This is a genomic window from Aliirhizobium cellulosilyticum (assembly GCF_014198105.1).
Lineage (GTDB): Bacteria > Pseudomonadota > Alphaproteobacteria > Rhizobiales > Rhizobiaceae > Neorhizobium > Neorhizobium cellulosilyticum.
The window spans coordinates 403,701-856,217 of sequence record NZ_JACIGW010000001.1 but is presented as its reverse complement, the minus strand read 5'-3'; the positions used below and the strand labels follow the sequence as shown (position 1 = coordinate 856,217).

Below are 452,517 nucleotides of genomic sequence, written 5' to 3'. Positions count from 1 at the left end.
AAACCGGGAACGCGAACCGGCCTCCTCAACGGGTTCGAAGAGCCAGGTTCCGGTGATGGTCGCAGACCGTGTGAGCGGAGAGCCTGACAAGTCCTCCAAAAGCCATCGGAAGCGGTCGGGGCAGGCAAAACCTGAACCACTCAATGCAATCGAATATCTGCCTGCCTCATTCCCAACACGGGCAGATCGCACCGGCCACTCTCGATCATCAGGCCAACGCGATCCCCGAAACGCAGAACCGCGCCGGATCGATAAATCCGGCGCGGCCAAAACTGCGTGCTTTCTATGACGGAGGATCAGGTCGGCCTGTTCGCCGCCATCTCGCCGCCTTCGGCTTCGCGCTCCAGATAGCGCTGGTCGATATCCGGCAGCGGACCACCGTCGATCGCCGCCTCGAACGCCTTCAGGCGCTTGTGAATCGACAGAAGTTCAATAATCGTCGTCCAGGAATTCACCAGATACTGGAAAGAATTCGAAACCTGACCGAAGGCCGTGGCGATCTGCTGGTAGATACCGTAGGTGATCTTGCCTGCGACGATGGTCGGGACCAGCATGAATAGCAGGAACAGCGCATCCGCCTGGATGTAGAAATAGCGGGCGACGTTGAAATACAGATAGTGCCAGTACATGCGGAAATAGTTCGTCCGCACATTGGCATAAAGTTCCTTCACTGTAAGAGGCTGTGCGCGGTCGGCATGATCCTCGCCATAAACGAGTTCCTTGCGATAGGCGGCTTCGACGCGCTGGTTGCGGAAGTTCAGGCCCGGCAGCTTGATACCGACTGTTGCCAGTAGCACAGTACCGAAAGCCGCCCAGAAGATAGCCAGCCAGAACAGCGCATGCGGAATGGCACCGATGATCGGCAATTCCGTCACATATCCGGAAAGGCCGAACAGGATCGGCAGGAAGACGACAAGCGTCATGACCGAATTGATCAGGCTGATGCCCAGTCCTTCAAGCGTGGAGGAAAACCGCATCGTGTCTTCCTGCACACGCTGCGAGGCACCTTCAATATGCCGCAACTGTTCCCACTTGGACATGTAGAAATCGTTCATCGCGGTGCGCCAGCGGAAAATGTAGTGGCTGGTGAAAAAGTCCGTCAGGATCGAGACGAACATGCTGACGAAGGCAACCTGGGCGAAGATGATCATCAGGCTGTAGAAATCCCAGGCAGTTCCCCCCTTGCCCGAGAGCGCGTTCATCAGCGTATCGCCGAAAGGCCTGCGCCAGTTGTTGATCACGACCGACACCTGCACACCGAAATAGGTGACCGCGATGATCAGCAGCGAGCCCCACACCGACCAAGCGATCCACGGATTATCCTTGGCGATGAACGACCATGCCGCGCCGAAGATGAGCAGGCAGATCGCAAAATACGCATAGAAGTAGAGGTTGGAAGGCATGATGAAATAGGTCAGATCATAGGGCTCGGAAGCCCCTTCCGGCAGGCCGAAGCCCGCCCGGTCGCCTATCCCTGCGAAAATGAAATACCAGGCGAGAATGGCAACGAAGGACCAGAGTGCCGCGGAAATGAAGAAGAATTTCGGTCTTGGAAAGAAGGAATGGAACACGGAGCGGATGCTTTCCTGAGTTCGGAGCTGCGGGGTGCGGTGTTAGGGCGCGAAATTATGGCAATCGCGTGGATGCGGCAATGGCCGCACCGCTTTGTTACGCATTTGTAACCACGTTCCTACTCAAGGAATACGTTTCGCCACGATTGCCGCCAACACGACGCAGACGACGAGCACGCCCGTCGCGATCAGCGTCGGAAGCGCGAAACTGCCGCTCTTTTCGGCAGCCCAGCCGGCCACCAGCGGGCCAACGATCTGCCCGACGCCGAAAGCCGCCGTCATTGCGGCAAGCGCCCGGCGCGGGCTTTCAGGCGCAAGCTTGCCGCCCAGCTGCAACCCGTAGGCGGTAATCACCATGAAGGTTGCGCCGAGCAGCAATCCGCCAAACAGCGCACCGGCGGTCGGTGGCAGAAGAACCGAACAGACAACACCGATAGCAAGCACCGTCATCGCCACCGTGTAGGATCTGGCAAGCCCGGCACGGACTGCCAGCGGATGCCAGACGAGAAGTGACACGGCAGCGGCACAGCCGGTCACGAACCATGCGAGAAATTCGATCACCGGCCCCGCATCGCCCTGCCTTGCGATCGTCACCAGGAATGTCGCGGTAATCACATAACCGAAGCCGAACAGGCCATAGGACGTCGTCAGCAGCACCAGCGGCAGCTTCCATCTGAGCGCAGGCTCCACCCGACGCTCCGTCATGCCATGCGGGCGCGGCAGCATCCATTGCACGACAAGCACCGCCGCAAGTGTGATCGCGGCACCCGCCAGCCAGTTGATCCGCCAGCCATGCGCCGCATCACCCGCCGATGTATTGACGATCAGCGCCAGCGCCGAGGACAGTGCTATCCCCGCCCCCACCCCGCCGAAATGCAGGAAATTCACAACATGCCCTCGGCTGCCGCAGTTGCGTGCAAAGGGAAGCACGATCGACGAGGTCAGGATCATCGCCAGCGCGCTTGCCAGGCCTGCGAGGAAGCGAATCGCCACGAATGCCGGTACCGAGGTGGTGAGCGCCATCGCCGCCAGCAGGATCGCGGTCGCCATCAGCGAGGACAAAGCGATCATTCTTTCACGCCCGGCCGCCCAGCCCTGCCCCGCCAAAATCGCGCCGGCCAGATATCCGGCAAAATTGCCCGCGGCGATATAACCCGCATCGGCCGACGAAATCGGAATCCCTGCAATCATGCCCGGCAGGACCGGCGTGTAGAAGAAGCGGCCGAAGCCCATGGCCGCAGCCATGGCGATTGCGCCGGAAAGGCCGACGAGACGAAGGTTCAAGCGAGCGGTCGTGTCCATGGCCTGCTTATGGCAGCGCAACATAGGCCGCACAAATCAGCATTATTCATCGTTGTCGGAATATTTTGAATGATTCTACGCGAAAAGCAGGTGCAGTAACGAATTGGTGCGCCGCATGCGGTCATTTGTCTTGTTGTTGACACGAATGATCGTCATTGTCTGCTTCGTGCCAAATCAACAGACGGGAGGCGCAAAATGGATCGTGACCTGACCGTATCGGAAGTGCTGGTGGACCCGCTGATCGCGCAGCTGCGCAAGGCGGACCTGATCGGCAATGCCGCATTCGCTCAACTGATGGAAAGTGCCGCTCGCATTCATGCGCGCCGCTCGATCGATAATCTAGGCGAAGAGCGTGTGAGCGCCTTCTATTGCGCTATCGAGGCGGCCAATCGCGCCGAATCCTGCGTTCGCTAAAAGCGTTTCCGGTCGCCGCTTTCGCCGCGACCGGCTTATGACAATCCTTAATTCGCCAATGTCAGGATAAGCGGCCCGCTCTTGGTCGCGACGATCGTGTGTTCGTATTGCACGGTCGGGGCGTTCGGGTCGCTGTAGAGCGTCCACGGATCATCGTTGTCGCCATCTTCCGCCCATGTGCCGCCGAGCGAAAGAAACGGCTCGACGGTGAAGACCAGGCCCTCTTCCATGATCCGGCGCTCGCTCTTTTCCGGCCAGGTCGGGATTTCCTTCGGCTCGTCATGCAGGGTCAGGCCAATGCCGTGGCTGGAAAGATTGGTGATCAGCGTATAGCGGTTCTTCTTGGCAAACGCGCCGATCGCATTGCCGATACCTGCGATCTTGTTGCCGGCCTTGACCTGCTGCAACCCGGTCCAGAGCGCGCGCTTGCCGTCGCGGCAAAGCTTTTCGATCTCGCGGCGAACCGGCGGCACCGCATAGGATGCGCCGCAATCGCCGAAGAAACCGTCCTTCACGGCCGAAACGTCGATATTGACGAGATCGCCCGCCTTGATCACCCGGCCACCCGGAATACCATGCGCCACCTCTTCGTTGACGCTGATGCAGGTCGCGCCGGGAAACTGGTAGCAGGTCTCCGGCGCCGATTGTGCACCATTGTCCTCAAGCAGCTTGCGGCCGATATCGTCCAGTTCCTTGGTGGTGATCCCCGGCTCCAGTGACTTCGCCATCGTCTCCATCGCCTGGGCGCAGAGCCGGCCGATCGCTTTCAGCTTGTCGAGTTCATCTTCACTGGAGATTACCATTGCGGGTCGTTTCCTTGTCTTCGTCTTTTTAGTTCGCCTGCGATGTGGCCCGCTCAGCCGATCCGGTCAATTCCTTTCTGACGATCGGCGCCACCTTCGTGCCGTAAAGCTCGATGCCGCGCATGATCTGCTCGTGCGGCATAAGCCCGATCGCCATCTGCAGCAGGAACCGGTCCATCTTGAACACGCTGTGGGCGGCAATGATCTTTTCGGCCACCAGTTCCGGCTCGCCGACGAAAAGATTGCCAAGCGCAGAGCGAGCCTGATCGAAATGTGCCCGGCTCGTCGGGCCCCAGCCCCGTTCGCGGCCAAGCCGGTTCATCACCTCCGACTGCGGACCGTAGAACTGGTCTGCCGCGGCCTGCGTCGTATCGGCAATGAAACCGTGGACATTGATGCTCGTCTTCAGCTTCGCCGGATCGTGGCCGGCATTCTCGCCTGCTTCGCGATAGAGATCGGCAAACGGCTTGAAGCGCGGATATTCCCCGCCGATGATCGCGATCGCCAGAGGCAGGCCGAGCGAACCGGCACGCACCACCGATTGCGGTGTGCCGCCAACGGCGATCCAGACCGGCAATTGCTCCTGCAACGGCCGCGGATAGACACCGTGCCCGTTGATCGGCGCCCGCATCTGCCCCTTCCAGGTGACGACTTCCTCGTCGCGAAGCTTGAGCAGCAGGTCGAGGTTTTCGGTGAAGAGTTCGTCATAGTCTCCCAGATCGTAACCGAACAGCGGGAAGGATTCGATGAACGACCCGCGCCCGGCCATGATCTCGGCGCGCCCGCCGGAAATCAGGTCGACGGTCGAAAACTGCTGGAACACACGAACCGGATCGTCGGAGCTCAAGACCGTGACGGAACTCGTCAGCCGGATATTTCTGGTGATCGCGGCCGCTGCAGCAAGCACCGTCGAAGGCGACGAGATCACATAATCGGGACGGTGATGCTCTCCCAACCCGAAGACATCGAGCCCCACCTCATCGGCAAGCTTGATCTCCTCGAGAAGATTTTTCAGCCGCCTCGCGCCCTCGACACCCTTGTTAAGAGCGGCTGCGTCCATATCGCCGAATGTGTGAAGCCCGAGTTCCATGGAAGATCCTGTCATCTGGACAAAGCTGGAATGTTTCTACACCTCAGATAGAGAGCGGTGGTTCCAAGCGCAAACAGCAAACCATCGAACTTACCGTTCGACAAATTCGATAGCTGGCCTAAGTTCAGGTGCCATATCACTGACAATCATCAAGTTCAGCACCTGTCCCTATTCGCTCAGTCGGGAGATGACATGAGCTTCTTCGAAAGCCTCCTCGTCCTGATCCTTGTGGCGATCATGCTTCTGCAGGTGTCGCGACGGCTGAGGATGCCTTATCCCTCGATGCTGGCGCTGGCGGGCGCGGCCGTGGCGCTCATTCCGGGTACGCCGGTGATCAACATCGACCCGGCAACCGCACTGGCCCTGTTCATTGCCCCCGCCCTTCTCGATGCAGCCTTCGACTTCCCGCTCGGCACGGCCAAGCGCTTCTGGCTGCCGCTTGTCGCCTTCGCCATCGGTGGCGTCATCGTCACCGCCGCATCCGTCGCCTGGGTCGGCTCCACCTTTGCCGGCCTGCCGATTGCGGCAGCCGTGGTGCTCGGCGCGATCGTCGCGCCGCCCGACGCCGCTGCCGCCACGGCCATGCTTTCTGCCGTTTCGATTCCGCGCGAAACCGACACTATCCTGCGCGGCGAAAGCCTGTTCAACGATGCCGCCGCCCTGCTCATCTTCGATGCAGCGCTGGCGATCCAGTCGGCCGGTCATCTCGATACCGAAGTCGGCCTGCATCTGGCGCTTGCAGTGCCCGGCGGCATCATCTTCGGCATTGTCGCCGCCCGCCTGATCCGCCGCCTCACCCTGTCCGTCAGCGGCACGCTCGGCGGCAATGTCATGCAGTTTGCCCAGACCTTTCTGCTCTGGATCATCGCCACAAGACTGCATCTCTCCGCGGTCCTCGCCGTCGTTGCCTGCGGCATGACGCTTGCGCAGATGTCCGAGGCGCGTTCATCGGCCCGCATGCGGGTCCAGTCCTATGCGGTCTGGAGCGCCGCCGTCTTCGTCCTGAACGTCATGGCCTTCCTGCTGATGGGCATGCAGGCGCGCGCCATCCTGTCGGACATGGAGCCCGGTCATCTGGGCGATGCCATAACCTTCGCCGGTCTTGTCGTCGTCACCGTCATCATGGTCAGGCTGATCGTCTGCATCGGCTTCAACCGCATCCACGCCTATTACGCCCGCCGCGCCGGCCGGCCCGAACCGGCCACCATGAAACAGGCGGTGCTTGCCGGCTGGTGCGGCATGCGCGGCCTCGTTACGCTGGCCACCGCCTTTGCCCTGCCGGCGGATTTCCCTCAGCGTGACATGGTCGTGCTTGCCGCCTTCGCCGTCGTTCTTGCAACTCTCGTGGCGCAGGGACTGACACTCATCCCGCTGATCAGATGGCTCGGCCTCGACCGGACGGCGCAAAGCCTGCGCGAAGTCACCAAGCTACGCGCCCATATCGCCCGGGCCGGTTTCATGAAGCTCGAAACCGCCACCGGCCCGGAGGCGGAGATGCTGCGCAACAATTTCAAGCTGGAAAAGCACGGCAACCTGCATGCGGAAGGCGCGACCGCGCTCGCCACCTATCGCCGGCTGGCGCTCGATGCGATCAATGCCCAGCGCGAAGCCATCGAACAATTGCGCGAGGACAACAAGCTCACCGTCGACGAATACAATCTCTTCCTTGAGGAGATCGACTGGCGCGAACTTTCCGTCCTGCCGGAAGAACAGCGCCGGATCGAGGAGATCTGACGGGATCCGGCGGCTGAATCATCCTGTCAAGCTGCCGGGATATCCATTTGAAACGACTCCGAATTCCTCAGATCGTTTTCGCCACTTCGGCCATCTGATCGGCAACGATCCCCCAGCCCTCTTCGAAGCCCATTTGCTGATGCGCCTTCATGTCCTCTTCGTTCCAGTGAGCCGCAGTCGCGGTATAGCGCGAGCGTCCGTTGCCCAGATCCTCGAATTCGAGAATGCCGGTCAAGAACGGCTTTTCCGACGGCACCCATCCGGCGGTATAGGCATCGGTGAAGACCAGCTTGCGGCCTGGAACGATCTCCAGATAGACGCCCGGATTGTGGATCTTCTCGCCGTTCGGGCCTTCCATCAGCACGAAACTTTCGCCGCCCGGGCGAAGGTCCGAGCGCGCTTCGGTGACCTTCCAGGGAAGTGGGCAGAACCACTCGCCGAACCGCTCCGGCGTAGTCCAGACCTTGAATAGCTTTTCGGCGGATACGTCGAATTCGCGGGTAAGCTGCAGCGCATAGGTGGCGGTCATGGTTCTGTCTCCCTTCTGAAACCCTGTTCATCGCATCGGATGGTGAACCTAGGACGAAGGAGAAGACAGGAAACCGACAGGGCCTGAGATTTTTTCTCCGGCCCTCAATGACTATCGCAGATAATGGATATGCGGTCGCGCGTGATGCGGCGAGGTTTCCACCCGTGCATCGACCGAGAAGACGTCGCGCAGCAGTTCCTGCGTCACGATCTCTTCCGGCGCACCCGACGCGACGATCCTGCCCTTTTGCATGACGATCAGCCGGTCGCAGAACATCGCCGCGTGATTGAGGTCGTGCAGGGCGATGATGCTCGTCACCGGCAGGCTGGAGACCAAACGCATCAGGCTGATCTGGTGCTGGATGTCGAGATGGTTGGTCGGCTCGTCGAGAATGAGCTCCTGCGGCGATTGCGCCAGCGCACGGGCGATATGTGCCCGCTGCTTCTCGCCACCGGAAAGGCTCTGCCAGCGGTCGTGGCGCTTCTCGATCATGCCGGCACGCTCCAGTGCCTGCGCTACCGCATCGTCATCCGTCTTCGACCAGCCGGAAAACATCGAGCGATGCGGAAACCGCCCGAGCTTGACCACATCGATGACCTTGAGATTGGAATTGGTCGTCGCATGCTGTTCGACGAAGGCGACACGCTGCGCCATCGCGCGGCGGCCGATACTTTTGATATCCCGGCCTTCGAGCGTGACGCTGCCCGAATGCGGCTTCTTCAGCCCTGCAAGCAGCCGTAGAAGCGAAGTCTTGCCGGAACCGTTCGGCCCCAGAAGCCCGAGCATCTGGCCGGGCTGCGCTTCGAAGGAGACGCCGTCGAGAATAGTCTTGGCGCCGATCTTCCAGGTGAGATTTTCGGTCCTGATGCTCATGACACCCTCTGGAAACGATAGAGGATAACCGCAAAGAACGGCACGCCGACGAGTGCGGTGACGACACCGATCGGCAGGACCTGCTGCGGGATCAGAGCCCTGGACGCGATATCCGCCAGCACCATGAAGATCGCCCCGACGATCGCGCAGGCCGGCAGCAGCCGGATGTGCAGCGGCCCGACGACGAACCGCGCCGCATGCGGCACGACAAGGCCGACGAAACCGATCGTGCCGACCATAGAGACGATCGTCGCCGTCATCATGGCGGTGAGCGCAAAAAGAATGATCCGCGCCCAGGCGACATTGACGCCGAGCGAGGCTGCCGCCTCATCCCCGAAGGCAAAGGCATCGAGCACCCGCGCATAACACAGGCAGACGATCAGACAGATACCGACGACAACCGAGACCAGCATGAATTCCGGCCAGCGCACGCCGCCGAAACTGCCGAGCAGCCAGAACATCACGTCGCGCGCCTGCTGCGCATTGCCGGATGTCGTGACGATATAGGAAGTTGCAGCATTGAAAAGCTGCGAGGCTGCGACACCGGCAAGAATGGTGCGATCCGCCCCGCCCCGCGTGCCGTTGGACAACAGCGCCACGAAGAAGAAGGCAGCAAAGGCGCCCGCGAATGCACCGGAAGACAACGACACCGTACCGGCACCCAGCCCGAGAATGACGATCGCCACCGCCCCTGTCGAGGCGCCGGCGGAAATGCCAAGCACATAAGGCTCCGCCAGTGGATTGCGCAGCAGCGACTGCATGATCGCGCCGGAAAGAGCCAGTCCCGCACCGCAGAAAGCCGCGACCAGCGCGCGGCTGAGACGGTAATCCCAGATCACCGTCTCATGGATGCGGTTGAGTTCGATCGCCGTCCAGCCCAGCCGATTGCTTATCGCCGCGTAGGTCGTCGACAGCGGGATCGGCAGATCGCCTATCCCGACACTGACACCGACGACCAGCGCGATCGCCGCCAGCGAGACCAGCAACAGTGCCGAAAACACGACGAACTGCCGGCCCTGGGAATGTATCGAACGGCGATCCTCGCTCACTTCAGGAGACCAAGTGCCTTGAGCTGTTCGGCCACCTGCTCGGCACCATAGATGGTGCGCACGGTCGGGTTCATTGCCTGGCCGTCCATCACGACCAAAGCCTTGTTCTTGACGGCCTGGATCTGGCTGACGGCCGGATCGGTGGTCAGGAACTTGATCTTGGCTTCCGGCTTGTCGAGTTCCCAGCGGTTGCGGTCGAGATTGGCAACGACGATGACGTCGGGATTGGTGGCAATGATGCTTTCCCATCCGAGCGTCGGCCATTCCGCTTCGGTCTTGATGGCGCTTTCGCCGCCAAGCACATCGGCGATGAAACCGGACGCACCATTCTTGCCGCCGAGATAGGCGTCAGCGGTCGGCGACGGGCTGGAGAACCAGAAGACGTAGGAGAGCTTCTTGCCGTCCTTGGAAACGCTGGCGCGCAGGTCGGCCTCGCGCTTCTTGAAATCGTCGATCAGGGCTTGGCCGCGATCCGAAACGTCAAAGATCTGTGAAAGCTCGGAGATCTCCCTGTAGAGCAGGTCCATGTTCCAAAGCTGCTCTCGGCTGCCATATTCGTTCTTCACTTTTTCGGTGGAGAGGCATGTGCTCGGCGAGATGTAGGACGGCACGCCGACCTTGTCGAAATCCTCGCGCTTGGCAACCTTGCTGGTCGGGCCGATCAGGCTCGGCAGCGCGGCGGCAACGAAATCCGGATTCTGCGCCAGAATGCTCTCGAAGGTCGGGAATTCGACGGTCAGAAGCTTGACCTTCGCATTGGCGGCCTCAAGCTGCGGCAGAACCTTGCTCGGCCAGAATGCCGTGCCGACCATCTTGTCCTCGAGGCCGAGCAGCAGCAGGATTTCCGCGCTGTTCTGGCCCAGACCGACTGCCCGCTCCGGAGCCTTGTTGAAGGTAACCGATGCACCGCAATTGTCGATCGTCAGTGGATAGGTAGTGGCGGCATTGGCCGGGCTCATGGCAAGCAGGCTCAGACCCGCGCAGAAGCCGGATACGGCCAGGATGGACTTGGATACAGTCACGACGGTGTTTCCTGAGTTAGTGGCGCGACAATGCGCCCCCGCGCTATATCCACGAGCCGGAATTGAAACAAGACCGTTTTCATCATCTTTTTACCGCGACACTGCGCCATCCTGACAAAATGCCGCATCGCCCACTTGTCGCTAAAACATATTTCCCTTATTCACCGCGCCGGGAGGAGCAACAAACAGTTTTGAGGTTCCCGTTGCCTTCCAGCAAGAACACCCCATCCAAAGCCTCTGCAAGCGGTCTCAACCTGAGCCGTCGCCAGCTTCTCGGTTCAGCAGCCGGCGGTGCGGCCGTCGTCAGCACCACTGCAATCCCCGCCTGGGCACAGGCAAGCTCCGACAAGACGGTCGACGTCCTTCTCGTCGGCGGCGGCATCATGAGCGCCACGCTCGGCGTGCTTCTCTCCGAACTTGAGCCGACCTGGCAGATCGAAATGATCGAGCGCCTCGACAACGTGGCGATGGAAAGCTCCAACGGCTGGAACAATGCCGGCACCGGTCACTCCGCTCTTGCCGAGTTGAACTACACGCCGGAAGATTCGAACGGCAACGTCCAGATCGCGCGCGCCGTCGGCATCAACGAGCAGTTCCAGATCACCCGCCAGTTCCTGGCACACCAGATCGATGCCGGCGTTCTGAAGGACCCGCGCTCCTTCATCAACTCCACCCCGCACATGAGCTTTGTCTGGGGTGACGAGAATATCGAATTTCTCGGCAAGCGCTTCGAAGCGCTGAAGGCGAGCCCGCTGTTTGCCGGCATGCAGTTCTCGACCGACCAGGCAGAGATCGCCAAATGGGTTCCGCTGATGATCGAAGGCCGCGATCCGGCCCAGAAGCTCGCCGCCACCTGGAGCCCACTCGGCACCGACGTCAACTTCGGCGAGATCACCACGCAATATGTCGCATCGCTGAAAAGCCGCGACACGTTCAAACTGCACACCAACTCGGAAGTCACCGCGATCGAGAAGAATGAGGACGGCACCTGGACCGTCTTCTTCGACGATACCAAGAGCGGTTCGGCCGGTTCGATCAAGGCGAAGTTCGTCTTCCTCGGTGCAGGTGGCGGCGCTTTGCCTCTTCTGCAGATGTCCGGCATTCCGGAAGGCGATGATTATGCCGGCTTCCCGGTCGGCGGCTCCTTCCTCGTCTGCGACAATCCGGAAATCGTCAACCAGCACCTCGCCAAGGCCTATGGCCAGGCGGAAACAGGTGCGCCGCCGATGTCGGTCCCGCATCTCGATACCCGCGTCTTCGACGGCAAGCGCCACATCCTGTTCGGACCATTCGCCACTTTCTCGACGAAGTTCCTCAAGGACGGTTCGCTGTTCGACCTGCCCTCGACGATCACGCTCGACAATATCTGGCCGATGGCCAAGGTCGGTACCGACGAGTTTGCGCTCGTCCAGTATCTCGCCGGCCAGCTGATGATGTCCGACGACGACCGTCTGGCCGAGCTGCGCAAGTACTTCCCGAACGCCAAGGCTGAAGACTGGCGCTTCTGGCAGGCCGGTCAGCGCGTCCAGATCATCAAGAAGGATGCAGAAAAGGGCGGCGTGCTGAAGCTCGGCACAGAGATCGTCGCGGCCGAAGACGGCACGATTGCGGCTCTGCTCGGCGCATCGCCGGGTGCATCGACCGCAGCGCCGATCATGCTCGACGTGCTGAAGAAGGTCTTTGCCGAAAAGCTCAAGACCCAGGAATGGCAGGACAAGCTGCACACGATCGTTCCGAGCTACGGCAAGAAGCTCAACGAGAACCCGGACATGCTGGTCCGCGAATGGGCCGCGACCGAAGAGCGCCTGCAGCTCGCCATCAAGGCTCCGACGATCGACCCGGCAAGCTACGGCCAGCCGGCAGCGGTTGCTCCGGCCGGCGAAGTCAAGAAGGTTCCCGATATCGCCCTCTAAGCTGCGGCATATCTCGAAAGAGACTGGAAACGGCTCCGCTCACGCGGGGCCGTTTTGCTTTCCGGCTCCACAACACTACCTTTCACCGCCAGAGACCGATGAACAACGCAAGGCGGCCCATGAAGGCGATCCAGTTCGAAGCCGAGGTCATCCACTGGCGCGGCCCCGCCCCTTTTTTCTTCGCCCCGCTGCCGAAGGATGAGGCCGACGAAATCGCCCGCCTGTCAAAGCTCCTCACCTATGGCTGGGGCATGATCCCGGTAGACGTTAAGATCTCCGGCACTGAATTCTACACGGCACTCTTCGCCAAGGAGGGCACCTATTTCCTGCCCTTGAAGGATGCCGTTCGCAAGAAAACCGGCATTACCGCCGGCGACGTCATCTCGGTCGTGATGACGCTGCGTCCGCCTAAGCGCTGAACATCCCACACAGAACCTTTCCGTCGAAGGGACCTTTCGTGCAGCTCTGGCACCTTCTTCGCCTGCTAAGGTCGTGTCCTCGCGAAGAATTTGTCGATGTCTTTCGCCCGCGCTTCCATCCATCTCCAAATCCAGACCATCGCCAGCATTGTGAAAAGCCAGCCGAAGACGACATCTGAAAGGAAATGGGCGCCGAAGAGAACGCGATTAAATGCAATAAACAAAAGACACGGCGAAAGAGCAATCGCCGCGATCCGGCGCAGCTTTGCAGGAACGAGCACCAGAAGGGAAAGCGCAGCAGCAGCAGCAGCAGCCTCTCCGGATGGGAAGGAGCAGTTACGAACACATGCGGCGGAAAACTGTAATACTGGCGTAAAGTCCGCGTTCCCGCCGAATTCGATCAAATCTCGAGGACGCGCTCGACCGATTAAGACTTTCAGGATTTCAACAACGATGATCGGGCCAACGAAAAAGCTCAGGAGAACGAAGAGTGGTTTGTGGGGTTGGCAGAACCGGTATCGTCTTGGCAGGAAGATGTGCAAGCCGATAAGTAGCAGCATTGCAATGATAATGCAGATCAGGCTCTGGCGGCTGAAATCCCTCAGACCTTTCAAAACCGGTTGTTCCGTCAGAAAGAAGACCGCGCCATTGGCAAACCAGCGCGACACAGCCAGATCGATCGTCGGAAATATCATGAAAACAAAGCTAACGCAGATTATCGACCTGGCGATGACGGTCAACGCTCGATTGACGCCTGTTCGGGGGGCGTACCGCCACCGGTCATCGGACGCTACGGACAAGTAGCTGTTTTCTGTTCTTCGCATGCCGGTCTCTCCTGACTGTGGGACAGCGGCTAGGTGGAACCCGAGTGTCAAGAAACGGCGAAGATCGGATCAAGGACCTGTCCGGAATCGGTTATCCGTCCGTCTGAGGATTGTCCGCAATTACGGAAGCCCATATTGTCCGACGTATTGGCGGCGCAATGTGAAATAGATGAATGGCCGCAAGGCGTTAAAATGAATAACAATCTTGTTCTCATCGTCGAGGATGAGCCGGCAATAGCAAAGATAATTGAAGGATATCTGCTGCGTGAGGGCTTCAGAACCGTGCAGGCCGCTGACGGTGAAACCGCCCTGCAGCATCACGCACTTCTGAAGCCAGACATTGTATTGCTAGACGTACGCATTCCCAGAATAGACGGGTTTGGTGTGCTGGCCCGTCTTCGACAGACGAGTTCCACGCCGGTCATCATGGTCACGGCTCTTGCAGACGACATTGATCGATTGAGCGGATTACATTTGGGTGCCGACGATTACGTTGTGAAACCGTTCAACCCGCAGGAAGTCGTTGCGCGGGTCAAGGCTGTTCTGCGGCGAGTTTTGGGAGAGCGGCAGGACGCCATTCGCCGTTTCCGTACGATAGAGGTAGATTTCGGCAGCTACGCGGTCTTCATCAACCGGGGCGGGCAGCGTGTCCCCTTGTCTCTGACGCTCAGCGAATTCCGGATTCTCGCACACATGATCCGTCACCCGACCCAAGCATTCGGACGTGCCGATATCCTTGACGCATGCTTGCCTGAAAGTGACGCGCTTGTGCGGACTGTAGACACCCATATTTCCAACCTTCGACGCAAGTTGGAAGAGATCGGAGAAACTGGTTTCTTCCCTGCCGTGCGCGGTGTCGGCTATCGTTTATCCGATCCCCAATGAATATGAGAAAATACAGCGCCCTGCCGCTCGCCACCCTTACTGCGATTGTGATTGCAACAATGCTCATGCTGAGCGTCGGCATCGCCTATCTTGGCGTCACATCGTATTCCAAATACCTAGACGAGAGCATTAACGATGGTCTTCCGCCGGAAGCAGCGGCCGCATACAGAATATTGAATGAGGGTCGGGTTCCGGATGAGGCCTCCCTCAAGACCCTTGTTGAATATTTTGACGCGCAGGCAGCTCCGGCGGATTTCAAAATTCAGATTGCAGCTCTGATATGCGGCCTGCTTTCGGCCCTGGTCTGCGCCGTTATCGGCATCTTTCTGGCGAGACGGATCGCACGCCCACTGGAAGATCTGACGATTGCCGCCGAAGCCCTCAAGTCTGGCGATTTTTCAGCTCGCGTCTCTGCGTCATCGAGCGGGACTTCCGAAGTATCAAGCCTTGTCGAGACATTCAACGCGCTGGCGACAAGCCTCGAAAGGATGGAAGAAAGACTGCATTTCAACAACATGGCGGTTGCGCACGAGCTGCGTACACCGCTTACCATCCTGCAAGGCGCGTTGCAGGGCATGCTCGACGGCGTTTTTCCATTGGATCGAAAAATCTTGGCCGATCTTCTGCTTCAGGTGGAAGGTCTGGGGAAGATTGTGGAAGACTTGCGCACCCTGTCGCTGGCTATCGGTCAGCAACTCGTGATGCAACGCCAGATTCTCGATGTGGCGGAAATCGTGGAGAACGTTCTCTCGGCGGCCAAGCCCATGCTTGACGCCAGCAGGTTGGAGGTCGAAACAGGCCTGCACCCCGCCCCCATATCCGCAGACCCCTCACGGATTCGTCAGGCCGTTCTGGCGCTCATGGAAAACGTAAGCCGCTATGCTGAAACCGGCGGTTGGCTGCGTTGTGAGACAGAGCGACTGCCGGACGAAAGCGTAATCATCCGCGTGCTTGATCGAGGCCCCGGTTTTCCGGAGGATATGGAGGCGGTTGCCGTCAATCCATTTTGGAGAGGTGATCCGTCCCGGTCACGCGAAACGGGCGGCACGGGGCTGGGCCTTTCAGTTGTAAAAGCCATTGCAGTCGCTCACGGCGGGTATCTGGAACTCGAAAATCGGCAAGGCGGAGGCGCTATGGTTACCATCCACCTGCGTCCTTGATAGAGAGCTCGACTAGACGGTCCCGGCCGCTGGCGTGTTCAGCTTGTCCAGCTGCTGGCGAATATGGGCGCATTCGGCTGGCGAATTGGCGAGCGTGATCGCCCGGTCGAAGGCAATTCGCGCCTCCCCGCTCCTGCCGGTCTGCATCAGCAAGGCGCCGCGCACACCGTGGAAATAAAAATATCCGTCGAGCTTCTCCGCAAGCGGCGCGATCAGGTCCAGCGCCACATCCGGCCCCTTGAGCTTGGACAAGGCAACGGCCCGGTTGAGTGTGATGACAGGTGATGGCGCGAGCTTTTCCAAAAGTTCGTAAAGCAGCGTGATCTCACCCCAGTCGGTCTCCTCCGGGTGGCTAGCGCGCGCATGCAGCGCCGAGATCGCCGCCTGTACCTGATACGGGCCGGGCTTGCGATGGCGGATCGCCTTGTCGAGCATGGCGAGCGCTTCCGTGATCAGTTGCCTGTCCCAGCAGCCGCGGTCCTGATCTTCGAGCAGCACGATCTGGCCCTCGTCGTCGAACCGGGCCCCGGCACGCGAATGCTGTAGCATCATCAGTGCGGTCAGCCCCATGACCTCCGGCTCGGCTGGAAAGATCCGCAGCAGCAGCCGGACAAGTCTTATCGCCTCATCACAGAAGGTAGCGCTGTCCGGATTGGTTATGCCGGCGGAATACCCTTCGTTGAAGACCAGATAAATCATCGACGTGACGGTCTTCAGCCGTTCGGCGCGCTCATGAACATCCGGGGTTTCGAAGGCGACGCGGGCTTTCGCCACACGCCCCTTGGCACGGGTGATCCGCTGCTCCATGGCACTTTCCGAAATGAGAAAGGCACGGGCGATCTGCGGCACCGTCAGCCCCGAGACGATCCGGAGCGCGAGCGCGATCTGCTGAGTATTCGGCAGGTCCGGATGGCAGCAGATGAACATCAGTCGCAGGATATCGTCTCGGTAATGCGCATTATCGAGACGGTCGGCGATATCTTCTTCCGCATCGGAGAGATCGGAAAACGCCGCCTCTTCCGGCAGCGGCTCATTCTTGGCCCGTTTGCGGATCTGGTCAACGCCGCTATTGCGCCCGACAAAGATCAACCAGGCGGCGGGATCACGTGCCGGCCCCTTGTCGGGCCATGTGCGGATTGCGCGAAGGCAAGCCTCCTGAAACGCCTCCTCCGCCGTATCGAGATCCCGGAAATAACGGAGCAGAGCACCAAGCGCCTGCGGCCGCGCCGCCGTCAGCGCCAGTTCGATATAGGCCAAATCCGTCATGACGATCCTCCTTCCGCCGCTTTGATCTCGTTCGGATGGAAGACGTAGAAGGGCCGGATTTCATAAGAACTGGAGCCCGGATTGACTGCTGACAGCTCTTTCGAAAAGGCCACCGCTTCATCGAGACTGTCGAACTCGGCCGTATAGAAGCCGAGCAGCACTTCCTTCGTTTCGGCAAACGGACCGTCGAGCACCAATGGCTCGTCCTTGCCCTTCCTGACCGTGGTTGCAGCCGTAGTCGGCATCAGCCGCCCGACCGGGCCAAGCTTGCCGGCCTTCGCCAGCGGCTCCTGCACCGCATGAAGCCTCTCCATGACGGAAGCCTCCTCTTCCTTCGACCAGGCAAAAACGGTTTCCTCATGGGCGTAGCACAGGATGGCATACAGCATATTTCTCTCCTTCTCCCTTGGAAGACGAGAACGTAACCGCCGATCCGACAGTGTGCATCAGAAAAACTGTATGTCGCATTTATTGGCAATATCTGCGACAATAGAGATTACGACGAAAGGACAGGCAATGGCGTCGGAAAGCATTCACGTCCGTGTAACGGGCAAGCTTCAGGATCATATTCGCCAGCAGACAGGCGAAAATGGACTTTATGAAAATGCCAGCGAGTATATTCGCGCGCTGATCCGCAAGGATATCCAGAAAAACGACGATGCCTGGGACTGGCTGAAACAACATATCGAACCCGGATTGCGGGCCGACGAAAGCGAGTTCAGAGAGGTATCTGCGGCAGACGTCATTCGCCGTAACAAGCGAGCCTAAATTGGATGGCCGCCTATCTTTTCTACACTACGGCAGACGCGGCTCAGGACCAAATTTGGCAGGATACGGTCTCGACCTGGGGAGAGGCACAAGCCGAAACCTATATCATCGGCCTGCATCGCCATCTCGACAAAATCTCCCGACATAAATCTCTTTGGCGCCGCCTGCCTCATCACTGGCCGCTCCCAAAGATCTCGCTATCGACGTCTGGTTCAGCCGCTACAAGCATCACTATATAATCTTCCGCCAACTCTCGGGCAGCCGCATCGGCGTCATCAGCATTCTGCATGAACGAATGGATTTTCCGGTGAGATTGGCAGAGGATTTATTACGCATCTCCCCTCAGGACACGAATGAGTCTTGAAGCTCGAATGACATGTGAGGAAACTGCCCATGACCGATCTTTCCGCCTTCCCCATCACCTCCAAATGGCCGCCGAAGGATTCGGGCGTCCTGCAGCTTTACTCGACCCCGACGCCGAACGGCGTGAAAGTGTCGATCATGCTGGAGGAAACCGGGCTGGCCTATGAGCCGCATTTCATCAATATCGGTGCCGACGAGACTTGGGGAGAAGAATATCTGTCGCTCAATCCCAACGGCAAGATCCCGGCCATCCTCGACCCGAACGGTCCGGACGGCAAACCGCTGGCGTTATTCGAAAGCGGCGCGATCCTGATCTATCTGGCGGAAAAGACCGGTAAGCTTCTGCCTGCAGATCCGGCAAAACGCTACGAGACGATCCAGTGGGTGATGTTCCAGATGGGTGGCATCGGCCCGATGTTCGGCCAGCTCGGCTTCTTCCACAAATTCGCCGGCAAGGATTTTGAGGACAAGCGTCCGCGCGACCGTTACGCCAAGGAAAGCGCCCGCCTGATCCGCGTTCTGGAAACAAGGCTGGAAGGCCGCGACTGGATCATGGGCGAGGAATACACGATCGCCGACATTTCCATGCTCGGCTGGGTGCGTAACCTGATCGGTTTCTACGGCGCCGGTGAGCTTATCGCTTATGACGAGCTGAAGAACGTGCCGAAATGGCTGGAACGTGGGCTTTCTCGTCCGGCCGTGCAGCGTGGCCTGGAAATCCCGAAACGCCCCGCCTGATATTCTCTGAGAACGGCTGACTTCACAACCGCCCTGCGCTATCTCCTTCACCCAAGATGGAGGAGATAGCCATGCCACAGATGAAACTGCCCGCCGAAGGCTCCTGCCGCTGCGGCGAGGTGCGTGTAAAGATCACTGCCCCGCCAATGATCACCATGGCCTGCCATTGCAGGGGCTGCCAGAAGATGAGCGCCAGTGCCTTCTCCTGCTCGGCAGCAATCCCCACCGCCGGTTTCGAAGTGACCGCCGGCGAACCGGTAATCGGCGGTGCGCATGGCGATGACATCCACCACTACCACTGCCCGCGCTGCAAGAGCTGGATCTTCACCCGCATGGTCGGCATGGACTTTTTCGTCAACCTGCGCCCAACCATACTCGACGATGCCTCATGGTTCGCCCCCTTCGTTGAAACCTACACCTCGACGAAATTCCCCTGGGCACAGAGCGGTGCGGTGCACGGCTATCCGGAATTCCCGCCGCTCGATGCCTTCGAAGGGCTGATGAAGGAATTCGCACAATGGAACAATGCGGACGGCAGCAACACAGAAATATGACAATGTTTATGGATATATATTAAGCCTAATATTCAGTAACTCGTCAGAAACCAAGCCCTAATATTTGCCTGCAGGCCCGGCACGTTATTCACGAGTTTGTAAATTATAGGACGCGAATATCCTCCACGATTTGATGGGGGCATTCATGATCTGGCGTCGGTTTCAGGCTTTCCGTGCGGATGCGCGCGGAAACGTGGGCATGATCTTTGGCTTGGCTATGGTGCCGCTGATCGCGCTCGGCGGAGCGGGCGTCGATGTCGCCCGTTATGAGACGATCCGCGTCGAGCTTCAGGATGGGCTAGATCGGGGCGTGCTCGCAGCCGCATCGCTGACGCAGACCCGCGAGGCCAAAGCCGTGCTTCAAGACTACCTGAAGAACCTGAGCTATGCCAATGAAGTCAATCTCGATTTCGAGCGGCAGAACAGCCTCAACCAGCGCATCGTCAAGGCCTCCGCCAGCTATACGATCGACACGTCCTTCATCAAGCTCGTCGGCGTTGACAAGCTGACGGTGAGTGCCGTCTCGACTGCGCAGGAAGCCAAGCAGAATATCGAAATGTCGCTGATGCTCGATATGTCCGGCTCGATGATCAGCAACAACCGGATCAAGAACCTGAGAACGGCGGCAAAAGCCTTCATCGACCAAATGCTGACCGACGACACCAAGGAGTACACGACGATCAGCATCGTGCCTTACGCCGGCCATGTGAATGTCGGTGCAGCAGTGTTCGACAAGCTGGGCGGCAAGCGCGACCACTCCAATTCCTCCTGCTTCGAGCTTGGCGAGACGAATGCCGCCTATGGCGCCGACCCGATGGTCTTCAAGAGCGCCGCCCAGGTGCCGCATTTCACCCACTGGAATTTCGGCAGAACCGACATGCGCCCCTGGTGGTGTCCGATGGAAAGCACCTCGATCACTTATCTTTCCAATGATGCAACCGCACTGAAGACCAAGATCGACGCACTCGAAATGCATGACGGCACCGGCACCCAGAATGCCATGCAATGGGGCTATACGCTGCTCAACCCCTCAGCCAAGAGCGTCTTTGCAGCGGTGCTGGCGGCCGGAAAGATGGACAGCAAGTTCTCCGATCGACCCGCCGCCTTCAATGATGCGGATACGATGAAGGTTATCGTGCTGATGACCGATGGAGCGATTACCGAGCAGTTTCGGCCGAAGGATTATAGCCGCCCGGTAACCCAGAAGCCGGACAACAAGGAAATATCCTCCTCCTCCACTAACGCGACGCGCCTTGCCAATGTCTGCACCACGGCCAAGTCGAAAGGGGTCACCATCTTCACCATCGGTTTCGAAGTTTCAGGCAATGCGACAACGCAGATGACCAACTGCGCCACCAGCCCCGCGCACTACTACCCGACATCGGGCTCAAACATCACCGATGCCTTCAAATCGATCTCCATTTCGATCAAGAAGCTGAGACTGACCCAGTGACCCGCCGGCTTCGCCTTCACCTTGCCGACCGGAGCGGCAGTGCCGCCGTCGAATTCGCGCTGCTGGTACCGCTCGTTCTCGCTCTCCTGTTTTCCGTGCTTGAGGCCGGCTGGATCATGACGCAGTCGATCATGCTCGATCGTGGTCTCAGCCGCGCATCGCGCGCCGTGCAGATCGGCACGACCGCGATGAGCTACACCCAGTACAAGCAAAAGGTCTGTGACGAAGCCTTCATCCTGGCCAATTGCGAGAAAGCGTTGCGGCTGGAACTGACGCCGATCGATACAGCAGCGGACTTCCCCACCTCAGACACGCCTTGCGTCGACCGAAGCGTGGCGATCGATCCGGTCACCACCTATCAGGCGGGACAGACCTCGCAGCTTGTCTTCGCCCGTGCCTGTTTTGTCGTCGATCCGATGATTCCGGGGATCGGCTACGGGCTTTCCGTGCCGAAAGACAATACCGGCGCCATGCGCCTCACCTCCAGCTTCGCCTTCGTCAACGAGCCGATATGACCAGACAGTTTTACGCAAAGCGCCTCCTGTCGAACGAGGCCGGCACGTCCGGCATCGAATTCGCCCTGACCGTTCCGATCATCATCCTGCTGTTTCTAGGCGCAACGACGCTCTATGACTTGCTGCGCTCCTATAACCGGATCGTCGAGGCAAATGGCATCGTGGCGGATATTGTTGCGCGCCAGATGACGATGGACGATACCTTCTTCACCAAGACCTATGGCACCTTTGCCGCGTTACAGGCAGACAAGTCCATGCCGAACGCGCTGCGCATCACCAGCGTCATCTGGAAGAATGGAAAATACACCGCTGACTGGACGAAAAAGGCAGGCACGACGGCTCTGCTGCCCACACAGAAGCTGGACACGACCACCTTGCCAACCATCCCTTCCGGTGACTCGATCATTTTCGTTGAGGGCATAACGCAATATACCGCGTTCTCCGCCCTGTTCGGCTTCGGAACCGTCACCTATTCGGAAAACGCCTTCACACGGCCTCGCTTCACCGCGGTCGTCAAAGGCTCCTGATCGGCATCACAATCACTGGCAACGACTGCGCGAAAACGCTTGCCGCAATTACGAATGCGCATAATTTACATATAAAAACAATAAATTACCATCTTCCACACAAACTGCGGTCACCCCTTTGTGACCGCACGCATCATCGAATTGACACACAAATTAACCTCTCGCTAACCGTGGAAGCCTTGTATGGCCTCTCAATTTGCTAGGCCCATCTCCCGGGTCTGTTCGTGTTTTTTTGTGGAGATATCATGCGCACCAAAACTGCAGCTCTTGCACTCGCCCTCACCCTCGTCTCGGCAGCCGCCGCCAGTGCGGCACAGCCCACCCGGATCAAGCAGTTCGAAGCCTGGGGCGTATATTCCTATAGCAACAATGGCCGCACCAGCTGTTATGCCCTGTCGGTTCCAACCAGTTCCGCACCCTCCAGCGTCAATCACGGCGACAATTTCTTCCTGATCTCGCCGCAGGGCCAATCCTACATGCCGCAGGCGATCATGGGCTATGCGCTGAGACAAGGTTCGGATGTCACGGTTGCCGTGGATAGCGAGAGGTTCGACCTTGCTCCTCGCGACAACACAGCCTGGGTGCGCGACCAGAGCCGTGAGCCGGTATTGGTCAATGCGATGCGTGGCGGAAGCCGGATGACGGTACAGGCAACCTCCGGCCGAGGCACCGCCACCAACTACACCTATTCGCTCAGCGGCGTGACCGCTGCACTGCAGGAAGTGAGCAAGTGCCGCTGATGACACCGGCTTGAGCATCAGCAGAACGGAGCTGCACGCCAGTATGACACGGACAGGAATTCGCCGCGGCCTTGTCGCCGTCACGCTGGCGGCTGCGCTCTGCCTGCCTCTTGCAGCCAGGATAGAAGCCAGCGAAGTACAGTCTGCAAGTGCGGCCGGCAGTCTTGGTGCAGGGTTCAGAACCGGCAGGGTGACGGGTTACCCCGTCCCCCGCTTTGCATCGATCAAATCCGCAAATGCCCATATGCGCGTCGGCCCGTCGACGGATTATGCGACCAACTGGGTCTATTCGGCCCGTGGATTGCCGCTCGAGATCATCGAGGAATATGGCAACTGGCGGCAGGTCAGGGATCAGGACGGAACCAGCGGCTGGATGTTTGCGCCTCTCCTGTCAGGCAGACGCACGGCCGTGGTCGGCCCGTGGATGGCAAAATCCGTCAAACTGCATGACGCACCTCGCCCGTCGGCTTCGGTGATCGCCGAACTCGCCCCATCCGTGCGATTGAACATCCGCAACTGCGACGGTTCATGGTGCGATGTGTCGCTGCAGACACGTCGCCTGTCAGGTTACGTCGCCCAGGCGGATCTCTGGGGCGTCTATCCGCACGAGAGGGTGGAGTAACCTGCTAGCGCACGACGAAGCAGTCGATTGACCGGTTCTGCAGAACCGAGCAGGCTCGCGCGGCAGCGTCTCGATCGACAAATCCTGTCAGGCGGGCGCGAAAAACTTCACGGCCACCCGAACTCGATCCCTGGACGCTTGGTGCGATCTGGCCGAAATCGGCAAGCAGCGGCAATGCCGAATTGAGCGCACCCGTGGCTGCGGCCTGGCTTCCAGCCGCAGCGATCTGGATATCCCAAAGCGGCCCGCCCTGCTGGATGACGTTTTGTATCGGTGCAGCCTGCGGAACCGTGGCGTAAGGCGTAACGCTTGCAGCGTTCGCCGTTGTCCCGCCAAGAATGATTTCGGTGCGCGGTCGAGGTGTCGGCGCATTGGAGGTGAAGGCCGCAACGCCCTCGGCAGGACGTTTCTGCTGGCCCGAAGTCGCGACAGCAACACCTGGAAGACCGCCGCCCGGCAAAGCCTGATCGAGCAGTTCCGCCATGCGGTTGTCGCGCTGGCGCGCCGTATTGCCACCAAGCACGACGCCGATATAACGCCGCCCGTTGACCACGACGGCGCTGGCGAGATTGTAGCCCGATGCGTTGACGAAGCCGGTCTTGATGCCATCCATGCCCGGATAGCGATACATCAGGTTGTTATGCCCTTTGATCGTGCGCCCGCGAAAGCTGAAGGAGCGCTGCGAGAAGATCTTGTATTCCCGCGGGTAATCACGGATGAGCGAAAGCGCCAGCACCGCCATGTCGCGCGCCGTCGTCACCTGCGCATTGTCCGGCAGTCCCGATGCATTTCGAAAAACAGTATTGCGCATGCCGAGCTGGCGCGCCTTTTTCGTCATCAGCACGCCGAAACGTTCTTCCGAACCGCCGAGATGATCGCCCATGGCGGCAGCCGCGTCATTGGCGGAGCGGATTGCCATTCCATAGACCGCCTCGCGCACGGTAATCGTCTGGCCTGCCGGTACGCCGAGTTTAAAGGGAATTTTCGACGCAGCATTCTTCGTCATGACGATCCTGTCGTCCCAGCGAAGACGGCCGGTGCGCAAAGCCTCAAAGGTCAAATAGAGGGTCATCATTTTCGTCAGCGAGGCCGGATGATTGATGGCCTCAGCATTCTGCGAGGCAAGCACCTTCCCGCTCTGCACATCATAGATGTAATGCGCATAACCGGCCTCGGCCGTCCGGCTGATTGAAAGAAAGGCGCCTGCCATAAACACGAACGCCATGATCCGCCGGATTAGAAGCATTTGCTCCCCCTCGTTACTGCGGCCCATGAATACTGACCCAACATGGTGCGAAAATGACCTGATCCGAAATTAAATCAAGTTCTTGACCTATGGTTAATCTGCTCGCCCACAACTCGTTTCAGTCGCAAAATACTGATCCCGTATCATAATACGACAAGGGCTGTGAATGTTTGCATTTTAACGAAATGGTTAACCTGAATTTTAAAGCCAACTTTCTAGCTTGCCCCCGAATCCAATCTCCAGAGGAGGAAAGCTCGGAATGATTCCGATGTCTTCGAGGCTGACCCGCATGGTGCAAACGTCTCTGACCATCAAGGTCTTCGCGATTTGCTTCGTGTCCGTGCACGTACCGCTACTGGTGTTCATCGTCTATCTTGCGGGGGGCAATGGGGCAGAGCCCGAACCGGTCCTGCTTCTGCTTCTCGCCGCCACGGTGGCGGGAACGACGATATGCCTCCTGAGCCTCTGGTGGATGATCCGCCCGCTCAGCCAGCTGGCGCAGGCAATCAAGATCTACCGCGCCAACGGCACTCCTGTCCGTATGCAGATAGATCGCAAGGACGAGATCGGCCTTCTGGCATCGACGGTGACGGCCATGGTGGCGGAAACCGAAACGCTTATGAACAAGCTGCGCCACCAGGCCATGACCGACCTCCAGACAGGCCTCGGCAACCGCCGCTGGCTGAACGAACGCGCCGCCGAAGAGCTGGCACGCGCCGAACGGCAGGGAGAGCCGTTGTCGATCATCGTGCTGGACCTCGACCGCTTCAAGGGTATCAACGACGGCCACGGCCACGAGACCGGCGACCGGGTACTGGTGGCAACCGGCGAAATCGTCAGAACCTGCCTTCGCCCCTATGATCTTGCAGCGCGTATCGGCGGCGAGGAATTCTGTATTCTCTTGCCGCGAACCTCGCTCGACGATGCGGAAGCGATCGGCGAACGGCTGCGCACGGCACTGGCGGCAACCACCGTACCGCCATTGCGCCAAGGCCGGATGACGGCAAGCTTCGGCATCTGCGCCGCCGGTCCCGGCGACCGGCTGCCGGACATGCTATTGCGAGCCGATTTCGCCCTCTACGAAGCCAAGCGTGATGGCCGAAACTGCATCAGACGTGCACACGACACCAATACCGAAGAAGCAATCGCATCCGCAAAACTGGCACCGGCAAAGGCCGCGTCTCCGGTCAACGGTAAACACATCCTCTGACGCTCTGCACGCCGTCTGGCAACTGACCGTTGCCAGATTAGCGACTTTGCGCATAACGTTCCGGCGCGGTGAGGGAGACACCGCGCTCTAGGCGTTCTTGGGAGGAACAGCATGAACAGATCCGTGGTTATCACCGGCTCCACCAGCGGAATAGGCCTCGGCATTGCAAAGGCATTTGCGGCCGCGGGCGACAATGTCGTCATCAACGGGTTCGGTGACAAGGACGAGATCGAGGCGATCCGTTCGTCGCTCGATGCGGCGGGCTCCGGCACGGTCCTATACCATCCCGCCGACATGACGAAACCGGTCGATATCGAAGACCTGATCCTGACGGCACGCGACAGCTTCGGCACGCTCGATGTTCTGGTCAACAATGCAGGGATCCAGCATGTCGCGAGGATCGAGGAGTTTCCGCCGGAAAAATGGGATCAGCTGATCGCCATTCTCCTGTCATCGGCCTTCCACACGATGCGCCATGCAATCCCGCTGATGAAAACCGCAGGCAAGGGCCGGATCATCAACGTCGCCTCCGCCCACGGCCTCGTCGCCTCCCCGTTCAAGTCGGCTTATGTGGCCGCCAAGCATGGCATCATGGGCCTGACCAAGACGGCGGCGCTGGAGCTTGCGCAGGAAAACATCACCGTCAACGCGATCTGCCCCGGCTTCGTGCTGACGCCGCTCGTCGAAAGGCAGATTCCCGATCAGGCACGCGAAAAAGGCATCAGCGAGGAAAAGGTCAAGGACGAGGTGATGCTGCGGCTGCAGGCGACCAAGGAATTCGTCGGAATAGACGAAGTGGCGGCCGCTGCGATCTATCTCGCCAGCGATGCGGCAAGGAGCATCACGGGCACACACATCTCCATCGACGGCGGCTGGACGGCGCAGTAAGCTGCCCCTCATTCCTGTCCTTGTGACAGGAATCCAGCCACGCGAAGTCCTTTGCGTGAAAAAGACTCTTTTGCGCCGCAGACGCGACGCTGCTGGATTTCTGTGACAAGCACAGGAATGAGGGTAAACTAATCGGCCCGCGAACAGCCAAAATGGCGACCGGGTGATTCTTGACTGGGAGCCGGCAACGGCGGACGAAGGAGACCGATGAATTCAGCCATCCGCTTCATCCTCAACGGGGAAGACGTGACCCTTGGAGATTTCTCACCCACGGACACGCTTCTGGATCATCTCCGCCTGACGCGGCGGTTGACGGGGACGAAGGAAGGATGCGCCGAAGGCGATTGCGGTGCCTGCACCGTGCTGGTCGGCCGCCTGACTGAAACCGGCCTGCGCTACGAAGGCGTCAACGCCTGTATCAGGCTCCTCGGCTCCATGCACGGCACCCATATCGTGACGATCGAGCATCTGGCGGCATCGGACGGAACCCTGCATCCGGTACAGCAGGCGATGGTCGACTGTCACGGCTCGCAATGCGGCTTCTGCACGCCGGGCTTCGTCATGTCGCTTTACGGCCTTTGGCTTTCCAACGAAAATCCGAGCCGGGCCGAAATCGAAAGCGCGCTGCAGGGCAATCTCTGTCGCTGCACGGGTTACGAGCCGATCGTCAAGGCGGCCGAACAGGTGGCGAAGGCGCGGCCGAGCTCGCTCTTCGACCCGTTGGAACGTGACCGCACCGAGATCATGGCAAAGCTCTGGTCGATCCGCTCGGCCATGGAGACCGTCGTCATCGAAAAGGACGGAGCGCGCTCAATCATCCCCGCATCACTCGAAGCTTTTGCCGAGGCGCTGGCAGATGAACCGCAAGCCACAATCGTCGCAGGCGCGACCGATGTCGGCCTATGGGTGACGAAGCAGATGCGCAGGCTCGACCCGGTCATCTTCATCAATCACCTCCCCGAGCTGCAGACCATCACCGTCGAGCAGAGCGGCATCACCATCGGCGCAGGCGTGAGCTACTCCGAGGCGCATGGTTTTCTAGAAGCGGTCATCCCCGCATTTGGCGCGCTGATAGATCGTATTGGTGGCCAGCAGGTGAGGAACGCCGGCACGATCGGCGGCAACATCGCCAACGGCTCGCCGATCGGCGACACGCCGCCGCCGCTGATTGCACTCGGCAGCCAACTGACGCTGCGCTCCCATTCCGGCCGCCGCACCATGCCGCTCGAAAGCTATTTTCTGGACTATGGCAAACAGGACCGCATGGCCGGTGAATTCGTCGAGAAGATCAGCGTGCCGCGCCCGCCGGAAAACGCCCATTTCGCCGTGTACAAGATTTCCAAGCGCCGCGACGAGGATATTTCCGCACTGTGTGGCGCCTTCAACCTGACGCTCGACATGGACGGCCATGTGGACAATATCCGCATCGCCTTCGGCGGCATGGCGGCAACCCCGAAACGGGCGGTCCATGTCGAACAGGCGCTGATCGGCAAGCCCTGGCGATGGGAGACGATCGCCGCCGCTGGCGAGGCCTTCGATCAGGATTACCAGCCGCTGACCGACTGGCGTGCAAGTGCGCAGTATCGCAGCCTGACGGCCAGGAACCTGCTCACCCGCTTCTTCCTGGAGACGGCAGGGGCTCCTGCACAATTGCAGCGCTTCGAGATGGAGGAGGTGTAGGATGGACAAGACCTCCTTTGAGATGAAGCCTGCGATCGACGGGCCGATGCATGTGTCGCGCAAACATGATTCAGCACATAAGCATGTGACCGGAACCGCCGAATATATTGACGATATTCCCGAACCGGCAGGCACGCTGCATGGAGGGCTTGGCCTTGCCGACAGGGCGCATGCGAAAATCCTTTCGATCGATCTCGATGCCGTCCGCGCCGCCCCCGGTGTTGTCTGGGTGATGACCGCCGAAGACATTCCCGGCGCAAACGACGTCGCCTCAACCGGCAAGCATGACGAACCGCTGCTGGCAACCGATCTCGTCCAGTTCCATGGCCAGCCGATCTTTGCCGTATTTGCCGAGACCCGTGACGAGGCCCGCCGTGCAGCAAGGCTTGCGAAGATCGAGTACAGCGACCTCCCCCATTGGACGGATATCGACAGTGCGCGGGAGAACGGCGCGCCTCTTGTCACCGAACCGATGACGCTCAGGCGCGGTGAGCCTGAAACCGAAATCGAGAAACCGCCCCTTCGAATTCAGGCCTCGATGAATATCGGCGGTCAGGAGCACTTTTATCTCGAAAGCCATATAGCCTTTGCCATTCCCGGCGAAGACGAGGACGTGACGGTCTGGTCATCCACCCAGCATCCGAGCGAGGTGCAGCACATGGTGGCGCATATACTGGGCGTTTCCAATCACGCGGTTGAGGTCAAAACCCGGCGCATGGGTGGCGGCTTCGGCGGCAAGGAAACCCAGAGCAACCAATTTGCGGCTCTCGCCGCCGTCGCGGCGAAGAAATTGAACCGGGCGGTAAAATTCCGCCCTGACCGCGATGAAGATATGTCGATCACCGGCAAGCGGCACGATTTCCGCGTCGATTACGACGTCGCCTTCGATGAGAAAGGCAGGATCCACGCGGTCGACGCGACCTATGCCGCGCGTTGCGGTTATTCCGCCGATCTCTCCGGCCCGGTCACCGACCGCGCCCTCTTTCATGCAGACAGTAGCTATTTCTACCCGCATGTGCGCCTCACCTCGCAGCCTTTGAAGACCCATACCGTCTCCAACACAGCCTTTCGCGGTTTCGGTGGGCCGCAGGGCTTGCTCGGCGGGGAACGGATCATCGAGGAGATCGCCTATGCGGTCGGCAAGGATCCGCTCGAAATCCGCAAGCTGAACTTTTATGGACAACGCGGATCGGGCCGCACCGTCACGCCCTATTATCAGGATATCCATGACAATGTGATCGCCCGCATCGTCGATGAGCTTGTAGCCTCATCCGACTACAAGAAACGCCGCGAGGCGATCCTGAAATTCAACGAGACAAGCCCGGTCATCCGCAAGGGCATCGCGCTGACGCCAGTGAAATTCGGCATCTCATTTACGTTGACCGCATACAATCAGGCAGGCGCGTTGGTGCATGTCTATTCGGACGGTTCCATCCACCTGAACCATGGCGGCACCGAAATGGGCCAGGGCCTCTATACCAAGGTGGCGCAGGTCGTGGCCGATTGTTTCCAGGTCGATATCGACAGGGTAAAAATCACCGCGACGACGACCGGCAAGGTGCCCAATACCTCGGCAACAGCCGCCTCGTCCGGCTCGGACCTAAACGGCATGGCGGCCTATGACGCCTGCCGCCAGATCAAGGAAAGGCTGATCGAATTCGCCGCACGGCAATGGCAGGTCAATCGCGACCGGATCGAGTTCCTGCCCAACCGGGTAAAGATCGGCAACGAGATCGTCCCCTTCGACACCTTCATCAAGGCCGCATATTTCGACCGGCTGCAACTGTCGGCCGCCGGGTTCTACAAGACGCCGAAGATCCACTGGGACCGCGCCGCTGGCCGTGGCCATCCCTTCTATTATTTCGCCTATGGCGCAGCCGTCTCGGAAGTCTCGATCGACACGCTGACAGGCGAATATATCGTCGAGCGCACCGACATCCTCAACGACGTCGGAAAGTCGCTAAATCCGGCGCTGGATATCGGCCAGATCGAAGGCGCCTTCGTTCAGGGCATGGGCTGGCTGACGACGGAAGAACTGTGGTGGGACGCCAAGGGACGCTTACGCACCCACGCTCCCTCCACATACAAGATCCCGCTTGCTTCCGACCGGCCGAAAATCTTCAATGTGAAGCTCGCCGAATGGTCGGAAAATGCGGAACCGACGATCGGCCGTTCCAAGGCGGTGGGAGAGCCGCCCTTCATGCTGGCGATCTCGGTTCTGGAGGCGATCTCCATGGCGGTCGCAAGCGTTGCCGATTACGCCATCTGCCCACGCCTCGACACCCCTGCGACACCGGAGCGGGTGCTTATGGCGGTGGAACGGATGAAAGCCTTATAAAAACGCTTCGATATTTCGCTGCCGGGGCCTATTTTTATGGGTGAGGAGCGAAATATCGAGGAGGCAGACATGACCATCACCATTCGTGCCGAACGTGCGGGCGACGAAGACGTGATCCACGACCTGACGCAGGCCGCATTCGCGCCCATGTCCTACAGTTCAGGAACCGAAGCGGCGATCATCCGGGCGCTTCGCGCTCGCGGTGACCTGACGCTTTCACTGGTGGCGGAAGACAATCACGAGATCATCGGCCATGTCGCCTTTTCACCCGTCACGATCGACGGCCATTACGACGACTGGTTCGGGCTTGGGCCGATTTCTGTGAGAGCTGATCGGCAGAAACAGGGTATCGGCCACGCGCTGATCCGAGAAGGGATCCATAAGTTGAAGGCGCTAGGCGCCAAAGGCTGTGCCCTGGTCGGAGATCAGGCGGTCTATCAGGGCGTCGGCTTTGTCAGCGACGGACGGCTGACCCATGAAGGCGTGCCGGATATCTATGTGCAGCATCTCACGCTTTCGGGCCATGCGCCCCATGGAGTGCTGACCTTTTCACCGGCTTTCGCAGTAAAACAGTGACAGACAGCTACATATTCGGAAGGATAGCTGCACGAAAACGTGCCTTTTCGGTTGCAACACCCATACCAACGTATATCCACGATAAACATCAACACAATATCGGATAACAGGCGCTCCGGTATGATGGACCCATTGAAGATGCGAAGCCGAGGAACCTGATGATCCTCGGTTCACCGCATGAAAGAGGTCCGAAAGATGATCCCTGTCTCGTTGCAGCAAATGCCGCCTGTCGCCCGACCTGCCTTCAACGGGGATACCGCACCGGGCCGGGTGCACTATCTGCCGGGGCCGATCCCCACGATCGAACAGATCCTGATGAAGCAGGCCGATCGCTACGTCGCCGCGGGCAACGAAGCCGACAATCTGCTGAACGCACTCAAGCAGGACAACCACAATATGGAAGTCATGCTCTCGCAGCTTGCGGCACTCGCGGGCAGCCCGAGCTAAAAACAGCAATCTGATCCTTGCCTCCCCGTCCCCTCCTCGAAAGGGATCGGATTGCAGAAGGCCGGCGGCTCCTCCCACCGCCGGCCTTCACATTGATAAATGCCGAGGCAGAACCTCGTTTAGGATGCTAGGGCTTCCTGCTGCATCTCGATCGAAACCAGTTTGTCACGACCGCCGCGCTTCGCATCGTAGAGCGCCTTGTCCGCCGATGCGATCATGTCGGAAAAGTCTGCAAACCCGGGCTCGGCAAACGCCAGTCCAGCACTGACGGTGAAATTCGCCGCGAGGTGGCCGTCCCAATTGAAGTCCACGCTGGTAAAATTGGCCCTGATGCGCTCGACAATCGCGATTGCTTCATTGGCTTTCAGGTTAGGCAGGAACAGCACGAATTCCTCTCCGCCCCAGCGTCCAGCAACATCCGTGGCGCGGATGGAAGTGCGAAGAACCTCCGAAAAACGGACAATGACGTCGTCTCCGGCGTCGTGACCGAAGCGATCATTGACGCTCTTGAAGCCATCGAGGTCGAAGATCGCCATCGAGGAAAACTTGGCGACATTGGCGCTCACGCTTTGCAACACACTTGCGCGAAACGCCCGGCGATTGAGAAGGCCGCTCAGACTGTCGGTTTCGGCCAACCGCTTGAGATCGTTCTGGTAACGGACGTGATCGGAAATATCCCGGATGACGGCCACCATCATCGGCGCACCGGCAGCAGACGTTCTCAGGATGGTGATGCCGAGATTGATTTCCGTGCCGTCCTTACGGCAGCCGACAATGGTCGCACTTCGCTGCCCCATATAGCGGGCCTCGGTATTTCCCGCCTGAAACCCGGCCACAAGTCTTTGGTGAAAGCCGTGAACCCGTTCCGGCAGCAGGACTTCCAGAGGCTTGTCCAGTAGTTCTCCGCTTTGCCAACCGAAGATGCTTTCGGTGGCAGGATTACAGAGGCGAATGATGCCATGGTCATCGATGCCGATAATGCCATCGGCGATCTCAAAGACGATTTTCCTGTAGATATCCTGGGAGGCTGGAATCAGCGAGGCAATCGATGCTCTCTTGGTCATAGTATCCCGTCGTATACTTGTAGGACGCGCAGCATTTATCAAAAATCAAGTTTGCGCCGGCAAACATCTAAGGCGAAATTACTGATATATTTTTAATAGAATTTCCCGCGTTATGACCGGCAATACAGATGTTTCCCGCAATAATTGCGAAGAAAAAATGCACGATGCAGTCAGTCGCGATGATGCTATGTTCTCCTTCATGAGCGAACACTCCCTCTCCAGCTTTTTCGCGCGCAACGGATCGGTTCTCGTCGACGTAGTCGAGACGAGAGGCTCGACGCCGCGAGAAGCTGGCACCTACATGCTTGTTGCGGACTTCGAGATCTGGGGCACGATCGGCGGCGGCCAGTTTGAATACATGGCGATCGACAATGCCCGCGCGATCCTGAGGGGCGGCGGCGAAACAATCATGGACATTCCGCTCGGCCCGGAGATCGGTCAATGTTGCGGCGGCCGCACGAAACTCCGCTTCTCTCTCGTGACGCCAGCGATTGCCGAGGCGCTGGAGCATCGGCTGTTGCGTGAGCGGGACGAGCGCACGGCGGTCTATCTGTTTGGTGCAGGCCATGTCGGCCTTGCGCTCGCAACCGCGCTTATGCCCCTGCCCTTTGCCGTAACAGTCGTCGAGACGCGCAGACAGGCGCTGGAAGGCCTGTCCTCGGGAGTGACAGCGCGCCTCACGGCCATGCCGGAAGCGTTCGTGGATGACATTCCGGCCGGTGGCGCGGCGGTTATTCTCACCCACGATCACGCGCTGGATTTCCTGATCGCCGAACGCGCCCTGGCGAGGCAGGACCTGAATTATGTCGGGATGATCGGTTCTGCCACCAAACGGGCGACCTTCTCCCACTGGCTGCAACGCCAGCAAGGCGAGGAGACAAGAAAACAGGAGACCGCCGCGATGATGTCCCGGCTTGTCCTGCCGATCGGCGGTTCCGCCATCAGAGACAAGCGTCCGCAAGTGATCGCTGCCCTCGTTGCCGCAGAATTGCTGCAACACCTGCCGCTGTCGGCACCGGCAACACTTTCAGAGCGGCAGATCGCGGCCGATTGAACGCCGCCTGTCTTGCCAGAAAGCCTCGCCGCGTTCCGGCAATGGCGGTTGGAAACCGATATCGCCATGCAGCTCTTCCGGCAGCGTCGGCGCAACTCTGCTGTTGGCCCTCAACAGGCGACGGATGAAGCCGGCAAGATGCATGCGAAGACGTTGCGGGAAAGCGGGGCGGGAGAACGATGGCGGAGCCTCTGTAACAGGCAAAGAATTCGCGTTTGCGGACGGCATGTTCTGCTCCACATCGGTTGTTGAAACTGTCTTGATGGATCCAGCAATGCCGCCGATTGCGGGAGTTTTCCAATTCGAATACAGTCGGCCGCGATAAAGACAGCTTATCGCTGAAGGCACACGAGATGAAACTGTCGCGCCAGCTTCCGTTGAATGCCCTGCGGGTCTTCGAGGCGGTCGCACGGCTGCAGAATTTCACCCGGGCAGCAGAAGAACTCGGCATGACGCAGACAGCCGTCAGCTACCAGATCAAGCTTCTCGAGGAACATCTCGGCGACACAGTCTTCATCCGCAAACCGCGGGCTCTGCAACTGACCGAGACCGGCACACATCTACTGCCGAAAGTGGCCGAAGCTTTCGACCTGCTGGCAGAGGCGATGCAGGCGGCCCGGCACACCATCGATGCCACGCTTGACATCCACTCTCCGCCAACATTTGCGTCTCACTGGCTATCACCTCGCCTCGCCGGTTTTCGCGCACGCCACCCCAATATCGGCGTGCGCCTACTGCGCATGATGGACGCTTCGGAAAAGCAGGGCACGGTACCGGACATCACCATCAGAATTTCGGCCAAGCCGCCCGAAAACCTCGTCTGCCATCCGATCATGCGCCTTCGCTATTCTCCCATGCTATCTCCAGAACTTGCTGCCAGCATCGGGGGAATCCATGAACCGGCGGACCTCCTGAAATTACCCTGGATCTCCGAAATCGACGGCGCCTGGCTGGACTGGTTCGAAAGTGCCAAGATCAGCCCAGCCTCGATCCGTCCGACAAGCCTTGATGCGCTCGGCGCACAGGATATCGAAGCCAGGGCGGCGATATCCGGCCATGGCGTGGCGATGCTCAGTCCCTTTTTCTTTCGTGACGATCTTTCGTCGGGGCGTCTGATCCAGCCCTTCGACCTGTCCGCCGGCGACGGCAAGACCTATTGGCTGGCCTATCCGGCCGCAAGGCGCAACATGCGGAAGATCCAGGCATTCAGGCAATGGATCGAAGAGACCATGGCAACCGATCTCGCGGACCACGCTCTGCAAACCTTGCTTCCCGAAGCGCGCCCCGCAACCGCCTGACCCGTTGTTCGCCTCAAAGCGAATGCGGCACGCGCTCGATCATATCCCAGGCGCGCGACCGGCCGTATCGATCGACCGTGCTTGGCGACACCCGTCCGTCAAGCATGCCCAAATCCCGCAGATCATGCTCGCTCAAAGCCTCCTCATCGACATGATTGGTCGCACCGGCGCGGATACCGAAAAACACAACCGCCAGACTTTCACTTCTGTCTTTAAGGCGCAGAAAGCCAGTCAGCAAACCATTGGCCATGGTCGCATCTCCTTGTCTCACCATCATTCAACTGATGTCTATGATTGGAAGATGCGCCGGATTATGATGTATTTCCAACGAAACATCCGTCTGCATACATAAAGAGATTTGATCCATGACGATGTCGAAGCAATTTCCGCTGAACAGCCTGCGCGTCTTCGAAGCGGCGGCGCGGCACATGAGCTTCACCCGTGCAGGCGAGGAACTCGGGCTGACGCAGACGGCCGTCAGCTATCAGATCAAGCTTCTGGAAGACACATTGGGAGAGCAGTTTTTCCTGCGTCGGCCGCGGCAGGTGATGCTGACGGATGCCGGCGCAAGGCTTGCCCCAAAGATCACCGCGGCCTTCGAAATGATCGACGAGGCCCTTGCCGGCACCAAGAATCAGTCCGACAGCACTTTGATCATTCACACGACGGCGACCTTCGCAGTGCGCTGGCTGGCACATCATCTCGGCACCTTCCAGCTCGAAAATCCGGGGATTGCGGTCAGACTGGAAACCTCGCAGGAAATGGTGGATTTCACCCGCACCGAAGCCGATATTGCGATCCGCAGCGGCAGCGGCAAGTGGCCGGGCCTGAAATCACATTTCCTGATGAAGAGCGATTTCACCCCGATGCTGAGCCCGGCTTTGGCGGAAACAATCGGTGGCGTTCATGAGCCGGCAGATATCCTGAAGCTCAGGATCATCGATCCCGGCGATGTCTGGTGGTCGCACTGGTTCGCCGCGGCAGGCCTGCCCGAGGAAGAGCTTCACGGCCGACCGATAAGCCGCTTCGGCGCCCAGACCATCGAGGCGGCAGCTGCGATCGCCGGCCAGGGCGTCGCAATCCTCAAACCGGAGTTTTATGCCGATGACGTGGCGCTTGGCCGCCTGATCCAACCCTTTGACTTGAGGGCAACGGACGGCAGCGATTACTGGTTCGCCTATCCCGAGACACGTCGACACTCGAAAAAGATCAGCGCCTTCCGGGATTTCATGCGCAGGATGATGCCGACATTTCGCGACTGATCACCGCCGCGGGCAACATCAGTAGCTCATGTCGGGTGCATAGAAACAGCGCAGCGTATCTTCGGTCGGATAGAGGCAGAGGTGATATTCCTCATCTTTCGACCGACGCGCCTCGCTCTGCGGCATCGTGAAGTGATGCGGCCGCGTGATCAGCCTGTGATCTCCGGGACCGAGCGATATTTCGTAACCCTGATTGGTGATCTTGACGTTCCGCGTCGAGATCATCTGGCAGTCGCCGCTCTTGCTGTCGCCGTTGCAGCAGTAACCGTCATATTTCCATTTTACGCCCATGGGACTGTGGGCTTCGTGAGCAGCGGCGGGAAGCGCCCCGGCACCGGAGAAGAACGCAATCATCACACCTGTAGAAATGCATCGCCTGTGTTTGGGCATCAGCCTGTTCTCCGTTGATGGATGTCATCCCCGGCAGCGTGACGGACGCAATACCCGGCACTGCCGGTTGAATTCGCAACTGCTACAATACCCGAGTCGCCTTAGCCGGCTAAGCCCCAAATTGGTGCAACGCACAATTATCTTGTTTGGCGACTTCGAAGGCACACTGGGGCCGCCGATCAACGCCCTGTCACATCGACCGGTTCCAAAGCGGGAACAGAAACCATCTGGCGGGGGCGAAGCTCTTGTTCAATTCGACGACGAACTGAGCAAGAGTTGAGTTCCGGTGATCGGCGACATCGCCTATCCTTCGCCAACATCCGGAAGGGAGGATTTGCCATGTCAGTCCGCAGCCGCGCGATCCTTGGCCTTGTTCTGCTGGCAATCATTGCCGGCCCTGCGCACGCCCAAGATGCAGGAAGCCCTGCCACAGGGCGATCGATCTTCGACCTCATCCCGGCAGATTCCACCACCGAGCACCTGCTGAAGACGCCGAGCGGCGATCTCCGCTACAGGGCGACCGCCGGAACCATGGACCTGTTCGGCCAGACCGGCGCAAGAAACGCCAGGATTTTCTACACGGCCTATACCGTTCCGGACGCGAAAACGCCCCGCCCCGTCACCTTCGCTTTCAATGGCGGCCCGGGTGCGGCCTCAGCCTATCTGCATCTCGGTCTGATGGGACCCAAGGTCGCCAATCTCGGCAGCGCCAGGGAGGACGGCACGACGCCGGCGCTTCAAGACAATCCGGAAAGCTGGCTCGGCTTCACCGACCTCGTCTTCATCGATCCGGTCGGCACCGGATGGAGCCGGGCTGCACCCGACGCGCAGAGCGCCTTTTATGGCGTAAGGCAGGATGCCGAGAGCCTGGCCAAGTTCATCGCCCTCTACACCCAGAAGAACAACCGTCTCTCCTCTCCAAAATATCTTGCCGGGGAAAGCTACGGCGGCTTCCGCGCTGCGAAGGTGGCGAAGGCCCTGAAGGACAGCCAGGGCATTCTGGTCTCCGGCATTGTCATGGTCTCGCCGATGATCGATGGCCGCTTCCTGATGGCCGCGGATACCGATCCAGTCACCGCAGCCCTGCAACTGCCATCGCTGGCAGCCGCCGAGCTTGAACGCAAGGGAGAATTCTCGGCAGAGAAGGTTCAGTCCGCCGAAACCTATGCGATGAGTACCTATCTCGTCTCGCTTGCAGGCCCCGCACCATCCGGAACTGAAGCAGAGGCGCTTTACGCACGCGTTTCGGCCCTGACTGGACTGCCGGTCGATATCGTTGCCCGCAGCCGCGGTTTCGTCAGTTCGGCATATCGGACGGAGGCTGCCGGGGACGGCCGGATCGTCAGCCTTTATGATGCATCGGACATGGTGGCGGACGCCTATCCGGAACGCTCGAACGTTACCAATGACGACAATATTCTGGACGGATATACACGTGCCTATGGCGCACTCTTCGCCGCCTACGCGAGGAACGACCTGCGCTTCGAAACCGACATGACCTATACGCTGCTGAACGGCGAAGTTAACCGCCAATGGGACTGGGACGGCCGCCGGTCGAATGCCTCGGCATCCGACGACATCCGTGACCTGCTCTCGGTCATCCCATCTTTCAGGCTCTCTGTCCTGCACGGCTACAGCGACATCCTGACACCCTATGGCGTCTCGAAATTCATTCTGGACCATCTGCCCGAACAGCTCGCCAGAGGACGCACCGAACTGAAACTCTATCGCGGCGGCCATATGTTCTACAGCGATCCCGGCTCGCGGCGGCAAGCAAACGAGGACATGCGGTCGTTTTATATCGGCGCCGATGCCGCACCGGATTGAGCAGGCATGGGGCTGCGGTCAGCGCGCCAGTCCGAACTGGATTTCTATTCTGTGATATGAACTGCCGGCACCATTCCAGCCATGATAGATTTCGCGACTTTCGCCGGAATAGATGTAGCGCGACCTATCCAGCTCGGCGATGAGCGGCGCATAACCTTGGGTAAAAAGCGTCCTCAGAGATCCTTGATAAACCCGGCTTGCCACCATGATCGGTTCAAGATGGATGAGTTCGACCTTACCATGATAATCTGCAGGCATCTTTATCGGACAGCATATTTCCCAGTCGAAAAACGTCTTTCCGTCCTTGGGAAGATTGTAGGATATGAACAGCCATGGACCATCGATTTCCAACCCCTCCTCAATCATATTTTTCTGCATGTTTGCGGAGCAATCGGCTGCCACCTGCCTGATATCCGGTATGCGCAGCCGGCGTTTTTCGCGCAGCACCCACAAATCCGGTGTTTCCTTGATATCCATAGCTTGAAATCCAGCAAGATCGGAGTTTCTGTTCGCCGTCAGTAGATCGCCTAGAGAAACGGGGCCAATCGAAAGGCGAAATGGTGTTCTCTATTGCGCACCGAGGCTTCGATTTTTTAGCATCGTTTTCCAAAGGAGCTTGCCTCATGCTTTTAGCCGCCGGCTAAGGCTTGTTGGTCACCTGCTTTTAGATCTTTGCTTGTCTCGTGCAACGACACGGGTCATATGTCCTCCCTGCGTCCTCCTGCCCCTTCCCTCCTCTCGTTTTTTTCCTCACACTCACGAGTCGGGAACAAAAAGAACGGGAACAACCCAATGTATGAATATGCCATAGCCTGGGAATGGCTGAGTTTTGCCGTGCGCTGGCTGCACGTCGTCACCGCGGTCGCCTGGATCGGCTCGTCTTTCTATTTCATCGCACTCGATCTGGGGCTGGTAAAACGACCGCATCTGCCGCCGGGCGCCTATGGCGAGGAATGGCAGGTCCATGGCGGCGGCTTCTACCATATCCAGAAATATCTGGTCGCACCGGCCCAGATGCCGGAGCACCTGACCTGGTTCAAATACGAGAGCTATTTCACCTGGCTTTCCGGCTTCCTTCTGCTCTGCATCGTCTATTATGGCGGCGCCGAACTTTTCCTCGTCGACCGCACGGTGATGGAACTGGAAAACTGGCAGGCCATCTGTCTGTCGCTGGCTTCGCTCTCGATCGGCTGGCTGTTCTACGACCAGCTCTGCAAGTCGAAGCTCGGCAACAATACCTGGGGTCTGATGATCCTGCTTTATATCCTGCTGGTCATCATGGCCTGGGGGTATACGCAGGTCTTCACCGGCCGCGCCGCCTTTCTGCATCTAGGCGCGTTTACCGCGACGATCATGTCGGCCAACGTGTTTTTCATCATCATTCCCAACCAGAAGATCGTCGTCGCCGACCTGATCGCCGGCCGCACGCCGGATGCCAAATACGGCCGCATTGCCAAGCAGCGGTCACTGCACAACAACTACCTTGTTCTGCCGGTGATCTTTTTCATGCTGTCGAACCATTATCCGCTGGCCTTCGCCACCCATTTCAACTGGGTGATCGCCTCGCTGGTCTTCCTGATGGGCGTCAGCATCCGGCACTGGTTCAACACCACCCATGCCAGGAAGGGCAAGCCGACCTGGACATGGCTGGTGACGGTGATCCTCTTCATTCTGATCATCTGGTTGTCGACGGTGCCGAAACTGCTGACCGGCGAGACCGAAACGGCATTGTCACCCGTGAGCCAGAAATTCGCCTCCAACGCCCATTTCGAGGCCGCCCGCGATGTCGTCATGGCGCGCTGCTCCATGTGCCATGCAGCAGAGCCCGTCTGGGACGGCGTTCCCTTCACGCCCAAGTCGGTGAAACTCGAAACCGACGCGGAGATTGCCAGCCATGCGCGGGAAATCTATATCCAGGCAGGACGAAGCCACGCCATGCCGCCCGGCAATATAACCGATCTGACGCCGGACGAGCGCAAGCTGCTGGTTGCATGGTATGAAAGCGCCATCGCCTCGCAATAGAGTTCACCGACCCAAGGTTCACATGACAGACACCCTCATCCGCGGACGCCTCCTGTCCTTCAAGCGCGCGCCTCAGTCTCTGACCGATAGCGACAGCTATCTTTACGAGCATGACGGTGGCCTGCTGGTCAATGCCGACGGAAAGATCACCGCGGTGGGGGATTATGCCAGGGTGAAGGCCGCCGCGCCGGAGGATGTGGTCGAGATCGACCATCGGCCACATCTGATCCTGCCGGGCTTCATCGACACCCATGTGCATTTTCCGCAGATGCAGGTCATCGCCTCCTACGCTGCGAACCTGTTGGAGTGGCTCAACACCTATACATTCCCGGAGGAATGCCGCTTCGTCGAAAGCGAGCATGCGACGCGCATCGCCACGCATTTCTACGACGAGTTTCTGCGCCATGGCACGACGACGGCCGTCGCCTATTGCTCCGTCCACAAGACCTCCGCCGACGCCTTTTTTGCCGAAGCCATCAAGCGCAACATGTGCATGGTCGGCGGCAAGGTGATGATGGACCGCAACGCCCCGCAGGGCCTGCTCGACACACCGGAAATGGGCTATGACGAGACCCGCGCGGTGATCGAACAATGGCACGGCAAGGGCCGCTGCCACGTTGCCATCACCCCACGCTTCGCCATCACCTCGACACCGGAACAGATGTCGGCCACGCAGGCGCTGGCGCAGGAATTTCCGGACCTTTTCATCCAGACGCATCTGTCGGAAAACCGGGAGGAAATCCGCTATACCTGCGAACTCTACCCGGAGGCAAAGGACTATACGGATATCTATGCCCGGTATGGCTTGCTCGGAAACAAGACCCTGCTCGGCCACGCAATCCACCTGTCGGAGCGGGAAATGGATGTCCTGTCGGAAACTGGCAGCATCGCCGTCCATTGCCCGACCTCGAACCTCTTCATCGGCTCCGGCCTGTTTCCGCTGCGACCGCTGACACGCCGTGAAAAGCCGGTGCGCATCGCGGTCGCCACCGACATCGGCGGCGGCTCCAGCTATTCGATGCTGAGAACCATGGACGAGGCCTACAAGATCCAGCAGATATTGGGCGAGCGGCTGAACCCGCTCGAAAGCTTCTACATGATGACCAGGGGCAATGCCGAGGCGCTATCGATGGAAACCGATATCGGCACGCTGGATCTGGGCTCCGTGTCCGACCTCGTCATCCTCGATGCAGCCTCCACGCCGGCGATGAAGCTGCGGATGGAAACGATAAGCACGCTGCCGGAAGAACTCTTCCTGCTGCAGACCATGGGCGACGACCGCGCCGTGGTGGAAACCTACGTGGCCGGCAAGGCGATGAAGAATACGCTTTGATAGCTATCGCGTCTTGGCGCTCTTGTAGACCTCGGAATGCTCGCGACGCCCAACCGCAACGACAACGACGGTTATCCGCTCATCCTCGATACGATAAACCAGTCGATATCCGGCGGATCGAAGCTTTATCTTGTAGTGATCCGGCAGGCCGCGCAACGCGTCGGCCTGCACTTTCGGTCGCTGCAGCCGTTCGGAGAGCTTTCGTTTGAACTGCTCCCTCACGGTCGCGCCGAGCTTGTCCCACTCCTTCCGCGCTACCGGCAGAAATTCGAGCCTATAGGTCATCGAGATCGACCGGCACACCCTTTTCACCGGCGCGCGCCTTGGCAATCTCGACAAGTGCCTGGTCATCCAAGGCGTCTATCAGGGCTTCATAGGTATCGGCCGGCACCATATAGGCCATAACCCGGTTATGGTTGAGAATGGCCACCGCACCGCCCGCTGCTCCATCAATCACCGCACTCGGATTCTTCTTCAGATCCGATACGCTGACTGCCATTTCCGCTTCGACACGCTGCATCGTCTCACCTCATTGGAGCTATATTAAGCACTATATATCGTACCGATATTGGGACTCTTATCAGATTTGAAACCTCTCGGCGAGCACCGCAAAAAATGCCTGAAGGCTCGAATTCCAGTTTCCTCCGGGCATCGATATGCTACCTGTCTGAAATCAATTTCAGGAGGAACCGATTATCATGTCCAAGCCGCTTACCATCGCCGATCTGAAGACAATGGCCCGTCGTCGGGTGCCGAAAATGTTCTTCGATTATGCCGATAGCGGCGCATGGACTGAAGGCACCTACCGCGCCAACGAGGACGATTTTTCCAAGATCAAGCTGCGTCAGCGCGTGCTGGTCGACATGACCAACCGCTCGCTGGCGACCACCATGGTCGGCCAGGATGTCTCGATGCCTGTCGCGCTCGCACCGACGGGCTTGACCGGCATGCAGCATGCCGATGGCGAAATGCTGGCGGCCAAGGCTGCGGAAGAATTCGGCGTGCCCTTCACGCTCTCGACCATGAGCATATGCTCGATCGAGGATGTGAAATCGGTCACCTCGAAGCCCTTCTGGTTCCAGCTTTACGTGATGAAGGATCGCGGCTTCATCGAGCGCCTGATCGGCCGCGCCAAGGCCGCCGGATGCGGAGCGCTGGTTGTCACCGCCGACCTGCAGATTTTGGGTCAGCGCCACAAGGACCTCCGCAACGGTCTTTCCGCCCCGCCGAAATGGACGCTGAACAGCGCCTTCCAGCTGGCCACCAAACCGTTCTGGTGCCTGGACATGTTGCAGACCAAACGCCGCGGCTTCGGCAATATCGTCGGCCATGCAAGCAATGTCTCCGACCTCTCCTCGCTCTCAGCCTGGACGGCGGAACAGTTCGATCCGCGGCTTTCCTGGGACGATATCCGCTGGATCAAGGACCTATGGGGCGGCAAGCTGATCATCAAGGGCATTCTCGACGAGGAAGACGCCCGCGCCGCCGCCGATACGGGCGCTGACGCCCTGATCGTCTCCAACCATGGCGGCAGGCAGCTCGACGGCGCTCCCTCCTCGATCTCCATGCTGCCAAAGATGGTCGATGCGGTCGGCGACCGGATGGAAGTGCATTTCGATGGCGGCATCCGCTCCGGACAGGATGTGCTGAAGGCCGTGGCGCTCGGCGCAAAGGGCACCTATATCGGCCGCCCCTTCCTCTACGGCCTCGGCGCGATGGGCAAGCCGGGCGTGACGACGGCGCTCGAAATCATCAGCAAGGAGATGGACATCACCATGGCTCTGTGCGGCAAGCGCGACATCAAGGATTGCGGCACGAATATCATCGCCTCCTCTCCCTTCTGATTTGGGATAATGCGGAAAGCCGGTTAGGATGCCTCCACATGCGGCGGGGGCTAAATGGGCGGCTTTTTGCAGTCATTTGCGGTGGCGGCGACAACTCTGGCCATGCTCGGCGCAGGGAGCGGTATTGCGTCCGAAAAAGCCGAGACCACCAAGCGCGAAGAATCGGCTTGCCTCTACGAGCGATCTGTCGGCGGCAAGCCGACCTGCATCCGCAAGGACTTCTTCAATGCCGATCTTTGCAGCGCGATCGAGAGATCGGCCAATAGCCACGCCATTCCACCTGAATTTTTCGCGCGTCTTATCTGGCGGGAAAGCCTGTTCCGCCCGGAAGCCGTCAGCCATAAGGGAGCGGAAGGTATCGCCCAGTTCATGCCATCGACGGCAAGGATCCGCGGCCTCGGCAACAGTTTTCATGTCCTCGACGCGCTGGATGCTTCCGCCGCCTACTTAAAAGAAATGAGCATCCGTTTCGGCAATCTCGGCTTTGCGGCTGCAGCCTATAACGCGGGAGAGAATGGCTTTTCTCGCTTTCTCGCTTCCGAAAGACTGCCGATCGAGACACGCGACTATGTCTTTGCCATTACCGGCACGCTGATCGAGACATGGCGTGACGACCCGCCGGAAATCGCGGCTCCACCTCTCGACAAGCAGCAATCCTTTCTTGAGGCCTGCACGACACTGGCTTCAACACGTCGGATGACGGAACCGGTACTGACCACCTCCGCCGACTGGGCGCCGTGGGGCGTTCAGCTGGCGGCACATCATCGCCCCGCCGTCGTCGACCGCCTGTTCACCCGCGCGATCCTTGACCTGCCGGCACCGCTGAATGAGGAGCGGGCGCTGATCGTCAGGCAACGCGGCGGCAATTTCGGATATCGCCCCCGTTATGCCGCAAGGATCGGCCGCGAGACGCGGCAGGAGGCGACGAAACTCTGCGCCGCGATCAAGGCTGCAGACGGTGCCTGCACCGTCTTCAAAAACAGATAGGGCCCCGTCAGCCGCACCAGCCGCCTTTGCCGGCTCCCGGGCGTTTGGCGAGACCTTCATTGACCAGCACGTCGGCGAGCGACCGGCCGTTGCGGGTCACGTCGCGCAGCTGATGCCCGTCAACCGCGGAATTGTTGCCCTGCCAGGTGACGAGTTCGAACGGGCCGGAATCGAGGAAGGCCCGCACCCGAAGTTTCGCATCACTGGCCTTGATCCGCTCAGCCTCGCAACGGGGCTTTTTGATATCCGGGACCTCAATGCCGACAAGACGAATTTTCTGGCCGTGGAAAACGAAGCGGTCAGCGGTCACCACGCAATCGTCCTGCTTGGCCGTGCCACAGAGAAAGAATTTGCCTTGATAGCCGCCAGCAAGGCTTTCACCGGATTTCGGAGCAGCAGCAGACAGGGAGGCAACCTCCAGACCCGGCTTGCCGACCGGCGCCGGTGGAATGATTGCGGCTGTCTGGGTCTGATCCGGCGGTCCGACCGGACGTGGTGGAACGGGAGTGACACTGCGATGTGATGGTGCGGGCTGCGGCTTGGCCACAGCCACCTTTTCCCGCGTCTCTTCCCGTGTGGTCGTGTGAGCTGGCTTATCTGTCGTCAGGCTGGCGACGAACTTCCGGGCCGGTGAAAAATTGTCGTAAAGCGCAATGCCGCCACCGATCGCGACGAGCGCAGCCATCCACGGCCAGAACGAGGATCCAGACCGCGACGGCGCACGTCTGCTGCTCTTGCGTTTCGAGCCTGATTTTGCGCGCGATGGGGCCATGGAATCATCTCCTGTCGAATCGGATAGGAGTATCGGCAGGAAGCCTTGCCGAATGGTTTCCAGAAATAGCCGTGTCCGGATCATCAGGATGTTTTACACACGTCCTGTTGCTAGCGCGCTTGCCCATTCAGCCCGGCCATTGGCGGCAGCAAGCCTCGACATTGCCATGTGGTCATAGGGTACGTTGCGGAAAAGCGGCGCCCAGCCGTGCCCCGTCTTCTCGATCACCGCATAAGAAGCCATGGCGTGGCCGGTTTCCACCTTGTGGTAGAAAGGCGCGTCATCGTCATAGGCAGGTTGGCCGACGCTGCCGGGATTGACGATCAGCCGACCGTCGGACAGCGACACCATGCGCGCAATATGACTGTGGCCGCAGAGAATGAGCGACTGCTCGATGCCCTCCGCCAGCACCTCGATCTCATCTTGAGGGCGCAAGGTGACATGCCCCTGCGGCGAGACCGTCTCCAGCCAATAAAGATTGTCGTCTTTAGGCGTCGCATGGCAGAGGAAAACCTCATCTCGCCAGATCATGCTGAACGGCAGTTTGCGCAGCCAGTCGAAATGCCGGGGCGACATCTGGCGATGCGCATGCGCGTCCGACGCCTCCAGTTGATCGGCAGTCTTCTCGACAAGGTAGCGATCGTGATTGCCACGTACTGTTCGCTCAGCCTTCAGGTCGAGCAGCAACAGAAGCGCGCCTGTCTGATCCGCCTCAAGCGGCCCGCTGAAACAATCGCCGAGATTGACGATGTCGCGAATGCCGAGCGCAGAGATGTCATCAAGCACGGCTTTCAGAGCCGCACGATTTCCATGAACATCGGCGATCGCAGCAAAACGCATCAACTGCCCCTATAGGTGGAATAGCCGTAAGGTGAGATGAGCAAGGGCACATGATAATGCGCCGTGATATCGGAAATGCCGAAACGGATCGGAATAACGTCAAGAAAAGCCGGCTCGGCAAGAGTGATGCCTTGGGCACGCAGATAATCGCCCGCATGGAAAACCAGCTCATAGGTTCCGGCGACAAAAGTCTCTCCGATCAGGATAGGTCCGCCATCGACCCGCCCATCCGCATTGGTCTTCATCGACTTGACCGTCGTCCGCGTGGCTCCCTCGATCCGGTAAAGCTCGATCACAAGCCCTTCGGCCGGCTTGCCGCTTGCCGTATCGAGCACATGAGTGGTGAGACCGGTCATAGGCTTGGCTCCGAAATCTGATAGGGCATCTCGAAAAAGAACTCTTCGAGATTGGCGGCGGTATTGTCACGGTCGACAACGAGGAAATCGCTGACCCCGCCGAGCGCCATCAGCGGATGATGCCAGGTATTGGGGAAATAGTTCACCCCCTGATGCGCCGCAGCCAGAAATATTCTCGGCCTCCCCGGTTTGCCATCCACATCATCCGACACGCCGACGAGAAACGGTCGGCCGGAAAGCGGCGCGAAACTCTGGCTGCCAAAGGGATGCCGCTCCATCATGCCGACTTCGTAGGGAAACTGCCGCGGCTGGCCACGAAAGATATTGAAGATCAGCCGCTCGGGCGCGCCGACCACCACCGGCTTTGCCAGCGCATGATAACGCTCCGTCGTACCATTATTGATCAGCCGCATCTTCGAAGGATCGGCCTCGATGACATCGCCATAGGGCGCGAAGGCTTCTTGGGTGAGAGGCAGGATTTCGAGAATTTCGGTCAATTCATTCGCCTTGCGCATGCCAATTTTCAACGACTTGCAGCTTTTCCAAAAAGTCAGGGAGCGAGACACGCACTGTCTCCCAGACTATGTTGAGATCTATTTCAAAATAGCCGTGTGCTATACGATTGCGCAGGCCCTGGATCTCGGACCACGGCACTTCGGGATGTTCTTTGAGAAATTCGGGATTTTCCCGGGCCATGCGGACAACGGCTTCACCAAGCATGAGTATGCTCATGCCCACAGCTCTCTGAATCATCAGATCATTCAGAAAAGCTTCGCGATCCACGCCTTCAACAAAGCGACAGGCATCCGCCGCGGCAGTCCGCATTTGATGCAGATACAAGCGTGTTTTGTCTGTCATAAAGGCTTCGCCTCAGCGAGCACGCGGGATCGTATCATGGCCGGCAGATCACCCGGTGTGAGCAAGTCCACCTTGATCCCGCCAAACATCTGCTCCAGCTCGTATTGGAGCCCGCCAAGGCTGAAAAGCGTGCTTCCCGGCAAGGCATCGACGAGGATATCGATATCGCTATCAGGCCCATCCTCGCCGCGGGCGACCGAGCCGAAGACGCGCGGGTTCGCCGCATTGAAGCGTTTCGTCGCTTCGCGGATCGCCTCGCGGTTCTTTTCAAGCACTTCCGACGGTCGCATCGGCACTACTCCTGTCATCACCACTATAGGCGACAGCGAATGTGGAAGAAAGCGTGCCCCTCACCCTTGGGGTAAAAGCGCCAGCAATCGCAGATGCGCGATCCGCTCCACCTGCGCGCAGGCGGTCGCGAACTCTTCCTCGGCGCTGTTGGATATGCGCGTCTCGAAAGCTGCCAGAATATCGTCCTTGTTCAGCCCTTTCACCGCAATGATGAACGGAAATCCAAATTTCGTCGTATAGGCGGCATTCAGGGTCGTGAAGCGGGCGTGCTCTTCGGCGCTCAATCGGTCGAGGCCGGCGCCGGCCTGTTCCTGTTTGCTGTCTTCGGTCAGCTCGCCGGCGATCGCAAGCCTGCCCGCCAGATCGGGATGCGAGCGCAGCACGGCAAGCCGTTCTCCTGCGCCCGCCTTGCGAAACTCCGAGACCATCGCCGCATGCACGCCCTTCGCGGTCAAAGGCACGAAGATAAGGCCGGCATCATAGGCGCGTTCCGCTATGAAAGGCGAATGCTCGAACACGCCGCCGAAGGTCGCGATGAAATCCCCTCTTGCCGTCATGCGGCACCTGCAGGCCGGTGAGCCGGCTTGTGGTGCTCATGCCAGTGTTTTGCGATCTCGATACGCTGCGGAACCCAGACCTTGTCGTGCGACGCGACATATTCCATGAACCGGCGCAGCGCCGCGATACGGCCCGGACGCCCCACGAGACGGCAATGCAGGCCGACCGACATCATCTTCGGGCTGCCTTCCTCGCCCTCGCGGTAAAGCGTGTCGAAGGCATCCTTGAGATAGGCGAAGAACTGATCGCCGGAATTGAACCCCTGCGGCGTGGCAAACCGCATGTCGTTGGTCTCGAGCGTATAGGGAATGATCAGGAACGGCTTGCCATCGCTGCCCGGCACCCAATAGGGCAGATCGTCCGCATAGCTGTCGGAGGAATAGAGAAACCCGCCCTCTTCCATCACAAGCTTCAGTGTATTGTCGGACGGCTTGCCCTGGTACATGCCGTATGGCCGCTCGCCGACAAGCTCGGTGTGCAGGCGCACAGCTTCGAGGATGTGCTCACGCTCCTTGTCGATCGGAAAATCCTTGTATTCCAGCCAGCGGTAACCGTGACTGGCAATCTCCCAGCCTGCTTCCTTCATCGCGGCGACCGCTTCCGGATTGCGCGCCATGGCAAGTGTCACGCCATAGACAGTGCATTGCATCTTCAGTTCGTTAAACAGCCGGAATAACCGCCAGAAACCCGCGCGCGACCCGTATTCGTAGATCGATTCCATATTGAGATTGCGCTGACCGGGCCAAGGAGCCGCGCCGACGATCTCGGACAACAGGTTTTCGGAAGCCGCATCGCCGTCGAGGATCGAGCTTTCACCACCCTCTTCATAGTTGATGACGAACTGCACGGCGACATTGGCGCCGCCGGGCCATTTCGGATCGGGACTGTTTCGGCCGTAGCCGACGAGATCGCGCGGGTAGTCTTTTATGGTTATTGGCATGTTCCACCTCGATTATTTACGGCAACGGTAGCGCACCGGTTCCGCAGATGTCGAGATGCAAACTTGTCCCCGTGATCAGCCGAGTTGATCAGTTGAGGCGATCATCCTGCCACTCGTGATAGCCCCCGTCGCCGAGACCTATATCGCGCAGCATATATTCGTCGAATTCCAGCTTAGACGCGAATGGCGGCCGCCCGACGGTCGGTTCGGCGGACATGTCGAGCTCGTGATGCCCACGCCAGTGAATATGCGTCAGGGCAGAGAATGCCGTGGATAGTGCCGGAGGGAATGCAAATATAGACATGGAACCTTCTCCTTCATTCGGCCGCCGCTCGTGGCATGCAGGCCTCGCAGATAGCTGCCACGTGCCGGTGATCGGTGCCACAGCAGCCACCCAATACGCACATCGACGGATAACGTGCTCTCAGGCTGCGGTAATGTCGACCGAGCTCCTGAGGATCGCCGATATCGATTTCAGTCGCCTCGTCCAGCTCTGCATGGCTCTTGGAAGAGGCATTGGCGCGCACACCGCCGATCCTGTGCAGCCAGGTATCACCGTCGACGAAAGCCTGTTCGAAGTGGACGGGGTGGGCGCAGTTGACCATGTAATAGGCGGGACCATTTGCGGTCATGTCATCCGTCATCTCGATCGCTTCCCGCAAGGACATGCCGTTTGCGAGCCTTCCATTGGTCTCGACCGTGAAAGAGATCACGACGGGCAGCCCTGTCTCCCTGGCAGCCCGCACGATACCGATCGCCTCTTCGGTCGTGTTGATCGTCATGGCGCTCAGCATATCAACCGGTGTTTCGGCAAAGGCATCGATCTGATGGGCGTGATAATCCTCCGCCTCGGCCACGGACATCCGGCCCTGCTTGTAGGCGTCTCCCCGCGGCCCGATCACGCCGTTGAGCAGAATGGGCATACCCGGCCTTTGCCATTTTTCCCGCAAGCCAGCGACATAGTCGACGGAGCGAATATTGAGCGCCCAGAGTGCAGCAAGATCATATCCGAGCTTTGCCGCCCAGTCCGGGTTGGCCCGCCAGGTCGGTGTATCGAGCAGGAAACCCCGCCCATACTTCCGTGCGAGCGATAGATAGGCCTCATAATAAGCATCCAGCTCGGCGCGCCCGCTGGCATCATCGATGAGCGGGAAGGACGCGAAAAACGGCAGTTCCAGACCACGGTGGAAGATCAGCGTCGTCTCCAGCCCGCCATCGGTCAGATATATCTCTTGCCCCAGATGCGGCAGGCGTTGGCGATCGTTTTTCATCGTCATCTCCTGTGATATGATCGCCGCGGCGCGAAAACAGGCATGTCCCGAAGCTGCAGCTTGCCCGTTTGTTTTGCGCCCGGTGGACGCTTTGATCTACGCGGCTTGCGGTACAGCACGGCAACATATCGAAAACGTGAGCTCGCTCAGGGGGATACCATGTCCCGAAAGACCGAGGATTTGGCCGGGCAAGGCCTGGATGGCGCAAAAACCGTACCTCCGGTACAGTTTTCCTACGCCCGCGTACCGAAAAAGGGTGAAGCAACTCGCGAGCGAATCCTCGAGGTCGCGCAGATATCCGTGCTGTCCAAGGGCTTTGCCGCGACCTCGATCGAAGAAGTCATCGCTGAAGCCGGTATCACCAAGAGCGGTTTTTTCTACCACTTCCACGACAAGAACGAACTCGCCCGCGAGATGCTGCGCCGCTACGTGACCGAGAACGACCGCCTCTTCGACGACATTTTCGACCGCGGGCGAGAACTCGCGGATGATCCGCTACAGGCTTTCCTGATTGGCCTCAAACTGCTGTCGGAACTGGCGCGCGACCTGCCGGGCGTGCATCCTGGCTGCATCATCGCTTCTATCTGTTATCAGGAGCGATTGTTCGATCGCGAGATCCACATGCTTAACGCCAGCTCTGTTGCCTCATGGAACAGGCGCTTCCTCGGTTATCTGGAAGAGATCGCCGCGGTGCACCCGCCGCAGGAGCCGATAGAACTGAAGGATCTCGCCAACATGCTGTCATGCACCTTCGATGGTGCCATCATCATGTCCAAGGTCCTGAACGATCCGACCCATCTGGAGCGGCAGATCCTGAGCTACCGCACCTTCATCAAACTGCTGTTCAGCCAGCAACAGCCGGATCGGCCAGCCTGAAGCAGTACTCAGGCGATCTTGCGGGCTGCCACACGGCCCATCGGGTGCAGCGAATGAACCTGAAGCGGCGCACCCGGCTCTTCTTCGACGAACAGCGCCAGGTTGGCGACCTCGACCGGCTTTGTCAGATAGGGCGAGAAATAATCTCTCAGTGCCGGTTCGATAAAGGTGCTGTCGCGCGGCAGGAGCGGCCCCGTCAGCGCCATGTGGAAACGGAACTCGTCCATTACGTAAGGATGGCCCCAGCGATAGAGATTGGCGAATTGCGGAGCCGAGAGATCGCCCGGATCGCTGCGCTCGAATTCCGCATCCGACAACGGTGCGCGAAATACGTCGAACTCCTGCACGACTGCGCAGGCAAACAGTCGCATCCGTTCACAGGGAATTTCCGGCACGAGGCCGAAGAAATTGCCGAGCCTTGCCACTTCCAGTGGTGGCAGCTGGAATGGCTCGTGAGAGCCTGCAAACCGCATCAGGTGCCGCAGCAGCATGGGCTCGCTGATCTCGGGCGCAAGCCGGAAGGGTGCCTTCAATGCAGCGTGAAACCCGCTGCGGCGCGGGATGGCGGTGTGAAAGGAGATCTCGTGAAGACCGACGCCACGAATGGCAGGCGGCTCGGTAGCGTCTCCGGAAAAGGCGTTACGGCCGAGCCATTGCGACGCGGCGAGCGTCAGCGGATCATGTGCCGGTGGCGTGAAATATATGGCATAGCGCATGCGTCACCTTCTCGTGCATCCCTGTCAACCGCCCTGTTTAATTACGCATTTGCTTATTCAGTCCCTGATCAGGGACCTATGCGATTTGCGTGACAGATTAACGACGAAGATGAAGAAGATTCGCGTTTAGCGCGAAGCGACCGAAAGGTGGTTCTCCAGCAAAAACGATGCAGGAACCGGCATTATCCTGCCGGAAACGGCATCAAGCGCAGCCGCGGCCAGAAGATGCGCCACCCCGAAACTGACCTTGAAGCCCCCCGTCAGCGCGATCACGTTCGCGTTGTCCGGATGCGGCCCGACCATCGGGTCGCGATCGATCGCCTTTGGGCGCAGGCCGGCCCATCGTTCCACAACCGGAGCATCGCTGAGCGACGGCACGAGCGCCCTCGCCTTTGCAACGAGATCCTCAAGCTGATGATCGGTGGAGTACGGTTCGTCAAAAGCCTCCTCGCTGGTGCTGCCGAGCGCGATATCGCCATTGTCATGCGGCACGAGATAGAGACCATTGAGATAAAGAAGCGGCAGGTCCGGATCGGCCCCGGCCCTCAGCAGTGCCGCCTGTCCCTTGACCGGCTGGCCGATCGGTTGCGGCAGCGGATCGGACAAGCCCTCGATCAGCGGAAAAGCCTGATGGCCGGCGGCGACAATGCAGGCACCGAAGGCGATGCTCGTTCCATCGGCAAATTCCACACGGCTCGATGCGCCGTCGATGCGCGAGGCTGAAAGCCCCTCCACCACGGTAACGTGACGGCCGGCATTGAGGCTTGCGCCAAGCGCCTCGGTCAGCTTGCGCGGCGAGACCCTGGCGGCAAAAGTATCGTGCACAATGCCGGCCTCGCAGAACGAGGCATCCGGCCAGCCGGGATGCGGTGTCTGGTCGGCAACATGCCAGTGAAAGCGACGACCGGCCTGATCCCAGTGCGTGGCCGCGTCTTCGGAATGGCGAAACGCGATCGCCCGCAGATGCGATTTCGGCAATGGGATCAGGCGACCGGTGCGGCGATAACCGCATGAAAGCCCCGTATCGGCCTCGATTTGCGCCACCTCGTCCTCGAGGGAAAGCAGCGCGTCGAACTGGAACTGTTTCTTGTCGTTCCACTTGTCCGGCATATGCGGCATCAGCGCACCGAGCAGCCCGCCGCTCGTGCCGTGGCCGAGTTTTCCGCTGTCGACGAGCACGGTGCGGATGCCAAGCCGCTCGGCCTTTACCGCGGCCCACAGGCCCATGATGCCGCCGCCGAGGATGACCAGATCGGCAAAGGCCGGAAGGGTTGCCGCGCCACGCGCAGAACCGATAGTCCGCTCTCCAGATTGACCGCCAGCGCCAGCCGGATTATCCGCATTGCTCATGAGCGACAATGATCCCGAATTGAAGACAGTTGAGGGCGAAAGCCCGGCATTCCAGACACTCGACTGGCACGAAGGCGATATGCCGTATTCCCAGGAATTTGGCGATCACTTTTATTGCCGCACCGACGGGCGGCTGGAATGCGGCCACGTCTTCCTTTCCGGCAACGGCCTGCCGGAGCGATGGGAGACAATGTCTCCGACCGGAGATGGATTTCGTATCGGCGAACTCGGTTTCGGCACCGGCCTGAATTTCTGTGAGACCTGGCGGCAGTGGAAACTCACGCGCAAGCCGGGCACGCATCTGCACTTCACCTCGTTCGAACTTTACCCGATGAAGCGCGACGAGATCGATCGCGCGCTCTCCCGCTGGCCACAAATCGATGCTGAGCGGCAGGCGCTTGTTGCGGCATGGCCGGATGAGCCGACCGGTCATGTCACATTTGCGCTCGACGAACAGACGCGCCTGACCGTTGTCTGCGGCGCAGCATTCGATGGCGTCACGGCGTCGGAGCCTGATTTCGATGCGTGGTTCCTCGATGGCTTCGCCCCGTCACGCAATCCCGCCATGTGGTCGCCCGAACTGATGCAGGCGCTGTTTGATCGCACCAGACCGGGCGGCGGCTTCGCCACCTATGCCGCTGCGGGCTTCGTCCGTCGCAACCTCGGCGCCGCCGGCTTCATCGTCGAACGCCGTTCCGGTTTTGCCGGCAAGCGCGAAATGCTCTGCGGCACGCGGCCCAATCTCTCGTCCGCGGTCGACTGATCCCGGAAACTCGAAATTCCGCAACCGATCCTCTATCCGAAGAGCGCATATCGGTTTGACTGAAAACCGACAAAGGAACGCAGATGTCGATCACTGTACAGAAAACAATTCCCGCTGCCCGCATGCGTCAGTTCCACCAGATGGTCGATCGCTGGCTTCAGGAAGGCCCGATCAAACTCGCGACCAATGCCACGCTGACTGCAATGGACAATGCCGGTATCCCGCAGGCTGAACAGGTGGCGATCCTTGAGGACCGGGATATCATCATGAAGCACAATATGCGCCTCGGTCTGATCAGCGAAGTATTCGCAGCGGCTATCGAAAAGGCCGTGAAACCGTCCCGGTCGGCAAGCGAAGCGCAGGACGAGATTGCTCGGCTGATCGTAACGGCGGTTGGCATCCGTCAGGATGATGAAAGCGAACTCGTCACATTCAACTTCGCGACCCAAAGCGAGGCAGACGCATTCGACGAGGCCATCTGACGGCCAGCGTTGGAATTCCGCATAGCCCCTGCACCCGCACATAGCAGCTATTCGCAATGAGCACCTGCATCCTTGTGCCGCAGGGGTCAAACAGATGCCTGTGTTCAACATAGGAATTTCAGCATGTCATTGAAGCTTAACGTGATCATCGGCAGCACCCGTCCCGGCCGTGCGGGCCCGGCCATTGGCAAATGGGCCGCCGAACACGCAAAGACACACGGCAAGTTCGAAGTCGAGCTCGTCGATCTCGCCGATTTCAACCTGCCGCTTCTCGATGAGCCGAACCATCCGCGCATGCAGAAATACCAGCATGAGCATACCAAGCGCTGGGCCGAAAGCGTCGCATCCGCCGACGCCTATCTGTTCCTGACGCCGGAATATGACTATTACCCCAATGCCGCGCTGATCAACGCACTGCAGGTTCTGTCGCTCGAATGGTCGTTCAAGCCTGCCGGCGTACTGAGCTACGCCCACGTCTCCGGCGGCCTTCGTGCCGCCCAGGAACTGCGCATGCTGATCTCCAATCTCAACATGATGCCGATCCCACAGACGGTTCCGATCCCCTTCTTCACCAACTTCATCGACGAGCAGAAGGTATTCAACCCGACCGCCCCGATGAACGAGGGCCTGAACGCAGCACTCGACCAGCTGGCAACGTGGGCAACGGCCCTGAAGGCTGGCCGCCAGGGCTGAGCCGCTTGAAAGCTGCAGAGAAATGCGAAGGGGAGCCGTCACATCCGGCTCCCCTTTTTGATTGTTTTGTTAGGTTCTGCAGACCGGAGCCATATTGAGGCCACATCCCTTTCCTTTTTGTCGCACTGCAACATTTTCAGGCTATGAGGCTGGGGTAGCCGATGCCAACGGGAGACGATCTTATGGCGAAAGCCGAGCAGGGATACCGTATCGCATGCCTGGATGGCTTACGCGGCCTGGCAGCACTCTGGGTGCTGGTCGGACACGCTCACATTCTGACGGGTTTCCGCATACCCATCATTGGCGATCCCGACCTCGGCGTCGACCTGTTCGTCATGCTCTCCGGCTTCCTGATGGTGTTTCACTATCAGCTTCGGAAGAAGAAGGAGCCTTGGGAGGCGCCGGGCACATGGTCCGCCTTCTGGATCAGGCGCTTCTTCCGCATCGCCCCGCTCTATTACGTCATGCTTTTCGCAGCATTGGCGCTCGGCCCGATGATCTATGACGCCCGCTCGACGATCGACGCCTTCAATGCCGTTCCGCCACAGCCAGCAGCCCGCTATATCGACGACAGCCTCACGAACTACCTGCTGCACCTGAGCTTCCTTTTCGGCCTCAGCCCGACATACGGCTATCGGACGGCACTGCCGGACTGGAGCATCGGGCTGGAAATGCAGTTCTATGCGGCCCTTCCCTTCATCATGATCATCGTCGGCCGGCTCGGCTGGGTCAGATCCATGATCGGTGTCGTCGCGGCCGGCATCGCCACCGTCTATGTCGTCACAAGGATCGGCTATCATTTCCCGATGCCGACTTTCCTGCCGCTCAAGATGCATGTCTTTGCCGCCGGCATGTTGCTCGCGGCAGCGCTCGACTTGAGCAATCGGCGTGCCTTTGCCTATGCGGCGCTCGCCTGCCTGTTCGTGCTCATTCCGGTCGGCGGCGTGATGAACCCGATGCACGAAATCGTCCGTCTGGCACTGGTCGCCATCTTTTTCGCGCTTGTCCATGCACACCGCCTACCGTCGGCGATCTCCGGCGTGGCGGAGACGATCTCAAATCAGCTCGGCAACCGGCTCTTCCACACGCTCGGCGAACTCTCCTTCGGAGCCTATCTCGCCCACCTGCTGATCATGCAGCCGGTCGTAGCCTTCCTGATCCGGAATTTCGAAATGAGCGATACGACACGATGGCTGGTGACGTTGGTCATCACCCTCCCCCTCACCTATGCAGTGGCGGCGATTGGTTACAGTCTGATCGAAATGCAGGGGTCGATGATCGGCAGAAGCCTGACCCGGCCACGGACCGCCGCGGCCTGATCATCTCTCTCAGCGCGATTGCGTTGAAAGCCGCGCGCCGCCGATCCAGGTGCGGATCTTGTCTTCGAGCGCTTCCGGGCTGATCGGCTTCGACAGATAGTCATCCATGCCGGCCTGGAAGCAGAGCTCGCGGTCGCTTTCCAGCGCATGCGCGGTCACACCGATGATCGGCGTGTGGGTGCCGGTGCGCTCCTCCAGTTCGCGGATCTTCTGCGTCGCCTGATGACCGTTCATCACCGGCATGGAGACATCCATGAGGATGATCGCCGGATCATGCGCCTGCCAGGCGTCGACCGCTTCCGCACCATTCTTGACGATTTGGAACAACCAGCCGGTAGTCTGCAGGATCTGGGTGAAGACGATCTGGTTGACCTCGTTATCCTCGGCCACCAATACGTCGAGCGACGGCATGGCCTGAACGGGAGGCGTCGACTTTGCACCAGTCACCAACTGAGGACTTGCAATCGGCGCGATAGCCTCTGCAACGACAGTTGCCTCCATCTGCCGCCGGCTTCTGACCGATCGCACCACGTCGATGACAGTGCTGCGCAGAAGGTTGGCCCGCGCCGGCTTCATAAGATGCGCATGGATCTGCAGGCTGGCAAACATGCTTTCGTCATTTGCCATGTCCATCGAGGTCAGGAAGATGATGCCTGTGCGGTCGAAGCGATTGTCTCCACGCAGCGACTTGGCGAAATCAAGCCCGTTCATTTCCGGCATGTGATAGTCGAGCACGATCGCATCGACCGTGATCCCGAGGCGCGTTGCCTCGGCAAGGACGGCCAACCCCTCGGCACCGCTTTCCGCCGCGACCGTATCGAAACCCCACATGGAAAGCTGTTCGGAAAGGATGCGGCGATTGACGGCATTGTCGTCGACAATCAGCACGCGCGCGCCGCTCGTATTGACCGGCAGCACGGTTTCCGTCTTGCGCTCCGCGACGACCGGGAACGGCAGGCTCACGGTAAACACCGAGCCGCGTCCGAGTTCGCTTTCGACATTGACCGAGCCGCCGAACAGTTCGACGAGACCCGACGTGATCGCAAGCCCCAGACCCGTGCCTTCGTGCCGCCGCGTCGAGGACGTATCGACCTGCGAAAATTTTTCGAACACCGAGGCAAGCTTTTCGTCCGGAATGCCGAGCCCGGTGTCCTCGATCCGGATCGTCAGCATCAGGTCAGAAGCTCCCACGGGTTCCGACTTCAGGTCGATGAAGACATGCCCCTTCTCGGTAAACTTCACCGCATTGCCGACGAGATTGGTGACGATCTGGCGGAAGCGCCCGGCATCGCCGAGCACAGTTTCCCGCACGGAAGCATCACCGCGCACGATGAGTTCGATATCCTTGTCGGCGGCAGCGGACGAAAGCAGCGTGGCCACATCTTCGATCGCCTCCACCGGATCGAATGGCGCCTTTCTAAGCTTCATCTGCCCGGCATCGATCTTCGAGAAATCGAGGATGTCGTTGATGATCGTCAAAAGCGCATTGCCGGATTTGACGATGATGTCGATGAAGGTTTTCTGCCGCGTGTCGAGATTGGATTTGGCCAGCAGTTCCGCCATGCCGAGCACGCCATTCATCGGCGTGCGGATTTCATGGCTCATATTGGCGAGGAATTCCGACTTGGCACGATCGGCCGCCTCGGCGCGCTGCAGCAGCCGCGTCAGGTCCTCTTCGCGCGCCTTGACGTCGGTAACGTCGGTGAAGACGGCAAGCCAATGGTCGCTGTCGGTCTGCCGCGCTTCGACCTGAACCCATTTGCGGTTCTCGATCTTGAACGAGGCATAGAACGGCCGGCCCGCAGCCATGTTCTCTTCCAGCGACCGGAAAGTTCCAAGCGCTTCACCACTCGCACCGAGATCGCCGCGACGGACACAATAACGGAACAGATCGCGCCACTGCGCGCCGGGAGAAACCATCTCAGCGGGCATTTCCAGCATGGCGGCAAGCGCATCGTTGGAAAGCTCGACCTCTCCATCATGCAGGATGAGCAGCCCTTGCGACATCGCGCTGGTCGCATCGCGCATCAGCGCGCCGTGACGCTCAAGCGCCGCCCGCGCCTCCTGGATTTCCGCATCACGCTTACGCATGACGGTGATGTCAGTATAACTGAGAAGGAGCTTGCCGTCAGAAAGCCGCGACGGCGAAATCAGCACCTGCCTGCCGGTAAGAGAGCGGATCTCCAGCGGCGGATGCCCGTCCTCCGTCAGCGCTGCAATTCGCTGCTCGTAGATCGCTTCGAAATCGGAACCGAAATCGGCAAACACGCCGCTCTCGAAAAGGAACAGAAGGAAGTCGCGGTAGGAACGGCCGGAGAGGTTGAAGCTCCGCTTCGTATCCCAGAACTCCCCGAAAGCGGGATTGGCATATTCGAAATCGAACTGATCCGTCAGGATGGCGACGCCGACAGGAAGGGCGTCGAGAATAGTCTGCAGGTCCCGGCTGACCTTCTCCGCCTTCGCCTGCGCCTCGCTGATCTGCGAGACATCCGTCCGCGAGCAGAGAAGATAGTTACTGCCATCCTCGGTCTGGATAGAGCGGAGACGGGTCAGGACCGGAATGACCGATCCGTCCGGAAAGGTCATGTCCTCGGACTTGTCGATATTCTCGCCATCCAGAACCCGGGCATTTTCGTCCCAGAAACGTTCGGCGGCCCAGGGAAACATCTGCGCTTCCGTCTGGCCTATATAGCGGTCCCGGCTGTCGCCGAGCATCCGCTCATAGGCATGGTTGGCATAGGTCAGTTCATGCCTGGCATTGCGCACGAAGACCGGCGTCGGTAGGTCCTCGAGGATGGCGCGGAACAGCTCCGTTTCCGCCACCTGATTGCGGAGCAGCATTTCCTGCTCCTTGAAATCGGTGACGTCCTGGCGGATCGCGATCAGAACACCGTTTTCCAGCCGTTTGTTGACCGATCGAAGCCAGCGCCCGTCGGCGAGATGATCGATGCTTTCATGATAGGGCTGCCGGAAAGGTTTGATCTGCTCTGCGAGCCATCCGTCCCGGCCCAGCGCAAGAACCTGATCGTCCGACTGATAGATCTTTCGGCGGCGGTCGTAGGCCTGCCCCAGGATCTGGGGCAGGCTCATCCCGACCTGCAGATCGATATCCAGCGTGCGGCCATATTCGGTAAGCTGCGAATTGCAATAGAGCAACACGTCGTTGCGGTCGTAGATGCCGATGCCCATTTCCAACATGTCGAGGGCATCGTCGAGAAGTTTGTTGTCGAACATGGGCGAAGTGCCGCCTGCAACGCGCAATGGGACGATCTTGGCCGTGCCGGAGGAAAGCTCCGCCTTCGGCGCAATCGCCTCGATAGTGCCGAACAGATAGGTATGGTCGTTTTCGGTCAGAAAGCGCTCGATATGAACTTCATATAAAAGCGCACCGGCGGCATCGAACAACCGCGCGACCTCGTCGCTGCCGAAAACAATAGTCCGACTTTCCTTCTCCTTGCGGTCGCCGGCATCGACAGTGCCCGTCAGAGTGTTGCTGGCGCCGTCGACGAAATCCTCCGGACTAGCATCGAAAAGTTCCGCATAGGCGAGATTGACCGCCACATAGCGCAGCGCGCTATCCTTGATATAGGCCGGTTGCAGCAGATCCTGGATCCGCGCACAGGCTTTGTCGAGCAAGTCGCTGTGCATATCCAAGCGCTGCTGTCCCTTATTATGTTCCCGGGCAATTTTTTGGGCCGATTCACTGCGGCCGTGATGGCGACGATAACACCATGGCGAGTGTTTACAACGCGTTTTTACCACAAGTCGATACCCGGATTTTCATGTAGCGATTGCAGAATTTTCGCCGGAGCGGCGTGATGTCCTGGAAGAGGCGGCACATCGTCGCAAATGGCGAGGGCAACCGTGAAGGGAATTTGACACAGTCTGCGAAAGGACCGCCGCAGATGGGATAGTCATGAGCGAGATTACGACGCCTTCTCCTGCTGAAGCAGATGCTGGCCCGACGAGCGGTGAAAGACGCCGCCGCAGCGGCGGCAGAGGTGGCGAACGCCTCCGCTCAGGCCTGAGCGGGACAAAATACCGCAACCTGGTCAACACGATAGACAAGACTAGTATCCTCTCGCCCGAAGCGATTGAAGACATTCACAGCGCCTCGCTGATTGTGCTTGAGGAAATCGGTATGGACATCATCCTGCCGGAAGCGCGTGAGCGGATGAAGATGGCGGGAGCAGATGTTACGCCCGGCTCCAACCGGGTGCGTTTCGACCGTGGCCTGATCGAGGAACTGATCGCATCCGCGCCGTCAAGCTTCACCATGCATGCCCGAAATCCGCAGCGGAATGTCAGCATCGGCGGCAATAACCTGGTCTTCGCGCAGGTCGCTTCCGCCCCTTTCGTTGCCGATCGCGAGGGTGGTCGCCGCGCCGGCAATCAGGAAGACTTTCGCAAGCTGATCAAACTCGCGCAGCATTACGACATCATCCACACGACCGGCGGTTATCCGGTCGAGCCGATCGACATTCATGCTTCGGTTCGTCACCTCGACTGCCTGTCCGATCTGGTGAAACTGACCGACAAGGTCTTTCATTGTTATTCGCTTGGCGCACAGCGCAATCTCGATGCACTTGAAATTGCCCGTATCGGAAGAGGCATATCGATGGAGCAGATGGCGACGGAGCCATCGCTTTTCACCGTCATCAACTCATCCTCCCCGCTCCGTCTCGACGGGCCGATGCTTCAAGGGATCATCGAAATGTCGTCGCGCGGCCAGGTCGTCATCATGACGCCGTTCACGCTGGCGGGCGCCATGGCGCCGGTAACGATCGCCGGCGCTCTGGTGCAGCAGAATGCCGAGGCGCTGGCTGGCATCGCCTTCACCCAGATGGTGCGAAAGGGCGCACCCGTCATGTATGGCGGCTTCACGTCCAATGTCGACATGAAGACCGGTGCACCCGCTTTCGGCACCCCGGAATATATGAAGGCGGTGATTGCCGGTGGGCAACTGGCCCACCGCTACGGCATTCCTTACCGGACCTCCAACACCAATGCCGCCAATACGCTCGATGCACAGGCGGCATACGAAAGCTCCATGTCGCTCTGGGCGCTGACGCAAGGGGGCGGCAACTTCGTGCTTCACTCCGCGGGCTGGACGGAAGGCGGACTGACGGCATCCTTCGAGAAATTAATTCTCGACGTCGACATGTTGCAGATGGTGGCGGAATTCCTGACGCCGCTCGACGTAAGCGCCGACGCCCTGGCGCTAGATGCGGTGCGCGATGTCGGCCCCGGCGGCCATTACTTCGGCACCCCGCATACACTCGCACGTTACGAAACAGCCTTCTATTCGCCTATCCTTTCAGATTGGCGCAATTTCGAAACGTGGACCGAGGCAGGCAGGCCGACCACCTATGACCATGCCAACCGGATCTACAAGGAAGCACTGACCAATTACCAGCAGCCGGCACTTGATCCCGCAATAGGAGAAGAACTCGATTCTTTCGTGACCAGGCGCAAGGCTGAAGGCGGTGTGACAACCGATTTCTGAACGCCTTCAAACCGGCGCAGCGTCGCCGCAATCTCGCCACAAAGCGAGACAGGGGTTGCGCGTCAACGGCAAAAATCAACCTCTGGATGATCGAGTGTGAACAGGCGTTCAGACTAAGTCCTGTTTCCTTCCATCAATCTGCCGAGATTGAGCACCATCTTATGAACGTGCCCTTGGAACGAACCAGAGGGAAAGGACCACGATCATGACGTTCATGAAGAAAACAGTTTCCGCGAGCCTCGTCGCCCTGTCCGTCGCAGGCGCACTTGCCGCGACCGCACCTGCCGCAGAAGCGCGCGACCGCCATCATCACGGCGACGACGTCCTGATCGGCGCCGCCGCAGGTCTTGCCGGCGGTCTTATCGGAGGCGCAATCATTTCCGGTTCGCAGCGACCGGTATATGTCGAGCCGCAATACGAATACGCACCGCCGCCGCCGCGGGTCGTTTACCGCCCTGCTTACTACGAGCCGGCCCCGCCGCCGCCGCGTTGCCATCTCGAATGGGTGGAAAACGAATATGGCGAAGCTTATCGCGCCCGCGTCTGCTATTAATATCTGAAGTCAGAGATGCTGAAGGCGGCGGTGAAAGAACCGCCGCCTTTTTCTTTTATCTATTCTACGCGATCAATCGTCGTCGCCGTCGATCCACACCTGTTCGCCGGATTGCGGGTGGAACTTGATTTCCATCTTGCGGCCATCCTTGTTGCGGGCCTCGACCTCATAGCAACCGTCATCGATATTGATATCGCGGATTTCCAGACCAAGCGGCGCGATCCTGTTGCGCAAATCCGCTTCGCTCATCCAGTCGGCGATCGGCACATTGCCGCAACGGCGACGATCATCGTCATCCGCATGGGCGACAGAGGCAAAGCCGACGGAAGAGAGAGCAACGGCGGCAAGGATAATGCTTTTCATGACGGGTTCCTTTCGAACTGATCCGGCCGAGGCATCCTTGCCTAACCGATGGTGAGACCTTACGAAATTAGCGCTGAGCGATAACTGACAGGCGATGTCAGCTAAATTTCAGCAAACCCGTGTTAGAAGAAGCGGATGTTGAAACGCCTCACTGCCCTCGCCCTTCTGTCTGCTCTGGTCTTTACGGCCCCGCCTTCGAAGGGCGATGACAACCATGATCTTGACCGCTTGCGCGATGCCGTGAACCGCGGTGAGGTCATGCCGCTTTCCGCCTTGCAGGAGGAAGTGCGGCGCGCGTTTCCGGGCGAGATCATCCGCGTCAAGCTGGATGAAGACGACGGGCGTTTCATCTACGAATTCAAGGTGCTGAGGAGTAATGGTCGACTTGTCGAAATCGAGATGGACGCCAGGGATGGCCGCGTTCTCGATGTCGATAATGACGATGACGACGATTGATTGCCATGCGTATCCTGCTTGTTGAAGACGACCCGTTGATCGCCCGCGACGTCACCCGCCATCTCGAACATGCCGGCTATCTGGTCGAGCATGAACGTGACGGCGAGAGCGGCTGGTTCCGCGGTGACGCAGAAGAATTCGCCGCCGTCATTCTCGATCTCGGCCTGCCCGAACTCGATGGCCTGTCGGTTCTCAAACGCTGGCGCGCCACTGAGCGGGAACTGCCCGTTCTCATCCTGACTGCCCGCGGCAACTGGGAAGAGCGCGTCGAGGGCATCGATGCCGGCGCCGACGATTACCTGGCAAAACCCTTCCAGATGCCCGAGCTTCTGGCCCGCCTGCGCGCCATCATCCGCCGCTCGCAGGGCAAAGCGGCTCCAGTGATGCAGGCAGGCAGGCTGAAGCTCGATCCGCGCGCAAAGAGTGCTTCGGTCGACGGCCTGCCCGTGGAACTGACGCCGCTCGAATATCGCTGCCTGCATTTTCTGATGGCCAATGCAGAGCGGCATGTCTCGCAGATGGAATTGACCGAGCAACTCTACGCACAGGATTTCGAGCGAGAGAGCAATTCGGTCGAGGTTCTCGTCGCCCGGCTGCGCAAGAAATTCGGCAGGGAAGTCATTGTCACCCGCCGCGGCTACGGCTACCGGATCGGCACCACATGAGCGAAGACATCAAGGCCGGGCGCCGTCCGCTCTCGATCCGCAACCGTTTTCTGATCGTCTCGCTGGTCACGGTCCCGGCGGCGCTTGCCTTGGCCTGCCTGTTTATGGTCTCGGTCTTTTCCGCCAATCTGGAACGCCGGCTCGATGCGGAACTGACCGGCCATATCAACAATCTCGCCGCCTCGCTGCGTTTTGCCGCCGATGGCACACCCGAACGCCCGGCCGGCTTCTTCGACAAGCGTTTCGAGGATGCCTATGGCGGGCTCTACTGGCAGATCGGCGACGACACCTCCCCTGCCCGCCTGCGTTCCCACTCGCTTTGGGATTATACGCTTACTTCACCTGCCGATCTGCCGAGCGACGGGCGGGTTCTTCGCTACGACATGGCCGGGCCGGACGGCGCGACGCTGACCGCCCAGCAGCGCCAGATCATGGTGCCGACGCCCGCAGGCCTGAAGACCCTGCAGATCATCGTCGCGGCAGATCGCAAACCCTTGCAGGAAGCCGGTTATCGCTTCGCCTTCGACATCCTGCCCTATCTCGCAGGCCTCGCACTTTTCCTGATCGGCGCGTCGCTGATCCAGGTCGTCTTCGGCCTGAAGCCGCTGGCAGCACTGACCACCGGCCTCGACCGTATCCGCGAACGACGCGGCGGCCGGCTGGAAGGCGTTTTGCCGAAGGAATTCGAGCCCGTCGAAACATCGGTCAACCGCCTCCTCGACGCCCAGGCTCAGGCAATCGCCAAGGCCCGCGCCCGCGCCGGCGATCTGGCACATGGGCTGAAAACACCGCTGACGGTGCTCTCCAACGACGCACTGACGCTGCGCCAGAAGGGCGAGACCGGGATGGCCGACGAGATCGACCGGCTGGTGGCGCTGATGCGCGCCCATGTCGAGGCGGAACTGGCAAGAAGCCGCATCGTCGCCAATGCCGAACTGCGCCAATCCGATGCCGACATGGAAAAGATCACCGACCAGATCGTCCGCACGCTGAAACGAACGCCGGAAGGTGAAGCGCTGACATGGAATGTCGAGATCGGCGAGCCGGCAGACGTTCCTCTCGATCCGCATGACCTTCGCGAGATGATCGGTAATATCGTCGAAAACGCCGTCAAATGGGCCGCAGGCGAAGTGACTATCACCTGGAAAAACCGCCGACTGACCGTAGCCGACGACGGTCCCGGCGTCGATCCCGAAAAGATCCGCAGCATGACCGAACGCGGCGTACGCCTCGACGAACAGGTGCCGGGAACAGGTCTCGGCCTCTCCATCGTCAAGGAAATCTGCACCGTCTACGGATTGACCCTGTCGATCGAAAACCGGCGGCAAGCCGGGTTACAGGTCACCATCGCCTTTTGAACTGCGACAGGATTTCCGCCTTCAAAGGCATCAGCGCTGTGGGAAACCACTTGCCCGCCGATGACATCGGCCAATGATAGCGTTAACGAGGCTTTTTGCGAGCCGGCACGATCCATCGAAGCAACAGCGGCGATCCCGTGCCCGCGCGACAGGCAAAATTCATTCCCGCCTTATGAGACTATAAATCGAAAAAGCACGGCACCGGAAACGTGTCGGGTCGCTTGGCGGGACGCAACAGGGATAGGGCGAGACATGAGCGAGACGGGTGGGTATTTTCCGCGTTGGCGGCTGAAGACGGAAGGGCGCATCCTGCCCGACGAACGTCTGCCGGCTGGGCCGACGGTGGTGCTGGGCTTCCAGCATGTGGTGGCGATGTTCGGCTCGACCGTGCTTGCCCCGATGATCATGGGTTTCGATCCGAACGTATCGATCCTGTTTTCCGGCCTTTCGACACTCATCTTCTTCATCGCCGTCGGTGGCCGCGTGCCGAGCTATCTCGGGTCCTCCTTCGCCTTCATCGGCCCGGTTCTGGTTGCAACTGCGGCCGCAGCCGGCGCGCCTAACCCGAATATCGCCTTGGCGCTGGGCGGCATCATCGCAGCCGGTGCGCTTTACGCCCTGATCGGTATCATCGTCATGATGGCCGGCCACCGTTGGATCGAGCGTCTGATGCCACCGGTCCTGACCGGCGCGATCGTCGCCGCAATCGGCCTCGTGCTCGCACCGATCGCGATCGCTAGCGCATCCGGCACCGGTGCGACGGCGCCCGACGGCAGCCAGCTGTCGCGCTGGGTAGCGATTGCTACCGTCGCGGCTGTCGGCCTCGTCGCCGTCTACGCTCCCGGCATGACCCGCCGCCTACCGATCCTTCTCGGCGGCGCTTTCGCCTATATCCTCTATCTCGTGCTGGCCAACGGAATGGGTTATGGCACGCCGATCGACTTCTCCGGCGTCTCTGCCGCCGCATGGTTCGGTTTGCCGACCTTCACCGCACCGGTCTTCTCGGCCTCCGCGATCACCCTGATCGCCCCGGTCGTCGTCATCCTGGTTGCCGAAAACCTCGGGCATATCAAGGCGATCGGCGCCATGACCGGCCGCAATCTCGACCCCTATCTCGGCCGCGCCTTCATCGGTGACGGTGTCGCAACGATCTTCTCCGGTTTCTTCGGCGGCACCGGCATGACGACCTACGCCGAAAACATGGGCGTCATGGCGGTCACCCGCATCTTTTCGACGCTGGTCTTCCTCGTCGCCGCCTTCGTCGCCATCCTGCTCGGCTTCTCGCCGAAGTTCGGCGCGCTGATCCAGACCATTCCGGGGCCTGTTCTCGGCGGTCTGTCGATCGTCGTTTTCGGCCTAATCGCCGCCACTGCCGGCCGTATCTGGGTGGAAAACAAGGTCGACTTTTCCGAGCCGCGCAACCTGATTACCGTCGGTGTGGCGCTGGTTCTCGGCGCCGGCAACTTCAAGCTCGATGTCGCGGGCTTCACGCTCGACGGCATCGGCACCGCTACGATCGGCGCGATCGTGCTCTATCACGCGCTTGGCCTGACCAAGGCTGCAAACAAGCCGGATCAACAGGCCTGACGAGACTAAAGCGCAGGCCGCATGGCTGGCCTGCGCTTCGCATTTGCGAAATATCCTTGACTTTTCTCGGCAAATCCACCAAATGCCGCTCATGCTTTCACCTTCCGGCTGCCGCGTGAGTTGGCCCTGCGACAACAAAGATCGCAAAGAAGGAACAAGGCGCACAGATAGATCGCCCTGACACTCAGGGTTCAAGCGCTGGGAAGCAATTTCCAACACACAAGTTCCCAAATCACGCGGGGTTCTTGACGCCAGAAACAGCCCACATGGCATGGTGCCATGCAGGCATGTCGTTTTCTGGCGCCCCGAAAGGTATTCGCTTTGACGAATTTTGAATCTCTTGGTGTCTCCAAGCAGATCGTCGCCACGCTGACCGCGCTTGGCATTGAAACCCCGACGCCGATCCAGGCGCAGGCTATCCCTCTTCTTCTTGAAGGCCGCGACCTGATCGGCCTTGCCCAGACAGGCACCGGCAAAACAGCCGCTTTCGGCCTGCCGCTGATCGAGCGCCTGCTTGCCGATGGCACGCGTCCCGACAACCGCACGACCCGTTCGCTGATCCTTGCGCCGACGCGCGAACTGGTAAACCAGATCGCCGCCAGCCTGAAGTCCTTCGCCAAGGGCCGTCCGCTGAAGATCAATCTCGTCGTCGGCGGCGTTTCGATCAACAAGCAGCAGCTGCAGCTGGAAAAAGGCACCGACATTCTGGTTGCCACGCCCGGCCGCCTGCTCGATCTCGTCGCCCGCCGCGCCATCGGCCTGACGACCGTTCGCTTCCTCGTTCTCGACGAAGCCGACCAGATGCTCGACCTGGGCTTCGTGCATGACCTGCGCAAGATCTCCAAGATGGTGCCGAAGAAGCGCCAGACCATGCTTTTCTCGGCGACCATGCCGAAGGCGATCGCCGATCTCGCTGCCGACTTCCTCACCGATCCGGTCAAGGTCGAAGTCACGCCTCCGGGCAAGGCTGCCGACAAGGTCGAACAGTATGTCCATTTCGTCGCCGGCAAGGGCGACAAGACGGAAATTCTGCGCAAGTCGCTGCTCGAAAATCCGGATGGCCGCTCGATCGTCTTCATGCGCACCAAGCACACTGCCGAGAAGCTGATGAAGCATCTCGACAATATCGGCTTCTCTGTCGCCTCCATCCACGGCAACAAGAGCCAGGGCCAGCGCGAGCGGGCACTGAAGGGTTTCCGTGACGGCGAGATCAAGACACTGATCGCCACCGACGTTGCCGCCCGCGGCATCGACATTCCGGCCGTCAGCCACGTCTATAACTACGACCTGCCGGAAGTGCCGGATGCCTATGTTCACCGCATCGGTCGTACGGCACGTGCGGGCCGTGACGGCATCGCGATCGCGTTCTGCGCCCCGGATGAAACGCTGCTCCTGCGCGACATCGAAAAGCTGATGGGCATCGAGATCAAGTCCGCATCCGGCGAGCGCCCGGAAGCGCTCAACCGTCCCGTTCGCGGCAACGGCAACAACAACAGCCGCGGCGGCAACAAGGCCCGCAGTGGAAACGCTCGCGGCAACGCTGGTGGCAACGGCGAAGGCGGCAAGTCCAAGCGCCGCGAGCGCCCGGCCCGCAAGCCGTTCTTCGCGGAAGGCGCAGAAGGTGCTTCGGAAGAGCGCGCAGAGCGCCAGGAACATCGTGGTGGCTCCAACAATCGTCCGCAGCGCGACAACCGCGGCAACGAAGAGTTTCGTGGCCAGCGCCGCAACGAGGAGGCTCCGCGCTCCGAAGGCGACAACGATCTGGTAGCGACCTCGGACTTCCGTCCGAACCGTGGCGAGCAGCAGAAGCGCGGCGGCGGCCAGAACCGTGGTCACCAGGGCCAGGGCCAGCGTCAGCCGAACAATGGCGGCAATCGTGACCGCGCCGCCCACGGCGCCCACGAAGCCGGCAAACAGCGCCAGCAGCATCAGGCAGGTGCGACCGATGGTGCGCAGGCTCCGGCAAAGACCGGTGGCCAGAACCGCCATACCCCGCAGAAGACCAGCCAGGGCGAAGGTCGCGGCCCCGTCCGCTTCGGCAATCCCGGCCCTGCTCGTGGCGACGAACAGCGCGGCGGCGGTTTTCAAGGCCGCAAGCGCCGTCCGGCGTAAGCTGCAAATCTAAAATACAAATAAGCATTGAAGCCGCCTCGGGTCTTGCCTCAGGCGGCTTTACTTTGATCATAGAGCCTCCTAGGTGAGCATAAGGACCACAACCAAAGGGGCGAAATTGATAAGATACAACCTATCAGACAAAGATATCCTGAGCGCCCACCGCCTCTGGCGACGAACAAAATGGGGCAATCGAGTTTACTTGATATCCTGCCTGATTTTGATCGTCCTTATCAGCGCTTACGCTGAGCTGATGTATGATGACCTCAACATGCAGATGCTGATGAGAATTGTCCGCGTTCCTCTGAGCATTGCCCTTTTGAGCTTGGCGGCTGGTTTCATCGCCTCACGGGCGGCATTGCGCAATTTCAAGGCTCGGTTTCAAGCAAACAAGCCTATAGAACTTAGTTGGAACAACGACACCATTACCTTCGAACAAGGCGTTTCACTTTGGCGCGTTCCCCTGCAGGATTTCAGATCTTGGGCAATGAACGACAGTATCCTTCTGATCTTGCGGAGAGGAGCAATTTGGGACCCTATCCCCCTACGCGCTTTAACTCACGATCGACAAGCAGACCTGCTCGACACGTTTACCAAAGCTGGCATTACCCGCGCCAAGTTGTTTCCTTTTTGAAATTGGCGGCCTTCCGGTTCACCAGATACACCCCCGTAACCACGATCGCCGTGCCAACCACCACCGGCAAGGTCAGCGGTTCGCCGAACAGGATCGCGGCCTCGATAGCCACCATGGGCGGCATCAGATAGATCAGCGATGCCGCGCGCGAGACCTGTCCGTGCCGAATGAGCCGAAGCAGCAGGAACACCGCCCCCATCGAAATGCCGATCACCGACCATGCCATCGACGCGATCGCCTGCCATGTCCAGTCGAAACGCATGTCCTCTGTCAGAAGGGCGATCGGCAGGGTGACGATCAAGGCGCCGACGAACTGCAGCGTCGCCGTCGCCATCAGGTCTGCCTGCTGCAGATGCTGCTTCTGATAGATGGTTCCGTAGGTCACCGATGTCATGGCGACGAGATTGATGATCAGTGGAATGCCGAGCCCCGTCAGCCCGGCAGCAAGGCTGGCCAGAAGCTGCGGTGAAATCGCGATCAGTATGCCGGCAAAGCCGAGCCCGAGGCCGATGCGCTGGCGAGAAGAAAGCCGTTCGCCAAGCAGGAAGGTGGCTGCCAATGCAGTCAACAACGGTTGCAGCCCGGCGATGATGCCGGACAGGCCCGACGGCACCCCCTGCCCGATCGCATACCAGACACCGGCAAGATAAAGCCCGTGCAGAAACACGCCGGAGAGAATGGCCTTGCCGAATCCCACCCCGCTCTTGGGCCACTTTGCCCCGATCAGCAGACAGAGGCCGGCAAAGGCACACGCCGCGAGAGCATGGCGCACGGCGAGAAAGGTGATCGGGTCGGCATGCATGGCCGCATATTTCGCAACGATCCAGCCCGTGGACCATAGAAAGGCAAATATCGCCGGCGCGAGGCGGTCAAGCATGATTGGCTTCCGTCAAAGAGGTTAGTTCCCATAGGCGGACAATATTTCCCGGTCAAAGCAGAAAATCTGACGGCAATCGTCAATGACGTTGATCATCCCGTGAGCACTTGGCGCTTTAACGGGCAACACATTGATTGGACGAATGTTAGCAAATCTTGACCTATCGGTTTCAGCTCTGGGCGGCAGCCTCAAATACCCTATTTCCTAAGCGCCAAGTGGAGTTTCGATTTTATCTTCGGCAACTGCGCATGGTTCTTGCATTGCCCTCTGCGTTGTATTCTTATGGCCAAAAAAAGGGGAACGCTTCTTTGGCATTTGATGAAATGTTAACTGCGGAGAACCTTCCGCGCCCACCATATAAAGACTACCACGAGTGGTACGCGGCGCAGGACACCGCACATCTGATCCGCAAGACTCAGGATGCGGAAAACATTTTTCGCAAGACCGGCATCACCTTCGCAGTCTACGGCCACGCGGACAGTTCAGAAAAACTCATCCCCTTCGACATCATTCCCCGCATCATCTCCGCTCGCGAATGGCGCAAGCTGGCCCAGGGCATCGAGCAGCGGGTTCTGGCGCTCAACGCCTTTCTCGACGACATCTACCACAAGCAGGAGATCATCAAGGCAGGCCGCATCCCGCGCGAACTGATCGAGAAGAACGTCGCCTTCCTGCCCGAGATGATCGGCTTCAAGCCACCGGGTGGCGTTTATACCCATATCGTCGGCACCGACATCGTGCGCACCGGCGAAGACCAGTTCTACGTTCTGGAAGACAATGCACGCACGCCCTCCGGTGTCTCCTACATGCTGGAGAACCGCGAGACGATGATGCAGATGTTCCCCGAACTGTTCACCTTGAACAAGGTGCAGCGGGTCGAGGATTATCCGCGCCTGCTTCGCCAGTCGCTCGCGGCTGTCGCCCCTCCCGGCTGCAAGGGCAAGCCGCGCGTTGCCGTGCTCACTCCCGGCATCTACAATTCCGCCTACTACGAACACTCCTTCCTCGCCGACCAGATGGGCGTCGAACTGGTGGAGGGTTCGGATCTGCGCGTGCTCGACGGCAAGGTGCAGATGCGCACCACCCGCGGTTACGAGGCGATCGACGTTCTTTATCGCCGTGTCGACGACGATTTCCTCGACCCTCTCACCTTCCGCCCGGATTCGGCGCTGGGCATTCCCGGCATCATGGATGTCTACCGCGCCGGCAATGTCACGATCGCCAATGCACCGGGAACCGGCATCTGCGACGACAAGGCGATCTATTCCTACATGCCGGAAATCGTCGAATTCTACACGGGTCGCAAGGCGCTTCTTGAAAACGTGCCGACCTGGCGCTGTTCCGAGCCGGCCAGCCTCAAATACGTGCTGGAAAATATCGCGGACCTAGTGATCAAGGAAGTTCACGGGTCAGGCGGATACGGCATGCTGGTGGGGCCGACGGCGACAAAAAAGGAACGCTCCGACTTTGCCGAAAAGCTCAGCGCACGCCCGTCCAACTACATCGCCCAGCCGACGCTGGCTCTGTCCACCGTGCCGATCTTCGTCAACAAGGGCATCGCCCCGCGCCACGTCGATCTGCGGCCCTATGTTCTGGTTTCCGACAAGGTGAAGATCATTCCGGGCGGTCTCACCCGCGTGGCGATCAAGCAAGGCTCGCTGGTGGTCAATTCCAGCCAGGGCGGCGGCACCAAGGACACCTGGGTTCTGGAAGATTGAGGGCGTAGAAGAATGCTGGGAAGAACTGCAAACGGCCTCTACTGGATGTTCCGTTACATCGAGCGCGCCGAAAACATCGCCCGTCTCGTCGATGCCGGCCTGCGCGTATCGCTGACCCGCGCCGGCTCCTCGGATGAGGACTGGCACGGCGTGCTCGAAAGTGCGGGGGTGCGCGAGGCCTATTCCGAGGTCCACGACAAGATGACGGCCGCCGATGCGGTCGATTATCTGCTGCGCGACCGTACCAACCTGTCGAGCGTCATGTCCTGCATCGAGGCGGGCCGCAACAACGCCCGCATGGTAAGAACTGCCCTGACGCGCGAGACCTGGGAAGCGACCAACGAGGCGTGGATCGACCTCAAGGCCCGCATGTCGCGCAAGCCCAAGGCTGCCGACCTGCCCGAGCTGATCGGCGTCATAAAACATCGCTGCGGTCTCATCCGCGGCGCATTTCACGGCTCGATGCTCAGAAACGAAATCTACAATTTCGCCCGCATCGGCACATTCATCGAACGGGCCGACAACACCGCCCGCATTCTCGACGTCAAATATTACGTGCTCCTGCCCTCTGTCAGTCAGGTCGGTTCGGCGCTCGACAATTTCCAGTGGGAATCGATCCTACGATCTGTCTCGGCCCATCGCTCCTACGGCTGGGTCTATGACGGCGAATACCAGGCCTCAAACATCGCCGATATGCTGATCCTGCAGGTGCAGATGCCGCGCTCGCTTGCCTATTGTTACGAGAAGATCGTCAGCAACCTGCATTACCTGTCGGAAGATTACGGCGGCGAGCGGCTGACGGCGCATGACACGGCCGATGCGATCCGGACCATGCTCAAGCGCGGCTCAGTCACCGAGATCATGGACCAGGGCCTGCACGAATTCCTCGAAGACTTCGTCTACCGCAACAACCAGCTCAGCGCCGAGATTTCCGACGGCTACCGCTTTTATCAGTAATCAGCCCAACCGCTCGACCCGAAGGACCACCCATGCGGCTGAAGATTTCGCATACGACAGAATATCTCTATGACGAACCCGTTCCCTATCTGCTGCAGCGCCTGCGGCTGACCCCGATCAGCGGGCCGACGCAAAAGGTGCTGAACTGGAGTGTGAAGGTCGACGGCGCCAAGATCGAGACGGGGTATTTCGACCAATACGGCAATCATGTCGATCTTGTTTCGGTGGAGGGCGCGGAACATGTGATCCGCATCACCGCCACAGGCGAGGTCGATACGCTCGACAAGGCGGGCGTCTTCGGCGCCCATCTCGGCTGCACCCCGCTCTGGCTTTACCTGCGCGACACCGGCCGCACCAAGCCCGGCAAGCCGGTCAAGGATCTGGCGAAAAACGTGAAAGGCGACAGCGAACTGGCGCAGATGCATGCGCTGATGGACGCAATCCACGAGGCGGTCGCCTACAATCCCGGCACCACCACGACCGAAACGACGGCCGAAGAGGCGCTGGCGGCAAAGACCGGCGTCTGCCAGGACCACGCCCATATCTTCATTTCAGCCGCGAGGTTTTCCGGCATTCCGGCCCGTTATGTTTCAGGTTATCTTTTGATGGAGGATAGGCCGGAACAAGTGGCAACCCATGCGTGGGCGGAAGCCCATGTCCCAGGCCTCGGCTGGGTTGGCTTCGATGCCGCCAACAATGTCTGCCCTGATGACCGTTATGTCCGCATCGCGTCGGGCCTCTGCTACCGAGACTGCGCTCCGGTTTCCGGCATGCGGATCGGACCGGCCGGGGAAAACCTCACGGTAAGCCTGACGGTCAAACCGAGCCAGGAACAAAGCCAGACGCAGTCCTGAATGGACGAACGCAAGCCCGGCGCCATGTCCGCCTGCCAGAATGAGATTTCTGGACCGGAGGGTGCATGCTGTTAGGGCAGTCTATATTCCAGTCGGTCCTGACCCGGCTGAAGGAAGAACAGCGAGACGAAGAGGATACGGTACCCGATACGGCGGATTTCCGCATTCGCGGTCTTGGCGCCGGTTTTCTGACGCCCGATGGTCGCCCGGAATCTGCAAAAGCAGATGCGGGTAGCTATTTCGACTATCTTGCCGATTGGCCCGCAAGCGAGCCTGACCGCGTGACACTGAACTCAGGCGCGGCGACGGATGAAGAGGCTGCGCCACCGCCGGAAAAACCCGTTATGCCAGCGCATCTCAATCGCCTGACGGAAGCGGAAATTGCCGAGGACCTGGCAATTTCCTCACTGGATAATGAGGCATCGCTCAACGAAAAACGCCGGAAATTTGCCAAGCTCAATCATCCGGATCGGATAGATGCGGAATTTCGCGACAATGCTACGATCAGGATGAAAACCGCCAATCTTTTGATCGATCAGGCCCTAAACGCTCTTTACTGGCGCAAGTAAACGGCTTTTGCGGAGGGTCAATCCTCTGGCCGCTCCCTCGGCTTCACATCCTGTGAGGCCTTCCGGTCAAAGAACAGCTTGTAGGTGGCAAACAAGCCGACGATGGCGACGATCCCGGCCCATACCGCCTCGCCGGCATAAAGCTCGATTCCGACCCAGACGAAACATACGGCCGGGATAAGCACTCGGCGCCAGAGCGCATCATAAAATGGATGGTTAGGATCGATCATATAAATTGCCTCCTCCGACCGGACACACTCGGCTTTCACGGGGTATCCGGGTTGACAGGGAAAAATGCAAGATCACTGGCAGACAAACTCTCTTCACAGGCACGATTCCTGCTCACGTTTCCCGTCAATATTCACATTCCGCATCGACGCTCACCTCAGCATCGATTTTTCCGTCATCCATGGCGCGATTGGCATTGAAGCCTTTGCCGAGCTAGGCTAAGAACCACCCATCGGACACTGACGAGTCATCGTCATCACGGTTAGCACCCGTAGCTCAGCTGGATAGAGTGTTGGATTCCGATTCCAAAGGTCGCAGGTTCGAATCCTGCCGGGTGCGCCAAAAACTCATTGAAATCATTGATTTTTATTTTTATTCTTGATCTCTAAAGGATCGGAATTACGCTAGCACAGCGTTAGCACAACGCTTACCGTCTTCTGAAAAATCTCTTTGTTTTCAATGCCGCAGCGACGCGGTGGAGGCTCCCCGTTAGCACAGTGTTAGCGCACGGCACCTACCGTAGTAACGCCATTGGAGACCATGTTTCGTGTCGCAGCGCGTCGATCAGCCTTTCCGGCAAGAAAGCTCGGGGAAGTCCAAAGAACCTTTCGTCCTTTTCAAGCGCGATGGCACGAACTGGTCGATGCGGTACACGATGGATGGGCGTCAGATTCGCAAATCACTCGGCACACCGCATGAACGCGAAGCGTATCGCCTTGCGAATGAAATCTGGCATGAACAAAACTATCGGCTCAAGAACGGTCTCAGCGTCTTGCAGCATGCATTTGCTGATGTTGCGGAGGAATTCATAAAGCTGATCGAACGCGAGGCGGAACGCAAAGAACGCAGCGCGGATCACGTCACATATTGGGTGCCCAAAATTCGACGTTTCCTCGTCGGATATTTTGGCACCAAGCCGATAGACAAAATAACACCACCGGATATCGAGCGGTATCTGGAGTGGAGAAAGACCTACTGGACTTCAGGCCCTGGCTCGGAGATCGAAAAGATCCGTTGCGAGCGAGATGACGGCCGCGTCTTCAGCCGACCTGCGCCTCGCAAGGTCGCATCTCCCAGCACGATCAAAGGGGAAATGGTAATCATTCGCAGCTTGCTTCAGCAGGCGGTGAGATGGGGATACAGCCAACCGATCGCTGTTCCTGCGCCTCAGGTTCACAAGCGTATCGATAATAGACGCCCTGGCTTTACGGCTGAAGAATACGAAAAGCTTCTGACAGCAGCAATTGCCCGAATTTCGGATCTTCAACCGAAGACGAAGAGTATCAAGGCGAAAGACGGCCGCTCTTGGACCATGAACGTCCCGCCGAAAAACATCATGGCGGACCGCATCAGGCTGTGGTGCTACATCGAAATCATGGCGCATTCGGGCATGCGACCAACGGAAGCCAAAAACTTAACATGGGCCAACATCGTCGGTTTCAAGGAAACCCGCGATGGCCCGATCAAAGACAAGGATGTGCGCCTCCACGTCCGCGGCAAGGGCAAGCACGGCACATCTGTTCCATTGCTCGGCGTTATTCCGGCACTAGACATGCTCTGGCGCCTATTCGAAGGCGAGAGGGAGCGTGCACCGAATGACGACGATGCGGTGTTTTCCGATTCATCCGGCCAGCCAATCGGCTCGTTCAAGAAGAGCTTCAATGAGCTGCTAAAGGCCACGGGCTTGGAATATGATTACCGTGGGGTCCGTCGTACTCCGTATTCGTTACGCCACTTTTACATCTCGCAAATGTTGATCAAAGGCACTTCCATCTACGATGTGGCGCTGAACACGCGAACATCTCTTGAGATGATTGAAAAGCATTATGCGCATGTGGCGACGGAGCATATCAAAGACCGACTACGGCCGGGACAGTCGGAATGGTAGAGCAGCGTCCAGACAGTCACTGATCAGGACCAAATCTCTGGTCGCCCTTTTGGCAGACGGCTGTATTCGGGAAGTACGATCAACTTCTCGAAAGGATTCAGCATGTCTCATCTCAAGGCGCTCAAGTTGACCCAGGCTGTACCGGTTCGGGCATCTGCGGATCCGGTTCAGCGCGCGCGGGACAAAATGATCTCGGCGTTGGCTGAACAAAAGCAGATGGCCGAGGCCAAGATTTCCGACCAGCCATTCGCGCCGACGCATGTCGTGCGCCGCAAGAATGCCGAAGGGCAGCGAGTCGAAATCGAAACGCTGAAGCGTATCCGCCAGGGCTGGTTCTCAGATGGATCGGGCAAGGTGTTCTTCGCGGTTCGATACGCCGGCAAGTCGATCGATCTCGCGAGGGACAAGAACGCCATCGAGGTTGGCGAGCTGTCGGCGCTGCCAGCGGTTCTCAATACGCTGATCGACGCGGTCCGCGCTGGTGAGCTTGATACGCAGCTGTTGGCGGCGGCTGCAGAGCGTGGCCAGTTGCTGCGCAAAGCCAGTTGATCCCGGTTTACTACATGTCTAGCACTTTCGGAGCGGGTCTTGTGCCCGCTTTTTTCCTGTCGAGTCGGCCCGGTTTCCGGACAAGGATCATATCTATGATCCTTGTCCGAACCCCCTCGGGTCACAGGGCAGTCAAAGACGCCCGTCTTGTCCCGGACGCTACATTGCAGTGCGCAACTGCTTTGCCGCGTTCCATGACACCCTGCTGGGCGCCGTTGACGCTGTGTCGTTCGATTGGCTCGCCCTCGACAACAACTGCTGCAATCTCCGGCTCGCTCTTATACCGGAATGGCGCTTGGATTGCCCAAAGGGGCTTTGACGCATGAACCTCAACTATACCGACGCCAGTATTTTCCGAGACATGTCCGATCTGGCGCTACTGCTGGCTAGCGATTTACATATTGGCCACACCTCTATTCTCCGGTTGAAATCGAAGCGTCCTTTCTGGGTCAAATATTTCTCCGATGGGCGGCTCCACGAGCGGCACTTTCGAAGCGTCTTATCGTGGCGAGCCTTGATGTTGGCGGTTATCGAGCAACGTCAGCAATTCCTCGTTCTGCAAATGGATGAACGGAGACGGCTGGGCCGAATGTTTCCGCCTGAGGTCATGGAAAAGCTTGCGACAAATGCCAAGGTGCGCGGTGATATGTTGCCGGTCGTCCAGCTTTACCATCCCGATAGCCTGGCAACCGTGATCATCACGCGGAGTCGATGTCGGGGTCATGCGGTCGATGCCCTGCATAATCTCAGCAGCATCGGACCGGTCTTCGAGCCGATCTGGATTGCCGATCTTATGCGACTGAATTCGATGATCGGTCTGCGTCTCGTCAGGGATAGTCGTTTCAAAACCGAAGCCCCGATCCGCACTTATCTCGCGGCGGCCAGTAAAGCCGGGCGAATTATCACCGGACCGGAACTGCAGAAATCCGACGACGGCGCTATAACGGAGAAACTACAGCAGCCTAAAGCGATCCCCGTCGTGGAAAGGATCTTTGAAGTGGAATGCCGCGAGAGGCCATTGTTTCGGCAGATGGGTGGCCGGACCATCTATGATGATTACGAAATGCCAGTGGAATGACAAGAGTGTTGATCCCGCACGGATGGGAGGCAGTCACAAATCCAGTTGGTATCTAGTAAGTGTTTATTATTCCTACTCCTACCGTCAACATCAGCTCCCTTGTATCCGCCACCCCTTAAACGATCAGTCTTCGTTCTTTCACGGATATCTAGACCGATGGAATATTTCTTTGAGCTTAAACCATCGACATCGATGTCATCGGACATAGTCTGACCATAACTGATTTCATCAGTGATATCCGTGACCGCTGGCATAGCTGAGACCGATGGCTGTGCCGTGGTGGATATGGCACGAGCGCTTGCCGGGTTCCGGATCTTTTTCCGACCAAGAAAGAAGCGAAGCGACCGGAAGCCGGCCATGTCATCGCCTTTTAACCACTCGCCATAGGCACTAATATCGCTGTCTTTCCACCAGTACCTCACTCCAGGGATATGGTCTTCGTGTTGAATGAAGGAAAAAGCATCGCCGCCTTTGTAGCCCGTTTCGACACGAAACTTCAGCGAGTAACGGATGACATTTTGCAGGTTATGTTCGACGCGGCGACCAGTTGAAAATGCACGGATGTCAACCTGATACGGCGCGGAATGTCCTTCAGCGCGGAGGGCTGCAGCAATATCAATCAACGGGATACCGCCGGTCTCGATGATCGTATGAAGGTGTGGTCGCCAGATCGTGGTGTCGGCGTCACCGATCACGAACAAAGGATAGCCCAGTGCATTCAAGGCGAGCTTGGTGTTGCGACCAGCACTATCGTAATCGCCGTCGCTCATCCGATCCATTTCCCACCAGCCTTTCATCTGGAAATCATTCCAGCGGGCATCCTTGCGGCGTTGACGGGCAACAAAGTTTACGAGGCGGCGTTTTTCGGACTCAATAAGTCGGCGGACGTTTTGAAGGCGAGCTGTGGGCGACAACAGGATCGTGGCGAACGCAAGGTTCTCGTTTGCCACCCCTGCAAAGGTCTCTCTTATGGCCTGTCGAGTCTGGTTGCGGCGTTCTCTCATAAAGCAGCGCGGACAGAGCGGTACGCCGCAAAACCTCGTGTTATTCCAATCGTCGATTTCCCCGCACGCAAGCATCCGTAATTTGAGGGGGTGGCCAATGCCGAAGCACTCCATCACCCTGGTCTGCTGCTCAGTCATGTTTGGCGATAGCCAGGGAAAGTTTCGAAGCTCCCGCCGGGTGAAACACCCCTCGCGGATCATTGCCGCACGTAATTCATCAATGCAGGTCGTGGTCATCATATTCTCCCTCTCTCCACCTGCTATTTATGTAGTAGGTTACGGCACATGACGAGGAAATAAATAATATTTTCAGTAGGATGCACCCGATGAACGTGAAGGAAATTTACGATAAGATCCACCAGCTGGGCCTTGTCGGATCACAGGTCGAGTTCTCACGCGTATGGCTTGGACGCAGCGATCGATATTATTCAAATCTCATCGCGGTGCGCAGGCAGCCAAGTGTCGAGACGCTCTGTGGGATTGCCTGGCGAATCGAGACGATTGCCGTGCATGCCGGTGACGAGCGTCGTAAGCACTTACTGGCGATTAAGGCTGAATTGAATCGGATGATCGTTCACCGTGCAACTTTTAGACGCAAAGAGCGAGCTGCAATGGTTGGCGGGTGTCTCGTGACTTTTTAATCAGGCATTTCCAATCGGGCGATTACGACGTTTTCACCACGATCCCAAGCTTGAAGTAGGGATTTCAGCATCGGGATGCGCTTTTCCAATCTGTCCCGCTCCAGCAAACGATGGCGGATCGCAGCATCCCATAGGCGCTCGTATTCAGCATTTGTGATTTCCCCCCGGTAAAGCTTTGCCTCAACCGTATCCATATTTTGCTTAATGTCGGTCTCGATATTGAAAAGCTCTATTTCGGATTGAATGTACTCTCTAAGAACGGTTAGCGCAGCTTTGTCGTTCAATTCTTCTATGTCTGACATTTTACTAAACCTTACTTCTGGTTCGCAGAAACAAAGACCGTAAACGGCCTCGAGTCATACCTGGTTGAAAATATTTTAATATTTTCAACCAGGTATGAATTCATGATCGATCGCAATCATAGATTCAGGGCGGCACGAGCAGCCTCCAAATGGTCTGGTAAAACCATTTCCTCTAATCTTACGGATGGAAATACTTGGGCTATCGCTCTCAGTAATGGGATTGTGTCGTCATCAACATAGATCGTCTCCGGTGCCAATTTGTGGGAGGCTCTTTTTGCGTTCTTCAAATCTGTAACCGTTATGTCGAAGCCGAAATCTTTGAAGATCGCGGCGACCTCCCGATAGCTCATACCGTCGAGAGAAAGACCCCAGCGATCATTGACTAAGGCACGCAGGAATTGCCGCGTCAGGTGGCCAAGCGAGCCATCGCTGCGTAGCGTTATACCCTTTTGAGGCTGTCCGCCGGAGTAATAGAAATCCCATGCTTGGAAATCAGACAGCGTTTTCAGAATGCGGTCATGGCCGCGTGACCATCCGCGAAACCGAACGGCGGCATCGACTGCATCATCGGCAGTTTGCCAAGGTTCGGTTTCGAACGCCAGGTGCTGGCCACCGACGAATTCGATTTCTGTCGGTCGTACGGGCTTGCGCTTAAAATCATATTCAAGATTGAGACGGGTCTCGCGTTTGAGGGCAACAAGATCCGACTCGGTTCGCCACATCTCCTGCAAACCGATCAGTGAAACACTCGAATGCTTCTGGCCAGGATATCGGTTCAGGAAGAGATCCAGCATGTAGGCATTGTGAAATTCCTTCGATACGTCGGGTTTCACGCCAGCTTTAGCTAAAACCGAAGCATGGCCATCGATCCCTTCGATCGTCACTTGGCCTCGCGTTTTCATGGAAATGAGCTGCGCGATCCGGTGCTTTTCCTCAAGAAGCCTGTCAGTTCCAAACACCGAACGGCGGATTCCCAAAAAGGACTGGCAAAGGGGACCATCGGTCGGAATATCATCAGGCCCCGCATCGGATAGAAAGCCATCCGTGGTCACACTGATCACCGAGCGATCCGCTGGGATAGAATGAAGGATTTCGCCAAGAACTGCCCGCACATAACCCGTCACGTAAGCGGCATGCCAACCGGAGGTCACTGCAGACACCGGCATCGAGTCCATACGACCCTTGCGCGGCTCAAAAACGCGCTTCTGGTGAACGCCTTGCGCGAGTTTGCCATAGAGACTGTTTCCGACCTCTTTGAACAACAACTCTTTCAGGGAGCCCTTCTCGACCGACGCACGCCGTTGTTGAATGAGCTTGGTGAAGTTCGCGAAGATCAATTCGTCGCTGGAGACAGGTATGATCACCCCATCGAGGACTTCGATCTCAGCGCCCATGTTTTGGGCGACAATGATCTCCGGCGCGGTGCAAATACTGACGCCTTGAAGCGGGAAATAGAGATTTTCATTTGCACGGACCGGCAGACACGGAAATCTAGTCGGCGCAGGAAACTTGAAACGAACCCGGGCAGCACCGATGGTCTCAACCGTAAAATCGTCGATGTTGTGGGTATTTTCGTATCGATCGAAATTCAATGGTCGCAGCAGACACATCGCGGTCGTATAGGCTGCCGGCAGATCATAGTCCCGAAAAACACCTTTGGGCGTTGGCCCGAAATAAAAAGCTTCGCCACGCCCGCCATGATAGGCCAAGGCTGCAAACTCGTCATGAATTTGCCGCCTGAAGACAGGGGCTTTCGTCCGAACCGTGCGGAAACTGCTCGTTTTCTCGGAGTAGACCGTCTTCTTTTCGATCTGGACACCCAATGCTGAGTCGAGATCAATGCCGTCACGCTTGGCGTCTTCCCTCAGAAGCGGAATCCCAAAACCTGCCAAGGTCGACGGCAGATGTCTTAGGCCCAACTCATCCGCAAGAGCGTTCAGTTGCAGGCCGTATTCAAGAGCAACTTCGGCATCACGCATCGCGTAAGCGACGAACGCCTCCTTATCATTAGCTAGGAGTACGTCCATGCGATCGATGCTGTATCCTTCCGGGATTTCCAGCTTCGGCAAGCCGACCATTTTTCCGGCAACAGCAAGACCCTGACGGCCAGGCGTCAACAACATGGTGTCGACGAAGCGAAGCAAAACACGATGCTGTTTTTCACCACTGCCGTAGATGATAATATCGCTCCCAGATGCTCGACGGGACGATCCAGGGCTGTCATCGGGGAATGTTTCCAGGGTCTTTGCCGTGAATGTGCGCCCAATCCCATCGAACGATCGCTTGGCGGGCCAGAAATCCTTGAAGCTCGGAAGATCGGCACGAAGGAAATGCCCGAAGATCACAATCCGGTCGGGATAGCTCGGAATCACTTTTTCTTTCAAAGCTTTGGTAATCGACCGCTTGAGTAACGACGACATTGTAAGTCGATGAGCGCGACGGGCGCCAGCAGGAAAAACGATGAGGGAGGAACGACGATCGGCATGGGCGAGGACAATCTGGTAGCTCAGAATGACGTTCTGCGGTCGTCCGGTATCGGGATCAACCATCGTAACCCATTCGGAGTCGAGGCCGGCGTAAACGGTGAATGGCGGTATTTTGGCTTGGGTCATCAGAGCGGGCTGGTGTAGAGCCGGAACGCTGCCCCAACGGGACTTTTACACCGGCGCAAGAAATCGAACGAACTCTTAGGGTTAGAACGGGAAAAGAACGCCGCAGCATAAGCTGCGACGTCCTTTTTCTGACTATTCGAATGCCATCCATTCAGGAAGCGCAGGGCGCTTTCCTTCGGAGACATCAATAATCATGCGGCGAAGTGCCTTTATAGCTTCGTCACGGAGGACGCCGGAATATTCTTCCGGGTCAAATGACGCCAGCGAGTTACTGTCTTCACCAAGCAGTACCACCCGACCATCGGGCAGGGCTTTGAGACCAAAAACGTTGGTCAATGAGACCATGTCGCCATTGGGAAGCGGCACGAACACCGCAGACTTCCTGTACATCATAGGGCTACTCCCAGTTACAGGGTTTCGTAAACATGGGAGGAAGGATTTGGAGAAAGCACAACGCAATCGCCATCCGTGTTCCCACGTCGGTGATTGCTTGTGTGAAAAGCATCTGAGCTGCTATTTGCAGTCAGTACCAGACTCTTTTTGGGTCTGGCGGCCCCGTCTCGCACTCCTAACGGAACACTGTTGACGGTACGAGGGATGGCATTATACCCCTGAAGGCCAATCTCCCAGCTCTTTTATTCGTGAACGAACCACCCGGCTGAAAGACCACGGTTAAAAGATGTCGTTGTGGGGGCATATGTCAAGCCAAAATTTACTTTTTCTCGCATACGGCTTACAAGAGATCGACTGCAGCTTTCATCATCTCGTCGCGAACATCGATATAGCGTTGTGTTGTCGTCAGATTGCGATGACCGGCCAACGTCATGATGACTTTCGGACTGACTCCGGAATGCGCGAGCCGCGTGATGAACCAGCGACGACCACTATGCGATGTCGCACCGTCGAGACCGCCATTCCTATATAATTGCCCCATCAACTGGCACAGCGTGTTTGCAGAAAATGCTGTTTTCTTCTGCGTCAGCAGCAGCGGCGCATCGGCGTCCCGGCTTTCGGTGCATTCGGCGCGATAACGCTCAATCTCGCGCCGCAGCTTTCCGTTTAAAAACACGACACGGGCATGACCGCCCTTGGTGATCTCGGCGCGCAGCCGCAATTGCTCACGCGCCTTGCCGTCGCAGTCGAAAACATCGCGCAGGGTCAGGGCTGCGATTTCCCCGACGCGCAAGCCGGCGAGATGCGACAGCATCAACCCCAGCCGGTTACGCCCCGCGTGCTTCATCTGCTCGACCACAGCCAGCAGCCGCTTGAATTCCGCATCAGTCAAAACCCTCGCCTGTTTCATCCGAACCTCACAAAAAATAGCAATTCTGTGCCGTTCTTTATGTTGCCGATGAACTGAAAGGGCGAGCGTCAGCTTGGAGCGGGAAGTTGCTCTGCGAAATCAAGGCGTCAGCGTCGTCCAAGGCGGAAACGTCAGAAAATGTGTGTTTTATGAGGTTCAAGGTTTGGCTGGCAAAATCACTATGAGCCGATTGCGGCCAGCGTGATAAGCGTACATGGAGTTTGCACGCGGCACTCTGTCAATGGTGGGGGAAAACATGAGCGATGATCCGCAACGCCCAGAGCCAAGGTCATTCACCGCAGTATTCGCAGATTTGAAGGATCTCGCCCAAAGTGAAGGCGCTCTCCATGAGATTTCCGGCCTCGTTTACCGCGATTGGGTGATAACTTACGACCAGAGAGACGGTAGAGTTACCAATGATCTCGAGTATCGTTGGTCTACGTCGCGTCTAAATAAAAATGAACTGATGTTACTCGTGGGGCTTATGGTGCAGTCGCCAAGTCATCACACCTATTCTACAGTCGTTTTTGATGGTGATTTTGTAGAGAGGGCGGACACTTTGCTCCGAGAACTGCACGACCGCATTTTGGTTGATGCGATACCTGCCTTTGATTCGAATACACGAACATTCGCGGATGGGCATGACCACGTTGCTCCGCTCGCGCGGGAGGCTATCTATTATGGTGCTGAGAATTTTTACATGCACCAATTGCTGAAGTTCACGCGCGTTAGATACCGGAATGATGCCACATGGCTACTGCAAAACGCGGGCGTATCCATCCGGCCGATTATCGACATCACAACCTTCATATTAAATCGCATTAACGCTCAGATGTCGGCGATCGGGCACCTCCGTGAAGAAGGTCAAACTTTCGGAAATGGCGATTTGACAAATAGTCTACTGATAGACAAGGCTGATCTGCGCAAACGCTTTGGCTCGAAGGTTGATGCCTATATCGGCAAATTTGCGACACCCATCACTGGTGCGAATGAAGGCTTCACCGATCCGTTCGCGGTGAACGCTGTTGCGATCTCGCCTCTCATCGACATGGGCCAACACCTCTACGTCGCTAACCAATTTAGATTAGTCGAGAGCCTTTATGAAAGTCCATTCTATTGGATGGGGCTCGACAAGGCTTATCTGAATACACTTGCAGCCCACCGCGGTGCTTTCCTTGAACAGACAACGGCCCAAATTCTCCGGTCAGTCTTCGGTGCGGATCATGTATTTGAAAACGTGATCCTCTATCACGGATCAAAAGACCGTGCTGGTGAGATCGATGTGCTCGTAGTCTACGGCGAATTTGTTCTCATCGTGCAAGCAAAATCCAAGCGCGTGACGATGAAAGCTCGTGCCGGTGATCTGGATGCTCTGAACGCAGATTTCAAGGGAGCAATACAGGACCCCTATGAACAGGCATTGAGTTGCGGGAATCTCATTCAAAGCGGCGCGCGCTGTATCAGCCCCGACGGCAAAGATGTGGACCTACCCCATCTGCCGCGCACATTTCCCGTTGTGATACTAAGTGATCCATTTCCATCATCAACGCTGCTTTCGCACAGTCTGCTTAAGCGAAGCCCAGGTGGTGCGCCCGTCATATGGGATATCGGTGTGCTCGATTGCGTGGCTCGTATGCTGCCAGCACCGATCGACTTGCTTTTCTATCTGCAATGTAGAGCTCAAGTTTTTGAGACGGTGATGTCCGATAGCGAGTACAATTATCTTGGCTATCACATCAAAGCCAAGCTAGCGCTTCCTCCAGATGTAGATGGCATGACCCTGGACCGCGACTTTGCTACCGTTGTTGATGACTTCATGTTGGCAGCCGACTTCGGTATTTCCGTGGCTCGACCGGCAGGTGTCTTGGAACGGCTTTCGATACCGGTGATCTCAGAGCTGCTACAATTTTTGAAGCATTCGGATCCGCGACTTTCCTCAATAGTGGTGGACCTCTACGATTTCTCGCAAACGGCCCTGGAAGACTTGTCCAAAACCATTCTGAGTGTCCGAAACGAGGTGCGACGCACGCGCAAAGCTATCAAGGCATTCTCCATACTCACTGGAACAGGCGGTATTACCTACGCTGTGACATCAGACTTCAGTGAGGCTACGCGCACATCGGCAGAGATGATTGGCCGAAAACACAAATATGATCAGTGCCGGGAGCGCTGGTATGTCATTGTTGATTGCGTGGGAACCGAGGTGCATGTCGATGGATTGTTGCCCCTCGTTTACCCATGGCTAGAAGATGGCACTGAAGCCAGGAATTCAGAAATTGTCGCCTCCATCTTCAACTCTACCTTTCAGGAAAGAAGGGTCGGTGAAGGCAGTTTTGCTGAACCGCAGCATCAAGGGTATACACCACCGCCTGCTCAGAAACGCTCCGCAGCCCATGACGCCGATGTAACTGGCGAAACCGGTTGAATCGCAACTTCGCAACAAACGCACTGAGCGTCCCCACCCAAAGAAATTGTCTAAACTCCGGGTGATCTTGGCAATTGTAACGACCGGTGCGGCCGCGCTTAAGCCCCGGCCTTTAGCTCGCTTTTCCACCGTCCGGCTAGAACCCTTACGGCTTCCAACCCTATCTGTGGCATGCTTCAAAAATTCAGCACACCTCAGGCCTAAGAGGGATCACACTCCGTAACTTCAAAGACAGTGTATTTTGTCAGGTTTACCAGTCGCAGGACACAACGAGGGCGTTGTGTCAAATCCGATGAACGTCTTGCTGCGGAACTGCCGCTCTCGGTGATAAACAAATTTGACAACTGTCAGCCGCAGGGCGTCTTTCGGGAGAAGGCTAGGCAACCATCCAGCAACTAGCCTAACTGAGATGCCTGGCCGTTCTAGCCCGGGAGTTTACCGAATTGACGCCGGTCCCACCGTTACGCTCAGCAGCTGAGATGAACATTCTTCAAAACAGGCGCCGACGAGTAATCGGGACTAGATGATAATGCTTCGGCTACCGCTCTGCGGATATCTGAAAGTGCGAAGGGTTTGTCGACCACATCCACGATCTTTTTCATGAGGTCGTCGGCACGCTCCCGCTGTTCCGCGTAACCGGTCATCAGCAAAATGCGCAAATCCGGAAACTTTTGGGCGGCCTGATGAGCCAACTCTATACCATCCATACCCGGCATTCGAATGTCAGAAAGTAGAAGATCGAATGAAGAACCATTTAGGCGCTCGAGCCCCTCTAGGCCATCTGCCGCCTCACACGTCTCATGGCCATCCATCCGCAGAGCACGGGCCACAAAAGAGCGCAGTGAATCTTCGTCTTCCGTGATCAAAATTTTTGCCATGGCTTTTTATTCCCTAGTCCTGCTTTAAGCCAACTGACCACAATCCACTTTGCAGGTGGTAAACGCTCCAAACCAATCGATCGCAGGGTTAATTTAGTGTTGCCTTCGTCGCCAGGGTCGCTGCGAAAGCATGTCAAGCCCATTATTGGGCGCGACGTTTGAGTTCGATCGCATCCCACATCAGACTTGCGACATCGGCGCCGCCGAATTTCTTGACCTCGCGGATGCCGGTCGGAGAGGTGACGTTGATCTCGGTCATGTAATCGCCGATGACATCGATGCCGACAAAGATGAAGCCGCGTTCGCGCAGTGCGGGTCCGATACGGGCGCAGATTTCCTTTTCGCGCGTGGTCAGTTCAGTCGGTTCGGCACGGCCACCGACATGCATGTTGGAACGGCTGTCGGTCTCCGCCGGTACGCGATTGATCGCACCCACCGGCTCACCATTGACGAGAAGGATGCGCTTGTCGCCCTTGCGCACGGCCGGCAGGTAGGCCTGGGCGATATAGGGTTCGCCGCGATACATCTGGCCGAACATTTCCAGAAGCGAAGTGAAGTTGCGGTCATCGCGGGTGGAGTGGAACACGCCGGCGCCGCCGTTGCCGTAAAGCGGCTTCAGGATGATATCGCCCATTTCCTGACGGAAGGCGGCGATCTCGTTGACGTCACGCGAGATCAGCGTTGCCGGCATCAGATCGGCAAACTCGGTGACGAAGATCTTTTCCGGCGAGTTGCGCACCCATGCCGGATCGTTGACGACCAGCGTCTTGGGGTGAATGCGCTCAAGCAGATGGGTCGAGGTGATGTAGCCCATATCGAAGGGCGGGTCCTGGCGGAGCAAGACCACATCCATTTCGGAGAGATCCATGCGGATCTTTTCGCCGAGGGTGAAATGATCACCCTTGATGTCGCGAACCACGAGCGGTTCGACGGCTGCATAGATCTTGCCGTCGCGCATGCTCAGGCGGTCCGGTGTGTAGTGATACAGCTCGTAACCGCGGGACTGGGCCTCCAGGGTCATTGCGAAGGTGGAATCACCGGCAATGTTGATGCCGGAAATGTGGTCCATCTGGATTGCGACCTTGCAGCTTTTAGCCATTGCCTCACGATTCTCCGACTTTGGATTGACACGTCGTAAGCAGTTATTCTCAAAAGGCAATCAGATTGTCTGTGATTGATCATCATGATACGCCTCCCAAAAAACGGAGAGCGCGATGTCAAAGGTAACCAAATTTTCCTACTTCACGTCCATTGATCTGATATCGCCAGAAACAGTTGAAAAGCTCTCCGCGGCAGGCTTTGAAAAACTCGGAGATATGGACGAGGTCGATTTCGCCCGCATAGAAGACTGCACTTCTTCAACAAAGGAAACTTTCGTCCTTTATAATGCCGGCATAAAATCAGGTGCCACCTTCATTTTAGATCGCCAGCGTGACCTCGAAACTCTTCCGAACGTTTCAGGAAGAACTGCTGCTACCCTCGAAGCCAAAGGTTATTTAAAGCTAAGTGATCTCGAGGGAGCGTTTTTTCCGGACATTTACAACTTGATTGGCTACGGCCCCGGAAAACACCTTTTGTTGGCCGCGATTCTTGCCAGCGTCAAAGTCAATTTTGAGGTTCCTGACAAGAGCGACGAAGACTGGAAAAGTTTCATAATGCAGATGGTCGACAATGGACTCATCTGTTGGGAGGATGTTGCAGTCGCAGTCTGCGGAGAGCTCAACCCACCGCAAGTCGGAACACAGGTGGCTAGCGCGGTAAAACATAATTATCCGCGCGGCAAAACGATGAAAGAAGTTTGGCAATGGCTGTACAGTCAGCCAGGCACATGTGCTGTTTCGGGTAAGCGCATGTTTCTTGAGGCCGATCATAAAGAAGCAAAAGAACAATTTATCAAGGCGGGGCGCGACGTAAAGGATGCCGATACCCTTGAGAATTTTCAGCTTCTCACAAAACGAGAGAATGTAATCAAGCGCGGCTCTCATCGCCTTGGCGGGCTATCTTTCGCGCCAGCAGCTTCCGTTCTAGTTTACGTTCTACTCGAATTCCGTCCTAAAACTCTCAAGGCGTTTATCAAGCTATGCCGCTCTCATGGACTAACGATGTCAGAGATACGAATGCAGGAAGCTTGGGCATTGGCGATATGGCTCTCGCGTGATGGCCTATACGAAATTGATCGAGAAGCCGTTGAAGAAGCCATTGAGGAGGGCGGCCTTCTCACACCGCGTGAGGACGATGAGCTGGACTAAGAATTTGCTGCCGAAGGAACGATGATGCCACTTCTCATGGCTATGCCCAACTTACAGTACTCATAGCTTCGTTCGATCGAAACACCGATGCGTCCCGCTGCTTCGGCTGCACGTCCTGTGGTCAGGCTTCCAGCATAGGGATCCAAAACCACACCACCTTTGGGTATGTTCGAGATCAGTATATCCGGGATCGCTTCTGGGAAGGGCGCAGTATGTCCGTGGGTGTTCACCCCATTCCTAAACTTCATGACCGGTTGCTGGCGAATAATTGACGGAAATCGGACTACATTACCAGGCCCTGGCTTTCGAAATATCAGGATATGCTCCCAGCAATTGAATGGAGCCTGATAGTAAGGCGAATAATTTCCGCCATTGAAGCCACGCTTGCCTTCGATTTCCCCTTTATCCCAGACGATATTTCCTTGAAGAGTGAAGCCCGCTTTTCGGAATGCAGCGACGGTCAGCGAGCTAAGTATAAGCCGCTTTTTTCCCATAGCAGACAACGCAATTGAATTTTCGTTATCGAAGTAATCAAATATATTGTATAGGTAAAAACCTCCTTTCTTGAGGGATCGGAAAACCGCACATGCATTATTGTACATGTCATACATGTAGCAATAAATATTGTCCCACTGGCTATATTCTCGAGCATTGTAGTATGGAGGGGAGGTGACGGCCCCATCTATAGTGAATTCTTCGAAATGGCTGAGGACATCAAAGGAGTCGCCGCAGAATACTTTGTGCCTTGCATCGCCGAGGTTGGGGCTCTGGCTTGTCGACGCAACGATGTTTTTATTGATTAGAAAACGGGAAAAGAATGGGTCTGCATTGAAGCGCGCTACAATTTCCCTCTCTGGTTGAGGTGGCGAATATGCAACGATATTTCTTCCCATGTAGTTGGGGCAGATGTTGAGTGTCTCCGCGACGGTAATGCTGTCAGAGCGGAGGGAGTAAAACGATACCGCCATTTCGATAATCTCAGCCACGTTCGCGCAATAGATAACGTCGCGCGACCAACGCCTTACGAGCGAGACAGGAATTTCGTTTTCTGGAGATATTGCCTTATTCATAAGCAATGACAAAAATGAGAACCGCTTCCCTCTATTCGACATGCTCCGATCCGGGCAAATCCAGTTTTGGCACTCCCAGCTCTTAACTCCAAAAGACGAGTAGGAATTACCATTCACTCGGTGCGACCGACATGCGGGACACGGAAGAACTGTTTCGTCACGCTCATTCTTCTGAAAAATTAGGACAAGTGTGGGTCTCCCACATTCACCATCATCGGGAAATGTCACCAATGTATCGCGATACGTGAAACCTTCGTTAGCTCGCTCGAAGCGAGCTTCATCCTGCTTTATACCCCCGATGTAAGATGAGGTGACTTCAGCGATTTTTCGGTACTGAAAATAGCCCTTCTGCAACTCTACACTTCGATGCTTCTCTGCAAATAGGATGAGATCAGAACATAGATTCCATTGGGTATCCCTCGCCCCCTCATCCAATGCCTCAAGAATTATTATCAAAAATCCATGATTATTTAGGTCATCGTATGCTCTAGATACTCGGGTAAAGTTATCGGCGAGCAACTCCTCATAATCAGCCTTTGTTGCAGAGATGGTGTCGTGCAAGATCGTGAGCGAATTATCCCTTTCGAAGAGGCTTTCGGCGTGGACATGTAGACGCTTCCAATACTCTTCTTCGTAGTCCAAACTATTTTCTAGCGGGTCAAATAGGTTATGGACGTCGTGGCGGGCGAAATAATTGTAAGCGAATCCCCCTAAAAGGGACAAAAGAAGCGGCTGAGTAAGAGCTGGGTCCGGAAGTTTGGTGCGCTTGTTGATCGTCTCTCGCAGTTCACGCTGCAACGCGGCCAGGGTCTGGTCTCTACTCAAGGGACGAAAATGAGCGTCAACAAAGTCTTCGGGTAATTCGATCCCTCTGAGGGTGGCGTGCAGGATATCAGCGTCACCGTAGTCAAAAGCTTCGGCAATCTGATCCTTAAGCCTGGCATTAAAGAAGCATCGGAATTTCGCACATTCCGACAAAAACTGGTTCATCGGTGCTGCGTTTAGCTTCAGCTTCTTGTTAATAGACGCGACGAGATGCGCCTCGCGCACGAGAGCAGGTTGCGGCGTGCGGGCGGTCATTTCGAGACAAAAGCTGGAAAGGGTTAGACGATACTCATCCGGGACCGCCAACGCAGCGCCGATGAGGCTTTCAAACTCTCGAATCAGATCATTCGCTTCAATCATTCTGCACCTCTTTTCTAGGGTAGCTACATCCAGACTGAAGCAGACAGCAAGCCTTCGGATGCCATAAGGTATGTCCATCAGAAAATGACCGCTGGAAAAGCTTGTCAATTGTGGGAGGTCCCATCCAGATGACCTGGCAAAATTAAGTTCGAGAGGTTGATCACAATTCACCGAGCCAGCGCTTGGCAACGTCTGGTTAAGGTTTTCTTTTTATTAACAGAGACCGGTGTGATCACGTTATTTGATGGTTTCGCGTACATGCATTTTCCGCCTTCCCGCAAAGACATTTCCCCAATCGAAGATGCCAATTGGAGTGACGAACAGGAGTTCGTGGCTGCCAATGATGCTGAGCAGCCTCTTCCCCTGCCGGAGCCGATACCGGCGGTCGAGCTGGATCCGGAAAAGCTTCCGACCTGGCAGCGCGCCTTCATCCTGGCGCCGAATGTGCGCTTTACCCGCACGCCCGGCCGCGGTCCTGCCAAGCATGAAGCCGTTATCGTCGAGGAGGTCGGTCATGCCGGGAGCGTAATTCCAGCGCCGCTACCGATTGCCATCTCCATGCCCGCGGGCCTTCAGGCTCCACTTAATGCAAATACAGGTTCCCAAGTGACTAATCTCCAGCGCCGCATCGGCCAGGCATTCGCGCCTGCTGCTCCTGTTTCGCAGCCGATCGAGGCGGCCATGCAGCGCGTCGTCGAGCAGCCGATCTATCGCCAGCCGGTAGCTGCGGCTCCGATGCCTGCCCCGGCAGAGCCGGAAATCACACAGGCGCAGAGCGTGCCGACACGCCGCGTGACGTCCATCCCGGATCATCTGATCTGGGAGATGATGAGCCTCGGCGCTTCGGAAAATATCGAGCAGAAGGCCTCGCCGCGCGCATTGACTGCCTCTCAGATTGCGCCGAAGCCGGTTCCCGCGGCGCTGAAGCCGACCGTTACCCGTTTCGTGCCGCCGGCCCCTGTGCATACACCTGCGCCGACCGTTGTGGTTGCCGCACCGGTGATTGCTCCCGTCGTTCACGAAGCGCCGTCTGCGATCGATCTCTATCGTCAGATCGCAATCAGGCAGGTTGCGCCTGCTCTATTCACCGCAGAGCCGCAACCTGCGCCGTTCATCGAGCCCGACGCTTATGCCACGCCGGTCGAAGCCGTTGTTGAACAGCCCGTGCTGGTGGCGGAGCCGGTCGACATCCAGCCCGCTGCGCCGGTTGCCGTGCGCAAGCCGCGGATGCTGACCTTTGCCGAAGACTATACCTTCCCGGATATCGATCTCCTGCAGGTTGCCGAACCGCGCGAAGAGCAGACGATGAGCCAAGAGGCGCTGGAACAGAGCGCCGGGCTCTTGGAAAGCATTCTAGAGGATTTCGGCGTCAAGGGCGAGATCATCGACGTTCGGCCCGGCCCGGTGGTGACGCTCTACGAATTTGCCCCGGCTCCGGGCGTGAAGTCGTCTCGCGTGATGAACCTGTCGGACGATATCGCCCGTTCGATGTCGGCTCTGTCGGCGCGTGTCGCCGTCATCCCCGGCCGCAACGTCATCGGCATCGAATTGCCGAATGTCGAGCGCGAGACCGTCTATCTGCGCGAACTGGTCGAGAGCAATTCCTATATCGGCACCGACTACCGTCTGCCGCTCTGCCTCGGCAAGACGATCGGCGGTGAACCGGTCATCGCCGAACTCGCCAAGATGCCTCACCTTCTCGTTGCCGGCACCACCGGTTCGGGCAAGTCGGTCGCCATCAACACGATGATCCTGTCGCTGCTCTACCATCTTCGTCCGGAAGAATGCCGGTTGATCATGGTCGACCCGAAGATGCTGGAACTCTCCGTCTATGACGGTATCCCGCATCTGCTGACGCCGGTCGTTACCGACCCGAAGAAGGCCGTTCTGGCGCTGAAATGGGCCGTGCGCGAGATGGAAGAGCGTTATCGCAAGATGTCGCGCCTCAACGTCCGCAATATCGACGGCTTCAATGCCCGCGTTGCCGAAGCGCGCAACAAGGGCGAGACGATCATGATCAGCGTGCCGGTCGGCTTCGACCGCTCGACCGGCGAGCAGGTCTTCGAGGAACAGGCTCTGGACCTGACGGCGCTGCCTTATATCGTCGTTATCGTCGACGAAATGGCCGACCTGATGATGGTCGCCGGCAAGGAAATCGAAGGCGCGATCCAGCGGTTGGCGCAGATGGCGCGTGCCGCAGGCATCCACCTGATCATGGCGACCCAGCGTCCCTCCGTCGACGTCATCACCGGCACGATCAAGGCCAACTTCCCGACCCGTATCTCCTTCCAGGTGACGTCGAAGATCGACAGCCGTACCATTCTGGGCGAGCAGGGTGCCGAGCACCTTCTCGGTCAGGGCGACATGCTGCACATGAAGGGTGGCGGGCGTATCGCCCGTGTCCACGGCCCATTCGTCTCGGATTACGAAGTCGAGAAGGTCGTCGCGCATCTGAAGACACAAGGGCAGCCGTCCTATCTCGGCAGTGTGACCGAGGACGAGGAAGAGGATGGCGTCGAGGAAGAAGAAGATGCAGCCGTCTTCGACCAGACTTCGATGGGCGCGGAAGACAATGGCGACGAGCTCTACGAGCGCGCCGTCAAGATCGTCCAGCGCGACAAGAAGTGCTCTACATCCTATATCCAGCGCCGCCTGTCGATCGGCTATAACCGCGCCGCATCGCTGGTGGAGCGGATGGAAAAGGAAGGCCTCGTCGGCGCACCGAACCATGTCGGCAAGCGCGAAATACTTGGAGCTCAAGGTGGACGCATCACAGAGGAAAGCTGAAAATTACGCCTAGAGTTTATAATCCCGTAAAGTCGGGGACATGAAACGGGAATTAAGATAAACCGAAATTCAACGACGCCTCTTAAGGATGTCGCGACTAGGCCATACTCATATGATCCGACCGAAATTAGTCAGACAACCAGCGCGCCTCTAGCGCACTCCTAACGGCAGGTACATAAAATCAAATAGCTAAGACAATGGTCATCCAATTCCGATTCCAAAGGTCACAGGTTCGAATCCTGTCGGGTGCGCCATTTATTGCCAGCTTCTCAGAATAGCGACCGTCCGCATCGCAACCTCGTCCGAAAGTCATGAAATAGGCATCTTTATTAGGCGGATCGCCGCTCTCTTCCGACATAAGAAGCCGACGCTTGCCGAGGCTCTAGCAAAATCCGGATTCCAGCCAGCCAAGACCACACGTATCGCGGTCGGAGAACGACGCAAGCGGGAACGATTGCTTCGGCATCGCTGATAACTAGCATGACGATAACTTCATGTTGTCAGAGCTCAAATGAGTGCGAAGTCGCCGAGATCTGAGGCGAAGGTAGTACCGCAGGCCCCACCAGAACAAGGATCGAAGAATTCTGGCGGAGCTTTTGGTGGGGCTATACGGAATCAGAACCGGCGCTCTTCTGGCGAGGGAAACCCCATGCTCTGCCCCATGCGGGTCGTGTGGCAGGCCGACAGAAAGATGCCAGGATGACCAGCAGAAGGATTTTCAGCTTCATGTTGAACTCCGAAGCGGATGGCATTGAAACGTCCCTTCTCTAAACGGCAATCCCATGCACGGCCGCCGCAAGCGGCTCCAGCATATTCATCTCGTCAGCACCAAGATTGATGGAGACCGCCGTGACGTTTTCAGCGAGACGGGCGCGCTTGCGCGTTCCGGGGATCGGAACCGTCTTTGCGCCCAACCTGCTGGACTGCGCGTAAAGCCATGCGAGGGCAAGCTGGGCGGATGTCACACCCTTGGTGGATGCGATCTCCTCGATCTTGGCGACAAGGCGCATGTTGGCTTCGCGGTTCTCCGGGGAAAAGCGCGGGAAATTCTGACGTGCATCGTCACCGGTCAAGGCTCCGGCGAATGCCTGGCCCGTCAGCATGCCGCGACCGAGCGGCGAATAAGGCACGATCGTCACCCCAAGTTCCACGGCGACCGGAACGATCTCCGTCTCGATGTCACGAGTGAAGATCGACCATTCCGACTGGAGGGCGGCGATCGGGTGGATGGCATGGGCGGTGCGCAGTTCTTCGGCACTGACGGCTGAAAGTCCGAGCCATTTCACCTTGCCTGATGTCACCAGATCGGCCATCGCGCCGACGGATTCCTCCAAAGGCGTTACGCCATCGCGGCGGTGCATGTAGTAGAGGTCGATGACATCGACCCCAAGCCGCTTCAGCGAGCGATCCACTGCGGCCCGGATGAATTCGGGACGAGTGTCGAGGCTCCAGTCGTTGGGATTTTCGGGCGACCTCGCATAACCGAACTTGGTGCCGATGATGACCTCGTCACGATGAGCGGCGAGGAAGGGGGCGAGGAATTCCTCGTTGGCGCCGACCCCATACATGTCCGCAGTGTCGAACATGGTGACACCGAGTTCCAATGCCCGTTCCAGCGTTGCCCGGGATTCGGTCTCGTCGATCTCGCCATAGAATTCGCTCATGCCCATGCAGCCCAGTCCCTGGGCACCGACCATTGGGCCGCCCCGTCCGAGTTGCACCTGCGGCATGGTGATGATTTCGCTTGTCATTCCGGTTCTCCATATCTTGACAAGCATCTCTTATAAGTATGGAGTACAGTCCATGGTCAAAGGTTAAATCATGCTCATTTCGGAATTTGCCAGAGCCGCGGATCTGCCGGTCGATACGATCCGCTTCTACATCACCAAAGGTCTGCTGAAGCCCGAGCGCAGTGCCAAGGGCGGATCGAACCCCTACCAGGTGTTCCGGACGGAAGACGTGACGGCCGCCCGCATGATCCGCCTGCAGCAGACGCTGGGCTATTCGCTCAGTGAGATCCTGGAACTCAATGAGGAATATCGTGCCGGCGAGCATTCGCCGGAACGCACGATCGAGGTCTTACAGTTGCAGATCGCCCGCCTGGAAGAACGAAAAGCCGCACTGGATGCGGCCCTGTCCTTCCTGCGTGGCAAGGTGGACTGGATCAAGGCGGGAAAGCCGCAAGGTGCGCCCCGCCTTGAAGACTATCAGTGCTGATGGGCTCGCAATTCGGCCAGCCCCTCTTCCCTTGACATGACGGGTACATAGCCCAATTCGCGCCGGGCCTTGCCGATCTCGAACGACACTTCGACGGCGGAGGTCGCATAGGTCTGAAGCGTGAGCGGCGGCACGATCCGGCCACGGGAGATTGCCCCAAGCAGGTCCCCGATTGCCGCAACGGCACGAACGACGAAACGTGGCACGGTCTTCTCCGGCACCGCGTACCCCTGCGTTTCGATGAGGGCCGAGACCATGGTGCGGAACGGCAACGGGTCTCCATCCGAGATGAAATACACCTCACCGCCCTGCCCCTTGCCAAGCGCCAATTCGACGGCATGGCAGAGATTGGCGATATGGGTCGTTGAGGTCAGATAGGTTCCGCCGGAAATCCAGGCGAACTTTCCAGAGCGGACCGCGTCCATGAGCATTGGCAGTGCCGTCGTGTCGTCACGCCCCCAGACGAAGCGCGGGCGCAAGACGACGACGGAGAGATCTGGAGCATTGGCGGCAAGCGCGATCCGCTCGGCCTCTGCCTTGGTACGCGAATATCCGCCTGCGGGATTTCGCGGCAAAGGCATGGTCTCGTCCACATTGACCAGCGGCCTGCCCGTGGCCAGCACCGATTCCGTGCTGAGATGGATGACCTTGGCGATGCCGGCAACGCGCGCGGCATCAAGCACGGCGCGCGCGCCGTCCTCATTGATGCGGCGCTGCGCCTCGGTCGCGGGACCATGATCGGTATCGGCCGCGGCGTGGACCAGAGCATCGCAGCCTGCCATTGCGGCGGCCAGGGCGGAATCGAAAAGATCGCCTCGGAACGGGATCGCTCCGAGTGCGAGAACCCGTTCCGCCGACGCGTCACTGCGGGCCAGTGCCGTGACCGTGACGCCGCGGGCGACAAAATGGCTGATCAGGTTGCGGCCGACATAACCGCTCCCTCCTGTCAGGAAGATGCGCTGGAACGGGGCGCGTTTATCCGTGGCCGCGGCAGGGGCGGCAGTGCTGCCTGTCATGTCATTCACCTGATGGTATTGGGAGTGTCAGCTCGTCCCGGCAACAGGAAGATCGGTCTCTTCCGGATGCACTGTGACGAGCCAGTTGATCTCGCGAAGGATCCGATCACGGTCTTCACGCTCGAAATGATGGAAATCGAGATGTTCGAGGAACTTCAGCCCTTCGAGAGCCAGATAGGCCAGGAGCGCCCCGCGTGGTGATGGGGAGGTTTCCTCGATGCGGGCGATTGTCCGGGCCTGGTTTTGCTGCATCTTACCGCGCAATCCCGCATCGAGCGCAAGCGCGGCGCTGAGGTTCAGCGCAACCGCCTTGAACTCTTCGGGTAGCGGCGCGGATGCGGCAAGGATTCGCCCCCTGATGGCCCGATCTTCGGGGGCATCGATCTGCCGCTCTATTCCCGTGTGATGGGCATTGTCGCGCTCGAACGCGCGGTCGACGATGGCCTCGATCAGAGCCTGCTTCGACTTATGGTCGTAGAGCACGCTCGCCTTGTTGACACCCGCCTCCCTGGCGACCGCATCGATCGTCAGATTGGCGGCGCCATCGCGCCCCACGACACGTTCCGCGGCATCAAGAACCGCCTGCTGATCGATAACTCGTTTCCTGCCCATCGTCTCACCAATTATTTCCAACCAGATGGTTATAAATAATCGAATTAAACGATGTCAAGCCGGTGGACCGAACTCTATCCTTCCAGAATGGACAATTCCCGCGAATATGCCCGAGCCGCAAGCGTGAGGGATTCCTGATACTCCGGGTCGTCGTAACAAGCCCTTGCTGTCTCGTAGCTGTCGAACTTCAGGATGAACTGCCGCGGGAAATGCCGCCCTTCGACGGTCTCGACCCGTGATCTGCCGGCGATAATCTCCACCCCATATCGCACGGCGATAACCGAGAAGATCGCGTTATATGCCGCAAGAGCCTCCACGTCCTCAACATCGCCGCCTTTGACGATCCAATATCCGGGCATATCCAGCTATCCTTTGAATGCGAGATACAGCGGTCCCTGCATGGAAACCGCTGTATCTGTTAGGTCCTCAGACCGACCGTGTCAGGCCGCCATCGACCTTGAGGTTTTGGCCGGTGATGTAACCGGCCCCTTCCGAGACAAGGAAGGAAATGGTCGCGGCCACCTCGGCGCTGGTGCCGTAGCGCTTCATCGGCACCATTTCGCGACGTTCCTCGGTACCGGGCAGGCTGTCGATCCAGCCGGGCAGCACGTTGTTCATGCGAATATTGTCGGCCGCATAGGTGTCGGCATAGATCTTGATATAGGAGGCAAGCCCGGCACGGAACACGGCCGAGGTCGGGAACATCGGGGTCGGCTCGAAGGCCCAGGCGGTGGAGATATTGACGATCACACCCGATTTCTGCGCCTGCATGATCGGCGTGACCAGCCGCACCGCACGGATGACGTTCATCAGGTAGACATCAAGGCCCGTATGCCACTGCTCGTCGGTGATCTCGGTGATGGCAGCGCGCGGACCATGGCCTGCACTGTTGACCAGCGCGTCGATCCGCCCCCATTTCTCCATCGTGGCATCGACAAGCCGCTTCAGGTCGTCATTCGACTGGTTGGAACCCGTCACACCAATACCGCCGAGTTCGGCTGCCAGAGCCTCGCCTTTTTCGGAAGACGACAGGATCGCCACTTTGAAGCCGTCAGCCGCAAGCCGCTTGGCGGCCTCGGCACCCATTCCACTGCCACCAGCCGTGATGATGGCGACTTTTTCTATTGTCATGGCGGTCGTCCTTCTCGTCGATGCATTGATTGATTACCACTGAGACGAGAGATATCATTGCGAAGATCGAAGACGCCAATCAGTTCTCCTGAATTTTGACGATAGAAAATCTACTGAATGACCAGGGCACTCGGAAGGCTACCTTCTCTCAATGGCCTGAAGGCTTTCGAAGCTGCGGCACGCCACCTAAACTTTCGGCTGGCGGCGGAAGAGCTCGGCGTTACCCAGGGCGCAGTGGCGCAACAGGTGCGCGGGCTGGAAGCGGAACTGGGCCTGCAACTGTTCGAGCGAATGCCCCGAACCCTGGCCCTCACAGACGAAGGCCGCGCCTACATCGCCGATATCAGCCGGGCGTTTGAGATCATCGCACGCGCCACGGGCGACCTGAAGCCTCAACCCGTAAGACTCGCGATCAGCGCGACACCGACCTTCGCATCGAAGTGGCTGATCCCCCGCCTGCCGGATCTGACGGCGAAACATCCGGACCTCGACATCCATATCGTAGCGACCGACCGCATCTCGAATTTCCAGGTGGATGGCGTCGATCTTGCCGTGCGATACGGGCACCAGCCATTCGGGCCGGGACTTGCTTCGGAATTGCTGTTCGAGCAGGAGATCATCGCCGCCTGCAGCCCCATGCTCCTTCGGGATCGCGGCGTGCCGAGAACCCTCGCAGAGCTATCCGGATATGCACTTCTGCAGGACACGCACAATTTCTGGCCGGAATTCATCGAGCGGCAGTTCGGGATGTCTGGTCAGATCGAGATGCCTGCATTCCGGCGCATCAGCTTCAATCAGACATCCCACGCCATCGATGCCGCGATCGCGGGTCAGGGCATCGTCCTTGCCACCCGCCATTTCGTGGCCAACGATCTGCAGGGAGATCGCCTTGTCCAGATCGACAAGGTCAAACTTCGCGGCCCCTCGGACTTTTACCTAGTCTGGCCGAAACATCGGAAATCGGCCGCGATGGAGGCAGTAAAGGCCTGGATGATGTCAGTGACATCTACGGAGCCAGATGAAAACTGATCGCAAACTTACGGGCGATGGAGGCTCAACTGCATCCTGCTTGGCCACACGAACACGCCAGCTACGGACGGCAACTTCGCGGGCGAACTCGGAGAAAAGCTGATCGCCGGGATATCGCTTGACCGCTTCGGCGAGCCGGAGGACATAGCAACCGTCGCCGTATTCCTAGCATCCGAGGATTCGTACTGGATCACGGGCGAATCCATAAGCGCGGCGGGCGGCGTTCGAGGAGTATGCTACTAGCGGTAGGCTAAGCATCAAGCTCGACCGTTTCGTCGTCTTCATGCAGGAAGAGCTGGTCGTCGGTGTTGACGATCGGCTCGTCCCAGATCGCGACCAGCCACCCTGGAAATTTCCTCTTCGACACCGCTCGCAGTCCAAGCCGCTTATCGCTCTGATAGTACGAGGCAAGTTTCAGGCACGCAGCATTCGGAACCTTTTAGCCGTCGGGATGCGACTTCAACACGATCAGAAGACCGTATCGAGCAAGTACCTGATTGGCTTCTCTCAACAGTCGGAGCGCGATACCGCGCCCCCGCATCGGCTCGCTTACCCAGACACGCTCGAGGTGGGCTACCGCCCCGAGATAATCGAGATCAGGTGTATCCAATGCCTTCTTCAGCAAGGCATGCTCGTCGGCAAGGACATGGAATGCGTTCATTGCGTGCTGACTTCTCATGTCAAAACATCGAAGTACCACCCGTCATCCGGTTCGGGAATGTAGCCTGGCTGGGCTATGAACCCCTTGAGTTCGGCAAGCATTGCCCCCCGATTCTGAATCGAAACGGTATCTCTTCAACTGAACAGAAAAGTTGAGCACCTCAGGGAGGTCACCGTGCTTGCGGAAAACGGTCTCGAACATCAGGAAGCTATCGTCCTGCGGCGCGACTTCCATCTCCATGCTTCAGCTCCCTGATGATCTACTTGAAATCACGATTGAACACGGATCCGATATGGGGTGCCACATGGATTGCTGTCGATCAGAGACGGTTGACCTAGCCGGATCACTGCCCGGCCACGTAAGCCCGTATCCCATCAAGTCCTTGATTCCGGCTGGCTGTGCTACCAGCGGTCTACGGGCAACACTTCGAAGCGCTATCGGATGGCCCACAACAGGCTGATTTTGCCTGCTCCTCAGCCAGCCAGCGATCCCGTGGCTTGCAGCTCGCTGGCCTAGCCTGCAAGTTCACCAGGTATGTTCCGGCATCAAGGCGCGGCGTGGCGGCGCAGTAGAGAGCCATCGGCCGCACGCCGTCACTGACTTCGAACGTGAGCTTGGCACTTGGCTCGAGCCGGACATGATCGGAGACTTTACGGATGATCGCAGAGAACTTGCCCGCTGGCATGTGTGTCCGGCCATCCTCGTCGATATCCCAGAGCTGGACGAAGATCTCGGACCAGGCTTCCGGATTGGCGCCGCAGTCGAGCGCCGAGAACTGCCCGGCCTTCACTTCGGTGACATGGTATCCCGGCCGAATGGGGTTGCCGTCATAGGTGAACACCAGTGGCGCATCCGGCGCGACTGCGAGAACGTCGAGAAGGTGGCCGAGCGTGATGTCAGAAGAAACTGCCTTGTCGATCGCGTTCATGTGCGCTATCCCTTCTATCCAATTATTCAAGGAATATTGAAGTATGGACGAACGTCAAGCTCTTTCGTCATTTGCCGCCCTCTCCCAAGAGACCCGCCTTGGGATCGTCCGCGCGCTGGTCGTCGCAGGCCCTGAGGGATTGGCAGCAGGTGTGATCGCGGAGCGCATGGGTGTTTCGGCAACGAACGTGTCGTTTCACCTCAAGGAGCTGGAGCGTTCCGGGCTGATCTCGCAGCGTAGGGAATCCCGCTCCATCATCTACAGCGCCAGCTACGAGACACTCGCCGGTCTCGTGAAGTTCCTGATGGAAGACTGCTGCGCCGGACACCCTGCGATCCGTGAGAATGTCGAGAAGAGTGACGGCTGCTGCATCCCGGATGATGAGGTAGCAAGTGCATAGTCGACAGGTTCGCGCGGGTATCGTCTCCGCTCTCGGCATCACTCAGATCATTGGCTACGGCACTCTCTATTACAGCTTCAGCATTCTCGCTCCTGGCATGGCCGTAGATCTGGGCCTCTCGCTTGCCCAGGTGTTTGGGGTCTTTTCCGTCTCGCTGTTCATCGGTGGCCTGTCGGCCACTTACCTGGGCAAGCAGATGGATCGGATCGGCGCCGCCGCCATCATGACGCTAGGCTCGGTTCTTGCCGCGTTGACGCTCGCTCTGTGCGCCTGGTCGCCCTCGGTCGCCGTATTCGCCATAGCCATCATCCTGCTCGAGGTGTCATCCGGGATGGTGCAGTATCAGGCGGCATTCGCCACATTGGTCGAGAGCGATCCCCGTTCGGCCTCCCGGAGCATTACCTATCTCACCCTGATCGGAGGCTTCGCATCAACCATCTTCTGGCCGATCTCGGCCGCACTTTCCGGATGGATGTCGTGGCGTGAGATCTATCTGGTTTTCGCAGCGCTGAATCTGTTCCTCTGTATGCCTCTGCATTTCTGGATCATGCGCGTCGGCAAGACCGGATCGAATGCGGATGCGGCCGCCCGGCCTCGCGAGGCGGTCATCGGGGCAATCCCCCACGATGCCCGTCGCCGAGGCATGATCATGGTGTCATTTGCCTTCGCGCTTCTCGGATTCACGCTTGCCGCAATCCTCGCGCATATGGTGCCGATGCTTGGGTCGATCGGGCTGGATGCCGCGGCAGTGGTGATCGGATCCCTGTTCGGTCCGGCACAAGTCGCGAGCCGCCTTATCAACATGGTCTTCGGAAAGAACCTGTCGCCGCCGGCACTCGCCGTCCTGTCCGCGGCGCTGATCGTTTTCGGCATTCTGATCCTGCTGGCGACGGGTGACTGGTTGCCGGGCGCTGTCGCGTTCGCAATCTGCCTCGGGCTCGGTTCCGGCATCAACAGCATCGCGCAGGGAAGCCTGCCGCTCTATCTGTTTGGATCAGATGGGTATGGCACGATCACGGGCAAGATGGCGGCCGCTCGACTGGCGCTCGGAGCCGGAGCGCCCTTCGCGTTCGCGGCGGCGATGGAGAACCTGGGCCTGAGCCTGTCGCTCATTGGAAACGCATGTCTCGGTGCCGTCAGCATCGCGGCATTCGTTGCGGTGGCGGTATCCTGTCGGCGGCCAGACACCGCAACGGTCTAGTTCGTCAGATCGATTTCAGCGAAACCCGCTTCTCCAGTTCGGCCGCCTCTTCCTTCCGCTCGCTGTAGCGGTCGGTCAGGTAGGTGGAGGCATCGCGGGTCATGATGGTGAACTTCACCAGTTCCTCACAGACGTCGACGACACGGTCGTAATAGGACGACGGCTTCATGCGACCATCGACACCGAATTCCTGGAACGCCTTCGCCACGCTGCTCTGGTTGGGGATGGTGATCATCCGCATCCAGCGCCCGAGAATGCGCAACTGATTGACGGCGTTGAAGGACTGACTGCCGCCGGAAACTTCCATCACCGCCAGCGTCTTGCCCTGCGTCGGCCGCACGGAACCGACCGACAGCGGGATCCAGTCGATCTGCGATTTCATGATCCCGGTCATCGCACCATGCCGTTCCGGGCTGATCCAGACATGGCCTTCAGACCACTGGGTCAGTTCGCGAAGTTCCTGAACCTTCGGATGGCTGACAGGCGCCTCGTCCGGTAGCGGCAGTCCCGCCGGATCGAAGATTCGAACCTCGCATCCCATACGTTCGAGCAGACGGTGGACTTCGAATGCGAGCAGACGACTGTATGACACCTCCCGGAGCGATCCGTAGAGGATCAGTATCCGTGGCTTGTGCGTGGAGAAGGCGGGCCGCAGGGATGCGATGTCGATCGGCTGGATGTGCTGGTCGTTCAGTGCGGGGAATGTATCAGGCAATGCGCTTTCCTTCATTGTCGAGGACCTGCTCACCGTCTTCCTTGGTGAAGGGCCCCGTGAATGCGTCGGCGGGCAGGATGTCGAGAACTGCCTCCGAAGGCCGGGCAAGCCTGGTGCCAAGCGGGGTGACAACGAGCGGACGGTTAATGAGGATCGGTGTCACGATCATCGCATCCAGCAATTGCTCGTCGGTCAGGTCGGGATTGTCGAGACCAAGCTCGGCATAGGGCGTGCCCTTCTCCCGGATCGCCTCGCGAATGGTCATGCCAGCGTCGGAGATCATCTTCGCGAGCCGGTCCCGCGTCGGCGGGTTCTGGAGATACTCGATGACGGTGGGCTCGATCCCGGCGGCGCGGATCAGCGCCAGCGTGTTGCGAGACGTGCCGCAGGCCGGGTTGTGGTAGATGGTGACATCCATGATCATGTCCTTTCGGTAGCGGTTGTTTTTGCGACGGCGGGCGATGCCTCGTACCAGCCCTTGGAACGGTTCACGATCCAGACGACGGACAGCATCACCGGGACCTCGATCAGAACTCCGACGACGGTGGCGAGCGCCGCGCCCGATTGAAATCCGAACAGGCTGATGGCGGCGGCGACTGCCAATTCGAAGAAGTTGCTGGCACCGATGAGTGCGGACGGTCCGGCGACGCAATGGCGTTCTCCCGACATCCGGTTCAGGAGGTAGGCGAGACCCGAGTTGAAGTAGACCTGGATCAGAATCGGAACCGCGAGCAGAGCGATGATGGTCGGCTGCGCGATGATCTGCTCGCCCTGGAATGCAAAGAGAAGCACGAGGGTGGCTAGCAATGCGACAAGCGACATCGGTTGAAGCTTGGCAAGCAGGCTGTCGAGCGCCCAGGTGGTTCCGTCTGCGATTAGACGGCTTCGAAGCACCTGCGCAATGATGACGGGCACGACAATGTAGAGGGCAACGGACAAGGCAAGCGTTGCCCACGGCACAGTGATCGCGGAAAGACCGAGCAGCAGACCGACGATCGGCGCGAAGGCGATGACCATGATCGCGTCGTTCAGTGCTACCTGAGAGAGCGTGAACATCGGCTCTCCGCGCGTCAGGTTGCTCCAGACGAAAACCATGGCGGTACATGGAGCCGCGGCAAGGATGATCAGGCCTGCGATGTAGGAGTCGATCTGATCCGCTGGCAGATAGGGTCGGAAGAACCAGCCGACGAACAGCCATCCCAGAAACGCCATCGAGAACGGCTTGACCGCCCAGTTGATGAACAGCGTCACACCGATCCCGCGCCAGTAGGAACCAACCTGCGTGAGCGACCGGAAATCGATCTTCAGCAGCATCGGGATGATCATCAGCCAGATCAGGATGGCGACTGGGATGTTCACCTTGGCGATCTCGGCGGACCCGACGATCTGGAAAAAGCCGGGCATGAGATGGCCGAGACCCACACCGACGGCGATGCAGAGGAAGACCCAGACGGTCAGGTATCGTTCGAAAGTGGACATCAGGATGCCTTCCCTTGCGGCGAGGTCGAGCCCTCCATCGCACCGATCTGCCGGAGCCTCGTCTCAAGAGCCATCCGATCGATCGAGGTGATCGGCAGGTTGATGAAGGCTGAGATGCGGTTCTTCAGGAAGCGGGCGGCCTGCGCAAAGGCGCGTTGGATCTCGACCTCGGATCCGACCGCGGCAGCAGGATCCTCGACACCCCAGTGCGCCGTCATCGGATGCCCGATCCAGACCGGGCAGGCCTCGCCCGCGGCGCTGTCGCAGACGGTGAAGACGAAGTCCATCTCGGGCGCATCGGGTTCCGCGAAGACATCCCAGCTCTTGGACGAGAAGCCAGTTGCCGGATACCCCAAGACGGTCAGCTCCGCCAAGGCATGAGGGTTTACCTCGCCTTTCGGCTGGCTGCCGGCTGAATAGGCCTTGAAGCGCCCGCCGCCTTCCTTGTTGAGGATGGATTCAGCGAGAATAGAGCGAGCGGAATTGCCCGTGCACAGGAAGAGCACGTTGTAGGTCTTTTCAGTCATGGTCGTTGTCCGTTTTAGGTCGGAGGCCTTTGGAGCTTCATGATGGTCGCCGACGATGGGCAGATGGAGGAAAGCTGGCGGGTGTCGAGAACTGCCGGAGGCACGCTCTCCCGCGGAACTTCGGAGAACCCGATAGTCGAGAAGAATGGCGCAGCAGTGGTGGTCGCGAGATAGACGTCGCCATTGCGATCCAGACCTCGAAGGGTCTGCTCGACGATGGCCTTCCCGAAGCCCCGACCGCGATGTCCGGAAAGCACGACTACCGAACGCAGAAGAAAGTCGCTCGCGCACTGCTCTATCCCGGAGAAGCCGATCACCTCCACACCATCAGAACGGGCTTTGAAGAATGTCCGTCCCGCCTCATGGATATCTTCTGTCGGAAGCTGCGCTGTGGCGAGTGCGTCGCAGAGATCATCATCGGAACCGGACACTGGTTCGAGCGAGACAGGATTCAACATGGTTTCGCCTCCGGGTTGCAACACGGCGTCAGCTCCGCGATAAGCGGTGCGCAGAGTTCTATCGAGCCGCCGCAGCAGTCCTTGAGCAGGAACAGCGTCAGGTCACGCAGACCATCCAGATCTGCCCGGTAGATGATGGATCTGCTCAGCCGCTCGCTCTTGACGAGTCCAGCCCGCGAAAGCGTTGCGAGATGGGCCGACATCGTATTCTGCGGTACGTCAAGTAACCGCGCGAGTTCGCCTGCGGGAATGCCGTCGGGTTCGTGCCTCACCAGCAACCGGAAGGTCTCAAGGCGGGTGTTCTGGGCCAGTGCAGCGAGCGCCGCGATCGCAGAGTTATTTTCCATATATCCAGAATAATAGATATAATATCATTGTCAATCCTCGGATATGGCGCTCCTTGCTGACCCGCCGTTGACGTGAGGGCGCGCAGCATCCATCTGATGAGGATGGCAAAGAAGAAAGAAAGCGCGGAACCGGAACTGATGAAGACGTGGTCACTGCCAACGTCGATGACGATCGGATCAGCGGTGCGCGCCAAGGGCATCCTCCAGGAAATCCGCGCCCGTCTTCCGTTCGCGGTTCGGAAGGCGCTGGATCTCGAAGGCGGAATTCTGACGCTGGCGATGCCTGAGACATCGAGAGCGATCTTCCGCGCAACCTCCGCATCGACAACCGAGATGCTCGCCGAGATGGAAGCTCTTCCCGTCATCCCCCGGGAGATAGAAGACATCCTGGCGATCTCTACCTCGGAACGGCGGCGCTGGCTGGAGGATGGTCGCCTCCCCTCAGCAGGCACGCGAACCGTGAAGCTGCGTGGCCGCGCTCGTCAGATCACCTTCCACGTATTCGATCCGGCCGTGGTAGTGGACATCCTCGACCGCGGTGCCGTGGATGAATGGCGCGAGCACGATATAGCTGCGGCGGCCGAGAAACGCCGTCAGTCGGCCATGAAAGCGAAGCTCACGAGATCGCTTCGGAAAGGGAAGAAGAAGGGGACGCGCAAGGATGGATCGAACCCGTCGCCATTGCGCGGATGGGACGAGTTCGATGCTGAAGGCTTCCTCAAATAGCGCTCCGCTCAAGGGAAAAATTCCCGCGCCTCATCAAGAATGAACATGGTCTCATCAGACCAGTCCGACTATATCGCCGACAGGACAGCGAGGTCGCCGGATCGCCAGACATTATCTACCGTGTTCCGAGTGATCACCCAGATGTCGCCGCTTCGAGCCAGTTCGACATCGTAACGGTTCTTCATCAGATAGTGGCGGGTTCCGTCGTTCCGGAGAACGTGCTGTGCTTCAACGAGCACATCCACACAGGCAATGTCGCCATTGATGGTCACGCGCGGATTGCTGATGGAATGCGTCGTGTCCAGAGTGCTGAGGGAAGTCAAGAGCGCGGATACGATGGTCTCCCTCCCTTCGATAACCGGATACTCGAATCCTGCCTTTGCGGCAGCCGGGCGAAAGTCCGAAACCGCGTTCTCCGACAGCGAGGACGCAAGAAGCTCCTTGTCGCGAAGATCGATGCCGGCGGCGAAACGATGCAGGGCCTCGACAACAGCGAGCTTGTCGGCGGTCTGTTGGGCAAATGAAGGTGAAGTCGTCATGAACATGGTCCTTTTCAGGCCGGAGGCTCGCTGAATGCAAGCCATCCGCGGCAATAGCGGTCGTGGCGAGGGATCCTTGAGGGTCGACTACTCGAGATCGGCATCGATGCGGGTGATCAGGCCATCCTGTCCCACGACGATCTTGAGGATCCCGATCTCGTGGCCGAAGTCGCCCGTGAAGTCGACCCGGACAAGCGCGTTGGAACTGTCCTCTTCCTCGATCGCCAGCAGCTTGGTTCTGGTGCTGTAGCCGACAAAAAAGCGTTCGAGATAAAGGCGGACACCATCCCTGCCCTTGAAAGCGCTGCCAACGGAAACATCGTCTATCACCGCGTCGGTCGCGAACAGGGACAGTGTGCGCTCGATGTCGAAAGCGTTTGCGGTCCGGATGAAGTTTTCGACGAGCTTCTGCATGATTTGCTCCTCAGACATCGATGATCGTCGTGTCGGCGATTGTCTCGGCGAAACCATCGCCGAACAGCTCCGCAGGTGTCTGGAATCCCGGACGCGCCTCCCCGTTGAGAACACGGCGGCCAGCCTCCGCAACCGCGATTGCCGTGAATGAGTATCCGTTGACCGTATCAAGGATCGACCGGACGACGACGCCATCAGCATCCGTCACCTCGGCGACGGCCTTGTAACGGTTTTCCCGACGTTCCTCCTCGGTCGGGCCGTCTGGAAGAGCCGACAGATCGCCTTGGGGAAATCCTCCGCCTGTCACATGCACGAAGGTCTCGATATTCGAGACGCCCGTGGCTCTCCAGATGGTGATGAGATCTGGAAGCGTGACCTGGAAACTGTCGACAGCCCCCTGTCCGAAGTCGAGCTTCTGGATGCTGTTGGCGACAGCCACAAGCTCGCCATCGACGCGAGCCAGGGTTTCAGCCGAAATGTTCTCGGTCGCGGTGATGGCGGATCCCCGTGACATGCCGCCCGCGACATGCATCGCGATCCGAATGCTGCGGGGATTCTTGACCCTCGCGACCGCATGACCGGCAAGGCTTCCCAACATCGCCACGCTGCCCCCACCGCCCGGCAGAAGCGTCACGCCTGCAGCCACCGCCTCGGCACCCAGTTGTTCTGCGAGGCGGTAGCTGTCGAGCTCGGCCGCGGTGTCGATATAATGCACGCCGTTGCGGATGGATGCTTCCATCATCGGCTTCGCCGTGCGCAGGAAGGGGCCTGCAGCATTCACGATGACGGCGACATCCGTCAGCGAGCGGTCGATCAGTGCGTCGTCATCGAGAGCGAACACGCGATATTCGACGCCGAGCTTCGCGGCCAGGTCAGCAAGTGGCTTTTTGCTTCGCCCACCCAAGACAACAGGCGTTCCAGCCCTAGTCGCATGCTCCGCCACCATGCGGCCCGTATAACCCGTCGCACCGTAGATCATCAGTTTTGTCATTTTAGTGCTGCCATTCCTTGTAGACGAATTCGAGTGAGTAGCCGTCCGGATCACGGACCTGCGCCGCGTAATATCGGGGGTCGTAATGAAGCTGTGGTCCGGGCGGATGGATCTCGATGGCACCTGCCGCCATCGCTGCGGCATGGGCGGTATCTACCTGTGCCGTCCCATCGGCAACAAAGCCGATATGGGCGGCGCGGCCTTCGACGATGCCCTCGCGGAGCCAGAAGAACACCCGACCGTTCACGCCGAACCCCTTGAGATCGGGATGGCCGGGAGGTCCGTCTCTGCCATCGTAGTCGACGGCATGGACGATTCCCAGGGGCGCTAGTGCCACTTCATAGAAGGCGATCGAACGATTGATGTCGCTGACCGAGATGAAGACGTGATCGAGCATGCGGCTCTCCTTTTGCTTAAATGATGTAGCCGCCTGCCACTTCGATATTCTGGGCGTTGATCCAGCGGCTCTCTTCAGAAAGGAGGCTGGCGATCACGCCACCGATCTCCTCCGGCTCGCCGACGCGCCCGAGCGCGGTCTGGGCAGCGAGCATGGCTTCGAATTCGTCATTCAAGCCGCCACCAAGTTCGGTGCGGATGGCGCCGGGAGCAACCGAATTCGCCCTGATCCGACGCTCACCTAATTCCTTGGCCATGTAACGGGTCAAAACTTCCAGGCCACCCTTGAACGAGGCATACGGCGACACGCCGGCGGTCGCGACGCGACTGGTGGCGCTTGTCAGGTTGATGATGTGGCCCCCGTCTTCCATCAGCGGGAGAAGAGCCTGGGTCAGGAAGAACGGCCCCTTGAGATGGACGTTGAAGAGACCGTCGAACTGCTCCTGCGTCACCTGGGAGAACGGGGCATAGAGGCCGTAGCCGGCATTGTTGACCAGGAAGTCGAATGTCGTCCTGCCCCAGACCGTCTCAAGCGATGCCTTGACCGCATCGTGGAATTCCTCGAACGAGCGGCTGTCAGCAACATCGAGCTTCAGAGCGATGGCCTTGCCGCCCTTCGCTGTGATTGCGCCGACGACCTCATCAGCTTTCGCCAGGTTGCTATTGTAGGTGACGATTACCCCCATGCCGCGCTCTGCGCACTTGAGGGCGGTGCTGGCCCCGAGGCCACGGCTGCTTCCAGTGACGATGACGATCTTCATCTGTTTCTCCATGCATTTGGCATGACTTGAAGCTATGCCCCTGCCTCGTCCGCCGCTCACCTATTCCTCTCTGAAACTTGCCTATTCCTGCCTTGCCCTTGTGCGTCCCTCCATGCTCTGCCAGGGTCGGGTCATGGAAAAGAAATTGCAGGAATTACGCACACTGGCCGCTAGGGCCGAGAACAAGCGCACCGAGACGGGCATCCCGCGGGTGGCTATGGTGCAGGGTGAAATCCCCGAACATCAGCTTGCCGCCGTCTATGATCCGATGGTCAACCTAATCCTGAGCGGATCGAAGACGATGACTGTGGGTGAGAGGACCTTCCACTACGACCCGGCAACCTACTTCGTGATGTCCGTCGATCTCCCGGCCGTGGGATCAGTCCATCCTGCAGCTACTGGCGAACCCTATCTCGCCGTCAGCCTGACGCTCGATCCCACCATTGTCGGCGCGTTGATCCGCGACCTTCCGGTGAGGGCCTGCAGCGAACTGTTCGGATCAGGGTTCTCGGTCGCCCCGGTCAACGAGGATTTTCTCGACGCCTGGATCCGCATGCTCAAGCTGATGGATCGTCCCGACGAAATCACGGTGCTATCTCCCGCCTACGAGCGCGAGATCCTATTCCGCGTCCTGCAGGGGCCACTTGGCTGGATGTTGCGCGACATAGCAACGCCTGACACTGCACTCTCGCGCATCAGCGTGGCGATCGACTGGATCCGACAGAATTTTGCCGAGCCGATCAGAGTTGAAGCGCTTGCGGAGATGGCCGCCTTGAGTGTGTCGGCATTCCATCGTCACTTCAAGGCCGTGACGGCGCTTAGCCCGCTCCAATATCAGAAGCGCGTACGCCTTCTGCACGCGCGTTCGCAACTCATTGCGGGCCAAGGAAATGCGACATCGATCTCGTTCGGGGTGGGATACGAAAGCCCGAACCAGTTCAGCCGTGAATACGCCAGGCTGTTTGGGCTCCCGCCCTCGAAGGATCTGGCAAAGGCCATGCGGGATCTGCACGTCGCATAGTCGATCATCCGCTTGTCGAAGTCGGCAGTGCCCGCACGTAGCAGGCACTTGCCTCACGACAGATCACATCAAGGATATCGATCGATAGGCAGCTCTCACTGAGATTACCCAAGGTTTTCAGCGGGCGAAATGATTGACCTCGTCAAGGCAGTCGACAAATTGCCGGCTGTCGCAAGACCTGTTTCCCAGTAAGTGTCCAAACGCAAAAAGCCCGGATTGCTCCGGGCTTTCGCTTAGAATATGCGGTCGAATTAGAACGAGCGCTGCAGACGCAGGAAACCGTCCCACTTGTCGGCAGAGTCGGTGCCGTTATCAACATCGGTGTAGTTGACCGTTGCCTTGGCAGCGAGGTTCTGGGTGATGGCATAGTCAGCCGTCAGGCCTACGCGCCATGCGTCACCGCCGTCGAAGTCGCCGTCGCTGTCGAGGCTGACCTTATCCCAGTACTGGGCACCCGGCGTCAGGCTGAACTTGTCGGTGAGCTTGATGGCGTATTCTGCACCGATCGTCCATTCGGAAGCGTCGAAGTAACGGTTCTTGCCGAACGAGTAAGCAGCGAAGATGCCGAGCGAACCTGGGCCGAGCTCTGCAGTCAGCGTGGAAGCAAGAGCTGCATTTTCGTTGTCGAAGTCGTAACCAGCAAAGAAGTCTGCAGTTACGCCGCCGAACTTGCCGGTGATGACACCGTTGATGCCGATTTCGTCGGCATTGCCCAATTCATCGGTCTTGTAGCCGGCCTGCGAGTTGAAAGCGTCAACCTGACCGTAAACCGAGAATGCGCCGCCGTCATAGGTGTAACGGATGGAGTTGTTCAGCGTGTCAGCGCCTTCGCCACCGTTGTTGTACGGACGGTCGTCAGCCAGAACGGTTTCGCCCGGAAGCCCAGTGTCGAAATAGTTATAGAAGTAACCGACGCGGAAGCCGCCCAGTTCGATATAGGTTTCGTTCAAGGCGAAATCGCTCGTGCCGTCATTGTTGTTGGCGCGAAGCGTGATGCGCGAGCCGAGAGCACCGAATTCGGTGTCCGACTTGGCTTCGAGACGGAGCTGCGCACGGGTATTGGTGCGGTAGCCGGCATCACGATCGGCAACTACGGGAGCCAGATCATCGTCGCTGCGGCCATCGAGCTGAACGCGGACATAACCGCCGATCTTGAGGCAGGTTTCGGTGCCCGGGATGTAGAAGTAACCGGTGCCGAAGGCGTCACAAACGCGGACATATTCCATCGGCTCGGGCTCTGCCGCGACGATCGCATCGGCGGCCTGCGCGCCGGATACTGCTGCGAGAGCTGCAGCGGAGCCGAGAAGGAGGCTCTTGATGTTCATTATGATCTCCATTGAGATGATGGACCGCGGCTCGGAGCCCCCACCCACCAAATTGAAAAACCGAAGGCATATTCGGTGAGCAATGAATACGAGGGGCTGCCGGGAGGTGAAAGCAGCAGTACTTGCCGTCAGGGCGAGAACGGAGTGCCGTAATCAAGGATGTTGCCCAGCCGCATCGGTTTGTAACCGTACGTAATGTGATGGTAATCAAACCGTATCAACGACCGGAAGCGGCCATGTTTCTGCGACAAAGACGCGGAGGCCTTTGTCTCGTATTCCGGCCAAGCATAGCGGCATGATTCCCGATGCCGAGATTGGTTGGCAAAGCTGGCAAAGACGCAGAAACACCGCGAAACAGGGCTTATGCAGCGCCTGCCTGGTCCATCAATCGCGGCAGCATGATAACAGCGCGAGCGCCGCCCGAATCGGCTTCCTCGTAACGGATCTTGCCCTGGTGGGCGTCAATGATCGACTTGGCCAAGGCAAGGCCAAGGCCGCTTCCCCCCGTATCCCTGCAGCGAGATTCTTCAAGGCGAACAAACGGGTTGAAGACCCGGGTCCGGTCCGCCTCGGGAATGCCCGGGCCGTCATCATCGATAAGGAGACATACGTCTCCCATTGCCGGACGAACGAAAATCCTCGCCCGGTAGCCGTAACGCAGGGCATTTTCCACGACATTGCGAACAGCACGCTTCAATGCGCCCCGGCGGCCATGGATAAAGAACCGGTGTGGATTGACGAGAGTAATGTCGCTTCCTGCGACGACCAAGTCCGCAATCAGCTCCTGCATCAGATCTTCGAACTGAAATACGGTTTCCGTCTCCGTGGTGTCATAGCCGCGGGAAAGCGAGAGCGCGCCATCAACCAATTCCTGGATCTCATCGAGACACACGCCAAGCCGATCCTTGGAATCACCGTCATCGAGAAGCTCGATCCTCAATCGCATCGCAGTGATCGGAGATTTCAGATCGTGGCCGATCGCCCCGAGCATCTTGGCGCGCTCGTTGAGCAATCTGGTGAGGCGTGCCGCCATGTCGTTGAAGGCATGAGTGAGCTTTCTAAGCTCGGAAGGACCGGAAGCCGAGATGGGCTGTGGGCTTTCGCCTCGACCAAGATTGTCGGCGGCGTTGGACAGATGCTGAAGCGGCGTGGTGATCTTTGCAACGATGATCCACACGACCGCCACGACGATCAGGATCGTTACAAGGATTGTTGCCATGAGTTGCCATGCCCATGTCTTTGGCAGGCGCATCACGTCACGCGCAGTAAGCCACCGGCCGTCATCCAGGGTGATGGAAGCCAGAAGCACCAAATTACGGCCGGGCTTGCTGGCGTGGCCCATTATTTCATGGCTCGGCGCAATTTCTGTTGCAGCAAGGATGAAACCATCCCCGACGGTTACACCGAATTTGTTCTTGAGAAAGATTGCGATGTCATCAGAGGGCAGCAGCTCATCGCGCACCTGTGGAGCCGCATCGGTAATCGTAAACTGCATGCCCCATTCTGAGGGGGTTTTGATGATCGCTTCATCGTCAGCTGCAGGCAGTGTCCTCAGCAATTTTGCGGTACTGAGCAGTCGCTCGACTGCATCGAAAGCCCGATAACCAAGAATCTGCTTGTTCTTGTCATGCATGAAATAGGAAATGCTGAGTATCTGCGCCGCAAGCAGACAGCCGAGGAGCAGCAAGATAAGCTGTCCTCGAACGCTTTGGGGAACGCCGATTTTCATGTTTCAGACCTTGGTCACATCCGCAACGAGGCAGTAGCCGCCTCCGCGCACGGTGATGATGAGTTCGGGACGATCCTTACTCTGTTCGATCTTTCGCCGCAATCGGCTGACCTGATTGTCGATGGCGCGATCGAACGGGCCTGCACTGCGCGCCGAAGTCAGCTCAAGCAACCTCTCCCGTGACAGGATGACCCTTGGTCGCTCGAGAAACGCCATCAGCAACTGAAAGTCTGCAACGGTGAGTGGTGTCTCCACACCCTCCTCGTCGACGAGGCAGCGGCGATCAATCTGAAGGGACCAGTTACCGAAACGAAGCACCTGACCACCATGCTCCCCTCCGAGCGAAGGCGCCGACGGCTCGTAACGCCGCAGGATCGCCTTGATGCGCGCCACAACTTCGCGCGGATTGAACGGTTTTGCGAGATAGTCGTCCGCTCCGAGCTCAAGGCCGATGATGCGGTCCGTTTCCTCGTTGAGCGCACTCAGCATCAGGATTGGAATCTTGCTTGTGGCTCTGAGCCGATGGCAAATCGCCAATCCGTCCTCGCCCGGCAACATGACGTCGAGAACGATCAGATCGAACCCTCCGGACGTCAGGACCCTGTCCATTTCCTTGCCGCTGTCGACCGCAACCGCCCGCATGCCTACCTTCTCCAGGTAGAGCCTCAGGGCATCACGGGTCTGGGCGTGGTCGTCGACAATCAGGATATTAGGAGAGCTTGCCATGGTAGCGATTTATCCGATGCCAGATCGCCACGCATCAGGATTTTTGTAACGGCACGTCGCAGATACTTCGACTGCGACAAACCGATACCATTCTGGCTTTTGTCAGGGATAATCCGGAGACAAACATTCGCTATAAGGATTTCGTCGAAGAGTTCGAAATTCTTACCCGGTCAATGGTAGCGTCGAATTCTCCGTTGATGTTGACGCTGTTAAAAGAACCACCTTTCACAGCTCCTTGCTTTGGAAGCGCAATCGGAACCGCCGGTTTATTCTCGACCTCCAGTCAGGACACCACTCGGTTGCGCTTCCAGCCTCCCCCCCTCCACACAGGCAACTGACTTCCTTTGTCCTTCGGCTTGAACTAAATCCCGTATTACGGGTTTCTGTTCATCGCAAAAGCCGCACCCAGCGAAGGAAGCTGTTCAATGAAACGATTGCTTGTCATAGCTCTTGCGGCAGCAACGCTGACCGCCTGCAACTCCACGGGCAACCCCGAATTTCGTGCAATAGATTATGGACCCGGCATAGCACCTATCGCCGGCAGCCTCACGTATGGCGGGAAAGCCAAAGCCCGGTTTGGAAACATGCCTGTCGGCTATACTTTCACCCACGAGTTTTTCAACAGCTTCGGAAGCCGCGTCGAAGAGCGTTACCGCGTCCTGGAAGATGGTAGCCTCGACATCTACAGCCGCCGGATCACGCCGATCACCATCAGCCACGGACGCTAGTTACCTCATCTGCGCAACAGCGTTTGTCACCGAGCGGAACAGACCGCCCCGGCAGTCGTTTTCCTCCCAACAAAATGGAGGCCACAATGGCAGAAGACAGAGACGCGCGCGAAGCGATTGAACGTGGCAGTGCCTACGCGGGGACCGGACGCCACCCGGCAGCCGGACCTCACGCCAAGGATAGCCTGACGGACCATGATAAGACACCGGGCACAGGATCTCTGCCTGCAAAGGACAGCAAGGACACCGATTCCGGGCCGGAATGAACCAAAAGCGGTGTCGTCATTTCCCGGGCGTTCGCTTTCCCATGTGAGCGATACGGTTAATCCACTTGCCCGTCCCTCTCCCGCCGGTTAACACCGCGTGAGGATATGCGGGATGGGCATGATGACGGGCGGGACCATCACTCTTTATGAAGCGATCGGCGGCGATGTGGCGGTAAAAGCGTTGGTGAAGCGTTTTTACAATTTGATGGACACCTTGCCCGAGGCACGCAATTGCCGTGCGATCCATCCAGAGGATCTCCAGGACAGTGAAGCAAAACTTTATGAATACCTGACGGGGTATCTCGGCGGTCCTCCCGTCTATGTCGAGAAGTATGGCCATCCGCGACTGCGCTCCCGCCACTTCGGCGCAGCAATAGGGCCGGCCGAACGCGACGAATGGCTTTTATGCTTCAGCCGCGCGCTGGACGAAACCATTGAAAACCCAAAACTACGCGACATCATCTGGCCGCCGATCGAGCGCCTTGGCCATCACATGCAGAACAGGGAATAGGCTCTTGGAAAATTTAGCGAAAATGCGCCCGTTGATTGTCTTCGTCAGCGGCTTGATGGGTCTGTCCGGCGTGGCGCTCGCAGCCGCATCAAGCCATGGCGGCGACACGCATTTCCTTGGCAATGCCTCCACCATGTGCCTTGCCCACGCACCGGTCCTGCTGGCGCTTTATCTTGGTCACGCAACATTCAGGACGGCAACGCTTTCCGCCCTCACCCTTGGTTTGGGGACAATCCTGTTTGCCGGCGATCTCGTATCGCGGCATTATCTCGGAGACAGGCTTTTTCCATTCGCGGCACCGGCAGGCGGCTCGTTGATGATGCTCGGCTGGCTATTGGTAGCGGCAGGCGCCTTTCTTGGCCGCCGCACCTGACACCTCATGTCGTCCGCCGATTTTACCGGCGGAACAACAGCACCTTGCCCGCCTCCCATGACGGTACGGTCGTCGGGCTTACAGTGGCATGGGCGGGAAAACGGATGACATTGTCATCACTCCGGTCGTCACGGCTGCGGCTTGCCAGAATTTCGTAAAGCTCCGGCACCAGTCCCTCGCCATTCTGCTCCGCCAGCTTGTGCAGGCCGATAAACAGGCTGGGATCAGGACGCTCGTCTCTCATCGTTTTTTTCCTTCATCGTCTGGAGCGCACGTTCAAGACTCGATTTCGAGCCGTTGCGCAGCGGGACGAAGGTGACGCCGAACTTCTTGCAGCCGGTCTTCACCCTCAGACACGCATCGTGGCTGATACAGTCGATGGGGCAGAACACGCAGTCGACGGAGGGAAGCACGGTATCGATACGGGAGACGGCCTCACGCAGGCCACCGTCATGATGGATCAGTTCGGCCCCGTGACGAGTCGCGATTTCACGCAGATGAGCGACCTGACAGTCACGGCCACCAACATAAAGGAAGCTGCGGACATCGATCGCATCACGATCCGGTTTCGCCTGCTGGGTTGCAGGTACCGCCTCGCTTGCGCCGCCATTCTTCCGTTTCTGCTTCTTCGCCATCACGCCTCGCCTGATCGATTCTCGTCTCGGGAACCTTCGGTGAGCGGCACCTTAGATAAGTTGACTATCAGAGTAAAGATTAAACGTGAGGATCATACTCATATTTATTCAGCCATCTGAACGGCATTGGAAGCAGCCACAGATCGCCCCTCCAACGTCTCTTAGAGGCGGTTCTCGACCGACGTCATGCGGATACCGACAAAATTGTCGCGGTCGTCGGACACGATTTCGCCATGGCCGATCGTCTTTCCGTTCACCTGAATCTCGACAGGCTCACCAAAGCGTTTGTCGAGCCTGAACCATGATCCCTGCTTGGCTGCTGCCAATTGAGCGACAGAAACCTTCGCCCTACCGATGACAACCTGAACTTCAACGGGAATTTCACCAAGGCGGGCGCGAGAGGGAGCCGGCTGCATTGAGCTTTCCTCCGACACCGGAAATTCTGGAAATACTGGAGACGGCTTGCCGGCAAGGTCGTTGATCATAATGGTCACCTTCTGAAATGTGTGGGGCGCGACTCACTCGAAAATAAACGCTGCGCCCCCCGCATTCGCCCCGGACAGACAGCCGTCCTTAACGAGTCGTTAACTTCCACAGTTGACGGATCATAAAGACGCAAACACGACAGGTGATCACGAAACCGATTAAGAATGCCCGCTGCGCATCGTACGTGTCCGTACAACGGTGGAAGCGCGCATGCGCTTCAGTGTCGTCAGCGGTAATCCGCCCTTGGCCAGGGAATTGATAAAAAACGTGTCTTCCGCCTGCGAAAACACAAGGACCATCTTATCCTTCATTACGTTCCGCTTGGCACAGGTGAAGATGACCTCGTTCTCGCCAAGACAGAGATAGAAGTGGTCTGGCAGAAACTCCACCGCCCCGGTCTGAATGAGAGCACCGGTCTCGCATATCCCGACAATCCGGACCTGCAGGCTGGAAAAGGACTTCACTCCGCCATTCGGATAAACGGCACGCGCGATAATGTTAGTCCTGCGATATCGGACGTGCGGATTGTCGTTCGCCCCATAGAACTGCGCAAGATAATGGCGAGGCTTGCTGTTCTCCAACATGATGGCGACCCGGAAATGGTTAAAACAATCTTAACACCGTACCGAACTGGGAAAACACGTTCAATTATCAGATTTAAGGGGTATTTCAGATACTTGGCACATTCACAAAAGAGTAGGTCTGCCCGCGATGGGAGGCCGTCGTGAATAGTGAAAATGCTTATCGGAGGGCTGGAAACTGTCGACAAGCCGGTGGCTTGACGGAAAACGGGAGGCAGAGACGCCTGTCCCGATGCGGGCAACCGCAAGCTTTATGACTTGCGCTCCGCGGCAAGGCCGCCCGCATGGCAGGCGGCCGATTACCCTTGGATCATGCCCTCACAGTCCAGCGAAGGACCGCAAAGATAGAAACGCCGAGCCCCCTAGGCGGTGACGTCGATGACGACACGGCCTCTGATCTGGCCGTCGATGATGGCCTGCGCAAGTTCCGGCAGTTTCGACATCGGCTCGACAGTCGTGATGGCGTCGAGCTTGGTCTTGTCGAGGTCACGCGCCAGCCTGCTCCATGCCGAAAGACGCTGCTCCTTCGGTGCCATGACCGAGTCCACCCCGATCAGGGCAACGCTACGCAGGATATGCGGCAGAACGGTCCCCGGAAGATCCGCACCACCCGCCAGACCACAAGCAGCGATAGCGCCACCCCGCGCGGTCTGCGCCAGCGCATTGGCAAGCGTGGTCGAACCGACGCTGTCGACGCCGCCAGTCCAGCGTTCCTTCTGCAGCGGTCCGCCCTTCTGCTGCAATTCGGCGCGATCGATGAAATTCGTCGCACCGAGCGATTCAAGATAGGGATGGGTTTCGGGCCGACCCGTCGAGGCGGTGACCTTGTAGCCGCGGGCGGAAAGCAGCGCGATCGCCACCGATCCGACGCCACCGGCAGCGCCGGTCACCAGCACTTCGCCCTCACCCGGCTTGATTGCGCCCCATTTTTCAAGCGCATCGACGCAAAGCGCCGACGTGTAACCCGCGGTTCCGATCGCCATCGCCTGCTGCAGGGAAAATGCATCCGGTAGCGGGATCAGCCATTCGGCCTTCACCCGCTGATAGCGCCCATATGCGCCCGGTTCGGTTTCCGAAAGGCCCCAACCGTTCACGATCACCTTGTCGCCCGGCTTCCATTCTGCCGACCGTGACTCGACGACCGTGCCGGAAATATCGATACCGGCGATCAACGGCGTGCGGCGAGCAATACGACCTTTGCCGGTGATTGCCAGCCCGTCCTTGTAGTTCAGCGTCGAGTAGGCGATCTCGACGAGGACATCGTTGTCGGGCAAGTCTTTGAGGGAAACCTCCCGAAAGCCCGCGGCCGGCTTGCCGTCGACAGTGTCGATGACCATCGCTCTGAACGTTTCAACCATTTCGTCACTCCAATTGCTTTGATCTACGGAACGGTATTTAGGGCCGCCGCGGGTTCCGGCTATTGATACAGGTCACGATCGTCGGAACCGGATCCCCCGCGATCCGCCGCATGGTGCATCATCGGCAAGCTTGCCGGCAAAAATTTTACCGTTTGATAAAATTTTGAGCCGTGTTACGATCTGCCCAATAGTTGTCCATAACCATATAATGAGGGAACTCGGATGGAGCGACTGGGAAGCGGGATCGAGGCCGGCAGGCTCTCGACCAACGAATACGCATCGAATTTTTCCGACCTTCACCCGCGCCTCGACAAGCATGAGGCACTGGTGGCAGCAGACCGCTGTTACTTCTGTTATGACGCACCGTGCATGACGGCCTGTCCCACCGCCATCGATATCCCGCTTTTCATCCGGCAGATATCGACTGGCAACCCGCTCGGATCTGCACAGACCATCTTCGCCCAGAATATTCTCGGCGGCATGTGTGCCCGCGTCTGTCCCACCGAAACGCTGTGCGAGGACGTTTGCGTCCGCAACACGGCCGAGGACCGTCCGGTCGAGATCGGCAGGCTGCAACGTTACGCAACCGACATCGCCATGGAGACAGGACGGCAGTTCTTCGAGCGCAAGGCCCCGAGCGGCAAGAAGATCGCGGTGGTCGGCGCAGGTCCCGCAGGCCTTGCCGCGGCACACCGTTTGGCGGTCAACGGCCACGAGGTGACCATTCTCGAAGCCCGCGAAAAGTCCGGCGGCCTCAATGAATACGGCATCGCCACTTACAAGGCGGTCGATGATTTCGCCCAGCGCGAAGTGGATTACGTCACCGCCATCGGCGGCATCACCATCGAACACGGCAAGGCTCTCGGTCGCGATTCCTCGCTGTCCGACCTGAGCGAAGAATATGACGCCGTCTTCCTCGGCATGGGCCTGTCCGGCGTCAACGGCCTCGGCATTGAGGGTGAAGACCTGTCCGGTGTGGAAGATGCGGTCGATTTCATTGCAGCGCTTCGTCAGGCTGAAGACAAGGCAACGATCCCGGTCGGACGCCGTGTCGTCGTGCTCGGTGGCGGCATGACCGCCATCGATGCAGCGATCCAGGCAAAGCTGCTCGGCGCAGAAGAAGTGACGATCTGTTATCGCCGTGGCAAGGAAAGCATGAACGCCTCGGAATACGAACAGGATCTCGCGGCCTCTAAAGGCGTCATCATCCGCCACTGGCTGGCGCCGAAATCGATCATCGGCAAGGACGGAAAGGTCGCCGGCATCGAGGTCGAATATACCGCGATGACTGACGGCAAGCTTGCCGGCACCGGCGAGACCGGCATCATCGCTGCCGACCAGATCGTCAAGGCCATCGGCCAGGCCTTCTCAGCCACCGGCCTCGGCGCCCTGCAGTTCGAGAAAGGCAAGATTGTCGTTGACGTTCAGGGCCGTACATCGATTGAAAACGTCTGGGCCGGCGGCGACTGTATCGGCCACGGCGAAGACCTCACCGTCTCGGCCGTCGCTCAAGGGCGCGACGCCGCCGAAAGCATCAACCGCATGCTTGCCGCCGGTTCTCAACCGGCCAGTGCAGTGGCCTGAGGGGAGAGTTGAACCATGGCTGATATCCGCAACAATTTCATCGGCATCAAATCCCCCAACCCGTTCTGGCTCGCCTCGGCACCGCCGACCGACAAGGCCTACAACGTCGAGCGCGCCTTCAAGGCCGGCTGGGGCGGCGTTGTCTGGAAGACGCTCGGCGAACAGGGACCGCCGGTCGTCAACGTCAACGGCCCGCGCTATGGCGCGATTTGGGGCGCAGACCGCAGGCTTTTGGGCCTCAACAATATTGAACTGATCACCGACCGCGACCTCTACACCAATCTCATCGAGATGAAGCAGGTGAAGAAGAACTGGCCGGATAGGGCGATCGTCGCCTCGATCATGGTTCCTTGCGAGGAAAACGCCTGGAAGGCGATCCTGCCGCTGGTGGAAGAGACGGAAGTCGACGGCATCGAGCTGAACTTCGGCTGTCCTCACGGCATGTCGGAGCGTGGCATGGGCTCCGCCGTCGGTCAGGTGCCGGAATATATCGAGATGGTGGTGCGCTGGTGCAAGCAGTATACCCGCATGCCGGTCATTACCAAGCTGACACCGAACATCACCGACATCCGGCACCCTGCCCGTGCAGCAAAGCGCGGCGGTACCGATGCCGTGTCGCTGATCAACACGATCTCCTCGATCGTCTCGGTCGATCTCGACAGCTTTTCGCCCAACCCGTCGATCAACGGCAAGGGCAGCCACGGCGGCTATTGCGGCCCGGCGGTCAAGCCGATCGCGCTCAACATGGTCGCCGAGATCGCCCGCGATCCGGAAACCTACGGCCTGCCGATCTCCGGCATCGGCGGCGTGACGACATGGCGTGATGCGGCCGAATTCCTGGCGCTCGGCGCAGGCAATGTGCAGGTCTGCACCGCGGCCATGACTTACGGCTTCAAGATCGTCGAGGAGATGATCACAGGCCTGTCCAACTGGATGGACACGAAGGGCCATCAAACCCTGGACGACATCACCGGCCGCGCGGTGCAGAACGTCACCGACTGGCAGTATCTCAACCTCAACTACATCGCCAAGGCGCATATCGATCAGGACGCCTGCATCAAATGCGGCCGCTGTCACATCGCCTGCGAGGACACATCACACCAGGCGATCACCGCGATGGTCGACGGCGTCAGGCATTTCGAGGTGAAGGAAGAGGATTGCGTCGGCTGCAACCTCTGCGTCAACGTCTGTCCGGTGGAGAACTGCATCACCATGGAAGCGCTCCCCGCCGGCACCCTCGACAAACGCACCGGCCGGCCAGTCGATCCCAACTACGCCAACTGGACAAGCCATCCCAACAACCCGATGGCGCGACAGGCGGCGGAATAGGATTAGAGAAGAAGGTCGGTCGCCCTCAGTTCGACCGACCTTCTATTGCCCGAATGTCTTCCGGTAAGCTGCCGGGCTTGTGCCCAGCCGCTTGCGGAAATGATGGCGCAAGGTGGCCTGTGTGCCGAAACCGCAGGCGATTGCGATATCGTCCAGCGAGGATGAAACCCGTTTTTCGAGCAGGTCGCGCGCCAGCCTCACGCGCTCTTTCACCAACCACTCCCCCACGCTGTCGCCGGTCGCAGCCTCGAACCGGCGCTGGAAGGTGCGCATGCTCATCCCCGCCCGCTCCGCCAACATCCGGATCGACTGTTCCTCGCAAAGCCGCTCGCGCATCCATTCGATCAGCGGCCCAAGCCTGAGACCTTCTCTCTGTTGCGGCACCGGTGAGGCGATGAACTGCGCCTGCCCTCCTTCGCGATGCGGCGGCACGACAAGCCGGCGGGCAACGCTGTTGGCCGCTTCGACACCGAAATCGCCGCGCACCACATGCAGGCAAAGATCGATGCCGGCAGCGCTTCCTGCAGCTGTCAGCGTATTGCCCTCATCCATATAGAGAACATCAGCATCGAAGGCGGCATCGGGATAGGCCTCGGCGATCGCGTCAACATACCGCCAATGCGTCGTCGCCCGCCGTCCAGCTAGCAAGCCGGCCGCAGCCAGAACCGCAACGCCCGAACAGAGCGACATCACCCGCGCTCCCCGCCGATGCGCCGCCTGCAGCGCCTCGATCAGCGGCGCCGGCACCGGCTCGCCGATCCCGCGCCAACCTGGAACGATGATGAGGTCGGCCTTCTCCAGAACCTCCAGCCCGGCATCGACGGAAACAGTCAAGCCACCGGCGGCGCGCAACGGCCCCGGCTCCACGCCCGCGACGGAGAACTGATACCAGCCCTCCCCCATTTCCGGTCGCGCCAGACCGAAGACCTCATGGGCGATGCCGAATTCGAAGGTGCAGAGCCCGTCATAGACAAGGGTGACGACATGCGGACCGCTTGTCCGGTGAGTAAGTTGCTTTGGCATGATTTTTACGCCGCAAGTCACAATGGCCAATTTCAGCCATCTCTATCATCAGGCATGATCCCCCGCAACACAGCCTCAGCGACACAAGGAAAGGATCGCGTCATGCCAAGCCCCGTCTCGGATTTCCCCGCCACCGCCCCGCAGGATGCCGCCGAACACTTTTCCCGCAAGCTCGCCTTTGAAGCGGATTGCTGGGATGTGCATGCCTCTTTCGCTTCGGGCACGGTCGATTTCGTCCTGCTCGATGTGCGCGCTCCCGCACTCTTCGCCCAGGCGCATGTTCCGCGCGCGCTCAATCTGCCCCACGGCAAGATGACCGCACATAAGATGTCGCAATGGCCGGCGGATACGTTGTTTGTCGTCTATTGCGCCGGGCCTCATTGCAACGGCGCGGACAAGGCCGCGCTGCGCCTCTCCCGCCTCGGCCTTTCGGTCAAGGTGATGATCGGCGGCATGACGGGTTGGGCCGATGAAGGCTTCGTCTATGAGGCCGCTACAGCGGCATGACAAGGAAGGAACGGCTGCGGAGTTGCAGTGCCGGCAGCCGTTTCCTGACAAAAAGCAGGAAGATCGAACAGAATCCCAGCGGACCGAATAAAAAAATCAACCCTATGCTGCACTGCAGCAAGTCATCCACTCCGTTGTACTCGCCGGAGATGAAGTGTCGGGCAAACAATGAATTTTAGCCACATCTTTTACGAGCAAATGCCCAATATTCGGTGTTTTGCTCAAAAAATAACTACAACAGCATAATGAGCCTGCAAGCAAATAATGCAGCATCGGGAGCATTTTAACTCACAATTAGTTCAACCCTGACAATATTTTAGCGCGGCATCCTGACACGTCTCGTAAGACGGCAGCGAGCTGATGTGTTGGGCAAACTAAATGGTGTGCATTATGGCATTTCGAGATATGGCTATTTCGAAGAAACTCGGTCTAGTCACCGTCGTGATGGGCCTTTCTTCCCTGATTATTGCGGGCGTTGCGGCGTCTGGCCTGTTCGGCCTTCAGAAAGCAATGATTTCCGTCGGCGCCCGCGAGGAAGTCGCCCGCGAGGCGATGGACCTGCGCGTCGATATCATTGCCATCAGCCGCATGACCTACCAGCTGGCGGCAGCGCCGGACAAGGCGAAGGATTTTCGCGCGGATGCCGAAAAACGCGCCGGCGAAATGCTCGCCCGCCTGCCAAAGATCGAAGCCACCGCCGATGCCGCCGAAAAGGATCAGCTGAAGGCGATCCGCGGCGCTCTCGACAGCTATTTCACTTCGATCCGCGGCATGGTCGATATCGCCGAAAAGAACCCGGCAGATACGGCCGCGATCACCGGCGGACTGAAGGCCGCACTGGATGGCCAGAAGGCCGTCACGGACACGGTCAAGGTCTACAGCACCTATTCCGGCAAGTCGCTGGCCGAAGCGCGCGAAGCCGCCGTCGCCTCCTCGACGACCGCCATCCTGATTTCGGCAATCTCCGCCATCATCTTCATCGTCATCGGCGCTGCAATCAGCCTGATGGTTGCGACCCGCGGCATCGTCAGCCCGATCCGTTCGCTGACCCAGGCCATGACCCGCCTCGCCAATGGCGAACTCGACAACCTCAAGATTGATGCCGCCCGCAAGGACGAGATCGGCGAGATGGCCCGCGCGGTCGAAGTCTTCCGCACCAATGCGCTCGCCATGAACGAACTCAAGGCCCAGGAAGCCGCCCTGCATCGCAACAGCAGCGACCTGCAGTCGAGCATCTCCACCGTCGTTGCCTCCGCCGTCGCCGGCGATTTCTCCGGCCGCATCTCCAAGGACTACCAGAACGAAGATCTCAACCGCTTCGCCTCGGGCGTCAATGAGTTGGTCGGAAGCGTCGACGCCGCCACCACCGAAGTCCGCCGCGTTATCGCCGCGCTCGCCGATGCCGACCTGACGCAAAGCATGAACGGCCAGTTCCAGGGCGCGTTCGCCGAACTGCAGACCAACGTCAATAATACGATGGTGCGCCTGCGCGGCACGATGAACAATGTCCGCGGCGCAGCCGGCACGATCAACAACAACTCCGCCGAACTGTCGTCGGCCGCTAACGATCTGTCGAAGCGCACGGAACAGCAGGCAGCCGCACTTGAAGAGACCGCAGCCGCTCTCGACGAGATCACCGCGACCGTCCGCGCCGCATCTTCCCGCGCCACTGAGGCCCGCGACATGGTGCATGCCACCAAGCAGAGCGCCACGAAGTCCGGCGACATCGTCCGCTCGGCCGTCACCGCCATGGGCCGCATCGAGGATTCATCCAGCAAGATCAGCCAGATCATCGGCGTGATCGACGAAATCGCCTTCCAGACCAACCTGCTCGCGCTCAATGCCGGCGTCGAGGCTGCCCGTGCCGGTGAAGCCGGTCGTGGCTTTGCCGTCGTCGCACAGGAAGTCCGTGAACTGGCACAGCGCTCTGCAAACGCCGCCAAGGAAATCAAGACCCTGATCAGCGCGTCTGCTGCCGAAGTCGAAGGCGGCGTGTCGCTCGTCCGTTCGACCGGCGACGCGCTGCTTGAGATCGAAGGCCTCGTCAACAAGGTCAACGAGCATGTGGAATCGATCGCAACTGCCGCCCGCGAACAGGCAACGGCGCTCGCCGAGATCAATTCCTCGGTCAACCACATGGACCAGATGACCCAGAAGAACGCGGCCATGGTCGAAGAGACCACTGCAGCCAGCGAAACGCTCGCAGAGGAAAGCCGCCAGTTGCAGCAGATCCTGTCGAGCTTCAAGCTCGGCGGCGCGGAAGCCGCCCCCGCTCGCGGCATGCGCTACGCAGCCTGACGGCATCACGCATCAGACATGAGAAAGCCCGGCAATGCCGGGCTTTTTTCGTTGTGGCAAACCACATCCTCCATAGCACCAGCCGCCAACAGAAATTGCAAAAGACAACTATCGGATGAGACCAACCGCCGCACTTGATCGAGATCACTCTCACTCGGCAAACGCCGCGCTAGTCAGCGCACCCTAATGCGCGCTGCACACATGAGGAGGGTGGCAGCATGTTGAACACAGCCACCCCAACCATGGATCTCAGATGAACGCGAACGTCCCTCCGTCCTCCACCAGCACAGCAACACCAACCGAACACGCGGCAGCCTCGCATGGCGGCCACGGCAATCCCGCCGTCGTCGGCCTCGCCGGCTTCGGCATGACCACCATTGTCCTTCAGTTCCACAATGTCGGCTGGGCATCGCTTGGACCGGTCATCTGGATGGGCCTGATCTTCGGCGGCCTGGCCCAGCTGATCGCCGGCCTGCATGAAGGCAAGATCGGCAACAATTTCGGCTATAGCGCATTCACCGCCTATGGCTGCTTCTGGATCGCCCTTTGCCTGATCCAGATCGGCAATGCGATGGGCCTCTTCGCAGTCAGCGAAACCGATCTCGGCTGGTTCCTAGTCATCTGGGCAATCTATACCGCCATCATGACCCCCGGCGCGATGCGCGCCAGCACTGGCCTCGGCCTGGTCTTCATCACCCTGTTCATCGGCTTCGTTCTGCTCGTCATCGGCCATTTCGGACCGCATGTCTTCAACGTCATCGCCGGTTACGAACTGATGGTCTGCGGCGCGCTGGCGCTCTATGTCATGGCGCACCAGATTTACAAGGACGCCTTCGGCCGTGACGTGCTGCCGGTCGGCAAGCCGATGATCTAAACAAGATCCACCGAGACTACCGACATTGCACGGCCTCGTCTTTTTTCAAGGACGGGGCCATTTTTGTATCATCCGGCGCCGGCGACGCCTGCCAGCCCCTCGTCTCCAAAATCCTCATCGAGAAGATCCAGCATCGAGCGCAAAGCGCGCGTCACATGCCGCTCGGAATGATAGGCGGCGGAAAATCGCCGTAGCGGCATGGGAAAATCCACCACATGCAGCCGCCCGGCCATCGAGTGAAACTGCGTTGCACGGCTGGAAAGCACGGTCGCAGAAAGCCCCGCCTCCACCGCCGCCATCGCCGCCTCGTTTGACGGCATTTCAAGCACGACGGAAAGCGCCTGCGGATCGAGACCGAGGCTAGAAAGCTGGCTCTCGAAGGCGGCTCTCGTTCCCGACCCGGCTTCGCGCATGATCCAGTTGGTTTCCAGAAGATCACTCGCCACAAGTTTTCGCCCATCCGCCCAGGCATGGCGACGGCCGACGACGAGCACAAGTCGATCCTCCGCCACGGTCGAGCGCTGCAGGTCAGGAACCACGACCTCCCCCTCGACCACGGCAAGATCCGCCTCACCTCTCACTACCGCCTCAACGGCACCCTGCGTATTGCCGACGATCAGCCGCAGGTCGACGCGCGGAAAACGCTCGTGATAGGCAACCAGCCGGGAGGGAAGCCAATAGCTCGCCACCGTCTGGCTAGCATGGACGCGCAGAACGCCGGAAGCAGAGCCACCGAGATCGGCAAGCGCCAGCTCGGCCGCCCGCACCCGCTCCATCACCGCCCGCGCCTCATCGACGAAAAGACGGCCCGCTTCCGTTAGTCCGATACGCCGTCCGACCCGGTTGAACAGAATAACGCCATGGCGGGCTTCCAGCGCCGAGATCGCGGCACTTACAGCCGACTGCGTGAGATGGAGCGTTTCTGCTGCGCGCGTCACATGCTCAAGCCGCGCAACCTCCAGAAATATCTTCAATTGTTCCAGCGTCATCAGCAAACCATTCGATTTTATCGAACAATACCACAAAACTTATGAGTTGGATTTGTTCTTTTACGAAATGGAGAATGACATTCGAGAATCCCGTGATTTTGTGGAATTTTATCGATGTCGTTTTCAGATTGGGCAGAACGCCCTTACTCATCGCTATCCGGACTGAAGCCGCTTCTGCCCGGTCTTGCGCTGACGGCAACGACCGCTGCAGTAGCGCTGGCGATCAGGTCCGCAACCGGCTGGATGGCCCTCAGTCCGCTCATTCTCTCCATCATCCTCGGCATGCTTATCCGCAATACCATCGCCCTGCCGCAGATCGTCGAAACCGGCATCCAGTTCTCGCTGAAGCGCATCTTGAGAGCAGGCATCATTCTGCTTGGCCTGCAGGTCACGGTAACCCAGATCCTGTCGCTCGGCGGCTCGGCCCTCATCATGGTGACGCTGACGCTGGTGGCGACTTTCCTCGCAATGCGCCTGGCCGGCAGGCTGATGGGCGTCGACCGTCAATTGACGGATCTGATTGCGGCCGGAACCTCGGTCTGTGGCGCATCGGCCGTCATCGCCGCCAATACCGTCGTGCGCGGCAGGCAGGAACATGTCGCTTATGCCGTGGCCTGCGTCACCCTCTTCGGTTCGATTTCGATGATCGCCTACCCGCTGCTGGCCGTACCGCTAGGTCTGGACGAACGCGCCTATGGCCTCTGGTCGGGCGCAACCATTCACGAAGTTGCGCAGGTCGTCGCGGCATCGTTTCAGGCGGGTGATGTGGCCGGCCAGTTCGGCACGATTTCCAAGCTGACACGCGTCGTCCTGCTCGCGCCGCTGATCATGACGCTGGCGATCGCGATGCGTTCGGACGCAGGCGCAGACACGGGCGAAGGCCAGCGCGTCTCGACACCCATGCCGTGGTTCGTCCTGGGCTTTATTGCGATGATGCTGGTGAATAGTGCTGTTTCTATCCCGGCCGACATGAGCCGCCACATCGTGATGCTGACCAACTTCCTGCTGTCCATGGCGCTTGCTGCAATGGGACTGCAGGCAAATATCGGCAAACTGCGTGCTGAGGGATGGCGACCGCTGGCGCTGGGCGCATTCGGCTGGATTTTCATCGCAGCCTTCGGCTATGCCGCACTGAAGCTCTTCGGCTTCTGATCAGCCACCCGCGAGCGGGTGGCTTCGAACACTTTGGAAATCCGGGTCAGCAGGGTTTGGGCGTGTCGTGCGCGTGCTCATCCTCACGAATGGCCTCGCCGTGATACCAGCAAGTATCCACCACGGAGAAAATCACCTCCTTGGAAGAAGCCGGCGCTGTCAGCCCGTTATCGAGACGTCTCCGCTGCATCAGGGGAAACTCATAAATTTTTGCTGTTTCACGATGGATGCCTGCCATCAATCGCCTCCTGAAAGACTGCATCACATTGGACAGGCACATATTCTGCCTATTATTTAATCCAATTGCTGCATTTTACATCATTCCGATGATTTCCGCCAGCGGAGATTGTAATCAAATAACTTTGCACAACGCCGCACGCCGTTAACCCGAATAAACGTTGACGCACCCTCCTGAGTTCCGGATGAGGGAGTCTATCTTCGAATTCGGCTTGTTTATTAAGCAAATCCAAACAAGACGGCTTATCGAAAACGGCCCATTTGAGCGGCAGTGACATTTTTTTCATCGCCGCCGGCTCACGCAGGCGCAAACTGGCACGCAGCATGCATTCATTTGTTTAAGCCCGGGATGCTGACCTTGATGAAAGGCGTCCTCGGATTGGCTCAACGATGAACACTACGGCCTGAGAGACAAAACATGACCAAGTATAAGCTCGAGTACATCTGGCTGGACGGCTACACTCCCGTCCCGAACCTGCGCGGCAAGACGCAGATCAAGGAATTCGATTCTTTCCCGACGCTCGAGCAGCTTCCGCTTTGGGGCTTTGACGGTTCCTCAACGATGCAGGCCGAAGGCCGTTCGTCTGATTGCGTCCTGAAGCCTGTCGCAATCTACCCGGATCCGGCCCGCACCAACGGCGCGCTCGTCATGTGCGAAGTCATGATGCCGGATGGCGTCACTCCGCATTCGTCCAACAGCCGTGCAACCATCCTCGACGACGAAGATGCCTGGTTCGGTTTCGAACAGGAATATTTCTTCTACCAGGACGGCCGTCCGCTCGGCTTCCCGGAACAGGGTTACCCGGCTCCGCAGGGTCCTTATTACACGGGCGTCGGTTACAAGAACGTCGGCTCGGTTGCTCGCGAAATCGTTGAAGAGCATCTCGATCTGTGCCTCGAAGCCGGCATCAACCACGAAGGCATCAATGCCGAAGTGGCCAAGGGCCAGTGGGAATTCCAGATTTTCGGCAAGGGCTCCAAGCGCGCCGCCGACCAGATCTGGATGGCTCGTTACCTCCTGCTCCGCCTTTGCGAACAGTACGGCATCGACGTTGAATTCCACTGCAAGCCGCTCGGCGACACCGACTGGAACGGCTCGGGCATGCACTGCAACTTCTCGACCAAGTACATGCGCGAAGTTGGCGGCAAGGAATATTTCGAAGCCCTCATGGCTCAGTTCGAAACGAACCTGCAGGACCACATCGACGTTTACGGCCCGGACAACCATCTGCGTCTGACCGGCAAGCACGAAACCGCTCCGTGGAACAAGTTCTCCTACGGCGTTGCTGACCGTGGCGCTTCGATCCGCGTTCCGCATTCCTTCGTCAACAACGGCTACAAGGGCTACCTCGAAGACCGTCGTCCGAACTCCCAGGGCTGCCCTTACCAGATCGCTTCCCAGGTTCTGAAGACGATCTCGGAAGTACCGACCGCAAAGTCGGCTGCTGCCTAATAAAAGTCCTCCCAAGGATAAACGGAAACGCCGGCTTCAAGCCGGCGTTTTCGTTTTTGGTGGTGACGGAGATTGCAGACTACCGCACCCGCAACCCATCCATGAACAACTGCTCCAGAAACCTCGCAGCATCCTCGAACCGCCCCTCGCCGGAATGCGCCTGGCCCAGCACCGCCCTTACCTGTACATCGAAGTCGGCATAATGCTGTGTCGTCGACCAGATCGAGAAGATCAGATGATAGGGGTCGCATCTGGCGATCTTGCCGGCACGCGACCAGGCACGGATCACACCGGCCTTTTCGTCCACCAGCGCTTTCAACGGCCCTTTCAGCTCATCCTCGATCCGCGGCGCGCCCTGCAGGATTTCATTGGCGAACAGCCGGCTCTCGCGGGGAAAGTCGCGCGCCATTTCCAGCTTGCGACGAATATAGGAGCGGATCTCGCTTTCCGGGTCGCCATCCGCGTCAAACACCCTGAGCGGCTCCAGCCATGTGGTCAGAACCCGGTCGATCAACTGCCGGTGGATTGCTTCCTTGGTACGGAAATAATAAAGAAGATTGGGCTTCGACATGCCGGCCGCCTCGGCGATCTGGTCGATCGTCGAGCCGCGAAAACCGTTCTGCGAAAACACGTCGAGAGCCGCCTCGAGGATCAGCTCTTCCTTCTCCTCCTGGATACGCGTGCGCCGCTGTGTCTTCGCCGCTCTGGAAATGGCCATTCAGTATTGTGTCCCTGTGGCTGCCATCGTGGGTCCCCATCGCCAAATTCTTCAAAACATCTGAAGTGGGACGATTTTCAGCTTGAGTGCTGCTGGGGAAATTGTAAGCTTTTACCAAGCGGTTAAATTATCGGCGACAAGCGGCTCAAACGCAATGCCGATCTTCCGGATTCAAGACCGGATGAGGCCCATGGGAACGAACAGATTTGCTGCCGGTCAGCAGAGCATAAACAGATAAGGAATTTCAAAATGGTGGCAGCACCGGGCGAGAACTTGCGCGTCAACGGCGACCGTCTCTGGGACATGTTGATGGATATGGCAAAGATCGGTCCCGGCATTGCCGGCGGCAACAATCGTCAGACCCTGACGGATGCCGATGGCGAAGGCCGCCACCTTTTCCAGCGCTGGTGTGAAGCGGCCGGCATGACGGTCGGCGTCGACAAGATGGGCACGATGTTCGCCACCCGCCCCGGCTCTGACCCGGATGCCCTGCCCGTCTATATCGGCTCCCATCTCGACACCCAGCCGACCGGAGGCAAGTTCGACGGCGTGCTCGGCGTTCTGGCCGGTCTTGAAGTCGTCCGCTCGATAAACGACCTCGGCATCAAGACGAAACACCCGATCGTCGTCACCAATTGGGCAAACGAGGAAGGCGCGCGTTTTGCGCCTGCCATGCTCGCATCCGGCGTTTTTGCCGGCGTCCATACGATCGATTATGCCTATGGTCGCAAGGATCCCGAAGGCAAGACCTATGGTGATGAGCTGAAGCGCATCGGCTGGCTGGGCGATGAGGAAGTCGGCGCCCGAAAGATGCACGCCTATTTCGAATATCATATCGAACAGGGCCCGATCCTCGAAGCTGAAGACAAGCAGATCGGCGTGGTCACCCATTGTCAGGGCCTTTGGTGGCTGGAATTCACGCTAACCGGCAAGGAAGCCCATACCGGCTCCACCCCGATGGCGATGCGCGTCAACGCCGGCCTCGCCTTTGGCCGTATCATGGAGAAGGTGCAGGAGATCGCCATGGCCGAACAGCCCGGCGCTGTCGCAGGCGTCGGCCAGGCCTTTTTCACCCCGAACTCCCGCAATGTCCTCCCCGGCAAGGTCGTCTTCACCGTCGACCTGCGCACGCCGAGCCAGGAAAAGCTCGACCGCATGCGCGCAAAGATCGAGGCAGCAGCGACGGAAGTCTGCGAAGCCCTCGGCGTCGGCTGCTCGGTCGAAGCAGTCGGCCATTTTGATCCGGTCACCTTCGACCCGACGCTGGTCGGTCGCGTGCGCGGTGCGGCCGAAAAGCTCGGCTACAGCCACATGGACATCATTTCCGGCGCCGGCCACGACGCTTGCTGGGCTGCAAAGCTTGCCCCGACCACGATGATCTTCTGCCCCTGCGTCGACGGACTGTCGCATAACGAGGCCGAGGAAATCTCGAAGGACTGGGCCGCCGCCGGCTGCGACGTGCTCTTCCACGCGGTTGTCGAGACGGCGGAGATCGTCGAGTGACCGTCACGATTGCCATTGAGCAGCCGAAACAGCGTGACGTCGCCGCCCTGATCGGGCTTTCCGACGACTACATGGCATCGCTTTATCCGCCCGAAGGCAATTTCGCCGTGGATCTCGACGCATTGTGCCAGCCCGACATTTCCTTCCTGGTCGCAAGACTGGACGGCAAGGCGGTCGGCTGTGGCGGCATCAAATGGTTCACGGATGGCAGTGCCGAACTGAAACGCATCTTCGTCCATGATGATGCACGCGGCCACGGCATCGGCCGGAAGATTATGGCCGAACTCGAGATGCAGGCAGCTTCGCGCAATGTCATCCGTCTCTATCTCGAAACCGGCCCGCTGAATGTCGAAGCCGTTCGGCTGTACGAAGCGCTCGGCTACCAATCTTGTGGCCCGTTTGCGGATTACGAGGAAAATCCGCACAGCCTGTTCATGACGAAGGATCTCAAACAGCGGGAGGCTGCGCAATGAGCGCCTTCTTCGCATCGAAACCGAAAATAAAACGATCACCACCCGAGATGTTCAGTCCCTGAGGTCCTCGATCTCGGGCGATTGACTGCGGCACACGATAAGGGGAACAACCATGGCCACAGTAGTCAAGAACGGAACCATCGTTACCGCCGACCTGACCTACAAGGCGGATTTGAAGATAGACGGCGGAAAGATCGTCGAGATCGGCCCGGACCTTGCGGGCGACGAAACGCTCGACGCCACCGGCTGCTATGTCATGCCGGGCGGCATCGATCCGCATGTTCACCTCGAAATGCCCTTCATGGGCACCTATTCCGCCGACGATTTCGATAGCGGCACCCGCGCAGCCCTTGCCGGCGGCACGACCATGGTGGTCGATTTCTGTCTTCCCGATCCCGGCCAGTCCATGCTGGATGCCCTGAAGCGCTGGGACAACAAGGCGACCCGCGCGCACTGCGACTATTCCTTCCATATGGCAGTCACCTGGTGGAGCGAGCAGGTCTTCAACGAGATGCAGACCGTCGTTCAGGAAAAAGGCATCAACACCTTCAAGCACTTCATGGCCTACAAGGGCTCGCTGATGGTCAACGATGACGAGATGTTCGCCTCGTTCTCGCGCTGCGCCGAGCTTGGCGCGCTGCCCCTCGTCCATGCCGAAAACGGCGATGTCGTTGCCGCCATGCAGCAGAAATTGATGGACGAAGGCAATAACGGCCCGGAAGCCCACGCCTATTCACGCCCCGCTTCCGTCGAGGGCGAAGCCACAAACCGCGCCATCATCATCGCCGACATGGCAGGCGTGCCGCTCTATGTCGTCCATACCTCCTGCGAACAGGCGCATGAGGCGATCCGTCGGGCGCGCCAGAATGGCATGCGGGTCTATGGCGAACCGCTGATCCAGCACCTGACGCTCGATGAAAGCGAATATTTCGACAAGGATTGGGATCACTCTGCCCGCCGCGTCATGTCGCCTCCCTTCCGCAACAAGCAGCATCAGGACTCACTCTGGGCCGGCCTCGCCTCCGGTTCGCTGCAATGTGTCGCGACCGACCATTGCGCCTTCACCACCGACCAGAAACGCTATGGCGTCGGCGATTTCAGAAAGATCCCGAACGGCACAGGCGGTCTGGAAGATCGCCTGCCGATGCTTTGGACCTACGGCGTCGCCACCGGCCGCATCACCATGAACGAATTCGTCGCCGTCACCTCGACCAATATCGCGAAAATCCTCAATCTCTACCCGAGAAAGGGCGCGATCCTCGTCGGTGCCGATGCCGATCTTGTCGTACTCGATCCGAAAAAGTCGAAGACGATCTCGGCCAAAACCCAGCAGTCGGCGATCGATTACAACGTCTTCGAGGGCAAGCAAGTCACCGGCCTGCCGCGCTACACGCTGTCGCGCGGTGTCGTCGTCGTCGAGGAGGGTACGATCAGGAGCCGCGAAGGCCACGGCCAGTTCGTCGCCCGCGAGCCCTATCCGGCGGTCAGCAAGGCGCTCTCCACCTGGAAGGACCTAACCGCACCGCGCAAGGTCGAACGAACGGGGATCCCGGCAAGCGGGGTGTGATCGTGACATGGCTGAGAACAATTTCTCCGTCGTTTCCGCGAAAAAACTCGGCCTGACTTTCGAGACGAGCGACGGGCCGGTCCATGCTCTGTCCGATGTCGATCTGGAGGTGAAGCGGGGCGATTTCGTCTCCTTCATCGGCCCGTCCGGCTGCGGCAAGACGACATTCCTGCGCGTCATCGCCGATCTCGAAAGCGCCACTTCGGGCGAAATCACCGTCAACGGCATGACGCCGGAAAACGCCCGAAAGTCGCGGTCCTATGGCTATGTCTTCCAGGCACCGGCGCTTTATCCCTGGCGCACGATCGAAAAGAATATCGCGCTGCCGCTGGAGATCATGAATTACTCGGCAGCGCAGCGGAAGGAACGCATTGACCGCACCCTCGATCTCGTCAATCTTGCAGGCTTCGGCAAAAAATACCCGTGGCAGCTCTCCGGCGGCATGCAGCAACGCGCCTCGATCGCGAGAGCTCTGGCCTTCGACGCCGATCTCCTGCTGATGGACGAACCTTTTGGCGCACTGGACGAAATCGTTCGCGACCATTTGAACGAACAGCTTCTGAAACTCTGGGCACGCACGGAAAAGACGATCTGCTTCGTCACCCACTCGATCCCCGAAGCCGTCTACCTGTCGACCAAGATCGTCGTCATGTCCCCCCGCCCAGGCCGGGTAACGGATGTCATCACCTCGACACTGCCAAAAGACCGCCCGCTGGAAATCCGCGAGACACCGGAGTTTCTCGCGATTGCCCATAGGGTCCGGGAAGGTTTGAGAGCGGGGCATAGTTATGAGGAGTGATCTTTCCCGCACGTCAGCGAGAGATACCCCCCTCTGCCCTGCCGGGCATCTTCGCCACAAGGGGGGAGATCACAAGCGGCGGGCTCACTGCCCCAAAACGACACCGCGCGGTATTCAAAGGATTCCGATGGAGTGGCGAGTGAAAGCCCAGCCGATCTCCCCCCTTGTGGGGGAGATGCCCGGCAGGGCAGAGGGGGGTAAGGTTCGGGGCAAGAACACAATCGGCAGCATAATATATCTGACGGGAGCAGCCCCATGACCCCTACCTTCCTCCTCTGGCTCAGCGGCGCCATGGCAACCTTCCTCGCGGCCGCCACCGCCTCTCGCGCCTACATCACCTCCAGCAACATGCTCCTTCTGCTCCTGTCGCTTTCGCTCTACTGTGTCGGCAACCTGATGATGGTGAAGCTGATGCGTGAAGGCGGACTGGGGCTGGCGATCTCTGCATCGGCGATTGCCCAGCTGCTGCTGATCAATGTCATCGCTTTCGCCATTTTCGGTGAACGCCTGACCGCCACCCAGCTTGCGGGCGTTGGCCTCGGCGTCGTCGCCATGGTGCTGATGCTGTTTCCGGTCGGAGCGAAAAGCTGATGGGACGGGAACACCTCATCCAGCACCGGATCATGCCCGTCACGGTGATCGTGCTTGTCATCATTGCCATCTGGTATGTCGGCGCCTATTTCATGAACGCGCCATTCCAGCGCGATCTCGACCGCCGCGCCAACGTCACCTCGACGGCGATCGAATTCCTCGAAAAGACGATGTCGCAACCGAAGCCGACCTTGCCGGCTCCGCATCAGGTCGCCTCGAACGTCTTCGAAAACACGTTTCTCAGAAAGGTCACCTCCAACCGCAGCCTCGTCTACCACGCCTGGGTCACGCTATCGTCCACCGCCGTTGGCTTCACGCTAGGCACGCTTCTCGGCATCCTGATTGCCGTCGGCATCGTCCATGTAAAGGCGCTGGATCGCAGCCTGATGCCCTGGATCATCGCCTCGCAAATGGTACCGATCCTCGCCATCGCCCCGATGGTCATCGTCGTGCTCGGCGCGGTCAACATCACAGGCCTTCTGCCCAAGGCGCTGATCTCGACCTATCTTTCCTTCTTCCCCGTCGCGGTCGGCATGGTGAAGGGCCTGCGCTCGCCGGAACTCATTCAGCTCGACCTGATGCGCACCTATAATGCCAGCGTCGCCCTGACGTTCTGGAAGCTTCGCGTCCCCGCCTCCGTGCCTTTCCTGTTCACCTCGATGAAAGTGGCGATCGCAGCCAGCCTCGTCGGCGCGATTGTCGGCGAACTGCCGACAGGGGCTGTGGCAGGCATCGGCTCCAAACTGCTCGCCGGCGCCTATTACAGCCAGACGATAGACATCTGGGCAGCCCTGATAGCAGGCTCGGTGCTTGCAGCCCTTCTGGTCGCCATCGTCGCACTGATCGGCAAGCTCGTTGAACGGGCGATGGGTGCAAAGCCGGAAAGGAGGCAGGCATGACGATCCTGAAACGCTCCTGGCAATCCTGGTTGGCACTCGCCCTTATCCTTGCGGCACTGGCAACCTTGCCCCTCCTCTCAGCCGAAGCACCGATTGCCTACAAGCCGATCCGGATGTTCTCCATCTTCGTCCTGACGATCGGCGCAACCGTCGTCTCCCTCCTTTCCCTGCCGCCCGTCTTCGTCGCAGTGACCCTCCTCGTCTGCGCTCATTTCTCTACCGGTCTGCTGATCTCACGCCTTGCCGGAAACGAGGGAATGGCCTCTACGGCCTTCTTCCTCATCCTCGCGGCCAACTGGCTGCTGGCTTGGCGCTGCGTCAGCATCCTCTCCGAACTCCGGATTCGCTCCAGGGCGATAGACAGCCTCCTACGCCTCATCATCCCGGCAATCTTCGGCGCCTGGATCCTCATCCTCTGGGAAGCGGCAACCCGCGGGCTTGGCATCCCCTTCATCATCCTGCCACCGCCATCCGCCATCGGCGCCCGGTTTGCGTCGTCTATCCCGACGCTCTGGGCGGATGTGCAGCAGACCGTCTTCAAGGCCGTCATCTTCGGTTATCTTGTCGGCTGCGCATCCGGCTTTGCGGTAGCGATCCTTGCCGATCGCATCGCGTTTTTCCGCCGCGGCTTGTTGCCGATCGCCAATCTCATGTCGGCGCTGCCGATCATCGGTGTCGCGCCGATCATGGTCATGTGGTTCGGCTTCGACTGGCAGTCCAAGGCTGCCGTCGTCATCGTCATGACCTTTTTCCCCATGCTGGTGAACACCATCGCCGGCTTAAGTGCAGCAGGCTCGATGGAACGCGACCTGATGCGCTCCTACGCATCGGATTACTGGCAGACGCTGACAAAGCTCAGGCTTCCCGCTGCCATGCCCTTCATCTTCAACGCGCTCAAGATCAATTCGACGCTGGCGCTGATCGGCGCGATCGTTGCGGAATTCTTCGGCACGCCGATCGTCGGCATGGGCTTCCGTATCTCAACCGAAATCGGTCGCATGAATGTCGACATGGTCTGGGCCGAAATCACGGTTGCAGCGATTGTCGGATCGATCTTTTATGGTGTGGTCGCGCTGGGAGAGCGGGCACTGACATTCTGGCATCCGTCTAACCGTGGGGGTTAGGCGCAACGAACCGCTTGGCGTAACATCGCAAGGGCGGAAAAGAGAGGGTAGCAGCAATGAAAAAGATCATGAAGGCATTGATGGCCGGCGCAATCGGAACCACCGTGGCGCTTTCGGCGGCCCAAGCAATGGCCGCAGACAAACTGACGCTGCAGCTGAAATGGGTGGCTCAGGGCCAGTTCGGCGGATATTTCGTCGCCAAGGACAAGGGGTTCTACGAGGAAGAAGGCCTCGACGTCACGATCAAGCCGGGCGGCCCGGATATCGCACCGGAACAGGTGATTGCCGGCGGCGGCGCAGATGTCATCGTCGACTGGATGGGCGGCGCACTGGTCGCCCGTGAAAAGGGCGTACCGCTGATCAACATCGCCCAGCCGTTCCAGAAGTCCGGCCTCGAACTGATCTGCCCCAAGGACGGCCCGGTAAAGACCGAAGCCGACTTCAAAGGCAAGACGCTCGGCGTCTGGTTCTTCGGCAACGAATATCCGTTCTTCGCCTGGATGAACAAGCTGGGCTTGAAGACCGAAGGCGGCACGGATGGCGTGACCGTGCTGAAACAGAGCTTCGACGTGCAGCCGCTCGTCCAGAAACAGGCAAACTGTATCTCGGTCATGACCTATAACGAATATTGGCAGGCAATCGATGCCGGTTTCAAGGCGAACGACCTTGTCGTCTTCAACTACACGGCGCTCGGCAACGATCTCCTGGAAGACGGGCTTTATGTCCTCGATACCAAGCTGAAGGACGAAAAGTTCAAGGAGAACATGGTTAAGTTCGTCCGTGCCTCGATGAAGGGCTGGAAATACGCCATCGACAATCCGGATGAAGCCGCCGAGATCGTGATGGAAAATGGCGGCCAGGACGAAAACCACCAGAAACGGATGATGGGCGAAGTCGCCAAGCTGATCGGCGATGGCAAGCTCGACATGGCGACTTACGAACGCACGGTGAAGGCGCTGACCGACCAGAAGATCATCAGCAAGGCCCCGGAAGGGGCCTACACGGCCGATATCACTAGCGCAGCCCTGAAATAATGATGAAATCATGCTGAAATAATCCAGCAACAAAAGTCTCTGATACTTCTTCCTGCCCGGCTTCCTAGTCGGGCATTTTTTTGCCATCAGGACATGTCAACCCGTCACTGCCTGCATGGATTGATCGTCTGAGAATGAACACGTAAAGGTAGCTGCCGAAGCCGACGCCGACTTTTTTCGGTTGAACCAGAAAGAAGTGTCGGATGAAGCTTTGGTCCCGCGTCATACAGGGAGGAAGTATGACTCGAGGGATGCCGATGGTCGGCGCATGCCCGTTCCTCCAAACAGTGGATTTGCCGCATGCCGCATAGCTTGTCGAAATCGATCCCCGCCCTCGTTCTGCTGCTTTCCTCCGTCGCAGCCTCACCGCTTGCGGCACAGCAAACCGGCCAGCCTGCCGCCGCGGAAGCAAAGCTCCCGTCGATCATCGTGACCGAGGCCTTGAAGAAATCGCTGACAGACCGGATCATCGCAACCGGCACCATACGTCCCATAGACGAGATCTACGTGCAGCCGCTTGTCGAGGGCCTCTCGGTGAAGACGATCAATGTTGATGTCTCCGACGAGGTCGAAGCCAACGCGGTTCTGGCCACCCTGAACGACGATGCGTTGCTGCTCCAGAAGAGCCAGTATCAGGCAAACAAGGCCAAGGCCGAAGCATCGGTCGCGCAATACCAGGCTCAGGTGATCGAGGCCGAAGCAAACCTCGATGACGCAGTCAAACAACGCGACCGCACGAAAAAGCTCAACGAGAGCGGCACGAGCACGGTCTCTCAGCTTGAACAGGCGAATGCCCAGGTCGATGTCGCACGCGCCCGGCTGAATGCCGCCCGCCAGGCGGTGACGGTGGGAGAAGCCGATGTCCACGTCATTGACGCCCAGCTTGCCGATGTCGAACTGCAGCTCGCCCGCACCGGCGTAAAGGCGCCCGTTGCCGGTGTCATCTCGGCAAAGAATGCCAAGGTCGGCGCCATCGCGTCCGGCAACGGCGATCCGCTTTTCACCATCATCAAGGACGGCGCGATCGAGCTGGTTGCCGACATCTCCGAATCCGACATTCAGAAGGTCAAACTCGGTCAGAAGGCACTGGTGACCGTCGCCGGCGGCCAGCGGGAGATCGAGGGCCGTGTGCGGCTGGTCTCCCCGACTGTCGACCAGACAACCAGGCTCGGCCTCGTCCATATCGAGATCGACCCCGATAGCGGCGCGCGCGCCGGCATGTATGGGCGCGCGGCAATCGTCGTGAATCAGGCAGATACGCTCGCCCTTCCGCTCTCCGCCGTAACGACAGGCCGCGAAGGGTCCTTTGCCCGCAAGGTGGAAGGCGGCGTCGTCAAGCAGGTCAAGATCGAAATCGGCTTCCAGGACGGCGGCTTCATTCAGGTCTTGAACGGCCTGCAGCCCGGCGATGTCGTCGTCGCCAAGGCCGGCGCTTTCGTCCGAGACGGCGATCATATCGCACCGGTTCCGGAAAAGGCGGCAGCCACCAAGGGCACGGAGGCTTCGCAATGAACTTTTCCGCCTGGTCTATCCGCAACCCGATCGCTCCCCTGCTTGCCTTCGGCCTGCTGCTCTATGTCGGCCTGCAATCCTTCTTCGCCCTGCCGATCACCCGTTTCCCGAATATCGACGTTCCCGTCGTCTCTGTGACGGTGGTTCAGAGCGGCGCATCACCGGCTGAACTCGAAATGCAGGTGACGAAGGAGATCGAGGACGCAGTCGCCTCGATCAGCGGCATCGACGAGATCCAGTCGACCGTGACCGACGGCCAGTCGCTCACGACGATCGTCTTCCGCATCGAAAAGCCCACAGAAGAGGCGGTGCAGGACACCAAGGACCAGATCGACAAGATCCGCAGCGACCTGCCTGCCGGCATCGAGGAACCGATCGTCACCAAGGTCGATGTCGAAGGACAGGCGATCCAGACCTTCGCCGTCTCCTCGCCCAACATGACGCTGGAGGAGCTGTCCTGGTTCGTCGACGACACGATCACCCGCGACCTTCAGGGCAAGCCCGGTATCGGTCGTATCGACCGCTACGGCGGGGCGGACCGGGAAGTGCGCGTCGCCCTCAACCCGGCAAAGCTCGACGCCTACGGCATCACCGCGGCAGACGTGAATACGCAGATCAAGGGCACCAATGTCGATCTCGGCTCGGGCCGGGGTCAGGTCGCCGGCAACGAGCAGACGATCCGCACGCTCGGCGACGCTCGCAATGTCCAGCAACTTGCCGATACCAACATCGCGCTCTCGAACGGCCGCTTCGTAAAACTCTCAGAACTCGGGCGGGTGACCGATACCTATGAGGAGCAGAAATCCTTCTCGCGCTTCAACGGCACGCCGTCGGTCACCTTCGCCGTCTTCCGCGCCAAGGGTGCAAGCGAAGTCTCTGTGGCGGAAACCGTTGCCGAAGGCCTGGACGGCATCCGCAAGGCGCATCCCGATGTCACGATCGAGATGGTCGATGACTCGGTCTATTTCACCTATGGCAATTACGAGGCGGCGCTGCACACGCTGATGGAAGGTTCGATCCTCGCCGTCATCGTCGTCTTCCTTTTCCTGCGAAACTGGCGTGCGACCTTGATTGCGGCAGTCGCCCTCCCGCTGTCCGCCATTCCGACCTTCTGGATCATGCACATGATGGGGTTCTCGCTGAACCTCGTCTCGTTCCTCGCTTTGACATTGGCAACAGGTATCCTCGTCGACGACGCGATCGTCGAGATCGAGAACATTGCCCGCCATATCAAGATGGGCAAGACGCCCTATCGGGCGGCGCTTGAGGCGGCCGACGAAATCGGCCTTGCGGTGATCGCCACCAGCTTCACCATCATCGCCGTCTTCGTCCCCGTCTCCTTCATGCCCGGCATTCCGGGCCAATATTTCATCCAGTTCGGCCTGACCGTCGCCTTCTCGGTGTTCTTCTCACTCGCGGTGGCGCGCCTGATCACACCGCTGATGGCCGCCTATCTGATGCGCGCCGAAGACGGGCGCGAAGACGACCACCAAGACAACGACGGAAGGCTGATGAAGGCCTATACCCGCGTCGTCACCGCCACGACCCGAAAATGGTACTGGCGTTACGCGACCATGGTCGCAGCTGTTGCATTCCTGGGCGGTTCGCTGTTCCTTCTGAGCAAGGTGCCGGGCAGCTTTCTGCCGCCGGATGACAGTTCCCGCGTGGTCCTGTCTCTCGAACTGCCGCCGAACGCGACGCTCGAAGAGACGGATGCGGTCTCCACCAGCGTCTACGATGCGGTGAAGGGTATCGACGGCGTCGAAAGCGTCTTCACGCTGGGCGGCGCCTCGCCGAAGGGCGATCTCGAACTGCGCCGGGCAACCGTCCGAATCATCCTGCAGAATATCGACCATTCGCTGGTGAAGACCTTGGTCAACAAAGGCCTTGGCTCTCTCCCGCTGATCGGCGACCTGTTGCCCAAACTGCCCGAACATGGCCGCACGCGCGCGCAATGGGATGTGGAGAAGGATATCTTCGCCGCCGTACGCTCGATCCCCGACGTACGTATCTCCAAGGTCAACGACCGGGCCGAACGCGAACTTTCGTTCAACTTCCTCTCTTCGAACGAGGAAGACCTGAACAATGCCGTGAGCCTGTTGGAATCCAGGCTACGAGCCTCGCCGATCCTGGTCAACGTCTCGTCGGAAGGCGCCCTGCCCCGTCCCGAACTGCAGATCCGTCCGCGCATGGCAGAAGCCTCCCGCCTCGGCATCACCCCGCAGCAGATCTCCGAAACCGTACGCGTCGCAACGATTGGCGATATCGACGCCAACCTCGCAAAAATCTCGCTCGACAGCCGCCAGATCCCGATCCGCGTGCAGACATCGCTCGACACGCGCCGCGACCTGCAGTCGATCCGCAATCTTAAGGTCAAGACATCGTCCGGCACGATGGTGCCGCTCTACAGCGTTGCCGATATCGACTATTCGGAAGGTCCAAGCTCAATCAAGCGTAACGACCGCAACCGCGTCGTGGCGATCGGCTCCGACGTTCCCTTCGGCACGGCGCTCGACACCTCAACCGCCGAGTTCAAGCGGATCGTCGACGAGACTGAGCTACCGCCGACGGTGCGTCTGGCGGAAAGCGGTGACGCCAAGGTCCAGGCCGAAATGACGCAAAGCTTCGGCAATGCGATGCTGATGGGCCTGATGCTTGTTCTCGTCGTCCTGATCCTGTTGTTCAAGGATGTCATCCAGCCTTTCACCATCCTATTCTCCCTGCCGCTCGCCATCGGCGGCGTGGCAGTGGCGCTGATCGCGACACAGAATGCGCTCTCCATGCCCGTCCTCATCGGCATCCTGATGCTGATGGGCATCGTCACGAAGAACGCCATCCTGCTCGTCGATTTTGCGATCGAGATGAAGCGGCACGGGTTGGAGCGCGTCCACGCCATGGTCGAGGCCGGCCGCAAGCGCGCAAGGCCGATCATCATGACCTCGATCGCCATGTCGGCCGGCATGCTGCCATCCGCCATGGGGGTCGGCGAAGGCGGCTCCTTCCGTGCGCCCATGGCGATCGCCGTCATCGGCGGCATCATCGTCTCGACGGTGCTCTCGCTTCTCGTCGTTCCCTCCTTCTTCCTCATCATGGACGATCTGTCGCGCCTGCTCGGCAAGCTCTTCGGCCGCTTCGTCGGAAAGAAGGAAGAAGAGGATTTGATGTCATCGGAAGAAGTCGCCCACCATACCCGACAAAATCGTCGCAGTCTTTCGGAGTTGGAAGAACGGCTAAACCGCTTGGAAAACAATGAGAAAACAACGGCTTCCGGCTCCCACCCCGGAGCACAGGCAGGCCAGCGTGTGCTTCGGTTGCCACCTATGGCAGCCGAATGACGCCTGATGGAGGCAATCTCCCCGGTCCGATTGTCAGACAAGGCTCCGAATTGCGTGATTGATTGATCAGTATCAAATCCCTCTTTGCCTCACACGCTATCCTGCTTCTCAAGGATTTGGCAGTGTTCGCAAAAAAGGGAAGAGATAGCGAGATGAACAGCAGTCTGAAACTCAGCAATCGAGACCGGGCAGTGCTCATGAAGGCACCGTTTCTGGCAGGGCTGGGCAACAGTGCCCTTGTCCGGCTGATGTCCATGATGACGATCAGCACGCTTCCGGCCCGCAAATTCGTGATGCGCGAAGGCGAAACAGCCGACGCCTTCTATTGCGTTCTCAACGGTTATGTCCGGCTTTTCCGGCTGAGCCGTGAAGGTCGCGAAGCCGACATCATGGTCTGCGCCCCGGGCGACACATTTGCAGAGCATCTTCTGTTCAGCGACAACGTTTATCTTTGCAACGCCCAGACGGCCGAGCCGGCAACGCTCGCCCGCTTCGACATGCAGGCCGTGCGTGACCTTGCCCAGCAGGATCCAGAAATCGCCAAGGCACTGATTGCCGCCATATCCCGGCATCTCGTCGGTACGATGGATTGCATCGCCAACGACCGTCTTTTCACCGCACCGCAGCGGGTCGCCAACTACATCCTCAGCCGCTGCCCGGTTGACGGAGGCTCCGCCTCGATCCGCCTGCCATTCCAGAAGAGCCTGCTTGCCGGCATGCTCGGCCTTGCGCCGGAAGCGCTCTCTCGCGCCTTTTCCAGCCTGCGCCGCGTCGGCGTGACAGTCAGGGGACGCATCATCCAGGTCGGAGACGTTCAGGCGCTCAGAAATATCTGAAGCATAAAACATTGAGCAGTTTCGCGTTTCGAAGAAAGGCGGAATTGCTACAGGCTCGAAGGCGCGCGAGACGACGCAGCCTTCGCAGCGGCCTGTTGCCACAGGGGTGTCCGGCGACAGGCGAGGCCGGCGGGTCATTAGACCGCCGGCCTTTTTCTTTTCCGGTTATAGGCCGGCTTTAAAGTCCGCCCTGGACCTTCAGGAATTCCACGATATGGCCGACCCCCTCGCCGCGTTTCAGGTCGGTGAAGACATGAGGCTTCATTTCCCGCATGCGGCTGGCATCCCGGTCCATCACATCCATGTCGACGCCGACATAAGGCGCCAGATCCTTCTTGTTGATCACCAGCAGATCAGATCGGGTAATGCCAGGGCCGCCTTTGCGCGGTATTTCCTCACCCTGACAAGTGGAGATGACATAGATCGTGATGTCCGCCAGATCCGGAGAGAAGGTAGCTGCGAGATTGTCTCCGCCAGACTCGATGAACACGACATCCAAATCCGGAAAACGTTCGTTGAGACCCGCAATCGCCTGGAGATTGATCGTCGCATCTTCGCGGATCGCCGTGTGCGGACAACCACCTGTCTCGACGCCCACGATACGATCCGAGGAAAGCGCCTGCATCCGCACCAGCGCATCTGCATCCTCTTTGGTGTAAATATCGTTGGTAACGACCGCGACGGAGAATTCGTCCCGCATCGCCTTACAGAGTTTTTCCGTCAAATGCGTCTTGCCGGATCCAACCGGCCCACCGATGCCGACACGAAGGGGACCGTTTGCCGATTTCATGAAATGTCCTTTCGGTATGATGAGATCACAATAATGCCGCGGGAAATCAGCGCAATCGGAAAGTGGATGCCCCACCTGCGGCTTCATCAGTCGGCAGCCACGAGCGGCCGGGTATCACAAAAGTAAACATTCAACGCAGATTTGTGAATTAAGTATATCCCTAGATACCTGTAGAAAACTCATTACACAAATTGTGGTAGCGAGATAAGACCGTCATAATACGTATTGTAGTTGCAATTTAATATCGCATGCTGAGACCTTACCTGAACTGGGAAACGGGGAAATCAGAATGGATTATCAAACGACTGCATCCACATCTGAAGTATTGGAAAAACAACACGACTGCCACAAGGCGGCAGAGGCTGCTCTTTCCAGCATGTTGAAAATGCTGGAATCCTACGGCTTTGACAGAACCGAGGTTGTCCTGTCGCTGGCAGACGCGATTGACGACCAGATCCTTCTCATCGCACAGGACGCCTGAACTAAACTGCCCAACGACAATGCAATTCCGGCATTTCAGGATCGAAAAAGCCGGGAATGCTGCGTTTCGTGACGAAGAGACGCTATTTCGGCCTGTACGGCCGCGCCACCCAAGTCTTCGAGGCCGGTTGAAGCCGCTCTGAGCGAAAGATCTTCTATCCGGGCTTCGAGCCTCGCAATGATCGCAACCCCTTCCGCCTGACCGGCAACGCTCAGCCGGATTCCGGCCGAAACGGCCTGCGATACGGCTGCGTGAAGGAATGCGGCAAGCGCCGGCGCAGAAGGCAAGCCATGACCCGCAGCCACTGCTCCGACAGCCACGGGAAATGGCACATTGGCCGGAAGCCGTTCGAAGACCGGATGCGGCCATGCCGAAGCTGCAGCAATGAAAGCCTTTCCAAGTGACAGCGTCTCGTTGAAGCGCTCGGCCGAACCCGCCAGCGCCAGTCCGAGAGCCGCTACCTCTGCAAGCGGGCCTTGTTTATCGGCCTGGCGCCATGCTTCGCAGAACAGCACGGCATCGTTCCACAGCGAACCATGCTGAAGCACGGTCGACAGCCAGTCCTCAAGACCCTGGGCATTTCTGACCAGCCCATCTTCGACAGCACGCTCCAGCCCGCCGGACCAGGCGAAGCCGCCAATCGGAAAGGCCGGCGAAAGCCAGGCCATCAGCCGCAGCAAGGCCCTCGTGTCCACTGCTCCGCCAATCGTCCCCTCTGTCGCCGGGTCGCCCGGCCGCGGATGCTCTGTCACGATATGCGATCAGTCATGATGATGATGGTCGTGACCATGGGAATGGTCGTGGTCGTGGGAATGCCCATGATCATCCGAATGGCTGCCATGGGAACCATGCGCGTGATAGGCGCCGCGAGCCGGCTGGAACGGTTCCTCGACATCGCTGACGCTGGCGCCCAGCCCCTGCAGCATGGAGCGGATCACATGATCGCGCAGGATCAGGATACGGCCTTCCTCGATCTGGGCGGAAAGATGCCGATTACCGAGATGCCATGCGAGTTCGATCAGATGCAGTGTGTCGCGCGCCTTGACCTCGAAAAGCTTTTCCGGTGCCGCCTGTACTTCCACCGTGTCACCGTTGTCGAGCACCAGACGGTCGCCGTTATGGAAAAGAACGGCTTCCTTGAGATCGAGCATCACCATATCGCCATTCGAAAGATGCAGCAGCTTGCGGCGCAGGTGACGCAGATCGTGCGGCAGGCTGACGGTGTCAATCGGCGGGTCGGAAATTTCGCCGGCAGGGCGATAGGAATGGATGTGCTGCATGATGGATAACCCGTTGAAATGCAAACTCTTGACGCATGTCTACCGAAAGTGGTCACCGGTGTTGGGAGACATGTGCAAAAGACATCATTGCCAAAGCCGGCCTGCCGCACAAGGCTTAGTTGCGGCTGGACAACAAAAAGCCCGGCGCGAGACCGGGCTTCCTATTGGCAGAAGTCTTTCGCCGCTTATTCGGCAGCGATCTTCAGGGCCTTGAGGTTCTCAAGAATGTTCTGCGGCGAGGACGCACCATAGGGATCGCTCTCGCAATTATCGGAATAGCCTTCTTCTTCGAACCACTGTTCGACGACGCCGTCGTTGACGATCGCGCCATAACGCCACGAGCGCATGCCGAAGCCAAGATTATCCTTGGCAACCAGCATGCCCATCTTGCGGGTGAATTCGCCCGAACCGTCCGGAATGACGGTGACGTTTTCAAGATTCTGGCTCTTGGCCCATGCATTCATGACGAAAGCATCGTTGACCGACATGCAGTAGATCGCGTCGATGCCTTCAGCCTGGAAATCGGAAAACAGCTTTTCGAAATCGGGAAGCTGGTAGGTCGAGCAGGTCGGCGTGAACGCGCCCGGCAGCGAGAAGAGCACGACGCGCTTTCCGGCGAAATAATCGTCCGAGGTAACGTCCTGCCAACGGAAGGGGTTCGGGCCGCCAACGGCCTCGTCGCGTACGCGGGTGCGGAAAGTGACTTGCGGAACCTTTTTGCCCAGCATCAATGCCTCCATGAGAATGAATATTCGCCCCGGTAAGAGGCAGATGCACTCCCTTAACCGCATTTCTCTTGCGATGCAGCAAAGTCAGGCGAAAATTGACGCAACGCAAACCTGCTATTCACAGAAAGCAGGGCTTGGAGCGAGTGAACGAGATCGCCAAGGGTGAACTTTGTTTTCAGTTGAAGAGTCTCAGAGACAGACCCAGCGTCTGAGGCAACGGGTTCCACCAGCCTGTGCGAATGCCCGCGGAACGAAGCGCCTGGGCTGTCCAGGTATTGCAGCCGAGGAGCGCGTTGAATGAGCCATGAGCCTCGAAGAACTGGTCATAAACTCCGTAGCCTGCATCGGGAATGGCCACGATCTCACCGCGATCCCTTACAAAACTGGCTTTGATGAAGTTCGAGAGAGTTTGAAATTCTGCCGGTCGCATATTGAAGGAGCGTATAGCCGGATGCGTTTCATCCATGCTCCCTGCCACGTCCACATGCATTACCGAGCGATCAATGGTCAGCGCCCGAAACACCGGCATCGGCTTCAGGTCACTCCAGGTCGGCGTCTCAAGATAAAATGCGCGACCTCCCCAGCCCAACACCAACCACTGCGCGACCGGATCAGCAATCGGAATGCCGGACGCTTCGAGAAACGCGTAGTCGGCACGTGTTTCCTCGTCGAGAGGAATGACGATATCCGTGTGAATGGGATTGGAGAGCAACAGAATGCGCCGGGTTTCGGCAGAGGAACCTGATCGGTCCAGTGCAAACAGCGGTCGCGGCACGAATGTGCCCGCCGCCGCCGCGAACACAACAACGGCGACGACAGCTATCGATATTCGGAGGATAAATCTCATGCCGAACAACTCAAAGGGCCTTGCGGAAATACACCACCCGCTCCGTCTCGGCAAAACCCCAACTCTCATGCGCATGACGAGATGCGAGATTGTCAATCTCGGCATCCGAGCAGAGTTCGACAAAGCCTTCCGCCGCACAATCCGCCGAAATCCGCTCGATCAGCAAACGCCCGATCTTTTGCTGCCGATGCTCCGGCACAATCCAGATCCCCTCCAGAAACGGCACTGGAGATTGCGTGCTGCCATTGGCGTAACGCCGAATGGAGACTTCGGCAAAGCCGATCCCCTGCCCCTGTTCGTCAACTGCAAGATAGCCCCGCAAAACACCGTCCGACAGAGCGGCAGCAATCTCGGCTCGATGCTCTTCAACCGGTCCATCCGGCCATAATGCGTGTCGCAGCCTGGCCCACTCGGCAATGTCGGCCGCAGCGCATCCCCGGATGGAGAGGCTCATTCCATCTCCCTTCAGAACAGGAAATACCGCTGCGCCATCGGCAGCACCGTTGCCGGTTTGCAGGTGAGCAACTCGCCGTCGGCGCGAACCTCATAAGTTTCCGGATCGACTTCCACATGCGGCGTTGCCGAATTGTGGATCATCGACGCCTTGCCGATGCCGCCGCGCACGTTCTTCACCGCAACCAGCTTCTTGGCGACGCCAAGCCGCTGCGCCAGACCGCCATCGAGCGAGGCCTGCGAAACGAAGGTGACCGATGAATTGGTCCTGAGCTTGCCATAGGCCGCAAACATCGGCCGGTAATGCATCGGCTGCGGCGTCGGGATCGAAGCATTCGGATCGCCCATCGGCGCAGCGGCAATCGAACCGCCGAGCAGCACCATTTCCGGCTTCGCGCCGAAGAAGGCCGGGCTCCACAGCACGAGGTCGGCGCGTTTTCCCACTTCGACCGAACCGATCTCGTGGGACACACCATGCGCGATCGCCGGGTTGATCGTGTATTTGGCAATGTAGCGCTTGACGCGGAAATTGTCGTTGTCGCCGGTCTCGTCCTTCAAAGGACCCCGCTGGCGCTTCATCTTGTCGGCTGTCTGCCAGGTGCGGATCGCGACTTCCCCGACGCGGCCCATGGCCTGGCTGTCGGAAGAGATGATCGAGAAGGCGCCGATATCGTGCAGAATGTCTTCCGCCGCGATCGTCTCCTTGCGGATACGGCTTTCGGCAAATGCAATGTCTTCCGGGATCGATGGCGACAGGTGATGGCAAACCATCAGCATGTCGAGATGCTCGGCCAGCGTGTTGACCGTATAGGGCCGCGTGGGGTTGGTCGAAGACGGAATGACGTTCGGATTGCCGCAGACCTTGATGATATCGGGCGCATGCCCGCCGCCCGCCCCTTCCGTATGGAAGGCATGGATCGTGCGACCCTTGATGGCGGCGACCGTGTCTTCGACAAAACCGCTTTCGTTCAGTGTATCGGTATGGATCATCACCTGCACGTCGAACGCGTCGGCTACCGTCAGGCAGTTGTCGATAGCAGCCGGTGTCGTGCCCCAGTCCTCATGCAGTTTCAGCGACGAAGCACCCGCGAGGATCATTTCTTCGAGCGGTGCCGGAAGCGAGGCATTACCCTTGCCGGCAAGTGCGAGGTTCATCGGGAAGGCGTCAAAACTTTCGATCATCCGCTCGATATGCCACGCACCTGTACAGGTCGTTGCCAGCGTTCCATGCGCCGGGCCGGAACCGCCACCAAGCATGGTGGTGACACCGCTCATCAGCGCCTCTTCGATCTGCTGCGGGCAGATATAGTGGATATGTGCATCCATGCCACCGGCCGTCAGGATCTTGCCTTCGCCGGCGATCGCTTCCGTCGACGGGCCGACGATGATCGTCACGCCCGGCTGCGTATCCGGATTACCAGCTTTGCCGATCGCGTGGATACGGCCGTTCTTCAAGCCCACATCGGCCTTATAGATGCCGCTATGATCGACGATCAGCGCATTGGTGATGACGGTATCGACCGCCCCTTCGGCGCGTGTCGCCTGGCTCTGCCCCATGCCGTCGCGAATGACCTTGCCGCCGCCGAATTTCACCTCTTCGCCATAGGTGGTGAAATCGCGCTCCACCTCGATGAACAATTCGGTATCGGCAAGCCGCACCTTGTCGCCGGTGGTCGGACCGAACATCGAGGCATAAGCGGCGCGGGACATCTTGTAGGACATGAATTACCTCAATCCTTCGGGCAATATGAGTTCGGACATTTCACCTGGATGGCGACGAGCCATTCCAAAAATTACAGCATGTTATCGACAAGCGCCTTAAGCTCGGCCGTACGCTTGCGCGTCAGATCGGCCTCGCAACTGGAGACAAGCATCGGCTCCATCGAGCCGCCGCGCGCCTGAAACCCGACGGAAGCACATTGGGCGTCGCGATAGGAGAGCCAGGCGCGCTGCGCCTTGATCAAAGCCTCTTCACCGCCCTTCAGCTCAGTGGAGACCCCGGTATCCCGCTCCTTCAGCGCCTTGCGTGTCACCTGATACTGCGCGTTCAACGCCGTATCCGCATCGGCAAGATCAAGGCCGGCGCAGATCGTCATATCCGCCTGCGTTTGCGGCTCCTTGCAATCCGGTCGCGGCTGTTGCGCGGATGTCGGTGCATCGAGAAGAAGCACGCATCCACACAGCAACGGCAAGAGGGCGAGTTTCAGCATCGGCTCAGGCCGCAGCCCCGTCGTAGTGATGCGACGTCAAAGCCCGTGGATTGACGCTTTCCAGGCAGTTGACGTTGATCGCCACCATGGGCGAACCATCCTTCGGCGAGTCCCCATAGGCAAAACTCTCGATGCCGCAGGTCTTGCAGAACAGATGCTGCAGCTTCTTCGTGTTGAACCTGTATTCGGTAAGGTTCCCCTCGCCCGACGTCAGCGAAAATGCACCACGTGGCGCGAAGGCGAGAACAATGCCCAGTCGCTGGCAGCGCGAGCAGTTACAGGTGACCGTCTGGTCGAGATCCGCCTCGACTTCGTAGGAGACCGCGCCGCACTGGCAGCTGCCGAGATAATGTTTGGTCGCGATGTCAGAGTCCTCCCATGATCTTCTGCTGGAAACCATAGACCCGTCGCGCACCCGAAAGCGGGATCAGCGTGACGGATCGGGTCTGGCCCGGCTCGAAGCGCACAGCGGTTCCAGCAGGTATATCGAGCCGCATGCCGTGCGCCTTGTCGCGATCGAAGGATAGACCATTATTGGTCTCGAAGAAATGATAGTGGCTGCCGACCTGCACCGGGCGGTCACCGGTATTGGAAACTTCGATGGATATCGTCGGCGCGCCGGCATTGAGCTCGATTTCGCCTTTTGCGGCAATGACTTCACCAGGAATCATGAATCAGCTCCTCAGGCTGTTAAAGCGGTTTGGGGGATACAACCCTCCGCCTTCAAGACACGCACCGTCGATGCGGGGTTACGAACCAGTGCCGCCGCCGGACGGATCGGGCGCCTCACCAGTTCTCCCGAGCAGTTCGGGCAGATCCCACCAAGCACATCCGCCGCGCAATCCGCACAGAATGTGCACTCAAACGTGCAGATCATCGCCTCGCGGCTGTCGGGATTAAGATCCTTGTCGCAGCATTCGCAGTTGGGGCGTAGTTCCAGTGCCATGGCTAGGCTCCTCAGCGGATCGGTTCGTGCACGGTCACCAGCTTGGTGCCGTCCGGAAAGGTCGCCTCCACCTGCACGTCATGGATCATTTCCGGAATGCCTTCCATCACCTGATCGCGGGAGATGACATGCGCGCCGGCCTCCATCAGGTCCGCAACCGAACGGCCGTCACGGGCACCCTCGACGACATAGTCCGTGATCAGCGCGATCGCTTCGGGATAGTTGAGCTTGACGCCGCGCTCCAGGCGGCGACGGGCAACCATTGCCGCCATGGAAATCAGCAGCTTGTCTTTTTCGCGTGGGGTCAGGTTCATGGAAATCCCGCAATCGACTTCGGATAGGGCAAATCAGATATGCCAGACTTTCGGCACTGGCGCGCCGTTACGCAATACGGAAATTGCCGGTACCAGGATTTTTCTCAAATCGAAGCCCGTGGGTGCGGCGATCCGCGCGATCAGCTTGCCGTTCCAGTAACTCGCACCACCGGCATTGCCGATGCACTCCCTCAACTTGGGCAGCATGGATTCGCTCAAAGGCCCCGTATGGAAAAGTGTGGCGAAGGCGACCTGGCCGGAAAGCACGGCCGCGGCCTGCGCCATTTGCGCAATCTCGCCCTCGAAGCGCATCTCCTCGGCGTGGATCAACTGAGCATTGCGGCGCACCCGCCAGCGATCGCGGAAAAATCCGTTGGCGACCGCCTCGCCCATCGCGCGGCGCCCCAGAAGCACGGCTTCGACGGCGAGAAATTCAGCGCTTTCGGCAAGATCGACATCAAGGCGGCGACTGAGTGATGCCCGGTCGAACAGGATGGTCTCCTGCGGAAGCCAATGAACGGAAGCATTGTCGCCGACGGTGATATGGGTGGAAACCGAGGCGGTGCCGGAGGACGCCTTGTAGATCTTCTCGTTCGCCTGGGTGGCGACCGAAAGCCTGGTGGAAGCCGCAGCGGCGACGGACCAATCGATCACGTCGCCGCCCGTCAGCCCCCCTGACGTATTGATGAGAATCGCCTCCATTTCAGGCGAAAAGGTTTCCGGAAGGCGAATTTTTGCGCAGCCTTCCTGGAAGAACTCGTCGAGCCGTGTACGGCCGTCAAAAGCCTTGGTTACAAGGCGCCCTGAACCCCTTGCCCGCTGCGGCGCATAGTGTTCGACTGAGGAATGCTGCACGATGTACCTTCGAGTTCCGCCTGTGTTGCGCAGTCAGAAGCAATGGCTGTGCCAGACTTCATGGGCGCAGTCGACTTTGCAGGCGTTGCAGTCGCAACGACATCCGTCGTGTCGGCCTTGCCGAAGAAGTCCCACATCCGGAAAGCGGGATCAACATTGGCGTCGAAGGCGGGCTGCTTGGCCGGCACCACGGCCGCAACCTTGGTCACGCTCGCAGCACCCTCCTTGGCGGCAGCCATGACGGCTTCCTTGGCAGCAAGCGGCTTCGGCCAGTCATGCGTGCCCTTTTCGAAGACGTAAGTTGCAATCCGCGCGCCGTTCTTGCAGGTCCCGTACATCGTATAGGTCACGCCATCGACGGTTTTCGGGTCGCCATTGCCCTTGCAGCCGTCTAGATCATTCCAGCGCTGGATCGCCGTGTTGAAACCATATTGCCAATAGGCGGAACCGCCACCCGCATAGGGGTTCTGTGCATCCTTTTCGCCGGCGAAGGCGACGATGGAGATAGGCTTGGCCGGATTGCAATTGGCCTTGTCCGGCCCCCATTTGCCATCAACCTCGACCGGGCGGCCGGCACGCAGCGAATTGACGAAACCGGCACCGGCAAAATCATCCTGTCCCGAGCAGACATAAGCCGACAGCATGCGCCCGCCACCGGAATAACCGGAAGCAAAGATGCGGTTGGCATCGACGCAGAAATCTTCCTTCACCTCATCGACGGCGTCATCGATGAAGGCGATCTCGTCGAGACCGCCCTGCGCGCCGGTCGGAATGATGGCTTTGCTCACCTGCACGAAAGGCACGTTCCAGGCATAGGTCCCCGGCACCTTGCCAGGCAGGCTGCCCTGCAGCGCGACTGCAATGAAACCGTTCTTTTCGGCGACCTTGTCCCAGGACGATCGGTTCAGCTGCCCATCTGGATTGCTGTTGCTGCCGTGAAAATCGAACACGACGGCAACCTTGTCGCGGCCGGTATAGGAAGACGGAACATAATAGACGGCCTGTCGGTCAACACCGTCGCTCTCGATCGTCATCGCATGGCGACCCGGCGCCATCGGCTGACCACAGGCGGCGAAAACCGAGCCTGCAGCCAAGAAAAACGCTCCGGTCGCGACGAAGCGAACAAGAGCGGAGCGGGAACGGTGACCAGGAATGCATGCAAAGACCATCAGCGCCTCATCATGGGGTGCGGGTTGTCAACGATGTTCGGAGATGTCGTTCATCTGCGGTTCATCTAACACACCTGTTGAAGCATTGATATGCCTTGGATCAAAGTAAGCAATGCAAACATTCACCATTAAACTGTTAGATGCCGCCTTGCTTCTGCCGTATCCAAGGTTTCGGCAGGGCCTTCATGCACAATCTCGCCACGATCCATGATGTAGACTTGGTCTGCCAGCTCGCGACAGAAATCCAGATACTGCTCGACAAGCAGGATCGCCATGCCGGTGGAATCCCTCAAGTAGCGGATCGCCCGGCCGATATCCTTGATGATCGACGGCTGGATGCCCTCGGTCGGCTCGTCCAGCACGAGAATCTTGGGGCGCGTCACCATGGCGCGACCGATCGCCAGCTGCTGCTGCTGGCCGCCGGAAAGGTCGCCACCGCGACGGCCGAGCATGGTTTTGAGCACCGGAAACAGCGAAAAGATCTCGTCGGGAATAAACTTGTCCTTGCGGGCAAGCGGCGCATAACCGCTCTGCAGGTTTTCCTGAACGGTCAGAAGCGGAAATATCTCGCGCCCTTGCGGTACATAACCGATACCGTGTTTGGCCCGGGAATAAGGCGCAAGCCCGTTCAGCACTTCCCCCTGAAAGCTGATCGTGCCACCGGAGACCGGATGCTGGCCGGTGACAGCGCGCAAGAGCGAGGATTTGCCGACGCCGTTACGGCCGAGCACGCAGGTGATCTTGCCCATTTCGGCATTGACGGAGACCCCGCGAAGGGCTTGCGCTGCGCCATAGTGGAGATTGACGTTGTTGACTGTCAGCATGGGGAGCCTCCCTGTTTGCTCAGGAGGATGGCATTACCCCCCTCTGCCCTGCCGGGCATCTCCCCCACAAGGAGGGAGATCGGAGGGAGGCGACCACTCGCCCCCCTTTGAAGGTCGAGTGGAGGCGAGACGTCATCCCGCGATGAAATCGAAACCGGAAGAGATGCGTGCTTGAGGCAGAAGGATCGCTCCCAGCCGATCTTCCCCCTTGTGGGGGGGGGGGCCGGCAGGCCGGAGGGGGGTATCAAGACCATTGCGCTCTCCATCACCGCCCCAGATAATTTTCGATCACCTTCGGATCGCTGGAGACGAAATCGATCGAACCTTCCGCCAGAACCGAACCTTCCGCCAGACATGTCACCTTCACCCCGAGATCGCGGATGAAACCCATGTCGTGCTCGACCACGACGACCGAGCGGGTCTTGGCGATCTCGCGCAAAAGTACCGCCGTCTCGGCTGTCTCCGCATCGGTCATGCCGGCCACCGGCTCGTCGACGAGAAGCAGCTTCGGCTCCTGCGCCAGCAGCATGCCGATCTCCAGCCACTGTTTCTGACCGTGGGAAAGATTGGCAGCGTATTCGTGGGCGCGATGGGTCAGACGGATCGTCGAGAGGATTTCCTCGATCCGCGCCTTGTCGTCGGCGCTCAGCGTATAGAACAGCGTGGCGAACACGCCGCGGGAACGGTTGAGCGCCAGCTCCAGATTGTCCCAGACCGTATGGCTTTCGAACACTGTCGGTTTCTGGAATTTGCGGCCGATGCCAAGCTGGGCGATATCGGCTTCGTCCTTTTTCGTCAGGTCGATCGTATCCTCGAAGATCACCTTGCCCGTGTCCGGTCGGGTCTTGCCGGTGATGATGTCCATCATCGTCGTTTTGCCGGCCCCGTTCGGGCCGATGATGGCACGAAGCTCGCCCGGCTCGACCACCAGCGACAGCGAATTGATCGCCTTGAACCCGTCGAAGGAGACGGAAACGTCTTCGAGATAAAGCAGGCTTTTGCTTCTGGTTTCGGCAATCGTGTTCATCGTTTCACTCCGCTGCCTGAGCCTGTTGCGTGACCGGCGCAGCGCCGGCATCCCTGCCCTTTTCCGCATCTGCCGCGGCCTTGAGCGCCTTGCGGGCATTCCAGCCATGCTGGATCGTGCCGACAATACCTTTAGGCAGGAACAGCGTGACGGCAATGAACAGCCCACCAAGAGCAAACAGCCAGAATTCAGGGAATGCGCCGGTAAAATAGCTCTTGCCCGCATTGACGAGGATCGCGCCGATGATCGGGCCGATCAGGGTGCCGCGTCCGCCGACGGCGGTCCAAACGACGACTTCGATCGAGTTGGCAGGCGCAAATTCCCCCGGATTGATGATGCCGACCTGCGGCACGAACAGCGCACCGGCGATGCCGGCGAACATGGCCGAGACGACGAAGGTGAACAGCTTGATGTTTTCCACCCGGAAGCCAAGGAAGCGCACCCGGCTTTCGGCATCGCGCACGCCGACCAGAACCTTGCCGAATTTCGACCGTGTTATGGCCGAGGCGACGATCAGGCAGAGGGCCAGCATGATGGCTGACAGGGCGAAGAGAACCGCACGCGTGCCACCAGCCTGCACCTGGAAGCCCAAAATATCCTTGAAGTCGGTCAGACCGTTATTGCCACCGAAACCCATGTCGTTGCGGAAGAAGGCGAGCATCAGCGCATAGGTCATCGCCTGGGTGATGATCGACAGATAAACGCCGTTGACGCGGGACCTGAAGGCGAACCAGCCGAAGACGAAGGCGAGCAGGCCGGGCACGATCAGCACCATGGCCATGGCAAACGGGAACATGTCGAACCCGTACCAGAACCATGGCAATTCCTTCCAGTTGAGGAAGACCATGAAATCCGGCAGGTCGGGATTGCCATAGGTGCCGCGCGAACCGATCTGGCGCATCAGATACATGCCCATCGCATAGCCGCCGAGCGCAAAGAACGCGCCGTGGCCGAGCGAGAGGATGCCGCAATAACCCCAGACGAGATCGAGCGCCAAGGCCAGAAGCGCATAGCAGAGATACTTGCCCATCAGCGCCATGACATAGGTCGGGATATGCAGAGCGCTGTCCGGCGAGGTCAGCAGGTTGAGCGCAGGCACGATGATGGCGACGGCAAGCAGAATGCCGACGGCGATGACGATCCTGCCTTCGAGTGCGCGAAGAATGAAGCCGGAGATCATGCTTCCACCGCCCTTCCCTTGAGCGCGAAGAGGCCGCGCGGACGTTTCTGGATGAAGAGGATGATGAGGACGAGCACGAGGATTTTTCCGAGCACGGCCCCGACGGACGGTTCGAGGAACTTGTTGAGGATACCGAGCGACAGCGCGCCGACCAGCGTGCCCCAGAGATTACCGACCCCGCCGAACACCACGACCATGAATGAGTCGATGATGTAGCTCTGGCCGAGGTTCGGCGAGACGTTGTCGATCTGGGAAAGCGCCACGCCGGCAATGCCCGCGATGCCCGATCCGAGCGCAAAGGTGAGCGCATCGACCCAGGGGGTGCGAATGCCCATCGATGAGGCCATGCGGCGGTTCTGCGTGACGGCGCGCATGTTGAGGCCGTAAGCCGTCTTCTTCATCACGAAGAGCAGCGCGAAGAAGATCGTCAGTGAAAAGACGATGATCCACATGCGGTTATAGGTGATCGTCATGCCGCCGAGCGGAAAGGAACCGGACATCCACGACGGATTGCCGACTTCCTGATTGGTCGGACCGAAGATCGTGCGGATCGCCTGTTGCAGGATCAGCGACACGCCCCAGGTGGCGAGCAGCGTTTCGAGCGGCCGGCCATACAGGAAGCGGATCACGCCGCGCTCGATGACGAAACCGACGAAGCCGGTGACGAGGAAGGCGACGGGCAGCGCGATTGCCAGCGACCAGTCGAACAGGCTGGGCGCGTTCTCGCGGATCACTTCCTGCACCATGAAAGTGGAATAGGCACCCAGCATGACCATTTCGCCATGCGCCATGTTGATGATGCCCATGACGCCGAAGGTGATGGCAAGGCCGATGGCGGCAAGCAGCAGAACCGAGCCAAGGGACATGCCGTACCAGACATTCTGGGCGACGTTCCAGAGTTGCTGTGCGTTCTGGATCGAGGCGATCGCCTTGTCGAGATCCGGCTTCAGGCTGGGATCGATGGATGAAGAAACAGAATTCAGCACACCGAGGCCGCTCGCACCGAGGCCGGAAATAGTTTCGATTGCCGCGCGCTTTTCATCGATCGAGCGATCGGAGGAAAGAAGCGACACCGCACGCGCTTCTTCCATGCGGGCCTTCACTTCCGTGTCGGTTTCCTTGGCAAGTGCGGCCTCGACGAGTTCGAGAGCTTCGGCACTTGGCGAACGCAGGATCGCATCGGCGGCGGAAAGGCGCGCACCACGATCCGGGCTCATCAGCGTCAGGCCGCCGAGAGCCGCGCGGATAGCGCGGCGCAGATTGTTGTTGACCTTGATCTTGGTGACCGCGCCTTTTGCCACATGGCCGGCGCTCTCACCGGTAACCGGGTCGATCAGCTCAAGCTGAGAACCGGCAGATTTGGCGGAAAAGACTGCCTTGTCGGACTTGCGGAAATAAAGGTCACCCTCGGAAAAGGCATTCAGCGCCGGCACCACGCGCGGATCCCCGGTCGCAGCGATTTGCCCGACAAGCGTTTCCGCCTGGTTGAAATTGGCGTCCGCCAACTGGTCAAACAGCGGCTTGGGGTCGCTGCCTTGCGCGAAGGATGTCGCCGCGGATGCAAGGACCAGAAAGATCAGTGTGATGAAACGGATAAGCATGTGTCTGTCCCCCGGATGGCGTGGCGGGGGCGTCTTCCCCCTCTGGCCTGCCGGCCATCTCCCCCACACGGGGGGAGAAAACTCGCGGCATCCGCCTCGGCTCAGGTGAACTGCGGCGGGGCGGCTAGGTTAAGCCCTCCCCCTTGTGGGGAGGGTTGGGAGGGGTCTTTGCCCCGAGCGGTGAGAGATCAGCTACCCTTGCCGCCGCACTTGCCGGTGGCGACGTTGAAGTTGCCGCAGGACATCGGCTTGCGCCAATCGGAGATCAGGTCCTTCGAGTCCGGCAGGTAATCAGACCACTCGTCGCCAACGACGGCAGGCGTTTCCTGCACGATGTCGAACTGGCCGTCGGCCTGGATTTCACCGATCAGCACCGGCTTGGTGATGTGGTGGTTCGGCATGACGGTGGAGGTGCCGCCCGAAAGGTTCGGCACGGCGACGCCGATGATCGAGTCGAGAACTGCGTCGGTGTCGGTCGTGCCGGCAGCCTCGACGGCCTTTACCCAGGCGTTGAAGCCGATATAGGCGGCTTCCATCGGGTCGTTGGTCACGCGCTTGTCGTTCTTGGTATAGGCATGCCAGGTCTTGATGAACTCGGCATTGACCGGCGCATCGACGGACTGGAAGTAGTTCCAGGCGGCAAGGTGGCCGACAAGCGGTGTCGTGTCGAGACCGGCAAGCTCTTCTTCACCGACGGAGAAGGCGACGACCGGGATGTCTTCAGCCTTGATGCCCTGGTTGCCGAGTTCCTTGTAGAACGGCACGTTGGCGTCGCCGTTGATGGTCGAGACGACGGCGGTCTTCTTGCCGGCCGAGCCAAATTTCTTGATGTCGGAGACGATCGTCTGCCAGTCGGAATGACCGAACGGCGTGTAGTTGATCATGATGTCCTCTTCCTTGACGCCCTTGGACATCAGGTAGGCCTTCAGGATCTTGTTGGTCGTCTGCGGATAGACATAGTCGGTGCCGGCGAGAACCCAGCGCTCCACGCCTTCGGTCGAAGCGAGGTAATCGACGGCCGGGATTGCCTGCTGGTTCGGAGCAGCACCGGTGTAGAAGATGTTGCGCGAGGATTCTTCACCCTCGTACTGGACCGGGTAGAAGAGGATCGAGTTCAGCTCTTCAAAGACCGGCAGCACCGATTTGCGCGAAGACGAGGTCCAGCAACCGAAGACGGCGGCAACCTTGTCCTGGGAGATCAGCTGACGGGCTTTTTCGGCAAACAGCGGCCAGTCGGAGGCCGGATCGACGACAACGGCTTCGAGCTTCTTTCCAAGCACGCCGCCCTTCTTGTTCTGCTCTTCGACGAGCATCAGCATGGCGTCTTTCAGCGTGGTTTCCGAAATCGCCATTGTGCCGGAGAGCGAATGAAGAACGCCGATCTTGATCGTGTCGTCGGCCGCGAATGCGCCGTGGAAGGCCGTGGTGGAAAGTGCGGCAGCCAGCAGCGCTCCGCCCAGTTTCGCCTTGAAGCTCATAGGATCAAACCCCCTCTTTTTTGGTTTGTTGGCACAACGGTGACGTTGACCGTTGCCTGAGGGGACTATCGGGTGCGACAGCCCAAAACCACATACGCAAAATGACGTATGCAGAGGGGGAAAGTGGTAGCAGGTTGCGGCGGGACGTCGATCGCCGCAATCCTTGCGGTCGCGGCGATCGGATCAGTCCGTTCGGTTTACCGGAGCATTACTTGCCAACGGTCAGGATCACATCGTCCGGCGTGTATTCGACATTACCTTCGACGCCATTGATCTCGACCTTCGAGAAGGTTCCGGAAAGCGAGCCTGCCTTGATCAGTTGAATGCTTTCGCCAGCCTTCGGCAGGTTATCCTCGGTCATCCGCAGCACAAGCGAACCGCCGAGTTGTGCCGCCCCCTTGATTACCACGACAGGCTTGCCGCCTTCGACAACCAGCGTCAGCTGGCCCGCATCGGCCTGCCTGAAAGTTCCGCCCAGAAGGACCGGCTGTTGTGCGGCCATGACAACTTCACCGCCGGCGATCTCGAGATTGCCGGTGCCTAGCGCCGACTGCGAAGAGGCAACCAGCAGGCCGGCTTCGACCATGGTGCCGCCACCATAAGTGTTGGTGCCGGACAGGCCCAAGGTGCCATCACCGCGTTTCGTCAGGCCACCCTTGCCGGAAATGTCGTTTTTCCAGGTATCGATCTCGTTGAAGCCACCCTTCCCGGCTGTCATCGTCACCGTGGTCATCGCATCGAATGCGCCATAACCATCGGCGGCAGCAAAAAGGTTGAGGCGGCCATAGCCTTCTTCGTCATCGAGAACGGCAAAGCCGGAACGGATCTCGGTGGTGCGTAACACGTCACGGCGCTGATCGGCGTCGAGATAAGGCAAGCGCGTTTCGAGCAGCACCTCCGCCCCCTCTGGCACGCGGGCCGGCTGGTCGATCGGATGGATTGCCGGCAGGCCGTAGGTCGTCGTCTTTTCGATCAGGGCGGCATTGACGGCGCGATCCGCGAAGCGATCACTGGATACCGGCTGTGACTGGGCGAACCGTGCCAATTCGCTTGCGCTTTCCACACCGACCTTTGCGCTCAGCCAGGTTTGTGCCTGATCATAAGCCTGCTTTTTCAGATCCGCATTCTGCGACCTGTTGAGATTGTAGGTGACCTGCGCCGTTGCCAGCACCCGGCCGCCGATCACATCGAAGGGCGAATGCATGCCGGCGATGATACGATTGTCGCCCATGACCGCGGCCCGCGTAAGCATTTCCTGGTAACGCTGCGGCACGAGATAGGCCATCGCAATCGCGTCGCGCCAGGCTTCTGCCGTATGGCCGCTCGGGAAACCGCCATCTTCTGCCGGCTTTTGGCTTTTGGCCGGCTCCAGCGTCGGCAACACCACGACATCGTTGCTCCAGCGATAGGGGCGAGCATATTTGAAATAACGTTTAGCAGGCTCCGTCGAAGCTTCTTCGCTTGCCATGTTGATGAAATCGACAGCCAGGCCGAGATCGGGATTGGCCGCAGTCTTGGCCTTCTCGTCAGGCTTGCTTCCCAGGCCGCGATTGTTGCCATCGTCATCATGCTTGACCGTGGTCGCGTCTGCGGCGACATCGGTAATCGTCGTCGTCTGCCTGGCGCCTTCTCTCCAGGCATCGGCCAGGGGACCGAGGCCATCGACAATGCTGGCGTTCTTGCCGCGGCGATCATCGAGATACGAGGCAAGTGCTTGTTCGGCGGTGCGGCCGCGCGTGATTTTCACCACATAATCGATATTGGCCCTGTGCAGCGCCTGATTGACAATCGTACCGTCGGTGGCGCTGTACGGAATGCCATCCCAGTCAGACTTGCTGATTGCAGGGCAATTACCCTTCGCAGGCGCTTCCACCCCTGCATCGACAAAAGCCGAACGCGGTGTCCAGACTTCAAGAAAACCGGATAAAACATGGACAGCGGCATTCGTGTCCTTGGTCGCAAAACAGGCATCGCCGCGCTTGTTGCTGGCGCCTGTATCCACATAAGGTGCCGCTCGTGTTTCCGCCAAAACTATGGATGGCGAAAGGAGCAGCACGGTGAGAAGCGCCGTTGCACCGCGAAACCTGATCGAAACAGACACTGTAAAACCTCTAAAAAAATGAAAGGATATCAGCTAACTAGCGCGACTTTGTGACATGTATGTTGCGGCAACATGGCTTTCACCGGTTCAATTCCATCGCCCATATCGAGATAGGTGTATCACCAGATGCAAGTTCGGCGGGGTGTTTGGTAGAGATCTGCCGACCACCGTATTCCGCCGCTCCGCATTTCTTCATGTCCAGAATTTAAAGATGTGCTAAAATACTCCAATCGAGCGGGGTTGGAGGGCAACGAAATGTCTCGATGGGGGAAAGCGGCGTCGCTGACGCTGCTGCTTTCGGCATGCGGTAGCGTCGCATCGGCTCAGCCAATATGCGCAGATGTCGCACTGGTACTGGCGATCGACGGATCGGGCAGCGTTACCGACAGCGAATATCGGTTTCAGAAATCGGCGATAGCGGCAGCCCTCAGGGATGATGGCGTCGTGTCGGCCTTGAAGGATGCCGGTACGGTGATGCTTTCCGCGGTGTTCTGGGGTGACGGCGAGTTTCCGACCGAAGATCTCGGCTGGTTCGTGGTCTATGACGGAGTGGGAGCAGAAGGTTTTGCCCAGGGACTGGAGCGAAACGAACGGCACGTCTTTGGCGACACCAATATCGGCAGCGGCCTCTGGTCCGCCCTCGACAAGTTGTCCGAGCCCGGCGTCTGTGCGCGGCGCTTGATCATCAATCTGTCCGGCGACGGCCGCGAGACGATGCTGCCGAAACAGCGCGTCAGGGCGACGCTCTATCAGGCCCGCCTACGGACGATCAGGATGGGCGTGACGATCAACGCTCTTGCGATCGCCGACGATGATGGCGGTCTTGCCGCATATTATGCGCAGGATGTCATACGCGGCACCGGCGGCTTCACAATGACAATCAGAAGTCAGGACGATTACGCGGCTGCTATCCGTCAGAAGCTGAAACGCGAACTGTCGCCGAGATTTGTTGCAAGTGTTGCCCACCCCTCTTCTGCGCCCCATTGAATCGATGAGTGACGACGAAAACATGTGATCGTTCGACGACTTGCAAAACAAACCGACCATCTGGTATGTTTAGGTATGACTGAAGCTCACGAACGAAAGAAACAGCCTGAAATCGTGCGTCGCGCACTCTTGGATTGCGCCGCCCAGATTTCGCAGGAACAGGGTCTGCCTGCAGTAACACTGCAGGCGGTAGCGGATGCTGCGCATGTGACGAAGGGCGGATTGCTGCACCATTTCCCCAACAAGCAGGCGCTCGTTCAGGCCGTCTTTCACGATCTTCTGGAGCAACTGGACGCCCAGATCGATGCGCTTCTGGAAGACGACCGGGACGCCTATGGCCGTTTCACGCGCGCTTACATCCGGGCCTTTGCCAATGCCGAGAGCCAGGGCGCGAGCAACTGGAACGCGCTTCCCCTCTCTTCGCTGACGGATCCCGAGATGAAGGCGATGTGGTCCGACTGGTACGCGTCCCGGCTTGCACGACACGCAGAAACGGATGCCGGACCTGAACTGGGCATTGCCCGTTATGCCGCCGATGGCCTCTGGCTTGCCGGCCTTCTGGAATATTCGGGCGTCGAGGCGACAGGCCAGGACGCCCTGATCGAACAACTCATATCAATGACACGAAAGACATAAGACGTGAATCCCGCCCTTATCACCTACGGCTCGCTGCTCTCCGCCATCGCACTGGAAGTCGTCGGCACAACACTTCTGCAGCAGAGCCAGCAGTTCACCCGCATCCTGCCGACGCTCGGCATGGCTCTGTGTTACGGCGCGGCCTTCTATCTATTGTCGATCACGCTGCGCGTGCTGCCGGTCGGTATTGCCTATGCGATCTGGAGCGGTCTGGGTATCGTGCTGATCTCGGCTGTCGGCCTGATCGTCTTTCGCCAGAGCCTCGACATGGCAGCAATGATAGGTCTGGGTTTCATCATCGCCGGCGTTGTCATCGTCAACGTCTTTTCGAAGACGGTTGCGCACTGAGCAATGCCAGCAAAAGTGGGCACCGGTTTTGCGTCCGGAATTGCGTGGAAATAAAGAATAGAGCGATTTAGCGATTCCGGCAGCCGAAACGCTCTAACCGCGTCAATTCGGTTGCAAAATCGCGATCCAGCACCGAAAGTGCCTTTTTGACGATCACTCCTCCCAAGGGATCAAAAACAAGGCATGGCAGCGCGACAGCGGATCATTCCGGTCCGGCGGGAATATAACCGCTGGGTCGCCAACCAGACATTGGAAGATTACGCCCTTCGCTTCACCGCAAAGAGCGCGCGAAGATTTTCGTCCAGTCGTATCTCGCATACGGCGATCGGCGCGATCTCCTTTCTGGCGCTGGAGGCCATCGGCGGTGCGATCACCCTTTCATACGGCACGACCAACGCCTTTTTTGCCATCATGGCGGCGGCGGTCGTCATGCTGCTTGTCGGGCTGCCGATCAGCCGTTACGCGATCCGCCACGGTGTCGATATCGACCTCCTGACCCGCGGTGCGTCCTTCGGTTATATCGGCTCGACGATCACCTCGCTGATCTATGCCAGCTTCACCTTCATGCTGTTTGCCATTGAGGCATCCATCATGACAGGCGCACTCGAACTCGCCTTCGGCATTCCCCTCTGGCTCGGTTACATCATCAGCGCAATCGTAGTGATCCCGCTTGTCATCTACGGCGTGCAGCTGATCTCGCGTTTCCAGCTTCTGACCCAACCCTTCTGGATCGTTCTCAACGTCCTGCCCTTCATCTTCATCGCTTTTCTCGATTGGGAGAAATTCGATCTCTGGCGCGCCTTTGCCGGGATCGGGCATTCCAATGGCGAGATCGGCGGCACTGCCCCCTTCGACCTCGTGGAATTCGGAGCAGCATCCGCTGTCATTTTGGCGCTGATGCCGCAGATCGGCGAGCAGGTCGACTTCCTTCGCTTCCTGCCTCCCGAGGGCATGCGCAAATGGCGGCATAAGTTCGCCGTCTTCCTCGCCGGGCCCGGCTGGGTGGTGGTGGGCGTGCCGAAACTTCTGGCCGGCTCCTTCCTCGCCGTGTTGACCCTGTCGACGGCGGTCCCCGCAAACGAGGCAGCCGATCCGGCGCACATGTATCTGGCAGCCTTCGGCTACATGATCCCCAACGAGACGGCAGCACTGCTGCTGATGGCCGCCTTCGTCGTCGTTTCGCAGTTGAAGATCAACGTGATGAACGCCTATGCCGGGTCGCTCGCCTGGTCGAATTTCTTCTCGCGGCTGACCCACAGCCACCCGGGCCGCGTTGTCTGGCTGGTCTTCAACGTCGCCATCGCGCTTTTGTTGATGGAACTCGGTATCTACCGGCTGCTGGAGGAAACGCTCGGCATTTTCTCGATCGTCGCCATGAGTTGGCTCTGCACGATCTCCGCCGACCTGTTCATCAACAAACAGCTCGGGCTTTCCCCTCCTGGCATCGAGTTCAAGCGCGCCCATCTCTACGACATCAATCCGGTCGGCCTTGGTGCCATGTTCGGTGCGACGACAATCGCGCTTGCCGCGCATTTCGGCGCGTTTGGCGAGCTGATGGTGTCGCTCGCGACCTATGTTACCTTGTCCGCTTTCGTAATCTCCCCGGCGATCGCCTTCGCCACCCGCGGCAAATATTATCTGGCCCGCAAACCGCGCCAAAGCTGGAAGACGCTCGGCTCGATCACCTGTTCGGTTTGTGAACATCCTTTCGAACACGAGGACATGGCCTGGTGTCCGGCCTACGCGGCGCCCATCTGCTCGCTCTGCTGCTCGCTCGACAGCCGCTGCCACGACATGTGCAAGCCGCATGCCCGCCTCAACACCCAGGTCGGAACAGTCGCCCGGACTTTCCTGTCCGACCGGGTCATCGACAAGCTGACCACACGGCTCGGGCGTTATGCAACGACAGCCATCGTCTCAATCTCGTTGATCGGCTCGATTCTTGCGATGGTCGCCTATCAGGCGGGCGAAGCGGCACCGGCCAATGCGGAGATCATCTACGGCACGATCTCCATCGTCTTTTTCGTCTTCGCCATCATCGCCGGCATCGTCTCGTGGTTCTACGTTCTCGCCCATGACAGCCGAGTCGTGGCGGAAGAGGAATCCTCGCGCCAGAACACGTTGCTCCTGAAGGAAATTTCCGCCCACAAGAAGACCGATGCAGCACTCCAGGACGCCAAGGAAACGGCAGAGGCTGCCAACCGCGCCAAGAGCCGTTATGTCGTCGGCCTCAGCCACGAATTGCGCACACCGCTCAACGCCGTGCTCGGTTACGCCCAGATCCTCGAGCGTGACGAGACCATCCCTGCCCCGCGCCAGTCGGCGATCAAGGTCATCAAGCGTTCGGCAGATCATCTTTCAGGCCTGATCGACGGCCTTCTCGACATATCGAAAATCGAGGCGGGCCGTCTACAAGTCTATTCCAACGAGATCAATATCCAGGATTTTCTCGACCAGATCGTCGAAATGTTCGGCCTTCAGGCTCAGGCCAAGGGGCTGGAATTCGAGCACATCCGCGCGGCCTCATTGCCGCACTATGTCCGCACCGACGAAAAGCGGCTGCGGCAGATTTTGGTCAACCTCCTGTCCAATGCGATAAAATTCACCGACGAAGGCAGGGTGCGCTTCGAGATCGCCTATCGCAGCCAGGTCGCGACTTTCACCATTTCAGACACCGGGCGCGGCATTGCCGAAAAGGACCTCGGCCGGATCTACGAACCGTTCCAGCGCGGCGAGGCAGAAAGCGTGAGGCCGATGCCGGGGCTGGGTCTCGGCCTGACCATCACCCAGCTTCTCACCAATACCCTTGGCGGCGAGATCTCGGTCAAGAGCGTCAAGGACGAAGGCTCGACCTTCCGCGTGAGACTGATGCTGTCTGCCGTCGAGCGGCCGAACACCACACCCGCCACCGAGCGCAAGATCGTCTCCTACACCGGCCCGCGCCGCACGGTTGTCGTGGTCGACGACAATCAGGATCACCGTGACCTGATGCGGGAAGTGCTGGCTCCCATGGATTTCGTCGTGTTGACCGCGGCGGGTGGCCCGGAATGTCTGACGTTGATCGAAGGGGTGAAGCCCGACATATTCCTGATCGACATTTCCATGCCCGGCATGAGCGGCTGGCAGCTCGTAACCCGCCTGCGTGATGAAGGGCAGAATGCACCGATCATCATGCTCTCGGCCAATATCGGCGACGGAACGACGGCCGATGCTGCGGGCGAAGGCCATGACGATACGCTCTCCAAGCCGGTTAATCTGCGCCGGCTCGCCGACAAGCTCGCCTCGCATCTCGGGCTCTCCTGGGTCTATGAGGGCGAAACACCGCCCTTGCCCATCGCTGCGGCGAAAAAACCGGTCATAAGTCCGGGGACGAGCCATGTGCAGGACTTGCTGCGCCTTGGAGAGATTGGTTACGTGCGGGGTATAGAAGCCAAGCTTGCCGATCTTGCCGCTGACGAGACCAATCGCCCCTTCGCGGACGAGCTTGGTTTCTATCTCAAGGCCTTCGACATGGCCGGCTACATGAAATTTCTGGAACGCCTGGACAAGGAGGAGATAAGCGATGGCTGACACCACAACGCCCCGCGACATCGTTCTCCTGGTCGATGACAGCCCCGATACGCTCGGCTTTCTAACCGAAGCACTGGAGCAATCCGGCTTCTCCGTGCTGATCGCAACATCGGGTCAGTCGGCGCTCAATATCGTCGACAAGATCACGCCCGATCTCATTCTTCTCGATGCAGTCATGCCCGGCATGGACGGGTTTGAAACCTGCCGCCGGCTAAAAACCAATGCCGGTGTGGCACAGGTACCGGTGATTTTCATGACCGGCCTCACCGAGACGGAGCATGTCGTCCACGCGCTCGGATCAGGCGGCGTCGACTATCTGACCAAGCCCATCAACATCGATGAACTCAGAGCCCGCATCCGCGTTCATCTCACCAATGCCCGTTCTGCTCAGAGCGCCCGAGTTGCACTCGATGCCGCCGGCCGGCACCTGCTTGCCGTCAGGGCTGACGGCAGCATTCAATGGTCGACGCCACAGGCAACCCGGCTGATCAATGCCGCCACCAACCGCGATGACGGTTTGGAACTGATTGCCGGGCGCATTGCGACATGGATGGCTGAGCGCGATCGTCCAGGCTTTTCGCGCGATGCCGCCTTCTCGCTAGAAGACGGCGATGAGAAGGGCCTGCAACTCTCCTATCTTGGAGGCCTGAGTGCCGATGAATTCCTGTTCCGGCTGACGGCGAACAATCGCCGGCCCGGCGCTGAAGTCTTGCGCCAGCATTTCCCGCTGACGGCAAGGGAATCCGACGTCCTCCTCTGGATCGCCAAGGGCAAATCAAACCGCGACATCGGCGAAATTCTTGGCCTCTCCGCACGCACGGTCAACAAGCACCTGGAGCAGATTTACGTCAAGCTTGGCGTGGAAAACCGGGCATCGGCGGCAGTGAGGGCAGCACACGTCCTGCATGAGGACAGCTGAATACGCTTGACCTTGGCGCCCACGCGAACTTCGGAAAAATGTGCGCCATAGTTACATTCAACAAATAGAATATATTATATTCCTAATTACAATCTGACGTTCGTTGTTGCGCCGCAGCGAAGCGGATAAAGAGTCACGGCACCCACAAGGTCGAGCTGATGACATCCGACGATAGCAACTCTTCCATCGCCTCCCTCATCAACCTCGTAAAGACGTTGAAACAGGACAGCAACCGACGACACCTGTCGGCCTCCGAAAAGGAAGCCAGGATTTTTGACGTCATCACGAAGCTGGCGAAATTCCAGCCCGTTCCCGCTCAAGCCGCACCGATGACCTTCAGCGCTGAAGAAAGATAACGCGCAGCAAGATCATTGCCTCGTTTCTGGGCAAGCTCAAGCGCCGACCTGCAATGACTGGCAAGCGGATCGGGAATGCAAGAGGCGACATTGCTCGAAATTTCCATGATCGTGCCATTGTAGATGAACGGGGTCCCTGCATCATCCCTGAGACAACGACCGACGGAAAGCACATCCACAGCGCCTCGTTTGCCGTGATTGATGCGGTATTGCTCCTGATAGACAAGGCCGCTGGTAATTGCTCGATGAATGGATGCAGCGACCCTACTACGGTCTTCAACTGATATTCGCTCGATCAGCGACAGAATTGGTAGGCCCGCAGCCATGACGCTTGCGTCAATATCGAAGAGCTGCGCCAAGGCAACGTCGCCGTAGAACCGATCTTCAGCCAGATCCCAACTGAAAAAAGCCATCCCACAAGATAAAAATGCAGCACTGAGTTCAGTATTCAGCGGGAACATGCGAATCCTTTTCTGAAACATTCTCAGATCACTTATTTGAAATATAAGAAATTCGTAAATTACAGTTTATGACCTATTAAGAATTGGCCCCGTCTTTTTTTTTTGGGGGGGGGGTAACAGAACGATCTCTTACCTGGAAACGAGAAAAGCCCGGTCGAAACCGGGCTTTTCCATGAAGCATCATATATCGGCTAGAGCTTAGCTGCCCTGCTGGAAGTAGCTGTACTTGCCGTCCGGACCCTTCTTCCATTCGTACATGACGTAGCCCGGAAGCTTGGGGTCGCCCTTTTCGTCGAAGGCGATGTCGCCGAGAACGGTCTTGAACGGACCCTTTTCGTGCAGGATCTTGGCAACGGCCTCGGCATCGTCCGCGCTTCCGGCAGCCTTGATGCCTTCGGCAATGATCTGGACGGCGGCGTAGGAGTAGAGCGTGTAGGCTTCCGGGTTGAAGCCGGCGGCCTTGAACTTCTCGACCAGTGCCTTGTTTTCCGGGATCAGCGTCGGGTCGGGGCCGAACGTGTTGAGCGTGCCTTCGACGGCATCGCCAGCGATCGAGGCAAGTTCGTTGGAGACGATACCGTCACCAGAAACGAGCGTTGCCTTGAGGCCTGCGTCCTTCGCCTGGCGGATGATCAAGCCGGCTTCTGTGTGGAGACCACCCCAGTAGATGATCGAAACGCCGGCTTCCTTCATCTTGGAGATGAGAGCGGAGAAGTCCTTGTCGCCGGTGTTGACACCTTCGCGCACGACTTCCTTCTTGCCGAGGGCGTTGTAAGCCTTCTTGGTTTCTTCAGCGAGACCCTGGCCGTAAGGCGTCTTGTCGTCGATGATCGCGATCTTGGCGTCAGCGAACTTTTCGGCAAGATACTTGCCGGCAACGCCGCCCTGCTGGTCGTCACGGCCGCAGGTGCGGAACGTATTCCACAGGCCGCGCTCGGTGAAGACCGGGTTGGTCGCAGCAGGGGTGATTTCGAGGATGCCGTTTTCGGCATAGACTTCCGAAGCCGGGATCGAAACGCCCGAGTTGAAGTGACCGACCACGTATTTGACGCCGTCGGCAACGAACTTGTTGGCGACAGATACACCCTGCTTGGCGTCGGAGACGTCGTCGCCGAGCGCGATCGTCAGCTTTTCGCCGTTGATGCCGCCAGCAGCATTGATGTCGGCGATAGCCTGTTCGGCACCCTTCTGCAGCTGTGCACCGAAGGCTGCGTTCGGACCGGTCAGCGGACCACCGACGGCGATGACGATATCAGCCCATGCATTGCCACCGAAGGCGACCATGGCCGACAGCGCAACTGCGGAAAGAAGAGACTTCTTCATAGAATAACTCCCAGTTATTATGAGGTGAGAGGTTTTTTGGGGTCCGACACAATACCCACCATTATTGTGCCGGAAGCTGTTCCACCTTTTGGTGTATTTATCTTTGCCAAAACCGATCTGAATTCAGAACTGTTCTGGTGTCAATCTTTCTTCTTCCATGAGAAAGCTGAGGTCGGCTCGTAGAGCCAGTAGTAGTTCTGGACCATCTGCCGGGTGCGGCGGATGCGGAAACCCGCAAGGGCAAAGCCGAACAGGAGAATGAGGTCCAGAATGAAGTAGAAGGCGTTGATGAACGGCCCCTGGAACAGCGCATAATGCAGGAACTGCATGGCGACGGTGAGCAGGACCGCATAGATCACGACTTCGCGATAGCCGTTCCAGCCCTCGGCCGCAGCCTTGCCGGACCGCCAGGCGGTCCAGAAGCCGAGCAAAAGCACGATGCCGCGCAGGAAATAGCGGACCACCGTATCGGTTTCGAAAAACAGGCCCTGCATGTCAGTATACCCCGCTGGCCGTAAAGATGGTGATCGCGCTCAATGCCGGCCTCCTTCGAGGTAGGCGGCACGGACTTCCGGATTGGCGAGAAGCTCCTTGCCGGAGCCGCTCATCGTCACCTTGCCGTTGACCATGACATAGGCGCGGTCCGACAGTTTCAGCGCCGCGAATGCGTTCTGCTCCACGAGAAAGACGGTCAGCCCCTCCTCCTTGTTGAGCGTCTTGATCGCCTCGAAAATGCCCTTGACGATCAGCGGAGCCAGACCGAGCGACGGCTCGTCGAGCAGAAGCAGTTTCGGACGCGACATCAGCGCGCGACCGATCGACAGCATCTGCTGCTCGCCGCCCGAAAGCGTGCCGCCGCGCTGGCTCTGCCGCTCCTTCAGGCGCGGGAACATGACGAAGACCTTCTCGACGTCTTCCTTGAAATATTTCAGGTTGTCGAGATTGGCGCCCATCTGCAGGTTTTCCAGCACCGTCATGCGGGGGAAAATGCGGCGGCCTTCCGGCGACTGGGCGATGCGCTTGCGCGCGATCAGATGCGTCGGCAGCTTGGTAATATCCTCGCCGTCGAAGATGACCTGGCCGGTCTTGGCCTGCGGTGCCCCGCAGATTGTCATCATCAGCGTCGACTTGCCGGCGCCGTTGGCACCGATCAGGCTGACGATCTCGCCCTTGTTGACCTCGACATCGACGCCCGAGAGCGCGCGGATATTGCCGTAATAGGTTTCGACACCCTGGACTTTCAGAAGGGTTTCACCGGCCATCAGACGGTCCCCTCTTCGATAATGCCCTTGTCCAGCTTTTCCTCGATTTCTTCAACTTCATCATCCTCGACGCCGAGATATGCTGCGATGACCTTCGGGTCGTTTTTCACATGATCCGGCGTGCCGTCGGAGATCTTCTGACCATATTCCAGAACGACGACATGGTCGGAAATCTCCATGACGACCGACATGTCGTGCTCGATCAGGAGCAATGACGTGCCTTGGTCGCGGATGGCGCGCAACAGCGTGTTGAGCGTCAGGGATTCCTTCGGGTTGAGACCGGCGGCCGGTTCGTCCAGGCACAGAAGTTCCGGCCCGGTGCACATGGCGCGGGCGATTTCCAGGCGGCGCTGCGCACCATAGGAAAGGTCACCTGCGGGATCGTCGGCGCGATCGACGAGATCGGCCATTTCCAGCCAGTATTGCGCCTTCTCGATCGCAGCCTTCGCGGCGTTCTTGTAGGTCGGCAGCCCGAGCAGACCGAGGATCGTGAAGCCCGAAGCCTTCATCAGCACGTTGTGCTGCGCGACCAGCAGGTTTTCCAGAACCGTCAGGCCGGAAAACAGCCGGATGTTCTGGAAGGTGCGGGAGACACCCGCCACCTTGTTGATCTCGAAATCGCGCAGGCGCTCCAGCAGGAACTCCTTGCCGTTGTCGCGTGACAGCGTGATCATGCCCATGGTGGGCTTGTAGAAGCCGGTGATGCAGTTGAACACCGTGGTCTTGCCGGCACCGTTCGGGCCGATCAGTGCGGTGATTTCGCCGCGCTTGGCTTCGAACGAGAAGTCGTTGATGGCCATCAGGCCGCCGAACTTCATCGACAGGTGTTCGACCTTGAGGATAGCGTCTTTTGTCATTGTCATGGTCCCGGTCGTCATCAGCCGTGGCCTTCCTTGGTGAAGCTGCCGGAGACAGCTTTTCTCTCCTTCAGGAAGGCGGTTGGCTCACGGGTGCCGACAAAGCCGCGCGGCTTGAACAGCATGACGATGATCATCGCCAGACCGAAGAGCAGCATGCGGTAGAGTTCAGGCGTGAAGTCAGGCCCGAAGACATGCTTGAGGAACTCCATTTCGCGCAGCAATTCCGTGCCGCCGACCATGACGACCGCCGCAATGGCGATACCGGTGAGCGAACCCATGCCGCCGAGAACGACGATAGCAAGGATGACCGCCGATTCCAGGAAGACGAAGCTTTCCGGAGAGACGAAACCCTGACGGGCGGCGAAGAACGAGCCGGCGAAACCGCCGAACATCGCGCCCGTGGCGAACGCCGTCAGCTTGGTGGTGACGGTGTTGATGCCGAGCGAACGGCAGGCGATCTCGTCCTCACGCAGTGCCTCCCAGGCGCGGCCGATCGGCATGCGCCGCAGGCGAATGGTGACGTATGCCGTCAGCATGCAGAGTGCCAGAATGATGTAGAACAGGAACATCTTGTAATAGACCGACGAGGTCGGCAGACCCCAGGCCTTGGCAAAATTGTTCGGCGTGCCTGCGTCGAAGGACCAGATGCCGAAGAAGGTTGCCTTCTCGATGCCCGAGATGCCGAACGTGCCACGGGTGACATCCGTCCAGTTGATCAGGACGAGGCGGATGATCTCACCGAAGGCGAGCGTCACGATCGCAAGATAGTCTCCTCGCAGCCGCAGAACCGGGAAGCCGAGGATGATGCCCCAGAGCGCGGCCAGAATGCCGGCCATCGGCAGGAGCAGCCAGAAGGAGAAGCCGAAATGGGCCGACAGCAGCGCGTAGGAATAGGCGCCGACCGCGTAGAAGGCGACATAACCCAGATCGAGCAGGCCCGCGAGGCCGACGACGATGTTGAGGCCCCACGCGAGCATCACGTAGATGAGGATCTGGATGCCAAAGTTGTCGACATATTTCAGCGAGCCCTGACGGCCGAAGATGAGCATTGCCAGGAACGGATAGCAGAGCAGGAAGATCAGCGCGATCTTGAGGAAATGCGTGCGGAAGAAGCCCTTCTCGTCCGAGATTTCCAGAACGCCGCTCTTCGCCTTGGCCAGCTTGCGGCTGTCGAGATGCGGCTTGATGAAACCGACCGTCACGAAGCGGCCGATGGCGGCGACCGCGACGAAGACCGCAAGCAGCCCCCAGCGCGTCCGCCAGACCAGCTGGTTGTTGATGTCCTGATAGGTCTCGATGCCGACGAACAGCAGGAACATGCCGAACGCGATCAGGCCCGCGAAAATGCCTTCCTTGACGGCCTTTGCCATCAGGCCGGACTGGTTGTTTTCAGTGGTGTAAGCCATATCAGACCTTCTCCACTTCCGGACGACCGAGAATGCCGGTCGGCTTGAAGATCAGCACGATAGCAAGGATGGCGAAGGTCGCCACATCCTTGTAGGCAATCGAGAAATAGGCCGACCACAGGCTTTCGATCAGGCCGATCAGAAGCCCGCCGAGAACAGCGCCCGGCAGCGAGCCGATACCACCGAGAACGGCCGCGGTAAAAGCCTTTACGCCCGGAATGAATCCGTCGTTGAAGGATGCGACACCGTAATACATCAGGTACATCGCCCCGGCGACCGCCGCGAGTGCTGCACCCATGATGAAGGTTATCGAGATCGTCTTGTCGACATCGACGCCGAGTAGTGCCGCCATCTTGCGGTCCTGTTCGGTAGCGCGCTGGGCGCGGCCGAGCGGTGTCTTGTTGACGATGTACCAGAAGGCGAACAGCAGGATCGAGGTAATCACCACGATCAGGATCTGCTTCAGCGAAATGGTAATCGCGCCGAGGTGATAGGTGTCGGTGACAAGCGGTGGGATCGGCTTGTTGCGCGGTCCCTGCGTCACCTGGATGAAGTTCGACAGGGCGATCGACATACCGATCGCCGTAATCAGCGGCGCAAGGCGGAAGGATCCGCGCAACGGCCGGTAGGCCACGCGCTCGATCGTCCAGTTCCACAGGCCCGTCATCAGCATACCAACCAGCAGCATCAGCAGCAGCAACAGCGCTACCGGAATGCCGGCAAAGAAGGATGTCAGGATCAGGAAGATTATGAGGGCAGCGAAGCCGCCGAGCATGAAAATATCGCCATGGGCGAAGTTGATCATGCCGATGATACCGTAAACCATCGTATAGCCGATTGCCACGAGGCCATAGATGGATCCGAGAGTCAGCCCGTTGATGAGCTGCTGGATAAAGTATTCCATATAGTTTCCCCTAATGCGGTCCTTTGCGGCCGCACCATTCTTTCAAAGACCTGATGAGATCTTCAATTTTTTTGATTCCTATCCGTTTCGTTAAAAATGTGAAGTGCAAAAGAAAGAGGCAGATCAATTTTCACGAGCTTTTGCCCAGGATGGCGCAAATACACTCAGGAATGCCAGAAATGCGGCATGAACCTCACAGAAAATGAGCGTTTTCGGCGTGCAATAACGCCCTATCCAACCAGTGATTTTCTATAGAGTTTACAACTATCAAGAGCGCATTCGCGACCCGTTTGCGTCAAACAGCGGCACAGGCTGCAGGCGCGCCGGTAGCATTTCTCCCAGAATCTCAATCTGCCATCCATTCACCACTTCGGCGATCGCCTTCGGCACGTAGCCCATGGCGACCGAGACTCCGGATGCATGAGCATAACCGCCCGAAGTCACCCATCCCCTCACCTCTCCATCAAGCGAGATCGGCTCGTCGCCGATGACGTCGGCATCCACGGCATCAACGATCAGGGTGATGAGCCTCAATGCGCCGCCGGTAAGCTTTTCGTCGAGCACCGCCTCTTTGCCTATGAAATCGGCCGGTTTGCTATAGGAGATGAAACGGCCAAGCCCCGCCTCCGCCGGCCCGTAGAGCGGACGATATTCCCGCGACCAGCTGCCGAAGGATTTCTCGACGCGAAGAGCGTTGAGCGCCCGCAGGCCGAAAAGCGAAATGCCGAACTCCGCACCCGCCTCCATCAACGCATCGAACAGATAGCGCTGATATTCCGGCTTCATCCAGATTTCATAGCCGAGATCACCGGTATACGTGACCCGGCCGAGAATGACCGGCGCCATGCCGAGATCGATCTCGCGCACCGACATAAAGGGAAAGGCTCTATCCGATAGGTCGAGATGCGTCAGCTTCTGCAGCACCTCGCGTGCCTTCGGCCCGGCAACCGAGAGGCCCAGCAGGCCGAGATTGAGCGCCTCCACCCCGACCGAACCATCTTCGGGCAGATGCTGCTCGAACCAGCGCATGTGATAATCCTCGGCAATGCCGGAGCCGATCAGCAGGAATTCCTCATCCTCCAGCGCAGCAAGCGTGAAATCGCCGATCAGCTTGCCCGCCTCGTTCAGCATCGGCGTCAGCGCCATGCACCCTTCCGGCGGAATACGGCCGGCAAGCATGCGATCCAGCCAGCTCCGCGCGCCCCCACCTGCGATCAGGTATTTGGCGAAACCCGAGGTTTCCATCATGCCGACGGAAGCACGCACCGCCTTTGCTTCGTTTCCGACATGGTCAAAATCGGTCGAGCGCCGCCAGGAGAAAGCGTCTTCGACACCTTCCGGGGCAAACCACAACGGTGTTTCCAGCCCGTAGGATGCGCCGAACACGGCACCGGCAGCCTTCAGCTTGTCGCAGATCGGCGTCGTCAGCAGCGGGCGGGCGCCCGGCAGCTCCTCGTTCGGATAACGGATCGAGAAGCGGCGCGAATAGTTTTCTCGTACCTTGGCATTGGTATAACCGAGCGTCGCATAGTCGCCGTAACGGCAGACATCCATGGCGAAGACGTCGAAGCCCGGATCTCCGTTGATGATCCATTGCGCCAACGCCAGCCCGACGCCACCACCCTGGGAGAAGCCGGCCATCACCGCGCAGGCAGACCAGAAATTCGTCATGCCGCGCACCGGCCCGACCAGCGGATTGCCATCCGGCGAAAAGGTGAAGGGGCCGTTGATGATCGTCTTGATCCCGGCAGTATTGAAGGCCGGAAAGTGCCGGAAGCCGACCTCAAGCTCACCGGAAATCCGCTCGATATCCTCGGCCAGCAACTCGTGCCCGAAGGTCCACGGCGTCTCGATCGGCGACCACGGGCAGCAGTCCTTTTCATAGGTGCCCATCAGCATGCCGTTGCGTTCCTGGCGAATATAAATCTCGCCGTCAAAATCGACGCAATGCATCAGCTCGCGACCGGACTTTTGGTTGAACTCGATCACCTCAGGCATGTCCTCGGTGATCAGATACATATGTTCCATGGCAAGCACCGGCAGTTCCAGCCCGACCATGCGGCCAACCTCACGCGCCCAGAGCCCCGCAGCGTTGACGACGTGCTCGGCTCGAATCTCCCCCTTGTCCGTCACCACCCGCCACATGCCGTCCGGCAGCTGGATGAGCTCCTCCACCTTGGTGTGGAGATAGATTTCCGCCCCGTTCTTCTTCGCCGATTTCGCATAGGCGTGTGTCGTGCCGTAAGGATCGAGATGGCCCTCATGCGGATCGAAGACGGCGCCGACGAATTCCTTGGGATCGAGAAGCGGCATCATCTCATGCGCCTCTTCCACCGACACGAGCCGCGCCTCGCCGCCGGCATATTTCCCCTTGGCGAGTAGCGACTTGAACCAGTCGAACCGCTCATTGGTCGCTGCCAACATCAGGCCCGACGTCATGTGCAGGCCGATATCCTGGCCGGAATAGGCCTCGATCTCCTTGTAGAGCTCGACCGTGTATTTCTGCAGCTTGGCGACGTTGGGGTCACCGTTGATCGTGTGCATGCCGCCAGCCGCATGCCAGGTGGAACCGGAAGTAAGCTCGGACCGCTCGACCAGAACCACGTCCGTCCAGCCGAATTTCGTCAGATGGTAGAGGACGGAACAGCCGACGACACCGCCGCCGATCACCACAATCCGGGCATGGCTCTTCATTCAAATTCTCCGGTGAGAGCAGGACTTTCGTCATGCGTTGAATGCTGCAACTCACCGCAGCCTAATGACAATCAGAACGGCTCAGTAGACCGTTCTGCGAAGCCCAATGTCGCTTAGCGAAAAATACTTATCCAGTGAGCGTCATCAGTCATCACTCTGACTGACGATCCGCCTCACCACTCCGCAAAAGCGGCAGTCAGCGCGAACTCGCGGCCCATCTCCATCATTTCCTCGAATACCGAGCCTGCGAAGGAACGCGGCACGATGATCTCGAACGCCTCGGCTCCGGTGCGCGCCAGATTGGCAACCACGTGGCAGCAGAGCATGTTGGCCGAAGCGCCGATGTAAAATGCATCGGGATGCAGATCCACCGCCACGCATTTCGCCAGGATCTTGCGCACATTCGGGCCGGAAATCCTAAGCAGCACCCGGCCATCGCTCTGATCGACAGCCGAAGCGCCTGTGATTTCACCGAGAAGGTTCTCGACCACAGCAGCGCCTGACGCCGTCGAGACGACCAGCCACTCACCCGGCGCGCAGTCACGCAGCAGAGCACCCTCGATCGAATTCAGCGCTTGCTTGACGGAAGCCTCATTGCCGCGATGCGCCAACACCGAAAAAATCGCCGGACGGCGGATGACGGACAGATGGTTCGGATTGGCCTTGGCCTCGAAGCCTGCGAGATAATCTTCCAGCACATGCCGGTGATAGAGAGTGAGCGACATGATGGCCTACCCCTGAAGCTTGCTGTTGTCGGGATCGACGAAGACGGGCGGGCAGACCTGCGCCAGCACCTCTTTTCCGCGCAATCCATCCCAGACGACGATGGTTTCGCCATAGCGTTCCCGGCCGGATTTCAGCATCGCAAGGCCGATCGTATGACCGAGTGTCGGCGAGTGGCAGACCGAGGACACCCAGCCCTGGTCGCTTGCCATCGATGGCGGCACGTCTTCCTTCAGCAGATGCGCGCCGGCCAAAAATTCATCGAGCTTTTCCAACGGCCTCAAGCCCACGAGCTGCAACCGGTCGGCAGCGGTGAGGCCGAAACGGCTCGACTGTCGCTTGCCGATGAAATCCGGCTTTTGCAGCGCCATCATCCGGCCAAGGCCGAGATCGTCCGGCGTCGTGCGACCATCCATCTCGCTATGAGTGACAAAACCCTTCTCGATGCGCAGGACATTGAGTGCCTCGACGCCATAGGCGCAGATCCCCTCACCCTTGCCCGCCTCCATGATCGCGTCCGCAACCGCCTCGCCGTAACCGGCCGGAACAGCAAGCTCGTAAGCCAGCTCGCCCGAAAACGAGATGCGGAACAACCGCGCCTTTAGCCCACCGCGGAGCGTCACAGTTCTGGCGGCCAGATAGGGGAAGGCCGCATCGGAAATATCGTCTTCCACCACCCGGCTCATGATCGCCCGGGCGCGGGGCCCGGCGAGCGACATCTGCGCCCAATGGTCGGTCGTGGAGACAAAACGAACGTCGAGGTCAGGCCAGAAGGTGTGCGACGCAAATTCCAGATGCGCCATCACTTCTGCCGCATAGGCCGTCGTCGTGGTCATCACATAGTGGTTTTCGCCAAGGCGGCTCGTCGTACCGTCGTCGAAAATCATCCCGTCCTCGCGCAGCATCAGGCCGTACCGCGCCCTGCCGACCGGCAGCTTGAGGAAATTATTGCAATAGATACGGTTCAGGAATTCCGCCGCGTGGGTGCCGAAAATCTCGATCTTGCCGAGCGTCGAGACATCGCAAAGCCCGGCATTACTGCGGACATTCTTGACCTCGCGGTCGACGCTTTCGCGCCAGCTATTCTCCCCCGTCCGCGCAAACCAGGCGGAGCGATGCCACAAGCCGGTCTCGACGAAAGTGGCCCCATTCTTTTTCGCCCAGTCATGCAAGGGCGATGTACGAACCGGAGCCGCATGCTCGCCGCGCGATGTTCCTGCCAGAGCACCGAAAGAGACCGGCGTGTAGAACGGCCGGAAGGTCGTGGTGCCGATCTCGGTCGGAGAGACGCCGCGCATGCCGGCAACGATACCGACCGTGTTGACGCCCCCAAGCTTGCCCTGATCGGTCGCCATGCCGGCAGTGGTATAGCGTTTGGTATGCTCGATATGGCCGAACCCTTCCCGCTGGGCGAGCCCGAGATCGCTCACCGCCACATCGTTCTGGAAATCGACAAAGGCCTTGTCCTTGGCCCCCGGCACATACCAGACCGGCGCGAAGGCCGGATCATATTCGCCTTCCACCTCGGGGATGTTCATCTCGTAGGCGGCAAAGCCGAGTTCGCGTGCAAGCGCCGTGGCTTTACCGGCGCCATCTTGCAGACAGGCCGAAATCGTATCGGCGCCGGCAGCGGAACCAGCAGCAATGAAGGCTGAACCGACATCCGGTGCCATGAAGGCCTGGGCTTCGTCGGACCAGACGGGTTTTGCGCCGCGCTGGCACATCAGGTGTACGATCGGCGACCAGCCGCCCGAGATCGCCAGCGCATCGCAGGCGATCTGTTCCTGAAAACCGGACCGTTCGGCAATCAGCGCATCGATGCGATTGCGGCCCTTGGTGCCGACGACACCACCATTGCGGATCACCCGCACGCCATCTGGCCCGACATCCGCAGACTGTGCGCGCGCATCGATGATTGCCGTGACATCGACGCCAGCCGCCACCAGATCGGCTGCCGTGCGATAACCCGATCCACCATTGGTAAAGATGGCGACCTTGCCGCCCGCCGCCACGCCATATCGGTTGGCATAGGTGCGCATCGCGCTCGCCGTCATCACGCCCGGCTTGTCATTGCCGCCGAAAACCAGCGGCCGCTCTTCCGAGCCGGACGCCAGGATGGCGCGTTTGGCGACGATACGCCAGAGACGTTCCATCGGCAGGTCCGGCGACGGTGCGGAGACATGTTTCTGCACCCGCTCGACGGCACCGAAAACCATATCGTCATACCAGCCGAACACGGTGGTGCGCGGCATCAGCGTGACATTTGGAAGTTCCGCCAGTTCCTCGATCATCGCCTTGGCGAAATCGGCAGCCGCAATACCACCCAACGAGGCGCTTTCGGACAGAAGCGATCCGCCAAGCCGAAAACCTTCGTCCGCGAGGATAACCCGTGCGCCGGCACGCCCTGCGGCCAGCGCCGCCATCAGCCCGGCGGGACCGGAACCGATAACCAGCAGATCGCAATGCGCCCAGGATTTCTCGTAGCGATCCGGATCGGCCTGCATCGTCAGCTTGCCGAGGCCGGCTGCGCGACGGATGACCGGCTCGTAGAGCTTTTCCCAAAGCGCTGCCGGCCACATGAAGGTTTTGTAGTAGAAGCCCGCACCCAGCATCGGCGAAAGCAGGCCGTTTATCGCGCCGATATCGAATGACAATGAAGGCCAGCGGTTCTGGCTGACCGCCGTCAGCCCGTCGTAAAGCTCGGCGACGGTCGCGCGCACATTCGGCTCGGCGCGCGCGCCGGCGCCGATCGTCATCAGCGCATTCGGTTCGGCAGAGCCGGCCGTAACCGGACCGCGCGGACGGTGATATTTGAAGCTGCGGCCCATCAGCATCTGGTCGTTGGCAAGCAGGGCAGACGCGAGCGTATCGCCCTCGAACCCCTTGTAGGTCTTGCCGTCGAACGTGAAGGTCAGCGGTTGGCCGCGATTGACCCGGCCTGCGGATCCCAGACGATAGGAGGTCATTCACTTGGCTCCCTGATCGCTGCGGCATCGACGACGCTGAACACATCATGAGTCACGTTGTCGCGGTCGACAATCAGCCAGCGGCGGCAGCCGGCCGCATGGTGCCAGTATTCCTGGTAACGGCCTTTCGGATTTTCCCGCAGATAGACGTAGGCGTGCCAGTCCTCCTCGCTCGCGGCAGGATGAGGGCGCGCCAGCGCCGCGCCGCGAATGGAAAACTCTTCCTTGGGTCTGGTACCGCAATGCGGACAGGTAATGAGGCTTGCCATGGACTATCTCAGTGAATGTTCGGCTGGGGGCCTTTGCCCGCTTCGTCGATCATGTGGCCGCGCTCGAAGCGGTCGAGCCGCAGGAAGCGCGAAACATGGTGGCTCTCGTTCTTGGCGATCAGGTGAGCGAAACAGAAGCCCGAGGCGGGCGTCGCCTTGAACCCGCCGTAACACCATCCCGCATTGAGGTAGAGATTGTCGATCGGCGTCCGGTCGATGATCGGCGAACCATCCATCGACATGTCCATCACCCCACCCCATGAGCGCAGAACCTTACCGCGGGATAGGCCGGGGATAAGCGAGACGCCCTCCTCCATCGTATGCTCGACGGTCGCAAGATTGCCGCGCTGGGCGTAGGACGAATAATAATCGATATCCGCACCGAAGACCAAGCCGCCCTTGTCGGACTGCGAAATGTAGAAATGCCCGGCGCCATAGACGATCACATGATCAATCGCCGGCTTGATCCCTTCGGAGACGAAAGCCTGAAGCACATGGGTCTCGATCGGCAGTTCAAGCCCCGCCATCCGCGCGGTCTCGGAGGAATGGCCGGCAGTCGCCAGCGCCAGCTTGTTGCAGCCGATAAAGCCCTTGTTGGTGTCGACGCCAGTTACCCGGCCCTGCCCGTCGCGACGGATGGCATTTACCTCGCAATGCTGAATGATATCGACGCCGCGCATGTCGGCGCCGCGCGCATAGCCCCAGGCGACCGCATCGTGCCGCACCGTTCCGCCACGCTTCTGCAAAAGGCCGGCAAGGATAGGGAAGCGTGCGTGATCGTAATTGAGATAAGGCATCAATGCCTGGAGCTGCTTGCGGTCGAGCAATTCAGCATCGACCCCGTGCATACGCATGGCGTTGCCGCGCCGCGCATAGGCATCGCGCTGCCCGTCGGAATGCGCCAGCATCATCACTCCGCGCTGGCTGACCATGGCATTATAGTTGAAATCCTGCTCGAGCCCTTCCCACAGCTTCAGCGAAAATTCGTAGAAGGGGATATTGCCTTCGAGCAGATAGTTGGAGCGGATGATCGTCGTGTTTCGGCCGACATTGCCGGAGCCGATATAGCCTTTTTCCAGCACCGCGATGTTGGTGATGCCGAATTCCTTGGCAAGATAATAGGCCGTCGACAGGCCATGCCCGCCGCCACCGACAATGATCACATCGTAATGCGATTTCGGCTCCGGCTCACGCCATGCCGGTTTCCATAGCCGGTTGCCCGAAAGCGCCTGCTTGATGATCGAATATGCCGAATATCGCATCCATCCGTCCCGTTCATGTCCGGTCCACCTTCGCATATGCAGGGATAAGGACAAGCGCAATGAGGACACCACCGGTTCCGTTTGCGACAGCTTTCCCTGCATCACATCAGGTTCTTGCGCCGATAGGACGGAGCCCGCGACACTATCCCCGAAGCAGACCGCGGGGATGAATAGCAAGGTCGCGCAAGTGCTTTCAATAGCTTGGCTTCAACTTCGTCCCCGCAGCATCGGCACGGCCGTAAAATCCGGCAAACATAATTGCCGGAGATGACCATGAGCGACCGCACCACCAATCTCGACATGCCTTTCATAATGCCCTCGCAGGCACAGAAACACGTCACCCATAACGAGGCCCTGCTGCTGCTGGATGCGATCGTTCAGCTTTCCGTGATCGGGGAAAGCGTCAGTCCTCCGGAAACGCCTGAGCCCGGAGATCGCTTCGTCGTCGCAACCGGCGCAACGGATGCATGGAGCGGTCGCGACGGCCAGATGGCCATCTGGCAGGATGGTTATTGGGCCTTTGCTAAGCCGGGCACGGGCTGGCGCGCGTGGTTCGAAACAGCCGGCAGGCTGAAGGTCTTCGACGGATCCGCATGGCAGGACCTACCCTTGCCCGAGAACGCCGGCGTCATGACGCTCGGGATTGCTGCCACCGCCGACAGCACCAATAGACTTTCCCTCTCCTCTTCCGCCAGCCTCTTCAATCATGCGGGCGACAGCCATAGGCTGAAGATCAACAAGGCGTCGGCTTCAGATACCGCCACCTTGCTCTTCCAGTCAGGCTGGACAGGGCATGCGGAAATGGGGCTGGCAGGAAATACCGATTTTTCCATCAAGGTCAGCAATGGATCAGACTGGAAAAACGGCCTTGTCATCGACGGCGCCGGCCGCGTCACCATGCCCAACCAGCCTGCAGCCAGGCTCTATCGTAGCGGCACGAGTTTCGCGCCGACCTCGGGACAACAGAGCGGCATGTCGGACTTCGCCTTGAACCGGGGCGGCTTTACGCTCGGAGCGGCTGTTGCGGGCGGAGGCAACGCGATCGTCATACCCGCAACCGGCCTTTATCTTATAGCCCTCACGCTTTCTATTGCAGCGGCCGCCGCCGCCTATGGCGTGACGGTTTCGCGCAATGGTAGTCCGGGCCTGCTGACGCTTGCCGGCGCGGCCGGGAATTCCACGACATTGTCGTCTTCCGCTATCGTCCAGTTGCAACAAGGGGATACGCTGACATTCAGCCATACAGGTTCCGCCACGCTCAATGCCGGACCAACAGGAACTATCCTTTCAGTCGCAATGATTTAGCGAAAAAACTTCAAAAAATGATACAGGCCCGTGCCAAATTCGCACAGCCCGCCACGCTCAATTCGACTCTCTCGCCCTCTCCCCCTCCCCTGCAAGCCTTATTTCACAGGGGATTGAGGGCTAAGGCACAGAAAAAATACGACCTTTGCGAGTTAGGTCACATTTGCGGAACCTGTTTAGTCAAATGTTAAAACTGCCGGACTAGGCTCCTCGGCGTGGTCTTGTGTTGTGTAGAGAGTTCCAATGACCGAAATGATCCGTCCACGAGTTAAATATGTCATCGGCCCCGATGGCAGCCCCCTTACGATTGCGGACCTTCCCCCGGCCAATACGCGCCGCTGGGTTATCCGTCGTAAGGCTGAGGTTGTCGCGGCTGTTCGCGGTGGCTTGTTGAGCTTGGAGGAAGCCTGCGACCGTTATACGCTTACCGTCGAAGAATTCCTCTCCTGGCAGTCGTCGATCAACGATCATGGCCTTGCCGGCCTGCGTACGACGCGTATCCAGCAGTACCGCCACTAGGCGCATCCGGCGAAAAGCCACCCTTATCCGGGTGCTGTGATCAAGGTCGCGGCATCCTTTGTTTTATCCCTTTTCCGATTGCCGATCCGTCTTTCCCAGTTTGACCACAGAGGGAAAGATGGCCGCAATCACGGCGGACGCCGCATAACACCAGAAACCGGGAAGCGTGACGGCAGTCGCAACGCCGCTCGTCTTCGCCGCGAAGATGACGATCGCGACAAGCATCACGTCCATCATCGACCATCTGGCAAGATGCGGCATCGCTTGGCTAAGCAATTGCGACCTCCCCTCGCCGGCCGCGACCTCAAGCCCGAGAGCGATCAGCTTGACTGCTGGAAACGCGAGCGAAAAAGCGCCGACAGCAATGGCCAGCCCGAAATTCCCATCTCCCCACAACTCTCCGACAAGCTGCAGCAGTGATGGCTCGCTGCTGAAAAAGTAAAGCTGATCGAACCGCATGATCGGCAGGCTCACGCCGAATGCGAGAAGCACTGCCGATAGACCCAGTATCGAAAACGGTACAATCCGGCTCAAGCAAACTCCCTGAAAGACGCCTCAAAACTGAAGTCGAAAGCTGAGCTTCATAACATGGCGCAAATCGGTTTATGCTCCAAGCCGACATGTGAATGCGACAGGAGCAACAAAATGGAAATCAGCCGCGAAGAGAAAACATCGGGTGGACGTTATGCCGCAAGTGTCGAGGGACATGAGGCCGAGATGACCTATTCCCGCACCTCGCCGCAACTGATCATCATCGATCACACCGGCGTTCCGGATGCTCTGCGCGGCAAGGGCGTCGGCCAGGCTCTGGCAAAATTCGCGGTTGATGATGCACGCCGGGGCGGCTGGAAGATCATTCCGCTTTGCCCCTTCTTCAAGGCCCAGGTCGAGCGCCACCCCGAATGGCAGGACGTCATCAAATAAATCATCGCTTCACTTCGAAGCAGAAGACGATCGGCTGAACGATCTGCAGCCGTACAGAAAATGGAAAAAGGGCGCCGCCCCTTGCGGGTCGCCCTCTTCAGCTCCTCGATGCATCCGCGCGTTAGGCGCGGGCGCGCATCCCGCCGTCACGCTCTTCGAGCGCCGAAGCCTTGGCGAGTTCCGCCTCCGCCTCTTCCAGTGCCAGTTCGGCACTATCCTGCTGAACCTTCAGTTCTCGAATCGAGACCTGCAGGTTATCCGCCCGCTGCCGTGCGGCCTTTGCAAAGGTCGGATAAGCGAAATGACCCGGATCGGTGATCCCGGACTTTTTCTCTTCAAGCGTGATCTGGTGTTCCAGTTCCTTCGCCATCCGTTCGAATTCTGCCATCATCATCTGCAACTGCTGCAGCTGACGACGCTTTTCGTTAACCTGAAATCCCTTCAGGCGAACAAGGCTGTCACGCGACTTCATACGCAATACTCCGTGGATACCAACACCCCGGCCCGTGATCTGCCTGTTACACTGCAGATCAAAAAATTTCTGACGCGTTAATAAATTTGACGCGGCATTAACTTTTCGTTTACGGGCATCATTAATGATAAAGACGATCGTTTAAGGGTCGGTAAATACCAAGTCCGAATTGGACAGCGGCAATGTGTCAGCCGCAAGAATCACTTAGCGAAACTTCCTCGTTCGCTGATTCAACATGGTGATGTCCAATCCGTAAAGGAAAACAGGCTGCTACTTATTTTGCTTAATAAATTGATGCACCTTGCCAAATCAGGTCACAGTTTGTTAACCATTTGGTGGCAGCTTCCAAATCAGGCACAGTCTGGATCCGTAACGAGTGAGGGGGCAAAAGGTAACCTTGCGCGGCGGTAAAGGGGAAAAATATGCGGGTTCTACTCATCGAAGATGACAGCGCGACAGCGCAGAGCATCGAGCTGATGCTGAAATCGGAAAGCTTTAATGTCTACACCACTGATCTTGGTGAAGAAGGCGTCGATCTTGGCAAGCTATACGACTACGACATCATTCTTCTTGACCTGAACTTGCCCGACATGTCGGGTTATGAAGTTCTGCGGACGCTCCGTCTGTCCAAGGTCAAGACGCCGATCCTCATCCTTTCCGGCATGGCCGGCATCGAGGACAAGGTACGCGGTCTCGGCTTCGGCGCCGACGACTACATGACCAAGCCCTTCCACAAGGACGAACTGGTTGCTCGCATTCATGCGATCGTCCGTCGCTCCAAGGGTCACGCCCAGTCGATCATCATCACCGGCGAACTGATCGTGAACCTCGACGCCAAGACCGTCGAAGTCGGCGGCCAGCGCGTTCACCTGACGGGCAAGGAATACCAGATGCTGGAGCTGCTTTCGCTCCGCAAGGGTACCACGCTCACCAAGGAAATGTTCCTGAACCACCTTTACGGTGGCATGGACGAGCCGGAACTGAAGATCATCGACGTCTTCATCTGCAAGCTGCGTAAGAAGCTTGCAAATGCAGCCGGTGGGGCAAACTACATCGAAACCGTCTGGGGCCGCGGCTACGTGCTTCGCGAGCCGGATGGTGCGGAATACGCCGAAACGGCCTGACGCCTACGGCATTCCCCTTTGCCTTAAAACCCGCTTGGTGCGCCAGGCGGGTTTTATTTTGTCCGCCTTAGGCATGTTAAGTGCACCGAACAAAAAACGGCGACCGAGGCCGCCGTTCAAACCTGGACGTCAAAGCTTCGGCCGCGATCAGGCTGCGGCAGCGTAAGGAGAAAACACCGAAGTGAGGATCTTCCGGTCGAACGGCTTCAGCAGGAAATCGTCGGCCCCTGCCCGCTTGCCTGCCATCATCCGCTTCAGATCGGCCTCAATGACGCAGTAGAAAATCTTAACGCTCTTTCCGTTGGGTAGCGCACGCACGGCAGCAATCAGGTCCAGCGCCCCGTCGAGGCTCGCATCGACGATCATGAAATTCGGCAGTTCGGTCTGGCAGCCTCTCAGCGCATCGCGAGAATCGCCCGCTTCAGCGACAAGAAATCCCAGTTCGGAAAGAATACGCTTGCCGACTTTCCGCACAATATCAGTACTATCTGCGATCATCAGACGTTGCATAACCCGCTCCCCTTCAGCGACCGCCACGGCGGTAGACCCTGCAGATATAGCGGATCGCGGCTAACGAAACGTTACGCGGCCCCGAAGGGGCGACCTCGCCTAAGCTTATTCGGTCGCCATTTCCGCAATGAAGCTGATCTTGTCTTCGGAAACGACGTGTTTCAGATCCATGCCACATTCTTCAGCCAGCAGAACCGTATAATAAGGCTGGATCGTGTGAGCATCGACAGCCTCTTCCAGAACGCCGGTGCAGATCTCGACGAACTTGGCCGGAACCCGCATCATCCGGCCTTTGACCGTGATTGTGAAACGGGCGTCCGTTTCCGGGTTCTCAAGCTCGACCTCCACCGAACCTCCGCGCGGGATGCCGGCATAGGCCACGAGAAACAGGTTAAGCAGCAGCTTGACCCGGTTTTTCGGGATGATCGCCCGCGGACCGCTCCAGGTAACCTCAGTCTTCTTTTCTGCCGCAGCGAAATCCTTGGCAGCCTTTTCAGCTTCACCGGTATCGATAGATGCGCCAACAGAACCGGAAGCACCGAAGGCAAGCCGGGCGAACTTCAAACGTACCGAGGCGTTAAGCGCCGAAGTGCGGATGAGATCGAGCGCGTCGGCATCGGCAGCCCCTTCGTCGAGGAGCTCGAGACCATTGTTGATTGCACCGACCGGCGAGATCACGTCATGGCAGACACGGCTGCACAGGAGTGCCGCCAGATCCGGACCGCTCAGGGTGAGATTGGGGTTTTTCGGCATGCTGTTCTCCTGATGCATCTGGCGCCAACCGCCGCTCTTTGCCATGGCAAGGTTGCGCGGGGATGGAACGATAAGGCCGGCATAATGACACTACGTTTGGTAAATTGACCATTAAGCCCACGCTCAAGAAGATGACAAAGATTGTCGAATTGTCCCATTTCGGCAATCTGTGCTTCATCCATAACGGCGGGCAACGCCTCAACAATGACAAGTTCAGCGAGCCAATCATGCTGCAGTAACGGGTCGGAGACGGTTGCCGGAAGAATGGCAAAAGTCACGTCAGCGATGCGTAGCAGTACCCATCCTTAAAGATATCAACATCTTAGTATTTGAAATGCTTAACTGGTTGTTAATATCATCTCGCCAGAATGGTACGCGCTGAAGCATGATGCTACGCCTTACGGACGAATTAAAAACGGACCTGAACATGCGCCGCCTCCACGTCTCCGCTCTCGCCCTTCGCCTGAATGCACTGATCGCTGCGTTTGCGACTGTCTGGCTTTGCGCCATGCCGGCTGCCGCGCAGCAAAACAGCAACCAGTATTCGCTGCAGGAAGTCGTCGATGCAGGTCACGGCTTCTTCGGTTCGACCAGCGGCGGACTTGCGAAGGTGGTGGAAAACGCCTTCCAGAAATTCGGTCTGCCGAATGGTTACATCCTCGGCCAGGAAGGCTCCGGCGCCTTCATCGCCGGCCTCACCTATGGGGAAGGCCAGCTTTACACAAAGAATGCCGGCCAGCACCCGAGCTTCTGGCAGGGCCCGTCGCTTGGCATCGACTATGGTGGTCAGGGCACGCGCGTGATGATGCTCGTTTACGATCTCCCATCGGTTGATTCGCTTTATGCCAGGTTCGGCGGGGTATCCGGCTCCGCATTTGTCGTCGCGGGCGTCGGCATGACGGTGCTGCGCAACGAAAACGTCATCCTCGTTCCGATCAGGACGGGTGTTGGCGCACGCCTGGGCGTCAATATCGGCTATCTGAAGCTGACCCGCTCGCCCACCTGGAACCCCTTCTGATTTTCCTTGTGGGTTGAGGCGAGTTGACGACAAACTGCGTGCTTGCCGCTTTCTGATCTGCATGCTTAAACGTGCATCCCTGCACATACACACCAAGACGGCCCGGTCGTGATCGAATTTGCTCTGCTTTTTGGCCTTGGCTTCCTGAGCGCCCTACTGATCGCGATGCTGGTTGCGCCTGCAATTCATCGCCGCATCGTTGTCTTCACCGAAAACCGCATCAGGGCCACGGTACCGATCAGTCCGCAGGAAGTGCGAGCCCAGCGCGACATGGCGCGCGCCGCCTACGCAGCAGAAAATGCGCGCACCAAGCAGGAGCTGGTGCAGGAGAAGGACAAGATCGTCTCTCTGACGTTGCAGGGCGACAACCTCAGGGACGAAGTCCGCAGGCTCACTGCCGACAATATCGAACTGAAGTCCGTTGCCGAAAATCTGGATGTTGCTGCCGCAGACTTGAAATCGCAGTTGCGTCAGGAAGAAAGCTATATCGCCGAATTGAAGGCCGCGCTGGAGGCCTCGGAAGAGCAGAGCATCGGCAAGGATATAGATATCCAGGAATTGAAACAGGAGATCGAGCTTCTCGTATCCAAGCGGGACAATACCCGAATAGACCTTTCGACCCGAGAGACCGAAGTCGAGAACCTGAAATTCCGCATCAGTGCCCTGCGAGAGGAACGTGATACTCTTCGCAAGGATGTCCGTATCCAGACGGCAAGGGCCAAGGAGGCCGAAACGCGCCTTGCCAACGAGGAATACCGTTCTACGAAGCTGGAAGACAAACTCACCAAGGAAGTGTCCCTGAGGACCGACAAGGAAACGGCGCTGGAGCGCCGCAACGAGGAGCTGGCCCGCTTGCGTGAAAAGATGACGGTCAAGAGCGAGATGAAGCCAGCCTTGGCAGTTGCAAAGGAAACACCCGCCAAGCCCTCGACAAAGGCCCCTCCGGTAAAATCGGATGACGATACGCAAGCCCGCATTACCCAGCTTGCCGGTGATTCGCGAAACCGTGCGACGGCGCTTTCGGAGCGCGTGGCGAATGCCAAGACGACCACTAACGACGACGTATTGCGCGAGGAAATGGCAACGATCGCCGCCAACATGGTGGCCATGACTTCGCTCTCCGAGGGCAAATCATCGCCGATCAATGCCATGATTGCCGGCAAGCCTGCGGGAGGCGAACGCCGGAGCCTCGCGACACGCGTCCGCTCGCTGCTCGAAACGACCAGCGGATCGACAACAAATCAATAAGCCTGTGATCGGTCAGATGCCCCCTTGGGCACTGGCAATTTGATAAAGCGCGATACCTGTTGCTGTCGCTGCATTGAGACTGTCGAGACCTGGCGCCTGAGCGATGCTGGCCGTCTCGATTTTTTCCATCAACGCCGAGGGCAGACCATTTCCCTCGCTTCCGGTCAAAAGCGCCATCCGCGGCTGCGGTTGAACCTTGCGGATTTCCGTTCGACCGGCAGGAGAAAGACCCCACACGGAAAAGCCGTTCTCGAAAAGACCAGACACCAGCTCCAGTGTCGTTCCGCCCCGCGCGTAAGGAACCTGCAAAACGGCACCGACCGACACCCTCAGGGACTTGCGATAAAGCGGATCGCAACAGCTTTCGTCTAACAGCACCGCGCTGACACCGAAAGCTGCCGCATTGCGAAAGATCGAACCGATATTGTCGTGATTGGATATGCCGATCGCGGCCGCCACAAGCGCACGGTCCGGCAACAAAGCAAGCAGTTCCGAAGCCTGCACGTCCCTCACCCGTTTGCCGACAGCAAGGATACCACGATGCAGGTGAAAGCCGACGATACCGTCCAGCACCGCGCTGTCGGCGACATAGATGGGCACCTCGGCGGGAAAATCGGCCAGAATGTCGGCCACCCCGGCAAGCCGGTTTTCAAGAATGAGGATTTTCTCGGCTAAAAACTCTCCACCGCGCTTATGCGCCACCGCCAGCATGCGCAGCACTACCGTTCCCTCGGCGATGAAACGTCCATGCCTTCCGACGAGATCCCGCTCGCGAATGGAGCGGAACTCGTCGATGCGGGCATCATCCGCATTTTCGATGCGGATCACATTCATCACCGCCCCTGGCCGACCGTCACGTCGGCGATCACTCGACCGACGGAGAGATCGAAGATGAAGAGTTTCGGAGTGCCGTTCAGGGCGCCGTAAAACAGCACCTGGCTACCCGAAAGCGAAACCTGCTGGATATCGAAGCCGGGCGGCAGGGCCGCGGTTACGGCAAGCGGCTGATCGGCAGGAACGGAGAAACCACCGGAAGTAGCGGCAATAGCAGGCGCTTCCGGGCGTTGGGAGATCTTGTAGACAATGGCGGCAATGACCGCCATAAAGCACACCACCAAGATACCGCCCGAAATGAGCTGCAGGCGCACCATCTTCTGGCGGATACGCTCCATGGCCGGATCGAGTGGCTGTTCCTTGTCCTCGAGATCGGGCTGCGGCATGGACTGTCCTTTGAACGGAATGATTGAATGAGCGAGACCTTTAGCGAAGCCGGGCTGCCAAGGAAAGTCCTGAATGCCGGAGAGGACGACGGCGGAAGGCTGGATGCCTGGCTGACGGCACAGGTTGACGGAGAATTGTCCCGCAACCGCATCAAGGCGCTCATCGAGGAAGGTGCGGTCACGATCAACGGCAAGGTCGTGACCGAGCCGAAGAAGAAGATTCAGCCCGGCGACGTGATCGAACTCGTCCAGCCTGAACCCGAAGATCCGGAGCCCAAGGGCGAGGATATTCCGCTTGAAGTTCTCTATGAGGACGACGACCTGATCGTCATCGCCAAGCCGGCCGGCCTAGTCGTCCATCCCGGCGCCGGCAACTGGACCGGCACGCTGGTCAACGCGCTCATCCACCATTGCGGCGCAAGCCTTTCCGGCATCGGTGGCGTCAAGCGTCCCGGCATCGTTCATCGCCTCGACAAGGAGACGAGCGGCGTCATGGTTGCCGCCAAGAACGACATCGCCCACCGCCATCTCGCCGAGCAATTCGCCGATCACGGCCGTTCGGGAGATCTGGAGCGCGCCTATCAAGCCGTCGTCTGGGGCCGTCCAAGCCAGTTGAAGGGCACGATCGACGCGCCGCTCGGCCGCGCCACGGGCGACCGCACCAAGCGCGCGGTCAAGCGCGAGGATTCCGCCGACGCCCGTCATGCGGTCACCCATTACGAGGTGATGGAGCGCTTTCAGGAAACGCCTGACGCCACAGCGCTTGCCTCCCTGATCGAATGCAGGCTTGAAACGGGCCGCACCCACCAGATCCGCGTTCACATGGCGCATGTCGGCAATCCGCTGGTAGGCGATCCGGAATATTCCGGCGGCTTCCGCACCAAGGCGAACCGTCTACCCGAACCGGTGAGAAGCGTCGTCGCCGCCTTCCCGCGCCAGGCCCTGCACGCCTTCCTGCTGGCCTTTGAACATCCCCGCACCGGCGAGATCATGGAATTCGAAGCACCGATGCCAGACGATATGGCGGCATTGGTCGAAGCTCTGCGCGGCTAAGACAAAACTTGCGAAGCGGGCGTAACCTCGTCGCCAAGGATTACGCCCCATTTTTGGGTATGGAAACAAAACGCGAACAAGCGTATATCTCGGCGATGATTACCGGGAGAATGCCCTGTCGCCATGTCCGTGAGCCATATGCAATCGACCAAACTGCTGGAGACCGAGCTCGTCACGGTCTGGGATGTCGTTTGCGATGGCGCATGCCGGCATCTGAGCGAGGAAGAGACGGCCAGCAACACATGCCTCGTCTTTCCCTATCGCGGCGTCTTCATGCGCCATATTGGCGATGACGAGGCGGTGGCGGAGGCCAGCCAGGTCCTGTTCTTCAACAAGGGCGATCTCTATCGAATCAGCCACCCGGTAGAAGGTGGCGACTGCTCGATCAGCGTCAGCCTGCCGGAAGTCTTGTTCGACGAAGTGGTCCCCGCCCTCCATCGCCGCGCGGGAGAAAAATTCGCCTTCAACAAGCAGCGCCTCGGCATCGATGCCCGCGCACAGGCGCAAGTGGCCCTCTTAAGGCATAGCCTGCTCAACCGTATCGCCGAACCGCTGGAAGGCGAGGCTCTGGCGCTCACACTTGTACGCCGCTCCGTCGGCGAGCGGACCGCACGTCCCCCGACACCCGGTTTCAGCACCCAGAAACTCGTCAACCGCACCAAGCTACTGCTTTCCTCCGACCTCGCGCGACGCTGGACATTGTCGGAGATTGCCAACGAGACCGGTGTGTCGCCCGTCTATCTCACCCAGGTCTTCCGCAAGGTGGAAGGCATGCCACTTTATCGCTACCAGTTGCGCCTCCGGCTTGCCCGCGCGCTCGACCTGCTCGGCAGCTATGACGACCTGACCGAGCTCGGGCTCGATCTCGGCTTCTCCAGCCACAGCCATTTTTCCTCTGCCTTCCGACAAGCCTATGGCCGCACGCCGGCCGAATTCCAGCGTTTTGCCGGACTGCGCTGACTGTCGCCGACATGACCGTTTCAGCGGCGCCGAAGTGCAGATCGCTAAAGATTCTGACAGCGCAAAATCCCTGACGGGTGTTTCCTCAGCGTATCGAAACCAAACACCGGAGAGATGAGATGAAGGACAATACCTGCGCCGTATGCGATTGCGAACTGGATGACACCCGCATCGCCGTCCGGATAGGCGGAAAGACCGTCGAAGTATGCTGCGAGGAATGCGCCACCGTTCTTCGTGAAGCGGAAGCCGCAGCACGCGCAGCGGCATCGACAGGAGCCCGTCCCGGCCACTGAGCCTCGGGCATGGCAATAACGGGAGCGGCTGAACAGCCGCCCCTTCCCGGCCAGAAAAGATCAGGCCGACACCCCAGGAGGATATCATGAAGAATGAAAACCGGGCGGCCTTTGGCCGCGCACCGGAACCGATAGACTATGCCTTCGATCTGCCGCCCGACGCGGACGGCAATACAAGCGTCTCATCGGAGTCGGCGAAGAAGAAAACCCTCTTCACCAATCCCATTGGCAGGATCACCGCATGGCTCAATCGGCGCCGCACCGCATTTGCGCTGATGGACCTGAATGACGAACAGCTCAAGGATATCGGCCTTTCCCGCTGCCAGGCCTGGGGCGGCTATAGCCGCTATCGCCGAAGCAGCGCACATGATCTGGAAAAACGCTGCCTCTAGCCCGGATACGTTCATGCCAACCAAACCACCCACCGATTGGGCGGCCGTGCATCTGAAAATCGATGCACGGCCGAATTCGATGTATCCAGAGAGACAAAAGCAACCAGCGGCTGAAACGACTGCATAAACACAATATTAAAATAATACATTTCCAATTTATGAAAATAATGTACTTATTTGGAATGCCTAGACCGAGGAAGATTCCTTGAAAACAGACAATAAAGATCAGAGTCAATCATTTTTGCTGCAGAGCAGCAAGAACATCAGGGAAATCAGGACTTCATAGATCATCCGTCCGCATCGACTTTCCTTGTCACATTCGCCTCACCGGGGCAGCCCTACGAACGGTAGAGGACCAGCGATATGAACGGAGATATCCGGAAATTCATCTTCAAGGACCTGCAAACCGTCGAGGGCTATATCGATCCGCCCGATGCGCTTGTTTTCATGGCCTTGCTGCAGGCGCAAAGCGCACATAGCTTGAGCGGCGGCATTGCCGAGATCGGCGTGTTTTACGGACGCTCTTACTTTCTCTTCAAAAAAGTCTGCGGCAGCACCGAAAAGATCCTCGCGATCGACCTGTTCGACATAGAGCAGAAGGCGGGAGAAACGGTTACGCAATATCGGCGTTTCATCGACAATGGAGAGAGGCTGAACCTGCCGGTGGATCAGGATCTGGTCATCAGCGGCGACAGCACGCAGCTTCAGCCAGACGAGATCGTCGGCAAGATCGGCCATACGCGCTTCTTCAGCATTGATGGCGGACATATGCTGCATCATGTGAGCGCTGACAGCATGCTGGCGCTCAGCACGCTGGCTCCGCACGGCATCATCGCGTTCGACGACACGTTCAATCCGGCATGGCCGGAAGTGACCGTCGGCGTGACCGACTTTCTGCGAGAACGACAGCACGAACTCGCAACCTTCTGCATGACCAAGTACAAGACCTATGTGTGCCGAAAGCAGTTTCACGATTTCTATCGCCGCATCATCGATGATGCCGCCGACCTTCGCGCCTTCGATCACGTCGAAACCGACTTCCTCGGCTCCAAGGCAGTAAGATTGCACAATCCGATAGCCCGCCGCATGGTCTATGAGATGATGGTCAGGTCAGGAATGAGAGCCCTTTCGGAACGGGTCTATCGCTGACCCGAAAAGGCTCAGGAGCATTACCAAAACGTAATGATATAACGCCTTCGTGATATCTTGAATCACTGTTCCGCCGTACTTACTTGATACCTGCATTGGTGCGGGATCGGGAACGATCCGCGCCATATTCGGTTCGCCTTCAAGCAGGGACAATAGACGTCTGAGGGAGCCGACAACGTTTGGAAAGGGGTGCTTTATGGCCCGCAATACTTTGCCTTCCATTACCGCCGGGGAAGCCGGCCTCAATCGTTATCTCGACGAAATCCGCAAGTTCCCCATGCTGGAGCCCCAGCAGGAATACATGCTTGCGAAGCGTTACGCCGAGCATGGTGACCGTGATGCCGCCCACAAGCTGGTGACCAGCCACCTTCGTCTCGTGGCAAAGATCGCCATGGGTTATCGCGGCTACGGCCTGCCGATCGGCGAAGTGGTCTCCGAGGGCAATGTCGGCCTGATGCAGGCCGTGAAGAAATTCGACGCTGAACGCGGCTTCCGCCTTGCCACCTACGCCATGTGGTGGATCAAGGCCTCGATCCAGGAATACATCCTGCGCTCGTGGTCGCTGGTGAAGATGGGCACGACCGCCAACCAGAAGCGCCTGTTCTTCAACCTGCGCCGCCTCAAGGGCAAGATTCAGGCGATCGATGAAGGCGATCTGAAGCCTGATCAGGTCGCAGAGATCGCCACCAAGCTGAATGTGTCCGAGGAAGAGGTCATCTCGATGAACCGCCGGCTTTCCGGCGACGCATCGTTGAACGCGCCTATCCGCGCCTCTGAAGGCGAAGCCGGCCAGTGGCAGGATTGGCTGGTGGATGACTCGGACAGCCAGGAAGACGTGCTGATCGAACAGGACGAGCTGGACACGCGCCGCCGTATGCTGGCGAAGGCGCTGAGCGTACTCAACGATCGCGAACGCCGCATCTTCGAGGCCCGTCGCCTGACCGAAGATCCGATCACGCTGGAAGAGCTGTCGTCGGAATTCGACATCAGCCGCGAGCGCGTGCGCCAGATCGAGGTCCGCGCCTTCGAAAAGGTGCAGGACGCCGTTCAGAAGGAAGCCCTCGCGCAGGCTCAGGCGCTGCGCGTGGTTGACGCCTAATCGTACGAAAATAAAGACTAATTTAGAAAAGCCGCAGCCAAATGGTTGCGGCTTTTTTGTACCCGCACCTGTCTCAAGGCTGCGACACTTTGACCAGGTTTCAAGTTTCCCTCACGCTGTCGTGCATCAAGTTGCGCACGCTTCCCCGCTAGAACCGACTGACTGCGCAAGTCAGAGCCTAGAGGAGAATAAGCAATGAAAGCAGCACGCTGGTACAGCGCCAAGGATATTCGCGTCGAGGAAGTCACCGAGCCGAAGCCCGCAGCAGGACAGGTGAAGATCAAGGTCAAATGGGCCGGCATCTGCGGCAGCGACCTGCATGAATATGTGGCAGGCCCGATCTTCGTGCCGGTCAAGGCTCCGCATCCGGTCAGCCACGACGTCGCCCCGATCATCATGGGCCACGAATTCTCCGGCGAAGTCTCCGAAGTCGGCGAAGGCGTCGAGCGCGTCAAGCCGGGCGACCGCGTCGTGGTCGAACCGATCCTCGCCTGCGGCAAGTGCGACGCCTGCTTCCACGGCAAATACAATCTCTGCGACAATCTCGGCTTCCACGGCCTTTCCGGTGGCGGCGGCGGTTTCGCTGGCTACACGACGGTGGGAGAGCGCTGGGTTCACAAGATGCCCGAAGGCCTGTCCTTCGAACAGGGTGCGCTTGTGGAGCCGGCAGCGGTCGCCCTGCATGCCGTGCGCATTTCCAGCCTCAAGGCCGGCGGCACCGCAGCCGTCTTCGGCGCCGGTCCGATCGGCCTGCTCGTCGTCGAAGCCCTGAAGGTGGCCGGCGCGTCCGCGATCCATGTCGTCGAGCTTTCTCCGCAGCGTGGCGCCAAGGCGATCGAACTCGGTGCGACCAGCATCATAGATCCGTCCAAGGAAAACGCTGCCCAGCGCATCCGCGAACTGACGCCCGGCGGCGTCGATGTAACGTTTGAAGTCACCGGCGTGCCCGCCGTCCTGCAGCAATGCATCGACGCGACCCGCTATGAGGGCGAGACGGTCATCGTCTCGATCTGGGAAAAGGAAGCCCCCTTCCAGCCCAACACGGTGGTCCTGAAGGAAAAGAGCCTGAAGGGCACGATCGCCTATCGCGACGTCTTCCCGGCCGTCATGAACCTGATGGTCCAGGGCTATTTCTCCGCCGAGAAACTGGTGACCAAGCGCATCGAACTGGACGATATCGTTGCCCAAGGGTTCGATACGCTGGTTGCGGAAAAGAGCCAGATCAAGATTCTGGTTCGCTCCCCCGATTGATCGGTCCCAAAATCGCTTAGATAAACGACAAGCCCGCGGCCATTACCGCGGGCTTTTTTATTGCAGCTCTTCGCCTCAGCGCATGCCCGGCGGCATGTTGCGCTGTTCGGCCGCCATCATCTCCGCAAGTGCCGCACGGAAGAAATCGATCAGCAGGAAGACCAGCAGGCTGACGCCCATCACCGGAAGGGCGATACCGAAGACAAGAGCCACGGCCAGTGCCGTGATCTTGGCAACCGGCGGCAGGTAGGAAAAGCTGCGGATCAGCGTTCGTGCCGATGCGCCGGGCGCGGGACGGCGCAGCCACCACATGCGGTAGCCGTAGATGATCATCGCTGTCAGCGCGAGGCCGAGCACCGCCATCAAGACCTGATTGGCAACACCGAACAGCACGCCCATATGGGCATCGATCCCCCATCGGATCAGCTTGGCGACGATCGGAAACGTTTCGAAATCCGCCCGACTTGTGACGTTGAAATTGGAAGGATCGACGGCGATCGTATCCACCTGCGTCGGCCAGCTGCGATCATACTCGCTGACACGGAATGCCTGGCCGACGGTGCGCGGCGGCCGGATCTCGATCATCGGTGAATCGATGCCGGCCACGCGAGCTGAGCTGACCACGCTGTCGAAGCGGGCAACCATGTCCGTTTCGGAAACCGGCGGTGCCGTTTCGACCGCCGCACCCATGCCATGCGCGGCATGTTCGCCCAGAACCGGCGCTTCAGCCAGCGGATTAAGTGCCGTGGTGATGGCCGGCGTGATCCAGCCGACCTCATTACGGAACGTATCGATATTGCCACCCGCCCAGCGAGACCAGGTAAGCCCGGTTGCGGAGAGAAATAGCAATCCCAACGCCGTCCACAGGCCGATCAGCGTATGGAGCCTGCGCGAACGCTGCCAGCCACTGACCTTGGCAGCCTTCGGGCGTGCCACGCTTCGCTGCCAATACCACAGCAACAGCCCGCCGAGGATCGAGAACCAAAGCCAGGATGCGGCAAGCTCGCTGTAATGCCGCCCGATATCGCCGAGCAGCAGGTTGCGATGCAGGTAATCCAGCGTGATGCGGAACGGCAGGATGCCGCTCGTACCATAGGTGATCAGTTCACCCTGAACCGCCAGCGATGCCGGATCGACGAACACAGTGCGGGTTTCGGATTCCCCCAGATCAGGCTGGCTGAACATCACCCGCGTTGTCAGCCCGGGCGCGGTTGCGGGCCTCACGGCAAACAGCCGCGGCGCCTCTCCGATCGATGCCCTTGCCGCCGCGATCTGCTCCGACAGCGGATGCTCGGGGCCGGCAGTGCGCGCGACTAGCTGATCGCGATAAAGCAGGCTTTCGATCTGCGGCGTGAGCACGTAGAGCGTGCCGGTTACCGCAGCAACAAGCAGGAAAGGCCCGACGAACAGGCCGACATAGAAGTGAAGGCGCGTGATGAACTGCCTGATGGCGGCAAAGGACGGTTGCGCGGGCTCAGCCTGCATATGCGCCTCCCAAAAAGGACGCTGCGCACAGCGACGCCGGAAGAACTATCCGGGAAAAGGTCATGATGATCTCCAATAGGACGACAGCCGGTAACAGCCGGCAGAAAAGGTGACGTCAGACTGGAAGGATTGGTGGACCTCTTGCATCGCCACTGAGACCGAGCCTGCGTGGCGCAACAGCGGCCTCGACCACGGCCACAAGCGTTGCCGCATCAATCGCGATGCGCCCAACCGGTGCCGGCGCCTTGGACGGGATGCCGACATGAACCGCAGCCGCCACCTGGCAAGCGGTCAGACAGCAATCCTTGGCATGTTTGGCGTTTTTCGGCTCACCCGGACCATGCATCCCGCCATGGCCGGCATGCGGATCAACCGCATGCTGCGAATGACCGTCGGCACTCTCGGTGGAACAGATAACCATTTCCGCGGGGGAGGCAAATGCCATCGCACCGGTGCCGAAGCCTCCGATCAGGGCTTGCAGCGCCATCAGCACGCCGATCAGAGCGGCCAGCGGGCCGCCGCAAAATCCGTCTCTGATAAGGTGCCGAAGGAAACGCATGGCTGAACCTCATCACAATCAAGGTGATGATTGTCAATGCGACATTAGCGCATATCGTCGCGCGACATTCGGCCCAACCACAACCCACCAAAAGAAAAGGCCCGCAAGGTTTTCAAACCTGCGGGCCTTCTGATTTTGCTTGAGCGATACTTACTGGCCGGTCTGGCCGGTCGTGTTCTGGCTCCACTCGCGGATCGCCTCGTCGAAAGCCTTCACGCCATCCGGCCCCTTCTGCAGGGTCAGCAGAGCGCGGCGACCGTTGCGATAGGCAAGCGGGATGTCGATCCAATTGCGGGTCCGCAGGAGCTCGAGATTGGTCCTCTGCGCATCCGGGAAGTCGTTGAGAGCGATCATGTGGAAATCGTCGGTGATCTTCGCCGGAACGGCAACCAGTGCGTTTCCACGATCCTGCTCGGTCTGCTTCATCGCAATCCGCAGAACGCTGTCGATGGCACCGCCTTCAAAGTCCGGTGGGACTGCGAAGACGATCTCGATCAGATGGCTCGCCGGCAGCGACGAATCGCTGTTCTTCTTGACGGTCAGAAGGGCGGTCAGGCCACGACCCGGAATTGTGATACGGCCCTGGACCACGGGTTCCGCCGGCCCCCCATTCTGGCCCGGCTCACGCTGGAGAGACCAGGAGACACTACCTTCGATAGCTGTTGGCGCGGATTGCCCGATACGCTCCTCGTAAAGGAACATCTTCTCGCCGGCAGCAGCAGGCACTTCTGTCGCCGACGCGCTGGGCGTTGCCGGTGCCGCAGTTCCGGCAGGAGGAGTTGCCGTACCGGTGGTCGAAGGTGCTGCGGGTGCGGGATCGGCCGGCGGGGCATTCAACTGGGCAACAGACTGTCCCTCGGCATTTTGCGCGAGGCTACCCGCATCACCCGGGCCTGCATCGACTTCGCTTCCGTTTTCGAGAAGCCTCTGCGTGAACTTCGTCGCGGTCGACGAACCGTCAGCCGGCGGCGGCGTGGTCGTCTGTGGTTGCGCAGGCGTTGATGCGCTCTGCTGAGGCTGGGCAGCGGGCGGCTGTGCGGCAGTACCGGAATTTGCCGGCGCGCTCGCAGCAGGCGTCTGCTGAGCCGTTTCGCTCGTGCTGGAGCCCGACGGCATCAGACCGCCAACCATGTCGTTGAGCTTGTCGCGATACATCCAGGCACCATAAGCGCCACCGCCGATGATGATCAGGCCGAGAAGCCCGAGGATCATGCCGGCATAGTTGCGCTTGCGAACCGGCGTCACCCGATAGGGCTTGGCCGGCGGCGACAGCAGATCGCTGAAATCATCTTCATCGGCCGCCTTTTGCGGCTTCTGCTCCGAAGAAGGTGCATCCTTCGTGTAGCCGATCAGATCTTCCAGATCGCTCCACGGGTCACGCTGCTCATCCTGCTGCGACTGCGGCTGTGCCTGTTTCGGCTGCTCCACGGGCGCGGAAGGCTGCGCGTTTACATAGGCTGCGAACGGGTCTTCGTCGACTTCGTCCGCCGGCCGGGATGTCTGCGGCATATCTGTCGCTGGCGGCATGCGGACCGGCTCGGCGGAGACATGCATCTCCTCCCCGAAATGGGCGGCAACCGGCGCGCTGCGATGTCCGGCATCGAGATGGCGGGTAAGGTCGTCGACCTCGTTCCACGCCGAGTCTGCACGATGTTCTTCGGCCTGGTGAACCGGCTCCCGTTCCGGGGCGGCCCATGTCGTGTGGTCCGCAGATACGGTTTCCGGTGCGACGTAATCCTGCGTCGGCGCCTGCGGTTCTACCTGCCATTCAGCGGGAGCAGAGTCACGTTCCGCAAAGGAATGCGTTTCATGGCGTTCTTCGGCGAATGGAGAGGCTTCCTCGCGCGAATCAGCTTCAGGGCTATAGGTCGTCTCCTCGACAGCAACCTGCTGCGGATATTCGACCTTTTCCTCGGGAACATCGTCACGCCAATCGCCGTAGCGCTCTGCCACAGGCTCTTCGGCGGCTTCCCGCCAGTCGTGCTCTGCCGGTTTCGCTGCGGCCTCGGAATGTGGCGCTTCTTCCCAATGCGTTTCCGGCTCGCGATAGGGTTCGGCTACGGTTTCTGCCTCGGCAGGTTCCTCTTCCCTATAGGGTTCGGCAAGAGAATGCGAAGCGGCAAGCTCTTCCGCATACTGTGGTTCCGCGGCTGCTGCCGGCTCTTCGGCATATTCCTCGACCGGTTCCGGCGCCTCATAGGGCACCGGCGCAGGAGCGACAGCTACCTCCGGCTCCGCCGGAAGCGCTTCCGCATGCTCGGTCTCGACCTCGATGATGGCCGCTTCCAGCTTGTCCATCTGCCGCCGCAGCATTTCCTCCGGCGGACGAGGCTTCATGTTCTCAAGCTGGCGCTGGACGGCACCGCGGGCCTTTTCATAAACCCGCGTGCGCGCCTCGGGCGTGTTGGTCGCCAAACCGTCAACAGCGCGGCGGATCACCGCTACAAAATCAGCCATCAGCACTTTCTCATGGTAGCCGGCATCGGCCGGCCGAATGGATAATCAATTCTTGACATTAATCTTCAAACGGGTCGGTCACAAGTATCGTGTCGTCGCGTTCCGGGCTTGTGGACAACAGTGCAACCGGGGCACCGATAAGCTCTTCGACCTGGCGCACATACTTGATCGCCTGGGCAGGAAGTTCGGCCCAGGTGCGGGCGCCGACCGTCGATTCCTTCCAGCCTTCGAGCGTGATGTAGATCGGCTCGACACGCGCCTGAGCGGCCTGCGAAGCCGGCAGATAATCGATTTTCTGGCCGTCAAGCATATAGCCGACGCAGATCTTCAGCTCTTCGAGACCATCGAGAACGTCGAGCTTGGTCAGCGCGATGCCGGTAATGCCGTTGGTTGCAACCGACTGGCGCACAAGAGCAGCATCGAACCAGCCGCAACGGCGCTTGCGGCCCGTCACGGTGCCGAATTCATGACCTTTTTCCCCAAGAAACTGTCCGATTTCGTCCGTCAGTTCCGTCGGGAACGGGCCTTCGCCGACGCGCGTCGTGTAGGCCTTGGTGATGCCGAGGATATAACCGAGCGAACCCGGCCCCATGCCGGAACCGGCAGCGGCCTGGCCGGCAACGGTGTTCGACGAGGTGACGAACGGATAGGTACCGTGGTCGATATCGAGCAGCGAGCCCTGCGCACCCTCGAACAGGATGCGCGAACCCTTGCGGCGCTCCTTGTCCAGCAACTGCCAGACGCTGTCCATGAACGGCAGGACCGTATCGGCGATGGAGGTCAGTTCCTCCATGATGTCCTTGTGCTCGACTTCCGGAGCACCGAAACCACGACGCAGGGCATTGTGATGGGTGAGAATGCGCTCGACCTTGGCTTCCAGCGCATCGCGGTCGGCCAGATCCATGACGCGGATGGCGCGGCGGCCGACCTTGTCTTCGTAAGCCGGGCCGATGCCACGGCGGGTCGTGCCGATCTTCGTGCCGCTGTTGGAGGCGGCATCTTCACGCATACCGTCGAGTTCGCGGTGGAGCGACAGGATCAGCGTGGCGTTTTCAGCGATTCGCAGATTTTCGGGGGTTACCGTCACACCCTGGGCAGCAAGTCGCCCCATTTCGGCAACCAGCGCATGCGGATCGACGACGACGCCGTTGCCGATGACGGCCATCTTGCCCGGACGAACGACGCCGGAAGGCAGGAGCGACAGCTTGTAGCTTACGCCATCGATGACGAGCGTATGGCCGGCATTATGACCGCCTTGGTAACGCACAACGATGTCGGCGCGCTCCGAGAGCCAGTCGACAATCTTGCCCTTGCCCTCATCACCCCATTGCGAACCCACTACGACACAGTTCGTCATATCTGCTTCCTGCCCTTTGGACGAAACCCGCCCGACGATGCCGGTCTGAGACCCCGATCGACGGCGAGCCTTACACAAGTTCTTTTTCTCGAAGCCGGTCGGTCACGGCCAACGGCTCCACAAACGCGCGCATCTATAATGCCTTGGCGTGAGGAAAGCGACCTGTTTGTGACTGCGACAAGGTTTTTGCGTGACAAAGGCCAAAACCGCACGCTATTTGCCAAATCGTAAGAGCATACTGGCGTCGGCAGGGCGGCGTGTCTAGGAGGCAACGTGCATCGCCAAGCCTATCTGTTTCTCGTCATCGCCACGCTGTGCTGGGGCGGCAATGCAGTCGCAGGCAAGCTTGCGATCGGCCATATCAGCCCGATGATGCTGACCTTCTGGCGCTGGTTCTTTGCCGTCGTCATCATCTTCGCCATCTCGCTGAAGGATTTGCGCCGGGACTGGCCGGTGATCCGCGCGAATATTCCCGTTCTCGGCTTCCTCGGCATCGTGGGCTACGTCGTCTTCAACGCGGTGCTCTACACAGCCGTAACCTATACAAGCGCGATCAACGTCACAGTCGAGCAGACGCTGATTCCCGTCCTCATCTTCATCCTGAATTTCGCGTTGTTCAGAACGAAAGTGTCCTGGCTCCAGATCGTCGGTTTCAGCCTGACCGCAATCGGTAGTCTGTTGACTGCGGCTCACGGGGATTTTGCCACGCTCGTCACCCTGACGGTCAATTTCGGTGACGCGATCATGATCATAGCGATCGCCGCTTACGCCTTGTACACGATCGCGCTCAGATGGCGCCCGCCGATCAGCTGGAAAAGCCTGATGGCGGTGCCGGCGCTATTTGCGCTTGTCTTCAGCATTCCGCTCGCAGGCTGGGAATATTCGAGTGGCGGCATGATCTGGCCGGATATGACGGGCTGGATGGTGGCGCTCTACACGGCCGTATTTGCCTCACTCGTGGCTCAGGTCCTCTATATCAGAGGCGTGACGGACATTGGCGCCAACCGCGCCGGGCTGTTCATCAATCTCGTACCCGTCTTCGGTACGCTTCTCTCGGTCATACTTCTCGGCGAGCAGTTACAACTGTTCCATGTCATTGCACTGGTCCTGGCGCTTGGCGGCATAGCCATAGCCGAACGCGGAAAGCCGGCCCTCACCTGAGGTCCGGCAAATGTCGAAATAGAGACAATAGAGACAGGCGCAACACCCGCTGGCAATCAGCGCCGACCATCCGCGAGTACTAGATGTCGATGCAGTCGAAGCAATCCTGCACGGCTATCGACTTGGCTTCATCTGAGCCAAACATGTCGAAATAGACATCCACGTCGGTAATCGCATGGTCCACTTCGGCCTGTTTGACGACAACGGATGCAAGTTCGCGTGCAAAGCCGCCCGGGCCAGCAGCACTGGCTTCCTTGCCGTGGATAAGTGCGGCCAGAACAGCCGCCGAAATAATAAGCTTCCTGATCATTGCCTGAACCCTGTTTTACGGACGGCTCTCTGACCATCGCGTTTCGTTCTGGCACGACTTTAGGCGGGACAACTTTTCGGCGGGCTTAAATGGAAAGATGCAATTTTACTGAAATGGCTCTTTTTCCCGGCTTGGCACAGGAAAGATCACCCGTCAGGCAGAAAACAGAATAGGCAACCGGTCATTTTTCGGCATCACGCTCATCCGCACGACGTTGACGCCAGTTGAGCCTGCGGCCACCATCGTCATCATGCCTGTTGCGGATACGTCGAACAAGCAGCCATATCGCTATCACAACGATAGGCACGGAAGCCCCGGTCAGTACCTCCGGCATGATCGCCAGCCCGACATAGTGCAGCGACTTCGCAAGATAACCGACCAGCCCGATCACATAATAGGAAATTGCAGCAACCGACAGACCTTCGACGGTTTGCTGCAGACGCAATTGCAGGTGCGACCGCTTGTCCATCGAAGCAAGTATCTCGGTATTGAACTTTTGCAGATCGACATCGATCCAGCTACGCAGCAGCGCCGTGGCACGGGTCAGCTTTCGGGACAGGTTCATTTGCCGCTCTTCGACCGACTGGCAGGTTCGCATGGCCGGCGCAAGACGGCGATGGAGAAAGGCGCCCAGCGTCTCACTGCCGGGCAGAGCCTTTTCCGCCAACATGCCCACACGGTCGAGAACGATGTCGTTATAGGCGCGGCTTGCGCCGAACCGGTAAAGGCTGAGCGCGGCATTGGCTTCCAGCTCCGCCGCAAGCGTGGTGATTTCCAGAAGCATCTCGTCCGCCTCGTCACGCGCATGCTGCTTCATGCGTTGCGTGATTGCGGTAAACCGGGCCTCGAACTGCCTGATTTCCGGTGAAAGGCTCTGCGCCATCGGCAAGCCCATCATCGCCAGCGTGCGATAGGTCTCGATATCGAGAATACGCTGGACGAGCATGCCACGCGCAGCATCGGTCATGCCGTGATCAAGCACCAAAAACTTCGTCAGCCCATCGCCATCCTGCCGAAAATCGGTGATCAGCGTTGCCTGATTATCGGCCACCATACTCTGGCAGAGGCTCGTCGGATCGAAACGGGAGGTAATATCCGACATATCGTCGCCCGCAGGCCGAACCTCTATACGCACACCGGAAATAAACGGACCGGGCGCGGCAAAGCTCGCGCCGAACGGGTTGACCGCAATTTCGCCTCCGAATGTCGCCGGCGCAGGCGTGTCCCAGAAATAGGTCGAAAATTCCGTATGTCGTTCCCAGCGCAGCGTGCCGCTGCCCCAGCTCATCGTGTGGTGGCTGGTATCGGGAGACGGTGCAGGCACGCCCTGCCCCAGAGAAAGCTCCGCAAGGATGGAATGGTCTGCGGACAGATTGGCCTCCGTAAGGAACGCCAGTTGGAAGATAACCCGTGGTAGCGGCAGCAGCGTGTAGGGTCGCGCATGGATTTCACCGAGCGCTCGCGCTCTCACATCAGCGACCGGAAACGAAAAACTGCGCTTGGACATGCATGCTTCCCCAATTGGGCTTTTCAAAACCCACCTTCATGCTTGACTATTATCAAATGCGTGTGACCGCACGACGTGGCGCTTTGCCGCAGAATCCGCTGTTCAAAGCATCCTTGCAAGGACCATGCTGCTCACAACTTCGGGGAACATGCGATCCTTAAACTTTTCATTAAATCTTAAGAGTCATCTATCGGGCATGACCCGTGTTTCTGCGATGCGTATTGCGTTTTTCATCGCGCTCCTCACTCTCGCCGGCTGCGCCAGCGCACCCAGCAGGATTAGCAACGCCTGCGCGATTTTCGAGCAGCGCGACGGTTTCTTCAACAATTGGGAGCGACAAGCGCGTGCCGCAGAGCGCGAATACGGCGTGCCCGTACCGATCCTGATGGCGACGATCTACGTCGAATCAAGCTTCCGGGCCAATGCCCGTCCGCCCCGCAAATGGTTCCTCGGCTTCATCCCCGGCAAGCGGGCATCATCGGCCTATGGTTACGCGCAAGCCCTCGATGGCACCTGGGCCACCTATCAGCGTGCCACCGGCCGCTGGGCAGCTCGCCGCAATGACTTCGGCGATGCGATCCGTTTCGTTGCCTGGTATCATAACCAGACTGCGGCACGGAACGGCGTTGCCCGAAACGACGCTTACAATCTTTACCTCGCCTACTACGCCGGACATGCGGGATATGACCGCGGCAATTTTAGCGGCAGCCTGAGGCAGACCGCTCAGAAATCGGCAGGAATGGCAGCACGTTACGCAGCACAGTTGAAGGGTTGCGGATACTGAGCATGAAGGCGGAGCCAAGCGGGCTTGCGAACCCTTCGATCACGCGACGGCGTATCTGGAGAAAGGGCAGCCCGCTCTTTCTCGCAACACCTGCCTCACATCCGAAGATAATCAGGACCGCGCATTATCGGAATGGACGATGCGCGGCCGGCTGGGTTCCCAGATCCTGACACCATCCCGCCCATCACGCTTTGCCGTGTAAAGCGCCTCGTCAGCGCGAGCAATGAGGCGTACTGCATCCGTCGGCCCCGAACCAGGCCCAAGCGTGGCAACACCGATGCTGACAGTCACGATACCCTTGTCGCTTCCCGTATGAGGAACGCGCAGCCCCCTCAATCGCTCGCAGAACTCCTCCGCAATCTTCAGTGCCGCCGCTTCATCGATATCCGGCAGAACCAGTGCGAGTTCCTCTCCACCATAACGGGCGGCCCGGTCACTGGTCCGGCGGGCTGCCGCTCTCAGGCAATCGGCGACTGTCTTGAGGCAGGAATCGCCCGCTCCATGGCCATAGGTATCGTTGAAGCGTTTGAAGTAATCGACATCGATCATCAGAAGTGCGAGCGACCCTTCGCCACGCGCAACCCGATCGAGCTCCTCGGCCATCACCGCATCGAAAGCGCGGCGGTTCAAAAGCCCGGTCAGACTATCGGTCTCGGCAAGCACGGAAAGCCTGTCATTCAGGTTCTGCAGTTCCAGTTCATGCTGTTTGGCGGCAGTAATGTCGGAGCAGATGACGAAACAGGCCCCTTCCGGCGTCGGGCGTGTACGAGATTCGATCCAGCGCCCGTCGGCAAGCGGAAACTGAACAGTGCCACCCTGTTTCAATCGCCCAAGCGCGATATCCACCCACTGCGCGACCTGCTCCTGCGGTATCCCGACGAGTTCGCCGCGAGCAATCGAAGCATAAAGAATGGCGGCTGCCGGCGTGCCGGGAACGCGCAGATCGGCGGTAACGGAAAACATTGCCCGGTAGCGCTCATTACAAAAGACGAGCGTGAGATCCTTGTCGAACATCACGAGACCATCGGAAATGCTGGACAGAGCTTCGGCAGCACGCCTGTCGCTCTGTGTAAGGGCTGCCTCAAGCAGCTTCTTGTCGGTCGTATCGCGGCTATGGGTGATGAGCCCGATGATATTACCATCAATGTCGGTGAACGGGGCCTTGAGCGTGGAAAGATAAGACCGGCTGCCATCCATTCGGGCAAGCATCTGCTCTTCGACTATCGCGGTTCCAGCCTTCAACGCCTTTTCCTCGTCGGCACGAAAAGCTGCGGCCACTTCCTGGCAGAAGAAATCGAAGTCTGTCTTTCCGATCAGCGCATCGGCATTCTCCGCCTGCATCAGGGTGGCGGTGGCCGGGTTCGCCATGATGAACCGGCCTTCACGATCCTTGACGTTCAGCGCCTCCGGCAAGCTGTTGATGACATGGCGGTACATGTGGTTTCGCGCCTCCGTCTCCCTTCGCCTGATCTCGTTGGCAAGCGCGACACAAGCCATCAAGGTCGCCACGAAAACAAGCGTCATGTAAGGCAAACGAATCTGAGGGCCGGTATCGATATCCTGATAGAGGGCATAGACAAAACCCGGCGCCATCGCGCCAATCGCCATCACCAGTGAAAACAGCACGTTCGCCTTGAGAGACGGCGCATCCTTCGTCTTCAAACGCCAACCGACAAGCCCGGCAGCGCAGGCGAATGCTATTCCGACCAGTCCGATCGTAGCCCCTGCTCCACCAAGATAAACGCGGAAAGCCGCCGCTATGATCGTGGTCACGATACCCGCAAGAGGGCCGCCGATAAACGCAGAGGTCCCGATCATCGTCATCCTCAGATCGATGAAGAAACCTGAGCCGAGCTGGAACGGGATCAACATCAGGCTGATCGCCCCAAGGCCGAACAGGATACCGAAAGCCCATCCCCGAATGGATTCTTTCTGACCGAAAACCGGCAGGCGAATGTTGGACCAGAGCGATATGACCAGCGCCACCACCGCCATATTCGCAAGCAATCCAACCCAGAGACTGTTCAAATCTTTAACCCTCGCACCAGCATCATGCTGGCTTCTATCCGACCCATTGTACGGTTTCCCCCACAAGGTTGGATTAGCGGAGATCGACGCCGGAGGGAAAAGCTTTAACCAGAGTTAACAGAAACTTACTCAGTTTTATCGGCCTGAGCGCCGGACCCGGCGAGAATATCCCCGCGAGCGGCAAAGCCGCCCGCGGACAGCAGCCTTCAATTGCCGTAACCGACGACGCTCTTGATCTCGAGGAAGTCGTGAATGCCCCAGTCGGCATATTCGCGCCCGTTGCCGGACTGCTTGTAGCCGCCGAAGGAAGAAAACAGATCCCAATCGGGATAATTCAGATAAACCGACCCGGCCCTCAAATACGGCGCGATCTTCCTCGCATGTTCCGGCTCGCCCTGCACATAGGCGGCAAGACCATAGGGCGTATCGTTGGCGATCTCGATTGCCTCTTCCTCGCCGTCATAAGGCAGGATCGACAGAACCGGACCGAAAATCTCTTCCCGCGCGATCGTCATGTTATTGTTGACGTTACCGAACACGGTCGGGCGAATATAATAGCCACGGTTCAGGTTCTCCGGTCGCCCCGGACCGCCGGTGACCAGCGTAGCGCCTTCCGAAATACCTGCCTCGATCAGACGCTGAATCTTGTCGAACTGCACCTTGCTGACAACCGGACCAAGATCAGTTCCCTCAGCTTGAGGATCGCCGGTGACCAGCTTCTCGGCAGCCTCCCGTGCAACGTTGAGCGCCTCTTCATGCCAGGCACGCGGCACCAGCATGCGCGTCGGCGCATCGCAGGACTGGCCGGAATTGCCGAAACAACCGGTTACCCCATCGGCCACGGCCTGTTTGAGATCAGCATCAGGCAGAATGATGTTTGCGGACTTGCCGCCAAGTTCCTGCGCCACGCGCTTGACAGTGTCGGCAGCCGTCTTCGCCACAATGATGCCGGCACGCGTCGAGCCGGTGAAGGACACCATGTCGACGTCCGGATGCCCCGCCATCACCTGCCCCACATCCGGGCCGGTGCCGTTGACCATGTTGAACACACCCTTCGGCACTCCCGCCGCCTCCATCACCTCGGCGAAGATAACGCCGGAGATCGGTGCGATCTCGGAGGGTTTGAGCACCATCGTGCAGCCGGTGGCGATTGCCGGACCGACCTTGCAGGTAATCTGGTTGAGCGGCCAGTTCCATGGCGTAATCAGCGCCACGACGCCGATCGGTTCCTTGACGATGCGCGTCGTACCGCGATCCTCGGTGAACTTGTAGGTTTCGAGCGCAGTGATCGTTGCACTCAGATGGCCATGGCCGGCTGCGACTTGGGAATTGCGAGCGAACGCAATCGGCGCGCCCATCTCGCGGCTGACTGCCTGGGCGATATCCTCGGCACGTTTTTCATATTCCCAGAGAATTCGTTTCAAGAGCGTAAGCCGCTCGCTCTGCGTCCATCTCGAAAATACCGGAAACGCAGCTTTGGCAGCAGCGACAGCCTTGTCGACATCGGCCTTGGAGCCGAGTGCGATCTGCGTGAAGGGCTCTTCCGTCGAGGGATCGATGACATCGAGTGCGACGGGGACCACCGGCTCCACCCATTCGCCATTGATGAAGAATTTCAGGTGATTGCTCATGCCGTCCTCCGGGCTTGCACGCTATGAAGAAGGCACTATCGGCCAACACCATGCGCTTCCGCAAGCCCGGAGAGCAGAGTTTGAAATATCAGGCCTGTCCGCCATAGGGAGCGAGGAATGCCTTGATCGCCTCGATCTCGTTCGGCCGGATCTCATGGCCGCCTGCGTGCCATTCGAACGTCACAGCATCGCCCTGCCGCTTGAAATATTCGCCGAGCTCAAGTGTTGCCGGCACCGGGCAGATCGGATCACGCTTGCCAGCCGTAATCAGAACATGCGCCTTTTCTGCCACTTTGCGCTCGGCCGGCTGGAACGGGATCAGCGGATGCATCAGCACACCGGCTTCGATAAGGCCGGGTTTCTCGATCATAATGTTGGCGAGGATGTTCGCGCCGTTGGAGAAGCCGAGGCCAAGCACGGTTGAGGACTCGTAACGCTCGCGATTGGCGGTAATGAAGTCGCCCATCCGCTCGGTGGCACGCGCCAGGTCGTCGCAGTCATAGACACCTTCAGCCTTGCGCCGGAAAAAGCGCGCAGCACCATGTTCGGAAACGTCGCCGCGCGGCGAGACCACAGTAGCGTCAGGCAGAAGGCGGCTACCGAAATCGAAGAACTGGTTTTCGTCGCCGCCCGTACCGTGAAAGACGAACAGGATCGGCGATCCGGGCGCACCGGGGCGCACCCGATGCAGATAGCTGTCGTAACTCATTGAAATCTCCTGAATGACGGTGGCAGGGCGCTCACGCCCTGCCCTGAATTGGCCTTAGGCAATCGGTTCCAGATGCTCTTCGAGAGCCTTGCGCAGATGCTCGTGCTGGGTCGGCAGCTTCAACGCCTCGCCGAGATGCGCGGTGTCTTCATCACGGTCGAAGCCCGGCTCATTGGTGGCGATCTCGAACAGGACGCCGCCCGGCGTGCGGAAATAGATCGCCCAGAAATAGTCGCGGTCGATCACCGGCGTGACCTGATAGCCGGTATCCATCAACGCCTTCCTCACTTCGAGTTGCTTTGCACGGTTGTCGACGGCAAAGGCGATATGATGCACGGATCCGGCACCAAGACGGGCGCTCGAAATATTCGGCATCGTCTCGACGTCGATGAAGTCGGCACCATTGCCGCCCGCAATACCGAAGCGGGTGACGCCATCACTGGCATCGACCTGTTCATAGCCCATGAACTTCAGAAGCTCGGCCGTTGAGCCTTCATCACGAAGACGCATCGAGGCGGAGTGGAACCCACGGATTGCCTCCTCTGCACCGACACCATTGCCGATCCAGGGCGCACGATTGTCATCCCTGACTTCGACAAGCGCAAAACCGTCGCCATCGGGGCCGGCAAAATGCAGTCGCTTCTCACCGAAAGCATCATCGGCCTTCAACCCATCGGCACCAGCCTTGGTCAGCCGATCGGTCCAGTAACCGAGAGAACCTTCAGGCACGGAAAACACGGTCGTACCCACTTCGCCGGTGCCGGGACGGCCCTGGGCGATATGCGGGAAGGGAAAGTAAGTCATCACCGAACCCGGTGTGCCGACTTCGTCCCCGTAGTAGAGATGATAGACATCCGGCGCGTCGAAATTGACGGTCTTCTTGACACGGCGCAGGCCGAGCGTATCAGTGAAGAATTTATTGTTGGTGGAGGCACTCGCGGCCATCGACGTGACGTGGTGCAGGCCCCTGATCTGGGTAATCATATCAAACCCCTTGTTCCTGTGGAGCCGCCTCGCGGCCCGCTGTTCATGGGGTGATATTTGGTCGATCAGACGCAGATTGGATAGATAAACACATCCGAACGGATTGTTCGCTTATCGTTGACGAAGAATGCGTACCGTTCACTGATCAGACAGTTTCCGGCAATTGCCAATCGACAGGATCCTTACCGATCGACTGCAGATACTCGTTGGTCTTGGAAAACGGGCGCGAGCCGAGAAAGCCGTTATGGGCAGAAAGCGGCGATGGATGCGCCGATTTCAACACCAGATGCCGCTCCTGATCGACGAAGGACGCTTTCTTCTGAGCGTAGGAACCCCAGAGAATGAAGACGATCCCGTCGCATTCGTCGTTCACCGTGCGAATGACGGCATCGGTGAACTTTTCCCAGCCCTGACCCTGATGGGCGGCAGCTTTCCCCTCTTCGACCGTCAGCACGCTGTTCAGGAGAAGCACGCCCTGTTCGGCCCAGCTTTCGAGGAAGCCGTGTTTTGCCGGCGGAATGCCGAGATCGGCCTGCATTTCCTTGTAGATATTGACGAGCGAAGGCGGCGTCTTCACCCCCGGCTGCACCGAAAAGCACAAACCATGCGCCTGGCCGACCCCGTGATACGGGTCCTGACCGAGAATGACTACCTTCACCTCATCGAGCGGGGTAAGGTCCAGCGCGCGAAAATACTCGGAACCCTTTGGGAAGATTCGTTTTCCCGCCTGTTTTTCGGAGACGAGAAAACGTTTGAGATCAGCCATGTACGGGTCTGCGAACTCGCCCTCCAGAGCGAATTTCCAGCTCTCTTCCAGCTTGATCTCACCTTCAGCCATGCCATTCACCTTTTATTGGAAACGTCCGCCACGCTGGATGACTTCCGTCTTGTAGCCATCCGGATCTGTCACGAAGAAGAACCGCGCAAACGGCTTGCCCTCATGCGGCATCTCGACGAGCTTGCCGACGGTGAGGCTCAGATCAGTGAAGCGCGTATATTCGGCCTCGATATCCTCGACCGTCACGGCCAGATGGCCGTAACCGTTTCCGAGATCATAGGCTTGCTCGCGCCCTGCATTGACGGTCAGCTCCAGCTCGAACCCGGTTTCCGGGTTCGAGAGATAGATCAGCGTGAAGCCGTCGAAGGGCACGCGGCTGGCGACTTTCAGACCAAAGGCCTTGTCATAGAAATCGACTGACCGCGTCTCTTCGAGAACACGGATCATCGAATGGACCATCTTGGCCATGGCTATGTTTTCCTTAACTCATCACGTGGTTCGAGCGCTTATGCCAGTCCCAGGCTGATTTGATAATGTCGTTGAGCGTATATTGCGGCTCCCAGCCCAGGACTTCGCGCGCCTTGTCGTTGTTGGCGACGAGCGAGGTGGAATCGCCCTCACGACGGCCGACATATTCCACCGGGAACGGCTTGCCGGAAACGTCCGAAATTGCCGCAAGCAGCTCTTTCACTGTCGTGCCGGTGCCGGTGCCCAGGTTGAGCTCAACCATGTCGCCACCAGCCAGCAGATAGTCGACGGCGCGCACATGCGCATCGGCAAGGTCGAGAACATGGATATAGTCGCGCACACAGGTGCCATCGCGCGTGTCGTAATCGTCGCCGAACACCTTGAAGCCCTGACGACGGCCGAGGGCGGCTTCGATGGCGAGCGGGATCGCATGGGTTTCCGGCGTATGCCACTCACCGATCCGGCCCTCGAAATCAGCGCCTGCGGCATTGAAATATCGCAGCATGACCGATTTCAGGTCCATATACTGGCCGTAATCCTTCAATGCCTGCTCGATAATGTACTTCGTGCGGCCATAGGGATTGATCGGCGCCTGGCCATGGCTCTCGTCCATCGGCACCTGAACCGGCAGACCATAGGTCGCGCAGGTGGAGGAGAAGACGAAGGCCTTCACACCGGCCTGAATCGCAGCCGACATCAGCGTCAGCGCGCCGACCACGTTGTTGTCGTAGAAACCGACCGGATTCTTGACCGATTCCCCTACCTCGATGAGAGCCGCGAAATGCAGAACCGCTTCGGGCTTGTGTTTTGCAAACACTTCATCCAGTCGCGCATGGTCACGGATATCGCCCTGTTCGAGCTCGCCCCAGCGAACGAATTCCGCGTGTCCATTCGAGAGATTGTCGAAAACGACGGGCTCGTAACCTCTTTCAGCCAGTACCAGACACGTATGGGAGCCGATATAACCGGCACCGCCCACCACAAGCACTTTCTTCTTCGACATCATGTCCTCAAAGGTTGTTGAAGCCGGCGGCAATATAGCTCCCCGGGATCAAATGGGAAGGGCGCATGCTGCACATGCACAGCAGCTAAAAATTGCGGTGCGATCTTGTCGGGCCGAGTTGACTCTTTACATGAGGACGCGGCAAGCAAACTTGTCTATCCTGTTCAGGTTTTCGCCATAGGCCTTTCATGCGTTACGTCTTTCTCTGTCTCGGCTGGTTCTTTGTGGCACTCGGCGTGGTCGGTGCATTTCTGCCCGTTTTGCCGACGACGCCTTTTCTGTTGCTGGCCGCCGCCTGTTTCGCGCGCTCCTCGCCGAAGCTTGAGGCCTGGCTGATGAACCACAACACATTCGGCCCGCCGCTGAAAAACTGGCGTGAGCGCGGCGCGATTTCACGGCGCGCGAAAATCACGGCGATCTCGCTCATGGCTCTGAGTTATGCCGGTTTTTGGTTTGGCTCCCACCCTTCGGCATGGCTGGCCATACTCGTCGCAGCCCTCATGATCGGCCCCGCGATTTTTATGATAACAAGGCCGAGCGCCTAAAATCACCGGTTCCGCGACTGCGGCAGAACAAAGGGAATATGCGCCGCAGGCACGCGACCGACGGCACCCGCAATGCCATAGACCGAAGCAATGATGTCGTCGCTCACCGTCTCATGGCAGGCGCCTTCCGCAACCACCCGGCCGTGATGCAGCACCAAAAGATGATCGGCAAATTCCGCCGCCAGATTGAGATCGTGCAGGATGGCGAGCACCATGCCGCCGGCTGACGCAAAATCCCGAGCAGTCTCGAGCACCGAAATCTGATGGCCGAGATCGAGGCTTGCCGTCGGTTCATCTAGGAAAAGCGCCCGCGGCACGCCATCGACGACGGCCTGCGGCACCTGTGCGAGCGCGCGGGCAAACTGCACCCGCTGTTGCTCGCCGCCCGACATTGACGGATAAGGACGGCTCTCGAAGCCTCTCAGCCCCACGCGCGACAGGGCCTTGCGCGCTTCTTCGCTGGGGTTGAGCGCGCCATGCGCCACAGCGCCCATGCGGGCAATCTCCAGTGCCGTAAACGGAAAAGCAAGCTGCGTCGCCTGCGGCAGCACCGCACGGCGTCTGGCAAGATCGGCCGGCTGGCAGAGATCGACGCTCGTCCCATAGTACGAGACAAGACCGCTATCCGGCTGCATCTCGCCCGACAATACCTTCATCAACGTCGATTTGCCGGCTCCGTTCGGGCCGATGACGACGGTAAACTGGCCAGGCTTCAGCTCGATCGAGATGTCGTCGATCAGCTTGCGACCTGAACGGCTGACGGTGACCTTATCGGCAATGATCATGGCAGATCCCGCGCGCCGATACCATTCTTGCCGATCAGCAGGAACAGGAAGACAGGTGCGCCGAACAGCGCGGTAATGACACCGATCGGCAGTTCAGCAGGTGCTGCGACAGTGCGCGCAACACTGTCCGCGATCAGGAGCAATGCTCCTCCCCCCAATGCTGATCCCGGCAAAAGGAAACGATGGGACGGCCCCATCGCAAGCCTGAGCAGATGCGGCACAACGATGCCCACAAATCCGATAGATCCGGCTACGGCCACGGTAGAGCCACAGGCGGCCGCCACGGCGACGATGACAATTTTCTTCAACCGCTGAACCGGAATGCCCATGTGAAAGGCCGCCGCATCGCCGAGAATCAACGCATCGAGACCTTTGGCGACAAAAGGAATGATCCCCATGACGAAAACGATGAAAGGCAGGATCGAAAGCACGCGGCCGTAGGTGGCGCCACCTAGAGAGCCAAGGCTCCAGAAAGTAATGTCGCGCAGCTGCCGGTCATCTGCCATAACGATCAGAAGCCCCATGAAAGCTCCTGCAAGCGCGCCAATCGCGATACCGCAGAGAATAAGCGCGGTGGTCGAGGTACGTCCGTCCCGCGTGGCGATCGCGTAAAGAGCCCACGTGACCAGCAGTCCGCCGAAAAATGCCATCAGTGGCAAAAACTGATTGCCAAGCACTACGGCTATAGGTGCGAGCACGCCGCCTCCGAGCACGATGGCGCAGACGGCGGCAAGTCCCGCTCCCGAAGTTACCCCGACAATGCCAGGATCGGCGAGCGGATTTCGAAACAGGCCCTGCATCATCGCGCCGGAAACCGCGAGCCCGGCACCAATCAGCAGCCCGAGCGCCGTGCGCGGCAGGCGCACCGCTTCGAGGATCACCCGCTCCTGTGTTGTCAGGCTGTCACCATTGCCGGTGAGATAGGAGAAAAGATCTCGCAAACCCACACCTGTTGGCCCGACATGCAGCGAGAGCAGGCAGGAAAAGACGAGCAGGGCAGCCAGCAGAAAGAGCACCAGCACGCCCTGAGACGTCCGGTCTCCCTCACCCGTCCGGCGAAAGGGCATGGCGAGCGCCTTCATCAGTTGATTGCGCCCGGATAGATTTTGGCTGCCAGTGCCCGCGCAGCTTCCGGTGTGCGAGGACCGAAGCCCAGCAGCAACAGACCATCCATCGAAACCAGCGCCTTGTTTGCCGCAGCCGGCGTCGTCTGCATCGAGGGAAGAGCGAACATCTGTTCCGGCGTAATCGAATGATCGCCACGCGACATCGACAGAATTACATCCGGTGCTGCAGCAATCACCGCCTCATCGGAAAGCGGCTTGTAACCGTTGATCGTCGGCGCGGCATTGACGCCGCCTGCCATCTCGATGATCGCACCCGCTTCGGTGTCGGCGCCGCCAGCCATCAGGCGGCCATTCGAAATAGACAGAACGAAAAGAACCTTCTTCTTGCCGCCGCTGATCTTGGTTACATCGGCTGCAACCGCCTTCAAGCCATCCTCGGTTTTCTTCGCCAGCGCCTCCGCCTTGTCGGACAATCCGACGGCCGCACCGACATCACGGATCTTCTGACCGATCTTGTCCGCCTTTGGAGGTGTCGGGATCACGACCATCGGTACCTCGCTGGCCTTCAGGATCTCCAGCACCGGCGGCGGGCCGGAGCCTTCTTCCATCAGGATCAGGTCTGGTTTCTGCCCCAGAATACCTTCCGCCGAAAGCTGGCGCATATAGCCGACATCTGGCTTGGAATTGGCGTCAGCCGGATAAAAGCTGGTCGAGTCGCGCGCCACGATACGGTCCTGGGCACCGAGGTCATAAAGGATTTCGGTGATCGTTCCGCCGACCGAGACGATGCGTTTTGCTTCGGGATTACCCTTGTCGGCAGCAAGAACGCCGCCCGCACTTATCGTCGATCCCAGCAGAATGATTGCAAGAAGACGCCCGATTTTGGAACAGGAAACCATTGTGATCCACCCCTTAGCGTTGCCGCACATCTGATGAAAGCAGGATTGGGCAGCGCTGCAAATTTCAATAACTTGAGTTGACTACGCAAGTTTTTTTGGCTTTTCAAGGGGAGGGCCGGCAGATATCTTGACTGGCAAATGAAACTTAAGTGAGGGAAGTTTTCATGTATATCGCAATGAACCGTTTTCGCGTCGTTCCGGGCTTCGAAGAAGCATTCGAAGCGATCTGGCGTGACCGTCAGGGCCGCCTTGCGGAACTGCCAGGTTATATCGAATTCCACATGCTGAAAGGCCCCAAGGCCGAAGACCATTCGCTTTACGCGTCCCACACGGTCTGGGAAACATTCGAGCATTTCAAGGCCTGGACGACTTCCGAACAATTCCGCGCAGCCCATGCCAATGCCGGCAACAACCGCAGCAAGGTGGAATATCTCTCCGGCCCGCATTTCGAGGGTTTCGAAGTCATCATCCACGAAGACAAGAACGGCGTACGCGCCGCCGACGCGGCCTGAGGATCATCGATGAACGCCGTATCCGAAATCACAGCTGACCGTCGCGAACGGGCTCTGGCTGCACTCGCCGAAAAGCCCGACGGCATCGTCGAGTCGATCGCTGCCGCTGCAGACGTTACCCCCGCCGAGATTCTTGAAATTCTGCCCGAGGGTTCGGCCGTCATTGCGCCGAAAGAGAGCTTTCTCGACATCTGGAACGAGCTGACCACCTGGGGCATCGTCCTCTTCCTCGTCCACACCGAGGATGTTGTGGCCGAAATCGATGGCGAATTGCCGGTCGGTTCGGAAGGCCATGGCTGGTTCAACATTCATGGTGACAGCCCGATCGGCGGTCACATCAAGAAGGACAACTGCGCCTCGATCACCTTTGTCGACCGCGCCTTCCACGGCCGGCGCTCCTGTTCCATTTGGTTCATGAATGCCAAGGGCGCGCCAATGTTCAAGGTCTTCGTCAAGCGCGACGAGGCACGCGAACTGCTCTCCGAACAGCTGGCAAAATTCGACGCATTGCGCGCCAGCTACGCCTGATCGACAAAAAGGAAAAGGCGGGTGCCTGCTGAAGCACCCGCCTTTCCGGGAAGTCCGGGTTCGGACCGGAAATATGCAATTCAGCGATGCGCGACGTGTTCGGGTTTGCTCTTATGCTTGGTCGAAGCAAACTCCTCCAGCTGCTTCTCGCTCATCGATTTTTCCATTTCTTTCGAAGCACCCTTGAGATCGCTTTTCTTTGCATCGCCGCGCTTGGCCGCAAGGGCTGCGCCCGCTGCCTTCTGCTGTGCCTTCGATTTCGCCGGCATGTTTCTCCTCCTTGGGATTATCTCCATTTCCAACACGCCGACTGCGATTTTCGTTCCAATCGACAAGCGCGGAACCTCTGCATTCGCCAAGGGTTTCCGGAACCTCTGCATTCGCCAAGGGTTTCTCAGACAGCCTGCGGCACACCTGTAGTTGGCACACTCAACGGGAAGGGAAACGACCATGAACACTGCAAATCCGAACAAGCCTATTGCAACGGACATCGAACGCGAGCAGCTCGACACCACCAATCCCGAAGCGCTGAAAGAGGCTGCACGCCTCGGCAACAGGGACGCCTACCTTGTCGAAACAGATCTGGAGGATGCGGATCAGCGCGAAGACGGCGACCAGCCAGATGGTCGCCCAAGCCCCATGGCAAATGCCGACAACCCTGAGGCCGACTGAAGAGCTAAACGGAACCTCCGTCGCTTCTCGGGTGTTGCTAGTCACCTGGGAGAATTGGAGACACGCCATGGACGCCGACACGATACCGACGAAAAAGCCGGAGCCGACGACCGAAAACAATATTACGGCAAGTGAACGCGAGCGCGGCAGCCATCCCCTGCATCTGATGCAGGGGATGGAGGTAAAAGCCGCGCCCACGCTTGCTGACCCGGACGCAGAATCCTTTGTTTCTGAAGCGCTGGAGGATCTGGTCGCCTGCCACATACCATTCCTTCTGGCGGGAACATTTGCGATCAGCGCCTATACCGGCATTACCCGCCCCACCAAAGACCTGGATATCTTTTGCAAGGCAGGTGACTACGCCCGCATCCTCGCCCACTTCAAGGAGAAGGGTTACGAGATCGAGGTGGAGGACGACCGGTGGCTCGGGAAGATCAAGAAGGGCCGGCATTTCTGCGATGTCATCTTCGCCGCGTCCAATGGCACGATGCCGATCAGCGACAGCTGGTTCGAAAACGCCCGCCAGATCGAGATGAACGGCCACAAGGTGCGCATCATTGCACCGACCGAACTGATCTGGTCGAAATGTTTTGTGCAGCTTCGCCATCGTTACGACGGCGGCGACGTGGTCCACATGATCCTGCGCGCTCATGACCAGATCGATTGGGAAAAGCTGCTCAACTACATGGAAGTTCATTGGGAGGTTCTGCTCATCCACCTCCTCAACTTCCGCTGGATCTACCCGACCGAGCGCGACAAGGTGCCTGACTGGTTGCTCGATGAACTGCTCGACCGTCTGAAGGCCCAGCGCGAACTTCCGCTGCCGCAGATGAAGATTTGCCGCGGTCGCATGTTCAGCCGCGTCGATTTCGAGATCGACGTCAAGGAATGGGGTTTTGCCGATGTCGGTGGCGAAGGTGATCTGCGCGAAGGCGTTGACGAGGAAACCAGAAAAGGAGGCCCGGCATGAGCAAGGCGCCCGATAACCAGGACACCACCGCCCGGAAAAAGGCCAACGTCAAGCAGCGCGTCGCGGCAATGGGAGATCTTCATGTCAAGGAACATGGCTCTCCTTCATACAAGGAGCTTTTTGCGGAAATTTCGCAGGAGGCCGACATTCTCGTGCTGACCGGTGATCTGACCGATCTCGGCAAGCCGAAAGAGGCGGAGTTGCTTGCGGCTGACCTTCGCTCCTGCTCCATTCCGATGGTCGCCGTTTTGGGCAATCACGATTATGAATGCGGCCATGTGGATGAGGTCAAAGCCATCATCAAGGATGCCGGCGTGCATCTTCTCGAAGGCTCAGCGATCGAGATCAACGGCGTCGGTTTCGCCGGTGTCAAAGGCTTTGCCGGCGGCTTCGGCCGTTACATGCTTGGCTCCTTCGGCGAACCGGCGATCAAGGCGATGGTGGCAGAAAGCGTCGAGGAAACGATGCGGCTGGAAAACGCGCTGCGCCAGGTGAAGTCCGAACGTGCCTTGGTGGTGCTGCATTATGCGCCCATCCAGCAGACAGTCGAAGGCGAGCCGCCTGAAATCTTCCCCTTCCTCGGCTCGTCCCGCCTTGCCGAGACAATCGATCGCTTCCCGGTAACAGCCGTCGTTCACGGCCACGCCCATCGTGGCACCTACGAGGGCAAAACTCCCGGCGGTGCGCCGGTCTATAACGTCGCCTCCCACATAGAGAAGCCAACCGGTAAGGCGTATGCACTGCTCGAGTTGTGAATGATCGATGCCGCACCCGCGATCCGGATCGGCGGCAACCTCTCATCCGCCTGCCGGCACCCTCTCCCCATTATGACGGGGATAAAGGCACAAGGCACAAGCTGCCACTCTCCGTCCCTCGCCAACACCGAGTGTGACACGTTCCCTCTCCCTGCATGCGGAGAGAGGGTTAGGGTAAGGGGCAGCCGCCACCTGTAATCTCCAGACTACACCGAAAATCGCGCCCCCCTTACGCCATCCATGGAACTGTAAGCCTCTTCACCCGTTTGCCGGTCTCGTTCACCAGCGAAAGACCGGGTCGTATGACGGACGTGCATTCCGCCGAAGAGTTTCGAGTTTTTCCAAAGACTTGGGGAGCGGAATATGTCGCTCTCGGCGAAGTGCATTTCCGGCTGTGGGCACCCGGCCAGAAGACGGTGAGCCTGCGCCTTGACGGTGAAGACACCGAAATGAGCGCCAGCCGTGACGGCTGGTTCGAGATTCTCGCGACCGGTGTCTCTGCCGGCTCCGAATATAACTTCGTTCTCGCAGACGGCACCGTGGTTCCCGATCCCGCCTCCCGCGCCCAAAAAGATGACGTCAACGGCCCGTCGCTGGTCATCGACCCAACCAATTACGACTGGCAGGATACCGAGTGGACGGGCCGCCCCTGGGAAGAAACCGTCGTCTACGAACTGCATTTCGGCACGTTCACGCCGGAGGGCACATTCCACGCTGCGATCGACAAACTGCCTTATCTGGCCGATCTCGGCATCACGATGATCGAGGTCATGCCCCTCTCCCAGTTCGGGGGCAAACACGGTTGGGGTTACGATGGCGTCCTGCTTTACGCACCCCATTCGGCCTATGGCCCGCCGGAAGACTTCAAGGCCTTCGTTGATGCCGCCCACCGGCATGGCATTTCCGTTGTGCTCGATATCGTGCTCAACCACTTCGGCCCGGAAGGCAATTACCTGCCGCTTCTGGCACCCGACTTCTTCCACAAGGAACGCATGACACCTTGGGGCGCCGGCATCGCCTATGATGTCGATGCCGCCCGCCGCTATATCGCGGAGGCACCGCTCTACTGGCTGGAAGAGTATCATCTCGATGGCCTTCGCTTCGATGCAGTCGACCAGATCGAGGATTCGTCCGACAAACATGTCCTGATCGAGATCGCCGAGCGCATCCGCGCTGAGATTACCGACCGCCCGGTCCACCTGACAACCGAAGACTGCCGCAACGTCACATTCCTGCATCCACGCGACGAGGACGGTTCGGCACCGCTTTTCACCGGGGAATGGAACGACGATTTTCACAACGCCGTGCATGTCTTCGCCACCGGCGAGACCCATGCCTATTACGGGGATTTCGCCGAGAGCCCGGAAACGCTTGTCGCCCGTTGCCTGACGGAAGGTTTTGCCTATCAAGGCGAGGTCTCGCCGCAATCGGGCAAAAAGCGCGGCGTCGACAGCACCAGCCAACCGCCTATAGCCTTCGTCGATTTCATCCAGAACCACGACCAGACCGGCAACCGCGCGCAAGGCGAGCGCCTTATCTCGCTGGCCGGCGACACGCGCACGAAAATCCTGCTCGCCAATCTTCTACTGTCGCCACATATCCCGCTGATCTTCATGGGCGAGGAATATGGCGAGACCAACCCATTCCTGTTCTTCACCGATTTCCACGGCGATCTGGCAAAGGCCGTTCGCGATGGACGGGCAAGAGAATTCGAAGGCCATGCGGGTCACGGCGAAAAGGTGCCGGACCCGAACGCGAAAAAGACATTCGAAAGGTCAAAACTCGACTGGGAGAAACTTGGATCACCCAAAGGCCGGGAATGGTTCGAGTTCACCAGGGAACTGCTGAAACTTCGGCAGGAGATCATCGTCCCGTTGCTGGCAACCGCGAAAGGCGGCACCGGCAAGGTGATCGAGACCGGTACCGGATATCTAGCCGTCTCCTGGGATTACCCCAAGGGCAGGCTCGCGATCGCGCTCAACATCGGTGATGCAGCAAGACCGCTCCCCGAAATGCCAGGCAGACCGATCTATGCTTTTCCGAAGAAGGATCATCCGGAGCGCCTTAGCGAACTTTCCCACAATTCCATCATCGTCAGTTTCGAAAAGGCATGAGCCGCCGCATGATCCCGACCGCGACCTACCGCATCCAGTTCCGCAATGGCATGACCTTCGATCGCGCCGCAGCGCTCGTGCCTTATCTCAAGCGCCTGGGCATAAGTCATCTCTATGCCTCGCCGATCTTCACCGCCACGACCGGATCAACCCACGGTTATGACGTGACGGACGCCAACGAGATCGATCCGGCGATCGGCGGGCGCGAAGGTTTCGACCGGATGGTGAAGGCGCTGAAGCAGGAAGGCCTCGGCCTGATCCTCGACATTGTGCCGAACCATATGGCGGCGTCGCTGGAAAATCCCTGGTGGCGCGACGTCATCGAAAATGGAGAACAGAGCCGTTACGCCCATCATTTCGATATCGACTGGTCACGCCGCCTCACCCTGCCCTTCCTTGGTGACACGTTCGAAGCGGTGCTTGAGGCAGGTGAAATCGCAATCAAACCTGACCCGAAGACTGGCAAACCGGCCCTCGCCTATTTCGAGACTTTCTATCCCCTGAGCCCTGAAACCTACCCCGGCAGCGAAACGGGGTTGCTGCAGATTACCGACAAAGCCGTCATTGCCGATCTCCATGACCGGCAGCCTTATCGGCTGATGTCCTGGCGGGATGCATCACGCGATCTTTCCTATCGCCGCTTTTTTGAGATCACCGGGCTCGCAGGTATCCGCGTCGAGCATGACGATGTCTTCGACGACACACATCGCCTGATCCTTCAGCTGGTTCGCTCAGGCGCCGTCCATGGCCTGCGCGTCGACCATATCGATGGACTTGCCGAACCCAAAGCCTATCTCGAACGCCTTCGACAGGAAGCAGGGCAGGACTGTTACATCACGGTCGAAAAGATCCTTGGCGAAGGAGAGGATCTTGCGCCCGACTGGCCTGTCTCCGGCACGACAGGATATGAGTTTATCGCGACCCTAAGCGACGCCCTTGTGGACGGCGAACGGTTACCCCAGCTTCATGCGGCTTATGCGGCATTGACCGGGGCGTCTCCGGACATGGCAGATGAGCTGCGCGCAGCCAAATTGCTGATGGTTGACAACAACTTCGCGGGCGAAGTTGCAACCCTCGTGAAGCTTGCTGAATCAATACTTGAAGAACGGCCGGAGGCAGCCGCTATTTCATCGGAGGCGATCAGGGCCGGGCTCAGGGAACTGCTGGTGGCCTTCCCCGTGTATCGCACCTACGGCACCGCCGATGGCATGCCCCCCGAAGGCCGTCAGATGCTGGAAAAGGTCGCAACCGATATCCGGCGCAGCGAGACGACAGCAGATCTTTCCGCCCTTCCGTTCCTGGCAAAGATCCTGAACGGCGACCTCGCGCCCCAGCTTTCACACAAGGCCTCGACATTCCGCACCCGCTTCCAGCAATTGACCGGGCCGTTGATGGCGAAGTCAGTGGAAGATACGCTCTTCTTCCGACACCACGCTTTGATTGCTCTCAATGAGGTCGGTGCTGAACCTCTGCCGCGAGAGTTTTCGCTGGACCGTTTCCACGAACAGATGATCGAGCGGCAGAAACGCCAGCCGGATGCGCTTTCAGGCACGTCCACCCACGATACCAAGCGGGGCGAAGACGCTCGCGCACGGCTTTATGGATTGAGTGAAGCGCCGAAGATCTGGGCTGACGCAGTCGAACGTTGGCGGCGGGCCAACAGTGCTTCCGTAACCCATCTTGACGACGGGCCAGCGCCGGAGCCCGCCGTGGAATGGATGCTGTATCAGGCATTGGCTGGCGTCTGGCCAGCCGACCTGACGCCGGATGACGCCATGGGCCTTGCCAAACTGAAGGAACGTTTTCAGGCATATGCCGAAAAGGCAATCCGCGAGGCAAAGTTGCGAACCAATTGGGCGGATGGCAAAACGCATTACGAGGCAGCCGTTAAGAACTACATCCATGCGATGCTCTCACCCGAAAACGACGTCTTCCTCGTGGACTTCGCCTCCACTCTCCGCCCATTTTTCCGCGCTGGCAGCGTCAACTCAATTTCCCAGACAATCATCAAGCTGACGGCTCCCGGCGTGCCTGATGTCTATCAGGGCAGCGAGACCTGCGACCTGTCGCTGGTTGATCCTGACAACCGGCGCGAACCGGATTTCGAAAGCCTGTCGGAACAGTTTTCGGAAGCTGAAGAGCTAGATACATCCGCCGAAGAGGGATGGTTGAGCGGTCACTTCAAACAGCAGATTATCGGCAAGATATTGAAGCTCCGCCGCACCCTACCCGATCTCTTCCGTAACGGCGAGTATATCCCGCTAGAAGTGAACGGCGTACGCGCGAAGAACATTGTCGCTTTCGCGCGGCATGATGATCGCAATGCCTTGCTGGTTGTGACACCACGCCATGTTCTGGAGGCATTGCAGGATCTGGCATCATCCCGCTCCGCCCACTGGGCCGCGACGCGTGTCGTATTACCGCCACCGCTTGCAGGACGGCGCTACCGGGATATTTTTTCGGGCCGTATCTTTGATTTTTCCGGTGATGCTTCGGTCAACTGGGCATTTGCCGATCATCCTTTCGCAGTTCTGCTGGCAGAATGAGACCCTCGAGATCTCACAAGAAGAAACCGCCGGACTTTTCAGCCCAGCGGTTTTCTGTCTCGCTAAATCTTTGTGTCGGGCTTAACGAAGCCCGAAAAACGAAAGAATTGCGAGGACGATGACAACGGCTCCAACGAGCCAGACAATGCTGTTCATGATGTTCTCCTGATAGGTTTGAAACCGTAAAGCGACATGCTCCCGGTCACGCAAAACCGACAAGATTGAGAACCGCGATGACGATCACGACTGCTCCGACCAACCAAATGATACTGTTCATTACGTTCTCCTTTTGATGTCGCAAAAGTGAACGGTCGCAACCCCAAAAGGTTCCCGGATCCACACGCTGTCGGGCGTCATTTTCAGACGCACGCAAATGACGCAAAAAGTTATGGCCCATCCCGCCTCAAGCCCGAATTTCGATCGAGCTTTCCGTGCTCTGCCTTGTCAAAATATTGGTTGGACAGCAGCCAGCCCTTGAGCGGTCTGAGCGGCAGGATGCAGGTCAGAAGCAGAAACGGAAGCGAGGTGAAGAAATGGATCCAGAACGGAGGCTGGTATATTGCCTCGATCAGGACCGCCAGCGCCACGCTCGGCACGCAGGCAAAACATACCACGAAAAAAGCCGGCCCATCGGCAGGGTCGGCAAACCCGTAGTCCAGACCGCAGACCTCGCAATTCGGCTTCATCGAAAGGAAGCCATCGAATAAATGGCCCTGCCCGCAGCGCGGGCAGCGACCTCGTAACCCTGTATTAGACGGCGAAAGTGTCGGCCAGTGCGCTTCATGTCCCATGGATCCGGCTTCCTCTCGAAATTCATCTGAAGAATGCCTAGCGCTGAACATTAGCAATCATCAAGGTAGCAAGATGTAGCGCGTCAATCTGCCCATCTCAAAAGATGCACTCATCAAAAATGCAACCCTGATTGGGGGTTAATCCCAGATTCGCTCGCGCTTTACATACCGGTCAACGATCTTCAGGCTGCGATCAGGCTGGATCATATAGGTTTCATGCACCTCGCGACCCACCTGGTTGGTGAATTCATGCGAGAACGTGCTGCCGACAGGCGATTTGGTAAGCCTCGTGCGCGGCTGGCCGCCATAGGTGATGCTGCCAGGTATCGGAGCAAGGCCAGGCCCGCTGTTGAAGCTGTAGCCGACGGTGGTGGCAGAGGCAGAACAGCCCGCAAGAGCGAGCGCCAGAATGGATAAGACAAGAGCCGGTTTCATGGCATCATCCTTGAACGGGAGGATCGCCTGCGCGATCCCTTTCTTTGGTGATGATGATGAAATAGGGCTCTGCGAATAATTCCGCTACCCTTGCCGAAGATATCGGCTACATCTTTGAGCCAGCCATTCCAATGAAGCCAGCCCATTTAAGGAAGCATTCGTGAGAAGACCTGTTTCCGGCATGTCCGTTGCCGAGATGTCGATGCTGATTCACTCGGGCGTCATGAGCCCCGTAGAGATCGCCGAGGCCGTTTTCGATGCCATAGATCGCCACGCCGACAAATCCGTTTTCATATCGCTCTTCAGAGATCGCGCGATGGGCGAAGCATCGGCCGCTGCCAAGCGTGTCGCGGACGGCCGTTCACTCGGCTTGCTGGATGGCATCCCGATCGCCTGGAAGGACCTGTTCGACATCAAGGGACTGGCAACGACGGCGGGCTCCACGGTATTGTCGGCAAGAGCGCCGGCCACGAAGGATGCCGCGGTGGTCGATCTCGTGCGCCAGTCCGGCATGGTCGCGATCGGCCGAACCAACATGAGCGAATTCGCCTTTTCCGGCATCGGCATCAACCCGCATTACGGCACGCCGCATAACCCGAAAAGCACGGACGTGCCGCGCGTATCCGGCGGCTCGTCCTCCGGTTCCGCGGTCGCGGTTGCAGCAGGCCTCGTTCCGGTCGCGATCGGCACCGACACCGGCGGCTCGATCCGCATCCCAGCTGCCTTCAACGGCATCGTCGGCTACAAGGCGAGCCGCGGCCGTTATGCGATGGATGGTGTCTTCCCGCTGGCAAAGAGCCTCGATTGCCTCGGCCCGCTCTGCCGAACCGTCCAGGACGCCATCTGGGTTGATGTCGCCATGCGCGGCGCAACCCGGCCGGAGATCACCCGCGCCACGGACGCAAGCCTTGATATCGTCGTGCCGGAAAACGGCGTATTCGACGTTGCAGAGCCGGGCGTCATCGAAGCTTTCGAAGCAGCGCTTTTGCGCCTCGAAAAAGCCGGCGCCCGTATTCAGCGCATTCATATTCCGGCATTCGATGCCATTTCGGAGCTCGTCAAGGCTCGCGGCGCTCTCGTCACGGCGGAAGCCTTCGCCCTGCATCGCGAACGCTTGACGGGCGCCATTGCCGATCAGATCGACCCGCGCGTCGTTGCCCGCATCAAACTCGGTGAGAAAACGAGCATGGCGGATTACATCGACATACTCGATATCCGCCGCCGTCTGACCGTGGAAACAGAAGATCTACTCACCGGGCGCCTGGTGGCTTTCCCCTCAGTCGCCCATGTCGCGCCGGCAATCGATCCGCTGCTCGCCGATGACGACCTGTTCTTCGCTACAAACGGCAAGACCCTTCGCAATACCGGCTTTGGCAATTTCCTCGACTGGTGCGGCGTTTCCATTCCCTGCGGCACCGGCGATGCCGGAATGCCGGTCGGCTTGCTTCTCTCGGGCGTTGCCGGAGATGACGAAAAGCTGCTCACCGCAGCGCTTCGATACGAGGACGTCATCCGGGGATGATACGATCTGGAGGGGTAAGCCCCTCCAGCACATGCCTTACGCCAGATCTCCGGTCGCCTTCGCAGTCACAAACACATCATACCGGGTGCTTTTCCCGATGATCTGATGGCTGGGCTTGCGAATACCCGGCATCGGATCGGCGCGCAGGGGCCATTTCAGAACCACCCTTTTCTGCGCGTTTTCCAGTGCGACCTGCATCAGTTGCAGAGAATCCGGATCGTCGCCGACGATCTCGCGGATCAACCGCATCTCCTTCTTCACCAGCGCCGTTTTATCGCGCGGCGGGTGCATGGGATCGATGAGAATGATCTGAGGCTTTAGCTGCGGAATAAGCGCGCAGGAATCGCCGTGCAGCAGCGTCATCCGCGCAACCGTCTCCGCATGACGCCCGCCTTCCGCTTCTGCCCGTTTCAATCCTTCGGCAAGCAGCGCATGCATCGTCTCGGAGCGCTCAATCAGCGTCACGTTTGCGCCAAGCGATGCAAGGAGAAACGCATCGCGCCCAAGCCCTGCTGTCGCATCGACGACTTCCGGGGCCGTATTTCCGGAGAAGCCGACAGCCTTTGCCAATCCCTGTTTGCGCCCTTCGTTGGAGCGAAACCGGTGACCGACAGCCCCACCGACGAAATCGACAACCAGATCGGATTTTTCGAATTTCTGCACGATGGACCGATCTCAGAAAGGGGTTGGCGCCGTGAACGTCACGTCCGATCCGTCAGGCTTGCGGAAGCTCAGCTCTTCGGCATGGAGCATCAGACGGTCGGCAGCAGCCAGCGCCTCGCCCTCCGCGTAAAATTCGTCGCCGAGAATAACATGGCCGAGTGCCTTCATATGCACCCGCAACTGATGGGTCCGCCCGGTCATCGGAAACAAGCGAAGCCGCGTCCTGTTCTCGCCATGCCCGATAACCTGCCATCGCGTCAGCGCAGGCTTGCCATGTTCATGATCCACACGGTGACGAGGCTTGTTGTCGGGATCGATGGCAAGCGGCAGATCGATCACCCCCTCCTCGCCCTCGACCCTGCCCCAGACTTCCGCGACATAGGACTTTTTCGTCTCCCGCGCCTCAAATTGCGCTGCGACGAACGCATGTGCCTTGCGGTTCAGCGACATCAGCACGATGCCGGACGTATCCTTGTCGAGCCGATGGACGATCAGCGCTTTGGGAAACTCTTTCTGCACCCGCGTCAAAAGACTGTCGCTCAGCGCCGGATGACGGCCGGGAACGGAAAGAAGACCGCTCGGCTTGTCGCAGACCAGAAAATCCTGGTCACGGTGCAGGATGGTCAGATAGGGATCGAGCGGCGGATGATAGATCGGAGAAACATCGGAAAGCGCAGTCGTCACGATGGAGCCATCCGGGAAATGCGAGCCGTAAAATCAGAAACTTACAGCTTGTAGAAAATTGGTAGCGGGGGGCGGAATTGAACCGCCGACCTCAGGGTTATGAATCCTGCGCTCTCACCAACTGAGCTACCCAGCCACACCAACGAAGCTGCTTTTAAAGCATCCGCTCCGACGAATGAGCGGCTTATAAAGGCAGGCCGCGAACCTTGTCAAGCATATGACAGGAGAAAAACAAAGGAGTTTCAAACCTCCGTTTTCATCCAGTTCCCCGCCCTTGAGAAGTAGGGAACTCTTGGAGATCAGGCCGCAACCGGCTGTGCAAGAAGTTGCTTCAGCGAAGCTTCCGCCTCTTCCGCACGCTCCGACCGCTCGATGAAACCGCCGCCATAAACCCGCGCATCGGCACCCGGCGCCGAATAAAGCACGCAGGCCTGGCCGGGTGCAACACCCGCTTCGCCGATCGAAAGATCGACATAGACCCCGCGCTCATCCACATGCAGCGTCGCCGGTGTCGGCGGGCGGGTGGAGCGAACCTTGGCGAAACACGCGAAGCCTTCGCGCGCATCGCTTTCGAGTGACGAATCGCCAAGCCAGTTCATATCGCGCAGATAGACGCGATGCGTATCGAGCGCTTCCTTCGGTCCGACGATGACACGACGCGAGCGGGCATCGAGATAGACGACATAAAGCGGCTCGCCCGTGGCAACGCCCAAGCCCTTACGCTGACCGATCGTGTAATGAACGATCCCCTCGTGACGACCGAGCACGCGCCCGTCCATATGCACGATGTCGCCGGCGAGCGCCGCGTTCGGCTTAACTTTGTTGATGATGTCGGCATATTTGCCGGCGGGCACGAAACAGATGTCCTGGCTGTCGGCCTTCTTGGCAACGACGAGCCCCATCTCTTCAGCAAGCTCGCGCACCTGTGCCTTCGACATGCCGCCAAGCGGAAATCGCAGATAGTCGATCTGCTCCTGGGTCGTCGCAAACAGGAACCAGCTCTGGTCGCGATCGCTGTCGATCGGGCGATAGAGCGCGCGACGGTTCGGGTTATCTGCAGTCGGATTGGCGGACGAGCGGATATAGTGGCCAGTCGCCAGCGCATCGGCACCGAGTTCCTGAGCGGTTGCCAGAAGATCGGCAAACTTGACCGTCTGGTTGCAGGCAACGCAGGGAACCGGCGTCTCGCCCATCGCATAGGCTTCGGCGAACGGATTGATCACGGTCTCACGGAACCGCTTTTCGTAATCCAGCACGTAATGAGGAATGCCGAGCGTTTCGCAGACGCGGCGTGCATCGTCGATATCCTGGCCGGCGCAGCACGAACCGGCGCGGTGAACCGCAGCCCCATGATCGTAAAGCTGCAGCGTGATGCCTAAAACATCATAGCCCTGTTGTTTCAAAAGCCCGGCCACGACAGAGGAATCCACGCCGCCCGACATGGCGACGACCACGCGCGTATCTTCCGGCTTCTTGTCAAAATCCAGCGTATTCACGGGACAACTCTCGCTGCAATATCTTATGCGCCGCATCTATCAGCGGCACGTTGCGCCCGAGGCGGGATCGGCCGCCTGCCGGGCAATGTCGACCGGATATAGAAACTATTCTTTCCGCATGCAAGCACCAGCAAATCAGGACTGTAATGCGGCCTGATGTGCAGCATGCACGGGGGCAACGCCATTGCCGTCCAGCGGCCGGTCGGTCCGCACCTTGGGCAGTGCCTGCGGATATTCCCGTTGGATGAACTCGATAAGCTTTTCGCGCACCTCGCAGCGGATATCGAAGACCTTTGGCGCACTGCTGGCAGAGGCAAGAATACGGACTTCCATGACGTTTTCCCGAAAATCCGTCACCTGAACCGCCACGACCTTCCTGTCCCAGAGTTTAGAGGCAGCCGTGATCTCCTCTACCTTTGAACGGATAACAGAGACCGGGATCGTGTAATCGAGATAGATCATCACGGTCCCAATCAGCGCCGAGCTTTCACGCGTCCAGTTCTGGAAAGGGTTCTCGATGAAATAGGAGAGCGGCAGGATCATCCGCCGCCAGTCCCACAGCTTGACCACTACATAAGTCGAGGTAATCTCCTCGACATTGCCCCACTCGCCTTCGACGATCAGCGCATCGTCGATACGGATCGGCTGGGTAATCGCAAGCTGGATGCCGGCAAATATGTTCTTCAGCATCGGCTGCAGCGCGAGACCGAGAACGATACCGGCGACACCGGCCGACGCCAGCACGCTGACACCATATTGTTGCACCGCCGGGAAGGTCATCAGCATGGCGGCGATCGTCAGCACGATGATCATAGCCCCTGCAATACGCTCCGCGATACGTGACTGCGTCACGTGGGTGCGTGCAAGCAGATTGTCTTCCGCATCCAGTTTGAAACGGCGCAGATAAACGGTCATCCAGATATGCAATGCCGCCTTTGCCGACCAGCCGACAACGAGGATGAAGGCGATCAGAAGGAGATGCCGGATAATCTCGGCAGGGCGCGCGGCAAGTGGCGCGACCGTGGCAGCAAAGGATAGCGTGGCCGTGAGGATGGCAAGCCTGAGCGGCCTAGTTCCCCTGGACACAAGAGAACGCCAGAACAGATCCTTATTCTCGACCAGGCGTGTTAGAATCCGGAATGCCAGCCGATGCATGGCAAGGCCGATCGCGATGGCGGCAGCCAGCACACCGAGGCTCACCATCCAGTTCGGCAGCCAATCTGTATATTGGCGAAACTCTGCGATAAACTGGTTCATCGGAGTTGAGTTAGGGTGCAGCGCAACATAGAAAAGTGCGGCCGCAAAAATATCATTTTTCTTCGACTTCATGCCGCAATTGGGGTGAGGAGCGTTTAATGAACGAACAATTTGTTCCTTTCGATCTGACTCGCTTCGTCGAGGCGCAGGCATCCATCTATAATCAGGTGATCGCGGAGCTGCGCGACGGACAGAAGCGCAGCCATTGGATGTGGTATATATTCCCGCAAATCAGCGGCTTGGGGGTATCTGCCACATCGCAGCGCTTCGCCATACGCTCGCGGGCGGAAGCCATCGCCTATCTCGAACATCCCCTGCTCGGCTGGCGGCTCGGCGAATGTACGGCAGCCATGCTCGGGCATGAAGGGCGCAGCGCAGGTGATATCCTCGGCGCGACGGATGATCTGAAATTCAGAAGTTCGATGACGCTCTTTCATCTGGTCAGCGAAAAGGGCTCGCCTTACGAGCGAGCCCTTCATATCTTTTACCAGGGTGAGCACGACGGCAGGACCGCCGAACTCCTCAAACTCTAGGCGCTGGTTTTAAGCAGCGGACTGGATTGCAGAAAGCTTCCAATCATTGGCCGGCTTGCGCACGAATGTCCAGACTTCCACCGTTTCGGTGATTTCGTTCGGATTGCCTTCGGCAACTTCGCCCGTGTTGCGGTCGCGCAGGAAGTCGATCGAGGAATAGCGCATTGCGACGGTCGCATATTCCTGGCCGTTTTCGCGCCATGCCTCGGCAAGGTCACCCTGCAGCAGGGTCACGTCGCGAACCTCGTTCTTCACGCCATTGGTTGCGTTTTCACCCAACTCTTCGGCAAGGTAGGACATCGCTTCCGGCGTCGTGAGGTCACGAAGCTTGGCATAGTTTTCGTCGGCATAAGCACCCTGCACCTCGGTCAGCAGCTTTTCGAACTGGCTGAGGTCGCGATTGGTGATGCCAACTTCATCCGTATCCGGACCAGCCTGGCGCTGAACCGCCTGCTGGCCGCCACCGAAAGCTGCGGCCCCCGCGCCAGAACCGATCTTCGGGATCTGGAAACCGCCCTGGTTCTGCTGCGGTGCCTCATAGGCGTTGTTCTGGCTCTGGCCAAAACCGTCCTTGCCACCATTGCCGCCATCGCCATAAGCGCGGGCATTAGCGGCCGGACCGGCAGCCTGCTGCTGCTGACGACGAGCGAAGAAACGGAAGGCCAGCATGGCGAGACCAGCGATCAGCGCGATCTGCAACAGCATGCCGAAGAAGCCTGCCATTCCACCGAAACCACCACCCATCAGCATGCCGAACAGGCCGCCGAGAGCGAGACCACCCAGAATGCCGCCGAACATACCGCCGAACATGCCGGGGCGACGCTGCTGCTGAGCTGCCTGCGCGCCCATGCCGTTAGCTGGGCTTGCCGCATTCTGCTGTGTATTCGGGGTCATCGAGCGGTTGATGCCGCCTGCTGCACCCGGAGCCGTATTCGTGGCCGGTGGTGCCGCAAAGGTACGCGTACCACGGCTGCCGAAGCTGGAACCACCGCCGGCGCGACGCGCTTCCGCGAAATCGACGGCTGTTAGCGAAACTGCCATTCCGATCGCTGCGATCGCGAAGAGTTTCTGGAAACGCCGAAGCTTGAACAACATCAATTTCTCCTCTGGCCGCCCTATGCGGTCCGTGACCCTGATATGGGGAGCCGTGGCGCAGTTTTCAGTAGCCTGTCCACTTTTTCCCGCTTTAGTAGTTACAAAAGTTCAGGACAAGAGCCAATTGACGGAAATACAACCAAGGGGCGTTTTTAGCAGTAAAGTGATCACATAATCGTCAGACGAAACAAAACGGGCCCGGCGCTTATCGCACCAGACCCGTTCTGCATCTTCCTTGGGAGGAAAAGGCAGGGCAATACGCCCCACCGAATGATGGCTTACTCGACGTTGAACACCAGCGGGCGAGCCTGGCGGATTGCCGGGTTTGCCGTCAGCTGCGCAAGCACATCTTCCGAAACCGGTGCATCGACATAAAGCAGCGCGATGGCATCACCGGCTTCCTTCTCGCGACCGAGCTGGAAGTTGGCGATGTTGACGCCGGCATTACCAAGCGTCGTGCCCATGAAGCCGATCATGCCGGGAACGTCGGTGTTGGAGATGTAGACCATGTTGGCGCCGACATCGGCGTCCATGTTGATACCCTTGATCTGGATGAAGCGCGGCTTGCCATCCGAGAACACGGTGCCGGCAACCGAACGGGTCTGCTTGTCGGTCTTGACCGTCAGCTTGATGTAACCGTCGTAAACGCCGGTCTTGTCACGCTTGACTTCGGAAAGGACGATTCCCTTTTCCTTGATCATGATCGGGGCAGAAACCATGTTGACGTCGGCCACCTGATTGCGGATCAGGCCGGCCAGCAAGGCAGACGTCAATGCGCGCGTATTCATGTTGGCCGTCTGGCCATCGAACAGAATTTCGATTTCCTTGATCGGATCATCCGAAACCTGGCCGACGAAGGCACCGAGAACGTCGGCGAGACGAATGAACGGCTTCAGGATCGGCGCTTCTTCGGCGGTGATCGACGGCATGTTGATGGCGTTCGATACTGCACCCTTGACGAGGTAATCCGACATCTGTTCGGCGACCTGAAGGGCAACGTTCTCCTGCGCTTCCGTGGTCGAAGCACCAAGATGCGGCGTGCAGACGACGTTCGGCAGGCCGAAGAGCGGGCTCTCGGTGGCAGGCTCGACCTCGAACACGTCAAAACCGGCACCGGCGACATGACCGGACTTGATGGCTTCGGCAAGCGCTGCCTCATCGACGAGACCGCCGCGGGCGCAGTTGATGATGCGAACGCCGGGTTTCGTCTTTGCGAGGTTTTCCTTGCCAAGAATGCCGCGGGTCTTGTCGGTCATCGGCACATGCAATGTGATGAAGTCGGCACGCGGCAGCAGTTCGTCCAGTTCCACTTTCTCGACGCCCATTTCCTGTGCACGCTCGGCAGACAGGAAGGGGTCATAGGCAATCACGTTCATGCCAAGGCCAATGGCCTTCTTGCAGACGATGCCGCCGATATTGCCGGCGCCGATGACGCCGAGCGTCTTGCCGGTGATTTCGACACCCATGAACTTCGACTTTTCCCACTTGCCGGCCTGGGTCGATGCGTCGGCCTGCGGCAGCTGGCGGGCAACGGCGAACATCAACGCGATGGCATGTTCCGCCGTCGTGATCGAGTTGCCGAACGGGGTGTTCATGACGATGATACCGCGCTTGGAAGCGGCCGGGATATCGACGTTGTCGACACCGATGCCGGCGCGGCCGATGACCTTGAGGTTGGTCGCAGCCGCGATCAGCTTCTCGGACGCCTTGGTGGCCGAGCGGATGGCGAGACCATCGTAGTTGCCGATGATCTCGGCCAGCTTGTCCTTGTCCTTGCCGAGCTTTGGCTGGAAATCGACTTCAACACCGCGATCGCGGAAAATCTGGACGGCGGTTTCCGACAGTTCGTCGGATACGAGTACGCGAGGTGCCATGGTCTGGGCTCCTGATAAAGGGTTCAGTCTCTGAATGCGGGATGAAACGGTGCCGCTATAGCGACACCGGAAATCGGATCAGGCAGCAGCCTTAGAAAGTGTGGCCTTCTGCGTTTCGAACGCGTAGGCCAGCCACGGCATCAAGGCCTTCATGTCGGCCTCCTCGATCGTGGCGCCGGCCCAGATGCGAAGACCAGACGGAGCGTCTCGGTAAGCGCCGACGTCGAGAGCGACGCCTTCCTTTTCGAGGATCGAGGTCACGCCCTTGGCAAAAGCAGCCTGAGCGTCGGCATCGAGAGCAGCGACTTCGGCATCGACGATTTTCAGGCACACGGAGGTGTTGGAGCGGGTCTCGTCGACCTGCGCCAGATTGGCGATCCAGTCGTTTGCCTTGACGAAGTCGAAGATAACCTTGGCGTTTGCATCCGCACGGGCGATCAGCCCCTTAAGACCACCGACCGTCTTTGCCCAGTTGAGCGCATCGATATAGTCCTCGACGCAGAGCATCGACGGCGTGTTGATCGTTTCGCCCTTGAAGATGCCTTCGGAAAGCTTGCCGCCCGAGGTCATGCGGAAAATTTTCGGCAACGGCCAAGCCGGGACATAAGTCGTCAGGCGTTTGACAGCGCGCGGCGACAGAATGATCATGCCGTGACCGCCCTCACCGCCGAGAACCTTCTGCCAGGAGAAGGTGACGACGTCGAGCTTGGCGAAATCCAGATCCTGCGCAAAGGCGGCAGAGGTGGCGTCGCAGATGGTCAGGCCCTTGCGATCTGCCGGAATGAAGTCGGCGTTCGGAACGCGGACGCCGGACGTCGTGCCGTTCCAGGTAAAGACGACGTCACGGTCGAAATCGACTTCATTGAGGTTCGGAAGGAGACCGTAATCGGCCTCGAACTTGCGAACATCCTTGAGCTTCAGCTGCTTGACGACATCGGTGACCCAGCCGGCGCCAAAGCTTTCCCAGGCCAGCATGTCGACGCCGCGCTCGCCGAGCAGCGACCAGAGCGCCATTTCGACGGCACCGGTATCGGATGCGGGAACGATGCCGATGCGGTAATCCGCTGGTACGTTCAGAATTTCGCGGGTGAGATTGATGGCCTGTGCCAGCTTGTCCTTGCCAACCTTGGCGCGGTGCGAACGACCGAGCGGGGCATCGGAAAGCGCTTCAAGCGACCAACCGGGACGCTTGGCGCAAGGGCCAGAAGAAAAATGGGTGTTATCCGGACGCACATCCGGCTTCGCGGCGACATTGGCCATATAGATACCCTTCCAGGTAATTAGCCTCTCGTTGGGGAGAGGTGTCCCGCCGTCGTGGATATATTTCCCTGCTTTCACAGTCAAGCGGGTCGTTTCGCCGCTTGAAGAAAATCTTCGTCGCAAATGCCGTGATCACATCGACAGGCAGGCAAAAACGCAAAAAAGCCGCCCGAAGGCGGCTTTGGCACCATGCGCTGATCTTACTTGTAGACGATCGGCTGAGGTTCAGGCTCGTAAGTCGCCTGTTCACAATTGTTGTTGAACATGTAGCGGGCGCCGACGCGGGCCTCGTGGCTGTAGATGCCCTTGTCGCGGCCTGGACCGCCAGAATTGGCGTAACCGAACATGTTGCCGCCGTCGATGTAACGGAAGCGATAGCCAACATCCGCCTTGAGGTTACAGGTGACATCGATCGTGGCACCTGCCATCAGGGCAGCGGTCGCACGCCATTTACCCTTGCCATCATGATCCGACGAGGGATCGCAATCCGTCGGGTCGGTGACCGAGCAGGAGGTGTTCCGCAGCTTGTCCCACTTCACGTATGAAGCGCCGAAGCCAGCACCGACATATGGCGTGAAATAGGCGTAGGTGCCGAGATCGACATAGACGTTGGCCATCAGGCTGTAGGCCGAGAAGGATGAACGATCGTCCGAGACGCAATTGCCCGGGATCGTGCCGCAGCCGCCGGAAGTCGAACCGCGGAAATCGGTCTTCGACAGGTAGTCGAGCGTCAGGTCGGTGCGGAGATAGTTGTTGATCTGGTAACCGACGCCGCCGCCGATCAGGAAGCTGTCATCGATATCCGTGGATTCGAAATCCACCTCGTTTGCCGAGGAACCGCCCTGGTAGAAGTTTGCGCCACGCAGCCGGTTGAACGAATATCCCACATCGCCACGCAGATACCAGCCGCTCGCTTCCTGCACCGTGACTTCCGGTGCGTCCATGAGCGGTGCGGGCTGGGGCTGGTAGAGATCTGCCGACTGGGCAACGCCAGCCGACAGCATGGCGGCAGCAACCGTCGCTGCAAGGCGCATCTTCATGTTCGCTTCTCCAAGCTTCATCATGCATGGCGTGCCACCTGCACGACCACCTTATTTGGCATGGAGAATGAATGATAAAGGTTAAGCCCCACTTAACCATAGATGTTTACCGATATGCTTCGTTACGCGACAGAAGCGTTACTTGGCGCTTCACGCAAAGTTCAGCATCCCAGTGATGGAGCCGATGTTCTTTTCCGGCGTTGACATGCTCAACACGAAAGGACCGGCCTTGAAGCATTTGAAAGACGATGCGGGCAAATCGATCGTAAACACAGTCGATGTCCCCCGCCCCATCTCCGAGCATGGCGCCATTGGAAATATGCGCACGATCGCACTCGTCGCCAAGGATTGCACGATCGATTACCTGTGCTGGCCGAATCTTGACAGCCCGAGCGTCTTCGCCTCCCTGCTTGATCCGGAAAAGGGCGGCGCATTCGAACTGACGCCGCAGATCGAGGGCGCCCGTCGCCTGCAGATGTATGTCCCGGAAAGCAATGTCCTTCTGACCCGCTGGCTCGGCACGAGCAACAGTGCCGAGATCGTCGATTTCATGCCGCTGCCGCACGGCCCGGATGAGCCTTCATCACTCGTGAGGCGCGTCACCGTCACGCGAGGAAAGGTCGCGTTCAAACTGAAGTGCTGGCCGCGATTCGACTACGCCCTAAGCACGCCGAAGGTGAAGACCGGAAAAGGCCATATCTTCTTTCATTGCGGCGACTTCACCCTCCGCCTGTCGGGTGCAGTAGATTTTCATACCAGGCAAGGAGCCGCGTTTGCGGAGTTTACCTTGCAGGGTGGGGAAACCATCGACTTTACGCTGGATGGTGATGAAACACGCCATGCGCCGAATACGGAAGCCATCGACGCTCTCCTTGAGGAGACGACCGGCTACTGGCAGGGCTGGGCAAAGAAGTCGACCTATCGCGGCCGCTGGCGCTCATCCGTCACCCGGTCTGCTCTCGCGTTGAAGATGCTGACCTCGGCCGAATACGGCTCCATCGCCGCGGCAGGAACCTTCGGCTTGCCGGAGGCTCCGGGCGGCGAGCGTAATTGGGATTACCGCGCCACATGGATCCGCGACGCTTCCTTCTCGATCTACGCCCTGATGCGGCTCGGCTACCTGGATGAAGCCAATGCCTTCGGCCGCTGGATCAGCGAACGGACCGACCGCTCCGACGGCAATGTACAGATCATGTATAATCTCGACGGCTCAAGGGTCGCACGTGAAGAATCACTGGATCATCTCTCCGGATATGGAGGTGCCAGACCCGTCAGGATCGGCAATGACGCCGCCGGCCAGGTGCAGCTCGATATCTACGGTGAACTGCTCGACTCCATCTATATCAGCAACAAATATGGCGGCTCCATCTCGCACGAGAACTGGCTGAACGTCCGCAACGTCGTCGATCATGTCTGCGAGGTCTGGCAGGAACCCGATGCTGGAATATGGGAAGCGCGCAGTGAACCGCAGGAACACCTGCATTCCCGGCTTATGTGTTGGGTCGCCGTCGATCGCGCTTTGCGCCTTGCACAGAAACGTTCGCTTGCCGCTCCTTTCGGCAAGTGGATCGAGGCCCGCAATGCGATTACAGAAGACATCTGGGCGAACTTCTGGAACGAAAAGCATGGTCACTTTGTCCATGCCAAAGGCGGCGAGGAACTGGATGCCTCGATGCTGATGATGCCGCTTGTCCGCTTCATTAGCGCCACCGATCCCAAATGGCTGGCGACGCTCGACGCGATCTCCCGCGAACTCGCCGATGACAGCCTCGTCATGCGCTACAAATGGCAGGATGCACTGGAAGGGCGAGAAGGTTTTTTCGGCGCGTGTTCATTCTGGTTTGTCGAATGCCTGGCCCGTGCTGGCAGACTGCAGGAAGCCGAGATCAATATGGAAAAGCTGCTGCTCTTCGGCAATCACCTGCAGCTTTATGCCGAAGAATTCGATCCGCGCGGGGAGTTCCTCGGAAACTTCCCCCAGGCCCTCACCCATCTCGCCCTGATAAGCGCCGCCTTTTATCTCGACGGCGCTCTGGACGGCAAATTTCGGGAGTGGCGGCCTTAGCTGCCGGAAGCGTCAGGCCGCTTCCGACCTGACATTGCCGATCACGTCGATTAGACCATTGACGATCTTTTCGACCTGGGCGCGATCGTCACCTTCCGCCATCACCCGGATCAGCGGCTCGGTGCCGGACGGACGAATGACGAGACGGCCCTTGGAACCAAGTTCGGTTTCCGCATCGGCGATAGCCTGACGAACGATGCTGTCCTCGAGCGGCTTGCCGCCGGAGAAACGGACGTTCTTCAGAAGCTGCGGAACCGGCTCGAAGCGGCGGCAGACTTCGCTGACAGGCCGCCCGAGCTTCTTCACGCAGGCGAGAATCTGAAGCGCAGCGACAAGACCGTCGCCCGTCGTGCCGAAATCCGACAATACGATATGGCCGGACTGCTCGCCGCCGACGTTGAAATCGTGGTTACGCATGTGCTCGACGACATAGCGGTCACCGACCTTGGTGCGCGCAAGTGTCAGCCCGTTGTCGCCCAGGAAACGCTCAAGGCCCAGATTCGACATGACGGTGGCAACGATACCACCACCCGTCAGACGCTGGTCCTGTGCCCAGCTTTCAGCGATCACGGCCATCAGCTGGTCGCCGTCGATGATCTCGCCATTCTCGTCGACGATGATCACACGGTCCGCATCGCCATCCAGGGCGATACCGATATCGGCGCGCACTTCATGCACCTTCTTCTGCAGCGCTTCCGGGCTGGTCGATCCGCAGCCGAGATTGATGTTGGTGCCATTCGGCTCGTTGCCGATCGTCACGACATCAGCGCCAAGCTCCCAAAGAGCCAGAGGAGCGACCTTGTAAGCCGCACCGTTGGCGCAATCGATGGCGATGCGAAGACCATGAAGCGTCACGTCACGCGGCAGTGTGCGTTTGGCCTGCTCGATATAGCGATAGATATCGCCCTCGACGCGCTTCGCCCGGCCGATATCGGCGGATTTGGCAAGCTGGGCGTGCAGATCGCTGTCGAGCAGATCCTCGATGCGCATCTCCAGTTCGTCGGAAAGCTTGTAGCCATCCGGGCCGAAGAGCTTGATGCCATTGTCCTCGAAAGGATTATGCGAAGCGGAGATCATCACACCGACATCCGCGCGCAGCGAGCGCGTCAGCATGGCAACGGCGGGCGTCGGGATCGGGCCGAGCAGAAAAACGTCGAGGCCAGCAGCGGTAAAACCCGCCACCATGGCATTTTCCAACATGTAACCCGAAAGGCGCGTGTCCTTGCCGATCACGACGCGGTGGCGGTGGCTGCCGTTGCGGAAGATCGTGCCCACTGCAATGCCTACCCGCATCGCCAGATCGGGCGTCATCGGGAAGACGTTCGAATGTCCGCGGATACCATCGGTACCAAAATAGCGGCGTGCCATGTAATCTCCTTCGTCGTCGCGCGATCGATGCGCTGCGGGCAAAATCAATTTAGCGCCCGCTGCCGCATCACTTCGGATCGGCGTATGTCTGGCTATTGCCACAGGCGAGTGGCGCAAGCACGTAAATTAGCGTCAAAGCCGATCATATCGCGTGACCGGATAAGTCATCGTTAACATAAAAGACCGCCGCAGACGGGTCCACGGCGGTCTTGTTAAGTAATGTGAGCGGCCTTAGTGCGGCTGTGGCTCAAGACCTGCTTCGGGTTCTCCACCCTTCGGCTCATCTTTCTTGCTACCAGTCGAGGGCACTGCCGAACCACGGCTTGGTGTCGAATCGTCACCGAGATCGCGCGCCGGCTTTTCGCCCCGAAGCAGAGCCTTGATCTCTTCGCCGGTCAGCGTCTCATACTCCAGCAGGCCTTCGGCGATCGCGACGAACCCGTCATGATGGTCGGTGAGGATCTGGCGTGCCTCGGTATACGCTTCATCGATGAGACGACGCACTTCCTGGTCGATCTTCTGGGCGGTTGCCTCCGAGACGTTCTTGGACTGCGAAACCGAATGACCGAGGAAGACCTCCTGCTGGTTTTCACCATAGGCAACCTGACCGAGGATGTCGGAAAAGCCCCACTGGGTGACCATGGCGCGGGCAAGCTTGGTGGCCTGCTCGATATCCGATGATGCGCCAGACGTGATGTTTTCCTTGCCGAACGTCAGTTCTTCGGCAACGCGACCGCCCATCATGATGGTCAGGCGCGACACCATCCACTTGTAGCTCATCGAATAGCGGTCGCCTTCCGGCAGCTGCATGACCATGCCGAGCGCACGGCCGCGCGGAATGATCGTCGCCTTGTGCAGCGGATCGGCAACCGCGACCTTGAGCGCCGTGATAGCGTGGCCGGCTTCGTGATAGGCGGTAAGCTTCTTTTCGGCTTCGGTCATGGCAGACGAGCGACGCTCCGCGCCCATCATGATCTTGTCCTTGGCGTCTTCGAATTCGGCCATGGTGACAAGACGCTTGTTACGGCGCGCAGCCATCAGGGCAGCTTCGTTGACCAGGTTCATAAGGTCGGCACCGGAGAAGCCGGGCGTACCACGAGCGAGAACCTTGAGATCGACATTCGGCGCCAAAGGCACGTTGCGAGCATGCACCTTGAGGATGCGCTCACGACCGACGATGTCCGGGTTCGGCACCACGACCTGGCGGTCGAAACGGCCCGGACGCAGCAGAGCCGGATCGAGAACGTCGGGACGGTTGGTAGCGGCGATCAGGATGATACCTTCGTTTGCTTCGAAACCGTCCATCTCGACGAGCAACTGGTTGAGCGTCTGTTCGCGTTCGTCGTTACCGCCGCCAAGGCCTGCGCCACGATGGCGGCCGACGGCGTCGATTTCGTCGATGAAGATGATGCACGGTGCATTCTTCTTCGCCTGTTCGAACATGTCGCGCACACGGGATGCACCGACACCGACGAACATTTCAACGAAGTCCGAACCAGAGATGGTGAAGAACGGCACATTCGCTTCGCCGGCAACAGAACGGGCGAGCAGCGTCTTACCGGTACCCGGAGGGCCGACAAGCAGAACGCCGCGCGGAATTCGACCGCCCAGGCGCTGGAACTTCTGCGGGTCACGCAGGAATTCGACGATTTCCTCTAGATCCTGCTTGGCCTCGTCAACACCGGCAACGTCTTCAAACGTCACACGGCCATGCGCCTCCGTCAGAAGTTTGGCCTTGGATTTGCCAAATCCCATTGCGCCGCGCGATCCACCCTGCATCTGGCGCATGAAGAACAACCAGACACCGAGGATGAGCAACATTGGCAGCAAAGTGCCGAGATAGCTCAGGAAACCTGAAGAACCGTCCGTTTCCGGCCGAGCGACGATGTTGACATTCTTCTCCTGCAGACGCGACATCAGCGAGTCGTCGATTACAGGCGAATACGTCTGGAAGCTCTGGCCGTTTTCGGCAAGTGTACCCATCACACGGTTGCCCGTCACCACGACGTCGCGCACACGACCAGAATCCACGTCCTTAAGGAACTGCGAATAAGAAACTTCGCGGGAACTGGTTTGTGAAGGCGCCGTCTGGAACATGCTGAACAATGCGATCAGCAAGAGGGCTATGATAGCCCAGAGGGCAAAATTACGAAAGTTTGGGTTCATCGAACTCCCCGGACTGCCATTGCAGCCGCTGAAGCGGCCGCCTTTCTTGCGCATAACATAAGGTTGCGTTACGCCCTTGCCAAGGCAAGGCAGCCCTGCCGTTTAGCTTTTCCGCTCGAAAACCTTAATTGGAGCGGCGGGAAACTCATCACATCCGAACAAAAGCCCGAGTTCACAACCTAGAATAAGATCAAACTGCGGCAAAAAACGGTCATATGGGGCAAGAACCGCCTGGGTGATCACGCTCTCTTTATCGATTTCGGTCAATGACGGCGGGTCGATTTCAATCTGCGGCATTACCCCCATGGCACGCATCGAGATAGCAGGAGGCGCATCGGGGAACATGACCATGGCCACGGCACGCTCCGAAACCCTCGGACCGACCTCGACAACCTGATCTGTCCGGTTGCTGATCCGGTAGCGGCCGTCCCAAATCCCGGTTGTTCCGCCCGGAATATTAACGGAAATCAGGTCGCGATTTTCGCGATGCATATAAAGGCCTTCCCGCCTCAGGTCGAAGATCACGCGCCCAGCCGTCATGCGCCCCATGCTGCGCCGATCAAGCATCGTCATGACGCGTTCCATTGTTGCTGCGGCCGGCAGGTGTTGGCGTCCACCGATAATGGCAGCAAGGCTCGCCAGCAGATGCCGTAACGTCTCGGCATCCTCGTTGAGCACTTCCGGAGCGAGCTGAGCGAGGACGCCGTGCACAACGGTCAGATGGCGGCGGGCAAGTCCGGCAGCCTCTTCGGCCAACTGGCTGCGGCGGCGAGCGGCTGGCTGGATTGTCTCCAGCGCCTGGGCGGAATGATCCGAAAGGTCCTGTCTCACCCGCACGCGCTCATAGTGTCGGTCGATATTGCTTGGATCGTCGATCCATCCCCTACCCGACCGGCGCAGGAATTCCCGTATGGCCTCGCGCCGCGTCGCAAGAAACGGGCGCAACAGCCAGCGGCGTCGATCGAGCAAAACGGCCTCCGCCATGCCCGCGAGCCCAAGATTGGCATTCGCCTCGCTGCGGACAGCCCGCATCGCGATCGTTTCCAGCTGGTCGTCCAGCGTGTGCCCGGTAACGATGATATCGGCTTCGAGCACATCGGCAGCCTCCATCAGCAGGAAATAACGCGCTTCCCTTGCTGCAGCAGAGATTCCGGACTTGGGCTTTTCGCCTGACCAGCGGAGGGTCCGGTGAGGGATAGACATTTCCTTGCATTGACGTGCCACAGCCTTGGCTTCGTCAGCAGATTCGCCCCTCAATTCGTGATCGATCGTTGCCGCGACAAGCTCATGCCGCGCTTCCTTATCGGCAGCAAGTGCACCGTGAAGCCCAAGAAGCAGGCCTATCGAATCACTTCCCCCCGAGACCGCCACAAGAATACGGGTTGGCCTTACCAGACGCTCGAGAAGCGATTGCACCGCCTCCTGTGGTGAGATCGGCCAGCCTTGGACGACGGTCATCGCGCGGTTCGCTAGCAGCCGAGGCGCTTCTGCTCACTGCTGACTTTCGAAAGCACGGCCTTGGCAGCAGTTGGGTAACGGCGCGGCACTTCCTTGAGCGTCGCGCAGGCAGTCTCATTGTTATCCAGAGCCGCAAGCGACATGCCGAGCTTCAGAAGCATTTCCGGAGCCTTGGGCGATTTTCCGTATGTCTGGTGTGCATTGAGGAACGTCTTGGCAGCGTCGTTATACTTGGCCTGCGAATACTGCGCCTCGCCGAGCCAGAAATTGGCATCCGCAAGCCGAGCGCTCTTGGGATAGGAAGAGATGTAGGTGGAAAACTCCGTTTCGGCGAGCTGGTAATCGCCAGTCAATACGTGATCATAAGCAATCTTGTAGGCATCGCTTTCACTGCCGAGCGACGCTGTTTTCTGAGGGTCCTTGCCTGCACGGGGCGATCCCGTGTCGACCCCAGGAAGCGCGGATGAATTGCGGGCACTGTCGTTGCGGCTGGCGCCGACCGGATTACCGTTCTGATCAAACTCCATTGAGCCAAGCGTCGTTGGAGCCGGCGCGCTACTGCTCTGCTGACCACCTGTACCGATGTCGGATGGCGCCTCGATGGCGCGAGCGACATCATCACCTCCGGAAGACTGAGGCGGGGTGGATGAGGAAGGGCGGCTGGACGCCACGGCCGGTTGCCCGGTCGTGTCGCCCAAATCGCTTCTCTTCTTCTTCTCCAGCTCCTGGAAGCGGAATTCGTTATCTTCCTGCGTTTTGCGCAGTTGCTCCTGCATCTGCAGCAGCTGATAGCTCATTTCCTCGATCCGGCCGTTAAGCTGCCGGAGTTCTTCCTGGAGTTGCTGGTTACGAACGGCATCATTGCTCTGCGCCAGGATGATTTCGCCTTGTTCGGGCTTTGCCTGTTGCGGAGCGCTCTGCTCGCCCTGGAAGAGTTTCGGCAGAGACAGTTGGAATGCCCCGGCGGGGCCTGTCATTGCCGCCAGCCCTAGCATTGCTGCCAAGACAATTTTCTTCATGTCGTTCGTCCTGCTTCTCTGATTTGCGTCGGGATGACGCGAGACGGATTTTTCTTACCTGCCGGCAAAAAGCAACCAAGCCATCATTCAAAATCTAGGGAATCGGGGCCAAACTAAGGAAAAACAAAAAAGGTGGCCGAAAGACCACCTTTTCTAACGTAATTGTCATCTTCGCCGAGGCCGAAGCCTCTGCCAAGATTACATGCCAGCGCCGCCGAGAACGGTAACAGCTCGGCGATTCTGCGACCAGCAGGAGATGTCGTCGCAAACGGCGACCGGACGTTCCTTACCGTAGGAGATCGTCTTCATGCGGTTTGCCGGAACGCCGCGCGATGCAAGATATTCCTTGGTGGCAGCGGCACGGCGTGCGCCGAGAGCCAGGTTGTATTCGCGGGTACCGCGTTCGTCGGCATGGCCTTCGACGGTGATCGCGTAGTTCGGGTAACGGCCGAGCCACTGAGCCTGACGGTCGAGCGTCTGCTGGGCGTCCGCGCGGATCGAGGTTGAGTCGGTATCGAAGAAGATACGGTCGCCAACGTTGACCGTGAAGTCCTGGGTCGAGCCGGGGGTTGCCGAGCCTGCACCGCCGAGGCCAAGTTCACCTGCGCTGTTGGGCAGGTTCTTCTTGTTGGCGCAGCCAGCAAGTGCGAGCGCCAGCGTGAGTGCGATGACGGCTGGATTGCGAGCGAGGGTCTGCATGCGGCTCATCGCCGGGGTATAAGTGCGGCTCATGGCCGATCTCTCCTTGGATCATGAAATTCAGAGTTGCCAGACTCTAACCTAATTGAGTTAACCATATTCAAATGGCTATGGTTAACCAAACCTTCCGGTGTCCCGTAACCGCCCCATTCTGCCGGGATTGGGGCGGAAAAGAGGCGAGATCGCCTCACTCTTGATTGCACCTGTTCACACAACCTATTCCAAGAGCGGCGACCACGCCGGGTCGGACCCGTAAGACGGCGTCTTGACCATCTGTTCATTGTAACCGGTCAGGTCGATCGAATAGAGCTGCGGACCACCGGCACCTGCTCCCTGGCGGAAGAACATCAGCACGCGGCCATTCGGCGCCCAGGTCGGACCTTCGTTGTGGAAGCCCGACGTCAGGATACGTTCGCCCGAACCGTCCGGCTTCATCACACCGATCGAGAATTTTCCGCCCGACTGTTTGGTGAAGGCGATCAGATCGCCGCGCGGCGACCAGACCGGTGTCGAATACGAACCGTCACCGAAGGAAATACGGTTCTGTCCCGAACCGTCGGCGTTCATCACGTAGATCTGCTGACGGCCACCACGGTCGCTTTCGAAAGTGATTCTCTGACCGTCCGGCGAATAGGAAGGTGCCGTATCGATTGCGGCCGTCGAGGTCAGGCGCGTCGTCGTTCGCGAGCGCAGGTCCATAGTATAGATATTGGCATTGCCTTCCTGCTGCAGGCTCATGATGACCTTCTGGCCATCGGGAGAGAAGCGCGGCGAGAACGTCATGCCCGGGAAATTGCCGACCACTTCGCGCTGTCCGGTTTCCAGCTGCAGCAGATAGACGCGCGGCTGATTGCCTTCAAACGACATGTAGGTGACTTCCTGACGGCTCGGCGAGAAGCGCGGCGTCAGCACCAGATCCTTGGTGTTGGTCAACATGCGGACGTTGAAACCGTCCTGGTCCATGATCGCAAGCTGGCGCTGGCGGGCGGTCTTCGGACCGCTTTCCGAGACGAACACGACGCGGGTGTCGAAATAGCCCTTTTCACCGGTAATGCGCTCGTAGATCGCGTCGGCGATGATATGGGCGAGACGCCGCCAGTTGTCCGGCTGGGTGAAAAATTGCTGGCCGGTCATCTGTTGGCCGGCATAGGTATCCCACAGGCGAAACTCGGCGCGCAGACGACCATCGGCTTCGCGGGTGACGCGACCGACGACGAGCGCCTGGGCGTTGATTGCCGTCCAGTCCTGGAAACGTGGTGCCTTGTTCGGATCGGAAATCTTCTCGATGAAGGCAGCCTTGTTCACCGGGGCAAACAGGCCCGAACGCTGCAGGTCGGCTGCAACCACCTGGGCAATCTGTGCGCCAAGATCATTATTGGACTGGAAGTCCGTGATCGCGATCGGCAATGGCTGGACATTGCCCTTGTTGATGTTGATTTCCACCGCCGCATGGGCTGGCGCGGAAAACGTCATCGCCATTCCGGCAATCGCCATCATGATACCGATGAGGGAACGTCTGATCATATCGCTAAAGCCTTTCAGCTATTTGATTCTCTAGAGCCCCAGATCACTGGGGTCGAAATTGACGGCGACTTCGCTCCAGGCGTCGTATTTCTCGGCCGGCAGGCCCTTGAAAGGCTGCGACTTCAACACCGCGCGCAACGCGCCACCTTCCATCGTCCTGCGTGCCATCGAGGAACCGCCGGTCGATGTCACCTCTGGCTCGCCGACGATCATGCCGGACTTGTCGAGACGGAACGTCACCCGGATCACCATGCCCTGCAATCCTTCGATGCCGGCGATGGTCGACCAGTTGTTCTGGATCTGGCCGCGCAACGCGTCCATCTCGCTGAGGCTGAGCTTCGCGCCCGTGGAGGGTTTGGTGCTGCCCGTGGATGCCGGCGAAGTCGAGCGCTTCGCACCACCACCGGATGATTCCTGCTTGTTCAGCAGCGAAGCGATCTCGTCGGCGTTGAAGTCGCTCTTCTGCGAAGAAGATGACTTTGCAGTCTCCTGCTTTTTGCCTTCCTTCTTGTCGGTCGGCTTTGCAGTCTCGGCGGGCTTCGTTTCCGGTTTTTTCTCGACCGGCTTCTCGACTGGCTTTTCAACCGGCTTTGCCTGCTCCTTCGGCGGTTCCGGCTTCGGCTTGGAGGCCGGCAACGGAATGGAGGAAGGCAGCGGAATTTCCTCCGCCTGGGTCTCGGCGGGGGCAGGTGTCGGCTCCGGCTTCGGAGTGAGCTCGGGCTTCGGCGGCGTCGGCTCCGGCTTCGGCTGTGGCAGCGCGGCGACCTCGGTCGGCTTCGGCGCGGTCTCTTCCGGCGCGATATCCTTGACTTCGTTCTGCTCGGGCGTTGGTGTCGGCGTCGGGCGTTCCGTTGGTTTCGGCGCGGCTGCAGCTTCCACTTGTGTCGGCTTCTTGGAAGGTGTCGGCGGTGCCTTCAGGTCGACATCGTTTTCGCCTGCATTCTCGGCGTTCTCGATGATCTTCTGGTTTTTTGTTTCCTTGACCGAAGGCTTTTCCGTCATCGGCGCCTTCTTGTCACCCTGCATCATATGGGTGACGTCTTCGATCGGCACGATGTCGACGGGCAGGGCCTCGACATCGGCCACGGTCATGGGCGCCGGCGCACTGAGCGAAACCATCGCCCAGGTCAGAACCAGCGTGTGAAGAACCAGCGATGTGCCGAGACTTCCCTTCATGGCACTCGATTACCTGTCCTGTTCCTGAAGGGTAACGAGGCCGATATTCTTATAACCGGCAGCAGAAATGCGGGCCATGACCTTCATCACGACGCCATAGGCGGCAGCTGTGTCGCCACGCACATAAATGCGCTCGTTATAACCGGTCGTGGCAATCGCCTCGAGCTTCGGAACGACTTCGTCGATCACGATCGGCGTTTCCTGCAGGTAGATTTCACCTGCCGGATTCACGGAAATGGTGATCGGCTGGGTATCGGAGTTCATCGCCTTCGCCTGCGTTTCCGGCAGGTCGATCGGCACGCCTACGGTCATCATCGGAGCCGCGACCATGAAAATGATCAGAAGCACCAGCATGACGTCGACGAGCGGCGTCACGTTGATTTCGCTGATGGCACCGCCACGGCGGCGACCACGACGTCCGCGGCGACCGCCACCCGATGCATTCGCTCCTCCGGCAGACATGCCCATGATCTAGCTCTCCTTCGTCGCGCGGCTTATTGCGCGGCCTGGCGCGGCTGCAGCTTTTCGTCGATCTGACGAGACAGGATGGCCGAAAATTCGTCGGCAAAACCTTCCATGCGGGAATGCAGCTTGCCAGCTTCGGCCATGAACTTGTTGTAAGCGATAACAGCCGGGATAGCGGCGACAAGGCCGATCGCGGTTGCAAGCAAAGCTTCGGCAATACCGGGAGCAACAACTGCAAGGTTGGTCGACTTCGAACCGGCAATCGCCTGGAACGATGTCATGATACCGACGACCGTACCGAAGAGGCCAATGAACGGACCGGCCGAACCGATCGTTGCCAGCGATCCGAGGCGTGCCTCATAGGCTTCGCCTTCGCGTGCCATGGTCACGTCCATCGCACGGTCGATACGCATCTGCAGGCCGATCGGCGACCGTGCGCCGCGCTCGAAGCTCTTTTTCCATTCGCGCATGGCGGCAACGAAGATGGCAGCGAGACCATTTTTTTGACGCTCACCGAGCGTGCGGTAGAGCTCTTCCAGCGACTGGCCCGACCAGAAGACCTGCTCGAACTGATCGAACTGCTTCCGCGCCTTGGAGAAGCTTACATACTTGTCGAGCACGATCGCCCAGGTCCAGACCGACGCCCCGAGCAAACCGATCATGACCAGCTTGACGAGAAGCCCCGCCTGCATAAACAACGCCAGCAGACTGACGTCGTGCGTTGCGGCTTCCAAAGCTACCTGTTCCATCAACTATCCCCGAATCCAAACGCCCGGCATGGTGACCGGGCGGGTTCCAAAGCGCATGCTCGCGAATATCTGTCTGACCACCGAGAGCGCAGCCCTAACCCCAAGATGTCCTGAGTTTTCTGCTTGGCTTCTCGCCTTCAAATTTGGTCAAAGGAAGGCGTGCGTTGCACAAATTCCTCGGTCCTGAGTAAGACAACATTATCGTTAATAATGCGTTACAATTGCGCACCCCATCCTCCTGAAACGACTCGACAAATCCGCAAATGATGATTGTTTTCGCCACCACTAGCCGGCCATTCCGGCAGGGTGAGCGCGAGATATGCCGGCATGCAACCACCGGCAGCTTGAGCACGGCAGATGCCTTGGCTATCCGTCCGACCATCACCATCCCGCCTTGAGGCGACCTCGCGCAACTTGGCGGAGAACATTTTCAAAGAGGAATAAATGCTTGTTTTCAAACGCACCCTGATCGGTGCCGCTCTCCTGTCCGTGTTTCTGATTTCACCCGCGGCCGCCAAGGATATCCCTCCGAGAACAGCCGGCCTGTGGCTGCTCAAGGCCGAAGACAATCCGTTCGCGGACTGGTCGATGTGCATCGAAGAGGCCAGGAACGACTTTCTCGATACCGACGTCTGGGATAATTTCGCCAATGAGTGCAAGGTCACGAACTCCAGCACCCGCAAATCATCAGGCAAGATCGACGCGACCTGCAAGCTGACCGAAAAGACCGAGGCCAAATTGCAGGTCACGTTTTCGGGAGACTTCAAGACCGGCTACAGCTTCGAATCAGTCACGCAGTTCGTGAATGCGCTCGGCAAGACCAATACTCTCCATGCCAATGCCAAGGTGACCTATGCCGGAAAATGCCCGGCCGAGCTTAAGCCAGGCATGAAGAGGATGACCAAGAGCGGCCTTATTCTCCGCCCCTGACCGCAAGATCTATACGTCAGGCGTGGCGCACTACGCGCCATGCCCCAGAAACTTATCTGCAATCGTCTCCGGCAACCGCCGGGGTCGCCCATGCTTGTTGATCACTGCGATCACCACTTTGGCGGCGATCAGCAGCGTGTCGCCACGGCGGATTTCCTGACTGAGCACCATCTTGGCGCCACCCGCCTTTTCCGTCGCTGTCGTAATCGTCAGGACATCATCCATCCGCGCTGGTTGCTTGAAGTCGATTTCCATCCGGTGGACCACGAACACGAGACCTTCCTCATCGGCAACCAGAAGCGCGCTCTGCTCGCATCCCAGGCAGCGCAGATAGTCGGTCCGGCCCCTTTCGAGGAAGTGCAGGTAACGCGCGTGATAGACGACGCCGGAAAAGTCCGTGTCCTCGTAATAGACGCGTTGTACGAGCCGGTGTCCGTGATCGGTCAATTCGCCGGAAAGAAGAAAATTATCACTGCTCATGAGGCTTGCCTTGGAAAAACCTTATCGCCATCTGGATATTGGGAGCACTCTGCACCACCATTTAAAGGGCGTCATATTTCCTCCCTATCAGGAAAAGTTTAGAACACCACCGGAGATTTTTTATGAAGATTGCAGTCATGGGCGGCGACGGTTTCATCGGATGGCCAACATCCCTTCACCTGTCCCATGCGGGCCATGAAGTCCATATTCTCGACAATCTTTCCCGCCGCTGGATCGATACGGAACTCGGCGTGCAGTCTCTTACCCCGATGGACAGTATCCAGGAGCGCACCCGCATCTGGCACGCGGAGACCGGCCGCCGCATCCATTTCAATCTCATCGATCTCGCCAAGGACTACGAACTCCTGAAGAACTGGCTTGCCGAGCATCGCCCGGATGCGATCGTGCATTTTGCCGAACAGCGCGCAGCCCCCTATTCGATGAAGAGCGACCGCCACAAGAACTACACGGTCAACAACAACGTCAACGCCACGCACAATCTCCTGAATGCACTGGTCGAACTCGATCTCGACACCCACCTCGTCCATCTCGGCACGATGGGCGTCTATGGCTATTCGACGGTCGGCGCAGCCATCCCCGAAGGCTATCTGCCGGTCGGCATCGAGACGATGAGCGGCGAGACGGTATCCCAGGAAATTCTCTACCCGTCCAATCCCGGCTCGATCTATCACATGACCAAGTGCCTGGATCAGCTTCTCTTCCAATTCTACGCCAAGAACGACCGCATGCGGATCACCGACCTGCATCAGGGCATCGTCTGGGGCACCCATACGGCCGAGACGCGCATCCATGAGCAACTGATAAATCGCTTTGATTATGATGGGGATTACGGGACGGTCTTGAATCGTTTTCTCATCCAGGCGGCAATCGGGTATCCGCTTACCGTACATGGCACCGGAGGCCAGACCCGCGCCTTCATCCATGTTCAGGATTCGGTTCGCTGCATCGAGATCGCCCTCAACAATCCCCCTGCCCGCGGTGGCCGCGTCGAAATCTTCAACCAGATGACCGAAACCCACCGTGTCCGTGATCTGGCCGAGATGATCTCGAAGATGACCGGCGCAAAGATCGCCTGGCTGCCAAATCCGCGCAAGGAAGCACCGGAAAACGATCTCGTGGTGAAGAACGAGAAGTTCATCGAACTCGGCCTCAAGCCGACAACGCTCGGCGAAGGTCTGCTGTCCGAGATCGTCGACGTTGCGAAGAAATACGCCTATCGCGTTGATCGCAGCCGCGTTCCAGCCGTCTCCGCCTGGACCAAGGACATCGCCGCCACCGTCGAACGCGACCCGGAAGGCAAGCGGCTGAAGTCGGTTTCCTAGGAAACCGTATTTCGTCCCCCTCGTCCTCGGGTTAAACCCGAGGACGATGTACAATCCTGCCAAGGCGATAGATGCTCGGGACAGGCCCGAGCATGACGTGCGCGGCACGCGAACAGGACCACAACAAGCCATGCGGAACGCCTTCGTCACCCTCGTGACCAATGCAGATTACATCATGGGCGCGACCGCACTGGTCCACTCGCTGCACCGGACCGGCACCACGGCTGACATCGTCATTTTGCATACGGGTGCGGTTTCGCCTGAGGCGCTGGGCAATCTCAGGACGCTCGGCTGCCGAACCATCGAAGTCTCGCACCTTCCCCTGTCTGACGGCTTCAACGAGCGGCATGCCCGCAAGAACCTGCATGGTGCCGCCCCTTTCACAAAGGGCCGCAAACCCGACTTCCACACGCCGCTCGACAATTTCTGCAAGCTTCGGCTCTGGCAACTCAAGGAATACGGCACTATCGTTTTCCTTGATGCAGACGTGATCGTGTTAAAGAACATCGACAAGCTGTTCGATTATCCGGAATTTTCCGCAGCCCCGAATGTCTACGAGAGCCTTGCTGATTTCCACCGGCTCAATTCCGGCGTCTTTGTTGCAAAACCGTCCGCCGAAACCTTCGAGCGCATGCTTGCAGCCCTCGACCAACCCGACGCCTTCTGGCGGCGGACCGACCAGACCTTTCTCGAAAGCTTCTTTCCCGACTGGCACGGCCTGCCGGTCACCATGAACATGCTGCAATACGTCTGGTTCACCATGCCTGCCCTGTGGGATTGGAAAAGCGTCGCCATCCTTCATTACCAGTATGAAAAGCCGTGGGAGGCAAATCATCCAAAATCCGATCAGTTACACGCTCTGATCGACCTCTGGCATGCCTTTCATGACGGCAGGAACATCCCCGATACCAGCACCCTACCCGGCCCACAGCTCTCCAATCCCGGAGATGCGGCGTGAGGGTGCTGGTTTCCGGCGGCACAGGTCTTGTCGGCCGCTATATCGTCGAAGGCCTTCTGTCGGCAGGATATGCCGTGACAGTTGGCGCCCGCAAACCGCCTCCGGCAGGTTTCTTCTCACAGCCGGCTGATTTCCGTCCGCTGCACCTTGATCCCAAACTCAATCAGTCCAGCACATTCGAAGGCATCGACGCTTTTATCCATGCAGCTTTCGATCACCTTCCGGGAAAATACCGGGGTGGTGAAGGCACGGATCCGAAGCGTTTCCGGCGTCTAAATCTCGACGGATCGGTCAAACTCTTCGAAACGGCAAAAAAAGCAGGCGTGCAGCGAACCGTATTTCTCTCCAGCCGCGCCGTTTATGATGGTCTCGAAATAGGCACGGTCCTCACGGAAGAGCTGGCGCTCTCACCGACATCCCTTTACGGCGAGATCAAGCTCGCTTGTGAGCATGCGCTGAGCACCTTATCCGGCCAGGATTTCGTCACCGCATCGCTGCGCGCCACCGGCATCTATGGAGAATTCCGTCCAAATAAATGGGATGATCTCATCGCCGATACGCTTGTCGGCAAACCGGTTGCGCCACGTGCAGGCACGGAGGTCCATGGAGCAGATGTCGCCCAGGCTGTCCAGCTCATGCTGACAATGGATGCTTCTTCGATAAGTGCGCAGAGCTTCAACATCTCGGACGTCACAGTCGATACGCGAACAATCCTGGAAAGACTGGGGCTTTCGGCCCAGCTGGTTGCCTTCGCGGCACTCTCTGCGAACGCAATGGCTACCGAAAAGATCCGCCGCATGGGCTGGCGGCCCGGAGGAATGCGGCGGTTCGACGAAACCATGGCGATACTGGCTCACCAGATTGAGGATGATCACTGATGATGTGAAGCATGCCGCTGGACATTGCCGTCTCGGCCATGACGGCTCGGCTGTTTCTCTCTTTTCTTCGCCTCGATGGCCTTGGCCTGCTCTTCCGCCCATTTCTGCCCGGCATCGCCGCCCCATAGGAGCCACGCGATGTACCCGGTGGAAGGCTCTTCATCATCACCAAAATTCTCGGCGCGCTTGTCGACCTTGTGGCGGGCGAAATAGCTGACCATTCTCTTGACGGTAAGATCGGAGAGCGACTTGCGATGCTGGAGATCGCGGGCGCGCGCAATGCCAACAGTGGTGCCGCCGCGCCGGAACTTAGCCCTGAGTTTCAGCCCCTTTTCAGCAGCAGCCGCAACGTCCGCCGGCGGACGATTGTCGAAATCCTTATCAGCCATGGCTCTTCTTCACCTCCGACTGACTTTTCAGAACGCGGTCGCCATCATCCTGTTTGATCAGGAATGCCGGTTCCGTGTCGTCCGCCTTGCGCTTGATCGTCTTTCCCTTGATCCGGCGCTCCACGTCCTCGGTGAATTTCTGGGTGACCTTACCCTCTGCCTTGGAGCGACCCCATTTCCATTCGACTTCATTTCCGACTTGGATTTTCTGCATGCATGGCTCCTTTCTCCCTTGGGAAACTCGAGGAGCCGCATGATGTTCCGAAATCAGCTCTTCAGATCGAGGTCGCCATCCCGTTGAACGACATGACGCGGCGAAGTCGGCAGATTTTCGATCTCTTCGGCGATGAAGTAGGGTGGGATATCGAGAGCCTTTAGCGCATCCCTGGTCGCCGGAACCCATTTGAACTCAAGTTCATGCGTATCGACTACACGATGCACGATATCGCTCGGATGAAACGGAAAGCTTTCCGGCAGTTCCATCCGGTAATAAAAGCCGAGTTCGTGCCAGTCCTTGCCTTCGTAATGAAAAAAGTTCTCCGCCACCCAAAGCAACGGGCCGATATCGGCTATCACGCCAAGTTCCTCGACCATCTCCCGCTTGAGCGTCTCCTCGGATGTCTCCCCCACTTCCGCCCGGCCACCGGGAAAAGTCCAGAAGGGCTCGTGAACCGCACGATGGACGAGCACATGCCCATCGCGAAACGCCAGGCCGGCAATGCGCATCTGAAAGATACGCTTAGGCTTGAATTTCATGCGGATACGCAGATCCTGCGGCTTGTCTTTCTTAATCATCTTCCAAACTCATGCGGAACTGTGCCGCTTCCATATCCTTGGGCGGCTGCAGGCCGAGATGTTTCCAGGCTACGGCGGTGAGCACTCGCCCGCGCGGCGTACGCTGGATGAAACCCTGCTGGATCATGTAGGGCTCGATAATATCCTCGATCGCATCTCGCGGCTCCGACAAGCCCGCCGCGATCGTCTCGATCCCGACCGGCCCGCCGGCAAAATTCACCGCGATCATGTTGAGGTAACGCTTGTCGAGCTGGTCGAAACCGGCATGGTCGACATTCAGACGGACAAGCGCCTCATCGGCAATTTCCTTCGTCACCGCTTCGGCACGCGCCACCTCGGCAAAATCGCGCACGCGGCGCAGGAGGCGACCGGCGATACGCGGCGTTCCACGGGCACGGCGGGCAATTTCACGAGCGCCGTCATCCGTCATCTTGAGCCCCATCAACCGCGCCCCGCGCCGCACGATGCCCTCCAGCTCCTCTACGGTATAGAAGGACAGGCGCACCGGAATACCAAATCGATCGCGCAGCGGCGTGGTCAGAAGGCCTATACGGGTGGTGGCAGCAACCAGCGTGAATTTAGAAAGATCGATCTTCACCGAACGCGCCGCCGGCCCCTCGCCGATGATCAGGTCGAGCTGAAAGTCCTCCATGGCAGGATAAAGAATTTCCTCGACCGCCGGGTTTAGCCTATGGATTTCATCGATGAACAGAACGTCGCGTTCTTCGAGATTGGTCAAAAGCGCCGCAAGATCTCCCGCCTTGGCAATGACCGGGCCGGAGGTCGAGCGAAAATTGACCCCGAGCTCCTTCGCCATGATCTGCGCCAGCGTCGTTTTGCCTAGTCCCGGCGGGCCGACGAAAAGAACGTGGTCCAGCGCCTCGCCACGGTTCTTCGCCGCCTCGATAAAGATCTTCAGATTGGCGCGGGCTTCTGCCTGTCCGGTAAACTCGTCCAGCGATTGGGGGCGCAAAGCCGTATCAAGATCTTCGCCCCGCTTTTCCGGCGAGATGAGGCGGGTTTCGTCAGTCATAAGGTATTTCCGTTCGAACCAGTTATCCAGTCAATACACGACATGGACAAAATACGCAGCCGCGATAGCCGTTAACGTGAGAGCTCCTTTAGCCCCAGCCGGATCAGCTTCGCGCTGTCCGCCTCCTCACCTGCAGTTTTCAGCGCCGCAGCCACAGCATTGGCCGCCTGATCGCGCGAATAACCGAGATTGGTCAGCGCCGAAACGGCATCGGAGATAGGTGCGGAGGCGACGCCCTCGCCAATTTCCTGCTTCAGGCCGATATTGGCGGAGGCTTCACCCGCAAAGGCCGGCGCTTTGTTCTTCAATTCGGTGACAATGCGCACCGCCACCTTGGGGCCGACACCCGGCGCACGCGAAACCGCGGTCTTGTCCTGCAGCGCGATCGCATTGGCGAGCTCACCCGGTGTCAACGTCGAAAGAACGGCAAGCGCCACCTTCGAACCGACGCCCTGTACGCTCTGCAACAGACCGAACCATTCGCGTTCCAGCGCCGAGACGAAACCGAACAGCTTCAGCTGATCCTCGCGCACATAGGTCTCGATAAACAGGATCGCCGCCTCGCCGACATTCAGCCGCGACAGCGTGCGCGACGAACAGAAGGCTTCGTAACAGACACCATGCACGTCAACGAGCACATGGTCCGTTCTGATCTCGTCGATAGTGCCTTTAAGCTTGCCGATCATGTCTGTTTTCCTGAAAGAGGGTGCGTGTCGGGCGCGATCAGATCGATACCCGGAAAATAGCGGCGATAGCCGGACGGATCACGCGTCAGCAATGTATACCCACGGATCGTCGCATGCGCGCCGATGAGGAAATCCGGCAATACGCGATCACGCTGTCCGCCTGCCGACCCATATCGGCGAAAGGCATAAGAGGCTGCGAATGCCGCAGACCAAGGCAGGTTCTCACGGATAAACTGGTTGCGCGGCAAAAGCGCATCCACGGTTTCCAGCTCATCGTATCGGTAGGAGAATTCCGAAAAGATGATCTGGTTGATCACCACGCTGCCGCGCGCCATCGCCGCAAGCAGCTGCCGACGCGACCACTCGAGCCAATGCGGATCTCCCACGGCAAGGTCAACGAGAATATTGGTATCGATGAGCGTTGCCATGCTGTTATCGATCGCGTGTTATACGCATCAATTCGTCGGCATCGATGGCCTGGTCACCAGTCCCGCCCAGTTCTTCAAGCGTGGCGATGAAACGATCAAGCCGCGCACGGTCCGCGTCTGCGGTGGTTCCATGCTTGGGTGTCAGGGTAATCACGCCACCTTCCAAACCGAAGATCACCTCGCTGTTAGGCTCTATGCCGACCAGCTCGCGAAGATCCCGTGGTATGGTTACCTGCCCTTTCGATGTCACACGCATGAACTGCTCTCCTTTGAGTAAGAAAATATCTTACCTAGAGAACAAGTCAAGAACAAACCTATTGAGCGGTTATCCGGCCAACGCTTGACGCATACGGTTCCCGCCACGGTTATGGGCGTGGCAGATGGCAATGGCGAGAGCATCAGCAGCATCGTCACCCTTGAACTCGACCTTGGGCATCAGGATCTTCAGCATCATGTGGATCTGTTTCTTATCGCCGTGGCCGACGCCGATCACCGATTTTTTCACGGCATTCGGCGCGTATTCCGAAACAGGCAGTCCGGCACGAGCAGGCACTAGCATCACGACGCCGCGGGCTTGGCCAAGCTTCAACGTCGCGACCGCATCCTTGTTAACGAAAGTCTGCTCGACTGCAGCCTCATCCGGCTTGTAGGCATGCACGATCTCGGCAAGCCCGTCATGCAGCTGGCACAGGCGCGAAGCGAGATCCAGATCCCCATCCGAAGTCACCGTACCTGAGGCGACGAACTTCAGGCTGTTGCCGATCGTGTCGATGACACCCCAGCCCGTGCGTCGAAGTCCGGGATCGATGCCGATGATTCGAATGATGTCTGCCATGTCTCACCCTACCTTCACCCGCCCTTGATAGCCATCGAAATATGAACAAAACAGAAACATCGCATTTCAACTGGTTAACGCGCCGCTAACCATATGTCGCTCTACTGATATGACCTTTGCAACGACGGCGGCTTTTCCGCGTTCTGGGTGTTCTCGAATGATACGAGAGGGAGAGAGGGCGATGTCTCAACGCCAAAGCTTGTTCATGAAGATCACGGCTCTTCTGCTAGTGCAGAATGGCCTGCTGGCAGTGATCGCATCCACTTTTTCTCCGGGAATGTCCCCCGCCATGACAGCACTTCTGGCAGCGGGCGTCATTGGTTTCTCAATGGCGACGGCTATGATGGCCACCCGCATTGCCGGCGCTCATGAGATACGACCGGTCTCGACCAGACTGATGCTCGGTGCCGCACCTGAAAAGGCTATCGCATCCGGTTTAGGCCCGCTGCCAAAATCTTCAGAACCAAAAATTTCTCCTGAACGCGTCAATCCGGCCACCCCCCGCCTAGTTGGGTTGAAGACCATTGACCAGGAGCATGGAATAGCAGGCAACGATCGCCAGAAGGCTTCGGAAGAAGCGCTCAGCGCCTTGGATGCCGGTTTGCGCCGCCTCGCGACAGGCGACCTTTCCGTCACTCTCGACACTCCCTTCTCGGATGGCTTCGAAGGATTGCGCGGTGATTTCAACAAGGCAGTCAATTCGCTCAACGAAAGCCTGACAACCATCATCACTTCGGCGAGCACCCTGCATGGAGAATGCGCCGAGGCGCGTATCCGGCTGACGCAGCAGCGTTCGATGATACCGGATGAAGTTCCCGCTCTTTCGGTTGCCGGCAATGGCCTGCGTGATATCGCGGATCTCCTGCGCGAGCAGGATGCGGCGTTGAGAGAGATCGCCACAATCGCCGCCAATGCCAAGACCTATTGGCAACAGAGCCGCGAAACCGTTTCGCAGGAAATAGAGGCATCCGAAAGCATGCGCGGCTCAGAGAAACAGGTTGGAGACATCGCTGCGCTGATGCGCGACATGGCATTCCGCACCAACATGCTTTCCGTCAGCGCCAGCGTTGCGGCAGCAAACATGGCCGGCCCCCAGGAAACGCTGCCGGCTTTCGCAGCCGAGTTGCGCGATATGGCCGAAACAAGCGCGGCAGCAGCAAAGCAGGCTTCGCTTCTGGAACGCGACGTCACTCTCTGCCTCAAGCAAGCGCGCACACAAACAGGTCGTATCCTGCAGCAGGAACAGCATCTGCACGAGAGTTTCGAGACGATCGGCGACAAGCTCACGTTAATCTCGGAAGCTTCGACGATGTCGTCAGATATCGTTGCCCGCAGCGGCGTCATTCTGGACGGGTCACTCAAGCATGCCAGCCAGCGCCGCTCGCTCGACCATATGCTGGAGACGGCGCTCGAACGCATGGCGCAGGAGCTTGCGGTGATCAATAGGCATTGCGGACGCTTCATCCATATCACCGTTCTTCACGATGACCACACACCGCCAGACACCAGCCCGCCCCACCACCGCAGCCATCTGAAGGTAGTGAAGACGTAAAAGCGGAACCGCCTGCTCATGCTTTTCTGCGCGAAAGGGTCGCCTCGGCGGTTCCGGCTCCCTAGATAGGAACGACAGAATTGTTCCTTTCCAAGGTAGATCCATGATTCCGTTCTCGATACTTGACCTTTCGCCGGTCGGCGAAGGCTACTCGGTGCGCGATGCGCTCGATCAATCTCGCCGCATGGCAATCAAGGCCGAAGAGCAGGGATACAAGCGTGTCTGGCTTGCCGAACACCATGGCATGCCCGGTATAGCCAGCGCTGCGACCTCGATCGTTATCGCCCATGTCGGCGCCGCCACGAAGAAAATCCGCGTCGGCTCCGGTGGCGTCATGCTGCCCAACCATTCCCCTCTCGTGATTGCTGAACAGTTCGGTACGCTGGAAGCGCTGTTGCCCGGCCGTGTCGATCTCGGCCTCGGCCGCGCTCCCGGCACCGACATGCGCACCGCCAGCGCGCTTCGACGCAACATGGATGCCGGTGCCGAGAACTTTCCGCAGGACATCGTCGAACTGAAGCACCTGCTCGGCACGCCGATCGAGAACCAGGCGATCATTGCTGTCCCCGGCACCGAGGCCAATGTACCGATCTGGCTCCTCGGCTCCAGCCTCTACAGCGCCCATCTCGCGGCGGCGCTCGGCCTGCCCTATGCCTTCGCTTCCCACTTCGCCCCCGACATGCTGCTGGATGCGATTGCGATCTATCGCGAACGCTTCCAACCGTCCGCTGAACTGGAAAAGCCCTATGTCATGGTTGGGGTCATGGGCGTCGCCGCAGACACCGATGAAGAAGCCGAACGTCTGTTCACCTCGTCGCAGCAGCAATTCGTCAACCTGCGCAAGAATGTCCGCACCCGCTTCCCCAGGCCGTTGGACAGCATGGATGGCTTCTGGACACCGATGGAAAAGATGAGCGTCGAGCACACGCTGCGTTACGCCGCAGTCGGCTCGGTGCCGACCATTGAGGCAAAGCTGAAAGACTTTCTCGCGGAAACCGGCGCTGACGAACTGATCGTCTCCATGCCGATCCACGACATCGACGCTCGTTTGCATTCGGTCGAGCTGTTTGCCAGCCTGCCGATGATGGAAAAAGCGTGACGCGCAACGAAAAACGGGCCGGCATAAACCGGCCCGTTGCAGTTTCCAGATTCTGAAGAACAATCAGGCCGAGAGTTTGGCCATCACCTCGTCCGACACTTCGAAGTTCGAATAGACGTTCTGCACGTCGTCATCGTCTTCCAGGTTGCCGATGAGCTTCATCAGCGACTGCGCCTTTTCCTCATCGACTTCGATCGTGTTGTGTGCCTTCCAGATCGCCTTGACCGTCTCGGCTTCGCCGAGAACGGCTTCCAGTGCCTTGGACACTTCGTTCATGTCCTCGAAACCGCAATAGATCGTGTGGCCTTCTTCGTCCGTCTCAACGTCATCGGCACCGGCTTCGATAGCCGCTTCCATCACCTTGTCCGCATCGCCGACGGAAAGCTTATAGGTGATTTCGCCGACGTGATCGAATGAGAAGGAAACCGAACCGGTTTCACCAAGCGCACCGCCGGCCTTGGTGAAGATGGAGCGGACGTTGGATGCGGTGCGGTTGCGGTTGTCAGTCAGCGCCTCGACGATGACGGCCGTGCCGCCCGGGCCGTAGCCTTCGTAACGCACGGAATCGTAGTTCTCGGCGTCAGCACCGGAAGCCTTCTTGATCGCACGGTCGATGTTATCCTTCGGCATCGACTGTGCCTTGGCGTTCTGCACGGCAAGGCGAAGCGCAGCGTTCATCGTCGGGTCGGGAAGACCTGTCTTGGCAGCAACGGTGATTTCGCGTGCGAGCTTGGAGAACATCTTCGAACGGATGCCGTCCTGCTTGCCCTTGCGGTGCATGATGTTTTTGAACTGTGAATGGCCAGCCATGGCACCCCTGATACTTTAACCGGTTTTGGAATGGGCGCCTTATAATTTCGAAGCGCCCGCCATTCAAGGCATTTCGATTACCCAAGCGTCCCCGCCTCAACGAAATGGGCCGGAACAAAGCCTTTGCAGCTCCGTTTGACCTATCGAAAACAACAAAGGAGACGCAGGAATGGCAAGCCTCACCGAAGCCCGCGAAGCACCCGAACGCCAGATGTGGGACGAGATCAATGGCGTCCATGCCGGCATGCTTGGTCTGGAAGGCACACACATGCATTTCCAGCCGATGGCGCCGAATGTCGATACCAAGACCAATACGATCTGGTTCTTTACCAAGACGGATACGGATCTCGTGCGCGCCATCGGCGCTGGCGGCCGGGCGCATTTCTGCGTCACCGGCAAGAACCATGACTATCACGCTTGCCTGTCGGGCCCGATCGAAGTCCGCCTCGATGCCGCAAAGCGCGACGAATACTGGAGCGCCGTAACCGCCGCCTGGTACGAGCAGGGCAAGGACGATCCGCTTCTCACCATGCTCGCCTTCAAGGTAGATGATGCCGAAATCTGGGCCTCGACCAACAGCACGCTGAAATTCGGCTGGGAGATCGCCAAGGCCAACATGACCGACGAGAAGATGCCGGAAGTAGGCGTCAAGCAGCACCTCACCTTCTCGGCAATCCATTAGTCTGATTTAGCCGCGGGGGCCGTTAAAGCCCCTGCGGCACTAGGATCGTCGGTTTCTTGGGCAGAGACCGAATCGATACCCTGAGCGTTTTTTCCTTCGCATAGGCGATGTCGAACTTCCCGTCGAACATCGCGAGGAACGTATCCAGCGGCGGCCCGAAACGGTGCATCGGAAGGATCAGCGAAGACCGCAGCCGTTGCACGACGCGGCTCATGCTGTCCGCCCCCATGGTCAAACCACCGTCGACAGGCACCATCAGGATATCGAGACGCCCGATCTCCGTATATTGCGCCTCGTTCAATTCAAAATGCAGATGCCCCAGATGGCCTATGCACAGGCCCGCAACCTCGAAGATGAAGATAGAATTGCCGTTCTCCTCTATACCGCCGCCCCAGTTGCGGATGTCGGAGACGACATTGCGGATATAGACATCTCCAATCATCTCCTGATGTTTAGCCTTTTCACCCGGCACATCGCTCCACCCATGCAGCACCATCTCAATCCCTGGATCGGGCGTCAGAGAGTAATGAGTGGAATGCGCGCGGTTCATCGTCACCACGTCCGGCAATCTGTCAGGCCGATAGACACCGCTGTAGTCCGTCGCAATCCCGATACCGCCCGGCGTCTCGATGAAATAGGTAGAATGCCCGACGAAGGTGATCCTCACCTCTTCCCGCTCGGCGAGCGTCAACGCCTTGCCCGCCTGCGCTAGCTGAACACCCGGCGGGCTGAAGCTCGCAAACCGCACATGCGGCAGTTTCTGAGCGATTGCCTGACATTGGCTGACAGGAAGGCCTTCCTGTGCGTAGGCCGAAGAGAATGCTGAAAGAAGAAAGGCCGAAAAACCGAATGCGAGAGTTCGCAGCTTCATGCCACACTCCGGAAAACGCGTTCATGCTCATTCCGGGGAAAAGGATGGGGCAAGCATGCGGATCGGTCCAGCAGACATTGCCGATCCGCGCCTCACAATTCCGTCATTCGGCCAAAGGTTGAGTTCGATCCGACACAAGGCGCTCCCGAACACGGTCCCACACGAAACCGGATCAGATGATCAGTGTGCGATGCCCGAATGGCGTCCCCTCATCGTAATTCCGCGTTCCGATACGCTCGCTTTCACCCGACAATCTTGCGTCATCTGCCTGCTCGTCGAGTGTTTCCGAAGCAGTCGCGTCCTGTCGGCGGTGCGGGTGCCGATCATCGAGAGACGCGGAAGGCTCTTCTTCGCTTCCGGCCTCGTCCTGCTGCTCACGAAAACGCTTCATGGTCGCAAGGTCGGCATTGATCTGATCCTGCCGGTGGGCTGCCCAGACATTATCAGGCTCAGCCCGGCTGACCACGCTGCTATCGACCAAAGTCGCGGCGGATGCTGACGTCGAAGAAACGCGGGTAACCGGGTCAACCATGCTATGCCCTCCATCAGATGCCGCCCTGCCCGGCACAAGCGCCGGGTCAGGAGATCACATGCCGGAATAATAGCATGGGAACCGCAGTTCCCCAATCAACGCCAGAAGCTGGGAATGGTTTCCGCCAGCCGCGGCCCGATCCGCAGAGGTTCGATCTTCTCCGCAAGCCCGGTCGAGTCCGAAATCTCGATACCGAGACCGCAAAGCGTCGCCGGTCCATGCGCCGCCTCGAACCGGCCCTTAGGCATTTTCGAGATGAAGCGGTTGAGCGGCTCTTCCTTCTCCATTCCCAGAGACGAGTCGTAGTCGCCGCACATGCCGGCATCCGACATATAGCCGGTGCCGCCGTTCAGGATCTGGCAATCGGCGGTCGGCACATGGGTATGCGTGCCGACAACGAGCGAGGCGCGCCCGTCGACGAAATGCCCAAAGCACTGCTTCTCGCTGGTCGCTTCTGCGTGGAAATCGAAGATGATCGCGTCGGCCTGCTCCTTCAACGGAGCAGCATCGAGGATTGCCTCGGCGCTCTTGAAGGGATCGTCGAGTTCCGGATGCATGAACACCCGGCCCATGATGTTGGCAACGAGGATGCGCGCACCGTTTCGGGCATAATAGAGACCCGACCCCTTGCCCGGCGTGCCGGCAGGATAGTTCGCGGGCCGCAGGAACTGGTCGTGGCGACCGGCAAAGGTCACCGCTTCTTTCTGGTCCCAGACGTGATTGCCGGTCGTGACGACATCGGCACCGGCATTGATCGTCTCAAGAAAGATGTCCTCGGTAATGCCGAAGCCGCCGGCTGCGTTCTCGCCATTGACGATGACGAAATCGAGCTTCAGGTCGGAAATCAGTCCCGGCAGTTTTTCCCATACGGTCGTGCGGCCGGTCTTGCCGACCATGTCACCTAGAAAGAGAAGGCGCATTCCTATCCAATCTTTACAATGGCCTCATCGGACAGATCGCGAAAGCCGCTTTCCGTCAGGATCCCGTGAAGCCTTATATCATGAGGTTCTTCGGGAACTGATGCCACTTCCTGGCAGTCGAATGCAATGCCGATCAGCCGTGGATTGCAGCCTTTTTGCTGCAAACGGTAAATTGCGCGATCATAATAACCGCCACCATAACCGATCCGGTGGCCTCTGCGGTCGAACGCCGCAAGTGGCACCAGCATGATCTCGGGGTCGAGTTCGGCCGCGTCCAACCCCGGCCCGACCGTGCCGAAGACGCCCGCGACAAGCTCGGCGCCGGGTGTCAGCTCGCGAAAAACGATGATTTCCTTGTCGAGTACAACGGGCACGCAAATCCGCGCCCCGCGTTGTCTCAGGAGATCCATAAGAGGACGGACATCCACCTCGGAGCGGATCGGCAGGAAGCCGGACACGAGCGTTCCGTCGTTGAGATCGATCGCCGCCATGCCATGCGATGCCAGCGACAGGCTTTTCTCCACGCGCTCCGCAGCACTGAGCGCATCGCGCGCCGCGAGCCTTTCGGCCCGCAGCGACGCCTTGATCGATTGGCCGGCCATCAGGCCTTGTCGCCCGAGCGCGAGACCAGCAGCTTGTCGATACGCCGACCGTCAAGATCGACGACCTCGAAGGTCCAGCCATGCGTCGTGAAGCTTTCGCCGAGTTCCGGCAGGTGCTTCAATTCGTCAAGCACGAAACCGGCAACGGTCTCGTAACCCGGATCCTCCTCGATCGAGATCCCCATCTGCGCCCCGAACTCATCCACCGGCATCCAGCCGGCGATCAGGTAAGAACCATCGTCCCGCACCACGATTGCAGGCTCTTCGGTCGCGTCTTCCTGGAACACACCGGTGATTGCCTCCAGCACGTCGCCTGAGCTGATGATGCCTTCGAAATGACCGTACTCGTCATAGACAAGCACCATATGCGCCGGTGCCTTCCTGAGCGCCTGGATGACGTCGAGAGCGCCAGTCAGATCGGAGACAACGGGAGCCTCACGCATAACAAGCTGAACATCGAACTGCTTTCCGCCGGCCATGAAATCATAGGCGTCCTTGACGAACAGAACGCCGATGATCTCGTCGGAACTGCCCTTGCGAACCGGAAGGCGGGAGCGTGTCGTGGCGCGAAGCTGGGCGCGGATTTCCTCCGGTTCGTCCTCGGTATCGATCACCTCGACATCGCGGCGCGGCGTCATCAGGCCGCGGGCGGTGCGGTCGGCCAGGCGCATGACGCCGGAAATCATCTCGGACTCACCGCTTTCGATGACGCCGGCGCTCTGCGCTTCAGCAAGAACGGTGCGGATTTCCTCGTCCGTCACCTTGTCTTCGGACTCGCCCTTCTGACCGAGTATGGCCAGCACGAAGCGGCCGGAAATATCGAGAAACCAGACGATGGGCGCGCCGATCATCGCCACGAGCTTCATCGCAGGCGCGACGCGGGCGGCAACAGATTCTGGCGCGCGAAGCGCAATCTGCTTCGGCACCAGTTCGCCGAGGATAAGCGACATATAGGTGATGACGACAACGACACCGCCGACACCAAGCCAGTCGGCAAGGTTCTCGGCCATGCCCTGTGCCTCGAGCCATGAGGTCAGGCGCGTACCGAGGGTTGCGCCTGAAAATGCGCCGGAAAGAACACCAACCAGCGTGATGCCGATCTGAACGGAAGAGAGAAAACGACCTGGGTCTTCGGCAAGCTTGATGGCTGTGGCCGCACCGCGATTTCCCTGCTCTGCCATAACCTTGAGACGGATGGGGCGGGATGAAACGACGGCAAGTTCCGACATCGCAAGAACACCATTCAATATGGTGAGTGCAACGACGATAAGGATTTCGGTTAACAAAAGGTGCTCTTAGGCTGGGACAATATCCTGCGCACAAAACGTTGACCGCTTGCGGCGGCTGCCGTTGATTTCATGATGTGATCTCGCGCGCAGTTCGGAAAACCGTCAGCCGGTTCTCGGAACTGCGCACCTTCACCTGTGAGCAGAAATCATAAGGTCGGCTTGCGTCTATTGCAATGGCTGGAACAACTGATGTCTGCCGCCGATCAAATAGAGAGATCGATCGTCATCTCCGCACGTGTGCCTTTTGGCCGCTCGACATATTGAATGGCCGATCCGAGCGTGGACGCCATTGACTTCACGATCCGGCTTCCAAGACCGGTTCCCCTGACGACGTCGCCTTCTTTCCAGCCGATCCCGTCATCCTCGACAGCGAGCAACGCCTTGTCATCCGGCTGGCGTGTCAGAAGGACGCGCACTTCGCCATCAGTTCCCGGCTCATAAGCATATTTCAACGCATTGGTCAGAAGCTCGGTGACGATCATGCCGACGGAAACTGCGCGATCCGACGTCAACATTACCTCGTCGGCCGATAGATGGATGGTCGCCCCCTGACGGTCGGTGACCGTTCCTTGCACCTCGTTGACCAGCGTGCCGAGATATTTGTCCATCTCCACCTGCCGCACGTCATCGGATGTGTAGAGGCTACGGTGCATGCCGGCGATTGCCGCAATCCGAGCCTGTGTCTCGGCAAGCGCTGCCTTCACGTCCTCGTTCTTGCTGCTTCCGGCCTGGAGTCGGATCATCGCCGCGACCAGAGCTAGACTGTTTGCTACGCGGTGATTGACCTCCGCCAGCAGGATTTCGGCTCGTTCCTTGCCGATGCGGATTTCCTGGTCGGCCTTTTCCTTCTCGCGCCACAGATCTGCGGTCGAGATCGCCTGGCCGATCGCATTCTGCATCAGCGGCAGGAACTCGTCGCCGACGGTCTTGATGACATAATCGGATGCGCCGTTCTTCATTGCCTCGATGGCGATCGTCGCTTCGCTGGAACCGGTGACGTAAATGACCGGCGCCGAACAGCCACGCCCCTGCAGGCGATGGAAGATATCCATACCGGTCTCGGCGCGGAGATAGTGGTCTAGAACGATCGCATCGATCCCGCCCTTTTCGAACGCCGCCATGGCGCTTTCCCCGTCGACGGCAGTGACGACATTGTAACCGGCGCGTCCGAGATGGCGTTCCGCGAGACGGGCCAGAGCGACATCGTCGTCAACATAAAGGATCGTTCGCGGCATATCTTCTCATCATTGTCCGGGTATCTGCATCACCGAAAAGAACAGACCCAGCTGTCGAATGGCGTGTGCAAAACTATCGTAATCCACTGGCTTGGTAATGTAGACATTCGCGCCGAGATCGTAACAGCGCTGAATTTCACGCTCGTCGTCCGTCGTCGTGAGGATCACCACGGGCAGTCGTTTTGCATGAGGGTTGGACTTCACCTTCTCAAGGATGTCAATACCCGACATATCCGGCAGATTGAGATCGAGAAGGATAAGAAGATGCCGATCGCTGCTGGCCATGCCCGAGCGGTCGGCACCGAGAATGAAATCGAGCGCATCGGTACCATTGGTAAAAGGCACGATATCGTTGCTGACGCCGGCCCGGCGCACATTTTTTTCGATCAGGCGGGCATGCCCTTCGTCATCTTCGATCATGACGATGGTGACTTCCTTGCCGGCAGCTTTCATGGCCCGCTACTCCTAACATACTGGGACAGATCCATGGGCAGACGGATGACAAATGTCGATCCTCCCCCCAATGTGGAGGTCACAGTAATTTCCCCGCCTAAATTTCTGACTAACGAGCGCACATGCGCAAGCCCGATCCCCTCGCCCGGCTTGTCCTGCACCCCGGCCCGGCGAAAAAGTTCGAAGACGCGTTCATGGTCTTCCGGCGCGATCCCGCGACCATTGTCCGCCACCTCTATCCGGACGGCACTGCGCCCCATCGGGAATGCCTTCACGGAAAGGTTGAGCGGTCGCTCCGGATGTTTGTACTTTACCGCATTGTCGAACAGGTTGCCGAAAATCTGCTCCATGGAGAACCGGTCAGTCAAAAGACCACGGGCTGCGCCCACGGAGATGCTTACCTCGCCGCCGGAATCGCTGACCTGGTGATGAACGCTTGCGGCCGTCGTCTCCAGCATTTCGCCGAGATCGATGCGTTCAGGTTTCAGCTCGCGGCGGCCATCGCGCGAAATCTTCAGGATGGCGTTGATCAGGGCATCCATCTTCTTGGTCGATGACCGGATGAACCCGATCGCCTCCGGCAGATCCTCCTCGACGGCAAGCCGCGCCTCGCGCACCTCGTCTTCGCTTGGGCGCGCCTCATCGGCCAGCACATAGGCGCTGATCGACTTGAGAGACGCATCGAGTTCGCTGGTAAAGCCCATGATATTGACGAGAGGAGCCCTCAGGTCATGGGAGACGATATAGGCGTAACGCTGGATTTCACGATTGGCCTGTATCAGGTCTTCGGTGCGCTCGTTGACGCGTTCCTCAAGCCCGACATTCAGCTCCTCGACCTCCGCCCGGGCATGAGCGAGTTCACGCACATGCTGCATCACGACGGCAATTGCGCCGCCGACGACCAGGATGATCAGCAGTCCGCCGCCAAGTGTCACATATTGCAGCGATCCCGCGCTTTCGCGGATTTCGCCGATACCGTTGATCAGATGCCCGTCCAGTTCCTGCACGACATCGCCGATCGCCTGCCGAAGCTGCTGCATGACGACGAAGCCGGACTCATTGCGCACGATGGCAACGGCATCCGCCACCTTGCCCTCGCTGGCAAGATTGAGCGTCGACTGCATCTCCGTCACCTTTTCAGCGATCAGGCGACGGATATCCTCAAGCGGCACGTTGACCGTATTCTGATTTTTGGAAACGCGCTCCAGCCGCTCGACCTGACTCGGCAACGCTTCGAGCGCCTTTTGGTATGGCTCGAGAAAGGCCTCGTTTTGCACCAGAAGATAACCGCGCTGGCTCGACTCAGCAGAATTCAGCAGAACCAGCATGTCAGCCGCGACAGAGCGCACCGCCCTCAGCTTAGTCACTTCGTCGAAATAGGTCCGCGTCATGCCTGCAAGGAAGAAGGACGACAGGACGATAGCAACGAGAAGTCCAGCACCGATCAAAAGCATGAAGAGCGAAGACCGGGCAAACTTGTTATTGGCAAAGAGCATGAAGAGGAACCGTCGATTGAACTGGACGGAATGAACTTGGCCGCAACGCCGGCATTGTCAATGCATATCCGGCAAGCGCCGGACTGCATCAACGACAATCTAAAAAAGGAAAGCGCGATCCACGGCGACCGATGGAGTTTTACGATCCTGGGTGCCTACAAACGTAGGTGGGCGCCATATGTCCAAGCCCACGGGCCTGGTCAGGGACAGCTCCCTTTGGATCGAGTATGGCCCCAGGGATTGTGGTTCCTGTCGGGAAGCGCAGAACGCGACCAGAATATATGTGCGATCCTCGGGCAGCGCCAGTAGCCAGGGATCGAATTTTTGTAAGTATCAATTGATCTCGGCAGGTGTGCGCCCGTTGAGCTTTGCCGCAAGCCCTTCGATCCGCGCAGCAAGCTCGCCGATCGTAGAGACCAGCACCTGCTCGTTGCGCTGTTGCACCTCGATAGATCCGTCGCGATTGGACCGCAGGGAAGCCAGTTCCGCCTCGAGAGCCGAAACCTTACGCGTCATTTCGGACAGTTCGTCCATGATCATGATGCCGGCCATGACGGTGATCCTCAGATCGCCGATTTCGCCGAACTGCCCCTTGAGGTGGCCGACATAGCGGTCCAGCCGGTCGGCAAGCTGGGTCAGGTGATCTTCCTGCCCCTCCTCGCAGGCCATGCGATAGGCCTTGCCATCGATCGTGACTGTAATCTGAGCCATCAAATTCTCCCGTCAACGATCAAGCACGGCGCGGATCGTTTCCATAGCCGTCACCAGTCGACGCGATACTTCGCGATTGACTTCTTCCAGCCGATTGGCGCGAAATTGCGACTGATCGAGCTCCTGTGCCAGACGGGCACGATCTGCATGGACGCGACGAACTTCGCTATCGACGTCGCGGCTCTCGCGCTGACGTTCGATACGGGCATCCACGGCATTTTCGAGACTGCCCACCGCTGCGCGCAGTTCCGAAAGCGCCACCTCAACCGTCTTTTCTGCCGGCATCCATCATATCCCGTGAGAATGCGAAGAAGACCGAATCGTGCAGCCAAACCTCGCCATTAGGTAAAACAGATTAAGCACCGCTTGAAAGCCGGTCAACAAACCACCACCCTCTGTGCGTCATCGACTTGTGGATCAATCACCTTATATCGTTTTTGCACACATCTGCCCAAACAAACGGCGACCTGTCGCAAACCTGCTCAATATGTAATAGCTATAGCCCCACATTTGTTGACTTGCGCGCGCCACCTGATAAGGATCAGGCGCTCCCTCAAATGGCCCTCCAAACGGGCCTCTGACCGACACTCGGATACAGTGGATTAGCCATGACTTCTCGCGAACAAAACGACCGGATGGCGAATGCGATCCGTTTCCTTGCCATGGATGCCGTCGAAAAGGCGAATTCCGGCCACCCGGGCATGCCGATGGGCATGGCCGACGTGGCAACGGTCCTGTTCTCCAAATATTTGAAGTTCGACCCGACGAAACCGCACTGGCCGGACCGCGATCGCTTCGTGCTGTCGGCCGGCCACGGTTCGATGCTTCTTTATTCGCTGCTGTATTTGACCGGTTATGAAGACATGACCGTCGAGGACCTGAAGGGCTTTCGCCAGCTCGGCTCCAAGACCGCCGGTCATCCGGAATACGGTCACGCCACCGGCATCGAGACCACCACCGGTCCGCTCGGCCAGGGCATCGCCAATGCCGTCGGCATGGCGATTGCCGAACGCAAGCTGCGCGACGAATTCGGCGCCGACCTGCAGGATCACTATACATACGTGATCAACGGCGATGGCTGCCTGATGGAAGGCATCTCCCACGAAGCCATCGCGCTTGCCGGCCACCTGAAGCTCAACAAGCTCGTCCTCTTCTGGGACAACAACTCGATCACCATCGACGGCGCCGTTTCGCTGTCGGACTCAACCGACCAGATCGCCCGCTTCAAGGCCGTTCACTGGCACACGATCGAAATCGACGGCCATGATCAGGCAGCCATTGCCGCCGCGATTGAAGAAGCCCACAAGTCCGATAAGCCAACCTTTATCGCCTGCAAGACGGTGATCGGCTTCGGCTCTCCGAACAAGGCCGGCAGCCACAAGGTTCACGGCTCCCCGCTCGGTGCGGAAGAAATCGCTGCAACTCGCAAGGCGCTGAACTGGGAATACGAACCCTTCGTCGTCCCGAACGATGTCCTGTCCGAATGGCGCGCCGCCGGCACCCGCTCGGCAGACGCCGTCAAGGCATGGGAAGGCCGCCTCGAAAAGTCCGCCAAGAAGGCCGAGTTCGATCGCCGCTTCGCCGGTGATCTACCAGCAGGCTTCGACGCTGCGATCAGCGACTACAAGAAGAAGCTCGCCGAAACCAAGCCGACGATCGCTACCCGCAAGGCTTCCGAAGACGCGCTTGAAATCATCAACGGCTTCCTGCCGGAAACGCTCGGCGGCTCCGCCGACCTGACGCCGTCGAACAACACCAAGACCAGCCAGATGATCTCCGTCACGCCGACGGATTTCTCCGGTCGCTATATGCACTGGGGCATCCGCGAGCACGGCATGGCGTCGGCCATGAACGGCATCGCGCTGCATGGCGGCCTGATCCCTTACGGCGGCGGCTTCATGATCTTCTCGGATTATTGCCGCCCGCCGATCCGCCTGGCATCCCTGATGGGTATCCGCGTCATCCACGTCCTGACGCATGATTCGATCGGCGTCGGCGAAGACGGCCCGACCCACCAGCCGGTCGAACAGATGGCCTCGCTGCGCGCCATCCCGAACCTGATGATGTTCCGCCCGGCCGATGCCGTCGAAACTGCCGAATGCTGGCAGATCGCCGTCTCGACCAAGGATCGTCCGTCGGGTCTTGCCCTCACCCGCCAGAACCTGACCACCGTTCGCACCGAATATTCGGAAGAGAACCGTTCGGCCAAGGGCGCCTACACACTCTCCGGCAATGCCGATGCTAAGGTCACGATCTTCGCATCCGGCTCGGAAGTCGAACTGGCAGTAGCTGCGGCAAAGACGCTCGGTGAAAAGGGCACGACCGTTCGCGTCGTCTCGGTTCCCTCGACAGAACTCTTCTTCGAACAGCCGGATGCCTACCGCGCGGAAATCATCGGCAAGTCCCCGGTCAAGATCGCCGTCGAAGCCGGCGTTCGCGAAGGCTGGGATGCCTTCATCGGTCCGGAAGGCACATTCATCGGCATGAAGGGCTTTGGCGCTTCCGGCCCGGCCAAGGATGTCTTCAAGCACTTCGGCATCACGGCTGACGCTGTCGTCGCTGCCGCCGAAGCAAAAATTTAATGCTACCGACTGCCCTAGATCAAAGTAGGGCAGTCACAACCCGCGTTAGAACGTAGCCCCATTATCAGGGAGTAAAGCTCATATGACTGTAAAGGTTGCCATCAACGGCTTCGGCCGTATCGGCCGCAACGTCCTCCGCGCCATCGTCGAATCGGGTCGCACCGATATCGAAGTCGTTGCCATCAACGACCTTGGCCCGGTTGAAACCAATGCCCATCTGCTCCGCTACGACTCGATCCACGGCAAATTCCCGGCCGAAGTGAAAGTTGACGGCGATACCATCACCGTTGGCGGCGGCAAGCCGATCAAGGTTACCGCGATCAAGGATCCGGCAACCCTGCCGCACAAGGAACTCGGCGTCGACATCGCGCTCGAATGCACCGGTATCTTCACCTCCCGTGAAAAGGCTGCCCTGCATCTGACCGCCGGCGCAAAGCGCGTCATCGTTTCGGCTCCGTCCGACGGCGCAGACCTGACCGTCGTCTTCGGCGTCAACCATGACGCCCTGACCAAGGACCATCTGGTCATCTCCAACGCGTCGTGCACCACGAACTGCCTGGTTCCGGTCGTCAAGACGCTGGATGACGCTGTCGGTATCGACCACGGCTTCATGACCACAATCCATTCCTACACGGGTGACCAGCCGACGCTCGACACCATGCACAAGGACCTGTACCGCGCCCGCGCTGCAGCCCTGTCCATGATCCCGACCTCGACCGGCGCCGCAAAGGCAGTTGGTCTCGTTCTGCCGCACCTCAAGGGCCGCCTCGACGGCACCTCGATCCGCGTGCCGACCCCGAACGTCTCGGTTGTCGACTTCAAGTTCGTTGCCAAGAAGAACACCACGGTTGCCGAAATCAGCGAAGCCATCAAGGCTGCTGCAAACGGCAAGCTGAAGGGCATCCTCGGCTACACCGAAGAGCCGCTGGTTTCCCGCGACTTCAACCACGACAGCCATTCCTCGATCTTCGCGATCGACCAGACCAAGGTGCTGGAAGGCAACTTCGTCCGCGTTCTGTCTTGGTACGACAACGAATGGGGCTTCTCCAACCGCATGGCCGACACCTCCGTAGCAATGGCAAAGCTCATCTGATCGAGCCGATACGAATGAAGAAAGGGGCGCCTCGAGCGCCCCTTTTTTATTGCATCAGAGACACGTCGTCTCGATAGTCGCCCTCACGCGCACCGTACCATAACCATCATTGGCGATACCGCTGCAGAGATCGTACCATTCGCAGCCGCGACAGGCTTTCCGCGATTGTCCCTCGGCAAAGGCTTTTCGCATTCTAGCAAGCACCCCCGGATGCAGATCGATCCGCGCACCCGCCGACAAGCGCATCTCCAGCAGATCCCCGATATCCGCCGCCGCCTGCGCATCACGGACACGCACGCTGTCACGAAAACAATGCGGTTCAGGCTCGCACAAAAGTGCTGCGCAAATGTCGTCCGGACCGTCGACGACGAGAACATCCTCGCCGCTCGATAGCCGTTTGGCGATACGATCGTAGTTGGCGACAAAACCCGGCGTGTATCCTTTGCCCACATATGTGAGCAGGCAAAGGAGATGATGCGGTCTCAGCCGAACCGTCATGCAGCAGGCTTGGTCCTGCCTCGCGCCAGCAGACGCAGGATCGCCGCGCCGAGCGCGGATTTCAACCCGGCGCCGACGAGGAACGGCAGCACTCCGAACAGAAAAGCCTTCTGCGCCCCGATCATGAAGGCCAGAACGACACCGCCGATAACAAGGCACAGAAGATTGGCGATCATCATCGCCACGAACGCCAGAACCGGGCGATGACCGTTCCAACCCTTCTCCGCCAAAAAGCCCGTGACGGCTGCGATGACGGGGAAGGAAAACAGATAACCGGACGTCGGCCCGACGAAAACATGAAGCCCGCCTGCCCCGTTGGCCAGAACCGGCATGCCCATGGCAGCCTCGGCAAGCCATGCGACAACCGTCGCCGCCCCCAGACGCCAGCCGTAAAGCGCACCGATCAGCGTGACAGCCAGGGTCTGCATGGTGATTGGCACGGGGATCATCGGCACCGCGACGTAGGAAGATGCGGCAAGTATCCCAGTGCCAAGCACGATAGCCAGGCCACGCAGGACGAGCGGAGCATTCTGCAGATCAAGCGGGCTGAAGGCAGGCTTGGCAGTGCGGGTAGAAGCGTAGTTCATGCGGATCTCCAAATTATAGATAATTTCAGGAATCTATAGCTAATGAGTCCACAGACCACACGAATTGACAAGCCATGAAATTCACAGCCAGCAAAACGCCTTGAAATTGCGAAGGAATTTTAGCTTTTGCGGGGGTTAGGGCCGACCCACTGCACATGCCGCGCAAGCACCGCAGCCGCCTGATCCACATCTCCGGCCCTAAGCGCGGAGAGAATGGCGCGATGATCCCGGTCCGTTGGCGCTTCCCACTCGGCCCGCCATCCGGAAAACAGCAATCGGGCACCGACCACCTGCAGGTCTTCGATGGACTTCAACAGGCGCGGCATGCCGCAAGGGCTGAGGATTAGGCGATGAAAGCTCCGATTTGCCTCATCCCACGCCTGCACGTCGACAGCCTTTTCACCGGCATGGTTCGCAGCCTCGGCCGCATCGAGAATGGCCCTTGTCAAATGAGGCGCGGCATGGCGCAAAGCCAGCACTTCCAGGGCGGCGCGCATTTCGGCCACCTCTTTTACCTCGTCGAGACTGAAGCCCGCAACCCTCACCCCCCGGCGCGGCTCGCTGACAACCAGGCCCTGCGCCTCCAGCCGCCGAAACGCCTCACGCACCGGCACATGGCTGGCCCCGAATTCTTCGGCAATATGATCTTGCCGAAGCCGTGCACCGGCGGCAATCACGCCGGTAACGATGCGCTCGGCAAGCTCTCGACTGATACGCGAGGCAATCGTGTCTGATTTGGCTGTCGTCATGAATTATAGATAATTGATGACGACGTAGCCGTCGAGCGCTGAACCACCACCATGTGGACGTGAGCGCCATCCTTGCGCACGTATTCAATACTTTAGCGCATCAATCATCCCCGCGCTCCCGACCTGCATCTACAATCCGCCCGCCTCCATCGCCGGAGCGTTTCGCGAGACGTTCGCGGGCAGGCGGCGGCCGGCGCTCTCGTCCTTGCCCCATTACGTGCGGCAAGGACGAGAGGGGCGAAACGCATGGAGCGTCCGGCGTCAAAACCGGCCCCTCCTATCAAGCCCCCCCGGCAGCCATGCCGGGTTCGGTTGAGCCGTCCAAGTGTGGGTAACCACATGCAGCGAGGCGAGAAGATCACCCGTAGGACCGGAAGTCCCGATACCAGCCGAAGGCCACGCGAATGCGGAGCCGCCTTATCTACCCAATCGAGGTTCCGCATTTGCGTGGGCTCTCCGTTCTCTGAAAAGCTGAAAGCACCAAGGGGTAAGACCGTCTTTTTTCCACCCTGCCCTTCTCTTGCCGGATTTGTTCCTGCCTATTGCTGAGAGTGACGATTCGCTCCGGCTCGCGCCGGATCTGCCCCCGCCCCGACAGATGCCCCGCGACCGAAAACCGGTTTCGCGACCAGCACGTGCTGCCCGGGAAGGGAGCAAGCGGCAAACGAAGAGGTCGGGGTCTTTGGAGGCGTTTTATATCGTATTGTTGATCGGCACACTGCTTGTGCTGGTTTCCGCCTTCTCCAGCCTTCTCGCCTTCCGCTTCGGCGCACCGCTGCTTCTCGTCTTCCTGTCGATCGGCCTTCTCGCCGGCGTCGATGGCCTCGGAATACAATTCTCCAACTATCCCTTCACCTTCATGCTGGGATCGCTGGCATTGGCCGTTATCCTGTTCGATTCCGGCTTCATCACTCCCATTCACTCCTTCAAGATCGCTGCAGTACCGGCAATCACGCTGGCCACGGTCGGCGTGCTTCTGACCTCCGGCATCTTCGCCTTTGCCGCAGCCCTTTTTCTGAATCTCGACTGGCTGGAAGGACTGCTGCTCGGTTCGATCGTTGCCTCGACCGATGCTGCCGCCGTCTTCTTTCTTCTGCGCATCGGCGGCATCAATATCCGCGACAAGGTACGCTCGACGCTCGAAGTCGAATCCGGCACCAACGATCCGATGGCGATCTTCCTGACCATCGCAATTGCCGAGTTGATCGGCACCGGCCAGCGCCTCTCCGGCATCGACCTGCATTTCTTCTTCACCTTCTTCGAGGAAATGGGGCTCGGCCTCGTCTTCGGCCTGCTCGGTGGCATGATGATCGTGGCGATCCTCAACCGCTTCACCTCAGACCGCGGCCTCGCGCCGATCTTCGTACTGACACTCGCCCTGCTCGTCTTCGCCTTCACCGGCGCCATGGGCGGCAGCGGCTTTCTCGCCGTTTATGTCGCCGGCATGTATGCCGGAAATCGCAAGATGTACGCCAAGCAGCAGATCATGCGTTTCAACGAGGGGCTGACCTGGCTTGCCCAGATCATCATGTTCCTCGTTCTCGGCCTGCTCGCCACACCATCACAGTTCCCGGCCATTCTTCTGCCGGCGATCGGCCTTGCACTCTTCCTCATCTTCGTCGCCCGGCCCATCGCGGTTTGGCTGAGCCTGCTGCCCTTCGATTTCACTCAGCAGGAAATCGGCTTTGTCGCCTGGGTCGGCCTGCGCGGCGCGGTATCGATCCTGCTCGCGATAATGCCACTCCTGAGCGGCGTCGAGAATGGCGAACTCTTCTTCAATGTCGCCTTCATCATCGTCCTCGTATCGCTCTGCCTGCAGGGCTGGACGATCAAGCCGGTCGCGACAAAACTTGGCCTCATCATTCCGCCGCGCATGGGCGCGGTCGACAAGATCGAGCTCGATCTGCCGGGCGCTGCCCAGCACGAACTGATCTCCTACAAGGTCATCAAGGACAGCCCGATCATGCGCGGCGAGCGCATTCCCCGCTGGGCCATGCCTTCGCTCGTCATCCGCGACGCAAAGAGCATGCGTTATCAATATGCCGGACGGCTGCGGGAGGGCGATCAGGTCTATCTCTTCGTCGCCCCGACCTACACCAAACTGCTCGACCGCCTGTTTGCGGCCCGCGCGCCGGTGGATGACAATGACGAGGAATTTTTCGGCGCCTTCGCCATCTCCCCCGCCCGCCCCGCGAAAGAACTCGACGCCGCCTATGGTCCGGGCCTTCTGTCTCCCGCCGAACATTCCATGACGGTCGGCGAACTGCTGATCGCACGCCTCGGCGGCAAGGCGGAATATGCCGACCGCATGCGCTTCGGCTCGATCGTCCTGATCGTCCGCGAAGTCGACGAGTTAAACCACATCCGTTCGATCGGCGTTTCACTGGAACCGGTCGAACCGACCATCAACCTGCCGATCTTCATCAACATGCGAGAGATCGCGCATCGCGTGCGTGACCTCATCCGCAAATACCGCGGAAAGCCGGTGCCCACCCAAAGGCGATAGGCTATACTTGAGAGACCACTGCGGCTCTTGGCGCCCTTGCGTCGGGCCGCAACCATAGTATGGTCCGCCAGTTTCAGCGGCCGGGCGCTTCAGGGCACTCGGTCCCATTTCAGCACTCAAGGAGTGGATTAGCCCATGCCGGCATTCAAGACTATTGACGATATCAGCAACCCAGCGGGCAAGCGCGTTCTCGTACGCGTCGATCTCAACGTACCGGTTGCCGACGGTAAGGTAACCGACAAGACCCGCATCGAGCGTGTTGCCCCGACCATCCTTGAACTGTCGAAAAAAGGCGCCAAGGTCATCCTGCTTGCCCATTTCGGTCGCCCAAAGGGTGAGCCTGTCGCCGACATGTCTCTCTCGCTGATCGTCCCGGCCATCAACGAAGTGCTCGGCACCAAGATCCTCTTCGCCGCCGATTGCATCGGCCCCGACGCCGAAAAGGCCGTCGCATCGATGAAGGACGGCGACATCCTGCTTCTGGAAAACACCCGCTTCCACAAGGGCGAGGAAAAGAACGACGCCGAGTTTACCGAAGCGCTTGCCGCAAACGGCGACATCTACGTCAACGACGCCTTCTCTGCCGCTCACCGCGCTCACGCATCGACCGAAGGCCTCGCGCACCATCTGCCCGCCTATGCTGGCCGCACCATGCAGGCCGAGCTTGAGGCGCTGGAAAAGGGTCTTGGCGCACCGGTTCGCCCGACAGTTGCCATCGTTGGTGGTGCAAAGGTATCGACCAAGATCGACCTGTTGCAGAACCTGGTAAAGAAGGTCGACGCGCTCGTCATCGGCGGCGGCATGGCCAATACCTTTATCGCGGCAAAGGGCATCAATGTCGGCAAGTCGCTCTGCGAACATGATCTCGGCGAAACCGCCAAGGCAATCATGGCTGAAGCCGAAAGCGCCGGTTGCGCCATCGTCCTCCCCGTCGATGCTGTCGTTGCCCGCGAGTTCAAGGCCAATGCAGCAAACGAGATCGTCGCCATCGACGCCATCCCGGCCGATGCCATGGCCCTCGATGTCGGCCCGAAGTCGGTCGAAGCCATCAACGAATGGATCGGCAAGGCCTCTACGCTCGTCTGGAATGGCCCGCTCGGCGCCTTCGAAATCACACCCTTCGACGCAGCAACCGTTTCGGCAGCAAAGTTCGCAGCGGCACAGACCAAGGCCGGCAAGCTGACATCCGTTGCAGGTGGCGGTGACACGGTCGCAGCCTTGAACCATGCGGGCGTTGCCGACGACTTCACCTACATCTCGACGGCAGGCGGCGCTTTCCTTGAATGGATGGAAGGTAAGGAACTGCCCGGCGTGGCAGTTCTGTCCAAGACGGCCTGATTGCTGTTTATCCACAGCTTGACCACAACCAGAGTGCGCGGACATGGCTCCGCGCATTCGCGTTTCAAGACCCCTTTAAATTTTTTAGATGTTTTAAACGATTGAATTGAATTCAATCGTTTCAAATATTTAGCCGTGGATTTACTTCCGCCCTACATCTGTTATCGCCTCAGATATCAAGTGTTGGAGATCGACAAATGACCGAACGTCTGGAAGATATTGCACTCAAGATGGTATCGAACGGCAAGGGCCTTCTGGCCGCCGACGAGTCCACCGGGACGATCAAAAAGCGCTTCGATAGCATCGGGATCGAGTCTACCGAAGAGAGCCGCCGTGACTACCGCGAGATGCTCTTCCGCACCGAAGCAGCGATGAAGAACTGCATTTCCGGTGTCATCCTCTATGAAGAAACCCTCTACCAGAAGGCAGCCGACGGCACTCCGTTCGTCGACATCATGACCGCAGCCGGCTCGATTCCTGGCATCAAGGTTGATATCGGCGCGAAGCCGATGGCGCTTCACCCGCACGAATTCATTACTGAAGGTCTCGATGGCCTTTACGAACGCCTCCGCAAATATCGTGAAGCCGGTGCCCGTTTCGCCAAGTGGCGCGGCGTCATCACCATCGGTGACCAACGTCCGAGCTGGGGTTCGATCAAGGCCAACTCGCAGTCTCTCGCTCGTTATGCAGCGCTCTGCCAGCAGGCTGACATCGTGCCGATCGTCGAGCCGGAAGTGATGATGGACGGCACTCCCGGCGACCATGACATCGACCGTTGCGCCGAAGTTACCCAGCACGTACTGCAGACCGTCTTCGCCGACCTGTTCGACGCCCGCGTCGATCTCGAAGGCATGATCCTGAAGCCGAACATGGTCATTGATGGCATCAAGGCCCGCAAGGCTTCGGTGGAAGAAGTCGCCGCACGCACCGTCAAGGTTCTGAAGGCCACCGTTCCTGCTTCCGTACCGGGCATCGCCTTTCTGTCCGGCGGCCAGACCTCGGAAGAAGCAACGGCGCACCTCTCAGCCATGGTTGCCGGTTACGATCTGCCCTGGAAGCTCACCTATTCCTATGGCCGCGCGCTGCAGGAAACCGCTCTTAAGGCATGGGGTGGCAAGTCCGAGAATGTTGCAGCCGGCCAGCGCGCCTTTGCGCACCGCGCCGAAATGAACACGCTCGCCGCCAAGGGCACATGGAAGAAGGATCTTGAAAAGGCTGCGTAAGCCAAGCCTTTTCACCGAAATCGTTGCAGCCGGTCCGCAGCCTTGATTTGGCGCGGATGCTGCAGGGAGGGAGAAAACCGCGTCGGCAACGGCGCGGTTTTTCCGTTGATTGATACCATAACAAAGTTTGACTGGTGAGCCGCATCGCAGCCGCTTAAGCATCGTCCCTCACCCTTGGAGGATGCCATGCCCAAAGTCGAATTCGTCACCGTCGATGTTTTCACTGCCGAACGCTTCACCGGCAACCCGCTTGCCGTCATCACCGATGCACGCGGACTGACCACGCAGCAGATGCACGAGATCGCCACCGAATTCGGCTATTCCGAAAGCACATTCGTGCTGCCGCCAGAAGATCCGGCCAACAGCGCCCATGTCCGTATCTTTACGCCGACGCTGGAAGTTCCCTTCGCCGGCCATCCCAATGTCGGCACCGCTTACGTTCTTGGCCAGGAGACGAGCCTGTTCGGCAAAGCCATCGGCGACAGCCTTCGTTTCGAGGAAAAAGCCGGCCTCGTCGAGGTCCAATTGAAGCGCGAAGATGGCAAGGTCGCCGCCGCCTCGATCCGCGCCCCGAGATCGCTCGAGATCGGAGAGACGGTTGCAGCAGAGCTTGTGGCGCGCTGCGTCGCTATCGAAACGGAAAATGTCCGCACCGATCGGCACCAGCCGGTCTTTGCCTCTGTCGGTCTCGGCTTCGTCCTTGCCGAACTGGATGGCCTAGACGCCCTTGGTCGCGCCCTGCCGGATCTTGCTGCCTTCCGGGAAACAGTCGCCCGTCATCCCGGCGACGGCCTCGGATTTTCAGTATTTCTCTATGTCCGCGGTCCGTCGCGGCCGGACCATATCCGTGCACGCATGTTCGCTCCACTTGACGATGTTCCGGAAGATCCTGCAACCGGCAGTGCATCCGGTGCGCTCGGCGCATATCTGGTCGCCAACATGCCCGAGGCGGATATCAACACCCAACTGACAATCGAGCAGGGCGTGGAGATGGGCCGCAGGAGCATCATCGAACTCGATGTTACCAAGCAACATGGCAAGGTAACCGATGTGCGGATCAGCGGCCGCTCTGTCTTCGTCATGCGCGGCAGCATCGAATGCTGATCAGAAGAACTCCCGCGCGAGCAGCGCAATGGTCCAGATCACAAAAGCAAGCACAGCAATTTTCCAGAAGTCCATGCGACGCTTGAGGCCGGGAAAGCCCAGCGGCCTTATGATCTGAACGACCATGCCAAGCATGAGCAGGATGGAGATTGCTTTTGTCATTGTTCGCCCTGCTGCGATCTTTTCGCGTCTCGCCACAGGGTAGACATTTTTAAACTCCACCACAGATAGGCTTTGGGAGGGGCAAGCAAATCAACAGCGAGCCCCGTCCCTCGTTACCGTTCCCTGCGGCAAGGCGCAACACGTCTGACGGCAGGGAAATGTGCCATTGATTGTTTGACACGAACCCATTTGTGAGACGATGAGACGAAACCTGCTTCCCGTCCTCGCCCTTTTATCCGCAACCCTTTTTCTATTCCTTGGCAACGGCCTCCAGGGCCTGCTCCTGCCCTTGAGGGGCTCTCTCGAAGGCTATTCCAACGAGACGCTTGGCCTGCTCGGCACGACCTGGGCTGCGGGTTTTGTCATCGGCTGCTTTGTTGCACCGAACGTGGTGCGACGGATCGGCCATGTCCGCGCCTTTTCCGGCTTCCTCGCGCTGATCTGCCTGAACGTGCTTCTGACCGGCCTGCTGGTCGATCAGACGGCATGGCTGACGTTGAGAGCCATCACCGGCTTCTGCACCGCCGGCACCTCGATGATCATCGAAAGCTGGCTGAACGAGCGCGCAACACCGGAAAGCCGGGGCACGATCTTTTCCTTCTACATTTCCATCACGCTCTTCGGCGTCGTCGGCGGCCAGATGCTGGTCCCCTTTTCGGACGTGACAACGACGACGCTCTTCATGATCTGCGGCATTCTCTACAGCATCGCAGCGCTGCCCACGACGCTCTCAAAAGCCGCCTCTCCCCAGCCGCTCAAACGCGCCAAGCTGGATCTGAAGGGGCTGTTCAAAAACTCGCCGATCTCCTTCGTCGGCATTCTGCTGATCGGCATTGCCAATGGCGCCTACGGCACTCTGGCCGCTGTGTTCGCAAACCGCGCCGGCCTCTCTCAAGGGGCAGTCGCCGCAATGGTGACGATCACCATCTTTGCCGGCGCGATCATGCAGTTTCCGGCGGGCCGCCTCTCCGATCGCATGGACCGTCGCTACGTGCTGGCAGGTCTTTCCGCCGCTGCAGCACTGGCGGGACTGGTTGTCGCCATGGTGCGGCCGACTGACGCCTACGGGATCATCGTGCTGGTCTCGATCTACGGTGCCGCGGCGAACGCGCTCTATCCGATCGCGGTTGCCCATGCCAACGACTTCGCCTCGCCGGAGGACTTCGTCAAGGTTTCCGGCGGCCTGCTCCTGCTCTACGGCATCGGCACTATCATCGGCCCGACACTCGGCGGCCCGGTCATGACCTGGGCCGGACCTTATGCGCTCTTCCTCGTCACCGCGATCGCGCATATCCTGATCACGGCCTATGCCATCATCCGCAGCCGACAGCGGGCACCGGTACCGGCAGAGCATCGTGATGCCTATACGGTCGCTCCGGCCGCAACATCGCCGATGACGACCCCGGAAAGCCTGGCGCTCGACCCGCGTGCAGCGCAGGCGGAAGGCACGACAGAAGACCGGAGGAACTGAGGATGACATTTTTCGACGACGACCGGCCGGCCAAGAAGCTCGCCCATGAGATCGGCTCGGATCTTTCCATGCTTTCGGTGGGCGATCTCGATGCTCGAATCGATCTCCTCAGAGAGGAAATCGCGCGGCTGGAAACCGACAAGCAGAAGAAACAGGCCGGCCGGATGGCGGCCGACAACTTCTTCAAGAAGTGAGACGATCCGAAAATGCCCAAGTAAAGCCTGGGGATTTTAAGTGGATATTAATCATTAACAGACATTATAAGACCGTCCAGGCTTCCTGGACTCAGACAGTTTCACCACCCGGCGAATGGTCTGATTTCTCCCTGTTTTACCTTGAGAGCCGCCTTTCCGCGGCTCTTCTTTTTTGGCACGCCGCAAAACTGCTTTACTCGGCCGTGTAGAGACGCCTCGCAGGCTCTCTTGCAGTTTCCGAAAATGTGTTCCAAAACAAGAACATCCGCATCGGTTTACCGCTTCTTGTGGGTATTAACCTTTCCTTAATAAACGCCTTGCGGATTTCAATTATAAAGATCATGTTCAAGTCAATGAGGGCGGCGATGGAACCTTTCGCTACATCCCGCCATTGCCTCATCGTGGTTGCGTTAGCAGGATGACATTCATGCAAGAACAGGGTCTGAATACCGTCAATTTCGCCGGTCGCGCAGCGAATTCCTCGCAGTTCAAGACACTTTACTCCGAGGGCATGTCCCTGGTGGAAGAGACCGCGACCTATCTCGACGGAACGGGTCGCGCCGCATCGAAGGTCCTGCCTCGTATCGCCTCGGTTCTTTACGCCGCTGAATCCATGCGCCTGACGACACGCCTCATGCAGATGGCCTCTTGGCTGCTGCTGCAGCGCGCCGTCAACAATGGCGAGATGTCGAAGGATCAGGTTCTCGCCGAAAAGAACAAGGTTCGCCTTGACGGTTTCAACGTCGACCGCAACGCACCGGGCTGGAACGAACTTCCGGAAGGTTTCCGCGATCTCGTCGAGCGCTCTTTGCGCCTGCAAAACCGCGTGGCCCTTCTCGATCGCGAGATCTATCGTCCGTCTGACGCCGTTGCCGTTCCGGACAACGAAAACAGCGTCCGCTCGCAGTTGAACCTGCTGCAGACGGCCTTCGGCAACTGATCATCGATCAGCCAGTCGATCCAGATATTCGAGAATTTCAGTGCGGCTTCTGAGCCGCACTTTTTCGTTGGGGAACTCTTCGAACATCCGCAAATGGCTTTCGAACGAATTCCAGTTGTTTCGCCGCTCCCGATATTTCGACACCCAGTCGAGCAACTCCTGGAAGCTCTCGTCGCTTTCTCCACGCTGCTTGCCCCTCGCCTTGATATTGGCGATGCATTCGTCTTCGGGCAGATCGAGAAACACCAGTGTCGTCGCGCGTGGCAGGATGACATTGACCAGCCAGCCATAGACGCCTTCGATGATCCATCCGGAGGTCAGCGACAATTCCCGCACCTCTTCGATGACGATCGCCTTGTCACGGGCAATGCCGTCGCCATGCGGGCCGGGTTGCCAGTAGACATCATCGAGATGCACGGGAGCGCGGTCGAGGTATAACGACAGCTTGCGGGCGAGCCATGTCTTGCCCGAACCGCCATTTCCCATGATCACTACCCGGCGAAGGGCCTCATATTGCTTGTCTTTTATCATGGCACTCCCCTTGAGCCCTGCCATGACACCAAACGAAAAAAGCCCGGCTTTCGCCAGGCTTTTTTTGGTCCGCCAACGTTAAGGCTATTAGAGGCCGAGGCCGCCGAAACGCTTGTTGAACTTGGAAACGCGACCGCCACGGTCCATCAGCTGCTGGTTGCCACCAGTCCATGCCGGATGGGACTTCGGGTCGATTTCAAGGTTCATCGTGTCGCCGGCCGAACCCCAGGTGGAGAAGGTTTCGTACTCGGTGCCATCGGTCATGACGACCTTGATCTTGTGGTATTCGGGATGAATGTCAGCCTTCATGTCGATATTCCTGCTCTGCGGGGTCTCCATGCCGCATTTGCGATCACCGACCCTCTTTAATCAATGAAGCCGTAGACCAGCACGGTCACGGCTTCCCAATTCGATGCGGAGCCTATACAGGAAGGTCGCGACTAGCACAAGTACCCGCAAGGCCAAGATAAGAGGGCCTCTACAGCGTTCTTTGTCCGACATCAATGGCGGGCAGCGTGCGTTGAAATATTAGAGTTCGCGTATTGTGAAAATGACTATGCGCAAGCAGGAGTTCCCGTGGCAGACATGTCTGAGACCGAAAAGAAGAATCGCAGCCTCAAGCCCCTCGCCCGACTGATCCCCTATCTTTCCCGTTATCGAAGGCTGGTTGCTTCGGCTCTTTTCTTTCTGGTTCTGGCGGCCGCGACAACACTTGCTCTTCCGCTCGCCGTCCGGCGCATGGTCGATCATGGATTCGCGTCTTCCGACGGCCATTTCATAAACAACTATTTCGGCATGCTGCTGATCCTTGCCATCCTCTTGGCGCTGGCCAGTGCCATGCGGTATTACTACGTGATCACCATCGGTGAACGCGTGGTGGCCGACCTGAGGCGCGAAGTCTTCGCCCATGTCACCCGCCTTTCCGCATCCTTCTTCGACGTCAACCAATCGGGGGAGATCGTCTCGCGCCTGACAGCCGACACGACCCAGATCAAGTCCGCCTTCGGTTCGGCCGCCTCCCAGGCTTTGCGCAACACCATTCTCTGTCTCGGCGCCATGGGCATGATGATCTATACCAGCCCGTGGCTTTCCGTCATGGTGCTCGGCGCCATTCCGGTCATCGTGTTCCCGATCGTCGGTTTTGGTCGCAATGTGCGTCGCCGCTCCCGCGCCGCACAGGACACGCTGGCAGAGAGCTCGGCTTTCGCATCGGAGACCGTGGCGGCGACCCGCACCGTTCAGGCCTTCGGCGGCGAAGAGATGGCAAGCGTGCGTTATGCCTCTGCTGTCGAGAATGCCTATGACGCCGCCCGCGTCGCGATCCGTTCGCGCGCACTGCTGACCGGCTTTGCCATTCTCCTCGTCTTCGGCTCGATCGTCGGCGTCTTGTGGTATGGCGCGCAGAGCGTTCTTGCCGGCGAGATGAGTGCCGGCACGCTTGGCCAGTTCGTGCTTTATTCGGTGATCGCCGCAAGCTCGCTCGGCCAGCTCTCGGAAGTCTGGGGCGAGCTTTCGGCCGCCGGTGGTGGCGCCGAACGGCTGACCGAACTTCTGCACGAAATCCCGGCCGTTCAGGACCCGGAACAACCGGTTACCCTGCCTTCACCGGCCCGTGGCGAAGTCGAGTTCGATCAGGTCTCCTTCGCCTATCCGGCACGTGTCAGCGCCATCACGCTGAACAGCCTGTCCTTGAATGTCAAAGCCGGTGAAACGATCGCCATCGTCGGCCCGTCGGGTGCCGGCAAAAGCACGATATTCTCGCTTCTTATGCGGTTCTACGACCCACAGACCGGATCGGTGAAACTGGACGGCGTCGATCTTCGCAATGCTTGCATCGAAGACATCCGCTCGCGCCTGGCAATCGTGCCGCAGGACGTGACGATCTTTGCCGCATCGATCCACGACAACATCGCCTTCGGCATGCCGGGTGCTAGCCGCGAGGCCGTCCGTGCCGCGGCCATTTCCGCCCAGGCTGACGAGTTCATCGGCAAGCTCGACCAGGGCTATGACACCATGGCCGGCGAACGCGGCATCACCCTTTCCGGCGGCCAGCGGCAGCGCATCGCGATTGCCCGGGCGATCCTGAAGAATGCGCCCGTCCTGCTTCTGGATGAGGCGACCTCGGCGCTCGATGCCGAAAGCGAAACGCTGGTACAGCGCGCGCTTGACGGGCTGATGGAAAACCGCACGACGCTCGTCATCGCCCATCGCCTGGCAACCGTCCTCAAGGCTGACAGAATTCTCGTGCTTGAAGACGGTCGCGTTGTCGAGGAAGGAACCCATCAGAGCCTAGTCGCCAAGGGTGGACTTTACGCCAAGCTGGCGCGCCTGCAGTTCCATGATCTGGAACAGCGCAGCGCAAGCGCTATCTGACCGATAAACAGGATTGAGACTGCATGATTGTCGAGCCACTGGACCCGAATGCCCCGCTCGAGCAATTGCTGGACAGTGTTCAGTATCAGACCTTCCTGTATTTCTGGGAAGGCGCGCATGCAGATAGCAAGCTCACCTATGACAAGCGCTGGGTAAACGGCGCGATTGCCACCAACATGATCTCCATCAGCGGCACCGGTTTCGGGCTGATGGCGATCCTTGTTGCGGCAGAGCGGCAATGGGTGACCCGCGATGAGGCGCTGGAGCGGATCAGCCTCATTCTGGACCGCCTGAACCTCGCAACCCGCTATCACGGCGCCTTCCCCCACATGGTCGATGGTGCCACCAGCGAGACCGTCCAGTTTTCGCAATATGACGATGCCGGCGACCTTGTGGAAACCGCCCTCCTGTTTCAGGGCCTGATCTGCGCGCGAGAATATTTCACCGGCGCATCGGAAACCGAGCTGGCTCTGCGGGCAACTGTCACTCGGCTGTTCGACGAAGTCGAGTGGGACTGGTTCACACGCGGCAAGGACGATGGTCCGCTTTACTGGCACTGGAGCCCGATCCACAACTGGACCATGAACCTTCCGATCAAGGGCTGGAACGAAGCGCTCTCGGCCTATGTGCTGGCGGCTGGTTCTGACACGCATCCGATCAAGCCGGAAAGTTATCATGAAGGCTGGGCGCGCTCCGGCGCGATGAAAAACGGCGAAAGCTATTTCGGCACCGAACTTCCCCTCGGTGAGCCTCTTGGTGGCCCGCTGTTCCTCTCCCAATATTCCTTCTGCGCGCTTGATCCGCGCGGACTGTCGGACCGCTATGCCGATTATTGGCAGCAGGCCGTGGCGCATACGAAGATCAACCGGGACTACTGCCTCAGCATCCCGGCCTATAAGCAATACGATGTCTGGGGCCTGACGGCTTCGGAGGCGCCGAATGGCTACAACGCCAACTCTCCGACGTCGGACACGGGCGCCATCGCCCCGACCGCGGCACTGTCGAGCTTCCCCTTTCAGCCGGCGGAGGCCGAAGAGGCCCTGCGCGCCATGATCCGCTACGAGGATGGAAAGCTGTTCGGATCGTTCGGTTTCGTCGATGCCTTTGCCCCGGCAATAGACTGGCTCGCGCCAACCTATATCGCCATAGACCAGGGTCCGCTCATCGCCATGATAGAGAACCACCGCTCCGGCCTTTTGTGGAGCCTGTTCATGAAGGCGCCTGAAGTGCGGCGCGGACTGGAGCGCCTCGGCTTCACCTCAAGCCACTATACGGCATGAGGACAGGGCCTATTCGGCCCGTTCGAATACCCATTTCACCACATATTTGCCGTTCGGCTTCAGCTTGGTCTTCGTCTTCATCCTGACCGCCCCGCCGAGCGCTGCTTCGGCTTGGTCAAACATTTCGCGCGCCTCGGCAATTACCTGATGGTAGGTGCTATTGTCACGGCGTGGCGTATCCGCCACCGCCTTGATCAGGGCGTTGATATCTCGTTTTTGCGCAACCATCGATCAGCGTTCCGTCAGCTTCAATTCGATACGCCGGTTCTGAGACTTCGCTTCTGGCGTGTCGCCCGGAGCGATCGGCTGGAATTCGCCGAAGCCGGCAGCGACAAGCCGGTTAGCCGGAACCCCCTTCGAAATCAGATACTTCACAACCGAAGTTGCGCGGGCGGATGAAAGCTCCCAGTTGTCGCGATAACGCCCCGCACCGGAGAGCGGCGAATTATCGGTATGGCCGTCGACCCTGAGCACCCAATTGATTTCCGCCGGTATTTCCTTAGCAAGCTCAAGCAGGGCCATTGCCAGCTTGTCCATTTCACCATGCCCGGCATCATCCAACTCGCTGCCACCGACCGGAAACAGCACTTCCGACTGGAAGACGAAACGATCGCCGACGATCCGGATATTTTCGCGATCCGAGAGGATTTCACGCAAACGGCCGAAGAAGTCGGAGCGATAGCGGTTGAGTTCCTGCACGCGGGCAGCGAGGGCAACATTCAGGCGGCGGCCGAGATCCGAGATCTGCGCCTGCGAGGTCGCATCCTTGGCTTCCGATGCCTGTAGCGCCTGCTCCACCGCTGCAATCTGTGCGCGCAATGCTGCGATCTGCTGGTTAAGAAGTTCGATCTGACTTGCCGCGCGCTGGCTGATCTGCTGCTGGTTGTTCAACTCGCTGGTTAGCTCACCGACTTTTGCATTGGCGGCCGCACTGCTGCCGGCGCCGTCATTCAAAAGCTGCTGCAGACGCGAGCGATCGCTTTCCACTGCAGCCAACGAGGATTGAAGGTTGGCAAGCTGATCTTCGAGATCCTGATTGCCGCTCTTTTCCAGCGCCAGCAGGTTTGTCAGCTCTGCGATCTGGCTGTTTAGGCGGTTCAACACCTCGTCGCGACCGGTGATCTCGCGGCTGAGCAGAAACTGCGCCAGCACGAAGACCGTCAGCAGGAACATGATCGCCATGAGAAGAGTGGACAGCGCATCCACGAAGCCCGGCCAGAAATCGACTGTGCGTTCGCGACGGCGGTTCTTGGCGAGCGCCATCGCTTATTTCCCCCCGATCTTGTCGGAAAGCCGGTCAAGCGTGCGGCGCATCGCCTTGGATTCTTCCTGCTGCGCCTCGATCCAGTCACGCAGCATCTGCTGCTCGTTGCGCATGTTCTTCACGAGCCCCTGAATACCTTCCGCCAGATTGGCCATGGCAGCCATCGAACGCTCGCTCTCGGCGCCGTCACGCCCGGCCTTGGTCTGGACGGCAGCAAGCTTGCGCAACTCGGCGGTCAGGGCCTTCAACTCATCTGCGGCGCCGTTATCGCCATTGGCGATCGGCCCGTCGTAACCAACGTCGGTTACCGAAGAGAGCCAGTTTTCGAGTTCCGTATAGAAGCGGTTCTGTGCGCGGCCGGCCTGCAGATCGAGAAAGCCTAGAATCAGCGAACCGGAAAGGCCGAGCAGCGAGGACGAAAACGCCGTGCCCATGCCGGCGAGCGGCTGTGCCAGCCCGCTCTTGATTGCACTCAGAATGTCGTTCGAGCCGCCCGACGACGGATCAAGCGCACCGATGACGTCGCTGATCGAGCCGATAGTTTCGATCAGCCCCCAGAACGTGCCAAGCAGGCCGAGGAAGACCAGAAGGCCTATGAGATAGCGCGAAGTATCGCGCGATTCGTCCAGTCGCGTGCCGATCGAATCGAGGATGGAGCGATAGGCGACGGTCGACAGCGCCACCTTGCGGCGGCGACCGATCAGGGTGCGCATCGGGGCGAGCAGGCGCGGTTCGCGGCCCACCTTGTCGGCATTGCCGCCGGCGGCCCGGAAGGAATTGAACCAGCCGACTTCCCGCGCAAGACTGATCACCTGCACGAAGACGAGCAGGATACCGATCGCCAGAACGCCGAGGATCAGCCCGTTCAGGCCCGGATTGGTCTGGAATGCGTGCGCCGCCTGTCGGTAGAGGATCGACGCGACGAAGCCGACAAGCGCGAGAAAGATGAGCATCGTCCAGAGGAACGACGCAGGATTGGAGAGCTTGTGTTTATAGCCGCCGCGGCCGGTTTCCGACTCGTCCAGATCATCCACTGTCGCATTCGCCATAATACGCCTCGACTCCGCTAAATTGAGCGGAGGCTAGTGTAAAATTGCGACGAATTGAAGTGCGCAAGCATTGGAAAACAGTGCGCTATCCAATAGCGCGCACTGAATTCACTATTGCCTCAGCGGCTCGGCACCGGACGATTGACGACTTCGACCAGTGCATTACGGATCAGTTCGTTGCCAGCGATCACATTGCGGGCCTCGAACATGTTCTGCGCGCCCTTCATGTCGGAAACGAAGCCGCCGGCTTCGCGAATGAGCAGCAGGCCGGCAGCCATATCCCACGGAGAAAGCTCGGCTTCCCAAAAACCGTCAAGACGACCGGCAGCGACATAAGCAAGATCGAGAGCAGCCGCACCCGCACGGCGAACGCCTGCAACTTCACCCATGACATGACGCAGTTCGACGAGGAACTTGCCGTGGTTGCCACGGCCCAGATGCGGAATGCCGCAGCCGATGACGCAATCGGACAACACCCGGCGGGCAGCGACACGGATACGGCGGTCGTTGAGGAACGCACCGCCGCCCTTTTCCGCCGTATAGAGTTCATCCACTGCCGGGTTGAACACGACACCGGCAACGATCTCGCCATTGCGCTCGAGCGCGATCGAGACTGCAAACTGCGGAATGCCGTGGAGGAAGTTGGTCGTGCCATCGAGCGGATCGACGATCCAGCGATGCGCACCGTCGGTGCCCTTTTCTTCGCCACCCTCTTCACCGAGGAAGCCATAGGTCGGGCGAGCCTTCATCAGCTCGTCACGGACGATCTTTTCAGCTTTCAGGTCGGCCTGCGAAACGAAGTCGCTCGGTCCCTTTACGGAAACCTGCAGATTCTGCACCTCACCAAAATCTCTGGTAAGCGATTTGCCTGCCTTCAAGGCAGCCTGCACCATGACATTGAGAAGCGCTGAACGGGCCATTTCGGAATCCTTGAGCCCCGGAATCCGGATGACCGGGAGAGCGGGCGATACTGATTTTGTTGATTGGGCGGCTTCAAGACCACAAATTGCCGGTAAATTCAAGTCATGCGGTCGCACGGCAGTGTTGTCATTCGCGGCCCAGCCTGCGAAAGGAGGGCAGACCTCATACAGGAGACAGCCCCATGCGCATGCCCATCCCTCTTTTTATCAGCCTCGGCATGCTCATCACCATGACCTTTTTGTCGCTGGGCCTATGGGCCGCATTGCCGGCCGAGACTATGCTGCCGATCCACTTCGACTTCTCCGGAAATCCGGATAATTTCGCGCGCCCGACGATCGCTCTTTTCCTGCTGCCCGGCGCGATGCTGTTTGCGGTCGCCGTCTTTGTCGTGTCGCCGTCCATCAATCCCAAGGCGCTTGATCGCCCCGGTCTCTACACCGCCATCTGGCTGTTTGTTATTCTGGCGCTGGCCGTGGCCCACGGCTTCATCATCCGCGGCGCGCTCTTTGCATTACAGGCGCTACAGGGCTAATTCCGCCGGAACTTGTTGGCGGCATCGATCGCCTGCTTCTGCTGGTCTTCGTTAATGCCGAGATAGAAATCCTCAAGCCCGGCATCCTGCAGGCCGGCGCGCCGGGAGAGCACGTACCACTTGGCGGCTTCCACGGGGTTGGGTCGCGTGCCGAGTGCATTGATATAGAGATAGGCAAGCTTGTTCTGGGCGACCACATTGCCGCGCATCGCGGCAATCCTCAACCACTCGAACCCCTTGTCGTAGTCACGCTCGCCGCCGACGCCGTTTACATACCAGATGCCCATGTCCAGCTGGGCGGTGTCATAACCCGCCTTGGCGGAACGCAGCATCCAGTCACGCGCCTGCGCCTTCTTGGTCGGTGCAACTTCGCGAAGCGCCATGTAGAGCTGGGCCACGGCATATTGCGCATCGGCTACGCCCTGGCTGGCGGATTTTTCATAGAACGGCAGTGCCAGCTGCATTCCCTTTTCGCCGGGATTGTCGGAAATAAGGATCTGGCCCCAGTTGAACTGGGCCGCCGAATTCCCGGCTTCCGCCGCGCGACGCATGAAATCATCGGCCTTCTTTTTGTCGGCCGGAACATCGCGTCCCGTCATCAACAGCAGCGCATACTGGAACATTGCTGCGGCATCGCCTCCTTCGGCGGCCTGACCATACCAGAAGGCAGCGCCCTTGGGGTCGCGCGCGATCCCCTGCCCCTTCGTCATCATCTCTGCAACCAATGTCTGCGCCGCTGCATCGCCCTGCTGCGCCCGTTCAAGCGCAAGCTTCATCGCCTCGACATACATGCCGCGCTGATAGGCGCCATAAGCCTCATCGACCTTGCCGCTATAAGTTTTTTCCTCAGGTGGCGCTGGCAATGCAGCACCCATTCGCCTGTAAAGCTCGACGCCGCCCGACGGCACCAAGCCATCAGGCTGCTGCTGCCGCTCCATCTTGCCTGCTTCCGGCCCGACTGGCCGGGTCACCGCCTGATTGGACTGGGCATGCACAGATGTGACCGCAGCCACAGAAACGAGCAGTGCAGTGAAGACTTTGACCGGATTGCGATACAGTTTTTTCGTCGATGGCATGCGACCATCAACCCTCAAACCGTGGCGCTTTTTCGTCCAGCAACGCATTGGCCTTGGCAACGGCTGCAGCGGGGCCATCACCACTGGCAAAAACGGCATCGCGCAACGCCACGAATTCGGCTCCGCTCTCGGCGACGGCGACAACCGATTCGGCATCGTTGCCGCCCATAGTGATGCAGGGGATCTCGATCATCGACGCCCACCACTCAGCAAGCGCAACGTTCTTCGGATGAGCTTCCGGCTTGATGTCGCCATCGAAACGGCCGAAGAAAATATAGTCCGGCCTCAATTCGCCAATCTCGAGCGCAGTATGCCGTTCCGCCGCACCGCCGGCTCCGACGATCATCTTCGGCGTGAACTTTTCGATCGTCTCGCCCAGTTCCTCGAGCGAGCCCGACATGTGAAGACCATCGGCCTTGGCGCGACCGGCAACTCGGCTGTCACCGGAAATGATGGCGGCGGCTCCGGCATTCTGGATGATCTGCACCAGCACTTCCGCCCGCTTCTGGAATGCCTGATCGTCCAGCCCGTATTGCGGCAGGATGACCGATGCGACATCGCCACCCGACATGGCCTCCGTTAGAAGTTTGGCCTGGTGATCGGCATCGGCATCATCCGGTACGATCAGCACGATGCGGCAGCGGTTGTCCGGTTCTGTCATGTTCTTATCCGATCATTCTCGCCTTGAAGCGAAGACGTACCGCTTCAGCACGTTCCGCTCTGGTTTTATTCGGACAATTCGATAGACCGGACGGATTGCAGGATCAACACCCTCGACAGTAACCGCCGATGATAGATTTTCCCAGCCTGTCGTTCTTCCTCGCCGCAGTTCCGGCAGTCATGCTTGTCGGCCTGTCGAAAGGCGGCATCGGCGGCGCGATCGGCTTGATGGGCGTACCGATCATGTCGCTTGCGGTCGAGCCGGTCCAGGCAGCCGCAATTTTCCTGCCGATCCTTATTCTGATGGATGCTGTCGCGCTGTGGTCCTGGCGCAAATACAATGACCCGAAAACACTGCTGATGATCATGCCCGGCGGTGTGATCGGCATCGCCCTCGGTTGGGCGACGTCGGCCTATGTCTCCGACGATGCGCTGAAAGTGGTGATCGCTTCCACGACCATTCTGTTCGCCGCCCGCTATTTCTGGCAGGTCTATGGGCGCCGGGGCGAAATCGTGGCTCCTCTCCCGCACCGCCCGGTGGCCGCAACATTCTGGGGATCGCTGTCAGGTTATGCCAGCTTCGTCGCCCATGCCGGTGGCCCGCCATTCCAGATTTATGTCCTGCCGATGCAGCTTGACCCGAAAAACTACACCGGCGCGAGCATCCGCTTCTTCGCCATCGTCAATGCGGTGAAGGTGATACCCTATTTCTTTCTGGGTGCGTTGGATACGCAGAACCTGACCCTGTCGGCAACGCTTCTGCCCGTAGCACTCGTCTCGACAATAATGGGAGCGGCCGTCGTCAAGCATCTCAAGGCCGAAACTTTTTATCCGATGACCTATGGCCTCGCCTTTCTTGCCGGCCTCAAGCTGCTGTGGGATGGCCTGCCGTTCTGAACGGGTGCGGATTGGGAATAAAACCAGGCTCCAGAAACAATTCTGGCCGCAGCCCGCATGAACCACGACCAGAACTGAAAATTGGGTTTTGTGCCGCTATAGGATCATATCCAAATCGAGATCCGCGGCTATGGCTCTATTAGCTTGCCTTAGTGGCGTGTAGACGCCTTGAGGCGCTGCATTTGGTCTTTGATACGCAGCTTACGACGCTTCAGATCGGCGATTTCCCGATCGTCAGATGAAGGAGACGAAAGAATCGCCTGGAGCTCCTCCTCGAGATCGCCGTGCTTCTTTTCAAGCGATGCTATATGAGCCTGGATGGTCATGTGGCATGTCCTTCCCTATTGCCTGCTCCGGCCACTCCATCGGCCGAAGCTTCAGGTTTACGACGGAAGTGTGACACGATCTGATCTGTTTGTCGAAGGTGTTTTCGTGACAAGAGCGCGGCAAATTCGTGACGTTGGCGAACTTCCCGTTAACGCGGTTTGGTGATAGGAGCTTGCGCATTAAGCTGGGCCGGGTCACAAGCCCGGATCGATATGGGGACTTTAAGACATGGCCGATCAGGAACAGGCGGACAACCGGCTGGCGCTGGCAAAGCTCCGGCAGGAGCATGAAGACTACGACGCCGCGATCAACGCCATGATAAAGGTGGGCTGCGATGCGTTGCGCGTGCAGCGCATGAAGAAGAAAAAGCTCGCCATAAAAGACAAGATGACCCAGATCGAAGATCAGATTCTGCCCGACATCATTGCCTAGGAACGCTCAAATGGCCGAGACACCGCCCGTCGCCATCATCATGGGAAGCCAGTCTGACTGGGAGACCATGAAGAACGCTGCTGAAACCCTCGATGCCCTCGAAATCGACTACGAGGCACGCATCATTTCGGCACACCGGACGCCCGAACGCCTGTTCAATTTCGCCAAGGGCGCGCGTGACGAGGGCTTTCAGGTCATCATCGCCGGTGCCGGCGGCGCTGCCCACTTGCCCGGCATGGCCGCCTCGATGACGCCGCTGCCGGTCTTTGGTGTTCCGGTCCAGTCCAAGGCGCTTTCCGGTCAAGACAGCCTTCTGTCGATCGTCCAGATGCCGGCCGGCATTCCCGTCGGCACGCTCGCCATCGGTCGCGCCGGTGCAGTCAATGCGGCCCTGCTTGCAGCCGCCGTGCTTGCCCTCTCTGACGAGGACATCGCCTATCGCCTGGACGAATGGCGCGCCCGCCAGAGTGCCGCAGTCGCCGAATACCCGATGGACGAAGCATGAAGGCCCAGACGATCGGCATTATCGGCGGCGGCCAGCTCGGCCGCATGCTTGCAATGGCAGCCGCAAGGCTGAACCTCACCATCATCATCCTGGAACCTCAGGCCGATTGTCCCGCAGCGCAGGTCGCCAACGAGCAGATCACCGCTGCCTATGACGATGCTGCCGCTCTCGCGGAACTGGCCAGACGTTGTGATATCGTTACCTACGAGTTCGAGAACGTACCTGTTTCGGCCGCCCAAACGCTGGAGCGTTCAGTTCCGGTCTATCCGCCATCAAAGGCGCTCGAAGTCGCCCAGGACAGGCTGACGGAAAAACGCTTCCTCAACAGCTGCGGCATCGAGACGGCCCGCTTCCATGCGGTCAACAGCCAGCAGGAGCTTGAGGCATCGCTTGCCGACTTCGGTGGCAAGGGTGTGCTGAAGACCTGTCGCATGGGTTACGACGGCAAGGGCCAGCGCGTTTTCCGGTCGAGCGACGACTCGCCCGCAGGCGCGTATGAAGCGCTCGGTTCCGTGCCCCTGATTCTCGAAAGCTTCGTTGCCTTCGAGCGCGAGATCTCGATCATCGCCGCCCGTGCCAAGGACGGCACAATTCGGTGCTACGACCCGGCAGAGAATGTCCACCGCAATGGCATACTGCATACGTCGACCCTGCCGGCAAACATCCCGGCCGAGACAGCGGCAACCGCCCGTGCTGCGGCCGAAAAGCTGCTCGCAGCGCTCGGTTACGTCGGCGTTATCGGCATGGAATTCTTCGCCATGGCGGATGGCACGCTGATAGCCAACGAGATTGCCCCGCGCGTCCACAATTCCGGCCATTGGACGGAGGCTGCCTGCGTCATCTCGCAGTTCGAGCAGCATATGCGCGCGGTTGCCGGTCTTGGGCTCGGTGACCCGGACAGGCATTCCGATTGCGTGATGACCAACCTGATCGGCGACGACATTCTGACGCTGCCGCAATGGCTGGCAACCAAGGATGTGCTTGTCCATCTTTACGGCAAGACGGAAGCCCGTCCGGGCCGTAAAATGGGCCATGTCACCGAATTGAAAGGCCGGAAAACCTCGTCACAAGGTTGACATGGAGAAAGCCTCGGGTTATCTGCACCCCAACCTGAGGCGCGCCCCTATCTCTAGGGACTAGGCGGCGCGCTTTCGATTGTTAGAGACAAGCGGCTCTATGAGCCCACAGACTGCTGGACCAGTACAATGAAGATCAAGAACTCGCTTAAGGCGCTGAAGGCTCGTCACCGCGACAACCGTCTGGTTCGCCGTAAGGGCCGCATCTACATCATCAACAAGCAGAACCCGCGCTTCAAGGCCCGCCAGGGCTGATTGCTGCAGGCGAGTTTCTCGCCGGCAATCAAATTGTCGATAGCGCGACAATTCGGCTTTGACCTTCGGCGCATCCGGATTAACTTGTCCGGATGCGCTATTTGCTTTTGAGCACACCTATTCTGGCTTTGGCCGCTCTCGCCCCTGTTGCTCATGCACAGGCGCCTCAAGCCGCCCCTCCTGCACAAGCCGTTCCGCAACCAACCGCCCCCGCAGTAGAATCAGCCGCAGCCGCAAAACCGCTCGACACATTGTTCGAGGCGCTGAAACGCGAACGCGATCCTGAAAAGGCCAAGGGCATCGCCAGCCAGGTCATTGCCGAGATGAACGATTCCGGCAGCGCCACGGTCAACCTTCTGATGCAGTGGTCCGAAGACGCCATCAAGGAAAAGAAGAACGCCGCCGCGCTGGACTTCCTCGACCGTGTAACCCTTCTCGATCCTGCCTTCACAGAGGGCTGGAACAGGCGTGCTACACTTCACTACACGATGGGGGATCAGCGCAAGGCGATGGCCGATATTGCCGAAGTCTTGAAGCGTGAACCGCGCCACTTCGGCGCTCTTGCCGGCTTAGCGGGAATACTGACGGAAGCCGGCGATGACGACATAGCGCTGAAGGCCTGGGAGCGCTATCTCAACGTCTATCCAGCAGATCGGGAGGCACAGGAAGCCGTCTCGAAACTCTCGGAAAAGATCGCCGGGAACAGAACTTGAGCCTTTCCCAGGTTACTCTCCAATGATTCTGCCGCTTGCCCTTGTCGCCATTCTTGTCGCTGCGGCCTTCAGCTTTACCGCCTGGAAAAGCCGCCAGATTGAGCGGCAGTTTCCGCGCCATGGCGAACTGATCGATGTCGGCGGCTACAGGATCAACGCTCTGCACATTCCTGCACCGCCAAATCCCGCCCTGCCCCCGATCGTCTTCATCCATGGAGCAAGCGGCAACCTGAGGGACCAGGAAACGGCCTTCCGCAAGCTCCTGGAAGGCCGTGCGGAGCTTCTCTTCATCGACAGGCCCGGACATGGCTATTCGGAGCGCGGAAGGCCCGAGAACGGCTTCCCGGACGGACAGGCGGTAGCCATCAGCCGCGTGATGGATATGAAGGGCATGCAGCGCGCCATCATCGTCGGACACTCCTTCGGCGGAGCGATTACTGCAAGCTTTGCCGTCTTCCATCCCGAAAAGACGGCCGGATTGCTGTTTCTCGCACCGGCAACCCATCCCTGGCCCGGCGGCGTGGACTGGTACTACAGGATTTCGGCCGCTCCCTATCTGGGCTTCTGGTTCACCCGCCTCATCAGCCTGCCCGCAGGCCTTGTTCTGCTGGATGGTGCAACGAGGTCTGTCTTCAGCCCCAACCTCCGTCGTGACCGCTATGTCGAGAAGGGCGCACCCGCACTGGTGCTGAGGCCTGAAAACTTCCGCAACAACGCGGTCGATGTCGCCAATCTGCACGACTATGTCACGCGCATCTCACCACGCTATAAAGAGATTACGGCACCAACCATTGTCATCACCGGCGACAGCGACCCGATCGTGCTCGAAGAGATCCATTCCCAAGGGCTTGCGCGTGATATAGCCGGTTCCGAACTGGTGAAAATCCATGGCCTCGGCCACAAGCCGGACTATGTGGTGCCCGACGTGGCAATCGCCGCAATGGAAAAGATCGCAGGCATGGACCGCGACCTGCAGGCATTGGCACGCATGGCTGAGGCGCGGCTGACCCAGTCGGGAACTACGAGCGAGACAACATTGGGAATGGCGATCGAAAGAAAGTGAAGCGTCACCGCTCTGGCGCACTGATTGCGCTTACAGACCGCCTTTACTGCTCCACGCCCATTTCCAAAACGACAAACGGCCGGATCGCTCCGGCCGTCTGGTAATTGCAAATTGTGTCAGCCCGATTATGCGCCGGTCTGGCCGTCAGCGCCGATATAGGCGATACGCAGCATGTTCGTCGAACCGGGCGTGCCGAGCGGAACGCCGGCCGAGATGATGACGCGGTCGCCGGGCTTGCCGAACTCTTCCGAAACGGTGATGCGCGCAGCGCGGTTCACCATGTCTTCCAGATCGCTTGCATCCTCGGTTACGACGCAGTGCAGGCCCCAGCAGACAGCAAGGCGGCGGGCCGTCTTGACATTCGGGGACAGCGCCAGGATCGGAACATTCGGACGCTCGCGCGAGGCGCGCAGACCGGTCGTGCCGGACTGGGTGTAGGTGACGATCGCGGCAGCCTTGAGTGTTTCGGCAATCTGGCGTGCAGCAAGCGAGATCGCGTCGGAGCCGGTGGCTTCCGGCGTTGCGCGCTGTGCGTAAATGATGCTCGGATAAAGCGGATCCTGCTCGACCTGACGGGCGATGGACGCCATCATCGAGACAGCTTCGACCGGATACTGACCGGAAGCGGATTCGGCCGACAGCATGACGGCATCGGCGCCTTCGAAGACGGCGATCGACACGTCGGAGACTTCCGCGCGAGTCGGAACCGGAGCCGTGATCATCGATTCCAGCATCTGGGTGGCAACCACGACCGGCTTGCCTGCACGGCGGCAGGCGCGAGTCAGCTGCTTCTGGATACCGGGAACCATTTCGATCGGCATTTCAACACCAAGGTCACCACGGGCAACCATGACGGCGTCGGAAAGCTCGATGATCTCGTCGATGCGTTCGATAGCCTGCGGCTTTTCGATCTTCGACATGATGCCGACACGGCCGCGAGCGATCTTGCGGACTTCCGCCAGGTCTTCCGGACGCTGCACGAAGGACAGCGCAACCCAGTCGGCGTCTTCGGTGGCAAGAACGGCATCGAGGTCGGCGCGGTCCTTGTCGGTCAGAACGCCGACGGTCAGGATCGTGTCGGGCAGGCTGACGCCCTTGCGGTCGGAAATGCTGGTGCCGGCAACAACGGTGCAGACGATCTTCTTGCCGTCGGCTTCGACAGCCTTCAGAGCCAGCTTGCCGTCGTCGATCAGCAGGCGATCGCCGGCCTTGACCGCTTCGAGGATTTCCGGATGCGGAAGGTAGACGCGGTTTTCGTCACCCGGCGCTTCGTTGTTGTCGAGCGTGAATGTCTGACCCGGGGTCAGTGTTACTTTGGTGTTGGCAAATTTGCCGACGCGAAGCTTCGGTCCCTGCAAGTCACAGAGAATACCGATCGGGCGACCCGACTTCTTCTCGACCGAGCGGATGCGCTCGATCAGGGTACGCATCATTTCATGGCTGGCATGGCTCATGTTGATACGGAAGAGGTCAGCGCCTGCTTCGTGGAGCTTCTGGATCATTGCCTCTTCCGACGATGCCGGACCGAGCGTGGCAAGGATCTTTACTTTGCGGTTACGCCTCATCAATTCTGGCCTTCTTGCGTACCGGGCGTGTCGGACAGCTGGACCATCCAGCTTCCCTGACGACCCGTATCATACTCTTTGAAACCCATGCGCTGGTGGCCACGGGTGAAACAATCATTGACGCCGACAATTTTGAATTCATTCTCGGCGACGCACATATTGATATTTCCGGTCCACCGCCCTCCGCGGGCGGCATCCTCGGCATAAAGATAATAGTATCGTGACTGCAGTTCCCCTTCGATCAGAGTAGCGCAGGTGGAAGCAGGAACCTGCCACCAACCCTCGGTATTCCAACCATCCTGGGCACGATAACCGATTGCCACCCCGACAAGATTCTGCGTGCCGTTACAGACACGAAAATCAGCATGAGCCGGAGAAGCCATGAGAAGCGGTGCGCTTGCGCAAACAGCAAAAGCACCCGCCGGAACGGAAAGGAGCGAACGAAGATAGATTTTAATCGATTTTATCGGCACGGTTTCCGTCAGGTCTCCATGGTTATCGTGGAGGCACTTTCTCGCGCGCAACGGGCAGAAAGTCAACGAAGCTGTGGTTGATTGCGTCGCCCTGCCGCTACGCTTGCTTAAATTTGTTTCATCCCCCTGCACGGGCTTGCTTTTTGACAAGCACAGGCCGCCTCTCTTGCGCCAAAACGGCTGTCATGCGATCACCAAACTCACAACATAATCGTTTGAAATGTACGTGAGCATGCAGAATTTCCAATCGTTCGAAATCATAGACGGCAACTATGACACAGGCATGGTGCTTCTCGCAGATCACGCCATGAACAGCCTTCCTTCGAAATATGGCACTCTTGGCCTACCCGACAGCGCCTTTCTCAGGCACATCGCTTTCGATATCGGCGTCGAGGGCCTGACACGCAGGCTTGCCGCCATGCTCGGCGTGCCGGCACTGCTCGGCTGCTTCTCGCGCCTGCTGATCGATCCGAACCGTGGTGAAGACGATCCGACCCTGATCATGAAGATTTCCGACGGCGCGATCATTCCCGGCAATCACCCGATTACCGATGAAGAATGGCAAACCCGCCTCGACACCTACCACCGGCCTTATCACCGCGCCGTCGAACAGACGATAGCCAAGGCCTCGACATCCGGCCGGGCGCCTCTGGTGCTTTCAATACATTCCTTCACTCCCTACTGGAAGGATTTCGCAAGGCCCTGGCATGCAGCAGTGTTATGGGACAGCGATGACAGGGCAGTTTTGCCGCTTCTGTCAAAACTTCGCGAACCGGGCGATATCGTTATAGGCGACAACGAGCCTTATGATGGCGCCTTGAAGGGCGACACGATGTATCGCCACTGCATGATCCCCGGCATTCCGCACGCGCTTCTGGAAGTAAGGCAGGACCTGATCGGCGATGATGCAGGCATGGATGCCTGGGCGGCAAGGCTTGCGCCGATCTTTACCTCGCTCAACGCAGACCCCAAATTGCATGAATACAGGATTTTCCCGTCGCGTACCGACCCCTACCCCGCCGTGTGACGACAGCAGTCAGGAGACGTTCCCATGACCGACATCAGCAAGGAACAACAAACCGAGCTTGAAGCGGCGGCATTTCGCCGGCTCGTCCAGCATCTGCGTGAACGGAGCGACGTCCAGAATATCGACATGATGAATCTGGCAGGCTTTTGCCGGAACTGTCTGTCCAACTGGTATCGCGATGCAGCGACCGAGGCAGGACTGGACCTTTCAAAAGAGGCTTCCCGCGAGATCGTCTACGGCATGCCCTATGAAGACTGGAAGAACCTTCACCAGATGGAAGCAAGCGACGCTCAAAAAGCCGCATTCGAGATCAACAAGCCGCCGCATGGCTGAATCGGCATTGGCGATTGATTAGGCTTGACCTTGCGCCTGCTTTTCGGCACTTGACCACTATCCAATAGAGATTTCCATTATCAGGAGACACCGATGTCTGATGCTCATGGCGTCGCCCGCGACCAGCTCCGCGCTTTTGTAGAGCGCATTGAACGACTTGAAGAAGAAAAGAAGACGATCGCCGACGACATCAAGGACGTCTATGGCGAAGCGAAGTCGATGGGCTACGACACCAAGATCATGAAAAAGGTCATCGCCCTTCGCAAGAAGGATGACCAGGAGCGCATGGAAGAGGACCTGATCCTCGACACTTACCTCAGCGCCCTCGGCATGATCCCGGGCGCCGGCACCGACGAGGAAGAAGCCGCCTGATCCGCTTTTCAAAGCCCGCCCCTTGAAGGCGGGCTTTTTCTTTTGCGCCTGATGCAGCAAATCTCCCTTCGCGCGAGTTTCCAATGGCAGATCACGACGTCATCGTTATCGGCGCAGGCTTTACCGGCCTTACCGCGGCCACGGACCTGATGGCTGCCGGCCTCGATGTCATCGTGGTCGAGGCCCGCAACCGCGTCGGCGGCCGGGTGGAATCGGAATATTTGCCGAACGGGACACGCATCGATACCGGCGGCCAGTTCCTATGCCGTGACATGACACATCTGGTCGAGACGGCGCAGCGCTTCGGAGCACGCACCGTCTTCTCTCATGTCGATGGAGAACAATCCTATCGCCCCGCCATTCCACCCGAACACGGTGATGCCATCTGGAACGGCGTGGAGCAGTTGCGTGAGCGAATGCGCTCCATCGATCTCACCAATCCTACATTCTCGGGTCTGACCGTGGGGCAATGGATCGACCGCCAGACCGACATGCCTTCGGACGTCACCGGCTCCTTCCGAAGACTGGTAAAGGGATTGTGGTGCCGCGCGCCGGAAGACGTGGCGCTTGCCTATCTCGTCTCGAACGACCGGCGGATTACCAATATTTATCCCGAACTTGAGATGTTCATGCGTGACACCATGCACGCGCTGGCCGACCGTTTAGCGGCGGGCCTCGATGACCGACTGAGACTGTCCGCACCCGCCACCTCTATCACCATCATGGAAGATGAGATTGAAGTGGATGTCGAGGGACGCGCGCTCACTGCAGGACATGTGATCATTGCCGTACCGCCCGTCATGGCGCGAAGAATAGAAATATCGCCACCGCTTCCAGCTGAACTCGAAAGGGCACTTTCTGCTTGGGAGCCGGGTTGTGCGATCAAGCTGCAGATCGGCTACAGGACACCATTCTGGCGCGACAAGGGACTGAGCGGGTCGGTCATGTGGAGCGATCCGCAGGGCATCTACGCCTGCGACGCCAGCCATGACGATTATTTCGGCATCGTCGTCTTTCTTGGCGGACCGCTGGCCTCGGAATGGCATAAGCGACCGCAGACCGAGCTGGCGAACTTCGTCACGTCAGAACTCAGCGCCGCATTGGGAGGAAAAGGTCACGAACCGGTTTCCGTCTGCATTCGCGATTGGGTCAACGATGCCTGGAGCGATGGTGCCTATAGCGACGTCATCACCGACCTTGAGGCCACGGATGCGGAAGAGATCCTGCTCAAGGGACTGCCGCGCCTGCATTTTGCCTGTTCGGAACTGTCGCCGTCGTTTCCCGGATATATCGAGGGTGCGATCGTCGCCGGAAAACTGGCTGCGCAGTCTATCTTGCAAGACAGAGAATAGACTTCAGATTGGGTAAACCTAGCCGGGTATGAATCAGCTTCAAAACCGGATCAGTTGGAGCCGCTGAAACGATTGGGATCGATCTTCACTGCGGCAGCAACCGGCTTGAAGCCCTCGCTCGCATAGGCCGCCGAATATTCGCTGTTCAACGTGCGGGTCACCACCCGCGGCGCCTTCATCGAAACCACGCCACCCGAGCGCTTGTTATCCAGCGCCCATTTCTCCAGCTTATCCTTGGTCAGGTTGCCGGAAGCCGGTGCCAGATCAGGCTTCGTTGACCGGCCACCCTTGGTCGGTACGGCGGAAGCTGCTGCAGCGACCCACTTGGGCGTATCGAAACCATCGCCGAAATGACCGGAAGCGGAAGGGGCCTGGATAACCTTTTTCGGTAGTGCTGCAACTTCCGTCGGCTTGCGCGCCTGAGAATGCACGGGTGCCGGAGTAGCACCGGCCTCATCGCTGACAGCACGAATACCGGCCGCTGCTCTGCGATCATCATCGACACTGCGCGAAAGGGCTGCGACCAGTTCAGGCGTCAAGGCTTGCTCATTTTCCCTTGCCCGTTCCGCCGGTTGCGGAGCTGGCACCATTGCGGCAACCTGGGCGACAACCGGACGGTGAGCAGGAAGCGGTACGCCCGACACATCCTGCAGCGAAGGCGGAACATCGCCCAGCGACGCCATCATGTTTGATGTGTCGGCATCAGCCTTCGTCCCGCGCGAACCGAGCAAGGTCGGCACCGGAACGGCGTATTTCGTCAGATCTTCGAAGCTTTCACCTTGAGGCCTGCTGTTAACAGCCGCAGCGGCCTGAAGCGCAAGCGCCTCCTGGGCAGGATTGCGCTGCTGCGAATAGAGAGCAGTTGCAAGTGCACCCGGGCCGTCCTGGCGGAAAGCTGGGCGTGAAGCGGGAACCGGCGCCGTGATATTCTCCGGCTGCGGCGCCTGCTGAGGCTGGGCCGAAGCGACCATCACACCCGGCAGCGGAGCGGCGGCAGGTGCTTCGTCCTCTGCAGCAGCCGGCCGGCTTGCAGGCGCGGAGGGCCGCGGCGACGCAATGGCTGGCGTGCTGCTTTCACCATTATCCTCTTCTTCGTCGGCACCGCCGCCAAAGAGAGTTGCGAGGAAGCCGCGGCGCTTGCGTTCAGCGGCGGGCGCGCCGCCGGCCGTCGATGCGATCTCGATCGAGCTTGAACCGACACGTTTCTTGTAATCTGCGAGCGCCTGATCATAGCCTGGAAGCGGCTGACCATCTGCCGGAAGATGCAGCGTATTGCCCTTCGGGAAAATCTGCACCAGCTCCTGGCGCGACATACGCGGCCATGCACGCACGCCACCGACGTCCAGATGCACGAAAGGTGAACCGGATGTCGGATAGAAGCCGACGCCACCGACCTGCATCTGCATGGCAAGCGCACGCAGCGTCGCAAGCTTTACGCCGGGAATGTAGAAATCCATGGCCTTGCCGAGCATGTGCTGGCTGTTCTTCGCCACGCCGGTATTGCGCGAGCGACCGCGCAGCATGCCGTTGGTAGTAGGCGAACGATAGGCGGAGACGACGTGGATGTAATCCTTGGCGCCACTGCGCCGATAGACTTCCCAGACGAGATCGAAAAGACGCGGGTCCATCTTTGTCGGCTCGTTCTTGCGCCAGTCACGCAGGAAATTGTTGATCTGCTGAAGACCCTTGGGATCGAAGCGGCCGTTACGCTTGAACGTAATTTCGGCCTTTTCGCCGGTATGGATGAAGTAGAGCTTGAGGCTGCGGTTTTCCGCAGCCGCCTCGGACACCTGCACGGACCAGATGGAAGCAGCAACGACAGCAAGTGCCGCACCCTGAGCAGCACGCCTGGTCAGCGATTGAAAGGCCTTTAGGACGAGGCGATGAACGCCTGTGCCCGAAGGCATTTCTTTTGCATTCAAATCAGGCAAAGCGATCCCCGTCCTGCAGACAACGTCCCTCGTTGTCCCATTTGGCTGACAATTGCGGTCACACGATGGCAAATCTGCCACACATGTACAAGCATCTCTCTTATAGTCAATGATGTGCTAAAGAGAGATTGACAGAAATTGCCATCGCTTCCTTGCCTGAAAATTAACACTCTCTAATCAGGCTGCTTCCTTGAGTGGGTCATCCGGATCGATACCGTAATCCTTCAGCTTGCGGTAAAGCGTCGAACGACCGATGCCGAGTTTTCGCGCCACCTGGCTCATCTGGCCGCGGTAGAACTTCAGCGCGAAACGAATCAATTCCTCTTCCACATCGGCAAGTTTTCTCACCTCGCCCGTGTCGTCGGTGCTTACGATGACATTGTCCGATGCCGGGTAGGCGGCAGCCAGAAGCGCGCGTGGATCCGGCCGTGTCGTACGAGGCGGCAGCATCGGCTGCGGGAAGCCCAGATCTTCGATGATCGGGCGTAGGACCGATGAAGGAGCAGACATTTGTGTCGTGGCAGTCGCGACCAGTTCGGGAGTGCGGAATTCCGGCACCTGGGCCGCAATCTGCGGGAAATCAAGCTCTGTAAGCTCATCACCTTCCGCAAGCACGATGGCCCGGAAGATGGCGTTTTCGAGCTGACGGATATTGCCCGGCCAGTCGTAAGCCGTCAGCAGCGCCAGCGCACCGGCGCTGACATTGAGGTTCTGCGGCAGCTTCTGCTCCAGCGAAAAGCGCTCGGCGAAGACACGCACCAGATGCGGAATGTCTTCCTTGCGGCGACGCAGAGCCGGAATTGTGATCGGGAAAACGTTGAGGCGATAATAGAGATCCTCGCGGAAACGCCCGGCGCGAACCTCCTCGATCAGGTCTTTGTTAGTGGCCGAAATCAGCCGCACATTGACCTTGTGAACGCGGCCGGCACCGACCGTTTCAATCTCGCCCGACTGCACGGCGCGTAAGAGTTTCACCTGAACTTCGAGTGGCAGATCCCCGATTTCATCCAGGAAAAGCGTACCGCCATCGGCCTCGACGAACTTGCCTGTGTGACGCTCTGTCGCTCCGGTAAACGCACCTTTTTCGTGACCGAAAAGGATGCTCTCGACCAGATTAGCCGGGATCGCTCCACAGTTGACGGTGATGAACGGCTTGCCGGCACGATCGCTGCCCGACTGGATGGCGCGGGCGATCATTTCCTTGCCGACGCCGGATTCACCTTCGAGCACGACAGGGATATTGGAATGAGCCGCGCGCTGCGCCAGATCGATGACACGCAGCATGTCCGGGCTTGCCGAAACGATGTCGTTGAAGCCGACGACACCGGCGCGACGGCGACCGACCTTGGCCTTGCCTTCGCGATAATCGAGCTTCAATGCGTTGGCGATGGAGGTCGCGATCCGTTCCGGCGAGACCGGCTTGACGACGAAATCGAAAGCACCCGCACGCATGGCCTGGACGACATATTCGATACTGCCCTGTCCGGTCTGCACGATGACCGGGATCTGCACGCCCATCTCGCGCAGTGCGGCGAGGAAGGTCAGTCCATCCATTTCCGGCATCATCAGATCGAGTACGATGACATTGACGTCACCGCTGGTGCGACTGAGGAAATCGAGCGCGACCTTCCCGTTTTCGGCCAGATGCGCGACATAACCTTGCCGCTCGACTGCATTCTTCAGAAGGCGGCGCTGAATGGGATCGTCATCGACGACAAGGATATGAGCAGACATTTGTGAACTCCCGGCAACGTTCATCGTGCACCCTTTGCGGGCTCTTATGCTGGAAGTTGTGCCAGATAGGCTTGAACATCCCCTTTTGAGAAAAGCTCACATTTTAACAGTCTGAACAGAAAACGGACGGGTGGCGGCATATGGGTTGAAATGCTACCCATCTGGCACCCATTCGAGGACCCGGTTGAGGGAAGGAAAGACCATGAAAAATCGCATAGCGCTGTCTGAGATTGCACATGCCGCACCGGCGGCCGGTGGCGGCGCAACGGATCCCGCGCTTGGTCTCCTGCCCGTCTGGAAGCTTTCCGATCTTTATGCCGCCAAGGATGCACCGGCCTTTACAGCCGACCTGAAGCAATCCGAAACGGACGCGCTCGCCTTTGAAAACAAGTGGAAGGGCAAGCTGGCCGAGGCCGCGACGAAAACGGGTGCCGGCGGCATCGGTGAAGCCTTGAAGGAATATGAGGCACTCGACGATCTTCTGGGCAAGATCGGCTCATTCGCCGGCCTCACCTATTTTTCCGACACGTCCGACCCGGCCAACGGCAAATTCTTCGGCGACGTGCAGTCGAAACTCACTGATATCTCGTCGCACCTTCTGTTCTTCGCGCTGGAACTAAACCGCGTCGACGACGCCGTGATGGATGCCTGCATGGATCGCGATCCGACGGCTGGCCATTATCGCCCCTGGATCGTCGACCTGCGCAAGGACAAGCCCTTTCAGCTGGATGACAAGCTGGAACAGCTGTTCCTCGAAAAGTCGATGACGTCAGCGTCTGCCTTCAACCGCCTGTTCGACGAGACCATGGCGGAACTGCGCTTCGATATCGACGGCGAAAAGCAGCCGCTCGAAGTCACGCTCAACATGCTGCAGGAGGCCGATCCGGCCATCCGCGCCAAGGCGGCAAGTGCCCTGTCGAAAACCTTTAGCGACAACCTGCGTGTCTTCACCCTGATCACCAACACGCTCGCCAAGGACAAGGATATTTCCGACCGCTGGCGCGGCTTCGAGGATATCGCCGACAGCCGCCACCTTGCCAACCGGGTCGAGCGCGAAGTGGTCGATGCGCTGGCCGCCGCCGTTCAGGACGCCTATCCGCGCCTGTCGCACCGCTATTATGCGATGAAGGCAAGATGGCTCGGCGTGGACCAGCTGAATTACTGGGACCGCAACGCACCGCTGCCGGAAACGCCGAAGGCGGTCATTCCGTGGGAGACCGCGAAGGAGACCGTGCTTTCCGCTTATGGTGCCTTTGCGCCGGAAATGGCCGATATCGCCGGCCGCTTCTTTGCAGAAGAATGGATCGACGCGCCGTCGCGTCCCGGCAAGGCGCCCGGAGCCTTTGCTCATCCGACCGTGCCGTCTGCCCACCCTTATGTTCTGGTTAACTATCTCGGCAAACCGCGCGACGTGATGACGCTTGCGCACGAACTCGGCCATGGCGTGCATCAGGTTCTCGCCGGTGGACAGGGCGCACTAATGTGCCAGACGCCGCTGACGCTTGCCGAAACCGCCTCCGTCTTCGGCGAAATGCTGACTTTTCGCACGCTACTGGAGAAAACGAAGGACAAGCGTGAGCGCAAGGCGATGCTCGCCCAGAAGGTCGAGGACATGATCAACACGGTCGTGCGCCAGATCGCCTTCTACCAGTTCGAGCGCAAGGTCCACATGGCCCGCAAGGAAGGCGAGCTGACATCGCAGCAGATCGGCGAGCTTTGGCTGTCGGTTCAGGGCGAAAGCCTCGGCCCGGCGATCAAGATTTCGGAAGGTTATGAAAGCTGGTGGACCTATATCCCCCACTTCATCCACTCGCCCTTCTATGTCTATGCCTATGCCTTCGGCGACTGCCTGGTGAACTCGCTTTACGCCGTCTACCAGAACGCTGCGCCCGGCTTCCAGGACAAGTATTTCGAGCTTCTGAAGGCCGGCGGCACCAAGCACCATTCCGAACTCCTGAAGCCCTTCGGCCTCGACGCCACAGACCCGACCTTCTGGTCCAAGGGCCTGTCGATGATCGAAGGCCTGATCGACGAACTGGAAGCACTGGATAAGGAACTGGGCTGACGGCCTGAAATGACAAACGGCCGGGGAGACCCGGCCGTTTTCTTTTTGAAGTAAATGTCTACCGCACCACCGGTTCCACTGTCAGGTCCCGGCCACTCGACGCCACGACACGGACGCGGGAGCCGACCGGCAGATCCGGCCCCATGACCGACCACATCGTATCGTCGAGCCTGATCCTCCCGCGCCCTTCCTGAATAGGTTCGGAAAGCGTCGCCGTGCGACCGATGAGGCTTTCGCCGCGACGGTTGAGCCAAGGCTCGTCGCTTGTCGTGCGTTTGCCGTTATAAATCCGCCGACCGATCACCGCGAACAGGACCGAAAGCACGGCAAACAGGAGAAGCTGAACATGCCAGCCCCAGAAGGCTGCGTCCCAGAGTGCCAGCGACAGCGCGCCGAGCACCACGGCCGCGGCACCGATCCAGATCAGGAATACGCCGGGCACCAGAAGCTCCAGCACCAACAGTACGATACCAATTATCCACCAGCCCCAGGGACCGAGACTGTTCCAGAGTTCAACCACCATCACATCACCTCTCGGAAGTCGGCGGGGTGAATGGCGGAACCACGGCGGTCACCGTCGGCGTGCTGCGCGCCGGACGTGGCTGTTGAGTACGAGGAGTGGACGGTGCCGGGCCATTGCCGTCGCCGAATACTTCCTTGGCGATGGCGCCGATGCCGCCGAGCGAACCGATCAGCGACGAGGCCTCGAGCGGCATCAGCACGATCTTGGAATTGTTGGCCTTGCCGATCTCGACCAGCGCCTCTGTGTATTTCTGCGCAACGAAGTAGTTGATCGCCTGCACGTCACCGGCAGCAATGGCTTCCGAGACGAACTGGGTCGCCCTCGCTTCGGCTTCGGCCAGACGCTCGCGTGCTTCTGCCTCGCGGAACGCCGCTTCGCGCTCGCCTTCGGCCTGAAGAACTGCAGCCTGCTTTGCACCTTCCGCCCGAAGGATTTGCGCGTTACGCGCACCTTCAGCTTCCAGCACCAGCGCACGCTTTTCGCGTTCCGCCTTCATCTGCCGCGCCATGGATTCCACCAGATCCTTCGGTGGCTGGATGTCCTTGATCTCGATACGGGTGACCTTGATGCCCCACGGGTGCACTGCCTCGTCGACCACGCGCAACAGCTTGTCGTTGATGACATCACGGTTGGACAGCAGTTCGTCGAGATCCATGGAGCCCATGACCGAGCGGATATTGGTCATCGTGATGTTCTGGATGGCATTTTCCAGATTGGCGATCTGATAGGCCGCCTGCGCCGGATTGAGCACCTGGTAGAAGGCCACGGCATCTGCGGCCACGCTGGCATTGTCCTTGGTGATGACTTCCTGTGTCGGAATGTCGAGCACCTGCTCCATCACGTTCATCTTCGCGCCGATGCGTTCGATGAACGGTGTGAGAATGTTCAGACCCGGCTGAAGCGTACGCGTGTAACGGCCGAAACGCTCGACCGTATAGGCGTACCCCTGCGGTACCGTCTTCACCAATGCAAAGAGGAGCAGGATCGCGAGGATCACCACAACGATGACGAAAATATCGAAACCACCCAAGCCCATAAAAGCCTCCCTTATGAATTGCTTAAAATCGCGGCAATCCTATTCAACCACAGCACCATTCACAAGCACAGGAAGGTAGTCTAGAAGGCACCCGAAGACCGGTCGCAGCCTACCCGGATAAAACAAGGACACCAATCATGAAGACCATCGTCGTCTGCTCCGGCGGACTGGATTCCGTTTCGCTTGCCCACAACATCGCCGCCAAGGGCGAGCTTATGGGCCTCATCTCCTTTGACTATGGCCAACGCCACAAAAAGGAGCTGGAATTTGCCGCAGCCGCTGCAGAACGCCTTGGCGTTTTCCACCAGATCATCGACATGCGCGCCATCGGCAGCCAGCTCACCGGTTCGGCGCTGACCGATGATGTCGACGTTCCCGACGGCCATTATGCCGAAGAGACGATGCGCATAACCGTCGTGCCGAACCGCAACGCCATCATGCTGACCATTGCCTTCGGCGTTGCGGCGGCACGGCAGGCGGATGCGGTGGCTATCGCCGTCCATGGCGGCGACCATTTCATCTATCCCGACTGCCGCCCAGGCTTCATAGACAGTTTCGACACAATGCAGCGCCACGCACTGGACGGCTATGCCTCGGTGAAACTGCTCGCTCCTTATGTCACCGGCTCCAAAGCCGATATCGTCACAGATGGCGCAAGGCACGGCACGCCCTTCGTCGAGACATGGTCCTGCTACAAGGGCGGCACGCGCCATTGCGGGCGCTGCGGCACCTGTGTCGAACGCCGCGAAGCCTTCCACCTCGCCGGTGTCACCGACCCGACCGACTACGAAGACCCGGTTTTCTGGAAGGCAGTCACCGAGGGCTTCAAGGCCCCGGAATTTAAGGCACAGGAGGTCCGCTGATGTATCGCATCACCAAGGAATTCCACTTCTCCGCTTCTCACCAGCTGCCGCATCTGCCGGCGGATCATCAATGCGCCCGCCTGCACGGCCATAACTACATCGTCGTGGTCGAACTGGCCTCCGCCGGTCTGAACGACGACGGTTTCGTTCGCGACTATCACGAACTAGCTCCGCTGAAGCGCTATATCGATGACGAATTCGATCACCGTCACCTGAACGAGGTTCTGGGCCATGACAAGGTGACCTCGGAATATCTGGCGAAGCATTTTTACGACTGGTGCAAACAACGCCTGCCCGAAACTTCGGCCGTCAAGGTCAGCGAAACGCCCAAGACCTGGGCTGAGTACAGACCATGACCGCATCTGCAGAAACGATCCGGATCAGCGAGATCTTCGGCCCGACCATTCAGGGCGAAGGCATGCTGATCGGCCAGCCGACCGTTTTCGTGCGCACCGGCGGCTGCGATTATCGCTGTTCCTGGTGCGATACGCTGCATGCGGTCGATAGCGCCTATCGCCACGACTGGATGCCCATGGATGCCGAGGCGATCTGGCAGGAGGTCCGCGACCTTTCGGGCGGCAGGCCGCTGATGGTCTCGCTTTCGGGCGGCAATCCGGCCATTCAGCCGTTGAAATCCCTGATCCGGCGCGGCAAGAACGACGGTTACCGATTTGCCATCGAGACCCAGGGCAGCATCGCCCGCGACTGGTTTGCCGATCTCGACGTGCTTGTCCTCTCGCCCAAACCGCCATCGAGCGGAATGGAAACGGATTGGGACGTTTTGGCCGACTGTCTTGAAGCGGCGGGAAAAGCACCGCGCATCGCACTCAAATTCGTTATCTTCGACGATACCGATTATGCGTTTGCCCGCGAGGCATCGCTGCGCTTTCCGGAACTGCCCGTCTATCTGCAGCCCGGCAACCACACGCCGCCGCCGCCGGAAGACGACGATGCCCGCATCGATCTCGACGGCATCATGGATCGGATGTTGTGGCTGGTCGACAAGGTGACGGCTGACCGCTGGTTTTCGGCAACGGTTCTGCCGCAGCTTCACGTTCTGCTTTGGGGCAACAAGCGGGGCGTCTGAGAAACGCGCCCAATTTTAATCAGCGTAGATCATCTTCTTCGTCATGCCGCCATCGACCGTCAGCACCTGACCAGTGACGAAACCGGCACTGTCGAGATAAAGCACGGCATCGGCAATATCCTTCGGTCGCCCGACGCGGCCGACCGGGTGCTGCGACTCGTCCTCATGGCTCAGATTCGTCTCCTTGGTAATCCAGCCCGGCGCAATGGCGTTGACCCGGATCGTCGGGCCGAGGCTGACGGCAAGCGCATGGGTCAGCGCCACCAGCCCGCCCTTGGACGCCGCATAGGCTTCCGAATTCGGCTCGGACATGAAGGCGCGGGTGGAAGCCATGTTGACCACCGATCCGCCGGTTTTCATCAACGGCACGACGGCTCGCGTCATAAGAAAGGCGCCGGTCAGATGGCTGTCGATCACACGGCGCCAGTCGAGATAGGACATGTCGAGGATGGAGGTGCCTAGCGCCCCGCCTGTGGCACCGGCATTGTTGACGAGCAGATCGAGACGATCCCAGCCAAGTTCGGCAATCGCGATTTCGACCGACGCTTCCTCCGCGACATCACATTCGATGGCACGAACACCTTCGACGACATGGGTCTTGCCGGAGAGGTCGAAAGAGGCAACCTCGAAACCGCGGGCAACCAGCGCCTCGCAAATCCCAGCCCCGATCAGGCCTGCTCCACCGGTAACGATTGCCTTTTTCATGGGGTGTTCCTTTGGCTAACTGGCTTCGCTGTAAGCGTCATCTTGAGCGTTGGCGCTGCCCCTCATCCGCCTGCCGGCACCTTCTCCCCGTAATGACGGGGAGAAGGACGCGAGCCGCAAGGCCTCCGTCCCTCTCGAGCATCAGGCAGGGCACGTCCCCTCTCCCCGCTTGCGGGGAGAGGGTTAGGGTGAGGGGCAGAGGCTCTCTCTAAGAGCGCACTCTACCAATCAAACCCAGCCCTGCAGCTCCCGCCGAACGACCGTTTCCAGCACATCCATGCCCCCTTCGCTGTCATTCAGACAGGGGATGTGAACAAATTTCTCGCCGCCGTGATGCATGAAGATCTCACCCGCCTCGCCGGCGATTTCTTCCAGTGTCTCGAGACAATCCGAAACGAAGCCCGGGTTCATGATGGCGACACGCTTGATGCCCTCTGCCGCCAGCCCTTCCATCGTCTTGTCTGTATAGGGCTGCAGCCATTCTTCCGGGCCGAAACGCGACTGGAAGGTGATCCGCAACTGATCCTCGCGATAGCCGAGTTTTTCGCGCAACAGCCGCGCCGTCTTCTGGCAGAAACACTGATAGGGATCGCCGGCCTTGAAATAGGACTGCGGGATGCCGTGGAACGAGGTGATCAGCAGCTGCGGTTCCCAGTCGAGCGATGACAGCGTCTGGCGCACCGAGTTTGCCAAGGCTTCGATATAGACCGGATCGTCATGATAGGTCGGCACCGTGCGCACGGCCGGCTGCCAGCGCATCTTCATCAGGTGCTCGAACGCCTTGTCGTTGACGGTCGCGGTCGTCGCTGCCGCATATTGCGGGTAAAGCGGGAAAAGCACGATGCGGTTGCAGCCTTGCGCCTTCAGGTCATCGATCTTCGAGGCGATCGACGGACTGCCGTAACGCATGCCCCAGTCGACCACGACATTCGGCAGATCCTTCAGCCGCTCGGCCATCAGCTCACCCTGGTTGCGGGTATAGGTGCGCAGATAGCTTTCGTTGAGATCCTTGTTCCAGATCTCCTCATACGCTTTGCCGACCTTCTGCGGCCGCTTGTTCAGGACGATGCCGTAAAGGATCGGGTACCAATAGAGCTTCGACCATTCGATGACGCGGCTATCGGACAGGAATTCGGCGAGATAACGCCGCATCGACCAGTAGTCGGTACCATCGGGCGTGCCGAGATTGACCAGCAGCACGCCGACCTTGCCAAAGGAAACGGACGGATGGGATGCGGGCATGGAGGCAGAAGACGTGCTCATGAAAGCTTTCCAGATATGCGAACCGAAACCATTACGGCGATCGACGGGCTGCGGATCATTTAGAAACAAAAAACGGCTCGGGAAACCCCGAGCCGCAATCGTCGCTGAGACAATTTGTCCCGATCCAATGATTTAGTTTATCAATCCCGGCCTTGACCGGGATCAAGAACCTCACTTGGCCGGCAGTTCCAGCTCTGCGCCGACCTGGATGAGGTTCGGATGACGCAGGCTGTTGGCCTTAGCAATTTCGGTCCAGCGCTCGCCGTCACCATAAGTGCTTTCAGCGATCTTCCACAGCGAGTCGCCCTTTACGACCGTGTACTTGCTCGGACCCGCAGCCGGCGGAGTTGTCTGCCCCTGCGCTTCGACTGCGGCCGGAGCCGTTGCAGCGGGAGCCTGGGCAGTGGTTGCCGGTGCAGGAGCAGCCGGAGCAGGCGTTGCGGCTGGCGCCGCGGCAGCCGGTGCAGCAGCCGGGGCCGGCGGCGGAGGCGGCGTGTAGCCAGCCGGCGTCAGGTCGGTGATGCGTCCATCCGTGTAAGGCTTGTAGGGATTGTGAGCCGTAAGATAATCGGCAACCGCCTGCTCAAGGTTGGGACCGAAGTCATAGGCGTTTTGCGCAGCAGTCGCAAAGATCTTGAACCCGTCACCGCCACCACGAACATAGTTGTTGGTGACGACGCCATAGACCTTGTTCGGATCGATCGCCACGAAGGCTTCGCCTTCCTTGACCTGCACGTCGCTGATACGCGAGCCGACCGGCTTCGACTTGTCGAAGGAGAACTTCATGCCTGCGACCTGCGGGAAGCGGCCTGCGCCATCATCGATCTGGCTGACGCCGTTTTCGAGCGCGGCAACGAGATCAGACCCCTTGATCTGGAAAGTGGCGATCGTGTTCTGGAAGGGAAGAACGGTCAGCACTTCACCCATCGTCACTTCGCCTGAATCGATGGAGGCGCGCAGACCACCGCCGTTCTGGATGGAGATGGTGATGCCCTGATCCTTGACGCGATCGAGCTGTGCGTCGGCAAGCAGGTTGCCCATCGAGCATTCGGCTGCGCGGCAAATCTTGCGGTCGCCCTCTATCGCCGTTTCGGTCGAGCCGACGACCTTCTTCTTCAGCTCGTCGATCGGCGCCTTCAACTCGTCGACGCGCTTGACCATGTCCGCATTCGGCTGGAACTTGACATCGACCGGGATTGGTTCGCCTTCGGCCGACTTGACCACGCCGTTGTCGTCGAACACGATCTTCAGGTCGCCCAGGTAACGGCTGTACTGGAATGCCTGCACGACCGGAACCTTGTAGCCGCCCGGATTATCCACCCAGGTCGGATAAGGACCGGCGGCACCCTTGACGGTGTTCGAAAGAAGCGTGTGCGTGTGGCCGCCGACAACGACGTCGACATCCGGGATTTTGGCGATATAGGCGAGGTCACGCGGATAACCGACATGAGTAAGCGCGATAATCTTGGTCACGCCTTCTGCCTTCACCGCCTGTACGGCTTCGGTGATCTTGGCGATATCGTCTGCAATGGTGATGTTCGGACCGGGATTTGCAATTTCCGGCGTATCGTTGGTCACCGCACCGACGATACCGATCTTCTGGCCACCGACTTCGAGAACGATATGGGGCTTGATGCGGTCACCGACCTTGGAAGCTGCGGAAGCAACGACGTTTGCGGTCACAACCGGGAACTGGATCTTGTCGAGGAATGTGGCGAGAACATCGTCCGAATCGTCGAATTCATGGTTGCCGACGGTCATCGCGTCGAACTTCATAGCATTCAGGACTTCGGCTTCGACGGCGCCCTTGTAGGTCGTGTAGAACAGCGAGCCCTGGAAGTTGTCGCCGGCATTGAGTAGCAGGACATTCTTGTTGTCGGCCTTCAGCGCATCGCGCGTCTGGTTGATCGCGGTCAGCAGGCGCGCAGCACCGCCGAAGCACTCACCCTTGCCTTCTTCTTCGGCCGAGCAAGTGGAATCGAATTTGTTGACGGATTCGATACGGGAGTGAAAATCGTTGATGTGCAGGATGTTGAGTTCATAGTCGGCAAACGCCACACCACTCGACAAGGCCATGACCGATGCGGTCAACAGCCCTAATCCCATAGTCTTCATCATCATTTCTCTCCTTGTTTAATCACCGTGCAGAACGCACGGCTGTTCCCGATTGTCTTAACTTTTCAGCGTGACAGTGATTGTGCACTGCATGCTTTCACCAAGCAAAATCGGTTTCAAGGCAAATATGACAAGAGCGCACTGCATCATTTTGCCTCCATAACGCGAAAACCCCGCTTGCGCAGGGTTCTCAAGAGACTTCGAATGTTGTGCGCTAAAATCAGATGCGTCGCGTCAGCGAGAACTGCGCGCCGCTATCCTGGGTGCAGTTGAGCTGGCTGGTGCTCACGAGCGAGCAGTTGACGCGCGACTGGGTCTTGCGCACCAGAGAGGTCATGTTGATCTCGACCAGCGTTGGCGAAAGCGTCGTATAGGTACCGGATGCCAGCAGCGCGTTGCTGTCGCTGGCGCGGGTATTGAACGTCCCCGCCTGGAAGGTCGAGACGATGCCGTTCGGATCGACCCAGCTTCCTTCGACGCCCTGCGGCTGCGGGGCCGCAGCCATCTGCCGCGGCGGCGGCGAAGACACGCAAGCACTCAGACTGGCAGCTGCGATCAGCGCAAAGCCCATTTTCAGTTTCATGATTTATCTCCCGCGATTCGCTCGGTCATACGTAACAAGGACCATGGCGTCCCGCTTCATCTATGGCAAGCCGCCAGCTTGTACAGTGTCGGGACATTCTGTCTCTACAGAAAACGCCCGCTTTTGCGCGGGCGTTTCCAAAATACACAAAAAGATCGGCAACAAGCCAGTGCTTACCGCACCAGAATGTTCTTGAACTGCCAGGCATCCTTCTCGTCGATATCTTCAGGGAAGAGACCCGGACGACCTTCGAGCGGGGTCCAGTCGGTGTAATGACCTTCGACCGGGCCAAGGTAAGGCGTCTGCACTTCGAGGCAGCGCTTGTAATCCACCTCGTCGGCCTCGACGATGCCTGCCTTCGGATTTTCCAACGCCCATACCATGCCGGCAAGAACAGCCGACGTCACCTGCAGACCGGTGGCGTTCTGGTAAGGCGCAATGCGGCGGGTTTCTTCCAGCGACAGGCGCGAACCGAACCAGTAGGCGTTCTTTTCGTGGCCGTAGAGCAGCACGCCGAGTTCGTCGACGCCGTCTTCAAGCTCATGCTCGTCGAGAACATGCAGGACAGGCTGCTGGTTGCCGCCATTGCCGAACATTTCGTGCAGCGACAGAACCGCGTCATTGGCCGGGTGGTAGGCGTAGTGGCAGGTCGGGCGGTAAACGACTTCGCCGTCCTTCTCTACCGTGAAGTAATCGGCAATCGAGATCGACTCGTTATGGGTGACGAGGAAACCGTATTGCGGGCCGGGCGTCGGGCACCAGGTGCGAACGCGGGTATTGGCACCCGGCTGTTCCAGATAGATGGCGGCCTGGCAGCCCTTCTTGTGCTTCTTGGCGTTCTTCGGCATCCAGTTTTCATGGGTGCCCCAGCCGAGTTCGGCCGGCTGAAGACCTTCCGAGATGAAGCCTTCGACAGACCATGTGTTCCAGAATACGTTGAGCGGCTTCGGATGCTTGGTGCGCTGCGTATCGCGCTCGGCAATATGTACGCCCTTGACGCCGAGCTTCTTCATCAGCTTGGCCCAGCCTTCGCGATCGTTCTGATCCGGCTCGTCGAATTTCAGGCCCGTGTCGTTGGCGAGATTGACCAGAGCCTGCTTGACGAACCACGAGACCATGCCCGGGTTTGCGCCGCAGGTGGAAACGGCCGTCGTGCCGCCCGGGTTCTTCTTCTTCTCATGGCGCACGGTTTCGCGCAGCGCATAGTTGGTGCGGTCGGAATTCTTCAGGCTCTTGTCGAAATAGAAGCCAAGCCACGGCTCGACGACCGTATCGATGTAAAGAACATCGAGCTTGCGGCAGAGCTTCATCAGGTCAAGCGAGCCGGTATCAACCGACAAATTGACGCAGAAACCCTGCCCGCCCTTGCCGTCGTCCAGCAATGGCTTGAGAAGCGTCTTGTAATTGTCCTTGGTGACGTGTTCCTTGATGTGGCGAACACCGTGCTTGGCAAGAATTTCCATGTCGGAAGGTTCTTCGCGCGGGTCGATGACCACCATCCGGCTCTTGTCGAACTTGAAATGGCGCTCGATCAGCGGCAGCGTGCCGCGACCGATCGAACCGAAGCCGATCATCACGATCGGGCCGGTAATTTCAGCATGGACCGGGTAGTTGGTATCCGACATGTCATACTCCCTAAAAATCGACTGCTCTATGCAAACCGCAGCCTGGCTTCACGCATAATCAGCGAGTGTGACGCTGTTCTGATGCGCGGCCCTAGATCACAAAAATCAGTCACAATAAAGGGCTTGTGCCGGGATCGCGACAAGGACAGCATACTATTCTGCCAAAGTCTTAACCGGCTCCGTTCGGCGCAGCAAACCGACAAGCTCGACGCGCTTTTCCGTCAGCCCCTTGTAGGTGACTTCTACATCCGACATCGCTTCCAGCTGCTCCGCCATCGAGGCTGCAAGTTCCACTGCATTCGGTTGCGCAAGAATTGCGGAAACCGGATCGAGATAGATGCGAATGGTGAAAAGGATATCGCCCGAAACCGGCAGCTTGCGCAGTGTCTGACGCTCCACCCGGATGAAGGCCTTGTCCGCAGACACCCCGCGTTTTTCTTCTGCCGATTTCGCATCCGGGTGATACAGCGCATGCGACCAGTTCACCGACCAGTTCCAGCGAACCACGATCCGGTCCGCGGAGAGATTGTCGAACATCCGGTTGATCAGCCCGGCATTGCGGCTGCCGCCTTCGAAGCCCGGCACCGGAGCATGCACCTCATCCATCGACAGGCCGAATTTCTCCGACAGACGCCAGGACGACGGGAAAGCCAGAAATGCCGCGGCAATTCGCCATCCGTTTTCGCCTTTGCGCATGATCACCAGATCGTCCTGCACCAGCAGTCCGGCCCGATGCAGCGGCATCATCTCTTGATCCGCAATATCCGGATCGAGGCCCGCGATGCGCATATCATTGCCAACCAGACGGTAATTCTCCGGATGATATTGCGGCAGATAGTCGATCAGGAGATCGAGAACTTCCTGCTGCGCCTCCTGCGTACCCGCCTCGGCGCGCAGCACAAGCTCGCCATGCTCCGCCACCAGATTGCGTTTCAGCAATACCTGCTCTGCTAGATCGCCATCGGGCTCGATCCAGCGCTCAGGTTCCAGTTGCAGAAGACCGATCGTGAAGGGTTTCGACGAACCGTCGTAAGGTGTGTAGGTCGGGGCTATAGGGGCAGGCATCGGATCCGCGACATCTCCTGTTTGACGCAGTGTCGTTTCAAGACCGCGTCTTTTCAAGCGCTTTGGAACAGATCAGAGCAACTCGGCCCGAATAAGCCCGCGAAGCGAATTACCGACGAAAATCTTTCGCCCTGCCGTCATCGCCTCCTGCAAATCGGCAGGTTTCAGAACCGCCCCCTTGGCGCGACGCTCGCGGATCAGGTCGGCGCGCAGCACGCCGGGCAGGATGCCGCTGGTGATCGGCGGGGTCATGAGCATGCCCTCCTGATCCTCAACGAACAGGTTGGTGATCGTGCCCTCGCACATCTCGCCGCGCTCGTTGGTCAAAAGCACTTCATCGGCTTCGTCGGCGGAAAACTCGGCACGCGCCGCTTCATAAGGCTCGCGCCGTGAGGTCTTGTGGCGATAGAGCGGATCGTCAGACTTCAGCTTCGTCGTCCCGATCCTGACTTTCCAGACGGTCTCCGGAGACTGGATGACGAACGGAGCCGTCGTCACCTCGATCTTGCCGCGAAATGACATGACCAGGCGAACACGCAGCGGCTCATCACCATCGACGGCGTCATCGAGCGCTCTGCGGGCGTCCTGCGGCTGGCGAAAACCGAGCGCATCTGCCGAGCGGCTGAGCCGGCGCAAATGCTGCTCCAGACGGACGAACCCGTCCTCGGGCGTCCAGCGCATCGTCTCGATCAACGAGAAATCCATTGGTCTCCCACCGCAAACCTGGCCTTCAACAGGCACTCTTCATATTCCGCCTGCGGCATCGAATCGAAGACTATACCGCCGCCGACATTGAAAACTGCCCTTCCGCCGGAAAAAAGGCTGATCGTGCGGATAGCCACCGAAAATCGCATCGGCCCTGCCGGATCACACCAGCCGATCGCTCCGCAATAGACATCCCGCGGCACCCTTTCCAGCTTTTGCAGGATCGTCATGGCGGAAAGCTTCGGCGCACCGGTGATCGACCCGCAGGGAAACAGCGCCCGCATGATCTCCGGCAGACCCGCATCCGGCAAAAGCCGGGCGCGGACATGGCTCACCATCTGGTGCACGGTCGGATAGGTCTCGATCTCGAACAGTTTCGGCACCAAAAGCGTGCCCGCCTCGCTGACATGCGAGATATCGTTTCGCAACAGATCGACGATCATCCGGTTTTCCGCCAGCGTCTTTTCATCCGCCAGCATCTGCTGCTTGATCGCCTCGTCTTCCTCGGGCGTAGCGCCGCGTGCGGCCGTCCCCTTCATCGGATGGGTCTCGATCCAGCCATTCTCGTCGATGGAGAAGAACAATTCCGGCGACCGCGAGACGATGGCGGGACCGCCAAGCTCGGCAAGCGCTCCGTAACGGACCGGCTGGCGCGCGATCAGCGACCAGAACAGCTCCCGCGCATCCCCCGGCCAATGCGCTTCTATCGGCATGGTGAGATTACCCTGAAAACAGTCTCCCTTGCGCAGGTGATCATGCAGGACGGAAAAACGGGCGGCATAACTCTCTTCGTTCCAGGCCGCATGCGGCTCGCTCAAGGTCGCGTCGGACTTGAGCCCTGCCGGCGGCTCCAGCCTCGGATAACCATCGTCGACCGGTCTGTCGAACACGCCCATGCAGACGAGCGGCGTCTCCCGGCACTCCGGCACAAGCGGTCGAAGCTTTTCCTCGAACGCATAACCAGCCTCGTAAGCAAGGTAACCGGCAAGCCACTTGCCGGAGGCCCGGCATTCTTCCAGCCGTCGCAAAGCCGGAATGACCTCGTCGACACGGCGCGCAATAACCAGCTCACTCGGAGACGCAAACAGAAGCTGCCGCTCGGCAAGATCGTCACGAAACAGAATATAGGGAGAAGAATTCCGATCCATGTCCCTTAGCCGCAGCGGCTCCCTGCCCGTTCCTAATCCCGCCAGCATTGCGGATCTCACGCGCCATAACACCGCCGCCACGCAGTTTGAAGCGCGGACTGCGAAATCCACTGCCGCATCTCATCCGTTTGAAAGCGTTTGGCTCTGGCGAAAACCGCGCAGGTGATCCACCAGCGCGCGCAGTTTCGGCGCCATGTTGCGGCGGCTCGGATAATACAGATAGAAACCCGGAAATTGAGGGCAGAACTGCTCGAGGATCGGCACAAGCTCTCCACGCTTGATGGCTGCCCGAAAACTGTCCTCCATGCCGAAGCTGATACCGGCGCCGGCGACCGCAAGCTTGATCATCAACGCCATGTCGGTCGTCGTGATCGCATCGTTGACTGCGACGGAAATTTCCCGCCCGTCTTCCTCGAATTCCCAGCGATAAGCCGGCAGGTTGGGGGCCTTGCGCCAGCCGACGCAGCGGCGCTCGGTCAGTTCGCGCGGGTGAGCGGGCACCCCGAAGCGCTTGATATAGTCTGGCGATGCGACGGCAAGCTGGCGCTGCTCGCCCGATACCGGAACCGCGATCATGTCCTGGGCAATCACCTCCCCTAGCCGCACGCCGGCATCATAGCCCTCCTCGACGATATCGAATTCCTCATCGGTGACGGTGACATGCAGCCTGACCTCAGGATTACGCTCCGCAAACGACGCGAGCATCGGCCCGGAAAGAAAACTCTCGGCGATGGACGAGACTGCAAGCCGCAATTGCCCGCGTGGCCTGTCCCGTTGGCTTGCCACAATCTCGATGGCAGCCTGCATGCCGGAAAATGCCGGGGCCACTTCCGCATAAAGCCGCTCGCCCGCTTCGGTCAGGGCAACGCTGCGGGTGGTGCGCGAAACCACAGCAATACCAAGTGCTTCCTCCAGCTTGCGGATCGTCTGGCTGACTGCCGAGCGTGTGACGCCCAACCGGTCCGCCGTGGCGCGAAAACTCTTCTCTTCGGCAACGATGACGAAAGCGGCAAGGGCATTGAAGTCAGGCAACATTGGTTAGCTTCACTTACCAAACTGGAAAACACTAAGCGACTTATCGCGACAATGCACTGCGACTACCTTTCTGGCAACCGCAATCAAGCGGCAAACATGGAAGGAAATGTCATGGAAAAGGTTGTTCTCATCACCGGCGCTTCCAGCGGCATCGGAGCAGGAATTGCGCGTGAACTGGCAAAGGCCGGAGCAACTGTGGTGCTCGGCGCGCGACGTACCGAACGTCTCGAAGAACTGGCCGATGAAATCCGCCAGAACGGCGGCAAAGTCATGACCCGCAGGCTCGACGTGACGAACCGCGCCGATGTCGCAGCCTTTGCCGATGCGGCAAGAGCAGAATTCGGCCGCGTCGACGTCATCGTCAACAATGCTGGCATTATGCCCTTGTCACCCATGGCCTCGATGAAGGTCGACGAATGGGACCGCATGGTCGATGTCAACATCAAGGGCGTTCTTCACGGCGTGGCTGCCGTCCTGCCCGAGATGACGGAACGCGGCTCCGGCCACATCATCAACATAGCCTCGATCGGTGCACTCCAGGTCGTGCCGACGGCGGCCGTCTATTGCGCCACGAAATTCGCCGTGCGGGCCATTTCGGACGGGCTGCGACAGGAGAACGACAGGCTGCGTGTCACTTGCATCCATCCCGGCGTGGTGGAAAGCGAGCTGGCCAGCACGATCACCGATCCGGTTGCCGCCGAAGGCATGAAGACCTACCGGGCCATCGCCCTCAAGCCTGATGCAATCGCCCGCGCGGTGCGCTTCGCCATCGAGCAGCCCGAGGATGTCGACGTCAACGAGATCGTCGTGCGCCCGACACGTTCTTCCTACTGATCCCAATCCGGATTGGACCCGATCATGCAATCATTGAGGAGATAGTGATGCTTCAAAAGATCAGATCCCATGTCGCCACTACCGGCGCAATTGCCCTTCTGGGGCTTGCCTCTCAGCCGGCATTCGGACAGACGACCGAGGAGAGGCGCGAACGCGGCGCAGCCGTAATCCGCGAACTCAACAACGGGAAGACCCAGCCCAATCTGGAGGCCATGCGGCACGAATTCCCGTTCCTTGCAGAGGCAACCGAGGCCTATGCACTGGGTGATGTCTGGTCGCGTCCCGGCCTTGATAACCGGACACGCCAGATGGCGGCAGTGGCAGCCTTCGCAGCCATCGGGGAGACAGCCATGATGCGTGTCCACGCGGGCTATGCGCTCAATATCGGTGCGACCGAAGAAGAACTGAAGGAACTCATCTACATGGTCACGGTCCCTGCTGGCTTCCCCAAGGCGATTGCCGCATCACAGACGCTGTCGCAGCTATTCGAGGAAAGACGCGCCATGAACGAAGTGGAAAACGGTGAGGCTCGTCCATGAGGATCTTGAACAACCCCCTTGCCGTCATTGTCGGCATTATCATCGCCACCGCCACCTCGCTTGGCGCGGTTGTCCATATGGCAAAAGCAGAGAATAGCATGAGCACTCAGGCGCAAGCCCAAAACCACCCCTATCTCGGCATGTGGGTAACCGGCGATGGCCGGATACGCCAGGAGCTCTTGCCCACCGGTCGTTATGACGAGGCCCGGGGAAACAGGAAGAGCGCATATCAGGGCCGTTATGTCGTGACCGGCGCTCATATTGATTACTGGGACGATACCGGCTTTACCGCCGACGGGACATTCGTGGAAAAAGACGTCCTGCATCACGGCGGCATGATATTCTACCGGGAGAAATGAAGACGCTCAGGCCGCTGGCGTGCCCTGGTGAAAAACCATGCGCCAGCGACCATCCTTTTCCAGGCGCCAGATCGAACTGCGATTGGTCCGCAGTTCGATCCCGTCATCATTGAAGCGGATACCGCGATAGGTCGCGAGCAAAATTTCCTCGCTCAGAAGCGATATGGTGAAATCCTCGATGGCCGTTTTTGCGACCGTCACTTCAGTCGTCAGACCTGCAAGGATTTCCGCAAGGCCATAGGACCGGCCAGAGCGGCCGAATTCACGAAAATCCGGCGCGAGGATCTCAAGCAGGCGCGCCCTTGAAGACCGCACCTCCTTCGTTTGAAGCGCCACCTCGAGAGCATGAAGATGGGCTTGAAGATCCGGCAACGGGTCCGGCCTCAGGCCACCCCAACCCGCAACAGGTCGTGGAAATGCACGATACCAATCGGTCGCTTTTCCTCGTCGACCACCAGAAGAGCACCGATACTGTGCTTGTTGAGAAGCGCCATGGCAGCCGTCGCAAGTGTCGTCTTGCCGACCGTTTTCGGATTGGCCGTCATGACTTCGTCAACGATCATCGTACCAAGATTGCCATCGAGATGACGGGCGATGTCGCCATCGGTCAGGACGCCGCAGATACGTCCCTCATCATCAATCACGCCGACACAGCCGAACCGCTTGGCAGAAAGCTCGCGGATCGCATCAGGCATCGACGCGCCCTTGTTCACCAACGGCAGGCGATCTCCCGTATGCATCAGGTCGCTGACATGAGATAGCATAGCGCCAAGCTTGCCGCCCGGATGATAGACGCGAAAATCAGCTGCAGAGAACCCACGCGCCTCAAGCAGGGCCACGGCAAGCGCATCGCCGAGTGCGAGTTGCATCAGCGTAGACGTTGTGGGCGCCAATCCATGCGGGCATGCCTCCTGCGCCTTCGGCAGCAACAGCACGATGTCTGCTTCACGCGCAAGCGTCGATGTTTCGCCCGAGGTTAGCGCGATCAAGGGAACGGAGAAGCGACGGGTGAAGGAGACGATACCCTGCAACTCGGCAGTCTCGCCACTCCACGACAAGGCCAGCACCACATCGCCGGGCGCAATCATGCCGAGATCGCCATGATTTGCCTCGACGGGATGAACGAAGAAAGACGGCGTACCGGTCGAGGCAAGGCTCGCCGAAATCTTGCGGCCGATATGCCCGCTCTTGCCGACACCGGTGATCACCACTCGACCATCGATTGCGCCAATTGTCTCCACAGCCTGTCGAAAGGCTGGCCCAAGGGTATCCTTCAGAGTCTCCTCAAGAGCGCTAAGCCCTTGTTGTCCGAAAGCAATTGTCCGCAAGGCGGAATCGACGACATCATGTTCGACGAGTTGTAATGCGCGCTTGATCATGGCGGCAGGATTAGTCCCTTTTCCGCCTCAAGTCCATCGGCTTTCGGCGCGGTCCTTTGTCCATCCACTACCGGCCGGCTATTTCAACCAATCCTTAACCACAGTGATTTACATTTGGGTAAGCATTTATGGTTGCCGGGCATTCGATGAAAAAAGCGCTTCTGACAGGTACGGCTCGACGCGGGCGGCGGACGGCTTTAGGCTTTGTCGTCGCAGTGGCTGCTGTGTCCGGCGTCAATCCGGCTTATGCTCAGAGTGTTTTTTCAAGCAACACCACTCCCCTGCCCGGCCTTCCGGACAGCCAGTTCGGAACAGCCGGAACCACAAGTGTTACGGGCGGTGCCGCAACGGCGACATGGCCGACACCGACAACGCAGGATGATATCGATCAGGGCGCGTCCCGCCTTTATGGTCCCACCGCTATTCCAGCGACGCAACGACCTGCCCGGCCGGAAAATACCGCTGAGAATGATGACCTGAACCAACCTGTCGAACAGGATCTGAATCAGCAATACGACCAGCCGGCGGATGACGACACGGGGCCTCTGGACCGGACACAATGGGAAGAACGGTACCGCGAGGGCGCTGACTCGCCTGGCATGCGTCTGGGCACGTTCGTTCTCCGTCCATCCGTCAATCAGAGCATCAATACGGAAGTGATCCGCGATCACGGCTCGAAGGAAACACGCAATTATCTTGCAACTGGCATACGCGGCACATTAACCTCCGACTGGTCTCGTCACGCACTGACGATTACCGGTCAGGGCGTCTACGAACGCAATTTGAACGGCAGCCAGAACAACGCCGATCCGAACGCACGGATCGGCGCCGATCTTCGGCTGGATCTTGCCGACGATACAGTTGCACATATTACCGGAAATTACAGTTTCGAACGCGAGGATGTCGCGGACCCCAACGCAGTCGGTAATGCCTCCGAACAGGCAGGCGTCCATCAATTCGAGACCGAGGCCTCGATAGAACGTGAGGTGGGGCGCATCCACGGCCTGGCGGCCATCGGTGCCAGCCGCAATGTGTATACGGATGCGAAACTGTCCGATGGCTCCGTCTTCAGCATGAAGGATCGAGACCGCACCGGCATCGACGGACGTCTACGCCTTGGATACGAGCTTTCGCCGGCAATCATTCCTTTCGCCGAAGTGGCACTTGGGCATACCTCTTACGACCGCCGACGCGACAGCGCCGGTTATGAACGCTCTTCCGACAATTATGCAGCACGCGCCGGCGTCGCGTTCGATTTCGGTGAAAAACTGCGCGGAGAGTTGGCAGGCGGATATCAACGCGTGGCCTATGAGGACTCCCGGCTGGATGCGGTGAACGCCTTTACCGCAGACGGCAACGTCAGCTGGTCACCGCGCCGTGGCACTGACATCAATATCGGGCTTCGCAGCACTGTCCAGGATTCGACTGCAGCAGGCCAAGGCGGGTGGGCGGAGTATCAGCTGAGTTCCGCTCTCGCTCACCAGATGCGTGATCATCTCGTCGCCCGCCTGACGGGAAGTGCGACGCTTCGCGATTTTCAGGGATCAGGCAACAACAACGTCACCTGGATTACCGGAGCAGGCCTGACATGGAGTATCAATCGATATCTGGATATGACCGGCGACGTAGAATACGAAACAACGACCGGGGGCGGCTCCGATCAGGACATTCTTCGCGCCGGCATAGGGTTGACCCTGCGGCGATAATCACATTTCCGTGAACAGACGTGATGCATGATGAGCATACGTCGCAACTCCCATAATTGGAGTTTGCCTATAGAATGAGCAAAAGCTCAGCAGAAAAATTATGGCATAACGACAAGTTGTCGCATCTTGTCGCAATCTCGAAGCCTATGAACAAATGTTTCGCGCAACCATTTAGACATCATGTTTCCCATGCTTGAAATGCAATGGTTAAAAGGCTGCCCGGTAATATCAAGCCGGAAGTGAACTGTGAAATATCGCTGTTTCCTGATCCCTACCTCTTTCATCTGTTAGCAGATGCAGCATATAGCGGCCCATTCGGCATATTTTTGCCGCAATGCAGCATTGCCGCATGGCGCAAGTTTGAGGTTTCAAATTGGCTAGTCTTACCAACAACGGCACAAAGGCCGGAAGCTCGAAGTCTTCCAAGGTCGGCGCCAACAATTATCAGTTCGCTCTTATTGCACTGACGTCGCTGTTCTTCATGTGGGGCTTTATCACCTGCCTGAACGACATTCTCATTCCGCATCTGAAGAACGTCTTCTCGCTGAACTACACGCAGTCGATGCTCATTCAGCTTTGCTTCTTCGGCGCCTATTTCATCGTATCGCTGCCAGCGGGTGCGCTGGTTAAGCGCATCACCTATAAATGGGGTATCGTCGTTGGCCTGCTGATCGCCGCGATCGGCTGCGCCCTCTTCATTCCGGCAGCAAGCTACCGCGTCTACGGTCTTTTCCTCGGAGCGCTCTTCATTCTCGCTTCCGGCGTGACCGTCCTTCAGGTCGCCGCCAACCCGTACGTGACCGAACTCGGCGCACCGGAAACGGCAGCCAGCCGCCTGACGCTCACCCAGGCATTCAACGCGCTCGGCACGACCGTTGCTCCATTGTTCGGCGCCTTCCTGATACTGTCGGCAGCAACCGGCGACATCGCCACCGCTACCGGCCAGCAACTGGAAACGCTGCGCCTGGAAGAAGCCGATGCAGTTCGCTTCCCCTACATGCTTCTGGCGATTGCCTTCCTCGTGCTTTCGGCAATCTTCGCAGCCTTGAAGCTGCCGCAGATCGAAGAGGAAGCCGTTGAAACCGAAGGTGGCGAACGCGCTTCCGCATGGTCCTACCGCCACCTCGTTCTCGGCGCGATCGGCATTTTCGTATATGTCGGCGGCGAAGTTTCGATTGGTAGCTTCCTGGTAAACTACCTTGCGGAGCCGACTATCGCCAACCTGCCGGAAGCAGAAGCAGCTCACTATGTTGCTTACTTCTGGGGCGGCGCAATGGTTGGACGCTTCATCGGCGCCTATGCCATGCGCTACATCGAAGACGGCAAGGCACTCGCCTTCAATGCCATCCTGGCAGCTGTCCTTCTCCTGGTAACGGTCTTTGCCGGCGGCAAGCTGGCCATGTGGGCTGTTCTCGCGATCGGCCTGTTCAACTCGATCATGTTCCCGACAATCTTCAGCCTTGCGCTGAAAGGTCTTGGCCGTCACACCAGCCAGGGTTCGGGCATCCTGTGCCTGGCCATCGTCGGCGGTGCGATCGTTCCGGTTATCATGGGCGCTCTTGCCGATACGATCGGCATCCACCTCGCCTTCCTGATGCCGGTGATTTGCTACATCTACATCTTCTACTACGGCATCAAGGGCCACAAGGCCGTCTGACATTGCCTATCTAGCGTGGGGTAAATCCCCACGCCCCAAACGAAAGAAGCCGCCGGGGCAGACCTCGGCGGCTTCTTTTATTTTCAGCTTGCGCAGATGTTACTTCAGTTTGGCAGCAAGCGCCTTGAGCGGGCCTTCGATGGCCGGGCGGATATCCGGGCGCTGCAGGGCAAAAGCGAGGTTCGCCAGAATGAAGCCGTCCTTGGCGCCGCAGTCATAGGTCTCGCCGGTAAACGGATAGGCAGCGAAGTCCTGATCCTTGGCCAAGGCCAGCATGCCATCGGTCAGCTGGATCTCGTTGCCGGCGCCGCGCTCCTGGGTCTCCAGGATCTTGAAGATCTCAGGCTGCAGGATGTAGCGACCGTTAATGAAGAAGTTGGAAGGTGCGGTGCCCTTGGCCGGCTTCTCGACCATCTCGGTGATCTTGAAACCACCATTGCCGACGGAAGCGCCCTTGCCGACGATCCCGTATTTATGCGCCTGTTCCGGATCGCATTCCTCGACGGCCAGAACATTGCCACCAGTCTGTTCGTAAAGCTCGACCATGCCCCTGAGGCAGCTCTTTTCCGATGACATGATCATGTCGGGCAGCAGCACTGCAAAAGGCTCGTCGCCAACGATGTCGCGGGCGCACCACACGGCATGGCCGAGACCGAGCGGAACCTGCTGGCGAGTGAAGCTCGCCGTGCCGGCCTTCGGCAGAATATGCGACAGAAGCGTCAGTTCGGCATTCTTGTTGCGCTCGCGCAGCATCTGCTCCAGTTCGAACTGGATATCGAAATAGTCTTCGATGACGCCCTTGCCGCGGCCGGTGACGAAAACGAAATGCTCGATACCGGCTTCAGCCGCCTCGTCCACCACATACTGGATGACCGGCTTGTCGACCACAGTCAGCATTTCCTTTGGAACGGCCTTGGTCGCCGGAAGGAAACGCGTGCCGAGTCCGGCCACCGGAAAAACTGCTTTGCGGATCTTACGCTGTTCAGACACTCATGCCTCCTGAATGCACTTCATTGTGCGGATATGAAACCTTCGGGGTTGTAGTGTGCAATTGCTACTGTTTCGCAAAAGGCTCCCACGAACCCGTGATCTATGGTAAAGAATTTGTTGACTCTATTACGTTAAGACATCGTTGAGCCGCATACCAGACACGCCATGAACGGCGCATGAAGGAATGGATACGACTGCCGATGACCAGATTCCGCACCCGCTCACGTAGCTTCGCCCTCCTGCTTGCAGCCGGTCTCGCGACGGCCATGATGCCATTAAATGCTCAGGCCGATGCGGGCTTCAAGAGATGGGTTGCAGATTTCTACGAGACCGCAGCCAAAAGTGGCATCACGCGTTCGACATACCAGAAGGCTTTTGCCGGCATCAATGAACCGGACCCGGAGGCTTTACAGAAGGCCCAGTACCAGCCCGAGTTCAAATCGCAGATCTGGGAATATCTGGATAGCCGCGTCAATCCCTACACCGTTCAGATTGGTCGGCAGATGGCCGCCCGCCATGGCGCCACGCTGAACGCCATTGAGCGCCATTTCGGCGTTGACAAGAACATCCTGCTCGCCATCTGGTCCATGGAATCCAATTACGGCGCAGTCTTGGAAAAGCCGGAACGGCTGCATCACGTTCCGCAGGCACTGGCCACACTCGCGTGGGCGGATCCCAAGCGAGCAAAATTCGCCCGTACCCAGCTGATCGCCGCCCTGAAGATCCTGCAGGCAGGTGACGTGACGCCAAAGCAGCTGACCGGATCATGGGCCGGCGCGATGGGCCATACGCAGTTCATTCCTACGAGCTACCTGCTTTACGCGGTCGATGCAGATGGTAACGGCAAGCGCGATATCTGGCACTCTATCCCCGATGCATTGGCAACCTCCGCCAACCTTCTCGCCCAGAACGGCTGGACTACCGGCAAGACATGGGGTTACGAGGCCGTTCTTCCATCGGGCGCTGGCAGATACGAAGGCCAGACGAAGACGCTTGCCCAATGGGCCGCACTCGGCTTTGTACGCCCTAACGGCAAGGGTTTCCCGCGCGGTACGGATCGTGCGACGCTGAAGCTGATGGGCGGTTCAAACGGACCGGCCTTCCTGATGATGAAAAACTTCTACACCATCAAGAAATATAACGCGGCAGACAGCTACGCTCTGGCTGTAGGGCTTCTTGCCGACGAGATCGCGGGTTATGGCGGCATGCAACAATCATGGCCGCGCCCACAAGGCACGCTCGATATCAGGGAAAAATTTGAACTGCAGAGCCGCATGAAGGAACTGGGCTATTATGACGGCGAAGTCGATGGCAATTTCGGCTCCGGCTCCAAGGCCGCGATTTCTGCGATTCAGAAAAGACTGGGCATGAACCAAGACGGCGAGCCATCGCAATCGCTGCTGCGCGCCCTGCGTTGACATGTGATCCAGCGGGCGCAAGATTTGTGATCATGATAGCCCGTCGGGATTCGTAACGATGTTTGTTGACCCCATGAAGAAAAGCCTTGTTCAGCGCGTTGGTTGCGGCGTGCTGACGGTTGCTCTCTTGGCCGGCAGCTTTCCCGTTTCCGCCGGAGCACAGGAACCGGTAAGACGCCGGAACCTGTTTGATCTGCTTTTCGGCGGGCCCCGTTACGAACGGGAAGAGCCTCCGGTCCGCTATAACCGACGTGACGGCTCGATCATCGAGACGGCTCCGCGACGGGAGCGCAACCGAAGCGCTGCAAGACCGCCCGCTCCACGGCCTCCGATCCCACTTGCGCCGCCTAAACCCGATCCGGTCGCGAAACTGGAAGATGCCCGCAAGATCCTCGTGGTCGGTGATTTCTTCGCCGGCAATATCGGCGGTCAGCTTGAGACCACATTTGAAGCATCTCCCGGCGTCGCCGTATTCACCCGAAGCGACGGCTCTTCGGGCCTCGTTCGAGACGATCATTACGATTGGCTGAAGGAGCTTCCGGGCATCATCACCGAGGCCAAGCCGGCGATGGTCGTCGTCATGATCGGCGCCAACGATCGCCAGCAGATGACCTCGGGGGCAAGGGAAAAATTCCCGACAGACGCGTGGTTTGCCGAATACCGGCGACGCGTGTCGGAGGTCGCTCGCATCGTGACCAGCCGCCGGCTGCCGCTGCTCTGGGTCGGCCTGCCCTCTTTCCAGTCGCCGTCGATGATGGCGGATGCCGCCAAGCTCAACGCCATCTACCGTGCACGCACGGAAGACGTGGGCGGCGAATTCGTCGATATCTGGGATGGTTTCGTCGACGAGGACGGCAAGTTCATCCTGACCGGCTCCGATGTGAACGGCCAGCAGGTCCGCCTGCGTGGAGCAGATGGCATTACCTTTACCGAAGCCGGCAAGCAGAAACTGGCCTTCTATGTCGAGAAGCTTGCCCGCCGCCACCTGGGCGACATGGCAAGCCCGGAACTGGTGAACCTGGGACCCGGCACGTTGCCGGACCTCAATCTGCCGGTGGATCCCAACAAGACGCTCCCCGCGCTGCCGATCAGCCTATCCGACCCCGACCTCGACGGCGGCAAGGAACTGCTAGGAGCGGTCCCGAAGACAAACAGCCTCACCCAGTCCCCGCGCGAGCGATTGGTCAAGCGCGGCGAAATGGACCCGGCTCCCGCAGGCCGCATCGACAACTACAAGATCTCGAAGACACAATAAGAACAGGCGCCATTTACGGCGCCTGTAATGTTCAGTCTCGCACGGTGCTGACGGATCACCAGTAGCCGAGCGCTCTCCACCACACTGCGCCGACCGCGGCGAAGATGACGAGATTGACCAGGCACATGATGAAGCCCACGCCCCACCACTTGCCCATGGTGATGTAACCGCTGCCAAAGATGATCGGCGATGTGCCTGTCGCGTAGTGGGTCAGCGTCATCATGATCGACGACGAGGCTGCCATCATCAGCAGGAAGACGGCATGGTATTCTGCCGGGATCAGCATCACACCGACGGTAAGGAAGGCAAGCATCATGGCGCTGACATGCGCGGTGGTGCTGGCAAACATGTAGTGCGCGAAGGTGAAGATGAGCACCAGGATCGCAGCCGTCATCTGCCAGCTCAAGTCCGCATGCGAGATCATGTCCTTCATGCCGTTCGAGAACCAGCCGATCACACCAAGCTTGTTCAGCTGGTCGGCCATCATGACGAGCGCGCCGAACCAGATGAGCGTATCCCAGGCGCTTTTTTCCGACAGCACATCATCCCAGTTGATCGTGCCGGTGATCAGGAGAGCGAAGAGACCGAGCACTGCGACCACGGTCGGGTCAAGCGTGAAGGCAGGTCCGAAGATCATCGCCGGAACGTTGGCCCAAAGAATCAGCAGCATGACGAAAGTGCCGATCATCACCATTTCCTTGCCCGACAGAGGCCCCATCGCCGCCAATTCCTTCTTGGCATACGAAACGGCATCCGGCGTGCGCTTAAGCTCAGGCGGCGAGATCATGTAGAGCACGAGCGGCATGACCACGAGCGCGACCAGACCCGGCACGAACATGGCCAGCGCCCAGGTAACCCAGGTCAGTTGCATCGCGCCGCCGGTCGACTTCGCGATATATTCGAGCACCAGCGGGTTGGGCGCGGTCGCGGTGACGAACATCGCCGACGAAATCGGGTTGGCGTGATAGTTCACCAGCGCCAGATAGGTGCCGACCTTGCCCTGCGTCCCCTTTGCCGGATCCGAATCGAAGGCATTGGCGATCGACTTCATGATCGGGTGGATGATGCCGCCGCCACGTGCGGTGTTGCTCGGTGTAAACGGCGCTAGGATCAACTCGCAGAAAACCAGACCGTAACCGATGCCGATCGTCCGCTTTCCGAGAAGCGCGATGAAACCGAGGCCGAGGCGACGCCCCAGACCGGTCTTCCTCAAACCCAGCGAGATCAGGACCGCAATGACGATCAGCCAAATCAGCGGGTTGGCGAAGCTGCTGAGCGCATCGGCAACGGCGCCCTTGGAATTCGGCGATGTCACCTGCATCAGCGAGACGATGACGATCGCCATCAGCGCCATCACACCGATCGGCATGACCTTGAGGATGATCGCCAGGATCGTGGTCAGGAAGATGGCCAGCATCTTCCAGCCGTTTTCATCCAGCCCAGCAGGGGCCGGGATAGCCAGAAGGGTGAACAAAAAAACCGTCGTGATGATCGCCGGAATGATTCGGAACGGAACCATGTCCCTGAAATAACTTAGAATAGCCGGAATACTGAAGCGCATTAACTTGTCCTCGGGTGTCCAGAGCCTTGATGTTTATCAAGGCCCTTCGAACAAGGCGTTACACGATCCCGCCGCCCTCCCCTTGACGTTGGTCAAATTTGCAAAATTGTGACGGCACCATGAGATGCAGACAAAACAAAACCGCCACCTACCCGGTTTTCGGGAAGGTAGCGGTTCTGGTTCGATCATGGTGACCTGAAAATGCTCGAAGGCCGATATCAGCGCGGCAGCAGAGAGCTTCCCATCAAAGCCTCATCGATCGCACGGGCAGCCTGACGGCCCTCACGGATCGCCCAGACGACCAGCGACTGACCACGGCGCACGTCACCTGCCGTCCACAGCTTGTCGACCGACGTCTTGTAGTCGCGCTCGTTGGCAACGACATTGGTCGAGCCACGACGGTCGACATTGATATCGAGCTTTCCGTCGAGTTCGCTCAGCACGCCTTCCTTCAGCGGACCCGAGAATCCGATGGCGATGAAGGCGAGATCGGCCTTGATGATGAAATCGGTTCCGGCGATCGGCTTGCGGCGTTCGTCGACTTCGCAGCAACGCACGCCGGTCAACTGACCGTCTTCGCCGATGAATTCGAGTGTCGCGACCTGAAACTCGCGGACAGCGCCCTCAGCCTGAGAGGAAGAGGTACGCATCTTGGTTGCCCAGAAGGGCCAGACGGCAAGCTTGTCTTCCTTTTCCGGCGGCTGCGGACGGATGTCGAGCTGGGTTACCTTGACGGCGCCCTGGCGGAAAGCCGTGCCGACGCAGTCGGAAGCCGTATCGCCACCACCGACGACCACGACATGCTTGGCACCGGCAAGGATCGGCTCGGCCGCCCAGGCAACGCTATCGATGTTTTCGCGGCCTATGCGGCGGTTCTGCTGCACAAGATACGGCATGGCATCATAGACACCATGCAGGTCAGCGCCAGGGATGCCTGCCGGACGCGGCGTTTCCGAACCACCGCAATAGACGACGGCATCGTGTTCGGCGGTCAGTTCTTCGACCTTCTTGTCGACGCCGATATTGACGCCGTAATGGAAAGTAACGCCTTCGCCGGTCATCTGCTCGACGCGACGATCGATGAAGTTCTTCTCCATCTTGAAGTCCGGAATGCCGTAACGCAGCAGGCCGCCGGCCTTGCTCTCGCGCTCATAGACATGAACTTCATGACCGGCGCGGGCAAGCTGCTGTGCAGCCGCCATGCCAGCGGGGCCTGAACCGATAACGGCAACCTTCTTGCCGGTCTTCACCGTTGCCGGATGCGGCACGATATAGCCAAGCTCGTAGGCCTTGTCGGCAATCGCCTGTTCAACCGTCTTGATCGCAACCGGCGCATCCTCGAGATTCAGCGTGCAGGCTTCCTCGCACGGCGCGGGACAGACGCGGCCGGTGAATTCCGGGAAATTGTTGGTGGAATGGAGGTTGCGGATCGCCTCTTCCCACTTGTTGTTATAGACCAGATCGTTCCAGTCCGGGATCTGGTTATGCACGGGACAGCCGGTCGGGCCATGGCAATAGGGGATGCCACAGTCCATGCAGCGGGCAGCCTGTTTGGTTACTTCCGCATCCGACATCGGAATGGTGAATTCGCGGAAATGGCGGATACGATCCGACGCAGGCTGGTACTTCGCCACCTGCCGGTCGATTTCCATGAAACCCGTTACCTTGCCCATGTCATTCCCTCTTCAAAGCAGGGTGCCCGTAGGACCCCAGTACCAGTAGGCGAAACCGATAACCGCCCCCAGCACGATAAACTCTATTGCAACATTGCCGCTCGCGAAGAATGCAGCCGCTGGCACAGCGACTGCGATGCTCACCGAAACCAGTCGATGAACAAAAGCCATCTGGCTTACTCCGCAGCGACGCCCATCCGCATGCGTTCCATCTCGACCAGCGCACGGCGATATTCGACCGGCATGACCTTGCGGAACTTCGGCCGGAACTCGCTCCAGCGATCAAGGATATCCTTGGCGCGGGTCGAACCGGTGTAATGCATGTGGTTGGAGATCAGCTGGTAGAGACGCTCCTCGTCGTGGCGCGTCATGTCTTCGGAAACGTCGACACGTCCCTTGTGCATGATGTCGCCGCCGTGATGGTGCAGCTTTTCCAGCATGTCGTCCTCTTCCGGAACCGGCTCAAGCTCGACCATCGCCATGTTGCAGCGCTTGGCGAAATCGCCCTTCTCGTCCAGCACGTAAGCGACGCCGCCCGACATGCCGGCCGCGAAGTTGCGGCCCGTTTCGCCGAGAACGACGACAATGCCGCCGGTCATGTATTCGCAGCCATGGTCACCCACGCCTTCGACAACCGCGATCGCCCCGGAGTTGCGCACCGAGAAACGCTCACCGGCAACACCGCGGAAATAGCACTCACCGGTCGTCGCGCCGTAAAGCACGGTATTGCCGACGATGATCGAGTTTTCGGCAACGATCTTCGAGTTTTCCGGCGGACGCACAATGATCCGGCCACCGGACAAGCCCTTGCCGACATAGTCGTTGCCGTCGCCAACGAGATCGAACGTGATGCCGCGGGCGAGGAAGGCACCGAAGGACTGGCCGGCCGTACCGGTCAGCGTCACATGGATCGTGTCGTCCTTCAGACCCTTCTGGCCCCAGCGTTTGGCAAGCTCACCCGAAAGCATCGCGCCGGCAGAACGGTCGACGTTCTTGATCGGCACTTCGAAGACAACCGGCTCCTTGCTTTCCAGCGCGGCAGCAGACTTCTCGATCATCTTGCGGTCGAGAATGTCGTCGATCGGATGCTTCTGGCGCTCGGTCCAGTAGGTAGCAGCCTTCGGCGCTTCCACCTTGTGGAAGATCTTGGAGAAATCGAGGCCCTGGGACTTCCAGTGCGCCAGCATGTCGTCCTTTTCGAGCAGGTCGGAAAGGCCGATGATCTCGTCGAACTTGGTAAAGCCGAGCGATGCCAGGATTTCGCGTACTTCTTCGGCGACGAAGAAGAAGTAGTTGATCACGTGTTCCGGCGTACCCTTGAACCGCTTGCGCAGAACCGGATCCTGCGTGGCAACGCCAACGGGGCAGGTATTGAGATGGCACTTGCGCATCATGATGCAGCCGGCAGCGATGACCGGAGCCGTCGCGAAGCCGAACTCGTCCGCACCGAGAAGCGCACCGATGATGACGTCACGGCCGGTCTTCAGGCCGCCATCGACCTGCAGCGCGATGCGCGAACGAAGACCGTTCAGCACCAGCGTCTGCTGGGTTTCGGCAAGCCCGATTTCCCATGGGCTACCGGCATGCTTCAGCGACGTCAGCGGCGAAGCACCCGTGCCGCCGTCGAAACCGGCAACCGTGATATGGTCGGCGCGCGCCTTGGCGACACCGGCAGCAACCGTACCGACACCGACTTCGGACACCAACTTGACCGAAATGTCGGACGTCGGGTTGACGTTCTTCAGGTCGTAGATCAGCTGCGCCAGATCTTCGATCGAATAGATGTCATGGTGCGGCGGCGGCGAGATGAGGCCAACGCCCGGCGTCGAATGACGGGTCTTTGCAACGGTCGCATCGACCTTGTGGCCGGGCAACTGACCACCTTCGCCGGGCTTCGCGCCCTGCGCCACCTTGATCTGTAGCATGTCGGCATTGACCAGATATTCGGTCGTCACACCGAAGCGGCCGGACGCGATCTGCTTGATTGCCGAACGCTCGGGGTTCATCGAACCATCCGGCAGCGGCAGGTAACGATCGCTTTCTTCGCCGCCCTCACCGGTATTCGACTTGCCGCCGATCCGGTTCATCGCGATTGCGAGCGTCGTATGCGCTTCACGAGAAATCGAGCCGAAGGACATCGCGCCGGTCGAGAAACGCTTGACGATATCGACAGCCGGTTCGACCTCATCGAGCGAGACCGGCTTGCGGCCGAGCGCTTCCGCCGACTTGATCTTGAACAGGCCGCGGATCGTGTTCATCCGAACCGAGCTCTCGTTCACCATCTGGGCGAACTCGCGGTAGCGATCCTGGCTGTTGCCGCGCACGGCGTGCTGCAGGGTCGCCACCACATCCGGTGTCCAGGCATGGCTTTCGCCACGCATGCGATAGGCATATTCGCCGCCGATATCGAGCGACGAGGCCAGAACCGGGTCCTTGCCGAAGGCGGACGCATGGCGACTGACGGTTTCCTCGGCGATTTCGGTGAGGCCGATGCCTTCGATAGAGGTCGCGGTACCGAAGAAATACTGGTTGACCAGTTCCGAGTTCAGGCCGACGGCGTCAAAGATCTGACCGCCGCAATAGGACTGGTAGGTGGAAATGCCCATCTTGGACATGACCTTGAGAATGCCCTTACCGACCGCCTTGATATAGCGATAGACCATCTCGCCGGCATCGACTTCCTTAGGGAATTCGCCGCGCATATGCATGTCGGTCAGCGTGTCGAACGCGAGATAGGGGTTGATCGCTTCCGCACCGTAACCGGCCAGAAGACAGAAGTGATGGATCTCGCGCGGCTCGCCGGATTCAACGACGAGACCGACCGAGGTGCGAAGCCCCTTGCGGATCAGGTGGTGATGCACGGCAGCCGTCGCCAGAAGCGCCGGGATCGCGATACGGTCAGGGCCAATCTGGCGGTCGGACAGCACGATGATGTTGTAGCCGCCCTTGACCGCAGCCTCTGCGCGTTCGCAGAGACGATCGAGCATTTCCGGCATGCCTTCGGCGCCGCGCTCGATGTCATAGGTGAAATCGAGCGTCTTGGTGTCGAAGCGATCTTCCGTGTGACCGATCGAGCGGATTTTTTCCAGATCGCCATTGGTCAGGATCGGCTGGCGCACTTCCAGACGCTTGGCATTCGCCATGCCTTCATGGTCGAGAATGTTCGGGCGCGGACCGATGAAGGACACGAGGCTCATGACGAGTTCTTCGCGGATCGGATCGATCGGCGGGTTCGTCACCTGCGCGAAGTTCTGCTTGAAATAGGTATAGAGCAGCTTCGACTTGTCCGACATCGCCGAGATCGGCGTATCGGTGCCCATCGAACCGACGGCTTCCTGACCGGTCGTCGCCATCGGCGACATCAGGATCTTCGTGTCCTCGGTCGTGTAACCGAAGGCCTGCTGGCGATCGAGCAGCGAAACGTCACGGCGCAGCGCGCGCGGCTCCACCGGCTTCAGGTCTTCAAGGATAAGCTGGGTGCGATCGAGCCACTTCTCGTATGGGTGCTTGGTCGCAAGCGTCGTCTTCAGCTCCTCGTCGGAGATGATCTGGCCCTTCTCCATGTCGATCAGCAGCATCTTGCCCGGCTGGAGGCGCCACTTCTTGATGATCTTTTCTTCCGGCACCGGCAACGTGCCGGCTTCGGACGCGAGAATGACGCGGTCGTCATCGGTGACGAGATAACGGGCCGGACGCAGGCCGTTACGGTCAAGCGTCGCGCCAATCTGCTTGCCATCGGTAAAGCAGACGGCTGCCGGACCGTCCCACGGCTCCATCAGGGCAGCGTGATATTCGTAGAACGCCTTGCGCTCCTTCGACATCGACTGGTTGCCGGCCCATGCTTCCGGGATCAGCATCATCATCGCATGCGCCAGCGAATAACCGCCACGAAGAAGGAACTCGAGCGCATTGTCGAAGCAGGCCGTATCCGACTGGCCTTCATAGGAGATCGGCCAGAGCTTGGAGATATCGTCACCGAACAGCGGCGAAGATACGGAAGCCTGACGCGCCGCCATCCAGTTGACGTTGGAACGCAACGTGTTGATTTCACCGTTATGCGCGACCATGCGGTAAGGATGCGCCAGCTTCCAGGACGGGAAGGTGTTGGTAGAGAAACGCTGGTGAACGAGTGCCACGGCCGTCTCGAAACGCGGATCGGCAAGGTCCTTATAATAGGCGCCGACCTGATAGGCGAGGAACATGCCCTTGTAGACGATCGTCGAGGACGACAGCGAAACCGGATAGAAACCGGTTTCCTGGCCACCGAACTGGTCGTAGATCCGGTTGGAAATCACCTTGCGGACCAGGAAAAGCTGGCGCTCGAATTCGGCATTGGTCGCGGCATCGCGCCCGGCACCGATGAAGACCTGCAAGTGATAGGGTTCGGTGGCAGCGATATCCGGTGCCTTGGAGAGCGAGGAATTATCGACAGGCACATCGCGGAAGCCGAGGAACTGCTGTCCCTCTTCGGCAATCACGTCGATGATGACCTTCTTGAAATGCTCGATCTGCTCGGCATCGCGCGGCAGGAAGAAATGACCGACAGCATATTCGCCGGCCTTCGGCAGGGTCACACCCTGCTTGGACATTTCCTCACGGAAGAACCGATCCGGGATCTGCACCAGAATGCCCGCGCCGTCACCCATCAGAGGGTCGGCACCGACAGCACCGCGATGCGTCAGGTTTTCCAGGATGAACAGGCCGTCCTTGACGATCTGGTGAGACTTCTGGCCCTTCATATTGGCAATGAAGCCGACGCCGCAGGCATCATGCTCGTTGCGCGGATCATAAAGACCCTGGGCGGCAGGAATGCCGGAGGCGATGAAAGGCACGCCCTGCCCGGCTTTCGCCGAGGCTATGTCGGTGGGACAGTGCTGATCTAAAACCTTCTTCGTCATCGTCATTCCTCCTGTTGGCCGCCATTTTCAGCGAGCAAGGTGGCATCCCATCAAATCCTGGAGATGACAGCGCCATCACCAGTCACGCAACTACGCCGCTCCAGCATCGAGCCAAGAACCTATAAAGACTCAAAGCCCAAACCAGATCGACGTCCAATTCGGCGGTTCGACACGAGTTCAAAACTGATCGCCGGATAAATTAGGACAGAAAAGCTGACCTAATTCTCAATCTGATATCGCATGATTTTAACTTCCTCACAAGGGAGTGTCTGCAAAAATCTGCACGTGACACGACACTCCATTACGCAAAACGAATGGGTTTGAGTAATTTAATTGCGCAAAGCCGATCCGATAAACTCTTTCATTGCCATGCGAATAGGTCCACCCATCGGAGACAGGCTTTACCGTTGCGCGAATGCGAAAAAGTCTTAATCTCCCGGCACTCCAACCAATCTCAAGGTGCCATTTCATGTTCTTCGCCTCCGACAATTGGGCAGGAGCCCATCCTGCCATCAACAAACGCTTGTCGAAGGAGTCGACTCGTTTCGCCGCAGCCTATGGAACGAGCGACCTGGACCGCTCCATCGAGCAGCGCTTCAACGAGATCTTTGAAAAAGAAGTCGCTGTCTTCTTTGTCGCCACCGGCACAGCCGCCAATTCGCTTTCGCTCGCCAGCATCGCCCGCCCCGGCGGCCTGACCTTCTGCCACACCGAAGCGCATGTGATCGAAGACGAATGCGGCGCTCCGGACTTCTTCTCTGGCATGCGCATGGTTGGCGTCGAAGGCCCGGCCGGCAAGATGCTGCCGGAAAACCTTCTGGAACGGATTGCGCGTTACCCACAGGACGCCGTCCATCATGGCCGCGCCGCCGCCGTCACCATGACCCAGGCAACCGAAGTCGGCACCATATACACGCTCGACGAAATCGACACGATCTCGAAAATCGCCAAGCAAAACGGCCTGCCGCTTCACATGGACGGCGCTCGCTTCGCCAACGCTCTCGTTTCGCTCGGTTGCACGCCGGCGGAATTGACCTGGAAGCGCGGCGTCGACGTCCTGTCCTTCGGCGGCACGAAGAACGGCTGCTGGTGCGCCGAAGCCATCGTCTTCTTCGACCCGCAACTCGCCAAGGACTTCGCATTTCTGCGCAAGCGCACCGCCCAGCTGTTTTCGAAGTCACGCTTTATCGCGGCCCAATTCGAGGCCTATCTGCAGGACGATCTGTGGCTAGGCTTGGCCAGCCATGCCAATGCGATGGCCGACCGCCTGCGCACAGGCTTTGGCTCGCTCAACAGCGCCCGTCTCGCATGGCCGACAGAAGCGAACGAAGTCTTCGCCGTGCTGCCGAAAACATCCGCCAAGGCCGCAGCAGAACAGGGCGCAAAGTTCTATGACTGGCTGGAACCCCGCGACATGCCGGAAAAAGTCCGCAAGGACGAAGCTCTTATCCGCATGGTCACCTCGTTTGCGACGACCGAAGAGGATGTCGACCAGTTCCTGTCTATCTGCGCCTCGGCTTGAAGTCGGACTCGATGCTCAAATAGATTGCGGCACGATCCGTGCCGCAATCAGGCTGGAAAGAGCTTCGACCATTACCGCATCGGCGCCACGCCGCGGGATCAGGACGAACTCAACGTCTTCCAGCCGCGGCAGGCGATCGCCGGCAATTTCACGCAGGCCCTCCGGCACCATGCTGCGCGGCTGCACCATAACCCCCATGCCCGCACGCGCCGCAGCGGTCAGCCCGCTCAGGCTGCCGCAGGTACAGACGACGCGCCACGCAAACTTCTCCCGATCGAGCGCCTCCTGCACCACCCGCCGGGTGATCGAGGGCGGCGGAAATGCGATCAGCGGCAGGACCGCATCCCTGGCCGGAGCAAAATGAGGATCACGCGCAAGCCAGACCAGCGGCTCGCGATAGAGAAGCTTGCCATGCGTATCTCCGACATGGCGCTTGGCAAGCACGAGATCGAGATCGCCGGCATCCTGCATCTGGTTGAGCACCGCCGACAGCGCCACCGTCAATTCCAGATCAACCAGCGGATGGAGGCGAATGAAATCTTCCAAAATCCCTGTCAACCGGTTGGCGACCACATCTTCCGACACACCGAGCCTCAGCCGCCCGCGCAGCCGGCTTTCTCCGAAAAGCGACAGGACCTGACCATTGAGATCAAGCATGCCACGCGCATAACCGACAAGCGCCTCGCCATCGGCGGTCAGCCGCACCTGATGCGTGTCGCGAAACACCAGTTGGCGTCCCAGCGACTTCTCCAGCCGCTGGATATGCTGCGTCACGGTCGACTGCCCCACACCGAGCCTTGCCGCAGCCTCGGTAAAACTGCCGGTCTGCTGCAGCATGAGAAAGCTGTCGAGGTGATGAAGGTTCAGCATCGCTATTGCACTTCATGATAACTGTTAGTGTTTGCATTTAACTTTACGATAATAGAAACCGCAATCAATATACCCTTGAGGGCCAAGGCCCGCGGAGCATGTGATGAAGCGCTTTCTGCCCGATCTATATACGATGATGCTGCTGGGAACCGTGATCCTCGCATCCTTCTTTCCCATTTACGGCGCCTGGGCAGACTGGTTCGCCATCGCGACGGATATCGCCATCGGCCTTCTCTTCTTCCTGCACGGCGCGCGCCTGGCGCGCGACACAGTGGTCGCCGGCGTGTTGCACTGGCGCCTGCACTTGACGATCGTGCTCACCACATTTGCAGTCTTCCCGATCCTCGGCCTGGCTCTCGGCTTCATTCCCGAAAGCATCCTGCCGGCACCACTCTACCTCGGCATGCTGTTTCTCTGCGTACTGCCCTCGACCGTGCAGTCATCGATCGCCTTCACCTCAATGGCCGGCGGCAATGTACCGGCCGCCATCGTCGCAGCCTCTGGCTCCAACATTCTCGGCATGTTCCTGACCCCTGCCCTCATCGCTCTACTCCTGTCGACAACGGGTGGTGGCGGCGTTTCGCTTGACGCTCTGGAAAAGATTGCGCTGCAGCTGCTAGCCCCATTTATCCTCGGCCAGATCCTGCAGCCCTGGATCGGCAAATGGATCCGCTCAAAGAAGCAGCTTCTGATGCCTTTCGACCGCGGCTCGATCCTGATGGTGGTCTATCTTGCCTTCTCGACGGCCGTCATCGAAGGTATCTGGAAAACCTTCTCTGTAACCGACATCGCCGTCGTCATCGGCCTCGATATCGTCCTGCTCGCAGCCGTGCTCTGTATCACCATGTTCGGCAGCAGACTGCTCGGCTTCAGCAAGGAAGACGAGATCACCATCACCTTCTGCGGCTCCAAGAAGTCGCTGGCATCAGGTGTGCCGATGGCAAATGCAATCTTTTCCGGCAATTCCGCATCGATCGGCGCGATCGTTCTGCCGATCATGCTCTTCCACCAGATCCAGCTGATGACCTGTGCGGTGCTGGCGCAGAAATATGCCGACCGCCTGAAAGCAAAGGAACTGAAGGCGGAACCGGCAGCGGCTTAACCAGGCCCGAATACAAAAACGCCCCCTCCTCGCGAAAGGAAGGGGCGGCGGCTCGCGGTCCTTGATGGGAGGATCAGAGACGAAAGCGTTAGTTCACCTGCTGCGGAGCGACCTGGGCTTCGATCGTTTTGGTCGTGTCGCCGGCTTCAGCTGCAATCGAGATACGGCGGGGCTTCATCGCTTCCGGAATATTCCGGACGAGGTCGATATGAAGCAATCCGTTCTTCAGCGAAGCGGTTTCGACTTCGACGTGATCGGCAAGCTGGAAGCGTCGCTCGAAGGCGCGCTTGGCGATACCGCGATAGAGAAACTCGTTCTGATCGGCACCATCTTCTTCTGCCTTTTCACCCTTCACGGTGAGCGCATGAGCCTGGAATTCGATCGAAAGTTCCTTTTCGTCGAAACCGGCGACAGCCATGGTGATGCGATAGGTATTTTCACCGGTCCGCTCGATATTATAGGGCGGATAGCTCTGCCCCTGATCGCCAAAGTTGCGATTGTCGAGAAGATTGAAAAGCCGGTCGAAACCGACGGTGGAACGGTAAAGCGGGGAAAAATCGACGTGACGCATAATGTCCTCCATTGAAGCGACGTTGCGGTTTTCACTTGGGTGTCAACATCCCGTAATGGCGATGAGGACCCCGTTGAGCAGACCCTTTCGGCGCCTGCAGAGTGAAGATGGGAATTGCAGCCACGCCCTTCAAGACCCCGATACGTCACAGCCGTTTTGCCAATGAACACCGCATGAACAGCAGGTTTTGCTGAGGTTCAGCCCCATATTGCTAAAAGCAAGGTTCTGGAAGGCGGCATGCCTCCTTGGACCGAAGCATATTCGTCCCGTCGCTTCGGTCAGCCTTGCCGGAACCGCGCTGTCATCCCCGTGTCGCCGGTTCCGGCCCTCTTTTTCTCACGTCATGGACAGATGAGCGCCAGCCGAACCAGCGCCCACCCCGGCTGAAAATGGCGTGGTTCAGTGCACCGCGCCCGACCCGCCGGCCGCCACGATGGCGAAGGGCTGACCTTCCACGGCGATGGTCCGCACCTCCTTCAGGTTGTCTCCATCGACAACGCGAACGAGGCTCTTGCGCGGATCGGTGACGGCGATCTGACCATCAGCAACAGCCAGCCGCGGACGCGGATCACGCCAATGCCCGTCCTTGCTGTAAGGCTCGGTTACCGTCTCGCTTTTGACGATCCCCCCCTTCACCACATCGATGAGATGCAGCTTGCCGTCTTCGGTCAGCACATAGGCGCTATGCGGATCGGCAGGATCGAGCGCGAAGTCGACACGTCGCGTCGGCAGCTCGATCAGGCGATAAGCCTCCTCAGCGCTGTCCGGATCGACAAGCACGATATTGTCCTCACCGTAATTGCCGAGAAAGAACTGCATCGATTTTCCGCCCAGTAGCGTCGACACCTTTCCCTTCGGCAGGTCCTTGCCATAGCCGAGCATCTCAAGCTTCGGCCCATCCATGCCGCCCGGCCGCGCAACGAGAACGCCTTCTTCGCAACCGAAGGCGACAAGCCGCGCAGAGCTTGCCTCGCCATGCAGACCGGTGCAGGTCGCGACCTCGCCCACCTGCTTGCCATCGGCATCGACGACACGCAGGCCGAGACGCGGCGGCAATTCGCCCTCCTTCACCGCCACCTCGGTATTCGGCACCGAAACGAGGAAATGATTGCCGACAGGAACGGCGACACCATGATGGGCTGCGATCGTGTCGAACGGTTTCAACACCGCGCCGCCATCCGCAAGCGCCTCCTCGCCGACGAGATCGAACTTCGCTTCCCGATCGTAGAAGACGGCGACCTGATCACCATGGGTGACGACATGGCCGGGCTTCTGCCCCCTGATCACCGTCGAGACCAGTTTCGGCTCATTGATTTCGATATCGCGATGCTCGCCATGATCCGACAACGAAATTCCGGTTGAGATGGCATGAACGATATTCTCGTCACCCTGAACGGCGAAAACCGTTCGCCCGCTGTCACTCAACGAAAGCGCTGCATATCCTTCCAGATCGAACTTGCCGATCTCCTTGCCGGACGAAAGATCGATGGCGCGAACCACCGGCAGAGTGTGATCGGCAACGAACAACCGCCACGTCTCCGCATCCTTTTCCTCTGCAAATGCAACGGATCCAAACACCGCGCTCGAGGCGAGAAGGGTCGCCGTAAATCCGGCAACACGCAACAAATGGGACATAACCTCTCCTATATGTAATAACATTACGTATGATGTGTTATACAGTTACATCACCCATGTCCACCCACGCTCCACGCATAATCCTGGAAGACGCGATTTCGCTTGACCTGCAGCCGCACTCGCCTAACGCTGAATTCATGAGCGAGAACCAGATCAGCCACGACATCCTTCGCCCCACGCCGGAAAACCCTGCGCCGGACAATTACTCCGCGGGCTATTTTACCGGTCATCGCGGCGTGAAAATCCGCTACGGCCTGTTCCGCTCGGATATCGTGCCGGCACGCGGCACCATCGTGCTGATCCAGGGTCGCAACGAGTTCATCGAGAAATATTTCGAGACGATCCGCCATCTGAACGCGATGGGTCTGTGGGTCGCGACCTATGACCTGCGCGGGCAAGGCGGATCCGACCGGCTGAAGAAAGATGCCAGGAAAGGGCATGTCCGGCGTTTTTCCGATTACGAGAAGGATCTCGAGATCTTTCTGAAACAGGTCGTTCTGCCGGATGCCCGCCTGCCCTTCTTCCTTGTAGCCCATTCCACCGGCGCGCTGATTGCCCTTTCAGCAGCACCGCGCCTGTCGAACCGCATTAGCCGGATGGCGCTCGCATCCCCCTATGTCGGCTTCCATGGCCAGCCCGCATCGGAAAAATTCGCCCGCCCTCTGGCGCGACTGATGTCCTGGACCGGTTTCGGTGGCGTCCAGCTCGGCGGCGACCGACGACTGATCCCCTTCGAGGGCAATGGCCTGACGGGAGACCGGAAGCGTTTCGAACGCAATCTCGAACTTTATCGCAGTTTCGAAGACCTGACTGTCGGCGCTCCCACGGCGCGCTGGGTGCACGAAACGCTGAAAGCAGCCTCCCGCGTATCACTGCAGTCGCACCTGATGGAAATCACCATCCCGACATTGATTCTCGCACCCGTGCTCGACGGCGTCGTGCCTTACCGCCTGCAGGAAAATCTGTCGCGGAATTTCCGTGCCGGACAGCTCATCCCCGTCACCGGTGGCCGGCACGAACTGTTTCAGGAGAAGGATATCTATCGCGCCCAGGCCATGGATGCGATCGAGACCTTCATGCCCGGCCTCGATGGCGGGCTGGAAATGTCAGAAACTGCCGCCTGACGATCTTGATCACCGCCCGGCGAGCAACGCCATAGCCTGCTCGTAAACGGCCTTCGAGCCGGCTGCGATGATATTGCCGCCATTCTCCGGTCGGCCACCGTCCCAGGTCGTGATGATACCGCCGGCCTGTTCGATGATCGGGATCAGCGCCCCGACATCATACGGCTGCAGGCTATTTTCGACGACGAGATCGACATGCCCTGCCGCAAGAAGCACATAGGCGTAACAATCGCAGCCATACCGGAACAGCCGCACCTTCTCCTCGACGGCCCGATAGCGCTTGAGATCATCTCCCTGGAAAATATGCGGTGAGGTCGTGAACAGGATGGCATCGGAAAGCGATCCGCAGTCACGCACCGAAATCTGCCGCTCGCCGTCCGGCCCCGAATACCACGAACGATTGCCATCGGCGAAATAACGCTCGCCGATGAACGGCTGGTCCATCATCCCCATCGTCGCGAGACCAGCGGAGCGAAAGCCGATCAGCGTGCCCCACACAGGCAGGCCGGAAATGAACGCCCGCGTTCCGTCGATCGGATCGATCACCCAGACATGCTCGCGATCGAGCCCGATGCTTTCATGCTCCTCGCCAAGTATGCCATGCTCGGGGAAGCGCTCTTCAATCAGCGCACGGATAGCCGTTTCAGCTGCGCGGTCACCTTCTGTCACCGGATCGAAACCTCCGGCCAATTTGTTGACGACGGAAATTCCGGTGCGAAACCGGGGCAGCGTCTCACCCTTGGCGGCATCGGCAAGCGCATCGAAAAAAACGCGGTCAGGCAACATCGGCAGATCCTTGAATTATCACGTGAGAACATGCTGCGGAGGCAGGACAATTTCTTCATAGGGCCTCTTGCTGCCAAAGAAAACCGCTTTCGATGCCAACCCCTTAATCAGAAAGCCCAAAAATGACGCAAATTTAGTCACTCGAAAAACATGCTTGACAATTGTGCATAACTGGCCGTATTTTCCTAATCACAGTCTTTGACTGTAAATACCCTCCTTGGGTGTTTCCTCCCTAGACTTAGCCGCGCGATGAGCGCGGTTTTTTTTGCCCACATGACAGCCAAAGCCGGCACAAAGGCGCAAAGTCAGGATTGCTCTCTGGGGCCAAGGGAAAAGCGGCTATTCCGCCGCGAGTGCACTCGCATCGTCGGCAAAGTCACCAACCAACTCCGCCATCTGCCGCATGAAGGTAGAAAGCGCCGCAGCAACAAGCGGGAACTCCGCCTTCTTCTCCAGCGTCACCTCATCGACATAAAGGCCACGATTGATCTCGATCTGCAGCGCATGCAGCCCGCGAACCGGCCGACCGTAATGCTCGGTAATGAACCCGCCCGCATATGGCTTGTTGCGCACGGCGGAAAAACCCATGTCATCGAAGAACTGCAGCGCTGCGCGCGAAAGCTCGGCCGACGCACTCGTTCCGTAACGATCACCAATAATGAAATCCGGCCGCACATCCGAACCGGAGAGACGGACATTGCCCGGCATCGAATGGCAGTCGATCAGGATGCCGATGCCGAACCGAGCATGGGTGCGCGCGATCAGTTTTCGCAGGCAGGCGTGGTAAGGTTTATAAATCGTCTCGATACGGGACAATCCCTCATCGACGGAAAGCCGCTTGCGGTAGATTTCCATGTTCTCCGCCACAATCCGCGGAATCGTCCCGAGACCACCTGCAACCCTCATCGACCCTATATTCACATAGGGCGGCAGCGGCCCGTCGAACATGCGCGGGTCCAATTCGTACGGTTCGCGGTTGACATCGAGATATGCACGCGGAAAGTGTGCAACGAGAAGCGGGGCTCCCAGTTCAGGGGCATCGGCAAAAAGCTCATCGACGTAATGATCGGCAGAACGCCGGATCGAAAGCGAGTCCAGATGGCTGCTCGCGAGGAAATCCACAGGAAAATGGTTGCCGCTATGCGGTGAATTGAAGACGAATGGAATGGTCTGCGACGCGGGTTCTCTGACTTCGAATTCCTGAAAATCTCCCGTCGACTGATCCATCCTGCCTTTACCATGTCACGAACAAGTCTGATGTGGCATGTTGCCAGTTGCCCGACGCCAAGTCCATACTATGTATAGCCCACCAAACGCCGCTCCGCGTCGGTTAAACGGAAATTTACCGTAAGCCGGCATTATGGAAGGCTCATACAACCTCAGGCATGCACGGATACGGTCCCGACGATGATACAGAAAATCCTTCTCGCCGAAGACGACAACGATATGCGCCGTTTTCTGGTGAAGGCACTGGAAAAGGCGGGATATAAGGTCGCCTCTTTCGACAATGGCGCAAGCGCCTATGACCGGCTTCGCGAAGAGCCCTTCTCTCTTCTCCTGACCGACATCGTCATGCCGGAGATGGATGGCATCGAGCTTGCCCGCCGCGCCACCGAACTCGATCCCGACCTCAAGGTGATGTTCATCACCGGCTTTGCCGCAGTTGCCCTGAATTCCGATTCGAAGGCCCCCAAGGACGCCAAGGTCCTGTCGAAGCCTTTCCACCTTCGTGACCTCGTCGACGAAGTAAACAAGATGCTCGCTGCAGCCTGAATCATTTTTTTCGGAATCAGACGAACGATCGAGGCGCCCAATCGGGCGCCTTTTGCGTTTTGGGATCGGCACATAACCGCCCCCTAATCCCGCCTTCAATCATCCACAGGCACAAAAATCCCAGAAATGCAGGCCGGTCAAAAAAGCTTCGCATTTCTTCCAAAAAACCAGTTGACGCCCCGATCACGGTATGGTCTATGCGCCGACATCGGATGGGCGTGTAGCTCAGCGGGAGAGCACTACGTTGACATCGTAGGGGTCACAGGTTCAATCCCTGTCACGCCCACCATCCGAATTTTAAGCAAGGCCTTGTAATGACAAGGCCTTTTGCATTTCTGGAAGACGCACGAATAGCGCCGCTGGGTTCGGCTGAACCAACTCGGAAAGTCCGCTCCGGCCAGTTTTTCCTACCTTCCGATTAGCCCTCCAGCTTTGCCAGAATCCATCGTAGCAACTGGATAAAATCTCTCGCCATCTGTGCCAGGTCATCGATGATCAAAGATATTCGATGATGGGTGTAAATTATCGCGAGCGTGAGAACCAGCATAACCAGCCATGGCCATATCGGCTTTCGCTTTGGCGGCTGCTTATCGCCTTCGACGGGATTACTGACGTTCATCGACTATCTCCTGCAGACGTCAGTACACGTTCCGCGCCTGTCGACAAATCGCCTTCTTCATGGGTCCGGACAGATGAAAGCCTCGGCGCAGAGCGCAACCATGCTGCTTCAGGACAGATCAGGTCGTCATAGCCTGCGCCTCGTTCCTGCTCTCCCTGGCAGAACCAGAAGGCCCGCCCCATTCCGCTGAAGGATAACAAATCAGGCCGCGTATATTCACCCTGGATTACAATGCCGAATGCTCATGCAATCCTGCAGCGAAGAAATCTTTGTCGAAACCTGCCAAAAGGCAAAAAATCTGCAATGCCTCAGACCTAAATTACTGTTTGGTCACTTGTTTTGGGCAGTCTTGCGCCGACCAAAGGCATCGATCCGAGAGAAGCAGGATGGCACAGTACAAATATTCTGACCGCCTCGTTCAGGCCAATTCGTGGGCCTTCGACCAGGACTATAAGCCTGGACAGCCCGTCACCAATGCCGGCATCTATCGCTGTCGGGCCTGTGGTGACGAGATTGTCGTCGACAAGGGGGCAACCATCCCGAAAAGCCATCATGAGCATTCGCTTCTGGGGCCGGTCGTCTGGCAGTTGCTCGTCTTCGCCCAGAAACACCCGGGACGATGAAGTCCATATAGCTTCGCCGGAACACGTCAAAGCCGCCCGCAAGGGCGGCTTCAGCGTTTTAAGGCTTTCAAGCGATCACATGATCGCACTGCCCGCCATAAGCGCCAGCACGAGGAAGACCAGGAAGATAACCAGGAACAGGAAGAACAGGATCTTGGCGATGCCTGCCGTCGCGGCGGAAACTCCCGAGAAGCCGAGGAAACCCGAAATCAGGGAAATGACGAGGAAAATGAGAGCCCATTTCAGCATGGATTTGTGTCCTTGATTGCGATGGCCGGATAACGTTTGGTCAATGTTCCCGGTTCCCGTCTCTGGAACAAAATCAGCTGAATACGTGCGCGGCTCCCGAGACACGCAGAGCAATTTCCTGACCTGCGATCACGTCGACTGAACTCGGCACTTCGATGTTGAGGACGATATTCTCGTTTTCGCGTAGAACGATGCGCAGATCGCTGGTCGAGCCGCGGAAACCGGCCTCCACCACGCGTCCGCGAATTTCCCGTTCACAGGCCCTTTCACCCGGCTCGGTGACGCTGATCTGCTCTGGCCGCAGCATGATCGTCACCTGCCGCGCGGGAGCCACGGAGGCAGCAAGCGGCAGCCGCCCCAGCACGCAATGAGCATATCCATCCGCGATCTCGGCCGGCAGGACGATCGCTTCGCCGAGAAACGCGGCCGTCGCCGCGTCGATCGGGCGCGAATAGACATCACGCGGCCGGCCGGATTGCACGAGAATGCCTCCCCGCATCACCGCTAGCTGATCGGCAAAGAGCAGCGCTTCGGCCTGATCGTGAGTGACGAGCAGCGTCGCGATCCCCTCCTCTTTCAACACGTTGCCGATCGCCTTGCGCGTCTGAGCCCGAAGGCCCGTATCGAGCGCCGAGAAGGGCTCATCGAGCAGCATCAGTCGCGGTTTGCGGGCAAGCGCGCGCGCTAGCGCCACGCGCTGCTGCTGCCCGCCGGAAAGCTCGTCCGGCCGCCGCACCAGCATTGAACGCTCCAGCCCGACCATTTCCATCAATTCCGCGGCCCTTCGCTGCCTCGCCGACGGCTCTTCCGTCATGCCGAAGACGATGTTACCGGCAACGGTCAGATGCGGAAACAGGCACCCGTCCTGCGCGACGATGCCGATATTGCGCTTATGTGCCGGCATTGCACTCACACCATCGGCCAGAGTATCGCCACCGATAACGATACGGCCCGCATCCGCCACCTCGAAACCGGCAATCAGGCGCAACAGTGTGGTCTTGCCGCAACCGGAAGGACCGACGACGACAGTGCGGCTGCCGCGCTCGACGGTAAGATCGATCCCGTCGAGAGCCACTACAGGCCCAAAATTCTTGCGTAGTCTCTGGATCTCTACAAAGCTCATCGGCCGGCGATCTTTTTCGATTGATGGTGGAGAAGTGCCGTCATCGGCAGCGAGAACAGGATCATCAGCAGCGCATAGGGTGCGGCACCGGCATAGTCGATCTCGCTGGTCAGCGCCCAGAAGGCCATGGCAAGCGTGCGGGTACCGTTCGGCGCCAGCATCTGCGTTGCGGTCAGTTCGTTCATGATGCCGAGTGATGAGAGCGCCACTGCGGCTGCGGCCCCAGGCGCCGCCAGCCTGACGGTGGTCGACCAGAGCGCGTTGGCCGGCGACCGCCCGAGGCTTGCAGCCGCTTGCTCAAGCTCCGCCGGCACCTGCGCGATGCTGGCGCGAAGACTGACAAGTGCGCGTGGCAGGAACATGATGACATAGGCAAGCACGATCGTTGCAACCGTCTGGTAAAGCGGCAGCGCCACCCTGACCGTGATCGTCACCAGCGCCAGCGCCACGACCACGCCTGGCATCGAACTGGCGAGATAATAACACCCCTCGATGATCCGGCTTCCGCGACTGGGGCGGCGAACCGAAAGCCAGGCGATGGGAAGCGCTGCAAGCGTCGTTGCAAGCCCGCCTACCACACAGATCACGAGCGTCTGGGCAAGCGCCAGGCCGATTTCGTTCATCCGCCAGATTTCCACGCCGCCGGCGATTAGCCAATGCGAGAGGGTAACGGCCGGGATCCCCAGCGCAAACGCGACCGCTGCAATTGGCAACAGCACGCAGACATAACGCCAGCGGCCGAGAGAGACTTTCCTCGCCTTCCTCGCCACGCCGGAGCCGATGCGGGCATAACGCCGACGGCCTCTCAAGCCTGCATCGAAACCGAGCAGGACGAGGCAGCACAAAACCAGCACCAGAGCCAGCATGTTCGCCGCCACGCCGTTATAGGTCGACTGGAACTGGTCGACGATCGCGGTTGTAAACGTGTCGAAGCGGATCATCGCATAGAGGCCGTATTCGGCCAGAAGATGTAAGCCGACCAGCAATCCCCCGCCGAGAATGGACAGCCGCAATTGCGGCAGCACCACGCGGCGAAAAACGGCCGCATCGGAAAGGCCGAGCGAAGCGGCCTGATCTTCGAGCGCCGGATCGAGAAGCCGAAGCGCCGCCGAGATCGGCAGATAGAGAAACGGAAAATAGGCCGTGACGGAAATCGCGATACCGGCAGGCAATCCGTGGAAACCCGGCCACATGCCGATCCAGGCATAGGAATGCACGAAGGCCGGAATGGCGAGCGGCGCGACGCAGAGCGCCGACCATACCCTCGCAAACGGCAGGTCGCTGCGTTCCGTCAGCCATGCAAGCGCGGTGGCGAGCAGGGTTGCAAGCGGCACGGTAAACAGCACCAGCAGCAGCGTATTGCTCATCAACTCGCCGACACGCGGCCGAAGAATCATCTGCGATGCGGTTTCCCAACCCGTTACGGCGGTTGCCCAGAAAACGAAACCGAGCGGCAGCAGCGCCAGAAACGCGATGATGACGGCCAAAACAAACGTTCCGCGCGTTCCCGACCGGAGACGGGGAAGTGGCATGGAAAGCGGCTTGCTGTCGGCGAAAGACGTCATGGATTACCTGAATATGACGAGAGATCGCAGATGCATCTGCGACCTCTCCCTTTAACTGGAATCATATGCTCAGGAAAGGCATCAGCTCCTAGAGAATGCCGGCGGCCGTCAGCATGTCGGTGACCTTGGCATTGTTGAGCTCGGTCGGCTCGACCTTGGGCGCCTGCAGGTCGGCTAGCGGCACAAGCGCCTTGTTGGAGGCTTCGTCCTCGCCGACGGCATATTCGAACGAGGTGCCGTCACGCAGGATCTTCTGGCCGCTCTTCCCGGCCACCCACTTTAGGAAAGCCTGCGCCTGCTGCTTGTGCTTGGAGGATGCGAGAATGCCACCGCCCGAAATCGAGACGAAAGCGCCCGGATCCTGGTTCTTGAAATAGTGCAGCGAGACGTTCTTGCTGTTCTCGCCGGTCTTCGCCTGATCACCGAAATAATAATAGTGATAGATCACCGCGCCTTCGATTTGGCCGGCATTGACCGCCTTCATCGCCGTCGAGTTGCCGCGGATGGAGGTGAAGTTTTCCTTCATGCCCTTCAGCCATGCCGCAGTCGCTTCTTCGCCCTTCAACTGCAGCAGGGCACCGACGATCGCCTGGAAATCGGCACCTGACGGCGATGCGGCCCAACGACCCTTCCATTCAGGCTTGGCCAGATCCAGCAGCGATTTCGGCAGCTTGTCTTCAGAGAGCTTCGTCTTGTCGTAGGCAAAGACCGTGGAGCGAGCGGCAATGCCCGTCCAATGGCCATTCGCCGGGCGAAACTGTTCCGGCACCTGATCGAGCGTGGCCTTGTCGATTGGCTCGAACAGGCCCTTGCCATCCACCAGCGCCATCGCCGGCGAGTTCTCGGTGAGGAATACGTCTGCCGGAGAGTTTGCCCCCTCCTGTACGATCTGGTTGGCGATTTCCATGTCGCCACCGTTACGCACGGTCACGACGATACCGGTCTCTTCGGTAAAGGCGTCCACCCATTCCTTGGTCAGCACTTCGTGCTGGGCGTTGTAAATGGTGAGGCTGTCAGCCACCTGGGCTGATGCCGGCGACGAAAGAGACAGGACGGAAATAGCAAAAACGGAAAAAACGGGCGCAACGCCGGCCAGGAAAGAAGAAGTTTTCAAGATCGCCTCCGTGGAAAACTCACGGTGTCCTCATATCCAAACAGGACAAGGCTGGTCAAGTTTAATCCAGAGAATCGACACAAGAGATAACTATTAAAACAATAAAAACAAAAAGATAAACACCGATCGAAACATCTCGATCAGCTAAAAAAATCTAGCGGAATGAAGGTTGGCTGGTGAAAAAACAAACTGGCTTGTAGCGGTGCGTCCCTGTTCTGATCGATGCCGGACCCGATTGCGCCTTGACCCTGACAGACACCTGAACGCCGCTTATCCCAATCTTGCCTTCACCACTCCCTCCTCTCTCCACAGCCGTATGCCTGTTCCCGAGCGAATCAGTTACAGCTAACGAACACATCGGGAACAACTTGCGGAATTTGATGTCGGTCGCCTATCTGGAAAAACTCAATGACGCCCAGCGCCGTGCTGTCGAGCATGGTTCGGACGTCCCGAATGGCGGTCCCGCCGGTCCGCTTCTGGTGATCGCCGGCGCTGGCTCGGGCAAGACCAACACGCTCGCACATCGCGTTGCCCACCTGATCGTCTCGGGCGCCGATCCGCGCCGCATTCTGCTGATGACCTTTTCCCGCCGCGCGGCCACCGAAATGGGCCGCCGTGTCGAACGCATCTGCAAGCAGGTTATGGGCGCGAATGGCGGCATCATGTCCGATGCGCTCGCCTGGGCCGGCACGTTTCACGGCATCGGCTCGCGCTTGTTGCGCATCTACGCCTACCAGATTGGCCTCGACCCGGATTTCACCATTCACGACCGGGAAGATTCCGCCGACCTGATGAACCTCGTGCGCCATGAGCTGGGTTTCTCCAAGATGGAAAGCCGGTTCCCGACCAAGGGCACCTGCCTCGCCATCTACTCCCGTGCGGTCAATTCCGAAACGCCGCTCGACGAAGTGCTGAAAACCTCGTTCCCATGGTGCCAGGCCTGGGAAAAACAGCTGCGCGAACTCTTCGCATCCTATGTGGAAGCCAAGCAAACCCAGAACGTCCTCGATTACGACGACCTGCTGCTCTACTGGGCGCAGATGATGAGCGAACCGTCTATCGCCGAAGATGTCGGCGCCCGTTTCGACCACGTCATGGTCGACGAATATCAGGACACGAACCGGCTGCAATCCTCGATCCTGATGGGGCTGAAACCCGGCGGGCATGGCCTGACTGTCGTCGGCGACGACGCGCAATCGATCTATTCGTTCCGCGCCGCGACGATCCGAAACATTCTCGATTTCCCCAATACGTTCGATCCACCGGCCAATATCGTCACGCTGGACCGCAATTATCGTTCGACTAACACGATCCTTGCCGCTGCAAACGGCGTGATCGAGCTTGCACGCGAACGCTTTACCAAGAACCTCTGGACCGACCGCCAGTCGGAAGAGCGCCCGCGCCTCGTTGCCGTGAAAGACGAGACGGAACAGGCCAATTACATCGTCGAGAAGGTGCTGGAAAATCGCGAGACCGGCATGAGCTTGAAACAGCAGGCCGTGCTGTTTCGCGCCTCGCACCATTCCGGCCCGCTGGAAGTGGAACTCACCCGCCGCAACATTCCCTTCGTCAAATTCGGCGGCCTGAAGTTTTTGGACAGCGCCCATGTGAAGGACATGCTGGCGGCGCTGCGTTTCGCCCAGAACCCGCGCGACCGCGTTGCCGGCTTCCGGCTGATGCAACTGATCCCCGGCATCGGTCCGCAGACTGCCGGCAAGATCCTCGATGCAATCGCGACCGATCCGGAGCCGCTCGCGGCCCTGCAGGAAATCCCCGCCCCGCCCCGTTCCGGAGCAGACTGGCCTGCCTTCATCGAAATGCTGACTGCCATCCGCAAAAACGAAGGCTGGCCGGCGGAAATCGGCACGGCGCGCGAATGGTACCAGCCGCATCTCGAACGCGTCCACGAGGACGCAGAAACCCGCAAGGCGGACCTTCTGCAACTCGAACAGATCGCCTCGGGTTACGCCTCGCGCGAACGGTTCCTCACCGAACTGACGCTTGATCCGCCGGATGCGACCAGCGATCAGGCTGGTGTGCCGCTGCTCGATGAGGATTACATGATCCTCTCGACCATTCACTCGGCCAAGGGCCAGGAATGGCGCTCGGTCTTCCTGCTGAACTGCGTCGATGGCTGCATCCCATCCGATCTCGGCGTCGGATCGACAGCCGAGATCGAGGAGGAACGCCGCCTGCTTTACGTGGCGATGACCCGCGCCAAGGATCATCTCCACGTCATCACACCGCAGCGCTTCTTCGTTCATGGACAGCATTCGCAGGGCGACCGGCATATCTATGCCGCCCGCACCCGCTTCATTCCGGCAACACTGCTGCAGTTCTTCGAAACCTCGGCCTGGCCGGTGGTTGCCCCCATGTCGGATGCCGAACGGCAACATCGTCAACAGGTGCGGATAGACGTCACTGCCCGCATGCGCGGCATGTGGCGTTAGGCCTTTGCCTGCCTGTAGGCTGCTACGGTCAGCCACAGTCCGGACAGCAGGAAATAGAAGGCGCCGAAGCCGACATAAGGGACGATATCGAGAATGGTCGGCACGGCATCGGCAACTGAACGGCTGATCATGAACCCGCCTGCGAGCGTGGATTGTGCGCCGCTGAGGATCATCACCCATTGGGCCCCGGCAATCCGCCAGCGCCGCACACCTGTATAAAGCTGCAGCAGCCCGGACAGGATTGCCCAGAGGCCGAAGACTGCAAGTACGGCATAACTGCTCTTCATCACTGCGAAGATGACCACAACTGTCATGACACTGCTGGCAACGACATTCAGCATTTGCGAGCGGTTGGCCGCAAGCCCGCCATTGGCGCGGGCATCGGCAAGATTGGCCATCGCATCCCAGGCCGGGTAAATCACCAGTAGCAGCGATGCCGCCGCGATCTGGCCTTGAGCCAGAACTGCAGCGCCAATCCAGGCGATCGAAAAGAGCGCGCGTACGAAATAATAGGATCGCAGCCAGCTCGACTGCGTGGGGGATTGAACAGACATGATAAGATCCTCATTTATTGCCTACCTACTAATAGGTAGATAGACTGAAAAGAGTCAATCCGAACCGGCCCTCACAACTTTGCGAGCATGGCAGCCCGCAATTCTTGACGGCCTTCCGACTGGGAGGTAGGCAGCTTTATGGAACAGACGACTTCGGAAAAAATTCTCGACACAGCGCAGGCGCTGATCGTGGCCGGCGGCTATAACGGCTTCAGCTATGCCGATATTTCAACCGCGGTCGGTATTCGCAAGGCGAGCATTCATCACCATTTTCCTACCAAGGCGCATCTCGCGTCCGTCCTGCTGCAACGATATGCAAAACAGGCAGAAGATGGCCTGAATGCTGTCTCCGCCAATCTCCCAAACCCGGCCGACCAGTTACAGGCTTATTTCCAACACTGGCGATCCTGCATCGTCGAAGCTTCGGAGCCTTTCTGCGTTTGCGCGATGCTGGCAAGCGAAATGGAGCTTCTGCCGGAAGAGGTCGCCTTGCATGTCAGACGGCATTTCGAAAATCTGGGCCATTGGCTGACCTCCGTCCTGAAGGCCGGCACTGAGCAGGGACAGTTCAGATTGAGAGGAACGCCAGAGGAAGAAGCGCAGATACTCATGGCATGCGTCCATGGCGCGATGCTTTCAGCACGGGCACTCGGCAAACCTGAGATATTTGCTGCCATCATCGGTTCGCAGCTGCGACGGCTTTCGGCGTAGGAGTTTCCTCCGCCCTCGAACGATGCCTTCCTCTGTGGCGAAAAGGCCATTTCCATTAGCCACTGAAACCCTATAGGGCATTGCCGAACGAGCATGCCGCAGGAGGAAATACGGGTGGAGAATACACAATCGATCGCAAAGGCAGCCGGATGGATGATGGCATCAATTGCCCTCTTCCTGCTCATGGCGGTTTCCGGGCGAGAGGTCACGCGTGAGATCGACGTTTTCCAGGCGATGGAAATGCGTTCGGTCATCGCCTTCGTCATGCTTCTCCCGTTCGTGTATCGTGAGGGCGGCTTCAAGGCCATGCGCACACGCATCCTGCCGGCTCATATCGCCCGTAACATCGCCCATTATGTCGGCCAGTTCACCTGGTTGATGGGGATCACCATGATCCCGCTGGCTCAGGTGATCGCCATCGAATTCACCGCACCGATCTGGGCAGCCCTGATGGCAGCGGCGTTCCTTGGCGAACGCCTGACCTGGCGCAAATGCGTGGCCATCGGCTTCGGCCTGGTCGGCGTGCTGCTGATCATCAAGCCAGGTGCAGTACCGCTTGATCCCGGCCATCTGGTCGTGCTTGGTGCGGCCTTCTTCTTTGCCGTCTCGTTCATCGCAACGAAGTTCCTGACGCGAACGGACAGTGCCACGAAGATCATCTTCTGGATGCTGATCATCCAGTCGATCATCGGCCTCATTCCCGCACTGCCCGTCTGGACCTGGCCGTCAGCCGGTGTCTGGCCGTGGATCTTCATCATCGCATTTACCGGAACTTTCGCACATTTCTGCCTGGCCAAGGCGCTTTCCCACGCTGATGCGACGGTGGCGATGCCGATGGACTATCTGCGCGTGCCGCTCTCGGCCGTAATTGGCTATTTCATGTATTCCGAAGGGGTAGACGCCCTGATGGCGGTCGGCGCGGCGCTTATCCTGACCGGCAACCTCTTCAACCTGCGCCGGCCGAACGCCGGTCGCATCCCACAGACACCGAATTAGAGGTTCATCCATGTCTCGGGTCGTCGCGCTTTTCCAGAAGTTCGATCTGGATCTGCTGCAACTCCGCTAGCCGTTCCCATTGCTTGGCCATCTGGTGGTCGATCTTCTCGTGCAATTGCCGGATTTCAAGTTCGGCGCGCAGATTGATCATGTAGTCGTTTTCGGCACGAAGCCTGTCTTTCTCCTCCTGCCGCTTCTGGCTCATCATGATGACCGGCGCTTGCAGAGCGGCAAGGCAGGAGAGAACGAGATTGAGAAGAATGAACGGATACGGGTCGAAAGGCCTGGCAAAAACGCCGATGACATTCATCGCCATCCAGATCACCAGAACGGCGATAAAGGACAGGATGAAAGTCCACGAACCGCCGAAGGACGCCACCTTATCGGCAACACGCTCCCCGAAGCTGGACTTCCTGTCCGCTGCCGCGGCAGAGTCCGTTTGCACCGTCAGCGTGCCCTTCTCGAAACTGTCCAGAACATGTCGGTCGAGATCGGAAAGCTCGCCACGCTCCTCTTCCAGAAGCTGCTCGACATAGCGGCGCCGAAAGCGCGCAAGATCCTCGTCGCAGATCAGACTGGTGGGAGCGCAGTCTTTAACCTCCTCGGCAATCATCTCGTAGAGATGCGGCCTGAGACTGCCGGCCTTGTGCAGCTTGGACAGCGGAAAGGTCCGGCCGCAGACGATACATTGTCCAGTCTTGGCCTGTCCGTTTTTGGCGAGCGAGGAGTGATTATTCATGCAGTTTCACCGTCGTTTGGGGCGCTGTCTAGCACATTTCCATTCCCCCCGTTCGGATGAAGCGGCGCAACATGGTAGATCTTCGGCTTGAACCGATTGGCGAAGTCTTCCGAGCGACCGACATAGATGAGGGTCGTGCCTTCAAGGCCTTCGAGAACACCGATCAGTTGCACGCGCACCTCCGGCTCCAACCCTTCCAGGACGTCGTCCATGACGAGCCAGTCCGGTTTGCGCAGAACGGCATTCGCCACCTGCAACGCCGCCTCCTCCTCCTTGTCGAGGACCCGATCCCAGCGCTCTACCTTGTCCAGTTGTCCGACATAACGGTCGAGACCCACTTGCAGCAGAGCAGCCTTCAACGCCTCGTCGGTGACATCGGGAATACCTGATGGGTAGGTAATGACCTCACGCAGCTTCGCAGTCGGCAGATAGCCTTCCTGGGGCATCAGGATCATCCTTTCTGCCTGAGGCAGCCGGATTTCGCCTTTACCCCAGGGCCATATCCCGGCCAGCGCCTGGAAGAATAGATGGCGATCCGTACCCGGATCTCCATTGACCATCACCCGCTCTCCGGGTTCGACCGTGAACCCATTTTCTTTCAGTTTGATGCCGTGCCCGTCGGCTGCCTTGTCCGGCTCGCCATAAACTTCGACACCCGTCACAGAAACCCCATCGCCTTCTACGCCATGCTGGTAGTTGATGACTTGGCCCTCCTTTGCAGGTGTATCGGCCATCAGCAACGCATTGCGGAAAAAGGAAACGCGGGCGAGTGTGGCCCGCCAGTCGGCGATGACGCTGAAATTCTGCACATACCAGCGCAAAGCCGTATTCACCTGGTTAAACGCCCCAACCGCCATCATCAAACCGCCGAATGTCAGTTCGCCGGAAAAATACATCGGCGAGGCAATGATGATCGGCGCCACAAGCGCCAGCCAACCGAAACCGGACGAGACCCATGTGAGATTGGTCAGCGCCCAGGCAAGCTTGCGCAGCATGCCGAGCACGCCGCCGATCGCATCCTGCACGCGGGCAAGCTCGCTCGGCTCGCCCCGGGCAAGCGTGATCGGCTTCAGGTTCTCATTGGCACGGACTAGCGCGGAGCGAAGATCCGCCTCGCGTGCATAACGATCGGCATTGAGCCTTGCCAGCATGCTGCCGACGACATTGCTGAGTACTGAACCGGTCAGCGCATAAAGGATGGTTGCCCAGAGCATGTAACCGGGAATGACGACGTGATGACCGGCGATATTGAAGCCGAAATCCGTCGAGATTGCCCAGAGCACGCCGATGAAGCTACCGAGCAGGATGGTTGAATTGACCAGGCCGATAGCCAGCGCCGTGGTGTTCTCTGCCAGGATGCGGGTATCTTCGTGCAATCGCTGGTCAGGATTGTTGGCGATCGATCCCGCACCCGCAAGCTTCAGCGCCCGCCCCGGCGTCAGCCAGACATTGGCAAGATCACGCGCCAACCCCTCGCGCATTTTCAGCGCAGTGGTCTGGTTGAGCCATGTCTGGATGACATTGAGCAATGTGAGTGAAATCGCAATAATGGCGAATACGCCGAGCTGCTGAAGGAACCCGGCCATATCACGCCGTTCCAACGAGTCGTAGAAAGGCCCGTTCCACTCGTTCAGACGATAGGTCGCATAGGTTGTGGCAATAATGATGATCAGCAACGCGGCCGCCAGCAGAAGAAGATGACGACGCACCGGTGAAGCCCAGAATGCCCCAATCATCATGCGAAGTTGGCCGGAAAGCGGAAGTTCGTAAGGTTCGGATGCTGCTGCGGCCGCTTTAGACATCTGCGACTGTCTCCTCTCGCAATGTCATGACTCTATGCTTCCTGCAGACTTACCACGCGGTAAAGGGTTGTACAGGCGAAGAGGCTTCACCTTCGGTTTCCGATTGTCATCACCTTATATCGGGAATTGTCGTAACGATTCGGAAGAACGCCCTCCAATAAATCGAGCTCGCCCTATTCCATCCGAGAGATAACCGCGCAATCGTCCTTGCTTTCTTCTTCTGCATTGCACAAACTTAGTTGCAATAGTGATGCACCGGCCCGCTGAACGAGGCCGAAAAACAGCATCCGCGGGAACGCCCCGAAAGGGGAAAACGGGAGCGCCCGGATAAGGGCATTCGAAGGGACAGCATGTCGATCAAGGCAAGCATCTATCATCTCACCCATTACAAATACGACAAGCCCGTCCGCCTCGGACCCCAGATCATCCGCCTGAAACCCGCCGCCCATTCGCGCACGAAAGTGCTGTCGCATTCGCTGAAGGTCACGCCGGAAAACCATTTTGTAAACCTGCAGCAGGATCCCTACGGTAACTATCTCGCGCGGTTCGTTTTCCCGGACCCGGTAACGGAATTCAAGATCGAGGTCGATCTTGTCGCCGACATGACGGTCTACAACCCCTTCGATTTCTTCGTCGAGGAAGAGGCCACCAGATGGCCGTTCAAATATCCTGAAGACCTGATCGAGGACCTCTCGATCTACATGATCCCCGAGCCGCCCGGCCCTGCCCTGGTCGAATATCTGAAGCATTTCGACATGTCGCCGGACCAGCCAACGGTCGACATGATCGTCGGCATCAATGCGCGCCTGCAGCAGGCCATCAGTTACGTCATCCGCATGGAACCCGGCGTCCAGACGCCGGAAGAGACGCTGACGGCAGCACTCGGCTCCTGCCGCGACACGAGCTGGCTGCTCGTCCAGATCCTGCGCAATCTCGGCTTCGCCACACGTTTCGTCTCCGGCTATCTCATTCAGCTCACCCCGGACCTGAAAGCCCTCGACGGCCCCTCCGGCACCGAGGTGGATTTCACCGACCTTCACGCCTGGTGCGAAGTCTATCTGCCCGGCGCGGGCTGGGTCGGCCTCGATCCGACCTCCGGTCTTCTCACCGGAGAAAGCCATATTCCGCTGGCCGCAACGCCGCATTACCGCAACGCGGCGCCGATCTCCGGCGGTTATTTCGGCGAGGCCGAAACATCTTTCGACTTCGCCATGAACGTCACCCGCGTCGCCGAGCACCCGCGCATCACCAAGCCGTTTTCCGATGAAAGCTGGGACGCGCTGAACGATCTCGGAGAACAGGTGGACCGCGTCCTGTCATCACAGGACGTCCGCCTCACCATGGGCGGCGAGCCGACCTTCGTCTCCATCGACGATTTCGAGTCGGAGGAATGGAACACGGATGCCGTCGGCCCGACCAAGCGCGAAAAGGCCGACATCCTGATCCGACGCCTGCGCGAAAAATTCGCCCCCGGCGGCTTTCTCCATTATGGCCAGGGCAAGTGGTATCCCGGCGAAAGCCTTCCCCGCTGGACCTTCTCGCTCTACTGGCGCAAGGACGGCAAGCCGATCTGGAATGACCCGAACCTCGTGGCACAGGAAGGCGGCGACCATGGCGCCGGCGAGGATGATTCAGAAAAGTTTCTGACGGCATTGGCCGGCGAACTCGGCATCGCAGCCGAAATGGTGGTGCCGGCCTATGAAGACCCGGCGGAGTGGATCATCAAGGAAGGCTCGCTGCCCGACAATGTCGACCCGTCCAATTCGAAGCTCAAGGATCCGGAAGAGCGCAATCGCATTGCCCGTGTCTTCGAACGCGGCCTGACCAAACCCACCGGCCACGTTCTGCCCGTTCAGGCATGGAATGCACAGGCTAGCGGGGCGCCTGTCAGTCGTCGCTGGATCAGCGAAAAATGGCGCACCCGCCGAGGCCGCATCTTCCTTGTTCCCGGCGACAGCCCGGTCGGTTATCGCCTGCCGCTCGGCACCCTGCCCTATATTCCGCCACCCCAGTTTCCCTATATTCATGAGGCCGACCCGTCGATCCCACGCGGCGCATTGCCGGATACGTTCGTACCCGCCGGGCATCCATCGCAAGGTCGGGCCATGCCGGAATCCTCCTTCAAGGCGGGCGACCCGACCAATCTTGGCCGTATCGAGCAGACACTGGGTGAGATTGGCGGCGCGGTCCGCACGGCAATTTCCGTCGAGCCGCGCGATGGACGGCTTTGTGTCTTCATGCCGCCTGTCGAGAAGATCGAGGACTATCTCGAACTGATTGCAGCCGCCGAAAATGCCGCCGCCAGGCTGACCCTGCCGGTCCATATCGAGGGCTACGCACCGCCGCATGACGAGCGCATCAACGTCATCCGCGTCGCCCCCGATCCCGGCGTCATCGAGGTGAACATCCATCCGGCCTCAAGCTGGAAGGAGACCGTAGACATCACCACCGCGATCTATGAGGAGGCTCGCCAGAGCCGCCTCGGCGCCGACAAGTTCATGATCGACGGCCGCCACACCGGCACCGGCGGCGGCAACCATGTCGTGGTCGGCGGCGCCAATCCGAATGACAGCCCGTTCCTGCGCCGCCCCGACCTTTTGAAGAGCCTGGTCCTGCACTGGCAGCGCCACCCGTCGCTGTCCTATCTCTTCTCCGGCCTCTTCATCGGCCCGACTTCGCAGGCACCGCGGATCGACGAAGCCCGACACGATAGTCTTTACGAGCTGGAGATTGCGCTGGCGCAGGTTCCCGCTCCCGGTCAAGGCGTACCGCCGCTGCCATGGCTGGTCGACCGTCTGTTCCGCAACCTGCTGACCGACGTCACCGGCAACACCCATCGTTCGGAAATCTGCATCGACAAGCTGTTTTCACCCGATGGCCCGACCGGCCGTCTCGGCCTTGTCGAGTTCCGCGGTTTCGAGATGCCGCCGAACGCCCGCATGTCGCTTGCCCAGCAGCTTCTCGTCCGAGCGCTGATCGCTCGTTTCTGGAAGAACCCTTTGCAGGGCAAGTTCACCCGCTGGGGCACGGCGCTCGCGGACCGCTTCATGCTCGGCCACTACATCTGGGCCGATTTCATGGATGTGCTGCAGGACCTGCGCGAAAACGGTTTTGACCTCAGGCCCGAATGGTTCGAGGCGCAGCTTGAATTCCGCTTCCCCTTCTTCGGCGAGGTGGAATACGAAGGTGCCAAGCTGGAACTTAGGCAGGCGCTTGAACCCTGGCATGTCATGGGCGAACAGGGCGCTATAGGCGGCACAGTCCGTTACGTCGACTCATCGGTCGAGCGCCTGCAGGTCAGGCTCGAAACCTCCAATCCGTCTCGCTACACCGTCAGCTGCAACGGCCGCGCGGTACCTTTGAGAGAAACCGCCCAGTCCGGAGTCTCGGTCGCCGGTGTGCGTTTCAAGGCATGGCAACCGAGGTCCGGCCTGCACCCCGTATTGCCGGTTAATACACCGCTCACATTCGACATTTATGATACATGGTCTGGCCGCGCGATTGGCGGCTGCAGATATCATGTTGCGCATCCGGGCGGCCGCAATTATGAGACCTTCCCGGTGAACGGCAACGAGGCGGAAGCGCGGCGTCTGGCGCGGTTCGAGCCCTGGGGTCACACGGCGGGATTTTATCCCCTTTTGCCGGAGACGCCTTCGCCCGAATTCCCCCTGACGCTCGATCTCCGCCGGCCGCAAGGAGTATGACGCGATTTGACGACTGGCACGGCGAGCGAACGACGCATGGATGAGGAGATCGAACACGATCCGATCCTCGGTTATGCCGCGCTCCCCGGCGTGGCCGACGAGATGCTCGATGCCAAGGGCGAGATCAAACCCGTCTGGCAGAATCTCATCGCCCATCTGAGCCGTCTTTCGGAAGGCGATCTTTACGAGCGTTTTGCCCGCGCCGACCGTTATCTGCGCGATGCCGGTGTCTTCTACCGCACCTATGGCGGTACCGGTCCCGCCGGCACCGGCGAGCGCAACTGGCCGCTCTCGCATATCCCGGTCCTGATTCAGGAAGACGAGTGGCAGAACATCTCTCGCGGCCTGCAGCAGCGTGCCGATCTGCTCGAGGCGATGATTGGCGATATCTATGGTGAAAACCGGCTGGTGCAGGAAGGTTTTCTTCCACCGCAACTGATTGCCGCCAATCCCGAATTCCTGCGTCCGCTCGTGGGCGTAAAGCCGGTCGGCGGCCATTACCTGCATTTCTGCTCCTTCGAGATTGGCCGTGGCCCGGATGGCAACTGGTGGGTTCTGGCAGACCGCACCCAGGCGCCTTCAGGCGCAGGTTTCGCACTGGAAAACCGCGTCGCCACCACCCGCGCCTTCTCCGACATCTATGGCGAAACTCACGTCCATCGCCTCGCCTCCTTCTTCGGCGCCTTCCGCGATGCGCTTCAATCGCGCAAGCAATATCCGGATGACAGGATCGCCGTCCTCTCGCCCGGCCCCGCCAACGAAACCTATTTCGAACACGCTTATATCGCTCGTTATCTCGGCTTCATGCTGCTCGAAGGCGAGGATCTGACCGTCGTCAACAACCGCGTCATGGTTCGCACCGTCGCCGGCCTCAAACCGGTCGGCGTGCTCTGGCGCCGCCTCGATGCCTCCTATGCCGATCCGCTGGAGCTCGACCAGAACTCGCATATCGGCACTCCGGGCATGGTGCAGGCACTGCGCTCCGGCTCGCTGACCCTGGTCAACGCTCTCGGCTCAGGCATTCTGGAAACCCGTGCGCTTCTCGCCTTCGCGCCGACCATCTGCCGTCGCCTGCTCGGCGAAGACCCGATCCTGCCGTCGATCGCCACATGGTGGTGCGGCCAGCCATCCGAGCGTGAGCATGTGGCGAAGAATATCGAGCGCATGGTGATCGGCCCTGCCTATTCCCGCTTGCCCTTCTTCGACGACAACAGTCAGTCCGTACTCGGCTCGTCGCTGCGCGAAACCGCGAAGGACGCGGTCGGGGACTGGCTGGCCAGCGAAGGCGGGAAACTCGTCGGCCAGGAAGTCGTGACCCTGTCGACGACGCCGACCTGGGTCGATGGCAAGCTGACGCCGCGGCCGATGTCGCTGCGCGTCTTCGCAGCCCGAACCGAAAACGGCTGGGAAATCATGCCCGGCGGCTTTGCCCGTATCGGCACCGGCGACGATGTCGCCGCGATCGCCATGCAGTCGGGTGGTGCGGCAGCCGACGTCTGGATCGTCTCCGACAAGCCGGTATCGAAATCGACGCTGCTGCCACCGGAAGAGAGTTTTACCCGCAACATGCCGGGCTCGCTGCCGAGCCGGGCCGCCGACAACCTCTATTGGCTCGGCCGCTATATCGAACGGGCCGAAGGCGCGTTGCGCATATTGCGCTCCTGGCATCTGCGTTACGCGGAATCGGCGGATCCGAATGCGCCTCTGCTTGCCGATGTAACCCGCTATCTGAAGTCGGTCGATATGGACATGGTTAAGGCCGTGCCCGAACCACTGCTTGCCAACATCAACAGCGCCATCTATTCCGCCAGCAATATCCGCGACCGTTTCTCGCCGGATGGCTGGCTGGCGCTAACCGATCTGGCCAAGACCGCCAAGCGCTTCCATGAAGCGGCTCAACCGGGTGATGACGCAGCTCACGCCGCAACCATTCTTCTGCGCAAGCTCGCCGGTTTTGCCGGTCTCGTGCATGAAAACATGTATCGCTTCACCGGATGGCGCTTCCTGTCCATCGGCCGCCACCTGGAGCGCGGCCTGCACATGACGCGCATGTTGGCCCACCTTTCCGGCCCGGATGCGCCCGACGGTTCGCTCGACATGCTGCTGGAGATTGGCGACAGCGTCATGACCCACCGCCGCCGCTACAACGTCAACACGGCGCGTCTCACGGTCAACGATCTGCTCGCGCTCGATCCGCTCAACCCGCGCTCGATCCTGTTCCAGCTGAACGAGATCCGCACTGAAGTGGAAAAACTGCCCAACGCCTTCGAAAACGGCCAGATGTCGCCCTTCTATCGCGAGGCCATGCGCCTTCATTCCGGGCTGGCGGTGATGACACCGGAGACGATGAACGAGGATGTCTATCGCAGGCTGGAAAAGGATCTGGAGAACCTCTCCGATCTTCTCGGCCGGACCTATTGCAGTTGAGTTGAAGGGGAGGAACGACGAATGCTCTACGACCTCTCTCTCCACATGGGTTATGCCTATGATGTGCCGGCCTCCGGTGCTCGCCATGTCATCCGGCTTCTGCCGCTGTCGCTGCCAGATCGCCAGCGCCTGATCGCAGGCTCGGTCACCGTCTCGCCGGCAACCGACGAAAGGGTCACCTTCATCGATTTCTTCGGCCAGCAGGCGACATCGGTTCTAGTCCGCGCCCCGCATGACCGACTGGATATCCGCATGCAGGCCCGTGTCATGGTCGACGCGCCGACCATGCAGGCGGATCTTTCCCCGACGCTCGACGTATTGCGCACGGAACTGGCCGAAGTCTGGTCCGTCGACCCGTCCTCGCCGCATCATTTTACCGGCTCCAGCCCCAGATTACCGGAGGAACCAGCAATTGCGGCTTACGCGCGCGAAGCGGTGAAGCCTGGACAGACGGTGCGCGAGATCGCCGCCGCACTCTGCACCCGCATCCACAAGGATTTCAAATACGATGCCGAGGCAACGACGGTCGACACCACGCCAAAGGAAGCCTTCAAGCTGAAACGCGGCGTCTGCCAGGATTTCTCCCATGTGATGATCGTGGCGCTGCGCAGCCTCGGCATACCGGCCGGGTACGTCTCCGGCTTCCTGCGTACCATCCCGCCGCCGGGCAAGGAACGGCTTGAAGGGGCCGACGCCATGCATGCGTGGGTGCGCGTCTGGTGCGGCGATGCACTGGGCTATGTCGAACTCGACCCGACCAACAATATTCCAGCCGGCAGCGACCACATCGTCGTCGGTTACGGACGTGATTATTCCGATGTCGCACCGGTCATCGGAGTGCTTAAAGGTTACGGAAATCAGAAGGCCGATCAGGCCGTTGACGTAATTCCGGTCAAATAGACCCGTTTTGGTGCTGATTCTGGCTGATCACTAAAAAGCAAACATTTTACTTAAGTCATCCTGCAGAGCTTTTGCCGCAATAGTCCATTAGAGCGACCGAATGTGCCGGTCGCAGTCAGGGACGGCGGCCATCATGACCATTTTAAAGCGTATTGCAGACGATCGCGGCGGCAATTTCGGCATGATGACAGCACTCATGATGGTGCCTCTTCTCTTCGCGGGAGGAAGCGTCATTGATGTCAGCACCGCATATACGCAAAAAACCAATATGCAGGGCATTGCCGACGCAGCTGCACTGGCTGGCGGCGCGGTCTATGATGGCACCAACAATGCAGCTGCTATCGCTAAGGCGGAAACATTTCTCAAGGGCTACAAGGACAAGCTTCCTAGCGGAGCCACCTACACAGTTACAATGACGGGGCAGAACGTCGATGTGGCGATCCAGGGGAAATCTCAGAACAGCTTCATGCAGCTAGCAGGGCTGTCCAGCATCGATGTTGGCGTTACATCGCAGTCGATCGCGCCGATGATGCCCAAGACAGTAAAGTTCACACCCACTGTCATTCAGGGCTGGTATTGGAAGAAGGTCACGATCCGCGTCGTCAGGCCGAACAGCACAGTTGAAGAGGTCGTTGGGACAGTCACTTATCAGCCCACCACCCATGATGATGGCGGTCAAGGCACCAAGACGGTTAGCCCTAGCGGGACAATCGATCTCGGGAAATATTCCAAGCTCGTTCTGCAGATGGACATTAAAAATGACGGCTGCAACATCGGTCAGAAGGCATCGGTCGACAACAAGAACAAGGTGACGTGTAACGCGAACACGACAGCCGAATATTCGAAATACAACCTCACCCTTCGCACGGACAACCCGGATACCAGCTATTATCTCTTCGTCGAAGGCAAGCAGCTTCCTAAAGGGGTGACCAGTCCTCTCGACGATATCCTTGTCTGCGGAAAAACCTCAAACCATGCCTGGGAAGACGGTGGCGGCTGGGATCGCCAAGACTTTTTCTACACGGCGACGACCACCTGTGCACCGGATGGCCAGTTCGTCCGGCTGACAAAATAACAGGTAGCTAGCTAAGCTGCAGCACCAAGAACCTTGGTAGATACCACCGCATACTGCCGAAAGCCCCGCTCCTTGCGGGGTTTTCTGTTCTCTGCATGGATAGCTCCAGTTACCCTCCGGCAACCATCTTCAATTCCGCCGTTGCATGCCGTTCACAACGATGCATAACTGTGCCGGTAACATTCTGCCATATCGACTGAATCGGACATTCCTCCACCCGCTCAACCGAGAACAATTGGCGACTATATGAACAACACAACTCCCCCCATCGAAATTCCCTATCCCGCCCCGCGCTCGTCCCGCCCTGAAATCATGGCGGAAGAAATCATTGAGCGCCTGACTTACCGCATCGGCAAGGATGCCAAGGTGGCCAAGCCGCATGACTGGCTGACGGCAACCATATTGGTTGTCCGGGACAGAATTATCGACAGATGGATGGAGAGTACGCGCCAGGCCTACCGGACAGGGCAAAAGCGCGTCTACTACCTATCGCTGGAATTCCTGATTGGCCGCCTGATGCGCGATGCCGTCAGCAATCTCGGCCTGATGCAGGAGATTCGCGACGCGCTGTCCTCGCTCGGCGTCGACGTGTCGGTGATTGCCGGTCTGGAACCGGACGCCGCACTCGGCAATGGTGGCCTTGGCCGCCTTGCTGCCTGTTTCATGGAGAGTATGGCAACGGTCGATATTCCGGCCTATGGCTACGGCATCCGTTATATCCATGGCCTGTTTCGTCAGCAGATGGCCGACGGCTGGCAGGTCGAGTTGCCCGAAACCTGGCTTGCCCACGGCAACCCCTGGGAGTTTGAACGCCGCGAGAGCTCCTACGAAATCGGCTTCGGTGGATCGGTGGAAACCATCGGTGGCTACGAGGATTTGCCTCGTTACGTATGGAAGCCGGCCGAACGCGTCATCGCCATGGCCTATGATACGCCAATCGTCGGCTGGCGCGGTAATCGCGTCAATACCTTGCGCCTCTGGTCGGCCCAGCCAATCGACCCGATCCTGCTTGATGCCTTTAATGCCGGCGACCATATCGGCGCGCTGCGCGAGAGCAACAAGGCGGAATCGCTCACCCGCGTCCTCTATCCCGCCGACGCAAACCCGGCCGGGCAGGAACTGCGCCTACGCCAGGAATTCTTCTTCTCGTCGGCATCGCTGCAGGACATCCTGCGCCGCCATCTCCAGCAATATCCGGATTTCACCAACCTGCACGAGAAGGTTTCGATCCAGCTCAACGACACGCATCCGGCCGTCTCGATCGGCGAACTGATGCGACTTCTCGTCGACATCCACGGCATGGATTTCGATGTCTCCTGGGAAATCGTCAGGCAGACCTTCTCCTACACCAACCACACCCTTCTGCCCGAAGCTCTGGAAACCTGGCCGGTGCCGCTCTTCGAGCGCCTTCTGCCGCGCCACATGCAGATCGTCTACGCGATCAACGCAAAGATCCTGCTCGAAGCCCGCAAGGAAAAGCGGTTCTCCGACACGCAGGTCCGCGCCATTTCGCTGATCGACGAAGGCGGCGAACGGCGGGTGCGCATGGGCAACCTCGCCTTTGTCGGCTCCCATTCGATCAACGGCGTCTCGGCGCTGCATACCGACCTGATGAAGGTCACCGTCTTTGCCGACCTCCACACGCTTTACCCGACCCGCATCAACAACAAGACCAACGGCATTACCCCTCGCCGCTGGCTGATGCAGTGCAATCCCGGCCTCACCTCGCTGATCCGCGATGCGATCGGCGACAAGTTCCTCGACGATACCGAAGCGCTGGTCGAACTCGACAAGTTCGCCGACGATGCAAGCTTCCAAGAGAAATTTGCCGCCGTGAAGCGGGCGAACAAGGCGACGCTTACCAATCTCGTCGGCAGCCGCATGGGCATCAGGCTCGATCCGTCGGCACTGTTCGACATCCAGATCAAGCGCATCCACGAATACAAGCGCCAGCTTCTGAACATCATCGAAGCCGTCGCGCTTTATGACCAGATCCGCTCCCACCCGGAACTGGACTGGGTGCCGCGGGTAAAACTCTTCGCCGGCAAGGCGGCGCCGAGCTATCACAACGCCAAGCTTATCATCAAGCTGGCCAACGACGTTGCCCGTGTGATCAATAACGACCCTTCGGTGCGCGGCCTACTCAAGGTCGTCTTCGTGCCGAATTACAATGTCTCGCTGGCGGAAACGATCGTGCCCGCCGCCGACCTTTCAGAGCAGATTTCGACCGCCGGGATGGAAGCCTCAGGCACCGGCAATATGAAGTTTGCCCTGAACGGCGCGCTGACGATCGGCACACTCGACGGCGCGAATGTCGAAATGCGCGAACATGTCGGCGACGATAATATCGTTATCTTCGGCCTCACCGCCGACGAAGTGGCGAAGGTGCGCTCGGAAGGGCACAATCCTCGTGCCGTGATCGAGCAATCGCCCGAACTGGTGCAGGCGTTGAACGCCATCGCTTCCGGCGTCTTCTCACCGGACGACCGTTCGCGCTTCCAGGAATTGATCGACGGCATCTATAACCATGACTGGTTCATGGTCGCCGCTGACTTCGATGCCTATGCTGCGGCACAGCGCACGGTTGACCAAATCTGGTCAGACCCTAAATCCTGGTATTCAAAGACAATTCGCAATACCGCCCGGATGGGATGGTTCTCCTCGGACCGCACAATCCGCCAGTACGCGTCGGAAATCTGGAGAGCCTGATGACAAAATCGCCGAGTGCGCTCGATGACGGGAGAGCTCCTGGAGAAATCCCGTTGTCCGAGATCGAGGCGATATTGGCAGGTAGGCATGCAAATCCTTTCGCCGTGCTTGGGCTTCACAAGCTCGGCGAAAAATATCGTGCCCGTTGCTTCATTCCCGGTGCCGAAGAGGTGACCGTGCTCTCGCTCAGCGGCACGGAACTCGGCGAACTGACCTGCCGTCATGAGGCGGGTTATTTCGAAGGCCTCGTCGACGCGGGCCAACTCCAGCCCATCCGTTACCGCGCCCAGCGCGGTGACGTGGAATGGGCCGTGACCGATCCCTACTCCTTCGGGCCGGTTCTCGGCCCGATGGATGACTATCTGTTACGCGAAGGCTCGCATTTGAGGCTCTTCGACAAGATGGGCGCCCATCCGCTCAAGCATGAGGGTGTCGAGGGCTTTCATTTCGCTGTCTGGGCACCAAATGCCCGGCGTGTCTCTGTCGTTGGCGAATTCAACAACTGGGATGGCCGCCGGCATGTGATGCGCCTGCGCCAGGATACCGGTATCTGGGAAATCTTTGCGCCCGATGTTCGCGCCGGTGCCGCGTACAAATTCGAGATCATCGGCAAGGATGGTAAGCTGCAGCCCTTGAAGGCAGACCCGTTTGCACGGCGAGCCGAGATGCGACCGAAGACTGCCTCGGTAACATCCCCGGAACTGGCCCAGGTATGGGAAGATCAGGCTCACCGGGAATTCTGGGAAAAGGCCGATCATCGCCGACAGCCGATCACCATCTACGAAGTGCATGCGGGATCATGGCAGCGCCGCGACGACGGATCGTTCCTCTCCTGGGATGAACTCGCCTCGCGCCTCATCCCTTACTGTGTCGACATGGGCTTCACCCATATCGAGTTTCTGCCGATCACCGAACATCCGTATGACCCGTCATGGGGCTATCAGACAACGGGACTTTATGCACCCTCCGCCCGCTTCGGCGAGCCGGAAGGCTTTGCCCGTTTCGTCAACGGCTGCCACAAGGTCGGCATCGGCGTTATCCTCGACTGGGTGCCTGCGCATTTTCCGACCGACGCCCACGGTCTGCGCGATTTCGACGGCACCGCACTTTATGAACATGCCGATCCGCGTCAGGGCTATCACCCCGACTGGAACACTGCGATCTACAATTTTGGTCGCGTCGAGGTTCTGTCCTACCTGATCAACAACGCACTCTACTGGGCGGAAAAATACCATCTCGACGGCCTGCGCGTAGATGCCGTCGCCTCGATGCTCTATCTCGATTATTCGCGCCGCGAAGGCGAATGGATTCCGAATGAATATGGTGGGCGAGAGAACCTCGAATCCGTCCGTTTCCTGCAGAAGATGAATTCACTCTCCTACGGCACGCATCCGGGTGTGATGACAATCGCCGAGGAAAGCACCTCCTGGCCGAAGGTCTCGGCGCCGGTGCATGAAGGCGGGCTTGGTTTCGGCTTCAAGTGGAACATGGGCTTCATGCACGACACGCTGAGCTATCTCGCGCGCGAGCCGATCCACCGCAAGCACCATCACAACGCCATCACCTTTGGCCTCGTTTACGCCTTCGCGGAAAACTTCGTGCTGCCGCTCAGCCATGATGAAGTGGTCCACGGAAAAGGCTCGCTGATTGCCAAGATGGCCGGTGACGACTGGCAGAAATTCGCCAACCTCAGAGCCTATTACGGCTTCATGTGGGGTTATCCGGGCAAGAAGCTGCTCTTCATGGGACAGGAATTCGCCCAATGGGCAGAGTGGAGCGAAAGCAAATCGCTCGACTGGAACCTGCTTGCCTACCATCCGCATCAGGGCATGCGCCGCCTCGTGCGGGATCTCAATTTCTGTTACCGCTCCAAACCCGCGCTGCACGCCCGCGATTGCGAGGGTGAAGGTTTCCGCTGGCTGGTCGTCGACGATGCGGACAACTCCGTCTTCGCATGGCTGCGCATGGCGCCGGGTGAAAAGCCGGTCGCGGTCATCACCAATTTCACGCCCGTCTATCGCGCAAATTACAGGCTTCCCCTGCCGCATGCCGGTAAATGGCGGGAAGTCTTGAATACCGACGCCGAGATCTACGGCGGCAGCGGCAAGGGCAATGGCGGCAAGGTTCAGGCCGTGGATGCGGGAGGAAGCATCTGGGCGGACGTGACTTTGCCACCGTTGGCGACAATCATGCTGGAACTCGAAAACAACGCATAGGGGAGGAGAACAATGAACGACAAGCAACGTGTCCAGCCTCTGTCTCGCGACGCCATGGCTTATGTTCTGGCCGGCGGACGTGGCAGCCGCCTCAAGGAACTGACAGATCGGCGCGCCAAGCCCGCCGTCTATTTCGGCGGCAAGGCCCGCATCATCGATTTCGCTCTTTCCAACGCGCTGAATTCCGGCATCCGCCGCATCGGTGTCGCCACCCAATACAAGGCCCACTCGCTGATCCGCCACATGCAGCGCGGCTGGAACTTCTTCCGCCCCGAGCGCAACGAGAGCTTCGACATCCTGCCTGCCTCCCAGCGCGTCTCGGAAACGCAATGGTATGAAGGCACGGCCGACGCCGTATACCAGAACATCGATATCATCGAGGGTTATGCGACCGAATACATGGTCATCCTCGCCGGCGACCATGTCTACAAGATGGACTACGAACTGATGCTGCAGCAGCACGTCAATTCCGGCGCCGACGTCACCGTCGGCTGCCTGGAAGTGCCGCGCATGGAAGCAACTGGCTTCGGCGTCATGCATGTCAACGAGAAGGACGAGATCATCGATTTCGTCGAGAAGCCGGCCGATCCGCCAGGCATTCCTGGCAAGCCGGATTTTGCGCTCGCCTCGATGGGCATCTACGTCTTCCACACCAAGTTCCTGATCGACGCCCTGAAGCGTGATGCGGAGGTTGCCGGCTCCAGCCGTGACTTCGGCAAGGACATCATTCCCTATATCGTCGAACACGGTAAGGCCGTCGCTCACCGTTTTGCCGACAGCTGCGTCCGCTCTGACTACGAGCGCGAACCCTATTGGCGGGATGCCGGCACGATCGATGCCTATTGGCAGGCCAATATCGACCTGACCGAAATCGTTCCCGGCCTTGACCTTTACGACAAGTCTTGGCCGATCTGGACCTACGCGGAACTCACCGCACCGGCAAAATTCGTCCATGACGACGAAAATCGTCGCGGTTCGGCAACGTCCTCGGTCATTTCCGGCGACTGCATCATTTCCGGCTCATCGCTGAACAAGAGCCTGCTCTTCACCGGCGTTCGCGCCAATTCCTATTCGAAGCTCGAAGGCGCGGTCGTGCTGCCGAATGTCAGGATCGGTCGCCGCGCCCAGCTTCGTGATGTTGTCATCGACCATGGTGTAACCATCCCCGAGGGACTGGTTGTCGGCGAGGATCCGGAACTCGATGCAAAGCGCTTCCGTCGCACCGAAAGCGGTATCTGCCTGATAACCCAGAAGATGATCGACAAGTTGGATTTGTGATGCAGGTACTCTCGGTCGCTTCTGAAGTCTTTCCTCTGGTAAAGACGGGTGGGCTGGCCGATGTGGCTGGCGCGCTTCCGATCGCGCTCGGCAAGCGGGGTATTTCCGTCAAGACGCTGATACCCGGCTACCCCGCCGTGATGCGGATTGTCGATAATGCCGTCCTGCGCCGCACCTTTCCCGATCTGCTCGGCGCAGAAGCCCGCATCCTCGAAATCGAACACAAGGGTCTCGACCTCCTGATCCTGGACTGCCCTGAGCTGTTCGACCGGCAGGGCGGACCCTATCTTGATGTGACCGGCAGGGATTATACGGACAACTGGCGCCGTTTTGCAGCCTTATCCAAGGCGGGCGCCACCATCGCCCAGCAGGGGCTGACGGGTGATCTCGGCGGCTGGCGACCGGATCTCGTACATGTCCATGACTGGCAGGCGGCTCTTTTGCCGGCCTACATGCGTTATGCAGAAGAGCCGGAAGTGCCGAGCGTCATCACCGTCCACAACATCGCTTTCCAGGGCGTGTTCGATGCCGAAATTTTCCCCGCACTCGAATTACCGCCGCACGCCTTTTCGATCGACGGCGTGGAATACTACGGCAAGGTCGGCTTCCTGAAGGCCGGTCTGCAGACTGCCTGGGAAATCTCCACCGTAAGCCCGTCTTATGCCGAGGAAATCCTCACGCCTGAATACGGCATGGGTCTGGAAGGCCTGCTGCATCACCGATCAGAAGACCTGACAGGCATCGTCAACGGCATAGATACCGATGTCTGGAACCCTGAGACAGATACCCTCCTTGCCAGCACCTATTCCGCATCCACCCTCAAGGAAAGGGCGGAAAACAAGCGGCGGGTGGCGGAACGCTTTGCGCTCGACATCGACGATGCGCCGCTCTTTTGTGTCGTCTCACGGCTGACCGAACAGAAGGGCATGGACCTTCTTGCCGAAACGTTGGACGATCTCGTCTCCCATGGCGCGACGCTCGCCGTTCTCGGTTCCGGCGACAAGGTGCTGGAGGATGCATTTCACGCGGCAGCGCTGCGTCATCCCGGCCGGATCGGCGTGATTGCAGCCTATGACGAACCGCTCTCCCATCTCATGCAGGCCGGCTGCGATGCGATCATCATCCCATCCCGCTTCGAACCCTGCGGCCTCACCCAGCTTTACGGCCTGCGTTACGGCTGCGTGCCGATCGTCGCGCGCGTCGGCGGCCTCAACGACACAGTGATCGATGCAAGCCATGCAGGGCTTGCGGCAGAGGCAGCAACCGGCATTTCCTTCGGCCCGTTGACCACCGATAACCTTGCCCGCGCACTCCGTCGCGCCATCCGCCTTTATAAGGACGAGAAGCTATGGACTGTGATCCAGAAGCAGGGCATGAAATCCGATGTTTCGTGGAACCGCAGCGCAGCCCTTTACGCCGCGCTCTTTTCCGAGATCCTTGAAAGAAAAGGCATTTGAGTATGATCAAGACCGTCGCAACGACCCCCTACCAGGACCAGAAGCCTGGCACGTCCGGCCTGCGCAAGAAGGTTCCGGTCTTCGCCCAGCCGAACTATGCGGAAAATTTCATCCAATCCATCTTCGACAGCCTGGAAGGCTTTGAAGGCAAGACGCTGGTGATCGGCGGCGATGGACGTTATTACAACCGCGAAGTCATCCAGAAAGCGATCAAGATGGCCGCCGCTGCTGGTTTCGGCAAGGTCATGGTCGGCCAGGGCGGCATCCTTTCGACACCCGCCGCATCCAACGTCATTCGCAAATATCACGCCTTCGGCGGTATCGTTCTTTCCGCCAGCCACAATCCCGGCGGCCCGACCGAAGATTTCGGCATCAAATACAATATCGGCAATGGCGGTCCGGCCCCGGAAAAGATCACCGACGCCATCTATGCCCGTTCCAAAGTGATCGACACTTACAAGATCGCCGACACGGCGGATCTCGACCTCGACAAGACCGGCACCTTCAAAGTGGCCGGCATGGCGGTCGAGGTCATCGATCCGGTCACTGATTATGCCGAACTGATGGAACAGCTCTTCGACTTCGGCGCCATCCGCGCGCTGATTGCCAGCGGCGTACGTGTGGTCATCGACAGCATGGGCGCCGTCACCGGCCCCTACGCCACGGAGATCCTCGAAAACCGCCTCGGCGCACCGGAAGGCTCGGTCCGCAACGCAACCCCTCTGCCGGATTTCGGCGGTCATCACCCGGACCCGAACCTCGTCCATGCCAAGGAATTGTATGACGATGTGATGAGCAAAGACGGCCCGCATTTCGGCGCCGCCTCCGATGGCGATGGCGACCGCAACATGATCGTCGGCAAGGGCATGTTCGTCACACCGTCGGACAGCCTTGCAATCATCGCCGCGAACGCAACGCTCGCGCCGGGCTATGCGAAAGGTATCGCCGGCATCGCCCGCTCCATGCCAACCAGTGCTGCCGCCGACCGCGTGGCCGAAAAGCTCGGCATCGGTATGTACGAGACCCCGACAGGCTGGAAATTCTTCGGCAACCTGCTCGATGCCGGCAAGGCGACGGTCTGCGGCGAGGAGAGCTTCGGCACCGGCTCCGACCATGTGCGTGAAAAGGACGGCCTCTGGGCGGTGCTCTTCTGGCTCAACATCATGGCCGGCCGCAACGAAAGCGTCGCCGAGATCGTCAAGAGCCACTGGGCCGAATACGGCCGTAATTACTACTCCCGCCACGACTACGAGGAAGTGGATTCGGATGCGGCGAACGGCATGATGACCGCGCTGCGCGAAAAGCTGGCCTCATTGCCGGGCCAGAGTTTCGGCTCGCTGAAGGTCGCCGCCGCCGATGACTTTGCCTATCACGATCCGATCGACGGTTCCGTTTCGAAGAACCAGGGCATCCGCGTATTGTTCGAAGGCGGCAGCCGCGTCGTCTTCCGCCTGTCGGGCACAGGCACCTCAGGCGCGACGATCCGCGTCTATGTCGAACGTTACGAGCCGGACCCGGCAAAGCACGGCATCGACACCCAGGAAGCGCTCGCCGACCTGATCGCCGTCGCGGACGAAATCTCCGACCTGAAAAAGCGCTCCGGCCGCGATGCGCCGACGGTGATTACGTAAGAGCCTGACCATAAAAGCCCGGAGATCGCAGATGAATTTACCCCCCTCTGCCCTGCCGGGCATCTCCCCCACGAGGGGGGATATTACTCGTGGCAACGCCTCGACCATCTCCAACGCATCGATTGCAGCACTCTTTGTTAAAGCAACACAGGGATCACGCCTCCAGCTGATCTCCCCCCTTGTGGGGGAGATGCCCGGCAGGGCAGAGGGGGGTATCACATGCCCTCGACACTAAAGCCAAAACTCGGCGCCACCCTCACCCCGACCGGCGTGGACTTCAGCGTCTGGTCCTCGTCTGCCGAAAAGATCGTGCTATGCCTGTTCGACACTGAGAGCGGCAGCGAAACCGTTCGTCACGACATGCTCCGCGGCACCGACGATGTCCACCGCGTCTCGATCGAAGACGTTGGACACGGCCAGCGTTACGGCTACCGCGCCTACGGCCCCTATGATCCGGATAAAGGACTGTGGTTCGATCCGGCAAAACTGCTCGTCGATCCTTATGCCAAAGAACTCGATCGCCCTTTCCAGGCAGATCACGACCTTGCGACCTATGAGATCGACACCACGAACCTTGTGCCTCGAGCTATCGTCACGCAAGACCTCGAAGCGGAGATATCGGCTCCGCTCCTGCCTTCCGGTGGTTTCGTTTACGAGATCGCGGTGAAACCGTTCACGATCCTGCATCCGGAGATACCGGAAGAGATCCGCGGCACCGTCGCGGCACTCGCCCATCCCAGTATTATCGCACACTTGAAACAGATCGGTGTCGATGCGATCGAACTCATGCCGATCACCGCATGGATCGACGAGCGCCATCTTCCGCCTCTGGGCCTCACCAATGGCTGGGGCTACAATCCGGTCGCCTTCATGGCGCTCGATCCACGCCTCTGCCCCGGTGGCATGGTGGAGTTGCGTGAAACCGTCACGAAACTGCACGCAGCCGGCATTGGCGTGATCCTCGATCTCGTATTCAACCACACAGGCGAAAGCGACCGATACGGCGCAACGCTTTCTATGCGCGGTCTCGACAATTTGGCCTATTACCGCCATCTGCCGAATGATCCGGGCGAGCTGGTCAACGACGCCGGCACCGGCAACACGGTCGCCGCGGATCATCCGGTCGTCCGACGGTTGATCGTCGACACATTGCGTCATTTCGTTCGGCATGCCGGCGTCGATGGCTTTCGCTTCGACCTCGCGCCGGTTATGGGTCGCACGGCAGAGGGTTTCGATCCGAATGGCGAAACGCTGACGGCACTGTTGTCCGATGATCTGCTGAAGGATCGTATAGTGATCGCCGAACCCTGGGATATAGGCCCCGGCGGCTACCAGCTCGGCAATTTCCCCGCGCCCTTCATCGAATGGAACGACTGCGCCCGCGACGACATGCGCCGCTACTGGCGCGGCGACCAGTGGATGACAGGTGCGCTCGCCACCCGCCTTGCCGGATCATCGGACATTTTTGAAAAATCTGGCCGCACACGCAGTGTCAATTTCCTCGCCGCCCATGACGGGTTCACCCTGTTCGACCTTGTCTCCCACGAGCACAAGCATAACGATGCCAATGGCGAGGATAGCCGCGACGGCCATAACGAAAACTACTCCTGGAACAACGGAGCGGAAGGCCTGACCGCTGATCCTGCAGTACAGGAACGCCGTCGTCGTGATGTCCGCGCACTTCTGTCCACGCTGTTTGCCAGTCGCGGCACCATCATGCTCACCATGGGGGACGAAACCGGTCGTTCGCAGCGCGGCAACAATAATGCCTATTGCCAGGATAACGAGATTACATGGATGGACTGGCAGGAGCCGGATACAGAACTGGTGCGGCATACGACATGGCTTGCCGGTATCCGCAGGCGATTCTCGGTGTTTTCCGAAACGGATTTCTTCGCCGGAAACGGCGATATTGAATGGTTGGCCCCCTCTGGCCTTCCCATGCAGGTATCCGATTGGGAAAATGCCGAGAACCGGCTGATAGGCATGATCGTTGCGACAGACGATCGCTCATCGGACAGCTCGACTCGTCTTGCAATCCTCTTCAACCGGGGCCATGAAGATGTTGAGTTTATTCTGCCCGGCAGCGGCTGGCAGGATCTGCTTTCGGATAAGCCTTGGACGAACCTCCTTCCTTCCCGCTCCGTCAGCTTCTGCCTGAAAGGGTAATGTTGCGGCCCACGGGCAATAGCTTAAAACGACGACAAAGCGGTGTGTTGCATGCGTGAGATTTCGCTGGCCGACGTGCCAGGACTTGTGGGCCAGGAACTCGGCGTTTCGGACTGGATCACCGTCGATCAGACGATGATCAACCAGTTCGCCGATGCGACGCTCGATCACCAGTTTATTCATGTGGACCCAGAGCGGGCGGCGGCCGAAAGTCCTTTTGGCGGCACGATCGCACACGGCTTTCTCACGCTGTCCCTTCTTTCCGCGATGAACTTCGGCACCGTGCCAAAGATCCGCGAGCAGACCATGGGCATAAATTACGGCTTCGATCGTGTCCGCTTCATGTCGCCGGTCAAATGCGGCGCACGTGTGCGTGGCCACTTTACCCTGTCCGACTGCCGTTTCCGGGGCGGCGGCATGCTGATGACCACCTATGAAGTTTCGATCGAGATCGAAAACGAGAAGAAACCAGCACTGACCGCCACCTGGATCACCATCGTGCAGTTTGACCCTAAGGATCGGCCGGAAGGCGTCTAATCAAAGGTAATGACGTGGCGGATGACCTTGCCTTCATGCAGCAGGTCGAAAGCCTCATTGATCTCCTCCAGCGGCCCGGTTGATGACAGCAACCTGTCCACCGGCAACTTTCCACGTCGGTAAAGGGCAATAAAGCGGGGTATATCCCGGGCGGGCACGCATCCACCAAGATAGCTACCAAGCACTCGCCGTTCTTCGGCCACAACACTTACCGCCGGAATGGTGAACTGACTGACAGGATTGGCAAGACCGGCTGTGGCTGTCGTCCCTCCCCGTCGCGTAATGCGATATGCGAGATCGAAGGCCCGGGTCGAGCCTGCCATCTCAAGCGCATGATCGACGCCGCCGCCGGTTGCCTCGCGAATCTTTTCGATTACATCCACATCGCCCGCCAGAAAAACATCCGTAGCACCGAGTTTAAGGGCGACCTCCAGTTTTTCCGCAGCAAGATCAACGGCAATCACCCGCTCCGCGCCACTCGCAAGCGCGCCGAGCACGGCAGCGAGTCCGACACCGCCGAGACCGACCACGGCAACGCTCTGACCTGCCTGTATCTTGCAGGTATTGACGACCGCCCCCACTCCCGTCAGCACCGCACAACCGAACAATGCTGCTTCCGCCAGAGGCAAATCACGATCGATCTTTATTGCCGAGTGACGGGAGATAACCGCATGCGTGGCAAAACCGGATACGCCGAGGTGGTGATTGACAGGAACCTCATCGCAAATCAGCCGCCGCTCTCCCGATAGCAGCACGCCCCTGCCATTCGCCTCGGCCCCCGGCACACAAAGTGCCGGACGGCCCTCGGCGCAGGCAAGGCAATGGCCGCAACTCGGTACGAAACTCATCACCACATGATCGCCCGGCACCAGATCATGTACGCCCGGACCGACGGCTTCGACGACACCGGATGCCTCATGGCCAAGCGCCATCGGCATAGGCCGCGGGCGGTCGCCATTGATGACGGAAAGGTCGGAATGGCAAAGCCCCGCCGCACCGATGCGCACCAGCACCTCTTCACGCCCAGGCGGATCGAGATCAAGTTCTTCTATGGAAAGCGGCCTGCTTATTGCAAAAGGCGGTATGACAGGCGATTGCCGCAGGACGGCTGCACGTATCTTCACGAACTCCTCCCAGAGTTTTGCCTGAAGAGACTAGCCGCCGGATGGCAGCGGCTGCAAGAGCAATACACCTGTCAACTCAGATCCAGCATCATCATGCCGAGAAGTGGCGGAACGGCAGCACCGATCAGGATTGGAGCGGTTCGCGAAGCACTGAGCCCGACGGTCGTACCGGCAATCCCGGACGCAATCAACGCCGCAATCGGCATGGAGAGATCACGATCGATGCCGGGCGCGAAAGAGGCCAGAAGCGCGGCCAATGCTGCGGCCCCACCGACAAGCAGCCCCTTCCAGAGTTCGACACCCGCCAGTTTGGCAGCAATGGCACCGCCGGCAATCGCCGCCGCCAGCCCAAGCACGATCCATTGAGTCTCCGGCATAGAAAAACCCTCCCGTTTTGACCCGGGAGGGTGCGATATCGATAAGCCAAGATCAAGTTAGGCTATGGTCGAAGACCGGATATTCAGAGCGCGGCGTCTCTCGCGCCTTCAGCCAGAAGAGCAAAGGCGTAATCGGAGAACGACCGCCAGACTTCTACCCGGAACGTATTCTCCGCAGTCCTGAGCAGCACGATTTCCACCTTGCCGAACAGCGTGCGCGAGCTGGCGCCGATCGGGAAAGCATCGAGCGAGAGATCCAGCGCGCAACCGGCGTTGAGCGTAGCGGCAGCGCCCGGACCAGACACAAGGATAGCTGTGTTTCGATGCGAGATATCGGTCGCTGAATGCACCACGTTCGAACTCGCGGCAGCCTGTGTGAGGCTGCTTCCGATGCTACCGCCGCCGTCTGCAAACACCAGCCACTCATTCGGCCCGATCCATAGCGCGGTGCGCCCGTTAGCAGAGGAGGACGTCTTCGGCTTCACCGGCAGGTCGAGGCCAAGTGCTGCAGACAATGCAGACACATCCTCGGCGCCTACACGCAGATTGATCCGCTCGGCAGGTTGCGCCGGCTCCAGCCGCACAGCGGCAGAACCGCCGTGAACACCGGAAAGTGGAAGGCTACGGGTTGCGATATTGGAATCAAGCTCAGCCATTGATGCGGCCTCCTTCCTTGTCGAAGAACACCATGTCAGTCACTTCGACGGCAATCGTCTTGTCGGCCATTGGCACATAAAGCGTCTCGCCCATCCTAGACCGTCCCCCGGCAACCAGCGCGATCGCGATCGAGCGGCCGAGATTTTCCGACCAGTAGGACGAGGTGACGTGACCGAGCATAGTCATCGGTTTCGGCTGGTTCGGATCGGCAACGATCTGCCCGCCCTCCTCCAGCACTTCCTTCGGGTCCTTGGTCAGAATCCCGACGAGTTGCTTGCGGCCTTCGCGCACGAGGTCGGGACGCTTCAGGCCACGGATACCGACAAAGTCCGTCTTCTTCTTGGAGACGGCCCAGCCATAACCCGCGTCATCCGGCGTCACCGTTCCGTCCGTATCCTGCCCGACGATGAGATAGCCCTTCTCGGCGCGCAGAATATGCATGGTCTCGGTGCCGTAGAGGCAGGCACCCATGCTTTGCGCCCGTTCCCATATCGCCTTCCACACTGCTGCGCCGTAATCGGCAGGCACGTTGATTTCGTAACCCACCTCGCCGGTGAACGATACGCGGAACAGCCGCGCCGGAACGCCCATGACCGTGCACTCGGCAACGCTCATATGCGGGAAGGCCTCGTTGGAAAGATCCTGCCCCTCGACGAAAGGCTCGATGATCTCTCGCGCCGTTGGCCCCTGCACCGCGATCACCGCCCATTGTTCGGTCGTCGAAGTGAGCCACACCTTCAGATGCGGGAATTCCGTCTGCAGATAGTCTTCCATATGGTTGAGCACGCGCGGCGCACCGCCGGTCGTGGTCGTCACATGAAAACGGTCTTCCGCCAGACGCCCGACGACGCCGTCGTCATAGATGAAGCCGTCCTCGCGGGTCATGATGCCGTAACGGCATTTTCCCGGCTTCAGCGTATCCCAGGCGTTTGTATAAAGCAGATTGAGAAACGCTGCCGCATCCGGCCCGACCACTTCGATCTTGCCGAGCGTCGAGGCATCGAAAACGCCGGCGACATCGCGCACCGTCTTGCATTCGCGGCTGACGGCCGTGTGCATATCCTCGCCGCGCTTGGGGAAATACCAGGCGCGTTTCCAGTTGCCGACATCCTCGAACTCGGCACCTTCCGCCTCTTCGAACGCATGCATCGGCGTCTTTCGCGCCGGATCGAACAACTCGCCACGCGAATGGTTGATCAGCGTGCCATAGGTCACCGGGGTATAGGGCGCACGAAACGTGGTGAGCCCCACCTGCGGGATCGGCCGTCCGAGCATTTCGGACGCGATTGCCAAACCATGCATGTTGGACAGCTTGCCCTGATCGGAGGCCATGCCATTGGTGGTGAAGCGCTTGATATGCTCGATCGAATGCATGCCTTCGCGGACGGCAAGACGAATGTCCTTGGCTGTCACGTCATGCTGGAAGTCAACGAATGCCTTTACGGCATGGTCCGGGCCGGCTCCTTCAGCCGCACCGATCATGCCACCAGTCCACTCGAACCGGTTTTCGCCCGAAAGCGCCAGCCTGCCGCCGCCGGCCATAATCGCCTCGTCGATCAGTTCGGCGAGATCATCCGTACCGTTGCAGGCACCGACCGACACCGAGTTCTGCGCATAGACATCCGGCAAGAAGCGCTGGCTGGCCTCGTCGAATTTCAGCTTCCCGCGCGACTGCGAGAACAGGTGCACGGACGGCGTCCAGCCTGCGGAGACAATCAGCGCATCCACCTTGATCTTGCGGCGATCGAAATTGCCGTTGCGGGCAACCGTCATCGAATTGATCCGCAGACGACCCGACGTGTCGACCACGGCATGCCCCGTCAGAACATCAATGCCGAGCTTGCGGGCTTCCGCCAGCACCGCGTCACCCGGCTTGTCGCGGCTATCGACGATTGCGGCGATCGAGACACCGGCACGCTTCAGGTCGAACGCCGCTTCATAGGCGGAATCATGAGCGGTATAGACCCCGACATTATGGCCAACCGTCACGCCGTGATGGTTGAGAAAACTGCGCGCCGCAGATGCCAGCATGATGCCCGGCCGGTCATTGTTGGCGAACACCATGTGCCGCTCGATCGAGCCCGTCGCGAGGATCACCTTTTTCGTCCGCACCTGCCACAAGCGTTCACGCGGCGCATCCTTGGTCGGCTTGGCGACATGGTCTGTGACCCGTTCGACGAGACCAAGAAAACCGTGATTATAATAACCGAACACGGTTGTGCGGGTCAGCACCGTGACATTCGGCATGGCCTTCAGCTTGGCAGCCGTCACCTGCGCCCAATCATAACCGTTCTGCCCGTCGATCGTCGTCGAAGCGTCGTAATGCAGCGCCCCGCCGACTTCCGGCTGCTCATCGACGAGAATGATCTTTTTACCCGTCGCAGCAGCAGACAGTGCCGCCGTCAAGCCCGCCACACCGGCACCGGCGATCAGCACATCACAATGCACATAACGGCTGGCATAATGATCCGGATCTTCTTCCGTCGGCGAAACGCCGAGCCCCGCCGAGCGACGGATGATCGGTTCGTAGATTTTAGCCCAAGCCTCTTTCGGCCACATGAAGGTCTTGTAGTAGAAGCCGGCTGCAAAGAACGGCGCAAGCACATCATTGACGGCGCCGATATCGTATTTCAGCGATGGCCACCGGTTCTGCGAAGAGATCTTCGCACCGTCGAACACTTCCTGCACCGTTGCGCGCACGTTCGGCTGGCGGCGAGCCGCATCACGCGACACATCGAGAAGCGCATTCGGCTCTTCCGGGCCTGCCGTCAGGATGCCGCGCGGACGGTGATATTTGAACGAGCGGCCGAGAAGATGCACGCCATGCGCCAGAAGCGCGGAGGCAACCGTGTCCCCCTCAAGCGCCGTATAGCTCTTGCCATCGAAGGTGAAGCGGGCCGTGCGGGCAGGCGTCAGGCGGCCCGCACCCTTGATGCGGAATGCGCCGGAATTGGAGGAAGCGCTCATCTCGCGTCTCCTTCCGTCTGTTCCCAGGTTTCCACAGACTTTTCCTCGGCGATTGCGGCGAATTTCTCAGCCACCGGCACCGGCTGCTTGGGCAAGCCAGCCTTGTATGTCATCAAAAACCTGTCGCTCACCGTATCGCGCGCCGCGTTAAAGAAACGGCCGCAGCCGTGGATATGCCGCCACCGTTCATAAGTGAGGCCTTTTTCGTTGTTGCGCAGGAAGAAGAATTTGGCGAACTCCTCGTCCGAAATCGCCGCGATATTTTCCGGCCGCACGACATGCGCCTCGCCGGCCCAGCGAAACTCCAACTCCGAGCGATCTTCCTCGCAATAGGGGCAGTGGATCAAAAGCATCGTCTATCCCCTATCAATCAATGAGCCACGGCGGCAGCTGCCGCTTCGTCGATCAGGCGGCCGGTGCGGAACCGGTCAAGCGTCAGGCCAGCGGCCAGCTTGTGCGGCTCGCCCTTGGCAATCAGATGAGCGAAGAGATTGGCCGAGCCCGGAGTTGCCTTGAAACCGCCGGTACCCCAACCGCAATTGACGAACAGGCCCGGAACCGGCGTCACACCCTGGATCGGCGAACGGTCCGGCGTGTTGTCGGTAATCCCTCCCCACTGACGCATCATCTTCACCCGGCGAAACATCGGGAAGAGCTCGCAGATGGCATCCAGCGTATGCGTTATAATCTGCAACCCGCCCGTCTGGCTGTAGGAATTGTACTGATCTGTACCGGCACCGATGACCAGTTCGCCCTTGTCGGACTGCGAGATGTACGCATGCACGGTATTGGACATGACCACACACGGAAAGATCGGCTTCATCGGCTCGGACACCAAAGCCTGCAGCGGATTGGAAGCAAGCGGCACGCGCACGCCAGCCATCTCCATCACGACAGACGAATGGCCAGCAGCCGACACGCCGATTTTCTTCGCTCCGATAAAGCCCTTGGATGTCTCGACACCCTGAACCTCACCGCCTGGCCCGCGACGGATACCCGTGACTTCGCAATTCTGGATGATGTGAACACCGCGATCCGCTGCAGCGCGCGCAAACCCCCAGGCAACCGCATCATGCCGGGCCGTGCCGCCGCGGCGCTGCAGCGCCGCACCGTTGATCGGATAACGCGCGGTCTTGGAAATATCGAGAACCGGCACGAAAGCCTTTGCCTGTTCCGGCGTCATCCACTCGTTGTCGATACCGTAAAGACGATTGGCATTGATATGCCGCTTGAACGACTGCTGGTCATGGATGTTGTGTGACAGCATCATCACGCCGCGCGGCGAATACATGACGTTGTAATTGAGATCCTGGCTCAGGCCTTCCCAAAGTTTCAGGGAATGCTCGTAGATGTCCATGCTCTCTTCATAGAGATAGTTGGAGCGGATAATCGTCGTGTTGCGGCCCGTATTGCCGCCGCCGAGCCAGCCCTTTTCGATCACCGCAATATTGGTGATGCCATGCTCTTTCGCGAGATAGTAAGCGGCTCCCAGTCCATGGCCGCCGGCACCAACGATAATCACATCATAGCTGGAACGCGGTTCCGGGGACGTCCACTGCGCCTCCCATCCCTTGTGGGCGCGCATTGCCTCGCGGGCTATGGCGAAAACCGAATATTTGCGCATCGCGCCCCTCTTCCTTGCTCGGTTCCGTTGGTCATCCGACCATCAGAGACTTGGGTAGGACGATACCCATCGCAAATCAATATGCGCCGCAATGGCCATATTGCGACGCATCGGAGGATTGTTTCGACACAACGGAAAATGCCGCGCAAGGATAAGGGCTATCTCGCAGCTTCACCCTTTTTCTCGCCATCCGCCCCTTTATCGGGACTTTTCCCGCCAGGCTTGGCTTTGACCGGATCATCTTTTTTCGTCGGGTTGACGGTGACGCCGACAGAGGGACCCGACCGCGCGAGCGCGGCCCGCAATACCTTGGAGCAGAATTGATGCGTAAGCAGCGAATTGGAGGTTGAGCCCGGCCGCGATCCATCGTGACCGCTGATGCACGCAACAGTCATGGCAGACATCGCCGCATTGGGGCCGGAGGCAGGCACCGCGCCGGCCCCAGCCTTGCCCACAAGACCAAGGAGCAGATTACCATACTGACTGAGGATGATGGCATAGGCATCCTTCCCGATAATGCCGTTGGCATAGCTCTGGCATGCAGTGTAGAGGCCGTCCCTCAGCGCAAGTACCGCCTCAGCGCGCCCCTCCCCTTCAAGGACAAATTCGGAAGTCTCGGATCCGGTCTCTACGGTAGAACGTGACGACCCCGCCGGCGGCGTGACCTTAAGCGTCCGGTTGGATCCGAATGCTACGGCATAGTCCGGACTAGGCTCGCTGCATACCACGCTCGGATAGGCTGATCGCCGTCTCTCCGTGACCAACCTCAAGTTCGCCCCGCTGACCACACCCTTGGTTTCCCCGAATTGAACCGGCTTGACCGCCATATTCGGCGAACAACCGGCAAGACCGACAAACAACCCCGCACATATGATTAATCTGAACATGCTTCGCCCCTGGGCTGGCCGAGCCAGCCTCCCCTTCATGGTGAAATGACATGCGAATTGCTGCGCGCCCTGACGCAAGCGAAGTCTGCATCAGCAAAAACGGAAACGCAACCTATGGTTTTCTATTTTATAAACACATCAAAATAGATACACTGAGACGGTGGCGCGCCTCGTGACCGAAGAGGCGCTTTGAAGCATCCGGAGAAGCTTGCATCCATTTTTCACATTAACGGCGTCGGCATATATGGACTTCCGCAGACTCATCTGTTATCTGCGTTCACCAATCGCACGGCCTTTCGCCGGGCATCACTATTTTTTCGCCTTGAAATCAGACAGTGACTGAGGCGAACAACAAACCAAAGGAACGGGATTTCACGTGCAGGTACTTGTCCGCGACAACAACGTTGATCAGGCTCTCCGCGCTCTCAAGAAGAAGCTGCAGCGCGAAGGTGTTTTCCGCGAAATGAAAATGCGCGATTACTACGAAAAGCCGTCTGAAAAGCGCGCTCGCGAAAAGGCTGAAGCTGTTCGTCGCGTTCGCAAGCTGGCTCGCAAGCGCATGCAGCGCGAAGGCCTGCTGCCGTCCACGCCGCGTCCGGCTCGTTAATCGGCCGTCTTTTCGACGCTTTTATGTGATTATGGAGCGGGGGCGACTTAGGCGCCGCCGCTTTTTTCATTGCACCGGGTCGATTGAGACTCAAACCTGCCGATACAAGGACCTGCGCCTGATGGCCGCCAAGACTTCCGTTGCTACCGATGGAATCGAATCTTCCACCCTGCCGCTCATGACCACACTACGCTCTCGCACCCTGATTACAGGCGTGCTCGTCGGTATGGCGAGCTTGGCGGGATGCGCTACGGGGCCGACGACAACTGACGTTATTCGCGTCGATCGCGCGCAAGGCTCGCAGGAAAACATCGCCTCGCTGTCATCGGTCATCCAGTCGAACCCATCCGACCCGGAAGGTTACAACAGCCGCGGCTCCGCTTATGGTCGCGCCGGCGAATTCAAGCGCGCAGTGGACGATTTCAACCGCGCCATCCAACTCAATCCGCAGTTCTATCAGGCCTATGCCAACCGGGGGCTCGTCTATCGCAACATGGGCAAGCCGGTCGATGCGGCCAACGATTATAACCGCGCGCTGCAGATCAACCCGAATTATGACGTCGCCTATATCGGCCGTGGCAATATCTATCGCCAGGCCGGCCGCAACGACGAAGCGTTCAACGACTTCAACAAAGCGATTCAGCTGGATACGACCGATGGTCGTGCCTATCACAATCGCGGCCTGATCTATCAGGTCCGCGGTCAGCATGCCCAGGCGATCGAGGATTTCTCCAAGGCCATTTCGCTGTCGTCAAGCGCGCCGGAACCCTATAACGGCCGCGGCATTTCCTATGTCGCTCTGAACGACGACGACAATGCCTTCGCCGACTTCAACCGTGCGATCGAACTAAACGACAAGATCGCCGAATCCTGGGCCAACCAGGCATTGGTTTACGAGCGTCGCGGTGACCGCGCTCGCGCTTACAAGTCCTATTCGCACGCCGTCCGGCTCGACCCGAACTACAAACCAGCCGTCGATGGCGCAGCGCGCACCCGCAGCGGCGGCGCCTGACAGGCAGGACGTCTAATCTTTGAGACCCAAAAAACAATGCCGCCCGAGAATTTCGGGCGGCATTGTTAGTTCTGGGCTGATCGAATGAGCTTCAGCGCCAACCGAGAGCCGGGGCAACATGCTTCAGGATGGCCTCGATCACATGGGCGTTGTATTCGACGCCCAATTGGTTTGGCACGGTCAACAGCAGCGTATCAGCCTCGGCAATTGCCTCGTCCTTGCGCAGCTCCTCGATCAAGACATCCGGCTCTGCAGCATAGGACTTACCGAAGATCGCCCGCGTCTTCTCGTCGATGAAGCCGATGGAATCCTCTTCCTTGCCACCGCGACCGAAATAGGCCCGGTCGCGATCATCAACCAGAGCAAAGATACTGCGGCTGACCGAAACACAGGGCTCACGATCATGGCCGGCCTCCTTCCATGCTTCACGATAGGCGCGGATTTGCTTGGCCTGCTGAATGTGGAAGGCCTCGCCGGTCTCGTCATCTTTCAAGGTCGAGCTCTGCAGGTTCATCCCCTTCTGCGCGGCCCATATGGCGGTCGCATTCGAACCGGCACCCCACCAGATACGCTCACGCAGACCTTCCGAATGCGGCTCAAGCCGGAGCATGCCCGGAGGATTGGGGAACATCGGACGCGGATTGGGCTTGGCAAAGCCTTGCCCTCTCAAGACGTCAAGGAAGACTTCGGCATGGCGGCGCCCCATATCCGCGTCCGTCTTTCCCTCTTCCGGTTCATAACCGAAATATCGCCATCCATCGATGACTTGCTCAGGCGAACCGCGGCTGATACCCAGCTGCAAACGCCCCTTCGAAATGAGATCGGCAGCGCCGGCATCTTCCGCCATGTAAAGCGGGTTCTCGTAGCGCATGTCGATAACGCCTGTACCGATCTCGATTTTGCTGGTCCTGGCACCAACAGCCGCAAGCAGCGGAAAAGGCGAAGCGAGCTGACGGGCAAAATGGTGAACGCGGAAATAGGCGCCGTCGGCACCCAGCTCTTCAGCAGCAACGGCAAGATCGATCGACTGCAGAAGCGTATCGCCAGCCGAGCGGGTCTGCGACTGGGGTGACGGCGTCCAATGGCCGAAAGAGAGAAATCCGATCTTCTTCATGAGGCACTCCGGCATAAGCGTGTGAATGTTATTGACGCTTACATGGCATGCCGGAGTAACTTCTGTTAGTCCGCGAGTGCCGGATTGGCCGAAACGGATTGTTCATTGATATTGAACGACGAGACGAACCCGTCGCCAACGCCTCTTCCAGTATCCGGACGACCTGCATGCCGCTTGGATCAGCGGCACCAGCAAGCCTCTATCGCAGCAGAAAAACGCCGATAATGTTGAGGATGACGAACAGGACCAGACCGCCGATCAGCCCTAGGCCACCAAAGAAGCCACCAGCCATGGCAATCAGCAAGGCGGCAATGGTCATCGTCCCCCACTTGGCTGCCGCCAGAAATGACTCGTAAGTCTGCTCATGCGCCATGTGATCCATCGGCGCGCCAATCTCTACTGGTCCATTGTGATGATCGTCCATGAGCCTCTCCCTGGTGTCCGCATATCCGGCTACCGTTGATCTGATAGCCCAACTCTCCCTGCGACCCGCTTAAGTATCGGGCTATATAAGGAATACACGAACAACCGTCGAGTGCAATGGCTTGCGAGATCGGTTGGCGGAGGCGCTGCCCAACCGAAATCAGCGAAGAAATGCCATTTCCGGCGAAGTCGGCCTGCTGGCAAACCGCGCTGTTGGCAGCACCGTTAGCGGCGGCGACAGAACCATCGGCCGCTCGGCAAACATCAGGCGCCGTTCATAGGCCTCCGATTGGAAAAGCGGGAAGCGGCGCATCAGCTGCGGACGCACTTCGCGAACCCTGGATGCCAGCAGCGTCAGCTCGAACCCATATATGGGAGCAATCGTCGGCGGCACGATCGTGTCTGCGAGGAAGACCCGCCGGTAGAAGGCGGCATGCGGCGGCCGGATGTGCTGCAGAACCCGGTCGGCGTCAAAGTGAATGGCCGCCATGATCGACGGGCGAAGCGTGATATAGGGAATGGCCGGCAATTCACCGACAATATCCGGATCGACGGCAAAACGGGCCGGATCGATGAATGTCAGCCCTGCATCTAGCAGATTGTTCACCGCATCGGGAAAGACGCCGACCGACTGGCAGGTCCGATGCTCCGACGTGACGTGATGTACCCGTACAGTCGAGATCAGCTCTTCGTAGTAATAGATACCGAAGACATAGGCATGCGGGACGAAATCGATTTCATCCAGGAGATGGCTCGCCCCGACAGGCAACACGTTCTGGGCCTTGTAGGCCTTGTAGCGCAAGCGCGCCACATCCTCGAAATCCTCGTGTCCCTCAATGCGTCGATACTCGATATGGTCGAGTGCCGAGAGCAGTTTTTCGGAAAATGCTTTGTCTGAAAAACTCTGAACCACTGACATTTGGGCTACCCATCGCTATTAACGATTGATTAACCCTGAAACGGGGCGTGATCGCAATGACGAAGATCATGATTAACAGTCTTTTAAAACTTATGGTTAACAACAGGTTAACCGTAGCATTTCAGAACACCCTACATTAGTCGGTTCGTTTGCAAATGAGACGAGAGGATTGATCAGCCCGCGGTACCGAAAGCGCGCGGTTCTGCGCCCTTGTCGCGGCGATTTTGTCGGCTGGCAAGCTTGCGGGCAGAAGCGGTCTTCTGGCTAAGTTCCGCGATCGCATTTGCAGGAATCGGCGGGGAGAAAATGTAGCCTTGGATGAGATCTGCAAACCGGTGCTTCTTGACCAGTTCAAGCTGCTCGAACGTCTCCACGCCTTCGACAACGATCCTGAGATCGAGTTCGCGAGACAGATGCACGATACCGCTGAGGAGCTTCAGGCGACGCGGCTCGGTGCCGATATCTCGCACGAAGGCACGATCGATCTTGACGATATCGATGGGCAGGGAATCGAGATAGCTGAGGCTTGAGAAACCTGTGCCGAAATCATCGATAGCGATCGTCACACCGCTTGCGCGCAACCTGCCGAGTGTCGTGCTGACAACCACGGGTTCGTCCATAAAGCAGCTTTCGGTGACCTCCAGGTGCAGGCGCGTCGGATCGAGCTTGGAACGTGCCAGTATGTCTGCCACCAGCGGCACGATCTGACCACCACGGAGATCGTGGATGGACAGGTTGACCGAAACCGAGATCCCGTTCTGCCAGGAAACACAATCCGCACAGGCGCGTTCGAGGACGAACCTGGTGATCTCGGAAATCAGCCCCATGCTCTCGGCCATCGGAATGAAGATGTTGGGACCGATAAAGCCGCGCTCCGGATGCGACCAGCGAACCAATGCCTCGCAGCATTCCATCTCGGAGCCGTCCGGACGATACATTGGCTGGTAAACGACGGTCAGGTCTCCCTGCTCTATCGCCAGACGCAAATCGGCCTTCAGCCGCTGTTCCGCCACATAACGGGCGTCCATTTCCGGCCGGAACATCGTCAATGTTCCGTTGCCAACCGACTTTGCGTCGTTGAGAGCCAGATCCGCCTTGATCTGCCAGGCTTCCATGTCGAAGTCCTGACCTTCGAGAATCACTCCGCCGGCATTTACGAATACCGGCAGGTCGAGCCTGTCGACACGATAGCTTCCCTGAATTTCGGTCTGGATGCCGTTGATACGAACTTCCAGAGCAGCGCGATCCCTTCCTGTGGCAAAAATTACGAATTCGTCGCCGACCAACCGGCCGACGATGATCTCCTCGCCCGCTTCATGCACAAGCCGGTCGGATATCGCGGCAAGAAGTCGATCGCCGACAACATGGCCTTGCATATCGTTGACATGCTTGAACCCGTCGACGTCAAAGATGACAAAGGCGGCAAAGAGGTCGGTATTGGCCTCTCTGAGATGCCGGGCTGCAAGCTCGGCGAAGTAGCCGCGCGTCGGCAATCCCGTCAGCGTATCGTAGCGCACCAGATGCAGGATCTTTTCTTCGGCTGCCACGCGAGCGCTGACATCTTCGAACAACATGACGACGCCACCGTCTGTGCGGTGGCTGAGCGAGAATTCGAGATAGACGGTTTCCTTTAAACACAGGAGCGTCTTGCCCGCCTGCCCCGCAGACAGCTGTCCTATCTTTTTCAGGATATCATCCGAAAGCGACTGGCCGCTTCGTCTCAAGACGGTGATGAATGCTGCCCCCTTCAGCTCGTCCGCATCCGGCAGATCAAGAAGCTCGCAGGCACGACGATTGATTACCTGCACACGACCATCTGCATCGAGCATGATCAAGGCATGGGTCATTGTAGTGAGTGCTATATCGAGCTGGTCGGCGATCCGCGTCATTTCCCGCGAGGCCAGCACATTTTCGTAGAGGAATTCCCGCACGCCCTTCGCCATGGACTGGGTCGTCAGGCCGAACGGGATCAGGAAAAGCGAGATCAGGGCGAGATAGATGTCTCCCGTCAGCAGGCAGGCGAGGACCAGCGGCAGGCAGCAGCCGATTGTCTGGAGCGCGACCGCACGGGCGGAACCGTAATTTCGGCCAACGATGGAGACCATCGAGGCCATCGTGACGGCGATGCACATGAATGCCGCCAGCATATCCTTGAGCACAAGGACCGCATAGGCACTACCAATGCCGAGCACGAACGCGGTGGCAGCCGCGCCATGAACATAGCGCGATTCCCACGCTTCGATTTCGCTCTTGGAAAGCTGGCTGTGGTCGATCAGGCTGAACCGGCGGAACCAGTAGATGCGATAGCCGAATACGGTGATGAACACCGCGATCATGAGGAGATAGAATCGGGAACCGGTCGTAGCAAAAATGATCGCGCAGGACAGGATATGGACAACCATTCCAGTCCATAATGTTCCACGGTTCTTGAATAGCGATTCGACGAACGGCAGATACAGCTCTGTCGGTAGCGTCTTCGCTTCCAAATCCTTCATCGGGTCTCCACCGGGTCTCATTCCCTTGGCTTTCGCGCGACACTGAAGAAAATCTTTTAAGATTTGATTGTTGCTCGGTTTAACCCCTTCGACTTTGGGGGGTGAACATCCAAACGTGTTCAACGAAACGTAAAGCAAGAGCGCCGTATTCTAGATGCCGAAAACAACGTTTCTCAGCGCAAGGATCGACGCCGGAAGCATTTCGGAGCCGCCGCCTTGAGGGCCGCTGCCAATTCGCGTTAGTCGTTTCCGCTTTTCTTTCCTTAGACCTTCGTTTACATCGCCACCAAAGAACAGGCGGGATAAAAGGACCTGTTGGGAGTGGGAACGAATGAGACTGTTATTACGGTTTAGCGGCCTGATAGACCGCTTGAGCGAAGTGCTGGGAAAATTTTCCGGTTACCTCGTGCTGGCTTGCTGTTTGATCAGCGCGGGCAACGCCTTCATCCGTTACATGTTCAACTACAGCTCGAATGGCTGGCTTGAGATCCAGTGGTATCTCTTCGCCTTCATCGTGCTGATCGGCGCCTCGCATACGTTGCGCCTGAATGAACATGTACGCGTAGACCTTATCTATGGCGCCGTTTCGGATCGCACGCGACTGTGGATCGATACGCTCGGCCTGATCATCTTCCTCATTCCGGCCTGCCTCTATCTCGCATGGCTTTCCTGGCCGTTTTTCTCTCTCTCCTTCCAGCAGGGCGAGATGTCCTCCAACGCCGGCGGCCTTCTTCGCTGGCCTGTCAAGCTTGTGATTGTCGCAGGTTTCGTGCTGCTCGCGCTGCAGGGGTTCTCCGAATTAATCAAGCGGATCGCGGGGCTTACGGGCACCCTTGAGGTCGACACGACCTACGAAAAACCGCTTCAATAAGGCACCGGGGGATTAAGCCATGTTCGCATTCGGCATAATGCCGCCAGCCATGTTCCTGGGCATGATCATCTTCATGCTCTACGGTTTTCCGGTCGCCTTCTCTCTGTCGGCAGTCGGCCTGTTTTTCGGTCTGCTCGGCATTGCCACCGGCCACTTCGAATTCGCTTTCCTGCAGGCGCTGCCATTGCGCATTTTCGGCATCGTCTCCAACGACCTGTTGCTTGCCATCCCGTTCTTCACCTTCATGGGGGCAATCCTCGAGCGTTGCGGCCTGGCGGAGGATCTGCTGGAGGGCACGGGCAAGCTGTTCGGCGCCATTCCGGGCGGCCTTGCCTATGCGGTGATCATCGTCGGCGCCATTCTCGGTGCAATTACCGGCACCGTCGCGGCATCGGTCATCACCATGGGCGTGATCTCGCTGCCGATCATGCTGAAATACGGCTATAATCCGCGGCTCGCGACCGGCGTTATTGCTGCGTCAGGCACGATTACCCAGGTCATCCCGCCGTCTCTCGTTCTCATCGTGCTTGCAGACCAGCTCGGCCGTTCGGTCGGCGACATGTATCTCGGCGCGATCGGGCCCTCGATCCTCCAGGTCCTGATCTTCCTCGGCTTCATCTTCGTCCTGTCGATCGTGCGCCCGAAGGATGTCCCGCCTCTGCCACCGGAAGCGCGCGGCGAGTTGAATGCAGCCCTCGTCATGCGTGTCCTCTGGGGCATGGTGCCGTCGGTCGTGCTGATCTTCCTCGTGCTCGGCACGCTTTTCCTCGGTCTTGCAACTCCGACGGAAGCTGGTGCTCTCGGCGTTGTCGGCGCCATGGTACTTGCCGCCCTGCATCGCCGCCTGACCTGGGATCTGATCAAGCAGGCCATGCATTCCACAATGACAATCACCTCCATGGTGGTCTTCATCCTGGTCGGCGCGACCTGCTTCAGTCTTGTGTTCCAGGGCATGGATGGCGGCCTGTGGATCGAGCATCTGCTCTCTCACATTCCAGGCGGCGCGCTCGGCTTCCTGATCTTCGTAAACATCTTCATCTTCTTCCTGGCGTTCTTCCTCGATTTCTTCGAAATCGCCTTCATCGTCCTGCCGCTTCTGGCGCCCGTCGCCCAGTCCCTCGGCATCGACCTGATCTGGTTCGGCGTCCTGCTCTGCGTCAACATGCAGACGAGTTTCATGCACCCGCCCTTCGGCTTTGCACTCTTCTACCTGCGCTCGATCGCGCCGAAGACCGTCAAGACCAAGGATATCTATCTAGGTGCGATCCCATGGCTCGGCATGCAGCTCATCCTCGTCGCCATCATCATCTTCTGGCCCGAATCCGTCACCTACTGGCTGGACAAGGCACCGGATGTGGATTTGAACACGATCAAGATCGAGGTTCCGGGCTTTGGCAATGACAGCGGCGGAAATGGCATGCCGAACTTCGGCCTGCCGCCCATGGACGGCGCGCCGGCCCAGCCTGCTGCTCCCAATCTGTCCGAACCACCGAAATTCAACTAATATCAAAGGCCCGGCATCGAACCGGGCCTTTTCTTATCCGGAACGCAGAAACCCCGAAGCCTAGCTCCGGGGTTTCTTTATTCTCAAAATCAGAGGCCGATGATCAGAGCTTGCCGTTACGCTGCTGGATCATCATGAACGTGTCGAACGTGTATTCCGACAACTGCATCCACAAGTACCCCTCCTTCTTGAAGGCGACCTGATCCTCATAGACCTTCTTGAAGTCCGCATTCGTTGCCGAGATCTCTTTGTAGACTTCGAGCGCGGCGTTGTAGCACGCTTCAAGGATATCCTGGCTGAAGGGCCGCAGGGTCGTGCCCTGCGAGACGATCTGCTTGATCGCGGTCGGGTTTTTCTGGTCGTATTTCGCCATCATGTTGGTATTGGCAAACGCGCAGGCATCGGTCAGCGCCGCCTGATACTGCTTCGGCAGATTGTTCCATTTGTCGAGGTTGATGAAGGAGTGGATCGTCGGCCCGCCTTCCCAGAACGCCGGGTAATAATAGTATTTTGCAACCTTGAAGAAGCCGAGCTTGTGGTCGTCGTAAGGCCCCACCCACTCGGCAGCATCGATCGTGCCTTTTTCGAGGGCCGGATAGATATCGCCGCCGGCGATCTGCTGCGGCACGGCCCCGAGTTTCTCGAGCACCTTGCCGGCAATCCCGGCAATGCGCATCTTTACGCCCTTGAAGTCGTCGACGGTGTTGATTTCCTTGCGGAACCAGCCCCCCATCTGCGCCCCGGTATTGCCGGCCGGCAGACCGTAAATGTTATGCTTGGCATAGAACTCGTTCATCAGCGTGTTGCCGTTACCCTGGTAGAACCAGGAATTGGTCAATCGCGCATTCATGCCGAACGGAATTGCCGTCCCGATCGCAAATGTCGGATCCTTGCCGACGAAATAGTAAGAGCAGGTGTGGCACATCTCGACCGTTCCGGACGTGACTGCGTCAGCCGCCTGCAAGCCGGGCACGATTTCGCCGGCGGCGAAAGGCTGGATGGTAAAGTTGCCATCCGTAGCCGCCGCGACATGCTTGGAAATGTCGTCCGCGCCGCCATAGATCGTATCGAGCGATTTCGGAAACGACGACGTGAGACGCCATGTAATCTTGGGATTGGCCTGAGCGATTGCAGGTGCAGCCAGAGATCCGGCAGCAAGCGCGCCCGCTCCGGTGACTGCAGCTTTCTTGAAGAACTGACGACGATCCATGAATATCCTCCCGATCACGATCGACTTCCGGCGCATCCTCCAATCCACCGGACATCATCGATGAGGTAAACATGTTGCCTAAAGGCTTGCAAGCGAGGGGAAACGCAAACGAGGGGTTGAAGTGCCAATAACGAATTAGACTTTCGTCTGTAGTGTTCGAAACTCTAATTATAAATTGTTTTCAGCAGGATATGCCCATTATTTCGGCAGCCACAGATTTATTCAGTAAAGCTCCGTACTGGATACACTTACCCGTGGAGGAACTTCTCACTCTCTGCAGCACGCTTGCTCCGCTGCACACGAATGAAATCGCGTGGAATGACGTAGGCACCGGCCAGCCACCAGAGAATAACGAGGCCAGCGACATAGGGTGAAAGAGCGGCAAACATGAGAGGTCTCCTTTTGATTGGACCACCTGTAACCTCCTCCCGAAGAGCAGATCGCTTCATGACATAGCTCAAGAAATGAGAAGATAATTTGGGCGGTGACACCATAGATCCTTGCATCTATTTCTCGTCACACTGCGACTGGTTTTGCCACCTCAATTCCTCTAGCAATTGGCGGCGTTCTCTGTTTCTCTGGCTTCGTCCCATCAATTCGGAACCACCATGGCCTCTCATCTGCCGAAATCCATCGTCGCCGTCCCTGCCGATCTTCGTGACATTGAAGGTGCCGCCTGGCACGCCGCCCCGAACCAGTATGTCTCGGCTGCGCTGAAAGTCGCCGACGTCATGTCCTTCATCGTGCCGGCTTTCGAAACAGGCAATGATGCCGATGCCATTCTCGACAGGGTCGATGGCGTGTTGATTTCCGGAGCCGTCAGCAACGTCCATCCTTCGCTTTACGGGAAAGAGGCAACCGAAGCCGACGGGCCGTTCGATCACGGCCGCGACGCGACCTCGCTGCCACTCATTCGCCGCGCCATTGAACGCGGCATTCCGCTTCTCGCTATCTGCCGGGGCATCCAGGAACTGAATGTTGCTCTCGGCGGAACGCTGGCAAGTGAAATCCAGGATCAGCCGGGCATCTGGGATCATCGCAAGCCCGATGTTTCGGAACGCGACGGCATGTATGCCATCCGCCAGCCGGTTATTATCGCGGAAGGATCCTGCATCGCCCGTTATCTCGGAACAGCAGGCGAAGTGCAGGTAAACTCGCTACACCGCCAGGCAATTTCCGAAACGGCGCCGAGACTGCAGGTGGAAGCCCGTGCCGAGGACGGCACGGTCGAAGCCGTCTCAGTTATCGATGCGAAGAATTTTGCCGTCGGCGTGCAATGGCACCCGGAATACTGGGCCGAGACGGACGCGCCGTCCCGCGCCCTCTTCGAATCGTTCGGCGATGCCGTTCGCGCCTATGCTGCCCGCAAGGCAACGCCAGCAGGCGCAGCCGCATAATTCGCTTAGGCCTTGGCGAGATCGCGAAGCGGCTTGTAGGGCGATGTCGACTGACGGATGCGCATTTCCGGCTTGATAAGGTGCAGGCCATCCGGCTCGTGGCTTCCGGCCAGACGGTCAAGCAGCGCACGTGCCGCAAGCCGGCCGACATCCGCCTGCTGGTTGGAAACGGTGGTCAGAGACGGCGTCGAAATCGACGCCTGCTCCAGATCGTCATAACCGGTGACGGAAATATCCTGTCCGGGAATGAGCCCTGCACGGGCGATGCCGTTCATCAGTCCGATCGCCACGAGATCATTCCAGCAGACGGCCGCCGTCGGCTTTTGCGGCAGAGAGAGGAAATTCACAGCGGCCTCGAACCCGCCCTGCATGGTACGCGGACCCGGGATGCGCAGGCTTGGATCGACATCGATGTTGGCCTTGCGCAGCGCGTCGACATAACCCTGGTAACGGTCGCGACCGGTGGAGGTCTGGTCCGTACCGCCGATCATCGCGATCACCCGGTGACCAAGTCCGATCAGGTGATTTGTTGCAAGCGAGATGCCGTAGCTGTCGTCGCCACGATAGGTCGGCAGGTCGACGCCATCCATCGTACGGGCAACCAGAATGGCCGGCATGCCGTTCTGTTCCGCAAGCCTGATATCCTCGACCGGCGTGCCGATCGCCGGCGACATGATCACGCCGTCACCACCCAGCTGCAGCAGCGTCTCGATGAAGGTGCGCTGCTTTTCCACCGAGTCGTAATGATTGGAGAGAATGAATGTGTGGCTGCTGCGATCGAGCTCGGTCTCGATCGCCTTGAGGATTTCACCGTAAAACGGGTTCATCACGTCATGCACGACAACGCCGATAATGCCGGAACGCGACGTTCGGAGGCTGGCAGCGCGACGGTTGTAGATATAACCGAGTGCGCGTGCCTGCTCTTTGATCTTTTCGCGCGTATCAGCTGCGACGAGTGGGCTGTCCCTGAGTGCCAATGAGATTGTTGCAGTCGAAAGCCCAAGGCTGTCTGCAATCGTAGAAAGCTTTACCTTCTGCGCCATAACCCCTCCGGATTGCTTTTCTTGAAAGCCGGTTTCTGGCGCCGGCCTTGCAAACTAAAATTTTTAAATAAACAATTTAATTTGCAAGCACAATAGGCGGGGAATGAGCCGGAGGCCCGTCAGTCTTCGTCGGCTTCCGGCTGCAGGTTGTGTTCCACAGCCCTCAGCAGCTTCAAAAGCGTGCGCACCTCCTTTTCGGAAAAACCTCGCACGGCCATCGCGCCGCAATCGGCAACGGATTGCCCGATCGACTCAACGCTCTTCAGCCCATTTTCCGTAAGATGAACCTTGGTTAGCCGTCCGTCATGGCCATCAGCCCTGCGCTCGACGAAACCTTGCGCCTCCATGCGCCCGATCGTGCGGGTCATGGTCGGCGCTTTCACGCCGAGCCGCGCGGCCAGCTGACCGGGCGTCTGCCCGTCGTCTTCCGAGAGTGCGAGGATAACCCCGTCCTGGCCGGCATAAAGGCCGCTATCGGAAATGCTGCGGCTGAGCGCAGTACGAACCGAGCGGGCGGCCTGGGTGATCGCCGGTGCGAGATCAGCTGCCGAAAGAGCTGCAAGCTCCTTCTTCTTGCCGGATTTCGCTTTCTTCTCGCCCTTTTTCTTGCTCATCGGTCCTGCCCGCTTTGCTTGGTGAAGGTCGCCACTATAGTAATGCGCGCTATCCATAACGAAACCGGGAAACCACCGCCAGATGTCGCATCCCAAACCGCGCTTTTGTGACAATGATCAGACACTTGAGTCCACAGAAAGACGCGACTGGATCGCGGTATTGCCCCTGGGCGCCCACGAACAGCATGGTCCGCACCTGCCTTTCGACACCGATACGCTGATTGCGGAGGGTCTCGTGCAGCGACTCATCCCGGCGCTTCCGCCGACGCTCCCCATCACTTTTCTCCCTACTGAACCCGTTGGCTATTCGGTCGAACATATGCATGTCGCCGGCACCCGGACCCTTGCCTTCGACGAAGCCGTCAACCGCTGGCTCGGCATTGCCGAAGAGATGAATAATCAAGGTATCAAAAAGTTCGTCATGCTGAACGCCCATGGCGGAAATTCGCCGCTGATGACGATCGTCGCCACCGAAGCCCGCATCAGGTTCGGCATGCTCGCAGTCGCCACCAGCTGGACCCGTTTCGGCCAGCCGCAGGGCTGGATCAGCCCACAGGACAAGTCAATCGACATACACGGCGGCGACATCGAGACCTCCGTCATGCTGGCGTTATGGCCGAATAGGGTAGATATGCCAAAAGCCCAACCCTTCACCTCCAGACAGTCCGAGTTCGCCCGCGATTTCACCCATCTACGCGCTTACGGACCGCATGCTTTCGGCTGGAAAATGTCGGATCTCAACCCCATCGGCGTCGCCGGCAATGCGTCGGCTGCAACTGCAGAACGCGGCGAACAACTGGTCGCCCATGCGGTGAAGGGGATCATTGAGCTGCTGGAGGATGTGACACGGTTTGACGTCGGCGAATTATCTTGAGATTTTCCAATCAACATCCATACTAGACCATATACATGGACCATTATGGAAAGTGTCGATGGAAATCTCCGTAAGCGATGCCAAAGCGAGTCTCACCGAACTTCTTCATCGAGCCGAGGCCGGTGAAGAAGTGGTATTGACGCGCCGCGGTCAAAAGGTGGCGCAGATCGTGCCATTGAAACCGCCCTCATCTCCAGAAGAACGCCGCGCCCTCATCGATGAAATCAGGGCAATGGCACCGAAAAAATCGTCTGACCGAACCTCAGCTGCACGAAGCCAGGATTTTCTTTATGGCGAGGACGGCCTTCCCGAATGATCGTTATAGATACGTCCGCTTTGATCGCGATCGTAAATAACGAACCGGAAGCTCTTGCATGTCGGGAGGTTCTCGCAGAGCAAACCCAAGTGCTCATCAACGCGGCAACCTTGACTGAAGCATTGATCGTAGCGCGAGAAAAAGACTGCTTATCAGGTCTGACGTCCCTTATCGATCGACTTCCTCTGACCGTAATAGAGCTCGACGACATCAGAGCAGAAAGGGCGGCCGTGGCCTATGCTCGATGGGGCAAAGGCTTCCATAAAGCTTCTCTCAATTTCGGCGACTGTTTTGCCTATGCCACCGCCAACGAGTTCGAATGTCCTCTCCTCTATATAGGAGATGACTTCGCCCGGACCGACATCACATCTGCTATATCTCGATCCGTTTCCTGACGTGATTTTATAACATCGAAACCCTTTGAACTCGCTCTGCCTTACCCTTATATGGAGCGGACGATTTCTGGCGCCCCGTGCCAATGCCATTCGGCGCAAGCCTTTAACCTTCGAGGTTTCCCTATGACCGACCAGACCACCGAAGCTCCAGCAGCAAAGCCCATTCCCGTTACCGTGCTGACCGGATATCTCGGCGCCGGCAAGACGACGCTTCTCAACCGCATTCTCTCCGAAAGCCACGGCAAGAAATACGCCGTCATCGTCAACGAATTCGGCGAGATCGGCATCGACAACGACCTGATCGTCGAGTCGGACGAAGAGATTTACGAGATGAACAATGGCTGCGTCTGCTGCACGGTGCGCGGCGACCTGATCCGCGTGGTCGAAGGACTGATGCGCCGTCCGGGCCGTTTCGACGGCATCATCGTCGAGACGACCGGTCTTGCCGATCCCGTCCCGGTCGCCCAGACCTTCTTCATGGATGACGACGTTCGCGCCAAGACCGAACTCGACGCCGTGGTCGCGCTGGTCGACGCCAAGCATCTGCCGCTGCGCCTGAAGGACAGCCGTGAGGCCGAAGACCAGATCGCTTTTGCCGACGTCGTTCTCATCAACAAGACCGATCTCGTCACGCCGGAAGAACTGGCGATCGTCGAGGATGTCGTGCGCGCCATCAATCCGACGGCTCGCATCTACAAGACCAGCCGCTCCGGCGTCGATCTCTCCCGCGTGCTTGATCAAGGCGCATTCAATCTGGAGCGCGCACTCGAAAACGACCCGCACTTCCTCGATCATGACCACGAGGATCACGTCTGCGGTCCGGACTGCGATCATGACCACCATCACCACGGCCATGATCACCACCATCATGATCATGATCATGACCACGATCATCATCACCATGATCACGGCCACCACCATGGCCATCATGATTCCATGTCGCCGATCCACGACATCACGGTGAAGTCGATCTCGCTGCGTGGCGGCGAAATGAACCCGGATCGCTTCTTCCCCTGGGTCCAGAAGATCACCCAGACGGAAGGCCCGAACATCCTGCGCCTGAAGGGCATCATCGCCTTTGCCGGTGATGATGAGCGTTATGTCATCCAGGGCGTTCACATGATCGTCGAGGGCGATCACCAGCGTCCGTGGAAAGATGGCGAGAAGCGCGAAAGCCGCCTCGTCTTCATCGGCCGCAATCTGGATTTCGCCAAGATCGAGCAGAGCTTCCTCGCCTGCCAGGCAACCGCCAAGACACCGGCCTGACATCGGCTGCAGATTTCAATATAGAAAAACGGGCGTCGGAAACGGCGCCCGAAAACCATATGGATAGTGAACCAATGTCTCGAATGATGGCCGCCTGATGCCGACAGTTGCACCGCTCGATATTGAAGGCCACGTCGTCTCCACGCATTTCCTGGGCGACATTCCCTTTTTTGCCACAGCTGCCGGCAGCATTCACCGCCTCGATGGCGGCGAAAAGGTCACCGAGGCGCATCAGGGGCTTCTGACCTGCATTCGCGATCCCTTCAGCGCCACCCTGCTTTCGGGCGGCGAAGACGGCAAGGTTGTGCGCATCGGCCATGATGGCGAAACGACCGTACTTGCAGAAGTGCCGCGCAAATGGATCAGCGTCATCGCTGGCGGTCCGCAGAATGCCGTTGCCTATGCCGTCGGCAAGACGAGCGTCGTGCGACAGGGCGATGGTTCGGTCAAGGAATTCACCGAGGAGCGAAGTGTCGAGGGCATTGCCTTCGCCAACAAGGGCCTCCGGATCGCCGCCGCCCGCTATAATGGCGTCTCGCTGCACTGGGTCGGCACCAACGCACCGGCAGCCGATCTGGACTGGAAAGGTGCCCATACCGGCGTCACCTTTTCGCCGGACGGCCGTTTCCTCGTCACCACGATGCAGGAAAACGCGCTGCATGGCTGGAAGCTCGACGGCAAGGCCGGCGAAAACCGCCACATGCGCATGACCGGTTATCCCGCCAAGGTGAAATCACTGTCCTGGTCGGTAAAGGGCAAGTGGCTCGCCTCCTCGGGTGCACCCGCCGCCATCGTCTGGCCCTTCTCATCGAAGGACGGCCCGATGGGCAAGGCCCCGATGGAACTCGGCACCCGCGCCAATATCATGGTCACCCAGGTCGCTTTCCACCCTGCGGAAGAAGTTCTCGCCATCGGCTTCATCGACGGCATGATCCTTGGTGTGAGGATCGCCGACGAGAAGGAAGCGCTGCTGCGGCGCCCGGGCAAGGGCGCGATCACCGGCTTGAGCTGGAGCGCCAGCGGCAAGCTGCTCTCCTTCGCATCTGAAGCTGGCGACTGCGGCGTGATCGACATCAGCGCATAACTCCTCGCGGGGCCAAAGTGACAGCAAAGAATGGGTGGGGGCTCCATACTTCCCCCACCCACCCCACGGGAAAGCGTCGGCCCACGCTAATGACGTGAGGCCGGTGTTGCTCCCGGAGAGGAATTCGAAAACCAACTGCAGCCAGTTTACTCGCTTTGGTTGTGAATTCACTCTTAATATTAGGCGCCGATAATGCAATGGAATGCCCGCTGCATAATGAACAGGTAACCCTAATATTCCGGCTTTTATTCGATATTGATCTGTCGATTGGCGATCAGACAGGCGTGACGCGGATAATATCCGCCAGAAGATCATGCAACTGGTCACGATAACCATTACGCGCAGACGGGCCGCTTTCATTCGACGTCATCACTACCGTCATGGCGAGTGACGGGATGACATAGACCATCTGCCCGCCATAACCCCATCCGAACTTGACCCCTTCCCCGCCGATCTCCCGCATGAACCACCCATAGCCATAGGCATCGCCCGAGAAACGGGAATTGGTACGTGGCATCCATGACTGGTCGATCCAGCCTTGCGAGACGACCTGCCGCCCCTCCCCGGTCTTGCCGCCGTTGCGGTAAAGCTCGCCGAACGCCATCAGCGAGCGGGCGGACATCGCCATCTGGTTTCCACCCAAATAGATGCCCTGCGGGTCACGCTCCCAAGCGCCGATCCTGAAACCTTCAACCGGCTCCAGCCATTCGCGCGCCAGCGCCAGTGTCGACTTGGATCCGACACGGGTGAGAATGGCCGAGAGAAGATGCGTCGATGCTGTCGAATACAGCATTTCGCCGCCCGGTTCGCCATCGAACGGTTCCGAAAGCGCAAAACGCACCCAGTTCGGGCTTGCTACCCAGCGCCCGTAATTCGGCCCCGACATCCGTGACAGTCCCGCCTGCATCGAAAGCAGATTGCCGATCGTGACTTCGTTAAGGCGTGAATCGGGATTGCGCGGCAGATCGGCCTTCAGGATCGGAGCGATCTTCTGCTCTGTCCCTTCCAGCAGCTTGCGGTCGATGGCGATGCCGACAAGGCAGGAGACGATCGATTTCGACGCAGACTTGATATTGCTCGATGCAGTCAGCGAGCGCCCATTGAAGGCTCGCTCGGCCAGCGGCTCTCCGCCCCGATAAACCAGAACCACCTTCAACGACTCAAGCTCGGCGGCGCGGTCGAGAACGGTTTTCAGCGTCTCGGGCGGCTGCGGCACTGGCTGCTGCGCAAATGAGCGACCGGCGGCAAACAGGAATGGAGCGGATAGCAGTGCGGAACGGCGTGTGATCATGGTTTGAGAGATAGAGCAATGCGATTACCGCAATAAGGCAGAACCTGCAGCCTCACGCCGAAATGAATCTCTGTGAGCCGCCCTGGCCTTTGCGCGTCCTCATATGTCCGCTTCCCCAAATATATTCGCCACCCAATCGATGAACACCCGCACCCGCGGCGACAATTGGCGATTCTGCGGATAGAGAGCGGAAAGCGGTGTCGGCGGCGGCGGGAAATCCTGCAGTACCTCCACCAGTGTGCCCTCTTCGACATGTCGCTGCAGGTGATAGCGCGGCGCCTGCATTAAGCCGAAACCCCGACGGGCAAGGTCCATGACCGTATCGGAATTGTTGGCGGTGACGCGCGCAGGTAAGGTCACATAGCGCACAGCCTCTCCGGCCGTGAATTCGAGAGGCATGATCTGGCCCGTACGCGAAGAGATGAAACCGACTGCCTGATGCCCATCCAGCTCGTCCGGCGTCTTCGGCATGCCACGTGCGTCGATATAGTCGGGGCTGGCGCAGGTCATCTCGCGGATCGATCCGAGCCTGCGCATGATCAGCGAACTGTCGCTCACTTCGCCCGCCCGGATCACGCAATCGATACCCTCGCGCACGAGATCGACGAACCGATCGCTCTGCCCGAACTGGATCTCCAGCAACGGATAGCGATCGAGAAACGACCTTAGATGCGGCAGAAGAAAGGTCTGGGTCAGCATCGGATGCCCATCCACCCGCAGAATGCCCTGTGGCTTCGCATCCCGAAAGATCGCCTCCGCTTCATCCACATCGGCAAGGATCGACAAGCAACGCTGATAGAATGCGCTACCATCCAGTGTCACGGCCACATGCCGCGTTGTCCGCTCAAGCAGTCGGGCGCCGACATCGACCTCCAGAGCCTTGATCGCCTGTGTCGCGGTGGAGCGGGCAAGCCCCAGATCGGCGGCAGCCGCAAGAAAGCTGCCCCGTTCCACCACTCGTACAAAAAGCTGCATGCGCAATAATCTGTCCATGGCAATTGTTCATCACATGAAAATTGTCATGTCAAATTACAGCTATTGTTCTCGCTGGAGATCATCATATCTTCATGACCAGCAAAGGAGAAACACCATGACCGAGAACACAAACCGCGTAGCAATCATCACCGGCGCCTCCAAGGGCATCGGCAAGGCATTGGCTCGGCGTCTTGCCAAGGATGGGTTGGCCGTCGTCGTCAATTACGCATCTAGCCAGAGCGCTGCCGATGACGTCGTCCGCGAAATCGAAACGGCCGGCGGCAAGGCAATCGCGGTCAAGGCGGATGTCGGCACATCTGCCGGCGTCGCGGCGCTCTTCGATGCGGCAGAGAAAAGCTTCGGCGGTGTCGACATCCTCGTCAACAATGCCGGCATCATGAAGCTCTCGCCGCTGACCGAAACCGATGACGCCGAATTCGACAGGCACATCGCCATCAACCTCACCGGCACATTCTACGGTATTCGCGAGGCCGGCAAACGATTGCGCGAAGGCGGCCGCATCATCAACTTTTCATCGAGCGTCGTCGGCATGTACGGTGCGGGTTACGGCCCCTATGCCGCCAGCAAGGCAGGCGTCGAAGCCATGACCCATGTCGCTTCCAAGGAACTCGGCAAACGCGGCATCACCGTAAACGCCGTGGCCCCCGGCCCGGTGGAAACCGAGCTTTTCATGACCGGCAAGTCGGAAGAACTGGTGCAGAACATCATCCGCAACATTCCGCTCGGTCGCCTCGGCCAACCTGACGATATCGCTTCCGTCGTCTCGTTCCTGGCAAGCACGGAAAGCGGTTGGGTTAACGGACAAGTCCTGCGTACCAATGGCGGCATGATCTGAGACGCGAATAGGAAGGAAAATCCCGATGCCATTCGTCAACATCAAGACGCCGGAAGGCGCACTGACCAAGGCCCAGAAGGAGGAGATCGTGCACCGTACGACCGACATGCTGGTCGAATACATGAGCGAGGCCGCCCGCCCCCACACGATGGTGCTGATCGAGGAAGTCCAGGATGGCGGCTATGGCCGCGCCGACGCGATCTTCGTCATTCCCGAAGCCTATCGAGCACCGGCCGGAGCCTGAGCGCTCTCGACTGAAAACAAAAAGGCGGCGCGAACTAGCCGCGCCGCACTAAGGACCCCCGCCTTTTTTATCAGAAGCGGTAGGTGACGCCGGCACCGATCAGCCACGGATCGATCTTGGCCTTGCCAGAAAGCGGAACGCCCAGCGGGCTGTTATCAACCTTCCAATCCGTTTCGAGAAAAATCTTCTTCACGTCGAAGTTCAGACCCCAATGTTCGTCGAGCATGTAGTCGAAACCGGCCTGCAAGGCCCAGCCAAAGTCGTTCTTGACGTCGAGGTTCTTGAAACCACCCTTGTCGGACTGGTTGTAGAACATCGAGTAGTTGATACCCGCACCGACATAGGGCTTGAAGGCGCCGAGATCGGTGAAGTGATACTGCAATGTCAATGTCGGCGGCAGAAGCCAAGCCTTGCCGACATCCAGATCCGCCGCACCGGTCGTATTGATCTTGGCATAGGTCGTGCCGAGGATCAGTTCTGCAGCAATGTTGTCGGTGAAGAAGTAGCTGATATCCACTTCCGGGATGACGGTATCGCTGTATTCCAGCCCGTAAGCGCTGCTCTGATCAACCGAACCGCTATCCTTGGTGATGACACCGAGAGCGCGTACGCGAACCTGCCACGGGCTCGGAGAGGAAATCACCTCGTCCACAACGGGCGCGACCTGTGCCGGTGCCATGTCCGCGGCTGCAGCCCCGAATGCAAAGAGACCCGCGCTGATCCCCACCATCCAACGCGCATAGTTCCTGCTGCTGATTGTCATAAAACCTCTCCTTCCAGCCTGCCTGAATCTTCTGGAAAAGGTCTAAAACTCGTGCAGTTGCAGGCGCTTGATCGAGATCAAGCCCACTCGTCCTCTAATCAAGGAGACGATGATTGTTGCCTAAATGACGCAGTGGCGATGCGCCGCTGATTTTCTGTCGCCCTACGGAGCACTGCAAATAAAAGGCCCCGCCTCCGGAACTGGAGGCGGGGCTTGGGGATGATCGGAGCGGCAGCGAGGCCTTTTGCTGAACAATTCTTTTCAGGCCAGCTTGCGTCCGCTTGCAACGATCATGCCCACCGCACCATCAAGCCAGCCGGTCTTCAGTTCCAGCGCCAGGAAACGGTCGCGCTGGAACGGGCCTGGCATGACGAGATGCGCAGTCTTTTCGGCAAAGAAGCCGAATCTTTCGTAATAGGGAGCATCGCCGACCAGCAGGATCGCTCCATGCCCGCGGTTATGCGCCTCTGCAATGGCGGCACGCATCAGAGCGCCACCGATGCCCTTGCCTTCCTGATCCTCGGATACCGCGAGCGGGCCGAGCAGCAGCGCCTCGATCGGATTGCCTTCCGGCGAAATGCCTGCCTCGATGTTCCACAGGCGAACCGTGCCGATCAGGTGGCCGTCGCCATCGCGAGCGACCAGCGCCAGACCTTCCGCCGGCAGGCGGTTGCGGCGGATCTTTTCAGACGACTTCTTGCGGCGGTCAGCGCCCATGGCGCGATCGAGCAATGTCTCGCGCGCGACAACATCGGCCGGAGTTTCCATGTCGATCGTGTAGGTTTGGCTCGGCGCAAAGAATGCGCGGACAGAATCAAGAACAGTGGCCATCTTTGGGCCTCCCGCACTTAAAACCGTTTCAGACGGTATCGAGGTTTCGTTGTGGATTTGCGGCCCCCGGCTGGAGGTTCGGGAACCGCGAAACTATTGGGCGTAAGACGCCTTTAGATGACGTAAGCCTTGAGCGGCTCGAAGCCGTTGAAGGCGACGGCCGAATAGGTCGTCGTGTAGGCGCCGGTACCTTCGATCAGAACATCGTCGCCGATCGAAAGGGAGATCGGCAGCGGATACATGTTCTTCTCATACATCACGTCGGCCGAATCGCAGGTCGGGCCGGCAAGCACGCAGGGCTCCATCTCGTCGCCGTCACGCTCGGTGCGGATCGGGTAACGGATAGCCTCGTCCATGGTTTCGGCCAGACCGCCGAACTTGCCGATGTCGAGGAACACCCAGCGGTGGTTGTCATTGTCCGACTTGCGCGAGACGAGCACGACTTCCGCCTTGATGACGCCAGCATTGCCGACCATGCCGCGACCCGGCTCGATAATCGTCTTCGGCAGGTTGTTGCCGAAATGCTTGCGCAGCGAGTTGGAGATCGCCTGGCCGTATTCCTCGGCCTTCGGGATGTCGCGCAGGTACTTGGTCGGGAAGCCGCCGCCCATATTGACCATCTGCAGGACGATACCCTGCTTGGCCAACTGTGCGAAGACGCGCTTGGCATCGGCCAGAGCCGAATCCCAGGCATCGACCTTGGTCATCTGCGAACCGACATGGAAAGAAACGCCGTAGCTTTCGAGACCGAGCTGGTGCGCGTAGACGAGAACATCGACGGCCATCTGCGGCACGCAGCCGAACTTGCGCGACAGCGGCCATTCGGCGCCTTCGCCATCGGTCAGAACGCGGCAGAATACCTTCGCGCCCGGGGCAGCACGGGAAATCTTTTCGACTTCCTCATGGCTGTCGACTGCGAAAAGACCGACGCCGAGTGCGTGTGCACGGGCGATATCGCGTTCCTTCTTGATCGTGTTGCCGAAGGAGATGCGGTCGGCGGTTGCACCGGCATCGAGAGCCATCTGGATTTCGGCGACGGAAGCGCAATCGAAGCTCGAACCGAGAGAGGCGAGCAGCTTGAGGATTGCCGGTTCCGGGTTCGCCTTGACCGCGTAATAGATGGAGCTATCCGGCAGGGCATGACGAAACGCATGGAAGTTGTCGCGAACGACGTCTAGATCAACAACGAGGCACGGACCTTCCGGACGTCGGGTCTTGATGAAGTCGAGGATGCGAGCAGTGGTCATGGGTCAGTCCCTTCGAAATCTCAAAGCTCCGGCTGCGAACCGGAGGACAAAGGACGGATAAGAATGCATTCGGTCCCAGTAGTTGGAGACACTGGTACCGTGAGCACGCTTTACCGCGCGATATGTAGACCAACGCCCTGCCACGAGCTTTGATCCGGCTTTGTCTGCCTTGGATTGGAGGGTTGTCCCTACCGCACTTCCGGCAATTCAGGTGTGCCTCTTCAGAATTGCAAGCTGATGGAAAGCCTGCAGAGACTAGAAAGGCCCGCACCGTCGTTGCTTCAGATGTCCTCGCATTTTCCGGTTGGCCGGAATAGCGACTGGAGGGGTTAGTTCCAGGTACCTTACCGATGACCTCACCTTAGAGATAAATCTCATTTCGAGGGTCGGCGGACACCCATGGGCACGTGCGACTTTGGGCAAGCCGGGAGATAAGAATATTCGCCGTCATAATCAAGAGATTTTTTACGCTCGACCATATTTTTACATTGGTCCATAAACATCGAACGAAGCAGCCGCTTTCGTTCAATATTCAGGAGACAGGCCTTGGACACCCTCACCCGCATGCGCGCCTTCATCGATGTAGTCGAAGCCGAGGGTTTTTCGGCGGCCGCGCGCCGTACCGGCCGCTCCAAGGCACTGCTCTCCAAATATGTCCGCGAGCTTGAGGATGATCTCGGCGCGCTGCTCTTGAACCGCACGACGCGGCAGTTCTCTCTTACCGAAGCCGGCCACACCTATTACCGCAGTGCCTCGGACATATTGAAAGAGATCGACAACCTCGCCGACCTGGTGCGCGAAGGCAATGCGGACCTAAAGGGCCGACTGCGCGTTTCCGTGCCGCGCACCTTCATCGATGCCGATGTCGGTCAGTCGCTGATCGATTTCGCCAAGGGGCATCCCGACGTGCAGCTGGAAATCGTCGCGGACGATCGGTTCGTCGATCTGATCGAGGAAAATTTCGATCTGGCGATCCGTATCACCCGGCTGGAAGATTCCGGCATGATCGCCAAGAAGCTCAACGACTTTCGCGTTCACGCCGTCGCGACCGCGGATATCGTCGCGCAATATGGCCCGCTGGAACATCCGCAGCAGTTGAGCAATGTCCCCTTTATCATCGATACCAACACGCGCGGGCACAACAATATCCGTTTCGTCGAAAAGGACGGCTCGACTTTATCCGTAGGCGTGTCAGGCCCGATCGAGGTCAACAGCCCGCAGGCGACATTGCGGGCCGCTCGCGCGGGGCTCGGCGTCGCGATCATCCCGGATTTCATCGCCAACGCCTATATCCAGTCCGGCGAGCTCGTCACGCTTTTCGATGACTACATCATCAAGGATCGCGGCATCTACGCCGTTTATCCGCATCGTCGCTATCTGCCAGCCAAGGTCAGAAGCTTCGTCGATTACCTCGCCAACTGGTTCCGCCAGGCGCGATGACGCAGTAGATGTCACAGTAATTGTGTAACATGTGAGTCGAAATTCCGTCCCATTTCAACGGCACAGCAGGCTGACGAGATGACACGGGACGAATATAGGGCGCCGGACCGAATGAAAAAAAGACTTGCGATCATCACCGCCCTTGCGGCCTGCGCGCTGCCTTATGCCGCCTCGGCCCACCCCCATATCTTTGTCGAATCGCGGCTGGAAGTAATCGGCGGGCCGGATGGCATGGTGCAGGAGCTGCGCAATGTCTGGCGTTTCGACGAGGTCTTCTCGTCCAGCGTGTTGCTGGATTTCGACAAGAACACCGATCTGAAACTGGACGAAAGCGAGCTGGCGGAACTCGGCGAGACGATGCGCACCTCGCTTGGCGACTACCACTACTTCACCACTTTGACGGTGAATGGCGCAACTGTCGGCGTGCAAAAACCGGACGTGATCCACGTCACCTTCAAGGATGGGCAGATCCTCGTCTTCTTCTCGGTCAAACCGGACAAGCCGATGCCGCTCAAGGGCAGGCTGACCTTCGGTATCTACGACCCGACCATGTATACCGCGATCGACTTTCCGACCGACAAGGACCTCGTGGCAGAAGGCCCCGCCTTCGCCAAATGCCAGCACAAAGTCATCCGTCCGGATCCCGACGAGGTCCTCTCCCAAAACAGCGCCTCGCTGACCGACGCATTCTTCAACGATCCGACCGGAACCGACATGTCGAAAATGTTTGCGACCCGTCTGGAGCTGACATGCTGAAATCTCCAAGGCTCGGTGTGGCGGCAGCCTTTGCCGCTGCGGCCTTTGCCAGCTTCTATCTCGCCAGCGCCGTTCACGCCCAGTCGCCCCTGGGCGTCGGATCGGCAGAACCTTCATTCTCTGTCGGCGGGCCGTTCGCACCCTATCTCAGCTGGATCAATTACTACCAGCAATCCTTTTATCGCGCCCTGACCGGCTCGCTGAAAGCGATGCGGGAAGACCCTTCCGCCTTGACAGGCCTGATCGGCCTGTCCTTCGCCTATGGCGTCTTCCACGCCGCCGGCCCCGGTCACGGCAAGGCGGTCATTTCCTCCTACATGATCGCCAATGAAGTAGAACTGCGCCGCGGCGTTGCCATCTCGTTTATCTCGGCGCTTCTCCAGGGGCTGGTCGCGATCCTCGTCGTCGGCGCCGCCTTCGTCGTCCTGCGCGGCTCGGGCATCACCATGACAAAGGCGACATGGGCGATGGAAGTCGCAAGTTTCGCCATGGTCGCCGTCTTCGGCGCCTGGCTGTTGGTGAAAAAGCTTCGCGCGCTGAAACTACGGGTCGTGCGTGTCCCGGACGCCGCCCCGGCAACCGGCACACTGTTCGATGGACCCGCCGCAAGCCGCAGCTCTACCGGCCTGAATTTCAAGGCGGTCGAAGTCGACGACCATGACTATGAAGGCGACGGCGACTATTGCGAGGCCTGCGGTGTCAGCCACATGCCCGATCCGAAAATGCTGGACGGCAAGGATTTCAGTCTCAAGGAAGCCTGGTCGGCGATCATCGCAGTCGGCCTGCGCCCCTGCTCCGGCGCCATTCTCGTCATGAGCTTTTCGCTGCTGAACGGCCTTTATCTCGGCGGCATCCTGTCGGTGCTGGCAATGTCGCTCGGCACGGCGATCACCGTTACGATCCTCGCCTCACTCGCGGTCGGCGCCAAGGATATAGCTCTCAAGGTTGCTGGACCCGGTTCAAAAACAGGCCGCTGCGTCGGCCATGCGATCGAGATCGGCGGCGCGCTTTTCGTTCTGCTGATCGGTCTCTCGCTGCTAGGCGCGTCGCTACAGGCGTAACGTCAACGCCGACGCTGATACCGCGCCCTCAGCCAGAAAATCCAGAAGAAACCGAGCAGCAGGATCCCGCCGACGATAAAGGCAAGCGCCGGCGAATACTGGCCGATCCAGAGCACCAGAGACGGCAGGAAATAGATGACCACCACGGCGCCGATCATGATCAGCGCCGCGGCAACCATCTGCGATCTCGTCTCCGGCTTCATGCTCATACCCTCAAGCGCTGGCGATTTCGGCGCGGATATCCTCCAGCCGCCGCTTCTGGCTACCGTCGGCATCAAAATTCTCCGGCGCAAGCCAGGCTTCGAATGCCGCCTTGATAACAGGCCACTCGCTGTCGATCATCGAGAACCATGCCGTATCGCGGTTGGCACCGCGGGAAATCACATGCTGACGGAACACGCCTTCGAAGGTGAAGCCATAACGGATCGCCGTTCTTTTGCTCGGCTCATTTTCGTTATGGCACTTCCATTCGTAACGGCGGTAGCCGAGATCCTCGAACACATGTTTTGCCATAAGGTAATGCAGTTCGGTCGCCATCGGCGAACGCTTCATCGCTTCGCCATGCGCCACCGAACCGACTTCAACGACACCATTTTTGGGATCGGGCCGCATGTAACTTGCCATCCCGACGATCTTGCCGGTCGCATTTTCCCGCGCCACAAGCGTGATGAAGTTGAGATTGGCTTGCGCACCCTCAACCCATGCGCCGAACTCGCCCGCCGTGGCATAATCCTCGTTGGGAAAATACCGGATCAGATCGTTGATCCCCTCGCCGCCCAGAGCTTCCCAGAGCGCCTGCAGATGCGTGTCGCGATCATAGGGTTCGAGCGTGACGAACCGGCCAGTCAAGGTAACGGGCTTGGGAGCTGCAACTTTATAGGTTTTCAGATCTTGCATCGGAATGGCCTTGTTTCGCTACCCGACGATTAAGTCAGGGATCTCCCAAAGGCAATGCCGCACCTGCCATTGGGCGTAGAGCCGGAGGGCGAGTACCTCGTCCCCAATTTATCATCAATCAATATTTGGCTCAGCGGATATATTGTTGTTGGTCTAGGATGGATTTAAATTCGGCTGAGATTTTGGGGTGCAAAAGATGCCCGTAAACCTGCCGCAAAAGTCTCCGACAGACCCTCGCCTGCTGACATTGCTGGGCCATGTCGCCGAAAGCTCGGGACGCCTCTGTCTTTCCGAAGATGAATATGAATTTCTGGAGGCGGAAACGTTCTTTCAGGATGCGGCGCGCAACAAGCTCATAACCATCGATCATGGCGGAGAATGGTCAACGGGAGCGGTAATCTCAATCACCCGCGAAGGCCGCCTTATGATCGGCTCACCCGAACCCGAAAGCATCTGGAAAAAGCTTGAAGGCCTTTTCCGCCGCCGCATCGGCGGGGCAGACGGCTGACCGGCAAGGGAGCCGGTCTGAACCGGCCCCCGTTCCTGTCAATCTAGGTTATCCGGAGATCAGATCCCCTTCGCGCCACTGGCCTGACTTCCAGTTTCTGATCCGCATGCGACGAGCGACAAAGCCGCAAAGGAACGGAGTGATCACGAAGCTCGCTACGATCACCACGGGGATCAGATATTTCGCCTGATCGGCAAAGCTCGGCACCGAAAGAACGGTGATGACGCCGGCGCCGAAGAGCACGGCGTTGATCATCAGCGCGCACATCACTTTCAGCCAGATATCGGTCGGAATTTTCTCGGTTTCCATCATCGTCTTTCTCCTTTCAATGCCGACAAAAGCACCTGGAGCCAGAATTGTTCCGACAAAACACAACCGATACGCGTATTCCGTGTCTTCTTTAAACCGCCGGAGACGCAACCTTGGCCGACGAAACCGTGGCGTCGATATGGTCGATCAAGGCGTCGGGCAGATTGAGACGGCCGGCAAGCATATCGAGATAACCGCGCTCCGCCCTCGTATCCGGATCGATCGTCAGCCTTGTTGCGGTATAGAGTTCGACCTTCTGCTCCTCGGTACGTGCAGCAGCCACCAGATCGTCGATATCGACCGGATTGGCGAGTTCCTCGGCAATGAAGGCTTCGGCTTCCGCCCCGAGATCGACAGCATGGATCTTTTCCATGATGTTGGCGCGCTCGGCTTGGTCGATATGGCCGTCAGCCTTGGCGGCAGCGATCATCGCCCGGACGAGTGTCAACGCGAAATCATTGGAAAGCTGTGGCGACTGGAGGCTGAAGGGGGAATCCGGCGGCGGCAGCGCAATCGGCTCGGCTGCACTCGGCTGCGGCTGCGGCGCGGTCTGCGGCGATTGCCCGGACTTGTAATTCTTGTAGGCGAGATAACCGAGGCCCGCGACAGCGGCGATGCCGCCGATCGTCACCGCGTTGCCGGCAAGCTTGCGGCCTGTCTTGGTGCCGAGAATGGCGGCAGCGATACCGGCCGTCTTCAGAGGATTATTCTTGGCGATGTCCGTCACCTGCCCGGCCCATCCCGAGGCGGATCCGGATTTGCCGCTTCCCGAGCGCCCGGGAACCTGTGACCCGAGGAACTGGTCGAGAAGCTTTTTCGCGTCGAACATCGATATCTCCTATCGGTTGAATTTCGAGTGGGAGATAAGAACGAAAACGCGGGAAAACAATTTTCCCGCGTCATCGATAACGAAATTGTCAGAATACTCCGGGAAAAATCCCGGTGATCTCAACCCTTCAGTGCGAAGGCTTCCGATGCGAGCTTGGTGATGCCGGCCCAGTCGCCTGCAGCAACCAGTTCCTTCGGAGCAACCCAGGAGCCACCGACGCAAACGACGTTCGGCAGCGACAGGTAATCCTTGGCATTCTTCAGCGAGATACCGCCGGTCGGGCAAAAGAACGTACCTGCAAGCGGCGAGGACCAGGCCTTCAGCATGGCGGCACCACCAGCCTGCTCGGCCGGAAAGAACTTCATCACGTCATAACCGGCTTCGCGCAGCGTCATGACTTCGCTCGGCGTTGCCGTGCCCGGCAGAAGCGGAACGGCAGAATCCTTGGCGGCGGCAAGAACGCTCGGTGCGACGCCCGGCGAGACGATGAAGGTGGAGCCGGCCTTGACGGCGGCTTCGTAATCCTTCGAGTTCAAAATGGTGCCGGCACCGACATTGGCGCCTTCGACTTCGGCAGCAACCGCCTTGATGGCATCGAGTGCCGCCGGCGTGCGCAAGGTGATTTCGATGGCGCGCAGGCCGCCGGCAACAAGTGCCTTGGCCAGATCAACTGCCGACTTGGCGTCATCGACGATCAGCACCGGAACGACCGGCTGCAATTTGAGGATGGAAAGGACTTTCTCGGTTTTGCTAGCCATGCACGTTCTCCCTGAAACGATTGAAAATATGGCCCGGAAATAAACGTCGGCACGGTCATTGTCGAGAAAAAACCGGGCGGTGCGACAGAACGCATTTTCCAATCGTCATGTTTGCACTAGGTTGCTGCCGATGTTCCAAGACAGGTGTAGATGACATGGCGAAGGAAATCGAGCGTAAGTATCTGGTCAGAACCGACGGCTGGCGCTCCGGCGCCTCGTCATCCTCCAGCTTCCTGCAGGCTTACATTTCTTCCGGCAAGGATCGTTCCGTTCGTGTTCGCATCATGGATGGCGAAAGGGCGAAACTGACGATCAAGATCGGCCGCGACCTCTTCGCCCGCGACGAGTTCGAATATGACGTTCCGCTTGCCGATGCCAAGGAAATGGCAGAGCAAGCCCTCGGCGTCGTCCTGGAAAAGACCCGCTACTTCGTTCCTTATGAAGGCTATACCTGGGAGGTGGACGTCTATGCCGGCGCCTATGCCGGTCTGGTCGTGGCAGAGGTCGAGATTGCCAGCGAAAAGGACCGGCCGCCGCTCCCCGACTGGATAGGCAAGGAAATCACCGGTGACCGGCGTTATTCGAACGTCAACATGGCAGTTGAAGACCTGAGCGAGGAACTCGTGCATGGCTTACCGTTTACGGCCGTCTGAACCCTTCACCGCCGAATTCTGTTCCGTCGCCCGGCAGCAGCTTTCGAAAGCGATCAGCTATCTCGAAGATCAGCCCGACGGCCCGCACGAAGCCATTCACGACGCCCGCAAGCGCTTCAAGCGTATTCGTTCCCTCTACCGGCTCATCCAGCCGGATGCTCCTGATTTCCGCAGGCAGGAGAATGCCAGGATCCGCGATATCGCCCGGCAACTCTCGTCCGTACGCGATGCGACCGCCCTTGTCGGAACCGTAACCTATCTGGCAGACTTCGCGGCCTCTCCCGAAGAAAAAACCGCGCTAGAAACGGCACGAACGACACTCACCGCCCGCAGGGATCGCATCGCCGCGGAAGAACATGACCTTCCCGCCAAGATCACCTCAGCGATCGAGGGTTGCCGCGAAGCGATCGACGCGCTCGATGCCCTGAACCTTTCAGATACCCCGCGCAAGACGGCAAAGCACCTTGGAAAGGCCTGGAGGAAGCAGCTGGCGAAAGCCCATGCCGCGGTGCGCGAATGCGAGAAGCAGGGCGGCGCCGAAAGCTATCACGAGCTGCGCAAGAGCGGGCAGGCCTATTGGATGCACCTGTCGCTTCTGCGTGAGATCTGGCCCTCTGCGATGCAGGCGAAACAGAACGAGTGCAAGACGCTCGTGGATCTTCTGGGCCACGAGCACGATCTCTCGGTCCTGACCGAATTGGCGGATAAGGAACCCAGCCTGTTCGGCAGTGGCGACAGGCTTGCACGCCTGCTCGCGGCAATCATCAATCGCCAGCAGACGCTGCGGCGCGATGCGATGGAAAAGGCTCAAGGCCTGCTGGCAGAGAGACCGGCGGAAGAGGCCGCCCTGATCACACTCCTTTGGGAGAGAGCGGCAGGAACCAGCTCCGGCAAGACCAACAGGAACGCGGCTGAGCCTCGAAAGGCAGAGGAAGAATCCGCGTTGCGTGGCGCGCGATAGCGCTGTATTTGAGCCCCATGACAGACAATCAGATCACATCTCGGTCCCAGGCGACCGACGGAACAACCAATGGCTTCCTCGTTGCGGCGCTGTATCATTTCGCCCGTTTCGAGCGTTTTGAGGATTTTCGTGAGCCGCTTCAGGCTTTCTGTGATGAGAACGGCATCAAGGGTACCTTGCTGATTGCCCGCGAAGGCATCAACGGCACCATTGCCGGCACCGACGATGCGATCGCCCGCCTGCTCGCCCATCTGCGCGCCCAGCCGGAATTCGCCAATCTGGAGCACAAGGAAAGCCGCGCATCGAAGATGCCTTTCCTGCGCATGAAGGTTCGGCCGAAGAAAGAGATCGTCACCATGGGCGTCGAGGATATCGACCCCAACAAGATCGTCGGCACCTATGTCGATCCGAAGGACTGGAACGCGCTGATTTCCGATCCCGAGACGATCCTGATCGACACGCGCAACGACTACGAAACCGCGATCGGCATCTTCAAGGGTGCCGTCGACCCAAATACGAAGACCTTCCGCGAGTTTCCGGACTGGGTGCGCAACAATACCGGCCTGCACAACAAGCCGAAGATCGCCATGTATTGCACCGGTGGCATCCGCTGCGAAAAGGCGACGGCCTTCATGAAGGAAGAAGGCTTCGAGGAGGTCTATCACTTGAAGGGCGGCATCCTCAAATATCTCGAGGAAGTGCCGGAAGAGGAAAGCCTGTGGGAAGGCGCCTGCTTCGTCTTCGATGAACGCGTCTCGGTCGAGCATGGCCTGAAAGAGGGCAATCACAAGCTTTGCCACGCCTGCCGCAACCCGATCACCGCAGAAGAGATCACCTCTCCTAAATACGAGGAAGGCGTCTCCTGCTCCAACTGCTACGACACGCGCAGCGAAGCCGACCGCCTGCGCTACCGCCAGCGGCAGCACCAGATCGCCCTCGCCAAGAAGCGTGGCGTCAAGCATATCGGCAGCTGAGAGACCGGTCGGTGAAAAACGTGTTGTTCGTCTGCAGCCAGAACAAGCTGCGCAGCCCGACAGCAGAACAGGTCTTCGCCGACTGGCCAGGTGTCGAGACATCTTCGGCGGGAACCAATAACGACGCCGAAAACCCGCTTTCCCGCGAACTCGTCGAATGGGCCGACATCATTTTCGTGATGGAGCGCGCCCACCGCGCCAAGCTTCAATCGCGATACCGGGCCGCGCTGAACGGCACACGACTCGTCTGCCTCGATATTCCCGATGACTATCAGTTCATGGATCCAAGGCTCGTGGAGCTTCTCAAAGCCAAGGTTCCGCGGCATCTATGAATGGCGAGCAATAACCTCACCTCAGCGAAAATATCGCTCTGCGCTCATCGCGCCGGAAAACGCTGTCAATATCGTCAGCCGACATCGGTTGACCGAACAGGTAGCCCTGCAACTGGTCACAGCCCGTCAGCCGCAATTGCAACACCTGGGCATCCGTCTCAACACCTTCGGCGGTGACTGGGATATCCAGCGAGCGCGCAAGCGCTACCGTCGCATGCAGAAGGTCGACCGCGCTCCGTTCCTGATCGAGCGCATGGATCAGCGATTTGTCGATCTTCATGCGGTCGAAACCGAACTGGCGAAGATAACCGACACTCGAGAAGCCGGCGCCGAAATCGTCGAGTGCGATATGAACGCCCAGTCGCCGCAGCCCGGCCATCGAGGTTTTCGCCCGGTCGGCATTCTGGATGAAATAGCCTTCGGTCATTTCCAACGTGATGTCTGCGGGGCTGGCTTTGGTCTGGCGAAGTACGTAGGCAACGTTCTGCGGAAACGCAGGGTCGCGGAATTGCCCCGGAGAGATGTTGACCGACAGCTTGAAGCCTGGCCAGCGTTTCACCGTCTCGCAGGCACGATGCAACACAAAGAGACCGAGCTGATCGATCAGGCCAGAGGTTTCGGCAATCGGAATGAAGACATCCGGGGAGACCGCGCCATAGCCCCTACGGTTCCAGCGGGCCAGCGCCTCCACCCCTACGATCCTGCCATCCTGAGCCGAGACCACCGGCTGATAGACAACGGTCAGCTCCTGCCGTTCGATGGCGATCCTGAGGTCAATTTCGAGCCTGTGGCGCTCCTCCCGCTCGGCATCCATGTCCGGCGTGTAATACTCAAAGCGGCTGCGCCCGCTGTCCTTGGCCCGATACATCGCCATGTCCGCGCGCCGGACCAGTTCTCCACCATTAACGCTGCCGCGCTCGGATATCGCGATGCCGATGCTCGTCCCGATCACGGCCACCCGCTCACCGATGGTAAAGGGCTCCTCGAAAAAGCCGAGAATGCGCTCGCATAGCATCGCCGTTTCGCGGCCCGGATCGTCCGAGAGAACTGCAATGGCAAACTCGTCTCCGCCGACCCGGGCAAGCACTGCCCCGTCGCCCACGAGGATCCTCAACCCTGCCGCGACGCTGCGGATCAGCGTGTCGCCGGTACCATGCCCATAGGCATCGTTGACTTCCTTGAACCCGTCGAGATCGAGATAAAGCATAGTCACGCTCTGCCCGCTGCGCGCGCCTTCCTCCACCATGTCATCGAGAGCCATGAAGAACCCCGTACGGTTGAGCAGACCGCTCAGCCTGTCGGTCATCGCAAGACGGCGCGCCGAGGCCTCATCGGCTTTCAGTCGATTGAGAGTATTCGTTCCGGCAACCAGCAGAAGCAGGAAGAAAAGCCCGACCATGGCCACTGCGCTGTAAACCAGTGAGCGGACCTGAAGATAGCTGATGTCCCCCGGCTTGCGCGGCGTCCAGCCAAGCTTTGCCAGAAGCCGACCATGCACGTTGCGAATCTCGACTGCATTGGGCAGCGCCTCATCTGCACCGACGAAATGCAACCCGCCGATGACATAAGTCTCCCCGAGTGCCGCAACCTTCTCGTCATTCAGATGGCGTGCGAAAACCAGATAGCGCCGGTTTTCCGGAGACACGTCGATAGCACCCGACTTCTCGCGGATAAGAGCTACACCGATCGCCGAAACACCCTTGCTGGTAGCGATAAATCCGATCGCCTCCGGCACGCTCTCCGGGCCGGCCGACTGCGCCTTGTCGAAAAGTGTCCAGAGCGATGAATCGAAATAGTCGCCGGGCGCCCAATCGACCGGATGACCGTCCTGATAGGCCATCAGAACATTGCGATGGGTGTCCAGCAGCATCGCAACGTCGAAAAGATCGCTGTTGACGGTCATGTCGCCGAAATTGCTGATGATCCAGTCCTGCCCGTCCGGCGCATAAACGAAATTCGCTGCATCGTCCCAGGCGGCATAGTCGTTCAGCGTCGCGTGAAGCTGATCCTGAAAGGTCCGAACGGCACCGCTGGTGGTCGCACGCGACCGCTGCTCATCGAGATTGTTGGTGTGGTCGGTGATCCGGTTGACAGCTGTGAGAATGAAAACGGTGACGAGAAAAACGACAAGGGCGAAGGCGCCGAGCATCGAAGTCACGGCGGACTTGCGCCCAACGTTCACGGGGCGTCGGAAACGGAATGATAACAGCCCCATAGAACCCCTCTCTAAACCAGAAGTTTATCGCGAGTATTCCTTCAGATACAGTTAAGATTGAAGTGGAAGATACCACATCAAAAAGAAGCCCCTTACGCGTTCTCTCGCGTAAGGGGCTGTAACAGATCAATATTTTGCTTCGCAGCAGATTACCAGGACGGGATCAGCGCACCCTTGTATTCATCGTTGATGAACTTGCGGATGCTTTCGTCGTGATAGGCTTCGACCAGCGTCTTGGCCCAGGGAGCGTCCTTGTCGGCGGAGCGTACTACGATGATGTTGGCGTAGGGCGACTTTTCGCCTTCGATGGCGATCGCATCCTTCTTCGGGTTCAGGCCGGCTTCCATGGCGTAGTTCGTGTTGATGACGGCAGCATCGACGTCATCGAGCGAACGCGGCAGCTGGGCAGCGTCCAATTCGGAGAATTCGATCTTCTTCGGGTTCTCGATAATGTCCGAAGGCGTGACCTTGATGCCGGCATCCGGCTTGAACTTGATCAGGCCCTTCGAAGCCAGAACCAGCAGCGCGCGGCCGCCATTGGTTGGGTCGTTCGGGATGGCGACGGTGTCGCCGTCCTTCAGCTCGTCAAGGCTCTTCACCTTCTTGGAATAGACGCCCATCGGGGTGGTGATCGTCTTGCCGATGGCAACGAGATCGAACTTGCGGTCGGCGATCTGGTTGTCGAGATAGGGCTGGTGTTGGAACGAGTTGGCCTGGATGTCGCCGTCGTTCAGCGCCTGGTTCGGCACGACATAGTCGGAGAACTCGATGATATCGATGTTGAGGCCCTTGGTCTTGGCGACGGCGGCAACCTTTTCCATGATATTGGCGTGTTCACCCGGCGTGACGCCGACCTTGATGTCTTCGGCAAGTGCGGAGCTTGCGGCAGCAAGCGCAAATGCGGCAGCGAGTACGAGCTTCTTCATTGGATGTTTCCTCACGATTTTATTGGGTTTATGGCGTTCCCGGCCTCGTATCTTGGGAGGTGGCCGGAAACGCAATTCGTTGGTGCTTACCAGGTCGGCGTGATCGCGCCCTTGAACTTCTCTTCGATGAAGGCCGACACTTCCGCGCTGTGATAGCTCTCGACGAAGGTCTTCACCCAGTCGGCATCCTTGTCCTTGGCGCGAACGGCGATGACGCCGACATAAGGCGCCTTGGTGCTTTCCTGGAAAATCCCGTCCGTCTTCGGGTTGAGGCCGGCGGCAAGCGCGTAATTGGTGGTGATGGCGGCGAGATCGACGTCATCGAGCGAGCGCGGCAGCTGGGCGGCATCCAGTTCGACGATGTTGAGCTTCTTCGGGTTCTCGCTAATGTCAGCAACCGAGGCCTTCACGCCGATACCGTCCTTGAGCGTGATCAGCTTCTGGTCGGCCAGCAGCAGAAGCGCGCGCGCACCGTTGCTCGGGTCGTTCGGGATGGCAACCGATGCGCCGTCCTTCAGCTCGGACAGAGCCTTGATCTTCTTCGAGTAACCGGCCATCGGGAAGTTGACCGACTTCGCCACGCTCACGAGATCGAGCTTCCGCTCCTTCACCTGGTTGTCCAGATAAGGCTGGTGCTGGAACGAGTTGATGTCGATATCGCCATCCGACAGCGCCTGGTTCGGCACGACATAATCGGAGAACTCAACGACATCGAGTTCAAGTCCCTTCTTGGCGGCGACTTCCTTCACCTTCTCGACGATCTGCGCATGCGGACCGGGCGTCACGCCGACCTTCTTGGTTTCGGCAAGCGCCGCACCGGTGGAGAAGAGAGCGGCAAGAGTGGCCGCAACAATCAGTTTCTTCATTATCTTGTCCCTCTGAAACACTCAGTTCTTGCGGTTACGTTTATCGAAACGACGGGCCAGCGCATCGCCGGCGCTCTGGACGAGCTGGACGAGTACGATCAGCACGACGACAACGGCGAGCATCATTTCCGGCATGAAGCGCTGGTAGCCGTAGCGAATACCAAGGTCGCCGAGACCGCCGCCACCAACGGCACCGACCATTGCCGAATAACCGATCAGGCTGACCAGGGTCATGGTGAGCGCCGCCATCAGCGAAGGTCGGGCTTCCGCCAGAAGCACCTTGAAGACGATCTGCGTCGGCGTCGCGCCCATGGCACGGGCAGCCTCGATAAGCCCCTTGTCGATCTCGCGGATCGCAGCTTCGACCAGGCGCGCGAAGAAGGGAATGGTCGCGATCGTCAGCGGCACGATCGCCGCATAGGTACCGATCGACGTACCTGTAATCAGCCGCGTAAACGGAATGATCGCCACGACGAGAATGATGAAGGGCGTGGAGCGCGCAGCATTGATGATCAGGCCAACGATCCGGTTGATCGCCGGAGCAGGAAACAGCTCGCCCCTGCCGCTGGTAGCAAGGAAGATGCCGATCGGCAGCCCGATCAGCGAACCGATCACGCCGGCCGCGGCAACCATCTGCAGGGTCTGGCCAAGCGCCTTGAGCAACAGGTTGAGAAGCATATCAGGAGACATAGCCGAGCACCTCCGTGGAAAGGCCGGTTTCGGCATAGAAGCGATTGGCCCGCTCGATAACCGCAGGATCAGCGGAATAGGAGACGACCAGTGAGCCGAACGGCTTGCCGCCGATTTCCTCGATCCCGCCGGCAAGAATATTGACGTCCGAACCAAGCTCGGCAACGAGCCGGCCAGTCAGTGGCTGGAAAGCGGTCTCTCCGAAGAAGACAAGTCGCACCAGCGCCCGGTCTCCGGCCGAAGGCGAATGCTTGATACCTGTCCGCAGCCATTCAGGCAGCGCCAGCGATGATGCAAGCAGCGTCCGTGTCGTATCATGTTTCGGGCTGGCATAGACATCGAAGACCCGGCCCGATTCGACGATCAGGCCCTTGTCGATCACCGCAACATCGGTCGCGATCGTCTTCACCACTTCCATCTCGTGGGTGATGAGAAGCACGGTCAGGCCAAGCTCGGCATTGATGCGCTTCAGAAGCTCGAGGATCGACTGGGTCGTTTCCGGGTCGAGTGCCGAAGTGGCTTCGTCAGAAAGCAGAAGCTTCGGATCGGTCGCCAGCGCGCGGGCGATGCCTACACGCTGCTTCTGGCCGCCCGAGAGTTCGGAAGGATAGCTGCGGGCCTTGTCGCCGAGACCGACGAGATCGAGCAGCGGCCCGACCTTGGCCTTGATCGTCCTGGCATCGACGCCGGCAATTTCCAGCGGCAGCGCGACATTGTCATAGGCCGTGCGCGACGACAGAAGATTGAAGTGCTGGAAGATCATGCCGATCTGGCGGCGCAGATCCCGCAGGCCTGATTCCGGCAGACCGCCGACTTCCGTACCATCAACGATGACCTTGCCGGACGTCGGCTTTTCAAGCCCGTTGACAAGACGAATAAGCGTCGACTTGCCGGCGCCCGAGCGGCCGATAATGCCGGTGATCGCGCCGTGTGCAACGGTGAAATCGATCCCGTCAAGGGCCGTGAAAGCGGGCTGGCCGCCCGTACCGCCGAAGCGCTTCGTAACGCCCTTGAAGGAAACCATGGGAGTGCCGGAAGACGCCCCCTGGTCTATTCCCTCCGCTCGGACGGACGGCGCGACAGTTGTCGCGGCATGTTGGATGGTCATTTGAAACTCACGAGTTAAGTCAGGTCATTCTTGGCGGCGAGAATACCGCTCGATCACGCGCCCAGACGGCACATTCGATGACAGGTGACTTTCCGGAGCATTTCGATCGGCTTTCTCTTGGAAAAGGCCTAGCAGCCTTGTTGGTGGCAGATCAATGCCCCGGCCCTACCCTAATTCCTAGGGATGGAATTTCAATTATTGGCGAGCGAGCGAAAAACTCTTCCTAAGCCCCTATTACGTCTGGCTTTTATCAAGCCACCCGATGATTTCCGCCGGGAAATTGCGACGCCAGTTCGCGATACCATTTTCCGCTCGTTTTGATCGTCCGTTCCTGGGTCTCGTAATCGACGTAAACGAGGCCGAAGCGCATGCGGTAACCTTCAGCCCATTCGAAATTGTCCATCAGGCTCCAGGCGAAATAACCCTTCACCGGATAACCGTCCGAAACGAGATCCGCCACGGCCGAGAGATGTTCGACATAATAATCCAGTCGCGGCTGGTCATCGATCTCGCCATTCTGCGGTCCCATATTGTATGCGGCACCGTTTTCGGTCACGTAGCAATCGGGCAGCTCGTAACGACGGTAAAGATCCTCCACCAGCGACTTCATCGCCGGCGCGTAGATTTCCCAGCCGATATCCGTCACCTTCTGGCTGACGAAGGGTGCTCCCTGCGTGGCGGGGTAGATCGCCTCCTCCGCGGAATTGTTGGTCACACGCATCGGTGTGTAATAGTTGAGCCCCCACCAGTCGAGTTTCTGGCTGATGATCGAAAGATCGCCATCCTCGATTTTCGGCATCTGGCTGCCGAGCGCCTCGATGAGGGATGCGGGATATTCCCCCTTGAACACCGGGCCGAAAAAGGCCCCGTTATGGAAATCAAAGGCCCGCTCGGCCGCAGCCTTGTCCTCGGGGGTTTCGGAACCGGGAATGACGGAATGGGCGTTGAGCACCAGCCCGACCGGCACGTTCGGCGTCACATGCCGGATCGCTTCGACGGCAAGACCATGTGCAAGATTGGTCGTGTGCATGGCGGCCAGTGCCGCCTCCATGTTGCGCTCGCCCGGCGCGTGCACGCCGTAAAGATGCGAAAGCCATACGGAGCACCACGGCTCGTTGAACGTCGCGACAGCGTCCAGCCGGTCACCAAGCCGGGCCATGACGACCTTAGCGTAACGCTGGAAAGCGTAAGCGGTGGTACGTGCCGTCCAGCCCCCATCTCCCATCAGTGAAAGCGGCAGATCCCAGTGATACAGCGTCGCATAGGTCTCGATACCGCGCGCCTTGCAGCCATCGACCAGCCGATCATAGAAATCCAGACCCTTTTCGTTAATGCGGCCGGTGCCTTCCGGAATGATGCGCGGCCAGGCAATAGAGAACCGATAGGCCTCAACGCCCATTTCCTTGATCAGATCAAGATCTTCTTCCAGGCGATTGTAGTGGTTACAGGCGACATCTCCGTTGTCGCGGTTGAACACCCGCCCCGGCATGTTGGAGAAAGCATCCCAGATCGACGGCTTGCGCCCGTCGACCTTGGTCGCACCTTCGATCTGGAAGGCGGCAGTTGCCACTCCGAAGAGAAAGTCACCGGGGAAACGCGCCGCGAAAATCTTCGGATCGGTCATGAGCAGGCTGTCCTCTTTATGATGGCGCATCGGGCAACGGAAATCAGAACTCGCGTCCTGATGATGCCGACCTCCATAACAGATATTGCGGCGCTTTGCAGGGGCAACGATGCCGCGCAAGGAGACCCGCACGGACAGCTGCAGGTAGCTCACCTCCGCCTCCAAAGACTCGCAGATGCTTATCAACACACACGCAAAAATAGATATTTAGCCGTCAAAATGGGTGGAAAATTCCAAAATACAATCAATAATACATGCAATTTTAGCGATTAATATTCATACATAGAAAAACATTCTCAATTCAGGCGAAAATCGGGCAAAGTTTAGCCTTTCGATCCTTGAACCTCCAATCCTGCGACGATAGAGCGCGGGTGTCATAGTGACGCTCTCCCGTCTCGGAGGCCTCACATGAATTTCAATGGCTGTCCCCCTCAGCCACGAAGGAGTGAACAATGAGAGATATTCCGGGCCTGCCGTCCCGTCGAGGTTTCCTGAAAGCCTCGGCGGCGACTGCCGCTATTGCCGGTATCGCCGTTCCGGCCAAGGCCGAACAGAAACCAGAACCCGTCGCCCTCACAGAATACCAACCGGACTGTCTCAAGCCCAGTGAGTGGGTTTTCGTCATGGCAGCGGTAGCAAGACTTATCCCGTCGGACGGCGATGGCCCCGGCGCGATCGAAACACGCGTTCCCGTCTTCATCGACAAGCAGCTCGCCGGCGATTACGGCAAGGCTTCCGATTGGTACATGGTCGGCCCTTACGAGCCGGCGGCAAGCCCGCTGCGTGGCTGGCAGACGCCTCTCAGCCCGCTGGAAATCTACCAGCAGGCAATCCCGCTCTTCGACGAGTGGTGCAAGACCACCCACGGCAAGATTTTTGCCGAACTGGATGCGGAAACCCAGGACAAGGCTCTCACCTCGCTCCAGAAGGACGAGATGAAGATCAAGCCGGAACTGCGCGAATTTTTCGGCATCCTGCTTGCCAACACCAAGGAAGGTTATTTCTCCGACCCGATGTACGGCGGCAACCATGGCATGGCGGCGTGGAAATATATCGGCTTCCCGGGTGCCCGCGGCTCCTACAAGGAATGGGTCGGCAAGCATAACGTGAAATATCCGCTCGGCCCCGTCTCCATTTCCGGCGAAAGGGGTTAAGCACCATGGCACGGACAGAAAAGAAAAAAGACGTCGTTCTCGTCGGCTTCGGCTGGACAGGCGCGATCATGGGCATCGAGCTTGCCAATGAAGGCCTCGAGGTTCTGGCGCTGGAACGCGGCCACGATCAGGCGACCGTTCCGGACTTCCAGTATCCGAACATGATCGACGAGCTGAAATACGGCATCCGTTACGGCATGATGGAAAAGCCTGCCAACACCACGGTCACCATCCGCCGTTCGCTGGATGAGGAGGCTCTGCCTTACCGCAGCCTCGGCACTTTCCTGCTCGGCACCGGCGTCGGTGGTGCAGGCACCCACTGGAACGGCCTCAACTGGCGTCCGATGCAGTCGGAATATCGCCTCAAGTCCTATGTGACCGAAAAATTCGGCGCAGACGTCATGACGGAAGACATGACGATCCAGGACTATCCAATGACCTATGAGGAACTGGAGCCGCATTTCGACCGCTTCGAGAAGGTCGCCGGCATTTCCGGCACGGCCGGCAATATCAACGGCAAGATCGTCGAGGGCGGCAACCCGTTCGAGGCACCGCGCTCCGACGAATACCCGATGCCGGCCATGCCTTCGACCTGGGATGGCGTCAAATTCCGCGACGCTGCCAAGGCTGCCGGTTACCATCCGTTCCCGTCGCCGGGCGGCATTGCCTCCAAGGACTACAAGAACGAATACAACATGCAGATGGGCCCGTGTAACCATTGTGGTTTCTGCGAACGTTACGGCTGCTACAACTATTCGAAATCTTCCCCGCAGACGGCAATCATCGATGCCCTGAAGCGCAAGAAGAATTTTGAATACCGCGTCAATTCGGAAGTTCTGCGTGTCGAGAAGGCCGCCGACGGCAAGACCGTCACCGGCGTCACCTATTTCGACCACAAGACCGGCGAGGAAGTTTTCCAGCCGGCCGATCTGGTCATCCTGACCGCGTTTGCTCTGAACAACGTCCACCTGATGCTCGTATCGGGGATCGGCCAGCCTTACGACCCCAACACCAATGAAGGTGTCGTCGGCCGTAACTACGCCTACCAGATCACCGGCGGTTACACGCTGTTCTTCAAGGACGAGAACTTCAACCCATTCATCGGCACCGGTGCCAACGGTTTCTGCATCGACGATTTCGGTATCGACAATATCGACTTCGCCAAGGAAGGTTTTGTCGGCGGCGCCTATTGGCGCGCAGGCCAGACCAACGGTCAGCCCGGCCACACGATGCCGCTGCCGGCAGGCACTCCGAGCTGGGGCGCAGGCTGGAAGAAGGGCATCGGCGAATGGTACGGCCATGCGATGAACATCGGCGCCCACGGCTCCGTCATGTCCTATCGTGGCCACTATCTCGACCTCGACCCGACCTACAAGGACCGCCACGGCCGTCCGATGCTGCGCATGACCTATAACTGGCATCCGAATGAAATCCGCCAGACGCAGTTCATGAAGCAGAAGATGGAACCGGTCGCCAAGTCGATGAACCCGACGACGTTGCAGGAAGGTTTCAAGAAGGAAGGCGCCATGTTCGACGTCCGTCCTTACCAGACCACGCACAATACCGGCGGCACTGTCACCGGCGACGATCCGAAGACCTCGGTTCTGAACCGCTACCTGCAGTCCTGGGATTGCCATAACCTGTTCGTCATGGGTGCCAACACCTTCCCGCAGAACACGCAGTACAACCCGACCGGCATGGTCGGTGGCCTCGCCTATTGGGCGGCAGAACATATCCGCAAGGATTACCTGCCGAACCCGCGTCCGCTGGTGTGAGGAGAGAAACAATGAAAAAACTCATTCGCGTTCTCGGCGTCCTCGTCGTTCTGGGTGTTGCTGCCCTTCTCGCCTTCATCTTCGTGCCGGTGCAGCGTACCGGCACGGTCACCCAGCTCGCTGCAGACTTCAAGCCGGCCAAAGGCCAGGGTGAATATGTCATGCGCGCAGGCGACTGCATGGCCTGTCACACGTCGGAGGGTGGCAAGCCCTTCGCCGGTGGCCGCGCCATCGAAAGCCCGATGGGCACGATCTGGACCACCAACATCACGCCTGACAAGGAAACCGGCATCGGCAACTGGTCGCTCGCGGATTTCCGCGCGGCCCTTTACGATGGCGTGACCCCGAACGGTACGCACCTCTACCCGGCCATGCCGTATGAAAACTATCGCAAGATGTCGGAAGAGGACATTGTCGCCCTCTACGACTACTTCATGCATCAGGTCGAACCGGTCTCCAGCAAGGTCGAGGAAACCAAGCTCGCCTTCCCGTTCAACATGCGCTTCGGCCTGCGAGCCTGGAACTGGCTCGCTGCCAGCTATCCGGCCGGTTTCAAGCCGGTTCAGGGCGCGGACGAGCAGTTCAACCGCGGAAAATATCTCGTGGAAGGTGCTGGCCACTGCGCCGCCTGCCACAGCCCGCGCAACCTGTTCATGGCGCAGGATGGTATCGACGACACGTCGAAGGCCTTCCTCTCCGGTGGCGAGATCGACGGTTACACCGCACCTGACCTTCGCGGTCCGGACAGCGGCCCGCAGAAATGGACCACCGAGCAGACCGCTGCCTATCTCGCGACTGCCCGCAACGCCCATTCCTCGGCAACCGGCGAAATGATGCTGGTCGTGCGCGACTCGCTCCAGTACCTCACGCATGAGGACAACATGGCGATCGCCACCTATCTCAAGAAGATCGGGACCGCGCCGGCAAATGTTTCGGCCGCTTCGGCAAAGCCTGAGGTAACCGAGACGGAAAAGCTGCTGACGGACGCCAAGCCCGACATGCCGCTCGGCCCCCGCCTCTATCTCGACAACTGCGCTGCCTGCCATATCGTCAATGGCAAGGGCGCCGGCGAGACCTTCCCGGAACTGGACGGCAACTCACTCGTCACGGCAAAATCGCCCAAGGGCCTGATCAGCGTCATCCTTCACGGCGCGGAATTGCCTTCAACGGCTGACCGCCCGATGAAGCTGCGCATGCAGGGCTACGACAACCGCCTGTCCGACGAAGAGGTCGCAACGCTTGCCACCTTCCTGCGACAAGGCTGGCACAATAAGGCACCAAGCGTTTCGGCGGCCGAGGTCAAGGCTGTTCGCGACGCGGCAACGCACTGATTGCATCCGGCTCCGCCATCTTAAGGTGGCGGAGCTACTCACCTTGCGTCAGGCAACTGTTTCCCATCACAGCGACGAGAGAAAGCATCTGAAGTGAAGGATTCGGATTCACCCACGACGAAACCGCAACCTCCGCTAATAAACTCTTCACCAACAGACAAAAATAAAGCTGCGGCATCACCCAAATAGGTGATTTATTCATTCTCGATAGCGCCAAATATCCTCACAATTCGAGGAATTGAGTGGCGTGATACTTCGATTACCGAAAAATCTTGTCCAGCCCGGCCTTTTTATAGAATCGGTCGAATGCCCGAGCAGTGAGTTCTCCCGGCGGCGGTTCATGCTCGACTCCGAAGATGATATGAAGGCGATCCTTCACTCCTCTGCTACAGACATCCTCGTAAGCCGCCAGAAAAGCCGTATCGACGCAACGGCCCTCCTCGAACGCGCTCCGCCGCGCTACGCGAAACTTGCCTCACTCGACAAATCACCTGCAACCGAGACCGACAAGGCGCTCGATGATGCCATGACCACCATGCGCCAGGGCGTGACGGGCATGGTGTCCGGCAGGGTCGATATGGAGCAGATCGCCCAATCGGCTGCCTCGGCGCGCCGGGCAGTAGAAGCCGCGCCCGATCTGTTCATGCAGGTCACCCGTTTGAAGACCAAGGACAAGGGAACCTATCTACATTCGGTCTCCGTTGCCGGCCTGATGGCGCAGATGGCGGTCATGCTGGAATTCGACGAAGCCCTGGTCGACGAGATCGGCCGAGCCGGCATTTTGCACGATTTGGGCAAGCTGCTTATCCCCAATGCTATTCTCAATAAGCCGGGCGAACTGAACGCTGCCGAAAAGCGTGTGATCCGCAACCATCCCGAAATCGGATATCGCCACATGAAGAAGCTCGGCGGCGTGTCGGATCTCATCCTCGATGTCTGCCGCCTGCATCACGAGACACTGGATGGGAGCGGTTATCCGCTTGGCCTGAAGGCCGAACAGATCGGCACCGCTGTTCGCATCTGCACCGTCTGCGATGTCTTCGACGCGCTGACTACCGTACGCCCCTACAAGAAGGCTTGGTCAACGACAGAAGCCCTGACCTGGATGTACGACAAATCCAATCTCTTCGACCGCAAGCTCGTTCTGCGACTGGGTTCAATGTTTCGTTGAGATTTCCGACTGATCACGACGATTTCAACCGAGTTGTGTTGCGCTGCAATATTTGGCGAAGGATGAAGCGTTCCATTCGAATCAAATGGAAACACCCATGTTGCAAAACCTCGACCGCTCCCAGCCGTATTTCCTGAGCCTGCTCCGTGCCATTTCGGCATTGGTCCTGTTCAGCTACGGCACCCAGAAGATCCTGCATTTCCCGGCTGCCCAGAGCGTGCCGCCGGTAGGTTCGATGTCCTGGATCGCCGGCATGCTGGAACTGGTGCTCGGCTTCTGCGTACTCATCGGCTTCAAGACCCGTTATGCAGCCTTCGTGCTTTCCGGCCTGATGGCCTTCGCCTATTTCATCGGCCATTTTCCGCGCGGCATCTATCCGGCGCAAAACGGCGGCGTAGCGGCCATCCTGTTCTGCTTCATCTTCCTCTATATCTTCGCCGCCGGTCCTGGCCCGGTCAGCGTCGATGCCAAGATGCAGAGCAAGTAAGAACGTCGAAAAGGCTGAGGCACCCCCTCAGCCTTTTGTCCGCGCAGGCAATTCCAGCCTGCGCGTGATGCCGGTCGCATCCAGAAACACCTCGTCATGACTGATGACCAGAAGCGCTCCGTCATAAGCCGAAAGTCCGCGCTCCACCGTCGCGATCGAATCGAGATCAAGATGATTGGTCGGCTCATCCAGAATGAGCAGTGGCGGAGGATTTTTCCCGCCAAGCACACAAGCCAGCCCCGCCCTCAGAATCTGCCCGCCGGAAAGCGTTGACACCGGCTGCAAGGCGGCATCGGCGCGGAACATGAAGCGCGCCAAGGCTGCCCGACACGTATTCTCATCGGCAGCCGGGTTGAGACGACGGAAATTGTCCCGGATCGTCGTTCCCGCATCGAGCAGGCTGACGGTCTGATCAAGCACCGCATAATCCGTGAAGATGGACACCGTGCCCTCGGATGGCGCAATCGCCGCTGTAATTGCCCGGATCAGCGTCGTCTTGCCGGAGCCGTTGGACCCGACGATGGCAACTCGCTCCGGCCCGACCAGATCGAAAGAGATGTCCGACAGAACGGGCGGCCCCTTGCCATAACCGACGCTCACATGATCGAGCCGCAACACGGTCTTGGCCGCGGGAAGCCCGGTCGAAGCGATATGCGCCGAAAACGGCTGCAGGATCTCGATCCTCTGCCTCGCCTCCGCGATCGCTTCGGATGCATGCTGCTTGCGCCACATCGCCAGCCGGGCATTCTCGCCACTGGTGGCCTCGCTTTGCATCTTCAACCCGCCCGCCACGATACGGGGCATATCGCCCCGGTCGGCTTTGCGCTTGCCGGTACTATCGCTGCGCGCTTTTCGTTCTGCCTGAACCTGGGCAGTACGGGCGATCTCGTCGAATGTCTTTTCCGCATCCGCCAGATCATGTTCGGCTGCCGCCAGTTCCAGCGCCTTGCGCTCCCGAAACCGGCTCCAGTTGCCTCCATACCGCCTGGCGCCAAGCGTCGTCAGTTCGATGATCGCATCCATGCCGTCGAGAAGCTCACGGTCATGGCTGACCACGATCGCCCCGGCCCTCCAGCGCGACAGAAGATCGATAACGGCATTACGCCCGTCCCTGTCGAGATTGTTGGTCGGCTCGTCCAGCAGCAGAAAATCCGGCTGACGAAAGATAAGCGCGGCAAGTCCCGCCCGAGTGCGCTGCCCACCGGAAAGGGATGAAAGATGAGTCTCCGGCCTCACATCGAGACCGGCACCGGAAAGTGCGGAGGCAATACGTTCCTCGACGAACCAATCGACGATACCTATCTCCTCGATAGTTGCGTCACCGGCAACCGCCCTTTTCAGCAGCGCAAGATCGGCAGTTGCGTCGAAGAGATCCGCGATCGTCTGGTCATCATCGAGCTGCACGCTCTGGCGCATCATGCCGATGCTGCCATGAACGGAAATAGAGCCGGTCTGCGGCTGAATCTGCCCGGCGATGAGCTTCAGGATAGTCGTTTTGCCGACGCCATTGCGGCCGACAAGCCCGGCGCGTTCAGCCGAAAAGCTCAGATCGATATTGGAGAAAAGATTGCGGCCGTCAGGCGTGGACCACGTAAGATTGGAAAGTGTGATGGAAGCAGGCATGGATATGATTTCCCTGGATTGCAAGGCAAAGCGGCGTTGCGATCGAGATGAAATCCATTGCGGCACACATCCTGTTGGTATTGCTGACGATCAGTCATCTATCGGCTGAAACCGACCAAAGCAAGGCGAATGGCAGAACCGGTAAGTCCTGCCATCCGAGTCCGAGCACAATCAGAGCTTGACCCAAGCGCCGTTCCGTTTCGAAGACGCAACGCAGGCCTCAACGAAAGTGACACCCTTCACACCGTCATCCACGGTCGGATAGATCACCGCCTTGTCGAGCTTCGTACCCTTCTTCTTCGCATGGATGGCACGCGCGGCCTCCGTGTAGATCGTTGCGAAAGCTTCCAGATAGCCTTCGGGATGACCCGACGGGATGCGCGAGACGCGCCCCGCCGCGGCCCCTGCTCCCGCGCCATTGCGGGTGATCAACCGTTTCTGGTCACCGAATGGCGTGAACCAGAGATAATTCGGGTTCTCCTGCGCCCATTCCAGCCCACCCTTTTCGCCATAGACGCGCAGCTTCAGCCCATTCTCGTTGCCTGGCGCCACCTGGCTGCACCAGAGCATGCCCTTCGCGCCTTCGGCAAAACGCAGCATCACATGCGCATTGTCATCCAATCTCCGGCCCGGCACGAAACTGTCGAGATCAGCCGCAAGGCTCTCCAGGGTCAGTCCGGTAACGAAGGATGCAAGGTTATAGGCATGCGTGCCGATATCGCCGGTCGAGCCGCCGGCACCCGACTGCGCCGGATCGGTGCGCCACACCGCCTGTTTCGCACCGGTCTGTTCGGCAGCCTCGGTCAGCCAGTCCTGCGCATATTCGACCTGCACGACCCGCAGCTTGCCGAGATCTCCATTGGCGATCATCTCCCGCGCCTGCCGCACCATCGGATAACCGGTGTAGTTATGCGTCAGGATGAACAGCGCATCGCTTTCGTCGGCAAGCTTCTTCAGCTTTTTCGCGTCTGCCAAATTGGATGTCAGCGGCTTGTCGCAGATCACATGGATGCCGCGTTTCAGAAATTCCCGCGCCGCCTCGTAATGCACATGATTGGGCGTGACGATCGACACCGCTTCGATACCATCCTTCAAGCGCGCTTCACGGATCGCCATGTCCTTGTAGGAACCATAGGTGCGCGACGCATCGAGCCCGAGTTCCCGCCCCGAGACCAACGCCTTTTCCGGCGTCGACGACAACGCTCCCGCGACGAGCTCGAACTGATCATCCAGCCGCGCCGCCATGCGATGCACGGCACCGATAAAGGCGCCCGAACCACCGCCCACCATACCGAGCCGGATCCGCGGCTCGCGCGTATCTTCCTGTTTTCCTTCGATTGCCATGAAATTTCTCCTTGAAATGTTCTGCGGAGCTGCCCCTCATCCGCCTGCCGGCACCTTCTCCCCGCTAGCGGGGAGAAGGACACAAGCCGCAATCTCTCCGTCCCAATCGAGGCACGTTCCCTCTCCCCGTAATGACGGGGAGAGGGTTAGGGTGAGGGGCAAACCACAAGCCACAACTTCTGTGTGAAGGCCAACCGGCCCCTAAAGCCCCAACATCCGCCTGTTGGCCGCCTCGTCCGTACCGCCCGCGGCAAAATCGTCAAACGCGTATTCGGTCACGCGGATGATATGCGCCTTGACGAATTCGGCCCCTTCCCGCGCTCCATCTTCCGGATGTTTCAGCGCGCATTCCCACTCGACCACGGCCCAGCCATCGAAATCGTTGGCCGCCATTTTCGAGAAGATTGCGCCAAAATCCACCTGCCCGTCACCCGGCGAGCGGAAGCGGCCGGCGCGGTTCACCCAGCTCTGGAAACCGCCATAAACGCCCTGCCGTCCGGTCGGATTGAATTCCGCGTCCTTGACGTGGAACATCTTGATCCGGTCCTTGTAGATGTCGATGTTGTCGAGATAATCGAGGCACTGCAGCACATAATGCGATGGGTCGTAGAGCATGTTGGCGCGCGGATGGTTTTTCACGCGTTCCAGGAACATCTCGAAGGTAATGCCGTCATGCAGATCTTCGCTCGGATGGATCTCGTAGCAAACATCGACGCCATTTTCGTCGGCATGGTTCAAAATCGGTGTCCAGCGTTTCGCCAGCTCATCGAAAGCGGTTTCCACCAGCCCGGCCGGGCGCTGCGGGAACGGATAGAGATAGGGCCAGACAAGCGCGCCGGAAAAGGTCGCATGCGCCTTGATGCCGAGATGCCTTGAGGCGGTGATCGCCATCTTGACCTGTTCGACCGCCCATTCCTGCCGCGCCTTCGGATTGCCGCGCACTTCCGGGGCGGCAAAGCCGTCGAACACTTCGTCATAGGCCGGATGCACGGCCACCAGCTGGCCCTGAAGATGGGTGGAGAGTTCGGTGATCTCGACACCGTTTTCCCGCGCCTTGCCGGCCAGTTCGTCGCAATAATCCTTGGAGGTCGAAGCTTTTTTCAAGTCGATCAGCTGGCTCGCCCAGGTCGGCACCTGCACGCCGATATATCCCTTGTCCGCCGCCCATTTGGTGATCCTGTCCCAGGTATTGAACGGCGCTGAATCACCCGCGAACTGCCCGAGAAAGATGCCGGGTCCCTTGATCGTCTTCATGAAAAATTCCTCCGTAATGATATGCGAGAATGAAGGACTGCCCCTCATCCGCCTGCCGGCACCTTCTCCCCGCAAACGGGGAGAAGGGCACATGTCGCAATGTCTGCCTCCCTCTCCAACGCCGAGTAAGGCAAGTCACCTCTCCCCGTCCTTACGGGGAGAGGTGGAGTGCAGCATGCTGCACTTTGGGTGAGGGGCAACTCCCCCAAAAGATCAGAACGGCGAGTCAGGGAAGTAGAAGCTCTCCGCATTGTCCTTGGTAATCAGCGTGGCATCGAGGATGTAATTGCCGCTCACCGGCACCTGGTCATAGAAATTGCCGGCCGTCAGTTCCATCGCGGTTGCCACCATCGCCGGCGGATAGAGCACGTTGACTGGCATCATCTTGTCGCCATCCATGACCTTCTTGATCATGTCCTTCGAACCGGCGCCGCCGATGACATATTTGATGTCTGTACGCTTCGCCTGCTCGATGGCTTCCAGCACGCCGACAGCCATGTCGTCATCCTGGCACCACACTACGTCGATCTTCGGGTATTTGGTGAGATAGTCCTGCATCACGCGAAATGCGTCGTCGCGGCTCCAGTTGCCGTACTGGCGGTCGAGGACCTTCACCTTGGAACCCTCGATGCCCTTGTCAAAACCGTCCTGACGCTGCTGGTCGATCGGGATCGGCAGGCCGCGAATGATGACGACTTCGGCTTCCGGCGTTGTCTTGGCGATGTATTGGCCGGCAACTTCACCAAGGGCCGGGTTGTTACCGGCGACATAGAGATCGCGGATCGTGTTGTCGTTGACGGAAGGCGCGCGGTCGACCAGCGCCACGAACTTGCCGTCGTCCTTCACCTGCTGGATGGCCGATACGAGCTGATCCGGATCGGTCGGCAGGATGACCAGTGCATCAATGCCCTGAACCGCCAGATCCTGCACCGCATTGGCCTGGCTTGCGGGGTCGGCAGAGGTCTTGACGATGACATTCAAGCCCTTGTGCTCGGCCATCAGAAGCTTGGCGACACGTTCGGCATGGAACACCACGCCGGCAGTCCAGCCATGGTCAGCCGCTGGAATGGAAACGCCGATCGTCACCTTCTTTGCCTCCTGGGCAAAAGTCGTCGCCGGCACCGCCACGGCAAATGCCGTCAGCGCCGCTGCGGCATAGCCCAATAATCTCTTGTGCATGTTCTCTCTCCCAAGGTTATGCGGGGTGATCTCCTCCTGACCGGACCTACCCCAGATGGCCCGGCCTATTGCGAATGCCTCCTCACTTCCGCATCAGCGACCGCTGCACCAGCATGGCGATGATGATGATCGCCCCCTGGATTGCGCCGATCAGATATTCGCTGACGAAGTTGGAAAGCAGCATGATATTGCCGACAATCTCGAGGATGAAGGCACCGCAGACCGTGCCCCATATACGCCCGACACCACCCCTCAATGCCGTGCCGCCAACAACAACCGCCGTGATTGCCTGCAGTTCCCAAAGAATGCCCGTCGTTGCCGAAGTCGAGCCGAGGCGCGGCACATAGATGATCACCGCAACCGCGACGCAAAGCCCCTGCACGATATAGGCAATGGTGCGCACCTTCTGCACCGATATGCCCGAATACCGGGCCACTTCCTCGTTCGAGCCGACGGCGATCAGGTGCCGGCCGTAACGAGTGCGATAAAGCACGAAGGCGGCCAGTGCTGCGGTGGCGAAGATGACGATGATCGGGATCGGAACACCGAAGACATCACCGAAATAAACCGGACGATAAAGCTGCTGCAGCTCGCGGTCCCGCACCGTGATCGAACCGCCCTGGCTGAGCCAGGTCGTCAATCCGCGATAGATGCCCATGGTTCCGAGCGTGGCAATGAAAGGCTCAATCTTGCCGACGGTCGTGATTAGCCCGTTCGCCAGCCCGCAGGCGGCTCCAAGACCAAGCGCCACCAGCATCGCGGCAACCAGCATCAGCATCGGGTCACCGATCGCACCGGTATTCATGAACAGGATCATCAGGCTCGCCACGAAAGCGACCATGGCCCCGACGGAAAGGTCGAGCCCGCCGGATGAGATCACATAGGTCGCACCGAGCGCGATGATCGCAATGAAGGCGCTGCGGGTGATGACATTGGTGAGGTTGGCGACGGAGACGAAATTCGGATTAGCAAAATATCCGAGCACCAGAAGCAGGGCGAGCGCGACGAATGGCGCAATCGCCGCCATGTCCCAATCCCGTGATGTCTTCGGTATCTTGGCCGTATCGGTCGTTGCCGCGCTCATGCAACCGCTCCCGCATTCACACCCGTGGCAAGCTCAACGATCTCGTTTTCGGTCATGTTCTCTCCCTGAACCTCGCCGACGATCCTCCCCGTCCGCATCACCAGAATGCGATCGCAGATGCCGATCAGTTCGGGCATCTCGGAGGAAACGACGATGATCGACCGCCCCTCTTCGGCCAAGGCCGCGATGAATTTGTAGATCTGTTCCTTGTTGCCGATATCGATACCGCGGGTCGGTTCGTCGATGATGACGACCTGCGGGTCGAGCATCATCATCTTAGCAAGCAGGAGTTTTTGCTGGTTGCCGCCGGAAAGCTGTCCGGCAAGGATGTTTTTCGTCCCCGTCCGGATATCGAAATCCCTGATCGCGTTGTCGAGCGCTTCGGCCTCACGCTTCCTGTCGATCTGCAGGCCGCGAATGAATTTTCCGAGCGAGGCAAGCGTCAGGTTGACCCGAAGATCCTTGGTCAGCAGCAATCCCTTGCCCTTCCGGTCCTCGGAAAGATAGGCGACGCCGGCTTTCAGGCTCGAATGCACGTCAGTGAATGAGACCGTATGCTCATTCAGCACCACCTTGCCCTTGGCCGGGCGCAATCCGACCAACCCTTCCATCAGCTCCGTCCGCCCAGCGCCGATCAACCCGGCGAAACCGAGGATCTCGCCTTTACGAAGTGTGAAACCGGCATCGCGCGCAAAACCCGGAACGTCGAACCCTTCGACCTCGAGCACCGCCTGACGCACCTCTGCCGCATGCCGGTCGGGATAAAGCTTCGCAACATCGCGCCCCACCATCAGCCGTGCCATGTCCGCCGGCTGAAGTTCCGCGGCATCATGTGAACCGACAAGCCTCCCGTCACGCAGAACGGTAACACGGTCGGCAATCTCCTTCACCTCCGGCAGGCGATGCGAGATGTAGAGAACGCCGACACCCTTGGCGCGGATATCACGGATGACCTTCAGCAAGGCCTCTGTTTCATGAGGCGTCAGTGATGCGGTCGGTTCGTCGAAGATGACGATCCGGTGCGGGACCAAAAGCACGCGGGCGATCTGCACCAGCTGGCGTTGAGCGATGGAAAGCCGCGACACGATCGTATCCGGGTCGATATAGCCACCGAGATCGACGATCGCCTGCCGTGCACCGGAACGCATAGCCTGATCGTCGACGACCAGCCCCTTCCTCAGCTCACGACCGAGATAGATATTTTGCGCCACCGTCAGG

450 protein-coding genes, 3 tRNA genes, 1 other RNA gene and 1 pseudogene (1 of these 455 cut by a window edge) are annotated in these 452,517 nt (G+C 58.9%); 200 read left to right on the top strand and 255 right to left on the bottom strand.

What is annotated here, in order from left to right:
• Positions 1–296: 296 nt before the first annotated feature.
• Both sbmA and GGE33_RS03995 read right to left on the bottom strand, forming a co-directional pair.
• A complete protein-coding gene (sbmA, locus tag GGE33_RS04000; protein WP_183821325.1) occupies positions 297–1,571 on the bottom strand; it encodes a peptide antibiotic transporter SbmA in 1,275 nt (424 codons plus the stop codon).
• Positions 1,572–1,694: 123 nt separating this feature from the next.
• Complete coding sequence (locus GGE33_RS03995) at positions 1,695–2,873, bottom strand: YbfB/YjiJ family MFS transporter (RefSeq protein ID WP_183821324.1); 1,179 nt, start codon at positions 2,871–2,873, stop codon at positions 1,695–1,697.
• A gap of 195 nt (positions 2,874–3,068) precedes the next feature.
• Here GGE33_RS03995 and GGE33_RS03990 point away from each other — a divergent pair, with 195 nt between their 5' ends.
• The gene (locus tag GGE33_RS03990) at positions 3,069–3,287 is read left to right on the top strand and encodes a hypothetical protein (RefSeq protein WP_183821323.1); all 219 of its coding nucleotides are present in this window, start codon (positions 3,069–3,071) and stop codon (positions 3,285–3,287) included.
• A 47-nt stretch (positions 3,288–3,334) separates the two neighbouring features.
• Here the strand turns inward: GGE33_RS03990 and map are convergent, their stop codons facing one another.
• The gene (gene map, locus GGE33_RS03985; RefSeq protein WP_148145679.1) at positions 3,335–4,090 is read right to left on the bottom strand and encodes a type I methionyl aminopeptidase; all 756 of its coding nucleotides are present in this window, start codon (positions 4,088–4,090) and stop codon (positions 3,335–3,337) included.
• A gap of 28 nt (positions 4,091–4,118) precedes the next feature.
• A complete protein-coding gene (locus GGE33_RS03980; RefSeq protein ID WP_183821322.1) occupies positions 4,119–5,180 on the bottom strand; it encodes an LLM class flavin-dependent oxidoreductase in 1,062 nt (353 codons plus the stop codon).
• Between the two features lie 192 nt (positions 5,181–5,372).
• Here GGE33_RS03980 and GGE33_RS03975 point away from each other — a divergent pair, with 192 nt between their 5' ends.
• The gene (locus GGE33_RS03975; protein WP_183821321.1) at positions 5,373–6,914 is read left to right on the top strand and encodes a cation:proton antiporter; all 1,542 of its coding nucleotides are present in this window, start codon (positions 5,373–5,375) and stop codon (positions 6,912–6,914) included.
• A gap of 67 nt (positions 6,915–6,981) precedes the next feature.
• Here the strand turns inward: GGE33_RS03975 and GGE33_RS03970 are convergent, their stop codons facing one another.
• The 4 genes from GGE33_RS03970 to GGE33_RS03955 form a co-directional block, all read right to left on the bottom strand.
• Positions 6,982–7,443: an SRPBCC family protein gene (locus tag GGE33_RS03970; protein ID WP_183821320.1), complete on the bottom strand. Its 462-nt coding sequence runs from the start codon at positions 7,441–7,443 to the stop codon at positions 6,982–6,984.
• A 111-nt stretch (positions 7,444–7,554) separates the two neighbouring features.
• Positions 7,555–8,316, bottom strand: a complete 762-nt coding sequence (locus GGE33_RS03965) for an ABC transporter ATP-binding protein (protein ID WP_183821319.1) — start codon at positions 8,314–8,316, stop codon at positions 7,555–7,557.
• Complete coding sequence (locus GGE33_RS03960) at positions 8,313–9,344, bottom strand: FecCD family ABC transporter permease (protein WP_394353631.1); 1,032 nt, start codon at positions 9,342–9,344, stop codon at positions 8,313–8,315. The genes GGE33_RS03965 and GGE33_RS03960 overlap by 4 nt, the downstream gene beginning before the upstream one ends.
• A gap of 17 nt (positions 9,345–9,361) precedes the next feature.
• Positions 9,362–10,387, bottom strand: a complete 1,026-nt coding sequence (locus GGE33_RS03955; RefSeq protein WP_394353616.1) for an ABC transporter substrate-binding protein — start codon at positions 10,385–10,387, stop codon at positions 9,362–9,364.
• Positions 10,388–10,590: 203 nt separating this feature from the next.
• Between GGE33_RS03955 and mqo the strand changes: the two genes are divergently transcribed.
• Entirely contained in the window at positions 10,591–12,300 is a 1,710-nt protein-coding gene (gene mqo / locus GGE33_RS03950; RefSeq protein ID WP_246435724.1) for a malate dehydrogenase (quinone), read from the top strand.
• A 98-nt stretch (positions 12,301–12,398) separates the two neighbouring features.
• Positions 12,399–12,719: a DUF1905 domain-containing protein gene (locus tag GGE33_RS03945; RefSeq protein ID WP_246435722.1), complete on the top strand. Its 321-nt coding sequence runs from the start codon at positions 12,399–12,401 to the stop codon at positions 12,717–12,719.
• A gap of 65 nt (positions 12,720–12,784) precedes the next feature.
• Here the strand turns inward: GGE33_RS03945 and GGE33_RS03940 are convergent, their stop codons facing one another.
• On the bottom strand, positions 12,785–13,543 hold the full coding sequence (locus tag GGE33_RS03940) for a phosphatase PAP2 family protein (RefSeq protein WP_210303566.1): 759 nt from the start codon (positions 13,541–13,543) through the stop codon (positions 12,785–12,787).
• 192 nt (positions 13,544–13,735) lie between these two features.
• Between GGE33_RS03940 and GGE33_RS03935 the strand changes: the two genes are divergently transcribed.
• On the top strand, positions 13,736–14,428 hold the full coding sequence (locus GGE33_RS03935; RefSeq protein ID WP_148145935.1) for a response regulator: 693 nt from the start codon (positions 13,736–13,738) through the stop codon (positions 14,426–14,428).
• Positions 14,425–15,588, top strand: coding sequence for an ATP-binding protein (locus GGE33_RS03930; RefSeq protein ID WP_183821318.1), 1,164 nt, complete (start codon positions 14,425–14,427; stop codon positions 15,586–15,588). Before GGE33_RS03935 ends, GGE33_RS03930 begins: the two co-directional genes overlap by 4 nt.
• 12 nt (positions 15,589–15,600) lie before the next feature.
• Here the strand turns inward: GGE33_RS03930 and GGE33_RS03925 are convergent, their stop codons facing one another.
• Positions 15,601–16,854, bottom strand: a complete 1,254-nt coding sequence (locus GGE33_RS03925; protein ID WP_183821317.1) for an RNA polymerase sigma factor — start codon at positions 16,852–16,854, stop codon at positions 15,601–15,603.
• Positions 16,851–17,243: a YciI family protein gene (locus GGE33_RS03920; protein WP_183821316.1), complete on the bottom strand. Its 393-nt coding sequence runs from the start codon at positions 17,241–17,243 to the stop codon at positions 16,851–16,853. Before GGE33_RS03920 ends, GGE33_RS03925 begins: the two co-directional genes overlap by 4 nt.
• A gap of 127 nt (positions 17,244–17,370) precedes the next feature.
• On the opposite strand from GGE33_RS03920, the gene GGE33_RS03915 reads away from it, so the two are divergent.
• The 8 genes from GGE33_RS03915 (at position 17,371) to GGE33_RS03880 (ending at position 23,134) form a co-directional block, all read left to right on the top strand.
• Complete coding sequence (locus GGE33_RS03915) at positions 17,371–17,622, top strand: ribbon-helix-helix domain-containing protein (RefSeq protein WP_148145688.1); 252 nt, start codon at positions 17,371–17,373, stop codon at positions 17,620–17,622.
• Between the two features lie 393 nt (positions 17,623–18,015).
• Positions 18,016–18,723 (top strand): glutathione S-transferase N-terminal domain-containing protein, encoded by a 708-nt coding sequence (locus tag GGE33_RS03910; RefSeq protein ID WP_183821315.1) that lies wholly within the window; start codon positions 18,016–18,018, stop codon positions 18,721–18,723.
• A 71-nt stretch (positions 18,724–18,794) separates the two neighbouring features.
• Positions 18,795–19,277, top strand: coding sequence for a GFA family protein (locus GGE33_RS03905; RefSeq protein ID WP_183821314.1), 483 nt, complete (start codon positions 18,795–18,797; stop codon positions 19,275–19,277).
• Positions 19,278–19,476: 199 nt separating this feature from the next.
• The gene (locus GGE33_RS03900) at positions 19,477–20,730 is read left to right on the top strand and encodes a TadE/TadG family type IV pilus assembly protein (protein WP_183685218.1); all 1,254 of its coding nucleotides are present in this window, start codon (positions 19,477–19,479) and stop codon (positions 20,728–20,730) included.
• On the top strand, positions 20,727–21,245 hold the full coding sequence (locus tag GGE33_RS03895; RefSeq protein WP_183821313.1) for a TadE/TadG family type IV pilus assembly protein: 519 nt from the start codon (positions 20,727–20,729) through the stop codon (positions 21,243–21,245). Before GGE33_RS03900 ends, GGE33_RS03895 begins: the two co-directional genes overlap by 4 nt.
• Positions 21,242–21,772, top strand: a complete 531-nt coding sequence (locus GGE33_RS03890; protein WP_183821312.1) for a hypothetical protein — start codon at positions 21,242–21,244, stop codon at positions 21,770–21,772. The genes GGE33_RS03895 and GGE33_RS03890 overlap by 4 nt, the downstream gene beginning before the upstream one ends.
• Positions 21,773–22,017: 245 nt before the next feature.
• Positions 22,018–22,512 carry an invasion associated locus B family protein gene (locus GGE33_RS03885; protein ID WP_148145695.1) on the top strand — a complete coding sequence of 165 codons (495 nt, stop codon included), beginning with the start codon at positions 22,018–22,020 and terminating at the stop codon, positions 22,510–22,512.
• A 43-nt stretch (positions 22,513–22,555) separates the two neighbouring features.
• A complete protein-coding gene (locus GGE33_RS03880; protein WP_183821311.1) occupies positions 22,556–23,134 on the top strand; it encodes an SH3 domain-containing protein in 579 nt (192 codons plus the stop codon).
• Positions 23,135–23,138: 4 nt separating this feature from the next.
• Here GGE33_RS03880 and GGE33_RS03875 read toward each other — a convergent pair whose 3' ends face one another.
• Positions 23,139–24,380: a D-alanyl-D-alanine carboxypeptidase family protein gene (locus GGE33_RS03875; RefSeq protein WP_183821310.1), complete on the bottom strand. Its 1,242-nt coding sequence runs from the start codon at positions 24,378–24,380 to the stop codon at positions 23,139–23,141.
• A 268-nt stretch (positions 24,381–24,648) separates the two neighbouring features.
• On the opposite strand from GGE33_RS03875, the gene GGE33_RS03870 reads away from it, so the two are divergent.
• The 6 genes from GGE33_RS03870 to GGE33_RS03845 all read left to right on the top strand — a co-directional run bounded on the left by GGE33_RS03870 (position 24,649) and on the right by GGE33_RS03845 (position 31,519).
• A complete protein-coding gene (locus GGE33_RS03870) occupies positions 24,649–25,590 on the top strand; it encodes a GGDEF domain-containing protein (protein WP_183821309.1) in 942 nt (313 codons plus the stop codon).
• A 111-nt stretch (positions 25,591–25,701) separates the two neighbouring features.
• Positions 25,702–26,478 (top strand): 3-hydroxybutyrate dehydrogenase, encoded by a 777-nt coding sequence (locus tag GGE33_RS03865; protein ID WP_183821308.1) that lies wholly within the window; start codon positions 25,702–25,704, stop codon positions 26,476–26,478.
• Positions 26,479–26,685: 207 nt separating this feature from the next.
• Positions 26,686–28,158 (top strand): xanthine dehydrogenase small subunit, encoded by a 1,473-nt coding sequence (gene xdhA, locus GGE33_RS03860; protein WP_183821307.1) that lies wholly within the window; start codon positions 26,686–26,688, stop codon positions 28,156–28,158.
• A gap of 1 nt (position 28,159) precedes the next feature.
• A complete protein-coding gene (gene xdhB / locus GGE33_RS03855; protein ID WP_183821306.1) occupies positions 28,160–30,496 on the top strand; it encodes a xanthine dehydrogenase molybdopterin binding subunit in 2,337 nt (778 codons plus the stop codon).
• Between the two features lie 75 nt (positions 30,497–30,571).
• Positions 30,572–31,072, top strand: coding sequence for a GNAT family N-acetyltransferase (locus tag GGE33_RS03850; RefSeq protein WP_394353632.1), 501 nt, complete (start codon positions 30,572–30,574; stop codon positions 31,070–31,072).
• Between the two features lie 195 nt (positions 31,073–31,267).
• Entirely contained in the window at positions 31,268–31,519 is a 252-nt protein-coding gene (locus tag GGE33_RS03845) for a hypothetical protein (protein ID WP_183821304.1), read from the top strand.
• 119 nt (positions 31,520–31,638) lie between these two features.
• Here the strand turns inward: GGE33_RS03845 and GGE33_RS03840 are convergent, their stop codons facing one another.
• The gene (locus GGE33_RS03840) at positions 31,639–32,583 is read right to left on the bottom strand and encodes a GGDEF domain-containing protein (RefSeq protein WP_183821303.1); all 945 of its coding nucleotides are present in this window, start codon (positions 32,581–32,583) and stop codon (positions 31,639–31,641) included.
• Between the two features lie 199 nt (positions 32,584–32,782).
• Here GGE33_RS03840 and xdhC point away from each other — a divergent pair, with 199 nt between their 5' ends.
• On the top strand, positions 32,783–33,637 hold the full coding sequence (xdhC, locus tag GGE33_RS03835; RefSeq protein ID WP_183822336.1) for a xanthine dehydrogenase accessory protein XdhC: 855 nt from the start codon (positions 32,783–32,785) through the stop codon (positions 33,635–33,637).
• On the opposite strand, the gene GGE33_RS03830 is transcribed toward xdhC, so the two are convergent.
• Positions 33,611–33,865: a hypothetical protein gene (locus GGE33_RS03830; RefSeq protein WP_148145706.1), complete on the bottom strand. Its 255-nt coding sequence runs from the start codon at positions 33,863–33,865 to the stop codon at positions 33,611–33,613. The two genes, xdhC and GGE33_RS03830, sit on opposite strands and share 27 nt — an antisense overlap.
• Before the next feature lie 125 nt (positions 33,866–33,990).
• Here GGE33_RS03830 and GGE33_RS03825 point away from each other — a divergent pair, with 125 nt between their 5' ends.
• Positions 33,991–34,935 (top strand): LysR substrate-binding domain-containing protein, encoded by a 945-nt coding sequence (locus GGE33_RS03825; protein WP_183821302.1) that lies wholly within the window; start codon positions 33,991–33,993, stop codon positions 34,933–34,935.
• A 13-nt stretch (positions 34,936–34,948) separates the two neighbouring features.
• On the opposite strand, the gene GGE33_RS03820 is transcribed toward GGE33_RS03825, so the two are convergent.
• Positions 34,949–35,185, bottom strand: a complete 237-nt coding sequence (locus GGE33_RS03820; protein ID WP_183821301.1) for a hypothetical protein — start codon at positions 35,183–35,185, stop codon at positions 34,949–34,951.
• A gap of 115 nt (positions 35,186–35,300) precedes the next feature.
• Here GGE33_RS03820 and GGE33_RS03815 point away from each other — a divergent pair, with 115 nt between their 5' ends.
• Complete coding sequence (locus GGE33_RS03815) at positions 35,301–36,197, top strand: LysR substrate-binding domain-containing protein (RefSeq protein WP_183821300.1); 897 nt, start codon at positions 35,301–35,303, stop codon at positions 36,195–36,197.
• A gap of 18 nt (positions 36,198–36,215) precedes the next feature.
• On the opposite strand, the gene GGE33_RS03810 is transcribed toward GGE33_RS03815, so the two are convergent.
• Positions 36,216–36,587 (bottom strand): hypothetical protein, encoded by a 372-nt coding sequence (locus tag GGE33_RS03810; protein WP_394353617.1) that lies wholly within the window; start codon positions 36,585–36,587, stop codon positions 36,216–36,218.
• A gap of 339 nt (positions 36,588–36,926) precedes the next feature.
• On the opposite strand from GGE33_RS03810, the gene GGE33_RS03805 reads away from it, so the two are divergent.
• Positions 36,927–38,414: a S10 family peptidase gene (locus tag GGE33_RS03805; RefSeq protein WP_183821299.1), complete on the top strand. Its 1,488-nt coding sequence runs from the start codon at positions 36,927–36,929 to the stop codon at positions 38,412–38,414.
• An 18-nt stretch (positions 38,415–38,432) separates the two neighbouring features.
• Here the strand turns inward: GGE33_RS03805 and GGE33_RS03800 are convergent, their stop codons facing one another.
• Complete coding sequence (locus GGE33_RS03800) at positions 38,433–38,891, bottom strand: GyrI-like domain-containing protein (RefSeq protein ID WP_183821298.1); 459 nt, start codon at positions 38,889–38,891, stop codon at positions 38,433–38,435.
• Positions 38,892–39,206: 315 nt separating this feature from the next.
• Between GGE33_RS03800 and puuD the strand changes: the two genes are divergently transcribed.
• Entirely contained in the window at positions 39,207–40,436 is a 1,230-nt protein-coding gene (gene puuD, locus GGE33_RS03795) for a urate hydroxylase PuuD (RefSeq protein WP_183821297.1), read from the top strand.
• Positions 40,437–40,458: 22 nt separating this feature from the next.
• Entirely contained in the window at positions 40,459–41,769 is a 1,311-nt protein-coding gene (gene guaD / locus GGE33_RS03790; RefSeq protein WP_183821296.1) for a guanine deaminase, read from the top strand.
• Between the two features lie 3 nt (positions 41,770–41,772).
• On the opposite strand, the gene GGE33_RS03785 is transcribed toward guaD, so the two are convergent.
• Positions 41,773–42,054 (bottom strand): type II toxin-antitoxin system RelE family toxin, encoded by a 282-nt coding sequence (locus GGE33_RS03785; RefSeq protein WP_183821295.1) that lies wholly within the window; start codon positions 42,052–42,054, stop codon positions 41,773–41,775.
• Positions 42,044–42,289 carry a type II toxin-antitoxin system Phd/YefM family antitoxin gene (locus GGE33_RS03780; RefSeq protein WP_183821294.1) on the bottom strand — a complete coding sequence of 82 codons (246 nt, stop codon included), beginning with the start codon at positions 42,287–42,289 and terminating at the stop codon, positions 42,044–42,046. The genes GGE33_RS03785 and GGE33_RS03780 overlap by 11 nt, the downstream gene beginning before the upstream one ends.
• Before the next feature lie 178 nt (positions 42,290–42,467).
• Between GGE33_RS03780 and GGE33_RS03775 the strand changes: the two genes are divergently transcribed.
• Positions 42,468–43,613, top strand: coding sequence for an alpha-hydroxy acid oxidase (locus GGE33_RS03775; protein WP_183821293.1), 1,146 nt, complete (start codon positions 42,468–42,470; stop codon positions 43,611–43,613).
• A 54-nt stretch (positions 43,614–43,667) separates the two neighbouring features.
• Positions 43,668–44,600: a lytic transglycosylase domain-containing protein gene (locus GGE33_RS03770; RefSeq protein WP_183821292.1), complete on the top strand. Its 933-nt coding sequence runs from the start codon at positions 43,668–43,670 to the stop codon at positions 44,598–44,600.
• A gap of 7 nt (positions 44,601–44,607) precedes the next feature.
• Here GGE33_RS03770 and GGE33_RS03765 read toward each other — a convergent pair whose 3' ends face one another.
• From GGE33_RS03765 to GGE33_RS03720, 10 genes are all read right to left on the bottom strand, one after another.
• Entirely contained in the window at positions 44,608–45,372 is a 765-nt protein-coding gene (locus GGE33_RS03765) for a hypothetical protein (protein WP_183821291.1), read from the bottom strand.
• A 93-nt stretch (positions 45,373–45,465) separates the two neighbouring features.
• Positions 45,466–46,212, bottom strand: a complete 747-nt coding sequence (locus GGE33_RS03760) for a metallophosphoesterase family protein (RefSeq protein ID WP_183821290.1) — start codon at positions 46,210–46,212, stop codon at positions 45,466–45,468.
• Positions 46,212–46,568 (bottom strand): hydroxyisourate hydrolase, encoded by a 357-nt coding sequence (gene uraH, locus GGE33_RS03755; RefSeq protein ID WP_183821289.1) that lies wholly within the window; start codon positions 46,566–46,568, stop codon positions 46,212–46,214. Before uraH ends, GGE33_RS03760 begins: the two co-directional genes overlap by 1 nt.
• Positions 46,565–47,065, bottom strand: coding sequence for an ureidoglycolate lyase (locus GGE33_RS03750; RefSeq protein WP_183822329.1), 501 nt, complete (start codon positions 47,063–47,065; stop codon positions 46,565–46,567). Before GGE33_RS03750 ends, uraH begins: the two co-directional genes overlap by 4 nt.
• A gap of 1 nt (position 47,066) precedes the next feature.
• Positions 47,067–47,426, bottom strand: coding sequence for a HepT-like ribonuclease domain-containing protein (locus GGE33_RS03745; RefSeq protein WP_210303565.1), 360 nt, complete (start codon positions 47,424–47,426; stop codon positions 47,067–47,069).
• Positions 47,423–47,716 carry a nucleotidyltransferase family protein gene (locus GGE33_RS03740; protein WP_148145719.1) on the bottom strand — a complete coding sequence of 98 codons (294 nt, stop codon included), beginning with the start codon at positions 47,714–47,716 and terminating at the stop codon, positions 47,423–47,425. The genes GGE33_RS03745 and GGE33_RS03740 overlap by 4 nt, the downstream gene beginning before the upstream one ends.
• Positions 47,717–47,776: 60 nt before the next feature.
• Entirely contained in the window at positions 47,777–48,274 is a 498-nt protein-coding gene (gene uraD, locus GGE33_RS03735) for a 2-oxo-4-hydroxy-4-carboxy-5-ureidoimidazoline decarboxylase (protein WP_148145720.1), read from the bottom strand.
• Positions 48,271–49,215 (bottom strand): allantoinase PuuE, encoded by a 945-nt coding sequence (puuE, locus tag GGE33_RS03730; protein ID WP_210297826.1) that lies wholly within the window; start codon positions 49,213–49,215, stop codon positions 48,271–48,273. Before puuE ends, uraD begins: the two co-directional genes overlap by 4 nt.
• Before the next feature lie 88 nt (positions 49,216–49,303).
• Positions 49,304–49,519, bottom strand: a complete 216-nt coding sequence (locus tag GGE33_RS03725) for a hypothetical protein (protein ID WP_148145721.1) — start codon at positions 49,517–49,519, stop codon at positions 49,304–49,306.
• Between the two features lie 13 nt (positions 49,520–49,532).
• Complete coding sequence (locus tag GGE33_RS03720) at positions 49,533–50,486, bottom strand: homocysteine S-methyltransferase family protein (protein WP_183821288.1); 954 nt, start codon at positions 50,484–50,486, stop codon at positions 49,533–49,535.
• 159 nt (positions 50,487–50,645) lie between these two features.
• Between GGE33_RS03720 and GGE33_RS03715 the strand changes: the two genes are divergently transcribed.
• Complete coding sequence (locus tag GGE33_RS03715; RefSeq protein ID WP_183821287.1) at positions 50,646–51,362, top strand: TetR/AcrR family transcriptional regulator; 717 nt, start codon at positions 50,646–50,648, stop codon at positions 51,360–51,362.
• Positions 51,363–51,370: 8 nt separating this feature from the next.
• On the opposite strand, the gene GGE33_RS03710 is transcribed toward GGE33_RS03715, so the two are convergent.
• Together GGE33_RS03710 and GGE33_RS03705 are read right to left on the bottom strand one after the other, a co-directional pair.
• Positions 51,371–52,078, bottom strand: coding sequence for a DUF1045 domain-containing protein (locus GGE33_RS03710; protein WP_183821286.1), 708 nt, complete (start codon positions 52,076–52,078; stop codon positions 51,371–51,373).
• Between the two features lie 126 nt (positions 52,079–52,204).
• Positions 52,205–53,428, bottom strand: a complete 1,224-nt coding sequence (locus GGE33_RS03705) for an NAD(P)/FAD-dependent oxidoreductase (protein WP_183821285.1) — start codon at positions 53,426–53,428, stop codon at positions 52,205–52,207.
• Between GGE33_RS03705 and mnmC2 the strand changes: the two genes are divergently transcribed.
• The 4 genes from mnmC2 to GGE33_RS03685 all read left to right on the top strand — a co-directional run bounded on the left by mnmC2 (position 53,427) and on the right by GGE33_RS03685 (position 56,685).
• The gene (gene mnmC2 / locus GGE33_RS03700; RefSeq protein WP_183821284.1) at positions 53,427–54,191 is read left to right on the top strand and encodes a tRNA (5-methylaminomethyl-2-thiouridine)(34)-methyltransferase MnmC2; all 765 of its coding nucleotides are present in this window, start codon (positions 53,427–53,429) and stop codon (positions 54,189–54,191) included. The genes GGE33_RS03705 and mnmC2 overlap by 2 nt on opposite strands.
• A gap of 83 nt (positions 54,192–54,274) precedes the next feature.
• Positions 54,275–54,673, top strand: coding sequence for a hypothetical protein (locus tag GGE33_RS03695; RefSeq protein WP_183821283.1), 399 nt, complete (start codon positions 54,275–54,277; stop codon positions 54,671–54,673).
• A gap of 123 nt (positions 54,674–54,796) precedes the next feature.
• Positions 54,797–55,366 (top strand): NADPH-dependent FMN reductase, encoded by a 570-nt coding sequence (locus GGE33_RS03690; RefSeq protein ID WP_183821282.1) that lies wholly within the window; start codon positions 54,797–54,799, stop codon positions 55,364–55,366.
• Positions 55,367–55,548: 182 nt separating this feature from the next.
• On the top strand, positions 55,549–56,685 hold the full coding sequence (locus tag GGE33_RS03685; RefSeq protein ID WP_183821281.1) for an acyltransferase family protein: 1,137 nt from the start codon (positions 55,549–55,551) through the stop codon (positions 56,683–56,685).
• A gap of 9 nt (positions 56,686–56,694) precedes the next feature.
• On the opposite strand, the gene GGE33_RS03680 is transcribed toward GGE33_RS03685, so the two are convergent.
• Positions 56,695–60,333, bottom strand: a complete 3,639-nt coding sequence (locus GGE33_RS03680) for a PAS domain-containing hybrid sensor histidine kinase/response regulator (protein WP_183822326.1) — start codon at positions 60,331–60,333, stop codon at positions 56,695–56,697.
• Positions 60,334–60,601: 268 nt separating this feature from the next.
• Between GGE33_RS03680 and GGE33_RS03675 the strand changes: the two genes are divergently transcribed.
• Together GGE33_RS03675 and GGE33_RS03670 are read left to right on the top strand one after the other, a co-directional pair.
• Positions 60,602–62,191: a trimethylamine methyltransferase family protein gene (locus GGE33_RS03675; protein WP_183821280.1), complete on the top strand. Its 1,590-nt coding sequence runs from the start codon at positions 60,602–60,604 to the stop codon at positions 62,189–62,191.
• A 205-nt stretch (positions 62,192–62,396) separates the two neighbouring features.
• The gene (locus GGE33_RS03670; RefSeq protein WP_183821279.1) at positions 62,397–62,744 is read left to right on the top strand and encodes a hypothetical protein; all 348 of its coding nucleotides are present in this window, start codon (positions 62,397–62,399) and stop codon (positions 62,742–62,744) included.
• A gap of 72 nt (positions 62,745–62,816) precedes the next feature.
• On the opposite strand, the gene GGE33_RS03665 is transcribed toward GGE33_RS03670, so the two are convergent.
• Positions 62,817–63,107, bottom strand: a complete 291-nt coding sequence (locus GGE33_RS03665; RefSeq protein ID WP_183821278.1) for a PepSY domain-containing protein — start codon at positions 63,105–63,107, stop codon at positions 62,817–62,819.
• Positions 63,108–63,242: 135 nt separating this feature from the next.
• On the opposite strand from GGE33_RS03665, the gene GGE33_RS03660 reads away from it, so the two are divergent.
• From GGE33_RS03660 to GGE33_RS03635, 6 genes are all read left to right on the top strand, one after another.
• Positions 63,243–63,563, top strand: a complete 321-nt coding sequence (locus tag GGE33_RS03660) for a PepSY domain-containing protein (protein WP_183821277.1) — start codon at positions 63,243–63,245, stop codon at positions 63,561–63,563.
• A gap of 5 nt (positions 63,564–63,568) precedes the next feature.
• Positions 63,569–64,228: a response regulator transcription factor gene (locus GGE33_RS03655; RefSeq protein WP_183821276.1), complete on the top strand. Its 660-nt coding sequence runs from the start codon at positions 63,569–63,571 to the stop codon at positions 64,226–64,228.
• Complete coding sequence (locus tag GGE33_RS03650) at positions 64,225–65,586, top strand: sensor histidine kinase (protein WP_183821275.1); 1,362 nt, start codon at positions 64,225–64,227, stop codon at positions 65,584–65,586. The genes GGE33_RS03655 and GGE33_RS03650 overlap by 4 nt, the downstream gene beginning before the upstream one ends.
• A 252-nt stretch (positions 65,587–65,838) precedes the next feature.
• Positions 65,839–67,173, top strand: coding sequence for a solute carrier family 23 protein (locus tag GGE33_RS03645; RefSeq protein WP_183821274.1), 1,335 nt, complete (start codon positions 65,839–65,841; stop codon positions 67,171–67,173).
• Positions 67,174–67,494: 321 nt separating this feature from the next.
• Positions 67,495–69,285 carry a DEAD/DEAH box helicase gene (locus GGE33_RS03640; RefSeq protein WP_183821273.1) on the top strand — a complete coding sequence of 597 codons (1,791 nt, stop codon included), beginning with the start codon at positions 67,495–67,497 and terminating at the stop codon, positions 69,283–69,285.
• Between the two features lie 118 nt (positions 69,286–69,403).
• Positions 69,404–69,919, top strand: coding sequence for a hypothetical protein (locus tag GGE33_RS03635; RefSeq protein WP_183821272.1), 516 nt, complete (start codon positions 69,404–69,406; stop codon positions 69,917–69,919).
• On the opposite strand, the gene GGE33_RS03630 is transcribed toward GGE33_RS03635, so the two are convergent.
• On the bottom strand, positions 69,891–70,799 hold the full coding sequence (locus GGE33_RS03630; protein ID WP_183822324.1) for an EamA family transporter: 909 nt from the start codon (positions 70,797–70,799) through the stop codon (positions 69,891–69,893). The genes GGE33_RS03635 and GGE33_RS03630 overlap by 29 nt on opposite strands.
• Positions 70,800–71,104: 305 nt before the next feature.
• Between GGE33_RS03630 and GGE33_RS03625 the strand changes: the two genes are divergently transcribed.
• The 4 genes from GGE33_RS03625 (at position 71,105) to GGE33_RS03610 (ending at position 74,894) form a co-directional block, all read left to right on the top strand.
• Entirely contained in the window at positions 71,105–72,514 is a 1,410-nt protein-coding gene (locus GGE33_RS03625) for a circularly permuted type 2 ATP-grasp protein (protein WP_183685228.1), read from the top strand.
• Between the two features lie 12 nt (positions 72,515–72,526).
• Complete coding sequence (locus tag GGE33_RS03620) at positions 72,527–73,471, top strand: alpha-E domain-containing protein (RefSeq protein ID WP_183821271.1); 945 nt, start codon at positions 72,527–72,529, stop codon at positions 73,469–73,471.
• A 32-nt stretch (positions 73,472–73,503) separates the two neighbouring features.
• Entirely contained in the window at positions 73,504–74,325 is an 822-nt protein-coding gene (locus tag GGE33_RS03615; protein ID WP_183821270.1) for a transglutaminase family protein, read from the top strand.
• A 65-nt stretch (positions 74,326–74,390) separates the two neighbouring features.
• Positions 74,391–74,894, top strand: a complete 504-nt coding sequence (locus GGE33_RS03610) for a hypothetical protein (protein ID WP_183821269.1) — start codon at positions 74,391–74,393, stop codon at positions 74,892–74,894.
• A 17-nt stretch (positions 74,895–74,911) separates the two neighbouring features.
• On the opposite strand, the gene GGE33_RS03605 is transcribed toward GGE33_RS03610, so the two are convergent.
• Entirely contained in the window at positions 74,912–75,124 is a 213-nt protein-coding gene (locus tag GGE33_RS03605) for a DUF3329 domain-containing protein (protein WP_148145743.1), read from the bottom strand.
• A gap of 263 nt (positions 75,125–75,387) precedes the next feature.
• Here GGE33_RS03605 and GGE33_RS03600 point away from each other — a divergent pair.
• The 4 genes from GGE33_RS03600 (at position 75,388) to GGE33_RS03585 (ending at position 78,637) form a co-directional block, all read left to right on the top strand.
• Positions 75,388–75,464: transfer RNA gene (locus GGE33_RS03600), tRNA-Arg, on the top strand.
• 205 nt (positions 75,465–75,669) lie between these two features.
• On the top strand, positions 75,670–77,010 hold the full coding sequence (locus GGE33_RS27790) for a tyrosine-type recombinase/integrase (RefSeq protein ID WP_183821268.1): 1,341 nt from the start codon (positions 75,670–75,672) through the stop codon (positions 77,008–77,010).
• A 102-nt stretch (positions 77,011–77,112) separates the two neighbouring features.
• Entirely contained in the window at positions 77,113–77,559 is a 447-nt protein-coding gene (locus GGE33_RS03590; protein WP_183821267.1) for a DUF6641 family protein, read from the top strand.
• A gap of 322 nt (positions 77,560–77,881) precedes the next feature.
• Entirely contained in the window at positions 77,882–78,637 is a 756-nt protein-coding gene (locus GGE33_RS03585) for a DUF2958 domain-containing protein (RefSeq protein ID WP_183821266.1), read from the top strand.
• On the opposite strand, the gene GGE33_RS03580 is transcribed toward GGE33_RS03585, so the two are convergent.
• Entirely contained in the window at positions 78,616–79,881 is a 1,266-nt protein-coding gene (locus GGE33_RS03580) for a hypothetical protein (protein WP_183833727.1), read from the bottom strand. The two genes, GGE33_RS03585 and GGE33_RS03580, sit on opposite strands and share 22 nt — an antisense overlap.
• A gap of 86 nt (positions 79,882–79,967) precedes the next feature.
• On the opposite strand from GGE33_RS03580, the gene GGE33_RS03575 reads away from it, so the two are divergent.
• Complete coding sequence (locus GGE33_RS03575) at positions 79,968–80,282, top strand: DUF6626 family protein (RefSeq protein WP_183821264.1); 315 nt, start codon at positions 79,968–79,970, stop codon at positions 80,280–80,282.
• On the opposite strand, the gene GGE33_RS03570 is transcribed toward GGE33_RS03575, so the two are convergent.
• The 4 genes from GGE33_RS03570 to GGE33_RS03555 all read right to left on the bottom strand — a co-directional run bounded on the left by GGE33_RS03570 (position 80,279) and on the right by GGE33_RS03555 (position 84,499).
• Positions 80,279–80,584: a hypothetical protein gene (locus tag GGE33_RS03570; RefSeq protein WP_183821263.1), complete on the bottom strand. Its 306-nt coding sequence runs from the start codon at positions 80,582–80,584 to the stop codon at positions 80,279–80,281. The genes GGE33_RS03575 and GGE33_RS03570 overlap by 4 nt on opposite strands.
• Positions 80,585–80,700: 116 nt before the next feature.
• Entirely contained in the window at positions 80,701–83,196 is a 2,496-nt protein-coding gene (locus GGE33_RS03565; RefSeq protein WP_183821262.1) for a DNA polymerase, read from the bottom strand.
• Between the two features lie 132 nt (positions 83,197–83,328).
• Positions 83,329–83,589, bottom strand: coding sequence for a hypothetical protein (locus tag GGE33_RS03560; RefSeq protein WP_183821261.1), 261 nt, complete (start codon positions 83,587–83,589; stop codon positions 83,329–83,331).
• Positions 83,590–83,929: 340 nt separating this feature from the next.
• Positions 83,930–84,499, bottom strand: a complete 570-nt coding sequence (locus tag GGE33_RS03555) for a tyrosine-type recombinase/integrase (protein WP_183821260.1) — start codon at positions 84,497–84,499, stop codon at positions 83,930–83,932.
• A 256-nt stretch (positions 84,500–84,755) separates the two neighbouring features.
• On the opposite strand from GGE33_RS03555, the gene GGE33_RS03550 reads away from it, so the two are divergent.
• Complete coding sequence (locus tag GGE33_RS03550; protein WP_210303563.1) at positions 84,756–86,924, top strand: nuclease-related domain-containing protein; 2,169 nt, start codon at positions 84,756–84,758, stop codon at positions 86,922–86,924.
• A gap of 467 nt (positions 86,925–87,391) precedes the next feature.
• Here GGE33_RS03550 and GGE33_RS03545 read toward each other — a convergent pair whose 3' ends face one another.
• On the bottom strand, positions 87,392–87,802 hold the full coding sequence (locus GGE33_RS03545; protein ID WP_183821259.1) for a response regulator: 411 nt from the start codon (positions 87,800–87,802) through the stop codon (positions 87,392–87,394).
• A 142-nt stretch (positions 87,803–87,944) separates the two neighbouring features.
• Positions 87,945–88,901, bottom strand: coding sequence for a glutathione synthase (gshB, locus tag GGE33_RS03540; protein WP_183821258.1), 957 nt, complete (start codon positions 88,899–88,901; stop codon positions 87,945–87,947).
• A 115-nt stretch (positions 88,902–89,016) separates the two neighbouring features.
• Here gshB and GGE33_RS03535 point away from each other — a divergent pair, with 115 nt between their 5' ends.
• On the top strand, positions 89,017–90,051 hold the full coding sequence (locus tag GGE33_RS03535) for a hypothetical protein (protein WP_183821257.1): 1,035 nt from the start codon (positions 89,017–89,019) through the stop codon (positions 90,049–90,051).
• Here GGE33_RS03535 and GGE33_RS03530 read toward each other — a convergent pair.
• Positions 90,048–92,306, bottom strand: coding sequence for a DNA-methyltransferase (locus tag GGE33_RS03530; protein ID WP_183821256.1), 2,259 nt, complete (start codon positions 92,304–92,306; stop codon positions 90,048–90,050). The two genes, GGE33_RS03535 and GGE33_RS03530, sit on opposite strands and share 4 nt — an antisense overlap.
• 330 nt (positions 92,307–92,636) lie before the next feature.
• On the opposite strand from GGE33_RS03530, the gene GGE33_RS03525 reads away from it, so the two are divergent.
• On the top strand, positions 92,637–95,093 hold the full coding sequence (locus GGE33_RS03525) for a DNA translocase FtsK (RefSeq protein ID WP_425486655.1): 2,457 nt from the start codon (positions 92,637–92,639) through the stop codon (positions 95,091–95,093).
• A gap of 767 nt (positions 95,094–95,860) precedes the next feature.
• Here GGE33_RS03525 and GGE33_RS03520 read toward each other — a convergent pair.
• Positions 95,861–96,844 (bottom strand): aldo/keto reductase, encoded by a 984-nt coding sequence (locus GGE33_RS03520; protein ID WP_183821255.1) that lies wholly within the window; start codon positions 96,842–96,844, stop codon positions 95,861–95,863.
• Positions 96,845–96,914: 70 nt separating this feature from the next.
• On the opposite strand from GGE33_RS03520, the gene GGE33_RS03515 reads away from it, so the two are divergent.
• Positions 96,915–97,310: a MerR family transcriptional regulator gene (locus GGE33_RS03515; RefSeq protein ID WP_183821254.1), complete on the top strand. Its 396-nt coding sequence runs from the start codon at positions 96,915–96,917 to the stop codon at positions 97,308–97,310.
• Here GGE33_RS03515 and GGE33_RS03510 read toward each other — a convergent pair.
• From GGE33_RS03510 to GGE33_RS03495, 4 genes are all read right to left on the bottom strand, one after another.
• Positions 97,301–98,326, bottom strand: coding sequence for an NAD-dependent epimerase/dehydratase family protein (locus GGE33_RS03510; RefSeq protein WP_183821253.1), 1,026 nt, complete (start codon positions 98,324–98,326; stop codon positions 97,301–97,303). The genes GGE33_RS03515 and GGE33_RS03510 overlap by 10 nt on opposite strands.
• A 27-nt stretch (positions 98,327–98,353) precedes the next feature.
• Positions 98,354–98,938, bottom strand: coding sequence for a TetR/AcrR family transcriptional regulator (locus GGE33_RS03505; RefSeq protein ID WP_183821252.1), 585 nt, complete (start codon positions 98,936–98,938; stop codon positions 98,354–98,356).
• A 74-nt stretch (positions 98,939–99,012) separates the two neighbouring features.
• Positions 99,013–99,297: a DUF1330 domain-containing protein gene (locus GGE33_RS03500; RefSeq protein ID WP_183821251.1), complete on the bottom strand. Its 285-nt coding sequence runs from the start codon at positions 99,295–99,297 to the stop codon at positions 99,013–99,015.
• 67 nt (positions 99,298–99,364) lie between these two features.
• A complete protein-coding gene (locus GGE33_RS03495) occupies positions 99,365–100,069 on the bottom strand; it encodes an SDR family oxidoreductase (protein ID WP_183821250.1) in 705 nt (234 codons plus the stop codon).
• Positions 100,070–100,186: 117 nt separating this feature from the next.
• On the opposite strand from GGE33_RS03495, the gene GGE33_RS03490 reads away from it, so the two are divergent.
• On the top strand, positions 100,187–101,098 hold the full coding sequence (locus tag GGE33_RS03490) for a LysR substrate-binding domain-containing protein (RefSeq protein ID WP_183821249.1): 912 nt from the start codon (positions 100,187–100,189) through the stop codon (positions 101,096–101,098).
• A 30-nt stretch (positions 101,099–101,128) separates the two neighbouring features.
• A pseudogene (locus tag GGE33_RS03485) lies at positions 101,129–101,341 on the top strand (SDR family oxidoreductase); the annotation flags it as partial.
• 196 nt (positions 101,342–101,537) lie between these two features.
• Here the strand turns inward: GGE33_RS03485 and GGE33_RS03480 are convergent.
• Together GGE33_RS03480 and GGE33_RS03475 are read right to left on the bottom strand one after the other, a co-directional pair.
• Positions 101,538–101,759, bottom strand: a complete 222-nt coding sequence (locus GGE33_RS03480; RefSeq protein ID WP_183821248.1) for a GNAT family N-acetyltransferase — start codon at positions 101,757–101,759, stop codon at positions 101,538–101,540.
• Positions 101,760–102,171: 412 nt separating this feature from the next.
• Positions 102,172–102,687: a DUF6428 family protein gene (locus GGE33_RS03475; RefSeq protein ID WP_183821247.1), complete on the bottom strand. Its 516-nt coding sequence runs from the start codon at positions 102,685–102,687 to the stop codon at positions 102,172–102,174.
• A gap of 43 nt (positions 102,688–102,730) precedes the next feature.
• Between GGE33_RS03475 and GGE33_RS03470 the strand changes: the two genes are divergently transcribed.
• Positions 102,731–103,087 (top strand): ArsR/SmtB family transcription factor, encoded by a 357-nt coding sequence (locus GGE33_RS03470; protein ID WP_183821246.1) that lies wholly within the window; start codon positions 102,731–102,733, stop codon positions 103,085–103,087.
• Positions 103,080–104,288, top strand: a complete 1,209-nt coding sequence (gene arsK, locus GGE33_RS03465; protein WP_183821245.1) for an arsenite efflux MFS transporter ArsK — start codon at positions 103,080–103,082, stop codon at positions 104,286–104,288. Before GGE33_RS03470 ends, arsK begins: the two co-directional genes overlap by 8 nt.
• Before the next feature lie 4 nt (positions 104,289–104,292).
• On the opposite strand, the gene arsH is transcribed toward arsK, so the two are convergent.
• From arsH to GGE33_RS03435, 6 genes are read right to left on the bottom strand one after another with little or no spacing between them, the layout of a single operon-like run.
• Positions 104,293–105,018: an arsenical resistance protein ArsH gene (gene arsH, locus GGE33_RS03460; protein WP_183821244.1), complete on the bottom strand. Its 726-nt coding sequence runs from the start codon at positions 105,016–105,018 to the stop codon at positions 104,293–104,295.
• Entirely contained in the window at positions 104,996–105,421 is a 426-nt protein-coding gene (arsC, locus tag GGE33_RS03455) for an arsenate reductase (glutaredoxin) (RefSeq protein WP_183821243.1), read from the bottom strand. Before arsC ends, arsH begins: the two co-directional genes overlap by 23 nt.
• A gap of 2 nt (positions 105,422–105,423) precedes the next feature.
• Positions 105,424–106,482, bottom strand: a complete 1,059-nt coding sequence (gene arsB / locus GGE33_RS03450) for an ACR3 family arsenite efflux transporter (protein WP_183821242.1) — start codon at positions 106,480–106,482, stop codon at positions 105,424–105,426.
• A complete protein-coding gene (locus tag GGE33_RS03445; protein WP_183821241.1) occupies positions 106,482–107,009 on the bottom strand; it encodes an arsenate reductase ArsC in 528 nt (175 codons plus the stop codon). The genes arsB and GGE33_RS03445 overlap by 1 nt, the downstream gene beginning before the upstream one ends.
• A gap of 14 nt (positions 107,010–107,023) precedes the next feature.
• Positions 107,024–107,467, bottom strand: a complete 444-nt coding sequence (gene arsN2, locus GGE33_RS03440) for an arsenic resistance N-acetyltransferase ArsN2 (protein ID WP_183821240.1) — start codon at positions 107,465–107,467, stop codon at positions 107,024–107,026.
• Positions 107,461–107,814: an ArsR/SmtB family transcription factor gene (locus GGE33_RS03435; RefSeq protein ID WP_183821239.1), complete on the bottom strand. Its 354-nt coding sequence runs from the start codon at positions 107,812–107,814 to the stop codon at positions 107,461–107,463. Before GGE33_RS03435 ends, arsN2 begins: the two co-directional genes overlap by 7 nt.
• Before the next feature lie 102 nt (positions 107,815–107,916).
• Between GGE33_RS03435 and GGE33_RS03430 the strand changes: the two genes are divergently transcribed.
• Positions 107,917–108,540 carry a hypothetical protein gene (locus GGE33_RS03430; RefSeq protein WP_183821238.1) on the top strand — a complete coding sequence of 208 codons (624 nt, stop codon included), beginning with the start codon at positions 107,917–107,919 and terminating at the stop codon, positions 108,538–108,540.
• 68 nt (positions 108,541–108,608) lie between these two features.
• On the opposite strand, the gene GGE33_RS03425 is transcribed toward GGE33_RS03430, so the two are convergent.
• The 5 genes from GGE33_RS03425 to GGE33_RS03405 form a co-directional block, all read right to left on the bottom strand.
• A complete protein-coding gene (locus GGE33_RS03425) occupies positions 108,609–109,079 on the bottom strand; it encodes a nuclear transport factor 2 family protein (protein WP_183821237.1) in 471 nt (156 codons plus the stop codon).
• Positions 109,080–109,166: 87 nt separating this feature from the next.
• Complete coding sequence (locus GGE33_RS03420) at positions 109,167–109,493, bottom strand: nuclear transport factor 2 family protein (protein ID WP_148145755.1); 327 nt, start codon at positions 109,491–109,493, stop codon at positions 109,167–109,169.
• A gap of 10 nt (positions 109,494–109,503) precedes the next feature.
• Entirely contained in the window at positions 109,504–110,484 is a 981-nt protein-coding gene (locus GGE33_RS03415; protein WP_183821236.1) for a saccharopine dehydrogenase family protein, read from the bottom strand.
• 1 nt (position 110,485) lies between these two features.
• Positions 110,486–110,881 carry a VOC family protein gene (locus GGE33_RS03410; protein ID WP_183821235.1) on the bottom strand — a complete coding sequence of 132 codons (396 nt, stop codon included), beginning with the start codon at positions 110,879–110,881 and terminating at the stop codon, positions 110,486–110,488.
• A gap of 16 nt (positions 110,882–110,897) precedes the next feature.
• Positions 110,898–111,641 carry an SDR family NAD(P)-dependent oxidoreductase gene (locus GGE33_RS03405; RefSeq protein ID WP_183821234.1) on the bottom strand — a complete coding sequence of 248 codons (744 nt, stop codon included), beginning with the start codon at positions 111,639–111,641 and terminating at the stop codon, positions 110,898–110,900.
• Between the two features lie 133 nt (positions 111,642–111,774).
• On the opposite strand from GGE33_RS03405, the gene GGE33_RS03400 reads away from it, so the two are divergent.
• A complete protein-coding gene (locus GGE33_RS03400; RefSeq protein WP_183822312.1) occupies positions 111,775–112,662 on the top strand; it encodes an AraC family transcriptional regulator in 888 nt (295 codons plus the stop codon).
• 251 nt (positions 112,663–112,913) lie between these two features.
• Here the strand turns inward: GGE33_RS03400 and GGE33_RS03395 are convergent, their stop codons facing one another.
• The 3 genes from GGE33_RS03395 to GGE33_RS03385 all read right to left on the bottom strand — a co-directional run bounded on the left by GGE33_RS03395 (position 112,914) and on the right by GGE33_RS03385 (position 116,442).
• Complete coding sequence (locus GGE33_RS03395; protein ID WP_183821233.1) at positions 112,914–113,987, bottom strand: porin; 1,074 nt, start codon at positions 113,985–113,987, stop codon at positions 112,914–112,916.
• 361 nt (positions 113,988–114,348) lie between these two features.
• Positions 114,349–115,674, bottom strand: a complete 1,326-nt coding sequence (locus tag GGE33_RS03390) for an ATP-binding protein (protein ID WP_183821232.1) — start codon at positions 115,672–115,674, stop codon at positions 114,349–114,351.
• Positions 115,675–115,719: 45 nt separating this feature from the next.
• Positions 115,720–116,442: a response regulator gene (locus tag GGE33_RS03385; protein WP_183821231.1), complete on the bottom strand. Its 723-nt coding sequence runs from the start codon at positions 116,440–116,442 to the stop codon at positions 115,720–115,722.
• Between the two features lie 425 nt (positions 116,443–116,867).
• Here GGE33_RS03385 and GGE33_RS03380 point away from each other — a divergent pair, with 425 nt between their 5' ends.
• The 4 genes from GGE33_RS03380 (at position 116,868) to GGE33_RS03365 (ending at position 118,320) form a co-directional block, all read left to right on the top strand.
• Positions 116,868–117,170, top strand: coding sequence for a lipoprotein (locus GGE33_RS03380; protein ID WP_183821230.1), 303 nt, complete (start codon positions 116,868–116,870; stop codon positions 117,168–117,170).
• An 86-nt stretch (positions 117,171–117,256) separates the two neighbouring features.
• Positions 117,257–117,436, top strand: a complete 180-nt coding sequence (locus GGE33_RS03375; protein WP_148145764.1) for a hypothetical protein — start codon at positions 117,257–117,259, stop codon at positions 117,434–117,436.
• Between the two features lie 121 nt (positions 117,437–117,557).
• Positions 117,558–117,947 carry a group II truncated hemoglobin gene (locus tag GGE33_RS03370; RefSeq protein WP_183822309.1) on the top strand — a complete coding sequence of 130 codons (390 nt, stop codon included), beginning with the start codon at positions 117,558–117,560 and terminating at the stop codon, positions 117,945–117,947.
• Positions 117,948–117,969: 22 nt separating this feature from the next.
• Positions 117,970–118,320: a DUF423 domain-containing protein gene (locus tag GGE33_RS03365; RefSeq protein WP_183821229.1), complete on the top strand. Its 351-nt coding sequence runs from the start codon at positions 117,970–117,972 to the stop codon at positions 118,318–118,320.
• A 22-nt stretch (positions 118,321–118,342) separates the two neighbouring features.
• Here the strand turns inward: GGE33_RS03365 and GGE33_RS03360 are convergent, their stop codons facing one another.
• The 5 genes from GGE33_RS03360 to GGE33_RS03340 form a co-directional block, all read right to left on the bottom strand.
• Positions 118,343–118,564 (bottom strand): hypothetical protein, encoded by a 222-nt coding sequence (locus GGE33_RS03360; protein WP_183821228.1) that lies wholly within the window; start codon positions 118,562–118,564, stop codon positions 118,343–118,345.
• On the bottom strand, positions 118,545–118,955 hold the full coding sequence (locus GGE33_RS03355; RefSeq protein ID WP_183821227.1) for a DUF2325 domain-containing protein: 411 nt from the start codon (positions 118,953–118,955) through the stop codon (positions 118,545–118,547). Before GGE33_RS03355 ends, GGE33_RS03360 begins: the two co-directional genes overlap by 20 nt.
• 161 nt (positions 118,956–119,116) lie before the next feature.
• Positions 119,117–119,440 (bottom strand): FliM/FliN family flagellar motor switch protein, encoded by a 324-nt coding sequence (locus GGE33_RS03350; protein ID WP_148145768.1) that lies wholly within the window; start codon positions 119,438–119,440, stop codon positions 119,117–119,119.
• A gap of 159 nt (positions 119,441–119,599) precedes the next feature.
• Positions 119,600–120,025, bottom strand: coding sequence for a hypothetical protein (locus GGE33_RS03345; RefSeq protein ID WP_183821226.1), 426 nt, complete (start codon positions 120,023–120,025; stop codon positions 119,600–119,602).
• 359 nt (positions 120,026–120,384) lie between these two features.
• A complete protein-coding gene (locus GGE33_RS03340) occupies positions 120,385–121,380 on the bottom strand; it encodes an MDR family oxidoreductase (protein WP_183821225.1) in 996 nt (331 codons plus the stop codon).
• A 222-nt stretch (positions 121,381–121,602) separates the two neighbouring features.
• Here GGE33_RS03340 and GGE33_RS03335 point away from each other — a divergent pair, with 222 nt between their 5' ends.
• Positions 121,603–122,964, top strand: coding sequence for an NAD(P)-dependent oxidoreductase (locus tag GGE33_RS03335; RefSeq protein ID WP_183821224.1), 1,362 nt, complete (start codon positions 121,603–121,605; stop codon positions 122,962–122,964).
• A gap of 15 nt (positions 122,965–122,979) precedes the next feature.
• Entirely contained in the window at positions 122,980–124,293 is a 1,314-nt protein-coding gene (gene preA / locus GGE33_RS03330; RefSeq protein ID WP_183821223.1) for an NAD-dependent dihydropyrimidine dehydrogenase subunit PreA, read from the top strand.
• 42 nt (positions 124,294–124,335) lie between these two features.
• Here preA and ftrA read toward each other — a convergent pair whose 3' ends face one another.
• Entirely contained in the window at positions 124,336–125,337 is a 1,002-nt protein-coding gene (gene ftrA / locus GGE33_RS03325; RefSeq protein WP_183822307.1) for a transcriptional regulator FtrA, read from the bottom strand.
• Positions 125,338–125,418: 81 nt separating this feature from the next.
• On the opposite strand from ftrA, the gene GGE33_RS03320 reads away from it, so the two are divergent.
• The 3 genes from GGE33_RS03320 to GGE33_RS03310 all read left to right on the top strand — a co-directional run bounded on the left by GGE33_RS03320 (position 125,419) and on the right by GGE33_RS03310 (position 128,995).
• On the top strand, positions 125,419–125,823 hold the full coding sequence (locus GGE33_RS03320; RefSeq protein ID WP_183821222.1) for a rhodanese-like domain-containing protein: 405 nt from the start codon (positions 125,419–125,421) through the stop codon (positions 125,821–125,823).
• Between the two features lie 390 nt (positions 125,824–126,213).
• Entirely contained in the window at positions 126,214–128,121 is a 1,908-nt protein-coding gene (locus GGE33_RS03315; protein ID WP_148145774.1) for a methyl-accepting chemotaxis protein, read from the top strand.
• Between the two features lie 253 nt (positions 128,122–128,374).
• A complete protein-coding gene (locus tag GGE33_RS03310; RefSeq protein ID WP_148145775.1) occupies positions 128,375–128,995 on the top strand; it encodes an acetate uptake transporter in 621 nt (206 codons plus the stop codon).
• A gap of 68 nt (positions 128,996–129,063) precedes the next feature.
• Here GGE33_RS03310 and GGE33_RS03305 read toward each other — a convergent pair whose 3' ends face one another.
• Complete coding sequence (locus GGE33_RS03305; protein WP_183821221.1) at positions 129,064–129,984, bottom strand: LysR family transcriptional regulator; 921 nt, start codon at positions 129,982–129,984, stop codon at positions 129,064–129,066.
• A 114-nt stretch (positions 129,985–130,098) separates the two neighbouring features.
• On the opposite strand from GGE33_RS03305, the gene GGE33_RS03300 reads away from it, so the two are divergent.
• On the top strand, positions 130,099–131,136 hold the full coding sequence (locus GGE33_RS03300) for a YeiH family protein (protein ID WP_183821220.1): 1,038 nt from the start codon (positions 130,099–130,101) through the stop codon (positions 131,134–131,136).
• Positions 131,137–131,182: 46 nt separating this feature from the next.
• Here GGE33_RS03300 and GGE33_RS03295 read toward each other — a convergent pair whose 3' ends face one another.
• Complete coding sequence (locus tag GGE33_RS03295; RefSeq protein ID WP_183685231.1) at positions 131,183–131,374, bottom strand: DUF2735 domain-containing protein; 192 nt, start codon at positions 131,372–131,374, stop codon at positions 131,183–131,185.
• Between the two features lie 52 nt (positions 131,375–131,426).
• A complete protein-coding gene (locus GGE33_RS03290) occupies positions 131,427–131,699 on the bottom strand; it encodes a hypothetical protein (RefSeq protein WP_183821219.1) in 273 nt (90 codons plus the stop codon).
• 92 nt (positions 131,700–131,791) lie between these two features.
• On the opposite strand from GGE33_RS03290, the gene GGE33_RS03285 reads away from it, so the two are divergent.
• Positions 131,792–132,826, top strand: coding sequence for a glutamine synthetase beta-grasp domain-containing protein (locus tag GGE33_RS03285; RefSeq protein ID WP_148145780.1), 1,035 nt, complete (start codon positions 131,792–131,794; stop codon positions 132,824–132,826).
• A 79-nt stretch (positions 132,827–132,905) separates the two neighbouring features.
• On the opposite strand, the gene GGE33_RS03280 is transcribed toward GGE33_RS03285, so the two are convergent.
• On the bottom strand, positions 132,906–133,544 hold the full coding sequence (locus GGE33_RS03280) for a TetR family transcriptional regulator C-terminal domain-containing protein (protein WP_183821218.1): 639 nt from the start codon (positions 133,542–133,544) through the stop codon (positions 132,906–132,908).
• 249 nt (positions 133,545–133,793) lie between these two features.
• Here GGE33_RS03280 and GGE33_RS03275 point away from each other — a divergent pair, with 249 nt between their 5' ends.
• From GGE33_RS03275 to GGE33_RS03225, 11 genes are all read left to right on the top strand, one after another.
• Complete coding sequence (locus GGE33_RS03275; protein WP_210303561.1) at positions 133,794–135,047, top strand: Zn-dependent hydrolase; 1,254 nt, start codon at positions 133,794–133,796, stop codon at positions 135,045–135,047.
• Complete coding sequence (locus GGE33_RS03270; protein ID WP_183821217.1) at positions 135,044–135,520, top strand: GNAT family N-acetyltransferase; 477 nt, start codon at positions 135,044–135,046, stop codon at positions 135,518–135,520. The genes GGE33_RS03275 and GGE33_RS03270 overlap by 4 nt, the downstream gene beginning before the upstream one ends.
• A gap of 112 nt (positions 135,521–135,632) precedes the next feature.
• The gene (gene hydA, locus GGE33_RS03265; RefSeq protein WP_183821216.1) at positions 135,633–137,087 is read left to right on the top strand and encodes a dihydropyrimidinase; all 1,455 of its coding nucleotides are present in this window, start codon (positions 135,633–135,635) and stop codon (positions 137,085–137,087) included.
• 7 nt (positions 137,088–137,094) lie between these two features.
• Complete coding sequence (locus GGE33_RS03260) at positions 137,095–137,886, top strand: ABC transporter ATP-binding protein (protein ID WP_183821215.1); 792 nt, start codon at positions 137,095–137,097, stop codon at positions 137,884–137,886.
• Positions 137,887–138,141: 255 nt separating this feature from the next.
• Entirely contained in the window at positions 138,142–138,477 is a 336-nt protein-coding gene (locus GGE33_RS03255; RefSeq protein WP_183821214.1) for a hypothetical protein, read from the top strand.
• Positions 138,477–139,376, top strand: coding sequence for an ABC transporter permease (locus GGE33_RS03250; protein ID WP_183821213.1), 900 nt, complete (start codon positions 138,477–138,479; stop codon positions 139,374–139,376). The genes GGE33_RS03255 and GGE33_RS03250 overlap by 1 nt, the downstream gene beginning before the upstream one ends.
• Entirely contained in the window at positions 139,373–140,500 is a 1,128-nt protein-coding gene (locus GGE33_RS03245) for an ABC transporter permease (protein WP_148145787.1), read from the top strand. Before GGE33_RS03250 ends, GGE33_RS03245 begins: the two co-directional genes overlap by 4 nt.
• Before the next feature lie 56 nt (positions 140,501–140,556).
• Entirely contained in the window at positions 140,557–141,534 is a 978-nt protein-coding gene (locus GGE33_RS03240; protein WP_148145788.1) for an ABC transporter substrate-binding protein, read from the top strand.
• Positions 141,535–141,834: 300 nt separating this feature from the next.
• Positions 141,835–143,046, top strand: a complete 1,212-nt coding sequence (locus GGE33_RS03235; RefSeq protein WP_183821212.1) for an efflux RND transporter periplasmic adaptor subunit — start codon at positions 141,835–141,837, stop codon at positions 143,044–143,046.
• Entirely contained in the window at positions 143,043–146,381 is a 3,339-nt protein-coding gene (locus GGE33_RS03230) for an efflux RND transporter permease subunit (protein ID WP_183821211.1), read from the top strand. The genes GGE33_RS03235 and GGE33_RS03230 overlap by 4 nt, the downstream gene beginning before the upstream one ends.
• 152 nt (positions 146,382–146,533) lie before the next feature.
• Entirely contained in the window at positions 146,534–147,217 is a 684-nt protein-coding gene (locus tag GGE33_RS03225; protein ID WP_183821210.1) for a Crp/Fnr family transcriptional regulator, read from the top strand.
• Between the two features lie 178 nt (positions 147,218–147,395).
• Here the strand turns inward: GGE33_RS03225 and ureG are convergent, their stop codons facing one another.
• Positions 147,396–148,007, bottom strand: coding sequence for an urease accessory protein UreG (gene ureG, locus GGE33_RS03220; RefSeq protein WP_148145792.1), 612 nt, complete (start codon positions 148,005–148,007; stop codon positions 147,396–147,398).
• A gap of 289 nt (positions 148,008–148,296) precedes the next feature.
• On the opposite strand from ureG, the gene GGE33_RS03215 reads away from it, so the two are divergent.
• Positions 148,297–148,488, top strand: a complete 192-nt coding sequence (locus GGE33_RS03215; RefSeq protein WP_183821209.1) for a hypothetical protein — start codon at positions 148,297–148,299, stop codon at positions 148,486–148,488.
• 35 nt (positions 148,489–148,523) lie between these two features.
• Here GGE33_RS03215 and GGE33_RS03210 read toward each other — a convergent pair whose 3' ends face one another.
• The 19 genes from GGE33_RS03210 to GGE33_RS03120 form a co-directional block, all read right to left on the bottom strand.
• A complete protein-coding gene (locus tag GGE33_RS03210) occupies positions 148,524–149,156 on the bottom strand; it encodes an urease accessory protein UreF (protein WP_183822302.1) in 633 nt (210 codons plus the stop codon).
• A 93-nt stretch (positions 149,157–149,249) separates the two neighbouring features.
• Complete coding sequence (ureE, locus tag GGE33_RS03205; protein ID WP_183821208.1) at positions 149,250–149,768, bottom strand: urease accessory protein UreE; 519 nt, start codon at positions 149,766–149,768, stop codon at positions 149,250–149,252.
• Positions 149,769–149,953: 185 nt separating this feature from the next.
• A complete protein-coding gene (locus tag GGE33_RS03200; protein ID WP_183821207.1) occupies positions 149,954–150,496 on the bottom strand; it encodes a peroxiredoxin in 543 nt (180 codons plus the stop codon).
• Positions 150,497–150,671: 175 nt separating this feature from the next.
• Positions 150,672–151,343 (bottom strand): TIGR02117 family protein, encoded by a 672-nt coding sequence (locus GGE33_RS03195; RefSeq protein WP_183821206.1) that lies wholly within the window; start codon positions 151,341–151,343, stop codon positions 150,672–150,674.
• Between the two features lie 10 nt (positions 151,344–151,353).
• On the bottom strand, positions 151,354–151,797 hold the full coding sequence (locus GGE33_RS03190) for a GNAT family N-acetyltransferase (protein ID WP_183821205.1): 444 nt from the start codon (positions 151,795–151,797) through the stop codon (positions 151,354–151,356).
• An 11-nt stretch (positions 151,798–151,808) separates the two neighbouring features.
• Positions 151,809–153,518 (bottom strand): urease subunit alpha, encoded by a 1,710-nt coding sequence (ureC, locus tag GGE33_RS03185; protein ID WP_183821204.1) that lies wholly within the window; start codon positions 153,516–153,518, stop codon positions 151,809–151,811.
• 71 nt (positions 153,519–153,589) lie between these two features.
• Positions 153,590–154,006 carry a lysozyme inhibitor LprI family protein gene (locus GGE33_RS03180; protein ID WP_183821203.1) on the bottom strand — a complete coding sequence of 139 codons (417 nt, stop codon included), beginning with the start codon at positions 154,004–154,006 and terminating at the stop codon, positions 153,590–153,592.
• 4 nt (positions 154,007–154,010) lie between these two features.
• On the bottom strand, positions 154,011–154,370 hold the full coding sequence (locus tag GGE33_RS03175) for a GFA family protein (protein WP_183822299.1): 360 nt from the start codon (positions 154,368–154,370) through the stop codon (positions 154,011–154,013).
• Between the two features lies 1 nt (position 154,371).
• Positions 154,372–154,677, bottom strand: a complete 306-nt coding sequence (locus tag GGE33_RS03170; protein WP_183821202.1) for an urease subunit beta — start codon at positions 154,675–154,677, stop codon at positions 154,372–154,374.
• Between the two features lie 11 nt (positions 154,678–154,688).
• Positions 154,689–154,952: a DUF1272 domain-containing protein gene (locus GGE33_RS03165; protein WP_183821201.1), complete on the bottom strand. Its 264-nt coding sequence runs from the start codon at positions 154,950–154,952 to the stop codon at positions 154,689–154,691.
• Between the two features lie 11 nt (positions 154,953–154,963).
• Positions 154,964–155,266 (bottom strand): urease subunit gamma, encoded by a 303-nt coding sequence (locus tag GGE33_RS03160; protein ID WP_112454072.1) that lies wholly within the window; start codon positions 155,264–155,266, stop codon positions 154,964–154,966.
• Positions 155,267–155,299: 33 nt separating this feature from the next.
• The gene (locus GGE33_RS03155; protein WP_183821200.1) at positions 155,300–156,121 is read right to left on the bottom strand and encodes an urease accessory protein UreD; all 822 of its coding nucleotides are present in this window, start codon (positions 156,119–156,121) and stop codon (positions 155,300–155,302) included.
• Positions 156,058–157,290, bottom strand: coding sequence for a CE1 family esterase (locus GGE33_RS03150; protein ID WP_183821199.1), 1,233 nt, complete (start codon positions 157,288–157,290; stop codon positions 156,058–156,060). The genes GGE33_RS03155 and GGE33_RS03150 overlap by 64 nt, the downstream gene beginning before the upstream one ends.
• 128 nt (positions 157,291–157,418) lie before the next feature.
• Positions 157,419–158,114, bottom strand: a complete 696-nt coding sequence (gene urtE, locus GGE33_RS03145; protein ID WP_183821198.1) for an urea ABC transporter ATP-binding subunit UrtE — start codon at positions 158,112–158,114, stop codon at positions 157,419–157,421.
• A gap of 265 nt (positions 158,115–158,379) precedes the next feature.
• A complete protein-coding gene (gene urtD / locus GGE33_RS03140; protein WP_183821197.1) occupies positions 158,380–159,141 on the bottom strand; it encodes an urea ABC transporter ATP-binding protein UrtD in 762 nt (253 codons plus the stop codon).
• A 4-nt stretch (positions 159,142–159,145) separates the two neighbouring features.
• Positions 159,146–160,321, bottom strand: a complete 1,176-nt coding sequence (gene urtC, locus GGE33_RS03135) for an urea ABC transporter permease subunit UrtC (RefSeq protein WP_183821196.1) — start codon at positions 160,319–160,321, stop codon at positions 159,146–159,148.
• Positions 160,318–161,922, bottom strand: coding sequence for an urea ABC transporter permease subunit UrtB (gene urtB, locus GGE33_RS03130; protein ID WP_183821195.1), 1,605 nt, complete (start codon positions 161,920–161,922; stop codon positions 160,318–160,320). The genes urtC and urtB overlap by 4 nt, the downstream gene beginning before the upstream one ends.
• Positions 161,923–162,110: 188 nt before the next feature.
• Positions 162,111–163,400 carry an urea ABC transporter substrate-binding protein gene (gene urtA / locus GGE33_RS03125; protein ID WP_183821194.1) on the bottom strand — a complete coding sequence of 430 codons (1,290 nt, stop codon included), beginning with the start codon at positions 163,398–163,400 and terminating at the stop codon, positions 162,111–162,113.
• A 208-nt stretch (positions 163,401–163,608) separates the two neighbouring features.
• A complete protein-coding gene (locus tag GGE33_RS03120) occupies positions 163,609–165,501 on the bottom strand; it encodes a phosphatase PAP2 family protein (protein ID WP_183821193.1) in 1,893 nt (630 codons plus the stop codon).
• 255 nt (positions 165,502–165,756) lie between these two features.
• Here GGE33_RS03120 and GGE33_RS03115 point away from each other — a divergent pair, with 255 nt between their 5' ends.
• The 5 genes from GGE33_RS03115 to GGE33_RS03095 all read left to right on the top strand — a co-directional run bounded on the left by GGE33_RS03115 (position 165,757) and on the right by GGE33_RS03095 (position 171,961).
• Positions 165,757–166,488 carry a DUF1194 domain-containing protein gene (locus tag GGE33_RS03115; RefSeq protein WP_183821192.1) on the top strand — a complete coding sequence of 244 codons (732 nt, stop codon included), beginning with the start codon at positions 165,757–165,759 and terminating at the stop codon, positions 166,486–166,488.
• Positions 166,489–166,563: 75 nt separating this feature from the next.
• Positions 166,564–167,124: a TetR/AcrR family transcriptional regulator gene (locus GGE33_RS03110; protein ID WP_148145811.1), complete on the top strand. Its 561-nt coding sequence runs from the start codon at positions 166,564–166,566 to the stop codon at positions 167,122–167,124.
• 3 nt (positions 167,125–167,127) lie between these two features.
• Positions 167,128–167,472: an SMR family transporter gene (locus tag GGE33_RS03105; protein WP_148145812.1), complete on the top strand. Its 345-nt coding sequence runs from the start codon at positions 167,128–167,130 to the stop codon at positions 167,470–167,472.
• Between the two features lie 183 nt (positions 167,473–167,655).
• On the top strand, positions 167,656–171,042 hold the full coding sequence (locus GGE33_RS03100) for a hybrid sensor histidine kinase/response regulator (RefSeq protein ID WP_183821191.1): 3,387 nt from the start codon (positions 167,656–167,658) through the stop codon (positions 171,040–171,042).
• Positions 171,035–171,961: a response regulator gene (locus GGE33_RS03095; protein ID WP_183821190.1), complete on the top strand. Its 927-nt coding sequence runs from the start codon at positions 171,035–171,037 to the stop codon at positions 171,959–171,961. Before GGE33_RS03100 ends, GGE33_RS03095 begins: the two co-directional genes overlap by 8 nt.
• A 316-nt stretch (positions 171,962–172,277) precedes the next feature.
• Here the strand turns inward: GGE33_RS03095 and GGE33_RS03090 are convergent, their stop codons facing one another.
• The 12 genes from GGE33_RS03090 to GGE33_RS03035 form a co-directional block, all read right to left on the bottom strand.
• Positions 172,278–172,778, bottom strand: coding sequence for a PAS domain-containing protein (locus GGE33_RS03090; protein ID WP_183821189.1), 501 nt, complete (start codon positions 172,776–172,778; stop codon positions 172,278–172,280).
• A gap of 198 nt (positions 172,779–172,976) precedes the next feature.
• Entirely contained in the window at positions 172,977–174,101 is a 1,125-nt protein-coding gene (locus tag GGE33_RS03085; RefSeq protein ID WP_148145816.1) for a branched-chain amino acid ABC transporter substrate-binding protein, read from the bottom strand.
• A gap of 140 nt (positions 174,102–174,241) precedes the next feature.
• Positions 174,242–174,595: a DUF6867 family protein gene (locus tag GGE33_RS03080; protein ID WP_112454103.1), complete on the bottom strand. Its 354-nt coding sequence runs from the start codon at positions 174,593–174,595 to the stop codon at positions 174,242–174,244.
• 39 nt (positions 174,596–174,634) lie between these two features.
• Positions 174,635–175,363 (bottom strand): ABC transporter ATP-binding protein, encoded by a 729-nt coding sequence (locus GGE33_RS03075; RefSeq protein ID WP_148145817.1) that lies wholly within the window; start codon positions 175,361–175,363, stop codon positions 174,635–174,637.
• On the bottom strand, positions 175,363–176,241 hold the full coding sequence (locus GGE33_RS03070) for an ABC transporter ATP-binding protein (RefSeq protein WP_148145818.1): 879 nt from the start codon (positions 176,239–176,241) through the stop codon (positions 175,363–175,365). Before GGE33_RS03070 ends, GGE33_RS03075 begins: the two co-directional genes overlap by 1 nt.
• On the bottom strand, positions 176,241–177,593 hold the full coding sequence (livM, locus tag GGE33_RS03065; RefSeq protein WP_394353633.1) for a high-affinity branched-chain amino acid ABC transporter permease LivM: 1,353 nt from the start codon (positions 177,591–177,593) through the stop codon (positions 176,241–176,243). The genes GGE33_RS03070 and livM overlap by 1 nt, the downstream gene beginning before the upstream one ends.
• A 37-nt stretch (positions 177,594–177,630) precedes the next feature.
• The gene (locus tag GGE33_RS03060) at positions 177,631–178,533 is read right to left on the bottom strand and encodes a branched-chain amino acid ABC transporter permease (RefSeq protein ID WP_148145820.1); all 903 of its coding nucleotides are present in this window, start codon (positions 178,531–178,533) and stop codon (positions 177,631–177,633) included.
• 267 nt (positions 178,534–178,800) lie between these two features.
• Positions 178,801–181,227 (bottom strand): GcvT family protein, encoded by a 2,427-nt coding sequence (locus tag GGE33_RS03055; RefSeq protein WP_183821187.1) that lies wholly within the window; start codon positions 181,225–181,227, stop codon positions 178,801–178,803.
• Between the two features lie 173 nt (positions 181,228–181,400).
• A complete protein-coding gene (locus tag GGE33_RS03050) occupies positions 181,401–181,952 on the bottom strand; it encodes a sarcosine oxidase subunit gamma (protein WP_183821186.1) in 552 nt (183 codons plus the stop codon).
• 6 nt (positions 181,953–181,958) lie between these two features.
• The gene (locus tag GGE33_RS03045) at positions 181,959–184,916 is read right to left on the bottom strand and encodes a sarcosine oxidase subunit alpha family protein (protein ID WP_183821185.1); all 2,958 of its coding nucleotides are present in this window, start codon (positions 184,914–184,916) and stop codon (positions 181,959–181,961) included.
• Positions 184,913–185,185, bottom strand: coding sequence for a sarcosine oxidase subunit delta (locus GGE33_RS03040; protein WP_183821184.1), 273 nt, complete (start codon positions 185,183–185,185; stop codon positions 184,913–184,915). The genes GGE33_RS03045 and GGE33_RS03040 overlap by 4 nt, the downstream gene beginning before the upstream one ends.
• Positions 185,186–185,193: 8 nt before the next feature.
• Complete coding sequence (locus tag GGE33_RS03035) at positions 185,194–186,447, bottom strand: sarcosine oxidase subunit beta family protein (RefSeq protein ID WP_183821183.1); 1,254 nt, start codon at positions 186,445–186,447, stop codon at positions 185,194–185,196.
• A gap of 273 nt (positions 186,448–186,720) precedes the next feature.
• Between GGE33_RS03035 and GGE33_RS03030 the strand changes: the two genes are divergently transcribed.
• Positions 186,721–187,752, top strand: coding sequence for a DUF2793 domain-containing protein (locus tag GGE33_RS03030; protein ID WP_183821182.1), 1,032 nt, complete (start codon positions 186,721–186,723; stop codon positions 187,750–187,752).
• 243 nt (positions 187,753–187,995) lie between these two features.
• Positions 187,996–188,271 (top strand): CtrA inhibitor SciP, encoded by a 276-nt coding sequence (gene sciP / locus GGE33_RS03025; RefSeq protein ID WP_105414767.1) that lies wholly within the window; start codon positions 187,996–187,998, stop codon positions 188,269–188,271.
• Between the two features lie 63 nt (positions 188,272–188,334).
• On the opposite strand, the gene GGE33_RS03020 is transcribed toward sciP, so the two are convergent.
• Positions 188,335–188,805, bottom strand: a complete 471-nt coding sequence (locus tag GGE33_RS03020; protein ID WP_183821181.1) for a paraquat-inducible protein A — start codon at positions 188,803–188,805, stop codon at positions 188,335–188,337.
• 111 nt (positions 188,806–188,916) lie between these two features.
• Between GGE33_RS03020 and GGE33_RS03015 the strand changes: the two genes are divergently transcribed.
• Positions 188,917–189,195, top strand: coding sequence for a GNAT family N-acetyltransferase (locus tag GGE33_RS03015; protein ID WP_183821180.1), 279 nt, complete (start codon positions 188,917–188,919; stop codon positions 189,193–189,195).
• Between the two features lie 121 nt (positions 189,196–189,316).
• On the opposite strand, the gene GGE33_RS03010 is transcribed toward GGE33_RS03015, so the two are convergent.
• A complete protein-coding gene (locus GGE33_RS03010) occupies positions 189,317–189,667 on the bottom strand; it encodes a flagellar export protein FliJ (protein WP_112454130.1) in 351 nt (116 codons plus the stop codon).
• A 422-nt stretch (positions 189,668–190,089) separates the two neighbouring features.
• On the opposite strand from GGE33_RS03010, the gene ctrA reads away from it, so the two are divergent.
• Positions 190,090–190,791, top strand: a complete 702-nt coding sequence (gene ctrA / locus GGE33_RS03005) for a response regulator transcription factor CtrA (RefSeq protein WP_046794530.1) — start codon at positions 190,090–190,092, stop codon at positions 190,789–190,791.
• Between the two features lie 147 nt (positions 190,792–190,938).
• Here ctrA and GGE33_RS03000 read toward each other — a convergent pair whose 3' ends face one another.
• Both GGE33_RS03000 and chpT read right to left on the bottom strand, forming a co-directional pair.
• Positions 190,939–191,301, bottom strand: a complete 363-nt coding sequence (locus tag GGE33_RS03000; RefSeq protein WP_148145829.1) for a response regulator — start codon at positions 191,299–191,301, stop codon at positions 190,939–190,941.
• A gap of 105 nt (positions 191,302–191,406) precedes the next feature.
• Positions 191,407–192,054, bottom strand: a complete 648-nt coding sequence (gene chpT, locus GGE33_RS02995; protein ID WP_148145830.1) for a histidine phosphotransferase ChpT — start codon at positions 192,052–192,054, stop codon at positions 191,407–191,409.
• Positions 192,055–192,562: 508 nt separating this feature from the next.
• Between chpT and GGE33_RS02990 the strand changes: the two genes are divergently transcribed.
• Entirely contained in the window at positions 192,563–193,072 is a 510-nt protein-coding gene (locus GGE33_RS02990; RefSeq protein WP_244654349.1) for a DUF1134 domain-containing protein, read from the top strand.
• A 108-nt stretch (positions 193,073–193,180) separates the two neighbouring features.
• Positions 193,181–194,320, top strand: a complete 1,140-nt coding sequence (locus tag GGE33_RS02985; protein WP_148145832.1) for a hypothetical protein — start codon at positions 193,181–193,183, stop codon at positions 194,318–194,320.
• Between the two features lie 12 nt (positions 194,321–194,332).
• On the opposite strand, the gene GGE33_RS02980 is transcribed toward GGE33_RS02985, so the two are convergent.
• A complete protein-coding gene (locus GGE33_RS02980) occupies positions 194,333–195,154 on the bottom strand; it encodes a TrmH family RNA methyltransferase (protein ID WP_183821179.1) in 822 nt (273 codons plus the stop codon).
• Entirely contained in the window at positions 195,154–195,540 is a 387-nt protein-coding gene (locus GGE33_RS02975) for a hypothetical protein (RefSeq protein WP_148145834.1), read from the bottom strand. Before GGE33_RS02975 ends, GGE33_RS02980 begins: the two co-directional genes overlap by 1 nt.
• A gap of 27 nt (positions 195,541–195,567) precedes the next feature.
• Here GGE33_RS02975 and GGE33_RS02970 point away from each other — a divergent pair, with 27 nt between their 5' ends.
• From GGE33_RS02970 to GGE33_RS02940, 7 genes are all read left to right on the top strand, one after another.
• Positions 195,568–196,593, top strand: coding sequence for an RluA family pseudouridine synthase (locus GGE33_RS02970; protein ID WP_148145835.1), 1,026 nt, complete (start codon positions 195,568–195,570; stop codon positions 196,591–196,593).
• Positions 196,594–196,716: 123 nt separating this feature from the next.
• On the top strand, positions 196,717–197,553 hold the full coding sequence (locus tag GGE33_RS02965; protein ID WP_246435717.1) for a helix-turn-helix domain-containing protein: 837 nt from the start codon (positions 196,717–196,719) through the stop codon (positions 197,551–197,553).
• 119 nt (positions 197,554–197,672) lie between these two features.
• Positions 197,673–197,846, top strand: a complete 174-nt coding sequence (locus GGE33_RS02960) for a hypothetical protein (protein WP_183821178.1) — start codon at positions 197,673–197,675, stop codon at positions 197,844–197,846.
• A gap of 86 nt (positions 197,847–197,932) precedes the next feature.
• Entirely contained in the window at positions 197,933–198,238 is a 306-nt protein-coding gene (locus tag GGE33_RS02955; protein WP_148145836.1) for a DUF1127 domain-containing protein, read from the top strand.
• 363 nt (positions 198,239–198,601) lie between these two features.
• Positions 198,602–199,387 carry a class I SAM-dependent methyltransferase gene (locus GGE33_RS02950; RefSeq protein ID WP_183821177.1) on the top strand — a complete coding sequence of 262 codons (786 nt, stop codon included), beginning with the start codon at positions 198,602–198,604 and terminating at the stop codon, positions 199,385–199,387.
• Positions 199,388–199,583: 196 nt separating this feature from the next.
• Positions 199,584–200,486 carry an RNA polymerase sigma factor RpoH gene (gene rpoH, locus GGE33_RS02945; RefSeq protein WP_148145838.1) on the top strand — a complete coding sequence of 301 codons (903 nt, stop codon included), beginning with the start codon at positions 199,584–199,586 and terminating at the stop codon, positions 200,484–200,486.
• 195 nt (positions 200,487–200,681) lie between these two features.
• Positions 200,682–201,737, top strand: a complete 1,056-nt coding sequence (locus GGE33_RS02940) for a 2,3-butanediol dehydrogenase (RefSeq protein WP_148145839.1) — start codon at positions 200,682–200,684, stop codon at positions 201,735–201,737.
• A gap of 75 nt (positions 201,738–201,812) precedes the next feature.
• Here GGE33_RS02940 and GGE33_RS02935 read toward each other — a convergent pair whose 3' ends face one another.
• The 4 genes from GGE33_RS02935 to GGE33_RS02920 form a co-directional block, all read right to left on the bottom strand.
• The gene (locus tag GGE33_RS02935) at positions 201,813–203,222 is read right to left on the bottom strand and encodes a PepSY-associated TM helix domain-containing protein (protein ID WP_183821176.1); all 1,410 of its coding nucleotides are present in this window, start codon (positions 203,220–203,222) and stop codon (positions 201,813–201,815) included.
• A gap of 115 nt (positions 203,223–203,337) precedes the next feature.
• Positions 203,338–203,781, bottom strand: a complete 444-nt coding sequence (locus GGE33_RS02930) for a DUF2946 family protein (RefSeq protein ID WP_183821175.1) — start codon at positions 203,779–203,781, stop codon at positions 203,338–203,340.
• A 150-nt stretch (positions 203,782–203,931) separates the two neighbouring features.
• A complete protein-coding gene (locus tag GGE33_RS02925; protein WP_183821174.1) occupies positions 203,932–206,238 on the bottom strand; it encodes a hypothetical protein in 2,307 nt (768 codons plus the stop codon).
• Between the two features lie 58 nt (positions 206,239–206,296).
• A complete protein-coding gene (locus tag GGE33_RS02920) occupies positions 206,297–207,595 on the bottom strand; it encodes an adenylosuccinate synthase (RefSeq protein WP_183821173.1) in 1,299 nt (432 codons plus the stop codon).
• A gap of 273 nt (positions 207,596–207,868) precedes the next feature.
• Between GGE33_RS02920 and GGE33_RS02915 the strand changes: the two genes are divergently transcribed.
• A complete protein-coding gene (locus GGE33_RS02915; protein ID WP_183821172.1) occupies positions 207,869–208,756 on the top strand; it encodes an EamA family transporter in 888 nt (295 codons plus the stop codon).
• Between the two features lie 79 nt (positions 208,757–208,835).
• On the opposite strand, the gene GGE33_RS02910 is transcribed toward GGE33_RS02915, so the two are convergent.
• Complete coding sequence (locus GGE33_RS02910; protein WP_183821171.1) at positions 208,836–209,066, bottom strand: hypothetical protein; 231 nt, start codon at positions 209,064–209,066, stop codon at positions 208,836–208,838.
• A gap of 181 nt (positions 209,067–209,247) precedes the next feature.
• Positions 209,248–210,573: a DUF3422 family protein gene (locus tag GGE33_RS02905; RefSeq protein ID WP_183821170.1), complete on the bottom strand. Its 1,326-nt coding sequence runs from the start codon at positions 210,571–210,573 to the stop codon at positions 209,248–209,250.
• A gap of 214 nt (positions 210,574–210,787) precedes the next feature.
• On the opposite strand from GGE33_RS02905, the gene GGE33_RS02900 reads away from it, so the two are divergent.
• Complete coding sequence (locus GGE33_RS02900; protein ID WP_148145949.1) at positions 210,788–211,357, top strand: transglycosylase SLT domain-containing protein; 570 nt, start codon at positions 210,788–210,790, stop codon at positions 211,355–211,357.
• A 111-nt stretch (positions 211,358–211,468) separates the two neighbouring features.
• On the opposite strand, the gene GGE33_RS02895 is transcribed toward GGE33_RS02900, so the two are convergent.
• The 7 genes from GGE33_RS02895 to galE form a co-directional block, all read right to left on the bottom strand.
• Entirely contained in the window at positions 211,469–213,385 is a 1,917-nt protein-coding gene (locus GGE33_RS02895) for a diguanylate cyclase (protein ID WP_183821169.1), read from the bottom strand.
• Between the two features lie 206 nt (positions 213,386–213,591).
• A complete protein-coding gene (locus tag GGE33_RS02890) occupies positions 213,592–215,016 on the bottom strand; it encodes an aldehyde dehydrogenase family protein (RefSeq protein WP_183821168.1) in 1,425 nt (474 codons plus the stop codon).
• 88 nt (positions 215,017–215,104) lie between these two features.
• Complete coding sequence (locus tag GGE33_RS02885; protein ID WP_183821167.1) at positions 215,105–215,725, bottom strand: alpha/beta hydrolase; 621 nt, start codon at positions 215,723–215,725, stop codon at positions 215,105–215,107.
• 54 nt (positions 215,726–215,779) lie between these two features.
• Positions 215,780–216,709 (bottom strand): VOC family protein, encoded by a 930-nt coding sequence (locus GGE33_RS02880; protein ID WP_183821166.1) that lies wholly within the window; start codon positions 216,707–216,709, stop codon positions 215,780–215,782.
• Positions 216,710–216,854: 145 nt separating this feature from the next.
• A complete protein-coding gene (ung, locus tag GGE33_RS02875; protein WP_183821165.1) occupies positions 216,855–217,547 on the bottom strand; it encodes a uracil-DNA glycosylase in 693 nt (230 codons plus the stop codon).
• A 12-nt stretch (positions 217,548–217,559) separates the two neighbouring features.
• Positions 217,560–217,955, bottom strand: coding sequence for a VOC family protein (locus GGE33_RS02870; protein ID WP_183821164.1), 396 nt, complete (start codon positions 217,953–217,955; stop codon positions 217,560–217,562).
• Between the two features lie 13 nt (positions 217,956–217,968).
• Entirely contained in the window at positions 217,969–218,958 is a 990-nt protein-coding gene (galE, locus tag GGE33_RS02865; protein WP_148145854.1) for a UDP-glucose 4-epimerase GalE, read from the bottom strand.
• A 188-nt stretch (positions 218,959–219,146) separates the two neighbouring features.
• On the opposite strand from galE, the gene GGE33_RS02860 reads away from it, so the two are divergent.
• Positions 219,147–219,503: a YbaN family protein gene (locus tag GGE33_RS02860; RefSeq protein ID WP_183821163.1), complete on the top strand. Its 357-nt coding sequence runs from the start codon at positions 219,147–219,149 to the stop codon at positions 219,501–219,503.
• 2 nt (positions 219,504–219,505) lie between these two features.
• Here GGE33_RS02860 and GGE33_RS02855 read toward each other — a convergent pair whose 3' ends face one another.
• The 3 genes from GGE33_RS02855 to GGE33_RS02845 are packed head-to-tail and all read right to left on the bottom strand — an operon-like array spanning position 219,506 to position 222,254.
• Positions 219,506–220,288: a heme ABC transporter ATP-binding protein gene (locus tag GGE33_RS02855; protein WP_183821162.1), complete on the bottom strand. Its 783-nt coding sequence runs from the start codon at positions 220,286–220,288 to the stop codon at positions 219,506–219,508.
• Entirely contained in the window at positions 220,285–221,355 is a 1,071-nt protein-coding gene (locus GGE33_RS02850) for a FecCD family ABC transporter permease (protein WP_246435715.1), read from the bottom strand. Before GGE33_RS02850 ends, GGE33_RS02855 begins: the two co-directional genes overlap by 4 nt.
• A gap of 14 nt (positions 221,356–221,369) precedes the next feature.
• On the bottom strand, positions 221,370–222,254 hold the full coding sequence (locus GGE33_RS02845) for a heme/hemin ABC transporter substrate-binding protein (protein ID WP_148145858.1): 885 nt from the start codon (positions 222,252–222,254) through the stop codon (positions 221,370–221,372).
• Positions 222,255–222,418: 164 nt separating this feature from the next.
• Between GGE33_RS02845 and hmuQ the strand changes: the two genes are divergently transcribed.
• Together hmuQ and hutX are read left to right on the top strand one after the other, a co-directional pair.
• Complete coding sequence (hmuQ, locus tag GGE33_RS02840; RefSeq protein WP_148145859.1) at positions 222,419–222,766, top strand: heme-degrading protein HmuQ; 348 nt, start codon at positions 222,419–222,421, stop codon at positions 222,764–222,766.
• Positions 222,767–222,775: 9 nt separating this feature from the next.
• Entirely contained in the window at positions 222,776–223,294 is a 519-nt protein-coding gene (gene hutX / locus GGE33_RS02835; protein ID WP_183821160.1) for a heme utilization cystosolic carrier protein HutX, read from the top strand.
• Between the two features lie 80 nt (positions 223,295–223,374).
• On the opposite strand, the gene GGE33_RS02830 is transcribed toward hutX, so the two are convergent.
• Positions 223,375–223,563, bottom strand: coding sequence for a DUF3008 family protein (locus GGE33_RS02830; RefSeq protein WP_148145861.1), 189 nt, complete (start codon positions 223,561–223,563; stop codon positions 223,375–223,377).
• A 181-nt stretch (positions 223,564–223,744) separates the two neighbouring features.
• Here GGE33_RS02830 and GGE33_RS02825 point away from each other — a divergent pair, with 181 nt between their 5' ends.
• The 5 genes from GGE33_RS02825 to treY all read left to right on the top strand — a co-directional run bounded on the left by GGE33_RS02825 (position 223,745) and on the right by treY (position 230,351).
• Positions 223,745–223,966, top strand: a complete 222-nt coding sequence (locus GGE33_RS02825) for a hypothetical protein (RefSeq protein ID WP_148145862.1) — start codon at positions 223,745–223,747, stop codon at positions 223,964–223,966.
• Positions 223,967–224,141: 175 nt separating this feature from the next.
• A complete protein-coding gene (locus tag GGE33_RS02820; RefSeq protein ID WP_148145950.1) occupies positions 224,142–224,936 on the top strand; it encodes a nucleotidyltransferase family protein in 795 nt (264 codons plus the stop codon).
• Positions 224,933–225,691, top strand: a complete 759-nt coding sequence (locus GGE33_RS02815) for a metallophosphoesterase family protein (RefSeq protein WP_183821159.1) — start codon at positions 224,933–224,935, stop codon at positions 225,689–225,691. Before GGE33_RS02820 ends, GGE33_RS02815 begins: the two co-directional genes overlap by 4 nt.
• Positions 225,692–225,993: 302 nt before the next feature.
• Positions 225,994–227,805: a malto-oligosyltrehalose trehalohydrolase gene (gene treZ / locus GGE33_RS02810; RefSeq protein ID WP_183821158.1), complete on the top strand. Its 1,812-nt coding sequence runs from the start codon at positions 225,994–225,996 to the stop codon at positions 227,803–227,805.
• Positions 227,802–230,351 carry a malto-oligosyltrehalose synthase gene (gene treY / locus GGE33_RS02805; RefSeq protein ID WP_246435713.1) on the top strand — a complete coding sequence of 850 codons (2,550 nt, stop codon included), beginning with the start codon at positions 227,802–227,804 and terminating at the stop codon, positions 230,349–230,351. The genes treZ and treY overlap by 4 nt, the downstream gene beginning before the upstream one ends.
• Positions 230,352–230,737: 386 nt before the next feature.
• On the opposite strand, the gene GGE33_RS02800 is transcribed toward treY, so the two are convergent.
• Entirely contained in the window at positions 230,738–231,142 is a 405-nt protein-coding gene (locus GGE33_RS02800) for a DUF983 domain-containing protein (RefSeq protein ID WP_148145866.1), read from the bottom strand.
• Between the two features lie 138 nt (positions 231,143–231,280).
• The gene (locus GGE33_RS02795; protein ID WP_183821157.1) at positions 231,281–231,577 is read right to left on the bottom strand and encodes a hypothetical protein; all 297 of its coding nucleotides are present in this window, start codon (positions 231,575–231,577) and stop codon (positions 231,281–231,283) included.
• Between the two features lie 160 nt (positions 231,578–231,737).
• Between GGE33_RS02795 and GGE33_RS02790 the strand changes: the two genes are divergently transcribed.
• Positions 231,738–233,099, top strand: a complete 1,362-nt coding sequence (locus GGE33_RS02790; protein ID WP_394353618.1) for an amidase — start codon at positions 231,738–231,740, stop codon at positions 233,097–233,099.
• Between the two features lie 36 nt (positions 233,100–233,135).
• Here GGE33_RS02790 and GGE33_RS02785 read toward each other — a convergent pair whose 3' ends face one another.
• From GGE33_RS02785 to GGE33_RS02765, 5 genes are all read right to left on the bottom strand, one after another.
• Positions 233,136–233,762, bottom strand: coding sequence for a class I SAM-dependent methyltransferase (locus tag GGE33_RS02785; protein ID WP_394353619.1), 627 nt, complete (start codon positions 233,760–233,762; stop codon positions 233,136–233,138).
• A gap of 12 nt (positions 233,763–233,774) precedes the next feature.
• On the bottom strand, positions 233,775–234,446 hold the full coding sequence (locus tag GGE33_RS02780; protein WP_183821156.1) for a pseudouridine synthase: 672 nt from the start codon (positions 234,444–234,446) through the stop codon (positions 233,775–233,777).
• A gap of 59 nt (positions 234,447–234,505) precedes the next feature.
• Positions 234,506–234,582 (bottom strand) — tRNA-Met (locus GGE33_RS02775).
• A 163-nt stretch (positions 234,583–234,745) separates the two neighbouring features.
• Positions 234,746–235,942 carry a tRNA 2-thiouridine(34) synthase MnmA gene (mnmA, locus tag GGE33_RS02770; RefSeq protein WP_183821155.1) on the bottom strand — a complete coding sequence of 399 codons (1,197 nt, stop codon included), beginning with the start codon at positions 235,940–235,942 and terminating at the stop codon, positions 234,746–234,748.
• A 135-nt stretch (positions 235,943–236,077) separates the two neighbouring features.
• Complete coding sequence (locus GGE33_RS02765; protein ID WP_246435710.1) at positions 236,078–237,271, bottom strand: mechanosensitive ion channel family protein; 1,194 nt, start codon at positions 237,269–237,271, stop codon at positions 236,078–236,080.
• A 26-nt stretch (positions 237,272–237,297) separates the two neighbouring features.
• On the opposite strand from GGE33_RS02765, the gene GGE33_RS02760 reads away from it, so the two are divergent.
• On the top strand, positions 237,298–237,732 hold the full coding sequence (locus tag GGE33_RS02760) for a DUF1810 domain-containing protein (protein ID WP_183821154.1): 435 nt from the start codon (positions 237,298–237,300) through the stop codon (positions 237,730–237,732).
• 9 nt (positions 237,733–237,741) lie between these two features.
• On the opposite strand, the gene GGE33_RS02755 is transcribed toward GGE33_RS02760, so the two are convergent.
• The 4 genes from GGE33_RS02755 to GGE33_RS02740 form a co-directional block, all read right to left on the bottom strand.
• Positions 237,742–238,827 (bottom strand): Tim44 domain-containing protein, encoded by a 1,086-nt coding sequence (locus tag GGE33_RS02755; protein ID WP_148145876.1) that lies wholly within the window; start codon positions 238,825–238,827, stop codon positions 237,742–237,744.
• A gap of 278 nt (positions 238,828–239,105) precedes the next feature.
• Positions 239,106–240,701, bottom strand: coding sequence for a phosphoglycerate dehydrogenase (serA, locus tag GGE33_RS02750; RefSeq protein WP_183821153.1), 1,596 nt, complete (start codon positions 240,699–240,701; stop codon positions 239,106–239,108).
• Positions 240,702–240,779: 78 nt separating this feature from the next.
• Complete coding sequence (locus tag GGE33_RS02745; protein WP_183821152.1) at positions 240,780–241,961, bottom strand: phosphoserine transaminase; 1,182 nt, start codon at positions 241,959–241,961, stop codon at positions 240,780–240,782.
• A gap of 200 nt (positions 241,962–242,161) precedes the next feature.
• On the bottom strand, positions 242,162–243,001 hold the full coding sequence (locus GGE33_RS02740) for an outer membrane protein (protein WP_148145879.1): 840 nt from the start codon (positions 242,999–243,001) through the stop codon (positions 242,162–242,164).
• 142 nt (positions 243,002–243,143) lie between these two features.
• Between GGE33_RS02740 and GGE33_RS02735 the strand changes: the two genes are divergently transcribed.
• Positions 243,144–245,066, top strand: coding sequence for a glycoside hydrolase family 15 protein (locus tag GGE33_RS02735; protein WP_246435708.1), 1,923 nt, complete (start codon positions 243,144–243,146; stop codon positions 245,064–245,066).
• A gap of 12 nt (positions 245,067–245,078) precedes the next feature.
• Here GGE33_RS02735 and glmM read toward each other — a convergent pair whose 3' ends face one another.
• The 9 genes from glmM to tolQ all read right to left on the bottom strand — a co-directional run bounded on the left by glmM (position 245,079) and on the right by tolQ (position 255,690).
• The gene (gene glmM / locus GGE33_RS02730) at positions 245,079–246,434 is read right to left on the bottom strand and encodes a phosphoglucosamine mutase (RefSeq protein WP_183821151.1); all 1,356 of its coding nucleotides are present in this window, start codon (positions 246,432–246,434) and stop codon (positions 245,079–245,081) included.
• Between the two features lie 231 nt (positions 246,435–246,665).
• Positions 246,666–248,600, bottom strand: a complete 1,935-nt coding sequence (gene ftsH, locus GGE33_RS02725; RefSeq protein ID WP_148145882.1) for an ATP-dependent zinc metalloprotease FtsH — start codon at positions 248,598–248,600, stop codon at positions 246,666–246,668.
• 102 nt (positions 248,601–248,702) lie between these two features.
• The gene (gene tilS / locus GGE33_RS02720; protein WP_183821150.1) at positions 248,703–250,058 is read right to left on the bottom strand and encodes a tRNA lysidine(34) synthetase TilS; all 1,356 of its coding nucleotides are present in this window, start codon (positions 250,056–250,058) and stop codon (positions 248,703–248,705) included.
• Positions 250,059–250,069: 11 nt separating this feature from the next.
• On the bottom strand, positions 250,070–251,077 hold the full coding sequence (gene ybgF, locus GGE33_RS02715) for a tol-pal system protein YbgF (protein WP_183821149.1): 1,008 nt from the start codon (positions 251,075–251,077) through the stop codon (positions 250,070–250,072).
• Between the two features lie 198 nt (positions 251,078–251,275).
• Entirely contained in the window at positions 251,276–251,809 is a 534-nt protein-coding gene (gene pal, locus GGE33_RS02710; RefSeq protein WP_148145888.1) for a peptidoglycan-associated lipoprotein Pal, read from the bottom strand.
• 183 nt (positions 251,810–251,992) lie between these two features.
• Positions 251,993–253,300 carry a Tol-Pal system beta propeller repeat protein TolB gene (gene tolB / locus GGE33_RS02705; RefSeq protein WP_183821148.1) on the bottom strand — a complete coding sequence of 436 codons (1,308 nt, stop codon included), beginning with the start codon at positions 253,298–253,300 and terminating at the stop codon, positions 251,993–251,995.
• Positions 253,301–253,330: 30 nt separating this feature from the next.
• Positions 253,331–254,476 carry a hypothetical protein gene (locus GGE33_RS02700; RefSeq protein ID WP_183821147.1) on the bottom strand — a complete coding sequence of 382 codons (1,146 nt, stop codon included), beginning with the start codon at positions 254,474–254,476 and terminating at the stop codon, positions 253,331–253,333.
• Positions 254,477–254,485: 9 nt separating this feature from the next.
• Positions 254,486–254,944, bottom strand: a complete 459-nt coding sequence (gene tolR / locus GGE33_RS02695; RefSeq protein ID WP_148145893.1) for a protein TolR — start codon at positions 254,942–254,944, stop codon at positions 254,486–254,488.
• A gap of 26 nt (positions 254,945–254,970) precedes the next feature.
• Complete coding sequence (tolQ, locus tag GGE33_RS02690; protein WP_183821146.1) at positions 254,971–255,690, bottom strand: protein TolQ; 720 nt, start codon at positions 255,688–255,690, stop codon at positions 254,971–254,973.
• 444 nt (positions 255,691–256,134) lie between these two features.
• On the opposite strand from tolQ, the gene GGE33_RS02685 reads away from it, so the two are divergent.
• Positions 256,135–256,620 (top strand): DUF3617 domain-containing protein, encoded by a 486-nt coding sequence (locus tag GGE33_RS02685; RefSeq protein ID WP_183821145.1) that lies wholly within the window; start codon positions 256,135–256,137, stop codon positions 256,618–256,620.
• Between the two features lie 30 nt (positions 256,621–256,650).
• Here GGE33_RS02685 and ybgC read toward each other — a convergent pair whose 3' ends face one another.
• Positions 256,651–257,100, bottom strand: a complete 450-nt coding sequence (gene ybgC, locus GGE33_RS02680; RefSeq protein WP_183821144.1) for a tol-pal system-associated acyl-CoA thioesterase — start codon at positions 257,098–257,100, stop codon at positions 256,651–256,653.
• A 122-nt stretch (positions 257,101–257,222) separates the two neighbouring features.
• On the opposite strand from ybgC, the gene GGE33_RS02675 reads away from it, so the two are divergent.
• The 3 genes from GGE33_RS02675 (at position 257,223) to GGE33_RS02665 (ending at position 260,279) form a co-directional block, all read left to right on the top strand.
• Positions 257,223–258,443 (top strand): NAD-dependent epimerase/dehydratase family protein, encoded by a 1,221-nt coding sequence (locus tag GGE33_RS02675; RefSeq protein WP_183821143.1) that lies wholly within the window; start codon positions 257,223–257,225, stop codon positions 258,441–258,443.
• Between the two features lie 130 nt (positions 258,444–258,573).
• Positions 258,574–259,401, top strand: coding sequence for a glycosyltransferase (locus tag GGE33_RS02670; protein ID WP_183821142.1), 828 nt, complete (start codon positions 258,574–258,576; stop codon positions 259,399–259,401).
• Positions 259,398–260,279, top strand: coding sequence for an NAD-dependent epimerase/dehydratase family protein (locus tag GGE33_RS02665; RefSeq protein WP_183821141.1), 882 nt, complete (start codon positions 259,398–259,400; stop codon positions 260,277–260,279). Before GGE33_RS02670 ends, GGE33_RS02665 begins: the two co-directional genes overlap by 4 nt.
• On the opposite strand, the gene GGE33_RS02660 is transcribed toward GGE33_RS02665, so the two are convergent.
• The 8 genes from GGE33_RS02660 to ruvC all read right to left on the bottom strand — a co-directional run bounded on the left by GGE33_RS02660 (position 260,273) and on the right by ruvC (position 264,445).
• Positions 260,273–260,668, bottom strand: a complete 396-nt coding sequence (locus tag GGE33_RS02660) for a hypothetical protein (protein ID WP_183821140.1) — start codon at positions 260,666–260,668, stop codon at positions 260,273–260,275. The two genes, GGE33_RS02665 and GGE33_RS02660, sit on opposite strands and share 7 nt — an antisense overlap.
• On the bottom strand, positions 260,661–260,882 hold the full coding sequence (locus GGE33_RS02655) for a hypervirulence associated TUDOR domain-containing protein (RefSeq protein WP_183821139.1): 222 nt from the start codon (positions 260,880–260,882) through the stop codon (positions 260,661–260,663). The genes GGE33_RS02660 and GGE33_RS02655 overlap by 8 nt, the downstream gene beginning before the upstream one ends.
• 53 nt (positions 260,883–260,935) lie before the next feature.
• Complete coding sequence (locus GGE33_RS02650) at positions 260,936–261,424, bottom strand: NUDIX hydrolase (RefSeq protein ID WP_343062370.1); 489 nt, start codon at positions 261,422–261,424, stop codon at positions 260,936–260,938.
• A gap of 31 nt (positions 261,425–261,455) precedes the next feature.
• The gene (gene ruvB / locus GGE33_RS02645) at positions 261,456–262,496 is read right to left on the bottom strand and encodes a Holliday junction branch migration DNA helicase RuvB (protein ID WP_183821137.1); all 1,041 of its coding nucleotides are present in this window, start codon (positions 262,494–262,496) and stop codon (positions 261,456–261,458) included.
• A gap of 71 nt (positions 262,497–262,567) precedes the next feature.
• Entirely contained in the window at positions 262,568–263,182 is a 615-nt protein-coding gene (gene ruvA / locus GGE33_RS02640) for a Holliday junction branch migration protein RuvA (RefSeq protein WP_183821136.1), read from the bottom strand.
• A complete protein-coding gene (locus GGE33_RS02635) occupies positions 263,179–263,610 on the bottom strand; it encodes a type II toxin-antitoxin system VapC family toxin (protein ID WP_183821135.1) in 432 nt (143 codons plus the stop codon). The genes ruvA and GGE33_RS02635 overlap by 4 nt, the downstream gene beginning before the upstream one ends.
• Positions 263,611–263,614: 4 nt before the next feature.
• Positions 263,615–263,866, bottom strand: a complete 252-nt coding sequence (locus GGE33_RS02630; RefSeq protein WP_183821134.1) for an AbrB/MazE/SpoVT family DNA-binding domain-containing protein — start codon at positions 263,864–263,866, stop codon at positions 263,615–263,617.
• Between the two features lie 69 nt (positions 263,867–263,935).
• Complete coding sequence (gene ruvC / locus GGE33_RS02625; protein WP_183821133.1) at positions 263,936–264,445, bottom strand: crossover junction endodeoxyribonuclease RuvC; 510 nt, start codon at positions 264,443–264,445, stop codon at positions 263,936–263,938.
• Between the two features lie 181 nt (positions 264,446–264,626).
• Between ruvC and GGE33_RS02620 the strand changes: the two genes are divergently transcribed.
• Both GGE33_RS02620 and GGE33_RS02615 read left to right on the top strand, forming a co-directional pair.
• Positions 264,627–265,997, top strand: coding sequence for a methyl-accepting chemotaxis protein (locus GGE33_RS02620; protein ID WP_183821132.1), 1,371 nt, complete (start codon positions 264,627–264,629; stop codon positions 265,995–265,997).
• A gap of 103 nt (positions 265,998–266,100) precedes the next feature.
• Positions 266,101–267,096 carry an LLM class flavin-dependent oxidoreductase gene (locus tag GGE33_RS02615; protein WP_183821131.1) on the top strand — a complete coding sequence of 332 codons (996 nt, stop codon included), beginning with the start codon at positions 266,101–266,103 and terminating at the stop codon, positions 267,094–267,096.
• A 63-nt stretch (positions 267,097–267,159) separates the two neighbouring features.
• Here GGE33_RS02615 and GGE33_RS02610 read toward each other — a convergent pair whose 3' ends face one another.
• The gene (locus tag GGE33_RS02610; protein ID WP_183821130.1) at positions 267,160–267,906 is read right to left on the bottom strand and encodes a YebC/PmpR family DNA-binding transcriptional regulator; all 747 of its coding nucleotides are present in this window, start codon (positions 267,904–267,906) and stop codon (positions 267,160–267,162) included.
• Between the two features lie 169 nt (positions 267,907–268,075).
• On the opposite strand from GGE33_RS02610, the gene GGE33_RS02605 reads away from it, so the two are divergent.
• Positions 268,076–268,588 (top strand): pyridoxamine 5'-phosphate oxidase family protein, encoded by a 513-nt coding sequence (locus GGE33_RS02605; protein WP_183821129.1) that lies wholly within the window; start codon positions 268,076–268,078, stop codon positions 268,586–268,588.
• Between the two features lie 22 nt (positions 268,589–268,610).
• Here GGE33_RS02605 and GGE33_RS02600 read toward each other — a convergent pair whose 3' ends face one another.
• From GGE33_RS02600 to GGE33_RS02550, 11 genes are all read right to left on the bottom strand, one after another.
• Positions 268,611–269,459, bottom strand: a complete 849-nt coding sequence (locus tag GGE33_RS02600; RefSeq protein WP_183821128.1) for an MBL fold metallo-hydrolase — start codon at positions 269,457–269,459, stop codon at positions 268,611–268,613.
• Positions 269,460–269,631: 172 nt separating this feature from the next.
• Complete coding sequence (locus tag GGE33_RS02595) at positions 269,632–269,991, bottom strand: hypothetical protein (RefSeq protein WP_183821127.1); 360 nt, start codon at positions 269,989–269,991, stop codon at positions 269,632–269,634.
• A gap of 95 nt (positions 269,992–270,086) precedes the next feature.
• The gene (locus GGE33_RS02590) at positions 270,087–270,911 is read right to left on the bottom strand and encodes a TIGR00282 family metallophosphoesterase (RefSeq protein WP_183821126.1); all 825 of its coding nucleotides are present in this window, start codon (positions 270,909–270,911) and stop codon (positions 270,087–270,089) included.
• Positions 270,912–270,913: 2 nt separating this feature from the next.
• The gene (locus tag GGE33_RS02585) at positions 270,914–271,513 is read right to left on the bottom strand and encodes a 5-formyltetrahydrofolate cyclo-ligase (RefSeq protein ID WP_183821125.1); all 600 of its coding nucleotides are present in this window, start codon (positions 271,511–271,513) and stop codon (positions 270,914–270,916) included.
• Positions 271,513–272,799, bottom strand: coding sequence for a hemolysin family protein (locus GGE33_RS02580; protein ID WP_183821124.1), 1,287 nt, complete (start codon positions 272,797–272,799; stop codon positions 271,513–271,515). Before GGE33_RS02580 ends, GGE33_RS02585 begins: the two co-directional genes overlap by 1 nt.
• 206 nt (positions 272,800–273,005) lie before the next feature.
• Complete coding sequence (locus GGE33_RS02575; protein ID WP_148143591.1) at positions 273,006–274,037, bottom strand: sensor histidine kinase; 1,032 nt, start codon at positions 274,035–274,037, stop codon at positions 273,006–273,008.
• 9 nt (positions 274,038–274,046) lie between these two features.
• The gene (locus tag GGE33_RS02570; protein WP_148143588.1) at positions 274,047–274,490 is read right to left on the bottom strand and encodes a response regulator; all 444 of its coding nucleotides are present in this window, start codon (positions 274,488–274,490) and stop codon (positions 274,047–274,049) included.
• The gene (locus GGE33_RS02565) at positions 274,487–275,986 is read right to left on the bottom strand and encodes a sensor histidine kinase (RefSeq protein WP_246435706.1); all 1,500 of its coding nucleotides are present in this window, start codon (positions 275,984–275,986) and stop codon (positions 274,487–274,489) included. The genes GGE33_RS02570 and GGE33_RS02565 overlap by 4 nt, the downstream gene beginning before the upstream one ends.
• 112 nt (positions 275,987–276,098) lie before the next feature.
• A non-coding RNA gene (gene ssrS, locus GGE33_RS02560) (6S RNA) lies at positions 276,099–276,257 on the bottom strand.
• 62 nt (positions 276,258–276,319) lie between these two features.
• A complete protein-coding gene (locus GGE33_RS02555; protein WP_148143584.1) occupies positions 276,320–276,697 on the bottom strand; it encodes a cell division protein ZapA in 378 nt (125 codons plus the stop codon).
• A 12-nt stretch (positions 276,698–276,709) separates the two neighbouring features.
• Complete coding sequence (locus GGE33_RS02550) at positions 276,710–276,982, bottom strand: DUF4164 domain-containing protein (protein WP_148143582.1); 273 nt, start codon at positions 276,980–276,982, stop codon at positions 276,710–276,712.
• A gap of 323 nt (positions 276,983–277,305) precedes the next feature.
• Here GGE33_RS02550 and tkt point away from each other — a divergent pair, with 323 nt between their 5' ends.
• Positions 277,306–279,279 carry a transketolase gene (gene tkt / locus GGE33_RS02545; protein WP_183821123.1) on the top strand — a complete coding sequence of 658 codons (1,974 nt, stop codon included), beginning with the start codon at positions 277,306–277,308 and terminating at the stop codon, positions 279,277–279,279.
• Between the two features lie 82 nt (positions 279,280–279,361).
• Complete coding sequence (gene gap / locus GGE33_RS02540) at positions 279,362–280,372, top strand: type I glyceraldehyde-3-phosphate dehydrogenase (protein ID WP_148143578.1); 1,011 nt, start codon at positions 279,362–279,364, stop codon at positions 280,370–280,372.
• A gap of 54 nt (positions 280,373–280,426) precedes the next feature.
• On the opposite strand, the gene GGE33_RS02535 is transcribed toward gap, so the two are convergent.
• From GGE33_RS02535 to GGE33_RS02525, 3 genes are all read right to left on the bottom strand, one after another.
• Positions 280,427–280,870, bottom strand: coding sequence for a DUF1284 domain-containing protein (locus tag GGE33_RS02535; protein ID WP_183821122.1), 444 nt, complete (start codon positions 280,868–280,870; stop codon positions 280,427–280,429).
• On the bottom strand, positions 280,867–281,457 hold the full coding sequence (locus GGE33_RS02530; RefSeq protein ID WP_183821121.1) for a biotin transporter BioY: 591 nt from the start codon (positions 281,455–281,457) through the stop codon (positions 280,867–280,869). The genes GGE33_RS02535 and GGE33_RS02530 overlap by 4 nt, the downstream gene beginning before the upstream one ends.
• A 119-nt stretch (positions 281,458–281,576) precedes the next feature.
• The gene (locus GGE33_RS02525) at positions 281,577–282,206 is read right to left on the bottom strand and encodes a GntR family transcriptional regulator (protein WP_183821120.1); all 630 of its coding nucleotides are present in this window, start codon (positions 282,204–282,206) and stop codon (positions 281,577–281,579) included.
• Positions 282,207–282,888: 682 nt separating this feature from the next.
• Here GGE33_RS02525 and GGE33_RS02520 point away from each other — a divergent pair.
• The 4 genes from GGE33_RS02520 (at position 282,889) to GGE33_RS02505 (ending at position 288,377) form a co-directional block, all read left to right on the top strand.
• Positions 282,889–284,712, top strand: a complete 1,824-nt coding sequence (locus GGE33_RS02520) for a potassium/proton antiporter (protein WP_183821119.1) — start codon at positions 282,889–282,891, stop codon at positions 284,710–284,712.
• Between the two features lie 135 nt (positions 284,713–284,847).
• Complete coding sequence (locus GGE33_RS02515; protein ID WP_148143568.1) at positions 284,848–286,050, top strand: phosphoglycerate kinase; 1,203 nt, start codon at positions 284,848–284,850, stop codon at positions 286,048–286,050.
• Positions 286,051–286,247: 197 nt separating this feature from the next.
• Positions 286,248–287,273, top strand: a complete 1,026-nt coding sequence (locus tag GGE33_RS02510; protein ID WP_148143565.1) for a class I fructose-bisphosphate aldolase — start codon at positions 286,248–286,250, stop codon at positions 287,271–287,273.
• A gap of 186 nt (positions 287,274–287,459) precedes the next feature.
• Complete coding sequence (locus tag GGE33_RS02505; RefSeq protein WP_183821118.1) at positions 287,460–288,377, top strand: PhzF family phenazine biosynthesis protein; 918 nt, start codon at positions 287,460–287,462, stop codon at positions 288,375–288,377.
• Here GGE33_RS02505 and GGE33_RS02500 read toward each other — a convergent pair whose 3' ends face one another.
• On the bottom strand, positions 288,378–288,539 hold the full coding sequence (locus tag GGE33_RS02500) for a hypothetical protein (RefSeq protein WP_183821117.1): 162 nt from the start codon (positions 288,537–288,539) through the stop codon (positions 288,378–288,380).
• 199 nt (positions 288,540–288,738) lie between these two features.
• On the opposite strand from GGE33_RS02500, the gene GGE33_RS02495 reads away from it, so the two are divergent.
• The 3 genes from GGE33_RS02495 to rcdA all read left to right on the top strand — a co-directional run bounded on the left by GGE33_RS02495 (position 288,739) and on the right by rcdA (position 291,144).
• Complete coding sequence (locus GGE33_RS02495) at positions 288,739–290,010, top strand: MFS transporter (RefSeq protein WP_183821116.1); 1,272 nt, start codon at positions 288,739–288,741, stop codon at positions 290,008–290,010.
• A gap of 2 nt (positions 290,011–290,012) precedes the next feature.
• Entirely contained in the window at positions 290,013–290,204 is a 192-nt protein-coding gene (locus GGE33_RS02490; protein WP_183821115.1) for a DUF1192 domain-containing protein, read from the top strand.
• A 427-nt stretch (positions 290,205–290,631) separates the two neighbouring features.
• The gene (rcdA, locus tag GGE33_RS02485; protein WP_183821114.1) at positions 290,632–291,144 is read left to right on the top strand and encodes a protease adaptor protein RcdA; all 513 of its coding nucleotides are present in this window, start codon (positions 290,632–290,634) and stop codon (positions 291,142–291,144) included.
• Here rcdA and GGE33_RS02480 read toward each other — a convergent pair whose 3' ends face one another.
• Positions 291,145–291,675, bottom strand: coding sequence for a P-loop NTPase family protein (locus tag GGE33_RS02480; protein WP_246435703.1), 531 nt, complete (start codon positions 291,673–291,675; stop codon positions 291,145–291,147).
• A gap of 87 nt (positions 291,676–291,762) precedes the next feature.
• Positions 291,763–291,984 carry a 50S ribosomal protein L31 gene (rpmE, locus tag GGE33_RS02475; RefSeq protein WP_112454588.1) on the bottom strand — a complete coding sequence of 74 codons (222 nt, stop codon included), beginning with the start codon at positions 291,982–291,984 and terminating at the stop codon, positions 291,763–291,765.
• Positions 291,985–292,260: 276 nt separating this feature from the next.
• Here rpmE and GGE33_RS02470 point away from each other — a divergent pair, with 276 nt between their 5' ends.
• Positions 292,261–294,048 carry an ABC transporter transmembrane domain-containing protein gene (locus tag GGE33_RS02470; RefSeq protein WP_210303558.1) on the top strand — a complete coding sequence of 596 codons (1,788 nt, stop codon included), beginning with the start codon at positions 292,261–292,263 and terminating at the stop codon, positions 294,046–294,048.
• A 23-nt stretch (positions 294,049–294,071) separates the two neighbouring features.
• A complete protein-coding gene (locus GGE33_RS02465) occupies positions 294,072–295,328 on the top strand; it encodes a glucoamylase family protein (protein ID WP_183821112.1) in 1,257 nt (418 codons plus the stop codon).
• 9 nt (positions 295,329–295,337) lie between these two features.
• Here GGE33_RS02465 and GGE33_RS02460 read toward each other — a convergent pair whose 3' ends face one another.
• From GGE33_RS02460 to GGE33_RS02445, 4 genes are all read right to left on the bottom strand, one after another.
• Positions 295,338–295,556 carry a hypothetical protein gene (locus GGE33_RS02460; protein WP_148143548.1) on the bottom strand — a complete coding sequence of 73 codons (219 nt, stop codon included), beginning with the start codon at positions 295,554–295,556 and terminating at the stop codon, positions 295,338–295,340.
• A gap of 3 nt (positions 295,557–295,559) precedes the next feature.
• Positions 295,560–296,591: a peptidoglycan -binding protein gene (locus tag GGE33_RS02455; RefSeq protein ID WP_148143546.1), complete on the bottom strand. Its 1,032-nt coding sequence runs from the start codon at positions 296,589–296,591 to the stop codon at positions 295,560–295,562.
• Positions 296,592–296,594: 3 nt separating this feature from the next.
• Positions 296,595–297,641, bottom strand: coding sequence for a flagellar motor protein MotA (locus GGE33_RS02450; protein WP_183821111.1), 1,047 nt, complete (start codon positions 297,639–297,641; stop codon positions 296,595–296,597).
• Positions 297,642–297,760: 119 nt separating this feature from the next.
• Positions 297,761–298,561: an inositol monophosphatase family protein gene (locus GGE33_RS02445; protein WP_148143541.1), complete on the bottom strand. Its 801-nt coding sequence runs from the start codon at positions 298,559–298,561 to the stop codon at positions 297,761–297,763.
• A 182-nt stretch (positions 298,562–298,743) separates the two neighbouring features.
• Between GGE33_RS02445 and GGE33_RS02440 the strand changes: the two genes are divergently transcribed.
• Positions 298,744–299,094, top strand: a complete 351-nt coding sequence (locus GGE33_RS02440; protein ID WP_148143539.1) for a DUF1648 domain-containing protein — start codon at positions 298,744–298,746, stop codon at positions 299,092–299,094.
• On the opposite strand, the gene GGE33_RS02435 is transcribed toward GGE33_RS02440, so the two are convergent.
• On the bottom strand, positions 299,091–300,170 hold the full coding sequence (locus GGE33_RS02435) for a tetratricopeptide repeat protein (protein ID WP_246435700.1): 1,080 nt from the start codon (positions 300,168–300,170) through the stop codon (positions 299,091–299,093). The genes GGE33_RS02440 and GGE33_RS02435 overlap by 4 nt on opposite strands.
• Positions 300,171–300,177: 7 nt before the next feature.
• Positions 300,178–300,831, bottom strand: a complete 654-nt coding sequence (locus GGE33_RS02430) for a thiamine phosphate synthase (RefSeq protein ID WP_183821110.1) — start codon at positions 300,829–300,831, stop codon at positions 300,178–300,180.
• A 128-nt stretch (positions 300,832–300,959) separates the two neighbouring features.
• Between GGE33_RS02430 and GGE33_RS02425 the strand changes: the two genes are divergently transcribed.
• Entirely contained in the window at positions 300,960–301,727 is a 768-nt protein-coding gene (locus tag GGE33_RS02425; protein WP_183821109.1) for a sulfite exporter TauE/SafE family protein, read from the top strand.
• A gap of 149 nt (positions 301,728–301,876) precedes the next feature.
• Here GGE33_RS02425 and GGE33_RS02420 read toward each other — a convergent pair whose 3' ends face one another.
• Entirely contained in the window at positions 301,877–302,053 is a 177-nt protein-coding gene (locus GGE33_RS02420; RefSeq protein ID WP_148143532.1) for a YdcH family protein, read from the bottom strand.
• Between the two features lie 229 nt (positions 302,054–302,282).
• Between GGE33_RS02420 and GGE33_RS02415 the strand changes: the two genes are divergently transcribed.
• From GGE33_RS02415 to GGE33_RS02390, 6 genes are all read left to right on the top strand, one after another.
• The gene (locus GGE33_RS02415; protein ID WP_112454343.1) at positions 302,283–302,486 is read left to right on the top strand and encodes a YdcH family protein; all 204 of its coding nucleotides are present in this window, start codon (positions 302,283–302,285) and stop codon (positions 302,484–302,486) included.
• 10 nt (positions 302,487–302,496) lie between these two features.
• Positions 302,497–302,991 carry a 5-(carboxyamino)imidazole ribonucleotide mutase gene (purE, locus tag GGE33_RS02410; protein WP_119941029.1) on the top strand — a complete coding sequence of 165 codons (495 nt, stop codon included), beginning with the start codon at positions 302,497–302,499 and terminating at the stop codon, positions 302,989–302,991.
• The gene (locus GGE33_RS02405) at positions 302,988–304,067 is read left to right on the top strand and encodes a 5-(carboxyamino)imidazole ribonucleotide synthase (protein WP_183821108.1); all 1,080 of its coding nucleotides are present in this window, start codon (positions 302,988–302,990) and stop codon (positions 304,065–304,067) included. Before purE ends, GGE33_RS02405 begins: the two co-directional genes overlap by 4 nt.
• A 129-nt stretch (positions 304,068–304,196) precedes the next feature.
• Positions 304,197–304,322, top strand: a complete 126-nt coding sequence (gene ykgO / locus GGE33_RS02400) for a type B 50S ribosomal protein L36 (RefSeq protein WP_006726873.1) — start codon at positions 304,197–304,199, stop codon at positions 304,320–304,322.
• 92 nt (positions 304,323–304,414) lie between these two features.
• Entirely contained in the window at positions 304,415–305,035 is a 621-nt protein-coding gene (locus GGE33_RS02395) for a tetratricopeptide repeat protein (RefSeq protein WP_183821107.1), read from the top strand.
• A gap of 22 nt (positions 305,036–305,057) precedes the next feature.
• Complete coding sequence (locus GGE33_RS02390) at positions 305,058–306,098, top strand: alpha/beta fold hydrolase (RefSeq protein WP_183821106.1); 1,041 nt, start codon at positions 305,058–305,060, stop codon at positions 306,096–306,098.
• Positions 306,099–306,223: 125 nt separating this feature from the next.
• On the opposite strand, the gene pyk is transcribed toward GGE33_RS02390, so the two are convergent.
• Together pyk and GGE33_RS02380 are read right to left on the bottom strand one after the other, a co-directional pair.
• Positions 306,224–307,663, bottom strand: coding sequence for a pyruvate kinase (pyk, locus tag GGE33_RS02385; protein WP_148143521.1), 1,440 nt, complete (start codon positions 307,661–307,663; stop codon positions 306,224–306,226).
• On the bottom strand, positions 307,663–308,046 hold the full coding sequence (locus GGE33_RS02380; RefSeq protein ID WP_223218398.1) for a DUF1036 domain-containing protein: 384 nt from the start codon (positions 308,044–308,046) through the stop codon (positions 307,663–307,665). Before GGE33_RS02380 ends, pyk begins: the two co-directional genes overlap by 1 nt.
• Positions 308,047–308,368: 322 nt before the next feature.
• Here GGE33_RS02380 and GGE33_RS02375 point away from each other — a divergent pair, with 322 nt between their 5' ends.
• From GGE33_RS02375 to GGE33_RS02360, 4 genes are all read left to right on the top strand, one after another.
• Entirely contained in the window at positions 308,369–309,163 is a 795-nt protein-coding gene (locus GGE33_RS02375) for an N-formylglutamate amidohydrolase (RefSeq protein ID WP_148143666.1), read from the top strand.
• A 24-nt stretch (positions 309,164–309,187) separates the two neighbouring features.
• Positions 309,188–309,496: a DUF1244 domain-containing protein gene (locus tag GGE33_RS02370; protein ID WP_148143519.1), complete on the top strand. Its 309-nt coding sequence runs from the start codon at positions 309,188–309,190 to the stop codon at positions 309,494–309,496.
• 93 nt (positions 309,497–309,589) lie between these two features.
• Positions 309,590–309,868: a DUF2312 domain-containing protein gene (locus GGE33_RS02365; RefSeq protein WP_112454363.1), complete on the top strand. Its 279-nt coding sequence runs from the start codon at positions 309,590–309,592 to the stop codon at positions 309,866–309,868.
• Between the two features lie 83 nt (positions 309,869–309,951).
• On the top strand, positions 309,952–311,220 hold the full coding sequence (locus tag GGE33_RS02360; protein WP_183821105.1) for a flavin monoamine oxidase family protein: 1,269 nt from the start codon (positions 309,952–309,954) through the stop codon (positions 311,218–311,220).
• A 50-nt stretch (positions 311,221–311,270) separates the two neighbouring features.
• Here GGE33_RS02360 and GGE33_RS02355 read toward each other — a convergent pair whose 3' ends face one another.
• Positions 311,271–313,127: a peptidoglycan L,D-endopeptidase MepK gene (locus GGE33_RS02355; RefSeq protein WP_183821104.1), complete on the bottom strand. Its 1,857-nt coding sequence runs from the start codon at positions 313,125–313,127 to the stop codon at positions 311,271–311,273.
• A gap of 201 nt (positions 313,128–313,328) precedes the next feature.
• Positions 313,329–314,909 (bottom strand): sigma-54-dependent transcriptional regulator, encoded by a 1,581-nt coding sequence (locus tag GGE33_RS02350; RefSeq protein WP_394353620.1) that lies wholly within the window; start codon positions 314,907–314,909, stop codon positions 313,329–313,331.
• 178 nt (positions 314,910–315,087) lie between these two features.
• Here GGE33_RS02350 and GGE33_RS02345 point away from each other — a divergent pair, with 178 nt between their 5' ends.
• Positions 315,088–316,950 carry a M3 family oligoendopeptidase gene (locus GGE33_RS02345; protein WP_183821102.1) on the top strand — a complete coding sequence of 621 codons (1,863 nt, stop codon included), beginning with the start codon at positions 315,088–315,090 and terminating at the stop codon, positions 316,948–316,950.
• 58 nt (positions 316,951–317,008) lie between these two features.
• Here the strand turns inward: GGE33_RS02345 and GGE33_RS02340 are convergent, their stop codons facing one another.
• The gene (locus GGE33_RS02340) at positions 317,009–317,473 is read right to left on the bottom strand and encodes an NfeD family protein (protein WP_183821101.1); all 465 of its coding nucleotides are present in this window, start codon (positions 317,471–317,473) and stop codon (positions 317,009–317,011) included.
• Between the two features lie 4 nt (positions 317,474–317,477).
• Positions 317,478–318,509 carry an SPFH domain-containing protein gene (locus tag GGE33_RS02335; protein WP_148143507.1) on the bottom strand — a complete coding sequence of 344 codons (1,032 nt, stop codon included), beginning with the start codon at positions 318,507–318,509 and terminating at the stop codon, positions 317,478–317,480.
• 137 nt (positions 318,510–318,646) lie between these two features.
• Here GGE33_RS02335 and queC point away from each other — a divergent pair, with 137 nt between their 5' ends.
• The 3 genes from queC to queE are packed head-to-tail and all read left to right on the top strand — an operon-like array spanning position 318,647 to position 320,459.
• Positions 318,647–319,372: a 7-cyano-7-deazaguanine synthase QueC gene (gene queC / locus GGE33_RS02330; RefSeq protein ID WP_183821100.1), complete on the top strand. Its 726-nt coding sequence runs from the start codon at positions 318,647–318,649 to the stop codon at positions 319,370–319,372.
• On the top strand, positions 319,372–319,728 hold the full coding sequence (gene queD, locus GGE33_RS02325; protein ID WP_183821099.1) for a 6-carboxytetrahydropterin synthase QueD: 357 nt from the start codon (positions 319,372–319,374) through the stop codon (positions 319,726–319,728). Before queC ends, queD begins: the two co-directional genes overlap by 1 nt.
• Complete coding sequence (gene queE / locus GGE33_RS02320) at positions 319,725–320,459, top strand: 7-carboxy-7-deazaguanine synthase QueE (protein ID WP_183821098.1); 735 nt, start codon at positions 319,725–319,727, stop codon at positions 320,457–320,459. The genes queD and queE overlap by 4 nt, the downstream gene beginning before the upstream one ends.
• A gap of 15 nt (positions 320,460–320,474) precedes the next feature.
• Here the strand turns inward: queE and GGE33_RS02315 are convergent, their stop codons facing one another.
• The 9 genes from GGE33_RS02315 to GGE33_RS02275 all read right to left on the bottom strand — a co-directional run bounded on the left by GGE33_RS02315 (position 320,475) and on the right by GGE33_RS02275 (position 330,703).
• Positions 320,475–321,164 carry an SDR family oxidoreductase gene (locus tag GGE33_RS02315; protein ID WP_183821097.1) on the bottom strand — a complete coding sequence of 230 codons (690 nt, stop codon included), beginning with the start codon at positions 321,162–321,164 and terminating at the stop codon, positions 320,475–320,477.
• Between the two features lie 228 nt (positions 321,165–321,392).
• Positions 321,393–322,427, bottom strand: coding sequence for a ferrochelatase (hemH, locus tag GGE33_RS02310; RefSeq protein WP_183821096.1), 1,035 nt, complete (start codon positions 322,425–322,427; stop codon positions 321,393–321,395).
• 171 nt (positions 322,428–322,598) lie between these two features.
• On the bottom strand, positions 322,599–324,545 hold the full coding sequence (locus GGE33_RS02305; RefSeq protein WP_183821095.1) for a 5'-nucleotidase C-terminal domain-containing protein: 1,947 nt from the start codon (positions 324,543–324,545) through the stop codon (positions 322,599–322,601).
• A 217-nt stretch (positions 324,546–324,762) separates the two neighbouring features.
• Positions 324,763–325,125 (bottom strand): outer membrane lipoprotein Omp10, encoded by a 363-nt coding sequence (omp10, locus tag GGE33_RS02300; protein ID WP_148143492.1) that lies wholly within the window; start codon positions 325,123–325,125, stop codon positions 324,763–324,765.
• A gap of 173 nt (positions 325,126–325,298) precedes the next feature.
• Positions 325,299–326,750 carry a homospermidine synthase gene (locus GGE33_RS02295; RefSeq protein WP_183821094.1) on the bottom strand — a complete coding sequence of 484 codons (1,452 nt, stop codon included), beginning with the start codon at positions 326,748–326,750 and terminating at the stop codon, positions 325,299–325,301.
• Between the two features lie 153 nt (positions 326,751–326,903).
• Positions 326,904–327,815 (bottom strand): heme-dependent oxidative N-demethylase family protein, encoded by a 912-nt coding sequence (locus GGE33_RS02290; protein WP_183821093.1) that lies wholly within the window; start codon positions 327,813–327,815, stop codon positions 326,904–326,906.
• A 72-nt stretch (positions 327,816–327,887) separates the two neighbouring features.
• Positions 327,888–328,520 carry an aminotransferase class IV family protein gene (locus GGE33_RS02285; RefSeq protein WP_183821092.1) on the bottom strand — a complete coding sequence of 211 codons (633 nt, stop codon included), beginning with the start codon at positions 328,518–328,520 and terminating at the stop codon, positions 327,888–327,890.
• Positions 328,505–329,668: an aminodeoxychorismate synthase component I gene (locus GGE33_RS02280; protein WP_183821091.1), complete on the bottom strand. Its 1,164-nt coding sequence runs from the start codon at positions 329,666–329,668 to the stop codon at positions 328,505–328,507. Before GGE33_RS02280 ends, GGE33_RS02285 begins: the two co-directional genes overlap by 16 nt.
• 120 nt (positions 329,669–329,788) lie before the next feature.
• Complete coding sequence (locus GGE33_RS02275) at positions 329,789–330,703, bottom strand: LysR family transcriptional regulator (RefSeq protein WP_183821090.1); 915 nt, start codon at positions 330,701–330,703, stop codon at positions 329,789–329,791.
• Between the two features lie 111 nt (positions 330,704–330,814).
• On the opposite strand from GGE33_RS02275, the gene GGE33_RS02270 reads away from it, so the two are divergent.
• The 3 genes from GGE33_RS02270 to GGE33_RS02260 all read left to right on the top strand — a co-directional run bounded on the left by GGE33_RS02270 (position 330,815) and on the right by GGE33_RS02260 (position 332,435).
• Positions 330,815–331,537: an SDR family oxidoreductase gene (locus GGE33_RS02270; protein WP_148143480.1), complete on the top strand. Its 723-nt coding sequence runs from the start codon at positions 330,815–330,817 to the stop codon at positions 331,535–331,537.
• 47 nt (positions 331,538–331,584) lie between these two features.
• Entirely contained in the window at positions 331,585–332,076 is a 492-nt protein-coding gene (locus GGE33_RS02265) for a carboxymuconolactone decarboxylase family protein (protein ID WP_183821089.1), read from the top strand.
• Positions 332,077–332,153: 77 nt separating this feature from the next.
• A complete protein-coding gene (locus GGE33_RS02260) occupies positions 332,154–332,435 on the top strand; it encodes an Atu4866 domain-containing protein (RefSeq protein ID WP_394353634.1) in 282 nt (93 codons plus the stop codon).
• A gap of 6 nt (positions 332,436–332,441) precedes the next feature.
• On the opposite strand, the gene GGE33_RS02255 is transcribed toward GGE33_RS02260, so the two are convergent.
• The gene (locus GGE33_RS02255) at positions 332,442–332,807 is read right to left on the bottom strand and encodes a nuclear transport factor 2 family protein (RefSeq protein WP_183821088.1); all 366 of its coding nucleotides are present in this window, start codon (positions 332,805–332,807) and stop codon (positions 332,442–332,444) included.
• Between the two features lie 11 nt (positions 332,808–332,818).
• Positions 332,819–333,814 carry a KpsF/GutQ family sugar-phosphate isomerase gene (locus GGE33_RS02250; protein WP_183821087.1) on the bottom strand — a complete coding sequence of 332 codons (996 nt, stop codon included), beginning with the start codon at positions 333,812–333,814 and terminating at the stop codon, positions 332,819–332,821.
• Between the two features lie 146 nt (positions 333,815–333,960).
• Here GGE33_RS02250 and GGE33_RS02245 point away from each other — a divergent pair, with 146 nt between their 5' ends.
• Both GGE33_RS02245 and GGE33_RS02240 read left to right on the top strand, forming a co-directional pair.
• Complete coding sequence (locus tag GGE33_RS02245; protein WP_183821086.1) at positions 333,961–335,520, top strand: outer membrane beta-barrel protein; 1,560 nt, start codon at positions 333,961–333,963, stop codon at positions 335,518–335,520.
• A 373-nt stretch (positions 335,521–335,893) separates the two neighbouring features.
• A complete protein-coding gene (locus tag GGE33_RS02240) occupies positions 335,894–337,177 on the top strand; it encodes a sugar MFS transporter (protein ID WP_246435698.1) in 1,284 nt (427 codons plus the stop codon).
• A gap of 99 nt (positions 337,178–337,276) precedes the next feature.
• Here the strand turns inward: GGE33_RS02240 and galU are convergent, their stop codons facing one another.
• Positions 337,277–338,167, bottom strand: coding sequence for a UTP--glucose-1-phosphate uridylyltransferase GalU (galU, locus tag GGE33_RS02235; protein WP_183821085.1), 891 nt, complete (start codon positions 338,165–338,167; stop codon positions 337,277–337,279).
• 200 nt (positions 338,168–338,367) lie between these two features.
• Here galU and GGE33_RS02230 point away from each other — a divergent pair, with 200 nt between their 5' ends.
• Complete coding sequence (locus tag GGE33_RS02230) at positions 338,368–339,585, top strand: lytic murein transglycosylase (protein ID WP_148143464.1); 1,218 nt, start codon at positions 338,368–338,370, stop codon at positions 339,583–339,585.
• A gap of 58 nt (positions 339,586–339,643) precedes the next feature.
• Positions 339,644–340,840 carry an SGNH/GDSL hydrolase family protein gene (locus tag GGE33_RS02225; protein WP_183821084.1) on the top strand — a complete coding sequence of 399 codons (1,197 nt, stop codon included), beginning with the start codon at positions 339,644–339,646 and terminating at the stop codon, positions 340,838–340,840.
• Between the two features lie 55 nt (positions 340,841–340,895).
• Here GGE33_RS02225 and GGE33_RS02220 read toward each other — a convergent pair whose 3' ends face one another.
• The 4 genes from GGE33_RS02220 to gltB all read right to left on the bottom strand — a co-directional run bounded on the left by GGE33_RS02220 (position 340,896) and on the right by gltB (position 348,978).
• Positions 340,896–342,401 carry a DASS family sodium-coupled anion symporter gene (locus GGE33_RS02220; RefSeq protein WP_183821083.1) on the bottom strand — a complete coding sequence of 502 codons (1,506 nt, stop codon included), beginning with the start codon at positions 342,399–342,401 and terminating at the stop codon, positions 340,896–340,898.
• A gap of 218 nt (positions 342,402–342,619) precedes the next feature.
• Positions 342,620–344,074 (bottom strand): glutamate synthase subunit beta, encoded by a 1,455-nt coding sequence (locus GGE33_RS02215; RefSeq protein ID WP_148143458.1) that lies wholly within the window; start codon positions 344,072–344,074, stop codon positions 342,620–342,622.
• Positions 344,075–344,086: 12 nt separating this feature from the next.
• On the bottom strand, positions 344,087–344,245 hold the full coding sequence (locus tag GGE33_RS02210; protein WP_183685249.1) for a hypothetical protein: 159 nt from the start codon (positions 344,243–344,245) through the stop codon (positions 344,087–344,089).
• 5 nt (positions 344,246–344,250) lie between these two features.
• Positions 344,251–348,978 carry a glutamate synthase large subunit gene (gene gltB, locus GGE33_RS02205; protein ID WP_394353621.1) on the bottom strand — a complete coding sequence of 1,576 codons (4,728 nt, stop codon included), beginning with the start codon at positions 348,976–348,978 and terminating at the stop codon, positions 344,251–344,253.
• 463 nt (positions 348,979–349,441) lie between these two features.
• Here gltB and GGE33_RS02200 point away from each other — a divergent pair, with 463 nt between their 5' ends.
• Positions 349,442–350,494 (top strand): threonine aldolase family protein, encoded by a 1,053-nt coding sequence (locus tag GGE33_RS02200; RefSeq protein ID WP_183821082.1) that lies wholly within the window; start codon positions 349,442–349,444, stop codon positions 350,492–350,494.
• Positions 350,495–350,509: 15 nt separating this feature from the next.
• On the opposite strand, the gene GGE33_RS02195 is transcribed toward GGE33_RS02200, so the two are convergent.
• The gene (locus GGE33_RS02195) at positions 350,510–351,364 is read right to left on the bottom strand and encodes a LysR family transcriptional regulator (protein ID WP_183821081.1); all 855 of its coding nucleotides are present in this window, start codon (positions 351,362–351,364) and stop codon (positions 350,510–350,512) included.
• A 103-nt stretch (positions 351,365–351,467) separates the two neighbouring features.
• On the opposite strand from GGE33_RS02195, the gene GGE33_RS02190 reads away from it, so the two are divergent.
• Positions 351,468–352,466 (top strand): bile acid:sodium symporter family protein, encoded by a 999-nt coding sequence (locus tag GGE33_RS02190; RefSeq protein WP_183821080.1) that lies wholly within the window; start codon positions 351,468–351,470, stop codon positions 352,464–352,466.
• Positions 352,467–352,554: 88 nt separating this feature from the next.
• Here GGE33_RS02190 and GGE33_RS02185 read toward each other — a convergent pair whose 3' ends face one another.
• Together GGE33_RS02185 and GGE33_RS02180 are read right to left on the bottom strand one after the other, a co-directional pair.
• Positions 352,555–353,037, bottom strand: a complete 483-nt coding sequence (locus GGE33_RS02185) for an Hsp20 family protein (RefSeq protein WP_148143449.1) — start codon at positions 353,035–353,037, stop codon at positions 352,555–352,557.
• Positions 353,038–353,436: 399 nt separating this feature from the next.
• Positions 353,437–354,672: a metallochaperone AztD gene (locus GGE33_RS02180; RefSeq protein WP_183821079.1), complete on the bottom strand. Its 1,236-nt coding sequence runs from the start codon at positions 354,670–354,672 to the stop codon at positions 353,437–353,439.
• 137 nt (positions 354,673–354,809) lie between these two features.
• Between GGE33_RS02180 and GGE33_RS02175 the strand changes: the two genes are divergently transcribed.
• The gene (locus tag GGE33_RS02175; RefSeq protein ID WP_183821078.1) at positions 354,810–355,796 is read left to right on the top strand and encodes an alpha/beta fold hydrolase; all 987 of its coding nucleotides are present in this window, start codon (positions 354,810–354,812) and stop codon (positions 355,794–355,796) included.
• Positions 355,797–355,805: 9 nt separating this feature from the next.
• On the opposite strand, the gene hisN is transcribed toward GGE33_RS02175, so the two are convergent.
• Together hisN and GGE33_RS02165 are read right to left on the bottom strand one after the other, a co-directional pair.
• Positions 355,806–356,582 (bottom strand): histidinol-phosphatase, encoded by a 777-nt coding sequence (gene hisN / locus GGE33_RS02170; RefSeq protein ID WP_183821077.1) that lies wholly within the window; start codon positions 356,580–356,582, stop codon positions 355,806–355,808.
• 339 nt (positions 356,583–356,921) lie between these two features.
• Entirely contained in the window at positions 356,922–357,809 is an 888-nt protein-coding gene (locus GGE33_RS02165; protein WP_183821076.1) for an N-formylglutamate amidohydrolase, read from the bottom strand.
• Positions 357,810–357,989: 180 nt separating this feature from the next.
• On the opposite strand from GGE33_RS02165, the gene cpdR1 reads away from it, so the two are divergent.
• Both cpdR1 and GGE33_RS02155 read left to right on the top strand, forming a co-directional pair.
• Positions 357,990–358,355, top strand: coding sequence for a response regulator CpdR1 (gene cpdR1 / locus GGE33_RS02160; protein ID WP_112457710.1), 366 nt, complete (start codon positions 357,990–357,992; stop codon positions 358,353–358,355).
• Between the two features lie 214 nt (positions 358,356–358,569).
• Positions 358,570–358,644, top strand: a tRNA-Val gene (locus GGE33_RS02155).
• A gap of 129 nt (positions 358,645–358,773) precedes the next feature.
• On the opposite strand, the gene GGE33_RS02150 is transcribed toward GGE33_RS02155, so the two are convergent.
• Complete coding sequence (locus tag GGE33_RS02150; RefSeq protein WP_183821075.1) at positions 358,774–358,974, bottom strand: hypothetical protein; 201 nt, start codon at positions 358,972–358,974, stop codon at positions 358,774–358,776.
• Between the two features lie 386 nt (positions 358,975–359,360).
• On the opposite strand from GGE33_RS02150, the gene GGE33_RS02145 reads away from it, so the two are divergent.
• On the top strand, positions 359,361–359,597 hold the full coding sequence (locus tag GGE33_RS02145) for a hypothetical protein (protein WP_183685251.1): 237 nt from the start codon (positions 359,361–359,363) through the stop codon (positions 359,595–359,597).
• Positions 359,598–359,672: 75 nt separating this feature from the next.
• On the opposite strand, the gene GGE33_RS02140 is transcribed toward GGE33_RS02145, so the two are convergent.
• From GGE33_RS02140 to GGE33_RS02125, 4 genes are all read right to left on the bottom strand, one after another.
• Complete coding sequence (locus tag GGE33_RS02140) at positions 359,673–359,846, bottom strand: DUF1328 domain-containing protein (protein WP_148143435.1); 174 nt, start codon at positions 359,844–359,846, stop codon at positions 359,673–359,675.
• A 73-nt stretch (positions 359,847–359,919) separates the two neighbouring features.
• A complete protein-coding gene (locus GGE33_RS02135; protein WP_183821074.1) occupies positions 359,920–360,969 on the bottom strand; it encodes an ABC transporter ATP-binding protein in 1,050 nt (349 codons plus the stop codon).
• Positions 360,966–362,501 carry an ABC transporter permease gene (locus tag GGE33_RS02130; protein ID WP_246435796.1) on the bottom strand — a complete coding sequence of 512 codons (1,536 nt, stop codon included), beginning with the start codon at positions 362,499–362,501 and terminating at the stop codon, positions 360,966–360,968. The genes GGE33_RS02135 and GGE33_RS02130 overlap by 4 nt, the downstream gene beginning before the upstream one ends.
• 121 nt (positions 362,502–362,622) lie before the next feature.
• On the bottom strand, positions 362,623–363,594 hold the full coding sequence (locus GGE33_RS02125) for an iron ABC transporter substrate-binding protein (protein ID WP_343062369.1): 972 nt from the start codon (positions 363,592–363,594) through the stop codon (positions 362,623–362,625).
• 434 nt (positions 363,595–364,028) lie between these two features.
• Here GGE33_RS02125 and GGE33_RS02120 point away from each other — a divergent pair, with 434 nt between their 5' ends.
• Positions 364,029–366,098: an ATP-dependent helicase gene (locus tag GGE33_RS02120; RefSeq protein WP_183685252.1), complete on the top strand. Its 2,070-nt coding sequence runs from the start codon at positions 364,029–364,031 to the stop codon at positions 366,096–366,098.
• Here GGE33_RS02120 and GGE33_RS02115 read toward each other — a convergent pair.
• Positions 366,095–366,652 carry a DUF308 domain-containing protein gene (locus tag GGE33_RS02115; protein WP_148143425.1) on the bottom strand — a complete coding sequence of 186 codons (558 nt, stop codon included), beginning with the start codon at positions 366,650–366,652 and terminating at the stop codon, positions 366,095–366,097. The genes GGE33_RS02120 and GGE33_RS02115 overlap by 4 nt on opposite strands.
• Before the next feature lie 138 nt (positions 366,653–366,790).
• Here GGE33_RS02115 and GGE33_RS02110 point away from each other — a divergent pair, with 138 nt between their 5' ends.
• Together GGE33_RS02110 and GGE33_RS02105 are read left to right on the top strand one after the other, a co-directional pair.
• Positions 366,791–367,363 carry a TetR/AcrR family transcriptional regulator gene (locus GGE33_RS02110; protein WP_148143423.1) on the top strand — a complete coding sequence of 191 codons (573 nt, stop codon included), beginning with the start codon at positions 366,791–366,793 and terminating at the stop codon, positions 367,361–367,363.
• Positions 367,364–367,477: 114 nt separating this feature from the next.
• Complete coding sequence (locus tag GGE33_RS02105) at positions 367,478–368,359, top strand: DMT family transporter (RefSeq protein ID WP_343062192.1); 882 nt, start codon at positions 367,478–367,480, stop codon at positions 368,357–368,359.
• Positions 368,360–368,363: 4 nt separating this feature from the next.
• On the opposite strand, the gene GGE33_RS02100 is transcribed toward GGE33_RS02105, so the two are convergent.
• Together GGE33_RS02100 and GGE33_RS02095 are read right to left on the bottom strand one after the other, a co-directional pair.
• Positions 368,364–369,098: a DUF1003 domain-containing protein gene (locus GGE33_RS02100; RefSeq protein ID WP_183821071.1), complete on the bottom strand. Its 735-nt coding sequence runs from the start codon at positions 369,096–369,098 to the stop codon at positions 368,364–368,366.
• Entirely contained in the window at positions 369,095–370,900 is a 1,806-nt protein-coding gene (locus tag GGE33_RS02095) for an ABC transporter ATP-binding protein/permease (protein WP_183685253.1), read from the bottom strand. The genes GGE33_RS02100 and GGE33_RS02095 overlap by 4 nt, the downstream gene beginning before the upstream one ends.
• A gap of 350 nt (positions 370,901–371,250) precedes the next feature.
• Between GGE33_RS02095 and GGE33_RS02090 the strand changes: the two genes are divergently transcribed.
• The 11 genes from GGE33_RS02090 to GGE33_RS02040 all read left to right on the top strand — a co-directional run bounded on the left by GGE33_RS02090 (position 371,251) and on the right by GGE33_RS02040 (position 391,003).
• Entirely contained in the window at positions 371,251–374,604 is a 3,354-nt protein-coding gene (locus GGE33_RS02090; RefSeq protein WP_183821070.1) for a transglutaminase family protein, read from the top strand.
• Between the two features lie 36 nt (positions 374,605–374,640).
• A complete protein-coding gene (locus GGE33_RS02085) occupies positions 374,641–377,031 on the top strand; it encodes a circularly permuted type 2 ATP-grasp protein (protein WP_183822253.1) in 2,391 nt (796 codons plus the stop codon).
• A gap of 21 nt (positions 377,032–377,052) precedes the next feature.
• Positions 377,053–377,931 (top strand): transglutaminase family protein, encoded by an 879-nt coding sequence (locus GGE33_RS02080; RefSeq protein WP_183821069.1) that lies wholly within the window; start codon positions 377,053–377,055, stop codon positions 377,929–377,931.
• Positions 377,932–378,031: 100 nt separating this feature from the next.
• Entirely contained in the window at positions 378,032–379,006 is a 975-nt protein-coding gene (locus GGE33_RS02075; protein WP_246435694.1) for a TadE/TadG family type IV pilus assembly protein, read from the top strand.
• Positions 379,007–379,252: 246 nt separating this feature from the next.
• Positions 379,253–381,715: a glycogen/starch/alpha-glucan phosphorylase gene (locus tag GGE33_RS02070; protein ID WP_183821068.1), complete on the top strand. Its 2,463-nt coding sequence runs from the start codon at positions 379,253–379,255 to the stop codon at positions 381,713–381,715.
• A complete protein-coding gene (gene glgB, locus GGE33_RS02065; RefSeq protein ID WP_183821067.1) occupies positions 381,715–383,931 on the top strand; it encodes a 1,4-alpha-glucan branching protein GlgB in 2,217 nt (738 codons plus the stop codon). The genes GGE33_RS02070 and glgB overlap by 1 nt, the downstream gene beginning before the upstream one ends.
• Before the next feature lie 12 nt (positions 383,932–383,943).
• On the top strand, positions 383,944–385,209 hold the full coding sequence (glgC, locus tag GGE33_RS02060) for a glucose-1-phosphate adenylyltransferase (RefSeq protein ID WP_148143409.1): 1,266 nt from the start codon (positions 383,944–383,946) through the stop codon (positions 385,207–385,209).
• Positions 385,209–386,666 (top strand): glycogen synthase GlgA, encoded by a 1,458-nt coding sequence (gene glgA, locus GGE33_RS02055; RefSeq protein WP_183821066.1) that lies wholly within the window; start codon positions 385,209–385,211, stop codon positions 386,664–386,666. Before glgC ends, glgA begins: the two co-directional genes overlap by 1 nt.
• A gap of 2 nt (positions 386,667–386,668) precedes the next feature.
• Entirely contained in the window at positions 386,669–388,297 is a 1,629-nt protein-coding gene (locus GGE33_RS02050; RefSeq protein WP_183822249.1) for an alpha-D-glucose phosphate-specific phosphoglucomutase, read from the top strand.
• A gap of 219 nt (positions 388,298–388,516) precedes the next feature.
• Positions 388,517–390,466, top strand: a complete 1,950-nt coding sequence (gene glgX / locus GGE33_RS02045; protein ID WP_183821065.1) for a glycogen debranching protein GlgX — start codon at positions 388,517–388,519, stop codon at positions 390,464–390,466.
• Between the two features lie 51 nt (positions 390,467–390,517).
• The gene (locus GGE33_RS02040) at positions 390,518–391,003 is read left to right on the top strand and encodes a MaoC family dehydratase (RefSeq protein WP_148143403.1); all 486 of its coding nucleotides are present in this window, start codon (positions 390,518–390,520) and stop codon (positions 391,001–391,003) included.
• On the opposite strand, the gene GGE33_RS02035 is transcribed toward GGE33_RS02040, so the two are convergent.
• The 7 genes from GGE33_RS02035 to GGE33_RS02005 form a co-directional block, all read right to left on the bottom strand.
• Positions 391,000–392,127 (bottom strand): zinc-binding dehydrogenase, encoded by a 1,128-nt coding sequence (locus tag GGE33_RS02035; protein ID WP_183821064.1) that lies wholly within the window; start codon positions 392,125–392,127, stop codon positions 391,000–391,002. The two genes, GGE33_RS02040 and GGE33_RS02035, sit on opposite strands and share 4 nt — an antisense overlap.
• A 71-nt stretch (positions 392,128–392,198) precedes the next feature.
• Positions 392,199–392,504, bottom strand: coding sequence for a hypothetical protein (locus tag GGE33_RS02030; RefSeq protein WP_183821063.1), 306 nt, complete (start codon positions 392,502–392,504; stop codon positions 392,199–392,201).
• 83 nt (positions 392,505–392,587) lie between these two features.
• Positions 392,588–393,160 carry a sarcosine oxidase subunit gamma gene (locus tag GGE33_RS02025; RefSeq protein ID WP_183821062.1) on the bottom strand — a complete coding sequence of 191 codons (573 nt, stop codon included), beginning with the start codon at positions 393,158–393,160 and terminating at the stop codon, positions 392,588–392,590.
• Complete coding sequence (locus tag GGE33_RS02020) at positions 393,153–396,128, bottom strand: sarcosine oxidase subunit alpha (RefSeq protein ID WP_183821061.1); 2,976 nt, start codon at positions 396,126–396,128, stop codon at positions 393,153–393,155. The genes GGE33_RS02025 and GGE33_RS02020 overlap by 8 nt, the downstream gene beginning before the upstream one ends.
• Positions 396,125–396,481 carry a sarcosine oxidase subunit delta gene (locus GGE33_RS02015; RefSeq protein ID WP_183821060.1) on the bottom strand — a complete coding sequence of 119 codons (357 nt, stop codon included), beginning with the start codon at positions 396,479–396,481 and terminating at the stop codon, positions 396,125–396,127. Before GGE33_RS02015 ends, GGE33_RS02020 begins: the two co-directional genes overlap by 4 nt.
• 17 nt (positions 396,482–396,498) lie before the next feature.
• The gene (locus tag GGE33_RS02010) at positions 396,499–397,752 is read right to left on the bottom strand and encodes a sarcosine oxidase subunit beta family protein (protein ID WP_183821059.1); all 1,254 of its coding nucleotides are present in this window, start codon (positions 397,750–397,752) and stop codon (positions 396,499–396,501) included.
• 158 nt (positions 397,753–397,910) lie between these two features.
• Positions 397,911–398,639, bottom strand: coding sequence for a hypothetical protein (locus GGE33_RS02005; protein ID WP_183821058.1), 729 nt, complete (start codon positions 398,637–398,639; stop codon positions 397,911–397,913).
• A 376-nt stretch (positions 398,640–399,015) separates the two neighbouring features.
• Between GGE33_RS02005 and rpsU the strand changes: the two genes are divergently transcribed.
• Positions 399,016–399,246 (top strand): 30S ribosomal protein S21, encoded by a 231-nt coding sequence (rpsU, locus tag GGE33_RS02000; RefSeq protein WP_112457677.1) that lies wholly within the window; start codon positions 399,016–399,018, stop codon positions 399,244–399,246.
• 178 nt (positions 399,247–399,424) lie between these two features.
• Positions 399,425–400,258, top strand: coding sequence for a tetratricopeptide repeat protein (locus GGE33_RS01995; RefSeq protein WP_246435794.1), 834 nt, complete (start codon positions 399,425–399,427; stop codon positions 400,256–400,258).
• A 91-nt stretch (positions 400,259–400,349) separates the two neighbouring features.
• On the opposite strand, the gene GGE33_RS01990 is transcribed toward GGE33_RS01995, so the two are convergent.
• The 4 genes from GGE33_RS01990 to GGE33_RS01975 all read right to left on the bottom strand — a co-directional run bounded on the left by GGE33_RS01990 (position 400,350) and on the right by GGE33_RS01975 (position 405,209).
• A complete protein-coding gene (locus tag GGE33_RS01990; RefSeq protein ID WP_183821056.1) occupies positions 400,350–401,372 on the bottom strand; it encodes an LLM class flavin-dependent oxidoreductase in 1,023 nt (340 codons plus the stop codon).
• Positions 401,373–401,571: 199 nt separating this feature from the next.
• A complete protein-coding gene (locus GGE33_RS01985; protein WP_183821055.1) occupies positions 401,572–401,796 on the bottom strand; it encodes an aa3-type cytochrome c oxidase subunit IV in 225 nt (74 codons plus the stop codon).
• A gap of 159 nt (positions 401,797–401,955) precedes the next feature.
• Positions 401,956–402,714, bottom strand: coding sequence for an N-acyl amino acid synthase FeeM domain-containing protein (locus GGE33_RS01980; protein WP_148143383.1), 759 nt, complete (start codon positions 402,712–402,714; stop codon positions 401,956–401,958).
• A 173-nt stretch (positions 402,715–402,887) separates the two neighbouring features.
• Positions 402,888–405,209 carry a putative bifunctional diguanylate cyclase/phosphodiesterase gene (locus GGE33_RS01975; RefSeq protein WP_183821054.1) on the bottom strand — a complete coding sequence of 774 codons (2,322 nt, stop codon included), beginning with the start codon at positions 405,207–405,209 and terminating at the stop codon, positions 402,888–402,890.
• Between the two features lie 331 nt (positions 405,210–405,540).
• Here GGE33_RS01975 and GGE33_RS01970 point away from each other — a divergent pair, with 331 nt between their 5' ends.
• Together GGE33_RS01970 and GGE33_RS01965 are read left to right on the top strand one after the other, a co-directional pair.
• Positions 405,541–406,080 carry a TRAP transporter small permease subunit gene (locus GGE33_RS01970; protein ID WP_148143379.1) on the top strand — a complete coding sequence of 180 codons (540 nt, stop codon included), beginning with the start codon at positions 405,541–405,543 and terminating at the stop codon, positions 406,078–406,080.
• A gap of 19 nt (positions 406,081–406,099) precedes the next feature.
• Positions 406,100–407,584, top strand: coding sequence for a TRAP transporter large permease (locus GGE33_RS01965; RefSeq protein ID WP_148143377.1), 1,485 nt, complete (start codon positions 406,100–406,102; stop codon positions 407,582–407,584).
• 103 nt (positions 407,585–407,687) lie between these two features.
• Here the strand turns inward: GGE33_RS01965 and GGE33_RS01960 are convergent, their stop codons facing one another.
• The gene (locus GGE33_RS01960; protein WP_148143376.1) at positions 407,688–408,794 is read right to left on the bottom strand and encodes a TRAP transporter substrate-binding protein; all 1,107 of its coding nucleotides are present in this window, start codon (positions 408,792–408,794) and stop codon (positions 407,688–407,690) included.
• 248 nt (positions 408,795–409,042) lie between these two features.
• Positions 409,043–409,183: a hypothetical protein gene (locus GGE33_RS01955; protein ID WP_183685256.1), complete on the bottom strand. Its 141-nt coding sequence runs from the start codon at positions 409,181–409,183 to the stop codon at positions 409,043–409,045.
• 231 nt (positions 409,184–409,414) lie between these two features.
• Here GGE33_RS01955 and GGE33_RS01950 point away from each other — a divergent pair, with 231 nt between their 5' ends.
• A complete protein-coding gene (locus GGE33_RS01950; RefSeq protein ID WP_183822247.1) occupies positions 409,415–410,191 on the top strand; it encodes a gamma-glutamyl-gamma-aminobutyrate hydrolase family protein in 777 nt (258 codons plus the stop codon).
• 5 nt (positions 410,192–410,196) lie between these two features.
• Here the strand turns inward: GGE33_RS01950 and GGE33_RS01945 are convergent, their stop codons facing one another.
• Both GGE33_RS01945 and GGE33_RS01940 read right to left on the bottom strand, forming a co-directional pair.
• Positions 410,197–411,234: a LacI family DNA-binding transcriptional regulator gene (locus tag GGE33_RS01945; protein WP_148143374.1), complete on the bottom strand. Its 1,038-nt coding sequence runs from the start codon at positions 411,232–411,234 to the stop codon at positions 410,197–410,199.
• A 119-nt stretch (positions 411,235–411,353) separates the two neighbouring features.
• Positions 411,354–411,848: a MarR family winged helix-turn-helix transcriptional regulator gene (locus GGE33_RS01940; RefSeq protein ID WP_148143372.1), complete on the bottom strand. Its 495-nt coding sequence runs from the start codon at positions 411,846–411,848 to the stop codon at positions 411,354–411,356.
• 82 nt (positions 411,849–411,930) lie between these two features.
• On the opposite strand from GGE33_RS01940, the gene GGE33_RS01935 reads away from it, so the two are divergent.
• From GGE33_RS01935 to GGE33_RS01915, 5 genes are all read left to right on the top strand, one after another.
• On the top strand, positions 411,931–412,722 hold the full coding sequence (locus GGE33_RS01935; protein WP_183821053.1) for a creatininase family protein: 792 nt from the start codon (positions 411,931–411,933) through the stop codon (positions 412,720–412,722).
• 58 nt (positions 412,723–412,780) lie between these two features.
• Entirely contained in the window at positions 412,781–413,038 is a 258-nt protein-coding gene (locus GGE33_RS01930) for a type II toxin-antitoxin system Phd/YefM family antitoxin (RefSeq protein ID WP_183821052.1), read from the top strand.
• Positions 413,035–413,433, top strand: a complete 399-nt coding sequence (locus tag GGE33_RS01925; RefSeq protein WP_183821051.1) for a type II toxin-antitoxin system VapC family toxin — start codon at positions 413,035–413,037, stop codon at positions 413,431–413,433. The genes GGE33_RS01930 and GGE33_RS01925 overlap by 4 nt, the downstream gene beginning before the upstream one ends.
• 123 nt (positions 413,434–413,556) lie before the next feature.
• Complete coding sequence (locus tag GGE33_RS01920) at positions 413,557–414,699, top strand: CobW family GTP-binding protein (protein ID WP_183821050.1); 1,143 nt, start codon at positions 413,557–413,559, stop codon at positions 414,697–414,699.
• 97 nt (positions 414,700–414,796) lie between these two features.
• A complete protein-coding gene (locus tag GGE33_RS01915) occupies positions 414,797–415,783 on the top strand; it encodes a WD40 repeat domain-containing protein (RefSeq protein WP_183821049.1) in 987 nt (328 codons plus the stop codon).
• Positions 415,784–416,057: 274 nt separating this feature from the next.
• Here GGE33_RS01915 and GGE33_RS01910 read toward each other — a convergent pair whose 3' ends face one another.
• Positions 416,058–417,074: a serine hydrolase domain-containing protein gene (locus tag GGE33_RS01910; protein WP_183821048.1), complete on the bottom strand. Its 1,017-nt coding sequence runs from the start codon at positions 417,072–417,074 to the stop codon at positions 416,058–416,060.
• A 99-nt stretch (positions 417,075–417,173) separates the two neighbouring features.
• Positions 417,174–418,067 carry a LysR substrate-binding domain-containing protein gene (locus GGE33_RS01905; RefSeq protein ID WP_183821047.1) on the bottom strand — a complete coding sequence of 298 codons (894 nt, stop codon included), beginning with the start codon at positions 418,065–418,067 and terminating at the stop codon, positions 417,174–417,176.
• Positions 418,068–418,164: 97 nt separating this feature from the next.
• On the opposite strand from GGE33_RS01905, the gene GGE33_RS01900 reads away from it, so the two are divergent.
• Both GGE33_RS01900 and GGE33_RS01895 read left to right on the top strand, forming a co-directional pair.
• Positions 418,165–418,905, top strand: a complete 741-nt coding sequence (locus GGE33_RS01900) for an SDR family oxidoreductase (protein WP_183821046.1) — start codon at positions 418,165–418,167, stop codon at positions 418,903–418,905.
• A gap of 25 nt (positions 418,906–418,930) precedes the next feature.
• A complete protein-coding gene (locus GGE33_RS01895) occupies positions 418,931–419,149 on the top strand; it encodes a tautomerase family protein (protein WP_183821045.1) in 219 nt (72 codons plus the stop codon).
• A 70-nt stretch (positions 419,150–419,219) separates the two neighbouring features.
• On the opposite strand, the gene GGE33_RS01890 is transcribed toward GGE33_RS01895, so the two are convergent.
• The 3 genes from GGE33_RS01890 to odc2 all read right to left on the bottom strand — a co-directional run bounded on the left by GGE33_RS01890 (position 419,220) and on the right by odc2 (position 421,990).
• Complete coding sequence (locus GGE33_RS01890) at positions 419,220–419,912, bottom strand: OmpW/AlkL family protein (protein ID WP_183821044.1); 693 nt, start codon at positions 419,910–419,912, stop codon at positions 419,220–419,222.
• Positions 419,913–420,173: 261 nt separating this feature from the next.
• A complete protein-coding gene (locus GGE33_RS01885) occupies positions 420,174–420,743 on the bottom strand; it encodes a GNAT family N-acetyltransferase (protein ID WP_183821043.1) in 570 nt (189 codons plus the stop codon).
• A gap of 113 nt (positions 420,744–420,856) precedes the next feature.
• A complete protein-coding gene (odc2, locus tag GGE33_RS01880) occupies positions 420,857–421,990 on the bottom strand; it encodes an ornithine/lysine decarboxylase (RefSeq protein ID WP_183821042.1) in 1,134 nt (377 codons plus the stop codon).
• 546 nt (positions 421,991–422,536) lie between these two features.
• Here odc2 and GGE33_RS01875 point away from each other — a divergent pair.
• From GGE33_RS01875 to GGE33_RS01865, 3 genes are all read left to right on the top strand, one after another.
• Positions 422,537–423,430 (top strand): LysR family transcriptional regulator, encoded by an 894-nt coding sequence (locus tag GGE33_RS01875; protein WP_183821041.1) that lies wholly within the window; start codon positions 422,537–422,539, stop codon positions 423,428–423,430.
• Between the two features lie 111 nt (positions 423,431–423,541).
• Positions 423,542–424,186, top strand: a complete 645-nt coding sequence (locus GGE33_RS01870; protein ID WP_148143351.1) for a DUF1007 family protein — start codon at positions 423,542–423,544, stop codon at positions 424,184–424,186.
• The gene (locus GGE33_RS01865; protein ID WP_183821040.1) at positions 424,180–425,247 is read left to right on the top strand and encodes a nickel/cobalt transporter; all 1,068 of its coding nucleotides are present in this window, start codon (positions 424,180–424,182) and stop codon (positions 425,245–425,247) included. Before GGE33_RS01870 ends, GGE33_RS01865 begins: the two co-directional genes overlap by 7 nt.
• A gap of 2 nt (positions 425,248–425,249) precedes the next feature.
• On the opposite strand, the gene GGE33_RS01860 is transcribed toward GGE33_RS01865, so the two are convergent.
• Together GGE33_RS01860 and GGE33_RS01855 are read right to left on the bottom strand one after the other, a co-directional pair.
• A complete protein-coding gene (locus GGE33_RS01860) occupies positions 425,250–425,450 on the bottom strand; it encodes a hypothetical protein (protein WP_183821039.1) in 201 nt (66 codons plus the stop codon).
• Between the two features lie 10 nt (positions 425,451–425,460).
• Positions 425,461–426,144 (bottom strand): GNAT family N-acetyltransferase, encoded by a 684-nt coding sequence (locus GGE33_RS01855; RefSeq protein ID WP_183821038.1) that lies wholly within the window; start codon positions 426,142–426,144, stop codon positions 425,461–425,463.
• A 196-nt stretch (positions 426,145–426,340) separates the two neighbouring features.
• Between GGE33_RS01855 and GGE33_RS01850 the strand changes: the two genes are divergently transcribed.
• Complete coding sequence (locus GGE33_RS01850; RefSeq protein WP_183821037.1) at positions 426,341–426,652, top strand: hypothetical protein; 312 nt, start codon at positions 426,341–426,343, stop codon at positions 426,650–426,652.
• Positions 426,653–426,700: 48 nt separating this feature from the next.
• On the opposite strand, the gene GGE33_RS01845 is transcribed toward GGE33_RS01850, so the two are convergent.
• The 3 genes from GGE33_RS01845 to GGE33_RS01835 all read right to left on the bottom strand — a co-directional run bounded on the left by GGE33_RS01845 (position 426,701) and on the right by GGE33_RS01835 (position 428,548).
• Entirely contained in the window at positions 426,701–426,964 is a 264-nt protein-coding gene (locus tag GGE33_RS01845) for a hypothetical protein (RefSeq protein WP_246435691.1), read from the bottom strand.
• Between the two features lie 88 nt (positions 426,965–427,052).
• Positions 427,053–427,790, bottom strand: coding sequence for a tellurite resistance TerB family protein (locus GGE33_RS01840; protein WP_148143340.1), 738 nt, complete (start codon positions 427,788–427,790; stop codon positions 427,053–427,055).
• 119 nt (positions 427,791–427,909) lie between these two features.
• Positions 427,910–428,548, bottom strand: coding sequence for a 2-dehydro-3-deoxy-phosphogluconate aldolase (locus GGE33_RS01835; RefSeq protein ID WP_148143337.1), 639 nt, complete (start codon positions 428,546–428,548; stop codon positions 427,910–427,912).
• Between the two features lie 155 nt (positions 428,549–428,703).
• Between GGE33_RS01835 and GGE33_RS01830 the strand changes: the two genes are divergently transcribed.
• Genes GGE33_RS01830 through GGE33_RS01815 form a run of 4 tightly spaced genes read left to right on the top strand, consistent with a single transcriptional unit; the run spans position 428,704 to position 431,468 of the window.
• The gene (locus GGE33_RS01830) at positions 428,704–429,201 is read left to right on the top strand and encodes a CYTH domain-containing protein (protein WP_148143335.1); all 498 of its coding nucleotides are present in this window, start codon (positions 428,704–428,706) and stop codon (positions 429,199–429,201) included.
• Complete coding sequence (locus tag GGE33_RS01825; protein WP_183821036.1) at positions 429,176–430,162, top strand: CHAD domain-containing protein; 987 nt, start codon at positions 429,176–429,178, stop codon at positions 430,160–430,162. The genes GGE33_RS01830 and GGE33_RS01825 overlap by 26 nt, the downstream gene beginning before the upstream one ends.
• Before the next feature lie 17 nt (positions 430,163–430,179).
• A complete protein-coding gene (gene trhO, locus GGE33_RS01820) occupies positions 430,180–431,136 on the top strand; it encodes an oxygen-dependent tRNA uridine(34) hydroxylase TrhO (RefSeq protein WP_183821035.1) in 957 nt (318 codons plus the stop codon).
• Between the two features lie 11 nt (positions 431,137–431,147).
• Positions 431,148–431,468, top strand: coding sequence for a low molecular weight protein tyrosine phosphatase family protein (locus tag GGE33_RS01815; protein ID WP_183821034.1), 321 nt, complete (start codon positions 431,148–431,150; stop codon positions 431,466–431,468).
• A gap of 16 nt (positions 431,469–431,484) precedes the next feature.
• Here GGE33_RS01815 and GGE33_RS01810 read toward each other — a convergent pair whose 3' ends face one another.
• The 6 genes from GGE33_RS01810 to GGE33_RS01785 form a co-directional block, all read right to left on the bottom strand.
• Positions 431,485–433,683, bottom strand: coding sequence for a bifunctional diguanylate cyclase/phosphodiesterase (locus GGE33_RS01810; protein WP_183821033.1), 2,199 nt, complete (start codon positions 433,681–433,683; stop codon positions 431,485–431,487).
• Positions 433,684–433,832: 149 nt separating this feature from the next.
• Complete coding sequence (locus tag GGE33_RS01805; RefSeq protein WP_148143321.1) at positions 433,833–434,609, bottom strand: MetQ/NlpA family ABC transporter substrate-binding protein; 777 nt, start codon at positions 434,607–434,609, stop codon at positions 433,833–433,835.
• Positions 434,610–434,695: 86 nt separating this feature from the next.
• A complete protein-coding gene (locus tag GGE33_RS01800; RefSeq protein WP_183821032.1) occupies positions 434,696–435,475 on the bottom strand; it encodes a MetQ/NlpA family ABC transporter substrate-binding protein in 780 nt (259 codons plus the stop codon).
• A 21-nt stretch (positions 435,476–435,496) separates the two neighbouring features.
• Entirely contained in the window at positions 435,497–436,165 is a 669-nt protein-coding gene (locus GGE33_RS01795) for a methionine ABC transporter permease (RefSeq protein ID WP_148143316.1), read from the bottom strand.
• Positions 436,155–437,189, bottom strand: coding sequence for a methionine ABC transporter ATP-binding protein (locus GGE33_RS01790; protein WP_246435790.1), 1,035 nt, complete (start codon positions 437,187–437,189; stop codon positions 436,155–436,157). Before GGE33_RS01790 ends, GGE33_RS01795 begins: the two co-directional genes overlap by 11 nt.
• 334 nt (positions 437,190–437,523) lie before the next feature.
• On the bottom strand, positions 437,524–438,897 hold the full coding sequence (locus GGE33_RS01785) for a GH1 family beta-glucosidase (RefSeq protein WP_183821030.1): 1,374 nt from the start codon (positions 438,895–438,897) through the stop codon (positions 437,524–437,526).
• Positions 438,898–439,349: 452 nt separating this feature from the next.
• On the opposite strand from GGE33_RS01785, the gene GGE33_RS01780 reads away from it, so the two are divergent.
• The 5 genes from GGE33_RS01780 (at position 439,350) to GGE33_RS01760 (ending at position 444,815) form a co-directional block, all read left to right on the top strand.
• Positions 439,350–440,051, top strand: a complete 702-nt coding sequence (locus GGE33_RS01780; protein WP_183821029.1) for a gluconate 2-dehydrogenase subunit 3 family protein — start codon at positions 439,350–439,352, stop codon at positions 440,049–440,051.
• A 5-nt stretch (positions 440,052–440,056) separates the two neighbouring features.
• Positions 440,057–441,826: a GMC family oxidoreductase gene (locus GGE33_RS01775; RefSeq protein WP_183821028.1), complete on the top strand. Its 1,770-nt coding sequence runs from the start codon at positions 440,057–440,059 to the stop codon at positions 441,824–441,826.
• Between the two features lie 11 nt (positions 441,827–441,837).
• Positions 441,838–443,157, top strand: coding sequence for a cytochrome c (locus tag GGE33_RS01770; RefSeq protein ID WP_183821027.1), 1,320 nt, complete (start codon positions 441,838–441,840; stop codon positions 443,155–443,157).
• A 247-nt stretch (positions 443,158–443,404) separates the two neighbouring features.
• Positions 443,405–444,328: an HD-GYP domain-containing protein gene (locus GGE33_RS01765; protein WP_343062186.1), complete on the top strand. Its 924-nt coding sequence runs from the start codon at positions 443,405–443,407 to the stop codon at positions 444,326–444,328.
• Positions 444,329–444,425: 97 nt separating this feature from the next.
• Positions 444,426–444,815 carry a DoxX family protein gene (locus tag GGE33_RS01760; RefSeq protein WP_183821025.1) on the top strand — a complete coding sequence of 130 codons (390 nt, stop codon included), beginning with the start codon at positions 444,426–444,428 and terminating at the stop codon, positions 444,813–444,815.
• Positions 444,816–444,842: 27 nt separating this feature from the next.
• Here the strand turns inward: GGE33_RS01760 and GGE33_RS01755 are convergent, their stop codons facing one another.
• The 6 genes from GGE33_RS01755 to GGE33_RS01730 form a co-directional block, all read right to left on the bottom strand.
• Positions 444,843–446,438, bottom strand: a complete 1,596-nt coding sequence (locus tag GGE33_RS01755; protein ID WP_183821024.1) for an ABC-F family ATP-binding cassette domain-containing protein — start codon at positions 446,436–446,438, stop codon at positions 444,843–444,845.
• Positions 446,439–446,609: 171 nt separating this feature from the next.
• Positions 446,610–447,782 (bottom strand): Gfo/Idh/MocA family protein, encoded by a 1,173-nt coding sequence (locus tag GGE33_RS01750; RefSeq protein WP_183821023.1) that lies wholly within the window; start codon positions 447,780–447,782, stop codon positions 446,610–446,612.
• A 201-nt stretch (positions 447,783–447,983) separates the two neighbouring features.
• Positions 447,984–449,036, bottom strand: coding sequence for a sugar phosphate isomerase/epimerase family protein (locus GGE33_RS01745; protein WP_183821022.1), 1,053 nt, complete (start codon positions 449,034–449,036; stop codon positions 447,984–447,986).
• Positions 449,037–449,249: 213 nt separating this feature from the next.
• Positions 449,250–450,215 carry a substrate-binding domain-containing protein gene (locus GGE33_RS01740; protein WP_183821021.1) on the bottom strand — a complete coding sequence of 322 codons (966 nt, stop codon included), beginning with the start codon at positions 450,213–450,215 and terminating at the stop codon, positions 449,250–449,252.
• Positions 450,216–450,297: 82 nt separating this feature from the next.
• Positions 450,298–451,299: an ABC transporter permease gene (locus GGE33_RS01735; protein WP_148143270.1), complete on the bottom strand. Its 1,002-nt coding sequence runs from the start codon at positions 451,297–451,299 to the stop codon at positions 450,298–450,300.
• Positions 451,296–452,517: the 3' portion of a sugar ABC transporter ATP-binding protein gene (locus GGE33_RS01730; protein WP_183821020.1), read on the bottom strand. It continues 314 nt past the right edge of the window; only the last 1,222 of its 1,536 coding nucleotides appear in the window; its start codon lies beyond the right edge, outside the window; it ends in the stop codon at positions 451,296–451,298. Before GGE33_RS01730 ends, GGE33_RS01735 begins: the two co-directional genes overlap by 4 nt.

Coding starts and splice junctions, on each gene's coding strand:
- GGE33_RS03995 (WP_183821324.1), bottom strand. CDS start 2,873: ATGGACACGACCGCTCGCTTGAACCTTCGTCTCGTCGGCCTTTCCGGC.
- GGE33_RS03990 (WP_183821323.1), top strand. CDS start 3,069: ATGGATCGTGACCTGACCGTATCGGAAGTGCTGGTGGACCCGCTGATC.
- map (WP_148145679.1), bottom strand. CDS start 4,090: ATGGTAATCTCCAGTGAAGATGAACTCGACAAGCTGAAAGCGATCGGC.
- GGE33_RS03980 (WP_183821322.1), bottom strand. CDS start 5,180: ATGGAACTCGGGCTTCACACATTCGGCGATATGGACGCAGCCGCTCTT.
- GGE33_RS03975 (WP_183821321.1), top strand. CDS start 5,373: ATGAGCTTCTTCGAAAGCCTCCTCGTCCTGATCCTTGTGGCGATCATG.
- GGE33_RS03970 (WP_183821320.1), bottom strand. CDS start 7,443: ATGACCGCCACCTATGCGCTGCAGCTTACCCGCGAATTCGACGTATCC.
- GGE33_RS03965 (WP_183821319.1), bottom strand. CDS start 8,316: ATGAGCATCAGGACCGAAAATCTCACCTGGAAGATCGGCGCCAAGACT.
- GGE33_RS03945 (WP_246435722.1), top strand. CDS start 12,399: ATGAACAACGCAAGGCGGCCCATGAAGGCGATCCAGTTCGAAGCCGAG.
- GGE33_RS03940 (WP_210303566.1), bottom strand. CDS start 13,543: ATGCGAAGAACAGAAAACAGCTACTTGTCCGTAGCGTCCGATGACCGG.
- GGE33_RS03935 (WP_148145935.1), top strand. CDS start 13,736: ATGAATAACAATCTTGTTCTCATCGTCGAGGATGAGCCGGCAATAGCA.
- GGE33_RS03930 (WP_183821318.1), top strand. CDS start 14,425: ATGAATATGAGAAAATACAGCGCCCTGCCGCTCGCCACCCTTACTGCG.
- GGE33_RS03925 (WP_183821317.1), bottom strand. CDS start 16,854: ATGACGGATTTGGCCTATATCGAACTGGCGCTGACGGCGGCGCGGCCG.
- GGE33_RS03920 (WP_183821316.1), bottom strand. CDS start 17,243: ATGCTGTATGCCATCCTGTGCTACGCCCATGAGGAAACCGTTTTTGCC.
- GGE33_RS03915 (WP_148145688.1), top strand. CDS start 17,371: ATGGCGTCGGAAAGCATTCACGTCCGTGTAACGGGCAAGCTTCAGGAT.
- GGE33_RS03910 (WP_183821315.1), top strand. CDS start 18,016: ATGACCGATCTTTCCGCCTTCCCCATCACCTCCAAATGGCCGCCGAAG.
- GGE33_RS03905 (WP_183821314.1), top strand. CDS start 18,795: ATGCCACAGATGAAACTGCCCGCCGAAGGCTCCTGCCGCTGCGGCGAG.
- GGE33_RS03900 (WP_183685218.1), top strand. CDS start 19,477: ATGATCTTTGGCTTGGCTATGGTGCCGCTGATCGCGCTCGGCGGAGCG.
- GGE33_RS03890 (WP_183821312.1), top strand. CDS start 21,242: ATGACCAGACAGTTTTACGCAAAGCGCCTCCTGTCGAACGAGGCCGGC.
- GGE33_RS03885 (WP_148145695.1), top strand. CDS start 22,018: ATGCGCACCAAAACTGCAGCTCTTGCACTCGCCCTCACCCTCGTCTCG.
- GGE33_RS03880 (WP_183821311.1), top strand. CDS start 22,556: ATGACACGGACAGGAATTCGCCGCGGCCTTGTCGCCGTCACGCTGGCG.
- GGE33_RS03875 (WP_183821310.1), bottom strand. CDS start 24,380: ATGCTTCTAATCCGGCGGATCATGGCGTTCGTGTTTATGGCAGGCGCC.
- GGE33_RS03870 (WP_183821309.1), top strand. CDS start 24,649: ATGTCTTCGAGGCTGACCCGCATGGTGCAAACGTCTCTGACCATCAAG.
- GGE33_RS03865 (WP_183821308.1), top strand. CDS start 25,702: ATGAACAGATCCGTGGTTATCACCGGCTCCACCAGCGGAATAGGCCTC.
- xdhA (WP_183821307.1), top strand. CDS start 26,686: ATGAATTCAGCCATCCGCTTCATCCTCAACGGGGAAGACGTGACCCTT.
- xdhB (WP_183821306.1), top strand. CDS start 28,160: ATGGACAAGACCTCCTTTGAGATGAAGCCTGCGATCGACGGGCCGATG.
- GGE33_RS03845 (WP_183821304.1), top strand. CDS start 31,268: ATGATCCCTGTCTCGTTGCAGCAAATGCCGCCTGTCGCCCGACCTGCC.
- GGE33_RS03840 (WP_183821303.1), bottom strand. CDS start 32,583: ATGACCAAGAGAGCATCGATTGCCTCGCTGATTCCAGCCTCCCAGGAT.
- xdhC (WP_183822336.1), top strand. CDS start 32,783: ATGAGCGAACACTCCCTCTCCAGCTTTTTCGCGCGCAACGGATCGGTT.
- GGE33_RS03830 (WP_148145706.1), bottom strand. CDS start 33,865: ATGCCGTCCGCAAACGCGAATTCTTTGCCTGTTACAGAGGCTCCGCCA.
- GGE33_RS03825 (WP_183821302.1), top strand. CDS start 33,991: ATGAAACTGTCGCGCCAGCTTCCGTTGAATGCCCTGCGGGTCTTCGAG.
- GGE33_RS03820 (WP_183821301.1), bottom strand. CDS start 35,185: ATGGCCAATGGTTTGCTGACTGGCTTTCTGCGCCTTAAAGACAGAAGT.
- GGE33_RS03815 (WP_183821300.1), top strand. CDS start 35,301: ATGACGATGTCGAAGCAATTTCCGCTGAACAGCCTGCGCGTCTTCGAA.
- GGE33_RS03810 (WP_394353617.1), bottom strand. CDS start 36,587: ATGCCCAAACACAGGCGATGCATTTCTACAGGTGTGATGATTGCGTTC.
- GGE33_RS03805 (WP_183821299.1), top strand. CDS start 36,927: ATGTCAGTCCGCAGCCGCGCGATCCTTGGCCTTGTTCTGCTGGCAATC.
- GGE33_RS03800 (WP_183821298.1), bottom strand. CDS start 38,891: ATGGATATCAAGGAAACACCGGATTTGTGGGTGCTGCGCGAAAAACGC.
- puuD (WP_183821297.1), top strand. CDS start 39,207: ATGTATGAATATGCCATAGCCTGGGAATGGCTGAGTTTTGCCGTGCGC.
- guaD (WP_183821296.1), top strand. CDS start 40,459: ATGACAGACACCCTCATCCGCGGACGCCTCCTGTCCTTCAAGCGCGCG.
- GGE33_RS03785 (WP_183821295.1), bottom strand. CDS start 42,054: ATGACCTATAGGCTCGAATTTCTGCCGGTAGCGCGGAAGGAGTGGGAC.
- GGE33_RS03780 (WP_183821294.1), bottom strand. CDS start 42,289: ATGCAGCGTGTCGAAGCGGAAATGGCAGTCAGCGTATCGGATCTGAAG.
- GGE33_RS03775 (WP_183821293.1), top strand. CDS start 42,468: ATGTCCAAGCCGCTTACCATCGCCGATCTGAAGACAATGGCCCGTCGT.
- GGE33_RS03770 (WP_183821292.1), top strand. CDS start 43,668: ATGGGCGGCTTTTTGCAGTCATTTGCGGTGGCGGCGACAACTCTGGCC.
- GGE33_RS03765 (WP_183821291.1), bottom strand. CDS start 45,372: ATGGCCCCATCGCGCGCAAAATCAGGCTCGAAACGCAAGAGCAGCAGA.
- GGE33_RS03760 (WP_183821290.1), bottom strand. CDS start 46,212: ATGCGTTTTGCTGCGATCGCCGATGTTCATGGAAATCGTGCGGCTCTG.
- uraH (WP_183821289.1), bottom strand. CDS start 46,568: ATGACCGGTCTCACCACTCATGTGCTCGATACGGCAAGCGGCAAGCCG.
- GGE33_RS03745 (WP_210303565.1), bottom strand. CDS start 47,426: ATGACAGACAAAACACGCTTGTATCTGCATCAAATGCGGACTGCCGCG.
- GGE33_RS03740 (WP_148145719.1), bottom strand. CDS start 47,716: ATGCGACCGTCGGAAGTGCTTGAAAAGAACCGCGAGGCGATCCGCGAA.
- uraD (WP_148145720.1), bottom strand. CDS start 48,274: ATGACGGCAAGAGGGGATTTCATCGCGACCTTCGGCGGCGTGTTCGAG.
- puuE (WP_210297826.1), bottom strand. CDS start 49,215: ATGCCAATAACCATAAAAGACTACCCGCGCGATCTCGTCGGCTACGGC.
- GGE33_RS03725 (WP_148145721.1), bottom strand. CDS start 49,519: ATGTCTATATTTGCATTCCCTCCGGCACTATCCACGGCATTCTCTGCC.
- GGE33_RS03720 (WP_183821288.1), bottom strand. CDS start 50,486: ATGAAAAACGATCGCCAACGCCTGCCGCATCTGGGGCAAGAGATATAT.
- GGE33_RS03715 (WP_183821287.1), top strand. CDS start 50,646: ATGTCCCGAAAGACCGAGGATTTGGCCGGGCAAGGCCTGGATGGCGCA.
- GGE33_RS03710 (WP_183821286.1), bottom strand. CDS start 52,078: ATGCGCTATGCCATATATTTCACGCCACCGGCACATGATCCGCTGACG.
- mnmC2 (WP_183821284.1), top strand. CDS start 53,427: ATGAGCGACAATGATCCCGAATTGAAGACAGTTGAGGGCGAAAGCCCG.
- GGE33_RS03705 (WP_183821285.1), bottom strand. CDS start 53,428: ATGAGCAATGCGGATAATCCGGCTGGCGCTGGCGGTCAATCTGGAGAG.
- GGE33_RS03695 (WP_183821283.1), top strand. CDS start 54,275: ATGTCGATCACTGTACAGAAAACAATTCCCGCTGCCCGCATGCGTCAG.
- GGE33_RS03690 (WP_183821282.1), top strand. CDS start 54,797: ATGTCATTGAAGCTTAACGTGATCATCGGCAGCACCCGTCCCGGCCGT.
- GGE33_RS03685 (WP_183821281.1), top strand. CDS start 55,549: ATGGCGAAAGCCGAGCAGGGATACCGTATCGCATGCCTGGATGGCTTA.
- GGE33_RS03680 (WP_183822326.1), bottom strand. CDS start 60,333: ATGCACAGCGACTTGCTCGACAAAGCCTGTGCGCGGATCCAGGATCTG.
- GGE33_RS03675 (WP_183821280.1), top strand. CDS start 60,602: ATGAGCGAGATTACGACGCCTTCTCCTGCTGAAGCAGATGCTGGCCCG.
- GGE33_RS03670 (WP_183821279.1), top strand. CDS start 62,397: ATGACGTTCATGAAGAAAACAGTTTCCGCGAGCCTCGTCGCCCTGTCC.
- GGE33_RS03665 (WP_183821278.1), bottom strand. CDS start 63,107: ATGAAAAGCATTATCCTTGCCGCCGTTGCTCTCTCTTCCGTCGGCTTT.
- GGE33_RS03660 (WP_183821277.1), top strand. CDS start 63,243: ATGTTGAAACGCCTCACTGCCCTCGCCCTTCTGTCTGCTCTGGTCTTT.
- GGE33_RS03655 (WP_183821276.1), top strand. CDS start 63,569: ATGCGTATCCTGCTTGTTGAAGACGACCCGTTGATCGCCCGCGACGTC.
- GGE33_RS03650 (WP_183821275.1), top strand. CDS start 64,225: ATGAGCGAAGACATCAAGGCCGGGCGCCGTCCGCTCTCGATCCGCAAC.
- GGE33_RS03645 (WP_183821274.1), top strand. CDS start 65,839: ATGAGCGAGACGGGTGGGTATTTTCCGCGTTGGCGGCTGAAGACGGAA.
- GGE33_RS03620 (WP_183821271.1), top strand. CDS start 72,527: ATGCTGGGAAGAACTGCAAACGGCCTCTACTGGATGTTCCGTTACATC.
- GGE33_RS03615 (WP_183821270.1), top strand. CDS start 73,504: ATGCGGCTGAAGATTTCGCATACGACAGAATATCTCTATGACGAACCC.
- GGE33_RS03610 (WP_183821269.1), top strand. CDS start 74,391: ATGCTGTTAGGGCAGTCTATATTCCAGTCGGTCCTGACCCGGCTGAAG.
- GGE33_RS03605 (WP_148145743.1), bottom strand. CDS start 75,124: ATGATCGATCCTAACCATCCATTTTATGATGCGCTCTGGCGCCGAGTG.
- GGE33_RS03590 (WP_183821267.1), top strand. CDS start 77,113: ATGTCTCATCTCAAGGCGCTCAAGTTGACCCAGGCTGTACCGGTTCGG.
- GGE33_RS03585 (WP_183821266.1), top strand. CDS start 77,882: ATGAACCTCAACTATACCGACGCCAGTATTTTCCGAGACATGTCCGAT.
- GGE33_RS03580 (WP_183833727.1), bottom strand. CDS start 79,881: ATGATGACCACGACCTGCATTGATGAATTACGTGCGGCAATGATCCGC.
- GGE33_RS03575 (WP_183821264.1), top strand. CDS start 79,968: ATGAACGTGAAGGAAATTTACGATAAGATCCACCAGCTGGGCCTTGTC.
- GGE33_RS03570 (WP_183821263.1), bottom strand. CDS start 80,584: ATGTCAGACATAGAAGAATTGAACGACAAAGCTGCGCTAACCGTTCTT.
- GGE33_RS03565 (WP_183821262.1), bottom strand. CDS start 83,196: ATGACCCAAGCCAAAATACCGCCATTCACCGTTTACGCCGGCCTCGAC.
- GGE33_RS03560 (WP_183821261.1), bottom strand. CDS start 83,589: ATGATGTACAGGAAGTCTGCGGTGTTCGTGCCGCTTCCCAATGGCGAC.
- GGE33_RS03555 (WP_183821260.1), bottom strand. CDS start 84,499: ATGAAACAGGCGAGGGTTTTGACTGATGCGGAATTCAAGCGGCTGCTG.
- GGE33_RS03550 (WP_210303563.1), top strand. CDS start 84,756: ATGAGCGATGATCCGCAACGCCCAGAGCCAAGGTCATTCACCGCAGTA.
- GGE33_RS03545 (WP_183821259.1), bottom strand. CDS start 87,802: ATGGCAAAAATTTTGATCACGGAAGACGAAGATTCACTGCGCTCTTTT.
- gshB (WP_183821258.1), bottom strand. CDS start 88,901: ATGGCTAAAAGCTGCAAGGTCGCAATCCAGATGGACCACATTTCCGGC.
- GGE33_RS03535 (WP_183821257.1), top strand. CDS start 89,017: ATGTCAAAGGTAACCAAATTTTCCTACTTCACGTCCATTGATCTGATA.
- GGE33_RS03530 (WP_183821256.1), bottom strand. CDS start 92,306: ATGATTGAAGCGAATGATCTGATTCGAGAGTTTGAAAGCCTCATCGGC.
- GGE33_RS03520 (WP_183821255.1), bottom strand. CDS start 96,844: ATGACAAGCGAAATCATCACCATGCCGCAGGTGCAACTCGGACGGGGC.
- GGE33_RS03515 (WP_183821254.1), top strand. CDS start 96,915: ATGCTCATTTCGGAATTTGCCAGAGCCGCGGATCTGCCGGTCGATACG.
- GGE33_RS03510 (WP_183821253.1), bottom strand. CDS start 98,326: ATGACAGGCAGCACTGCCGCCCCTGCCGCGGCCACGGATAAACGCGCC.
- GGE33_RS03505 (WP_183821252.1), bottom strand. CDS start 98,938: ATGGGCAGGAAACGAGTTATCGATCAGCAGGCGGTTCTTGATGCCGCG.
- GGE33_RS03500 (WP_183821251.1), bottom strand. CDS start 99,297: ATGCCCGGATATTGGATCGTCAAAGGCGGCGATGTTGAGGACGTGGAG.
- GGE33_RS03495 (WP_183821250.1), bottom strand. CDS start 100,069: ATGACAATAGAAAAAGTCGCCATCATCACGGCTGGTGGCAGTGGAATG.
- GGE33_RS03490 (WP_183821249.1), top strand. CDS start 100,187: ATGACCAGGGCACTCGGAAGGCTACCTTCTCTCAATGGCCTGAAGGCT.
- GGE33_RS03480 (WP_183821248.1), bottom strand. CDS start 101,759: ATGAACGCATTCCATGTCCTTGCCGACGAGCATGCCTTGCTGAAGAAG.
- GGE33_RS03475 (WP_183821247.1), bottom strand. CDS start 102,687: ATGAACGCGATCGACAAGGCAGTTTCTTCTGACATCACGCTCGGCCAC.
- GGE33_RS03470 (WP_183821246.1), top strand. CDS start 102,731: ATGGACGAACGTCAAGCTCTTTCGTCATTTGCCGCCCTCTCCCAAGAG.
- arsH (WP_183821244.1), bottom strand. CDS start 105,018: ATGAAGGAAAGCGCATTGCCTGATACATTCCCCGCACTGAACGACCAG.
- arsC (WP_183821243.1), bottom strand. CDS start 105,421: ATGGATGTCACCATCTACCACAACCCGGCCTGCGGCACGTCTCGCAAC.
- arsB (WP_183821242.1), bottom strand. CDS start 106,482: ATGTCCACTTTCGAACGATACCTGACCGTCTGGGTCTTCCTCTGCATC.
- GGE33_RS03445 (WP_183821241.1), bottom strand. CDS start 107,009: ATGACTGAAAAGACCTACAACGTGCTCTTCCTGTGCACGGGCAATTCC.
- arsN2 (WP_183821240.1), bottom strand. CDS start 107,467: ATGTTGAATCCTGTCTCGCTCGAACCAGTGTCCGGTTCCGATGATGAT.
- GGE33_RS03435 (WP_183821239.1), bottom strand. CDS start 107,814: ATGGAAAATAACTCTGCGATCGCGGCGCTCGCTGCACTGGCCCAGAAC.
- GGE33_RS03430 (WP_183821238.1), top strand. CDS start 107,917: ATGGCAAAGAAGAAAGAAAGCGCGGAACCGGAACTGATGAAGACGTGG.
- GGE33_RS03425 (WP_183821237.1), bottom strand. CDS start 109,079: ATGACGACTTCACCTTCATTTGCCCAACAGACCGCCGACAAGCTCGCT.
- GGE33_RS03420 (WP_148145755.1), bottom strand. CDS start 109,493: ATGCAGAAGCTCGTCGAAAACTTCATCCGGACCGCAAACGCTTTCGAC.
- GGE33_RS03415 (WP_183821236.1), bottom strand. CDS start 110,484: ATGACAAAACTGATGATCTACGGTGCGACGGGTTATACGGGCCGCATG.
- GGE33_RS03410 (WP_183821235.1), bottom strand. CDS start 110,881: ATGCTCGATCACGTCTTCATCTCGGTCAGCGACATCAATCGTTCGATC.
- GGE33_RS03405 (WP_183821234.1), bottom strand. CDS start 111,641: ATGAAGATCGTCATCGTCACTGGAAGCAGCCGTGGCCTCGGGGCCAGC.
- GGE33_RS03400 (WP_183822312.1), top strand. CDS start 111,775: ATGGAAAAGAAATTGCAGGAATTACGCACACTGGCCGCTAGGGCCGAG.
- GGE33_RS03395 (WP_183821233.1), bottom strand. CDS start 113,987: ATGAACATCAAGAGCCTCCTTCTCGGCTCCGCTGCAGCTCTCGCAGCA.
- GGE33_RS03385 (WP_183821231.1), bottom strand. CDS start 116,442: ATGGCAAGCTCTCCTAATATCCTGATTGTCGACGACCACGCCCAGACC.
- GGE33_RS03380 (WP_183821230.1), top strand. CDS start 116,868: ATGAAACGATTGCTTGTCATAGCTCTTGCGGCAGCAACGCTGACCGCC.
- GGE33_RS03375 (WP_148145764.1), top strand. CDS start 117,257: ATGGCAGAAGACAGAGACGCGCGCGAAGCGATTGAACGTGGCAGTGCC.
- GGE33_RS03370 (WP_183822309.1), top strand. CDS start 117,558: ATGACGGGCGGGACCATCACTCTTTATGAAGCGATCGGCGGCGATGTG.
- GGE33_RS03365 (WP_183821229.1), top strand. CDS start 117,970: ATGCGCCCGTTGATTGTCTTCGTCAGCGGCTTGATGGGTCTGTCCGGC.
- GGE33_RS03360 (WP_183821228.1), bottom strand. CDS start 118,564: ATGAGAGACGAGCGTCCTGATCCCAGCCTGTTTATCGGCCTGCACAAG.
- GGE33_RS03355 (WP_183821227.1), bottom strand. CDS start 118,955: ATGGCGAAGAAGCAGAAACGGAAGAATGGCGGCGCAAGCGAGGCGGTA.
- GGE33_RS03350 (WP_148145768.1), bottom strand. CDS start 119,440: ATGATCAACGACCTTGCCGGCAAGCCGTCTCCAGTATTTCCAGAATTT.
- GGE33_RS03345 (WP_183821226.1), bottom strand. CDS start 120,025: ATGTTGGAGAACAGCAAGCCTCGCCATTATCTTGCGCAGTTCTATGGG.
- GGE33_RS03340 (WP_183821225.1), bottom strand. CDS start 121,380: ATGGTTGAAACGTTCAGAGCGATGGTCATCGACACTGTCGACGGCAAG.
- GGE33_RS03335 (WP_183821224.1), top strand. CDS start 121,603: ATGGAGCGACTGGGAAGCGGGATCGAGGCCGGCAGGCTCTCGACCAAC.
- preA (WP_183821223.1), top strand. CDS start 122,980: ATGGCTGATATCCGCAACAATTTCATCGGCATCAAATCCCCCAACCCG.
- GGE33_RS03320 (WP_183821222.1), top strand. CDS start 125,419: ATGCCAAGCCCCGTCTCGGATTTCCCCGCCACCGCCCCGCAGGATGCC.
- GGE33_RS03315 (WP_148145774.1), top strand. CDS start 126,214: ATGGCATTTCGAGATATGGCTATTTCGAAGAAACTCGGTCTAGTCACC.
- GGE33_RS03310 (WP_148145775.1), top strand. CDS start 128,375: ATGAACGCGAACGTCCCTCCGTCCTCCACCAGCACAGCAACACCAACC.
- GGE33_RS03305 (WP_183821221.1), bottom strand. CDS start 129,984: ATGACGCTGGAACAATTGAAGATATTTCTGGAGGTTGCGCGGCTTGAG.
- GGE33_RS03300 (WP_183821220.1), top strand. CDS start 130,099: ATGTCGTTTTCAGATTGGGCAGAACGCCCTTACTCATCGCTATCCGGA.
- GGE33_RS03295 (WP_183685231.1), bottom strand. CDS start 131,374: ATGGCAGGCATCCATCGTGAAACAGCAAAAATTTATGAGTTTCCCCTG.
- GGE33_RS03290 (WP_183821219.1), bottom strand. CDS start 131,699: ATGCTGCGTGCCAGTTTGCGCCTGCGTGAGCCGGCGGCGATGAAAAAA.
- GGE33_RS03285 (WP_148145780.1), top strand. CDS start 131,792: ATGACCAAGTATAAGCTCGAGTACATCTGGCTGGACGGCTACACTCCC.
- GGE33_RS03280 (WP_183821218.1), bottom strand. CDS start 133,544: ATGGCCATTTCCAGAGCGGCGAAGACACAGCGGCGCACGCGTATCCAG.
- GGE33_RS03275 (WP_210303561.1), top strand. CDS start 133,794: ATGGTGGCAGCACCGGGCGAGAACTTGCGCGTCAACGGCGACCGTCTC.
- hydA (WP_183821216.1), top strand. CDS start 135,633: ATGGCCACAGTAGTCAAGAACGGAACCATCGTTACCGCCGACCTGACC.
- GGE33_RS03260 (WP_183821215.1), top strand. CDS start 137,095: ATGGCTGAGAACAATTTCTCCGTCGTTTCCGCGAAAAAACTCGGCCTG.
- GGE33_RS03255 (WP_183821214.1), top strand. CDS start 138,142: ATGACCCCTACCTTCCTCCTCTGGCTCAGCGGCGCCATGGCAACCTTC.
- GGE33_RS03250 (WP_183821213.1), top strand. CDS start 138,477: ATGGGACGGGAACACCTCATCCAGCACCGGATCATGCCCGTCACGGTG.
- GGE33_RS03245 (WP_148145787.1), top strand. CDS start 139,373: ATGACGATCCTGAAACGCTCCTGGCAATCCTGGTTGGCACTCGCCCTT.
- GGE33_RS03240 (WP_148145788.1), top strand. CDS start 140,557: ATGAAAAAGATCATGAAGGCATTGATGGCCGGCGCAATCGGAACCACC.
- GGE33_RS03235 (WP_183821212.1), top strand. CDS start 141,835: ATGCCGCATAGCTTGTCGAAATCGATCCCCGCCCTCGTTCTGCTGCTT.
- GGE33_RS03230 (WP_183821211.1), top strand. CDS start 143,043: ATGAACTTTTCCGCCTGGTCTATCCGCAACCCGATCGCTCCCCTGCTT.
- GGE33_RS03225 (WP_183821210.1), top strand. CDS start 146,534: ATGAACAGCAGTCTGAAACTCAGCAATCGAGACCGGGCAGTGCTCATG.
- ureG (WP_148145792.1), bottom strand. CDS start 148,007: ATGAAATCGGCAAACGGTCCCCTTCGTGTCGGCATCGGTGGGCCGGTT.
- GGE33_RS03215 (WP_183821209.1), top strand. CDS start 148,297: ATGGATTATCAAACGACTGCATCCACATCTGAAGTATTGGAAAAACAA.
- GGE33_RS03210 (WP_183822302.1), bottom strand. CDS start 149,156: ATGGCCTGGCTTTCGCCGGCCTTTCCGATTGGCGGCTTCGCCTGGTCC.
- ureE (WP_183821208.1), bottom strand. CDS start 149,768: ATGCAGCACATCCATTCCTATCGCCCTGCCGGCGAAATTTCCGACCCG.
- GGE33_RS03200 (WP_183821207.1), bottom strand. CDS start 150,496: ATGCTGGGCAAAAAGGTTCCGCAAGTCACTTTCCGCACCCGCGTACGC.
- GGE33_RS03195 (WP_183821206.1), bottom strand. CDS start 151,343: ATGAGATTTATCCTCCGAATATCGATAGCTGTCGTCGCCGTTGTTGTG.
- GGE33_RS03190 (WP_183821205.1), bottom strand. CDS start 151,797: ATGAGCCTCTCCATCCGGGGATGCGCTGCGGCCGACATTGCCGAGTGG.
- ureC (WP_183821204.1), bottom strand. CDS start 153,518: ATGTCCTACAAGATGTCCCGCGCCGCTTATGCCTCGATGTTCGGTCCG.
- GGE33_RS03180 (WP_183821203.1), bottom strand. CDS start 154,006: ATGCTGAAACTCGCCCTCTTGCCGTTGCTGTGTGGATGCGTGCTTCTT.
- GGE33_RS03170 (WP_183821202.1), bottom strand. CDS start 154,677: ATGATTCCTGGTGAAGTCATTGCCGCAAAAGGCGAAATCGAGCTCAAT.
- GGE33_RS03165 (WP_183821201.1), bottom strand. CDS start 154,952: ATGGCACTGGAACTACGCCCCAACTGCGAATGCTGCGACAAGGATCTT.
- GGE33_RS03160 (WP_112454072.1), bottom strand. CDS start 155,266: ATGAACCTGACCCCACGCGAAAAAGACAAGCTGCTGATTTCCATGGCG.
- GGE33_RS03150 (WP_183821199.1), bottom strand. CDS start 157,290: ATGGTCTTTGCATGCATTCCTGGTCACCGTTCCCGCTCCGCTCTTGTT.
- urtE (WP_183821198.1), bottom strand. CDS start 158,114: ATGCTGACAGTCAACAACGTCAATCTCCACTATGGCGCAGCGCAAGCC.
- urtD (WP_183821197.1), bottom strand. CDS start 159,141: ATGAACACGATTGCCGAAACCAGAAGCAAAAGCCTGCTTTATCTCGAA.
- urtC (WP_183821196.1), bottom strand. CDS start 160,321: ATGATCTCCGGCTTCATTCTTCGCGCACTCGAAGGCAGGATCGTCATC.
- urtB (WP_183821195.1), bottom strand. CDS start 161,922: ATGCTTATCCGTTTCATCACACTGATCTTTCTGGTCCTTGCATCCGCG.
- urtA (WP_183821194.1), bottom strand. CDS start 163,400: ATGAGCTTCAAGGCGAAACTGGGCGGAGCGCTGCTGGCTGCCGCACTT.
- GGE33_RS03115 (WP_183821192.1), top strand. CDS start 165,757: ATGTCTCGATGGGGGAAAGCGGCGTCGCTGACGCTGCTGCTTTCGGCA.
- GGE33_RS03110 (WP_148145811.1), top strand. CDS start 166,564: ATGACTGAAGCTCACGAACGAAAGAAACAGCCTGAAATCGTGCGTCGC.
- GGE33_RS03100 (WP_183821191.1), top strand. CDS start 167,656: ATGGCAGCGCGACAGCGGATCATTCCGGTCCGGCGGGAATATAACCGC.
- GGE33_RS03095 (WP_183821190.1), top strand. CDS start 171,035: ATGGCTGACACCACAACGCCCCGCGACATCGTTCTCCTGGTCGATGAC.
- GGE33_RS03090 (WP_183821189.1), bottom strand. CDS start 172,778: ATGTTCCCGCTGAATACTGAACTCAGTGCTGCATTTTTATCTTGTGGG.
- GGE33_RS03085 (WP_148145816.1), bottom strand. CDS start 174,101: ATGAAGAAGTCTCTTCTTTCCGCAGTTGCGCTGTCGGCCATGGTCGCC.
- GGE33_RS03080 (WP_112454103.1), bottom strand. CDS start 174,595: ATGCAGGGCCTGTTTTTCGAAACCGATACGGTGGTCCGCTATTTCCTG.
- GGE33_RS03075 (WP_148145817.1), bottom strand. CDS start 175,363: ATGGCCGGTGAAACCCTTCTGAAAGTCCAGGGTGTCGAAACCTATTAC.
- GGE33_RS03070 (WP_148145818.1), bottom strand. CDS start 176,241: ATGACGACCGGGACCATGACAATGACAAAAGACGCTATCCTCAAGGTC.
- livM (WP_394353633.1), bottom strand. CDS start 177,593: ATGGCAAAGGCCGTCAAGGAAGGCATTTTCGCGGGCCTGATCGCGTTC.
- GGE33_RS03060 (WP_148145820.1), bottom strand. CDS start 178,533: ATGGAATACTTTATCCAGCAGCTCATCAACGGGCTGACTCTCGGATCC.
- GGE33_RS03055 (WP_183821187.1), bottom strand. CDS start 181,227: ATGAAGAGCCATGCCCGGATTGTGGTGATCGGCGGCGGTGTCGTCGGC.
- GGE33_RS03050 (WP_183821186.1), bottom strand. CDS start 181,952: ATGTCGCTCACTCTCTATCACCGGCATGTGCTGGAAGATTATCTCGCA.
- GGE33_RS03045 (WP_183821185.1), bottom strand. CDS start 184,916: ATGACCTCCTATCGTCTGGGATCCGCAGGCCGGGTCAATCGCGGCCAA.
- GGE33_RS03040 (WP_183821184.1), bottom strand. CDS start 185,185: ATGGCAAGCCTCATTACCTGTCCGCATTGCGGTACCAGACCCAAGGAA.
- GGE33_RS03035 (WP_183821183.1), bottom strand. CDS start 186,447: ATGCGATATTCGGCATATTCGATCATCAAGCAGGCGCTTTCGGGCAAC.
- GGE33_RS03030 (WP_183821182.1), top strand. CDS start 186,721: ATGAGCGACCGCACCACCAATCTCGACATGCCTTTCATAATGCCCTCG.
- sciP (WP_105414767.1), top strand. CDS start 187,996: ATGACCGAAATGATCCGTCCACGAGTTAAATATGTCATCGGCCCCGAT.
- GGE33_RS03015 (WP_183821180.1), top strand. CDS start 188,917: ATGGAAATCAGCCGCGAAGAGAAAACATCGGGTGGACGTTATGCCGCA.
- GGE33_RS03010 (WP_112454130.1), bottom strand. CDS start 189,667: ATGAAGTCGCGTGACAGCCTTGTTCGCCTGAAGGGATTTCAGGTTAAC.
- ctrA (WP_046794530.1), top strand. CDS start 190,090: ATGCGGGTTCTACTCATCGAAGATGACAGCGCGACAGCGCAGAGCATC.
- GGE33_RS03000 (WP_148145829.1), bottom strand. CDS start 191,301: ATGCAACGTCTGATGATCGCAGATAGTACTGATATTGTGCGGAAAGTC.
- chpT (WP_148145830.1), bottom strand. CDS start 192,054: ATGCCGAAAAACCCCAATCTCACCCTGAGCGGTCCGGATCTGGCGGCA.
- GGE33_RS02990 (WP_244654349.1), top strand. CDS start 192,563: ATGCCGGCTGCCGCGCAGCAAAACAGCAACCAGTATTCGCTGCAGGAA.
- GGE33_RS02980 (WP_183821179.1), bottom strand. CDS start 195,154: ATGAATGTGATCCGCATCGAAAATGCGGATGATGCCCGCATCGACGAG.
- GGE33_RS02975 (WP_148145834.1), bottom strand. CDS start 195,540: ATGCCGCAGCCCGATCTCGAGGACAAGGAACAGCCACTCGATCCGGCC.
- GGE33_RS02970 (WP_148145835.1), top strand. CDS start 195,568: ATGAGCGAGACCTTTAGCGAAGCCGGGCTGCCAAGGAAAGTCCTGAAT.
- GGE33_RS02965 (WP_246435717.1), top strand. CDS start 196,717: ATGTCCGTGAGCCATATGCAATCGACCAAACTGCTGGAGACCGAGCTC.
- GGE33_RS02960 (WP_183821178.1), top strand. CDS start 197,673: ATGAAGGACAATACCTGCGCCGTATGCGATTGCGAACTGGATGACACC.
- GGE33_RS02955 (WP_148145836.1), top strand. CDS start 197,933: ATGAAGAATGAAAACCGGGCGGCCTTTGGCCGCGCACCGGAACCGATA.
- GGE33_RS02950 (WP_183821177.1), top strand. CDS start 198,602: ATGAACGGAGATATCCGGAAATTCATCTTCAAGGACCTGCAAACCGTC.
- rpoH (WP_148145838.1), top strand. CDS start 199,584: ATGGCCCGCAATACTTTGCCTTCCATTACCGCCGGGGAAGCCGGCCTC.
- GGE33_RS02940 (WP_148145839.1), top strand. CDS start 200,682: ATGAAAGCAGCACGCTGGTACAGCGCCAAGGATATTCGCGTCGAGGAA.
- GGE33_RS02935 (WP_183821176.1), bottom strand. CDS start 203,222: ATGCAGGCTGAGCCCGCGCAACCGTCCTTTGCCGCCATCAGGCAGTTC.
- GGE33_RS02930 (WP_183821175.1), bottom strand. CDS start 203,781: ATGCGTTTCCTTCGGCACCTTATCAGAGACGGATTTTGCGGCGGCCCG.
- GGE33_RS02925 (WP_183821174.1), bottom strand. CDS start 206,238: ATGGCTGATTTTGTAGCGGTGATCCGCCGCGCTGTTGACGGTTTGGCG.
- GGE33_RS02920 (WP_183821173.1), bottom strand. CDS start 207,595: ATGACGAACTGTGTCGTAGTGGGTTCGCAATGGGGTGATGAGGGCAAG.
- GGE33_RS02910 (WP_183821171.1), bottom strand. CDS start 209,066: ATGATCAGGAAGCTTATTATTTCGGCGGCTGTTCTGGCCGCACTTATC.
- GGE33_RS02905 (WP_183821170.1), bottom strand. CDS start 210,573: ATGTCCAAGCGCAGTTTTTCGTTTCCGGTCGCTGATGTGAGAGCGCGA.
- GGE33_RS02900 (WP_148145949.1), top strand. CDS start 210,788: ATGCGTATTGCGTTTTTCATCGCGCTCCTCACTCTCGCCGGCTGCGCC.
- GGE33_RS02890 (WP_183821168.1), bottom strand. CDS start 215,016: ATGAGCAATCACCTGAAATTCTTCATCAATGGCGAATGGGTGGAGCCG.
- GGE33_RS02885 (WP_183821167.1), bottom strand. CDS start 215,725: ATGAGTTACGACAGCTATCTGCATCGGGTGCGCCCCGGTGCGCCCGGA.
- GGE33_RS02880 (WP_183821166.1), bottom strand. CDS start 216,709: ATGATTACCCAGATCAGGGGCCTGCACCACGTCACGTCGATGGCCGCG.
- ung (WP_183821165.1), bottom strand. CDS start 217,547: ATGGCTGAAGGTGAGATCAAGCTGGAAGAGAGCTGGAAATTCGCTCTG.
- GGE33_RS02870 (WP_183821164.1), bottom strand. CDS start 217,955: ATGGCCAAGATGGTCCATTCGATGATCCGTGTTCTCGAAGAGACGCGG.
- galE (WP_148145854.1), bottom strand. CDS start 218,958: ATGTCGAAGAAGAAAGTGCTTGTGGTGGGCGGTGCCGGTTATATCGGC.
- GGE33_RS02860 (WP_183821163.1), top strand. CDS start 219,147: ATGCGTTACGTCTTTCTCTGTCTCGGCTGGTTCTTTGTGGCACTCGGC.
- GGE33_RS02855 (WP_183821162.1), bottom strand. CDS start 220,288: ATGATCATTGCCGATAAGGTCACCGTCAGCCGTTCAGGTCGCAAGCTG.
- GGE33_RS02850 (WP_246435715.1), bottom strand. CDS start 221,355: ATGCCCTTTCGCCGGACGGGTGAGGGAGACCGGACGTCTCAGGGCGTG.
- GGE33_RS02845 (WP_148145858.1), bottom strand. CDS start 222,254: ATGGTTTCCTGTTCCAAAATCGGGCGTCTTCTTGCAATCATTCTGCTG.
- hmuQ (WP_148145859.1), top strand. CDS start 222,419: ATGTATATCGCAATGAACCGTTTTCGCGTCGTTCCGGGCTTCGAAGAA.
- hutX (WP_183821160.1), top strand. CDS start 222,776: ATGAACGCCGTATCCGAAATCACAGCTGACCGTCGCGAACGGGCTCTG.
- GGE33_RS02830 (WP_148145861.1), bottom strand. CDS start 223,563: ATGCCGGCGAAATCGAAGGCACAGCAGAAGGCAGCGGGCGCAGCCCTT.
- GGE33_RS02825 (WP_148145862.1), top strand. CDS start 223,745: ATGAACACTGCAAATCCGAACAAGCCTATTGCAACGGACATCGAACGC.
- GGE33_RS02820 (WP_148145950.1), top strand. CDS start 224,142: ATGGAGGTAAAAGCCGCGCCCACGCTTGCTGACCCGGACGCAGAATCC.
- GGE33_RS02815 (WP_183821159.1), top strand. CDS start 224,933: ATGAGCAAGGCGCCCGATAACCAGGACACCACCGCCCGGAAAAAGGCC.
- treZ (WP_183821158.1), top strand. CDS start 225,994: ATGACGGACGTGCATTCCGCCGAAGAGTTTCGAGTTTTTCCAAAGACT.
- treY (WP_246435713.1), top strand. CDS start 227,802: ATGAGCCGCCGCATGATCCCGACCGCGACCTACCGCATCCAGTTCCGC.
- GGE33_RS02800 (WP_148145866.1), bottom strand. CDS start 231,142: ATGGGACATGAAGCGCACTGGCCGACACTTTCGCCGTCTAATACAGGG.
- GGE33_RS02795 (WP_183821157.1), bottom strand. CDS start 231,577: ATGAAACCGGCTCTTGTCTTATCCATTCTGGCGCTCGCTCTTGCGGGC.
- GGE33_RS02765 (WP_246435710.1), bottom strand. CDS start 237,271: ATGAAGTCGAAGAAAAATGATATTTTTGCGGCCGCACTTTTCTATGTT.
- GGE33_RS02760 (WP_183821154.1), top strand. CDS start 237,298: ATGAACGAACAATTTGTTCCTTTCGATCTGACTCGCTTCGTCGAGGCG.
- GGE33_RS02755 (WP_148145876.1), bottom strand. CDS start 238,827: ATGTTGTTCAAGCTTCGGCGTTTCCAGAAACTCTTCGCGATCGCAGCG.
- serA (WP_183821153.1), bottom strand. CDS start 240,701: ATGGCACCTCGCGTACTCGTATCCGACGAACTGTCGGAAACCGCCGTC.
- GGE33_RS02745 (WP_183821152.1), bottom strand. CDS start 241,961: ATGGCCAATGTCGCCGCGAAGCCGGATGTGCGTCCGGATAACACCCAT.
- GGE33_RS02740 (WP_148145879.1), bottom strand. CDS start 243,001: ATGAAGATGCGCCTTGCAGCGACGGTTGCTGCCGCCATGCTGTCGGCT.
- glmM (WP_183821151.1), bottom strand. CDS start 246,434: ATGGCACGCCGCTATTTTGGTACCGATGGTATCCGCGGACATTCGAAC.
- ftsH (WP_148145882.1), bottom strand. CDS start 248,600: ATGAACCCAAACTTTCGTAATTTTGCCCTCTGGGCTATCATAGCCCTC.
- tilS (WP_183821150.1), bottom strand. CDS start 250,058: ATGACCGTCGTCCAAGGCTGGCCGATCTCACCACAGGAGGCGGTGCAA.
- ybgF (WP_183821149.1), bottom strand. CDS start 251,077: ATGAAGAAAATTGTCTTGGCAGCAATGCTAGGGCTGGCGGCAATGACA.
- pal (WP_148145888.1), bottom strand. CDS start 251,809: ATGAGCCGCACTTATACCCCGGCGATGAGCCGCATGCAGACCCTCGCT.
- tolB (WP_183821148.1), bottom strand. CDS start 253,300: ATGATCAGACGTTCCCTCATCGGTATCATGATGGCGATTGCCGGAATG.
- GGE33_RS02700 (WP_183821147.1), bottom strand. CDS start 254,476: ATGAAGGGAAGTCTCGGCACATCGCTGGTTCTTCACACGCTGGTTCTG.
- tolR (WP_148145893.1), bottom strand. CDS start 254,944: ATGGGCATGTCTGCCGGAGGAGCGAATGCATCGGGTGGCGGTCGCCGC.
- tolQ (WP_183821146.1), bottom strand. CDS start 255,690: ATGGAACAGGTAGCTTTGGAAGCCGCAACGCACGACGTCAGTCTGCTG.
- GGE33_RS02685 (WP_183821145.1), top strand. CDS start 256,135: ATGCTTGTTTTCAAACGCACCCTGATCGGTGCCGCTCTCCTGTCCGTG.
- ybgC (WP_183821144.1), bottom strand. CDS start 257,100: ATGAGCAGTGATAATTTTCTTCTTTCCGGCGAATTGACCGATCACGGA.
- GGE33_RS02675 (WP_183821143.1), top strand. CDS start 257,223: ATGAAGATTGCAGTCATGGGCGGCGACGGTTTCATCGGATGGCCAACA.
- GGE33_RS02670 (WP_183821142.1), top strand. CDS start 258,574: ATGCGGAACGCCTTCGTCACCCTCGTGACCAATGCAGATTACATCATG.
- GGE33_RS02660 (WP_183821140.1), bottom strand. CDS start 260,668: ATGGCTGATAAGGATTTCGACAATCGTCCGCCGGCGGACGTTGCGGCT.
- GGE33_RS02655 (WP_183821139.1), bottom strand. CDS start 260,882: ATGCAGAAAATCCAAGTCGGAAATGAAGTCGAATGGAAATGGGGTCGC.
- GGE33_RS02650 (WP_343062370.1), bottom strand. CDS start 261,424: ATGAAATTCAAGCCTAAGCGTATCTTTCAGATGCGCATTGCCGGCCTG.
- ruvB (WP_183821137.1), bottom strand. CDS start 262,496: ATGACTGACGAAACCCGCCTCATCTCGCCGGAAAAGCGGGGCGAAGAT.
- ruvA (WP_183821136.1), bottom strand. CDS start 263,182: ATGATCGGCAAGCTTAAAGGCACTATCGACGAGATCAGAACGGACCAT.
- GGE33_RS02635 (WP_183821135.1), bottom strand. CDS start 263,610: ATGGCAACGCTCATCGATACCAATATTCTCGTTGACCTTGCCGTGGGA.
- GGE33_RS02630 (WP_183821134.1), bottom strand. CDS start 263,866: ATGCGTGTGACATCGAAAGGGCAGGTAACCATACCACGGGATCTTCGC.
- ruvC (WP_183821133.1), bottom strand. CDS start 264,445: ATGGCAGACATCATTCGAATCATCGGCATCGATCCCGGACTTCGACGC.
- GGE33_RS02620 (WP_183821132.1), top strand. CDS start 264,627: ATGTCTCAACGCCAAAGCTTGTTCATGAAGATCACGGCTCTTCTGCTA.
- GGE33_RS02615 (WP_183821131.1), top strand. CDS start 266,101: ATGATTCCGTTCTCGATACTTGACCTTTCGCCGGTCGGCGAAGGCTAC.
- GGE33_RS02610 (WP_183821130.1), bottom strand. CDS start 267,906: ATGGCTGGCCATTCACAGTTCAAAAACATCATGCACCGCAAGGGCAAG.
- GGE33_RS02605 (WP_183821129.1), top strand. CDS start 268,076: ATGGCAAGCCTCACCGAAGCCCGCGAAGCACCCGAACGCCAGATGTGG.
- GGE33_RS02600 (WP_183821128.1), bottom strand. CDS start 269,459: ATGAAGCTGCGAACTCTCGCATTCGGTTTTTCGGCCTTTCTTCTTTCA.
- GGE33_RS02595 (WP_183821127.1), bottom strand. CDS start 269,991: ATGGTTGACCCGGTTACCCGCGTTTCTTCGACGTCAGCATCCGCCGCG.
- GGE33_RS02590 (WP_183821126.1), bottom strand. CDS start 270,911: ATGCGCCTTCTCTTTCTAGGTGACATGGTCGGCAAGACCGGCCGCACG.
- GGE33_RS02585 (WP_183821125.1), bottom strand. CDS start 271,513: ATGGCCGGCCAATCGATCAAGGCGTCGCTGCGGGCCGAAAGGCTCGCG.
- GGE33_RS02575 (WP_148143591.1), bottom strand. CDS start 274,037: ATGCCGCGAACGATCCTTTATGTTGACGACGATGTCGCTCTGGCCCGT.
- GGE33_RS02570 (WP_148143588.1), bottom strand. CDS start 274,490: ATGAAAGCTGCCGGCAAGGAAGTCACCATCGTCATGATCGAAGATGAC.
- GGE33_RS02565 (WP_246435706.1), bottom strand. CDS start 275,986: ATGCTCTTTGCCAATAACAAGTTTGCCCGGTCTTCGCTCTTCATGCTT.
- GGE33_RS02555 (WP_148143584.1), bottom strand. CDS start 276,697: ATGGCTCAGATTACAGTCACGATCGATGGCAAGGCCTATCGCATGGCC.
- GGE33_RS02550 (WP_148143582.1), bottom strand. CDS start 276,982: ATGCCGGCAGAAAAGACGGTTGAGGTGGCGCTTTCGGAACTGCGCGCA.
- tkt (WP_183821123.1), top strand. CDS start 277,306: ATGACTTCTCGCGAACAAAACGACCGGATGGCGAATGCGATCCGTTTC.
- gap (WP_148143578.1), top strand. CDS start 279,362: ATGACTGTAAAGGTTGCCATCAACGGCTTCGGCCGTATCGGCCGCAAC.
- GGE33_RS02535 (WP_183821122.1), bottom strand. CDS start 280,870: ATGACGGTTCGGCTGAGACCGCATCATCTCCTTTGCCTGCTCACATAT.
- GGE33_RS02530 (WP_183821121.1), bottom strand. CDS start 281,457: ATGAACTACGCTTCTACCCGCACTGCCAAGCCTGCCTTCAGCCCGCTT.
- GGE33_RS02525 (WP_183821120.1), bottom strand. CDS start 282,206: ATGACGACAGCCAAATCAGACACGATTGCCTCGCGTATCAGTCGAGAG.
- GGE33_RS02515 (WP_148143568.1), top strand. CDS start 284,848: ATGCCGGCATTCAAGACTATTGACGATATCAGCAACCCAGCGGGCAAG.
- GGE33_RS02510 (WP_148143565.1), top strand. CDS start 286,248: ATGACCGAACGTCTGGAAGATATTGCACTCAAGATGGTATCGAACGGC.
- GGE33_RS02505 (WP_183821118.1), top strand. CDS start 287,460: ATGCCCAAAGTCGAATTCGTCACCGTCGATGTTTTCACTGCCGAACGC.
- GGE33_RS02500 (WP_183821117.1), bottom strand. CDS start 288,539: ATGACAAAAGCAATCTCCATCCTGCTCATGCTTGGCATGGTCGTTCAG.
- GGE33_RS02495 (WP_183821116.1), top strand. CDS start 288,739: ATGAGACGAAACCTGCTTCCCGTCCTCGCCCTTTTATCCGCAACCCTT.
- GGE33_RS02490 (WP_183821115.1), top strand. CDS start 290,013: ATGACATTTTTCGACGACGACCGGCCGGCCAAGAAGCTCGCCCATGAG.
- rcdA (WP_183821114.1), top strand. CDS start 290,632: ATGCAAGAACAGGGTCTGAATACCGTCAATTTCGCCGGTCGCGCAGCG.
- GGE33_RS02480 (WP_246435703.1), bottom strand. CDS start 291,675: ATGATAAAAGACAAGCAATATGAGGCCCTTCGCCGGGTAGTGATCATG.
- rpmE (WP_112454588.1), bottom strand. CDS start 291,984: ATGAAGGCTGACATTCATCCCGAATACCACAAGATCAAGGTCGTCATG.
- GGE33_RS02470 (WP_210303558.1), top strand. CDS start 292,261: ATGTCTGAGACCGAAAAGAAGAATCGCAGCCTCAAGCCCCTCGCCCGA.
- GGE33_RS02465 (WP_183821112.1), top strand. CDS start 294,072: ATGATTGTCGAGCCACTGGACCCGAATGCCCCGCTCGAGCAATTGCTG.
- GGE33_RS02460 (WP_148143548.1), bottom strand. CDS start 295,556: ATGGTTGCGCAAAAACGAGATATCAACGCCCTGATCAAGGCGGTGGCG.
- GGE33_RS02455 (WP_148143546.1), bottom strand. CDS start 296,591: ATGGCGCTCGCCAAGAACCGCCGTCGCGAACGCACAGTCGATTTCTGG.
- GGE33_RS02450 (WP_183821111.1), bottom strand. CDS start 297,641: ATGGCGAATGCGACAGTGGATGATCTGGACGAGTCGGAAACCGGCCGC.
- GGE33_RS02445 (WP_148143541.1), bottom strand. CDS start 298,561: ATGGCCCGTTCAGCGCTTCTCAATGTCATGGTGCAGGCTGCCTTGAAG.
- GGE33_RS02440 (WP_148143539.1), top strand. CDS start 298,744: ATGCGCATGCCCATCCCTCTTTTTATCAGCCTCGGCATGCTCATCACC.
- GGE33_RS02435 (WP_246435700.1), bottom strand. CDS start 300,170: ATGCCATCGACGAAAAAACTGTATCGCAATCCGGTCAAAGTCTTCACT.
- GGE33_RS02430 (WP_183821110.1), bottom strand. CDS start 300,831: ATGACAGAACCGGACAACCGCTGCCGCATCGTGCTGATCGTACCGGAT.
- GGE33_RS02425 (WP_183821109.1), top strand. CDS start 300,960: ATGATAGATTTTCCCAGCCTGTCGTTCTTCCTCGCCGCAGTTCCGGCA.
- GGE33_RS02420 (WP_148143532.1), bottom strand. CDS start 302,053: ATGACCATCCAGGCTCATATAGCATCGCTTGAAAAGAAGCACGGCGAT.
- GGE33_RS02415 (WP_112454343.1), top strand. CDS start 302,283: ATGGCCGATCAGGAACAGGCGGACAACCGGCTGGCGCTGGCAAAGCTC.
- purE (WP_119941029.1), top strand. CDS start 302,497: ATGGCCGAGACACCGCCCGTCGCCATCATCATGGGAAGCCAGTCTGAC.
- GGE33_RS02405 (WP_183821108.1), top strand. CDS start 302,988: ATGAAGGCCCAGACGATCGGCATTATCGGCGGCGGCCAGCTCGGCCGC.
- ykgO (WP_006726873.1), top strand. CDS start 304,197: ATGAAGATCAAGAACTCGCTTAAGGCGCTGAAGGCTCGTCACCGCGAC.
- GGE33_RS02395 (WP_183821107.1), top strand. CDS start 304,415: ATGCGCTATTTGCTTTTGAGCACACCTATTCTGGCTTTGGCCGCTCTC.
- GGE33_RS02390 (WP_183821106.1), top strand. CDS start 305,058: ATGATTCTGCCGCTTGCCCTTGTCGCCATTCTTGTCGCTGCGGCCTTC.
- pyk (WP_148143521.1), bottom strand. CDS start 307,663: ATGAGGCGTAACCGCAAAGTAAAGATCCTTGCCACGCTCGGTCCGGCA.
- GGE33_RS02380 (WP_223218398.1), bottom strand. CDS start 308,046: ATGGCTTCTCCGGCTCATGCTGATTTTCGTGTCTGTAACGGCACGCAG.
- GGE33_RS02375 (WP_148143666.1), top strand. CDS start 308,369: ATGCAGAATTTCCAATCGTTCGAAATCATAGACGGCAACTATGACACA.
- GGE33_RS02370 (WP_148143519.1), top strand. CDS start 309,188: ATGACCGACATCAGCAAGGAACAACAAACCGAGCTTGAAGCGGCGGCA.
- GGE33_RS02365 (WP_112454363.1), top strand. CDS start 309,590: ATGTCTGATGCTCATGGCGTCGCCCGCGACCAGCTCCGCGCTTTTGTA.
- GGE33_RS02360 (WP_183821105.1), top strand. CDS start 309,952: ATGGCAGATCACGACGTCATCGTTATCGGCGCAGGCTTTACCGGCCTT.
- GGE33_RS02355 (WP_183821104.1), bottom strand. CDS start 313,127: ATGCCTTCGGGCACAGGCGTTCATCGCCTCGTCCTAAAGGCCTTTCAA.
- GGE33_RS02350 (WP_394353620.1), bottom strand. CDS start 314,909: ATGAACGTTGCCGGGAGTTCACAAATGTCTGCTCATATCCTTGTCGTC.
- GGE33_RS02345 (WP_183821102.1), top strand. CDS start 315,088: ATGAAAAATCGCATAGCGCTGTCTGAGATTGCACATGCCGCACCGGCG.
- GGE33_RS02340 (WP_183821101.1), bottom strand. CDS start 317,473: ATGGTGGTTGAACTCTGGAACAGTCTCGGTCCCTGGGGCTGGTGGATA.
- GGE33_RS02335 (WP_148143507.1), bottom strand. CDS start 318,509: ATGGGCTTGGGTGGTTTCGATATTTTCGTCATCGTTGTGGTGATCCTC.
- queC (WP_183821100.1), top strand. CDS start 318,647: ATGAAGACCATCGTCGTCTGCTCCGGCGGACTGGATTCCGTTTCGCTT.
- queD (WP_183821099.1), top strand. CDS start 319,372: ATGTATCGCATCACCAAGGAATTCCACTTCTCCGCTTCTCACCAGCTG.
- queE (WP_183821098.1), top strand. CDS start 319,725: ATGACCGCATCTGCAGAAACGATCCGGATCAGCGAGATCTTCGGCCCG.
- GGE33_RS02315 (WP_183821097.1), bottom strand. CDS start 321,164: ATGAAAAAGGCAATCGTTACCGGTGGAGCAGGCCTGATCGGGGCTGGG.
- hemH (WP_183821096.1), bottom strand. CDS start 322,427: ATGAGCACGTCTTCTGCCTCCATGCCCGCATCCCATCCGTCCGTTTCC.
- GGE33_RS02305 (WP_183821095.1), bottom strand. CDS start 324,545: ATGATGAAGACTATGGGATTAGGGCTGTTGACCGCATCGGTCATGGCC.
- omp10 (WP_148143492.1), bottom strand. CDS start 325,125: ATGAAACTGAAAATGGGCTTTGCGCTGATCGCAGCTGCCAGTCTGAGT.
- GGE33_RS02295 (WP_183821094.1), bottom strand. CDS start 326,750: ATGTCGGATACCAACTACCCGGTCCATGCTGAAATTACCGGCCCGATC.
- GGE33_RS02290 (WP_183821093.1), bottom strand. CDS start 327,815: ATGCCTGCCCCTATAGCCCCGACCTACACACCTTACGACGGTTCGTCG.
- GGE33_RS02285 (WP_183821092.1), bottom strand. CDS start 328,520: ATGGATTTCTCGTTGATCGAGACGATGCGCTGGACGCCCGAGGACGGG.
- GGE33_RS02280 (WP_183821091.1), bottom strand. CDS start 329,668: ATGGATCGGAATTCTTCTCCCTATATTCTGTTTCGTGACGATCTTGCC.
- GGE33_RS02275 (WP_183821090.1), bottom strand. CDS start 330,703: ATGTTGCCTGACTTCAATGCCCTTGCCGCTTTCGTCATCGTTGCCGAA.
- GGE33_RS02270 (WP_148143480.1), top strand. CDS start 330,815: ATGGAAAAGGTTGTTCTCATCACCGGCGCTTCCAGCGGCATCGGAGCA.
- GGE33_RS02265 (WP_183821089.1), top strand. CDS start 331,585: ATGCTTCAAAAGATCAGATCCCATGTCGCCACTACCGGCGCAATTGCC.
- GGE33_RS02260 (WP_394353634.1), top strand. CDS start 332,154: ATGGCAAAAGCAGAGAATAGCATGAGCACTCAGGCGCAAGCCCAAAAC.
- GGE33_RS02250 (WP_183821087.1), bottom strand. CDS start 333,814: ATGATCAAGCGCGCATTACAACTCGTCGAACATGATGTCGTCGATTCC.
- GGE33_RS02245 (WP_183821086.1), top strand. CDS start 333,961: ATGAAAAAAGCGCTTCTGACAGGTACGGCTCGACGCGGGCGGCGGACG.
- GGE33_RS02230 (WP_148143464.1), top strand. CDS start 338,368: ATGACCAGATTCCGCACCCGCTCACGTAGCTTCGCCCTCCTGCTTGCA.
- GGE33_RS02225 (WP_183821084.1), top strand. CDS start 339,644: ATGTTTGTTGACCCCATGAAGAAAAGCCTTGTTCAGCGCGTTGGTTGC.
- GGE33_RS02220 (WP_183821083.1), bottom strand. CDS start 342,401: ATGCGCTTCAGTATTCCGGCTATTCTAAGTTATTTCAGGGACATGGTT.
- GGE33_RS02215 (WP_148143458.1), bottom strand. CDS start 344,074: ATGGGCAAGGTAACGGGTTTCATGGAAATCGACCGGCAGGTGGCGAAG.
- GGE33_RS02210 (WP_183685249.1), bottom strand. CDS start 344,245: ATGGCTTTTGTTCATCGACTGGTTTCGGTGAGCATCGCAGTCGCTGTG.
- gltB (WP_394353621.1), bottom strand. CDS start 348,978: ATGACGATGACGAAGAAGGTTTTAGATCAGCACTGTCCCACCGACATA.
- GGE33_RS02200 (WP_183821082.1), top strand. CDS start 349,442: ATGTTCTTCGCCTCCGACAATTGGGCAGGAGCCCATCCTGCCATCAAC.
- GGE33_RS02195 (WP_183821081.1), bottom strand. CDS start 351,364: ATGCTGAACCTTCATCACCTCGACAGCTTTCTCATGCTGCAGCAGACC.
- GGE33_RS02190 (WP_183821080.1), top strand. CDS start 351,468: ATGAAGCGCTTTCTGCCCGATCTATATACGATGATGCTGCTGGGAACC.
- GGE33_RS02185 (WP_148143449.1), bottom strand. CDS start 353,037: ATGCGTCACGTCGATTTTTCCCCGCTTTACCGTTCCACCGTCGGTTTC.
- GGE33_RS02180 (WP_183821079.1), bottom strand. CDS start 354,672: ATGTCCCATTTGTTGCGTGTTGCCGGATTTACGGCGACCCTTCTCGCC.
- GGE33_RS02175 (WP_183821078.1), top strand. CDS start 354,810: ATGAGCGAGAACCAGATCAGCCACGACATCCTTCGCCCCACGCCGGAA.
- hisN (WP_183821077.1), bottom strand. CDS start 356,582: ATGTTGCCTGACCGCGTTTTTTTCGATGCGCTTGCCGATGCCGCCAAG.
- GGE33_RS02165 (WP_183821076.1), bottom strand. CDS start 357,809: ATGGATCAGTCGACGGGAGATTTTCAGGAATTCGAAGTCAGAGAACCC.
- cpdR1 (WP_112457710.1), top strand. CDS start 357,990: ATGATACAGAAAATCCTTCTCGCCGAAGACGACAACGATATGCGCCGT.
- GGE33_RS02150 (WP_183821075.1), bottom strand. CDS start 358,974: ATGAACGTCAGTAATCCCGTCGAAGGCGATAAGCAGCCGCCAAAGCGA.
- GGE33_RS02145 (WP_183685251.1), top strand. CDS start 359,361: ATGGCACAGTACAAATATTCTGACCGCCTCGTTCAGGCCAATTCGTGG.
- GGE33_RS02140 (WP_148143435.1), bottom strand. CDS start 359,846: ATGCTGAAATGGGCTCTCATTTTCCTCGTCATTTCCCTGATTTCGGGT.
- GGE33_RS02135 (WP_183821074.1), bottom strand. CDS start 360,969: ATGAGCTTTGTAGAGATCCAGAGACTACGCAAGAATTTTGGGCCTGTA.
- GGE33_RS02130 (WP_246435796.1), bottom strand. CDS start 362,501: ATGCCACTTCCCCGTCTCCGGTCGGGAACGCGCGGAACGTTTGTTTTG.
- GGE33_RS02120 (WP_183685252.1), top strand. CDS start 364,029: ATGTCGGTCGCCTATCTGGAAAAACTCAATGACGCCCAGCGCCGTGCT.
- GGE33_RS02115 (WP_148143425.1), bottom strand. CDS start 366,652: ATGTCTGTTCAATCCCCCACGCAGTCGAGCTGGCTGCGATCCTATTAT.
- GGE33_RS02110 (WP_148143423.1), top strand. CDS start 366,791: ATGGAACAGACGACTTCGGAAAAAATTCTCGACACAGCGCAGGCGCTG.
- GGE33_RS02100 (WP_183821071.1), bottom strand. CDS start 369,098: ATGAATAATCACTCCTCGCTCGCCAAAAACGGACAGGCCAAGACTGGA.
- GGE33_RS02095 (WP_183685253.1), bottom strand. CDS start 370,900: ATGTCTAAAGCGGCCGCAGCAGCATCCGAACCTTACGAACTTCCGCTT.
- GGE33_RS02090 (WP_183821070.1), top strand. CDS start 371,251: ATGTCGATCAAGGCAAGCATCTATCATCTCACCCATTACAAATACGAC.
- GGE33_RS02085 (WP_183822253.1), top strand. CDS start 374,641: ATGGATGAGGAGATCGAACACGATCCGATCCTCGGTTATGCCGCGCTC.
- GGE33_RS02080 (WP_183821069.1), top strand. CDS start 377,053: ATGCTCTACGACCTCTCTCTCCACATGGGTTATGCCTATGATGTGCCG.
- GGE33_RS02075 (WP_246435694.1), top strand. CDS start 378,032: ATGTGCCGGTCGCAGTCAGGGACGGCGGCCATCATGACCATTTTAAAG.
- GGE33_RS02070 (WP_183821068.1), top strand. CDS start 379,253: ATGAACAACACAACTCCCCCCATCGAAATTCCCTATCCCGCCCCGCGC.
- glgB (WP_183821067.1), top strand. CDS start 381,715: ATGACAAAATCGCCGAGTGCGCTCGATGACGGGAGAGCTCCTGGAGAA.
- glgC (WP_148143409.1), top strand. CDS start 383,944: ATGAACGACAAGCAACGTGTCCAGCCTCTGTCTCGCGACGCCATGGCT.
- glgA (WP_183821066.1), top strand. CDS start 385,209: ATGCAGGTACTCTCGGTCGCTTCTGAAGTCTTTCCTCTGGTAAAGACG.
- GGE33_RS02050 (WP_183822249.1), top strand. CDS start 386,669: ATGATCAAGACCGTCGCAACGACCCCCTACCAGGACCAGAAGCCTGGC.
- glgX (WP_183821065.1), top strand. CDS start 388,517: ATGCCCTCGACACTAAAGCCAAAACTCGGCGCCACCCTCACCCCGACC.
- GGE33_RS02040 (WP_148143403.1), top strand. CDS start 390,518: ATGCGTGAGATTTCGCTGGCCGACGTGCCAGGACTTGTGGGCCAGGAA.
- GGE33_RS02030 (WP_183821063.1), bottom strand. CDS start 392,504: ATGCCGGAGACTCAATGGATCGTGCTTGGGCTGGCGGCGGCGATTGCC.
- GGE33_RS02025 (WP_183821062.1), bottom strand. CDS start 393,160: ATGGCTGAGCTTGATTCCAATATCGCAACCCGTAGCCTTCCACTTTCC.
- GGE33_RS02020 (WP_183821061.1), bottom strand. CDS start 396,128: ATGAGCGCTTCCTCCAATTCCGGCGCATTCCGCATCAAGGGTGCGGGC.
- GGE33_RS02015 (WP_183821060.1), bottom strand. CDS start 396,481: ATGCTTTTGATCCACTGCCCCTATTGCGAGGAAGATCGCTCGGAGTTG.
- GGE33_RS02010 (WP_183821059.1), bottom strand. CDS start 397,752: ATGCGCAAATATTCGGTTTTCGCCATAGCCCGCGAGGCAATGCGCGCC.
- GGE33_RS02005 (WP_183821058.1), bottom strand. CDS start 398,639: ATGTTCAGATTAATCATATGTGCGGGGTTGTTTGTCGGTCTTGCCGGT.
- GGE33_RS01995 (WP_246435794.1), top strand. CDS start 399,425: ATGACCACACTACGCTCTCGCACCCTGATTACAGGCGTGCTCGTCGGT.
- GGE33_RS01990 (WP_183821056.1), bottom strand. CDS start 401,372: ATGAAGAAGATCGGATTTCTCTCTTTCGGCCATTGGACGCCGTCACCC.
- GGE33_RS01985 (WP_183821055.1), bottom strand. CDS start 401,796: ATGGACGATCATCACAATGGACCAGTAGAGATTGGCGCGCCGATGGAT.
- GGE33_RS01980 (WP_148143383.1), bottom strand. CDS start 402,714: ATGTCAGTGGTTCAGAGTTTTTCAGACAAAGCATTTTCCGAAAAACTG.
- GGE33_RS01975 (WP_183821054.1), bottom strand. CDS start 405,209: ATGAAGGATTTGGAAGCGAAGACGCTACCGACAGAGCTGTATCTGCCG.
- GGE33_RS01970 (WP_148143379.1), top strand. CDS start 405,541: ATGAGACTGTTATTACGGTTTAGCGGCCTGATAGACCGCTTGAGCGAA.
- GGE33_RS01965 (WP_148143377.1), top strand. CDS start 406,100: ATGTTCGCATTCGGCATAATGCCGCCAGCCATGTTCCTGGGCATGATC.
- GGE33_RS01960 (WP_148143376.1), bottom strand. CDS start 408,794: ATGGATCGTCGTCAGTTCTTCAAGAAAGCTGCAGTCACCGGAGCGGGC.
- GGE33_RS01955 (WP_183685256.1), bottom strand. CDS start 409,183: ATGTTTGCCGCTCTTTCACCCTATGTCGCTGGCCTCGTTATTCTCTGG.
- GGE33_RS01945 (WP_148143374.1), bottom strand. CDS start 411,234: ATGGCGCAGAAGGTAAAGCTTTCTACGATTGCAGACAGCCTTGGGCTT.
- GGE33_RS01940 (WP_148143372.1), bottom strand. CDS start 411,848: ATGAGCAAGAAAAAGGGCGAGAAGAAAGCGAAATCCGGCAAGAAGAAG.
- GGE33_RS01935 (WP_183821053.1), top strand. CDS start 411,931: ATGTCGCATCCCAAACCGCGCTTTTGTGACAATGATCAGACACTTGAG.
- GGE33_RS01930 (WP_183821052.1), top strand. CDS start 412,781: ATGGAAATCTCCGTAAGCGATGCCAAAGCGAGTCTCACCGAACTTCTT.
- GGE33_RS01925 (WP_183821051.1), top strand. CDS start 413,035: ATGATCGTTATAGATACGTCCGCTTTGATCGCGATCGTAAATAACGAA.
- GGE33_RS01920 (WP_183821050.1), top strand. CDS start 413,557: ATGACCGACCAGACCACCGAAGCTCCAGCAGCAAAGCCCATTCCCGTT.
- GGE33_RS01915 (WP_183821049.1), top strand. CDS start 414,797: ATGCCGACAGTTGCACCGCTCGATATTGAAGGCCACGTCGTCTCCACG.
- GGE33_RS01910 (WP_183821048.1), bottom strand. CDS start 417,074: ATGATCACACGCCGTTCCGCACTGCTATCCGCTCCATTCCTGTTTGCC.
- GGE33_RS01905 (WP_183821047.1), bottom strand. CDS start 418,067: ATGGACAGATTATTGCGCATGCAGCTTTTTGTACGAGTGGTGGAACGG.
- GGE33_RS01900 (WP_183821046.1), top strand. CDS start 418,165: ATGACCGAGAACACAAACCGCGTAGCAATCATCACCGGCGCCTCCAAG.
- GGE33_RS01895 (WP_183821045.1), top strand. CDS start 418,931: ATGCCATTCGTCAACATCAAGACGCCGGAAGGCGCACTGACCAAGGCC.
- GGE33_RS01890 (WP_183821044.1), bottom strand. CDS start 419,912: ATGACAATCAGCAGCAGGAACTATGCGCGTTGGATGGTGGGGATCAGC.
- GGE33_RS01885 (WP_183821043.1), bottom strand. CDS start 420,743: ATGGCCACTGTTCTTGATTCTGTCCGCGCATTCTTTGCGCCGAGCCAA.
- odc2 (WP_183821042.1), bottom strand. CDS start 421,990: ATGACCACTGCTCGCATCCTCGACTTCATCAAGACCCGACGTCCGGAA.
- GGE33_RS01870 (WP_148143351.1), top strand. CDS start 423,542: ATGAAAAAAAGACTTGCGATCATCACCGCCCTTGCGGCCTGCGCGCTG.
- GGE33_RS01865 (WP_183821040.1), top strand. CDS start 424,180: ATGCTGAAATCTCCAAGGCTCGGTGTGGCGGCAGCCTTTGCCGCTGCG.
- GGE33_RS01860 (WP_183821039.1), bottom strand. CDS start 425,450: ATGAAGCCGGAGACGAGATCGCAGATGGTTGCCGCGGCGCTGATCATG.
- GGE33_RS01855 (WP_183821038.1), bottom strand. CDS start 426,144: ATGCAAGATCTGAAAACCTATAAAGTTGCAGCTCCCAAGCCCGTTACC.
- GGE33_RS01850 (WP_183821037.1), top strand. CDS start 426,341: ATGCCCGTAAACCTGCCGCAAAAGTCTCCGACAGACCCTCGCCTGCTG.
- GGE33_RS01845 (WP_246435691.1), bottom strand. CDS start 426,964: ATGATGGAAACCGAGAAAATTCCGACCGATATCTGGCTGAAAGTGATG.
- GGE33_RS01840 (WP_148143340.1), bottom strand. CDS start 427,790: ATGTTCGACGCGAAAAAGCTTCTCGACCAGTTCCTCGGGTCACAGGTT.
- GGE33_RS01835 (WP_148143337.1), bottom strand. CDS start 428,548: ATGGCTAGCAAAACCGAGAAAGTCCTTTCCATCCTCAAATTGCAGCCG.
- GGE33_RS01830 (WP_148143335.1), top strand. CDS start 428,704: ATGGCGAAGGAAATCGAGCGTAAGTATCTGGTCAGAACCGACGGCTGG.
- GGE33_RS01825 (WP_183821036.1), top strand. CDS start 429,176: ATGGCTTACCGTTTACGGCCGTCTGAACCCTTCACCGCCGAATTCTGT.
- trhO (WP_183821035.1), top strand. CDS start 430,180: ATGACAGACAATCAGATCACATCTCGGTCCCAGGCGACCGACGGAACA.
- GGE33_RS01810 (WP_183821033.1), bottom strand. CDS start 433,683: ATGGGGCTGTTATCATTCCGTTTCCGACGCCCCGTGAACGTTGGGCGC.
- GGE33_RS01805 (WP_148143321.1), bottom strand. CDS start 434,609: ATGAAGAAGCTCGTACTCGCTGCCGCATTTGCGCTTGCTGCCGCAAGC.
- GGE33_RS01800 (WP_183821032.1), bottom strand. CDS start 435,475: ATGAAGAAACTGATTGTTGCGGCCACTCTTGCCGCTCTCTTCTCCACC.
- GGE33_RS01795 (WP_148143316.1), bottom strand. CDS start 436,165: ATGTCTCCTGATATGCTTCTCAACCTGTTGCTCAAGGCGCTTGGCCAG.
- GGE33_RS01790 (WP_246435790.1), bottom strand. CDS start 437,189: ATGGTTTCCTTCAAGGGCGTTACGAAGCGCTTCGGCGGTACGGGCGGC.
- GGE33_RS01785 (WP_183821030.1), bottom strand. CDS start 438,897: ATGACCGATCCGAAGATTTTCGCGGCGCGTTTCCCCGGTGACTTTCTC.
- GGE33_RS01780 (WP_183821029.1), top strand. CDS start 439,350: ATGAGAGATATTCCGGGCCTGCCGTCCCGTCGAGGTTTCCTGAAAGCC.
- GGE33_RS01775 (WP_183821028.1), top strand. CDS start 440,057: ATGGCACGGACAGAAAAGAAAAAAGACGTCGTTCTCGTCGGCTTCGGC.
- GGE33_RS01770 (WP_183821027.1), top strand. CDS start 441,838: ATGAAAAAACTCATTCGCGTTCTCGGCGTCCTCGTCGTTCTGGGTGTT.
- GGE33_RS01760 (WP_183821025.1), top strand. CDS start 444,426: ATGTTGCAAAACCTCGACCGCTCCCAGCCGTATTTCCTGAGCCTGCTC.
- GGE33_RS01755 (WP_183821024.1), bottom strand. CDS start 446,438: ATGCCTGCTTCCATCACACTTTCCAATCTTACGTGGTCCACGCCTGAC.
- GGE33_RS01750 (WP_183821023.1), bottom strand. CDS start 447,782: ATGGCAATCGAAGGAAAACAGGAAGATACGCGCGAGCCGCGGATCCGG.
- GGE33_RS01745 (WP_183821022.1), bottom strand. CDS start 449,036: ATGAAGACGATCAAGGGACCCGGCATCTTTCTCGGGCAGTTCGCGGGT.
- GGE33_RS01740 (WP_183821021.1), bottom strand. CDS start 450,215: ATGCACAAGAGATTATTGGGCTATGCCGCAGCGGCGCTGACGGCATTT.
- GGE33_RS01735 (WP_148143270.1), bottom strand. CDS start 451,299: ATGAGCGCGGCAACGACCGATACGGCCAAGATACCGAAGACATCACGG.